Source organism: Vibrio sp. 1CM24A (genome assembly GCF_023161725.1).
GTDB classification, from domain to species: domain Bacteria; phylum Pseudomonadota; class Gammaproteobacteria; order Enterobacterales; family Vibrionaceae; genus Vibrio; species Vibrio coralliirubri.
This window is the reverse complement of sequence record NZ_JALNTS010000002.1, coordinates 310,498-771,870: the sequence shown is the minus strand read 5'-3', so window position 1 is coordinate 771,870 and position 461,373 is coordinate 310,498. Positions and strand designations below refer to the sequence as shown.

Annotated in this window: 436 protein-coding genes, 1 tRNA gene and 4 pseudogenes; 257 read left to right on the top strand and 184 right to left on the bottom strand. The window is 43.9% G+C overall.

The window, feature by feature from the left end:
- Positions 1–6: 6 nt before the first annotated feature.
- The gene (locus tag MSG38_RS07460; protein WP_052878186.1) at positions 7–1,260 is read right to left on the bottom strand and encodes an aromatic amino acid transport family protein; all 1,254 of its coding nucleotides are present in this window, start codon (positions 1,258–1,260) and stop codon (positions 7–9) included.
- 309 nt (positions 1,261–1,569) lie between these two features.
- Positions 1,570–2,169 carry a CoA pyrophosphatase gene (locus MSG38_RS07455; protein WP_052878187.1) on the bottom strand — a complete coding sequence of 200 codons (600 nt, stop codon included), beginning with the start codon at positions 2,167–2,169 and terminating at the stop codon, positions 1,570–1,572.
- Between the two features lie 303 nt (positions 2,170–2,472).
- Between MSG38_RS07455 and MSG38_RS07450 the strand changes: the two genes are divergently transcribed.
- On the top strand, positions 2,473–3,015 hold the full coding sequence (locus tag MSG38_RS07450) for a heme NO-binding domain-containing protein (RefSeq protein WP_017080579.1): 543 nt from the start codon (positions 2,473–2,475) through the stop codon (positions 3,013–3,015).
- A 1-nt stretch (position 3,016) separates the two neighbouring features.
- Complete coding sequence (locus MSG38_RS07445; RefSeq protein WP_248401454.1) at positions 3,017–4,735, top strand: ATP-binding protein; 1,719 nt, start codon at positions 3,017–3,019, stop codon at positions 4,733–4,735.
- A 162-nt stretch (positions 4,736–4,897) separates the two neighbouring features.
- Here MSG38_RS07445 and pabB read toward each other — a convergent pair whose 3' ends face one another.
- Positions 4,898–6,277 carry an aminodeoxychorismate synthase component I gene (gene pabB / locus MSG38_RS07440; protein WP_248401449.1) on the bottom strand — a complete coding sequence of 460 codons (1,380 nt, stop codon included), beginning with the start codon at positions 6,275–6,277 and terminating at the stop codon, positions 4,898–4,900.
- Between the two features lie 254 nt (positions 6,278–6,531).
- On the opposite strand from pabB, the gene MSG38_RS07435 reads away from it, so the two are divergent.
- The 8 genes from MSG38_RS07435 (at position 6,532) to MSG38_RS07400 (ending at position 14,431) form a co-directional block, all read left to right on the top strand.
- Positions 6,532–8,049: a fumarate hydratase gene (locus MSG38_RS07435; RefSeq protein WP_017068776.1), complete on the top strand. Its 1,518-nt coding sequence runs from the start codon at positions 6,532–6,534 to the stop codon at positions 8,047–8,049.
- Between the two features lie 164 nt (positions 8,050–8,213).
- Entirely contained in the window at positions 8,214–8,399 is a 186-nt protein-coding gene (locus MSG38_RS07430) for a hypothetical protein (protein WP_004734731.1), read from the top strand.
- Positions 8,400–8,610: 211 nt separating this feature from the next.
- A complete protein-coding gene (locus MSG38_RS07425) occupies positions 8,611–9,984 on the top strand; it encodes a YcjX family protein (RefSeq protein ID WP_086970236.1) in 1,374 nt (457 codons plus the stop codon).
- Positions 9,985–9,998: 14 nt separating this feature from the next.
- On the top strand, positions 9,999–11,051 hold the full coding sequence (locus MSG38_RS07420) for a TIGR01620 family protein (protein WP_248401448.1): 1,053 nt from the start codon (positions 9,999–10,001) through the stop codon (positions 11,049–11,051).
- A 123-nt stretch (positions 11,052–11,174) separates the two neighbouring features.
- On the top strand, positions 11,175–12,719 hold the full coding sequence (tyrR, locus tag MSG38_RS07415; protein WP_048611644.1) for a transcriptional regulator TyrR: 1,545 nt from the start codon (positions 11,175–11,177) through the stop codon (positions 12,717–12,719).
- A gap of 18 nt (positions 12,720–12,737) precedes the next feature.
- Positions 12,738–13,325 (top strand): ribosomal protein S5-alanine N-acetyltransferase, encoded by a 588-nt coding sequence (gene rimJ, locus MSG38_RS07410; RefSeq protein WP_017060432.1) that lies wholly within the window; start codon positions 12,738–12,740, stop codon positions 13,323–13,325.
- A gap of 152 nt (positions 13,326–13,477) precedes the next feature.
- Complete coding sequence (locus MSG38_RS07405) at positions 13,478–13,951, top strand: DUF2947 domain-containing protein (RefSeq protein ID WP_017060433.1); 474 nt, start codon at positions 13,478–13,480, stop codon at positions 13,949–13,951.
- Between the two features lie 264 nt (positions 13,952–14,215).
- The gene (locus MSG38_RS07400) at positions 14,216–14,431 is read left to right on the top strand and encodes a hypothetical protein (protein WP_012604204.1); all 216 of its coding nucleotides are present in this window, start codon (positions 14,216–14,218) and stop codon (positions 14,429–14,431) included.
- 156 nt (positions 14,432–14,587) lie between these two features.
- Here MSG38_RS07400 and MSG38_RS07395 read toward each other — a convergent pair whose 3' ends face one another.
- From MSG38_RS07395 to MSG38_RS07385, 3 genes are all read right to left on the bottom strand, one after another.
- Entirely contained in the window at positions 14,588–17,428 is a 2,841-nt protein-coding gene (locus MSG38_RS07395) for an Hsp70 family protein (RefSeq protein WP_248401447.1), read from the bottom strand.
- A gap of 153 nt (positions 17,429–17,581) precedes the next feature.
- A complete protein-coding gene (locus MSG38_RS07390) occupies positions 17,582–19,531 on the bottom strand; it encodes an Hsp70 family protein (protein ID WP_248401446.1) in 1,950 nt (649 codons plus the stop codon).
- Positions 19,531–20,163 (bottom strand): DUF2760 domain-containing protein, encoded by a 633-nt coding sequence (locus tag MSG38_RS07385; protein WP_017091262.1) that lies wholly within the window; start codon positions 20,161–20,163, stop codon positions 19,531–19,533. The genes MSG38_RS07390 and MSG38_RS07385 overlap by 1 nt, the downstream gene beginning before the upstream one ends.
- Before the next feature lie 348 nt (positions 20,164–20,511).
- Between MSG38_RS07385 and MSG38_RS07380 the strand changes: the two genes are divergently transcribed.
- The 6 genes from MSG38_RS07380 (at position 20,512) to MSG38_RS07355 (ending at position 25,639) form a co-directional block, all read left to right on the top strand.
- The gene (locus MSG38_RS07380) at positions 20,512–22,050 is read left to right on the top strand and encodes a sensor domain-containing diguanylate cyclase (RefSeq protein ID WP_048617459.1); all 1,539 of its coding nucleotides are present in this window, start codon (positions 20,512–20,514) and stop codon (positions 22,048–22,050) included.
- Between the two features lie 87 nt (positions 22,051–22,137).
- Positions 22,138–22,668 carry a 3'-5' exonuclease gene (locus MSG38_RS07375; protein ID WP_017068784.1) on the top strand — a complete coding sequence of 177 codons (531 nt, stop codon included), beginning with the start codon at positions 22,138–22,140 and terminating at the stop codon, positions 22,666–22,668.
- A gap of 304 nt (positions 22,669–22,972) precedes the next feature.
- Complete coding sequence (locus MSG38_RS07370) at positions 22,973–23,329, top strand: antibiotic biosynthesis monooxygenase family protein (RefSeq protein WP_048609176.1); 357 nt, start codon at positions 22,973–22,975, stop codon at positions 23,327–23,329.
- 15 nt (positions 23,330–23,344) lie between these two features.
- On the top strand, positions 23,345–24,040 hold the full coding sequence (locus tag MSG38_RS07365; protein ID WP_248401445.1) for a hypothetical protein: 696 nt from the start codon (positions 23,345–23,347) through the stop codon (positions 24,038–24,040).
- 316 nt (positions 24,041–24,356) lie between these two features.
- Positions 24,357–25,196: a helix-turn-helix domain-containing protein gene (locus MSG38_RS07360; RefSeq protein ID WP_248401443.1), complete on the top strand. Its 840-nt coding sequence runs from the start codon at positions 24,357–24,359 to the stop codon at positions 25,194–25,196.
- Positions 25,197–25,201: 5 nt separating this feature from the next.
- Positions 25,202–25,639 (top strand): hypothetical protein, encoded by a 438-nt coding sequence (locus MSG38_RS07355; RefSeq protein ID WP_019822532.1) that lies wholly within the window; start codon positions 25,202–25,204, stop codon positions 25,637–25,639.
- 33 nt (positions 25,640–25,672) lie between these two features.
- Here the strand turns inward: MSG38_RS07355 and MSG38_RS07350 are convergent, their stop codons facing one another.
- The 3 genes from MSG38_RS07350 to MSG38_RS07340 form a co-directional block, all read right to left on the bottom strand.
- Positions 25,673–26,122 (bottom strand): TerB family tellurite resistance protein, encoded by a 450-nt coding sequence (locus tag MSG38_RS07350; RefSeq protein WP_048609171.1) that lies wholly within the window; start codon positions 26,120–26,122, stop codon positions 25,673–25,675.
- A 146-nt stretch (positions 26,123–26,268) separates the two neighbouring features.
- On the bottom strand, positions 26,269–28,296 hold the full coding sequence (locus tag MSG38_RS07345) for an alkaline phosphatase family protein (protein WP_248401436.1): 2,028 nt from the start codon (positions 28,294–28,296) through the stop codon (positions 26,269–26,271).
- A gap of 24 nt (positions 28,297–28,320) precedes the next feature.
- Positions 28,321–28,821, bottom strand: a complete 501-nt coding sequence (locus tag MSG38_RS07340; protein ID WP_059019356.1) for a hypothetical protein — start codon at positions 28,819–28,821, stop codon at positions 28,321–28,323.
- Between the two features lie 81 nt (positions 28,822–28,902).
- Here MSG38_RS07340 and MSG38_RS07335 point away from each other — a divergent pair, with 81 nt between their 5' ends.
- The 3 genes from MSG38_RS07335 (at position 28,903) to MSG38_RS07325 (ending at position 35,133) form a co-directional block, all read left to right on the top strand.
- Positions 28,903–30,231 (top strand): MipA/OmpV family protein, encoded by a 1,329-nt coding sequence (locus MSG38_RS07335; protein ID WP_248401435.1) that lies wholly within the window; start codon positions 28,903–28,905, stop codon positions 30,229–30,231.
- A 196-nt stretch (positions 30,232–30,427) separates the two neighbouring features.
- Complete coding sequence (hrpA, locus tag MSG38_RS07330; RefSeq protein ID WP_050654448.1) at positions 30,428–34,495, top strand: ATP-dependent RNA helicase HrpA; 4,068 nt, start codon at positions 30,428–30,430, stop codon at positions 34,493–34,495.
- A 143-nt stretch (positions 34,496–34,638) separates the two neighbouring features.
- A complete protein-coding gene (locus MSG38_RS07325; protein WP_017107497.1) occupies positions 34,639–35,133 on the top strand; it encodes an outer membrane beta-barrel protein in 495 nt (164 codons plus the stop codon).
- Positions 35,134–35,286: 153 nt separating this feature from the next.
- Here MSG38_RS07325 and MSG38_RS07320 read toward each other — a convergent pair whose 3' ends face one another.
- Both MSG38_RS07320 and MSG38_RS07315 read right to left on the bottom strand, forming a co-directional pair.
- Entirely contained in the window at positions 35,287–36,045 is a 759-nt protein-coding gene (locus tag MSG38_RS07320; protein WP_048611670.1) for a hypothetical protein, read from the bottom strand.
- Positions 35,966–36,763 (bottom strand): hypothetical protein, encoded by a 798-nt coding sequence (locus MSG38_RS07315; RefSeq protein WP_248401434.1) that lies wholly within the window; start codon positions 36,761–36,763, stop codon positions 35,966–35,968. The genes MSG38_RS07320 and MSG38_RS07315 overlap by 80 nt, the downstream gene beginning before the upstream one ends.
- A 545-nt stretch (positions 36,764–37,308) precedes the next feature.
- Between MSG38_RS07315 and MSG38_RS07310 the strand changes: the two genes are divergently transcribed.
- The 7 genes from MSG38_RS07310 (at position 37,309) to pheT (ending at position 47,849) form a co-directional block, all read left to right on the top strand.
- Complete coding sequence (locus MSG38_RS07310; protein ID WP_048611674.1) at positions 37,309–38,094, top strand: TetR/AcrR family transcriptional regulator; 786 nt, start codon at positions 37,309–37,311, stop codon at positions 38,092–38,094.
- Positions 38,095–38,213: 119 nt separating this feature from the next.
- Positions 38,214–40,730, top strand: coding sequence for an MMPL family transporter (locus tag MSG38_RS07305; RefSeq protein ID WP_248401487.1), 2,517 nt, complete (start codon positions 38,214–38,216; stop codon positions 40,728–40,730).
- Between the two features lie 44 nt (positions 40,731–40,774).
- A complete protein-coding gene (locus MSG38_RS07300; RefSeq protein ID WP_086775385.1) occupies positions 40,775–41,596 on the top strand; it encodes an outer membrane lipoprotein-sorting protein in 822 nt (273 codons plus the stop codon).
- A 9-nt stretch (positions 41,597–41,605) separates the two neighbouring features.
- On the top strand, positions 41,606–42,838 hold the full coding sequence (locus MSG38_RS07295; RefSeq protein WP_248401433.1) for a hypothetical protein: 1,233 nt from the start codon (positions 41,606–41,608) through the stop codon (positions 42,836–42,838).
- Between the two features lie 202 nt (positions 42,839–43,040).
- Positions 43,041–44,150 (top strand): diguanylate cyclase, encoded by a 1,110-nt coding sequence (locus MSG38_RS07290; RefSeq protein WP_248401432.1) that lies wholly within the window; start codon positions 43,041–43,043, stop codon positions 44,148–44,150.
- Between the two features lie 309 nt (positions 44,151–44,459).
- Positions 44,460–45,443 (top strand): phenylalanine--tRNA ligase subunit alpha, encoded by a 984-nt coding sequence (gene pheS / locus MSG38_RS07285; RefSeq protein ID WP_004734764.1) that lies wholly within the window; start codon positions 44,460–44,462, stop codon positions 45,441–45,443.
- Between the two features lie 18 nt (positions 45,444–45,461).
- The gene (gene pheT, locus MSG38_RS07280; protein WP_248401431.1) at positions 45,462–47,849 is read left to right on the top strand and encodes a phenylalanine--tRNA ligase subunit beta; all 2,388 of its coding nucleotides are present in this window, start codon (positions 45,462–45,464) and stop codon (positions 47,847–47,849) included.
- 392 nt (positions 47,850–48,241) lie between these two features.
- On the opposite strand, the gene MSG38_RS07275 is transcribed toward pheT, so the two are convergent.
- From MSG38_RS07275 to MSG38_RS07265, 3 genes are read right to left on the bottom strand one after another with little or no spacing between them, the layout of a single operon-like run.
- Positions 48,242–50,101, bottom strand: coding sequence for a hypothetical protein (locus MSG38_RS07275; RefSeq protein WP_248401430.1), 1,860 nt, complete (start codon positions 50,099–50,101; stop codon positions 48,242–48,244).
- Between the two features lie 23 nt (positions 50,102–50,124).
- On the bottom strand, positions 50,125–51,018 hold the full coding sequence (locus MSG38_RS07270) for a toll/interleukin-1 receptor domain-containing protein (protein WP_248401428.1): 894 nt from the start codon (positions 51,016–51,018) through the stop codon (positions 50,125–50,127).
- Positions 50,996–53,350: a hypothetical protein gene (locus MSG38_RS07265; protein WP_248401427.1), complete on the bottom strand. Its 2,355-nt coding sequence runs from the start codon at positions 53,348–53,350 to the stop codon at positions 50,996–50,998. The genes MSG38_RS07270 and MSG38_RS07265 overlap by 23 nt, the downstream gene beginning before the upstream one ends.
- A 492-nt stretch (positions 53,351–53,842) precedes the next feature.
- Between MSG38_RS07265 and MSG38_RS07260 the strand changes: the two genes are divergently transcribed.
- From MSG38_RS07260 to MSG38_RS07250, 3 genes are all read left to right on the top strand, one after another.
- Positions 53,843–54,715: an alpha/beta hydrolase gene (locus MSG38_RS07260; protein WP_248401425.1), complete on the top strand. Its 873-nt coding sequence runs from the start codon at positions 53,843–53,845 to the stop codon at positions 54,713–54,715.
- A 298-nt stretch (positions 54,716–55,013) separates the two neighbouring features.
- Complete coding sequence (locus tag MSG38_RS07255) at positions 55,014–55,940, top strand: hypothetical protein (RefSeq protein ID WP_248401424.1); 927 nt, start codon at positions 55,014–55,016, stop codon at positions 55,938–55,940.
- Positions 55,941–56,496: 556 nt separating this feature from the next.
- Positions 56,497–57,639: an MFS transporter gene (locus MSG38_RS07250; protein WP_248401423.1), complete on the top strand. Its 1,143-nt coding sequence runs from the start codon at positions 56,497–56,499 to the stop codon at positions 57,637–57,639.
- Between the two features lie 375 nt (positions 57,640–58,014).
- Here MSG38_RS07250 and MSG38_RS07245 read toward each other — a convergent pair whose 3' ends face one another.
- The gene (locus MSG38_RS07245; RefSeq protein WP_048609136.1) at positions 58,015–58,272 is read right to left on the bottom strand and encodes a hypothetical protein; all 258 of its coding nucleotides are present in this window, start codon (positions 58,270–58,272) and stop codon (positions 58,015–58,017) included.
- A 636-nt stretch (positions 58,273–58,908) separates the two neighbouring features.
- On the opposite strand from MSG38_RS07245, the gene MSG38_RS07240 reads away from it, so the two are divergent.
- On the top strand, positions 58,909–59,247 hold the full coding sequence (locus MSG38_RS07240) for a hypothetical protein (RefSeq protein ID WP_048617429.1): 339 nt from the start codon (positions 58,909–58,911) through the stop codon (positions 59,245–59,247).
- Positions 59,248–59,344: 97 nt separating this feature from the next.
- On the opposite strand, the gene MSG38_RS07235 is transcribed toward MSG38_RS07240, so the two are convergent.
- Positions 59,345–60,853 (bottom strand): DUF3360 domain-containing protein, encoded by a 1,509-nt coding sequence (locus MSG38_RS07235; protein WP_248401422.1) that lies wholly within the window; start codon positions 60,851–60,853, stop codon positions 59,345–59,347.
- A gap of 535 nt (positions 60,854–61,388) precedes the next feature.
- On the opposite strand from MSG38_RS07235, the gene MSG38_RS07230 reads away from it, so the two are divergent.
- Together MSG38_RS07230 and MSG38_RS07225 are read left to right on the top strand one after the other, a co-directional pair.
- Positions 61,389–62,261 (top strand): patatin-like phospholipase family protein, encoded by an 873-nt coding sequence (locus tag MSG38_RS07230; protein ID WP_248401420.1) that lies wholly within the window; start codon positions 61,389–61,391, stop codon positions 62,259–62,261.
- A gap of 15 nt (positions 62,262–62,276) precedes the next feature.
- Positions 62,277–62,645: a hypothetical protein gene (locus MSG38_RS07225; RefSeq protein WP_248401419.1), complete on the top strand. Its 369-nt coding sequence runs from the start codon at positions 62,277–62,279 to the stop codon at positions 62,643–62,645.
- 91 nt (positions 62,646–62,736) lie between these two features.
- On the opposite strand, the gene MSG38_RS07220 is transcribed toward MSG38_RS07225, so the two are convergent.
- Together MSG38_RS07220 and MSG38_RS07215 are read right to left on the bottom strand one after the other, a co-directional pair.
- The gene (locus MSG38_RS07220) at positions 62,737–63,648 is read right to left on the bottom strand and encodes a hypothetical protein (protein WP_248401418.1); all 912 of its coding nucleotides are present in this window, start codon (positions 63,646–63,648) and stop codon (positions 62,737–62,739) included.
- Between the two features lie 312 nt (positions 63,649–63,960).
- Positions 63,961–64,869, bottom strand: coding sequence for a dienelactone hydrolase family protein (locus MSG38_RS07215; RefSeq protein ID WP_248401417.1), 909 nt, complete (start codon positions 64,867–64,869; stop codon positions 63,961–63,963).
- Positions 64,870–65,278: 409 nt separating this feature from the next.
- Between MSG38_RS07215 and MSG38_RS07210 the strand changes: the two genes are divergently transcribed.
- Positions 65,279–65,905, top strand: a complete 627-nt coding sequence (locus MSG38_RS07210; RefSeq protein ID WP_248401415.1) for a type II secretion system protein — start codon at positions 65,279–65,281, stop codon at positions 65,903–65,905.
- A gap of 11 nt (positions 65,906–65,916) precedes the next feature.
- On the opposite strand, the gene MSG38_RS07205 is transcribed toward MSG38_RS07210, so the two are convergent.
- Positions 65,917–66,372 (bottom strand): Lrp/AsnC family transcriptional regulator, encoded by a 456-nt coding sequence (locus tag MSG38_RS07205; protein ID WP_248401413.1) that lies wholly within the window; start codon positions 66,370–66,372, stop codon positions 65,917–65,919.
- A gap of 142 nt (positions 66,373–66,514) precedes the next feature.
- Between MSG38_RS07205 and MSG38_RS07200 the strand changes: the two genes are divergently transcribed.
- Positions 66,515–68,326: a PLP-dependent transferase gene (locus tag MSG38_RS07200; RefSeq protein WP_248401412.1), complete on the top strand. Its 1,812-nt coding sequence runs from the start codon at positions 66,515–66,517 to the stop codon at positions 68,324–68,326.
- 137 nt (positions 68,327–68,463) lie between these two features.
- On the opposite strand, the gene MSG38_RS07195 is transcribed toward MSG38_RS07200, so the two are convergent.
- On the bottom strand, positions 68,464–68,706 hold the full coding sequence (locus tag MSG38_RS07195; protein ID WP_048611711.1) for a hypothetical protein: 243 nt from the start codon (positions 68,704–68,706) through the stop codon (positions 68,464–68,466).
- Positions 68,707–69,113: 407 nt separating this feature from the next.
- On the opposite strand from MSG38_RS07195, the gene MSG38_RS07190 reads away from it, so the two are divergent.
- Both MSG38_RS07190 and MSG38_RS07185 read left to right on the top strand, forming a co-directional pair.
- Positions 69,114–70,163 carry an HlyD family secretion protein gene (locus MSG38_RS07190; protein ID WP_248401410.1) on the top strand — a complete coding sequence of 350 codons (1,050 nt, stop codon included), beginning with the start codon at positions 69,114–69,116 and terminating at the stop codon, positions 70,161–70,163.
- 12 nt (positions 70,164–70,175) lie between these two features.
- Positions 70,176–71,198: a DUF2955 domain-containing protein gene (locus tag MSG38_RS07185; protein ID WP_248401408.1), complete on the top strand. Its 1,023-nt coding sequence runs from the start codon at positions 70,176–70,178 to the stop codon at positions 71,196–71,198.
- Here the strand turns inward: MSG38_RS07185 and MSG38_RS07180 are convergent.
- A complete protein-coding gene (locus MSG38_RS07180) occupies positions 71,195–72,079 on the bottom strand; it encodes a LysR family transcriptional regulator (protein WP_248401406.1) in 885 nt (294 codons plus the stop codon). The two genes, MSG38_RS07185 and MSG38_RS07180, sit on opposite strands and share 4 nt — an antisense overlap.
- A gap of 164 nt (positions 72,080–72,243) precedes the next feature.
- Here MSG38_RS07180 and MSG38_RS07175 point away from each other — a divergent pair, with 164 nt between their 5' ends.
- Both MSG38_RS07175 and MSG38_RS07170 read left to right on the top strand, forming a co-directional pair.
- Positions 72,244–72,744, top strand: a complete 501-nt coding sequence (locus MSG38_RS07175; protein WP_048609116.1) for a nuclear transport factor 2 family protein — start codon at positions 72,244–72,246, stop codon at positions 72,742–72,744.
- 201 nt (positions 72,745–72,945) lie between these two features.
- Entirely contained in the window at positions 72,946–73,692 is a 747-nt protein-coding gene (locus tag MSG38_RS07170) for a nuclear transport factor 2 family protein (protein ID WP_248401405.1), read from the top strand.
- Positions 73,693–73,849: 157 nt separating this feature from the next.
- On the opposite strand, the gene MSG38_RS07165 is transcribed toward MSG38_RS07170, so the two are convergent.
- The 5 genes from MSG38_RS07165 to MSG38_RS07145 all read right to left on the bottom strand — a co-directional run bounded on the left by MSG38_RS07165 (position 73,850) and on the right by MSG38_RS07145 (position 80,274).
- Entirely contained in the window at positions 73,850–74,992 is a 1,143-nt protein-coding gene (locus MSG38_RS07165; protein ID WP_248401404.1) for a GGDEF domain-containing protein, read from the bottom strand.
- 177 nt (positions 74,993–75,169) lie between these two features.
- Positions 75,170–75,547, bottom strand: coding sequence for a hypothetical protein (locus MSG38_RS07160; RefSeq protein WP_248401403.1), 378 nt, complete (start codon positions 75,545–75,547; stop codon positions 75,170–75,172).
- Positions 75,548–75,794: 247 nt separating this feature from the next.
- The gene (locus MSG38_RS07155) at positions 75,795–76,964 is read right to left on the bottom strand and encodes an MFS transporter (protein WP_248401402.1); all 1,170 of its coding nucleotides are present in this window, start codon (positions 76,962–76,964) and stop codon (positions 75,795–75,797) included.
- 128 nt (positions 76,965–77,092) lie between these two features.
- Complete coding sequence (locus MSG38_RS07150; protein WP_248401401.1) at positions 77,093–78,001, bottom strand: LysR family transcriptional regulator; 909 nt, start codon at positions 77,999–78,001, stop codon at positions 77,093–77,095.
- A gap of 200 nt (positions 78,002–78,201) precedes the next feature.
- Positions 78,202–80,274: an FUSC family protein gene (locus MSG38_RS07145; RefSeq protein WP_248401399.1), complete on the bottom strand. Its 2,073-nt coding sequence runs from the start codon at positions 80,272–80,274 to the stop codon at positions 78,202–78,204.
- Between the two features lie 394 nt (positions 80,275–80,668).
- Here MSG38_RS07145 and MSG38_RS07140 point away from each other — a divergent pair, with 394 nt between their 5' ends.
- Complete coding sequence (locus MSG38_RS07140; RefSeq protein ID WP_048611740.1) at positions 80,669–81,868, top strand: hypothetical protein; 1,200 nt, start codon at positions 80,669–80,671, stop codon at positions 81,866–81,868.
- 60 nt (positions 81,869–81,928) lie between these two features.
- Here the strand turns inward: MSG38_RS07140 and MSG38_RS07135 are convergent, their stop codons facing one another.
- The 6 genes from MSG38_RS07135 to MSG38_RS07110 form a co-directional block, all read right to left on the bottom strand.
- Positions 81,929–82,654, bottom strand: coding sequence for a metallophosphoesterase (locus MSG38_RS07135; RefSeq protein ID WP_050650103.1), 726 nt, complete (start codon positions 82,652–82,654; stop codon positions 81,929–81,931).
- A gap of 79 nt (positions 82,655–82,733) precedes the next feature.
- Positions 82,734–83,228, bottom strand: a complete 495-nt coding sequence (locus tag MSG38_RS07130) for a YcxB family protein (RefSeq protein WP_122082522.1) — start codon at positions 83,226–83,228, stop codon at positions 82,734–82,736.
- A gap of 467 nt (positions 83,229–83,695) precedes the next feature.
- The gene (locus tag MSG38_RS07125; RefSeq protein WP_248401397.1) at positions 83,696–85,690 is read right to left on the bottom strand and encodes a choice-of-anchor X domain-containing protein; all 1,995 of its coding nucleotides are present in this window, start codon (positions 85,688–85,690) and stop codon (positions 83,696–83,698) included.
- Positions 85,691–85,702: 12 nt separating this feature from the next.
- Entirely contained in the window at positions 85,703–87,220 is a 1,518-nt protein-coding gene (locus MSG38_RS07120; protein WP_050634517.1) for an alpha/beta hydrolase, read from the bottom strand.
- Positions 87,221–87,709: 489 nt separating this feature from the next.
- A complete protein-coding gene (locus MSG38_RS07115; RefSeq protein ID WP_248401395.1) occupies positions 87,710–88,822 on the bottom strand; it encodes a nickel/cobalt transporter in 1,113 nt (370 codons plus the stop codon).
- Positions 88,823–88,916: 94 nt separating this feature from the next.
- Complete coding sequence (locus MSG38_RS07110) at positions 88,917–89,639, bottom strand: DUF1007 family protein (RefSeq protein WP_248401394.1); 723 nt, start codon at positions 89,637–89,639, stop codon at positions 88,917–88,919.
- 347 nt (positions 89,640–89,986) lie between these two features.
- Between MSG38_RS07110 and rcnR the strand changes: the two genes are divergently transcribed.
- Positions 89,987–90,262 (top strand): Ni(II)/Co(II)-binding transcriptional repressor RcnR, encoded by a 276-nt coding sequence (gene rcnR / locus MSG38_RS07105; RefSeq protein ID WP_048617378.1) that lies wholly within the window; start codon positions 89,987–89,989, stop codon positions 90,260–90,262.
- 9 nt (positions 90,263–90,271) lie between these two features.
- Here the strand turns inward: rcnR and MSG38_RS07100 are convergent, their stop codons facing one another.
- Both MSG38_RS07100 and MSG38_RS07095 read right to left on the bottom strand, forming a co-directional pair.
- Entirely contained in the window at positions 90,272–90,451 is a 180-nt protein-coding gene (locus MSG38_RS07100; RefSeq protein WP_048611762.1) for a DUF1289 domain-containing protein, read from the bottom strand.
- Positions 90,452–90,499: 48 nt separating this feature from the next.
- Positions 90,500–90,937 (bottom strand): hypothetical protein, encoded by a 438-nt coding sequence (locus MSG38_RS07095; protein WP_248401392.1) that lies wholly within the window; start codon positions 90,935–90,937, stop codon positions 90,500–90,502.
- Positions 90,938–91,209: 272 nt separating this feature from the next.
- On the opposite strand from MSG38_RS07095, the gene MSG38_RS07090 reads away from it, so the two are divergent.
- The gene (locus MSG38_RS07090) at positions 91,210–91,656 is read left to right on the top strand and encodes a NifB/NifX family molybdenum-iron cluster-binding protein (RefSeq protein WP_248401391.1); all 447 of its coding nucleotides are present in this window, start codon (positions 91,210–91,212) and stop codon (positions 91,654–91,656) included.
- Positions 91,653–91,850 carry a (Na+)-NQR maturation NqrM gene (gene nqrM, locus MSG38_RS07085; protein WP_017096979.1) on the top strand — a complete coding sequence of 66 codons (198 nt, stop codon included), beginning with the start codon at positions 91,653–91,655 and terminating at the stop codon, positions 91,848–91,850. Before MSG38_RS07090 ends, nqrM begins: the two co-directional genes overlap by 4 nt.
- 64 nt (positions 91,851–91,914) lie before the next feature.
- Here nqrM and MSG38_RS07080 read toward each other — a convergent pair whose 3' ends face one another.
- Positions 91,915–92,193, bottom strand: a complete 279-nt coding sequence (locus MSG38_RS07080) for a DUF134 domain-containing protein (protein WP_017057476.1) — start codon at positions 92,191–92,193, stop codon at positions 91,915–91,917.
- Between the two features lie 34 nt (positions 92,194–92,227).
- On the opposite strand from MSG38_RS07080, the gene MSG38_RS07075 reads away from it, so the two are divergent.
- Together MSG38_RS07075 and MSG38_RS07070 are read left to right on the top strand one after the other, a co-directional pair.
- Positions 92,228–92,665, top strand: coding sequence for a PaaI family thioesterase (locus MSG38_RS07075; RefSeq protein ID WP_248401390.1), 438 nt, complete (start codon positions 92,228–92,230; stop codon positions 92,663–92,665).
- A 220-nt stretch (positions 92,666–92,885) separates the two neighbouring features.
- A complete protein-coding gene (locus MSG38_RS07070) occupies positions 92,886–93,977 on the top strand; it encodes a transporter substrate-binding domain-containing protein (RefSeq protein WP_248401389.1) in 1,092 nt (363 codons plus the stop codon).
- A 42-nt stretch (positions 93,978–94,019) separates the two neighbouring features.
- On the opposite strand, the gene MSG38_RS07065 is transcribed toward MSG38_RS07070, so the two are convergent.
- The 8 genes from MSG38_RS07065 to MSG38_RS07030 form a co-directional block, all read right to left on the bottom strand.
- Positions 94,020–94,223, bottom strand: a complete 204-nt coding sequence (locus MSG38_RS07065) for a hypothetical protein (RefSeq protein WP_248401388.1) — start codon at positions 94,221–94,223, stop codon at positions 94,020–94,022.
- Positions 94,224–94,515: 292 nt separating this feature from the next.
- Positions 94,516–95,400 carry a VirK/YbjX family protein gene (locus MSG38_RS07060; RefSeq protein WP_248401387.1) on the bottom strand — a complete coding sequence of 295 codons (885 nt, stop codon included), beginning with the start codon at positions 95,398–95,400 and terminating at the stop codon, positions 94,516–94,518.
- Between the two features lie 328 nt (positions 95,401–95,728).
- Positions 95,729–95,872: a hypothetical protein gene (locus MSG38_RS07055; protein WP_172379373.1), complete on the bottom strand. Its 144-nt coding sequence runs from the start codon at positions 95,870–95,872 to the stop codon at positions 95,729–95,731.
- 24 nt (positions 95,873–95,896) lie between these two features.
- Positions 95,897–96,172, bottom strand: a complete 276-nt coding sequence (locus MSG38_RS07050; RefSeq protein ID WP_017059113.1) for an HU family DNA-binding protein — start codon at positions 96,170–96,172, stop codon at positions 95,897–95,899.
- A gap of 382 nt (positions 96,173–96,554) precedes the next feature.
- The gene (locus MSG38_RS07045) at positions 96,555–97,250 is read right to left on the bottom strand and encodes a VC0807 family protein (RefSeq protein WP_048611526.1); all 696 of its coding nucleotides are present in this window, start codon (positions 97,248–97,250) and stop codon (positions 96,555–96,557) included.
- Positions 97,251–97,421: 171 nt separating this feature from the next.
- Entirely contained in the window at positions 97,422–98,078 is a 657-nt protein-coding gene (locus tag MSG38_RS07040; protein ID WP_050650089.1) for a glutathione S-transferase N-terminal domain-containing protein, read from the bottom strand.
- A 50-nt stretch (positions 98,079–98,128) separates the two neighbouring features.
- The gene (locus MSG38_RS07035; RefSeq protein WP_248401385.1) at positions 98,129–99,319 is read right to left on the bottom strand and encodes a YbfB/YjiJ family MFS transporter; all 1,191 of its coding nucleotides are present in this window, start codon (positions 99,317–99,319) and stop codon (positions 98,129–98,131) included.
- 384 nt (positions 99,320–99,703) lie between these two features.
- The gene (locus tag MSG38_RS07030) at positions 99,704–100,276 is read right to left on the bottom strand and encodes a YceI family protein (protein ID WP_052878241.1); all 573 of its coding nucleotides are present in this window, start codon (positions 100,274–100,276) and stop codon (positions 99,704–99,706) included.
- 277 nt (positions 100,277–100,553) lie between these two features.
- Between MSG38_RS07030 and MSG38_RS07025 the strand changes: the two genes are divergently transcribed.
- Both MSG38_RS07025 and MSG38_RS07020 read left to right on the top strand, forming a co-directional pair.
- Positions 100,554–101,270 (top strand): DUF1826 domain-containing protein, encoded by a 717-nt coding sequence (locus MSG38_RS07025; protein ID WP_248401485.1) that lies wholly within the window; start codon positions 100,554–100,556, stop codon positions 101,268–101,270.
- A gap of 343 nt (positions 101,271–101,613) precedes the next feature.
- Complete coding sequence (locus MSG38_RS07020; RefSeq protein WP_248401384.1) at positions 101,614–103,500, top strand: methyl-accepting chemotaxis protein; 1,887 nt, start codon at positions 101,614–101,616, stop codon at positions 103,498–103,500.
- Between the two features lie 106 nt (positions 103,501–103,606).
- On the opposite strand, the gene MSG38_RS07015 is transcribed toward MSG38_RS07020, so the two are convergent.
- Positions 103,607–104,008, bottom strand: a complete 402-nt coding sequence (locus MSG38_RS07015) for an ACT domain-containing protein (protein ID WP_248401383.1) — start codon at positions 104,006–104,008, stop codon at positions 103,607–103,609.
- A gap of 144 nt (positions 104,009–104,152) precedes the next feature.
- Positions 104,153–105,046, bottom strand: coding sequence for a LysR family transcriptional regulator (locus MSG38_RS07010; RefSeq protein WP_248401381.1), 894 nt, complete (start codon positions 105,044–105,046; stop codon positions 104,153–104,155).
- 160 nt (positions 105,047–105,206) lie between these two features.
- Between MSG38_RS07010 and MSG38_RS07005 the strand changes: the two genes are divergently transcribed.
- From MSG38_RS07005 to MSG38_RS06995, 3 genes are all read left to right on the top strand, one after another.
- Complete coding sequence (locus MSG38_RS07005) at positions 105,207–106,106, top strand: Vmh family MBL fold metallo-hydrolase (protein ID WP_248401380.1); 900 nt, start codon at positions 105,207–105,209, stop codon at positions 106,104–106,106.
- Between the two features lie 310 nt (positions 106,107–106,416).
- Positions 106,417–107,232 (top strand): TauD/TfdA family dioxygenase, encoded by an 816-nt coding sequence (locus MSG38_RS07000; RefSeq protein WP_248401375.1) that lies wholly within the window; start codon positions 106,417–106,419, stop codon positions 107,230–107,232.
- 253 nt (positions 107,233–107,485) lie between these two features.
- Positions 107,486–109,534 carry a hybrid sensor histidine kinase/response regulator gene (locus MSG38_RS06995; RefSeq protein WP_059019461.1) on the top strand — a complete coding sequence of 683 codons (2,049 nt, stop codon included), beginning with the start codon at positions 107,486–107,488 and terminating at the stop codon, positions 109,532–109,534.
- Between the two features lie 150 nt (positions 109,535–109,684).
- On the opposite strand, the gene cqsA is transcribed toward MSG38_RS06995, so the two are convergent.
- Entirely contained in the window at positions 109,685–110,866 is a 1,182-nt protein-coding gene (cqsA, locus tag MSG38_RS06990) for an alpha-hydroxyketone-type quorum-sensing autoinducer synthase (protein ID WP_059019463.1), read from the bottom strand.
- A 267-nt stretch (positions 110,867–111,133) separates the two neighbouring features.
- Positions 111,134–112,516 (bottom strand): PLP-dependent aminotransferase family protein, encoded by a 1,383-nt coding sequence (locus MSG38_RS06985; protein WP_248401373.1) that lies wholly within the window; start codon positions 112,514–112,516, stop codon positions 111,134–111,136.
- A 103-nt stretch (positions 112,517–112,619) separates the two neighbouring features.
- Between MSG38_RS06985 and MSG38_RS06980 the strand changes: the two genes are divergently transcribed.
- Together MSG38_RS06980 and MSG38_RS06975 are read left to right on the top strand one after the other, a co-directional pair.
- Complete coding sequence (locus MSG38_RS06980) at positions 112,620–113,516, top strand: EamA family transporter (protein ID WP_248401372.1); 897 nt, start codon at positions 112,620–112,622, stop codon at positions 113,514–113,516.
- Between the two features lie 202 nt (positions 113,517–113,718).
- Complete coding sequence (locus MSG38_RS06975; RefSeq protein ID WP_248401371.1) at positions 113,719–114,591, top strand: aspartoacylase; 873 nt, start codon at positions 113,719–113,721, stop codon at positions 114,589–114,591.
- A 99-nt stretch (positions 114,592–114,690) separates the two neighbouring features.
- Here the strand turns inward: MSG38_RS06975 and MSG38_RS06970 are convergent, their stop codons facing one another.
- From MSG38_RS06970 to MSG38_RS06955, 4 genes are all read right to left on the bottom strand, one after another.
- The gene (locus tag MSG38_RS06970) at positions 114,691–115,695 is read right to left on the bottom strand and encodes a GTP-binding protein (RefSeq protein ID WP_248401370.1); all 1,005 of its coding nucleotides are present in this window, start codon (positions 115,693–115,695) and stop codon (positions 114,691–114,693) included.
- Entirely contained in the window at positions 115,685–116,245 is a 561-nt protein-coding gene (locus tag MSG38_RS06965; RefSeq protein ID WP_048611500.1) for a carbonate dehydratase, read from the bottom strand. Before MSG38_RS06965 ends, MSG38_RS06970 begins: the two co-directional genes overlap by 11 nt.
- Before the next feature lie 100 nt (positions 116,246–116,345).
- Positions 116,346–117,716 carry a dihydroorotase gene (locus MSG38_RS06960; protein WP_248401369.1) on the bottom strand — a complete coding sequence of 457 codons (1,371 nt, stop codon included), beginning with the start codon at positions 117,714–117,716 and terminating at the stop codon, positions 116,346–116,348.
- Between the two features lie 90 nt (positions 117,717–117,806).
- Positions 117,807–118,262, bottom strand: a complete 456-nt coding sequence (locus MSG38_RS06955) for a transcriptional repressor (RefSeq protein ID WP_048611807.1) — start codon at positions 118,260–118,262, stop codon at positions 117,807–117,809.
- Positions 118,263–118,914: 652 nt separating this feature from the next.
- Between MSG38_RS06955 and ihfA the strand changes: the two genes are divergently transcribed.
- From ihfA to MSG38_RS06930, 5 genes are all read left to right on the top strand, one after another.
- A complete protein-coding gene (gene ihfA, locus MSG38_RS06950) occupies positions 118,915–119,211 on the top strand; it encodes an integration host factor subunit alpha (RefSeq protein ID WP_004734853.1) in 297 nt (98 codons plus the stop codon).
- 371 nt (positions 119,212–119,582) lie between these two features.
- Positions 119,583–119,888 (top strand): c-type cytochrome, encoded by a 306-nt coding sequence (locus MSG38_RS06945; RefSeq protein ID WP_004734857.1) that lies wholly within the window; start codon positions 119,583–119,585, stop codon positions 119,886–119,888.
- Entirely contained in the window at positions 119,885–121,111 is a 1,227-nt protein-coding gene (locus MSG38_RS06940) for a molybdopterin-dependent oxidoreductase (RefSeq protein WP_052878254.1), read from the top strand. The genes MSG38_RS06945 and MSG38_RS06940 overlap by 4 nt, the downstream gene beginning before the upstream one ends.
- Positions 121,111–121,614 carry a hypothetical protein gene (locus MSG38_RS06935; RefSeq protein WP_048611489.1) on the top strand — a complete coding sequence of 168 codons (504 nt, stop codon included), beginning with the start codon at positions 121,111–121,113 and terminating at the stop codon, positions 121,612–121,614. The genes MSG38_RS06940 and MSG38_RS06935 overlap by 1 nt, the downstream gene beginning before the upstream one ends.
- The gene (locus MSG38_RS06930; protein WP_248401368.1) at positions 121,611–122,180 is read left to right on the top strand and encodes a cytochrome c; all 570 of its coding nucleotides are present in this window, start codon (positions 121,611–121,613) and stop codon (positions 122,178–122,180) included. Before MSG38_RS06935 ends, MSG38_RS06930 begins: the two co-directional genes overlap by 4 nt.
- A 154-nt stretch (positions 122,181–122,334) precedes the next feature.
- On the opposite strand, the gene MSG38_RS06925 is transcribed toward MSG38_RS06930, so the two are convergent.
- A complete protein-coding gene (locus MSG38_RS06925; RefSeq protein ID WP_017059130.1) occupies positions 122,335–123,111 on the bottom strand; it encodes a RelA/SpoT domain-containing protein in 777 nt (258 codons plus the stop codon).
- Positions 123,112–123,435: 324 nt separating this feature from the next.
- Between MSG38_RS06925 and MSG38_RS06920 the strand changes: the two genes are divergently transcribed.
- The gene (locus tag MSG38_RS06920) at positions 123,436–124,089 is read left to right on the top strand and encodes a thiopurine S-methyltransferase (protein ID WP_248401367.1); all 654 of its coding nucleotides are present in this window, start codon (positions 123,436–123,438) and stop codon (positions 124,087–124,089) included.
- Between the two features lie 193 nt (positions 124,090–124,282).
- Here MSG38_RS06920 and purT read toward each other — a convergent pair whose 3' ends face one another.
- The 5 genes from purT to sbcB all read right to left on the bottom strand — a co-directional run bounded on the left by purT (position 124,283) and on the right by sbcB (position 129,301).
- Entirely contained in the window at positions 124,283–125,458 is a 1,176-nt protein-coding gene (gene purT, locus MSG38_RS06915) for a formate-dependent phosphoribosylglycinamide formyltransferase (RefSeq protein WP_017059132.1), read from the bottom strand.
- Between the two features lie 167 nt (positions 125,459–125,625).
- The gene (gene cdd / locus MSG38_RS06910; RefSeq protein ID WP_017059133.1) at positions 125,626–126,513 is read right to left on the bottom strand and encodes a cytidine deaminase; all 888 of its coding nucleotides are present in this window, start codon (positions 126,511–126,513) and stop codon (positions 125,626–125,628) included.
- A 286-nt stretch (positions 126,514–126,799) separates the two neighbouring features.
- Positions 126,800–127,477, bottom strand: a complete 678-nt coding sequence (locus MSG38_RS06905; RefSeq protein WP_248401366.1) for an LrgB family protein — start codon at positions 127,475–127,477, stop codon at positions 126,800–126,802.
- A 2-nt stretch (positions 127,478–127,479) separates the two neighbouring features.
- On the bottom strand, positions 127,480–127,851 hold the full coding sequence (locus tag MSG38_RS06900; protein WP_004734867.1) for a CidA/LrgA family protein: 372 nt from the start codon (positions 127,849–127,851) through the stop codon (positions 127,480–127,482).
- Between the two features lie 25 nt (positions 127,852–127,876).
- The gene (gene sbcB / locus MSG38_RS06895; RefSeq protein ID WP_248401365.1) at positions 127,877–129,301 is read right to left on the bottom strand and encodes an exodeoxyribonuclease I; all 1,425 of its coding nucleotides are present in this window, start codon (positions 129,299–129,301) and stop codon (positions 127,877–127,879) included.
- A 1,026-nt stretch (positions 129,302–130,327) separates the two neighbouring features.
- On the opposite strand from sbcB, the gene MSG38_RS06890 reads away from it, so the two are divergent.
- From MSG38_RS06890 to MSG38_RS06875, 4 genes are read left to right on the top strand one after another with little or no spacing between them, the layout of a single operon-like run.
- On the top strand, positions 130,328–130,762 hold the full coding sequence (locus MSG38_RS06890; RefSeq protein WP_248401364.1) for a DUF4402 domain-containing protein: 435 nt from the start codon (positions 130,328–130,330) through the stop codon (positions 130,760–130,762).
- A gap of 52 nt (positions 130,763–130,814) precedes the next feature.
- Entirely contained in the window at positions 130,815–131,252 is a 438-nt protein-coding gene (locus tag MSG38_RS06885; protein WP_248401363.1) for a DUF4402 domain-containing protein, read from the top strand.
- Positions 131,249–131,959, top strand: coding sequence for a molecular chaperone (locus tag MSG38_RS06880; protein ID WP_182795381.1), 711 nt, complete (start codon positions 131,249–131,251; stop codon positions 131,957–131,959). The genes MSG38_RS06885 and MSG38_RS06880 overlap by 4 nt, the downstream gene beginning before the upstream one ends.
- A gap of 47 nt (positions 131,960–132,006) precedes the next feature.
- On the top strand, positions 132,007–134,445 hold the full coding sequence (locus MSG38_RS06875; RefSeq protein ID WP_248401362.1) for a carboxypeptidase-like regulatory domain-containing protein: 2,439 nt from the start codon (positions 132,007–132,009) through the stop codon (positions 134,443–134,445).
- A gap of 15 nt (positions 134,446–134,460) precedes the next feature.
- Here MSG38_RS06875 and MSG38_RS06870 read toward each other — a convergent pair whose 3' ends face one another.
- Entirely contained in the window at positions 134,461–135,309 is an 849-nt protein-coding gene (locus MSG38_RS06870; RefSeq protein WP_248401361.1) for a sterol desaturase family protein, read from the bottom strand.
- A gap of 87 nt (positions 135,310–135,396) precedes the next feature.
- The gene (locus tag MSG38_RS06865) at positions 135,397–136,410 is read right to left on the bottom strand and encodes a DUF2804 domain-containing protein (protein ID WP_248401360.1); all 1,014 of its coding nucleotides are present in this window, start codon (positions 136,408–136,410) and stop codon (positions 135,397–135,399) included.
- Positions 136,411–136,580: 170 nt separating this feature from the next.
- On the opposite strand from MSG38_RS06865, the gene MSG38_RS06860 reads away from it, so the two are divergent.
- Positions 136,581–137,615, top strand: a complete 1,035-nt coding sequence (locus MSG38_RS06860; protein ID WP_248401359.1) for an AraC family transcriptional regulator — start codon at positions 136,581–136,583, stop codon at positions 137,613–137,615.
- Positions 137,616–137,619: 4 nt separating this feature from the next.
- On the opposite strand, the gene MSG38_RS06855 is transcribed toward MSG38_RS06860, so the two are convergent.
- Together MSG38_RS06855 and MSG38_RS06850 are read right to left on the bottom strand one after the other, a co-directional pair.
- Positions 137,620–138,570, bottom strand: a complete 951-nt coding sequence (locus tag MSG38_RS06855; protein WP_248401484.1) for a chromosome partitioning protein ParA — start codon at positions 138,568–138,570, stop codon at positions 137,620–137,622.
- A 39-nt stretch (positions 138,571–138,609) separates the two neighbouring features.
- The gene (locus tag MSG38_RS06850) at positions 138,610–139,944 is read right to left on the bottom strand and encodes a sphingomyelin phosphodiesterase (RefSeq protein ID WP_248401358.1); all 1,335 of its coding nucleotides are present in this window, start codon (positions 139,942–139,944) and stop codon (positions 138,610–138,612) included.
- A gap of 414 nt (positions 139,945–140,358) precedes the next feature.
- Here MSG38_RS06850 and MSG38_RS06845 point away from each other — a divergent pair, with 414 nt between their 5' ends.
- The 3 genes from MSG38_RS06845 (at position 140,359) to MSG38_RS06835 (ending at position 143,076) form a co-directional block, all read left to right on the top strand.
- Complete coding sequence (locus MSG38_RS06845) at positions 140,359–140,880, top strand: DUF2058 domain-containing protein (RefSeq protein WP_048611459.1); 522 nt, start codon at positions 140,359–140,361, stop codon at positions 140,878–140,880.
- A 162-nt stretch (positions 140,881–141,042) separates the two neighbouring features.
- The gene (locus MSG38_RS06840; protein ID WP_017090902.1) at positions 141,043–141,798 is read left to right on the top strand and encodes a hypothetical protein; all 756 of its coding nucleotides are present in this window, start codon (positions 141,043–141,045) and stop codon (positions 141,796–141,798) included.
- Positions 141,799–142,125: 327 nt separating this feature from the next.
- Positions 142,126–143,076 (top strand): AraC family transcriptional regulator, encoded by a 951-nt coding sequence (locus MSG38_RS06835; RefSeq protein WP_248401357.1) that lies wholly within the window; start codon positions 142,126–142,128, stop codon positions 143,074–143,076.
- A 147-nt stretch (positions 143,077–143,223) separates the two neighbouring features.
- On the opposite strand, the gene MSG38_RS06830 is transcribed toward MSG38_RS06835, so the two are convergent.
- The 6 genes from MSG38_RS06830 to MSG38_RS06805 form a co-directional block, all read right to left on the bottom strand.
- Positions 143,224–144,780 carry an amidohydrolase family protein gene (locus tag MSG38_RS06830; RefSeq protein WP_248401356.1) on the bottom strand — a complete coding sequence of 519 codons (1,557 nt, stop codon included), beginning with the start codon at positions 144,778–144,780 and terminating at the stop codon, positions 143,224–143,226.
- A 67-nt stretch (positions 144,781–144,847) separates the two neighbouring features.
- Positions 144,848–145,498 carry a DUF3299 domain-containing protein gene (locus MSG38_RS06825; RefSeq protein ID WP_050634483.1) on the bottom strand — a complete coding sequence of 217 codons (651 nt, stop codon included), beginning with the start codon at positions 145,496–145,498 and terminating at the stop codon, positions 144,848–144,850.
- Positions 145,499–145,827: 329 nt separating this feature from the next.
- Positions 145,828–146,049: a hypothetical protein gene (locus MSG38_RS06820; protein ID WP_017059142.1), complete on the bottom strand. Its 222-nt coding sequence runs from the start codon at positions 146,047–146,049 to the stop codon at positions 145,828–145,830.
- Positions 146,050–146,267: 218 nt separating this feature from the next.
- Entirely contained in the window at positions 146,268–147,740 is a 1,473-nt protein-coding gene (locus MSG38_RS06815) for an aerolysin family beta-barrel pore-forming toxin (protein ID WP_248401355.1), read from the bottom strand.
- A gap of 478 nt (positions 147,741–148,218) precedes the next feature.
- Entirely contained in the window at positions 148,219–148,980 is a 762-nt protein-coding gene (locus MSG38_RS06810; protein ID WP_050621486.1) for a YdcF family protein, read from the bottom strand.
- 274 nt (positions 148,981–149,254) lie between these two features.
- A complete protein-coding gene (locus MSG38_RS06805; RefSeq protein WP_050650059.1) occupies positions 149,255–150,139 on the bottom strand; it encodes a LysR family transcriptional regulator in 885 nt (294 codons plus the stop codon).
- 132 nt (positions 150,140–150,271) lie between these two features.
- Here MSG38_RS06805 and MSG38_RS06800 point away from each other — a divergent pair, with 132 nt between their 5' ends.
- Together MSG38_RS06800 and MSG38_RS06795 are read left to right on the top strand one after the other, a co-directional pair.
- Complete coding sequence (locus tag MSG38_RS06800) at positions 150,272–151,282, top strand: aldo/keto reductase (protein WP_050650058.1); 1,011 nt, start codon at positions 150,272–150,274, stop codon at positions 151,280–151,282.
- A 9-nt stretch (positions 151,283–151,291) separates the two neighbouring features.
- Positions 151,292–151,684 carry a heme-binding protein gene (locus tag MSG38_RS06795; protein WP_050650057.1) on the top strand — a complete coding sequence of 131 codons (393 nt, stop codon included), beginning with the start codon at positions 151,292–151,294 and terminating at the stop codon, positions 151,682–151,684.
- A gap of 114 nt (positions 151,685–151,798) precedes the next feature.
- Here the strand turns inward: MSG38_RS06795 and MSG38_RS06790 are convergent, their stop codons facing one another.
- Together MSG38_RS06790 and MSG38_RS06785 are read right to left on the bottom strand one after the other, a co-directional pair.
- On the bottom strand, positions 151,799–153,172 hold the full coding sequence (locus tag MSG38_RS06790; RefSeq protein WP_048611859.1) for an L-cystine transporter: 1,374 nt from the start codon (positions 153,170–153,172) through the stop codon (positions 151,799–151,801).
- 185 nt (positions 153,173–153,357) lie between these two features.
- Positions 153,358–154,053: an NAD-dependent epimerase/dehydratase family protein gene (locus MSG38_RS06785; protein WP_248401354.1), complete on the bottom strand. Its 696-nt coding sequence runs from the start codon at positions 154,051–154,053 to the stop codon at positions 153,358–153,360.
- 664 nt (positions 154,054–154,717) lie between these two features.
- Here MSG38_RS06785 and MSG38_RS06780 point away from each other — a divergent pair.
- The 17 genes from MSG38_RS06780 to cydX (MSG38_RS06700) all read left to right on the top strand — a co-directional run bounded on the left by MSG38_RS06780 (position 154,718) and on the right by cydX (MSG38_RS06700) (position 173,034).
- Entirely contained in the window at positions 154,718–155,329 is a 612-nt protein-coding gene (locus MSG38_RS06780; protein WP_052878273.1) for a flavin reductase family protein, read from the top strand.
- A 58-nt stretch (positions 155,330–155,387) separates the two neighbouring features.
- Complete coding sequence (gene cobT / locus MSG38_RS06775) at positions 155,388–156,434, top strand: nicotinate-nucleotide--dimethylbenzimidazole phosphoribosyltransferase (RefSeq protein WP_248401353.1); 1,047 nt, start codon at positions 155,388–155,390, stop codon at positions 156,432–156,434.
- The gene (locus MSG38_RS06770) at positions 156,434–157,240 is read left to right on the top strand and encodes an adenosylcobinamide-GDP ribazoletransferase (RefSeq protein WP_248401352.1); all 807 of its coding nucleotides are present in this window, start codon (positions 156,434–156,436) and stop codon (positions 157,238–157,240) included. Before cobT ends, MSG38_RS06770 begins: the two co-directional genes overlap by 1 nt.
- A 9-nt stretch (positions 157,241–157,249) precedes the next feature.
- Positions 157,250–157,852: a bifunctional adenosylcobinamide kinase/adenosylcobinamide-phosphate guanylyltransferase gene (gene cobU, locus MSG38_RS06765; protein WP_248401351.1), complete on the top strand. Its 603-nt coding sequence runs from the start codon at positions 157,250–157,252 to the stop codon at positions 157,850–157,852.
- A gap of 9 nt (positions 157,853–157,861) precedes the next feature.
- Positions 157,862–158,479, top strand: coding sequence for an alpha-ribazole phosphatase family protein (gene cobC / locus MSG38_RS06760; RefSeq protein ID WP_248401350.1), 618 nt, complete (start codon positions 157,862–157,864; stop codon positions 158,477–158,479).
- Between the two features lie 127 nt (positions 158,480–158,606).
- Positions 158,607–160,403: a M3 family oligoendopeptidase gene (locus tag MSG38_RS06755; RefSeq protein ID WP_248401349.1), complete on the top strand. Its 1,797-nt coding sequence runs from the start codon at positions 158,607–158,609 to the stop codon at positions 160,401–160,403.
- A 268-nt stretch (positions 160,404–160,671) separates the two neighbouring features.
- Positions 160,672–161,700, top strand: a complete 1,029-nt coding sequence (locus MSG38_RS06750) for a succinylglutamate desuccinylase (protein WP_248401348.1) — start codon at positions 160,672–160,674, stop codon at positions 161,698–161,700.
- A 133-nt stretch (positions 161,701–161,833) separates the two neighbouring features.
- Positions 161,834–162,829 (top strand): vitamin B12 ABC transporter permease BtuC, encoded by a 996-nt coding sequence (btuC, locus tag MSG38_RS06745; protein ID WP_248401347.1) that lies wholly within the window; start codon positions 161,834–161,836, stop codon positions 162,827–162,829.
- A complete protein-coding gene (gene btuD / locus MSG38_RS06740; RefSeq protein ID WP_248401346.1) occupies positions 162,816–163,574 on the top strand; it encodes a vitamin B12 ABC transporter ATP-binding protein BtuD in 759 nt (252 codons plus the stop codon). Before btuC ends, btuD begins: the two co-directional genes overlap by 14 nt.
- Before the next feature lie 58 nt (positions 163,575–163,632).
- Positions 163,633–163,992: a DUF6559 family protein gene (locus tag MSG38_RS06735; RefSeq protein WP_017066163.1), complete on the top strand. Its 360-nt coding sequence runs from the start codon at positions 163,633–163,635 to the stop codon at positions 163,990–163,992.
- Positions 163,993–164,453: 461 nt separating this feature from the next.
- Complete coding sequence (gbpA, locus tag MSG38_RS06730; protein WP_248401345.1) at positions 164,454–165,899, top strand: N-acetylglucosamine-binding protein GbpA; 1,446 nt, start codon at positions 164,454–164,456, stop codon at positions 165,897–165,899.
- Positions 165,900–166,288: 389 nt separating this feature from the next.
- Positions 166,289–167,737 (top strand): lytic polysaccharide monooxygenase, encoded by a 1,449-nt coding sequence (locus tag MSG38_RS06725; protein WP_248401483.1) that lies wholly within the window; start codon positions 166,289–166,291, stop codon positions 167,735–167,737.
- Positions 167,738–167,932: 195 nt separating this feature from the next.
- The gene (locus tag MSG38_RS06720) at positions 167,933–168,490 is read left to right on the top strand and encodes an MAPEG family protein (protein WP_050650043.1); all 558 of its coding nucleotides are present in this window, start codon (positions 167,933–167,935) and stop codon (positions 168,488–168,490) included.
- A gap of 123 nt (positions 168,491–168,613) precedes the next feature.
- Positions 168,614–170,044, top strand: a complete 1,431-nt coding sequence (locus tag MSG38_RS06715; protein WP_248401344.1) for a PLP-dependent aminotransferase family protein — start codon at positions 168,614–168,616, stop codon at positions 170,042–170,044.
- 142 nt (positions 170,045–170,186) lie between these two features.
- A complete protein-coding gene (locus MSG38_RS06710) occupies positions 170,187–171,773 on the top strand; it encodes a cytochrome ubiquinol oxidase subunit I (protein WP_004734905.1) in 1,587 nt (528 codons plus the stop codon).
- Between the two features lie 12 nt (positions 171,774–171,785).
- Positions 171,786–172,922, top strand: a complete 1,137-nt coding sequence (cydB, locus tag MSG38_RS06705; RefSeq protein WP_248401343.1) for a cytochrome d ubiquinol oxidase subunit II — start codon at positions 171,786–171,788, stop codon at positions 172,920–172,922.
- A 10-nt stretch (positions 172,923–172,932) separates the two neighbouring features.
- Positions 172,933–173,034, top strand: a complete 102-nt coding sequence (gene cydX / locus MSG38_RS06700; RefSeq protein WP_017083482.1) for a cytochrome bd-I oxidase subunit CydX — start codon at positions 172,933–172,935, stop codon at positions 173,032–173,034.
- A 111-nt stretch (positions 173,035–173,145) separates the two neighbouring features.
- Here cydX (MSG38_RS06700) and MSG38_RS06695 read toward each other — a convergent pair whose 3' ends face one another.
- The 3 genes from MSG38_RS06695 to MSG38_RS06685 all read right to left on the bottom strand — a co-directional run bounded on the left by MSG38_RS06695 (position 173,146) and on the right by MSG38_RS06685 (position 175,096).
- Positions 173,146–173,379: a hypothetical protein gene (locus MSG38_RS06695; protein ID WP_248401342.1), complete on the bottom strand. Its 234-nt coding sequence runs from the start codon at positions 173,377–173,379 to the stop codon at positions 173,146–173,148.
- A gap of 59 nt (positions 173,380–173,438) precedes the next feature.
- Positions 173,439–174,158, bottom strand: coding sequence for a hypothetical protein (locus MSG38_RS06690; protein WP_248401341.1), 720 nt, complete (start codon positions 174,156–174,158; stop codon positions 173,439–173,441).
- A gap of 98 nt (positions 174,159–174,256) precedes the next feature.
- Positions 174,257–175,096, bottom strand: coding sequence for a LysR family transcriptional regulator (locus MSG38_RS06685; RefSeq protein ID WP_017078016.1), 840 nt, complete (start codon positions 175,094–175,096; stop codon positions 174,257–174,259).
- 193 nt (positions 175,097–175,289) lie between these two features.
- Here MSG38_RS06685 and gntH point away from each other — a divergent pair, with 193 nt between their 5' ends.
- The 5 genes from gntH to MSG38_RS06660 all read left to right on the top strand — a co-directional run bounded on the left by gntH (position 175,290) and on the right by MSG38_RS06660 (position 179,371).
- Positions 175,290–176,915: a guanitoxin biosynthesis MBL fold metallo-hydrolase GntH gene (gene gntH, locus MSG38_RS06680; protein WP_086970082.1), complete on the top strand. Its 1,626-nt coding sequence runs from the start codon at positions 175,290–175,292 to the stop codon at positions 176,913–176,915.
- Between the two features lie 125 nt (positions 176,916–177,040).
- Positions 177,041–177,556 carry a hypothetical protein gene (locus MSG38_RS06675; protein ID WP_248401340.1) on the top strand — a complete coding sequence of 172 codons (516 nt, stop codon included), beginning with the start codon at positions 177,041–177,043 and terminating at the stop codon, positions 177,554–177,556.
- Positions 177,557–177,735: 179 nt separating this feature from the next.
- Positions 177,736–178,245, top strand: coding sequence for a hypothetical protein (locus MSG38_RS06670; RefSeq protein ID WP_248401339.1), 510 nt, complete (start codon positions 177,736–177,738; stop codon positions 178,243–178,245).
- Positions 178,246–178,415: 170 nt separating this feature from the next.
- The gene (locus tag MSG38_RS06665; RefSeq protein ID WP_017095358.1) at positions 178,416–178,595 is read left to right on the top strand and encodes a hypothetical protein; all 180 of its coding nucleotides are present in this window, start codon (positions 178,416–178,418) and stop codon (positions 178,593–178,595) included.
- A gap of 287 nt (positions 178,596–178,882) precedes the next feature.
- Complete coding sequence (locus tag MSG38_RS06660) at positions 178,883–179,371, top strand: GNAT family N-acetyltransferase (protein WP_017068284.1); 489 nt, start codon at positions 178,883–178,885, stop codon at positions 179,369–179,371.
- Between the two features lie 118 nt (positions 179,372–179,489).
- Here the strand turns inward: MSG38_RS06660 and MSG38_RS06655 are convergent, their stop codons facing one another.
- Positions 179,490–180,065, bottom strand: a complete 576-nt coding sequence (locus MSG38_RS06655; protein ID WP_017059167.1) for a nucleoside triphosphate pyrophosphohydrolase family protein — start codon at positions 180,063–180,065, stop codon at positions 179,490–179,492.
- A gap of 213 nt (positions 180,066–180,278) precedes the next feature.
- On the opposite strand from MSG38_RS06655, the gene MSG38_RS06650 reads away from it, so the two are divergent.
- Entirely contained in the window at positions 180,279–181,349 is a 1,071-nt protein-coding gene (locus MSG38_RS06650; RefSeq protein ID WP_248401338.1) for a diguanylate cyclase, read from the top strand.
- Positions 181,350–181,377: 28 nt separating this feature from the next.
- Here the strand turns inward: MSG38_RS06650 and MSG38_RS06645 are convergent, their stop codons facing one another.
- Together MSG38_RS06645 and MSG38_RS06640 are read right to left on the bottom strand one after the other, a co-directional pair.
- Positions 181,378–181,944: a DUF1415 domain-containing protein gene (locus MSG38_RS06645; RefSeq protein ID WP_017096948.1), complete on the bottom strand. Its 567-nt coding sequence runs from the start codon at positions 181,942–181,944 to the stop codon at positions 181,378–181,380.
- Between the two features lie 85 nt (positions 181,945–182,029).
- On the bottom strand, positions 182,030–183,229 hold the full coding sequence (locus tag MSG38_RS06640) for an MFS transporter (protein ID WP_050621460.1): 1,200 nt from the start codon (positions 183,227–183,229) through the stop codon (positions 182,030–182,032).
- Positions 183,230–183,339: 110 nt separating this feature from the next.
- Here MSG38_RS06640 and MSG38_RS06635 point away from each other — a divergent pair, with 110 nt between their 5' ends.
- On the top strand, positions 183,340–184,212 hold the full coding sequence (locus MSG38_RS06635) for a LysR substrate-binding domain-containing protein (RefSeq protein WP_248401337.1): 873 nt from the start codon (positions 183,340–183,342) through the stop codon (positions 184,210–184,212).
- 89 nt (positions 184,213–184,301) lie between these two features.
- On the opposite strand, the gene MSG38_RS06630 is transcribed toward MSG38_RS06635, so the two are convergent.
- Positions 184,302–184,538 carry a glutaredoxin family protein gene (locus MSG38_RS06630; RefSeq protein ID WP_016786183.1) on the bottom strand — a complete coding sequence of 79 codons (237 nt, stop codon included), beginning with the start codon at positions 184,536–184,538 and terminating at the stop codon, positions 184,302–184,304.
- Positions 184,539–184,691: 153 nt separating this feature from the next.
- Here MSG38_RS06630 and MSG38_RS06625 point away from each other — a divergent pair, with 153 nt between their 5' ends.
- Both MSG38_RS06625 and rlmF read left to right on the top strand, forming a co-directional pair.
- Complete coding sequence (locus MSG38_RS06625; RefSeq protein ID WP_004734935.1) at positions 184,692–185,189, top strand: M48 family metallopeptidase; 498 nt, start codon at positions 184,692–184,694, stop codon at positions 185,187–185,189.
- 4 nt (positions 185,190–185,193) lie between these two features.
- Positions 185,194–186,495: a 23S rRNA (adenine(1618)-N(6))-methyltransferase RlmF gene (gene rlmF, locus MSG38_RS06620; protein ID WP_248401336.1), complete on the top strand. Its 1,302-nt coding sequence runs from the start codon at positions 185,194–185,196 to the stop codon at positions 186,493–186,495.
- 88 nt (positions 186,496–186,583) lie between these two features.
- On the opposite strand, the gene pilW is transcribed toward rlmF, so the two are convergent.
- Together pilW and metA are read right to left on the bottom strand one after the other, a co-directional pair.
- The gene (pilW, locus tag MSG38_RS06615; protein WP_050621457.1) at positions 186,584–187,351 is read right to left on the bottom strand and encodes a type IV pilus biogenesis/stability protein PilW; all 768 of its coding nucleotides are present in this window, start codon (positions 187,349–187,351) and stop codon (positions 186,584–186,586) included.
- A 168-nt stretch (positions 187,352–187,519) separates the two neighbouring features.
- On the bottom strand, positions 187,520–188,461 hold the full coding sequence (metA, locus tag MSG38_RS06610; RefSeq protein WP_017059174.1) for a homoserine O-succinyltransferase: 942 nt from the start codon (positions 188,459–188,461) through the stop codon (positions 187,520–187,522).
- A 275-nt stretch (positions 188,462–188,736) separates the two neighbouring features.
- On the opposite strand from metA, the gene MSG38_RS06605 reads away from it, so the two are divergent.
- The 5 genes from MSG38_RS06605 to MSG38_RS06585 all read left to right on the top strand — a co-directional run bounded on the left by MSG38_RS06605 (position 188,737) and on the right by MSG38_RS06585 (position 191,054).
- Positions 188,737–189,105, top strand: a complete 369-nt coding sequence (locus MSG38_RS06605) for an ATP-binding protein (protein WP_248401335.1) — start codon at positions 188,737–188,739, stop codon at positions 189,103–189,105.
- A 74-nt stretch (positions 189,106–189,179) separates the two neighbouring features.
- Positions 189,180–189,602 (top strand): DUF3859 domain-containing protein, encoded by a 423-nt coding sequence (locus tag MSG38_RS06600; protein ID WP_048611912.1) that lies wholly within the window; start codon positions 189,180–189,182, stop codon positions 189,600–189,602.
- A 187-nt stretch (positions 189,603–189,789) separates the two neighbouring features.
- The gene (locus MSG38_RS06595; RefSeq protein ID WP_050621455.1) at positions 189,790–190,131 is read left to right on the top strand and encodes a hypothetical protein; all 342 of its coding nucleotides are present in this window, start codon (positions 189,790–189,792) and stop codon (positions 190,129–190,131) included.
- Positions 190,132–190,401: 270 nt separating this feature from the next.
- The gene (locus MSG38_RS06590) at positions 190,402–190,668 is read left to right on the top strand and encodes a hypothetical protein (protein WP_248401334.1); all 267 of its coding nucleotides are present in this window, start codon (positions 190,402–190,404) and stop codon (positions 190,666–190,668) included.
- A complete protein-coding gene (locus tag MSG38_RS06585; protein ID WP_248401333.1) occupies positions 190,665–191,054 on the top strand; it encodes a hypothetical protein in 390 nt (129 codons plus the stop codon). The genes MSG38_RS06590 and MSG38_RS06585 overlap by 4 nt, the downstream gene beginning before the upstream one ends.
- 109 nt (positions 191,055–191,163) lie before the next feature.
- On the opposite strand, the gene MSG38_RS06580 is transcribed toward MSG38_RS06585, so the two are convergent.
- Positions 191,164–192,270 carry a M20/M25/M40 family metallo-hydrolase gene (locus MSG38_RS06580; RefSeq protein WP_017059177.1) on the bottom strand — a complete coding sequence of 369 codons (1,107 nt, stop codon included), beginning with the start codon at positions 192,268–192,270 and terminating at the stop codon, positions 191,164–191,166.
- Positions 192,271–192,531: 261 nt separating this feature from the next.
- On the opposite strand from MSG38_RS06580, the gene MSG38_RS06575 reads away from it, so the two are divergent.
- Complete coding sequence (locus tag MSG38_RS06575) at positions 192,532–194,490, top strand: GGDEF domain-containing protein (protein WP_248401332.1); 1,959 nt, start codon at positions 192,532–192,534, stop codon at positions 194,488–194,490.
- 135 nt (positions 194,491–194,625) lie between these two features.
- On the opposite strand, the gene MSG38_RS06570 is transcribed toward MSG38_RS06575, so the two are convergent.
- Positions 194,626–194,811 carry a hypothetical protein gene (locus tag MSG38_RS06570; RefSeq protein WP_017059179.1) on the bottom strand — a complete coding sequence of 62 codons (186 nt, stop codon included), beginning with the start codon at positions 194,809–194,811 and terminating at the stop codon, positions 194,626–194,628.
- 273 nt (positions 194,812–195,084) lie between these two features.
- On the opposite strand from MSG38_RS06570, the gene MSG38_RS06565 reads away from it, so the two are divergent.
- Entirely contained in the window at positions 195,085–195,753 is a 669-nt protein-coding gene (locus tag MSG38_RS06565) for a DUF2726 domain-containing protein (protein WP_061039097.1), read from the top strand.
- A gap of 266 nt (positions 195,754–196,019) precedes the next feature.
- Positions 196,020–196,096: transfer RNA gene (locus MSG38_RS06560), tRNA-Val, on the top strand.
- 639 nt (positions 196,097–196,735) lie between these two features.
- On the opposite strand, the gene MSG38_RS06555 is transcribed toward MSG38_RS06560, so the two are convergent.
- The gene (locus MSG38_RS06555) at positions 196,736–197,629 is read right to left on the bottom strand and encodes a LysR family transcriptional regulator (protein ID WP_048611321.1); all 894 of its coding nucleotides are present in this window, start codon (positions 197,627–197,629) and stop codon (positions 196,736–196,738) included.
- 416 nt (positions 197,630–198,045) lie between these two features.
- Between MSG38_RS06555 and MSG38_RS06550 the strand changes: the two genes are divergently transcribed.
- From MSG38_RS06550 to MSG38_RS06480, 15 genes are all read left to right on the top strand, one after another.
- Positions 198,046–198,252, top strand: a complete 207-nt coding sequence (locus MSG38_RS06550) for a Flp family type IVb pilin (RefSeq protein ID WP_048611318.1) — start codon at positions 198,046–198,048, stop codon at positions 198,250–198,252.
- Between the two features lie 148 nt (positions 198,253–198,400).
- Complete coding sequence (locus MSG38_RS06545; RefSeq protein WP_248401481.1) at positions 198,401–198,826, top strand: prepilin peptidase; 426 nt, start codon at positions 198,401–198,403, stop codon at positions 198,824–198,826.
- 21 nt (positions 198,827–198,847) lie between these two features.
- Positions 198,848–199,672 (top strand): Flp pilus assembly protein CpaB, encoded by an 825-nt coding sequence (cpaB, locus tag MSG38_RS06540; RefSeq protein ID WP_248401331.1) that lies wholly within the window; start codon positions 198,848–198,850, stop codon positions 199,670–199,672.
- Positions 199,672–201,042, top strand: coding sequence for a pilus assembly protein N-terminal domain-containing protein (locus tag MSG38_RS06535; protein ID WP_248401480.1), 1,371 nt, complete (start codon positions 199,672–199,674; stop codon positions 201,040–201,042). Before cpaB ends, MSG38_RS06535 begins: the two co-directional genes overlap by 1 nt.
- On the top strand, positions 201,039–201,518 hold the full coding sequence (locus tag MSG38_RS06530) for a hypothetical protein (protein ID WP_248401330.1): 480 nt from the start codon (positions 201,039–201,041) through the stop codon (positions 201,516–201,518). The genes MSG38_RS06535 and MSG38_RS06530 overlap by 4 nt, the downstream gene beginning before the upstream one ends.
- Positions 201,518–202,759 carry a chromosome partitioning protein ParA gene (locus MSG38_RS06525; protein ID WP_248401329.1) on the top strand — a complete coding sequence of 414 codons (1,242 nt, stop codon included), beginning with the start codon at positions 201,518–201,520 and terminating at the stop codon, positions 202,757–202,759. The genes MSG38_RS06530 and MSG38_RS06525 overlap by 1 nt, the downstream gene beginning before the upstream one ends.
- On the top strand, positions 202,756–204,027 hold the full coding sequence (locus MSG38_RS06520) for a CpaF family protein (protein ID WP_048611307.1): 1,272 nt from the start codon (positions 202,756–202,758) through the stop codon (positions 204,025–204,027). Before MSG38_RS06525 ends, MSG38_RS06520 begins: the two co-directional genes overlap by 4 nt.
- A gap of 1 nt (position 204,028) precedes the next feature.
- The gene (locus tag MSG38_RS06515; RefSeq protein ID WP_248401328.1) at positions 204,029–204,931 is read left to right on the top strand and encodes a type II secretion system F family protein; all 903 of its coding nucleotides are present in this window, start codon (positions 204,029–204,031) and stop codon (positions 204,929–204,931) included.
- Positions 204,928–205,770, top strand: coding sequence for a type II secretion system F family protein (locus MSG38_RS06510; RefSeq protein ID WP_248401327.1), 843 nt, complete (start codon positions 204,928–204,930; stop codon positions 205,768–205,770). Before MSG38_RS06515 ends, MSG38_RS06510 begins: the two co-directional genes overlap by 4 nt.
- A 10-nt stretch (positions 205,771–205,780) precedes the next feature.
- Positions 205,781–206,518, top strand: coding sequence for a tetratricopeptide repeat protein (locus MSG38_RS06505; RefSeq protein WP_248401326.1), 738 nt, complete (start codon positions 205,781–205,783; stop codon positions 206,516–206,518).
- Positions 206,505–206,987, top strand: coding sequence for a TadE family protein (locus MSG38_RS06500; RefSeq protein WP_248383569.1), 483 nt, complete (start codon positions 206,505–206,507; stop codon positions 206,985–206,987). The genes MSG38_RS06505 and MSG38_RS06500 overlap by 14 nt, the downstream gene beginning before the upstream one ends.
- Positions 206,977–207,534, top strand: coding sequence for a tight adherence pilus pseudopilin TadF (gene tadF / locus MSG38_RS06495; RefSeq protein ID WP_248401478.1), 558 nt, complete (start codon positions 206,977–206,979; stop codon positions 207,532–207,534). The genes MSG38_RS06500 and tadF overlap by 11 nt, the downstream gene beginning before the upstream one ends.
- Before the next feature lie 4 nt (positions 207,535–207,538).
- Complete coding sequence (locus tag MSG38_RS06490) at positions 207,539–209,101, top strand: TadE/TadG family type IV pilus assembly protein (protein ID WP_248401325.1); 1,563 nt, start codon at positions 207,539–207,541, stop codon at positions 209,099–209,101.
- 8 nt (positions 209,102–209,109) lie between these two features.
- Positions 209,110–209,748, top strand: a complete 639-nt coding sequence (locus MSG38_RS06485; protein WP_248401324.1) for an OmpA family protein — start codon at positions 209,110–209,112, stop codon at positions 209,746–209,748.
- Positions 209,749–209,881: 133 nt separating this feature from the next.
- The gene (locus tag MSG38_RS06480; RefSeq protein WP_048611291.1) at positions 209,882–210,823 is read left to right on the top strand and encodes a sensor domain-containing diguanylate cyclase; all 942 of its coding nucleotides are present in this window, start codon (positions 209,882–209,884) and stop codon (positions 210,821–210,823) included.
- Positions 210,824–210,931: 108 nt separating this feature from the next.
- On the opposite strand, the gene MSG38_RS06475 is transcribed toward MSG38_RS06480, so the two are convergent.
- Positions 210,932–212,191: an adenylosuccinate synthase gene (locus MSG38_RS06475; RefSeq protein WP_102433443.1), complete on the bottom strand. Its 1,260-nt coding sequence runs from the start codon at positions 212,189–212,191 to the stop codon at positions 210,932–210,934.
- A gap of 816 nt (positions 212,192–213,007) precedes the next feature.
- On the opposite strand from MSG38_RS06475, the gene MSG38_RS06470 reads away from it, so the two are divergent.
- The 4 genes from MSG38_RS06470 to MSG38_RS06455 all read left to right on the top strand — a co-directional run bounded on the left by MSG38_RS06470 (position 213,008) and on the right by MSG38_RS06455 (position 217,901).
- Positions 213,008–213,880 (top strand): LysR family transcriptional regulator, encoded by an 873-nt coding sequence (locus tag MSG38_RS06470; protein ID WP_248401323.1) that lies wholly within the window; start codon positions 213,008–213,010, stop codon positions 213,878–213,880.
- A gap of 276 nt (positions 213,881–214,156) precedes the next feature.
- Complete coding sequence (dmeF, locus tag MSG38_RS06465; RefSeq protein WP_248401322.1) at positions 214,157–215,164, top strand: CDF family Co(II)/Ni(II) efflux transporter DmeF; 1,008 nt, start codon at positions 214,157–214,159, stop codon at positions 215,162–215,164.
- Positions 215,142–215,558, top strand: a complete 417-nt coding sequence (locus MSG38_RS06460; RefSeq protein WP_050634432.1) for a MarR family transcriptional regulator — start codon at positions 215,142–215,144, stop codon at positions 215,556–215,558. The genes dmeF and MSG38_RS06460 overlap by 23 nt, the downstream gene beginning before the upstream one ends.
- A 618-nt stretch (positions 215,559–216,176) precedes the next feature.
- Positions 216,177–217,901 (top strand): methyl-accepting chemotaxis protein, encoded by a 1,725-nt coding sequence (locus tag MSG38_RS06455; protein ID WP_248401477.1) that lies wholly within the window; start codon positions 216,177–216,179, stop codon positions 217,899–217,901.
- A 143-nt stretch (positions 217,902–218,044) separates the two neighbouring features.
- On the opposite strand, the gene MSG38_RS06450 is transcribed toward MSG38_RS06455, so the two are convergent.
- Entirely contained in the window at positions 218,045–218,284 is a 240-nt protein-coding gene (locus tag MSG38_RS06450) for a PAS factor family protein (RefSeq protein WP_004733935.1), read from the bottom strand.
- A gap of 239 nt (positions 218,285–218,523) precedes the next feature.
- Here MSG38_RS06450 and MSG38_RS06445 point away from each other — a divergent pair, with 239 nt between their 5' ends.
- The 4 genes from MSG38_RS06445 to MSG38_RS06430 all read left to right on the top strand — a co-directional run bounded on the left by MSG38_RS06445 (position 218,524) and on the right by MSG38_RS06430 (position 225,561).
- Positions 218,524–219,522 carry a DHH family phosphoesterase gene (locus MSG38_RS06445; protein ID WP_248401321.1) on the top strand — a complete coding sequence of 333 codons (999 nt, stop codon included), beginning with the start codon at positions 218,524–218,526 and terminating at the stop codon, positions 219,520–219,522.
- Positions 219,523–220,009: 487 nt separating this feature from the next.
- A complete protein-coding gene (locus MSG38_RS06440) occupies positions 220,010–222,199 on the top strand; it encodes an immunoglobulin-like domain-containing protein (RefSeq protein ID WP_248401320.1) in 2,190 nt (729 codons plus the stop codon).
- A 229-nt stretch (positions 222,200–222,428) separates the two neighbouring features.
- Positions 222,429–223,349: a LysR family transcriptional regulator gene (locus tag MSG38_RS06435; protein WP_050621429.1), complete on the top strand. Its 921-nt coding sequence runs from the start codon at positions 222,429–222,431 to the stop codon at positions 223,347–223,349.
- A gap of 181 nt (positions 223,350–223,530) precedes the next feature.
- Positions 223,531–225,561: a TonB-dependent receptor gene (locus MSG38_RS06430; protein WP_248401319.1), complete on the top strand. Its 2,031-nt coding sequence runs from the start codon at positions 223,531–223,533 to the stop codon at positions 225,559–225,561.
- Between the two features lie 130 nt (positions 225,562–225,691).
- On the opposite strand, the gene MSG38_RS06425 is transcribed toward MSG38_RS06430, so the two are convergent.
- Entirely contained in the window at positions 225,692–226,435 is a 744-nt protein-coding gene (locus tag MSG38_RS06425; RefSeq protein WP_029235856.1) for a class I SAM-dependent methyltransferase, read from the bottom strand.
- 212 nt (positions 226,436–226,647) lie between these two features.
- Positions 226,648–227,943, bottom strand: a complete 1,296-nt coding sequence (locus tag MSG38_RS06420; RefSeq protein ID WP_248401318.1) for a GGDEF domain-containing protein — start codon at positions 227,941–227,943, stop codon at positions 226,648–226,650.
- A gap of 274 nt (positions 227,944–228,217) precedes the next feature.
- Here MSG38_RS06420 and MSG38_RS06415 point away from each other — a divergent pair, with 274 nt between their 5' ends.
- From MSG38_RS06415 to MSG38_RS06380, 8 genes are all read left to right on the top strand, one after another.
- Entirely contained in the window at positions 228,218–228,742 is a 525-nt protein-coding gene (locus MSG38_RS06415; protein WP_248401317.1) for a GNAT family N-acetyltransferase, read from the top strand.
- Between the two features lie 14 nt (positions 228,743–228,756).
- A complete protein-coding gene (locus tag MSG38_RS06410) occupies positions 228,757–229,353 on the top strand; it encodes a LysE/ArgO family amino acid transporter (protein ID WP_248401316.1) in 597 nt (198 codons plus the stop codon).
- Between the two features lie 198 nt (positions 229,354–229,551).
- Positions 229,552–230,208, top strand: coding sequence for a glutathione S-transferase family protein (locus MSG38_RS06405; RefSeq protein ID WP_248401315.1), 657 nt, complete (start codon positions 229,552–229,554; stop codon positions 230,206–230,208).
- 508 nt (positions 230,209–230,716) lie between these two features.
- The gene (locus MSG38_RS06400; RefSeq protein WP_048611957.1) at positions 230,717–231,286 is read left to right on the top strand and encodes a porin family protein; all 570 of its coding nucleotides are present in this window, start codon (positions 230,717–230,719) and stop codon (positions 231,284–231,286) included.
- 213 nt (positions 231,287–231,499) lie between these two features.
- Positions 231,500–232,753 carry an exonuclease subunit SbcD gene (gene sbcD / locus MSG38_RS06395; protein ID WP_248401314.1) on the top strand — a complete coding sequence of 418 codons (1,254 nt, stop codon included), beginning with the start codon at positions 231,500–231,502 and terminating at the stop codon, positions 232,751–232,753.
- A gap of 5 nt (positions 232,754–232,758) precedes the next feature.
- Entirely contained in the window at positions 232,759–236,475 is a 3,717-nt protein-coding gene (locus tag MSG38_RS06390) for an AAA family ATPase (RefSeq protein WP_248401313.1), read from the top strand.
- A gap of 301 nt (positions 236,476–236,776) precedes the next feature.
- Positions 236,777–236,926 (top strand): DUF2256 domain-containing protein, encoded by a 150-nt coding sequence (locus MSG38_RS06385; protein WP_248401312.1) that lies wholly within the window; start codon positions 236,777–236,779, stop codon positions 236,924–236,926.
- A gap of 147 nt (positions 236,927–237,073) precedes the next feature.
- A complete protein-coding gene (locus MSG38_RS06380; RefSeq protein WP_282450346.1) occupies positions 237,074–237,958 on the top strand; it encodes a PA4780 family RIO1-like protein kinase in 885 nt (294 codons plus the stop codon).
- 146 nt (positions 237,959–238,104) lie between these two features.
- On the opposite strand, the gene MSG38_RS06375 is transcribed toward MSG38_RS06380, so the two are convergent.
- The 4 genes from MSG38_RS06375 to MSG38_RS06360 form a co-directional block, all read right to left on the bottom strand.
- Positions 238,105–238,845 (bottom strand): SDR family oxidoreductase, encoded by a 741-nt coding sequence (locus tag MSG38_RS06375; protein WP_248401310.1) that lies wholly within the window; start codon positions 238,843–238,845, stop codon positions 238,105–238,107.
- Positions 238,845–240,416: a cryptochrome/photolyase family protein gene (locus tag MSG38_RS06370; protein ID WP_248401309.1), complete on the bottom strand. Its 1,572-nt coding sequence runs from the start codon at positions 240,414–240,416 to the stop codon at positions 238,845–238,847. Before MSG38_RS06370 ends, MSG38_RS06375 begins: the two co-directional genes overlap by 1 nt.
- Positions 240,413–241,789, bottom strand: coding sequence for a DASH family cryptochrome (locus MSG38_RS06365; protein WP_248401308.1), 1,377 nt, complete (start codon positions 241,787–241,789; stop codon positions 240,413–240,415). Before MSG38_RS06365 ends, MSG38_RS06370 begins: the two co-directional genes overlap by 4 nt.
- A gap of 193 nt (positions 241,790–241,982) precedes the next feature.
- On the bottom strand, positions 241,983–242,405 hold the full coding sequence (locus MSG38_RS06360) for a universal stress protein (protein ID WP_017063967.1): 423 nt from the start codon (positions 242,403–242,405) through the stop codon (positions 241,983–241,985).
- Positions 242,406–242,640: 235 nt separating this feature from the next.
- On the opposite strand from MSG38_RS06360, the gene MSG38_RS06355 reads away from it, so the two are divergent.
- The 4 genes from MSG38_RS06355 to MSG38_RS06345 all read left to right on the top strand — a co-directional run bounded on the left by MSG38_RS06355 (position 242,641) and on the right by MSG38_RS06345 (position 244,927).
- Positions 242,641–243,771, top strand: a complete 1,131-nt coding sequence (locus MSG38_RS06355; RefSeq protein WP_050634418.1) for a PcfJ domain-containing protein — start codon at positions 242,641–242,643, stop codon at positions 243,769–243,771.
- 24 nt (positions 243,772–243,795) lie between these two features.
- Positions 243,796–243,930: a hypothetical protein gene (locus MSG38_RS23980; protein ID WP_261875693.1), complete on the top strand. Its 135-nt coding sequence runs from the start codon at positions 243,796–243,798 to the stop codon at positions 243,928–243,930.
- A 66-nt stretch (positions 243,931–243,996) separates the two neighbouring features.
- Positions 243,997–244,431 (top strand): GNAT family N-acetyltransferase, encoded by a 435-nt coding sequence (locus MSG38_RS06350; RefSeq protein ID WP_193841389.1) that lies wholly within the window; start codon positions 243,997–243,999, stop codon positions 244,429–244,431.
- Between the two features lie 241 nt (positions 244,432–244,672).
- Positions 244,673–244,927: a DUF3297 family protein gene (locus tag MSG38_RS06345; protein WP_017059204.1), complete on the top strand. Its 255-nt coding sequence runs from the start codon at positions 244,673–244,675 to the stop codon at positions 244,925–244,927.
- A gap of 105 nt (positions 244,928–245,032) precedes the next feature.
- On the opposite strand, the gene MSG38_RS06340 is transcribed toward MSG38_RS06345, so the two are convergent.
- Together MSG38_RS06340 and MSG38_RS06335 are read right to left on the bottom strand one after the other, a co-directional pair.
- Complete coding sequence (locus tag MSG38_RS06340; protein WP_048617165.1) at positions 245,033–245,533, bottom strand: hypothetical protein; 501 nt, start codon at positions 245,531–245,533, stop codon at positions 245,033–245,035.
- Between the two features lie 177 nt (positions 245,534–245,710).
- On the bottom strand, positions 245,711–246,430 hold the full coding sequence (locus MSG38_RS06335) for a lipoprotein (RefSeq protein WP_248401307.1): 720 nt from the start codon (positions 246,428–246,430) through the stop codon (positions 245,711–245,713).
- A 555-nt stretch (positions 246,431–246,985) separates the two neighbouring features.
- On the opposite strand from MSG38_RS06335, the gene glpT reads away from it, so the two are divergent.
- The 8 genes and pseudogenes from glpT (at position 246,986) to MSG38_RS06295 (ending at position 253,471) form a co-directional block, all read left to right on the top strand.
- Positions 246,986–248,359, top strand: a complete 1,374-nt coding sequence (gene glpT, locus MSG38_RS06330) for a glycerol-3-phosphate transporter (protein ID WP_248401306.1) — start codon at positions 246,986–246,988, stop codon at positions 248,357–248,359.
- Positions 248,360–248,452: 93 nt separating this feature from the next.
- A pseudogene (gene glpQ, locus MSG38_RS06325) lies at positions 248,453–249,493 on the top strand (glycerophosphodiester phosphodiesterase).
- A gap of 262 nt (positions 249,494–249,755) precedes the next feature.
- Entirely contained in the window at positions 249,756–250,220 is a 465-nt protein-coding gene (locus MSG38_RS06320) for an ASCH domain-containing protein (protein WP_248401305.1), read from the top strand.
- Positions 250,221–250,316: 96 nt separating this feature from the next.
- Positions 250,317–251,261 carry a D-2-hydroxyacid dehydrogenase family protein gene (locus tag MSG38_RS06315; protein ID WP_248401304.1) on the top strand — a complete coding sequence of 315 codons (945 nt, stop codon included), beginning with the start codon at positions 250,317–250,319 and terminating at the stop codon, positions 251,259–251,261.
- Positions 251,262–251,300: 39 nt separating this feature from the next.
- On the top strand, positions 251,301–251,801 hold the full coding sequence (locus MSG38_RS06310; protein ID WP_248401303.1) for a GNAT family N-acetyltransferase: 501 nt from the start codon (positions 251,301–251,303) through the stop codon (positions 251,799–251,801).
- A gap of 43 nt (positions 251,802–251,844) precedes the next feature.
- The gene (locus MSG38_RS06305; protein ID WP_248401302.1) at positions 251,845–252,348 is read left to right on the top strand and encodes an HAD family hydrolase; all 504 of its coding nucleotides are present in this window, start codon (positions 251,845–251,847) and stop codon (positions 252,346–252,348) included.
- A 112-nt stretch (positions 252,349–252,460) separates the two neighbouring features.
- Positions 252,461–252,841, top strand: a complete 381-nt coding sequence (locus MSG38_RS06300; RefSeq protein WP_248401301.1) for an STAS/SEC14 domain-containing protein — start codon at positions 252,461–252,463, stop codon at positions 252,839–252,841.
- A 228-nt stretch (positions 252,842–253,069) separates the two neighbouring features.
- Entirely contained in the window at positions 253,070–253,471 is a 402-nt protein-coding gene (locus tag MSG38_RS06295) for an NUDIX domain-containing protein (protein ID WP_248401300.1), read from the top strand.
- A 52-nt stretch (positions 253,472–253,523) separates the two neighbouring features.
- Here the strand turns inward: MSG38_RS06295 and MSG38_RS06290 are convergent, their stop codons facing one another.
- A complete protein-coding gene (locus MSG38_RS06290; RefSeq protein ID WP_017065706.1) occupies positions 253,524–253,925 on the bottom strand; it encodes a YkgJ family cysteine cluster protein in 402 nt (133 codons plus the stop codon).
- Between the two features lie 209 nt (positions 253,926–254,134).
- Between MSG38_RS06290 and MSG38_RS06285 the strand changes: the two genes are divergently transcribed.
- The 37 genes and pseudogenes from MSG38_RS06285 to MSG38_RS06110 all read left to right on the top strand — a co-directional run bounded on the left by MSG38_RS06285 (position 254,135) and on the right by MSG38_RS06110 (position 276,135).
- A complete protein-coding gene (locus MSG38_RS06285; protein WP_017059212.1) occupies positions 254,135–254,296 on the top strand; it encodes a hypothetical protein in 162 nt (53 codons plus the stop codon).
- On the top strand, positions 254,278–254,994 hold the full coding sequence (locus MSG38_RS06280) for a pseudouridine synthase (RefSeq protein ID WP_348983501.1): 717 nt from the start codon (positions 254,278–254,280) through the stop codon (positions 254,992–254,994). The genes MSG38_RS06285 and MSG38_RS06280 overlap by 19 nt, the downstream gene beginning before the upstream one ends.
- A 78-nt stretch (positions 254,995–255,072) precedes the next feature.
- The gene (locus MSG38_RS06275; RefSeq protein WP_017097421.1) at positions 255,073–255,447 is read left to right on the top strand and encodes a VOC family protein; all 375 of its coding nucleotides are present in this window, start codon (positions 255,073–255,075) and stop codon (positions 255,445–255,447) included.
- Positions 255,448–255,543: 96 nt separating this feature from the next.
- A complete protein-coding gene (locus tag MSG38_RS06270; protein WP_248401298.1) occupies positions 255,544–256,152 on the top strand; it encodes a sugar O-acetyltransferase in 609 nt (202 codons plus the stop codon).
- Positions 256,153–256,287: 135 nt separating this feature from the next.
- Positions 256,288–256,686: a hypothetical protein gene (locus tag MSG38_RS06265; protein WP_248401297.1), complete on the top strand. Its 399-nt coding sequence runs from the start codon at positions 256,288–256,290 to the stop codon at positions 256,684–256,686.
- 38 nt (positions 256,687–256,724) lie between these two features.
- Complete coding sequence (locus MSG38_RS06260) at positions 256,725–257,276, top strand: hypothetical protein (RefSeq protein WP_248401296.1); 552 nt, start codon at positions 256,725–256,727, stop codon at positions 257,274–257,276.
- A 685-nt stretch (positions 257,277–257,961) separates the two neighbouring features.
- Positions 257,962–258,246 carry a YciI family protein gene (locus MSG38_RS06255; RefSeq protein ID WP_248401295.1) on the top strand — a complete coding sequence of 95 codons (285 nt, stop codon included), beginning with the start codon at positions 257,962–257,964 and terminating at the stop codon, positions 258,244–258,246.
- Positions 258,247–258,358: 112 nt separating this feature from the next.
- Complete coding sequence (locus MSG38_RS06250) at positions 258,359–258,730, top strand: DUF4440 domain-containing protein (RefSeq protein ID WP_248401294.1); 372 nt, start codon at positions 258,359–258,361, stop codon at positions 258,728–258,730.
- Positions 258,731–258,888: 158 nt separating this feature from the next.
- A complete protein-coding gene (locus MSG38_RS06245) occupies positions 258,889–259,239 on the top strand; it encodes a hypothetical protein (protein ID WP_248401293.1) in 351 nt (116 codons plus the stop codon).
- A gap of 238 nt (positions 259,240–259,477) precedes the next feature.
- Positions 259,478–259,612 carry a hypothetical protein gene (locus MSG38_RS23970; protein ID WP_086969968.1) on the top strand — a complete coding sequence of 45 codons (135 nt, stop codon included), beginning with the start codon at positions 259,478–259,480 and terminating at the stop codon, positions 259,610–259,612.
- A gap of 76 nt (positions 259,613–259,688) precedes the next feature.
- Positions 259,689–259,784: pseudogene (locus tag MSG38_RS06240) on the top strand (GFA family protein); the annotation flags it as partial.
- A gap of 19 nt (positions 259,785–259,803) precedes the next feature.
- Positions 259,804–260,217: a GFA family protein gene (locus MSG38_RS06235; RefSeq protein WP_017057358.1), complete on the top strand. Its 414-nt coding sequence runs from the start codon at positions 259,804–259,806 to the stop codon at positions 260,215–260,217.
- A gap of 108 nt (positions 260,218–260,325) precedes the next feature.
- Positions 260,326–261,171 (top strand): MBL fold metallo-hydrolase, encoded by an 846-nt coding sequence (locus tag MSG38_RS06230; RefSeq protein ID WP_050649979.1) that lies wholly within the window; start codon positions 260,326–260,328, stop codon positions 261,169–261,171.
- A 123-nt stretch (positions 261,172–261,294) separates the two neighbouring features.
- Positions 261,295–261,636, top strand: a complete 342-nt coding sequence (locus MSG38_RS06225) for a hypothetical protein (RefSeq protein WP_017078746.1) — start codon at positions 261,295–261,297, stop codon at positions 261,634–261,636.
- Between the two features lie 112 nt (positions 261,637–261,748).
- On the top strand, positions 261,749–262,336 hold the full coding sequence (locus tag MSG38_RS06220; RefSeq protein WP_050649978.1) for a cold shock and DUF1294 domain-containing protein: 588 nt from the start codon (positions 261,749–261,751) through the stop codon (positions 262,334–262,336).
- 254 nt (positions 262,337–262,590) lie between these two features.
- The gene (locus MSG38_RS06215; protein ID WP_050649977.1) at positions 262,591–263,007 is read left to right on the top strand and encodes an NUDIX hydrolase; all 417 of its coding nucleotides are present in this window, start codon (positions 262,591–262,593) and stop codon (positions 263,005–263,007) included.
- Between the two features lie 45 nt (positions 263,008–263,052).
- Complete coding sequence (locus MSG38_RS06210; protein ID WP_048615768.1) at positions 263,053–263,391, top strand: aldehyde-activating protein; 339 nt, start codon at positions 263,053–263,055, stop codon at positions 263,389–263,391.
- Between the two features lie 482 nt (positions 263,392–263,873).
- Entirely contained in the window at positions 263,874–264,992 is a 1,119-nt protein-coding gene (locus MSG38_RS06205; RefSeq protein WP_248401292.1) for an SAM-dependent methyltransferase, read from the top strand.
- 43 nt (positions 264,993–265,035) lie between these two features.
- Complete coding sequence (locus tag MSG38_RS06200) at positions 265,036–265,443, top strand: VOC family protein (RefSeq protein WP_248367905.1); 408 nt, start codon at positions 265,036–265,038, stop codon at positions 265,441–265,443.
- 151 nt (positions 265,444–265,594) lie between these two features.
- Complete coding sequence (locus MSG38_RS06195) at positions 265,595–266,026, top strand: DUF2000 domain-containing protein (RefSeq protein ID WP_248401291.1); 432 nt, start codon at positions 265,595–265,597, stop codon at positions 266,024–266,026.
- A gap of 80 nt (positions 266,027–266,106) precedes the next feature.
- Positions 266,107–266,526, top strand: coding sequence for a GNAT family N-acetyltransferase (locus MSG38_RS06190; protein ID WP_248401290.1), 420 nt, complete (start codon positions 266,107–266,109; stop codon positions 266,524–266,526).
- A gap of 34 nt (positions 266,527–266,560) precedes the next feature.
- Complete coding sequence (locus tag MSG38_RS06185; protein WP_086775192.1) at positions 266,561–266,995, top strand: GNAT family N-acetyltransferase; 435 nt, start codon at positions 266,561–266,563, stop codon at positions 266,993–266,995.
- A gap of 89 nt (positions 266,996–267,084) precedes the next feature.
- On the top strand, positions 267,085–267,441 hold the full coding sequence (locus MSG38_RS06180) for a hypothetical protein (protein ID WP_248401289.1): 357 nt from the start codon (positions 267,085–267,087) through the stop codon (positions 267,439–267,441).
- A 36-nt stretch (positions 267,442–267,477) separates the two neighbouring features.
- On the top strand, positions 267,478–267,948 hold the full coding sequence (locus MSG38_RS06175; protein WP_248401288.1) for a GNAT family N-acetyltransferase: 471 nt from the start codon (positions 267,478–267,480) through the stop codon (positions 267,946–267,948).
- 88 nt (positions 267,949–268,036) lie between these two features.
- On the top strand, positions 268,037–268,381 hold the full coding sequence (locus tag MSG38_RS06170; protein WP_248401287.1) for a hydroxylase: 345 nt from the start codon (positions 268,037–268,039) through the stop codon (positions 268,379–268,381).
- A gap of 119 nt (positions 268,382–268,500) precedes the next feature.
- Positions 268,501–268,917: a VOC family protein gene (locus tag MSG38_RS06165; RefSeq protein WP_017061801.1), complete on the top strand. Its 417-nt coding sequence runs from the start codon at positions 268,501–268,503 to the stop codon at positions 268,915–268,917.
- A gap of 52 nt (positions 268,918–268,969) precedes the next feature.
- Positions 268,970–269,392 (top strand): GNAT family N-acetyltransferase, encoded by a 423-nt coding sequence (locus tag MSG38_RS06160; RefSeq protein WP_102462993.1) that lies wholly within the window; start codon positions 268,970–268,972, stop codon positions 269,390–269,392.
- Positions 269,393–269,478: 86 nt separating this feature from the next.
- On the top strand, positions 269,479–269,886 hold the full coding sequence (locus MSG38_RS06155; RefSeq protein WP_102557571.1) for a GNAT family N-acetyltransferase: 408 nt from the start codon (positions 269,479–269,481) through the stop codon (positions 269,884–269,886).
- A 67-nt stretch (positions 269,887–269,953) separates the two neighbouring features.
- The gene (locus tag MSG38_RS06150; RefSeq protein WP_065681847.1) at positions 269,954–270,535 is read left to right on the top strand and encodes an HD domain-containing protein; all 582 of its coding nucleotides are present in this window, start codon (positions 269,954–269,956) and stop codon (positions 270,533–270,535) included.
- Between the two features lie 122 nt (positions 270,536–270,657).
- The gene (locus tag MSG38_RS06145) at positions 270,658–271,050 is read left to right on the top strand and encodes a hypothetical protein (RefSeq protein WP_248401286.1); all 393 of its coding nucleotides are present in this window, start codon (positions 270,658–270,660) and stop codon (positions 271,048–271,050) included.
- A gap of 199 nt (positions 271,051–271,249) precedes the next feature.
- Positions 271,250–271,507, top strand: a complete 258-nt coding sequence (locus MSG38_RS06140; RefSeq protein WP_248401285.1) for a hypothetical protein — start codon at positions 271,250–271,252, stop codon at positions 271,505–271,507.
- 139 nt (positions 271,508–271,646) lie between these two features.
- Positions 271,647–272,651, top strand: a complete 1,005-nt coding sequence (locus tag MSG38_RS06135) for a S66 peptidase family protein (RefSeq protein WP_248401284.1) — start codon at positions 271,647–271,649, stop codon at positions 272,649–272,651.
- Positions 272,652–272,802: 151 nt separating this feature from the next.
- On the top strand, positions 272,803–273,261 hold the full coding sequence (locus MSG38_RS06130; protein WP_029222242.1) for a DUF302 domain-containing protein: 459 nt from the start codon (positions 272,803–272,805) through the stop codon (positions 273,259–273,261).
- 266 nt (positions 273,262–273,527) lie between these two features.
- The gene (locus MSG38_RS06125; RefSeq protein ID WP_065675518.1) at positions 273,528–274,043 is read left to right on the top strand and encodes an adenylate kinase; all 516 of its coding nucleotides are present in this window, start codon (positions 273,528–273,530) and stop codon (positions 274,041–274,043) included.
- A 131-nt stretch (positions 274,044–274,174) separates the two neighbouring features.
- On the top strand, positions 274,175–274,399 hold the full coding sequence (locus MSG38_RS06120) for a hypothetical protein (RefSeq protein ID WP_017061807.1): 225 nt from the start codon (positions 274,175–274,177) through the stop codon (positions 274,397–274,399).
- Between the two features lie 138 nt (positions 274,400–274,537).
- Positions 274,538–275,566, top strand: a complete 1,029-nt coding sequence (locus MSG38_RS06115; protein ID WP_248401283.1) for a radical SAM protein — start codon at positions 274,538–274,540, stop codon at positions 275,564–275,566.
- 17 nt (positions 275,567–275,583) lie between these two features.
- On the top strand, positions 275,584–276,135 hold the full coding sequence (locus MSG38_RS06110; RefSeq protein ID WP_248401282.1) for a DUF1349 domain-containing protein: 552 nt from the start codon (positions 275,584–275,586) through the stop codon (positions 276,133–276,135).
- 94 nt (positions 276,136–276,229) lie between these two features.
- Here the strand turns inward: MSG38_RS06110 and MSG38_RS06105 are convergent, their stop codons facing one another.
- Positions 276,230–276,562: a PBPRA1643 family SWIM/SEC-C metal-binding motif protein gene (locus MSG38_RS06105; protein ID WP_017068336.1), complete on the bottom strand. Its 333-nt coding sequence runs from the start codon at positions 276,560–276,562 to the stop codon at positions 276,230–276,232.
- Between the two features lie 255 nt (positions 276,563–276,817).
- Between MSG38_RS06105 and MSG38_RS06100 the strand changes: the two genes are divergently transcribed.
- The 4 genes from MSG38_RS06100 to catB all read left to right on the top strand — a co-directional run bounded on the left by MSG38_RS06100 (position 276,818) and on the right by catB (position 279,529).
- Positions 276,818–277,534: an HAD family hydrolase gene (locus MSG38_RS06100; RefSeq protein ID WP_248367884.1), complete on the top strand. Its 717-nt coding sequence runs from the start codon at positions 276,818–276,820 to the stop codon at positions 277,532–277,534.
- Between the two features lie 51 nt (positions 277,535–277,585).
- The gene (locus tag MSG38_RS06095; RefSeq protein ID WP_248401281.1) at positions 277,586–277,969 is read left to right on the top strand and encodes a nuclear transport factor 2 family protein; all 384 of its coding nucleotides are present in this window, start codon (positions 277,586–277,588) and stop codon (positions 277,967–277,969) included.
- Between the two features lie 89 nt (positions 277,970–278,058).
- Positions 278,059–278,790, top strand: a complete 732-nt coding sequence (locus MSG38_RS06090; RefSeq protein ID WP_248401280.1) for a glucose 1-dehydrogenase — start codon at positions 278,059–278,061, stop codon at positions 278,788–278,790.
- A gap of 112 nt (positions 278,791–278,902) precedes the next feature.
- Positions 278,903–279,529 (top strand): type B chloramphenicol O-acetyltransferase, encoded by a 627-nt coding sequence (gene catB, locus MSG38_RS06085; protein ID WP_248401279.1) that lies wholly within the window; start codon positions 278,903–278,905, stop codon positions 279,527–279,529.
- A 50-nt stretch (positions 279,530–279,579) separates the two neighbouring features.
- Here catB and MSG38_RS06080 read toward each other — a convergent pair whose 3' ends face one another.
- Positions 279,580–280,758 carry a BamA/TamA family outer membrane protein gene (locus MSG38_RS06080; protein ID WP_248401278.1) on the bottom strand — a complete coding sequence of 393 codons (1,179 nt, stop codon included), beginning with the start codon at positions 280,756–280,758 and terminating at the stop codon, positions 279,580–279,582.
- Between the two features lie 118 nt (positions 280,759–280,876).
- The gene (locus MSG38_RS06075) at positions 280,877–281,242 is read right to left on the bottom strand and encodes a cytochrome c (RefSeq protein WP_248401277.1); all 366 of its coding nucleotides are present in this window, start codon (positions 281,240–281,242) and stop codon (positions 280,877–280,879) included.
- A gap of 207 nt (positions 281,243–281,449) precedes the next feature.
- Here MSG38_RS06075 and MSG38_RS06070 point away from each other — a divergent pair, with 207 nt between their 5' ends.
- From MSG38_RS06070 to MSG38_RS06060, 3 genes are all read left to right on the top strand, one after another.
- Positions 281,450–281,701 carry a Rho-binding antiterminator gene (locus MSG38_RS06070; protein ID WP_004733849.1) on the top strand — a complete coding sequence of 84 codons (252 nt, stop codon included), beginning with the start codon at positions 281,450–281,452 and terminating at the stop codon, positions 281,699–281,701.
- 8 nt (positions 281,702–281,709) lie between these two features.
- Positions 281,710–281,943 carry a hypothetical protein gene (locus MSG38_RS06065; RefSeq protein ID WP_004733848.1) on the top strand — a complete coding sequence of 78 codons (234 nt, stop codon included), beginning with the start codon at positions 281,710–281,712 and terminating at the stop codon, positions 281,941–281,943.
- 67 nt (positions 281,944–282,010) lie between these two features.
- Complete coding sequence (locus MSG38_RS06060) at positions 282,011–282,460, top strand: GyrI-like domain-containing protein (protein ID WP_248401276.1); 450 nt, start codon at positions 282,011–282,013, stop codon at positions 282,458–282,460.
- 200 nt (positions 282,461–282,660) lie between these two features.
- On the opposite strand, the gene MSG38_RS06055 is transcribed toward MSG38_RS06060, so the two are convergent.
- Positions 282,661–283,320, bottom strand: a complete 660-nt coding sequence (locus MSG38_RS06055) for a glutathione S-transferase (protein ID WP_248401275.1) — start codon at positions 283,318–283,320, stop codon at positions 282,661–282,663.
- Between the two features lie 104 nt (positions 283,321–283,424).
- Here MSG38_RS06055 and MSG38_RS06050 point away from each other — a divergent pair, with 104 nt between their 5' ends.
- Positions 283,425–285,680, top strand: a complete 2,256-nt coding sequence (locus tag MSG38_RS06050) for a peptidase U32 family protein (RefSeq protein ID WP_248401274.1) — start codon at positions 283,425–283,427, stop codon at positions 285,678–285,680.
- Between the two features lie 107 nt (positions 285,681–285,787).
- Here MSG38_RS06050 and MSG38_RS06045 read toward each other — a convergent pair whose 3' ends face one another.
- Positions 285,788–286,252: an acyl-CoA thioesterase gene (locus MSG38_RS06045; protein WP_017061819.1), complete on the bottom strand. Its 465-nt coding sequence runs from the start codon at positions 286,250–286,252 to the stop codon at positions 285,788–285,790.
- Between the two features lie 179 nt (positions 286,253–286,431).
- A complete protein-coding gene (locus MSG38_RS06040) occupies positions 286,432–288,255 on the bottom strand; it encodes an ABC transporter ATP-binding protein/permease (RefSeq protein WP_248401273.1) in 1,824 nt (607 codons plus the stop codon).
- A gap of 562 nt (positions 288,256–288,817) precedes the next feature.
- Here MSG38_RS06040 and artP point away from each other — a divergent pair.
- From artP to MSG38_RS06015, 5 genes are all read left to right on the top strand, one after another.
- Entirely contained in the window at positions 288,818–289,546 is a 729-nt protein-coding gene (gene artP, locus MSG38_RS06035) for an arginine ABC transporter ATP-binding protein ArtP (RefSeq protein ID WP_032545343.1), read from the top strand.
- 119 nt (positions 289,547–289,665) lie between these two features.
- Positions 289,666–290,397, top strand: coding sequence for a lysine/arginine/ornithine ABC transporter substrate-binding protein (locus MSG38_RS06030; RefSeq protein ID WP_016795731.1), 732 nt, complete (start codon positions 289,666–289,668; stop codon positions 290,395–290,397).
- A gap of 3 nt (positions 290,398–290,400) precedes the next feature.
- Positions 290,401–291,087 (top strand): arginine ABC transporter permease ArtQ, encoded by a 687-nt coding sequence (artQ, locus tag MSG38_RS06025; protein WP_017061822.1) that lies wholly within the window; start codon positions 290,401–290,403, stop codon positions 291,085–291,087.
- Positions 291,084–291,752: an arginine ABC transporter permease ArtM gene (gene artM, locus MSG38_RS06020; protein WP_248401272.1), complete on the top strand. Its 669-nt coding sequence runs from the start codon at positions 291,084–291,086 to the stop codon at positions 291,750–291,752. The genes artQ and artM overlap by 4 nt, the downstream gene beginning before the upstream one ends.
- 310 nt (positions 291,753–292,062) lie before the next feature.
- Positions 292,063–292,752: a hypothetical protein gene (locus MSG38_RS06015; protein WP_248401271.1), complete on the top strand. Its 690-nt coding sequence runs from the start codon at positions 292,063–292,065 to the stop codon at positions 292,750–292,752.
- A 349-nt stretch (positions 292,753–293,101) separates the two neighbouring features.
- Here the strand turns inward: MSG38_RS06015 and MSG38_RS06010 are convergent, their stop codons facing one another.
- Positions 293,102–294,127, bottom strand: coding sequence for an IS110 family transposase (locus tag MSG38_RS06010; protein ID WP_248401270.1), 1,026 nt, complete (start codon positions 294,125–294,127; stop codon positions 293,102–293,104).
- A 117-nt stretch (positions 294,128–294,244) separates the two neighbouring features.
- Between MSG38_RS06010 and MSG38_RS06005 the strand changes: the two genes are divergently transcribed.
- From MSG38_RS06005 to MSG38_RS05990, 3 genes are all read left to right on the top strand, one after another.
- The gene (locus MSG38_RS06005) at positions 294,245–295,441 is read left to right on the top strand and encodes a Shedu immune nuclease family protein (protein ID WP_052878397.1); all 1,197 of its coding nucleotides are present in this window, start codon (positions 294,245–294,247) and stop codon (positions 295,439–295,441) included.
- 159 nt (positions 295,442–295,600) lie between these two features.
- The gene (locus MSG38_RS06000) at positions 295,601–296,065 is read left to right on the top strand and encodes a GNAT family N-acetyltransferase (RefSeq protein ID WP_052878398.1); all 465 of its coding nucleotides are present in this window, start codon (positions 295,601–295,603) and stop codon (positions 296,063–296,065) included.
- 130 nt (positions 296,066–296,195) lie between these two features.
- Entirely contained in the window at positions 296,196–296,537 is a 342-nt protein-coding gene (locus tag MSG38_RS05990) for a hypothetical protein (RefSeq protein WP_050621366.1), read from the top strand.
- 28 nt (positions 296,538–296,565) lie between these two features.
- On the opposite strand, the pseudogene MSG38_RS05985 reads toward MSG38_RS05990, so the two are convergent.
- A pseudogene (locus tag MSG38_RS05985) lies at positions 296,566–296,676 on the bottom strand (IS110 family transposase); the annotation flags it as partial.
- Positions 296,677–296,958: 282 nt separating this feature from the next.
- On the opposite strand from MSG38_RS05985, the gene MSG38_RS05980 reads away from it, so the two are divergent.
- The 11 genes and pseudogenes from MSG38_RS05980 to MSG38_RS05930 all read left to right on the top strand — a co-directional run bounded on the left by MSG38_RS05980 (position 296,959) and on the right by MSG38_RS05930 (position 302,664).
- Positions 296,959–297,342, top strand: coding sequence for a nuclear transport factor 2 family protein (locus MSG38_RS05980; RefSeq protein WP_248401269.1), 384 nt, complete (start codon positions 296,959–296,961; stop codon positions 297,340–297,342).
- A 133-nt stretch (positions 297,343–297,475) separates the two neighbouring features.
- Positions 297,476–298,030 (top strand): GNAT family N-acetyltransferase, encoded by a 555-nt coding sequence (locus tag MSG38_RS05975; RefSeq protein ID WP_059019762.1) that lies wholly within the window; start codon positions 297,476–297,478, stop codon positions 298,028–298,030.
- 133 nt (positions 298,031–298,163) lie between these two features.
- Positions 298,164–298,370, top strand: coding sequence for a hypothetical protein (locus MSG38_RS05970; RefSeq protein ID WP_248401268.1), 207 nt, complete (start codon positions 298,164–298,166; stop codon positions 298,368–298,370).
- Entirely contained in the window at positions 298,367–298,849 is a 483-nt protein-coding gene (locus tag MSG38_RS05965; protein WP_248401267.1) for an ATP-binding protein, read from the top strand. Before MSG38_RS05970 ends, MSG38_RS05965 begins: the two co-directional genes overlap by 4 nt.
- A gap of 206 nt (positions 298,850–299,055) precedes the next feature.
- Positions 299,056–299,478: a hypothetical protein gene (locus tag MSG38_RS05960; RefSeq protein ID WP_248401266.1), complete on the top strand. Its 423-nt coding sequence runs from the start codon at positions 299,056–299,058 to the stop codon at positions 299,476–299,478.
- Between the two features lie 26 nt (positions 299,479–299,504).
- Positions 299,505–299,957, top strand: a complete 453-nt coding sequence (locus tag MSG38_RS05955) for a hypothetical protein (protein WP_248401265.1) — start codon at positions 299,505–299,507, stop codon at positions 299,955–299,957.
- A gap of 104 nt (positions 299,958–300,061) precedes the next feature.
- A pseudogene (locus MSG38_RS05950) lies at positions 300,062–300,466 on the top strand (DUF1801 domain-containing protein).
- A 194-nt stretch (positions 300,467–300,660) separates the two neighbouring features.
- Positions 300,661–300,942, top strand: coding sequence for a hypothetical protein (locus MSG38_RS05945; RefSeq protein ID WP_248401264.1), 282 nt, complete (start codon positions 300,661–300,663; stop codon positions 300,940–300,942).
- Between the two features lie 78 nt (positions 300,943–301,020).
- A complete protein-coding gene (locus MSG38_RS05940; protein WP_248401263.1) occupies positions 301,021–301,536 on the top strand; it encodes a GNAT family N-acetyltransferase in 516 nt (171 codons plus the stop codon).
- 280 nt (positions 301,537–301,816) lie between these two features.
- Positions 301,817–302,170 carry a GNAT family N-acetyltransferase gene (locus tag MSG38_RS05935; RefSeq protein WP_248401262.1) on the top strand — a complete coding sequence of 118 codons (354 nt, stop codon included), beginning with the start codon at positions 301,817–301,819 and terminating at the stop codon, positions 302,168–302,170.
- A gap of 44 nt (positions 302,171–302,214) precedes the next feature.
- Positions 302,215–302,664, top strand: a complete 450-nt coding sequence (locus tag MSG38_RS05930) for a DUF3291 domain-containing protein (RefSeq protein ID WP_248401261.1) — start codon at positions 302,215–302,217, stop codon at positions 302,662–302,664.
- 33 nt (positions 302,665–302,697) lie between these two features.
- Here MSG38_RS05930 and MSG38_RS05925 read toward each other — a convergent pair whose 3' ends face one another.
- Positions 302,698–303,021, bottom strand: coding sequence for a hypothetical protein (locus tag MSG38_RS05925; RefSeq protein WP_248401260.1), 324 nt, complete (start codon positions 303,019–303,021; stop codon positions 302,698–302,700).
- 203 nt (positions 303,022–303,224) lie between these two features.
- Between MSG38_RS05925 and MSG38_RS05920 the strand changes: the two genes are divergently transcribed.
- Positions 303,225–303,557, top strand: a complete 333-nt coding sequence (locus MSG38_RS05920) for a YnfA family protein (protein WP_004733816.1) — start codon at positions 303,225–303,227, stop codon at positions 303,555–303,557.
- 34 nt (positions 303,558–303,591) lie between these two features.
- Positions 303,592–303,807 (top strand): DUF6434 domain-containing protein, encoded by a 216-nt coding sequence (locus tag MSG38_RS05915; RefSeq protein ID WP_061024124.1) that lies wholly within the window; start codon positions 303,592–303,594, stop codon positions 303,805–303,807.
- 124 nt (positions 303,808–303,931) lie between these two features.
- On the opposite strand, the gene MSG38_RS05910 is transcribed toward MSG38_RS05915, so the two are convergent.
- The 21 genes from MSG38_RS05910 to MSG38_RS05810 all read right to left on the bottom strand — a co-directional run bounded on the left by MSG38_RS05910 (position 303,932) and on the right by MSG38_RS05810 (position 330,731).
- Positions 303,932–305,440: an efflux transporter outer membrane subunit gene (locus MSG38_RS05910; protein WP_248401259.1), complete on the bottom strand. Its 1,509-nt coding sequence runs from the start codon at positions 305,438–305,440 to the stop codon at positions 303,932–303,934.
- Between the two features lie 2 nt (positions 305,441–305,442).
- On the bottom strand, positions 305,443–308,562 hold the full coding sequence (locus MSG38_RS05905) for an efflux RND transporter permease subunit (RefSeq protein ID WP_248401258.1): 3,120 nt from the start codon (positions 308,560–308,562) through the stop codon (positions 305,443–305,445).
- A gap of 10 nt (positions 308,563–308,572) precedes the next feature.
- Positions 308,573–309,706 (bottom strand): efflux RND transporter periplasmic adaptor subunit, encoded by a 1,134-nt coding sequence (locus MSG38_RS05900; protein ID WP_248401257.1) that lies wholly within the window; start codon positions 309,704–309,706, stop codon positions 308,573–308,575.
- Positions 309,707–309,805: 99 nt separating this feature from the next.
- The gene (locus tag MSG38_RS05895; protein WP_048611092.1) at positions 309,806–310,684 is read right to left on the bottom strand and encodes a LysR family transcriptional regulator; all 879 of its coding nucleotides are present in this window, start codon (positions 310,682–310,684) and stop codon (positions 309,806–309,808) included.
- Positions 310,685–310,901: 217 nt separating this feature from the next.
- The gene (locus MSG38_RS05890; protein ID WP_017063903.1) at positions 310,902–311,561 is read right to left on the bottom strand and encodes a sugar transferase; all 660 of its coding nucleotides are present in this window, start codon (positions 311,559–311,561) and stop codon (positions 310,902–310,904) included.
- A gap of 9 nt (positions 311,562–311,570) precedes the next feature.
- Positions 311,571–312,758, bottom strand: a complete 1,188-nt coding sequence (locus tag MSG38_RS05885) for a glycosyltransferase family 2 protein (RefSeq protein WP_248401256.1) — start codon at positions 312,756–312,758, stop codon at positions 311,571–311,573.
- Positions 312,755–313,855, bottom strand: a complete 1,101-nt coding sequence (locus tag MSG38_RS05880) for a glycosyltransferase (RefSeq protein WP_248401255.1) — start codon at positions 313,853–313,855, stop codon at positions 312,755–312,757. Before MSG38_RS05880 ends, MSG38_RS05885 begins: the two co-directional genes overlap by 4 nt.
- Positions 313,856–314,238: 383 nt before the next feature.
- Complete coding sequence (locus tag MSG38_RS05875) at positions 314,239–315,663, bottom strand: Wzz/FepE/Etk N-terminal domain-containing protein (protein ID WP_050653467.1); 1,425 nt, start codon at positions 315,661–315,663, stop codon at positions 314,239–314,241.
- Positions 315,660–316,778, bottom strand: coding sequence for a glycosyltransferase (locus tag MSG38_RS05870; protein WP_050645138.1), 1,119 nt, complete (start codon positions 316,776–316,778; stop codon positions 315,660–315,662). Before MSG38_RS05870 ends, MSG38_RS05875 begins: the two co-directional genes overlap by 4 nt.
- Positions 316,771–317,556 (bottom strand): acyltransferase, encoded by a 786-nt coding sequence (locus tag MSG38_RS05865; protein ID WP_248401254.1) that lies wholly within the window; start codon positions 317,554–317,556, stop codon positions 316,771–316,773. Before MSG38_RS05865 ends, MSG38_RS05870 begins: the two co-directional genes overlap by 8 nt.
- Before the next feature lie 92 nt (positions 317,557–317,648).
- Positions 317,649–319,025, bottom strand: coding sequence for an O-antigen ligase family protein (locus MSG38_RS05860; RefSeq protein WP_248401253.1), 1,377 nt, complete (start codon positions 319,023–319,025; stop codon positions 317,649–317,651).
- A 251-nt stretch (positions 319,026–319,276) separates the two neighbouring features.
- Positions 319,277–320,383 (bottom strand): glycosyltransferase family 4 protein, encoded by a 1,107-nt coding sequence (locus MSG38_RS05855; protein ID WP_248401252.1) that lies wholly within the window; start codon positions 320,381–320,383, stop codon positions 319,277–319,279.
- A complete protein-coding gene (locus MSG38_RS05850) occupies positions 320,364–321,875 on the bottom strand; it encodes a sigma-54 dependent transcriptional regulator (protein WP_052878417.1) in 1,512 nt (503 codons plus the stop codon). The genes MSG38_RS05855 and MSG38_RS05850 overlap by 20 nt, the downstream gene beginning before the upstream one ends.
- Positions 321,876–322,098: 223 nt before the next feature.
- Positions 322,099–322,503 (bottom strand): Hpt domain-containing protein, encoded by a 405-nt coding sequence (locus MSG38_RS05845; RefSeq protein ID WP_248401251.1) that lies wholly within the window; start codon positions 322,501–322,503, stop codon positions 322,099–322,101.
- Positions 322,504–322,897: 394 nt separating this feature from the next.
- Positions 322,898–324,130, bottom strand: coding sequence for a glycine betaine/L-proline ABC transporter ATP-binding protein (locus MSG38_RS05840; protein ID WP_048615892.1), 1,233 nt, complete (start codon positions 324,128–324,130; stop codon positions 322,898–322,900).
- Positions 324,123–325,022 (bottom strand): proline/glycine betaine ABC transporter permease, encoded by a 900-nt coding sequence (locus MSG38_RS05835; protein WP_019823103.1) that lies wholly within the window; start codon positions 325,020–325,022, stop codon positions 324,123–324,125. Before MSG38_RS05835 ends, MSG38_RS05840 begins: the two co-directional genes overlap by 8 nt.
- A gap of 147 nt (positions 325,023–325,169) precedes the next feature.
- On the bottom strand, positions 325,170–326,162 hold the full coding sequence (locus MSG38_RS05830) for an ABC transporter substrate-binding protein (RefSeq protein WP_017063893.1): 993 nt from the start codon (positions 326,160–326,162) through the stop codon (positions 325,170–325,172).
- Positions 326,163–326,717: 555 nt separating this feature from the next.
- Positions 326,718–327,407, bottom strand: a complete 690-nt coding sequence (locus MSG38_RS05825; protein ID WP_048612053.1) for a tyrosine-protein kinase family protein — start codon at positions 327,405–327,407, stop codon at positions 326,718–326,720.
- A complete protein-coding gene (locus MSG38_RS05820; RefSeq protein WP_248401250.1) occupies positions 327,407–329,506 on the bottom strand; it encodes an SLBB domain-containing protein in 2,100 nt (699 codons plus the stop codon). Before MSG38_RS05820 ends, MSG38_RS05825 begins: the two co-directional genes overlap by 1 nt.
- Entirely contained in the window at positions 329,503–330,339 is an 837-nt protein-coding gene (locus tag MSG38_RS05815; RefSeq protein WP_048612055.1) for an OmpA family protein, read from the bottom strand. The genes MSG38_RS05820 and MSG38_RS05815 overlap by 4 nt, the downstream gene beginning before the upstream one ends.
- Before the next feature lie 62 nt (positions 330,340–330,401).
- Positions 330,402–330,731, bottom strand: coding sequence for an STAS domain-containing protein (locus tag MSG38_RS05810; protein ID WP_004733793.1), 330 nt, complete (start codon positions 330,729–330,731; stop codon positions 330,402–330,404).
- 310 nt (positions 330,732–331,041) lie between these two features.
- Between MSG38_RS05810 and MSG38_RS05805 the strand changes: the two genes are divergently transcribed.
- Positions 331,042–331,884, top strand: coding sequence for a DNA ligase (locus MSG38_RS05805; protein WP_048611046.1), 843 nt, complete (start codon positions 331,042–331,044; stop codon positions 331,882–331,884).
- A gap of 99 nt (positions 331,885–331,983) precedes the next feature.
- On the opposite strand, the gene MSG38_RS05800 is transcribed toward MSG38_RS05805, so the two are convergent.
- Positions 331,984–333,354 carry an MATE family efflux transporter gene (locus MSG38_RS05800; protein ID WP_048611045.1) on the bottom strand — a complete coding sequence of 457 codons (1,371 nt, stop codon included), beginning with the start codon at positions 333,352–333,354 and terminating at the stop codon, positions 331,984–331,986.
- Between the two features lie 426 nt (positions 333,355–333,780).
- Here MSG38_RS05800 and MSG38_RS05795 point away from each other — a divergent pair, with 426 nt between their 5' ends.
- Complete coding sequence (locus MSG38_RS05795; RefSeq protein WP_050649924.1) at positions 333,781–334,389, top strand: riboflavin synthase; 609 nt, start codon at positions 333,781–333,783, stop codon at positions 334,387–334,389.
- Positions 334,390–334,574: 185 nt separating this feature from the next.
- Here MSG38_RS05795 and MSG38_RS05790 read toward each other — a convergent pair whose 3' ends face one another.
- Positions 334,575–334,778: a CPXCG motif-containing cysteine-rich protein gene (locus MSG38_RS05790; RefSeq protein WP_004733789.1), complete on the bottom strand. Its 204-nt coding sequence runs from the start codon at positions 334,776–334,778 to the stop codon at positions 334,575–334,577.
- Positions 334,779–334,889: 111 nt separating this feature from the next.
- Entirely contained in the window at positions 334,890–335,756 is an 867-nt protein-coding gene (locus MSG38_RS05785; RefSeq protein ID WP_019823083.1) for a fructosamine kinase family protein, read from the bottom strand.
- Positions 335,757–336,342: 586 nt separating this feature from the next.
- Between MSG38_RS05785 and MSG38_RS05780 the strand changes: the two genes are divergently transcribed.
- Complete coding sequence (locus MSG38_RS05780; protein ID WP_010440912.1) at positions 336,343–336,687, top strand: DUF3802 family protein; 345 nt, start codon at positions 336,343–336,345, stop codon at positions 336,685–336,687.
- Between the two features lie 87 nt (positions 336,688–336,774).
- Here MSG38_RS05780 and MSG38_RS05775 read toward each other — a convergent pair whose 3' ends face one another.
- Positions 336,775–337,260: an NlpC/P60 family protein gene (locus MSG38_RS05775; protein WP_050649923.1), complete on the bottom strand. Its 486-nt coding sequence runs from the start codon at positions 337,258–337,260 to the stop codon at positions 336,775–336,777.
- 104 nt (positions 337,261–337,364) lie between these two features.
- Between MSG38_RS05775 and MSG38_RS05770 the strand changes: the two genes are divergently transcribed.
- Entirely contained in the window at positions 337,365–339,410 is a 2,046-nt protein-coding gene (locus MSG38_RS05770; protein WP_248401249.1) for a methyl-accepting chemotaxis protein, read from the top strand.
- A gap of 189 nt (positions 339,411–339,599) precedes the next feature.
- Here MSG38_RS05770 and MSG38_RS05765 read toward each other — a convergent pair whose 3' ends face one another.
- Positions 339,600–340,403 carry a sterol desaturase family protein gene (locus tag MSG38_RS05765; protein WP_248401248.1) on the bottom strand — a complete coding sequence of 268 codons (804 nt, stop codon included), beginning with the start codon at positions 340,401–340,403 and terminating at the stop codon, positions 339,600–339,602.
- Positions 340,404–340,471: 68 nt separating this feature from the next.
- On the opposite strand from MSG38_RS05765, the gene MSG38_RS05760 reads away from it, so the two are divergent.
- Positions 340,472–341,218 (top strand): tRNA-uridine aminocarboxypropyltransferase, encoded by a 747-nt coding sequence (locus MSG38_RS05760; RefSeq protein WP_084703188.1) that lies wholly within the window; start codon positions 340,472–340,474, stop codon positions 341,216–341,218.
- Positions 341,219–341,381: 163 nt separating this feature from the next.
- Positions 341,382–342,290 carry an N-acetylglucosamine kinase gene (nagK, locus tag MSG38_RS05755; RefSeq protein WP_017068179.1) on the top strand — a complete coding sequence of 303 codons (909 nt, stop codon included), beginning with the start codon at positions 341,382–341,384 and terminating at the stop codon, positions 342,288–342,290.
- A gap of 172 nt (positions 342,291–342,462) precedes the next feature.
- On the opposite strand, the gene MSG38_RS05750 is transcribed toward nagK, so the two are convergent.
- The 6 genes from MSG38_RS05750 to MSG38_RS05725 form a co-directional block, all read right to left on the bottom strand.
- Positions 342,463–342,729 carry a DUF2960 family protein gene (locus tag MSG38_RS05750; RefSeq protein ID WP_017063882.1) on the bottom strand — a complete coding sequence of 89 codons (267 nt, stop codon included), beginning with the start codon at positions 342,727–342,729 and terminating at the stop codon, positions 342,463–342,465.
- A 278-nt stretch (positions 342,730–343,007) separates the two neighbouring features.
- Positions 343,008–344,825 (bottom strand): bifunctional molybdopterin-guanine dinucleotide biosynthesis adaptor protein MobB/molybdopterin molybdotransferase MoeA, encoded by a 1,818-nt coding sequence (locus MSG38_RS05745; RefSeq protein WP_248401247.1) that lies wholly within the window; start codon positions 344,823–344,825, stop codon positions 343,008–343,010.
- On the bottom strand, positions 344,825–345,409 hold the full coding sequence (mobA, locus tag MSG38_RS05740) for a molybdenum cofactor guanylyltransferase MobA (RefSeq protein ID WP_052878427.1): 585 nt from the start codon (positions 345,407–345,409) through the stop codon (positions 344,825–344,827). The genes MSG38_RS05745 and mobA overlap by 1 nt, the downstream gene beginning before the upstream one ends.
- Complete coding sequence (locus tag MSG38_RS05735; protein WP_048611022.1) at positions 345,387–346,106, bottom strand: energy-coupling factor ABC transporter ATP-binding protein; 720 nt, start codon at positions 346,104–346,106, stop codon at positions 345,387–345,389. Before MSG38_RS05735 ends, mobA begins: the two co-directional genes overlap by 23 nt.
- A gap of 10 nt (positions 346,107–346,116) precedes the next feature.
- Positions 346,117–346,815, bottom strand: a complete 699-nt coding sequence (locus tag MSG38_RS05730) for an ABC transporter permease (RefSeq protein WP_017067174.1) — start codon at positions 346,813–346,815, stop codon at positions 346,117–346,119.
- Positions 346,816–347,140: 325 nt separating this feature from the next.
- Complete coding sequence (locus MSG38_RS05725; RefSeq protein ID WP_017059611.1) at positions 347,141–347,947, bottom strand: substrate-binding domain-containing protein; 807 nt, start codon at positions 347,945–347,947, stop codon at positions 347,141–347,143.
- Between the two features lie 302 nt (positions 347,948–348,249).
- Here MSG38_RS05725 and MSG38_RS05720 point away from each other — a divergent pair, with 302 nt between their 5' ends.
- From MSG38_RS05720 to MSG38_RS05710, 3 genes are all read left to right on the top strand, one after another.
- Positions 348,250–349,713: a sigma-54 dependent transcriptional regulator gene (locus MSG38_RS05720; RefSeq protein ID WP_029235872.1), complete on the top strand. Its 1,464-nt coding sequence runs from the start codon at positions 348,250–348,252 to the stop codon at positions 349,711–349,713.
- The gene (locus tag MSG38_RS05715; RefSeq protein ID WP_050621331.1) at positions 349,703–351,730 is read left to right on the top strand and encodes a cache domain-containing protein; all 2,028 of its coding nucleotides are present in this window, start codon (positions 349,703–349,705) and stop codon (positions 351,728–351,730) included. Before MSG38_RS05720 ends, MSG38_RS05715 begins: the two co-directional genes overlap by 11 nt.
- Before the next feature lie 273 nt (positions 351,731–352,003).
- Complete coding sequence (locus MSG38_RS05710; protein ID WP_248401246.1) at positions 352,004–353,623, top strand: methyl-accepting chemotaxis protein; 1,620 nt, start codon at positions 352,004–352,006, stop codon at positions 353,621–353,623.
- Positions 353,624–353,754: 131 nt separating this feature from the next.
- On the opposite strand, the gene MSG38_RS05705 is transcribed toward MSG38_RS05710, so the two are convergent.
- Both MSG38_RS05705 and MSG38_RS05700 read right to left on the bottom strand, forming a co-directional pair.
- Positions 353,755–354,642 (bottom strand): mechanosensitive ion channel domain-containing protein, encoded by an 888-nt coding sequence (locus MSG38_RS05705; RefSeq protein ID WP_048612067.1) that lies wholly within the window; start codon positions 354,640–354,642, stop codon positions 353,755–353,757.
- A 1-nt stretch (position 354,643) separates the two neighbouring features.
- The gene (locus MSG38_RS05700; protein ID WP_122081563.1) at positions 354,644–356,989 is read right to left on the bottom strand and encodes an AAA family ATPase; all 2,346 of its coding nucleotides are present in this window, start codon (positions 356,987–356,989) and stop codon (positions 354,644–354,646) included.
- 451 nt (positions 356,990–357,440) lie between these two features.
- Here MSG38_RS05700 and MSG38_RS05695 point away from each other — a divergent pair, with 451 nt between their 5' ends.
- Positions 357,441–359,024 (top strand): ABC-F family ATPase, encoded by a 1,584-nt coding sequence (locus tag MSG38_RS05695; protein WP_009846736.1) that lies wholly within the window; start codon positions 357,441–357,443, stop codon positions 359,022–359,024.
- Between the two features lie 139 nt (positions 359,025–359,163).
- Here the strand turns inward: MSG38_RS05695 and MSG38_RS05690 are convergent, their stop codons facing one another.
- The 10 genes from MSG38_RS05690 to MSG38_RS05645 form a co-directional block, all read right to left on the bottom strand.
- A complete protein-coding gene (locus tag MSG38_RS05690; protein ID WP_248401245.1) occupies positions 359,164–361,053 on the bottom strand; it encodes a methyl-accepting chemotaxis protein in 1,890 nt (629 codons plus the stop codon).
- 368 nt (positions 361,054–361,421) lie between these two features.
- The gene (cydX, locus tag MSG38_RS05685) at positions 361,422–361,529 is read right to left on the bottom strand and encodes a cytochrome bd-I oxidase subunit CydX (RefSeq protein ID WP_082151276.1); all 108 of its coding nucleotides are present in this window, start codon (positions 361,527–361,529) and stop codon (positions 361,422–361,424) included.
- A 26-nt stretch (positions 361,530–361,555) separates the two neighbouring features.
- A complete protein-coding gene (cydB, locus tag MSG38_RS05680; protein WP_050052530.1) occupies positions 361,556–362,692 on the bottom strand; it encodes a cytochrome d ubiquinol oxidase subunit II in 1,137 nt (378 codons plus the stop codon).
- 9 nt (positions 362,693–362,701) lie between these two features.
- Complete coding sequence (locus MSG38_RS05675; protein ID WP_248401244.1) at positions 362,702–364,318, bottom strand: cytochrome ubiquinol oxidase subunit I; 1,617 nt, start codon at positions 364,316–364,318, stop codon at positions 362,702–362,704.
- A gap of 107 nt (positions 364,319–364,425) precedes the next feature.
- A complete protein-coding gene (locus tag MSG38_RS05670) occupies positions 364,426–365,034 on the bottom strand; it encodes a DoxX family protein (protein ID WP_017083666.1) in 609 nt (202 codons plus the stop codon).
- Positions 365,031–365,816: a putative DNA-binding domain-containing protein gene (locus MSG38_RS05665; RefSeq protein WP_248401243.1), complete on the bottom strand. Its 786-nt coding sequence runs from the start codon at positions 365,814–365,816 to the stop codon at positions 365,031–365,033. The genes MSG38_RS05670 and MSG38_RS05665 overlap by 4 nt, the downstream gene beginning before the upstream one ends.
- Positions 365,809–366,693: a DUF692 domain-containing protein gene (locus MSG38_RS05660; RefSeq protein ID WP_248401474.1), complete on the bottom strand. Its 885-nt coding sequence runs from the start codon at positions 366,691–366,693 to the stop codon at positions 365,809–365,811. The genes MSG38_RS05665 and MSG38_RS05660 overlap by 8 nt, the downstream gene beginning before the upstream one ends.
- Positions 366,694–366,791: 98 nt before the next feature.
- Complete coding sequence (locus MSG38_RS05655; protein ID WP_248401242.1) at positions 366,792–367,106, bottom strand: hypothetical protein; 315 nt, start codon at positions 367,104–367,106, stop codon at positions 366,792–366,794.
- A 1-nt stretch (position 367,107) separates the two neighbouring features.
- Positions 367,108–368,049: an MBL fold metallo-hydrolase gene (locus tag MSG38_RS05650; RefSeq protein ID WP_048612073.1), complete on the bottom strand. Its 942-nt coding sequence runs from the start codon at positions 368,047–368,049 to the stop codon at positions 367,108–367,110.
- A gap of 408 nt (positions 368,050–368,457) precedes the next feature.
- Positions 368,458–369,288, bottom strand: coding sequence for a formate dehydrogenase accessory sulfurtransferase FdhD (locus MSG38_RS05645; RefSeq protein WP_048611568.1), 831 nt, complete (start codon positions 369,286–369,288; stop codon positions 368,458–368,460).
- A 454-nt stretch (positions 369,289–369,742) separates the two neighbouring features.
- Between MSG38_RS05645 and MSG38_RS05640 the strand changes: the two genes are divergently transcribed.
- From MSG38_RS05640 to cobB, 11 genes are all read left to right on the top strand, one after another.
- Entirely contained in the window at positions 369,743–370,207 is a 465-nt protein-coding gene (locus MSG38_RS05640) for a DUF3305 domain-containing protein (RefSeq protein ID WP_248401241.1), read from the top strand.
- Positions 370,197–370,895 (top strand): DUF3306 domain-containing protein, encoded by a 699-nt coding sequence (locus MSG38_RS05635; RefSeq protein WP_248401240.1) that lies wholly within the window; start codon positions 370,197–370,199, stop codon positions 370,893–370,895. Before MSG38_RS05640 ends, MSG38_RS05635 begins: the two co-directional genes overlap by 11 nt.
- A 299-nt stretch (positions 370,896–371,194) precedes the next feature.
- On the top strand, positions 371,195–372,856 hold the full coding sequence (locus tag MSG38_RS05630; RefSeq protein WP_122081571.1) for a 4Fe-4S dicluster domain-containing protein: 1,662 nt from the start codon (positions 371,195–371,197) through the stop codon (positions 372,854–372,856).
- 9 nt (positions 372,857–372,865) lie between these two features.
- The gene (locus MSG38_RS05625) at positions 372,866–373,516 is read left to right on the top strand and encodes a molecular chaperone TorD family protein (RefSeq protein WP_050653488.1); all 651 of its coding nucleotides are present in this window, start codon (positions 372,866–372,868) and stop codon (positions 373,514–373,516) included.
- A 76-nt stretch (positions 373,517–373,592) separates the two neighbouring features.
- Positions 373,593–373,793 carry a twin-arginine translocation signal domain-containing protein gene (locus tag MSG38_RS05620; RefSeq protein ID WP_048610996.1) on the top strand — a complete coding sequence of 67 codons (201 nt, stop codon included), beginning with the start codon at positions 373,593–373,595 and terminating at the stop codon, positions 373,791–373,793.
- Between the two features lie 10 nt (positions 373,794–373,803).
- Complete coding sequence (locus MSG38_RS05615) at positions 373,804–376,659, top strand: formate dehydrogenase subunit alpha (protein WP_248401239.1); 2,856 nt, start codon at positions 373,804–373,806, stop codon at positions 376,657–376,659.
- A gap of 11 nt (positions 376,660–376,670) precedes the next feature.
- Positions 376,671–377,279 carry a formate dehydrogenase FDH3 subunit beta gene (gene fdh3B / locus MSG38_RS05610; protein WP_248401238.1) on the top strand — a complete coding sequence of 203 codons (609 nt, stop codon included), beginning with the start codon at positions 376,671–376,673 and terminating at the stop codon, positions 377,277–377,279.
- A 13-nt stretch (positions 377,280–377,292) separates the two neighbouring features.
- A complete protein-coding gene (locus tag MSG38_RS05605; RefSeq protein ID WP_048615941.1) occupies positions 377,293–378,366 on the top strand; it encodes a formate dehydrogenase subunit gamma in 1,074 nt (357 codons plus the stop codon).
- Entirely contained in the window at positions 378,350–378,766 is a 417-nt protein-coding gene (locus tag MSG38_RS05600; protein ID WP_050649910.1) for a hypothetical protein, read from the top strand. Before MSG38_RS05605 ends, MSG38_RS05600 begins: the two co-directional genes overlap by 17 nt.
- A gap of 376 nt (positions 378,767–379,142) precedes the next feature.
- A complete protein-coding gene (locus tag MSG38_RS05595) occupies positions 379,143–380,363 on the top strand; it encodes an ammonium transporter (RefSeq protein WP_248401237.1) in 1,221 nt (406 codons plus the stop codon).
- Positions 380,364–380,621: 258 nt separating this feature from the next.
- A complete protein-coding gene (cobB, locus tag MSG38_RS05590; RefSeq protein ID WP_048612080.1) occupies positions 380,622–381,356 on the top strand; it encodes a Sir2 family NAD+-dependent deacetylase in 735 nt (244 codons plus the stop codon).
- A 94-nt stretch (positions 381,357–381,450) separates the two neighbouring features.
- On the opposite strand, the gene MSG38_RS05585 is transcribed toward cobB, so the two are convergent.
- The 5 genes from MSG38_RS05585 to potA form a co-directional block, all read right to left on the bottom strand.
- Positions 381,451–382,488: an extracellular solute-binding protein gene (locus MSG38_RS05585; RefSeq protein WP_017066410.1), complete on the bottom strand. Its 1,038-nt coding sequence runs from the start codon at positions 382,486–382,488 to the stop codon at positions 381,451–381,453.
- Between the two features lie 210 nt (positions 382,489–382,698).
- Positions 382,699–383,733: an extracellular solute-binding protein gene (locus MSG38_RS05580; protein ID WP_248401236.1), complete on the bottom strand. Its 1,035-nt coding sequence runs from the start codon at positions 383,731–383,733 to the stop codon at positions 382,699–382,701.
- A gap of 148 nt (positions 383,734–383,881) precedes the next feature.
- Positions 383,882–384,652: a spermidine/putrescine ABC transporter permease PotC gene (gene potC / locus MSG38_RS05575; protein ID WP_004733706.1), complete on the bottom strand. Its 771-nt coding sequence runs from the start codon at positions 384,650–384,652 to the stop codon at positions 383,882–383,884.
- On the bottom strand, positions 384,652–385,509 hold the full coding sequence (gene potB, locus MSG38_RS05570; RefSeq protein WP_017059630.1) for a spermidine/putrescine ABC transporter permease PotB: 858 nt from the start codon (positions 385,507–385,509) through the stop codon (positions 384,652–384,654). The genes potC and potB overlap by 1 nt, the downstream gene beginning before the upstream one ends.
- Positions 385,493–386,608: a spermidine/putrescine ABC transporter ATP-binding protein PotA gene (potA, locus tag MSG38_RS05565; protein ID WP_017059631.1), complete on the bottom strand. Its 1,116-nt coding sequence runs from the start codon at positions 386,606–386,608 to the stop codon at positions 385,493–385,495. The genes potB and potA overlap by 17 nt, the downstream gene beginning before the upstream one ends.
- A gap of 329 nt (positions 386,609–386,937) precedes the next feature.
- Between potA and MSG38_RS05560 the strand changes: the two genes are divergently transcribed.
- The 4 genes from MSG38_RS05560 (at position 386,938) to ttcA (ending at position 390,593) form a co-directional block, all read left to right on the top strand.
- On the top strand, positions 386,938–387,765 hold the full coding sequence (locus MSG38_RS05560; RefSeq protein WP_048612081.1) for a hypothetical protein: 828 nt from the start codon (positions 386,938–386,940) through the stop codon (positions 387,763–387,765).
- Positions 387,758–388,606, top strand: coding sequence for a glucosaminidase domain-containing protein (locus MSG38_RS05555; RefSeq protein WP_248401235.1), 849 nt, complete (start codon positions 387,758–387,760; stop codon positions 388,604–388,606). Before MSG38_RS05560 ends, MSG38_RS05555 begins: the two co-directional genes overlap by 8 nt.
- A gap of 123 nt (positions 388,607–388,729) precedes the next feature.
- Positions 388,730–389,380, top strand: coding sequence for a DUF2987 domain-containing protein (locus MSG38_RS05550; RefSeq protein WP_248401234.1), 651 nt, complete (start codon positions 388,730–388,732; stop codon positions 389,378–389,380).
- 319 nt (positions 389,381–389,699) lie between these two features.
- Complete coding sequence (gene ttcA, locus MSG38_RS05545) at positions 389,700–390,593, top strand: tRNA 2-thiocytidine(32) synthetase TtcA (RefSeq protein ID WP_017059635.1); 894 nt, start codon at positions 389,700–389,702, stop codon at positions 390,591–390,593.
- A gap of 121 nt (positions 390,594–390,714) precedes the next feature.
- Here the strand turns inward: ttcA and uspE are convergent, their stop codons facing one another.
- The 10 genes from uspE to ccoN form a co-directional block, all read right to left on the bottom strand.
- On the bottom strand, positions 390,715–391,665 hold the full coding sequence (gene uspE / locus MSG38_RS05540) for a universal stress protein UspE (protein ID WP_017070547.1): 951 nt from the start codon (positions 391,663–391,665) through the stop codon (positions 390,715–390,717).
- A 132-nt stretch (positions 391,666–391,797) separates the two neighbouring features.
- Complete coding sequence (locus tag MSG38_RS05535; protein ID WP_017059637.1) at positions 391,798–392,544, bottom strand: FNR family transcription factor; 747 nt, start codon at positions 392,542–392,544, stop codon at positions 391,798–391,800.
- 86 nt (positions 392,545–392,630) lie between these two features.
- Positions 392,631–393,305, bottom strand: coding sequence for a sulfite exporter TauE/SafE family protein (locus MSG38_RS05530; protein ID WP_017059638.1), 675 nt, complete (start codon positions 393,303–393,305; stop codon positions 392,631–392,633).
- Positions 393,295–393,531, bottom strand: a complete 237-nt coding sequence (ccoS, locus tag MSG38_RS05525) for a cbb3-type cytochrome oxidase assembly protein CcoS (protein ID WP_017059639.1) — start codon at positions 393,529–393,531, stop codon at positions 393,295–393,297. The genes MSG38_RS05530 and ccoS overlap by 11 nt, the downstream gene beginning before the upstream one ends.
- Complete coding sequence (locus MSG38_RS05520; protein ID WP_248401233.1) at positions 393,531–395,903, bottom strand: heavy metal translocating P-type ATPase metal-binding domain-containing protein; 2,373 nt, start codon at positions 395,901–395,903, stop codon at positions 393,531–393,533. The genes ccoS and MSG38_RS05520 overlap by 1 nt, the downstream gene beginning before the upstream one ends.
- Before the next feature lie 5 nt (positions 395,904–395,908).
- Positions 395,909–396,388: a FixH family protein gene (locus tag MSG38_RS05515; protein ID WP_017059641.1), complete on the bottom strand. Its 480-nt coding sequence runs from the start codon at positions 396,386–396,388 to the stop codon at positions 395,909–395,911.
- 108 nt (positions 396,389–396,496) lie between these two features.
- Positions 396,497–397,471, bottom strand: coding sequence for a cytochrome-c oxidase, cbb3-type subunit III (gene ccoP / locus MSG38_RS05510; RefSeq protein ID WP_017063857.1), 975 nt, complete (start codon positions 397,469–397,471; stop codon positions 396,497–396,499).
- A complete protein-coding gene (locus MSG38_RS05505) occupies positions 397,471–397,644 on the bottom strand; it encodes a CcoQ/FixQ family Cbb3-type cytochrome c oxidase assembly chaperone (RefSeq protein ID WP_004733679.1) in 174 nt (57 codons plus the stop codon). Before MSG38_RS05505 ends, ccoP begins: the two co-directional genes overlap by 1 nt.
- 9 nt (positions 397,645–397,653) lie before the next feature.
- Positions 397,654–398,274 (bottom strand): cytochrome-c oxidase, cbb3-type subunit II, encoded by a 621-nt coding sequence (ccoO, locus tag MSG38_RS05500; protein ID WP_017059643.1) that lies wholly within the window; start codon positions 398,272–398,274, stop codon positions 397,654–397,656.
- Between the two features lie 11 nt (positions 398,275–398,285).
- A complete protein-coding gene (gene ccoN, locus MSG38_RS05495; RefSeq protein WP_009846707.1) occupies positions 398,286–399,719 on the bottom strand; it encodes a cytochrome-c oxidase, cbb3-type subunit I in 1,434 nt (477 codons plus the stop codon).
- 252 nt (positions 399,720–399,971) lie between these two features.
- Here ccoN and MSG38_RS05490 point away from each other — a divergent pair, with 252 nt between their 5' ends.
- The 5 genes from MSG38_RS05490 (at position 399,972) to MSG38_RS05470 (ending at position 405,760) form a co-directional block, all read left to right on the top strand.
- The gene (locus MSG38_RS05490; protein WP_048610975.1) at positions 399,972–400,337 is read left to right on the top strand and encodes a hypothetical protein; all 366 of its coding nucleotides are present in this window, start codon (positions 399,972–399,974) and stop codon (positions 400,335–400,337) included.
- 115 nt (positions 400,338–400,452) lie between these two features.
- Positions 400,453–401,637, top strand: coding sequence for an FIST N-terminal domain-containing protein (locus MSG38_RS05485; protein ID WP_248401232.1), 1,185 nt, complete (start codon positions 400,453–400,455; stop codon positions 401,635–401,637).
- Positions 401,637–403,358, top strand: coding sequence for an ATP-binding protein (locus tag MSG38_RS05480; RefSeq protein WP_048610971.1), 1,722 nt, complete (start codon positions 401,637–401,639; stop codon positions 403,356–403,358). The genes MSG38_RS05485 and MSG38_RS05480 overlap by 1 nt, the downstream gene beginning before the upstream one ends.
- Before the next feature lie 932 nt (positions 403,359–404,290).
- Complete coding sequence (locus MSG38_RS05475) at positions 404,291–404,893, top strand: porin family protein (protein ID WP_248401231.1); 603 nt, start codon at positions 404,291–404,293, stop codon at positions 404,891–404,893.
- Positions 404,894–405,157: 264 nt separating this feature from the next.
- Positions 405,158–405,760, top strand: a complete 603-nt coding sequence (locus MSG38_RS05470) for a DUF2971 domain-containing protein (RefSeq protein WP_050649903.1) — start codon at positions 405,158–405,160, stop codon at positions 405,758–405,760.
- Positions 405,761–405,855: 95 nt separating this feature from the next.
- Here MSG38_RS05470 and MSG38_RS05465 read toward each other — a convergent pair whose 3' ends face one another.
- From MSG38_RS05465 to matP, 4 genes are all read right to left on the bottom strand, one after another.
- Positions 405,856–407,076, bottom strand: a complete 1,221-nt coding sequence (locus MSG38_RS05465) for a hypothetical protein (protein ID WP_248401230.1) — start codon at positions 407,074–407,076, stop codon at positions 405,856–405,858.
- Positions 407,077–407,220: 144 nt separating this feature from the next.
- On the bottom strand, positions 407,221–407,532 hold the full coding sequence (locus MSG38_RS05460) for a hypothetical protein (protein WP_017059671.1): 312 nt from the start codon (positions 407,530–407,532) through the stop codon (positions 407,221–407,223).
- A 105-nt stretch (positions 407,533–407,637) separates the two neighbouring features.
- Positions 407,638–407,946 (bottom strand): DUF3634 family protein, encoded by a 309-nt coding sequence (locus MSG38_RS05455; protein WP_017059672.1) that lies wholly within the window; start codon positions 407,944–407,946, stop codon positions 407,638–407,640.
- 23 nt (positions 407,947–407,969) lie between these two features.
- Positions 407,970–408,425, bottom strand: coding sequence for a macrodomain Ter protein MatP (matP, locus tag MSG38_RS05450; RefSeq protein WP_248401229.1), 456 nt, complete (start codon positions 408,423–408,425; stop codon positions 407,970–407,972).
- A gap of 189 nt (positions 408,426–408,614) precedes the next feature.
- On the opposite strand from matP, the gene MSG38_RS05445 reads away from it, so the two are divergent.
- Positions 408,615–410,267 (top strand): Lon protease family protein, encoded by a 1,653-nt coding sequence (locus tag MSG38_RS05445; RefSeq protein ID WP_248401228.1) that lies wholly within the window; start codon positions 408,615–408,617, stop codon positions 410,265–410,267.
- A gap of 70 nt (positions 410,268–410,337) precedes the next feature.
- Positions 410,338–410,853, top strand: coding sequence for a bifunctional 3-hydroxydecanoyl-ACP dehydratase/trans-2-decenoyl-ACP isomerase (gene fabA, locus MSG38_RS05440; RefSeq protein ID WP_017059675.1), 516 nt, complete (start codon positions 410,338–410,340; stop codon positions 410,851–410,853).
- Positions 410,854–411,107: 254 nt separating this feature from the next.
- Here the strand turns inward: fabA and rmf are convergent, their stop codons facing one another.
- The 14 genes from rmf to MSG38_RS05370 all read right to left on the bottom strand — a co-directional run bounded on the left by rmf (position 411,108) and on the right by MSG38_RS05370 (position 432,549).
- A complete protein-coding gene (gene rmf, locus MSG38_RS05435) occupies positions 411,108–411,281 on the bottom strand; it encodes a ribosome modulation factor (protein ID WP_017059676.1) in 174 nt (57 codons plus the stop codon).
- A 161-nt stretch (positions 411,282–411,442) separates the two neighbouring features.
- The gene (locus MSG38_RS05430; RefSeq protein ID WP_248401227.1) at positions 411,443–413,146 is read right to left on the bottom strand and encodes a DUF3466 family protein; all 1,704 of its coding nucleotides are present in this window, start codon (positions 413,144–413,146) and stop codon (positions 411,443–411,445) included.
- A 9-nt stretch (positions 413,147–413,155) separates the two neighbouring features.
- Complete coding sequence (locus tag MSG38_RS05425) at positions 413,156–415,072, bottom strand: ABC transporter ATP-binding protein (protein WP_059019859.1); 1,917 nt, start codon at positions 415,070–415,072, stop codon at positions 413,156–413,158.
- Positions 415,050–415,310 carry a glutaredoxin family protein gene (locus MSG38_RS05420; RefSeq protein ID WP_019823251.1) on the bottom strand — a complete coding sequence of 87 codons (261 nt, stop codon included), beginning with the start codon at positions 415,308–415,310 and terminating at the stop codon, positions 415,050–415,052. The genes MSG38_RS05425 and MSG38_RS05420 overlap by 23 nt, the downstream gene beginning before the upstream one ends.
- 25 nt (positions 415,311–415,335) lie before the next feature.
- Complete coding sequence (gene rlmKL, locus MSG38_RS05415; protein ID WP_048610935.1) at positions 415,336–417,456, bottom strand: bifunctional 23S rRNA (guanine(2069)-N(7))-methyltransferase RlmK/23S rRNA (guanine(2445)-N(2))-methyltransferase RlmL; 2,121 nt, start codon at positions 417,454–417,456, stop codon at positions 415,336–415,338.
- A gap of 508 nt (positions 417,457–417,964) precedes the next feature.
- Complete coding sequence (locus tag MSG38_RS05410) at positions 417,965–418,513, bottom strand: cell division protein ZapC (RefSeq protein ID WP_017059680.1); 549 nt, start codon at positions 418,511–418,513, stop codon at positions 417,965–417,967.
- A gap of 206 nt (positions 418,514–418,719) precedes the next feature.
- A complete protein-coding gene (gene pyrD / locus MSG38_RS05405) occupies positions 418,720–419,730 on the bottom strand; it encodes a quinone-dependent dihydroorotate dehydrogenase (protein ID WP_017059681.1) in 1,011 nt (336 codons plus the stop codon).
- Between the two features lie 329 nt (positions 419,731–420,059).
- Positions 420,060–424,901 carry an NAD-glutamate dehydrogenase gene (locus MSG38_RS05400; RefSeq protein ID WP_248401226.1) on the bottom strand — a complete coding sequence of 1,614 codons (4,842 nt, stop codon included), beginning with the start codon at positions 424,899–424,901 and terminating at the stop codon, positions 420,060–420,062.
- Positions 424,902–425,129: 228 nt separating this feature from the next.
- Positions 425,130–425,348, bottom strand: coding sequence for a DUF2835 domain-containing protein (locus MSG38_RS05395; protein WP_004733645.1), 219 nt, complete (start codon positions 425,346–425,348; stop codon positions 425,130–425,132).
- A 191-nt stretch (positions 425,349–425,539) separates the two neighbouring features.
- Positions 425,540–428,146 carry an aminopeptidase N gene (gene pepN / locus MSG38_RS05390; RefSeq protein ID WP_248401225.1) on the bottom strand — a complete coding sequence of 869 codons (2,607 nt, stop codon included), beginning with the start codon at positions 428,144–428,146 and terminating at the stop codon, positions 425,540–425,542.
- A 217-nt stretch (positions 428,147–428,363) separates the two neighbouring features.
- A complete protein-coding gene (locus MSG38_RS05385; RefSeq protein ID WP_019823244.1) occupies positions 428,364–429,047 on the bottom strand; it encodes a hypothetical protein in 684 nt (227 codons plus the stop codon).
- A gap of 277 nt (positions 429,048–429,324) precedes the next feature.
- A complete protein-coding gene (gene prc, locus MSG38_RS05380; protein ID WP_248401224.1) occupies positions 429,325–431,319 on the bottom strand; it encodes a carboxy terminal-processing peptidase in 1,995 nt (664 codons plus the stop codon).
- A 17-nt stretch (positions 431,320–431,336) separates the two neighbouring features.
- A complete protein-coding gene (gene proQ, locus MSG38_RS05375; RefSeq protein WP_017057223.1) occupies positions 431,337–431,960 on the bottom strand; it encodes an RNA chaperone ProQ in 624 nt (207 codons plus the stop codon).
- Between the two features lie 97 nt (positions 431,961–432,057).
- Positions 432,058–432,549, bottom strand: a complete 492-nt coding sequence (locus tag MSG38_RS05370) for a GAF domain-containing protein (RefSeq protein ID WP_248401223.1) — start codon at positions 432,547–432,549, stop codon at positions 432,058–432,060.
- A gap of 89 nt (positions 432,550–432,638) precedes the next feature.
- Here MSG38_RS05370 and MSG38_RS05365 point away from each other — a divergent pair, with 89 nt between their 5' ends.
- The 4 genes from MSG38_RS05365 (at position 432,639) to rsmF (ending at position 439,988) form a co-directional block, all read left to right on the top strand.
- On the top strand, positions 432,639–434,435 hold the full coding sequence (locus MSG38_RS05365; protein WP_017059690.1) for an ABC transporter ATP-binding protein: 1,797 nt from the start codon (positions 432,639–432,641) through the stop codon (positions 434,433–434,435).
- A gap of 66 nt (positions 434,436–434,501) precedes the next feature.
- A complete protein-coding gene (locus MSG38_RS05360) occupies positions 434,502–435,773 on the top strand; it encodes a paraquat-inducible protein A (protein ID WP_248401222.1) in 1,272 nt (423 codons plus the stop codon).
- Positions 435,760–438,417: an MlaD family protein gene (locus MSG38_RS05355; protein ID WP_248401221.1), complete on the top strand. Its 2,658-nt coding sequence runs from the start codon at positions 435,760–435,762 to the stop codon at positions 438,415–438,417. The genes MSG38_RS05360 and MSG38_RS05355 overlap by 14 nt, the downstream gene beginning before the upstream one ends.
- Before the next feature lie 149 nt (positions 438,418–438,566).
- The gene (gene rsmF, locus MSG38_RS05350) at positions 438,567–439,988 is read left to right on the top strand and encodes a 16S rRNA (cytosine(1407)-C(5))-methyltransferase RsmF (RefSeq protein WP_248401220.1); all 1,422 of its coding nucleotides are present in this window, start codon (positions 438,567–438,569) and stop codon (positions 439,986–439,988) included.
- A gap of 299 nt (positions 439,989–440,287) precedes the next feature.
- Here rsmF and MSG38_RS05345 read toward each other — a convergent pair whose 3' ends face one another.
- Positions 440,288–441,196, bottom strand: a complete 909-nt coding sequence (locus MSG38_RS05345; protein ID WP_179947250.1) for a S1-like domain-containing RNA-binding protein — start codon at positions 441,194–441,196, stop codon at positions 440,288–440,290.
- 28 nt (positions 441,197–441,224) lie between these two features.
- Here MSG38_RS05345 and MSG38_RS05340 point away from each other — a divergent pair, with 28 nt between their 5' ends.
- Positions 441,225–442,580: a hypothetical protein gene (locus MSG38_RS05340; RefSeq protein ID WP_048612139.1), complete on the top strand. Its 1,356-nt coding sequence runs from the start codon at positions 441,225–441,227 to the stop codon at positions 442,578–442,580.
- 82 nt (positions 442,581–442,662) lie between these two features.
- On the opposite strand, the gene MSG38_RS05335 is transcribed toward MSG38_RS05340, so the two are convergent.
- Both MSG38_RS05335 and MSG38_RS05330 read right to left on the bottom strand, forming a co-directional pair.
- Entirely contained in the window at positions 442,663–443,148 is a 486-nt protein-coding gene (locus MSG38_RS05335) for a DUF4442 domain-containing protein (protein WP_086969797.1), read from the bottom strand.
- A gap of 174 nt (positions 443,149–443,322) precedes the next feature.
- Positions 443,323–444,210, bottom strand: coding sequence for a putative PEP-binding protein (locus MSG38_RS05330; RefSeq protein WP_248401219.1), 888 nt, complete (start codon positions 444,208–444,210; stop codon positions 443,323–443,325).
- 207 nt (positions 444,211–444,417) lie between these two features.
- Here MSG38_RS05330 and MSG38_RS05325 point away from each other — a divergent pair, with 207 nt between their 5' ends.
- Together MSG38_RS05325 and MSG38_RS05320 are read left to right on the top strand one after the other, a co-directional pair.
- The gene (locus MSG38_RS05325) at positions 444,418–445,476 is read left to right on the top strand and encodes a 3-deoxy-7-phosphoheptulonate synthase (RefSeq protein ID WP_048615990.1); all 1,059 of its coding nucleotides are present in this window, start codon (positions 444,418–444,420) and stop codon (positions 445,474–445,476) included.
- Between the two features lie 12 nt (positions 445,477–445,488).
- A complete protein-coding gene (locus tag MSG38_RS05320) occupies positions 445,489–445,971 on the top strand; it encodes a YajQ family cyclic di-GMP-binding protein (protein ID WP_017059699.1) in 483 nt (160 codons plus the stop codon).
- Between the two features lie 190 nt (positions 445,972–446,161).
- Here the strand turns inward: MSG38_RS05320 and MSG38_RS05315 are convergent, their stop codons facing one another.
- Positions 446,162–447,103 (bottom strand): bifunctional precorrin-2 dehydrogenase/sirohydrochlorin ferrochelatase, encoded by a 942-nt coding sequence (locus tag MSG38_RS05315; protein ID WP_248401218.1) that lies wholly within the window; start codon positions 447,101–447,103, stop codon positions 446,162–446,164.
- Positions 447,104–447,583: 480 nt separating this feature from the next.
- On the opposite strand from MSG38_RS05315, the gene MSG38_RS05310 reads away from it, so the two are divergent.
- The 6 genes from MSG38_RS05310 (at position 447,584) to MSG38_RS05285 (ending at position 453,214) form a co-directional block, all read left to right on the top strand.
- A complete protein-coding gene (locus tag MSG38_RS05310; RefSeq protein ID WP_048610904.1) occupies positions 447,584–448,612 on the top strand; it encodes an amino acid ABC transporter substrate-binding protein in 1,029 nt (342 codons plus the stop codon).
- A gap of 71 nt (positions 448,613–448,683) precedes the next feature.
- Positions 448,684–449,889, top strand: a complete 1,206-nt coding sequence (locus tag MSG38_RS05305; RefSeq protein ID WP_065677515.1) for an amino acid ABC transporter permease — start codon at positions 448,684–448,686, stop codon at positions 449,887–449,889.
- Position 449,890: 1 nt separating this feature from the next.
- Positions 449,891–450,988, top strand: coding sequence for an amino acid ABC transporter permease (locus MSG38_RS05300; protein WP_248401217.1), 1,098 nt, complete (start codon positions 449,891–449,893; stop codon positions 450,986–450,988).
- A 22-nt stretch (positions 450,989–451,010) separates the two neighbouring features.
- Positions 451,011–451,775, top strand: coding sequence for an amino acid ABC transporter ATP-binding protein (locus tag MSG38_RS05295; protein WP_017059704.1), 765 nt, complete (start codon positions 451,011–451,013; stop codon positions 451,773–451,775).
- A gap of 283 nt (positions 451,776–452,058) precedes the next feature.
- Positions 452,059–452,724: a Bax inhibitor-1/YccA family protein gene (locus MSG38_RS05290; RefSeq protein WP_017057206.1), complete on the top strand. Its 666-nt coding sequence runs from the start codon at positions 452,059–452,061 to the stop codon at positions 452,722–452,724.
- 160 nt (positions 452,725–452,884) lie between these two features.
- A complete protein-coding gene (locus MSG38_RS05285; RefSeq protein ID WP_017057205.1) occupies positions 452,885–453,214 on the top strand; it encodes a TusE/DsrC/DsvC family sulfur relay protein in 330 nt (109 codons plus the stop codon).
- 58 nt (positions 453,215–453,272) lie between these two features.
- On the opposite strand, the gene yccX is transcribed toward MSG38_RS05285, so the two are convergent.
- Entirely contained in the window at positions 453,273–453,560 is a 288-nt protein-coding gene (gene yccX / locus MSG38_RS05280; RefSeq protein ID WP_248401216.1) for an acylphosphatase, read from the bottom strand.
- Between the two features lie 88 nt (positions 453,561–453,648).
- Between yccX and MSG38_RS05275 the strand changes: the two genes are divergently transcribed.
- Together MSG38_RS05275 and MSG38_RS05270 are read left to right on the top strand one after the other, a co-directional pair.
- Positions 453,649–455,052, top strand: coding sequence for a methyl-accepting chemotaxis protein (locus tag MSG38_RS05275; protein WP_248401215.1), 1,404 nt, complete (start codon positions 453,649–453,651; stop codon positions 455,050–455,052).
- Positions 455,053–455,180: 128 nt separating this feature from the next.
- Positions 455,181–456,374, top strand: coding sequence for a class I SAM-dependent methyltransferase (locus tag MSG38_RS05270; RefSeq protein ID WP_017059708.1), 1,194 nt, complete (start codon positions 455,181–455,183; stop codon positions 456,372–456,374).
- An 82-nt stretch (positions 456,375–456,456) separates the two neighbouring features.
- On the opposite strand, the gene MSG38_RS05265 is transcribed toward MSG38_RS05270, so the two are convergent.
- On the bottom strand, positions 456,457–461,361 hold the full coding sequence (locus tag MSG38_RS05265) for an Ig-like domain-containing protein (RefSeq protein WP_248401214.1): 4,905 nt from the start codon (positions 461,359–461,361) through the stop codon (positions 456,457–456,459).
- Positions 461,362–461,373 lie beyond the last annotated feature (12 nt).

Genomic DNA, 461,373 nt, shown 5'->3' with positions numbered 1-461,373 from the left:
TTGAGATTAAAGAGCGCCGTAGATTACAGAACTAATAGCCGCTAGACCACATAAAGCTGTAAAGATTTGCACAGGTGCTGAAGTTTTGTACTTAGCCATAGCTGGTACTTTCTGCATCGCGAATACAGGCATTAGGAACAGGATAGCTGCAATCATTGGAGCACCCATTGTTTCAATCATACCTAGGATGCTTGGGTTAACTACCGCAACAATCCAAGTTGTAACAACGATGAACGCTAGAGATGCTTTCTCAATCTTAGAGATTGAAGAACCAGAGCGAGACTTGATTAGACCAACAAGACCTTCGTGAGCACCTAGGAAGTGACCGAAGTAGCTAGAAGTAATCGCTGCGAACGCTACAAGAGGACCCATGTAAGAGATAAGTGGAGACTCGTGAACGTTAGCTAGGTAAGAAAGTACCGAGATGTTTTGCGCTTGTGCTGTTGCTAGTTGCTCTGGAGATAGAGAAAGTACTACAGAGAATACGAAGAACATTACAAAACCCATCAGCATCATTGCTGCGCCACCAGTGATTGCGTCAGTTTTCTTAACTGCGTCTTCACCGTATACACGACGTTGCTCTTTAGAGAACTGTGAAATGATTGGGCTGTGGTTGAAAGAGAACACGATGATTGGAATAGCAAGCCAGATAATAGAAGGCATTGTTGACCATTCTGGGCTTACGTCCATCATTGAAGTGTTCCAATCAGGAACTAGGTAAAAAGATAGCGCTAGTAGGATGAATACTAGTGGGTAAACCATTGCTGAAGTTGCTTTAAGCATCAGCTCTTTACCGAATACAACACCTGCTGTCATAGCAAGGATAAGTGCACCAGAAAGAAGAGGACGTGGAATAGATTCCATACCCATTTGGTTTACTAGGAAAGAATCAACCGTGTTTGTGATACCAACACCGTAGATAAGAACGATCGGATAGATAGCGAAGAAGTAAGCAAAAGTAATAATGTTTGCGCCAGTCTTACCGAAGTGCTCTTCAACTGTGTCTGTAATGTCAGCTTCAGGGTTTTTAGCAGACAGTACGAAACGAGCTAGAGATTTGTGTGCGAACCAAGTCATTGGTGCCGCAATTAGAGCTAGGATAACTAATGGCCAAAAACCACCCGCACCAGCTTTGATTGGAAGGAATAGTACGCCAGCACCAACTGCTGTACCGAATAGTGATAAACACCAGGTAAAATCTTTATAGTTAAACTTGCTTGAATCTTTAACGGCATTTGCCGAAGAAGTTGTTGTGTTCATGTTAAATTACTCATTTTTTGGGAACAGGAAATAAGTCGGGGCTAATTCTGCAGAATTTTCTTCTGCAAAAAATAGATCTAAATCATGTAATGAAACGGCGTGTCACATGATATGCGAAAAACGGATTTTTGATCACGAAAATAGCGTGCCACAGGTGATTTATGTTTATGCTTGGTATTAGTTTTATTTATGCGAAAGGCGGGGTTGTATAGATTTATACCAGGGAAACGTTTGCGTAAAATTGCATTAATAAATCTGTTCCATAGAAAGTCTGGATTTTGTTAACAGAGATTAAACAAAACGTAGTTGCTATGTAATTCGTTGCACTACATGTTGCTGCAGTGATTGGATGATTTGCGCCGTAACGCCCCAAATTAGGTGCTCTTGGAAGGGCATCGCAAAAACACGATGTTTGATTTGTTTAAAGTTAACAGTGTGGCTGTGTAACTTGGCTTGGTCTAAAACATAGGTAGCGGGCACCTCAAAAATTGAGGCAACTTCGTTCTCATCGATGATGGCTTCATAGTCAGGATCGACCATAGCAACAATCGGCGTCACAGAAAATTTACTAATGGTACTCAAAGCGGGTAATTGCCCAACAACTTTAACTTGATCCGATCGAATTCCTACCTCTTCATGGAGCTCTCTAAGTGCGGTGAATTGCATAGAAGGGTCAGAGAGTTCGTGTTTACCGCCAGGAAAACTGACTTGGCCAGGATGATGCTTTAAATGAGCCGCTCTTTTAGTAAAAATGACATGTAAACCATCTTCTCTTTCCACTAAACCGACCACCACTGCCGCTTTACGTAATTGATCGCCACTGATATGCGAAACACGCTCTACTGACTCTGGGTGATAGCCAACGGTAGGGTTTAGTTGGAATTGTTGAAGGAAGTTTTCTTTATTCATATCAAGCCAATATATTGATTATTATGATTTTAAGTATAGACATAACCGTGGGTTGATTACCAATATTGAGTTTTTCTTCATTCACTTTCCCTCTTTTAGTTATCAATTGGGCGTCATGAGAGGCTGTTTACCGATGAATCTCCTCAAAATGACGATTTTTGCTATATTCAATATGTGCATACAGGCGAGTAAGCGTTACCCATGTCATAAAATTGGGTGACGAAACGTAGATTTTTTGTTTAAGAATTTGATAACAATAACTTAGTGGACCATTCTAAAAAGAAATAGAAGAAAAGGTATGAGATGAAAGGAATCATATTCACCGAATTTTTAGAGCTTGTTGAAGACAAGTTTGGGCTAGAGCTTTTGGAAGAAGTTCTAGAAATGTCAGAAGACGAAGGGATCTATACGTCGGTCGGCAGTTACGACCACAAAGACCTTGTCAGGTTGATTATCAACTTGAGTAAGAAAACCGATATTGATGCGGCAAGCTTGCAACGCGTGTTTGGGCAGTCTGTATTTAAGAACTTACTGGCCTCATTACCGAATAAAGCGAGCCTTGCTCATAGCACGACCACCTTTCAATTTATTCAGCACGTAGAGCGCTACATTCACGTTGAAGTGAAGAAGCTCTATCCAGATGCTGAGCCACCTGAATTCAGTTTTATCACCACGACCGAAGCACAACTTGTTTTTGACTACAAAAGCGCAAGGTGTATGTCTCATGTTTGCTTAGGACTTATAGAAGGATGCGCTGAATACCACGGTGAATCTATCGCGGTGGAGATGACGCCACAAAATGATGACCAAAGCGTGGTTAGGTTTAATCTCAAAGTAGAAAAGTAATATGGATCTGGCATCTGCCCTAGAGAAGAAGCTTAAGCGTCAAATCGCGGCAAGAAAAGCGGCTGAAGGATTGTTGGAACAGAAGAGCCTCGAGCTGTTCGAGACTAACCAACAACTTGAGCTTGCTTTGCGTCAGTTAGAAAAGCGCTCCAACGCGAATATACGACGCATTGAATTCCAAGAACAAATCGACAACCTGTTGATTGATTTTGGGCGCGCGTTTCTAAGAAATGATCTCGATGATGTCATGCTATCTGAACTAACGACGAACGTGACTAACAGTTACTTAATCGAAGCCAGTCGTTTGATTCTACCTCCCAAGCTCATCCCTCAGTTGCAGACCTATGATTATGGCGATGAGACCGTCGAGGTGTTAGAGCAAGACATTCAAGAACCTCATTGGCAAGACAACCTACTGACCGTGCCCTTAGAGGTTGAAAAAGTCATAGTCGGCGCGTTAATCGTCAGAGTCAGGTTGTTAGACCAAGACTACGAGTTTATACAAAGCCAACTGTTGTTGGTGACCGACCTCATCTGCAGTGCCTTGACTCATCAGCTAGCGATTAACCGAAATATTGAATCACGTAAACGAGCGGAAGAGTCCGAAAGGGCAACGCGTGACTTTGTGGCCATGATTAACCATGAGTTAAGAACTCCGCTTAATGGCTTGTTAGGTAGTGCCGAATTGATCAGTGATACCGAACTCAACAGTTCTCAGCGTGAAATAGTGAACAACCTGAGCCAGTCTGGAGAGTTTCTCAGAACCATCATTAATGATCTATTGGATTACAGCAAAATCAATGCAGGGATGTTGGAGCTTATTCCAAAGAAATTTGCCCTACGTGATTTGAGAAACACGATTGAAAGCATCTTCGTCAATCGAGCAATTGAGAAGCAGCTCGAATTCAATATCAGTGTTGCGTCAAACGTTCCCTCCCATTTTCAAGGCGATTTAGAGCGCATCACTCAACTGTTTGTGAACTTAATCGGTAATGCAATTAAGTTTACTGAAGATGGGCATGTGAATGTTGATATCGAGTGGGACAATAACCAATTTGTTTTCTCTGTAGAAGATACCGGGGTAGGGATTGCTGAATCGGCGCATAAGACGCTGTTTGAACCTTTTACGCAGGCAGATAACTCAAGTAGCCGAAACTATGAGGGCACTGGACTTGGGTTAGCGATTTGTCGCAAACTGGTGGCTCTGATGAATGGTGATATTGGGGTGACCAGTGTCGTTGGTTCAGGCACGACGTTTACCATTTCGATTCCTCTTCAAGTTGTCGATGTTCCGGCTGAGAGTGATAGTGTCGCCAAGGGCTTCGAGTCTGAAGTGGAATTGTCACTACTTAAAGTGCTGGTGGTTGATGATATTAAAATGAACCAGATCATCATCCAACAAATGCTTCGTAAACATGAGATTGAACCGGCTATCGCAAGTAATGGTGTCGAAGGGCTTGAACTCGCGTCAGACAACGAATACGACATTGTATTCATGGATTGCAGAATGCCTGTTATGGACGGGTTTGAAGCAACAGAGAAGCTAAGAGAGAAGGGTTACGTTAAATCTATTGTGGCACTGACCGCCGGAACGACACTTGAAGAACGCGAACGTTGTATTCAGTGTGGAATGGATGATATTTTGAGTAAGCCTTACACCGCCAATGATCTTAAAGAGATGCTTAAGAAGTGGGGTGTCTCTGCGGTGAAGGTCGCTTAAACACGCGAATAAAGCGTTGTGAGCAATGCACTCTGGTTCAAAGACTAAAAAACCGAAGTGACCTTCAGATCCTTCGGTTTCTTCTTATATAGAGCTTTTGCTGAGAGTTAAGCCGCAGAACTCGTCATTAAGTCGCGGAACTCGCAGTTAATGACGCTAGGTTTAGCAATCTTCAAGTACCGGTAGAATTCGACTCAGCTTATCCAGTGTTTCTTGGTATTCAGAAGCACAATCACTATCAAACACCACACCACCGCCAGCCCATGCATAAAGCGTATTGTTCTCGGCGACTAATGTACGAATGGTAATACTGGTATCCATTCTGCCATTTCGGCTGATGTAGCCAATACTGCCGCAGTACGCTGAACGTCGATGCGGTTCTAACTCTTCAATGATCTGCATCGCGCGAACTTTTGGTGCGCCAGTAATCGATCCTCCAGGGAAACACGCTCTCAGAAGGTCAGTCGCAGAATATTGTTCATCAAGGTCTGCTCGTATCGTGCTTACCAAGTGGTGCACGGCAGGGAAGCTCTCAATATCGAACAACTTTGGTACATGCACTGTGCCCGGTTTTGCCACTCGGCCAATGTCATTACGAAGTAGGTCGACGATCATCAAGTTTTCCGCCTGATCTTTATCGGCGCTTGCCAGATCTTGCGCGTTAGCATCATCAATCATCGGGTTCTCAGAACGAGGTCGTGTGCCTTTAATTGGCTTGGTTTCAATGACGTTGTCTTTGAGTTCTAAGAAACGCTCTGGCGAAACACTGATGATTGCGCAGTCGGCCAAACGGATGAAACCCGAAAAGGGTGCTGAGTTGTACTGCTCTAACTTGTCATAAGCCAGCCATTCACTGCCTTGGTATTGAGCATTGAAGCGCTGAGCTAAGTTGATCTGATAGCAGTCCCCGGATAACAGGTATTCTTGAACGCTATCGAACTTGGTGGCGTAGCTCTCTTCGCTCATATTGGATTTCCACGGTGTGGTTAATCTAAAGGGCGTATGTGTTAGGTGTGATTGACCCATTTTCTGCATCAGCCAATCATGATGTTCATCGATATTGTTACCGACAATACACGCCGTTTTCAGTTGGTGATCAACGATAACAGCCCATTCATACAAGCCAACCGCCATGTCAGGTGCTTCAATATCACGCGTTGCGAGTGATGGAAGTGTCTCGACTCTGCGCCCCAAGTCATAACTGAAATAGCCTAAAGCGCCGCCAACGAATGGCAGCTCAGTGTGCTCTTTAGTCGCAGGCAATAACTGTTGCTGATATTGGTCGAGTAGTTCGAAAGGATCGGAGTCTGAAACCTCCCACGTCTCATTAACATTAACGGTCGTTTTTGCACCGATTGTCTCGAAGGTGGCGATGGGTTGAGCAACTAAAATATCGTATCGACTATCAACGTGGCTTTCTGAAGCGGAGCGTAATAGCATTGCCCACGGCAGGTTTTCAATATGGGAAAACAGCTGTTTAGCTAAAGTTGATTGATATTCAAGCGGCTTGATTTGGATAGAGCGAAATTCGTTGTTATTCATTTGTTTAATTTGTGACAAAGAGTTCGATCACTGCATGGCGTGTGAGAGGAAGCAAGAGTATCATAAATTGAAAATAAAATGGGTTCTTGATTAGAACGGAGTAATCCAAGTGGTTTAGTTTAAAGCTATGCAAGCGATTGCTAAAGCAACTAAATACAGCTCAACACAATAAAAAGCTAAACCACCTAATTCGATTTGGCATAGATAGCCAAACGGTGAACCCACATGGAACCAGAACAATAAAGAGGCATGCAATGACGGTTATTCGTAAGCAAGATGTGATCAGCAGTGTCGCTGACGCACTTCAGTACATTTCTTATTATCACCCCTTAGACTTTGTCCAAGCCCTAGAAAAAGCGTACGAGAAAGAAGAGAGCCAAGCAGCTAAAGATGCTATTGCTCAGATTCTTATCAACTCACGCATGTCTGCGGAAGGCCATCGTCCAATTTGTCAGGATACGGGTATTGTTACTTGTTTCGTGAACATCGGTATGGATGTTAGGTGGGAAACGGATCAAACAGTACAACAGATGGTTGATGAAGGCGTTCGTCAAGCTTACAACAACCCAGATAACCCATTGCGTGCATCTGTCCTAATGGACCCTGCAGGTAAGCGTATTAATACCAAAGACAACACACCAGCGGTTGTCCACATTAATATGGTTCCAGGCAACAAAGTTGAAATTCAAATCGCGGCGAAGGGCGGCGGTTCTGAGAACAAAACCAAGATGGTTATGCTGAACCCTTCTGATGATATTGCAGAATGGGTAGAGAAGACGCTGCCAACAATGGGTGCAGGCTGGTGTCCACCGGGCATGCTAGGTATAGGCATCGGCGGTACGGCTGAAAAAGCAGCGGTACTAGCAAAAGAATCTTTGATGGAACACATCGATATTCAAGAGCTTATCGAAAAAGGCCCAGAGAACGCAGAAGAAGAGCTTCGTTTAGACATCTTCAACCGTGTAAATAAGCTTGGTATTGGTGCACAAGGTCTTGGCGGTCTAACGACTGTGGTTGACGTGAAAATCAAAACTGCACCAACGCACGCAGCATCTAAGCCAGTTTGCCTAATCCCGAACTGTGCAGCAACGCGTCACGTTCACTTCACACTAGACGGCAGCGGCCCAGCAGAGCTAACGCCACCTAAACTAGAAGAGTGGCCAGACATCACTTGGGAAGCGGGCGCAAATACACGCCGTGTTAACCTTGATGAAGTGACTAAAGAAGACGTACAAGAGTGGAAGACCGGAGAAACGGTTCTTCTGTCAGGTAAGATCTTAACCGGTCGTGATGCTGCTCATAAACGTATTCAAGGCATGCTAGAAAGCGGCGAAGGCTTACCAGCTGGCGTTGATTTCAAAGGCAAGTTCATTTACTACGTGGGTCCTGTTGATGCTGTAGGTGATGAAGCGGTAGGTCCTGCAGGTCCAACAACTTCAACACGTATGGATAAGTTCACTGACATGATGCTGAACGAAACTGGCATTATGGGCATGATCGGTAAAGCGGAACGTGGCCCTGCAACGGTTGAATCAATCAAAGAGCACAAAGCGGTTTACCTAATGGCGGTTGGCGGTGCAGCTTATTTAGTCGCGAAAGCAATTAAAAAAGCACGTGTAGTTGCGTTTGAAGATCTCGGTATGGAAGCGATTTACGAGTTTGAAGTTGAAGATATGCCTGTAACGGTAGCGGTTGACTCTAACGGCGTGAACGCACACCAGATCGGCCCTGACACGTGGAAAGTGAAGATTGCTGAAGCTGAGAAAGCGTAATTAACCGAAGCCAAAAAATCGTAATTGTCGCTAACTTCAGCGTTTGAATTGCAATTTTTGACAGAAAGTTAAAGACAAAAGTGCAGCATTATCTGCACTTTTGTCATATTATCAATGATATAGTGATAAACACATAGTTTGATATAAGAACATAGGAGAGAGGAATGCCTCGTTTTATTCAGATCCTACAGATTATCTTGGCAGTGGTGATTGGTGCTTTTGTTGGCTACGACCTGATCTTGAAAGGGATCAGTATCTTTGATAATAAATATGTGACGATTACATGTGCGCTTTGGCTAATTGCAGAGATTGCACTGTTTGTTATCTACAAGTTGATTGAAGACGATTAAACGTCGGATATCGTGCAAAAATTCTAAAGCCCCTGATTATGAATGTAGTCAGGGGCTTTTATTCATCTAGCATTAAGAATGTGTATTGCATACTCACCACTATTAGCAAAAGAACAAACAAAAGCATACAAACTATCCCAACTGGGAAAGAACATAGGCTTGCCTCTTTATTATCATAACCAGCTAGCCTAACTATCACGGAGTCGTTCAAATGAAACACCTAACTCAAGAAATGAGTGACTTTATAAGCAGAGGAACGGATTCTCATATTCGAGTAGCGGTCACTGGGCTTTCTCGTGCGGGTAAGACAGCATTCATTACTTCGCTGGTTAATCAGCTTCTTCATACGTCTACCCATAAAAACCTGCCACTACTTGCATCGGCGAGAGATGGAAGAGTTATTGGCGCAAAGCGTATCCCGCAACACAACATGATGATTCCACGCTTCTCTTATGATGAAGCGATGGAGTCGTTGAATGCACAGCCACCAGAATGGCCAGTACCAACGCGTGATGTCAGTGAGATTCGTCTAGCAATCAAATATAAGCCTGCGAAGGGCGCGAAAAAGCTACTGAGTAAAAACAGCACCCTTTATCTCGATATTGTCGATTATCCAGGTGAATGGCTGCTTGATTTGCCGTTACTGGATATGGACTTCGATACCTGGAGCCAATCTCAGTTTGCCGCATTGAAAGGCGACAGAGAAACTTACTCGCAACAGTGGAACGCCATGCGTGGTGATATCGATTTGCTAGCAGAAGCGGACGAAAAGAAACTGGTCGCGATTGCCGATAGCTACACCCAGTACCTTCATACTTGTAAAAGTAACGGGTTGCATTGGGTACAGCCGGGTCGATTCGTATTACCTGGTGAGCTTGAAGGCGCGCCTGTACTGCAATTCTTCCCGTGTATCGCACCTGAGTTTAAGTTCTCAAAAACAAGTAACTATGCGGTACTGAAAGCGCGTTATGAAGAGTATCAACAGAAGGTCGTGAAAGCGTTCTATAAGAATCACTTCGCGACGTTTGACAGACAAATCGTGCTAGTGGATTGCTTACAGCCACTTAATGCGGGCTATGATTCTTTCATGGACATGCGTGGCGCGTTAGAACAGTTACTTAAGAGCTTTAAGTACGGTCGAAGCAATATCTTAAGACGTTTATTCGCGCCGAAGATCGACAAGATCTTGTTTGCAGCCACCAAGGCTGACCACGTGACACCGGATCAACATCCGAACTTGGTATCGCTGTTACAACAGATGGTACATCCGGCTTGGCAACAGGCGGCGTTTGAACACATCGACATGAGTTGTATGAGCATTGCGTCTATTCAAGCGACCAGCGCGGGTTATATCTCGTCGGGCTCAGACAATGTTCCGGCGTTGCAAGGTGTGACTTTGGATAATGTCCCTCAAACCATGTATCCGGGAGAGGTGCCGCGTAAGTTGCCCAATAAACAGTATTGGGAAACCAACCAGTTTGATTTCACGAGCTTTAGACCGATGGAACAACATTCCGATGAGCCTTGCCAACATCTAAGAGTCGACAAGGTTTTAGAGTATCTCATTGGCGACAAGTTGAAGTAATTGAGGCAATCAAAATGAGTGAATTAAAAACAAAGCAGGTCTTTAATGAACCGTTGAAGACCTCTTTTGATGAGCAAGACAAGAGCGAAGTTGGCCCGGATTTAGGCGCTCAACAACTGTTCACAGAGCAAGAGAAATTTGTCCCTGTCGCACCGCAAGTGGAAGCCGATCTTGATGGTGAAGCTGAGCAGCAATTGGAACAAGTGATTCGACCGAGCAAAAAGAAGAAGTGGTTTGGAACGGGTTTATTGGTCGCTTTTTCTGGTCTAGTTGGATGGCAGGCAATTGATTCGGTCATTACCGCGATTCAAACGGCCGACTGGCTTGCATTAGGTTGGGCAGGCTTCATTACTGCCATTGCTTCATTGGGTTTAGGGGCAATAGGCAAAGAGCTGTGGAAACTGCGTTCACTTAAAGATCACTTTAGTGTACAAGAGCAGAGTGAAGAACTACTCCAAAGCCAAAGTGTCGGTAAGGGCAAAGCGTTCTGTGAAAACATCGCCAAGCAAGGCGGAATTATCGCTAAGTCTCCTTCGTACGATAAGTGGCGAAACAGCATTAACCCAGCACACAGTGATGCAGAAGTGTTGGATATGTACGATGCGTTAGTCGTGAGTCAACAAGATAAGGTTGCGACTCAAATCGTCACTAAGTTCTCGACCGAATCGGCGGCTTTGGTTGCGGTGAGTCCATTGGCCGCAGCAGATATGTTGCTGGTGGCTTGGCGAAATTTCACCATGATCGACAAGCTTGCTGATGTGTATGGCATTGAGCTTGGCTACTGGTCTCGGATTAAGCTATTTAAATTGGTGTTAATCAACATGGCAGCTGCGGGAGCCAGTGAACTGGCGATTGATGCTAGTATGGATCTCGTATCGATGGATCTTGCAGGCAAGGTTTCAGCTCGAGCAGGGCAGGGGCTCGGTGTCGGTATTCTCACTGTGAGACTGGGTTTAAAAGCCATGACATTGCTGCGTCCTATGCCTTGGCATAATGAGCGAAAAGTAAAAATATCAGATCTTCGCAAAGCCGTCCTTTCTGAAATAAAGCGTATCACTCTCAAATAAAGCATTTGAAGCTCAATAGTTTGAGAAGAAGAGTAAACATATGTTTACTCTTCTTCTTGACTGAACTCAGAGCTTAATCCACACTACTGTCAACTTATCCTGACACCTATAATAGGACTATTTGTGCGTCTTGAAGTATTGTGTGAAGACAGACTCGGCTTAACGCGTGAGTTGCTCGATATCTTGGCCTCAAAAAGCATTGATTTAAGAGGAATCGAAATTGATGTTAAAGGCATTATTTACCTAAACTGCCCTGATATCGATTTTGATGCTTTTAGTGAACTTATGGCTGAAATTCGCCGAATTTCAGGTGTGAAGGATGTACGTAAAATCCAATTTATGCCAAGCGAAAGGCATAACACAGAGCTGATTGCTCTGCTGGCAAACCTACCTGATCCTGTGATTGCGATTGACCTTAAAGGCTCAGTCGATATGGCTAACCACGCTGCATTGAACCTCTTCAACAAACAAGAAGATGAAGTCATCGGTGAACCGCTAGCGACGTTTGTTCCTAGCTTTAACTTTGCTCGCTGGATCGAAGGCGATGTAACGCGTCATCGTGAAGTTGTCGTGTTGGATGGTTTAGATTTCTCTATTGAGATCCTGCCGATTTACCTTGGTGGTGATGTCAACGAAGCGGTACTGGCAAGCGCAGTAATGACGATTCGCTCTTGTAATCAAGAGATGAACTCGCCAGATTCAATCCCAGAACAGAACAACCTAGGTTTCGAACACTTTGTTGGTGTCTCTAATCGCCATAAAGCCTTGATCAGCCAAGCTAAGAAATTGGCTATGCTGGATCAGCCTCTATTAATTGAAGGCGATACGGGTACAGGTAAAGAGATGTTGGCGAAAGCGTGTCATAACCGTTCAAATCGGTCGTCTTTCCCATTCTTGATTCTAAGCTGTGCATCGATGCCTGATGACGTAGCGGAAACGGAATTGTTTGGTCATGCGCCGGGTTCATTCAACCATGAGCAAGGTCATAAAGGTATTTTCGAACAAGCGAATGGCGGTACCGTATTTTTAGATGAAATTGGCGAGATGAGCCCGCATCTACAAATCAAATTACTGCGTTTCTTACAAGATGGTTCATTCCGTCGTGTTGGTGAAGAAGAAGAGATGCACGCTGATGTTCGTATTATTGCATCAACGCGCCACCGTCTTTCTGAATTAGCCGACTCGGGTTCGTTCCGTGAAGATTTGTTTTACCGCTTGAATGTACTGACTTTGTCTATCCCTGCATTGCGTGAACGCTCAAACGACGTAGCACCGCTGTTGGAACTGTTCGTTGCAAAGTACGCGCAGCAGTTAGGTATGTTAAAACCAAAATTGACTCAAGAGTTAGTCGACCAGCTTGGTAATTACCAATGGCCGGGCAACATTCGCCAGTTAGACAACATGGTTCTACGTGCACTAACAGAGCTAGATTCAGACACACTAACGGTTGAGCAATTCCATTTGCCACAGCTTGAAACAATGACGGCTGGAATGGCGAACCTGAGCTTAGACGGCTCGCTCGATGAAATCATGAAAGACTATGAATCTCAGATTCTAGAGAAGCTTTATCAGTCTTTCCCATCAAGCCGTAAGCTAGCAAAACGTTTGAATGTATCTCATACCTCAATTGCGAATAAGCTTCGTGATTACGGTATCAGAAAGAACTGATCGAATAAGAACAAGATTATGGAAGATTTGAGTACACCAGAGCGCATTTATAAGCATGATGGTAATCTGATTCTACGCACGGCTGAAATTGATGACGCTGGCATGATCAGCGAGTATTTTCAGGTTAACAGAGAGTACCTGAAACCTTGGGAGCCGATACGCGAAGATGCGTTCTTTGATAGAGCGAGTTGGGCGCAGCGACTGATCAAGTTAAACGAGCTTCATAAAATGGGGCTAGGCTATTACTGTTTACTGATTAACGCTGACTCTAATGAAATGTTAGGCACCATATCGTTCAGTAATTTGTCGCGTTTCCCGTTCTACGCTTGTAATGTCGGTTACTCATTGGCTCAAAGTGCACAGGGCCACGGCTACATGCGCAGAGGTTTGAGCATGGCCAAAGACTACATGTTTGATGTGCAGAACATGCACCGCTTAATGGCGGGCTACATGCCTCACAACGAACGCAGTGCGGGTGTATTAGAACATCTTGGTTTTGTCCGAGAAGGTTTTGCTAAAGACTACCTACAGATTAACGGTAAATGGGAAGACCATATACTGACGGCATTAGTTAACCCGAATTGGGAAGATAGGCGCGCTGTATAGAGACCAATAGTCATTAGGCGTAAGTATCAATTAAGCGTAAATACAGATTTAGAGGCAGTGACGACATAGACAAAATGAAACCGTCACTGCATCAAAAAGAACAGATAGGCATGGTAAATCCATCAGCCTGAGAAGATATTTGAGGAATTTTGATGTCATACACAACTTTGGACGAATACCAAAGAAAATGGATTTTCACACACCAGTCAATGCCGCTGCCGGCAGAGGACTTGGAAAAGATTAAGCCAATGACACAGGCGAGAGCATCTCAGTTCTGGAAAGAGAACGTAAGCCCTCAAAGCCCAGACGCAGAACGACTAAGCTCGCAAGACTGGCCAAGCAAAGCATCGAACTGGAACGAAGAGATCAGCTGGATGGCGCATTGGGAAGCGGATGAGCCAGAAATGCCAGAAGAAATTCTTAACTTTATTGATTGGCAAGATGACGTAACTGTTTATTTCTGTTACGAAAAGTACAATGTTCTTGAAACTAAATGGGCGATTTTCAAGAAGCATTGGAAGAACTTTTTGTTCTACGATGATGGCCCGATTTTAATCGGTCGCCGTCGTTCAGAAGCCCTTTGGTTTGCTACCAATGGCAAGGTGAAAATCGGTAACCGTGCTTAACCTCGGTGTGATTTAATCGAGCTGGTGTTGGTGATTCGAGAAACAGACAAACAAAAAGCGAGCATCGAGCTCGCTTTTTTTGTGCCTAATGATCTTCGAAGATCATGGGGAAGTACCCACTATTTGAGCCTATCTATAGGTGACCATTTTCATTCGTTCAAGGCGGGTAAATTACGAAATTGAGATCGCTATCTCATTGGGTTAGTTGAAGTTTTATGGGGTTGGGCTATCTTTATATTACTGCCTTAGTGGAGGTGAAGTATTATGATTTGGGATACTCTCGAACGTGTAAATAAACTTCGCAAGGAAGCAATGGAGGATCCAGAGTTTTTGGATTCAGCAAAAATGCATGAGGAATGGCTTTTAAGCGAAACTCATAATCAATCAAACAAAGGAGCAAAAGAGAAGAAACCGAAAAAACTATCTGACATTTATGAAAATACGGATTTTCCTATCAACCCAACTGGAACCAAACATTAACAATGATGAACTGCAATACGGCTAAGGCTCTTAACCAAAAAGCTACAAGTCGATTACACATACCAGCCTTAAGCCACCAATAAAAAAGCCACTTTCAACGAATCGAAAGTGGCTTTTTCTTTACTAGTTAGCGATCCAATCTAATGAGCCCTAAAACTAGTTATTAATCAGGCTTAACCCGCTTGGTAACGCATCACCAAACACACGCTTAGATTCGCTCTCAGAAAGTTCAGTCACTTCACTCACTAGTGTTAACCATGAATCAGGTACCTTGCTTTGCTTAAGCTTCTCAATCACTTGATTGCGATAGTCGTCAGAGATATCAAACTGACGGTCACCGGTTTTACGACAAATCATCACCGCTGCAAAGGCGATCATCTGCTCTTTATGCCAGTTCTGCTCAAGCAGTTTGGGTAACCATTGTTCAGCTTGTTCTCTAGGAATCACGCTGTGTTGGCTACCATACAAAGGTGTTCTTGAAGCCAATCGACCTAGCGCCCACCAGTGCGCTTGCTCAAACTGATTATGGTTAATCGCCTTGCTTAAGAACCAACTTGCCAGCAGCACTTTGTCTTCAACCTCAAGTTGCTCAAGTGACGCCGCTAAACGAACCATGGCTTCATAACCATTGTCTTGCGCATCTTTGGCTGTCTTAGGGTTCTTCATTGCACCTGGGTGAAGGTATTTAGCGATGTCCGCCAAGATACTCTCTTGCTGCTCTTGGTTTAGTCCACCGGCCACACGACGCCAGAATACCCACCAGTCTGTCCAGCCTTGGTGGTTCTTGAACTGAATGTTCTGTTGGTAAAGGCCCCAAATTTGTTCGATACGCCATGAGTCAGTCGGATCGCCAAAGCCAGGACGTAGCGAGTATCCCGCCAAACGTAACCAGTTCTTCTCGTGTGCTTCTGAGCGGCGACGACGCTTACGACCTAATGAGAAGGTATCAAATAGGTTACGAAGGGTCGTGAAGTCCCATTCATCGCGTTTACCTAGTCGCTTCTCAAGATCTTTCGATAGCGTTTTGATCTCTTTCGATTCAGCACTTTTCTTGTTGCCGCTGTACAGGCGAGAAATCAATTCCTTACACTCTTCCAATCTTGGGTGAAGCGCGGAGGTATCAGATTCATCGCCTTGCTTATTTCTTACTTCAAACTCAAGCAACCAACGCTTAGAGTCATCTTCTGTGCTCACACACTCCATTTTCAGTGTGCCGACTTCGGTTAACTGACAAGCGAGCAGGACTTCAACACGCTCTTTTTGGTTGGCTTGAAGTTCTGCAGTACCTGAGCCTTCCAACGTAGAAATATACGGTGGGAGAGGGGAGAACAAGTCGGCATCCACATTGACCATCACACCGTTTTGAATGGCGGTGTCGTGAGCAATTTGATCGTGTGTTGAAGTCAGTAGATTAAATCGTACTGGCTCACCTAAAGTCAGCGAGAAACGACGGCTGTTTAAGCGTATCTCTTGTCCTTCCTCAGTACCTTTGGCAAGCAGACAAAGCGCTTTACCCATCTTGTTCTTCTCTTGTAGATGCAAGAAGTAAGAACGAGCTGCACCACCACCGATTTTCAGTTGTGCACCACGGCGGGCTTTACCAAAGGCAACCGCGCCAAGGGCAACAGACCAATCTGGATGAGGGTTATCAAGCACTGTGATCGGAGAACCGTTCCAGTTGCCAAGTAGCTGTGTGATTCGTTCAGTGACCAATTCACTGTTAAACACACCACCATTGAGCAGCACGCCAACCGGAATTGCAGGTTTGGTGTTATCGAACTCAATAGAGTCTGAGTTTTCTAATGCGGCTTTAGACACTTGTTGGTGTGTTGCTAGGAATTCTGCGACGTGCTTACTCACCGCAGGATCAGCCACGTAAGGCAGACCAAACTCAACCACAGCACTGCGGCGTTTGTCGGGTGTTTCAGCAAACTCAGAAAGCGGGAAGAAACCTTCCAATGCGATTTGATGAACTTCTTGTTTGGTTAAGCCAATACTCTTAGTACCGCCAAGCAGTTTAGAACCGCTGCCCAGCATGGTGATCTTCACATCATCGGGTGCATTGGCAGAAAGTAGGCTCTCTTTTGCGGCGCGAGTTTGTTGAATTAGTTTTGTTAGGCTAGAAGCATTCAGCTTTTTGTTTTGATTGAAGCGTTGCTCAGCGAGGTGAGCAAGTGCTAAATCGAGGTTGTCACCACCGAGCATCAAGTGTTCACCAACGCCAATACGGTCGAGTGCGAGCTCGTTATTGCCGTCGCTGTTCGCATCGAATTTGGCTTCAATTAAGCTCAAGTCCGTGGTACCACCGCCAACATCACACACTAGAATCAGCGGAATTTGTTGAAGTTCATCTGCTGCGGTTTGTTGGTGACGGGCATACCAGTCATAACAAACGGCTTGCGGCTCTTCGAGTAACAGAATCTTACCTAAGCCCGCCAGTTCTGCGGCTTCGAGTGTTAGCTTACGTGCTGTCTCATCGAAGGAAGCAGGAACGGTAACCACAACATCTTGGTCTTCCAGCTTGTTGCTCGGGTTACGGTAGTTCCATGCTTGGCGAATGTGGTTGAGGTAGCTTGCACTCGCCACAACTGGCGAGACTTTATCGACATCAGCTGCGCCAGCCCAAGGCAGAATATCGGAGTTACGATCAACCGCTTGGTGTGATAGCCAACTCTTAGCACTCGATACTTGGCGGCCTTCAACCTTAGCGCCTAATTCACGTGCCCATTCACCGACGATAACGTTCTTAATATCGCCTTCAACGGGGCTTGGTTCCCATGGCATTGTCAGGTCAGAAGGGGAGATTTGACCTTGTGCTGGGTGGTAACGAAATGATGGAAGTAGGGGCTTGCGAACCACTTCACCGGGGCCGATGAGTTGGTCAATATCGAAAAGAGAAACGGGAGCATGTTGTAGGTCGTCGTTGATTTCACAGTAAGCGACAACCGTATTGGTTGTACCTAAGTCAATGCCGACTAAAAAACGAGGAGTTGCCATACAAAACCTTATTCTTCCAGAGTGATGACCAGTTTTTTGATAGCTTTGGTCTTATTGTTGTTATTCGTAAACGCCATTCCTGAGAAACAGGCAGGACTAGGTTGAGAACCATATTGATAAAGAAACGGCACCCGCTAAGGTGCCGTTGATTCATTATGCTTGTTCGTTTGAGTCGTTATTCGAGTCTTCACGAACGTCAAACTCAACGTGCCACTTCTGACCGTTGTCAGTAGCAATCGCTTCTAGGTATAAGGTACCTAGCTCAGTAACGCGAGAAGCCAAAGTTACTGGAACGACTTCACCTTCGCGACGGCCTTCAGATACAGGCAGTGTCACTTGGATTTCAGGAAGCTCATCAAGCTCTTCAGGCGCCCAGTGATCAAGGTGCGTACCCGCTTCATCTTCACGACGAATGGTTGAACCGAAGAACTGGAAGTGCACTGGCTGACCAATCACTAGACCGAACTCTTGGCTAGGTACTTGAACGCTTGAGCCTTCTTCCATACCAAATGGGGCAACACACAGTGCTTCCATTGGAGGAGCCATACCCGGGATTGCTGGCATCGCGCTTTCAATTCCTACGTAGTAAGAAGAAGCGATACCGCCACGGATACGAACGCCTTGGCCACGACGAACTGCGCCGTAGTATGAAGCGCCGCTTGCAACTGCCAGGTCTAAATCTAAACCTGAAAGCTGTTTTGCGAACTCTTCGTCAGCATTGATCAACCATTCGTTGATCGTATCTGAAAGACGATCAGCAAGTAGGTTCGATTTTAGAACACCACCATTGAACAGAATTGCTGTTGGTTTGATGAAGTCTGCCGCTGGCGCTTCTGTACCGGGCATACCCGGCATGTTTGCAAACGGGTTGAAATCTTGCTGAGCCGTTTCGCTGTTTCCAGAAAGCGCGTTCGCTTGCTTAGAAAGGAATGCGGCAATGTGACGAGTAATACCTGCGTCTTGAGCGTAAGGCAGACCCATTTGAGTCAGTGCGCCACGCGTCTTTTGTACTGGGTGCTCAGTCACAGCTACTTTCGGGAAGAAGCCATCAACCAATGTTTGTTGTACTTCTTGCTGAGTCAGTTCTGTTTTCAGTGTTGCGCCAAGTAGTTTAGAACCACGGCTTGGAACAACGATAGGTACAGATTGCAGTTCAGCATCGTTTAGCAGTGCTTCTTTCGCATCACGACATGCGTGAGTCATAGCTTGAACCTGCCAAGGAGCCAGTTCTTTGCCTTCTTGAGCCAGTTTCATTTTCAGGCGGTAAGCCAGTGCTAAGTCCATGTTGTCGCCGCCAAGTAGGATATGTTCACCTACTGCGATACGGTTCAGGCTTAGGTTGCCGTCATCTTGTGTTACTTCAACTAACGAAAGGTCGGTTGTACCACCACCGATATCGACAACAAGAACGATGTCGCCAACGTTTACTTCATCACGCCATGTGTCGTTGCTGTTATCAATCCAGCTGTAAAGAGCTGCTTGTGGCTCTTCAAGAAGCGTTAGGTGAGTGAAACCAACATTACGTGCAGCTTCTGCTGTTAGGTCACGAGCCGCAGGATCAAACGAAGCAGGCACCGTGATCGTTACATCTTGGTCTGCCAGTTTGTGTTCTGGGTTTGCGTGGTTCCATGCGTCTTTAAGGTGCTCAAGGTATAATTCAGTTGTCTTAAGCGGCGAGACTTTTTCAACTTCTTCAGGGCTGCCTGCAGGAAGGAAAGCATCGCGACGGTTAACACCACCGTGGCATAACCAAGATTTTGCGCTGGCTACCAAACGGATAGGGGTTTTAGAACCAAGGTTACGAGCAATCGCACCCACTAGCGCTTTCGGCTCTGAAGACCAAGGAAGAACGCGAGAGCCCGCATTCATTTCATGTTCGTGCGGCTGGTATAGGAACGAGCCAAGTTGGCTGCGAGTTTCTACTGTACCTGGCGCCGTCAATTGAGGGATTGGCATCACCTCAACGCGAGCGTCTTCATTTGTTGTGTCGATGAAAGACAAAACGCAGTGTGTAGTACCTAAATCGATACCAACACTGAACTTAGGTGCTTGATGTTGCTCTTGAGAAGATAGCTCTTGAGCTGAATGACTTTGGTGTTCCATTATAGCTCCACCTCTGCCGGTGCAATTACAGATGCATCGTAGTTTTCGGCAAGCTTAGGCAGGTTCATGTCAGTTGCTTTCCAACCTTTGTGAACCAGTGTGCCGTTGAATGGCGCATTACCCGTTACGTTGCCAGTTAGGCGAATTTCTTGAGGGTTGAAACCTTCAGCGATAGTGATACGTGTTTCTTCATCTTCAGTACGGATGTGAGACAGCGTTACGTAATCGGCTAATACTTTTTGACCGCCAGTGTGAATAACACGAGCTGCTGCGCCAACTTCTTCATCAGAGAATGACGTTAGGTCTTCTTTTAGGAAGTCAATTAAGCGTGCTTCTTGCTGCATGATAGACAGTAGTTGCATTGCAGAGTCTGTTGGTGCTGTAGCAAGCTTAGATTCAACTTCGACTACTTTTTCGATCACACGTTCAACTTCTACTACTTTCTCTACTTCGACAATTTTCTCAACTGGCTTTTCAACTTCAACGATCTTTTCTACTGGTTTTTCTACGACTTTCTCAACCACTTTGGTTTTACGAGAAACGGCAATTAGCAGTAGTAAAACGCTTGATGCAGTTAGGCCTGCGTGAAGCATATCAAACGTTTGTGGGATTAGGTTCAAATCAACGATCATAGTGATTTCTCTTTAAAATTGATTTAACGGTATATTCGTCGGTTCAAAGGAATATACAGGTTGGAAAGAAACTCATTGGCACTAAGCCGAAACGGTCACTTTCAAGCTATAAATATGGATGGATACTAGCATATTCAAGGCTTAAGAGTGGTATTTAATGTTTTTAATCAAGTGGGTTTTTGGTGTGTTAGCTTGAAATTTAGTCGAGATTCGGTCGAATATTGGTCGCCGATGTAAGGGCGAGGTAAACAATGCCCATTTTATGTCATTTTTAAAACCAAACTTAAATGGAGCATCATTCCCTTCCGTTATATACTTTTAACTCATTAGAGCCTATTTGGAAGCCACATGCCCCACACCACCGACCCACTAACAGGGTTGAAGAGACGAACTCTCCCATTGGTCGTATTTTCGGTCAGTTTTTTGATTACCGTGTTGTGTTTTATATTAGTCGCGCTCAACCAAAACCGCGCGCTAAATATGAATCTGGATAGCTTTGCTACTCACCAGACATTGAGCTTGGAAGCGTTTATCGCCAATGATGTGGCTTATATTGGTTCAGGTGCTAATTTTTTCTATTCTAACGAACCTGAAAACTGGGATAAATTTGACCGTTTTGCTCAGCAAACGATTAATGACTCAAAAAGCTTAATCGGCTTACAGTGGATGCAAAAAGTGCCGGCAGATGAGATTGCCGAGCATACCGCTAAGATGAAAGAAAAATACCCGTCTTACGAACTGTTCACGATTCCAAAACACGAAGCAAAAGCCTTTGGTTACATCTTAGATGGCGAGCCGGCGTTCATTGCTAGTGACCTGTATCCCAACACACAAGCAAACGACAATGTTCTTGGCTTTTACTCTTCTCGTGAGCGCTTCAAGCTGGTTCTAGATAATATTAAACAGACGCGTAAAGCGAATATTTCAGACAAAGTTCGCTTGCTTCAAGACGGCTTAGATCAAGACACACCAAAGACAGGTATGCTGGTTTATCACCCTGTATTTGAGGGGGAAAGCGACAACCTGCTCGGTGTTGTGATTGGTGTGGTTCGCACGACTTATTACTTTGAAAACTTACTGGCTTCGGCAGTGGGCGACATGGATGTTTATATTCGTGTTACCGATACGGGTTTCGAAGCAGAAGACTCCCCAATCCTATTTGAAACTGAGGGTTATGAAGCTGTTTCTGGCCACCATATAACAAAGACGATTGAATTGACTAACCGTGATTGGAAGGTCGATTACAAAATAGATTCATGCATCTCTTTCTATGGCTATTTGGTATTAACAGGAATTGTTTTGGTGGGGACAACCATCTCATTGTTGTTGGCGTATATCGTTAATATGCAAATCCGAGAGAAAGAGCGTTTGTATCAAATGCTTGATAAAAGAACAGAAGAGCTTCGTTTTCTTGCCAACCATGACAGTCTTACGGAAGTTTATAACCGACGTGCTTTCAATAAGATGTTAGATAAAGCGATACAGCGAAATGAACCCTTTAGTCTTATCGGATTTGATGTCGATAAGTTCAAAGGCATTAACGACCAATTCGGCCACCCAGCAGGGGATGCTTTACTCATTCATGTGATTAAGCTGATTTCAGTGAGCCTCAAAGAAGGTGATAACCTGTTTCGTATAGGTGGAGATGAGTTCTGTATCATTTCTAGTATTACAAACCATGAAGCCCTAGACCGATATTTACAATGCATTCTAAGTACAGTGAGTCACTCTCATTGTGAGCATAAAGGTAGGCAGCTAAGTTGTACTTTGAGTATTGGTGCTGCCATTCGTGCCAACGAAAACACGGAAGAGATTCTGCAAAAAACAGACAGCATGCTCTATCAAAGTAAGTCGAATGGCCGAAATCGAGTGACAATTGCAGGCTAAATGAGCACTTGATACAACTAGGGTCGAGTTCTGTATTGGGCTCATGTACAATTTCACGAAATTTTTGACGAGAGAATTAGGCGACGTATGAATCACAATCGAGTGGTGTGTTTCGATTTGGAAATGTGCTGTTGGAGCGAAGACGGTGTGGGAACAACTGGGGAGATCATTGAAGTTGGTCTGGCTGAGATTGATCTAGCATCCGGCACTATCGTGAAGCGAGCACAATACTACGTTAAGCCAGAGAAAGACGAAGTCTCTCTATTCTGTGCCGAGTTAACGGGCATTACACCTCGCAAAATCGAAAAGCAGGGTCGCCCATTAGAGTCTGTCATCAAGTCGATGATTAAGAACTTCGGTGGTCCAAAAAAAATCTATGCAGCGTGGGGACGTGACGACCTCATTTTACACAAAGAGTGCATTGAAAAAGGCATCGAACCTCCGTTCAGCGAGTTCTTGAATATCGCGACGCTTTATCGAGTTCAGAATCGACTGAAAGACAAACGTATTGGTCACCGCGCCGCTCAAGAAGCGAAAAACATTGAGTGGGAAGGTCGTCAGCACTCGGGTTATGTCGATGCTTATAATTTGGCTAAGCTAACGCTGACGATGCTGTAGTCGTTTGCATTAAACGGCGCTCGGTTAAAAACTGAAATCAGCCAGATTGTTGTGAGTTATCCAAATCAAAGCCACCTACTTATTAGGTGGTTTTTTTGTGCCTGTAATTCAAGGAAAATTCCGTTCAAAAGAAAACTCATTTCAGCGAGTGGTTTATCAATAGTGAATGGCTACATCGCTTATTTTACGAGTGAATAATATTGGTTTGAAATTTAGCTTTTTAATTAATATTAAATCGCAGGTTGCAGCCTTGATTGGGTTGGGCTAGATGATAGCGTTAGCTCACCCAAACAAGGAGATTAGGATGAAGAACATAATTAAGTATGGATTGGCACTGGGGGCACTAAGCGTAAGTGCGTTGGTTTCTGCACAACCCGTTGTATTGATTAACACTTTTTCAGTCGAGCCAGCCCATGAAGCCGCGACATTAACGTATTGGGAAGATGCGCGAGATGTATTGGTGAAGCAACCCGGATATATCTCTACCAAATTGCACCGCTCTTTAAGCTCGGACGCGACATACCGCTTTATCAATGTTGCTGAATGGGAGAGTAAGAAGCAATTCCATGATGCAATACAAGTGATGAGAAAAGAGCTACCACCTTTAAAAATCGAAGGGGTTTCTGCTGACCCTAACTTGTATGAAATTATTCGCGACTAATTAGGAAACCACATAATGAAAACAATTCGAGGAACCTTTTTAGCTATTTTTAGCTTTCTACTTTCAGCGATTCTATTTTCTAGCTATAGCCATGCTGCGGCATACGGCGTGTCAGTGGCTTGGAAAACCGATGACGCTCAAGCGGTATTTGAGGCAATGCCTCATCAGCAAAAAGCCTTTGCTAACTTAGTTGATGCAGGCTTGGTCCACGACATGTTCGTATCAGAAAGCTTTGTCGGAGATAAGAAGTTTCCGATCATCAAGTTTGTGATTGAAGCGGACAGTGAACAGCACGTTCGAGAGTTGATTGGTAACTTACCATTCCAATTTAAAGAGCTTGTCGAGGTGACTGAAATCAGAGACATCGGTAATAAGTGGTTAAACACTGAAGTCGCTTTCAAAAACTACGCAGTCGAACTCGCTTGGACAGAGCCTGAGAATCAATTCATTGTCGATGAGATTATCAGCCAAGATTTACAAATGGTTGTCGATTGGAGCGCTCAAGGCGTGATTACTTCTGCTTACTTAAAACATCAAGAAATAGCCCAAGAGAAGCCAAACCAAAAAGCGATGATCAGACCTATCTACTCAATGGCAATATTGGCTAAAAATGAACAACAAGCTCGCGAAGTTGCCAGTCAGCTGAATGCAGTAAAGCTCGGCTTTGCTGAGGTCATGGTCAGTGAACTGGGCTTTAAAATAGACCTATAAATAAATGAGATCTATAGACAATAAGAACTAAAGAAAATGGAAGCTATCGAAAACGAGAATTATCAAAATCAATCGATGTAGCTTTCTTTCTATAGACCTCATTAGTTGTTCTAATGGCTAGGCTTTGTACTAAGGTGAGTGAGTCTGCGTGACTCACTCACCTTATTGTTATTTTATTCTTGTTACTTGCTGAGCTTATATTTGGCTTAATTATTGGCTAAACTTATCACTATTCTTTTCTATGTATGGCTTGGCATTAGCTCGACCAAACAAACACCTTTTTGATGACCTTTTTATTTATGAACACCTCGCCGAAATGAACGCCAGTAGCCCTGAAAAAATCATCTTAGACGCTTCGGGTATCGAGATGATTAACAACACACTCATTGATTCGAACTTGGACAAGCGGGTGACTTTGTCTCCCTCAGAAGCCTTGATTCTTGAGTTCCTAGTGAAGAACAGCCCCAAAGCTGTGGGGCGCGACTTCTTGCTTGAGCATTGTTGGCCGGGCAGGGTGGTGACGGGCAGTTCGCTTAATGTTGCAGTGAAGAATATTCGTACAGCATTAAGTTCACTTGAGTGTGATTGCAAAATTCTAACGGTGCAAAAGGAAGGGTACAGTTTTAGTAGACCTCAACAGATCGGTGGCTACCTATCTACACCCACCTCGGCTATTCAAGTTGAAGTACCTCAATATGAAGCGCCTAAAGGTGAAGCGCTTAACGTAACCTCAGCATCAAAGAGCTCGAGTACTGAACATGGCGACGATGAAAATGAGCCAGCCTTAACGAAGCAACCAGACTCGTATAAACAGCGTCAGGTGCAGCATTTTGTCGCGCGTCATCGCTCTCGTATCGCCGGAATATTAGTCAGCGCGTTTCTTCTCATGCTGTTTTATCAGTTTGCTTTTTTTATGGATAAGACGAGCTATCACGGCATGGATGTTTATCACGACAGTTTGAATTTTGATCAAGAGCTTTTAACGGAGTTGAATACTGTGTCAGAACTCGGTGTTGAGTCGCTCTACCTGCATCGCATTGGCGTTGGGTGTCAGAACATTCAAGCTGTTGCTTTGATAAACGGGCGCTGGAAAGAGATGAGCCATCAGTTTAAGTCGCTCTCTTGTGATGACGACAATGACGATGAGCGAGGATAGCCGAGATGAATCGTAAGTTTTGGATGCCTATTTTGTTGACGCTTTTTGTGATTCTAAATGTAGGCTTAATTTCTGGGCTCGCAACCAAAAGTACTTATAAATTCACCGCAGAATATCCGATGATAGGCTGGGAGAAAATCTCACTTCGATTGGAAAATGGTCGAGTTAAAATGCAGTACATTGGTTACGACATGGATGGGAATGTCGCTCAAACCAAGCAAATGTTTGGTGTGTTCTTACGCTGGGGGAATCACTATTACCTTTATCAATTGGATCAAGAGCAGGCCCAAGATAAACAGACATTCAATATCAAGCACTTATATATTCAACAAACCCAAGGTAAGCGCAGTGTGTTGGTATCGAATCAGCGCGGCCTTTATGTAACGAAAAAAGGCGCGCCATTAGAACTTAAAGGCATCATGCATGGTGATAGATTACGTTAATACATAGGCTTAACGTGAATAGAAAGCCTGTGGTTAGCTTTTACCGAGGACGTTCAGCTTAGTTTTGATAAAGTCACTGTGGTCGACGTAGAGCAGTTCTGCTGTTTTACGGATCACAGAGTCTTCTATAGGGTCAATTTCCCCGTCGGCATGCGCCACTTCCCACATCGCTTTGATTAAGTCGATTCGCACCGGCTGAGATAGGTCTCTAAGTTGCGATGTAAAGTCATACAGCGATACTGATTGCTCTACTTTCGGCTCTGCTTGCGCGAGCAGCACCTTTGCTTGTTCTTCATCTAAATCCAGTAAGCGTTGCAGAAGCTGTAGCTTAGCGACTCTTTCTGATTCATTGATCTGATGGTCGGCTCCCGCCACTTCACACAACAAACTCGCGATGGCGATATTAGGTGATGTGCCTTGGTTTTTGCTTAGGTCCTGACCTTCAATCAATTGTTTAAACATTGATGTGAGAGAATTGAACATAACGAGCTCCAGTTAAAATTTGTATCGGGTTCCGTAACGCTGATAGTTATCGACTATAACCATAACTATTGGGTCTACAGAGTGTGATCGCAAGCGTCTTTACTAAAAACTGACATTACGGATACGCGAGCGATAAGGAGCACTTCCTAGTCCGGTTCCGGAAAACGTGTAACCTTACCGTCGCCACTGAGTGTCGTGATCGATTGCGGTTTCCCATCAGTGTCTAGCCTTAACTCCCCAATCGCACTGCGGTTTGAAAGGCGATAGAAGGTCTGATTGTCAGGGCTTCGCTTTTCGATCTTCAAGCGTTTACGCTTAGTGAAGTAGTTCAAAACTGAGCGAGGGCTGTATAACAGACGGTCCCATACATCGCAGAATTTGAGCAGCGGAGCAGGGAACTGATTTTTAATACCACTACAGGTGATTTGATAGATGTTCGGGCTGTTGCGACGATACCTAAGCTTGATGTCATAAGCGAAGGAGTAGTGAACGTCACCAGAAAGCACCACGAAGTTGGTCGGTGTTTTGGTATGGGTAAAGATACTGATCAGCGTATTCGCACTGCCCGGATGTGCCATCCAGTTTTCAGCGTCAATCACTAATGGCTTGCCGATTGTGGTCGCCATCTTTTGCAGTGTTTCAATAAACTTCACGCCAAACATCGGCGCAGCAGAAACGATCACCACCTTATCTTGATTCATTAACTGATGTTGGAACTCAATCAAGGCTTCCCAGTCCATTAAACCTGAAGGCTTATTCATGCGTGACTCTGAACGCCAACGACGCGTTCGAGTATCCAACACAATGACTTTGGGTGAGGTATCTATTGTGTAATGCCACTCTTCAAAGCGACTTAACATCTCAATGAAGGCTTGATGCTTGTCTGGCTCGATATTGCTAACAGAGTGAGTAGTCTCTGCATTGCCGGCTTCATTATGAGTTTGTTTACTAATGCGTGGTTGTTTAGTAATGAGCGGTTGAGCGACAAAAAGCTGTTTTGCTTGCTCGATAAACGTTTCGTCGAAGCTCTCCGGTTTGTTACCCCAACCCTGACACATCCAGTAAGCCGCAAGGCCGTTACCAATGACTTGGGTCGCGAACTGGTTTTGGTCGACGGCATGTTCCCAACCCACGGTAAGGTTCCAATCATCAGTCACATCGTGATCGTCAAAGATCATGTACGTTGGAATATGCGCGAACAGGCGTTGTACTTGCGGCAAGCCAGCAATGAAATCATCCATGATGACGCTTTCATCACGCCATTGTTGCTGCTCAGTCGGTGTTAATTGGCGTCCACCTTGAGTGAAGTTATTCTCAATTAAACGCTCTCGATTGACGCATTGCCACAGTGTCGGAGACCAAACCAATAAGTACATCGCGATAAACTCAGACAGCGTGACCAAGTGGTTTTCACAATCCGTAGAACTAAAAATCGGCACGCTACGATTCGGGAAGAACTTATCGAGCATCGATTCTGAAGCGGTGTGGTGCGGCAAATAGTGATGACGCTGATACAAGTGATGTTCGCTGTTATAGAGAGCGTCACTGCTGCTGATTTGTTTAATTTGCGAGTCGGTCGGTAAGCTTTCGCCTACGAGGCCAAGCAGTTGAATCACTTGTTGAATAGCATCAAGTGTTGGGCCTGCCACATGGTCGGCGTAGATCTGATCGCCACTCATCATTAGCATATCGGGTCTTTCAGCGACGGTTTGCTCGGCCATCTTGTTGTCGGCTGCGACTAGGCTGTCTTTGCTTGGATGATGCGGATTACGGCAAGAGCCATGCAGAATGTAATCAGCTGAGGTCGATATCTTAAACTCAACGCGAGATTTACCATTGTAAACAAGGTGAGGGGCGAGCTCTTTTAGTGAACCTGACTCTGTGTGAATGTCATATTCAAGCAGCGTATTAGTCGGAAACTCACCTTGTAAGCGAATTAGCGTTATCCACGCATATGTACCGACTTGAATCGAATCATGCTCTTCAAGCGATGAGGTATAAAACGGTTGGTCTTGTGCTGCTCCAGAATCGTCTATTTCTTGAGTATGAAGCTCGGCTCTGCCTGTAAGAGGCGAGCTGGTGGCTAACCAAAGTACCACTTCAGTCGCGGTGGTTTTTCTTAAAATGGGTCCGGCGAGCAACAGGGGAAGAGATGATGTCGTAGAGGGTTTCAATACGGTACCTAAAATCGTTGGTGGTTAGTCGTCGTGGAGTTCTTTTGTTTCGAGCTTGTTCGTGTCTGGCTTTGTGGTTTCAAGCTTTGATGCTTCAAGTTCTACTGAGTCAGATTCTGTTGATTCAAGCTCTGTTGATTCAAGTATTTCGATAACTTCCGAGCTAGAAAGTTCATGACCCATTAGAAATATTGCCAATAGAGCATCGGCTTTGGTCTTGGTATCAGAAGGCTCGTCTAACAACAGTTCGAGCTTTTCGCGAATCATAGCAATCTCGTGCTCAACAAAGCCACGGCCTTCGTCGTCCCCTTGGTTTTCTTCGGGGGCATTATCGAATTCAAGAAATAGCATGTCACCGTCTAGGTTGGTATCCACCAAACGCTCGGGCAACCACGCCTCACCCATAACAATATCTGGATCGGAATATTTGGGTAAGTGATCTATAATGTTTTGTAATTCGGAGACTTTCACAATACTTTCATTTAACCGAGAATATTCTACATTGTAACGGCCAATGCCGAGCAAACCTAAAAATAGTTAGCCGTCATGGTTAATAAATGTCTATTCAGTAACACAATATTTATTACAAAGAGTAATTAGATAAGAATGAAGCTCAAATATTTACCGACTCTCCCTTCAACTGGGATGGTTTTACTTGGTAGTGCTTTCCTAAGTAGCGTTTTCCTGAGTGCTAATGCGTGGGCCGCTGAAGAGCAAGAGTGGGGCATCGCTGCAATGTACCGTACTGCGAGCATCCCTTATGACACGTCTGGTGGTGACCAATCGGTTAGCTCATTCGTACCGATGCTGTTTTTCAAGAACGATTATGTGTTCATTGACGGTACCGAGATGGGGGCATACCTCTATCAAACTGGCGATGAGAAGTGGTCTTTCAATGCTATCTCTCGCATGCGCTTTATTGATATCCCTGCATCTGAGCAGAATGCGATTGAAGGCGATACGGCGGATTTCGGTGCTCAACTGACCTATCAGCTTGATGATTCTTGGTCTGTCGAGACGGAATTAATGAGCGACAGTGAGTACAACTTCCACGGTAACTTACGTGCGAAAGCCAAGTATGAAACTGGAGATTGGGAGTTTTACCCGAGCGCGACACTTCGTTATAAAAGTGCTGATTTCAACAGTGAGTATTACTCCGCGTCTAATGAAACCATTGGTGCCGGTGTTGACTTAAATGTTGGTATTGAAACGCGTTACCATGTGGTTTCAAATTTGTACTTATTGGGTTCAACCAGTGTGACTCGATTAGACGATAATGCCTACGATTCGTCGATAGTCGAAGACCGTTATCAAGGTGAATTGTACCTTGGCTTTGGTTTCTTTAACGACAAAGAGAAAGCACCAAAACCGAAGCTGAGCAATGCGCCGTATTTACGTGTCGCCCACGGCTGGGCTACGCCATCCAATATTGGCGATATCATGAAGTTCAATCGAGAGAAAGACGAATACAACAACCAGTTGACTTCGTTCTTCTATGGACACCCGTTAACCGATGAGATCTTCGGCTTCCCATTGGACATCTACCTAACGCCAGGTATCGCGCACCACTGGAGTTCAGACGTACAATCAAGCAGCACCGAATACATTATCGCAATCAAAGCGTATTACACCTTTGATTGGCCAACTCAGTGGCGTTTTGGTGTGGCAGAAGGTATGTCTTACATCGATTCGATTACCTACATCGAAGGCTCTGAGATGGAGCGTAAAGGCTACACAGCCAGTCATCTGTTGAACTACTTAGACTTCTCATTCGATGTCAACGTTGGCGACTTGATTGGCAAGAATGACTTGAACAACTTATGGTTCGGTTATTCATTGCATCACCGTTCTGCAATCTTTGAAAACGCATCCCAGTTCGGACGAATCAAAGGCGGCAGTAACTACAACACGGTTTACTTCCAGTACGAGTTCTAAGGTTAGTTTTGAAATGTCGTTTAACCGTAGTTGACTAAGTACGACTTACATTTGACCGAGCTTTCATAGCTCCTGCAAGTGTTAGCGAGATTAATCAGCCTGATAGCGAAAGGTTTTCCCTTTGCTGTCAGGCTTTTTTGTTTGAGACTTGTGATATAATCGCGCGAGTTTAATAAGTACAAGAATAGGACACGCTTTGACTTCGTCTCCGGAAAAAGCAGATAACAACAAGAATGCAGCACAGCCAAGTTCTTCACAGAGCAAAGCGAAACCAAACCAAGCTGCATCGAAAAAGTCTGCTGAACAATCAAATACCAAAAAAGCTGAACAATCAGCGACAAGCAACAAATCATCTCAGAATAGCCCAGCCTCTCTTCGTAAAGCGCTCAACGAATGTATGATGCGCGATCGCTTCCGTCTGAGTAAGCGAATTGCTGGTGCGAGCAAAATTAAGAACGAACAAGCTAAGCACGCTGTCTTTGATGAGATTGCGTTAGACATTGCTAAGTCGATGATGACGGCAACTCAGCGTGCGGCACAGAAACCAACGATTGAATACCCAGAAATTCTCCCTGTTAGCCAAAAACGCGAAGACATCGCGAAAGCCATCGCTGAAAACCAAGTGGTTATCGTGGCGGGTGAAACGGGTTCGGGTAAAACGACTCAGTTACCAAAAATCTGTTCTGAGCTTGGCCGCGGCCGCTTTGGCTTAATTGGTCACACTCAGCCTCGTCGTCTTGCTGCACGTTCGGTTGCGAACCGTATTGCAGAAGAGATGGAAACACAACTTGGTGAGTTCGTTGGTTATAAGGTTCGATTTAACGACCAGATTTCTGACAACACCCAAATCAAATTGATGACCGACGGTATTCTACTGGCGGAAATTCAGCACGACCGATTCTTAAATCAGTACGACACCATCATCATCGATGAAGCGCACGAACGTAGCCTGAACATCGATTTCATCATGGGTTACCTGAAAGAGTTGCTACCAAAGCGTCCTGATCTGAAAGTGATCATCACGTCGGCAACCATTGATCCAGAGCGTTTCTCTAAGCACTTTAATAATGCACCGATCATTGAAGTCTCTGGCCGTACTTACCCAGTAGATACGCGTTACCGCCCATTGGGTGGTGATGAAAGTGATTCAGACCGCGACCAAATTGAAGGCATCTTTGAAGCGGTTGATGAGCTGTGTGATGAAGGCCTTGGCGATATCTTGATCTTCATGAACGGTGAGCGAGAAATTCGTGATACCGCAGATGCATTGAGTAAACGTAACCTTCGCGATACTGAAATTGTTCCGCTTTACGCGCGTCTATCGGCGGGTGAACAGAACCGTATCTTCCAGTCTCATACTGGTCGACGCATTGTTCTGGCAACTAACGTGGCAGAAACCTCGTTAACGGTTCCGGGCATCAAGTATGTTATCGACCCGGGTACGGCGCGTATTAGCCGCTACAGCTACCGTACTAAAGTGCAACGTCTACCGATTGAGCCAGTGTCTCAAGCGAGTGCTAACCAGCGTAAAGGTCGTTGTGGTCGTGTTGCGGAAGGTATCTGTATTCGTCTGTACTCAGAGGAAGATTTCGAATCACGCCCAGAGTTTACTGACCCAGAGATTCTTCGTACTAACCTAGCATCGGTTATCCTTCAGATGACAGCGCTAGGCCTAGGCGACATTCAAGCGTTCCCATTTGTTGAAGCGCCCGATAAGCGCAACATTCAAGATGGTGTAAGGCTGCTTGAAGAGTTGGGTGCGATCGCGACTGTTGAACCGTCAGCGAACAAAAACAAGAACCATGGCGACGACAAGAAGAAGCTAACCGCGATTGGTCGTAAGCTGGCGAAATTGCCTATCGATCCACGTTTAGCGCGTATGGTGATTGAAGCACCACGTAACCGATGCCTACACGAAGTGATGGTGATTGCGTCTGCGTTGTCGATTCAAGATCCGCGTGAGCGTCCATCAGATAAGCAACAATCGTCTGATGACAAGCACAAGCGTTTCTTCGATAAAGAGTCTGATTTCATTACGTTTGTGAACTTGTGGGATTACATCAAGCAGCAGCAAAAAGCGCTGTCGAGTAACCAGTTCCGCAAACAGTGTAAGCAAGATTACCTCAACTATTTACGTATCCGTGAATGGCAAGATGTGTACTTCCAAATTCACCAAGCAATGCGTGAGCTGGATACTAAGTTGAATACAGAACCGGGCAGCTACGATGGCATTCACATGTCACTGCTATCAGGTCTGCTTTCGCACATCGGTATGAAAGACCAAGAGAAGAATGAGTATCAAGGTGCACGTAATGCACGCTTCCACATCTTCCCTGCGTCTGGCCTATTTAAGAAACAGCCTAAGTGGATCATGTCTGCTGAGCTGGTGGAAACCTCAAAACTTTGGGGTCGTGTTATCGCGAAGATTCAACCTGAATGGATTGAACCGCTAGCGAAACACCTAATTAAACGCAGCTACAGCGAACCACATTGGTCGAAGAAACAAGCAGCGGTAATGGCACACGAAAAAGTGATGCTTTACGGAATCCCTATCGTACCTAAGCGCCTTGTGAACTACGGCGCGATTGATGCCACCGTTAGCCGTGAATTGTTTGTACGTAGCGCATTAGTAGAAGGTGAGTGGGAAACCAAACACGCTTTCTTCAAGCAGAACCGTAAGCTTCTACAAGAAGTCGAAGAGCTAGAGCATAAATCGCGTCGTCGTGACATCTTGATCGACGATGATGAACTGTTCGATTTCTATGACCAGCGTGTTGGCGAAGAGGCGGTTTCTGGCCGTCACTTTGATACATGGTGGAAGAAGACCAGTCAGAAAACCCCTGAGCTGCTTAACTTTGAAAAGTCGATGCTGTTCCGCGGCGATGCTAGCCACGTTACCGATTTGGATTACCCGAACTTCTGGCACCAAAACGGTATCAAGCTCAAGCTGAGTTACCAATTTGAGCCGGGCGACGATAACGATGGTGTAACGGTGCACATTCCGCTGCCTATCTTGAACCAGATTGACCAAAACGGTTTTGATTGGCAGATCCCAGGTCTACGTCAAGAGCTAGTGATTAGCCTGATTAAGTCGTTACCTAAAACGCTACGCCGTAACTTTGTACCTGCGCCAAATTACGCCGATGCATTCTTGGCTCGCGTGACACCGCTTGAAGCACCGTTATTGGATTCTCTTGAGAAAGAGCTACGCCGCATGACGGGTGTGGAAGTGGTCCGTGATGACTGGAAGTTAGACCAGATTCCAGAGCACTTAAAGGTAACATTCCGCGCTGTAGATCATCGCAAGCGTAAGCTGAAAGAACAGAAAGATCTGCATGAGCTGAAAGAGAGCCTGAAAGACAAGGTTCAAGAAACGCTTTCTAAAGTAGCAGACGATGACATCGAGCAGCAGAACCTGCATACGTGGAGCTTTGGTGAATTACCAAAAGTCTACCAACAGAAACGTGGCGGCTACGATGTTAAAGCCTTCCCTGCGCTGGTGGATACCAAAGACAGCGTAGAGATTAAACTGTTCGAAACCGAGCAAGAGCAGATCTCAGCAATGAAATCGGGTCAGCGTCGTTTAATCCTGTTGAACGTGCCATCACCGATCAAATACTTGCACTCGAACCTGCCAAACAAATCGAAACTTGGCTTGTACTTCAACCCATACGGACAGGTACTCGATCTTATCGATGACTGTATCGCTTGTGGCATTGATAAGTTGATTGAAGAGAAGGGCGGTTTGGTTTGGGAACCAGAGCAGTTTGAAGCACTGAAAGAACACGTACGTGCAGAGCTGGGTGATACCGTAGTTGAGATTGCTCAACAGGTTGAAACCATCCTAACCACGGCATTTAGCATCAGCAAGAAGCTGAAAGGACGCGTGGATCTTTCTATGGCATTCGCACTTTCTGACATAAAAGCTCAAGTAGAAGGTTTGATTTTTAAGGGTTTTGCCACAGAATGTGGGTGGAAACGCCTGCCGGATATTCTACGCTATATGAGAGCGATTGAACGCCGCATGGAAAAACTGCCAATTGACCCGAACAAAGATCGTCTTCACATGATCAAAGTTGAGTCAGTAATGAATGATTACAAAGAACTGCTGAATAAAATTCCAAAAGGGATCGCGGTTCCAGAAAATGTAAAAGAGGTGCGTTGGATGATAGAAGAGCTTCGTGTAAGCTTCTTCGCACAGCAGCTCGGTACGCCTTACCCAGTATCAGATAAGCGTGTTAAAAACGCGATTGATGCTTGCTAAAGGAATAAAGCTAGACGCAATGGCAAGGTTTGGGTATAAATCTTGCTTATTGCATTACTAATTGAATAGTTATTACATACAGGGCGACTTGGTGGCAATTTATTACCACTCAAGGCCTGCCACTAGGACGAAAAAGGTCGAATATGAAAAAAACGTTATTGGCACTAGCACTACTAGGTGCATCTTCAACAGCAATGGCTGATTCTTGGTTGTACGGCGGTGTAATGGGTGGTCAAAACTCATTCGCTGGTGAAGATGAAAACGCGGTGGGCATCCACGTAGGTACAGGTATCCTTCCACTAATCGGTGTTGAAGCGGGTTACTGGGATCTAGGTTCTTTCGACAACGTTAGCTACGGCAACCGTGCTAAACAAGGTGTTGACGTAAGCACTGCTTACCTAGCGATCAAACCAAGCATCGACTTCGGTCCTCTTCACGTATACGCGAAGGGTGGTCTTCACTCATACGAAGTGAAAGGCGATAACTTCAAGCAAGACGACGTTGATATCATGTACGCTGTAGGCGCTGAATACTTCATCTTCGGTCCACTATCTGTAGGCGCTAGCTACCAAAACTTCAAAATGAAAGATGACGACGCAGGCGTTTTCTCTCTAAACGCAACTATTCACCTACTGTAATTAATCAGTAAGGCGATCGTAAATAACGGTCGAATAGTCGTTAAAGAGTTCGTAAGAATTCATAAAAAATGCCAGCTTGATAGCTGGCATTTTTGTATCTGTTAACCGTGCAATCGCAACTATGTTTTCTTAGAACAGATAGCGAGCGGATGGTTACTTTTTACTGTTTAGAATACGCTGGATTCTTGGGTTAATCGCTTTGCCGTGTTGGCTTTCGTACTCTTCACGCTTCAAATCGTTCAGGTTCTTCACTGAGTTAGCGGCAAGCAGGAATTGCGGCAACTCCGTTTCTAGCATGCCTTTCTCGTCTAAACGCTTTGCTTCCAAGTAGTACTTCTTAAATAGACCATCCAACTTGTTTTCAGCGGTGCGCTTTAAGTCGTACAGTTTGTTTTGGATTAACCATTTTTCAATCTTGTTCACGGCAGTGCGAGACAACACACGGATACGGCTGTCTAGCAGTTCTTCTTCCGTTAAAGAATCTTTTAGGATCCACAGCTCACCCATTTGTGGCGGCCAACTGTTGCCAAGCTGAATACGCTCGTGACAGTGCATTAGCACGCGGTTAAGGCCGTCTGAATCAACAGAGTTAGCAAACTCAATGAACTTACCGCTTGGCTCACTACCGTACTGATATTCCCATTGTGTTTCGTACACGCTCAAGAAAGAGCCAAACACGTGAATACACCAATCCGTTAATTCCAATTCTGCAGGATCTTGATCAACAACAGGCACTTGTTGAGACGCACCAGAATCCGCAGCTTGTGCAGCCGCTACTTTCACTTCGGTACTTTGCGCTTCAATCACTTCAGGTACAACAGGTTGAGCTGGCTCAGAAGGTTGGCTTTTTGCCTTTTTGAATGAGCTGCTGCCTGAAGCGTTCAGATGGGCTAAGCTTTTGTCTATACCCATTTCCTTGAGCTTGTCCTGCATTTCCTGAATATTGAGAGGTCTTCTGCTGTTGTTGTCTTTCATTTTGCTTCTCGTTAACTAACCAGTACTGCAACTTAGATTCGATGCGAGATATTGGCATTAGTTCATTGGCTTTGGCTTTATACCAGAGGACAAATTTTTTCCATACTAAACTATGGTCACCAGCAAGGCCGGAGAATTTAAACGCACGTTCCGCCCATGTTGGAATGATCTCTTCATCCAAATCATGCGTTGAAACGGTGTTGCTGTTCATTGAGCCTCGGCCTTGTGGGCGAGGGGCCTGCTGCATGTGTTGCATTGGCGCCGGAGCAGGCTGAAACTTAGGTGCAGGTGCAGGTGCAGGTGCAGGTGCAGGTGCAGGTGCAGGTGCCGTAGAGTAGACCGGAATACTATTGGTCGGTTGAACCTCAACGTGCACCGCAGCTTGCTCTTGCTCAATGAGCATTTTGAAAACGTGAATCTCTTTTTTATCTCGATAATCTACTTTCACCTTATCGAGAAAACCTTGGTCGACTAAACACTTAAGACAGTCGGCTAAACCAAACGTAGAGAGAGCACAAAGTTGACCTGCTGTTTGTAGGCACACGTTGGTGTAGCCGAATTCGTCAGCACCGTCTGCAAGCATCAATAAAACCAGCTTTTCTGCAGGGCTAGAAGTATTCACTTGCCAAGCTAAATAAGAATATTTGGCGCTCAATATCGTGTTCTCAAAAAAGGTAAGTCGTTGTCACTATTGTAAGTCACCCCTTACCGAATTTATAGCAACTTAACAGAAAACGGCATTAGTAAGCCAAATATTGACCATAAGGAGACGTCTGCCCCATAAAGTAAGCCTACAGTCATTCATTCTTGTGGTTTAAGCTAGGAATCATTGGGCATGAATACGCATAGCAGCTTAAAGTGCCGACATTCTTTGTTAGGTTAAGAATGACCAATTCGCGTCCACATTCTGTTGGTCACAATACAGGCCTTCTTTAAGGTCTTCTCTTTAGGCCAACTATTGATGATTGTCTTATCGACTCTCCATCCCCTTATCTATCCATTCATAAACTGTATTTAATTTATAAAACACCTTGATATGATCAATATTTGCGCTATTATGACGATAAGTCAGAAATGACGAAGCGTCACAAAATGGTTAACTACATGAATTTACTATTCGTGTTAATATATTGGATAGGAGTGTTTTAAATACTGGCGAAGCTTAGATGATAGCTAAGCTAAAATACGGACTGAGAAATTATGTTTGGCTTTGGTTGTAAAGGCGATAAACAAGGTATCTTTGGTTGCAAAGGCGTGTTGTCTAAAAAGCAACAGTCTATCGCAGACCGAGAAGTAGAATTGATGTTGTTAGCAAAAGATCTGGTTCGAGAACAAGGGTTCGGAAACCTCACGATGGATAAGCTAACGGCAGCGAGTTCTTATTCAAAAGGTACAATATACAATCACTTTTGCAGCAAAGAAGACGTAGTTTTAGCCTTGTGTATTCACTCTTTAAAGGCCGAAGCATTAATGTTTGCTCGTTCTGGAGAGTTTGAAGGCAACACACGCGAAAAGGTCGTAGCATTACACGTTGCTTACCGAATCTATGTTCGCATGGAGCCGGTACTATCAACTTGTGCGATCATGGCAAAAAGCCCGTGGGTACTAGAGAAAGCGTCTAGTGCACGCGTAGCCGAGATGAATGAACTGGAAGAATTGGTGATTGAACAAGCTGATTTAATGGTTAACCAAGCCGTTGATGCTGGTGACCTAAAGTTCCCTTCCGGTATGGGTTCAGACGCCATCGTGTTTGCAAACTGGTCAATCGCATTTGGTTCAAATGCCTTGTCACAGAATGCTTCAAACAGTCATTGTATTAAGCGGTTACAAGACCCGTATTCAGTATTATACAACGCGAACATGCTACTGGACGGCCTCAACTGGCAGCCTCTTTCTACTGATTGGGACTACCGCAAAACTTGGCGTCGAGTAGAACAAGAACTGTTCAGCGAAGAGATTGCCTACTTAGAATCTGTAGGTCGATAGCTTCCATTAAGCCCACTCATGTGGGTTTATTAATAACCATTAGTGACGATTCGTCATAAACTTAAGTTTAGCCTAGTGTGGTTTTGGTTTTCTTGAGTATATGACTAAGAATTGTGTTTTTGTCAGCTTCGGCTGGCTTTTTAAGACACAACTATGACGAATCGTCACAAATGGAGACTGTGATGGAACATGACAGCCAGAAGCCAGCTTTCGATCACCAAAATCGAGATAACCGTAACGTCGATAGCGTAAACGGGGATCTAAATAACAGTTGGCACTCAATACCGACCAAGCGTTCGTTTATCGTTCTGCTGGTGGTTTTTTCAATCATCATTCTCTCTGCATTAGGGGCAAAGAACCTCTATTTTAGAGGGGACTACAACATCTTCTTCGAAGGCACCAACAAACAGTTGATGGCATTCGATGAAATCCAAACGACCTTTGCGAAAACCGACAACCTCGCGATTGTTGTCGCACCTAAAGGCGGCGATGTCTTCACCCCTGAAACCCTTACCTTAATTCAAAACCTCACGATCGATGCGTGGCAGATCCCGTATTCAAGCCGTGTCGATTCGCTGGCCAATTATCAGCATACCGAAGCCGTTGAAGATGACCTCTTAGTGGAAGACCTGCTGTATGAAGAATACGAGCATACGCCCGAGCGAATTGCCAAAGTAAAACAGATCGCCCTAAACGAACCACTGCTTAAGAATGCCTTGGTGTCAGCTTCTGGCGATGTGACCATTGTGAACGTCACTGTGCAATTGCCAGAAGTGGATAAAACCGCGGAAGTGCAAGAGGTGATTGCGGCCATCAACGCCATGATTGGCAAGTACCAAGCTCAGTACCCAAATGTTGAATTCCATAAAGCGGGCATCATAGCCATGAACAACGCCTTTATGACCTCGGCTCAAGAAGACAGCTCAACGTTGGTGCCATTAATGCTGCTAGTAGTGTTGGTGTTCCTGACCTTTATGTTGCGTTCGTTCTTTAGTGTGGTGGCGACGCTTATTGTGATCATCTCTTCAATTGTCGCAACCATGGGTTTATCTGGTTGGGCAGGGATGTTCTTGAGCACCGCGACGGTTAACGTTCCAACCTTGGTATTAACCCTTGCCGTTGCCGATTGTGTTCACGTGATTGTGACCATGAGACAAGCGATGCAGCGCGGTATGGAGAAAGCACAAGCCATTCAATACAGCATCAAGCTCAATGCGATGCCGATTCTGATCACCTCGGTGACCACTGCGATTGGTTTCCTGATGATGAACATGTCGGACTCTCCAGTGCTGCGTGATTTCGGTAACTTGTCGGCACTAGGCGTACTCATCGCGTGCTTCCTATCTGTAACTATGTTGCCTGCGTTATTAAAACTCTTGCCAGTGAAGACCTTGCCTGCCAATGAAACGGCTCAAAGCAAAGTCACTTTCATGGATAAGCTCGGTGATTTTGTCGTTGCTAACCGCAAAGCACTGCTGCCTATTTCTACGCTAGTGATTGTTGGTGCTGCCGCGTTAATTCCACTCAACAAAGTGAACGATGAGTCGGTGAAGTATTTCGATACCTCAAGCGAATTCAGACAAGCGGCCGACTTCATGGAAGAGACAGTAAGCGGCATGACGACTCTCAGTATCGCAGTGAAAACTAACGAGTCTCAAGCGATTGCTGATCCTGTGTTCTTGCAAGCAATTGGTGACTTTACTGAGTGGCTACGCGTTCAACCTGAGACCGACCATGTCGCCACGCTTTCTGATGTTTACATGCGCTTGAACAAGAACATGCATGGCGACGATGACAGCTACTACCAGCTGCCACTTAACCGTGAACTTGCTGCTCAATACCTACTGCTTTACGAGATGTCTCTGCCGTACGGCTTGGACTTGAACAACCAGATCAACGTCGATAAGTCATCGATCAAAATGGTACTCACGGTCGACAACCTAGGCAGTGTGGAATTGGTTGAACTCGAAGAGCGCATTTACTCATGGTTTGCAGCCAATGCACCTCAGTATGAAGTAGTCGCGTCGAGTCCATCACTGATGTTTGCTCACATTGGCGAAACCAACATGGCGAGCATGTTATCGACTCTGCCTATCACCTTAGTACTTATCTCTGGCCTGATGATCTTCGCATTGCGCTCGGTTCGCTTGGGCATCATCAGCTTAGTACCAAACATTGCCCCGGCAATTATCGGCTTTGGTTTATGGGCGCTGATCTCTGGTGAAATCAACCTAGGTTTGTCAGTCGTGGTCACCCTTACATTGGGTATCGTGGTCGATGATGCAGTGCACTTTTTGAGTAAATACCAACGAGCACGATTAGAAGGGAAATCAGCGGAGGAAGCCGTTCGTTACGCCTTCCACACCGTCGGTCGCGCACTGTGGATCACGACTGTCGTGTTAGTGGCTGGTTTCTCTGTACTGGCGATGTCGAGCTTCAGACTCAATTCGGACATGGGCTTACTCAGCGCGATTGTGATTTTTATTGCGCTAGTAGTCGACTTCATCTTGCTACCTAGCTTGCTGATGATCTTCGACAAACAGACTCACTATGCAGATAAACCTCAGCACGAATCAAAGCCTGACACCAAGCCACAGCCTAGCTCGACACCCGAACTGTCTACATCGACCAAATAAGGAATCGTCAGCCTGCTGCGGTGGGCTGACTCAAGGAGAAATTTATGAAAAGCGTTAAACAAACATTCGTTACCACATTATTTACCGTTAGCTCATTAACTGTCAGCACGTTAACAATAGGTTCATTCGCCGCTTTCCCAGCATTAGCAGACCCAGCGAAAGGCCTAGAAATAGCCGAGCAACGCAAAGCCGTCGATATGGGGTGGGGCGATTCTGTTGCGACCATGGAAATGCTACTTCGCAACAAACAAGGCGAAAGTAGTACGCGTCTAATGCGATTGAAGTCGTTAGAAGTGGATGACGATGGTGACAAAGGCTTAACCATTTTTGATGAGCCACGTGATGTAAAAGGCACGGCTTTCTTAAACCATTCACACATCTCTAAATCGGATGACCAATGGTTGTATTTGCCAGCTCTGAAACGTGTAAAACGCATCTCTTCACGCAACAAATCGGGCCCGTTTATGGGCAGTGAATTTGCTTACGAAGACTTAAGCTCGTTTGAGCTAGAAAAGTACACCTTCAACTACATTGAAGACGCCAAAATCGAAGGTGTGGATACCTTTGTTTTAGAGCAAGTTCCGACCGATAAAAACTCTGGTTACACCATGCAAAAGGTATGGCTAGACCAACAATATTATCGCCCCGTTCAAGTGGAGTTTTACGACCGTAAAGGCGCATTGCTGAAAACCCTGTCGTTCCAAGACTACAAACAATACCTAAACCAATACTGGCGCGCACACACCATGTCGATGCAAAACCATCAAACAGGCAAAAGTACCGTCTTAACCACGACAGATTTAGCGTTCCAAACCGGTCTTAAGGACAAAGATTTCCAGAAAAACACACTCAAACGTGCAAAGTAAGGCAAGAATATGAAAAGGATTGTGTTAACAGGAACGCAGTTATCTTTAACCTTGGCGGCGACAGTCGGGCTTATGCAGGTGTCGTTGCCATGTGTGGCGGCTGGATTTAGCTCTGAGTTCGTAGAACAGGTCACCCCGGAGCTAGCAGGGCAGGTTAACCTTGAACACAGGCAGTTCTTTAGCGACGGTTTGCAAGGGCAAGACAAAGGACAAAGCTCACTGGTATTGCAGCCAGAGTTTTATTGGGAACAACAAGAGGGCAACGGCAGCTTTACCTTCACCCCGTTTTATCGGTTAGACAGCGAAGACGATGAACGAACTCATGGTGATATTCGTGAAGCCTTGTATCTCACTTACTGGGATGATTACGAACTGCGAGCCGGTGTCGGCAAGGTGTTTTGGGGCGTGACCGAATCGGCGCACTTGGTGGATGTGGTAAACCAAACCGATGCCATTGAATCGGTCGATGGCGAATCGAAGTTAGGTCAGCCTATGGTGCACTTTACCTCAATCAAAGACTGGGGAACCATCGATGCCATGTTACTGCCTTATTTTCGTGAGCGTACCTTTGCGGGCGAAGACGGACGCTTAAGACCAACCGTGCCAGTATCCGATGATGCGTTGTACGAATCTTCGAGAGAAGAAAAGCACGTCGATGTGGCATTGCGTTATAGCCAAATGTACGGCGATTGGGATGTCGGTTTAAGTTACTTAAGCGGCACAAATCGCGACCCTTATTACCGTGTGCAAGGCAACCAACTCAAGCCATACTACGCGCAAATGCAGCACTTCGGACTGGATGTGCAGGGCATTATCGGTGACTGGTTATGGAAGCTGGAAAGCATTTATCGCGATAGTTACGACAACCACACAGGCGTCGCAACAGGCTTTGAATACACTTGGGTTGGAGCGCTTGAATCGTACTGGGACATCGGCTTCATTGCGGAATACCTGTATGACAGCCGAGGCAACAATGCTCAAACCATCGGCCAAAACGATGTGTTCTTAGGCGCGCGTTTTGCCTTGAACGATGAAGACGGCACCGAAGTGCTTACAGGTATTACTCAAGACTTAGATAACAGCGATGTCTACAGTGCCAAGTTGGAAGCATCAAGCCGAATCAACAACAATCTCAAGTGGCGATTAAACGCTTGGTTGTTTGAGAACGAAACCCCAGAAGACTTATTGTTCTTCGCTCGAAAGGATGATTTTGTTGAGGTAGCGTTGGAATATTATTTCTAGTGTTAGTTTGGTGGGGCGTTCTTGTTAAAGGGAGCGTCTCAGATTTAAGACGCGCTATATTTATAATGTTCAACGTCATCTTTTTATAAAATAGAGCAAATAATCGAATAGTCCCACAGGTAAGATGGTTATATTTTTCGAGTATCTATAACCTCCGAATATGCATGTGAATCGTGCTGGTGGTATCGGCCCTAAGGGATCTATGAGTTTATTTAATTGGGATCAAAACTTTGAAACAGGCATTGGTGTTGTCGATGAACAACATCAATACCTTGTTGGTTTTATCAACCACTACGGAAATCTTTTGTCAGAGAATACAATCTCTATAGACGACATTAACCTCGCTTTACTTGATCTCACACGCTATGCCGAATTTCACTTTAAAGAAGAAGAATCTTTGATGAGAGATTGCGGTGTACATCAGTTACACATTGAAGAACACGTCAAAGCGCATCGTGTGTTTATGCAAGATATCTACAGTATGCAAGCGTTCATCTTGGAAGAAGATCAGGTGTCAGCACGGCAGTTATTGGACTTCCTCATCCATTGGCTTGCTTACCACATCCTCGGCATCGACCAAAACATGGCGCGACAAATGACCGCCATAGAAGGGGGCGCAACACCTCTACAAGCCTTTGAAGCAGAAGAAAAACAACAAGACTCTGCGACTGTCCCGCTGTTGGCTGCGCTGAACGGCCTGTTTGAACAAGTCTCTGAACGAAACAAGCAGTTGTTACACTTCAATCAGTTACTTGAAGACAAAGTCGAGGAACGGACGGCAGAATTGAAACGAGCGAGTAAGAAGCTTGAAGAACTGTCGTTAACAGACTCACTCACTCATTTGCCTAACCGCCGCAGTGCCTTTAAACAGTTAGCGCTACATTGGCAAGACTCCAAAGAACTGGGCATGCCTTTAGTGTGCATTATGATTGATGCCGACAACTTCAAGCGCATTAATGACACCAGTGGTCATGATGCAGGCGATTTGGTGCTACAAACCCTCTCGCGTGAACTGAAAAATACGTTCCGTAATGATGATATTGTTTGCCGGTTAGGTGGCGATGAGTTCTTGGTTATTTGCCCTAACACCGACCTCAAAGGTGGCATGCACATCGCGGAAACGGCTCGCCAGAAAGTGTCTGAATTAGAGGTTGAAACCAGTCATCAAGTTTGGATTGGCAGTATTAGTGTCGGTGTGGCTGAAATAACCCAAGAATTCGGCTCAATGAACGAGTTAATTAAAGCCGCCGATGAGTCCGTCTATTTAGCGAAAAACGCAGGCAAAAACAGCGTTTGTTCGATTCAGATTTAAAACTGGTTTATTTGAAGTTCAGATCTAAGTTCGCTTTAGTTTTAGATCTAGGTTCACTTGAGATTTAGAACTCAGCTCTCTACAAATCTAGAGCCCCGCTCACTTCCAAACAAAGGAGTGGCACTCGTATTTGTGCCACTTCCTCTTATTCCTCATTAATATCCTGTTAAATTTGCCGTGTTTTTAGTCAATAACTTGCTCTTTTAACGATTCAATTTGGCATTGGTTGCATGTTTGATTACTATGTGTAGCTATCTAAAAAAACTAATCATCCGATACGGACACTACCAACTGGTAGATGAGGAAATGATGCAACATCTAGAAGAGATCATTGCTAATGCAACGACTGCTATTGATACAGCAGATTCGTTAGTCGCACTTGATGAAGTGCGAGTTCAGTATTTAGGTAAGAAGGGTGAACTAACTCTTCAACTACAAAGCCTAGGTAAACTTCCACCTGAAGAGCGTCGCACTGCTGGTCAAGAGATCAACAAAGCGAAAGGTGCTGTTCAACAAGCGATCGCAGCTCGCAAAGACGCACTACAACGTGCAGAGCTTGAAGCGAAACTAGCTGAAGAAACTATCGATGTGAGCCTACCAGGTCGTCGCATTGAGAACGGTGGTCTTCACCCAGTTACTCGCACAGTTGAGCGTATCGAACAGTTCTTTGGTGAGCTTGGCTTTAGCACTGAGTCTGGCCCTGAGATCGAAGATGCATTCCACAACTTTGATGCACTAAACATCGCAGACGATCACCCAGCTCGTACTGATCACGATACTTTCTTCTTCAACCCTGATCTAATGCTACGTACGCACACTTCTGGTGTTCAAATCCGTACGATGGAAAACGGCAAACCGCCATTCCGCTTCATTGCTCCGGGTCGTGTTTACCGTAACGACTACGATCAAACTCACACGCCAATGTTCCACCAAGTGGAAGGTATGTTAGTTGATGAGAACGTAAACTTCGCACAACTTAAAGGCATTCTTAACGATTTCCTTTGTAACTTCTTTGAAGAAGAAGTTGAAGTGCGTTTCCGTCCTTCATTCTTCCCGTTCACAGAGCCTTCTGCTGAAGTTGACGTGAAACGTAAAGATGGCAAATGGCTAGAAGTTCTAGGCTGTGGCATGGTTCACCCTAACGTACTTCGCTCTGTTGGCATCGACCCTGAGAAATACTCTGGTTTTGCATTCGGTATGGGTGTAGAGCGTCTAACGATGCTTCGTTACGGCGTAAATGACCTTCGTGCGTTCTTCGAGAACGACCTTCGTTTCCTTAAACAATTCAAGTAATCCGGGGCAGTCAAAACTATGAAATTCAGTGAATCTTGGCTACGCGAGTGGGTTAAACCTGCAATTAACAGCGAAGAGCTAGCTCACCAAATCACTATGGCTGGTTTGGAAGTTGACGATGTAGAACCTGTTGCTGGTGAATTCACCGGCGTTAAAGTAGGTAAAGTGGTTGAGTGCGGTCAGCACCCAGACGCAGATAAACTACAAGTAACTAAAATTGATATCGGCGAAGAAGAACTTTTAGACATCGTATGTGGTGCATCTAACTGTCGTCTTGGCCTAACTGTAGCGGTAGCTACAGTTGGTGCAGTACTTCCTGGTGACTTCAAAATCAAGAAAGCAAAACTACGTGGCGTTCCATCGCACGGCATGCTTTGTTCTTTCTCTGAGCTAGGTATCGACGTAGAGTCAGACGGCATCCTTGAGCTGCCAGAAGGCACAACGCTAGGTATGGACGTTCGTGAGCTTCTCGAGCTTAACGACGTAACTATCGACGTAGACCTAACAGCAAACCGCGCAGACTGCTTCAGCATCCGTGGCCTTGCTCGTGAAGTTGGCGTACTAAACCGCGCAGACGTTACAGAGCCAGCAGTTGAAGCTGTTGCAACAAGCATTGAAGACACAGTATCTGTTGAAATCAAAGCAACTGATGCTTGTCCACGTTACCTTGGCCGTGTGGTTAAGAACGTAAACGTGAAAGCGGAATCTCCAATCTGGATGCAAGAAAAACTGCGCCGTTGTGGTATCCGTTCAATCGACCCAGTTGTAGACATCACAAACTACGTGATGCTAGAGCAAGGCCAACCAATGCACGCATTTGATCTAGCTAAGATCGAAGGCGGTATCGTGGTTCGTCTAGCAGAGCAGGGCGAAAAGCTAACACTTCTAGATGGCAACGAAGCTGAACTAAACAGCAACACACTTGTTATCGCAGACCAAAACAAAGCATTAGCAATCGCTGGTATCTTTGGCGGTCAAGATTCAGGTGTTACAACTGAAACAACTGACGTTCTTCTTGAAGCTGCATTCTTCGCACCGGATCACATCCGTGGTCGCGCACGTGCTTACGGCCTTCACACTGATTCTTCTCTACGTTTCGAACGTGGTGTTGATTCAACGCTACAAGCAGCAGCAATGGAGCGTGCAACACAGCTTCTAGTTGAAATCTGCGGTGGTGAAGTTGCGCCAGTAAACGGCAGCGAATCTGAAGCTGATCTTCCTAAAGCAAACGTAGTTGCTCTACGTCGCGCTAAGCTAGACAGCCTACTAGGTCACGAAATCCCATCTACAGACGTAGTGGAAATTCTTACTCGCCTAGGTTGTCAAGTTGAGACTACGGACGCAGGTTGGACGGCAACGTCTCCATCTTGGCGTTTTGATATCGCAATCGAGCAAGACCTAATTGAAGAAGTAGGTCGTATCTACGGTTACGATAACATTCCAAACCAAGCGCCTAAAGCGGCACTTAAAATGAATGACCACAAAGAAGCTGACCAACCGCTTAAGCGCGTTCGTGACCTTCTTGTAGACCGTGGCTACCACGAAGCAATCACATACAGCTTCGTAGAACCAGAACAGCAAAAACTTGTTGTACCTGGTGTTGAGCCGCTAATCCTGCCATTCCCAATCTCTGCGGACATGTCAGCAATGCGTCTTGGCCTAATCCAAGGTCTTCTAAACACAGTTGTTCACAACCAGAAGCGTCAACAGTCTCGCGTTCGTCTATTCGAATCAGGCCTACGTTTCATCCCTGAAGCAACAGCTGAAAACGGCATGCGCCAAGAAATGATGCTTGCGGGCGTTATCTCTGGTACTCGTGGCGAAGAGCACTGGGACATTGCAACTAACACTGTAGATTTCTTCGATCTTAAAGGCGACCTAGAAGCCGTTCTTGAGCTTTCTGCAAACGAAATCGCATACAGCTTCAAAGCAGCGAAGCACCCAGCACTTCACCCAGGTCAAACTGCGGCTATCGTAGTAGACGGCAAAGAAGTGGGTATCATTGGTACTGTTCACCCAGAACTAGAGCGCAAGTTTGGTCTTAACGGCCGCACCATCGTATTCGAAATCGAATGGGCAGCTATCAACACTCGCGTGCTTCCAGAAGCAGTAGCTGTATCTAAGTTCCCTGCAAACCGTCGTGATATCGCAGTAGTTGTTGACGAAGCAGTCGCTTCTGGCGACATCGTTGAAGCGTGTATCGCTGCTGGTGGCGAATTCCTAACAGGCGCTAAACTGTTCGACGTATACGTTGGCCAAGGCGTTGAAGAAGGTAAGAAGAGCCTAGCAATCGCACTTAGCCTACAGTCTGTAGAGCGCACACTTGAAGATGCAGACATCGCTGGTTCAGTAGATGCTATCGTAGCTTCAATCTCAGAGAAATTCGGCGCAGCACTTCGCGACTAATCTCTTCTGATAGATAGAAAACCAAAGGCCTCGCATTGCGAGGCCTTTTTGTTTGGGACAAATAAGGAGTAGGGCGCTAACTCGAAATTGGACATTTCCATGGTTGAATTTCTGATGAATGGCTATCTTTTTGATAAAATTTGTTAGGGCAAAAGGAAACTTGCTAGATAAACACAAATCAAAGGTGGGTACCAATGTTGAAACTCACATACAAAAAGTAATCGACAGACTTAAAGTTCACTTAAACTAATGACATCAAACTTACTTTTTTGAAAGCGAAGCTCCTGTTAACTGTATAGTTTTACGTATCGAACTAACTCATGTCTTTTACTGTTTATAGAATAATTCAAGGACACACCCAAAAGTACCCCCTTTCATTGACGAACTCGCACCTACCCTCTTTTTTCAATATCGCTTTGAGACTCGTTGTAATGCCATTCGCAATGTTCTGACAGAGCCTCTTTTGCCAAAGCTCGCAATGTAGAGCTAAGCAAAGGTAGGTTATTAGTCTCCATAATGTCTAGAGCTGCATCATACAACTCAATCAACTCTTCATATCCCGATACTGTACTTGCATAGTTGGCTAACTCATTCCAAAGTGCAGTAGCAGCTGCTGCCATAAGAATATACTGAATACTAGCCATCATGAAAAAGCCAACATCCCCACTTGCCCATTCCTGAGTAACCTTCCATGGTGTAACTTGAATAACAAATAACATTGCACCTAAAGTAATTGCAACTACAAAAAAGTTCTTGGCCCAAGTATTCAAAAAGTCTCTGACAATAGCAGGGCGCCTGAAAATGGCATTTCTACCCATGTTCCCCTTTGTTGTAATGCGAGTGTCTAAGAACTGTCGTTGAGATTTAAGCCAGTGTTCATGCACTGCAACATAATCTGGTTCAAATTGGTACTTCCACCACTCTATCTCAGCAATTACTAAGGCATGATCAAATAAAGGAACCCGTCGCTTATGCCGACGTAAGATTAATGGCTGGTTATCCGGTTCAATCCCCGCTAAGTTTAAGTAACCTCTAATACGGAAGACCTCCGCAACACCACGACTAATCTGGTACTTCCATTTCCACTGTTTAACTCGAGCACTTCGTATCATTAACCAACAGCTAAATATCGCAACTAGAATGACAGCATTCAGTCCTATTCCTAAAGGTCTGCCCAAGTAGTTTCCAACCAATTCGTATGCGGCATACCCGGCTAGGGATATGATAAAGAATAGCCACACCTTGCCTCGATACGCCGCCTGATGTGTCTGAGCTATTTTGTCAGCATGGGTAAAAATTGAATTGCATTCTTTAAGGGCAGGGTGAGGCTCAACGAACAATTCATTGTTTGTAGGCTCTTGAATAACATCGTTGTATTTTTTCAATTGCCTAATTAAGTTATAAAAGTCTTTAGATTGAATTGTTTGTGCAAAAGATTCTTTTTTTGTCTGGCTACTAACATAGCAAGGGAACGTTGAGGACAGATTTTCGGGTTCAATTCTTAAAAAAAGATCGACTAGATTAGCGTCTTGTGATGGCGTTTGTCGCTCAACCTCAAGGAGCTGAACTATCCCACTAAAATGACGCTCAAAGTTTTCAGGTTGCCTCAAAGCAGGGTTAACAAATGTATCCTCAATATACCATTCCACATCAAGCCCAAGTTTTAGCTTAGCTATATCACCGGTTCCCCCTGAGCCTAAACTATTACGACCGTCCCATAAGCAAAGCAACACGTTACTATAACGAGCCAAGAATGCACCTTGATTTAGATACAAGCTGTTGCGATCCTCAAGGTAGTTTCTATCCAACAATGCGGATTGATAACGATTTTTTGGTAGCCTACTCCTAACTACAATAGCGTTATCTTTATACTTTTCTTGATAAGCGCGAAAATGCTGAAGCGATACATCGTCAGATGGAAAATCAAGCTCAAAGTTACTTTGCGGCATAGGAAGACAAGGAACTATTTTCAGAGGCCCACCATTCCAACCTTCATGTATTAGTTCTTCAGCAGCTTCAATCACGATAAGATCACTGCCAGCTGCCATACCAGACATCAGCCAGACAGGGGTTTGAGGGCCCAAATAAGCTGCCCACTCTAAAAGACAAGTTTTTATGGCCTGCTTGACTCCATCAAGACCTTGTTGCGGCCTGTTTTTAAGGCATTTGACATCTCTATGACCGGACACTCCAATAATAAAAGGAAGAGCCGCACAATCCGTCTGCAATTCTGAATTTAGACTTATATTCATATTAGAAGTAGATACTCACAAAATCAGTCTGTATAAGAGCCAGATTGCTCTCGCCACATTTGAGCCAATAACGGTTGTTCAGGCACTATACCTGACGTCATTAATAGATACTTACCTTTAAGTTTGCCAATTACTCGGGCTTGCAGTTTTAGTCGAGTAAAACCCTCAGTGACATCAGCATACCCATTTTTTTTGTAGTAGCTTTCGCTTAGCAATGCTTTTAGAAAGCTTGCAGGAATTTTTAACTCCCCTCCGATTCCATCAAGAGCCTCAACAAAATAGTCAACTTGTTGCTTCGATATGTTCTTCACCACTTTCTGCTGCAAAAAAGCGATAATTTTTAGAAGGCGAACTGTAGGTTCATAAGATACCGGTAACCTTAGATTATTAAGAAAATCAAATGCAGCGGAGAACTGTCTTTCCTTAAGAAGGTTCTCAGCAAACTCTATTTGCCTGTCAAAATGAAAGTTGTCAGCTTTAGCGACTCCACCTGATAATTGGTATCCTATGTTCTCAGCTATATCTTCATACGCATTGGATTTCAAATAGCTTTGTATATCAATCCATTGATACTTCTTCAAAAGATAATCAAAGCCTTCAGCGCATCCAACCCCTAAACTACCATCAGAATTTAGTGGAATGATTGGAATTCCTTTTTCTCGTGCTTTAGTAATTTCAGTCATCACTTCTTCTGAACCCGAGAATTCGCTGCCGTCTACACCAACAGAATAACGACTGGCGAATACAATAAGTACTTCCACGTTCTTCATCGCTTTATCAATTTCGCGTGCGAAAAAAGATCCAGCGCCAATTTGGTCTGGAGCAAACCAGACCTCATGGTCTAGTTTGCTCAGTGCGGATTTCAACTTATCAACCCGAGTGTGATCTTTACTGCTATAGCTGATAAATAGTTTCATCTCGAGTCTCTTCATTCAAACTTGGGCTGCGGCTTACCAACTCTGTTTGATTTCCTGTCAAATCATCTTGCTTCTTATGCACTCGCAATTGAGCTCGGATGTTTCTAATAGCGGCATCAGCCTTGTTAGTATTTTGAGCAATATTTTGCTCAACGCCAGAGTTCTCCAAGAAGTGGATTTCATTATCAATTGCTTTTAATTCTTCTGCTCTTTCTTGGTCTGACAAAGATTCATTTTCTTCATATTGCTCACGCTCACGAAGCAATTTATCTCGCTTCTCTGCTATAGAGAGATCTTCATTGTTTCTAGCGGTATCTACTAGAGCAGCCGCACTTTCGTCACTTTGAATCGTTAGCTGAATCTTCTCACCACTTGCAACCGCTAACGTAATTTCAACCGCAGAAAGGCCCTCTTCACCATAGTAACGTTCAACTTCTCGCTTAGTGAAATTAGTAACATCTTTGTAATAGAAGGCATTTGCTTCCTTACCAATCACCTTGTTATTCACAAAATCGTAGTAGGCGGTAAAGACATCGATCTTATCTTCGGTTAAAAAGATATACTGGATATATTGAACAGCAAATAACATCTCTCCGTTTGCAGACCAAAAACTGTTGGCGTTCCCAAAATTCATCTTCGATCTAATATGCGCCTTGCCTTCTAAATTTTGTAGGAGAGCCCAATCTTTAAGTATGATGGCTTTTTTATCGCTTGCGATAATGTCCTCTTGCTCTAGTCCGCACTCGTCAAGGGCAGTCTGTTCCAAACTACCATTGACAATAGACTTAATCCCTTCTGATACTTCAATACCGCTGTAAACTTGTGGGTTAGAGAACCCTGGAGTACTTTTTAACAGTGAATTTCGATATTCTTTAATGTAACCAATGAGACTTTCAAATGCAGGTATCAATCTAGACAAGACTTTAAGGTTTGCTTCTTTCTGTTTTTGCAGCGACTTATTCTTCAAACTGCTATTAAAGCAAGCTAGCGCGCCAAACAAACACAAAACAAACACCCCTCCTGAAGATAACAATACTTCTTCTACCTTTAAACTCTGCAATAGTCCCTCTAGGTTGATCAGTTGAGCAAAATTAACAAACGCGGGCTCTCTTAGAAAAAAAGCCGCAAATATTGTTCCGGCACCGGCACCAGAGACAAAGCCAAGTAATAGCCATAGTTTTCCCCAACTAGCACCACTTTTGCGTTTCTTTATATGATGCTCTAACTCTTGTTCGTTTATTTCTATCAATGTTTCAACTTGTGCAATACCAGAACGGGCTACACGAATAGGGTTTTTCAACGCAGTTTTAATTGGGGCGAAAAGTGGTCTATTAAAGAAATCCCAAAAGCGCTTGCGCTCGGGATTAGATAAGTCAATGTCTTGTTCTTCTAGTTCATGTCGAGGAACAAAACTATGATTTCTACCTATAGGGTTACGAATGTGTTCGTAATCCAAAATTCCGGGATAAGCTTCAATATGATTATTTGCCTCATATAATCCATTACGAAGAGAGCTAAAAATATCCACGACACCTTTATCAAATACGTGACAGGCGATTTCCTGACCTTCACTATTTCTCAAAGAGATACAATCATTATTTTTCTTTACCAAAATCTGATCTTGCTCAATCTGGTAAACATCATTGAAGACACAAAAATCAAATTCAAAAGTGTGAAGTGGCTTGCCCGTGTTACTCCAAATACTTGGATATTTCCGGTCTTGGTAGTCGTTTTCATTGCGATAACTCACTAACCAATTACCATTTGCTAAACGATTAGCGGAATTAACTTTATCCTTCAAGCCTTCTAGTTCTAAAGTTTTGGTCGCTTGAACACTCCAAATAGAAACACGATCAGTCTCGTTTACTGAAAAGTGTTTTCTATCAGAAAAGAAACTGATGGCATCAAAACTATCGATATCTACAGGCATCGACTCAATTTCTTTACCGTTTTTCGTATTCCATAAGCGTAAGGTGCCATCTGTACTTGCGCTTAGAATACGATTTTTATCTAGCTCAACAACTCCAAGGATTCGATCTGTATGCCCTTGCAGATAACACAAATTACGACCAGTAACGCTGCCAACTTGAATTTTATTATCAAGCCCTATGGTGATGAAAGTATTCCTAGTTTTTTGTAAAGGATAAACACCAATTATAGTATCTGAATGTCTTTCATAAGTGCGCCTAGTATCCTCATCATCGCAAACTAGGACATATGAATTTCCGACTCCCCATTCAACATAGTATTTATTATCTAGAGGTGTTTTTTGCTTTTCTTCTTTATTTGATTGCTCTTCCGAGAGCGTTTGGTAACACAAGATTTTACTCATGGTCAATCCCTTGCCTATGACATTGATTAAGGTAGATGAATGTTGGATTACAAATTTAACGAATACAAACTATCCCAAAGGTATATGTTCGCAATATAAAACATATTGCAAATCCAGAAGGTTATCGTATCAATTTTCTACAAGTAGTTCAAAACACCATAAGTGATATATACCTCAATAAATTCAATGCCTTTCCAAGAAGTGTGCCCTAATGGTTGAACACACAAGCCAACTCCTGAAGTGTTTGGTAAGGTCCGAGATTAGCGGACATGTTTCAGGTAGAAAAAGTAGGGAAATCTATCTCAGGCTGGTTCAAAAGTTTGTGTATCGCTGACACTGAACGGGGCGAAAACGAGTTGGCGACTCTTCACTTCAGAAAAGTTCTCTTTATATAAACCACCCTTGACCTGACTACAACTTCACACTTTATAGTGACTACATTGATTGAGAGGGACACTTTCTGTGTTCCCTTAAAGTAAGTAGAGAGACACTATGAAACGCTTAATTTTAAATATCACATTCTTGGTATTTATGGTTCTTGGTAGCATTAGTGCCATGGCTCATGATTCAACGGTTAAGTATGGTATTGCGATATCTCACGATGGTGAGCAAATTGCGTATAGCGAAAGTGGGAGTGGGGATACGGCGCTGATCTTTATTCACGGTTGGAGCTTAGACAGCAGGCTATGGCAAAACCAAGTGAGTGAGTTTTCAAAACAGTACCAAGTGATCACTATGGACTTAGCAGGGCATGGTAACTCATCGTTCAACCGTGAAGAGTACACCATGGTTGCATTCGCTGAAGACATCAAAGCCGTCATCGAGAAAGATCAACTCGAATCCGTCATCTTAGTCGGTCATTCCATGGCGGGTGGTGTTATTGCAGAAGCCGCTAAACTGATGCCGAAAAGAGTGAAGGGCATTATCGGAGTCGACACATCGCAAAATGTTGCATTAGCTTTTTCACAAAGCGACTTAGATGCAATGACTAAAGCGTTTGAAGAAGACTTCCAAGATGCTATCACGGTATTCGTGAAAGATTCGCTACCAAAAGACGTAGATGCCGATTTACTTTATTGGGCAACGCAAGACATGGCTTCAGCGCCACCAGCTATCGCGATAAATCAGTTCCGCCATTATCTAGGCCAATACGTAACAGGTGAAGCACACCGCGTATATGAGAACGTGAATGTGCCAGTAATATTGGTTAACGCTCGCCTATGGCCAACCGATTCAGAAGCGAACAAGAAACACATTAAGGATTACAGCATTTACTACATTGAAGACTCAGGCCACTTCCCAATGCTAGAGCAACCTGAGCAGTTCAACACAACGTTGATGAAAGCGGTTAAGTCAGTGAAGTAGGGCGCCGTAGTTGTTAAATGATAGATGTAATCGTTGATAGATAAAACTAAGGCCTCGCGTTTGCGAGGCCTTTTTGGTAGTTGGAGGTTTTGCTAGATACATTCATTTCAATTTGCGAGTAATGATCGCATCGTTCATTCGTTTATGGTCCTTAAACGGCGGCCTCATAGTTATATAAATGCTCTATCAACTACTCCTAGATACGTAATTAGCACCACTGTGATTAGTAAGGGCTGACCGAATCTAGTGGTGCTTTCTACTGATAATAATTTTAACTATGTGTTTAGGACGTCCTGCTATGGCTAAGAAAATCATATTCATTCATGGTCGCGCTCAAAAGCCCGATAAAGCTCCCCTTCAAGCACTCTGGTACGAGGCTATAGAACATGGCTTGCAGCGAGATTGTGGAGACTCAAGTTCATTACAAGCTTTTAAAGATGTCGATAAACGGTTTGTCTATTACGGTGAACTATCAAACACATTGTTAGAGAAACCAACGGAAGACCCTGCAAGTCGACAGCAAGCACTGTCTGAGCTCAAAAAGTACAAGACAAGCCAATTCAATAAAACAACGTATAACAAGGTATCTAAAATTGGTTTTCTAAAAGAGGCGTTAGCAGATACTTTTTCATCGCTATTTGGAAAACTGGGTGTGGCTGAGACACTCATAACTAAGGTCGCGCCGGACATGGCGCATTATTGGAATGAAGATACCTATTTTGGTAGCGATGTCAGGCATAGGCTAATGGTTGAACTGAAAGAAGCGCTTGATAATCAAGATGATGTGATGATTGTATCGCACAGCCTTGGGTCGATGATCAGTTATGACGTGTTATGGAAGTTGTCTCATTATGGAGAGTATAGACACGACTATGGTGCGGACAAGAAGGTCAACTTATTGCTTACGCTTGGGTCACCGTTAGGCGATGAAAACGTAAAGGACCGGCTAAAAGGGAGCCGCTTGAATGATGAGAAGAAGTATCCTTTAAACATTCAGCAATGGATAAACATATCGGCAGAAGATGATTTTATCTCTCATGACAGCAAAATTAGAAATGACTTTAAAGATATGCTCAAACTGGATCTGATACCCGGCGGAATGAAAGATATCCACCCGATTTATAACCTCAATATTCGCAACGGAAAAAGTAATCCGCACGCTTCCATCGGCTATCTAATCAACCCTAAATTCATCAAAGTTCTGGATGAATGGCTCTCCAGTTGATTTGGTTTTACCATCGTAAATTGCTAGCTGCTCGTTCGTTGGAACGCAGATAAAACAAGGCCTCGCGTGTGCGAGGCCTTTTTGTGTTCTGTAGAGCGAGCAAAACAAAGTGGCAGATGCACGTAAGAATCCGCTACAAATCCCCTCCTAACCTCCCCTTGGTTTACATCTCCAATCTCTTGTTGGTAGCGGGAAAGGGGAGGAACTGAATACCGATCGTTGCCAGTGCAGCTGTATGTTCAGTGACAAATAACAATCTCCAATGAATGTCTCAAATAAGTAAAACCTCTCTGAATACTTACCAATATCAAGAAGTAACATTCTAAAAACGATCGTGTAACAACTTGTTAGCGAGTTGTATTGTCTCTGTGTTCTTTTTCTTAGTTGCATATCGTTACAAAGCTCAGAACATACCATTATTTTTGAGGATCTGAATATGAACGGAAAACTAAGAACGGCTTTATTCATGCGCGATCATATTCAAAATTTTCTTTTAGAATCGGCGGCTTAAATGACTCTCTGGCTTAGGCTTTTAACATCGCGGAGCTCATTCGCGATGTTGGTTATTATCGCTATCGCGTCAGTGATAGCGAATACTGGATGGCGAGTTGTGATGAATAACTTCGCTGTCGATACTGTTGGTATGACTGGTGCTGATGTGGGGGTATTGCAGAGTGTTAGGGAAATCCCAGGCTTGCTTTCATTTACTGTTTTGTTTCTGTTGTTCATCGCTTCAGAACAAAGAGTCGCGGTACTGTCGGTTGCAACATTAGGGCTAGGTGTTGCAGTGACAGGGTACTTGCCTTCGATTTATGGCTTCTATTTCAGCACGACGATCATGTCTATTGGTTTCCATTATTTAGAGGCGGTGAACAAATCACTCTCAACACAATTGTTAGCGACTGAGAACTTTAGTGAATCAATGGGAAAGATTCGCTCTGCAGCCTCTTTTTTCTCGATGGTGACCTTTCTAGGCATCATGGTCGCGAGCTATCTGTTTGATGTTTCAGATAAGGCTATTTTCTTTATTTGTGGAGCAATATGTTTCTGGTTAGCGGTCTATTTGCTCACGTTCCAAGATACTCACACAAAGGTGAAGCAACACACCAAACTCATTGTCCGACGAGAGTACACGACCTATTACATTCTTACTTTTTTGAGTGGGGCAAGAAGACAAATATTTGTGGCATTTGCTGGCTTACTAATGGTGACCAAGTTTCAATATACGATCGCGATGATGGCCGCTCTGTTTATGGTCTCCAGCTTAGCTGCGACGCTTGCTCTACCTTATGTTGGGAGATTTATCGATCGAGTAGGAGAGAAGTTAGCTTTGATCATTGAGTATGCCGCGTTAGTGTTGGTGTTCCTATCTTACGCATTTGTGGATGATCATTATGCGGCTGCGGGGCTATATGTTATCGACAGTATCATTTTTAGTTTTGCGATAGCTTTGAACACCTACTTTAAAAAGACAATTAGGGAAGATGAAGTGGCTTCAACGGCGAGTTTGTCGTTTACCATTAACCATATTGCAGCGGTGTTCCTACCATTTTTGTTGGGAATAATCTGGATGTCTGGTTATCAATGGGTGTTTGTTACAGGAGCAGTGATTGCTTTGATTAGCCTGTTTGTGTCGTTGACTATGGGCACGCAGCTTCATCAGCGAATTAATGGATTCAATAGGCTACAGAACCAATAGCGACTGACTGGTCATTTCCTATTGTTAGAGTAACCAAAGCAGTTCACCTAACGTTGATGAAAGCGGTGAAGTTGGGTGCGGTAGTTATTAAAAGATAGTCTAGCCGTTAGAAGATAAAACCAAGGCCTAGCGATTACGGGACCTTAGTTTTTTGAGTCAAATCGATGGAGCCTGTCAAACTGATAGAGTCCATTATTTTTTGTCTTGAGAGTCTTTATATTTCTTTGCAATCCACTCATGCAAATGAAGTCCCGTTTGACGCTTTAGGAATACAGTGATGCCGGCTAAAATTAACAGTCCGATTATTGTGCCCATAATTATCTCCACGCCTTGTCATTTTTTAAATTAAGTTTAATCAATATGTTAGTGTTTTGATTAATCCATTGATTTCATCATTTTATCTATATCAAGCCCACCAAGATCCTCGAGGTTATTCTTAATCTCTTCATCGATTGAAAGTTGGCGTTCCACTTTCTTTATTTCCTTCTCAAGAAACTTTTCAACTTCTTGAGATACGTTGAACATCAACCCCTGTTCACGTGCTGCTTTTCTAGCTCGTTTAAGACGAACATCTAAGTCTGATGAGATTTTGATGTTCAGTGATACTTTGGATTGTTTTTTCTGTAATGACATATTGATTCTCAAGTTTAGCTAAAAAATACTATAAACTTTTCTACCTTTTTAGCAAGAATATTTTGACGTTGACGGACTCGGGAGTGAACAAAAAACACATCAGGGTTTGCAGTGTTTTCTACATTGAAGGGGCAAGCCATTTTCCAAAGCTAGAGCAATCAGACCAGTTCAACCCAACGTTGATGATAGCTTTGAAGCTGGTGAAATAGGGTAGTTGCACGTGACAATCCCCTCCTAACCTCCCCTTGGTTTACATCTCCAGTCTATTGTTGGCACTGGGAAAGGGGAGGAACTGAACACCGCTCGTTGCCAATGTAGCTGTATGTTCAGCACCAAAGAATGTTCTCCCCCTCGAACGTTAATCTAAAGATATAGGTGAACCCCATTTGAGGGGGAGCTAGAGGGGGAGTTTTTGATCCTAGAACCGTTCAATACAACGTGACGAAATCGGTGAAGCCAGTGAAGTAGCGCGCTGTCGTTGATGGGTTAACTGTAACGGTTCGATAGAACACTGAGGGCTCGCGATTACTGGGACTTCTTGTGTTCCAAGTGAAACTCAATTTCTCCCACGCTCTACACTTGATAGTGATAGAATCCCCGCATCAGAACTATCGAGAATCTAGGTATTTATAAACAATGTTTATCCATCATGTGAACGGCATCGACTGGCTGGTGATTACAGCTTTTGAAGAACTGAAACCGATGTTTATCGAAGATGCTGGCCCTATCCCGTCTTACTTCTCTATTAGCAGTGAATTAAGCCTGATTGATCAAGCTAAGCGCAGCTGTGGTTTTTTGCCGACACTCCGCGGCGTGATCACAGATACTGGCACGTACCAAAGTAAGGATCTTGAAGAAGATTTGAACCCGCAGCTTGCGTGTATCGTTGAAGGGCGTGGGCGCGTTTTCATCTATCACGGCGACTATGTGGCTTTTGTCGATGACGAGCAAACCTTCATTACCCGAATGAATTAAAGCCAGTGAAGTAGGGCTATTAACCCTTGATAGAAAAACTAAGGCCTCGCATGTTCGAGGCCTTTGTATTTCTAGCGAAGTTAACGATTAATCTAGCTTAACGAAAGCTTGGGATAATCGCTGGAATCCCTGGTAGAAGGCCAACCAACGCCATCACACTTGTTAGCACAATAAACATAATGCCTGGCAATACCCAACGGCTCATCTTGCTTAGTTCGCTACTGCGTTCTTTACAGCCAACTAAGCCTAAGTTGTCCAACAGCATGGTGAGAGCCCAACCAAATGCAGGGTTAACGAGCGCTGAAGAAAATACAACAATCGCTGCCGACTGTGTGGTTTTTCCTTCACGCGTCATTTCCATTCCAGCTTCTAGCAATGGCACAAATACCCCAACAATCAGCGCGACACACAGTACAGGTTGCCAGATAGCTAAATCCATCGGGTAGCCCCAAACTGCGGCGATGATACAGAACAGAGCCGTTAGCAAAGCGCCAGCAGGAATAGGGCGTTTAGCAATCGCCGCTGGTACGATGTAAGTCCCCCATGAAGACGTAAAGTTAGTACCACCAAGCAGAGACCCAAACGTTTGACGAATAGACGCTGTAGTCATGGTGTCGTCAATGTTCATGTGTACTTTTTCAGTACGCTCTGGGTAGCTGATCTTTTGAAATACTTGATGTCCTAAGAAATCTGGAGACCACATCGCTACTGCTAGAATCGCAAATGGCAATACCACCATGAAGTGCTCAATCGTCGGTAGACCTAGCATCCAACCGGTATCTTCTCCCCACCAATACATAGGGTTCATGTTAGGTAAGCCTGGCTCAGTGTGAAAAGCGAATGGGGCACCCATGGCAAATGCAATCGTACCACCCAGCAAGCAGCTAAGAGGTACCGCTAACCAACGCTTACGGAAGTGCTCCAATAGCGCGTACAGAATAATGGTGCAAAAGATCACAACAAAAGCGATATGGCTCATGCCGATGCCTTCAGCCCAAGCGAACAGTTTTTTTACCTGAGAAGCGGTTCCTACAAAGCCAAGGTAGAGTAGCAAGCCACCACAAACGCCTTTACTGGTGAGGTTAGCCAACATACTGCCGCCTTTACTGATGGCTAACAGCAGGCCAAACGCGCCAATCAACAGGCCAAACGCCATTGGGTGACCGCCAGCCGCAACCACAATCGGAATCAATGGAATGAGTGGACCGTGTGTACCTGCGAGGTTGGCCGTTGGTAGTAGAAAACCAGAGAAAAGGATGATGAAGACAGAGGCAATAAGGAGTTCGTATCGAACGTTCTCTAGAATAAAATCTTCATTTAACCCGAGAGCTCCAGCAAAGGTGGCTGCAATCGCGCCCACCATAACCACTTTACCAATGGTCGCCGCCATCGCTGGGATGGTGTCTTCAATCTCAAATCGATAATCTTTAAACGGCAAATTTGGACGCCAGCGCTTAGGCGACATGATTTGCAATTCGTGTTCTAGATACTGTTCTCGGGATTCAAACTCTGAGCTTGGTTTATGTTGTTGTTCATAGGTGAGTTCATCCTCATTGGCTTGAGGCTTCTCTGTTCGTATATGTGCGGACTCTAAAGTAGTGCTCATTTTGATTCCTTTCGTTCACACTCTAAGGTGTGTTATTCCAACAAACGTTGTTTACTCACGCAGAAGTGCAAACAATGCGTCAACTTATAATTAAAGATTCATTAACATTTAGTTGTTAGTACCTTATACCAAACCAAAAAAAACAAATAGAGTCAGTCGGTTAGACATTAGTCGTAGAGCAAGCCGACGAGTATTAGACTCGGTAGATAGTATGTGTCTGTTTATTTGTAGGTGATGAGCTTTATTGGTAATAAACGAATATCCAATAAGAAATACTTGGTGCTAAAGCGGCAGATAACGTCCACCAATCAGTGCTTTCTGGCGTTTTTGGGGGGGGATGGTGAAACACCCTTCAACGTTGTTCAGTCGTCTGAGACCAAGGTATACGCTACAAGATAATTTTTACTATCCCAAACTGACGATCGTCACCAGCGGCTTTAGGTCTTTTCAAAGCATTACACTGCGTACAGTTATACGAGGTGATATAATTTTTGCCTAAAGCTTTGAAGAGCTAATGAATTAAAGGATTGATACGATGGCAAAAACGATCTCATTGGTACTTGGCAGTGGTGGCGCAAGAGGCTTGGTTCACGTTGGAGTGATCCGTTGGTTAATTGAGCATGGCTATCAGATCAAATCCATCTCTGGCTGTTCAATTGGCGCACTTATCGGTGGTGTCTACGCTGCGGGCAAGTTGGATGAATTTGAAGAGTGGGTCACCAGTATCGACCAAGGGGACATGGCGATGTTGTTGGACTTTTCATGGCAATCGAGTGGTATGTTCAAAGGGGATAAGATCATCGACACACTGCGTGGACTGATCGGCGAGATTTCAATTGAAGATCTGCCTATCTCTTATACCGCCGTTGCCGCTAACGTCGCCGATGAAAAAGAGGTTTGGCTTCAATCAGGTTCTCTGTTTGATGCCATTCGTGCCTCTATCTCTTTGCCACTGTTCTTTACTCCTCATGTCGTCAATGGCGAAGAACTCATTGATGGCGGAGTACTCAATCCCGTACCAATTGCGCCTACCTTCGGCGACAACACAGACTTTACACTGGCTGTGAACTTAGGGGGTGAACCTGAAATGCTTCAACAGGAAATTATACCTGTTTCTCTACCAACGAAAGAGAGCAACCTCCACGAGAAGGTTGTTCATTTTATCGATAATCTCGGTAGCAGCGTAAAAAGTAAAATGAGCTTCAATTTTTCGGCCTACGACATTGCTAACCAAGCCTTTGATGCGATGCAATCGACCATTGCTCGCCAAAAACTGGCCGCTTATCCCGCCGATATTACGCTCGAACTCCCACGCAATGCCTGTGGCACTTTAGAGTTTGATCGTTCACAAGAGATGATAGACAGAGGCTACCATTTGGCACAGGCTAAACTGGGCAACCGACTTTAATGTATTTGCAGCTGAATGAGGGTAACTATGGAAACTGAACTCAAAGAGCTTGAACTCCACGAGCTTATGGCAACAAAAGATGTCATCGTGCTTACCAGCATCGAAGTGCCAGCTGTATCTTGGTTGATAGACTGCTATCTAGAGAATGCTGATATCCAAATTATCGAGAACGCACACCAGCGAGATACTGAGGCGATTTTGTCGCAATGTCGAAGCAGCCTTAGTGAAAGTAAAAAGGTGATACTCACCGCGCAGTTTCGTAGCCAACTGCCTATCATCAATATCGCTTCATTGTGTAATGAGAAGCGCAAATCATTGATCAATATTGAGCTATCAGGCTGGGATGAAGAAAATCGCGTTCCACATTCTTATAGTAGTTTCTAGCTTATATTTGTTGCTAGAGAGAAAAAACTAAGGCCTCGCGTGTGCGAGGCCTTTATGAACTAGAGTAGCTCGATAGATACTGAGTCCGTTGTTAGTCATTTCGAGTCATATTCGGCATTTGCCCCAACATACCATCTTCGCCGAAATGGAATGTCTCAAGTTGGGCTCTGGGCGTGGAACTCGATTTAATCGAACTTGTATGGAGAGCTTCATCCTTTGTGTTCGCGGCATAAAGTTGTCCTGAAAATGGGATGCTGGTGTCGTAATTTTCAAACCACACTGCCATTGCTTCCGTTAGCAAATTGTCAGACTTGTCGACATGCGCTAAGTAAGAGCTATGGTTGGCAAATATTCTCAAGTCGTGAACCAAATTAGGTGTGTTTTCATCTGGGAAGACAGCAGCCATCAAGATACCTGGAATCTTTTGGAACCACATGTCACATACGGTCTGGAATGAAGTGCCTAGATTCTGTATTCGGCCAGGTTTTACATAACGCGTAGTAAACCCAAATAACGGAGGACCTTCTTCTCTACCGCCATCAGGTTTCATGAAGCCTGCAATACTATTCTTAAATTCGTAGCGTACGCCTGAAACAGCTAGAGTTTTCGTTCTTGTCTCTTCATCCCACCCGCCATACACAGCTAAAGTGTCTGGGCTTTCAGAGGAGAAATCATACGTATCCCACAAGGGTTCTCCTTGAGTAGGGCGAGACAAGTAATCGTTAAACGCTCGGGCACTTCGTATCCATAAAATATGCCAGTATGCTAAAGGATCTTCTTTATCAGGAAAGGCAAAGATTGCTTTTATGTCTGGGTTTTCTTCGTAAGCTGATTTGGAGAAAGCTTGAAATGCACTTTTAAATTCGCCAAGTTTTTCTTTTTTAATACGACGCTTACCATAAACAAGAATCGGTGTTATTTGTGCCGAGCCAGGTAATACAGCAGTTTCTTCAAACCGAGATGAAACTGGGCTTACTTGTTCTTTATTATCTTTAGGTTGCATGTCTTCTCCTAACTGAGTTACCACTTCTATCTATAATTAATAGCTGAAGTTCAATTTAATTCGCGTAGAACGAACATCTCTTATTTGTTCTGAGTGAAATACAAAGCCTAGATACAAAAAAACCTCTGGCGATGACTCACTCAGAGGTTTTTTTGACGACGCAAAAGCCTACCCCCTGAGTAACCTCATGGTGGTAGTGGTGGTTTTTGCATTTAGGTCAATTCTGTTCATAGGAGAAATTAGTAACACCTTCAAGATAACTTCACAATGTAAATTTAGATTCCACAACAGATCAAATTACTCTATTGCCTATTAAGAAAGCTTTTGGTTAAAGAACTCAAGTGTACGTTTCCAAGCTAACTCTGCTTCTTCTTCAGCATGGCGGCCAGTTGAATCGTTATGGAAGCCATGGTTCACGCCGTCATAGATGTAAGCGGTGTAGTCTGCTTCGTTCTCTTTGAGTTCGGCTTCATAGTCTGGCCAAGTTGCGTTCACGCGTTTATCGATTCCCGCAAATTGGATCAGCAAGGGGCCTTTAACGTTCTTTCTCAAATCTGGTGCGGCAGGAGTACCATAGAACGGAACGCCCGCATCGAGTTGTTCTGGCATGACAGCTGCTAACATATTTACGATATAGCCACCGAAGCAGAAACCGACTGCGCCTAGCTTGCCGTTACTTTTTTCATGGGACTTCAAGAAGTTTGCAGCAGCGATAAAGTCTTCTTCGATTTTCTCTCTTGATAGCGACTTCTGCATTGTTCGACCTTCATCATCATTACCTGGATACCCGCCAAGCGAATAGAGTGCATCAGGTGCAAACGCAATAAACCCCGAAGCTGCGAGTCGTCTTGCCACATCCTTTATGTATGGATTGAGGCCTCTATTTTCATGAATGACCAATACAACAGGCGCATTGCCCTCTAACTCTTTGGGTACAACCAAGTAACCATAGCCTTCGCCGTGTCCTTTAGGTGAGGGAAACTTCTCGTAAGTTGCTTTGATGGAAGGATCATTGAAAGAAACTTGCTCTGCCTGCGCATAATTAGGAATCAATGCAGAAGTTAGCGTCGTCATGGTTAAGCCAAGCACTGCGAGCCCAGATAGACGAGCCATAAACTCTCTGCGATCAATCAGGCCGTGTGCATATTCGTCGTACCAATCAAATGCTTCTTGAGGGATAGATCGAGTCGGCGTTGATTGAGATTCGGTATTTGGATTCATAACTTTTCCTTGTTGTGAGTTGTTTGACCAATCAACTATAGTGGAAAATTTAATATAATTGAACGATCGCTCAAATTCTTTTGAGCTATTTGTTATATCAAAGTACAAAAATTAGATGACAGTCAGATAAAACGATCACTTCGAATCGATTCCCATCGCTTTGGTTTGTTTTACGGAGGGATTCAATACAAGGTTGATTTGAGGGTTAAGTCAGTGAAGTAGGGTGTGATGATAGTTTGTTTTTAGGGAGGTTCTAGCTCTAAGTTGGGCACATCAGAACTAGGCTTCTTTTCCACAGATATGGACAAGTACGTTTCAATGCAAAACGCTTGATTTTACTCTGGTATAATCTTGGCATTAGGGGCCGCCTTAGCGTTATCAGAACCTTCTTGATGAGAGATAAAAATAGATGTTGAAACTTTTGCGTCAGATAAAAAAATGGAAACTTGTAACGTTTGGCTTATTGATGCTCATTGCCGCTTTTTTTATCTACAACCAGTTCGGGAACCGTATGTCCCGTGTCGACGAGGCAAAATTTCTAATCGGGCAACTTAATACGGTTTTGGATGCTGCTGAGCAATATTCTCGTGATAATGGTTCTTTGCCTCCGATTACTTCCGATACCGATACGAACTTCGGCTACTTAAACATCAATCACTTAATCGAAAATCCGGGCTTATCAACATGGAAAGGGCCGTACCTACCTTATGAAGATACATGGATAGGTGGCGATCAGTACATCGACCACCCAGATTACATAGCAACGCAATTACTGCTTAAGGAAAAGGATAGTCTTTGGGTACGAGGAAGCTCCGAGACGGGTTGCGAATCGTCGTCATCAACTTGTTCTGTTGCGGCTTGTATCAGGTTGGTACCAACAAAAGTCGCACAAGAAATTAATCAGATTGTAGACGGCAGTTCGAGTATAGAAAGCTCAGATGCGACAGGAAAAATACGTTACGACAAAGCTTTTGGCGGCGCACTTATCTGTATGATTGGAGATGACTATCCAATGCCATCAGCACAGCCAAATTAAGTCGTTTCTAATTACCTTACAGGTAACTTGGTCTTAGTTTTTACCTGACCAAACGCGAAGCTGGATTCAATAGAAGCGATATTGGGCAGGCGGGTTAGTTGTTTACGGATAAACTGCTCGTAGCTTTTGAGTGATTCACTGACGACATGCAATAGGTAGTCGTGATTGCCTGTCATCAAAAAGCACTCTAACACTTCATCAATTACTTCAATGTGCAGCTCAAAGTCTCGCATGTTCTCTTCAGTCGGCTTTTCAAGTTTCACCAACACAAACACATTAACCGGCAGGCCACACGCTTCCTGGTCGACACTGGCGTGATAGCCACGAATGATCCCTTGTTTCTCTAATGAGCGAACTCGACGTAAGCAAGGAGAGGGCGACAGTGCCACGCGATCGGCCAACTCTTGATTAGACAGTCGTGCGTTGTTTTGCAGTTCAGCCAGTATTTTCTTGTCGATCTCATCCATTGGCATATCCCATCAATATTTAAGTTTATTTGGCAATATTATTGCTCAAAGTGTATGTCTTACTTCGCAAATAGCAATTTTTAACATCAGCGTAAAACTAAAATTAAAGGAGGAACAACCAGCATGGAATGATTTAGGAACTATGAATACTTCAACTCAACTTAGCCCGCTGCGCAAAACCACCAAACACGAACAAGCAGAAGCCCTTGCCATTGAGCAAGCCAAGCATTTTGGTATCGACCCAAACAGTGATTACGGCGTCACGCTGATTGAACTGGCTACGACACTGTACCAAGCCAATACCAAGACTCACGACCTTTGGGCATTGACGGTTGATGGACTTTCAGAGCTCGATAAGAGTGACCGAATCGCTTGGTTTAACGCCAAACGGTTTTTGTCATTCCAGATCGCGAAGATCCTCGATAATCTGCAAAACCCAATGCGCGCCACTTACCAGTCTATTGCCACCAACAATGGTAATTTTGCCTCAAAAGGGGCGTATCCCATCTTCGATAATGTTGCCGCTATTTTCTCTGCCAGCCCGGTTATTACGCGCACCGCGACCTATTTGTTTGCGTGTACAGAATGGATTGAAGACGCGTTCAATGGTAAGGAGCCGCTGCACGATATCTACTCTCGACTGCTTAACCCAACATCGATCTCACTGGCAAACCACATGGTTGATATTGAGGCAGGATCTAGAGCCAATGAGTACCTCGCATGGAACTTTAACTCGGGGATGGCGGCTATTGATGGGTTGTTGAGCCATTTACTTGGACATGAAGATATAGTCTTAGCTTCACGCAATATCTACGGCGGTTCTTACCAACTGTTGGAAGATTGGTTTGGCAAGCCGTCGAACCTTAATGTCGCGGTAGAGTGGGTCGATGGTTACTCCGGGGATGAGTTTGCGACGCGCCTTGATGAAGTTGCCGATAAATACGCAGACCGCATCGCTGCGGGTAAGAAAATCTACGTTTACCTAGAGTCACCGTGTAACCCGCATGGATACGTGTTAGATGTTGCTAGCATCAGTAAAGCTGGTCACTCTCGTGGTTGGGATGTGATTGTTGACTCGACAGTGGGCACGCCTTTATTACATCCAGTACTCAAACGTGATGATGTGATGGAAAGGCCAGACTATGTGATTCACTCCTACACCAAAGAACTGGCGGGTTCTGGCACCACAACTGCTGGGGTTGTGATTGGTCGCAATGAGACTATGTTTGTGCCAAAAGGAGAGGAGGTCACTTTCACCAAGCCCAACGGTGATGAGGCCAAAATCCCATGGAACGAAACCCTGTTTTGGAATGTGTACTACATTAAAGGCGCATTCTTAGATGCAGACAAAGCGTTTGAAGTGCTTAACGGCATGAAAACTTATGAGATGCGCGTGGTGCAGAAAACCATTAATACACTGACTCTCGCGAAGATCTTCGATGCTCATCCAGACATCAATGTGTCGTGTCCAGCTTTGCCGGATAGTGATAACTATGAACACTGCCAGAACAACATGTACTTGGGATTGCCAGCGGCGCTTTTCACTATTGATATGGAAGGTAACGGCGACCGTGTGCCAATTAATCGAGATGGCTTTAAACAGTTCTTCGACATGCTTGAGCCAGCAATCGGCATGCAAGTGAGCTTAGGGCAAACCAATACCGTGGCGCTGTGCCCAGCACTGACTACGCACTCAGAACTCAGTGATGAAGCGTTAAATGAAGCAGGCATCAAACCGACCACAATGCGTATCTCTATCGGCTTGGAAGATCCTCGAATGTTCATCGCTCATATTGTCGAGGCCGCTAAATTGTCGATTGACCGCAAACACGCAGACTTCTCATCGAGTTTCCCTAGTGGTGACAGTATCGATGAGATCTATATGCAAACTTATATGGATGTACATCAGAGGTTTGTAAAGAACTTGCCTAAGTTCAGTCAGCTTACTCAGTAACTTAGGTCAGTAAGGGAAGTTGGAAAATCAGTTAGTCAAAAGGCAGTCAATAAAAAAGCACCCTGCTGACTTAATAGTCGGTAGGGTGCTTTCTCGATATAGAACCAAGTGACCATATTGGTTTACTAAGTCGCTTACTATTTAGGCTGGTGGCCTGTCTTCTTCGCAAGCTCTTGCATAGCCTCGGCAAACGTAGTTGTTCCGCCTTTCGCTTTAACCTGAACCACCTTATATCCTTGGCTTTCCAGCGCTTGGCGCTCTTCTAAAACGGCTTTGTCATCTGGTTGACTGCCTTGCACAGGCTGATGAATGTAACACCCTTCTAATTGACCATCTTCGACCAGTTGGTGGTGTTTCAGTGCATTGATATCAAAATTCATAGTAAGTCTTTTCGCTTTAAATGGAGAGTCTCTGTGGCAAAGGCCGCAAGTCTTTATAATTTTATGGTTTGTACAATAGGCATTTTAACCATAAGAAGCTAGTTCAAATTAAGCAATCCAATGGAATGTAACTGGGTGCGGCTTACTTCTTCAATCTCTTATTGCTCGTAGGGAAGGGAAGGGGAGGAACGGAATTCTAACGCTTCAATACATCCCTATCTGACCTTTTCGCTCAACCATTGAGCGAAATCGGTACAAATTATCAACCTTTCCAAATATGGAATCCACACTTCTTTTATTGGTTATATTTTCCAATTGTGAATGGTTATAACCTAGTTTTCGTAGAAAAGAGAATCGAATAAGCCGTGAGCGCGGCGCGTCATAATGAATGAAAACTAGGCACAAGCATGAACGAAAATTTTTATAGATACGCGATTTACACTGTTTTTTCAGCTGCAGCATTGTTCTCCGCTTTTTTAGTCACCTCAGATAATGTTTCCCCTTTCACCACTCAAGCGACTTTGTATCGGAACGTAGCGACCATTGCGCCAGAAGTGTCCGGCGTAATTACCGACGTCATGGTTAGTAATGGCGAGTTGGTTGAAAAAGGTCAGCCATTATTTGCTATCGATGCCAGTAGCTACCAATTGAAAGTGGCACAAGCGAAAGCCGAACTGCATCAAGCGCGTGATTCTGACTCGGCGAAATGGCAGCAATTAGCAGCAGCGAAACAAACACAAAGCCAACGAGAGTTTGAATACCACAATGCGAAACAGAAACTCGCACGTAACCAAAAACTGCGTAACAAAGGGCTCGCGACGGAACAAGATCTTGATGACGCAATCACCAATACACAAGTTGCGAGTAGTGCGGTTGAAGCTGCGAACGCGGAAGTGAAACGTATTGAGGTTGAGTTATCGACCCAAGACCGCACAGCGGCCATTGAATTAGCAGAAGCAAAACTTGCTAGTGCGGAACTGGATTTAGGCCACACTCAAGTCGTCGCGCAAACGGAAGGTGTCGTGACCAACTTACAATTGCAATCGGGCAGTTATATCACTCAAGGTACGTCATCATTGCTGCTGGTGGACGAAGCTCATGCGTGGATCAGTGCGGACTTTAATGAGAAAGGCATTGATAAGCTTACTAATGGCTGCGAAGTTTTGGTCTCTTTTGATGCGCTACCGGGCAAAGTCTTTACGGGTGAAGTGAGTAGCCAAGAGCGTGCGATTTACGACACCAATAACGCCAATGGCAAACTGTCTAGCGTGACCAATGATACGCGTTGGACCCGTGAGCAACAGAAAGTACGTACCCGCATTGCTGTTAACGAACTGGATCCTTCGATGATCTCAGGTTCACGCGCGAGTGTGATTGTTGAAAGCGGTAATCCAATAATGCACGTTATTGGCTCGGCTTGGATTCACTTGGTTTCAACATTTCGCTACATCTACTAGTAGGAGATGACGATGTGGACATTCGAAAACACTGCACAGGGTCAGTCTCAACGTAATGAAGCGCTGCGCGTCGCACTTACAGTGACGATTTGTATGGTGTTGGGAAAGCTACTAAACCTAGACTCTCCCGTTTATCTGGCGTTGTATCCAACCATCATTATGACCAAGAACAAAGATTACTCTTGGCTTGGCCTGATCCGTACCTTGGCACCCACTTTATTGGCAGCAAGTACAGCGTTGGTGGTGACCGAGGAATTTTCACTGCATCCGTTTGTGGTGTGGACCATTAGTCTGTTCTTCTTCGACTTTATGCGTCGTAGAGCCACTACGCCAGCGAAGAAAGGTAAAATGTTGATGCCAACCTTCAACTGGATTTTGATTGTGGTGTTTGCTCAGCACTCCACCATGGATATGCCGATGCGTATTCATGAAATTTTGGTATCCATGTTGATTACCATGGTAGTAGCAAAAACCATGGTGGCTTTGTTCCCTGTTGAGCAAGGAAGTAAGCCTCCTGTATTTAAAGAACAGCCAGTCACATTTGAGAGCAGAGCCATTTCACTCGCGTTGATTGGTCTCGGTTTGGCATTCTTGATGATCGTTGACATCATCTCAGCAACGTTCTGCATGGTGCCAGTGATTGCTGCTGCAACCCAAACCACACACAAAAGCTTTATCGACGTGGTTGACCGCCGTTTTCAAACTCAAGTAGGCGGCTGTGCAGTAGCCGTGGTGTTCACCTTGTTGATGGCAGGACATCAATCTACATTTGGTTACTACACCATAGTGTTGGGTTTATTTGCCTTTATGATCACCGCATCAATGGCCAAAGCGAAAGGTTCAGCCAGGGACGTTCATGCTGATGCGTTATTGGCGACCATGCTGCCGATTCAGTTGTACATGACCAGTAGCAATTTAGGGTTGGAAAGTACCTTCCTACGCGCTTGGGAGCTGACTGTGACTTTGTTTGTGCTGTGGGCTTTGTGTCATTTTGTTCGTAAGCCTAATGGTGAAGAGCCAGTACTCGTTCGCTAATAATCAAATCCGGCCAACCGATTATGGTCTGATTTGATTGCGCCTTTCATAAAATTAAAAAATGCTCTAACTCTGGCTGAATCTTCTAAATCTTTATGAGTCATCATCCATAGGTCTGTATTTTGGTGCATCACTTCCATATCTACTCTGTGCAGAGTTCCCTTACTGTTACCTAAAAAGCAGGGTAAGTAGGCTAACCCCATCTGATTTTCAGCCGCGATGATCAGGGGCTCAAAAGAGTCGGCTTTCATGACAATTTTGTCTTCCGAAATCAGTTCAGAAACCTGTAGCGAAGCACTGCCTCTATGCATCATTAACCAAGATGCAGACTTTAAGGGGTGCTTACTCTTAAGGCCATTTATATATTCAGGCGATCCGTAAACACCAAAGGCAATTTTACTTAACTTGGTCCCAACCAAATGGGCTGGCAACTCATTTGCCGGGCGAATCGCGATATCTGCATCTAGGTGTGAAATATCCAATTGACGAGATGTGAGGCTGAGTTCTAACTGAATTTTTGGATAAAGCCGATGAAAAGCAGCCAAATGAGTACCCAGAATGAGGCGAGATAAGGCATCGGTCGTCGTTATTCTTAGCGTGCCTTCTAGCTTCAATTCCTGTCCAAAAATCTTGTGTTCCAATTCTCTTACTGTGGATTCGATAGCGAGAGCTGACTCCAGAAGCTTTTGTCCTTCAACCGTTAGTTTGTATCCGGTAGGAAGTTTATGGAAAATTCGTAATTTGTGACGATACTCAAAGGCGTCAATACGACGTAAAACGGTGCTGTGGTTTACACCAAGTGCTCTTGCCGCGGCCGACAGGGATCCTTCATTCGCCACTGTTAGAACATATTGCAGGTCATCCCATCTTATGTTGTGCATTTGCGCATATCCAACGTGTTCAATTAGTGAGTTTACCAAAAATTTAGCACAGCTATAGTTATCTCAACAAGGCAACAAACAGAACTGAAGTTCAAAGCATGCACAGATGGCACTTCTAATCCCCCACGCATTGAGCTTCAAAATTGACAATCAGGAGAAAGAATATGTTAAAGAAAAATCTACTTATCGGTCTAGCGAGTCTTCTGGCTTTCTTTCAACTCACTCCAGCCCTTGCAGATGAAACAAAAGCAGTCGATTCAGCGAAGACACTAGAAACGGCTCAAGCATTCTTATGGGCGGCAGGCTCTGGTGATATGGAAAAACTCGAGTCATTAATGGCTGATGACTTTGTGTGGCACAACGAAGGTGACGCCGACATCCCTTGGATCGGTAATTGGGAGTCAAAAGAAAAAGTGCTCAACACTTTCTTTCCTCTATTTGGCGCAGGTTTGAAAGTCACAAGCTGGTCAACAGACTATAGTTTTGTAAACGGCGACCAAGCAGTATTCATGGGCAGCATGAGTGCCATTGCGAATGAATCTGGTGTAGACACGGGTAAATTCAGCTGGGCGGTTCGAGTTCAGGTTGAAGATGGCAAAGTGAAGAGTTGGAACTGGCTTGAGGATAGCTACGCAGTATCTAAAGCTTATCACGCCAAACAGTAACCACAGTGACCAATTAGGTAGTAAAGGCTCGATATGCTGTAGACGTATATCGAGCTTAACTTGGTTTTGAATAGCGACGCGATGGTCGAGCCGATTCAACAATCCGGTAGTTAAAAGGACACCTGAAACCATCTTCATCAGGGTTTTCAGCGAACGAGCCAAATAACGTACTTTGGCACTATTAAGTTTGGAGCAACTATTATGAGCAATAAGCTAGCAAATGCGACTAATCTGTATTTGGAAGGTATCCGCGATGGTCATGCATTAGAGGCGGTAACGAAGTACACCGGTCAACGTTATACTCAACATAGCACTGGGGTACGCAATGGTATTGATGGTTTTGTTGAGTTCTTCGAACCGTTCTTAAAACGCTGTCCTGTTAGAGACATAAAGATCATACGCTCAATCGTCGATGGCCAATTCGTGTTTGTTCAAGCATTCCAAGATATTAATAATGGCGAATATAAGTGGGTGACTACGGATCTATTCGATACCGATAATGACGATAAAATTATTGAACATTGGGATGTAATCTCTGCCTTCGAAGCTCAACCGACGGAAGGGGAAGGTCGACTGCAAGGGCCAATCAATCATACTGACTTAGATAAAACAGAAGAGAATAAGAACCTTATCCGTGATTTTTTATGTGATGTCATGGTACTAGGGCAGAAAGACAAGTTATCAAAGTATCTCCAGCACGAAGAGCTAGCCGTTTATCAAGCCTCAGATGTGAGCCCTTTAGATAGCTATATTGGTAGCTATGACCAAGTGTTCAAGATTGTCGGTCAAGGTAACTTCGTAGCAGCTTACAGCCGAGTTATTGAACATGGTCTCGAGGTTGCGCGTTTTGATCTATTCCGAGTTGAGGGAAGTCAAATTAAAGAGATATGGGTAAACCAAGAGCCCGTGCCACCAAAAGCAGAATGGGTAAATGGCGGAAAGTTCTAGAGTCGCTTTAAGGGGGTTACGCCAATAACGCTATCGCTAAAACAAACCGAAAAATGCGCATCCTTGCTAACCTTACTTGTTGTGTGTGTTTAACTTGTTAAATCTTAGCCAACATGTTTTGCGATGGAAGAATATTTACATTGTTTTACAACTCGGCTTAACGCTCAACAATGCAATCGCGCCCTTGAGATTTTGCGTCATAGAGGGCGTTATCCGCTCTTTTAATTAATGAATTCCAGTCATCGTTTATGAGAGCTTGAGTCACTCCAATGCTGACAGTATAAGTGCCAGAAGAGAGCTCTTGATTGGAGTTGTGTTTTGCGTGGTTTCTTATTCTTTCAGCGATTTGCATTGCTTGAGTTTTATTCGCTCTAGGTAACATGACCACAAACTCTTCTCCACCATAGCGAAAGCAGAAATCGCTTGTTCGGCATGTATCTTCAAGAATTTGACCAAAGTGCTTAATCACATCATCTCCCTTGTCATGACCATAGGAATCATTAATTTTTTTGAAGTGATCGAGGTCGGCCATCAGTACAGAAATGTCACTCTCTCGGCCTGGTTGAACAAGCTTGGGTATCAGCTCTGCTAAGCCTCTACGGTTATAAAGGCCTGTTTGTTCATCAGTAATTGATGAACGATAGGTTTGCTTTAATAAACGATCAGTTAAGATCCAAAATACTGAAAATGCGAGGCTAATAATTGTGATTGTCATGATAACGAAAGACAATTTATGAATATCTGATATCAGGTAATAGTTTGAATTCGTTCCTTTGGTATGAGCAAGTACGCCCCTAATTGCCATATAGAGAATGTTGATGAACAGGGTCAGGTTCAACAGGCACTTTGCTTCTCTGTTATCGTGTTTTTCCCCGGAATAGTTTGCACAGAGGGCTAAGATACATATTGTCACAACGAGAATACTTCGTGCCTCGATCCTAGAAGTAACAGAAGGCGCAATTAGGGCGCTATAAAGAAAGAAGCTAATGCCAAGGGAGCTAATGATGATTGATATTACGAGAAAAGATCGACTTGCTCCTCGTAACACGGTTATACCGACGAGTAACAAACCAAAAGCCGTTGCGTATGCACCATTGGAAAGAAAAACAATAGATTCTGAAGATTGAGTAACGCCGAACGAAAGTGGGGTAACACTGGCTCCTAACAGCAAAGCAGCATAAGCAATGTAATTCACCCCTAACGTGGTGCCTGCGAGTATATATTTATGAGTTAACAACATAGCACTCGCCACCGTGGCTGCTAACAAAGAGGTATATATAGCTAAGGTGTGTACATCCATGAAATCACCAACAACGTAAAAATGAACTCTCTCAATTCAGTATTACGCAATTTGTATTATGAATGTTTAGTAGTTAATCATTATTAAACCATATGCTGATGCAGATCAATTTATGCTCAGGTGCATTGGTAAGTGTCGGGCAAGGTACGAGCTATCCCAGAGTCCTTTGTTATACTTTTATTTTAAATTCTCCAAGCCCGATGTATCGACGCCTTTTAAGGTGTCTTTTGCTATGTCATCTAAATCCGTCGTTGTCGATTTTTGAGGATAACTAGCAGCGGCACCTTTACCGATCGCTGTTGCTTCTGCTTGTAGTTTTTTCCCCTCAGACTCACCCGCGATCCAGCCTTGCTTGTAGTCACTGTCTGATTCAAAACGCTTTCCATCTTTTATGTAGCTTTCGAAGCTATTACCGCTTTCTTGCATACCGCTATGCCTACCATCGTGAAAACCTTGTATGTAAGAGGTGTTGTAACCACTCTCAATCAACTCACTATCACTTGTTCCGCATCCGGACAAAATAAAAACCAATAAGATTAAAAACAGTTTATTCATGCTCAAAGCCTCGGAACTCAGTCGTCTAAAAGATAAGAATAGACCAAGATCATCTCGCAAAGGCATAACAGCGCTCTAGGCAGGAAAGCTAGTTTGAGAATCATGATATTCAAAACTTGAGAGTAGAGTTACTACTGCCTTATTAGATCTAGAACGATAGCAAATCACTGGTCGGTAATTTGCTATCAAACACAGAGTGAATATCCGTTGTGTATATAGGAAAGCTTAAAGACTAAGACTGGACGCCTTATTCCCTATTTGAACGGTTAGCGATAAAACTCAATATCACGACCGCAATACTAAAGCCCACAACACCCATCCAACCCGCACGTTCAAATGCCTGAATTCCCGCAAATGAACCAAACGCACCACCAAGGTAGTAGCCAAGCATATAAATTCCGTTGATACGACTTTGAGCTTGCGGGTCAATTGAGAATACGCGTACTTGGTTCGATACTTGAGCGCTGAATACCCCAAGGTCAATGAGAATGATACCGACGATCAATCCAGCCAGTGTGTCAGCGAAAAGACCCGATATAACAAAACCAGCAGTAATAATAACTAACGCCATGCTGATCATGTTTCGAGAGCCAAACTTGCTCACCAGTGACCCTGAAACTTTGGCACCAATGACTCCAGCAAGTGCAATAACACCAAACATTCCTGCCTGTTGTGCATTGTAATTAAACGGAGATTCACTGACGTGCAGAGCTAACGTCGCCCACAGTGCATTAAACGATGCAAACCAAAGCGCGCCAGTTAAAGCGGAAGTTCGCAATGTCGCATGCTGTTTAATTAACGTGGCCATGCTCGCAACCAGTTTAAGGTAAGGTATTTTAGTTGTCGGCGTGTTTGTCGGTAAAAAGGCATACAGCAACACACCAAAGACCATCGCAATACTTGCTGACATCATAAATACAGCGCGCCACCCAAATTGCTCACCGATGAACCCACTGAGTGTACGCGAAAGTAAGATGCCCACAGTTAGGCCTGTCATTAACGTACCAATGACTTTCCCTTTTGTTTCTGGAGTACTTAGTGATGCTGCAAATGGAATCAGCTGCTGAGTGATGTTGGCACTCAAGCCAATCGCAAAACACGCAACAACCAGAGCCACTAAGCTAGATGCAGTAAACGCGACAAAAGATGACAACACCAACATGACAGATAAGATCGCTATTAGGCGTCTGCGGGGTAACGTGTCTCCTAAGGGCGATAAGAACAGCAATGCCACGGCATAACCAATCTGACCGGCAGCTGGCACTGCGCCTAGCTGTTCGCTTGTTAACCCTAGCTCTGCGCCGATCTTAGGTAAGATGGGCTGGTTATAATAAAGGTTCGCAGCAGTTGCCGAGACTGCGCTCGACATCAGTAACAGACGTCCTGTGCTCAACACTTCTTTAGTCGCTTTTGACATGGTGACACCTTAACTTTGGTTCATCGTTTTAATGAATGATTTCGATGAGCTAAGTCTAAGGTTAGCGATTGAATAACAAAAATAACCATTTGATTTAAATTCTATACGAATCTGGTATAGATAACTTTCTAAGCCATGTTTTGTTGAATCGCCTCAATCTCACTCTGTACGACACCAACAAATATACTGGCCGTGGGGTATAGAGTATGCGAATGGTGTGTCATCACTAATGGCATTGGTACGTCCACAGATTCAAGATTAACAAATACACAGCCTTCACTGCGTAAATCACGAATTGCATGCGGAGCGATAGAGACACCCAAGCCAGAAGATACTTGGGTTAACACGGTTTGCATGTTGTTGGGTTGTTTTTTTATATTTGGAGAGAAGCCTGATAGGTCACATTGAGTAATGATCGAGTCAAATAATCCTACCGCTTGTTCACGTTCAAATAAGATGAAAGGGTCTTGCTGCAGTTGTTTCATTTGAATGGTGGAGTATTTAGCGAACTCGTGGGTGACGGGCAAAACAGCAACAAGCTTATCTGTATAAATTGTCACCGAGGTGTAATCATCAACAAGCAGGTTCGGCAGTGGGCGAGAGAAGCTAATATCGATCTCTCGTTTGTCCAGAGCTTCGATCTGTTCAGAAGCCGTCATCTCAACAAGATCAACATCAATATTGGGGTTTTCAGCAATATACTGTCGAACTAAACGAGGCAGAAAACTCAGAGTTGCGCCTCCAAGATAACCAATAGTTAAAGTACCAATACAACCAGAAGAAGCTCGAATCGCGGACTGTTTGGCTTGTTCCGTTTGTTCGATGAGTCTAATCGCATCTTTAAGTAAGTGTTGCCCAGCGGCGCTAATGACGACTTCTCGAGATGTACGGAAAAATAGGCTCACTCCAAGTTCATGCTCAAGGCTTGTGATATGACGGCTAATGGCAGGTTGAACGGTATTCAACTCTTTTGCAGCTTTTGAAAAACTGCAATGTGTCGCGACAGCCACAAAGCTTTTTAGTACTTTGATTTCCATATAGCCTCAATATAAACCTAGGTGATAAAAAAGCGCTAACCTGCGCCTATATTGCTTTTATTATCAATCACAAAGACCTTGCTAGCAAACCTTAGGGTAATAACGCTTGCAAGGCTTTGGTCACTTGTGAGAGCGGGGCGATAATCCTACATATTCAGCTTTCAAGCTCTCTGTTTTCTCGCTTATTCGTTTTCGAGCTTTTAGTTATCAAGTTCTTCGTTGTCAAACTTTTCGTTTTCGAGATTGCGCCGAACTAAATCGTGCATTTGTTTTACTGTCATCAGCGCTAACCAGATGATTTCTTCTACCGAACGTTGCCCAGCAGCAGACATTGGATGTTGGGCTTCGGTTTGATTAGTGAGCGCGGGCAACTCATGGACGCGGTTATCACGAATGGTATTGATCAATGCATCCATCACATCATGAATCAAGCTCTCAACTTGTTGTGAGCCTTGGTATTGCGTGCCTTTCCTGACCAGCGGAATCAGCAAGCAGAGGTAATGGCTTAACAATCGATAGTGACTCAGCATATCTTCATAATAGTGAGGGTCGGCGCGAGTGTGTTTTGGCTCCTGCTGCATCTCGTTGTAAATCAGCTCAAGGTCGCTTTCTGCGGTTAGCATAGCGGCACGTTGCTTGGTTAGCGCAGTATGGTCATGTTGTTCGGTGCCAATTTGGAGCTGTTCGTAGCAATAGACAAATAAGCTTTTTGAACTATTAAGCGCTTTTAACGCTTGAGTGTGGATCTCTTTGCCTCGCCATTGCGGCCATAACAAGCTATATCCGAGCAGGACAATCGCACCACCGACCACGGTGTCGATAACGCGTGGTGCGGCAAAGTCGAGTCCTTGGTGCGCCATGGTCTGATACACCAAAATCAATAGCGCCGTAATACAGCCAATGGCTAGCGAGTAATGGCGCATAATATTAAGCATCGCGACAGGCAAGAGGATGACAATAAGCGTATACATCGCGGTCGTCGGTACACCAATGTGAATCAAAGAGGTCGCGAACAGCACACCAAGCGCCGTACCTAAACAGCGTTGCCACGTTTTACTGCGTGTCGCTAAGAAGCTTGGTTGAATCACCATCAGCATCGAAATCAGAACCCAATCAGGGCGAATTAATTCAAAGTACTCCGCAATTCCAGCGCCAAGTGCGAACATTAAACCGACACGGGTAACATGACGCCAAATTGGATTGCCTCGGCTTGGCAGGCGCAAAGACAACTCGAACGGCTGCACTTCAAAAGAACGTTCATAAGCGGGTTCATTAAGCTCAATACGGCGAGATATGTGCTTCACGGCGAATGCCCAATAACGAAAGCGGGGTTGGTCTTCGAGCTTGACCGCTTCAATTAAGTCGTCGGCTTCTTGTTGTAATGAACTTAAATACTTCATCTCTTCGTTTGTGTTAAGCAGAAGCTGTTTGGCTTTGTGTCTTAACCTTTGCTGGCAATGTTGGCTCCATACCAATAGCAAGTCTCGTTTGTGTTTATTGGACTGAAATTGGCTTAATAGATCGGGATTTGTTGTGTGGCTGCTGATTATCACTTCAAACGTATCAAGCGCGAGGAACAAGGCTTGTCGGAGCGAGTTAGCATCTTCTTGTTTAGATCGAAAAGATTCGGATTGTAGAGCCTGTTGGAACAACTCGATGAGTTGGTATTTGATGCGTCTTTTCGGTGCATCACTTTCGCTACCTAACAAGAATGCTTGGCGATATTGGATGTAGTCTGCCAAGGTTTCGTAAATCGCGGACAGACACACCCGTAATGCATAGTGCTTCCATAGCGCAAACCAAAGCCAGCTAAACAGCGAAAAAGTAAGGGGGCCAAGCACCAACATTGGGTACAAGCTTAACGCTGTGTTGGAGTTATGAAGCGACAGACTGACGACAGCAATCAGGAGGCTAGACATACCGAGCCTCGCCCAGAATGGACCATTGACTGCCGCACTCGCAAGCAAAGCGCCCATAGCACCATAAGTCACCCATAAAGGCAGTCCGCTTTTCAGCAGAGCGCAGCTGACGGCCAGAGTCATGCCCCAAGCAGTTGCGGTGATCGCAAAACGTGTCCATCTCCTTGGCCCTGCTGCGTCGAGTCCACTAATCAGGGCGGCTGGCATGGTCATCAGCGCGGTCATGGCGATAGTGGTTTGATTCGACAGCACCCCTAAACCGAGAAACAGCACAATGGCACTGGTGGCGCGAAGCCCAAGGTTAATAGAAGGGGAGTACCAGACTTTACGCAAAATGGCAGGAGAAAACGTCATAGACCCTCGTTATTTGTTTGATCTTAATGAGTGTAACGCCAAATCTGTTTCCGCGCTGGCTTCAATCACAGATTGATAAATTAAAGCACAACAAACCTTTAGGTGAAATTCGACTCACCACACCTTCCTAGCTTTTCCTAGCTGAGTCAGTTGGCTCTATGCGCAAACAGAAGCTACATTTGATTTTATAGCTCAAACTTTTTAGTCACAGAAAAGACGGATATCGAACAGTATGGTGGGCGATTACTGATCACCCCGAGAGGTAAAGATAAAGAGTCCTCCAATACGTTTCGAGGCTCTTTTCGCGTTTTACAATTCTTCATATCAGCCTCTTTTGTGTGTAAATATTCAACTTGCTAAACGATCTTAAATGGATGAACAAGGACAGTGAATCATGCCAGATATTTTGAACAATTCTTTGGAAATAACAGGTGACCCGATAGACGACAAACAACTTTTCTTCCTTAGGTTTTTTAGTGAAGTAAGTATCGATGACACAGTGAAAACACCTGAGCAAATTAGAAAAAATAGAAAGGTGCTGAACAAAGTCAGAAAAATAACGAATGAGGTGAAGGATCTCTCAAAGTCGAATGATAGTGATAATGGGCAAGCGGTAGGTGACACGTCAAATGAGATCTTCGCTCAGGTTAATAGGACGGTTCAAGGCGTTCCTGGATTGGAGTTATTACCTTCAAACGTATTCACCGAGATGAAACCTTTGATCTTTGACTTAGTCAGCGATGTTTGGGAAGAATTTGCTCCTTTCATTAAAGACACCAAAGGGATAGTTCAAGGCGCATATAAAGGCGTGAAGGGCGTGTCACTCTATAAGAAAGCGACCAAGGTGATATCAGTAGCGGATAGCCAAGGGCAGATGACGCTACGAGTGGTGAGAAGAAAAATTAAAGCGACAGCCTTAGAAGACGGGTTGTTGGAGTTTTCTTTTAATTCCGCAACGTTAGTGGTCAATATCGTTTCTTTGGGTACTGCCTCACCAGCGACAGCCATAGCAAGAGCGGCGAAATCAATTTGTCAGTGGTGCGTTAACTACATTTACAGAAAGATTACTATCGCCCGATACAAAGCTTTCCAAAAAGAATGCCTGAGAATGTATCTGAACAAGAGCACGATCACTGGCCTAGCTTGCTGTACGTTTTTCAACAAGAGCATCCAAGATATACCAGTTGTCGCGATGATGTGGATTCTACATCCTTTAGTCAGCTCTAAAGAAGAGGTGCTCATTGGCGTGTTGGATCTGCCAGCTTATAAGAAACGTTCACTCATGAAAAAGCACATGAGAAAGCTCAAATATAAGTTTAAGAAGGAGCCCGATAAGTTTGCGACCTACGCACCAGGTAGTGAACTTGCAGGTAAGATTTACAAGTCTTACGAAAAAACCAGAAAATTCGCCCGCAAATACATCACCAAGTCGGGTATAGAATTCGTCACTATGGACACCATCTACGTGGCTTACTTAGCTCAAATTAAAGATGGCGTGAGTTATCTCAATACATCAAAAGATGAGTTCGACAAAGCGCTAAGCAAAAAAGATAAGTTGAAAGGCAAGCTCAAAGAAGTCAAAGAGTATTTGTAGCGGAGCACCAAGCTAGCGGAGCATCGAATTAGCAGCGCAGCAAGGTTAAAGCTTGCATCCTTAAAGGTAGACAGCTTGGTAGTTGATGGAGTCAGTCGACAACGAGATTCGACTTAATCCTACCTTCTCGCTGCGATTGTATTCATTGATCGAGTGGTCAAAGCCATAGGCTGTCGACGGGGCCATATATTGAGTTATGCCTTGTTGTGTCGCCGTTATTCCATCATGGCCATGACCGCAGATCACATCACGAACACGATATTTTCGCAGCACGCTCATCACATCAGCATCGTTCTCTAGGCGGATCGCTTTCATCCAATCTGCACCGACTGGAATGACAGGGTGGTGAATAACCACGATAGGATCATTGGCCTTTCTTAATTGTTGTTTTAGCTGAGCCATGCCGCGGTTATCAATACGCCCTGAACCAAGTGGATGTTGTTTATCAAGTGGCTTGAAACTTGAGTCTAGGAACACAAACTCTCGTTCACAGATGGTGGCTTTGTCGGTGACACAAATCGTCGAGCCTTTTAACTCTGTGCGCATTAAGGAAGAGTCATCATGATTCCCCGCAATCGCGTAAATGGATTGAGCGCCGATGTGTTGCCTAATGAACGCCTCTAATCGAACGTAGTCGCCAGACTTTGGGTTACAACAAATATCACCAGTCAGAAAAATGCTCTTGCATGCTGTGTCTTTGCTGACGTATTCCAGTGCTCTGCGCAGGTTCTCATAGCTGGAATTATCGGAAAGGTGGCAATCACTGATTTGGTACACGGTATTCATTGTTATGGTCCGGTCATTCGATACATTGAATTAAAGGTGATAGAAAAATGCCTGCTAAGTCAGCAGGCATTTATTGGTGTTATTTCGCTTTTGATGCGGCGTGGTGTTCAATCATGAACGCAATGGCTTCTTCGCTTAAACAAGATTTACTCACATATTGGCGCTGTTTACCGATATGCAGGATAAAACCAAGATTGGTCTGCTCAAGTTGGTCGATGTCACTCCACGCGATGGTGTTGGTCGCTTTGTGGTTTTTGTAACTCACTCCGTTAGCATCACCTTGAAAGACTATTTTGCTGCCTGCGCCTGAGCTGATCTTTTGTCGCCATAACCACCAGGTTCTTTTGCAGTACACACTGAATGCTTCAATCACACTCAAAACGATAAAGAACCAGCCAACATAGCCGTTAGGTAATAGTTCAAACTCCAGTAGAACCACACCAAAAATAAGAAACAGTATTCCTTTTAAGTAGGCTTTTGGAAATTGAGTCGGAAGGCTAGTTTGATCATAACACTCCGCGAAAAACGTCTTGTCGAGTTTGTATTCTGTAGTGAAACCGGGTTCTTTAGACATGTGAGGCTACTTTATGGTTCTCTGTGAATGGGCTGTCAGTGGGCAGGTGTCCCACGCTGCAATTTTGCAACTTGATTATTGTATCGCTTCTCACTGTTTTTATTTAGATATTTTGGCTCTGTTTTGTAAATCGATGATACTTAACGGGTCTATTCTAACTTTAGCTATCAGACTAGTGTAGGGGCATCTTTAAAGTCACCTAAAAATTTGGTGATGGGATGGATAGATCTGTGGAGTCACCCGGTTGTTGGGACTACTGGCCTTTTTGGATAAAACTTCGATCTCATTTTGTTGGTTGATGGAGTCTATAGTGATTAGCGTGCTTTATCACTACTGTTGAGGGGCTGGCATAGTCTGCTCTAACAGAATAAACATATGAAGCTTGCAAAGTTCATCACTGTTCACTCTGAGAGGCCATGCCCAAAGCGATACCTTGGGCATGGCCTTATTCTATTTCAGTTTTAGGATCAGTACTCGATGAATAATGACACCTGCTTAACGTTAATGAAGAAACTTCTTTCATAGGGAGAAGAGGTAAGAGCAATATCTAGTTTGTTCAACCCAGACACTCTCTTCTCATTTAATGCTTCTAATAGTTTAGAGTTGGTAAACCTAAGCGTTTGACCTGCTTCTACGTTGTTGAATGTAGTGAGTGGATTACTCCATGCTGCACATATTGTAAAAGACTCACAGAACGTGTCGTAATCCAGTGTGTTTGGAGACCAAATTTGATTAACGATATGCGCAGTTACATTGTTGAATGGAAATTGAAGAGTTGAATCTCCGAAATCAACAATAAGCGTTGCCTGTTTAATTTTCCCTCGAACCTCACTTAAGTCAAAACTCGCTAGTGTTTCGTAGTCGTATGGGATTGAAGCCCCCGCTCTTAAGTAACCACCGACACGATGTTGCGTGACTTGTGTTGCCGGGGTTGCTTGCCAGTTTTCTCTTTCCAAACCGAATAGGTTAGAGGGGAGGGTCACATTCACTGGCGGACTGAAATCAGAGGCTTGGTATGGTGGAGTTTGACCGAGAACTCCTTGTCGATAGGAGTCAACGCCACTGTAGATTAGCAGTGCGTTCAGTTCATAAGGACCATCGGCTTGCTTAAACGTGTCACCAGGAACGGTAAACTTGATGGTGTTTTCGCCAGCCTCAAGCGGTTCTTGGAAACTCACTAGCTCTAAATACTCTCCGGCTGCACCAACGATATTTACCGAACCTGTGTAAGTTCCACTGCGCGTAACATGGATAGGAAACTCAAAACTCAGCGAATCAATGTAGGTTCCATCTTGCGACATAGTCGGTGTGGTGACTAAACTCCCCGTGACTTCAATCGGTTCGCGGCAACGCTCAAAAGATGCTAAATCAATAAATTCTTCAAACTGAATTCGAGGGGCTGAAATTCGTATGTCATCTTGAGTGATTGCGTAGATGATCGTCGGGTTGGAGGTCAAAGTAGACGCTGAATCAAACGCGCCAAAAATATCTTCAGTTGAGTACTGTAGAGTGACGATTTGCTTCGCAGGTTTGAGTTGCAGACGTTTGCTTGTGTTCAGCTCGTCAATTCCTTCGGTGAGGTAACCATGAATGGCAAAATCCCCCGCGGATTTAACATCAAGTTCCAAGCGCTGCTCTAAGGCAATAACACAGCCTTCAGAGGAAAACAGTGGAGCGAGTGAGAGGCTGACAAATTCAATGTCAGAGGGTAGTACGTGGATTTTTTTACTTGTCTGGCGAGTGATAGTTGTTCCATATTCTTCAAAAGACGTTATGCCTTCAATTAGATAATCCCCTTCAGCGGGTGGAACGAAAATATTGCTGTAGACACCATCTTTAGCAATAGCATCGAAATTGACACCCTCATCTTTAAGCGTCAGGCGTGTTTTTATTCCAGCTTCATCAATGATCACTGCGCTGGTTTGGGCACCTGTGATTGGATTCCCTTTGTTTGTCAGTAATGCAGAAACGGGAACTGGTTCACCGACCACAAATTGGTTTGCAGCTATCGCCATGCCAAACGCAATTGGGGATTGGATCGCAACCTGAGCAATAATTACTGTGTTGTAACTTGGGTTTGGAAAATCAACGACGATCTTCCATTCGCCAGGTTCAGGGTTAGTTACTTCAGGCAAAAATAAATAGCTGCCCGGTAGCGGCGGACTTTGTGTGTCACCTGAAAGTATGTTCGCTTGCACATCATTGGATGATGTTGCGACTTGCCCGTTAGGCTTGACTAAATATACGGTTGCATCATCCAACGGCACGATGATTTCTGCTTTTAGGGCTTCCGCTTTGTCGATGGTAAATAGCATTGTGACTTCGTTATCGTTACTAGTCACTGGTTGAGATAGTGTCGTGCTTGTACTCATCCCAACGGGTATTGCATTACTGGCGATAGCCGGTGTGATGAAGGTACAGAAAAGACTGAACACCATCACTAATTGCTTGATGAATTTCATTGTGGCCACTCCTTAGCGCATTGAAATAATTTGTTGTAGAAAACGTTCAACGTTTTGTCCCGTTTTCATTGTTGAGTGGTTAGCCAATACGTTACCCAATGCATTGGTATAACTTGGGTTAGCGCTTGCCAAGGTCACAACAACATCATTTTCTTGCGGTACTGTTTGAATGGCTTGGTAACTGACTATGGTGATTGGATGAGCTTGTGGTCCATGCACACTTGGCATTGTGACCGATTGAGTTTGAGTATCGAGGTAGGCCGCAGAACTAAAGCTTCTTAGCGCCTGCCAAGCGGTAACGCCTGCCCAACGCGATCCCCATGGGAATAGGCCAACGATGTCAGGATCTTTCTCAATAACACCGTCTTGGTTGAGATCTGCATTTGCCCCAATAGAAAATGTATTTGCAATATTGCCGCGAGTACGCATTTGGATCGCGTTTGATGCTGTATCCGTTGTTAGATCACGGATACCAGGCATTTTAGGACCCGCAAACGGAATATTTGGGAGTTGCATGTACTTGCCAGCGTAATTATTTGGATCGGTACTGACGTTACTGTAGATATCGGCGTAGTGGTCCATTTTTATCACCGACAAATCTGCTGCGACGCTACCAAGGTGAGGTGTGGAGAAAGTAGAAAGGGAGGTTATCTCAAAGGAAGGGCTAAGTGCTTTGAGGTTTTGGGTATCTAGCCCGCCTTTACTGTGTGCAATGACGTGAACTTTGTCGGATTTCAACTCACCGAGAAAACCCTGAATTTTGTTGTTCAAGATATTAGCGTTAGTCGCTGTGGTTCCATTTTTGTCAGCAGAGAAACGAGTATAACGAATGCCATAGTCATCAAGTGTAGAAAGCACGCCTGGAGCCGTATCATCATCCCAAGTGTCTGATTGTGCAGCAATGCCATGAGCAAGAATCACAGGAATGGCAACATCAAACTCGATTGAGACCCAATCGACAGACATACACCAGTTGTCTCCCGTATTGCCAGTATCAATATCGACGCGAATCTCATTGTTTTGGCCGAACTTGATATCACTGATATCGACTTGAAGGTTAGTATCCGTCCAACGGTTATCAGCGCCTTGCAGCGTACCTAAAGACTTTCCGTTAAAAGATACGATATCTATTTCTGGAGCAATATTACTGACGTTGGCATTGGAGTCTATGTCGAAGACCGGCATGCTGATCCTTGCGTTAGAACCGATAACGCCTTTTTGCTGCATATCGCCCAGTTTACTCGGAGCAATTCTCCCGTCACTTTGTAAAACGTTGGGGCTGACGACCATAGGAACAGGTAAAGAGATAAGTAGAGGTCCGCCAGAAGCATAGGTACAACCGGTATCCAGACCAGGACCCGAATTCACAACATAAACGCCGAGTTCTTCTTGCGGTGGGGCTATCCCAGAGCTTTGTGAGCGCATCGAAAAATTACGCAATTCGTATGAATCAGGTATATCTTCGGCACTCGCGAAACTCGGAGAAAGTAACAAAACACTGAGCGTGGCGCTCGGAATGTATAGTTTCATTTGTTTACCTTTGAGTATAGGTTATCCAAGAATTTGGTTGAAGAAAGCTCTATCTGTAGTTGTAAGGTAAAGGCTTGGAGTTTGATGTGAAATTTATTGGGTATAATTTCGGCTTGTTACTCAATTGATAAAACTGCTGCTCTATTTTTTTTCAAAATAGGAAGAGTGCGATCGCAGTTTCTGGATTGCGGAAGTTATGTCCTTATTTTCAAAAGGAGGGGGGTAGTGCTCTAATATTGTTAGAACAATCTAAGTTAGTTTATGAAAGAGTAGCTAAGAATAGGAAAATCAAAGTTGGATGTAGGTTTGTTACAGAACTACATAGAGCGCGCTGTTCTGAATGGCTGACTACTAACCTAACTGGCTGTGCAAAGTTAGGTTAGTAGAAATTATGTGGCTGTTAATTCAGATTTGAGAGATAAGGGCTAGTGTTTTTTAGTAAAAATGGTAAAGGTCGCAATAAACTGAGGTTTGTTATTACATCGTTCGCTACATAGTGAAAACAGGCGACATACCGCTGTCTTGTCCACTCATTAGCAACAAGCCAATTAAGACAAGTAAAACACCACCGAATAGCTGTAAATAATGACCTGCGGCTTTTAGTGAAGCACTGTTATTCTTGTTACCTGCTGCCAAATAGCGTTTTACCAAGTTCTTGCCTGTTAGTGTCATTATAGCAATCGTCGAGGTTGTGAAAGCAGTACCAATCGCCATGGCAAAAGCACTGACAACACCCATCCAATATAGGCCAACCATGTTTGCGAAAAGCAGAACCATGATTGCTCCGGTGCATGGCCTGATGCCAATCGTCACGATGATTCCCGCGTACTCTCGAAATGTTGAAGCTTTATTGATGGCTTCTGGATCAGCGACGTGTTGGTGGCCGCATCCACAGTCGGTATGAGAATGATCTGCATGAGTGTGGTCAGCGGCTTGCAATGCATTGGTAGCGCCCATAACCATTGAACCAGATGAACGAAGCGCCATTGGCGTACGAACTGGCACTGACGAGCGAACTGACACTGACGAAGCTGTGCCTGTTGCTAATGGAGTGATGGCTTTCACTCTCAGAGTTGGTTGCGGTTTACGCATCGTTGAGTGGATGTTTTTCAGAGCTTTCCAGCAAATCAACGCACCTACCACGGCCACTAATGCAAAGCTTAATGAAACAAACATATTCGCTTTGTCATTCACGACTCGCATGGAAGCACTAAAGCCCCACAGCAACACGCTTACTAGTAAGATTGCGACCAGTGCTTGTAAAAAAGCGGAGACGACCGTAAGCACTAAACTCGCTTTTGCTTTGGTTGGATGAGTCGCTAAGTAAGTAGACACGATAACTTTTCCGTGCCCAGGCCCCAGAGAATGAAGCATGCCATAGATAAAGCTGAACCCGATAAGGTAACTGCCTGCACCCCAAGGGTTGGACTTAGCTTCATAGAGTAGGTCTGCAAGCTCTGAATTGACTTCTCTTTGCCATTGGATGCTAGAGATAACTAACGATGGCCACATGGACCACAGTTGATACGCACCAATAGCAATAAGCACGAAAGCACCAGCACCAATGAGGTAGTGATTGAGTTTGGATTGATTTTTCTTCATTTAACAAGAACCTATATCTGAGATCTTTCTGTTAATTAGTTGCCATGCTTAACCAGCTAGACGCTGACTTAAAGGCTGAAACGAATCACTGCGACTAAGAAGTGGGAACCGCAGCACAATGAAGCTCAACCGATTGTGTAAACAGTTGGCCTAGCGTGTTATCTGGATCTGCATCGACAGGTAGAGACATCGCATAACTCATCTGCTCTGGAGTCGGGTTAGGCTCGATTAATTCTAACTGGCATTGTCTCGCTAGTTCAGGTGACAAGGTCACGTCGCTGTTGGATAGCCACGACATGTCGACAAAGTAACTAGGGTCAAAAACCAATACGCGAAGCGAGTCTCTTGTCACTGATTTAGGTTTCGAAAGTGGTAGGTCAAATGTTAGAACCATCTTGGCTTTATCACGCTCAAACTTTGCGTTATCAACCACCTGATATTTGATGGGATCTTCACCATCATAAAAGTACGTGAAGTAGTGTTCGTACATCATGTTTTCGATTACAGACGCAGCGAGCTTTTTGAATGTTTCAGCTTCTGTATCGGCAGAGACGTCTTCTCCATCCAACATGTACATGGATGTCATTGCATCAAAAGACCATTCCATAGAGAGACCAGTGATCATGCCATTCTCTCCCTCAATATGAGTTTTCATCTCTATCCAAGAGTGAGGGTGGGCATATAGATTTGGCGCAAAAAACAAGAGTGCTAGGCCAACAGTCAAGCCCTTGATAGAGCGAAAGCATGTCGCGAAACGGCTTACATAGCGTGAGGAGAGGCGATTGATGACATCGATTAGAATAAATAGCTGTTTCATGAGAAATGATGGTTATTTAGTGTGATGTTATATTATAACAATTTGCTGCGTTGTTCACTTCAAATTGTCCGCTTGTTCACTTTAAAGCGGACTGTCATTCTTGATTTTCAATTACTCCTATTTTTCTTATAAACATCTTTGATTGTTGCTTGGTTCGACATTATTCAGACTAGTGTGTGACGTTGAATAGTCGATTAAGATCTCGGTTGTGCGAGGCCTTTTTGTTGGTGGCTTGAGCTTAGCCCGTGATAACAAGCGTTAACGGTGCTAAAAACTACCCCCCAGTATAAATAAGGTGCTACATTACGCTTTATCCCTTTTCATTCAGCCACGTGAGTAAAAATGCTATGTCGCACACAGCCAAAGATCAGAAAAAGCTAAAGGCTCGAGTCAGCAAAATACAAGGTCAGGTTAATGGCCTAAAGAAGATGTTGGATGATGAAGAGCAGCAATGTCAGGACGTATTACAACAGATAGCGGCGATTCGTGGTGCGGTCAACGGCTTGATGAGAGAAGTGATTAAAGGCCATCTCCTAGAACATGTTGTACTAGAAGATGACAAGGATCAGCGTGAAGAAGATATGGAAGTGGTGCTTAAAGTTTTAGACTCTTACATCAAGTAAAGGTCTGATTTATTGAGCTTTCATTTGTGATTTTCTTTTCACTAGCTCTTTCTTTAAAGCATTAACGGCGTAAGGCTTCATCGTTTTCCAAGCCTTACACTCTTCTCGAGTTCGACCACACCCCAAGCACCAACCTTTACTGTTTGAAAAGTCACACATGTCGATACAAGGGCTTTTTTGCTTTTTCATTTTAGAATCTGTCCTATTAAAGCCTGTCTTAGTTATAGGTTGCCTTAGTTATAGTCTGTCTAGAACCTTATCGACACTCGCTTCAAGCGCTCGTAGTCGGTTGAATTCTTCAAACAAACGCTGTTCAAGGTTTTTGAAATTCAAAGGCAGTGTTCGCTGACAAATACCATAGCTGTTATCTTGGGTTTTGTATCCTTTCCAACTTTCAATTCGGCCTTGTTCCAACTCTTTGAACTGACGTATAAATTCAGATTGGGCAGGGCAGTCCTCTTCCGCATGCATGCAGATAGGAAAGGCTTTTTGTTTAACCTGAGGCCCCTCAATAAAGGTTTCAAAGTGGACGCCACCTTGATTCTGGTTAAACCAATTCTCTTTGTATAGCTGAAGGTATTCTCCACGGTTATAAATTTCCCAACCATCTTCAAACCAGTTCGCTTTGCGCAGCATTTTCTCTAGGTTGCGGAACACACCCTTAACGTCTTTCATTAAGAAACTCTTTTCTTATCTGGTAATAGGGTTGGTGAAGCTCGTGATATTGCGTTCAAAAAACTATACCCCTCCCCAGTATAAAATACTACCCGCTAGTATGTGTGGATATTTGAAAGATAGTCGAGATAGGCTGAAGATGACGGTAAGTTTGGGTGCTTTTTATCTTATCTCTCGATCCAGTAAATCTTATTTTTCATACGATGGTTATTGGCATATGCTAATAATGGGGCGTATGCTGAACTCCTGATCATCAATAACAGGAAGTTACTATGTTATACGCAGTACCTTGTCGCGACCTTCATGTCGGCAACCACTTTGCTCGTTCCCCACAGATCGCGATTGTCGATGAACAACGACAGATAAAACAGATTGTTCCTCTGATTGAGTCCGACACCTCTTGTAATAAAAAGAATCAATGGATCTCTGTGCTCCGTTCTTACGATGTGAAATCTGTGGTGGTTCGTCATATTGGTAAGAAGATGCTGGCGCACTTGTTCAATAACGATATTCGAGTCTTGGCATCGACAGGTAAGGCAGAAATTGGGACTTTGGATTTCGACAATCTAAGGGAAGTGACCGATCTCGATTATGGTCGCGAGCCGAGAAATAGCGGGTGTAGCAATAAAACGTGTGGCGAGAAAGGGCACAAAAAACAAGCTTCGATTCTAATGGCACACCCTAATCAGTTAGGCACTATTCGAGGGTTCCGAAAATGACCTTTTTGTTGACGCTATTGGGGTTTGTCGGAATTGTCGCGTTGATGGCGATAGGTGTGATTTTTTCGCGCAAGCCAATCAAAGGCAGTTGTGGAGGATTGGCGCAGTTAGATATTGAGCGTGAATGCAATTGCAAGGATGTGTGTGAAGGGCAAAGCAGAAAGTTGTATCAGATTACTGAGCCATCAAGCTAAGTATCGAACTAAGCATCAAGAGTTCTCGCTCGCTGAGTTAAATAACTTCTGGCTAACACGTGAATTAACTGCTTTGAATCACCAACGCGTGACCATTGACGATGCACTTGGCGACTTTAGCTCGTGCACGCTTGATGATGTTACCGAACGTTTGGCGAGACACCTGCATTTGTTCAGCGGCTTCAAGCTGGCTCAGTCCTTCTTGATCAGCCAAGCGTAGGGCTTCGAGCTCTTCTAATAGCAATTCTTCTTTATGAAGCTCGTCCATAGGAACACCATTGGGCTTAAAACAAGAGTAAGCCGCACGGGTACACAACTGGCGATGTTTTTTTGGTCGAGCCATATCAATCTCTAGCAATCTAAGGGTATAGGTAAGTATGAAGGTTTTCATTCCACACAATCATCGGCGTTGCCAAGTGTGCAGCCAAGGTTTTTTCAACGATAGCGCCATTTGTTTTGAAGCTATTGGCGAGCATGAGACTTTAACTAAGCATGAGGCAGTAGCTAAATATAAAACCAGGGCCAAGATTGTACCAACAGATAAAGCTGAGGGCTACGATGGCATTATGCAGGGTGGCATAGTCACGACATTACATGACAGCGCGATGCTACATTGTCTATTTCAGAACAGTATCAAAGCGATGACGGTGAGTTTAACGTCTCGTTTTCATCATCCGATTTTGATTGGTCAAGAACTGGAAGTTTGCGCCCAATGGGTCAAAAGCAGACGTAATATCTGCTTCCTAGAAAGCCAAATTACTCAATGCGGAAAGTTATGTTCGTCGGCACAAAGCCAGTTCATGTCATCACCCTAGTTATCGAGCGACAGCTTGGGTGGTGCTAGTTTGTTGATTCCGCCGTTTTGCACAATAAATAGAGGTTTTCTATAGTTAACGTAATAACGAAAAAACTAGTAGGGCAGTATTGAATTCATTATCCACCGTTTAGCTCCTGAACATGCTTGAATCCGTTCATTAGAGCGAGTTTCCCCGCACTCGATTCAATTCATCACTGCCTTTTCTCGGAGGGCTGCTGATGCCAAAATTCTTCAAATCGACATTCCAATATTGTGTTCTATCAATCGTTTTACTTTTTCCATTCTTCAGTAACTATGCTTCTTCTGCCCCGCTTAAAGTCGGTGTTTATCCATGTCCTCCTTTTGTCCTCAGCTCTATGGAAGGCGAGTGGAGTGGCCTTAGTGTCGAGCTCTGGGAGCAGATCGCCAAAGAGATGAGCGTTGAGTACACGCTAGAAACCCACCGCTTAGATGACTTACTCAATTCGATTGAAACCGAGCAAATTGATGTCGGTGTATCTTGTATTTCAATCACCCCAGAGCGAGAGTTATTTGCTGACTTTTCTCATTCTTTTTACGAAACTCATCTCGCTATTGCAGTTAAAAAACAGGGCTACCTTCAAACCTTGCATGCCATTTTCTTCAATCCTGCGCTGTGGTTGATCATTGGTGCCGTCGTCTTTGTCTCTGGTGTAATTGGCGCGTTTTTCTACTTATTGGAGCATGGCGAGAATGAAAAGCTCTACTCAATGAAAAGCCGAACGGGACGTTTGTTGGAAAGCTTTATTATGGGCTTGCTTTTTATCACACGAGGCCCATTCAATTACTTTGAATTTAAGAGCCTAACTGGACGAATTGCCACGGTGTTCATTGGTGTGTTTAGTATGCTGTTTATCGCCAGTATTACCGCTGTTTTAGCCAGTAAACTGACTCTCAGCCAAGGGTCTTCCCATATTGAAGGTGTGAATGATCTTGCGAACGTGGAGGTGGGTGCAAAGGTAGCAACGACGTCTTCTTTGATGCTCACAAGCTTCGGTATTCGACACAAGAGTTATGTCGATATGCCAAGGCTTCTAGCGGCTTTAGAGGATGGTGAAGTCGAAGCGATTGTCGCTGATGATGTGGTGCTCAAATATATGATTGGTAATGGCAGAATAAGCGGGCAGTTTGAAGATCTGGAAGTGTTGCCGTATCAGCTAGAAAAGCAGAATTATGGCTTTATCATCACTGAAAATAACGTGTACGAAGAAGAGATTAACCGCGCACTGTTGAAGATTCGTGAGTCACGAAAGTGGCGTAAAATCTTGGTTGATTATTTCGCAGATCAGTAATCGAAATTAGAGGCTTATTCAAAAGCTTTTGGACATTCGCCGTTACAGTTGATCTGAACCTGAGGCCTTGGTCTTTTTGAAGTATTTGAATGCACTCCAAACCGCGTAAGCCGCACCACCTACAATCAATGCCGAGCGAAAGAGAATAGGCGCATCATGCTCAAGTTGACCAACATGAGGAACAATACTGGCAAACAATCGACTGGTAAAAAGCAGCCCCATTACTAACATAATTACTTTATTCATGTGACCTGCTATTCAATTGAGTACGTTGCACAGAACGAGTTATGGGGCGAATACACGGTTAACACGCCAGACAACGATTCTGCTCGAAATAAAATCATGCGCTTCTCAAACGTAACCGTCAACGCGATATCGGAGTTAAGCTAGTAAGCTAAAATTTCGTTTTTGGAAGGGGTTGTTCTGCTGGGTAATTACAGTTCTGCTTCTCGATTCTAAAGCCCCGTATTACGAGGCTTAGTGTTTGTCTCTTCTGAAATTATTAGCCAACTAGTGCTGGTTTAAAGGCAGTTGTTAGTTAAATGGAACCGTGGATGTGGTGACGAATTTCGTTCTTTAGATCTTGTTCATATTGGTCTAACCAAGCGTAACGCTCGCGATACAACTTGCGCTTTTGGCGTTTTAGAGCCTCAAGATCTTTTCTGTTGGGGTTGGTTGGTAGACGATAAAAATAGTCATTATGCACCTGTCCATCGTGCTCCTCCCACAAACTATCGTACTTAAGGCTGATGTCTTTATTTTTCTTGCCATAGCGTAATGAGTTCGACACATGACCAGACTCTTTTACCGCATAGATATTGTTGATACCGAAGTTAATGGCTAACAGCCTTAGTGTTTCTACCATGAAGGATTTAGGTCTTAAACCGTAGAAAGCTTTTGTGAATGTGCGGCTAAATCCATTGTCATTGGCCCCGCCTTGAATACCGCCGATGTAGATGCTGTTGTCGAAAACCGTGAACGAGATGGTATACATTTTTTCGAGTTGAGAGTTGGTTAATGAAATTGTCAGTTCACCTTCTTTTCTCGCGTTCCTTTCGAAGCTGAGATTAACCAGATAAACGTTGCCATCTATGTCAAGTTTTAAAAGATTGAGCCTTTCATTGTAGATTTGGTGTCTAGCTTCTGTTGCGAAGGTGTTTTCAAACCAGTCGTAGTGTTTGGATAAGATATCAATCTTTTCTTTATTGCTAAAGCCAGTGCATAAGTAGGGAGTGACAAATTTAGAAAGGAAGTTGGGTTGCTTGATAAATAACAACTTTCTCTCTTCAGAGTTGAAATTATCACTCATTTTTCGAGTAGCTGAATAATAAAACAGGGCTCGAATAGCAAACTTAAGTATCGCTTTGTACTTACCCTTATTTTTATGGGTATTTGCTTCAATCCCCATGCGAACGACATTCATAATCACCTCAAAGAAGAAGGATTGCTCGAACACAGTCGTGTCACGAACCCTTCCAATAATCTCACCAATAACAAGAAAATGATGATAGTAAAAAAGGCGATTTGGGTAAGTACGGATATGTATAGCTATGTAACTTAATCAGTTACTCAGTGTTCATATTTTGGGCAGATGTGTTTGTGTCTTAGTGGAGAGAAGACGTAGGTAGCGATTGGTATTTGTTTTAGGAATCTGTTTCTAAAACCAAAAATGCCACTACAAATCTGCAGTGGCATTAGAACGATAACAAACTATCACTTTGCTCAAACCTAAACTTTAGTTCTTACATAAACTATAGCTCTAACAGTTTGGCCAATTCACGCTCTTCGAGAAGCTCTTCAATGCGTTGACGAGTCTTAGGCGTTTCAGCTTGCGCTTTAGGCGACTTACCTGCTTTTTTGCTTCGGCTCGTTTTCGCTTTTTCCTTAGTCGTCATCGTAACCTTCCTTGTATTTTTGTATTACAGGTTGCACGTCTCTTTCAGTGCTTTGCCTGCTTTAAATGCTGGCGTCTTTGACGCTGCAATTTGAATCTCTTCTCCGGTACGCGGGTTGCGACCAGTTCGAGCGGCACGAGAGTTAACTTTAAAGCTACCAAATCCAAGGATCGATACGTCATCACCGTTAGCAAGCGAAGTAGAGATACCTTCCACAAGCGCATTGAGCGCCGTGCCTGCTTGGTCTTTTGAGATGTCTGCAGAAGTCGCGATGTGTTCAACTAATTGAGATTTGTTCATAATCTATATTCCTTATTGAGTACGGCTGGCGTCTACTTTTAGCACCTAGCTTATGCGATCTTATCAACGGCAACTGAAATATTGTCAGTGGTTGGGTAGAGCTTTGTAAAGTAACCAACAGAATTGACTATAAAAGCATCTGTCGGCTCAATCAATGGAATTCCTTGATTATTATGGATTTAAAGCGAGTTAGTTGAGTTCACGAGAGATAAGTGACTGTGAATGTCTTGGTTGATTGAGAGTATCAATTAAAAGAACGCTGATCGAATTCATGAATTATAGACAGAAAAAACTATAAAGCCCAGCGACAGGGCTGGGCTTTATGGCGTTAAAAAATCTAGTATTTGAAGCTATTCTGTATTTAAAGCTAACGTAACGAGAACTACTTAGTAATAAAGATTTGTTCTGTTTCTAGCGAAGTCATGTCGCGAACTTGGCGCCAGATGTAGTAGAAGATACCAAGCATCATTAGAAGGCTTGGGATAGCGATTGCAGGGTAACTGTATAGTGTCAGCTTACCTAGTTCTTCATTGAAGGCTACCGTGCCCGCGGGGCTCGTCACAATCCAAGTCGCAAGGAAATAGTTCATTGCAGAAGAGAAAGCGAAGGTACTTGCGAATAGGTAGTTCGATGTCATTAGGCAACGATCAAACTTTGCTTGGTTACCGAACTGCTTGAGACGCTCTTCAATAAGAGAGATGTTTAACAGAGCCGGTGTGAAGATAACTTTTTGGATAAACGGGTAGCGGGTGAAGGTTGAGCCAAGAACCGCCAAACCAATTAGACCAGGGATTAATGCTTCTTTTAGTGCTAACCAGCGAGTGTCTAGTTCGAAGAAACCAATACCGCCCGTTAATAGCACGCTGACGAAGCCAAGTGCCGCGATGAAGTTGAACTTCTTATTACGGATTAACTCCATACCACCGTAAGCAATAGGGAAGGCAAGGGCGACGAGCAATGCTAAGCCTGTTCCAAGGTGCTCCTCTCCACTGAACTTCATTAGGATGAATGAAGGAAGAAAGACGTTAAACACGACTTCGAAAAGAGGACTCGATTTTTTGTTTTCTGTGCTACTCATAATTTCTAAATACATTATGTTATGGATTTATTCTCAGGGATTGTTGTTTACCTCGCCCAAGATGTAAAGCCTTAAGGCGTCATGCTGTGTAACGACATGTGACATCAACGACACCTTTGAGCCTATCTAACGCTCAACTCTAGACTTTGTACGCCTTGTTTCTTGCCATTTTTACGACTCTCGACAGTGTGAATCTAACAACGTTTTATATCTAGGTTTGTTTGCTAATCTCTCAATGCTTACGTGTGTCAGTACGTCTGCGAATGGAGAACGGTGTAAAAAATCGGTGATGTTTCGGCTGTTCGCTTCATCAAACAATGCAGTATGTCGGAATTGGACGTAATCCAAAGCGACATGGAGATACAGCGTGGCCAAGTTATCAGTAAGAAGGGAATCTAACCCTTGTGTGTTTATCTCTTGGTCAAGTTGCTTTAGCGCGGCAGCGATACCGTCTTGTCCTCTCTTGATTAGCGCATTATCACTGTCGGTATAGCGTGTTAGTGCTGCGGTTCGAAAAGCTATCTCTATTAATGTCTTTGCTGTTCCTAGATGCTTCATTTGATGGGCATCACTTAACGTCACTTGGCGCAGCGTTTGAGGTTGATACGTTTCAATTAGGTATTGGCAGATACATAAGCTTTCTGTCAGTGGAGTTCCGTCTTCCAGTTCCAATGCCGGAATTAAGCAAAACGGATTTACGTTTATCAGGTTGGTCGGCGTACTCCAAGGGTCGACCCAAACAAAAGACAAAGGCGAACAACGAGACAGAAGTGCTGTTGCTGCGACTACGCGTGAAAACGGAGAGGTTTCATTTAAGTAGAGTTGCATGTTAATCCCTTATTTTATTCGATAACTGGTCCAAAAAAGCGCGTTTAGATTTAGATTGAGTGTTCCCGCTTAGGTCGAGTCGCGGTCATTAAGGTGCACACTGCAGACAAAATCAAAGCAGCAGCACTCACGCTGAATAACAGATCGTACGACGCCACGTGATTTAAGTGGTACGCCATCACAAGCCCGACGACTCCTTGTGATATAGCAAAAGAAAGTGTCATCCCAGCCCACGCTTTAGTGTGCAGTTCATAACCGACAATCTCCAATGTGTAAGTCGACACCAGAGTGACCGTCCCCGGCGTGAAAATACCGACCAGTAATGAAGAAATAAGTAGCGCGATGGGGTGAGTGCTAAAAAGGGGTAATGCGACGCCTAGAGCCTTGAAGCTAAATGCAATGCAGAGTGATTTCTTTAGCCCTAGCTTGTCTCCCAATATGCCTGTTATTAATGGGCCAATGGCGGCACCAATACCAAAGGTTGCCCAGAATAACCCACCGCTAGTGAACGACATGCCCAGTTCACGCACGATGTAATCAACCCAAAATAAGGTGTGTGGTAGGTAGCCGATAGCGTCGAAGGTATAAGCCACAAGAATAAGCGTTACGCTGATTAACTTAGGTTTTGATAGCTGAGAGAAGGAAGATTTTATATAGGGCGCTTTTGACGTATTAGGTTGGGTTTGCCATGTATTCCAAGTCAGTATCGTTGTGACTAATGCGATGATTCCCATGCCAATCCAAGCCGACACCACACTAAAATAGATCAGTACTGGGATTAATGTGCCAGATAACATCGCGCCAACTCCAATGCCTGAAAATATGACACCGCTGACACGCGCCTTCACATCGGGATTAAACTTTCGGACAATCACTGGTGGGGCGACAACCATTAATAATGCTCCCGCAATTCCAGCCAAAGTTCGCCAAACATAGAACCATGCCAAGGGCGCATCCTGCAGTGCACAGCCCAAGTAGCTAAAGCTGCTCACCAACATCGCGAAACGAATTAACTGACCGGCGCTGAAATAACGCAGTAGTATATTGGCAGCTGGTGCACCCAATATGTATCCAAGAAGGGTTGCTACACCAAGATAAGATGCATCACTTTCGCTAAACCAACCACTTTGAATGAGAGCTGGCATCAATGCTATATAGGCAAACCTACCGATCCCGTTGCCTATTAGAGTCGCCCCCATTCCAGCCAAGCTGTCTCGATTAACGATGTGCGTATTCAGCATAAAAGGGGCTCTTTTCAGTTTGACTAGATGCTCTGGCAATAGGACAAAATCTTTGTTTGATTTTGCATACTGACATCATTCACCATCAATATCACTAGGCTGTTAGTCATATAAGTTGCATATCTAAAAGTGGTTTCGAGGTAGGAAAATAGCCAGTATGTTTAAACACTTAGGTGGACCTGTTGCTCTGCCAAGGGGAAGGCCGTAAGCGATTGTTTTAATCACCTTAGAATTGAGTGATTAATGGTTAGACTAAAGTCGGAGCTAAATGATTAGGTTATTTAGAAAAGTTTGATGCTCAGTTGCTCTCACTCACATTCACCGCTCTTAAACGATTGATGAATGTGAAATGAGGCAGAATAGAAAGGAAGAGTTATAAGCCCATTATTGGTCGAAAAGTAGGTTAAAGCTCAAAGGGATTTTGTCGGAAATAGCTAATCCACCTACGGTTGCTGAAAGTTTGTTTAGATTCTCTGTCGATATCCCAAAATCAGCGCCGTTGACGATGATTGTCGAGGCTGAGCTAACCATGACAAACCCTGAGGATGGAACCACCACAACTGGGAAATCGATCGTTTTGGTTACGCCGTGTAAAGTAACTTCCGCTGCTATTGTTGTTCTTTTTGGGTCACCGGATAGCATCGACGGTTCAACCTTTCCTGAGATCTTCACTTCAGGAAAATTCATTGATTCGAAGTAGAGTTCATTGAGTCTCTGGTCACGGATAGCGACACCGGTGCTCACGCTTTTCAAGTCCAATACTATTGAAAACTGACCCTCTTCGGTAAGCCCTCCAGACATTGGCTTGATGGATGCAGGCTCGACAACAAACTGCTTTTTAATGGTCGCGAATGTGATGTTCGATAACTTCGGATCTAATGTGTAGCCCGACTCCGCGAAAGATTGAGCGGAGATAACGGTGCATAGGAGGCCGAATGTAGAGATTAGTTTTTTCATAAGTTGTCACCAGATTGATGAATTCACAGGTTTACGTTCATGAGTCGTACGTCTTTAAAATGGTTTTTTGGAAAGAGTGATTGATAGAAGCTTAGTTCAGCATTCGAAAAATTACCGCTGGCAAAGAAGGGCGTCGCTGTATCACTGGAATCATGATCGACTAAGTGACTTGTTTATTTTTAGTTATGTTATAACATAACTAAAAATCACTCTTACTTAGAATAGTTATTATATTGGTAGGAGAGAAGCGATGAGCATGTATCAAGGAGACGACGTAATGAATGCCGTGTTAACCAAGCCTTTGGCAACCAATAGCAACCAGCCACTCAACATTAGTTCCGTTGTGAGTATCCAGGATCAGGCAAATCACAAGCCAAGCTTTAGTGCTTCTAAGCAGCCAACGGTATTAGCGGATATCTACCAAAGCGATATTAATATGGCGGTATGGCAGCGACAGTTTGATGAAGGCTTAACGACGGCAATCAGTGAATTTATCGCCTTGAATCCAAACTTTAGTAAGTCTGTTAGCGTGTCACCTGATAATGCTTTCGATAAGTTGGAATTTGCTACTGATGGCACCGCCTCTAAAGCGCTATTAGAAAACATGGCAGAGCTGGTGGATATGTTCTGTTGTTTGTTTGAGCTTGAAGAAGTCGGATTGCGTTTAGCCGTTCTGAATAAAGCGATGTGCCCACGTTTCCATTTTGATCAAGTGCCTTGCCGCTTGGTGACAACTTATCATGGTGTTGCGACTCAATGGTTGCCAAACGACTTAGTCGACCGTTCTAAGCTAGGGCGAGGGGCTAACGGACAGCCAGATTCAGAGTCTGGCTTGTACAATCATGAGTCAGATATCCAAAAACTGTCGAGTGGTGATGTGGCATTACTAAAAGGGGAGCGCTGGAGTGGCAACGAAAATACGGGTCTTGTGCATCGTTCACCAGTCACTTCATCTGACGAGACACGATTGTTGTTAACGTTGGACTTTGGTTGATCAACTTTTGACTATTTAGTCCGCAACCTGTTTCTATTCAGACGTTCAACTCATTTAAATACCTTCCTAATGAGCTAACGGCATGGCGCGAACTGTGCCGTTATTACTCTCAAACAGAGACACCCATCAGCTGACCTTGTTTAGCACATTAATTCAAAATTTAGAGTTTACCATTCTCTAAATCAATGGGTTACGATGCGTGCACTTACTCACATATATCAATATTTCAGTTCCTCATCGGTTTCTTAATTTATTTTAAAGCGTAAAATATATCCCGCTTGCAAACCTCTTTGGCAACCAATTTGTTCGCCACGGTTTTTTACTTCCACATTATAGGTTTCCTATGTTCAAGAAACTCTCGCTTAAAAATAAACTGGCGATTTCAGCCAGTATGGCCATTATCCTGGGGGGGATTTTGGTCGAGGCATTGTCTTTTCGTGCTTCATTGCAAAGGTTGGATACAGAAGTTGAACAGCGTTTAGAAGGCGCATCGGCTTCTTACAATCAATATGTATCGGATTGGATCTTATCCAAAGAGCGTGCGCTTACTTCTCTTTCGAAAGAATCCAAACAAGAAAGCTTGGTGACTCACCTAAAACAGGTTCGTGATTCAGCCTCTTTTGATAATGTCTTCTTGGCGTTTCCAGACGGTTCTCAAAAGAACGCGAATGGGGTAGTACTTCCGCCGGGTAATGATGATCCTCGTTTGTGGGGTTGGTACACAAATGCCGTTGCGAACCCAAGCAAGGTGTTCATGGATAATCCAACGGTTGCAGCTGCAACTGGGGCGAATGTTGTGTCGCTGGGTACTGCCATGCAATTACATGGTCAACAGGTTGTGTTAGGCGCGGATGTTGAAATTACCGACATTCTTAATAGCCTAGAGCAAGTGATTCTTCCGGGAGAAGGTTACATGTTCATCGCGACCAATAAAGGCACGGTTTATACGCATCCTGACACCAAGTTACTGAACAAAAATATCAGCTCACTTGGGTTAGATTTTGCGGATGTACAAAAGGCGCTGACTAGCGGTAAAGACACTTCTATCGAGTTGAACGGCAGCGACTATGTTCTGTACGCACGTGCGATTGATGGAACGAGCCTGATTACTGTGAGCGTTGTTAATCATGACTCTCTGGTTGCGCCACTATTTGATGCAGTGATTGGTCAAGTGTTGGTGACGCTACTTGTGGTGATCGTATGTACCATACTGTTTAATCTGCTGTGTACGATTCTCTTCCGCCCGTTGAACCACGTTTCTCAAGCACTGGCGCAAATCGCGAATGGTAGTGGTGATTTAACTCAACGCATTCATGTTGAAAACCAAGATGAAGTGGGAGAGTTGGCTCATAACTTCAATACCTTTGTTGGAAGCTTACAGCAATTGATTGGCCATATCCGTGGGCAGTCAGAACAGCTAAACAGCCAGTCAGAGCAAAGTACTCAGCGTGCGAACCGTTCGGTGGATGAGCTTAATCATCAGCAGCAAGAAATCACTATGGTCGCGACGGCCGTAACTGAAATGGCGAGCGCAACGCAAGAGATCGCATTGCATGCCGAGCAAACAGCAAAAGCGGCGCAAGATTCAGCGACAAGCACTAACAGCGGTCACGCTCTGGTTTTGGATACCAAAGGTTCAATCAATAACCTAGCCAATGAAGTGAACGAAGCGGGTAGTGTGATCAGTGAGCTTAACAAGCATGCTCAAGAGATCTCGACGGTATTGGCAACGATTCAAGGCATTGCAGAGCAAACCAACTTGCTTGCTTTGAATGCTGCAATTGAAGCGGCTCGTGCGGGTGAACAAGGTCGTGGCTTTGCTGTGGTTGCTGATGAAGTACGTGTGCTTTCGCAGCGCACTCACTCTTCAACAGAAGAGATCAAATCAACGATTGATATCCTACAGCGCACGACAGCTCAAGCGGTTGAGCTGATGGAAAGCAGTTCGAAACTGGCGATTCATTCCGTAGAAGATGCCGACAGAGCTTCGCATGCGCTTGAAGAGATCAACTCGGCGGTGGCTTTGATCAGTGACATGGCGACTCAAATCGCGACGGCTGCTGAAGAGCAAACACACGTGACGGGTGAAATTACCCAAAACATTACGACCATTAAAGATGTTACTGACCACTTGGTTGTGGGCGCACAGGACAGCTTAACTGAGTCAAACGAACTTAAAAGCCAAGCCGCGGGTTTAAGCGACAAAGTGGCCACTTTTAAGCTTGCTTAACTGTTTCACTCGCTGATGCCTGATCAGTGAGTGCGGGGTAAGCAATAAGTCAAAGCGACGTAGATTACGTCGCTTTTTTTGTATTTGTGAGTCATCGAAGTCTTAATTAATCAGTTTCTGAAAACTCTTTCAGCGCACTCATTGCAGCTTCTGCTTTGTCTTTTTGAACGAAAATGTGGTCGTGATAGTAGCCCGCAACAACGTTAGCGCTAATGCCGTATGAGCCAAGCTTTGTCGCAAACGCTGCCGTCAATCCAACCGCTTCAAGGCTCGAATGTACCGATAAAGTGATCAGGCTAAACACAGCGTCGAAGTCTAGCTGAGCTTTGGTCGCAACGTCTTCTTCCAGAACCAGTGTTACACCTTCTTTCTCACAAAAAGTCGAGATTGGATTGAGCTGAACATAGTCTGCTAGCGCTCCGTCGACAGTGCAAAAAACATAGTTCCCGTCGATTAATTCTGGTGACATGGATTTTAGTAGGAGGTCTAGGTCGGTAATGGCAGTCATAGTCAGTGTCCCTGCGTTAATAAGCTTATTGAAGATGTATGCAGTCACGATAGAAGTAATAATAAGTTAAGTAAAATTAATGATTTTAATTCTGCATCAGTTTTATTAATGGCAAGTTTTTCTCCACATTCATGGCGTCGCGCTTTACCAACTTGTCGACTGTTCCATCTCATTTGATAGATGATCAATAAAGGCCCTTAACAGCGGAGTGACTTGCTTACGCGTTCCATAAATAGCATGAACACCGAGCGTTTTAGGTTGCCATTCAGAAAGCAGTGGCACTAATAGACCATCACGCATCAAGGTTTCGACTGAAGGGAAGGGCAATATGCTGATCCCGTTGCCTTTCAAGGTGGCAGACAGCAATACTTCCGAGGTGTTTGCACTGATATTCCCTTTGATTGGCACTGATTCGAGCCCATTGGGGCCATTGAACGTCCAAGCTGTTTTGCCAAAGTAACTGAACGATAAACAGTTGTGGTGCGCTAGGTCTTGGGCTTCTGTGGGTGTGCCTTTCTCTTTTAGATATTGAGGCGACGCGCAAATCACGGAGCGGCATTCACCGATCTGTTTCGCGACAATATTGGGCGTCAGTTCGTTGGTAATACGAATCGCTAAATCGATGCGTGACTCAACCAGATTGACGGTCTGATCAGTCGAGATAATGTCGATAGAAACCTCTGGCCATTTGGCGATGAAGCGACTGATCACGTCCATCAAGAAGCTATCGACAATCGAGTAGCTGGCAGTGATACGCAGCTGACCTTTTAAATGCTCTTGGTTTTGGTTTCTGATGCCAGCTAGGGATGCTTCCAGTGCCAAAAGTTCTCTGGCGACCTCAAGTGTTTCCTTACCTGCGCTGGTTAAACTTAAGCTTCGTGTTGTTCTGTGAAGCAAGCGTGTATCCATCCATGTTTCTAACTCACCCAAATAGCGAGTGACCTTGGTTCGTGAGAGATCAAGGTGCTCTGCCGCTGCGCTCAAACTGCCACGCTCCACTATGGTGACAAAGACATTCATTGCCTCGAGTTTATCCATTGTTTTATTGCCTAGAGAATTAAACCGACCTCAGTATATGTCCGAAAACTGCAACAGTTAAAGTCAATTTGATGGCTATTTCATCTAAAAACAATCAAATAAGATATTTGGACATTCAGTGAGTTGGCAGGTGTTCAACTCCAAATACCGGAATAAAGCCATGAATACATTATCGAAAAACCTGTTATCAAAAAGCATGCTTTTAGGAACCATAAGCCTAGGAACCGTAATGGCATCAAGTGTTACTTTAGCTGCGGATCTGAATATCACTCACTATAACCCCGGCGAGAACGCGATATTCCCAGCCAGCTCGGTATTGGTCTCGGGTGAGAAAGAACTGATTCTGTTTGATACGCAATTTAGTGTGGCTGATGGTCAAAAGCTAGTGGAGCAAATCAAAGCCACAGGCAAAAAATTATCGATGATTTACATCAGTAGCGGCGACCCAGATTACTACTTTGGTTTGGAACCGATAGTTTCGGCATTTCCTAACGTCAAGGTCGTAGCCAGTGAAGCCGTTGTCGCGCATATCAAACGCACCAAAGATGCGAAGCTCGAATACTGGGGGCCAATCTTAGAAGACAACGCACCGTCTAAAGTGATTGTGCCAACCGTTCTTAACGACACCACGCTAAGTATTGAAGGTGAAACAATCGAGGTGAAAGAGATAAATACACACCAAGCTTATCTTTGGGTTCCGTCTGAAAAGACTGTATTTGGTGGCGTGTCGGTGTATAGCGGTGTGCATGTATGGATGGCAGATGCCGCATCGAAAGAGATTCGTAGCCAGTGGTCACAATCGTTAGAGCGTATGAAAGCACTTGAGCCAGAAGTGGTCATTCCGGGTCACTATTTAGGTGAAATGCCAACAGGGATAAATGCAGTTCAGTTCACGAAGGATTATGTGGCTGATATTGAAAAAGCATTGGCGAGCAAAAGTAATCCAACATCGTTCGAGATCAGTAATTACATGAAGAAAGCATACCCACAATTTAAGGCGACGGAAGGCGACCTAGAACTTGGTGCGAAAGTGCTGAGTGGCGAGATGGTTTGGCACTAGAGTTGATTATCTCGGTTGTGTCGCAGAACAGTCTGAAGATTGTATGCTAGATTTATTGGTGATACACAACTGGAGATATCGATGATCTGGCTTTCAGTGAAAGTACTACAGATTGGACTTGTCTATGGATACAGGAAGTATCAAAAAACGAAAAGAGCTCCAGCTTAGGGGCTCTTTTTTTGTTTCGGAGAGATGATTTTCTATCTCAAGTGGGAAAGAAAATCTGCATTTGCCCGGTTTACTGTTAGTAGCCAGATTAGCCTAGTAGCCAGATCCGCCCTGCAACTCAATGCCACCAATAAGCGAAAGTATGTTGAAAATAGAACCCATTACTCCTCACATCGGAGCTCGTATCCACGAATTAGAACTTTCTACATGCAGTGCTGATGAACTCGATAAGGTGTATCAAGCGCTTATTACCCATCAAGTGATTTTTCTCGACGGGCAGACTTTGTCTCCAGAACAACACTTGATGATTGCAGAACGCTTTGGAACGTTAGAACCTGCACATCCTTTCTTCCCTTGTGTGGAAAGTGCGCCCCAGGTGAGTGTGATTGAAACAACCCGTGGCAATGCGCCAATGGAAAGTTATTGGCATACCGACTTAACGTGGCGCAGCTTGCCGTCGAAAGCTTCCCTGTTGCATGCTCAACACATTCCAAGCGTCGGTGGTGACACTATCTGGTGTTCTATGACGGCGGTTTTTGAATCTCTAAATGAAGATATGAAAGCTAAGTTGAGAGGCTTATCGGCGACTCATTCTCTGGTGGCCTTTGAAGGTATAGAGTCAGAAGACATTGAGCTCGATTGGCACAAATCCTTAATCAAAACAGCACAGGAGAATCCGCCAGTGGTTCACTCTGTTGTTCGAGTTCATCCTGAAACGGGTAAAGAAACGCTCTATATCAATGAACAGTTTACGCGTTATATCAATGAGCTCGACCGCAAAGAGAGTGATGTTTTACTCAGCCAACTGTTTGAAATTGCGAGACGCCCTGAGTTTCAAGTTCGTTTCAAATGGGACAACGGCTCAATGGCGATCTGGGATAACAGGGTAACGCAACATTACGCAGTGATAGATTACGGCGATACTCCAAGAAAAATGCATCGAGTAACAGTGACATGACAGTAAGTAAGAGGGGTAATTGGTGTAGGCGCTAGCGGACAAGTCTCAGGAACTCAGGTTTAGTGTCTGAATTAAAGTATAAAACTGAGACTTTATTCATCTAAGCTTAATAATAAAAACAAATCCGTCGGTTATTTGATTGAAACCCCACTGCTCGGACGTGATGTGTAATATAATCGGCGCCAAAATATAAGTATAAAAACCAAATCATAGAATTAATAAACGTCAGGGCTTAGAGAACAAAGTATTTCGTATGAACGCGATTCGTAAAGTTTACCAGTACGCAGAACCAAACCTTACTCTCGTAGGTTGGATGGGCTTTGTCGGCTTTCCAATTTACTACATTGTGTGGGAGTTTTTGTTTCCGCAGCCCTACGAAAACTTAGCGCTTCGCCTGTTTTGCTCGGTATTGTTCTTTGGCATTATATTTCGCAATCGCGTCCCATTTGAATGGCGAAAATACCTTCCGGCTTATTATCAAGTTGCCGTAACTATCTGTTTGCCAGGTTTCTTCTTCTACATGCTGCTAATGAATAATTGGTCCAACGTTTGGGTTATGTCATTCATGTCGGCTATTTTCCTCCATATTTTATTGGTGCACGTGACGAGAGTGATGTTTGCACAAACCTTTGCCGGTATTGGGATTGCTACCTTGTGTGCTTGGATTACACAAGGCTTCTACCTCGAACTCACAATGGATTGGACGCATGTGCCAATCTTTTTGTTTATCTACTTATTCGGCAACTTGTTCTACTTCCGCAATCAGGTGGAACATGAAAACAAGGTGTCATTGGCGAAGTCTTTTGGTGCGGGTATTGCCCATGAGATGCGAAACCCTCTAAGCGGATTACTTACCTCTATTGATGTTATGCAGTCTATATTGCCTAACCCTAAAAGTGGCGATCAAAAAGGGCAGTATGCGTTAAGCAATGAAGAAGTGATTCAGTTGCGTGAAGTGGGCGATGAAGCGATGGAGATCATTCATTCCGGCAACGAAACGATTGATCTGTTACTGACTTCAATTGATGAAAACCGCGTCTCTCGCTCTACGTTTAAGAAGCATTCAGCGCAAGCGGTGGTTGAGGATGCGATAGACAGCTTCAATTACAAACGTACCGCTGATAAGTCAGCAATCTCCTTGGATGTGCAGAGTAACTTTGAGTTCTTGGGCAGTGACACCTTGCTGAAATACGTCATGTATAACCTGTTCAAGAATGCGTTCCATCATCGTAGCCCTGAAGATTTTCATATTCATGTCACCATGTTCAGTGATGAAGTGACGAACCAGATAATGGTGACGGATAACGGCTCTGGTATTTCGAGCGATATCATTCGTCGTATTTTCCAAGACTTTTACACCACAGGCCAGTCGGGTAATTACGGTTTAGGTTTGCCATTTTGTCAGAAGGTGATGCGCTCGTTTGGTGGTGAGATTAAATGCCAGTCTGAAGTGGATCAATGGACACAGTTCACGATGATTTTCCCCTCTTTGACTTCCAATTCGGTAGAGGAAATCAAGAGCGAACTGACTAAACTCAAGACGGTGCTGATGATCAGTGATCAGACAGTGCTTTCCAGTAAAATGACTGAAATATCTCGCTTTATGGGTTTTGACCTCGAGATTTTGGATGTGGCATCAGCGCTTCAGAATAAGGAATATCAGTTTGAGTTCGACTTGATTTTCGTTGATATGGAGAGCTTGGATTTAAGAGCCAATTGCCTCGATAAGATTGAATCGTTACTTTCGTTCACTGAGGCGCGAATCATTTACTTGTATGAGCGTCATCCTATCAAGCGTGTGCGTAACATCTCTTTCGAGCCTATTTGGGTGGAAACACAAGTCTGGCTACTGAATACTAAAGCGACTATCGATCGTTTACTGTTTGACTCCAACTATGTGATGCCATCGGTTGCTGTAAAACCGCTAGAGGCCACCACTAAGCGTACCATTATGGTGGTCGATGACAACGAGTCTCTACGCCGATTTACTGCAATGTTATTGGAAAAACAGGGCTTTGATGTTGTGCAGAAAGAAGACGGCCAACAAGCCTTAGATGCGCTTGACACCGACGACATCGACTTGATCCTAATGGATATTGAAATGCCAATCATGGACGGTGTTGAAGCTTCTCGCCGTATTCGAAGTGCCGACAAAGAATACTCTTCGGTGCCGATTATTGCTCACACGGGTGACAGTTCTCCCGTTACCTTGGAAAAGATGGAATCGTCAGGCATGTCGGACTTTATTGTTAAACCTGCCGATAAAAACCGACTGTTCGATAAAATTGCTCACTGGATTTAGCGAGTGTAATAGTCTGTAGTTCACGGCCATTGGGTAGACATAGATACAAGAAAGAGCTCAGCGAATTGCTGGGCTCTTTTTGTATCGCGACATGATAGCGTCCATTCAGTCCTGCCGTTGGTGTTGGTTATAAATATGGTTCGAACAAGGTTACACGAACTCTAACTCGGGGTGATGGTACGCTTCGTGACAAACAGTGAGCACATGGTCAATGTCTCTTGGCGTCATGTCGGCATTCACTGAAAAACGGATGATGTTTTTGTTCTTGCCAGTAGCAGGGCGGCAGAAAACCGCACCGAACACATCACGTTCTTCTAAGAAGTCTCGCACACGCTCCGTGTTTCTTTCATTGCCGCACTCTAGCGCTACAATTTGAGACTCACTGCGGATATTAAAGCCAATTCGCTTTAGCCCCGTAGTCAGCGATTTTGCCCGATTGAATAAGGCTTCTCGTTTGTCTTCCGCACCTTTGATCACCTCTAACGTTTTCTCTAAACGAACCACCTCTTGTGGTAACACTGTTGAGCTGAAAATCGCAGGGTACGCCACAAACGGCAAGGTTCTAGACAGTTGTTTAGGACCAAGGATTGCCCCAGCGCGATAAGCAAAGGTTTTTGCCAAGCTAACGGTGATGAAGTCGACTTGGTTGGTGAGTCCTAACGCTTGCACTAAGCCTGCACCATTTTCTCCATGTGTACCCAGTGAATGGGATTCATCAACGACGACCGCACAATCAAACTCTTGCGCCATTTCGTAGATGTCACGCAGTGGGGCAATGGTTCCTATTGTGCTGTAAACCGAGTCGACAACAATGACGCCTGAGCCGTGGCGTTCTAACTGTTTGCGTAGGTGATTCATATTGTTATGCATAAACGGGTGGGCAACTGCGCCGGCAGCGCGGATTCCTTCCCAAAGCGACATGTGTGCAAGGAAATCAATATACACAGGTGTGCCCGGTGGGCAGATGGTTTGCAATAGCCCAATATTGGCCGCCCAGCCCGATTGAGAAAGCAAACAGCTCTCCATTCCAACATAGTTCGCAAGCTCAGTTTCGAACGCAGGTTTAGACTGATCATCTTGTAAGAAAATGGCAGACATCACCACGTTGTCATCGTGCTCACAGATCGCCGCTTGATGGGCTTGTTGGATCTGTTTGTTGTGTGACAGCGCTAGGTAATCATTGCTCTGCATCACAACGGCACTGCGCTGGGGGCGTTTACCCAATACCAAATGCTTTTGGCTTTGGTTCTGGGTAATCAGGTCTTGAATATAGAAGTTCAAGCGCTCTTCGATAAAGGAAGGTAGTGGTTTGTTTTTTGTTTTATCACTCATAATAGTTCTCTTCAAATACAGGAAAACGCCAGCGCTGACGGCTGTATATTGACGATAAAAAGTGATGTGTCATTAGCCAAGTTGCATAAATTTGTGGGTGCTTGCAAACTCAGCATTTAAGGGTTTTGAGGCGAGTGGGTTTCCTTACGGTTCGGGGCTTTAACCGAATCAACATAGGAATAATAGCCTTCTTTTTTATGACAAAAGGCTATTAAAATTCGGTGTTCGAAAGGCTTTAAAAAAGCTGATTTGAAAGGCTACGGGCTGTTAGCTGTGAATATGGATAAGCTCGATTAAGGCATCCAATTGCTTCTTGGCTTCACCCTCTAACGAATACCCAATATTGATGCGTAAGCAATTGCTGTAAAGGTCGAGAGTGCTGAACAGGTGTCCAAGCCTAATATCAATGTTCTGGTCGGCAACGGCCTGAGCAAAGGTTAACTGGTTCAAGTTTGGGATTTGCAGCCAAAGCACCATGCCACCTTGTGGGTTACTTATCTTCACATCTTGAGGAAGGTGCTGAGCCAAATAACTTAGGTATTGCTGGCGCAAAGACAAGATCTGAGAGCATCTTCTTCTCACGTGCTTAGCGTATTGGCCAGATTCAATAAAGTCAGCAACCGCAAGTTGAGTAGGCAGGGCAATGCCATAGCTCGCAGCTGAGAACTGAGCCTTGTACTCGTTGATAAACCTCCCCGGCAAACACCATCCCAAACGGTAACTCGGTGACAAACTTTTCGATACTGATCCACACCATAAGACATAGCCGCCTTTGTCGTAGTATTTCGCGGGGAGTGGTGTGTGTGAGGAGTAGGACAGTTCAAGATACACGTCATCTTCAATGAACGGTACTCGATATTGATTCGCTAATTCGGCAAGCTTCTGTTTTTGACTTGCCGACATATTGATCCCTTGAGGGTTCATATGAGAGGTACAAAAGATCGCGGCATCGACTCGCTTGTTCTTCAAATGCGCTTCTAGCTGTTGCAAGTCGACACCATCATCGAGCGATGGGATTTCTATGATCTGGCGTGACATCTTTCCGAGTAACTCCAGAATTCCATTGAAACAAGGAGAGCTGATCGCAATGGTGTCGCCTTCTTTGGTACACGATTCGAGAGCAGCTTTAATCGCCGACATACAGCCTGCGGTGATCACTATCTCTTCAGGTGAAAAATGGACATCGAGCTTGGCAAAGTGAGTGGATAGTGCGTGTCGCAACATCGGCTCGCCTTGTGTATCTGGGTAGTGGTTGAGCCTACTTCCCATCCGTTTAATAGCGCGACGAAAACTTCGTTCCAATTCAACGATCGACTGCTCATCATTGGTGGTGCTCGAAACCCCTAACGGCCCGTTGATTGAGTTGTGGGTCGAAGAGGTTTGCTTAACACTCGATATCTTACTCTCAAACTGTGCCCACTCAGGCGTTGAGTGAGACGGCTTGTGAGGCGAGACAAAATACCCCGCTTGCGGTCGAGAATGTATCCAGCCTTGTGATTCCAGTTCTTGGTAACAGCTCACCACGGTCGACATGCTGATGGCTTGTTGCTTGGCCAATTGACGTAGCGAAGGCATGCGTCCGCCTTCCGGTCTTTTGCCTGTTTCTATCTCATCGATAAACTGATTGGCTAGCTTTCTGTAGATACTCATTGTCACGACCGTTGTTAACTGTACTGGTTTTTATTATAAAAATTGTATCTGTACTGGTTTTATTGTTCAAGGGATACTCATTCGAAACAAAGGAGGGGTCAGTATGAAAAGAAATGATTTGTTGTTAGCGGTATTCGTCATGGCGATTTGGGGATTCAACTTCTCGATGATCAAAATGGGTGTGACTAATGTTCATCCGTTGTTGGCAACCGCCGCGCGTTTCTCGCTAGCGGTAATTCCAGTGATATTTTTTGTAGCGAGACCTAATGTCGCTTGGCGTTACTTAGTCAGTTATGGCTTTGTGTTCGGTGTGGGTATCTGGGGTATGGCTTCATGGTCGATCACTGCTGGTTTATCGTCTGGGCTTTCATCGGTCTTGCTTTCAACCAACGTATTAATCGGCATGGCGGTTGGCGTGTGGTTGTTCAAGGAGAGTGCTTCTATTCGTAAATTATTGGGTGCGATGCTAGCTATGTGTGCGTTGGCGGTATTGGTATCTGCAGCAACGGGCAATGTCACCGTTAATGGCGTGATCTTGATTATGATTGCGGCGTGCAGTTGGACCTTGATGGGCGTGATTGTTAAGGCATCTAAAACCACTCAAGCTTTTGCATTTAATGTCTGGGGGATGTTGTTTGCTCCGATGCCATTAGTGTTATTTGCCGTGATGTTACATGGTGACCAAATTATCTGGCAGGGCATCGAACAATGGGATTGGAACACGACGATTGCGGTGCTGTTTCAAGCTTACCCAACCACGCTATTTGGTTATTGGGTATGGAATAAGCTGCTAATTCAATACCCGTTAAGTACGACCGCGCCGTTAACCTTGTTAGTGCCTATCTTCGCATTGATAAGTGGTTACTTTATGTATGACGAGGTGCTGTCTGTCGCTCAGGTTGTTGCATCAATACTGTTTCTTGTCGGGATTGGTTTGATTGTGAAACCTGCGAATACAACGAATACCAAAGCGACACAAACACTTGCCAAGCAAAAGTGATTGAAGAAACTGATATTGCATGACCAGCTTTGAATGACAAATAATACCTCGCACTTGTGAGGTCTTATTCTATGTATCGAATTTGATTAAAGTTATCTTATGGAAGGCGGTCAAGTTATCTGGAGAAACTTGTCAGTAATTGTTATGTTATATCGTATCAATAATGAGTGGCTAGATTACTCGACATTTGGACATCGATATCATGGATAAAATTAAACAAGTCTTGCTGGTTGCGGGAACACACGGCAATGAGCTCTCAGGTATTTACCTAAATAAGCTGATCAAAGAGGGCATGTATGGAGCTGATCGTTCAACGTTCGCTGCGACTTCTGTTATCGCAAATCCGAAAGCGGTAGAACAGAATGTACGATACCTAGATATAGACCTAAACCGTCAGTTTGCTGTGGGTGGTGAAGAAAGCGGATCTGACTTAGCTGAACAAGCGGTCGCGCGTCAGTTTGCCGAAAGGTATGCAAATCGAGAGCAACAATTGATCGTTGATTTACACAACACGACCAGCAATATGGGGGCGACATTAATCTTGCTGTCAAATGATGCTTTCTACCAAAAAATGGGCGCGTATGTGAAGCAACGTATGCCGGAAGCCAATATTCTTTTTGAAGACAGAAAACCGTGGGATGAGCAGCCATACCTGTGCACGGCAGGTGATCGCGGCGTCATGATTGAAGTAGGGGCTCAAGCGCATGGGTCACTCAAGTTCGACACTCTCAAACTGATGAAGCAGATGCTGACCTTAGTTCTTGATTACGTTGAGAACCATAACCTTAACCAAGTTAAAGCGTTACAAGACTACAGTGCTTTCTTCTATGTTGAGGAAGTGAATGTGCCACTTGGTCCTGATGGTATGCGAGTCGCTACGGTACACCCAGCGATTTGTGGCAGAGATTTCGAAGCCGTGAAGCAAGGTGAGCCGTTGTTAGCGACTTTCTTTGGTTATGATATCTATTGGGAGCGCGAACAAGATATCTATCCACATTTCATTAATGAGAGCGCTTACGCTAAAGCGAACATTGCGATGGCCTTGGCAGAGAAGCGTCTAGTTTCTGTAGGCTAAGAATTTTTCTAGGAGCTGATAAGACTGCTAATCCACAACAAGCAAATAAGCCCACTCGCTTTGGTATACAAGGTTAGTGGGCTTATTTCTTTCTATGACTTAAGCGATCATGCACTCAAGTAACTGGCTCTCAAGATCGTCGTCTATTTCTAGACCGATCACTTCTATTCTGGTTTCGATACACTCATCGAGTTCTGATTCCGTCAAGCCATCCTCTGTTAAGTTGTACCCGAAAATACCACTTTGAGTAATGAATACCGCTTTCATCCGCTCAGCTTTCAATCCAACTAAAAAGTGTCTCAAACGCTGGTGGTCAAACAGTTTCTCTGCAGAGAATCGCCAACCAACGCTTTCAAAACCTTCACCTTGGTTAGTCGCTTTGATCATGCCGCTTTCTGGCATTGGTAATTCTGAAGCGAGCGGCTTCTCTTGCTGGTGATGATGATGGTGGTGGTGCGCTTGTTGGCCAAAGAAGTTTGTATCTCCTTCGAACTCTTCAAAAGGGATTTTTCCATGGTGAGCGAAGACTAGCTTGGTATTCGGGTGACAAATTTCAGTCACGTATTCAGCCAGTTTCTCTGCGTCGCCATCTTGGTATAGGTCGACTTTGTTACCAACTACGGTATCGGCAATGGTGATTTGCTGATTGAAGGTATCGTGATCTGCGTAGCGAGAATCAGAGAGCTTCCGTGCATCGACTAAGGTAACGTTTTTCTGCAGTGATAGTACTTTACGGTAATGTTCAGAGGACAAAACTTGCAGCACTTCTTTAGGGTGACCAAGCCCTGTTGGCTCGATTAACAAACGATCGGGTTTGGCTTCGGTAAGCAGTTGATTGAGCGCGATTTGCATCGGTAAACCTGCCGCACAACACATGCAACCCCCGGGAACTTCACGAATGAACACTTGTTGTGTGGTCTGGTTGCCTTGAATCAAGCTACCATCAACGCCGATTTCTCCAAATTCATTCACTAGCACAGCCCAGCGTTCATTTTCTGGTTTGTTCTTCATCAGGTTGAGAATCGCAGAGGTTTTTCCCACCCCAAGGAACCCAGTAATAATGTTGGTTGGAATGCCTAACATAGGTGACTTATCAGAGCTCATTAGCAATTCTCCTATAGCCTTGAACTAGGGTGTGGTTGGCTGATACCACAGACTCTGAAAATGCAGAGTATTCAGGCGGTACTTTGGAGATGCTATTTAAGTCAAACCCAGAGCCTATATTGGTCATTGGTGGAACATGGAAGTTTTCCGGTAAATCGAGGCCATCTACTACACAGTTGTGGCGAATGACGCAACCTTTGCCAATCACAGCATTGAATACCACCGAGTTGAAGCCAATAAAGACATCGTCACAAACTTCACATGGCCCATGAATGATAGAGCGGTGAGCGATAGAAGAGCGTTCTCCAATGGTAACCGCTGCTCCTGCTTTTGAGTGTATGACGACACCATCTTGAATATTGGTATCGCGCTTAATCACGATTGCTTCCATGTCACCTTGTTCGTTAACCTCGTCGGCACGAATGACGGCGTAGGGGCCGATAAACACGTTATCTTCAATGATAACTTTCCCGCAGATGATAGCGGTCGGGTCAATGAAGGCGGTTTCCGACACGTTCGGCATATGGCCGCTAGGGTTTCTTCTTAACATATTGAGCTCTTTTATTTTTTAGTGCCGCTAGGCCTACCTTTACGAGTGGCCAGCGATTTATTCCGTTGTTTAGATGGTGGTCTGTGTCTTAGTCGAGGCTCTAACGTTCAAAAGAGAGCCTCATTGCCGGAGTTGGCTGAGTGCTTTGTTTGACGATGTCTTGAGTCTTTTGATCTGCGAATGCCTCAGGATGGCTATACACTCGGGCTCCATTTACCCATGTGTGCCTTATCTGAGCGGAGAACTCATGCCCTGAAAATGGTGACCATACACATTGGTATAAGCTGTTTTCATCGCTGACTAAGGTTGGTGCTTGCGAGTCAACCAAAACTAAATCGGCGTAGTAACCTTCACGAAGAAAGCCTCGGTCACGAATTGCATAGCGCAGTGCTGGGTTGTGAGACGTTTTCTCTACAACCTGAGTCATTGTCATTCTTCCTGACTTCACATGGTCAAACAGGGTTAATAAGGCATGCTGGACTAAAGGCAAACCGGCGGGTGCTTGTTCATAGGGAACCTGTTTTTCTTCCCATGTATGAGGTGCGTGATCCGTCGCAATAATGTCGATTTTTCCCGAATTCAAAGCCGCTAATAACGCGTTACGATCACTCGGGTATTTGATGGCAGGGTTACACTTAATCTGATTGCCCAACGTTGCGTAGTCTTGGTTGCTAAACCAAAGGTGGTGGACACAAGCTTCAGCCGTAATGTGCTTGTTTTGAATGGGGCCAGCTTCAAACAGTGAGAGTTCTTTCTCAGTCGTGATGTGCAGTACATGAAGTTGACTGCTGTGCTTTTTGGCTAGCTCTACGGCGTATGACGAAGAGGCGTAGCAAGCATTGGCGTCTCGCAGAGTAGGGTGGTCTTCAATCGTGAATTCGGCTTTCTCTTGTCTCAGTTTTTCTTGGTTTTGGGCAATGACAGGGCCGCTTTCACAATGGGTAACGATAAGGACGGGAGAGTCGCGGAATATAGCATCTAGCGCTTGAGGATCTTCCACCAATAGGTTGCCAGTGGAAGCGCCCATAAACACCTTCACCCCACAATGATTCTTAGGGTCGAGTTGTTTGATTTGTTCAAGGTTGTCTTCGGTCGCACCAAGGTAAAATGAATAATTTGCCAGTGAGCTTTGTGCTGCAATATCAAACTTTCGTTCTAATGCTTCAATGGTGGTGGTCGCCGGGTTTACGTTCGGCATTTCCATATAACTCGTAATGCCGCCAGCAACTGCAGCTCGTGATTCGGTGGCGATTGAGCCTTTGTGAGTGAGGCCGGGTTCGCGAAAATGGACTTGGTCGTCAATCATCCCTGGAAGGAGATAGCACCCTTGAGCGTCAATAATCTCATCGTCTGGTTTTGGTTCAATGTTGTTGGCAATTCTTTCTATTCGCTGGTTAACGATCAATAGATCCGATTCGGCAATGATGCCTTCATTGACCAAGTGGGCATTCTTGATGAGTGTTGCAGACATAGCGGTTCATTCTTCCTTTTTGATTAGTGCTAATGCTGGGGGAGTGTTTAATAAAATAGCGTTACGGCTATGCTTCTTAGAGCTTAGAGCTTATGTATCGACGCATTCATCACATACGCAGCTAATCTCTAACTGGGGGCTTGTTACAGTAAAGCCTTCTTGCTTTGCGTGAGATTGGAGATCGCGAATGATGGAAGGGGCGATGGTTTGTTCGCTGATTTTGTCGCACTTAGAGCAAATCAAAAACTGCGGGATGCCGTGCTCATGATCGCAAAGGATATGGTCGCAAAGTATGTACTTATTAGAGACTTGCAGTTTGTGCGCTAAGTGCTGCTCTTCAAGAAACTCCAACACTCGGTAAACCGACATCGCTTGAACGTGTTGATCAAAGTGTTCCTTACAATACTCAACGATTTCATACGCAGACAGCGCTTTGTCGGCATGAACCAGTGCACGCAGTATCAACAGTCTTTTAGCGGTAAACTGTTTTCCGTTCGTTTTACAGCCTTGTTTTACGTGCTCGATGATCGCTTCGATGTCTCTCATTCAATCCACAAAATTAGTGATAATGTAGATATGTTATAACATAACAGTTGATTGCGGGGAACGAACTTTCACTTAAAGAACCTCTAGGTGGGCTCTCTCTTTTCAGGCTTACTTTGTAGATGAATAATAGCCGTTTATTGCCCATCATTTTGCATGTTGTGCCAAAGAAGCTTTCTTATAATGATTGGATTACTGATTAAAACCCCAAAAGAGAGTGGGTTGTTATAAGTGAATTCGAATTAAATTCTGAAATGATACAAATCTCATATTTAATAACGCTTATTTAGTAACCTCTGTTGAGTCCCATATCAAATCAAGTGGCTGATTTTATTGGGTATCGGAGAAAAGTCTCAAAAATTATTATTTAGATCGCTAAAGTTTTAAATTCTACTAAATGTTATTTGCATGGGATATAACTCCATTTGGTGGCTGTTGAATAGATGGTTTTTAGCTATATATGTGAATTTTGAAGCGAGTTATCTTTCTGATTTGAAAGAATAATTAAATAGTTAAGATAAAAAAGTTGGCGAAAATCAGAAGCTTGGCATACACTTTCCTTGTAAATGACCTTATCTCATTGATTGAATAGGGTAAATGCTTTGGCGCTACTCACGATAGTAGCAATGTTTAACATAGCTTTGAGGAAAGTTTTATGGCACTCACTAAGGCCGATTTGGCTGAGAACCTGTTTGAGACACTCGGATACAGCAAGCGGGATGCCAAGGAAACGGTTGAAGTGTTTTTCGAAGAAGTTCGTAAAGCACTCGAAAATGGCGAACAGGTAAAACTGTCTGGTTTTGGTAATTTTGATCTTCGCGAGAAAAACGAGCGACCTGGTCGTAACCCGAAAACTGGTGAAGACATTCCAATTTCTGCTCGACGTGTTGTTACTTTCAGACCGGGACAAAAACTAAAGGCCCGAGTTGAAAATATTAAAATCGAGAAGTAGCCAAGCAATAGACCACGCCTAGCGTGGTCTTTTTGTTTTTAGTCTGGCAATTATTGTTGTTTCTCTCTTTCAGTCTTTTATCATCTCGCATCTCGCATCTCGCATCTCGCATCTCGCATCTCGCATCTCGCGCATTCTATATCGTACGTATTTCCATACATTGACGCCTCACTTTAGTTATTACCCATACATTTAAAATGGACAGCTAGAGAGTATGAAATAAGTCTATCTTATTGGTTTTTTAAATCCGTTCAGTGAAATTGAACAGAGGTTAAATCTAATTGAATTTAAATCGGCCGAGTGATTTGCTGTAATGTGCTCAATAAACAGCCAGTTAATCTATTTTGTTGATCTAAATCTAAGGAGAAGCTTTGCGTAAGTCCGCTTTAGCTTTGATGTTACTCTTTTTATCGACTGTCGCTTCGGCAGCTGAGTACCAGCAACTCGCCAATATGTGCATTGCTTGTCATGGCAGTAACAACGATACCTCGTTTCCCTCTATCCCCAACCTTAAGTGGCAAAACCAAGTCTACCTTACTGAGCAACTGACTGACTTTAAAAGTGGTAAGCGTGAGGACAAAACGATGTCCAAAGTCGCGCAACTATTGTCAGAAGAAGACATCAAGAAGTTAGCTAATTACTTTTACCAACTGAACAACACAGGGTCACCACAATGAGTTTAGATAGAAGACAGTTCCTTAAAGCCGCGCTTTCAGCAACCGCAGTATCTGCATTACCGGTGTCGTGGGTATTTGCCGCGAATCGCCCTGAAGATTTAGCTGCACTGGACATCAATGCATTAACGTGGGCAAAAGCAGAAGATCTACCGGATTACTACACCGTTTTAAATACCAACCCTTTGAATGCGTATCCGCCAGAAAGTATGCTTGCACCTGCTGTGACTCCTGCAGATGTTCCCTTTGTTCGTTGGAATGGTTTGATGCCAGATTTTACGGAGATGGACCCAGATACTTGGACCTTCGAAGTGAAAGGTGAGTCGGTTAAACAGAGTAAAACCTACACAATTGCTGAGCTCAAATCTAAGTTTAAACATCACACGCAAAGCCTAGTATTGGAGTGTGGTGGTAACAGCCGTAACAATTTTTATCCGAGCACTAAAGGCAACCAATGGAACAATGCTGGTGTCTACTGTTCACAGTGGACAGGTGTGTTGCTCAGTGATGTGCTTAAAGACTGTGGCATTAAGGATGATGCGGTTTACGTTGGTAACCATGGCTTTGATAAACACTTGAGTGGTAAAGGTGAGGCGATTTCACGTGGCGTTCCTATTGCAGCGGCGATGAACGATAACGCCTTGATTGCATGGGAAATGAATGGCGAGCCGATTCCATATCTCCATGGTTATCCGCTACGAACGGTATTTGGCGGTCGACCGGCTTCAGTTTCTCAGAAATGCACAACAGGCATCAGTATTCGAAACAAGATTCATGATGGCCATAAGATGGCGGCTCCTGCTTATCAAGTGCCTAAGAACCCAATCGCTCCGGGTGAGAAAGTAGATAACAAAGATTTCCGAATCATTGAAGAGATGATTGTGAAGTCGCTGATTACTTCTCCAAAAAGCGGGACAGAGTTTGCGCTTGGTAAAAAGGTTAAAGTCAGTGGTCATGCTTGGGCTGGGTTAAGAACCGTTGAGAAGCTGCAAGTGAGTTACGACTACGGTACCACTTGGCACGATGCAAAGCTGAATAAGCCAGTAAACAAGGGCGCTTGGCAACAATGGGAAGCCGATCTAGACCTTCCTATGACCGGCTATTATGAGATCTGGGCGAAGGCGACCGATAGCGAAGGCGATAGCCAGCCAGTCGTGCAACCGCAATGGAATCCTAAAGGTTACCTGTTTAATGGTTGCCATCGTATCGCAGTAAGAGTGTCGTGATGCTGTCTATTTCCAATAAGCCTATTGATGGCAATTCTAAACTTACCAATCTGATTGATGGCCAGTCATTTCATGCAGACTCAAGTCCTGTCAGCAAGCGCAGTTACCGTAAAGGCATAATGAGAGCGGCATTGGTGTGTAGCTTATTAACGTCGATGCTCGTTCATGCTGAAGACGTTCCAGAGAACCCGAAAGAGTACTACGGCGTAGATAAAGCCTCGGGGCTGATCATGGCACCCGGTTGGGAGACCGTGAAAGGGCAATGTAACGCCTGCCATACCAGCTTAATCGTTGCTCAGAACAGCGGAAACAGAGAGCAGTGGCGTGAAACCATTCAGTGGATGGTCGACACTCAAGGGCTGTGGGATCTGTCTGATACTTGGGATCCGGTATTGGATTACCTCAGTACCTACTATCAAGACAAAGGCATCGATATGAACAAGTATCGTCGTAAACCAATTGATAGCGCTTTGATGCCACCTATGCCGGGAGAAAGCCAATGATCATCAATCGATTAAAGCGAACCTCTCTTGTGAATGGAATTGTTGCAAATGGAGCTGTTGTTAATAGAGTTGCTGCCAATAGAGCTATTGCGATAGCCGCTGCTGCAATAGTTTTGTTGCTGTCGGCGTGTACTGATGAACAGCCGAGCACTGAAGATAAAGTTGCCTCGCGAGTCGAATCATTAGGAATAGAGTCGAAACCAGCGCCGCAGCTTGAAGTGGAAGCTAAATCTGAGGTTGAAACGCTTGTCGATAGCAAGGTAATCACCAAAGATTACATACCTAGCTTAGTGTCAGGTGAAAAGTTGGTTCAGAATCTATGTAGCCAGTGTCATGGCGACAAAATTATTCCCTTCGTACAATCTTATCCAAACATCAAAGGTCAGAAAGCGGGGTATATTCTTAAACAACTGCGTGGTTTTAAAAGTGATGAACGCCAAGATTTGTACATGCAGTCTGTGGTCAAACACCTTTCAGATGAAGACCTACAAGACGTAGCCGCGTTCTATGGTACGTTGAAGCCATTGGACTTATACAATCGCACTAAAGAGTATTATCACAAGTAGGTGAGCTTTCTCTGGGAACACTAGTTAAGTTGGTCTCTACGAGGTTCGGTGGGTAAAACAGTAGATAACGATAAGCAAAACAATAGATAAAACAAAGGGCTGCGATTATGCAGCCCTTTGTCGTTCTTGTTTATGATAATTGTTTAGTCAGTGACTAAGCCGCTTTAATGTGCGTTGTGATGTACGGTTGCCATGCTTGTTGGTAAAGCTCTAAAGATTGGCGTCTTAGGCTATTAATTTGTGCCGCTTCGATATCGTTGATTGGGCGATGTTCTGCAATTGCGTGACGCTCAATGCCTTGGATAATTTCGTACAGCTCGTGCTCAGGACCACTTTTCACATCAGCAATTGCTTTTAAGTGAAGTTGAACCTCTGCAATGATGTTGGTTTTAGGTAAACGAACCAACAAGTTAAGGTCACGGTAGCCAGAGTCAGCTGGTGATTTAAACTTGTTTTTCAGCTTAACAACGTCTGCTTCACGGCTTAACGCTTCGTAAACTTCAACCAAGCTCTCGACATCGTTTGCGATGATAGTTGCACGGGCTAAGTCGGTAATTTTTGTCACATCACCATCAAGCTCAAGGGCGATTTTTTCTTCTGCACGAGCTTGAGATTTAACGCCAGCAAATAGCGCTTCAGAATTGGTGAGTAGGGCAGTACTTTTACAGATAGTTTCTAATTCAGCTTGGCCTTGATGCGCTTTGCTGTACAGAATATCGAAGTCGGTGTAAGGCTGAGTCGGGCGTGAGTCGAAGGCTTTGATGCCGTAAAGGCCGCTCAAACTATGACGGAATACGTTTGAAGATACTTGGTTTTGCGCAGGAGTGCGCGTTTGATCAGTTGAACTTGTTGAAACAGGTGCTGCTGCGAATGCAGGCGCTCGGCTCAATACTAGAAGCATTAGGGCCGTCGTACGGAGAAATACACTCATTCAAACTCCAAAATACAAGGTTACAAAAAACGGGTAGTCAAAAGGGGTAACCAGTAACGCACAAGAGTAAAAACAGCTTAACTAAACTCACTACATATTAAATGGGGCTAGCTAAGACAGAAACCAACTCTAACGTTTAATATTGCTTTAAAATGTGAAGATATAGACAAATAATCCAACCGTTAGTTCCGCAATTATCAGAACTTTGAACTTAGCCAGTTTCTGATTTTATCGAAACCAATTTGGTACTTTAAACCAAGCTAAGGTTGCTCTTACCTCTCTATACTGTACCCTTGCATTATGACTGTTTAACATGAACGAAAGATGAATAATCCTGAATTTTGGCACAATAAATGGGCAGCCAACCAAATTGGTTTCCACCTCGAAGATGTAAACCCACTTCTGATTAAATTTTGGGAAAAGACTGAGCCTAGCTACGAGAAGAGTGTGTTTGTTCCACTTTGTGGTAAAAGTGAAGATCTGATTTGGCTAGCTTCAAAGCATGAAGATGTTCAAGGTGTCGAGTTAAGCCAGATTGCGGTTCGCGCATTTTTTGCAGAGCACCTTTATACCCCGACTGTGACTCAAATTAGCGGTCAGCACGAGCTCTACCAATTCGATGAACTGAACATCTACACGGGCGATTACTTTTCAGCGCCAATCCAGCCTGTCGATACCATTTATGATCGCGCGTCTTTAGTCGCATTGCCTGAAGAGATGCGAGTGCAGTATGTAGAGCGTTTGAAACAACTGCTGAAACCGGGTGGTAAGATCCTTCTGGTGACTCTAGATTATGACCAAAGCGAGATGGCGGGGCCTCCGTTTAGCGTACCTAAACTAGAGATCACTCAGTTGTTCGCTGGATACAAAATCACATTGTTGAATCAAGATATTGCAGACGATGAACATCCGAAGATTGCCAAAAAAGGCTTGTCTCGATTTAGCGAAGAAGTGTACTTGATTGAGTCAGGCGCTTAAGCGCAGTGAGCTCTCTAACGAAAAGACCGCTTCAATAAAAAAGATAACACCAACAAAAAGACGGGCTCGATAGCCCGTCTTTTTTTTGTTCAGATTTGAACTCGTGATTGTTCAGATGCGAGAATGTAATGGTTCAGATTTGAGTTAGTCATTACCAATTAGTAGTCATTAGCTAGAAAATAGTAATTAACAGCTAGTAAATCACTTTTACTTTAGAAGCACTCTCAATTGCATCTTCAATCGCAGTCTCAGTGCTGTTGCGACGAGTCAGCGCCACACCTAGACGACGGCGACCATCGATATCAGGTTTACCAAACAAGCGAACTTGCGTCTGTGGTGCGTCTAGCGCCTCTGTAAGACCTTCAAAACGAATGTTGGTTGAAGTGCCTTGGCCTAGAATAACCGCTGATGCACATGGGCCGTATTGCGTGATAGATTTGATCGGCATACCGGTAAAGGCACGTACGTGCAGTGCGAATTCAGATGAGTCTTGAGACATCAATGTCACTAAGCCAGTATCGTGTGGGCGAGGGGAGACTTCGTTGAAGATCACGTGATCGCCTTTAACAAACAGTTCGACACCAAAGATACCGTGACCACCTAGTGCGTTAACCACTTGTTCAGCCGTGTATTGCGCGGCTTTAAGTGCATTGTCTGACATCACTTGTGGCTGCCATGATTCACGGTAATCACCGTCTTCTTGGCGGTGACCGATAGGCGCACAGAAGTGAACACCGTCGACTGCGCGAACGGTTAGAAGGGTGATCTCGTAATCAAAGTCGATGAAGCCTTCAACGATTACACGACCCGCGCCAGTACGACCACCTTCTTGTGCGTAGTCCCAAGATTTCTGGATGTCTTCTTCTGTTTTGATAACGCTTTGGCCTTTACCTGAAGAGCTCATTACCGGCTTAACAACACAAGGCATGCCCACGAATTCAACAGCGGCTGAGAAATCTTCAAAGGTGTCTGCAAAGCGGTAAGGAGAAGTGCTCAGTTTTAGTTCTTCTGCGGCTAGACGACGGATACCTTCGCGGTTCATTGTTAGCTTGGTCGCATTCGCAGTCGGAACGACATTTAAGCCTTGTGCTTCTAGCTCTACCAGTTTGCTGGTGGCAATAGCTTCAATTTCAGGAACCACATAATCAGGCTTTTCTAGTTCAATGATCGCTTGAAGTGCATCGCCGTCTAACATGTCTAATACATGGCTACGATGCGCAACTTGCATCGCTGGTGCGTCTGCATAACGGTCACAAGCAATAACTTCCAAACCTAAACGTTGGCACTCGATAGCAACTTCTTTACCGAGTTCACCTGAACCTAATAGAAGTACACGAGTAGCATTTTCACGAGTAGCAGTACCAAACATAGAAATTCCTTCCGATCTTTTGAACGATTGATTGAAAACGGGGTGATCATACTTATTTCAATGACAAAAGCAAACGTTTGCGCAAGTTGTTGCGTTAATTACAGGCATAAAAAAAGCAGCCCTGTTAAATAGGGCTGCTTATTTAAATTTTTGTTAATTATATGTACTTAGATTGCTAAGTAAGTCACTGGAATGTCGGGATTAATCGCTTCTAATGTAGATTGCGTATCCGCTAGGTGACTGATGCTACCTTCCGCGATTTCAACCAAAGCAGCACTTTCAATTTGTTCGAAATCGAAGCCAGCCAGTTTAAGTTGAATTAACGCGACTTGCAGAGGTGGTAGGCTCGGGTTGAACGCTGCGTTTTCAGCGTAAGCACCCGTAAAAATTTCACCTGACGTCAGTTGTAGCGAAACACCACTTAGGTTTTTGGTGTAAGGAGCATGGCTGCGGTTTAGTGCTGCTAGTGCTTCTACAACAATAGGCGTTGTTTCTTCGGTCGTGTACTTATGATCAAGCTTTGTCATTAGGCCAGTTGTCACACCTAAATCAGCAGGGCCGAATGAGTCTGGTAGGTACTCTTGCAGAGACATTTCATCACGTTGTGGAAGCTGAACTTTAAGTTCTTTTGCTGTTGTCAGTTCGTTCATGAATTGACGACAGTGACCACAAGGACTGAAGTTGATGGTGATATCTGAGATACCTAGTTCGCCTTTCATCCAAGCGTGGCTGATTGCAGATTGCTCAGCGTGAACGGTTTGACCAAGTTGAGCACCAGCGATTTCAAGGTTTGCACCAAAATACAGAGTACCAGACAAACCACGCACGATTGCACCAACATAAAAGTCAGATAACGGAGCGTAAGAATACGCAGCGGCAAAAGGAAGTAGCGCAATACGTAGTTCGTCATCCGCTAGACCACTTGCTTGCAGTAGGCTAGCAAATTGTTCTGGAGACAATGTCGCGTCAAAGTTGTCTGCTAATACGATGTCACTCAAAAGCGCTTTCATTGATGATGGAGCACTTTCCAGCGCCAGGGTAATACGACTGTTCATGTTGAATCCTTAATTGACCTTAGGCTTTAAGTTTATGCATTGCTCAGGAATTTTCTGTGATAAAGATCACTATTGAATTGTTGTTGTTACATTGGTTTGCATAATTAGAGTGAGGTCACACTTGAAATCGATTACAAGAGCCATTTATACAGCTGATATCGCACTTAGTGCTCGTAAAAGACCGTGACTTGACTGCTATTGCTAAATAAATGCGAATAAAAAGCCCAAACAGACACTGTAATAAACAGCATTCTGGTTGGGCTGAATCGCGTAGTGATCGTTTAGGTTAAGAGTAGAACCAAACCACGAGCGAAAATATACTCGGTGCGATGATTGAGGTAATGACGCCACAAAGCACAAGAGCCAAAGAACTGAATGCTGCATCTTCCTGATTCTTTTCCGCACAAGTCGCGGTGCCTAAAGCGTGAGACACGGTACCCATGGTTAAACCACGGGCGATCGGGCTCTTAATACCAATGAGATTGTAGATTGGATAAGCAAAAATTGCCCCAAACAGACCAACAATCAATACCAGTATTGCCGCAATCGCTGCTTCACCACCTAAATGGCTCGATACTTCCATCGCAATTGGTGTGGTGACTGACTTACCTAATAAACTCGCAATCAAAGTTAAGTCAGCTTTAAAAGCCACTGCGATTAATGCTGTCGTTGTCATCGATATCACACTGCCTAGCGTGCAAGCAAAAGTGATGATGCGCCAGTTTGCTCTGATTTGAGGTAGCTGTTCGTAAAGCGGATAAGCAAGGGCAACAACCGCAGGCTGCAGCATGTAGGTAATCCAGGTGTTGTCAGCATAGTAAGTCTCAAACGGTACTCTAAAGAACGTGAGAATCGGAATGATGATACCAATGCTGATAAGCAGGGGATTACAAAGCGGTGAGTTTACTTTTTGACTTACCCAGCGAGCAAACAGGAATACCACGATGGTGAGTAGAATCCACATGATCAGTTACCTCTCGAAAGCAAGCGGTCTAAAAACCATGATAAGGACACCAACACCAGCAACGTGCCACCAACGGCGCTCGCCATAATTGGCAATGCGTTCGCGATGAGCATGTCGAAGTGATCCATCAACCCAACACTGATCGGAACAAACAATAAGATCATTAGGCGGATAATCAAGCTTGCACCGGGTTGTACCCAGTGCGAAGGAACAATACCAATCACCATGGCGGCAAACAGAATCAACATGCCAAAAATACTGCCTGGGATTGAGGTATCCAAAAAGTGCTGTAACGCGTTACCTGCTGTAAGTGCACCTATGATTAAGGTGAAGGAGATTAAGCAGTAAACCAGTTGGATCAATCTTTCTTTCAAAGTGTTACGTCTCTTGATAATGGAATTAGCTAGCTAACTTTTCTACGTATTGATAAACCGCCTTCAAGATAGCCATTTTCTTCTCGTCGCTTTCATGTTCATGCGCGAGGTTTTCAAGGTTGAGCATGTACTCTTCTAAACGGCACTCATAAAACTCACGACAATGGTTCGCCCATTTCAATTGCTCAGCTTCGTCGAGCGTCCATGGGAAGTTACGCGCACGGTAACGGAACAGTAACGGTTTAATTCGTTCGTCACTGAAGGTGATATCCAAAGCTGCCAAGTTGTTCGGGTCAGTTTCACGAATGATGTTCATCGCTGTTTTATCAGCAGGTGAAAAGAAACCGTCGTAAAGGTGTGTATCAACATCATCACTCTTTTCGTACTCACGCTCTTGTGAGTACAGGCCGATCAGTTTTTCGCGGATCTCTGGATGTTCGCGCAGCAGTGCCAAGTTCTTCAAGCATTGTTGGCGATCGATACCGATGGTTTCGGCATTGTCAGCCGTCAGCGTTTTGGCTGGAGCAAGAATAGGGCACTTGTTCAGTTGAACCAATTTGATGGGTACGGGTAGCTCGTCTTCACCCAGTTCACTGCGTTTGGTATAGAGTCTGTCTCTGAGTTCATCAGCGTCCAGTTCTAACAGTGGGCTTGGATCTTTGGCTAAATCAACCACGATAACCGCATTTTGATTGGTTGGATGCCAAGCCATAGGCACAATCCAGCTGGTGTAGTTGCAGTCACGGCCAAACATGCCAGAAACGTGCATCAATGGTGTCATGTTTACGATATCAACCAGGTCATTCAGCTTACGCTTATGACGCATGTTGTAAAGGTAATCAAACATCTTAGGTTGTGCAGCTTTCAGCTTCTTCGCTAACTCGATGGTCGCAATAACATCGGCCATCGCATCGTGCGCGTTTTCGTGTTCAATGCCATTTGCCACAGATAGGTGTTCCAGTTTGAAGCTTGGATAACCTTCTTCATTCTCTGGCCAAACAATGCCTTCAGGACGCAGTGCGTGTACGGCGCGCATTACATCTAACAGATCCCAACGTGAGTTGCCGTTCTGCCAGCTCCACGCATATGGGTCGATGAAGTTTCGGTAACAGGTGTAACGCGTTACTTCATCATCAAATCGAATACTGTTGTAGCCAAGGCTTGTGGTGTTTGGTTTGGCTAACTCAGCATGGATCTTAGCGATAAACTCAGGTTCAGGAAGACCTTGTGAAGCCGCTTTCTGTGGCGTGATACGGGTAATCAATGCAGCTTCAGGTGCAGGGAGGTAATCAGCAGGAGGTTGGCAATAGATAACCAGAGGCTCTCCAATAACATTGAAATCTTGGTCGGTACGAACACCTGCAAACTGACTCGGACGGTCTTTTGCTGGGCTAACGCCCCAAGTTTCGTAATCGAAAAAGAAGTAGGTTGGCTGATTATCTGAACTCATTGAATTTCCTGAACAGCAAGCGCGGAACGTTTACTGTGGCTGAAGGTTAGTTTTGTTCAGTATCTGATAGTATGCGGTACGCGTGCAACCCAGATCACAAATAAATTGCCGGAAAACGGTGCTTTACTATTCAATCGAGTCAGTGGGGAAGGTTTTGAAACCAATTGTGGCTTTTCTATAGTCGTGATTCTGCCTAGTTACCTCTTTTTACCTATCTTTTCACCTTAGCCGTTGTATGGCGATGAGTCGGGTTTTAAGGTTGACCGCGAATGAGTTTGTTTGTCTTTTACTGTAAACCTGTGTCATTAGAAACACGCTCGTTGTTTTTTCACTGATGGCTAATCTACTGTACCTGTAGCTAATCCGCTGTGCTTGTGTCTAAACCGCAGCGCAAATGTCTAATCCGTAGCACAGATGTTTAAACCGCTTCATTTACCTGTCTAGGCTCTGTCCAAAGATGGTGTTTTTCATAATACAATCTCCTTAGATTTGACTTAATTTCGGTATTTATGATTGTTGGGGTTAATTTGACTGGATAGTTGTACCTGTCTCACTTTTAATACTTTATATAATCCGTGTTTGAATTGGATATAAAGAAAACTCTAATATTTCATTTTTATTACAATACTGTGTAGATATCAGTTTGTTTCACTTTTGAGACTATATTGCAACACGTCGATCTATATAGTGATGAATCTGAATAGAATAGTGGGGGAATGTTCTATCTTATTTTTTGACTATTTAAGTTGAGGTGTTTTTATAAATATAAATAACACACAGAAACAAAGGAATTAGATGTAAAACCAGTTTTATATCTAATTGGTAGTAATACTCTAATACCATTATTTTCGTTAGTGTTATTTATATCAATTTGCGTGATCTTATTCTCACTGCGCCTCATTTCTTTATAAATAAGTGTCAATATATATATTTTCTAAATAGGATTGTTGTTACTTAATTGTTAACTTTGATTGACTATTAGGTAACCCTAATAATAAAGCCGATTTTATATAAAGGATTAAAGAAATGAACAAAGTCTTTAAGGTTGTTGCTGTATCTGCACTTTCTATCTCTTCAGCGAACGTTTTCGCTGTGAGTGACACTTTTGATGCAACACTAGAAGTAAAACAAGCAATTACAATGACAAAAACAAGTGATCTTGACTTCGGTATCATCACTTCAGATAACACAACGGACGTTGTTATCGCTCAAGGCGATGCAGGAGCGGCGGCATTTACTCTTTCTGGAGAGTCTGGTGATGCAGTAACAGTCAGTATTTCTGATACTAACTTGGAGAATGGCGTAAATACGATTGCAGCTGAATTTGACTTTAATAACGCTATTACCCTTACGGGTGGTACTGCGGATCTAAATATTGGCGGCACTGCACGTACTTCAAGTGCGACATTAGTTGCTGGTACATATACTGCAAACGTTGCAGTAGATGTCACTTACCAATAAATAAATGAAACCAGTATAATATTACGGCTGTTGCAAAGCAGCCGTATTTACTATGAGTGTTCTATTAAAATACACAATTTATATCAGTCTTGTTTTTTATTCTAGCCCTTTTCATGCGCTAGAAATTATTCCTGAGAATATGGAAGTGAAATTTCCGGGTATGTATATCTCTGGATCGGGTCAGAATGCGGATTCAAACCCAGCCAATAGTCAGGTTTATGTGGTTCGTTTTTATGTTGAAGGTGAGCCGGGTAAAAAAATCGTGGTTTCTCTCCCTTCCAAGCAATACCTAAATCATTCTCGTAAATCCAAGCGCCTGCGTATTAGAAAGTTTTATTTTGGTTGTGGCTTATCCAAGCGCGGTAGAGCCAAAATCAAAGGGAATGGAAGAAGCAAATTATTGTGTATTGGTGCGAAAGTGAAAATCGGCGCTAACCACCCAGCAGGCCTTTACACCAGTACAATCCCTTTTGAGGTTAATTATAAATGAAGTTGTTTATCTCATGTGTTCTCGGCTTAATCTTCACAACACAAGCCTATGCTCAGTTACTCATCGCACCGACTCGTTTTGTGCTGGATGCCGACACTTCGGTGACTGAAAAAATCGTCGTCGAAAACAATTCAGATCAACCGATTCGCTTGGAGATAAAACCGATTTATCGCCCGGTAAAGGCGAGTGGCTTAGTTCGAACTGACGCTAATATCGCGCAATCAGAAGATATCGCGAGTTGGATTAAAGTGTCACCACCAATAATTCGTGAACTTAAACCCAATCAAAGACGCACGGTTCGCTTACGTATGAATGCTTTACCTGCTGACATGGCTGATGGTGAATATCGTGCTTACTTGTGGTTTTCTCCAATAGCAAAAGCTGCAGAGCTATCAGACATTGCGTTGTCTTCAAGTAAAACCAACAGTGATGGTTCAGCCTTTCAACTGAACTTTCACATCAACAGTTATGTACCCGTTTATGTTCAGAAAGGTGAGCAGGTGCAAGATGTTAAGTTTGGGTGTGACAACCAAAGCATCAAGATTCGCAACGATGGAAACTTTCAGTTTACTGCGAAATTGAATGTAGACGAGCATAGCGAAAAAGTGGTGCTACTTCGTAATGCTGAATTAACCAAGCCTTTCCCAAAAGGCTCAAAGATCTCACTGGTTCAGAACGAACAGCCTCTGTACGAATGTGTTCTGTAGTGCTCGTTTCATTGTCGCTGACTCTGTAAAAGCCAGTGTTCAATTGCATGGTTTGGCGACTTTTGTTGCTCGCTTCACTGTTTCCTTTTGGTGCGTATTCGCAATCTAAAGCAGAAAGTGAGGCGAGTGAACTCTATCCAGCCCATGTTGAAGTTCGAGTCGGGAAAGTGGGGGATAGCTTTTATCGTGTCATGATGGATGACTACGAAGAACCCTTCATTTCGATATCCAATGCCGCTTTTTATCTGCTCGAAATGAATGGTCAGTGTGATGAAAGCGGATATTGCGAACTGTATTTGCCTCAAGATGTGGGAAGAGAATCTCCTCCGTACATTTTAGATACCGAACAAGCCATTTGTTATCGCGATGACAACAATATCCAGTCGATTAAATATCAAGTCATCGACTCAGAAACTTACATTCACTGGTACAGCTTACAAGCTTGTATCCCGGCAAAAGTGCGTTGGGATATTGATGATTATCGGCTCACCGTTACTCCAGAATTCAGTTCATTGACTGAACTGGAAGCCGCTATTTCTAAGATGAAAAATGAATCACGTAAGAAGGCCGAGGATCTCAAGCGAGCTGAAAACACGCCAGCTTTCGAACCTGTTGCCGCCGTGGGTTTGGCGACTCGGTTAGCGACTTCGGTTTATCACGACAGTGAAACTGGCGGTGATGTTTACGCAATTTCAGACACCATATTAAGCACTGAACACTCCTTGTCTCGCTTGTCGATTGATTCACGAGAAGATAACCCCATCGTTTATTACAACGTTGCGATAGAAGCTCATGACGGTGAAGGCTCTTTGGAAGTCGGCCATGTGTTATTAGATGGCAGCGTCTTTACCGTGAATCAAACCCTCGAAGATGGGCTCTATTACACCAACCGAAAGCGACAGACAGAGTTCGGCAACCTTCAACTTGAACGAACCACTCAACCAAACATCAGTATCGATGTTTTGGTCAATGGCATTTATCAAACCACTTATCGCTCTGATGAGTTTGGACGTTTCGTGGTTGAAGAAGACAACATCTCCCCCGGTGACACCATCAAGTTTCGCTACTACTTATCGAAAGGTGTCTGGCAGGAAGAAGAGATCACCGTCGCCGGTTTAGAAGATGCATTTCTGCCAAGTAATGAGTGGGGCGTGCAAGTGGTAGGCAATGAAGGTGCAGATCGAGCTGGCGCTGTGTCGCTCGAATATGGGCTTGCCGATTACTTCACCGTGGGTAGTGCCTTTATGAGGCAAAATGGTAAAGACTTGATTGGTGTTCAAGGACGATACTTACCGGCGCATTGGTTTGCGGGTCATATCGGTTGGTTGCCAGAGTTCAATCGCTTTCCAATGGAGTTTGATATCTTGATCAACGGCGATCAGTCGGCATCGATAGAGCTCAATAAAACCGATGAATTGGACTTAGAGTCAATGGAATACGATGTGTTCAAATACAACCTGTCGCTTGCAAATCTAACAGCCTTTTTAACGATAAGAGATGATGACGACGAATTGAGTGTTGAACCTAAGCTCAACTCGAAAGTGGCTCGTAATCTGTTTATCTCATACGCCGGTGACTATCGATACATCAAAGCTTCTCATCAAGACGATTACCTGCATACGATTGGCTTGGCTAAAAGCGGGTTTTCGGATACGTCGTGGAATATTTCTGGAACTGTTGATGGCTCTGGTCATCATGAACGAACGGAGCTGTCTCTGAGAAATGCGTGCAAAGAGTGCCTGTTAGATCCGTTGGAGGTTTTTCAAGAGCTCACGACCAACGTATCGGCTCGCTATCAGAAACAAGAGGTTTCGTTTACTGCCTCTTTAGAAGCTCGAGTGAATCCTTATTTACTCTTTAAACTGGAAGGAACTGCAGATCGATACGGTGTCGAGATGACGACCGAATTCGGTGCTAAAACTTACTTTGACGAAAGTATTGGTGAGTTTGTTGAGTGGAATCGATACAACCATTCTAAGCTGACGGGCATTGTTTACGATCACCACAAACAGCCGATACAAGGCGTAAGCCTACAAATCTTGGATCAACGAGCAGTCAGTGATGCAAAAGGCCGATTTGAATTCTCAAGTGTTCCAGCTCGAGATAATCTGCCTATCTATATTGATGAAGGGGCACTCGACCTGAACCTCACGCCGATTCAAAACCCCGTATTTGTAAATACTAAGCAAGTCGGGCTAACTCATGCTCATATCGAAATGGTGGTGTCATTTGGCGTCGATGGCACGGTAGAAGGTGACCTAGAAAACAGTGCTTATCTGCACTTTAAACATATCCAGAAAGGCACCGAGTATTCGAGCGAGATTGAGAGCGATGGCTTTTACATGGTAGAGGGGCTCATCGCGGGCAAATACATTGTGACTTTAGAAGTGGGAGACAAGCGATACGTGCAAGGTGCCGACTTGGACGGCGATTTCTGGGTAAGCGACCTCACATTCAACCTCATTGATTTTCATAAGGTGTATTAGACCTGATCGCTTTGATTAGTCTGAAGGAGGCGAGAGTATCAACTGGATTTTCTGCTTCATGGTTAGCTCTCGGTTCCTCAAATCTTTGAATATCGCCTTCCATTCTTGAAAGGTGACCACTATCGGGTTAAAACTGTTTACGGCTTTAGTGACACCGTAATGCACGGTTTCAATCTCAGGCTCGAACGTACCAAACAATTTATCCCAAATGATCAAAACGCCGGCGTAATTCTTATCGATGTATTGCGGGTTTTTGCCGTGATGTACTCGATGATGCGAAGGGGTATTAAAGATGTATTCAAGTGGCCCCAAGCTTCGTATCCATTGTGTATGGACAAAAAACTGTAACCCCAGATTCAGAAGCACCACAAAGATGACCCACTTAGGGTCAAAACCTATGATGACCAACGGTATCCAGAAAAGCCACATCCCAGCAAGTGGATACATTAAGCTTTGACGGAAAGCCGTACTGAAGTTCATGCTTTCTGAACTGTGGTGTGCCACGTGTGCTGCCCACATCCAGCGAACACGATGGCTTGCTCTATGAAACCAGTAATAGCAAAAGTCTTGCAACACCATCAATACAACAAAACTCAGCACGCCCATTTCAATATCCATTAAGCGCCAACCAAACATCCAAAGATACAACTGCACGACCAATAACCCGGTGAGCAAATCGGAGAGTTGATGCATTCCCGCCAGCGTGAAGTTACACATCACTTCTGAAAGTTTATAGCTGGAATTATCTGGTAGTCGACCTTGCTTCTGACCGATAAAATACTCAGCCAACATGCACACCACAAACAAGGGCGCTAATACCAGCAGTAGCCATTCTGGGTGATTGATTAATGCGTCGATATTCATGTTTTATCCTTGTTGAGAAGCCATACGCGTTCTTAGTATCAAGTTGACTTAGACTTGAGCGCCTGAAATTCAGTCAGCAGAGTTTCGCTACCAGCGAGCAAAGTGATCTTCAGTTAGGCCAAGAACACCATCGAGTTGATGTGTCACTCCATTGTTGTCTTCAATCGAGCCAGAAAAGTGACCAACGAACTGACGAAAGTTACTCTTTAACAGCCATAAATTGAGCTTTTCGCTGCGATTATTTAAGGGAGTAAAGGTCAGATTTATACGTCCATCTTGTGATGTTATCTGCCAAGGTAAATTCGTGTCTTGGCGACTAAACGTAAACTGTACTGGGTTAAGTAAGTGCCGAGTTCCATTGATCCATAATACGTTCTCGCAGCCTCCGGTTTCATTGACGCCCGCCGCGAGGTTTAGGCCAATATCAGTGCCATTGGATTGCGTGTTGATACTTGCCCAGCGCCAACTGGTCTCACGCCTCATGTAACCCGCTGAAAAGTCATACCCAGCACGAGCTTGCGTGAGGTTTAACGATGTTCCTTTGATTTGGATGTCGCCGCTGATGCGCAAAGCATTGTGCTTTTGGGTGTAAGTCCAACCGGAATAACCCGTTGGGCTGCACATCGCCATGGGCAAGCTGTCGGTTTCAGGCTCTAAAGCGATATCGGCCTTGATGAGTTTGGTATTCAAGCGAACTCGCCATTGTCCGCCTTCAATATCGAAAGTAATGCTTTGATCTGCAATGCTTGTCTTTCCTTCAAATGGTGAAGCGGTAACTTGTTTATCAAACCCTAATGGCCTCAACCAAGATGACTCTTCCAAATGGTTGTTTTCTATGTCGTAGACATAACAAAACGCTGAGCCCAAGTAGCGAATATCCGCGATAGCGACGCCGATAATGTGCGTGTCGGTGACGATGCTGGCAAACTGGAATTGTTTGTAGTGGAAGTGCTTCTGCCAAGAGTTTGCTTTTGAATCCATCGAGTTTCGATAGTCAAAGTTCTCGATGTTCAGGTGTTTAGGGATGCCATCGAAATGCCCAATGATCGGCTGACCATTAGAATCAATCAAACTGTGTGGGGCTGGGTTGGTTTTTATCATTGCGATGGTTCACATTATTTTAACAACTAAAGCCATTGTGCGATGAGTCGCGTAGAATTGGGAGGTCATATCCGGACAAGAGCGCGTTACCAATCACGATTTTGTCAGCATGTGCTGTTGAAGGTGAGTAGTCATGTTTATGGGAATGGGCTCGATATAAGGAGAGACGATTGGAGATTATCGCGGAGTATAAGCCGACCGAACATCGGCATCAGTTGGGTTCTTTAGATATCGCGCTGCTGTTGAATACGCTAGAGCAACGAGGCGTTGTTATTGAAAGGCTACTCAATGATGTGGGTTTGCCGAACATGGATTGGCGAGATCCGAATGGAAAACTGACTTACGCTGACAAGCTTTCGTTGTTTAGCGCGGCTAATCAGAGTTTTCCTCACGATGGTTTGGGGCTTTGGTTGGGAGAGCACGCTAGCTTGAGCCACTTTGGTGTGTTGGGTTATGCGCTATCAACCAGTCAAAATGTCGGGGAGGCCATCAAGTCGGGCTTCAAGTATTTGCGCCTGAACGGTCCTATCTTCTCGGTTAAATTGTTTCTAGATTCCGAGCAAGCAGTGATTCAGATTGAGAACACATTGGAAGTGGGCGATCTGCTTCCTTTCTGCAGTGAGTATTTCTTAAGTTCAATCGTCTCTTTGTTCAAAGAACTGACTGGTCATGAGTTGGATATTCACACTTTGGCTTTGCCTTATGCTCGTCCCAATTACGCCAAGCTTTATGACGAGCGTTTCCAGTGCCCTGTAGTTTTTGAGCAGAGCCATTGTGAACTGCGTTTTGATGTCTCGTTTTTGTCGCAAACCTTATTGACTCATGATGCCGCGACACTGAAGCGCTATCTTGCGTCTTGCCAGTCGATAGTGGAAACGTTGGACTCGGAACATCTGCTGACTAACCAGATCAAAACGATTTTTTATCAAACCGCAGGCAGTTTCCCGAATATTGAACAACTCGCGGATGAGTTTGGTTGTAGCTCTCGTACACTCAGGCGAGAGCTAGTAACCCATGAATCCAGTTATCAAGCATTGCTTACCGAAGTTCGAGTGGAACTGGCCAAAGAGCTGTTACTCGGCACAACCATGAGTATCGATGACATCGGTGAAAGGCTCGGTTATAGCGACCCCGCAAATTTCAGAAGGGCGTTTAAAGGGTGGCTCAATAAAACGCCCGCGCAGTTTCGTAATGGTTTAAGTTAAAGCGTTACTTGGTAAAAAACTGTTCTCTGAAATCGGTGACTTGCTGCTGATAGTAATTGTCCCAATCGTATTGAGTCCAAGTGGTATTACTTGAGGAGCGCTGAGAGTTTAAGCTCGCTTTGAGTTGATCTAGTTGCTCGTGATAACTCATCACGGTTTGTTGCTGTTGTGCGACTTGTTGTTCTCGCGCGGCAATGTTGCTGGCCTGCGCTTCATCTAAGTAGGCATCTTGGAGGTCGGCTTTGATTGATATTACTTCAGTAGGGCTGTAGCTGCTGGGTATCAAAGAGACTGCCAGTTCGTATTTTTGAAGCTGTGTTTCGGCGTTTAAGGTGCCCGTATTGTTTTGCCATTCACTAAGCAAATCTTGATAGTTGGCCAAAAACTGGCTCGCTTCGTTCTCTTCAAGGGTGTTGGCGTCAAGCGTAAAATCCAGATGAGCAAACTGGTCAGCGAATAGCTGGTGGGCCAACTCTCCCCATACTTGCTGTGCAGATTGTTTGAATAGGGCAACACGCTCTTCAAGAGTCTCTATGGATTCAAGAGGGATAGTGCTTTGGGTTAATTGCCAGTCGGCTGATAGCTGCGGATAGTCGCTCAGTAACTCAAACCATATGCCCGGCAATTCTGATTTTATTCGTGCGAGTTGCTCAGTGCAGTCATTACGTTGTTGGCAAAGCTTCCAGAACTCATCGAGTTTATCGAGCAAAGCCTTGCCTTCAAGCTCAGTCAAGTTTTCAGCATACGTTTCCCCGCCCGATGATTCAGCTTGGGATTGATTGCTCTGTGATGCTGCATTTCCCGAACTGGCGGTTGTAGTTGGTGTGAAATTATCGTCAGCAATTGTCGTAGAAACACGCGGCTTAGCTTCTGTGTGTTGAGCTGAAGATAGCGGTGTTTCAGTTAGTTTTGATGACCACGAATAGCCAATAATGCTCGCCGTTAAGACGAGCATGAAGATTAAGATAACTCGATGCATGATGGGTTCACCGAGTTACTTGATCATGGCGCTAACAGGGAAGTGGTCTGAAAGGTTGTAGTGCTTCCATAACTCACTGCTTGTTGATCTTGGAACATCCACACGATTGTCGTTATGCGCTTTAGCGGCATACTCTGAGCTCACTACCACATAATCGAGATACTCAACGTTCTCACCACCCGACATAGGTTCGCCCGCAAAGTTGTTGATGCGTGGGTCAAAGGTAGAAGCGGTGTAACCTGAATATTGTGGTTCATCAGCTTGCAGGTTAGCGAACATCTGTTGGTAGTCGTCTGGGAACTTGAGTTTGTTCACGTTGAAGTCACCGCTGTAAACCACAGTTTCTGATGCCGGGATATTCAGAGACTGCGCCAGTGCACGCATCTGCTTGAATTGACGTTGTCGGTAGTCACGAGCGGTATCGGTATCGAATGATGCTGTGTGGGTGCCGAATACATGGTAAGCCTGACCATTCTTGATCACTTCCGCGTAGTTAACGCCTTTATCAGCGAAGCAATCTGTGCCCGTACAATCAGGGAAAACATACTGAGCTTCGTTAACGATAGGGTAGCGGCTGACAATGATTACGCCGCCGTCATAGATGTTAATCCCATCTTTATCGAGCATTTTGGTTTGATAAGGATACTCCTTCGCAAGTTCACGCAAGAACTCATCTCTGCCGTTAGCAAACACCTCTTGAAGCGCCAACACGTCGTAGCCTTTTACGTATTGAGGGAGAAGATCGTAGCGGTCACCAATATGCGAAGCGATGGCAGGCAGCGCCCAGATGTTGTAGGTCATGACCTTGAGTGTATTGGCATCCGGCTCTGGCTGCTCATCCACTTTGGGTGGGGTGATGGTGTAATAAATATCATCATAGCGCGCCGTAGAATCGGCTTTAAGTGCTAGCTCTGCATTGACCCCGAATGCATCGGTTGTGCTGCGATGAATATTACGATCGTCATGCAACGTTAGGTTGACGTCTGCGGCGCTTAAACCATGTTGCAGTGTCGAGTTATACCAATGTCCCTTCATGGTTTGGTTGAGCGTGACACTCTCACCCACAGCGTTTGATACCACAGTGTCAAACTCATAGGTCTCCCCAGATTTTACTCCAGTCCAGCGATTGAAACTGATCAGCTTCTTCGTCTCCCAAGGGCCAATCTGTTCAACATGCTGTTGCCACTCATCACCGAGTTGAAGTAGGTCGGTACCGGTGTGGTTGGCTTGAATGGTCATCACTTGATTGGTGTTATTGGTGAGATACACGTCGGTGTCTGCGATCGCAGAGGCCGAAGCGATTGATGTGGATGCCACAAGTGCAGCTAACCAAGTCCATTGAGTTTTCATCGTTTACGTTATCCTTATTGATTGATGTCTAGAATAACGTAGTCAAAAGTTATGACATTGGAGTTATAACTCTATGGCATTTATTCAAATATGAGATATATGCCAAGGTTTTATAAAATTGATTAACCATTGAAAATTAACATATTGTCTTGTTGGAATGATAAATGGTACGCGCGCGAATATAGAGTTAGGTAATGGTTCCGAGTCGGTGGTTCAGCCAATGTTGGCGTGCTTAAACGAAAACTGTTTATTGGGGGAGAGTAGAGATTGTGAGCGACTAGAAGGAATTATGGCGACAGCTTTGAGCTATCAGCACAAATTTTGCGATTGTTCTGTAATTTACTCTTGTTCAGTAAACAGAAACCTTAAAAACAGGTATGATAGTGCCGTTTTTAATCCTGAACTGGGAAAGTCATGGCAAAGTTAACACTCCAAGAGCAGATGCTTAAAGCTGGCTTGGTAAATGAGAAAAAATTAAAGAAGGCGAAGAAAGGCTCTAAAAAGTCTCGCGTTCAGTCTCGTGAAGCAAAAGCGGCAGCAGAAGAAACTAAACTGGCGCAGCAAGCGAAAGACAAAGAGTTAAACCAACAGTTGAAAGAACAACAGTTGAGCAAAGAAATTAAAGCTCAAGTGAAGCAACTGATTGAGATGAACAAGCTAGAACAGAAGAACGGTGAGATCAAATACAACTTCACCGACGGTACGCTAGTTAAATACCTTTACGTAGAAGAGCTGACTCAAAAGCAACTAAGTAAAGGCATTCTGAGTATTGCTCGTCAAGGCGAGAGCTATGTTGTTATTCCAACAGCAGTAGCGAACAAGATTGCTATGCGCGACGAAGAATCTATCGTTGATACGCAGGCAGGTAGCACAGACGAAGTAGACGAAGATGACCCGTACAAAGACTTCGTGATCCCAGATGATCTAATGTGGTAATCCGTTTTACCTAGCTCCATTCTAATGGCTAGCTAAGTTTACAGGATCTAAGAATGCAGCGAACAATCATTCGATTGGCGCTGCATTTTTTTTGGCGCAAAATGACCTTAATAAACCTAAGCAAACCTCTATAGTGCGTCCCCTTAATACGGGAGAACACACATGAAAAAACGCACCAAAATTGCTTTCGCAACCACTCTGTTTTGCGCTGGCATCACTTTAGCTCACGCACAAGATTCTAATGAAGAAGTGATTGATCCTTCGAACCTGACCGCTGTTAACACATCCGCTTATTTAGGCTTTAGTAACCAAGGCGACGTGAAACTGTCGGGCTCTATTGGCTATGGTTTACAAAACGGTCAAATGGCGATGGGTACCATCGAAGGAACCATGGACCAAGACGGAAAATACAAAGACAGCCGACTGCAATATTTCCATGTTATGAATTTCGCTAACCCTGTTATGCCGTCAGCGGCGGGCTCGATTGATATCATCGACAATACTCAGTTCACGACTGCAGCGTTGGGCGGAGTCGTGATGATCAAACCGGACGTAGAAAACCTAACTCTGTTCGGTCGAGTGGGCGTACTAGCGGGTGATTATGACAGTGATTTTGCGTCTTCGATGGGTGAGCAAAAGACCGACATACTCGGTGGTATGGCTGCGGCGTATATTTCATGGAAGCCGGGTGCTGATGGCACGTACTTTATGCTTTCACCTGAATACACCTACATGGATGGTGATATTGAAACCTCATTACTGAAAAGCTCAATAACTGCGGGTACGCCTTTGTCGAGCGATGGTACTCGTTGGGGGCAATTTAAGATTGAAAACACCAATGGCAGCATGAAATCTACATCGAAAAAAATCGATATTGATGACACGGTAGCGTGGGTTTTCTATAAGGTTTACTTCTAGAACCTACACCTATTTAACGATTAAAGATCCCGAAGCATGGAGGCTTCATTCAATTTCAGTTTCTCATCTTACGCCTTCACTTTCCGCAACCTGTTTTAATATCGCCCCTTGTACGCTTCTTCCATCTGCTCACCCAAAACCATTCAATCAAAGATCTATGCCCGCACATCTACGTGGCTCTTATCACTTGTAGTGTATTTTCGCAGCGTACTTTTTCGCAGCGTACTTTTTCGCAGCGTACTACTCAATGTTTCGGTAACAGTTCACATCGAAAAACAATTAACGCTATAGTCGTTAATAGATAGTCTCTAAGGTTTTAATCGCTTAATGCAGAATCCTATTAATATCAGTAATTCAAACAACCTTGCTCCCTTCTTAGCTTACTTTGAACAAAAGGGGATTGAGTGGCGAAAAATTGCGGCTGAATACGACTTCCCTGAAGATATTGAAGACCGAGAGTATTGGTTGTCTTCTCATCAAGCGATGGCTTTTCTTGGTGCAATGGTCAAGCAAACCAACAAGAATGTTGGGTTTGACGTGGGGAGGTTAATCACGCTTGACCAAATCTCGCCTGAGTTGGTTTCTGAGTTCTCAGGATGTGAAAACTTAGAACATGCACTTCATCATCTGCTTGAAATGATGCCGACGTTAAACAACTACATGGTGGTTTGGGTCGATAAAATCGATGGCAAGTGGTACTTGTGTCACCGAGGTTCATACCATCCTTCGTTACCCGGTTATGACCAAGCAGAATGGTTTCGAACCTTTGCTTTTATTTCGTTGTGTCGCATGTTCTTGGGTCATCATTGGGAACCTAACTCGGTGTTTATGAGTTTTCCTGACCACTTGGCGAGAGATGTTACCAATACTGCGAATCTAGACGCGTTCCATTTCGATCATGCATTTGGTGCCATTGAAGTACCGTTGTCAGCGGATTTTGTCCCAGTAGATAAGCCAATAGACAGTGATTGGTTGACGGTAATTAATGCATTGGTACAAACCTACGCGGTTCTACCGTGGTTTAATATTCAATGGCTTGCCTCATTGATTGGAACTTCGTCGCGTTCTCTACAAAGGCAGTTCACCGAGCATGGTTGCACATTTCGTGGCTTGCGAGATGAGGCTCGTTGTCAGGTGGCGAAGCGGTTGCTTGAAGCCAACACATCACCTTTTGAGACTGCGTGGCGATGTGGCTATAGCGACTTATCTAACTTTAACCGAGCATTCAAAGGGTGGTTGGGCAAAACGCCGGCGCAATATCAAAAACAAAGCGGCTAATTAAGGTATGTTTTAACGGATAAACAAAAAGCCAGCCCTTGCAGTTACTAGATGTAAGTTGGAGGGGGCTGGCTTTATTTTGATTTGTTCTACTTTTGACTTAATCTAACTTTGAGTTTTTATCTAATCTCTAACGCTCGAATGACGTTACTTCTTAGTGTCACGACGTATTGCTTGTCCTGGGGCTGCACTTGTTACAAGCTCACCATCTTGAACCACAAACTGACCGTTAACTAACACGGTATCAACCCCTGTAGAAATCGCAGCCGGTACTTGGTATGTCGCTTTGTTCGCGACCGTTTTTGGATCAAAGATAACGATGTCTGCATCCATGCCCACTTGGATGCGGCCTTTTTTCTCCATCTGAGGAACGAAGCCATCAAGCACAGTTGCAGGCATGTAACTCATTTTACGAATCGCTTCTTCCATAGAAAGCAAACCACGCTCTCTTACGTACGTACCTAAGATCTTAGTGAACGTACCGCTCGATCTAGGGTGTGCAAATGCCTCGCTTGGAATTGGCCACTCATCACCTTCGTAATAGCTGACCTTGCCATCTTCGATCAACATCCAAGGCATCGAGTCTGATTCAATCAACACATTGGGATGGATGATTGACTTATCCAATGCAGACAACTCACTTGGTACCGCTTCATCTAAGAAGTGCCAGTTAATGATAGAGCCCGGTTGTTCTTTCTGTGCTTTGAGAAGCTCTTCGTTATTCAGGCGTTCGGTACCCATCTGGATACTTTCTTCTTGATAGCCTAAACGTTCTTTCCATTCTGGCCCGCTAAACATCGCCGCGCCAACCACCGTACTTGCTGCTCCCCATGGGTAAGCGCCGGCTGTAACATGGAAACCGTTCTCTGTTGCTTCATCGAACAGTTCCAATGTCGCGTCAATATCGCGCAGTGAAGTACTGTTGATGTGGTTGATGTGCATCTTTGCGCCAGTCAGTGCAGAGTTCGCAATCAGCTCTTGAATAGCTTCAAAGCTGCTTCCTGGTTCCATCATGCTGGCATAACGAACGTGCGTGTAAGTCGCAACGTCGCGCTCTGCTGCAAGTTTAGAAAGGGCATAATATTCCTTCTGGCCATAGCCCGGCGCATAACCCGCATTGATACCAATCCCGATTGCACCTTCGTCTAAGCCTTGCTCAACGTATGCCATGATCTTTTCTAGCTGCTCTGGTGTTGCGATTTTCTGCTTCCAGTTGTCGAGCCCTTGCATGCTTTGAAAGTACTGCAAATTAGCTTGTGGCTCACTGTCGGTGAACGTTGCGATACGAGCAAATGTCCACGCTGCTGATGCGCCATAGTTAATCGGCAGGTTCTTTTCTGCCTGTCCTTTGTACCAGTCGCCGATAGGCAAAATCCCCGATTCTAATTCAAGGGCGGTGGTCACACCTTGTTGTGCCTGCATACGATAGCCAGAAATGTTTTGACCATGGTGATGGAGGTCGATGAAACCTGGAGAAACAATGTGATCGTTCGCATCAATGATGGTTTTACCCGTGATTGAATCTTTAGTGATCGTTTCAATGGTACCTTTGTTGATACCAATATTTCGTACATCACTCAAACCTGTCTCTGGGTCGATAACATGACCACCTTGAATGACTACATCGTAGCTTTCTGCGTAAACATTAGCTGCTGACGCAATTAAAACGATGGGTAACGCAACAGAGCGAATGGATGATTTCATGACTGCTTTCCTATTGAAAATAAATACGTTATTGAAAATGAATACGTTATTGCAAGTTGACGAATTACTAAGGGTAATTGACTTTATGCGCCGCCATTGAGTAACCCGTACTGATCACTTCGGTTCCATCAATGAATGAGATAGGTAGATCTTGTTCAAAGGTGGCGATATCTCCCGACACCATAACGACTCTGTAAAGATCCTGAAGTGGGAACCCTTCATCAATATCGACAATAATGGTCTGATTTGCCGGCGGAGGCGGGGTATGGATACACGCGCCTGCTATGGGTACCAAAAGAAACTTCGTCGTTAACATGCCGTCCATTTCAAGCGGAACAACAAAGCCCGGAATAGTCACATCGTTCAGTTCGAGGTCGGTGTTGACCGTTGTTAAACGAATGTGTTCTACCGCCAGTGCTTCTTCTCTCAGTGCCAGTAATTCATCAGCGTCATAACCAGATTCACTTAATGCGAGCTTGCTTGCTTCGTATTGCTCTGTCTCTTCAGAGTTCATCTCGCGCTTAAGGCTTGTTTTCTGATAGTTCAAAACGGCAAATAGGTTAGAGACTTGATCTTGATTCAACGCGGGTAGCGCGACTTCTTTTGTTGGCGGCGGAATCAGATCTTCCCACATCACCATGGTTGACGACATAGCACTAAAGCTAAGCAGTAAACCTGGTAACAGAGTCGTAAAGAGTGAACTAAATCGAAATAGCATCTGATGGATTCTCCAGCGTTGTCGTAAGGTCGTTCGCGATGTCTCAGCTATTCGCTATCAACCTAACGAATAGTAATTAACGAAGCTTGGTCAAATCCTATTGATTTGCTCTCCGTAATTCGTGCTGTGAATAATAGCAACCACTGAAAATACAGATAGGTCACTTTGCGCCAAGATTGGATGGGCATTCTGATAGGGAGGAAAAGGGCTTATTGAAGAATAAAAGGGCGTAATAAATGAAGAGCCCTGATGCGCTTTTAACTAGAAAGAGCATCAGGGCTTGTTTGCATTTGAACAGGAATTGAGACTGATTGACGTTCGTTCGCTAGCTAATGTTCTGACATGCCGTAAACAAGGCTGTCATTGGCACTTGCATGATCGATAAAATCGGTATTCGCGCGCTGTTCGTGTTGGTCGTAGCCATCGAAGTAACAGTCGCCAATTTCATTGCGCGGGCAAACGTGAATGTGGTCTTTGATGACCAGTTCGGTAGAGCAACATGGGCAGTGTTTTACATGTCCAGTGAGTACCGTAGATCGATTTGGTTTCATACATCCTCCTGATAGGCACTGTAATCTGATTGCCTATTTGCACCCTAAGTTACGCAAATTAGTGTGTCGTTATGATTTCATTTTTAAGTCAATGAAAAACGATTCAGAAAGTGAATGCTTAGAGACTAATGCAGATGAATGACTGAGAGAATGTAAGATGAATCAAGCCCAGAGCAGACGCAAAGGGCTTGGTATGACAGATGACACTTTCTATGACGTTATTGCTGTATTGGGGTAATCGTTAGCTGAGCGCTGTTATAACCCAGCTCTGCTAGAGCCGCACGATCGAAGTCAGTCAGAACCTTGATGTCACCAGCGTAGTAGATTGTGTAATCGCCTGAAGGTGTCATGGCGTTAAATGAATCAATAGAGTGCTCGGTACCAATATCGATCATTCCTGAATATTGTGACTCCGCACTAAATTGGCCTGAAACATAGGTGTAGAAAGGACGCACACTGGCACCTGCGGCGTACTGCATGCTACTCAGTCCATTGGTGTTGATTGCCCAGCTCCAATCCCACCATTTCATCTCTCCAGGAATATAGCGGTGATCCCATTGGTAACGAATATTGGCTTGATCTTCGCTGGTGGTTCCCATAGTAAAGGTGTGTGAGACAGTCGGGCGGTTTGTTGGATGTGAGCTCAGCGCATTGCCGCTATAACGGAGGAAACCTGTGAAGTTCACGTCGTAACTCATGCTCGTTTTGATACGGTATGGGTATGAAATGGTAGAGCGCAAGAACTCAACCTGAAAGGGAAGCACTGAGTTCGCTGGTACTGTGATGATGGCTTGTAGGTCAGTCGGCTCAAAGCGAGAGCCATTATTGGTATCAGAGAAGCGCTGGCCTTCTTCTAGCGCGACTCTTACCTCTGTTTTTCCAACTTGTGGCCAGTGAAAGGTCTCATCAATGACGATTGAATCAGCAAGGTCGAAGCGCTGTGTTTTACTCCATTGTGTGGATTGCTCAAAATGAAGGTCAACGACGATTTGTTTAGGTTGGTCGCCATCATTGATTGCATAAGCCGAGACGGTTTCAGCCAGCTCTTGGTCGGTCTCTGTTATAGAGCCGTGTAAAAACGATGTGTTATCGAGCGTGTAAGCGAAGTTATCAACAGTTATGCTTGTCTTCTCATTACAGCGATCACCAGTGCAGCTTCCATCGTTCTTGCCCTTAATCTCCCAACCATTGTTTAGCGGTTTTATTGCCATATCTTGGCCGACATAACGCGCGCTATCGCCTCCAACCCAAGCATAACCCAGGTTATGGGCTAAGTAACTCAGTGGTCTGATAAAGTTTGTGTTGTCGCTGACTAAGGCGCGTTGAATATCAAGGTTATTGTTCGTTTCTATGGCTTGCGCTTCGTAGTAAGGCAGGCCTGCGTCTGGGGTACTGGGGTAGCACCAAGTATTGTCGCTGGGTTGTCCTTGTTTGATGAGCCCGTGGTAGCCAGACCCCATGATCACCCAGTCATTTTTAAGGCCAGCAATGTCCCACACATTCATGCGAGACAGTAGGGCGGTTTTGTGTTCTTGCGCTTCTGTATTACTGAGCGGACGATAATCGGAGCGGCAGATATCTTCACCGAGGTTATCCAATACGATTTGGTCTGAATATATCTTGGCATGAGTGGCAAAAGAGATGAAACAGAGGGCAGAGCTAAATAGAACGGTTTTACTGACGTTAAGCATGAATAAGTTCCTAAATGCCATTATTTGGCTATTTTTATTTAATTCGATTTATTAGTTTTCTGGGTATTGATTTAAAGCCGAGGGACTCTAGCGGGGTGTACTTTGTCATATAAAACAATGCCAAAAATACTGAAATGAATTGAAAATAAATACTTATAGATATCAGGAGGTTGTACTGATCAACTTGTTGTTTGATAAAGACTTATCTTGATGACTTCAATTAGTTTCAACAATCCAATCTATGGGTGATTAATTGTTGAACGTTTCTGTTTTTGAAGTCTCGCTATTTGGTATGTTGGCTTGGAAAATTTAGACCAGCAAGATGGATTAGAGAGATTTATTGCTTAAAGGATAGGGAAGTACTTGAGTAAGCCAAATAAGAAAGGATGTTGTGATAAGCAAGATCAAAAAATGCAGCCAACAACCGTTCGATTGCTGCTGCTTTTTGTATTGTTCGAGTTAACTTAATTGGTAGAGATTAAGCATCACCTGGCTTTTCGCGTTTGCTGTTCCAACCCATAAAGTTATAGATGTTGTAACGAGCAAAGCCGATCTGCTCATGCAAAGCAAAATCTGTGACCGCAAAGTTGTACCACAATGGCAACCATGAAATTTGAGCAGCCATATAGTCGGCTCTTACTGGAATAACATTCAAGCCGAAGTGGTTGAAGTAGAGCTCACTACGACGAATATGTAGGCCAGATGAAACCAACACAATGTTGTCGAATTTATGGTGCTTCATTAGGTCACTAGTGAGCTGTGCATTCTTCCAAGTGTTGACGCTATTTGGCTCTTGAATGATGTCACCCATCGGAACGCCAAGTCTGAGCAATTGTTGTTGATAAACTTCTGCTTCGGTAACACCGTTATTTTGTGCATCGCCACCACTGATGATCACTTTGCATGTGGTTTGGGTTTTGGCGCAATCTTTATATTGGCTGGCTGTTTCGCTGATTCGGCCAAAAGAGAAAAAGGCTGGCTCAAACTCTTGCGTGCTTTTAATTAACTGCGTTCCCGCACCCAGAAGAACAATGGCGTTATTGTCAGACCATTGGATATCAGGCTTATTTTCGTAATCGGCTTGCAGATCGTTCAGTAAATAACGAGGAATTAAACCTGAACCAATCAGCACAAATGACGATATAAGAACAAGAGATAAAAACAGAGAGGTTTTTCGCCACTGAAGTAAACGTGTAAAGCCTACGAATAGCAGAAGAAGTAATAATATAATAAAGCTCATGAGGATCCTGTTATCGAACTGGTGCCAAAATGATGTGACATACTGAAGCGGTGCATCATATATCAGTTATGTTAATCGTTCATAACTAACTCATTGTATTATTGAACAAATGCACGATTTCTTTCTATTAAACACCATCATCGAGGAGAGCATTCAAAAAATCGCTTTATTATTGTTCGATAATCCCATTCTAAATATAGGTATATAAACCAAGAGGGTTATTTAAACCTTATTCGTGTTATTTAATTTGTCTGTTCATCGGCTTCGCATTTTTTCAAACTCTCAAATTATCAAAGTAAGCTTGAACAAATTTAACGAACACTTGGTGTTTTTTTGCCGGATAAATAACTTGCGGATAGAACAGATAAATACTGTTGCCTTGTTGTAGGCATTCATCAGGCAGCACTCGCTCTAATTCTCCAAGCTCGACCTCTTTCGCAACGTAGTAACTTGCGATACGGATGATGCCGCTGCCAGCCATAGCTTGTTGCTTAAGTAAGTGGTTGTCATTGCTTGAAAGCCAGCCGGACACATCAATATTAGCCGATTTTAAAGGCCACTCGGTTTGGTGCAGCGTTGCTAAGCATTGATGATCACTTAAGTTACTCACATTGGTAGGGCGACCAAATTGATTAAGATAACCGGGAGTTGCGACTAAATCATGCTGATAGCTAATCAAGTGTTTCGCCACCATGTTGTCAGGTGGCGTGTTGGTGGCACGAAACGCGATATCGATATCATCTTGATTGAGATTAAAGTTGGTGTAGCTGCTGTTTATCTCAAAGCGGATTTCTGGATATTGCTGCCTAAATTGTTGGCAGATATCGAATAGGTATACCTCAGTAAACATCTTTGGCGCAGTGAGGCGTAATAGACCTTTTACGATGTCGTGTTGCTCTGAAACGCTGCGTTCAAGCTGTAAGACTTGCGAGCGAATCGTTAAGCCTTGTTGTAAGGCGCGTTCGCCTTCTTGGGTTAAACGAACACTGCGAGTGGTTCTGACCAAAAGCGGGCACTGTAAATCATTCTCTAAACGTTTGATCTGCTCAGAAAGGTAGCTCTTAGAGATACCGAGCTTTTCGGCCGCCTTGGTAAAGTTAAGTTGTTGAGCAAGTTCTACAAACAGGATCAGTCGTTCTATTCTTTTGTGTTCGTTCATTCGCGCGTTCCTACCAATCTATTGTTCGTCATATCAAACAATCATTTCGTAACTAGCATATTCTGTTTTTTAAAAAGAACAATATGATAGAGGCATATTTCTGGTCAGCAAATCTTCTAAGCGAGAACCGATATGACGAACAGCACTGAATCTACCAACAAAACGAATGACAAAAAACGTATCCCATTATCAAACCATCTGCCAAATGTTGGGCAAGTTGCCTATGGCTGCATGGGATTAGGTGGTGGCTGGAATGATAATCCAGTGACGAGTGCGGATGTTGCTCAAACACGAAGCGTAATCGACACCGCACTAGAATCGGGCATTAACTTATTCGACCATGCGGATATCTATACCTTCAGCAAAGCTGAGCAAGCCTTTGGTCAAGCATTACAACAAGCGCCTGAACTGCGAGAGCAGATGTTCATTCAATCTAAGTGTGGGATTCGTTTTGAAGGCGAGGGGAATGTTGGTCGTTATGATTTCTCGGCTGATTGGGTAGGCCAATCGGTAGACGGTATTCTCGAGCGTTTGAACACTGAAAAGCTTGATGTGCTGTTATTACATCGCCCTGATCCTTTGATGGAACTCGATGAGCTAGCAAGAACGTTAGAGAATTTAAAAGCGCAAGGTAAGGTCGATTTCTTTGGTGTGTCGAACATGAACAGCCATCAAATTCAGTATCTGCAATCTGCGCTTGGGCAACCTATTGTCGCGAATCAAGTTGAGATGAGCTTAGCCAAGCTAGATTGGTTGAATGATGGGGTGATGATTAACTCGCAAGGGCACCATCAATCAGACTTCGCCGCAGGCACGCTAGAGCATTGCCAATTGAATAACATCCAACTGCAAGCTTGGGGCTGTTTGGCACAAGGCCGATTTGCTGAGCAAGGTTTGTATTCAGAACATGAAAACGTGAAAAAGACAGCGCACTACGTGGCTCAGTTAGCGAACCAATATGGTGTAGACAGTGAAGCGATTGTGTTGGCATTTTTGCTTCGTCACCCTGCTCGTATCCAACCTGTTATTGGCACCACAAACCTAGAGCGAATCAAAGCTTCGGCAGTCGCGACTCAGATAAACCTGTCTCGTGAAGAGTGGTACAACCTATACGTGTACTCACGTGGTCAAGCACTGCCATAAGGAATGAATATGTTGAATCAAAAGATCGCGCAACAACTGGTGTCTAACGCTCTCGACATTGCTGAGCGTAATCAACAAGCAATCGCGGTGAGCGTGTGTGATACGCACGGTGAGTTACTGGCGTTTGTTCGCATGGATAATGTGAGTGTTCAAGCCGGATTGTTAGCACAGAACAAAGCTTATACCTCTGCAAGAGACAGGCAGTCAAGCGGTAACTTAGGGGCTTGGGCGAGAGAAACCGGTAAAGACTTAAGTTACTGGACTGACGCTAAGATCACTGGCTTTAAAGGCGGTGTTCCCATTGAGTTAAAGGGGCAGGTGATTGGCGCGATTGGTATCAGCGGATTGAGTGAAGAGGACGATGAAGCACTTGCTGAGAAAGTGATTCAATTTGTGCTCTAAGTGCTGTTGCTTGTGAAGTAATGAAAGTTAGATATAACAAATAATAAAAAACCGATGCATGTGCATCGGTTTTTTTGTTTAACGAGACTCAAGTGCTTGAATCAATCGAACCCATTAAGCGTTCGCTTGTTCCAGATCTTGTTGCTTGTCTTTCTTACCTAATAGGCGACTTGTGATTGTACCGGCTGTCATTGCACCAGATACGTTAAGCGCCGTACGAGCCATATCGATAAGTGGCTCGATAGAGATAAGCAGTGCTGCAATCGTCACAGGAAGACCCATAGCTGGAAGTACGATAAGCGCCGCGAACGTTGCACCGCCACCTACGCCAGCAATACCGAATGAGCTCACTGTGATAATAGCAATCAGAGACAGAATGAAGTTGATGTCCATTGGGTCGATGCCAACCGTAGGCGCAACCATGACTGCTAGCATTGCAGGGTAGATACCCGCACAACCGTTTTGACCAATCGTCGCACCGAAAGAGGCAGACAGGTTAGCAATAGCTGGTGGCACGTTAAGCTTAGTGATTTGAGCTTCAACGTTCAGTGGAATCGTTGCGGCAGAACTACGAGACGTGAAAGCGAACGTTAGGACAGGCCAGATCTTTTGGAAGTACTCTTTCGGGTTTACACCAACAAAAGAAACCAACACACCGTGTACAACGAACATCAGTAGAATCGCAACGTAAGATGCAACGATGAAACCCAGTAGGCTTAGGATGTCAGAAGCACTTGATGTTGCAACTACCTTCGCCATTAACGCTGCGATGCCGTATGGCGTGAGTGCCATGATCATCTTAACTAAGCGCATAACGATAGATTGTGCCGCTTCAACGAAAGTACGAATTGGAGATTCTAGTTCTTCTTTCTCTGCCATCACTTTACGAGCAGCAATACCTGTTAGCACACCAAAGATAACCACTGCGATGATAGATGTAGAGCGAGCGCCCGTTAGGTCTGCAAATGGGTTAGTCGGAATAAAACTAATCAGCATCTGCGGAATTGTTAGATCTGAAACGCTGCCGATGCGGCTTTCAAGTGTTGCGATACGTGCTGTTTCGCGAGCACCTTCTGTTAAACCTTCAGCAGACAGGCCGAATGCTTGCGTTACAACGATACCAACAATCGCAGAAATCGCGGTTGTTGCTAACAGTACAGAAATGGTGATGCCAGAAATCTTGCCTAGTGAACCGCCTTTTTCAAGCTTCACTACTGCGGCAATCATTGAAACCAATACTAATGGCATGATCACCATTTTTAGTAGGCCAACATAACCACGGCCAACAATGTTTACCCAGTCTAGTGTTTCGTTGATGACCGGATTGCCTTCACCAAATAACAGCTGTAGACCAAGACCAAATGCGCTACCAAATACTAAACCGAGTAAAACGAGGCGAGAAAGAGTGTTTTCTTTTTTCTGCTGTCCGTAGAGAAAAAAGAGGATACCAGTGAATACCGCTAAGGCAGCGATAGCTGAAAATGACATTTGTTTTCCTTATGAATTTCTTTAAGTCGATAGGGCGCTTGGATATATGGGCGCAAATACTGTTAGCTACAGTAGCGACCTGTAACAAAACGTAAAATAAGGAAAAGTAATTTATTAGAACGATTAGTAATATCCACTCAATAGGATGGGTGGATATTCAACATTGTGATGAATAGGTGAGCTTTTTAGCGATATTTTGCCAATAAATTGAGCATGTCACTTGACGAGTAAATTTCGATATTTTGGAAATTATTTTCGAATAATCGGAACAACATTGCTTTGGCTACGTCTTCCGACTGAATAGGGCGTAAGTTTTTGAACTTACCAAGCATAAACGGAGACAGCAGAGGAAAGACACTTTGCAGGAGTTTTTCATCAGCTCTTGGCTCATCACGCTCACCAACCAGCGGCCCGGGCCGTGCGATGAAAAGCTGCTTGAAGCCAATACGTTTTAAGTTTTGCTCCATTTGCCCCTTGCAACGAAGGTAGTGCGAATAGGAATCTGGTGAAGCGCCATAGCTAGAAACGACCGCGACACGTTGAACCCCAAGAAACTTCATCGACTGTGCGACTTGGCTAACCAGTTCCACATCGATTTTGCGAAGCGCTTCTTTTGAACCTGCCTTTTTCTTGGTCGTACCTAAGCAGATAACGCCAAGATTAGGCGTCGCATTGGTGTCATCCCAATTGGTAACTTGCAGGTCGCTGTGAATAAGAGTGTGGAGTTTGTTGGAGTCAAACTGTGAATCTAACGCTCTGCGAGATAGGGCATAGATATGATCAACGGCGGGTTCATCAATGAGCAACTTCATCACATGATGGCCAATTAAACCGGTTGCACCAGCCACCACGACCGATGTTTTGTCTCCAGCAATGCTCATTTTAATCCCTTATTCACTCCACAAGTGCTTGTTTAATATAAACAGTGTTTGAATTTTAAGCGAATAAAAGTTTGTTAAACGAGTGGTCAGTAGTATGTGGGGAGTCGCCTGTTAATGGAAAAAGAGATGATTTAGTTTGGCTCGACGCATAAGTACGGTCTGAAGTATTAGTACGGCGTTAAAAATAACAAAGCCCGCTGGGCGACGGGCTTTGTTATTTACTTTACTGCTTTCTAGGTGAAGGATAGTGGGATTTTCCTTACCTTTTTGCTGGTTTTCTTACTTGATTTATTTGGTTTTCTTTTACTTGAGTTTGGAATCATTACACCTCCTAAATCGTTGTTCTGTTTTGTCTTTCAATCGATTGTCTTTCTTTGTGTAGCGTTAGTGTTGTGGGCATTCACTGTATGGGTACTTATCAATGGAGAGATTAACAAGTACTTTAGATAAAGCATAAACGATGCCAAAATGTAAGTTATTGATAAATCTATTATCAGTATTGTAGGTGTTTTAGGGTTCGTCAATTTGACTGTCAATTTGAGAAAAAACCAGTGTGATCTGTTTAAATTAAGAACACTCTCTGCGGTTTCTGCCACATAGCCATAGATACAGCCTTGCTTAACACGTAAACTGAGTCGTAATTCACATAGACCAAGGACGTGCTATGAACCTCAAGCTTGATACTCTTGCTCCTACTCAGATTTATCACCTGATGACACAAACCGTTGTTCCTCGCCCGATTGCGTGGGCATTGACGGAATCTTCTGACCAAGAGTACAACCTCGCGCCTTTCTCTTATTTCACGCCTGTTTCTAGTAATCCGCCGTTACTGATGTTATCGGTTGGGAAGAAGCCGTCCGGCGAAATCAAAGATACCACTCGTAATGCCCTAGAAACGGGTAAGCTAGTGATTCACATTGCTTCTTCAAGTTCTGCCGAAACCATGACGGCGACAGCAGCTACCCTTGAACATGGTGATTCGGAAGTCACCGCGAATAACATTGACCTGGTTGAATTTGAAGGCTTCTCTTTACCGAGATTGAAAGAGTGCGCGGTCGCTTTTGGATGCACCTTGTACGAAGTAAAAGAGGTTGGAGAAGTGCCACAAAGCCTTATCTTTGCTCAAGTCGAAACCGTGTACATTTCCGAAGACGTGATCGACAAAGAGAGTGAACGTCTTAAGGTTGATGCGTTGGCCTTGGACCCACTGTCTCGACTTGGTGGCGGTGAATACGCGACGCTTTCCAATGTGTTCTCTGTCGCACGCCCTAAGTAACAATCCTTAAGTAGCAGTCCCTAAATCAACGTACCCAGAATAAGCGTTTTTAAAAACTATGTTAGATACCCAATACTCGCAGTACATCCAACACCGAATTGACCAAAAAACCAAGCCACTCGGTGCCCTTGGTTTACTCGAAAAAGTCGCACATCAACTGGCATTGATTCAGAGCCAAGGCAAAGAAACTGCGGTTGAACACATCGAATTGAATAAGCCAAGTATCATCATTTTTGCTGGCGACCATGGCATCGCAGATGAAGGTGTGAGTATTGCTCCAAGTGCCGTCACACAACAGATGGTGTTGAACTTCTTAAGCGGTGGCGCGGCGATCAATTGCTTCTGTGCGGTGAATAACATCGAGATCACTGTAGTCGACACGGGGATATTGTTGCCTGTGGAATCAGACAGTGACATGTTGATCTCTCAGCGCTTGGGTACGCGAACCAATAATTTTGCCAACGAAGCGGCAATGAGTTTAGAAACGGTGGAACGCGGGATTGAACTGGGTACCGAGCTTGTAGCTAGAACCATTTCGAATGGCACCAATATCATCATGTTTGGTGAAATGGGTATCGGAAATACCAGCAGCGCATCAGCGATTTTAAGTGCATTAGCGAATCGTGCTGCAGCGGAGTGTGTTGGCCTAGGCACTGGCATCAACAATGAACAGCTTGCACGTAAAGTGGCTGTGGTTGAGCAAGGTGTTGCGCGTTGCAAAGGTTTAGAGCTTAAAGAAGTTAAAGGTATTAAAGAGGTACTAGCACAAGTCGGTGGCTATGAAATCGTTCAAATGGTGGGTGGTTTCCTTGGCGCTTACCAAAACAGAACACCAGTATTAGTCGATGGTTTTATCGTGTCGGTTGCGGCGTATGTCGCGACTTTAATTGAACCGAGTTGCCGTGACTATATGATCTTTGCACATCGCTCTGAAGAGTCGGGGCACAAAATTCTGTTAGAGCTGCTAGACGCTGAGCCACTGCTCGATCTTGGATTGAGATTAGGCGAGGGCACAGGTGCTGCGCTAGCTATGCCAATTATTCGTACGGCAGCCGAGTTTTATAACAACATGGCGAGCTTTGAAAGTGCTGGAGTCACGGTTTAATGAGTGATACGCCAGAAAGATCTTTGAAAGATCGAGTTACTTATCAGTGGGAGCTGTTTGCGCTAGCGATGGGCTTCTTTTCTCGCTTACCAATGCCGAAGAATACGCCCTATTCATCGGAGCGAATGAACCGTTCTGGGCGTTACTTTTCACTGGTTGGTTTGTTACTAGGTGTTCTATGTGGCGGTGTGTTTTTGCTACTTGATACGGTACTTCCGAGTGCAGTGGCGATCTTCTTGATGATGAGTTTTAGCCTGATGCTCACTGGTGCATTCCATGAAGATGGTTTGACTGATATGGCGGATGGCATTGGTGGCGGCATGACTCTAGAACGCCGCTTGACCATCATGAAAGACAGTCGAATCGGTACTTATGGCGCGTCTGCACTGGTTATGGCTTTGCTTGGCAAGTGGGTGTTGTTGGATGAGCTGGTCAACATGACGGCTCTGTTTATGGTCATCGTGACCAGTTATACCTTTAGCCGTGCGATTGCTGCGTCACTTATTTATGACATGCCTTACGTCAGCGATTTAGATACCAGTAAAAGTAAACCATTGGCCAACAAGCAAACCAAAGGCGAACTTGTCTTCTTATTGCTGGTAGGCGTGCTGCCTAGCCTGTGGTTTGGTCTTGAATTCGCTTTGGTTTTATCTGTCTTCGCCTATCTGTTCAGAACCGGGTTCAAAAAGTGGTTAATGGCTCGTATTGGTGGCTTTACTGGCGACTGCTTGGGGGCGGCTCAACAGTTAATGGAGTTGCTGACTTACCTTGTATTCATTACTGCATTTTACAATGACTTTCTATAACGGTTTCCTATGACCAACACCAATCAAACTAATCAAGCAAGACAGCGAAACAGCCATCTGGTATTGGGCGGCGCTCGTTCTGGCAAGTCGAGTTTTGCAGAGCAACAAGCATTATGTGCGCTTGAAGCATGTTCAAATGGACGCCTCAATTATATTGCGACAGCGACATATCTTGATGATGAAATGCGAGAACGAATCGCGCACCATCAACAACGTCGTAGCGAGCAATGGATTGAGCATGAAGTACCCGTTGAATTAGCCGAAAAACTGCAGTCTTTTGAGAAAGAAGATGTGGTATTGATTGATTGCCTAACCTTGTGGCTGAACAACATCATCTTTGAACTGGGTGATGACGCAACCAATGAACAGGTTGAAGCCTTGGTTGAAGTATTGGTCAAAAGCGTCGAGCAAAGCCCGGCACAAATTATAATGGTGTCTAATGAAGTCGGCTTAGGTGTGGTACCGCTGGGTAAAGTGTCTCGCTTGTTTGTGGACAATGCAGGACGAATGAACCAAGCGCTAGCTCGCGTCGTTGAGCGCGTCACGCTGGTTGCTGCCGGATTGCCGTTGCACTTAAAACCATCTAATCACTTGCTTGATATTCAAGACTAGGTCGCACACATGGTTAATGGAACAACTAAAAACATCTATTTGTTAAGACATGGCAAAGTCGAAGGAAAAGCTGCGCTCAATGGTTTATCTGATGTGCTGGTCAACCCTGATCTTCAAGAACAGATATGTGAGGCACTAACTACACAAGACATTACCTTCGATAGCGTGGTCACCTCGCCACTAAAACGATGCGCTGATCTAGCAAACCTGTATGCAGAGCGTATGTCAGTGCCTTTGTCTTTGGCATCGGGCTTTCAGGAAATGAACTTCGGTGAAGTTGATGGTGTCCCATTTGATGAACTTGAAGACAAGTGGGGAATGTTAGAAACCTTTTGGCAAGATCCTGCTAATCATCAATTAACTGGTGCAGAAAGTTTACAGGGCTTCCACGACAGAGTAACTCAAGCTTGGTCGCAACTTCTGAACGATCCAAGTGACAATATATTGTTGGTTACTCATGGTGGTGTGATTCGCATATTGTTAGCGCACTGCCTTGATATTGATTGGAAAAACCCGAGTTTGTACTCGAAGTTATCGATAGAAAACGCATCGATAACGCATATTCAAATCACTCAGTTTGCGCAGAGCTTTATTAGCGTTAAATCGATAGGGCTACCTGTTCTCTGAGTGTTCAAAAAACACAGTTTAAGAATTAACAATCTTTTAGAACTGTAAACAGAAATCGAAATATAAAGCGACGTTCACAGCCGCTATACCTGATTGGTATTACTACCTACGTGAAAGGAATTTAGTCATGACAACACCAAGTTGGGATCTAAGCATTGCTTATAGCGATCTTAATGATGCAAAAATCGAACAGGACATCGAACTCATTCAGCAGTGCATTGAGCTGTTGAACCTACACGTTGAAAAGCGTCACATCATTTTAGCGATGCAAAACGCGATTCAGACTTCAGAAGCGGCAGGCACGCTACTAAGCACGATCAATACCTTCGCTAATTGTCACGCATCGGTCGACGCGACACACACAGAAGCCAAAGCACTGCTTGGACGTGTCGCGAAGCTGAACTCTGAAATGTCTCAAGCGTTCAGCCCTTACGAAGACACGCTAATTCACGCAGAACCAGAATTTATTGACGCAGTATTAGAGCATGACAGCGCAGATGTAGCAGGGCAGCGCTTTGCGATTGAAAGCTCTCGTAAGCTATCAAGTAGCCGACTCAGTGTTGCTGAAGAGCAGTTGTTAGCGGCGATGAAGGTCGATGGCCGTGATGGATGGGGTCGTTTATACGATAACCTAACGGGATCTTTAAAACTGTCGCTAGAGCTGGACGGTGAAGAGGAAGCCCTAGGCTTTTCACAAGCCGCGAGCCTGTTGTACGGCAGCGAATTCGACAAACAAGAGCCGGCATGGCGCGCGGTTCAAGGCGCAATGAAAACGCATCAAGAGTCGTTTGCTTCGATTCTAAATGCATTGGCGGGTTGGCGACTGACAGAAAACAAAAAGCGCTCGAAAATTAGCGATGTGCATTTCCTTGATCCAAGCCTACACGGCAGCCGCATTATACCTGAAACGCTAGACACCATGATGTCTGTTGCGAAAGCTAATCGAACGGTTGGCCAGAAAGCGGGTTTGTTGATGGCAAGAGTTCACGGTTTAGATGAAATGAAGCCTTGGAATCATTTAGCAGCAATGCCACCACTCGGTGACGCTGAATCTAAGATCTACCCATTTGATGAAGCGATCGAAGTGATCAAAACTGCGTTCGCTGAAGTAAATCCAGAGATGGCTGATTTCGTCGCTTTGATGGTTGAGAACGGTTGGATTGATGCAGCTCCAGCTGCGAACAAACGTTTAGGTGCGTACTGCACCAAGTTTGCTGCGACACGCACACCGCTTGTGTTTATGACATGGAGCGGTAGCCGCTCAGATTTAATGACATTGGCGCACGAACTAGGCCACGCGTTCCACAACTGGGTGATGAAAGACATGCCGTTGTGTCAAACACGCTACCCAATGACGCTAGCAGAAACGGCTTCGATCTTTGCTGAAAACATCGTTCGTGACCATCTATTGAAGCAAGCAAAAACACGCAATGAGAAACTTGAAATGCTATGGGAAGAGCTTTCTTCTTCTTTGGCATTAATGGTGAACATTCCTGTGCGTTTTGAGTTTGAAAAAGCTTTCTACGAGCAGCGTGAAAAAGGTGAGCTAACGGCTCAGCAGCTGTGTGACTTGATGGAAACGACTTGGAAAGAGTGGTACGGCGATGCAATGACCGAAGCCGACCCTTACTTCTGGGCGAGCAAGCTGCACTTCAGCATCTCTCAAGTAAGCTTCTACAACTACCCATACTTGTTTGGTTACCTATTCAGTAAAGGTGTTTATGCTCAGCGAGATGCGAAAGGCGAGCAATTTTACGGCGATTACGTGTCGTTGCTTCGTGATACAGGCAGCATGATGGCGGAAGAAGTCGTTCAAAAGCACCTTGGTATGGATCTGACTCAAGCGGATTTTTGGCAACAAAGCATCGACATGGTCAAAGTTCAAATCGATGAATTTGAAAGATTGCTCGATCAGGAAGATTAATTGATCTCAATCTGTTCATGGCAGGTAAGAGCTGTGTTAGCTTACGTGGCTCTTATCTTGCTGAGATGACCTGAGACAACCAAAAGCTGCTCTAAATAGAGAAAGTTATTTGGAACAGATGTCGGTTAGTAAAATCAGCAGGTAATACAAAAATATATGGGTAGTATTTGTGAGTGATAACGGAGTTTCTATTGATAAGTGCGATCCTAGCAACACAATTTCTATGTACAATTTATTAACATACGGCCGTGCAATTAAGGAGTAGCGCATGACGAAGACCCTCTTTCGCCAATCATTTCTTTTTGACAGCCTAGATCTTGAGCAAGAAATGGTTGCAGGACAGACCGTACTGAGTAACGGTGTTCAAATTAAGCTTCATCAACGCGGTGTATTGGAAGTGATTCCCGCAGAGTACAATTCTGAAACCAAGAATATCATCTTTTCAACAGGTGTTCATGGCGACGAAACTTCACCAATGGAGCTGATTGATAAGCTCATTGAGGATATTGAAACAGGCTTCCAAGTAGTGACAGCAAGATGTTTATTCATCATTGCTCACCCGGAAGCAACCAACGCGCATACTCGTTTTCTTGATGTGAATATGAACCGTCTGTTTGATGAAAAACAGCACGAAAGCAACCGAGAAGTGGATATCGCGAAGAACCTTAAGTACTTGGTGACTGAGTTTTACAAAGAAACGGTACCTGCCACTCGTTGGCACTTAGATCTGCACTGTGCGATCCGTTTGTCTAAGCATTACTCTTTCGCCGTAAGCCCTAAGGTTCGCCACGAAGTTCGCAGCAAAGCTTTGTTCGACTTCATTAACAGTGCTCACGTTGAAGCTGTGTTGTTATCGAATGCGCCAACGAGCACTTTCAGTTGGTACAGCGCCGAAAACTTCGAAGCGCAAGCACTGACAATGGAGTTAGGGCAGGTAGCAAGAATTGGTGAGAACCAACTTGATAAGCTAACTGCTTTCGATTTGGCAATGCGCAATCTGATTGCTGAAATAGAACCAGAGCATTTGCCGAAGAAAACCATTACATATCGCGTAAGCCGAACCATTGTTCGATTGCACGATGACTTTGATTTCATGTTCTCTGATGACGTTGAGAACTTTACGGCGTTTAAGCACGGTGAAGTGTTTGGTCATGATGGTGATAAGCCATTGATGGCGAAGAATGAAAACGAAGCAGTGGTATTCCCAAATCGTAACGTGGCTATCGGTCAACGAGCGGCCTTAATGGTGTGCGAAGTTGAAACACGATTCGACCACGGTCAGCTTGTGTACGATTAATACCGAGCCGGGTTAAAGCAACGAAAACAACCGCTCAACTGGTTGAAATATCAAGGTTCACATTACGGTGTGAGCCTTGAGTTTATTTAGGGATACAGGTAAGGTTACGCGAACAATTTCAAAGTAGCTTGATATGGATTTCCAACAACTTCTTCACCAAAAACAGCGCAAATGGACCCGAGCCATTTATCTGATGGCAGCACTGCTTGTCGCGCTGAGTGCGATTTACCTAATGGTTGGCGATCTTTTCATTTCCCCTCTGGGCACATTGTCCACGTTAGAACAAAAACTACTGATTGATTTACGCTTACCTCGATTATTAGCAGCGATTGCGATCGGGGCTGGGTTAGCTGTATCTGGTGCAAGCTTACAAGTGTTATTGGGTAACGTATTAGCGGAGCCAGGTGTGCTCGGCATTTCTGGTGGCGCAAGTTTGGCGATGGTTATCGTGCTGTTCTTCTTGCCGTTTGCTCCGACTCCAGAAGTGTTCATGATTGCCGCCGTTTTAGGCTCGCTCTGTTTCACCGTGATACTGGTGAGCATGGTAAAAACGATGCGACTCACCACGGCTAAATTACTGCTGGTGGGTGTCGCGTTAGGCATTCTTTCTGGTGCGATGGTGACATGGGCGTTCTATTTTAGTGATGACTTAAGCCTACGCCTATTGATGTATTGGCTGATGGGCAGCTTAGGTGGCGTGACTTGGTATCAACACTCGCTCACTTTAGTGATGATCCCCGTTATTATCTGGTTGTGTTTGCAAGGCAGCAAACTAGACAAACTGATGATAGGCGAAACGCATGCCGCACAGTTAGGCGTGAATGTTTCGAGATTACGTTGGCGTTTAATCTTTGCTGTCTCAATTTTAGTCGGCTGCGCGGTTGCCTTAGGTGGCGTGATCAGCTTTGTTGGCTTGGTTGTGCCACACTTATTGCGTTTAGCGATTGGTACTGATAACAAATATCTGCTTCCTTTGTCTGCCGTTGCTGGTGCTGCATTGCTTGTATTTGCTGATATCTGTGCAAGAACCTTATTAGATTCCGCAGAGCTGCCTTTGGGTGTGATGACCACCAGTATTGGTGCGCCTATCTTCATTTGGATGTTAATTAAAAATCATGATTCAAATTAAGAGCCTGAGCGTCGGCGCTCGTTTATTACCACTATCATTTGAGCTCAAGCAAGGGCAGGTGACTCATGTTATCGGCCCGAATGGCAGCGGTAAAAGTACCTTACTCGAAGCGATATCTGGCATTGGTGATGGCTATAAAGGTGATATAAAGTTCGACGGGCAGGATTTGTCACAACTGTCGCTACAAGATTTATCATTACATCGTGCTTATTTATGCCAAAGCGCAAGGCCAGCCTTCAACTTGGAAGTATTCCAATACCTTGCGTTGTCATTGCCAAGTTCATCGCATGGCCTTGAGGCTGAAATCAACGCAGCTTTGGAAGAAATTAGCCAGATGCTAGACATTGCAGACAAACTTCATCGTTCAATTCAGACACTGTCTGGTGGTGAATGGCAACGCGTTCGTTTGGCGGGCATGTGTCTGCAAATTTGGCCGACACTTAACCCCTACGCGAAGCTGCTGATCCTCGACGAACCCGCAGCTCCACTGGATATTGCTCAAGAAGCCTTGTTGTACAAGCTCATTGAACGAGTGGCAGAGAAGGGCATTGCAGTGATCATGGCAAACCATGATTTGAACAGAACCCTGAGACACGCCGACCAAGTGTTGCTGCTTGATAAAGGCGTACTTCAAGCATCAGGCACAGCTGATCAAGTGCTTACCCCTGAGCAGCTAGAGTCCGTGTTTAACACCGAAGTCAAAAGTATCTCAGTCGACAATCAGACCTATCTTTTGTTTGGTTAAAAGACTAATTGGTTAAGCTGCTCATTGGGTTTAAGGCGAGTTAGTAAAGGAAGCAAATATGTTTAGATACATCCAAAGAAGAAGAATCAAAAAGGTGATTAAGTCTTTGTCAGCAAAGATGGTAAAGAGCTATGGAAGCCGTGATTTCTTCTCTATTGGACAGGTTGAAACAAGTTCTCGTGAGTTGAGTAAACGCCAACAACAGATTGCTTTAGCCTTGTTTGCGGATCCACAAGATCTTGCTGTTGAATTAGCTCCAACTATTCAGTTGCTGCGTAATGATGTGTCTAATGACTTCTTCGGCGGAGAAGACTACACAGCGCGAGATGTACTTAATCTATTGGGTGGCGGCGGTTGGAAGGGCGGTCGTATGGACGACGACATGTCACATCGCATGGGCATGCATAGCCGCTATTAAAGCTCTACCAAGCTCCCTCTATTTAAATCAACTTTGCATCAAAGCACCTTTATCTAATGTGACTCGTCAAAACCGTTATTTTGACAACAAACCCTCTACTTTCGCGTCAATGCGATATCCTGAACAGCCCGTTCATACGTTTCTCACCTCTAGTCTCTCAGGTTCTTAGCCTGTTCCCTTGCTCTATTTATTGAATAAACTTCATAGTCTTCAGATGTATAAGATAATTTCCCCTTCGTATTACCTTTGATGAATATCAATCAGCCTTATTGATTAAATAATCCTACCTTCCTCGACCATGCTCAAATTGATTGATATGCATTTGCTTTATTAATGTTCGAGCCAAGTAACGGTTAATAGCAAATTGAGGTGCTTACTCAATCAAACAAGTGGATAGGTAAACAAGCGAAGATCATTTTGTCTTGTTAATGGGAAATATGACGTCTTTAAGTGGAAATGTTATGAGAATCGGAATAGAGAAAACGGCTTTAGCCATCGCTTTGTCTGTGGCTTGTGGTGGTGCTATGGCACATGGATTTATATCGCTGAACGATGATGGCAACATCATAAGTCGTGTCGCTTTGTGTCACTTAGAAGATTCTGAAGGTCAGGCGAAGAACATGGACTGTGGCGACATACAGTATGAGCCACAAAGTGTGGAAGGCTTTGACGGCTTCCCAGAAGGTGGACCTGCTGACGGCTATATTGCCAGTGCTGAAATATCAATCGCAAGAAATCTAGATGAACAAACTTCAGAGCGCTGGCAGAAACGCCCAATAGAAGCGGGCTCTCAAGAATTTGAATGGACATTTAGAGCCAACCATATTGCGGCTGGTTTTAAATATTACATTACGAAAGAAGGTTGGGACCAAAATTCACCATTAACTCGCTCAGAGTTTGACTTAAATCCCTTTTGTGAAGTTGATGCCCATGGAGAGATGACACAGAACACGGCGACTCACACGTGTAACGTGCCAGAGAGAGAAGGCTATCACGTGATTTTGGCTGTGTGGGATGTGGGCGACACCGACAAGGCTTTCTATAACGCGATTGATGTGGTGTTTGATGGCGATGATTCTCAACTTCCGGATTGGGAAAAAGCAGGTCAGATAATTCCTACGATTAATTTGAAAGAAGGCGACGCGGTATATACGCGCGTGTTTGATGGGTCTGGTGAAAACTCATCGCTCAGTACTCGTATCGAGATTGCGAATAGTGAGGATGGCCAACCAAAGAACTGGTCTAAGGCATTAGCAACCAAAGTTAATGAAGATCGCAATAACATTAAGTCTGGCGTGTTGAGTGAGAATGGTTTTGCTCCTATTTACGGTGTGAACCCAATATATGTGAATTCTGACAGCGGTATCCAGCGTGTGGAAATAGGTTACGATGTTGAAGTGCCAGAACCCGATACGTCACTGACGGTTGAAGGTCTGGAACCAGAATACGTGATCGGAGAAGAGCCAACCGTTCTCGATCTATCATTGATAGCCGAGGGCGATGCCCAAGCTGAACTCACCGTGTATAACCATGCTCGAGAGTCTTTAGCATACTGGAGTGGGGAGGTTGAAGATAACTCGTCAGAATCGGTATCATTACCTTTGTCTAAATCAGAGGCTGCTCATCATATGTTGGTAGTGAGTGTCAAAAACAGCGAAGGTAAATTGGTAGGCCAACAAATGATGGATTTCCATTTAGTTGATGCCGATGCGCCACCACCTGCACATGATTATGTCTACCCAGAAGGCTTTGGTAACTATGTTGATGGCGACGTCGTTTTATTTGAAGGCGAAGGTGTTTATCAATGTTACGGCCCATGGGCATCAGAATGTAACAATGAAGCGTACCTTCCAGGCGTGGCAGCAGATCCAAATTGGGTTGAGCAACAATGGAAAAAGTTAGATTAATTACGAGTTAATCGAACTCACTTAGCTGTATATTAAATCTCTACATGCAAAAGCGGCTTAATCATCAAGCCGCTTTTTTATTCACTTTGAATAATGTTGCGCCAATCAAGACGGAATACTGAGATCCAATAATTCGAAGCAACATCATCTATCGACAACGCATTTCTTTGAGTTGTGTGATTCTGATTCCTATCAATATAAAACCCGCTGTCATTGATAAAATTGACGTATATATTTTTCGTTGTTCTTCAAACAAAAACTATAAACCCTCGAAGTGCAATTTTGATTGGTAAGTGACCAGTTAATGTTGTGTGCAGGGTAAAATAATAGAGAGTGGGAAAGTGACAACAATAAATAATAATATTCTAAAAGTAGCAGTAGGTATGGCTATGCTATCGAGTGTGCCTTCGGTGGCAAATGCTCATGGTTGGTCTGAATTTCCAAGTGCGCGTCAGAACACGTGTTACGAGCAAGGCGGGATTTGGTCGGGTACACCACCTAATGCTGCGTGTGCTCAAGCAAAAGACATTTCTGGTTCATACCCATTTGTTCAACGTAACGAATACGCTAAAAATGTTCAGGATTTCAATAACATCAATGCTGTAAAATCGGCGATTCCTGACGGCACGTTATGTTATGCCAATGATTCACAAAAACGCGGCATGGGTGCGCCTCATACTGGTTGGACTCGTACCGAGCTAAATACTGGTACGTTTGAATATGTATTCAATGCAACAGCGCCACACAACCCTTCTTTCTGGGAGTTCTACCTAACGAAACCAAACGCAGACCTAAGCAAAGGCCTAGCGTGGGGAGATTTAGATCTTATCCAAGAAGAGGGTAACGTTCCGGTTAATGGCGGCAAGTACCGCATTAATGTCACTATTCCTTCAGATCGCTCTGGCGATGCGATTCTATTCGTTCGCTGGCAGCGTAATGATGCTGCGGGCGAAGGCTTCTACAACTGTTCAGACATCACTATCGCGGGTGGTACAACCCCTCCACCAGAGCCGGGTCCAGAGCCCGATCTAGTGCGTGGTGATCTGTTTGTTTCAGACCAATTTGGAACGCCAGAAGTTGGTGACACAGTTAAGTACGACATCATCAACAAGTATGGTGAAGTAGCGCGCAGCTTCGACATCGTTATCGACGCTTCAAACGTTAACGATTGGGCTCGTTTATTGGCTTCAGAAATCAATGGTTGGCACGAAGAGTTTAAAGATGGCGCGATTTTCATTGGTGACTGGCACGTTGAAATGCAGCACTACATGTACTTCCAAAACGACCCTTCACGTAACTTCTTCAACTCAAAAGATAGCCGTGCTTCAGGTCAGTTAACGTTGATTGATGGTGGCGACGGTGGTGTTGAACCATTGAAAGGTGACATCTACGAGCTAGTGAAGAGTGACAATGTAGTGAATGCTGGCGATAAGGTTGTGATTGCAACAAGTGAAGCGGCGACATTGACTCAAACTCAAGGCTCTTCAGTAAGCATTCAAAATAACGGCACGGTTTCTATCGTAGTTGATACCACTGGCATCACTGCAAACGAAACTCTATCGTTTATGGCTAGCTCGATTGAAAGCGACAGTATTGAAACCTTCACTTTTGAAGTAATTGCTGATGACGGTGGCGTAACACCAGACCCAGATCCAACACCGGATCCTGATCCGACTCCTGATCCAGGCACGTGGGACTCATCAACAACTTACCTTGGTGGTGAAGTCGTGACTTACTCGAACCAGTCATGGAAAGCACAATGGTGGGTTCAAGGTGGTACAAACCCTAAAGCGACCTACGAAAATGACAAATGGGGCGTTTGGCGTCCAGCGAACTAATTTAACTATCGTTAGTTAATCAGCTTTAAAGGAATAACCAAGGCACCACACTTTTTGACGAGTGTGGTGTCTTTTTTATTGGAAAGGCTTAATAAGCGAAATAGATTTGATTTCAATTGGTTTTATCCTTTCATATAGTAAGAGAGCGTCACAAATATCGACTGGTTGATAGTTAATAATGAGTAAATCTGTTGGATGGATGACGAGGGTTTTATGGAGCTAACCAGTAAGCAAGTTGGAGTCTTTAAGGGAATGGCGTGGGCTATGCTAAGCGCGATTGTTGCAATCTTGGCAGCCATCGTTTTAGACCCTCTCAATCACGCTCAAACCAGTTTGCTAGAAGATAGGGTGACTGTTTTAGGGCAGTCTCTGATACTACCGACCTTGATGTTAATCGTCTCTATTGGACGCTTAGCCAAGTTTCGCTTCTTCAGCCCAGAAGATATCGATGGCAGTGGGTTAACGTCTGGAACGAAGCAAGCTATCATGCTGCAAAGCTTGCTTCAAAATACCTTAGAGCAACTGGTCATCGCATTTGGTGTCTATACCGCGTGGTGTTTGTTGATGCCTTTTGCTTGGTTATCGGCGGGGCTCGTGTGTTCAGTGTTGTTTTTTATTGGGCGTATCTTCTTTTTCAAAGGCTACAGTCATGGAGCTCCGGCAAGGGCTTTTGGTTTTGCGTTAACCTTTTATTCAACGGTAGTGCTGTGCTTAGTATTGGTGGTTACTCAATTGGTATTCGCCTTAAGTTAGTTAGACGTTTTTCTAAGGTGCTGCCCGATTTTAAACCAAGGCAAATGAATTTCGATTAGGGCGGAGTATCCCTTTGCCTGTAACATGACGTGCTTACTATCTTCGAACACGAAAGACGTTTTGATGAAAAAATCACAGATACTCGCCAATACAATCAAGAATCAGATAGAGCAAAATATTTGGTTGAGTGGTGAGAAGATCCCATCAATTAGAGATGCTTGTAAGCGCTATAAACTCAGTATCGAGACGGTATTACAAGCCTATCAGCAACTTGAAGACCAAGGCTATGTGCGCTCAAAGCCTAAGTCTGGCTATTTCGTGTTACCGCGCAGAAATGTATTCACCTCAGAACACACGCAACAAAAAGCCATCAAGCCGTATCCTGTTAAAATCAGTGACCTGCTATACGATGTACTTCAACGAGCCAAAGACCCTAGCATCATTCCACTTAGCTCGGCATTCCCTGATCCCGCCTTGTTTCCGCATCAAGCATTGTCACGCAGTTTAGCTAATGCCAGTCGCCAAATGCCCGACAACAGTATGCTCACCAATTTACCTCCAGGAAGTGAAACACTTCGTAGACAAATTGCCCAACGCTATCAAGTTCAAGGCTTGAACGTACTGCCAGACGACATTGTGATCACCTCTGGGGCGATGGAGGCGCTTAATTTATGCCTACAATCCTGTACCGAACCGGGTGACTTAGTCGCGATAGAGTACCCTGCGTTTTACGGCGTGTTACAGACTATTGAAAGACTAAACCTCACTGCCGTAGAGATTCCAACAGACCCGACAATAGGGATTGATTTAGATGTGTTGGAATCGGTGTTCGCTTCAATGGACATCAAAGCGTGCTGGTTCATGACAGAATCGCAAAACCCTGTTGGCTATTCGATGAGTGATGGAAACAAGCAGCGATTGGCCGAGTTGGTGAACCAACATAAGATCCCGATGATTGAAGACGATGTGTATCGAGAACTTCATGTCGGCAACCAAAGCTCATTACCTGCAAAAGCCTATGACACCGGCGAACAGATCATGCTTTGTGGTTCGTTTTCCAAATCATTGTCACCGGGCTTTCGAATTGGTTGGGTAGTGGCACGTAAACAAGCGTTAAAGATTCAGCGGTTACAGCACTTATCAACTCTTTCCAGCAGTATTCCTATTCAGCTCGGTTTGTCTCACTACCTTACGTTTTATAGTTATGACAACCATCTTAAAAAGCTTCGTAAACTTTTGAATGAAAGGAAGAAAGCTCATATCGCACTCTTAGAATCCAGTTTACCTTCAAGTGCGATGGTGCATAAAAGCCAAGGTGGTTACTTCATTTGGATAGAGCTGCCTCACTCTGTTTGTGTTGAGAAGCTGTATGAGCTAGCCCTTGAGCGAAACATCTCTGTCGCTCCGGGAATCATATTCAGCAGTGATAAAAAGTTCTCACACCACATTCGTATCAACTGTTCGTATGCTTGTGATGATAAAATAGCAGAAGCCATTCAAACGCTCGGCGGCTTGATTCGGACAATGGAATTGCAAGCCAATAGTTGCAGCTAAACTCTGACCAGTCGTTCGTCTAATAAGTAAATCTGTTCTGTTTTTTATCAACCAATCTGTTCTAGTTTGGTTCGTGAAAACTGTGCTGAAATACGCTCCAATTCTTAATATGAAAGCCATCATTATGATGTTTGGAGCTTAAATGTTTGATGTAGTTGAATTGTCGCGTTTACAGTTTGCGCTAACCGCTATGTTCCACTTTCTTTTCGTCCCTCTGACTATCGGTATGTCGTGCTTACTGGCGATCATGGAGTCGATCTATGTACTCACCGGTAAACAAATCTATCAAGACATGACTCGCTTCTGGGGCAAACTGTTCGGCATTAACTTTGCCTTGGGTGTCACGACCGGTTTAACCATGGAGTTCCAGTTCGGCACCAACTGGTCTTATTATTCTCACTATGTCGGCGATATTTTCGGTGCACCTTTAGCCATCGAAGCGCTTGTCGCATTTTTCCTAGAATCCACCTTTGTTGGATTATTCTTCTTCGGCTGGGAAAGGTTATCTAAACGCCAACACCTTGTAGTGACTTGGCTGGTGGCGTTGGGCTCAAGCTTCTCTGCATTGTGGATTTTGGTTGCCAATGGTTGGATGCAAAACCCGATTGGTTCAGAGTTCAACTACCAAACCATGCGTATGGAAATGACCAGCTTTGCAGAAGTGGTGCTCAACCCTGTCGCTCAAGTTAAATTCCTGCATACCGTGGCCTCAGCGTATACCTGTGGCTCAATGTTTATCCTTGGCGTGAGCTCTTACTACTTACTTAAAGGTCGTGACGTTGCTTTTGCAAAACGTTCGTTTGCTGTCGCAGCTTCGTTTGGTATTGCTTCTATTATCTCGGTGATCGTATTAGGTGATGAGTCGGGTTATGAACTGGGTGATGTTCAAAAAGTGAAACTCGCGGCTATTGAAGCGGAATGGCACACAGAACCTGCACCTGCGGCGTTTACCTTGTTCGGATTACCCAACCAAGAAGAAGGCAAAACCGACTTCGCGGTAAAAATCCCTTATGTGATGGGAATTATTGCAACGCGATCTCTGGATGAGCAAGTCACTGGCCTTCATGACCTACGCGACCAACACCTCGTCCGCATTCGCAACGGAATCATCGCTTATGAATTGCTAGAGCGTTTACGAGCTGGCGACACCTCTTATGAGACGGAACAAGCCTTTGATCAAACCAAGCACGATCTCGGCTATGGCTTATTACTTAAGCGTTACACCGATACCGTAACCGATGCGACTGAACAGCAAATCCAACAAGCGGCAGATGATTCCATTCCAACTGTCTGGCCACTTTTTTGGTCATTCCGAATCATGGTGGGCTGTGGTTTCATTATGTTGTTTGTGTTTGGTGCTGCCTTCCTGCAAACCTACCGTAAAAACATTACGCAAAAGCCTTGGTTACTGAAAGCGGCGCTATGGTCGATTCCATTACCTTGGATTGCCATTGAAGCTGGCTGGTTTGTTGCGGAATACGGCCGTCAGCCTTGGGCAGTAGGTGAAATCCTTCCTGTGACGGTCGCGGCTTCTTCTCAAACCGTTGAAAATCTGCTTACGTCTCTTGCTCTCATTATCAGCCTATATACCGTATTCATCATTGTTGAAAGTTACTTGATGATTACCGTTGCTAAAAAAGGCCCAAGCAGTTTAAAAACGGGTCGCTATCACTATGAACAAAATACAACTTCACTTGAAGCCAAATTGGCACAACAAGTTCAACAATAAGGTGACTGACTCATGTTCGAATATGACACATTGCGTTTAATTTGGTGGGTTCTGATTGGTGTACTGCTGATTGGTTTTATGATCACCGATGGTTTTGATATGGGAGTGGGGGCGTTGTTACCGTTTATTGGTAAAACGAACGTTGAAAGACGAGTCATGATTAACTCCATCGCGCCCCATTGGGACGGCAACCAAGTGTGGTTAATTACCGCAGGTGGTGCGTTGTTTGCGGCTTGGCCTCTTGTTTATGCGACATCGTTTTCAAGCCTTTATGTAGCTATGTATGTGGTGCTTATCTCACTGTGGTTACGTCCTTTGGCGCTTGAGTATCGAGCAAAGATCGACAGCGATCAGTGGCGACAAGTATGTGATTTAGCAATCTCGTTCTCAGGCTTCTTCCCGCCTATCTTGTTTGGGGTGGCGTTTGGCAATTTGATGCAAGGCTTACCTTTTACGCTTAATAGCTTATTGATGGTTGAGTACCATGGTTCGTTTATCGATTTGATTAACCCATTTGCGCTTTTGTGTGGTCTAGTCGGGTTGTTGATGGCGCTGTTACAAGGCAGTGCTTGGTTGATGATGAAAACCACAGATGCAGTGTACAAAAAGGCAAGAAGGGTGACGCAGGCGAGTGCGGTACTTGTTGCGTTCCTTATGGTGGTTGGCTGTATGGCGATTAACCATAGTGATGGCTATGTGATAGTCAGTGCGATGGATCATAGCTCGGCTTCGAACCCTTTGAACAAAGAAGTCATCACACAAACAGGCGCTTGGTTAACCAACTTCGATACGTACCCTTGGATGTGGTTTGCACCGATCGGCAGCGTGACCATTCCATTGCTGGCTTTGATTGGCGCAAGGTTGAAATGGGATGCGATTGCTTTTATAAGTTCAAGCCTGACTAATGCTTGCATCATCTTAACGGCGGGTTTCTCGATGTTCCCGTTCATTATCCCGTCTAGCGTTAACCCGAGTAATAGCCTAACGCTGTGGGATTCAACATCGAGCGAACTGACCTTGAACATCATGACAGGCGTGGCGTTTGTGATGGTACCTATCATTCTGTGTTATACCGCGTTCAGTTATCGAACCATGTTTGGACGACTCGATAGTGAGTATGTCGAACGTAATGGCCACTCACTGTATTAAGGAGTTTCTCATGTGGTATTTTGTTTGGATATTGGGCTTATTCCTAGCCTCTGCATTTGCAGTTTTGAATGTTATCAGCCTAGAGAAAAGTGACTCAGAAACGGAGTCTTAATCGCTGAGCAAAGCTCTGTAAGAAGATAAGAGTTATATAGAAAACAAGAGCTATATAAGAAGACCAGAAGCGTGAGTTTCTGGTCTGTTAGTTTTGTAATGTGTTGACGAATTATTCCAGAATAAGGTTTTCTTTAATCTCATCGTTAAGATACCTCTGATCAAAATCTGGTGTCATGAATTCGACGAAGGAAGAGTCTAGATAGCCGGTTTCTAGATAACTCGGCTCTAGATAATGGAAATCTAAGTGATCAGCACTTGCGTAGGTGGGAATCGCAGAAAACAAAACGATACTGATCGCTGCAGCGATATTAATGACTTTGTTACGTTGAAGAGTCATTTTCATAGTAGTGCCCTCGAAAGGTGGGCAAATCCATCTGCCTATGAGAATTGAATCTGAGATGTTTAGAAGTCGTAAGACAAACCAAGTGTGATGATGCTGTCGTTGTCGATCGGGCCCATCGACTTACCGTCTAAGTAAAGGTCACCTTCGTTGGTGTTGAAATAGGTGTATTTCACGTAGGGTGTCCAGTCGTCGATGCTCTTAGAGAGAACGACTTCGTGTTCATTGGTACGATAGTCGCCTTGATGAAAGATAACGTTGTCATCGTTGTGGGTAAACCCGCCATTGGATCCATCACTGTTTTCGTGAGTGTATTGGTAAGCTAAATCCCAACCGGCGAGTGAGTACCCCGCACCGGCGATGAACTTATTGGTGTTGATCGTGGTATCGCTTACATTCTCGAGTACTTGCCCTGACTGGTTATATCCCAATCCACTGAATACATTGAAGTTGTCGTTTACTTGATAATCAATAATACCTTCGATTAATAACTCTTCACCGTTGTCCCATTTACCGAGTTCACCGTATAGGTTGAACGTGAAGGACTCGCTGATGTGAAAGTCGTGGCCGTAACCCGCTGCTAACCAACCTTGGTCATCAAAACCTATATAGACTTGTCCATTTTCTGAGGTATCGATTAATGCGCCAGCTTCTGTGGTGTAGACACCGTTATCAGCAGCATTAGAGGCAACGTTTTGTTCGATGTAAACTTGAGTCGAAGTCGCAAACGCTGCGCTGCTGAGTAACGTAAGTGGTAGAGCAATAAGGTTAAGCTTTTTCATGGATTCTCCAGTGTCGTTCTATTGAATTAACTTGCTGGAGAGTATGTGATTAAACTGAATTTATATTAATAGGGTTAACTTTAGTTAAAACCTCAGTTTCATTTATGTTTTCTTAATGCTGACTTGATTGCTTCACGGGTTTTGATGTGTTGCTCGTCGTTAGCATAACGGCGGTGATAGAGCATTCGAAACGTGAGCGGTTTTAATTTGATAGGGATAGGGTGAACGCGTAAGCCAAGCGCTGGTGCGAGCATTTCTGCAAAAGAGCGAGTAGAAGCGGCGATGTAATCTGTCGTGCTTGCCAAAATCAGCATGCTTGAAATTGAGCTGGTTTCAATTCTGACTTTTCTCGGCTCGATATCGCTCTCTGATAAAAACTCGACCGTGTTCATGTTGGCGCGTTTGATCTTGAGTGCAATATGTTCCTCTTGGAAATACTCCTCTTTACTCAGTGTCTCACCAATTCGAGGGTGGTTGATTCGAGTCAGACACACGGGCTCCTCATCGACGATGGTTTCTTCAATCAATGAGTGTTTCTTACTCGAAAGTACATCAATGACGATATCCACTTTTTGTGCAGTAAGCGCATCAAACAGTTCTTCCTCTTCGAGCGGCGCTTCCGTAAAGCTTACGCCTTCAACCTGGCTAACGAAATGAAGCAAGCTCTCTGTGCAATAGACTTTAAGGTCATTCTTTTGCTGCTCAACCGTTCCAATGATGTTCAATGGGTCTTCTATCTTATTAGCGAGTGATACCGCTGCTCCAGTGGGCGCGATACCTCGTCCTTCTCTCACAAATAAAGCCTTGCCCACGACACCTTCGAGTCTCTTAATAGCCGCGCTTACCGCGGGTTGAGAAATATCGAGCTGCTCTGATGCCACGGTGATAGAGCTGTGTTTGTAAACGGCCAAAAATGTCGTCAGTAGATTAAGGTCCAAATTCAGTTCCCTCTATTCTTATTGCCACTCATTCAAATCATTGTGGAGTCACTATTAACTCATAAATGAAATGGAGGTTTTAAGTAAAGTTTACACTATATATCAAGGTTCTGTTTATTAATAAACTTGTTTGCATCGGAGTGAGGAAGGAACTTCATTCATTTACTAAATACTCAGACCGATAGGTGAAACTATGAGAACTTTCGCAAAATTATCAATCATCTCTACAGCAATGATCATCACGACAACCGCTTTTGCTGCTGACCCAATGATGCAATACAACACCAAGCAGACTAACTCTGATATTCAAAAACTCGAGAAATTTGAATATCACGAGGGTGAAACCCTTGAAGAGTATCTGAGCAGTCAACCTAAGGGGAACTTGTACTCTTCAGAAGAAGAGGTGCTCTCTGTGTTAATGGGCGGTGTAAACAATGGTGACTATCGCAAAGAAACCAATTCAGGTTGGAAAGAAGGCCTGATGTTTGAGGGCATTGCACCTTATGGCGATCACATGGTGTCTGGCGCCAACTGGTTCCCACGCACTGAAGAAGTTCAACCGGATGAAATGCGCGTCACGTTCATGGGGACATCACCAATGATTCGCCCGGGGCAGGCAAACACCTCGATATACGTCGAATTGGGTAACGGCTCTAACTTTGTCTTTGATTTAGGTGAAGGATCAATTGCGAACTACGTAGCGGCGGGTGTCGCGATGAATGAACTCGACCATATCTTCATTACTCACTTACACGTAGATCACTACGGATCATTACCTTACCTGTATCAATTTGGTGGTTGGAATGGTCGCTGGGAAAAGCCGCTTAACATTTATGGCCCGAGTGGTGCGACTCCAGAATATGGCACTCGTCATATGATTGAAGGCATGCAGCAAATGTTGAACTGGCACACCGATGCATTTGATGTGTTCCCATCAGGCAACGACATAGTGGTACACGAGTTTGATTTCCGCGACGACGGTGGCGTTATCTATGACCAAGACAATGTGGAAGTGATTCACTGGCGACGCAGTCACGCAAAAGATGGTGCGTCTGGTTACCGCTTGAATTGGACTCAAGATGATGGTCGAGTGCTTTCATTTGTTTGGACAGGAGACGGTCGCCCAACTGAGTTGGATTTGAAATACGCAAAAGGTGCAGACTTGTTCATTACTGAATTGCAAACCGAAACGTTTGGTGTGTCTTCGATTATTCAAGGTGTGCCGCCATTCTTAGCACGTTACACCGTTGATACTCACCATACACCAGCGTACGCGGCGGGTTATGTGGCCAATGAAGTACAACCTCGCTTGTTCATGACAACGCACATGACATTCGACCCATATCTCAATGAGGAAACCGTTGCAGAGGTTCGCCACCATTGGCAAGGGCCTTACCACTTCGGCGCACCAGATGGCATTGTCGTTAACATGACTAAAGATAACGCGTGGGTTCGTGAAGGTATTTTACCTGATTTCCCGAATGCGAGAGCGCCACAATTTGATATGGCCGATGGGTCTGATTTTAGGATTCCATTACCGAAAAACAGCCGTGAAGACATACAAGAACAAGAGATTCGTGATTTAGAGTTGGATCCAAAACTGTACTACCCAGAAGGCTACCACCCAGAGCTTTTAACTGAATGGCCAGTCGACCGTGACATCGTGATCCCAGCTGAACAAGTACCAGAAGCAATGAAGCAAGGTATGAACACCAAGCAAGAATACATGGATAGAGTGCGTGCTCACCACAACCTTGAGCGCAAGTCGGTAAGTCGTCCAACTGAGCCCGGTGAAGGAGCAGGAACCGACAACAAATAGGGTATTTGTAGTGAGGGCTGATGTGCCCTCACATCCTAAAAACTTAGGTAAACAACCCCATTCTATTACTCAACCATAAAAATCATTGCTAGCAACATCTTTGCTTAGAATATCTGGAGTTCATTATGAAAAAATCAATTTTAGCGGTCGTCATTCTATCTTTAGTGGCAGGTTCTGTTTTCGCTAACGGGCAATCAAATGCCCACAACTATCAACCTGGTGCGACGAATAACTCAGAACGTTTAGCGGACATTGATCCCAACTACGAACTGACCTTACCTTCAGAAAAAGAAGGCTACACCATGTATGACAACCAATACATGTCAGATGGCGGCACCTACACAACGTATGTTAAACCGAACCCTTCCGATGCAATGCATGTTGCCGATGAAGGCTCGCTAAAAATAACGCACGGTGAAGGTGGAGGCATTATGACGGAATACACCACAAAGAATGGGCAACACACGTTTTCAGTGATGTGCGGCTACACCTCGGGCCCATCATACTGGGCTGACGGAAAACCAGCGAAGGTATGTGAAGAGGCGCAAGCATTGGCGGTTGCCTTGGAAGCCAAGGGGCAATGGGAGATGAAGCAGATGGCTTACACCATCGCGCCAGCAAGAATCGTGGTTGATAAGTGATTTTTGTCTACAGAACGCTCTTTATATCGAGCCTCGTTATCCAATCATATTGATTATTTGTAGTGAGATGAGAGACGGGCTCAGGCTGAAATAGTCCTGACGTTCCCATCCGTTCATCTCACTAAAAGCTAAGCCAAGCAACTAATCAAATTGTTCTCTCAAATTTAGAAGGTCTATCCATGAATAACACTATTAAACTACTGGCTATCGCATGTGTTTTACTTACTCCAATGCTTGTAGCCGCTGTTGAACATAATCACAGTCACAATCATTTCAACCCTGCACTAGAACAACTTGGTGATGACATTATTGGTCTAACTGTGTGTTACAAAAATGGTCATCTCTCTGATGAAAACCAAGAACCTGCTTTCATGAACCTTATCAACCACGCCAATGTGGAAGGAGAGGAGTTAGGGATGTTCTACATGGACAAGTTGGGCCCTAAAGCCGAGCAAATCATGAGTGATGATGAGGCTCGACGTTTATGGACTGAAGATTATTGTGCTGATTTGACTGATACCTATTTGGATTCAGACAAGTTAGCTCAAAGAGCAAATGAACATCAAGGTCATTCCCACAGCCACGATCATGGCCATCACCATAATCATGACCACCATGAAGTTGGCGATTTAGCGCCAGAGGTGCTTGAGCAAGATATTGAGAGAGGGCGTTTACTCAGTATCAACTAAGCCCAATAAAATAAGCGTACTTACTTTGTTACCTCTTGGCACAAAATGGTAAGACTCGAATCGAGCGAATGACTAGAATTATCTCAAACGAAACAAGTGAATTAGGGCGGATTCTAGTCACTTTATCTTATTCGAATGGTTGCTTTGAAAGCTCGAAAGAGGATTATTTTATGTACGAACTAACACTGATTCTAAGTCTAATGATGGGTGGCGCTGATAGCACAGCAGAAATGGAAGTTAACACCCAATTTACGACTCTTGAGCAATGTAATGAAGAAGGCGCAGCGCTAGCTGAGAAGCTAAATGCAACAGACCTTAAAGTCATGCAAGTTCAATGTGAGCGTGATTAATCAAGAGAGCTAGTTAAACAATATGGGCACATACCTTTGTGTCCATATCACATCAACATAATAACCTAGTCTTTACTCTCTCCATCGGAAACTTTCCGTTAGCCACTACAAGTAAAAGCATATTATTAATACGCCTTCGTCAAAATACTGTTTCCCTACACTTGCTAATTCCTTAATTTGAAACAATTTCATCTAACCTATTGTTAAATATTTACTATTTGATAGTGTGTCTAGGTGCAAATTAAGGATGTGTTTCATATTTAGCGATGAAAATAGTAGGAGTTGCGATGAGTATTATAGTGAGACGGTCTGAACCGTCAGATGCAAAGGGAATAAAAGAAGTTTACGAATGCACTAATGCTTATACCGGTACGCTGCAACTCCCAAATCCATCTCTGGAAAGCTGGCAAAAACGAATCTCTAATATGCCTGACAACGTGTACTCGTATGTCGCGATGATCGACGATGAGATTGTTGGCAACTTGGGAATGGAAGTGTGTGTGAACCCAAGAAGACGACATGTGGCTTCATTTGGTATGGGTGTTAAAGACGATGTGTTAGGCAAAGGTGTCGGTAGCCAACTGCTCGCAACAGCAATCGACTTGTGTGATAACTGGATTAACATCAAGCGAATGGAGTTAACGGTGTACACCGATAATGAAAGAGCGATCAGTCTGTATAAGAAGTTTGGTTTCGTGATTGAAGGAGAGTCCGCAGGGTTCGCTTTCAGAAATGGCGAATATGTAGCGGCTTATCATATGGCTCGACTGGTATAGAGCTAAGGTTCGATTGAAAGATAATAAAACGCCACGTTATTTAAACGTGGCGTTTGCTATTTTGGTGCGCTGGTCGGTTTAGATAACCAGCTTAACCTTAGTTCAGTCGTAAACTTAGTTAAGCCGTTAGTGGCTCAAGGTTCGCAGGACGGTAGTGTACTGATTTTAGTACTTTACCTTGGCGAACCGTCTTGCCTTCAGATACGAAATCTTCCGCACACTTAGCAATGATGTATTCACCTTTTTGAACCGCCATCAACTTGATGTTTTGTTCAGCATAGAAAGCTTCAGTTTCTGCGTATTCTGTTTCGTTACGACACACTTTGCTCATGTTGCTTGAGTGTACTTCGTCCCAGCAAGGCAGAAAGTCAATTGAGCGGTTTTTAGAAACATTCAACAGTAGGTCGATCAGGTAGCTGATTGCTAGATTGTCTTCAACCTTAGCTTGGCCAAGGTGAACCAGACGTCCCATCAAAACATAAACGCTGTCTACAATAGCGTCCGCTTGTTCGATTTTAGAGTCAGCTTCTGCAAGTTCTGTTAGTTCTTCGATCGCTAGAGAGGTATGTAGCGTATCGCCTTTTTCGTCCATTGTTTCAGGAGCAGCAACAGGCAGATCAAAAGTACTGCGGAACTCTTCAATGTCGCGGTAAAGGTGATCGTAGATTTCTTGGCTTAGTTGAGAAAGGTTCATTTTCCTATCCATTCTGTTTCGTTAATCGATTATTTTACCAAAGCTAGGAATAGGGTGCTAACGCAAAGTCGAAGAAGTCGACTTTTATTCATTGGACCAATGAGGTATTTTGCATACAAACTAATTGATTATTATGTTTTTTTACACTTTACTCTTCTTAATATACCAAATATTTATGTTGCCATTAATGTCAGCAGTAGTGGAATCCCATTTATGAACCAAGCCAGTGAAAGCGAAATTGTTATACGCCGCTTGTATCAAATCACCAATGATTATCGAAAGGGCTTCGATATTCAAATCGCTCAGCTGCTTATTATGGGGCTTGAACGCTTCAACCTTGATATTGGTATCTTATCGAAAGTCGATGGCAATACTTATGTTGTTGAACATTGTGTTACGCCTGAAGGGGTAGAACTCAACAGCGGTGACACTTTTGATTATCGTTCAACCTATTGCGAAATTACCTGTAAATCGATTGGTCCTATCTGTATCGAGCATTGTGGCAAACACGATAAGTATGCGAAGCACCCTGCTTACCAGTCTTTTGGCTTGGAGTCTTATATTGGGGTTCCCATTTTCGTTAATGATGAGCTTTATGGCACTTTAAACTTCTCAAGCCCAGCACCCTATCATCGTGAGTTCAAAGAGTTCGATGTCGACGTGATGAGACTAATGGCATCATGGATCGAAGTGGAGCTGGTTAGAAGACAGCAAGAACGAAAGCTAAAAGAACTGAATGAGAAATTGGAGTATCAAGCTCTGTACGATCCTCTGACACACTTGCCAAATAGACGTTGCTTGTTCAAAACATTGAATGCAGAAGTGGAGCAATTAAAAGGCTCTTTAGGTAAGGGAACCTTGGCCGTTGTCGACATCGATTTCTTTAAACAGGTCAACGACACCTATGGCCACCAAATGGGTGATGTTGTATTAAAGAAAGTGGCGAACGTGCTAAGCAATAACACTCAAGAGGGTGAGTTTGTGGCGCGTTTTGGTGGTGAAGAGTTCATTCTTTGGTATCCAAATAAAACACCAAGTTGTGTTGAAGATAAGTTCATGACTCTTTTGCAAGAGATGAAGAAAATCACACTGGATAGAAAACCTGTCACTATATCGATTGGTGCGTGTCATTTTGAGTTGAGTACAGGGGATACCAAAGGGGAAAGGATGTCGGCGTTAGATAAGCTCATCAAAGTTGCCGATGAATGTCTGTACATTGCGAAACAAAATGGACGAGATCAGTTCATTTCTCGTCCATATCATCAAGAGCGCTCAGGAATATGAGCCATCTTGTTAGCGATTAACTGAACGATTAGCTAAACAAGTAGGGGAACAGTTTACGGCGTTCTTCTGGCGTTAAAGACTCAACTCTCGCGATGTTGGTATCAGGAATCGCTTCAGGGTTAGGGTAGTGCTTTAACACCTTTTCCATACTTGCTTCACGAATCAAATGGTAAACCGGGTACGGAGAACGGTTCGTTAGGTTTTCATCGTCTTCTGGATCCGCACCACCAAAGCAATAGTCTGGGTGGAAGGTTGCCACTTGGTAAACGCCTTCCCAATCTTCTTGCTTAATCAGAGCTTCAATCCAATCAATGAACATGTTGTAGTCGAAGAAATCTTGCAGCATGTTAGGCACAACCACCAATGTCGTCTCTAACTCGGCGACAGGCGTGTTATCTAACTCTACGAAATGCGTCATGATGTCTTCCAACAACGCTTCTTCCGTATTTGCTTCACTCACAAAGATCTTAATCTGTTTATTACGTTGTGGCTTGGCTGCGAATGGACACAGGTTTAGGCCAATAACGACATCGTCTAACCACTGTTTTACTTGGTCGTGGATGGTTTGAAGGTCTGTGCTTTGAGTGTTCGACATAACAGGTTCCGAAATGAAATTTTGCGTAGGATATCAGAACGGACGTTAATCAAAAGCAATAATTGAGTTACAACCTCAGCCGTAGTTATGCTTGTGCGAGTTTGGACGCCGATACTTGTAGCTGTTTCAACTGGTAGACCCAAGCAAATATCGCGACATAGAAGATTGAACCGCCCGCAATCACGCCATTCCAACCAAACAACTGCCAGCAATATAAGAGTAAGAAACCACCTAAACTGCCACCTATGTAGTAGTGAACTAAGTAAAGTGCCGTTGCTGTCGCTTTCGCGCTCGGTGCTTTTTGACTCACCCAAGAGTAGGCAAGGGTGTGGGCGAAGAACGCACCGCCACTAATCAATAACAAGCCCGCTAGCATGAACGGGACTTTATCGACGGCAGAAACTAACATTCCGATTAAGCTAATGCACACGCCCATCAATATACCGTTCAACGGATCGAAACGAAGTGTCCATTTGTTTGAGAGCTTAGAGCTTACCGTTCCGGCCAAGTAACATAGGAATATCAGCGATGCTAAACCCACAGGCACTGAATGAGGTGCGGATACTAGCCTAAAGCCCATTACTGAATACAGGTTCACGAACAGGGCAAAGTTAGCGCCACCAATCAACATCGCGAGCCACAGCGTGCGGTTTCTTAAGTGCATCATTACAGATCGGTTATGATGAAAGAACAGCCCTTTCTGTGGTTTGAAGTTTTGTTGATCAGGCAGGCTATACGCAATATAGAGTGCGCCAAGCAAAGAGCCGACAACGAAAAACAAGACTGTCGCATGCCAGTCGAAATAATCCGTAATCAAGCCACCCAATACACGCCCGAAAATACCACCTAGTGAGTTAGCCGCAATATAACCGCCTATCGCGACTGCGAATGCTTTGGGTGATAATTCTTCGACCATGTAGGCAACCGCCACACCTGCAAAAGCAGCGACCGCAATTCCCATGAATGCTCGGGCAATAACAAGCTGCAGTAGGGTGGTTGTGAACACCATGCTCAGCCCAATTAGTGGGATAGCAAATAAGCTGAACAGAATAATGGGTTTTCGACCGAAGGTTTCAGAAGCGATCGCCCAAGGCACCAAGCTGATGGAGAGCCCAAGTGTTGTCGCGGCAAACAGCCAGTTGATTTGAGTTTCCGAAACTTGGAAGTGCTCCGCCATGTGCGGCAAGATTGGCTGAAAGAGGTAAAGGTTACAGAAAATGATAAATGAGCCAATCGCCAATGATTGGGTGATGCGTTTGTATTGAGGACTGCCTTTATCAAACATTTACGTTGTGCCTGCACGAGTTAGTAAGCTATTTGTGAACAAGTTATCAGCACAAGTGTGATTAAAGAAATATATTAAAAATATCACCTCTATATATTTAATATATCGCCATGCTTGAATCAAAACCACTTCGACATTTTCTGGCTGTTGCGCAGTTTGGTAACTTCACTCAGGCCGCCAAAGCGCTGCATATCGCGCAGCCTGCATTGAGTATCTCCATTAAAAAACTCGAACAGACGCTTGAGTTGATTCTCTTCCGTCGAGGAGATAAATCCGTCACCTTAACGGAAGAGGGAAAGGTGTTGTTTGAACATGCCAAGAGAATTGCACAGCAGTTTGATGATGCTCAGCTTGCGATGAATGAGTTAAAGGGGTTGGAGAAAGGCGAGGTTCGATTAGGCGCTCCAAGCATGATGGGCAGTTATTTTTTTCCCCAAGTCGTGATGGCCTTCAAAAGCCAATACCCAAACCTAAAGTTGACCTTGATTGATGCAGGCACTGCATCTATTCGTGAAATGCTGTTAAACGGCGAACTCGATATTGGCGTAATCAACCATGAAAACGTGCCTGATGATCTTGAAACTGACCACCTGTTAAGCTCAGAAATGCTAGCAGTCGTTGGCAAAGAGCACCCACTCGCAACGCAACCATCCATCACCTTTGAAGAATTTTTTGCTCAAGAGCTGATCATGTTCAAATCGGGCTACTTCCACCGCGATTTTATCGATGCGACTTGTAAGAAGTACAACCTCGATATGACCATCGCCTTCGAAACCAATTTATTACCGATGATTCTTTCTATAGTGAAGCGAGAGTTTGCCATCACCGCGTTGCTTAGCTTGGTGACAGAATACGAGGAAGACGTGGTCGGAGTGCCATTTAAAGACCCTGTGAAGCTGAACCTATCTTTGGCGTGGAGAAAAGAAGGGTATCTGTCAAAAGCAGACCGAACCTTTATCGACTTCGTTAAGCGGTATGTGTGATTTAGAATGCAATAGACAAAACAAAGCCCGAACATCCTAGGTTGGACATTCGGGCTTTGTTTGTAGAAATATAAGTCTCTTAAATCACGTTAAGTGTTCTTTGAGTTATACATCTTATCGAAGTTCTTCTGATTCCAGCCGACCATCACTTGATCGCCGATCTTAAGCACGGGGATAGAACGAGCACCCATCGCTTGCAACTCTTTACGGCCACGCTGCATCTTTGCATTCGTCAGGCGGTAAACAATTTTCTTAGAGTCTAAATACCTTTGGGCATCTTTACAGTGCGGGCATTTGTCTGCGACGTACAATACAACACGTTTCATTTTTATAATCTCTTTTTGAGTCTAGCTCTTGGTGAATCTCGCTAAAGTGTAACGAATCCTAGGTGATTAGAAAAGTGTGATCAGTTACACTATGCGGCTCAATTTTCAAGACCACAACGTATTGTCGTGGTGTAACTCGTACGGTCTTTCAGCATGCATCCTTCTTTACGCTATATTCAAGGCTATCCTAAGCACATTCTTGATCCTGTTACTCAACTTGTTGAGTCGGGTAAATTGGTGCCTTGGTTTGAAGCTCGCTACCCAAAGAATCATGAAATAAAAAGCGAGAAAGCCCTGTTTGACTATGCGATTGAGATAAAAAATCGCTACATGAAAAAAACACCACCGATCAGCAAAGTGATTTACGACGGCAAGATACACCTAATCAATAATGCGTTAGGTCTGCATTCTTACGTTGCTAAGAATCACGGTGGAAAGATCAAATCAAAGAATGAAATTCGTATCGCCAGTGTTTTTAAAAATGCACCAGAACCTTTGCTAAGAATGCTGGTGGTACACGAACTGGCGCATATCAAAGAGAAAGAGCACGACAAAGCCTTTTACCAACTATGCTGTCACATGGAACCGGAATATCATCAACTTGAGTTGGATGCCCGTCTATTCATGATGTATTTAGATTTAAAGAAGTAGCCCAATGAGCCAATCACAAAATAGAACGACGCTAAGCCTGTCGAAAAACAGCACTTCATCAGCAAAAACAAAAGACAACCAAGCTAAAGAAGGCAGCGACAAGCGTATTTCTACAAAGAACACATCTGATAAAAGCCGCAAGAATAGTGCCCCTAAAGGCGCTGGCAATAACAAAGCAAAGCGACCTTTTGCAAAAGACAGCAAAGGCAAACCGGGTTCGAATAAAGGATCATCGAATAAGGGTTCTTTCAATAAAACGGCTTTTAATAAGAACGCAGCTCAGAAAAGACGTTCGGCTGAAAAACCTCAAGGTGGATTGCACCCAAGAAACCAGCACACTGGTCGCTATGACTTCGAGTTATTGGTTGCAGCCTTGCCCGAGCTAAAAGAACACCTGATCAAGAACCCGGTAGGTGAAGACACCATTAACTTCTCTGATCCATTGGCCGTTAAGCTACTCAACAAAGCTTTGTTGGCGCATCACTATGGCGTTAAACATTGGGATATTCCTGCAGGTTACTTGTGTCCGCCAATTCCTGGTCGTGCAGACTACATTCACAGAGTGGCTGACATCCTTAATAGCGATGGACAAGGCGAACCCTATAATCATGCTTCTGTGAAAGCATTAGATATTGGTGTTGGTGCAAACTGTATCTACCCAATTATTGGTGCGACAGAGTATAAGTGGCGTTGCACGGGAACTGATGTCGATTCAGTCTCTATCAAAACAGCGAACTTCATAGCGGAAAGTAACCCTAATCTAAAAGGTAAGATCCGCGCTCGCCTACAAGCTGACTCTGAATCTATCTTTAAGGGCGTGATTAAGGATAATGAACGTTATGATGTCACTATTTGTAACCCTCCATTCCACAGCTCTCTTGAAGAGGCGGAAAAGGGGTCACAACGTAAACTGGATAATCTAGCGGCAAACCGTGCTAAGAAAGCCGGTCAGTCGTTCAAGCCTGAAACGAACAAGAAGCCAGTTAAGTTAGATAAATCAATTAAGCAAGCTAAACCAACCTTAAACTTTGGTGGTCAAAAAGCCGAGCTTTGGTGCCCAGGTGGTGAAGCCGCTTTCATTATGAAGATGGCAAGAGAGAGCCAGCTTTTTGCTACTCAAGTCTTGTGGTTTACGACATTGATTTCTAAGAAAGACAACGTCGATATGGTTCGTTCAGAGTTGGGTAAGCTGCGAGCTAAACAAGTGAAAGTTGTCGAGATGTCACAAGGCCAGAAGGTAAGTCGCTTTATCGCATGGACCTTTATGGATGATGAGCAAAGACAAGAGTGGATTGCTCTTAAATAGTGGCTGCTCTTAGTTAAGGCGTTAAACTGAAATACGGACGGGCTTGTTGTTAACGCAACAAGCCCGTTTTTTGTGTTTTGCATATAAGCTAAGCAGAAAGCAACTCATCTAACTTACTCTGATATTTCTTCTCAAGTGCTCTGTTACCTGCTTTGTTTTCGAGATCGACCAAGATTTGAAGAGATGGGATTTGATAGCCATAACGCTGGTGGAATTTGAATAAACGGAGTCGAGCGTCATTGTAATCGGCGTCACTCACTTCAATTTTTGATAACTGTAGTATCGATTTTACGCGGTTTGGATCGTGGTCAATCGCTCTGCTGAAGTAGTATTTCGCTTGGTCGGTATTGCCAGCCTTAAATGCGCAAAACGCGGCATTTTCATAACTTGCAGACACCAAGTAGTAGTAAGGTTGATCGATAGCGCGATTAAAGTATTTATCGGCTTGCTCGTATTCGCCCTGTTTACACAAGAAGGTACCGTAGTTGTTCAATACATTGCCGTTTCTTGAATCAAGACTGAGTGCTTTGCGGTAAGTGCTTCTCGCTTCATCTACTTCACCCACTTGTTCGTAGTAATGCGCCATTGAAAGCCGAGCACGGTAGTAGCTAGGTGCGTGTTTAATCGCGAGCTCAAGGTTTTCACGCGCTCTAACCATATTGCCTTGTCCCATGTAGCCTAAACCTAATTCGATTCGAGATTCAGACATCGCGATAGGATCACTTTCAATCTTTGGTGGGCCTTCAGTGACAGAGACACAACCGACCAACGAAAGTGAGGCGAGTAGTACCAGACTTGATAACGAAAGGTGGCGGGATAATGAAATCGGATTTGAGAATAACGGCTTGGCAGGCATGTGAAGCTCCTTATGAACACCAAGCCATCATATGAAATCAAACCCGTTGAAGTGGTAAATCTATTATGGAATGCGACCCACACACCATAAAAAAACCGTGTCCAATTCGTCGTTTTATCAACAATATACTGAACACGGTTTATGTGTTTGTGAATCGGAAGAAAGAACTTAATCGTCTTTGGTAAAGTTGTCTTCGCTGAAATGATCCAGATCGTAAGGCGTTTGTTGGTAAACACAGTAGTTTAGCCAATTTGAGAACAACAAGTGCCCGTGGCTACGCCAGCTTGCAACCGGTTTGTTGTCTGGATTGTTGTTCGGGTAGTAGTTGATTGGTATCACAGGCTCCATGCCTTCACCCAAATCACGAATGTATTCATTGTGAAGCGTATGAGAGTCGTACTCAGGGTGACCCGTTACAAACACGTTTCGCTTATCTTTGGTCGCCGCTAGATATACGCCCGCAACATCAGAAGTCGCAAGAACATCAAGGTCTGTGTGCTCAGCTAAGTACTCTTGAGAGAAGTCCGCGTAGCGAGAGTGGGGAGCCAAGAATGTATCGTCGAAGCCACGTAAAATAGGGTGGTATGGGTTATGTATCTCGTGGTTGTAAACACCAGACAGCTTCTCTTTACGAGTGCGTTTTGGCAAATCATACAATAACTTCAAACCAGCCTGAGCCGCCCAACACACGTATAGAGTTGAAGTAACGTGCTTGTTTGCCCATTCCATGATGGTTTTCAGATGGTCCCAGTAGATAACATCTTCAAATTGAACCAAGCCAAGCGGCGCACCAGTGATGATCAATCCATCAAAGTTTCTTCCTTTGACCATTTCAAATTGGCGATAAAAGTTATCAAGGTGTTCAGTCGGTGTGTTTTTGCTTGGTCGGTCATCAATGCGCAGCAGCTCTACATCCACTTGCAATGGGCTGTTCGATAGTAGGCGTAAAAATTGAGTTTCAGTTTCAATCTTTTTCGGCATTAGGTTGAGGATCAAGACTCGAAGTGGACGAATTTCCTGTGTCGATGCTCTTGATAACGGCATAACGAAGATGTTTTCTTCACGAAGAACATCGGATGCTGGCAATTGGTCTGGAATGCGAATAGGCACAGCTTTCTCCCTAAGCTAGATATGTAGACGTCTATACATCTAAATCTATAGTAGTTTGATACGCTTGTCGATATGCAAAATGGATAGATGTAAATTATTTGTGTTTTCTATCAGAAGCAATCCACGCGCTTCGAGGGGAGTCTCATTGTATTCAGTGATTATCTGAGTCGTGTGTAAGTACTTGGTTTTCGTATGCTGAGCAAAGTCAGTTATCAGAGAAACTCGTTACTATTTACGATAAACTCATGTTTTCGAATTAGCCTGTAAAGTGACAGATGAAGTTAATACTTATTCGAGGGTTGCCCGGCTCTGGAAAATCAACAAAAGCAAAAACCTACGATGCATTGCATGTTGAAGCCGATATGTATTATGTGAATGAGCAAGGTGGGTACCATTTTGACCCTAGGCAGCTGCAACAAGCTCATGAGTGGTGTCAAAACACGGCTGAAAATGGATTAAAGCAAGGGTTTGATGTGGTGGTTTCGAATACCTTTATTAAGCATTGGGAAATGAAAGCCTACTGCCAACTTGCACTCAAATATAAAGCAGAATTAATTATCGAAGTGTGCCGAGAGCAATATGGCACTATTCACGACATCGAACCTTCTGTGATTAAGCGTATGGCGAGAGACTGGCAAGAATAGCCTCGTGCTTATCCAGCTTGGCTGAATGGCAAACAGAATTAAATTAATAGAACAACTTCAAGGTAACGATTGAAATGGCAAAGCGCTCTGTTGTGGTCGACATGACTTCTTATGGTATCTATTCCACATGGGACTCTAAATCTAAAGACCTTCCAAAAATCCAAGAGTTCACCACCATCGTTGATGCTGAAATCGACGTAGAGTTTGGCTATATCCTTAATATCAAAAAAGCCAAAGGGGAGAAGATCCGTTACTGCATTTATCACCCAAACATCACCACAGACAAAGGTGAAGTGCTCGAACCGTTCGATGGTGAAGAATATGTCGGTAACAATGACTGGGATTTCTACTTAGGTGACACTATCTGGGCACCTGTCTCGAACAAGCTAGGCAAATGGCGCATGACGGTCGAGCTAAAAGGCAACATCATCGCCGATAAGACATTCGACCTAGTAGCAAAAGACGAAGGCCAATTCTGGAAGCGTAGGGGGTTTTAGATAATCAGCGTGACAGATCCTTAAGAACAGTATCGTTGGGCTCTATTGATGAAATTTTAACTACTTATAATTCAAAGGCTTATTCCTTGATTATATCAATAAGCTAATTTAACTTTACTCAATAGGGCGCGCTCTGGATACTCGCTCAGATTCATAGTGTTTAGTTGTTTAAAGTAAGGTTCGGTCCATGTTAACTTTCATCTTTCTGTTAGCTTCGTCAGTTTCAGGCGCACTGATAGCGAAATCTAAAAATAGAAATATCTACCTTTGGGGAACGTTTAGTTTCTTAATGCCATTTTCGATCTTTGTATTACTCTTTCTGCCAGATGGAATTATTGAAGCTGAGAAAGCAAAAGCTGAAATACAGAAAAATACCTACATCGCTCAATACATGTCTAATCAAGCGCTATACAAAAAGAATCCGTTCTTGGAGGTTGTATTTTGCGCGTTAATGGAAGGAAGAACCGTTGCTTTGAATGATTTGTTACATGCTACGGATATTCTAGAACGCACAGAGAGCGAAGCTTAAGTAGGACTTCTCCTGTCTGGGTTTAAGTATTAATATATATTCAACTTTACCTCTTTCTTCATAATAGTCCCTAAAATACAATTGCTTATCTCTCAAAAACATAAACCTAATATTAATCCGTAAAGTTTAAATTTACGGATTAGAAAGTGTTAGCGATACTCGTCGGCTTCTAGCGCATGCTTAGAAAAACGTTGTCATTAGAGTCGTTTGAACCCTAACTGTATTCATAGGTTTAGCTTAGAGTTTTCAAAACTTTAGGTAGGAAGAAAAATGCCAAAGTACAAATTTGAATTAATCTTGGATGTTGATGAGTGTCAAGTCGTAAACAATGACTCGACAAGCAATTCTAGAGAAGCGTATGAAAATATTAATGCTGACGGACATGTGTTTCTCGGTAAAAAAGAAACTGAGATGGTCACGTCAGTCTTTATGGATAACATTTGGCAATCAATGGCGAAAGAAGATCTTGATTATCTACTTAGGCTAGGTTTGTCATCGCGCAGAATCGAATTAGGATTGAGGGACATTCAGGAATGACAACTAAGTTAATATCTGTGGTTTTATTTTCGGTACTTGTATTGTCGGGGTGCAGCACCGGAATTAATCATGTTGGTGAACCTCAACAGTTCAACCCAGACGGCATAATGATTGATGAGTATAGTGTTAACGATTACGGATATGGTGTTCACGTTGTAGCCGAGTATTCTGAATATCAAGGGATTAGAAGTTCAGAAGGCGGTTTTAGAGGGTGTACTAATATTCTCAATACCGTTTCAATGAAGCATGCGGCTAGTAAAGGAGAGCGAGTTAGTCGTATAAGTTGGCAACAAATGAAAGACTATGGCTATATCGATCACGGTCGAGACATCATTACCGATGTCATGAATGTTAACTGTGAATACTATTTCGATTATTTGAAATAGGTTTCTTGTTGTTTTTCGTAAACACTAAAAAGCCGAGTCACACGTCATATGTGGACTCGGCTTTTTGTCATTTACTAGGCAATAATCACCACCTAGCTTATTAGTCAGATTATTGAGTTACGTAAGCCACAACAAACTCAGTGATAGCGACCATGTCTTTCACTGCAATGTACTCTTCAGTGGTGTGAACTTTCGCCATACCTGTAGAAAGGTTAACCGTTGTTAGTCCTTTCGCGTTGAAGTTGTTTGCATCGCTACCGCCGCCAGTGCGTTTAGTGTTCGCTGTTACGCCAAGCTTCTCAAACGCTGATTTGATAGAAAGAATGTGCGGGTGATCGTCTGCAATAACGAATGCATCGTAAGCACGAGTTGATTCGATTTCTACTTCAGCGCCGAACTGCTTAGCGCTTTCTTGGAATGTCGAGATCATGTGCTCAACTTGAGCTGTTAGCTTTTCGCCGTTTAGAGAACGTGCTTCAGCCACGACTTTAAGCTCTGGCATTACGATGTTAGTTGCTTGACCGCCTTCAACAATACCGACGTTTGCCGTTGTTTCTTCATCGATACGAAGTAGGTTCATCTTAGTGATAGCGTCTGCAGCAACTTGAATTGCGCTGATGCCTTCTTCTGGCGCTAAACCAGCGTGAGCTGGGCGACCTTTGATCTTAGCAACAATCTTCTGCTGACCCGGTGCTGCGTTTACGATGGTGCCAATTGGGCCGCCTGTATCAAGTACGATTGCGTGCTCAGATTGAATGTAAGACATATCGAAGTTCAAAGAGCCGAACAGGCCGCCTTCTTCGAATACAGTAAACGCAATCTCAATAGTTTTGTGCTCTTGGCCTTCAGCTTTTATGCAACGAACCGCTTCCATGATAGCTGCGATACCAGACTTGTCGTCGCCACCTAGAATTGTGTTGCCTTTTGAACGGATAATGCCGTCTTCGATGATTGGCTCAATGCCGATACCTGGCGTTACTGTGTCCATGTGGCAGCTGAACACTGTGCTACCTGGAAGAGTGCCATCTAGACGAGCGTAGATGTTGAAACCGTTAGACACTTCTTCAGGAACCGCCAGTTTGTGAACTTCAAAACCTAGTTCACCGAGTTGCTCAGCCAAAGCTTCAGCAATCGCTTTTTCGTTACGAGATTCACTATCAATTTTCACTAGATCGCAGAAATGTTCTACAAGACGTTGTTCATTAATTTGGGTCATTGTTAATTCTCATTATGCTTCCGCTTGTTCAAAAAGAAGCTGCGGAGGTAGGAACAGGAAAATCACTATAACGCCAATGAGGCAGATGATTGCCTGAGTTAAATCAAGAAAGTTGCCTGATTATTCTAATTAATGAGAAAAACCCAACTCAGATCCACCAGTGCGCAGGATTTTAATCTGTATATCTGTCGGGTATAATGTTTGACCGCTTTTAAACATACGTCGATAAAATTGGAATGCAATCAATAATGGCACTGATAAATGAATAGAAACAATGTGTTAGGTTCATTCCTTTTAGTGGTGCTGATGAGTGTTGTTCTGGGGCTGTATTTGCTCTACCCAACTTATGACGACGATTTAAAGCATATTCGCCCTGAAAACCCGAGTGTTTATAGTCCAGAGAAAGAGTTATCGCTCTCTCAATATGGATCTGCGTTGATTAATATTCTCGATGTATCTCGTGGTGATCCTAATTTAGCTTCCCAACAACTTGAGGCTATCCAAGCCAAGTTCCCAGACCAAGATAAAGCCATCTATCGTGCTTACGAATTGATGATTTTGTCGAACCTCGCGCAACACAAGTTGGATACCAAAGCGGTTTCAGAATACGTCAGACAGATTAAAGCACTCGCACAACACGAACATATGGGTTGGCTAAAGGCCCAATCTCTCGTTGAATTGGCGATCGAATACATCAGTAAGGGTGAGCTGGCGGAATCTGAAATCCAAATCAGAGCAGCGATAGATATCGCGGAATCGCTCCACTATGAAGAGTTGTTGATTAAGGCCTATAACACGGCTGGTGTCATCAACAATATCCGCAATGACTTTCCTGAAGCTCAATACTTTTTCCATAAAGGTTTAGACCTTGGCAAGAAGTACCCTCAACACATCTACAACAGTAAGTTAGTGTCAAATATGGCACTGCTTTATATCTACTTGGAAGACTGGCCTAAAGCGCTCAAGCTGATTAAAAGAGCCAAAAAGCTCTATTACAAGAGTGGACTACTCGAAGCGTCTACCATCGGCGTGCTGCATGTGAATGAGTCTTTTGCTTATCTGCGCAGTGGTGATTTGGTCAAGGGCCGAGAAGCATATCAAAGTGCGGCTAAGCTTAATGGCGATAACGTGAGTGAACGATACAAAATCATCCTATTAAAAGCAGAGAGTGATGTGTTGTTGGCGGAAAAGAACTTTGAGTCAGCACGCCAAGTCGCAAACTTGTGTCTTAGATACCCAGGCGTGGACCAATATACACTTCAATTGGGGCAGTGTTACTTAAATAGAGCCTTGGCAAATATCGGTTTGAACCGAGATAACTTTGTCTTTGCTGATCTAAAGCGATCGTCTGCAATGTTCGATGTTGTGGGGACTCGCAGCTGGAAGGTCCTCGGCTTAAGAACACTTGCTGAATACTATGATTCGAGAGGCGATAGCGAGAACGCACTTCGTTACTTCAAACTCTATTACAAGGGCAACAAAGCGCTGCTATTTGATAAGCGCCAGAGTGATATCTTTTTACTAGAGCAAGATTTCGCTACAGCATCATTAGCTCAAGAAAACGAACTGCTTAACGCAGAAAAAGAGTTGGGTGAGCTAACATTAGATAAGCAGCAGCTACGGAATCGAATCGTTGTCGCGTTGGGTATCATGGTGATGATCAGCGCCGCATTACTTTTGATAAGGTTACGCTCGATCCAGAAGACCAATAAAGAACTACTCAAGCAATCTACAAGATGCGAACTGACAGGTTTATACAATAGGCGTTACTTAGAACAACGGTTAACTCAGCCGTTGCCACATCCTTTGTCGTCGTTTGGGTATACGCTCGCTATTCTAGATTTGGACCGCTTCAAACAAGTAAATGATACTTATGGGCATGATATCGGTGACCAAGTGTTGGTGGAAGTCGCTCAGCGTTTAGGGCAAATCTTATCAACAAATGATGTAGTGGCAAGATGGGGTGGGGAAGAGTTTGTTTTGTTGCTGGCTGGGAATCAAGATCCTAATAAAGAGCTTGAACTGATAAGACAAGCGATCGCTAGCCGACCGATTGATACGCATTCTGGCCCATTAGAATTAACCACATCGATTGGTGCGACGACTCATCTAACGGAGCAACAGTTGAATAGCCGTACCTATAAGAAACACTTGAAATCGGCAGACGATGCTTTGTATCAAGCTAAGCAGTCAGGGCGCAATAAAGTCGTTGTCATTTGAGTTCCTAAACTTGGTTAATCCCCTGCAATCAAGAAACCTGAACTTCAATAACTAAGCGAATAAGAGTGCTTATCTGAACTAATACAGCTATCTACTCTTATTCGCTTAATTAATACTGTGATTTGGCTTGGTGGGTTACTTAGCGACACCTTGAAGCATTTCAACCAATTCGCCTTCTGTCGCTGGTTCACTAGCGAGTTCAATTACCGCTGAAGCGCCGCCTTTTAACATGTAGGCTTGGGTTCCGCAGTGGTCATAGTGGAACCATTTACCATCTACACATACGTCGGTATAACATCTTGGGTCTTGTTTAAGTTCCATATCAATTTCCTTATTAACATTTGCCTAACGTTTTTCAGACTAGTTGATCACAAATCTAGGTAAATTGATCTAAATCAATCTAGAGTGTAATTGATGATTTGATTATCAAAATAGGAGAGGTGTGTCTAGCGAAGGGGCGACCTCTCGCTGAGCACTGAGTTCAAAGGTCGTGATTCTGGTTGGCAACTCTCGCTCTTTTGCTTGCCAGGTAATGCTTTTCTACATACGCTAGCCACTCTCTTAATCCCTATACAGACTCGATTGTGTTGGAAAATGACTAATATCTTTATCGTTGTAATTGTTCTGGTTGTGTTCTTTTACTTTATTCAAAAGTATGTGGTGAAACACGATGACACCAAAGACCACGCTTATCAGAAGAAGGGGGCGTTGATGTCGGCGCAACAGGCGACATTCTATAATGCGCTAAAATCCGCTGTGGGCAACCATGGGGAGGTGTTTGCGAAAGTCAGCATGTCGAACGTGCTTGTGCCAGCTAAGACGAACAACAAGAAGAATTGGTTTATCGCCAACAACAAGATCTCACGTAGTTACTTCGATTTTGTTGTTTGCGACCCGCGAACGCTAGAGCCCCGCGTGATCATCGAACTTGATAACGGCAAAGAACTCAATAAAGGGAAAGTCGATCGCGAAAAGCTACTGATTCACGTCTGTAAATCGGCAGGTTTACCCCTGATTGGAGCTTCAATTAAGCACAGCTATCAAGTGAGCCGTTTGAAGAGGTTGCTGGCAGCTCACATCGATTTAATTGAACAATCCAAAGAAGTTCGATTCTGTAAAAAGTGTGGTAGCCCGATGATCATCAAACTGGCAAGCCAAGGCGATTACAAAGGCCGACGCTTCTTCACTTGTAGCCGTCAGCCAAACTGTACCTACACCGAAAACTACAACGTTGTATTCGATGTAGATGAGGAAACGAACTAATATCTTGAGTCAAAATACTCAAGGCAGCCGTAAATAGCACAAAGCGTATCGATGTGTGTCACCATTGAAGTTGAGGTGAAATGTGATCTACTTCAAGCCATTGATCTGCTTTATGTTTAAAATTTATTCTGATTGTTGTTTTTAAAAGCAAACGAACTGTTTTGTGCAAATTTATCCTTGCACGCTACCCATTCACTCGTTATTATCCATTTCGTTCTGAAGCGTTAGCCACTTAGAAAAGCGGTTAGTTAAGTTTCACAGCATTTGCCCGCTTAGCTCAGTTGGTTAGAGTACTTGCATGACATGCAAGGTGTCACTGGTTCGAGTCCAGTAGCGGGCACCAGATTCGTTCTTTACGAACAAGCAAAAAAGCCCACCTAGTGTGGGCTTTTTTGTGTCTGAAATTCCCCGCTTTATGAATGTTCTAGTCTTCTCATCTCTTATGAGGATCTTTAGGGCTTACCTATCCAATGTTGTAGTCCGAATGTAGATTAACGTTGCTAGAAAGGTCGTTAGCATCAAAAGAGGGGCATGAGAGTCGTCTACATCGACCTACCTTCTAATCCTCTATATCGTCGCTTGTGAGAGATTAAGCGAAAGCTAAGTCGCTCTATGTCTCCTAGATACACGTATTACCTAAATAGCTCCACAGTGGACTTGTAGACGACTAATCGACAATCCCAACTGATCTCTTCGAAATACTGCCAAACACATAACCCTAGATCTTGAGACCAGTTGAATTATGAGTATGGCGATAAATAGATGTAAGTTCTTTCTGTTAATTAAATCTAAGCTATGGAAGGTTATATGTGCAGTTAAGTTTTGATTGGTGAGCTATAGAATAAACAAATTTATAACGACGTTAATTATATTTATTATCTATGATTTATTTCGGAGATATATCAAGATGTATGGATTTATTAGTATCATACCCTAAGCTAGTGAATGTACCAGAGCGTGATTGCCAGATTTTAAGAGAACGTTATTGAGCTAAATCAGCAACAAATGTTTGTTTGTAATTAGTTGTGGTTTGTAGCTCTTTTTTTATCCATTGGTTAAACAAGCTAAAGTCAGAATGTATGTGCCAGAAGAGGGATGCAATAACTCGTTTACCAAAAAAATCAGGGTGGTCTGTAATGACCTTAAGCTTATTCTCTTTTACGTTACCATCGATAAGAAACCCGGGTAAAAATGCGATGCCTTTTTGAGCCTTACATAAGTCGATGATGGTCCCTAGATCATCCAGTCGCCATAGGTTATATGCCGCGATGTTTGACAAGTTAAGAAGCTCTTCACAACCATCCATTAATAGAACTCGCTGTGATGCTGCGTGAGACTCAAAGGTTACTAAATCTTCATGGGCTACCCACCAACAGTTGACGTGAAATAACTCCTCTATATTAAAGTCGTAATTTGTCTTGTGATAGGGGTTACCTAACGCTAAGTCTATCTTTCCTTCATTTATGTAGTTCCCTAAAACGAAACTCGGTTTAGTGACGACAAGTAAATCCACATTTGGGAATGCCTCTGAAAATGCCAATAATGTCTTCTTTACGTTTTGATTGAACACCAACGGGTCTATACCTACCCGGTAAACTATCTGGTCAGATATATTCATTTGTTGAGCAATGGTGACCAATTCTCGATATTTCGATACCACAGGTAAAGAGAGTTGGAATAGGCGTTCTCCTTTCTCCGTTAGCCAAACTTTAGAGTGTTCTCTATTAAATACATTGAAACCTAAATCTGACTCCAGGTTCTGAACCGCTGTACTAACGGTTGACTGTGATTTTCCAAGCATGCGAGCAGCAGAGCTAAATGAACCTTCTTCAACTACTGCAATGAACGAAACAATATTTTCGAAATGTAGTTTCATGATTCGACTAACCTTTTGACACAAAGAAATTATATTTTTTATGGTTTGTTGATTCGAAGAACAATAGCGTGATGATAATTGTATTTCAACAAGTTTTATAAGGAGCAATAAAGCTTGGTCAATTAATTCTTAGGTTGCTTCCAAACCTTATATAAACTTTAGATAAGTAAGAATATTGACCCGTGTCTTACTTTTTCAAGTTTATAAATTTTAATTAATATTCTTTGTGGGAGTGGGTTTTATACGTAAGGTGTTGTTATTTAGATATTTGTTTCTAATTCTTCTGTTTTTATTGTGCTTATTCTGATCATTTTTTGCTCGACCTATTGATTAAATCGATAGGAGGTATTTTCCACTGAGTGGGGCCGGTAATTATAATGGCGACGAATTTTCAACAGCCCTTATAGGAAGAAATAATGATTACTAAGCTTTACGTGAAAACAAACATGTTTTTATCACAATTCAAGAACGATGAGCGCGGCGTAACTGCGATTGAATATGGTCTTATTGCTGTTGCAATGGCTGTATTAGTAACTACAGCAGTAGGCGCTGATGGCTTCATTGGTAAGCTAGAAGGTGCTTTTGAACAAGTAGCTACTGCTATTGACACTGCTAGCAGCTAACATCAAGCCTTATTAGCTAATGTAGAAGATATCGAAAGATATTCGTGCCAGACCTCTGTTTACATTGGTCTGGCTTGGTTAATTTATATCGTGAAATAAGATTTATTCTAACCAAATTTAGGTGGTATTTCTAATTTTTAGTCATGAATTGTATTTAGTGGCTTTGGCCGTGCTGAGTATATATGTGTCGGTTACTGATTTTCTCTATCGCAAGATACAAAATTACGCCCTGTACGTATTACTCTTCTTGCAGTTTTTCATATCCCCGTTAGATATTCAAATAATGAGCTTTTTACTGATGTTAGGTGGAGGGCTTATTCTTTATAAGCTGATATGGATTGGAGCGGGTGATATTAAATACGCCGTTATATTGTCACTTACCATCCCTTTTGATGACTTATTATTGGCGTATATTCTGACGGCTTTTGCTGGTGGTATTTTAGCAGTTACTTATCTAATGAGTAAAAAATTAATAAGAGAAAATGCCCGTTACCAAGAGGGTATTCCATATGGGATAGCCATTAGCATTGGATTTTACTTAGTCATTTTAACTCAACCTACGCCACATATATAAACCTCCAAGAATGAGAACATTATGAGATCTCGACTGGTATTACTTGTTGCCATTGCCGCCTTGATAGTTGGCGCACTGGGCGTTATCGACTTGTTCAAGAGTGAACCTAAACCGTCAAAGACCGCTGAAGTAGCGGAAGAAAAAAGTGAAGAGTATGTTTCCGTTTGGATGACCACGGAACGTTATGAAAAAGGGCTTCCGCTCGATGCTCAAGGCGTCGTCAAACAACAACTCCCTCTTAGTAAAGCATTAACGCTTGGTGTCAGAGAAGACGCTCAAATCAGCTTTTCACCCTCTATTTTGCTCAATCGAAGCCTTAACGCCGGCGAGGTTGTACTGCCTGAATATCAGGTGACGCCTGGTCAACCTGGATACATTGATCTGCTGGTCACGGACGGTATGACGCTATACCCATTAAAAGTCAGCGACAAAAACCTAATTAACGACTACATCCGACCGGGTTCGTTTATCGATGTTCTGACGGTGAGTTCTCCTAATGCCAACTTGGCTGGCAATATCGATAAGCCAAAGCGGTTTAGGGGAGTGAAAGCCTCGATGTTTCTTAAAAATGTCAAAGTTCTCAACATCGGAAATGACGAAACAGGAGACAGTTCTGTCACTGCTCGATCTCCGAGCAAAGAGGACGGACTGACTACGGTAGTCATTGAAGTTAGCCCCGATGAGTTACCAAAGCTCGCACTAGCCCAGCGCACAATGCACGTCGAAATTTATCGAAGCCAAACCTATACGCAGCCTGAGTTCGCGGAGGTGCGCAACATTATTGATAACTATACCGGGATTGCTGAGTTACGCGGTAATGAGAATAACCCTAGAGAGGCTTTGTAATTATGATTCATCATCGAATCAAGCAAGCACTGCGTGTTTCCATGTTGGCACCGCTGATTGGCTTACTTTTTATAACAAACAGTTTTGCTGCCGATCGCTCCATTACGCTCAACGATGGTCAGCACATCAAATTCAAAAGCCCGATTGGCCAAGTGTTCATTAATAACCCTGATATCGTTGACTACAAGGTAATCAATGACAATACCCTAGTCGTGTTCGCCAATAGTATTGGGCAGTCACGTCTGATCGTTTATGGAATTGACGACGAGGTATTGCTTTCCGATCGTATCATTGTTGATTTGAATCTGACGGATATTAGACGCCAGCTCAAATTTCATTTCCCTGATGCCAAGGTCAAGGTTCATTCAGTGGGAGAGCAAGTTGCCGTTAGTGGCCTTGTGGATTCGGAAGCGACTCGTGACGACATCTATCGTTTGGTTGCCACTCTGCTAGGACGAGAAAAAACCGAGAAGTGGGATAAAATTCAGAAGCTAGAGTTTAAATCCGACAACTCTGATTATGAAGAGCCAGAAAGCATGGTCTTTGCACGCAACATGACGTGGGAAGGTATCATCGAACGTATTGAAGTCGCGACTACCCAGCAGGTGAACGTCAAAATATCTGTGGCTCAAGTCACCGAATCGTTTGGCCAAACCGTTGGTGTCGATTGGAGCTCCGTGGGCTCGAGTGTTGGCGAGTTTGTTTTCGACCAGTTCGATGCAGCTAACCTAAGTACATTAATCACTGCGTTAGGTAACGATCAGATTGCAGAAGTGTTGGCTGAGCCTAACTTAACCGTGCTATCCGGTGAATCTGCAAGCTTTCTTGTGGGTGGTGAAGTGCCCGTTATCGTTTCTACCAGCAGTAACGTGAACATTTCATTCAAAGAGTTCGGCATCAAACTCGACCTTACTGCCAAAGTGCTCAGCCAAGACAAGATCCGCATGCAGTTAGCGCCTGAAGTGAGCGAAGTGGAGGGCTATGTCGAAGCGGCAGGAATCAAAGTCCCACAATTGGCTTCACGACGTGCCATGACAACCGTTGAACTGGCCGATGGCGACAGCTTCGTTCTTGGTGGCTTGATGAGCAGTGCTGATTTGGAAAAAATGCAAAAAATCCCTTTTGTAGGCGATATTCCAGTACTTGGCGCTGCATTCCGAAAAGCAACCACAGAAAGAAAACGCACTGAATTGATCATCGTTGCGACCGTGAATCTTGTGGAACCGATGAAACCGAAAGACATTCAACTGCCTTACATCAAGAAGACCTCTACATTAGCGCGTTGGCTCAACGTTAAGTGGGATGGCAAGTCGGTGACGTCTTCTGATGCAACGATTCGCTTGTTGTCGCAAGGAGGGTTTATCCAATGAAGAAACTATTATTGATGGCGTTATTTACCTCTTCACTTTTGGGCTGCGCCTCTGAGCAATACTTTGTCGGGCATGGTTCTGAAGCCTTGGTGTACAAAGAGCATCACAACTTTGAGTTTGCGATGAAAAACCGTGCTGAAACGGCCAAGCAGATTACTGCTTTAATTCAAGATATTGAGTCGATGGACAAAGAAGCGACCTATGTCGTGGATTACAAATCTCCCCGCACCAAACAGATGTTGCAGGCGATCTTTAAACAATATCCTTCACACCTTATCGCGCCACAAAGAGTGACGTATCGAAGCGCTCAATTGTCGCCTACTGATCTCAATATTCAGGTGACGTTAACGCGTTTGAAGACTCAAGAATGCAAACCAGCACAGATTCACGTTCGGTTGAGGCAGCAAGATTGCTTTGCTGAATCGATGCGTTTGAAGCAAGTGGCTTACAAGTCTCGTTTGGTAGGAGAGCAATAATGTTTGACCTAACGAAAGCATTAACAACCAAGGCCAAGCCAGTTCAGACCGGAGCGACAGGTGTTGCCGGATGTACATTGTTCTATCAATCTCAAGAGTGTTTAGACCTTGTCCAAGAAGTCTTTCGATTTGAAGGATGGAATGATCCTGCTTGTGTCAAAGCCAAAGCCGGTTTAACCAAACTGACAGAGCAACAAAGCAGCCACATTGTGATTCTAGAGCTAAACGAATCAACCAATGTTGTTGAAGATGCTAAATCCTTTGCTAGCAAACTGCCTACACACAAAGGGGTCGTGGTGATTGGCAAAGAGGACGCCATTTCTACGCTGCGTTCGCTCAAAGACATGGGTTTTTACTACGTATTTTGGCCGGTGAACAAACAAGAATTTGCGGACTTCTTAACTCACGTGAGCAAGAACCTTAAGACTTTCTCTGGTGTGAGCCAAAAACGTAAAGCTAAGCGAGTAGCGATTGTCGGCGCTAAAGGTGGCGTAGGTGCGTCGTTTATCACTACTGAGTTGGGTTCACTGTTGTCGACTCAAGGCTCGGACACGATTCTTGTCGACCATCAATATGCCGATACCAATATTGACGTTTTGCTTGGGCTAAAAGACTTTAAGCCGAGAACCATTGATGAGTTTACTGCGCCATTGCATGAAATGGATGAAGAAGGAGCGCTGAGTTACTTAATTAACGCTCGCAAGAATTTACGTCTGTTGGCGATTGATGGCGAGATGAGTCAAACCGATGTTCTTAATTACAACCAAACTTTGTGTGAGTTGTTAGCGCGTAACGCTAACTTCATTATTGAAGACTTTTCAGGTGGTGTGGATTTCAAAGTTGAACCTCAACTCTTGGTAGAAAACTTTGATGTGGTGGTACTGGTTTTAGATGCGTCGGTGTCTTCGGTAAGAAGTGCGAAGCGATTGTTTGAGAAAGTCTCCAACTTACAGCTTTCGTTATCGTCGCGTACTCGTGTCATTACCGTGGTGAACTACCATCGACCGGAAAACGCTTACGTTTTACAAAAGCCCGATCTGACTAAGTATTTAGGCGCAGAGGTTGATCTCGAAGTCGACTACTGCAAAGCGTTGGCACACATCATTATCGATGGCAAAAGAGGCCATAAGCATGACCGCCACATTAGCCGTTCTATGGAACAGCTAGTGAAGTTGATCAATGGTCAGCCTTTAGATCACAAGAGTATGAATTCTTGGTTGAAAAAGGTGCGTGCTAAATGAGTTCTAACAAAGACTTATACCTCGCATTTCGTGGCCAAATCTTTGAAGCCCTAGATGCAGAAGCGGTTCAGAAAATGAGCCGCCGAGATCTTGAATCCCAAATACAAGCGGCTGTCGATCTGTTAGCGAATAGCTACCAAAGACCGATCACTTCAATGATGAAGTCAGGCTTGGTGAAAAGTTTAATCGATGAACTGTTTGGTTTGGGACCTTTGCAGCCTCTAGTCGAAGATCAGTCCATTTCCGACATCATGGTCAATGGGCCTAACAACATCTTTTTCGAACGACACGGCAAGGTCAAAAAATCCGAAGTCTCGTTTGTGAATGAAGAGCAGTTGTTAGCCATTGCTAAGCGCATTGCGTCACGTGTCGGAAGACGTGTCGATGAACTTTCGCCGACGGTCGACGCCAGGCTTGAAGATGGCAGCCGTGTGAATATTGTGATTCCGCCGATTTCATTGGATGGCACATCGATCTCTATTCGAAAGTTTAGAGAGCAGAAGATTGGCTTTGAAGATTTGATTGGCTTTGGGTCGATGTCTCCAGAGATGGCTCGAGTGTTGATGATCGCTTCTCGCTGTCGCATCAATGTGTTGATTTCTGGCGGTACTGGCTCAGGTAAAACCACGCTGCTCAATGCACTGTCTCAGTATATTGCTGAAGATGAACGCATCGTCACCATTGAAGATGCGGCCGAGCTGCGCCTGCAACAACCCAACTTGGTTCGATTGGAAACGCGTACCTCAAGTGTTGAACAAACCGGAGCAGTAACGCAGCGAGAGTTGGTTATCAATGCGCTTCGTATGCGTCCAGACCGAATTATTCTGGGTGAGTGTCGTGGCTCGGAAGCGTTTGAAATGCTGCAAGCCATGAACACCGGACACGATGGCTCAATGTCGACATTGCACGCCAACACGCCGCGCGATGCCATTGCCCGTGTTGAATCAATGGTGATGATGGCGAATTTGAATCAACCGCTTGATGCGATTCGAAGAACGATCGTGAGTGCCGTTCAGATGATTGTTCAGGTCAACAGATTGCGCGATGGGTCTCGTAAGATCACGAGCATCTCAGAAATTGTCGGCCTTGAAGGTGAGAGCGTAGTGATGGAAGAGATCTATCGCTTTCGTTATGACGACGCGCATTACGGAGAAACGGTTAAAGGCGAATTCGTCACAGACGGCATTATGCAACGATCTGAGCTTGTGAAAAAAGCGCAATTCTTCGGGCTCTATGAAGAGCTTATCGCCGCGTTTAAGGGGGCATAACATGCTTTGGGTTTCATTAATCCTGTTCGCGTTTGTGCTGCTTTTGATCCGAGATTCCAAGGTCAAAAAGGTCTACCAATTTTTCAATATCGAAGAAGCGGAAGCAGAAAACTTTAATGCGATTAACGTGAAGTCATTAGTACGTAAGCAGGGCTGGCAAAAGTTCAAAGATTCCATCTCGCCAACATTAATGGTGTTGGGCCCGAGATCGTCGTTGTACATCACCTTATATATAACGGGCAGCCTTATCGCGTCTTGGTACATCGTTACTGATCTACTATCAATCACCAATTCTTGGTTGGTACTGGGTTCATCTTTGATGTTTACCTTTTTCGGCTATCGTTTTCTGGTCACAAGAAGGCGTCGAGATTTTGAGAATACGTTTCCTGATGCGCTGAATATCCTGATGAGTGCCGTCACCGCGGGCGATAGCTTAATGCAAGCCATCAGTTATGTAGGCGATGTCATGCACAACCCGATTGGCCGCGAGTTTAAGCTAATGGGAGAGCGACTGAAGTTAGGAGAATCTCCAGAAGTCGTGCTTCAACGATCGTGTAAGAACTATCCGTATCCAGAGTTTCTGTTCTTTACCGTGACGATCAGGGCGAATATTGCTCGAGGAGGGCAACTTAAGGGGGTGTTAGCGCGGCTAATTAGAGTGCTGGTCGATTCTAGAACATTAGAGAAAAAGAAAATGGCGATGACTTCGGAAGCTCGAATCTCCGCCAAAATCGTTGCGGCTATTCCTCTGATTTTTATGATTATTCTTAACTATGTTAACCCTGATAATGTGGATTTTGTTCTCTATGACCCAGAGGGAAGGATCGTATTGTTTTACGTACTGGGCAGTGAGCTTTTCGGCTTGTTCATTGTTTGGCTATTAGTCAGAGGGGTACGCGCATGATGTTACTGGCTTCCCTTATTGTGTTGTTTTTTTCGCTACTCTTTTTGATTATCGATTCTATTCGTAAAGAGCAACGACATAAGAAAGTTGCGCTCTATATTGGAGACAACTCGGCTCGCGCTCCTTCTCGCGTTAACCGTTTTTTTGTTCGTTTTGGTAAAGAACATCGCCATGAACTCGAGCAAAAAATGATCGAGGCAGGTTACTACAACACTGAGTGGGCGAAATTCTATTTCCCTGCCAAGTTACTGGTATTGGCGTTGGTTTCTGGGTTGGTGATGATGGGGGATATGACATCAACCAACAAACTGGTCGTGGTTATTTTCTCGCTGATTGGCGTCATTGTCGTTCCAGATACCTTGTTGCAAATGCGACGTAAGATGTTGATCAGCAGAACCTCTGCTCAACTGCCGTATCTGCTCGATATGATGTCGGTATGCGTGCAAACCGGTATGACGATTGAAGCCGCGCTGGTCTATCTGGGAAAAGAGTTGGCTGAATTTGATTCAGACCTTTGTTACCAAATTAAACGCACATCGGACTCGGCGAAAATACACGGACTGGAAAAGGCGCTTAATGATTTGAGTGAACGCATCCCGACGCCACCAGTACGAAGCTTTGTGCTGACCATCATCCAAAACCTGCAATACGGAACATCCGTGGCGAGTGTGTTAAGTGATCTCGCTGAAGACATGCGAAAAGTTCAAATTCTTACCGTTGAGGAAAAGGTGGGTAAGCTCTCTGCGAAGATGAGTGTGCCTTTGATCCTCTTCATTATGTTTCCGATCGTTATCTTGATTCTCGCACCGAGCATCATGCAAATGACATTGAACATATAGGGAGTTACCAGTGATTGGAAAACGTATCTGTCTCATTGGGTTAGCGTTTAGTGTGTTGGCGGGCTGTCAATCAGCACCGTCACAACAAGACTTGCAGCTTGCCGACGTCGCTAGCATGGAAAAAGTGAACAACTATGACGGCCTCATTAGCTATTACAAGGCTGAGTTAGCGCAAGGCTCCGAAGACCCAGAGGTAAAAGAGAAACTGGCTTGGGCATATTTCCATAAAGGGGATATCGAGTCGGCTGACTTCTATGTTCAACACTTGCAAAAAGAGGGGGTTGAAAATCCCAACTTGTATCAGTTAGAAGGACAAGTGTTTGATGCAAAAAATGACGTTGCAAGTGCCATTGCTGCTTATATGGCGTCAGTAGATGCGGGGAATACTACGGGTCAAATTCACGTGTTACTCGGCGTGTCATACACCAAAGTTGGAAGATTCAACGAAGCGTACCAAGAGCTCAACCGAGCACGTTTACGTGGTTACGACGATGTCGTTATTAAGAACAACATTGCGATGATTCAAATGGCCAATGGCGAGTATCAACAGGCGATCGAAACGTTAGCCCCAGTCTTAAAAGAAGACCCGGCAAATAAAATCGTAAAAGCAAACCTGGCTATCGCGCTGATGAAAACTCAGCAAATCGATTCGGCCCAAAAGTTACTTAAAAGCGATTTCTCAGCAGAAGAGGTCCAGAGCATTGCCGCTGAATTAACTCAACTAGGAGTTAACGATGAAGCGTCTTAACAAGCAGAAAGGAGTCACGGCGATTGAGTTTGTGTTGGGTGCGCTTGTTCTGTTTTTCGCTACCTTTGCGATTTTCGAATCGAGTTACCAGATCTATGTCGTGAACATGACCGAGTATTCGCTCAGAGAAACCATCAGGAATACCAAAATCTATGAAGGCAAAGGGATCAACGAACAGTACGAGAACAAGTTCAGATCGTTAATTGAAGACGATGACAATCTATGGAGTTTTCTAATTGATAGCTCACGGTTCTCCATCGCCGGTCAGTACTTCAAAACCTATGACGATTTTATCGCGAACAGAGGACATTCTGATCAAGGCTTGAACTTCAATTACGACTTAGCCGAAATGACGGTGACTTATCGTTATACACCTGTGATTAAACTCACCGGTGCCGCTGACAGAGATATTTCACGCACCATGGTTTTGAACTTAGAACACGAAGGGTGGGAAGATGATGTTCCGTAAACAACGTGTGCTTTCTAAGAGGCGCCAGCAAGGTTCGTACACCATTGAGCTAGTTTTCATTCTTGTGGCCTTATGGGGCGTTTATTTGTTTGGAGCGGACTTGAGCTATCAATTACTCGCCCGCGCCAAGCTTGATCGATCCAGCTTTGCCCTAGTCAATGTTATCAAAGAGCGTACTCGTTATTTTGAAGCCGATGTGTTGGCAGGAAAGAACTTAGCCGTGACTAACACTGAGCTATTAGATATGACGAAAGTGGCAAGCCGAATGCTCAATACACCAGTAGACAGTGTGGCGATCAAGATTGAGTCGTTGACCAATAAAACGAATGTTGCTGAGTTCACATCGAGCAAATATAGAAGTTTAAATTGCCAAACGGATTCGATTCTCGCGCATGCAAATCTAGCTCCGGTAGAGAAGGGAGTTGTTTATCCACTGTATCGAATCAGCCTTTGTGAAGAGCAAAGTTCTTGGTTCAAACCCTTCTTCAACGGTGGCACCAGTACCACGGTTAAGATTGGCTCATCTTCAATAATGCCTGGGAGATAATGAAATGAAAATCCAGCATGACCGTCATATCAATCGCCAGCATCTCAGTCTCCAAAGACAACAGGGGGTGGCTGCGGTTTGGATGGGCTTATTGCTCGTGCCAATCATGGGTATGACTTTTTGGGCGGTTGAAGGCACACGTTATGTTCAAGAGACCAGCCGGTTAAGGGATTCAGCAGAGGCAGCGGCGATAGCGGTGACCATTGAAGATCAACAAGATCAGGCTGGTAGGCTAGCAACCAAATATGTCGAAAACTATGTTCGGGACATTAAATCAACCAACCTCTCTGCAGACCGGTTCCATCAAGCGGAGGACGAGGGCACAGGGGTTCTTGAATACATTCAATACACAGTGAATGCCAAGACCACACACGACTCTTGGTTCGCGAGCAGCTTTATCCCTTCATTTGATCAGCAGCAAGATTTGGCGGGGCGTTCGTTAGCTCGTAAGTACCCAGTTTACCTTGGCGATAACAACATCGATATTGTGTTTGTGTCGGACTTTTCCGGTTCTATGGATGAGCGATGGGGTTCAAATCGACATAAAAAAATCGACGATTTGAAAACGGCCATCGACGAAATATCAAACAAGATCCTTTGTACGTCGATTGACCAAGACTCTGTCGGTGGCGAAGTGATAGAGGTGTGCGATGAGCCGGGAGAAGAAACCACCGGGGATAAGCTTCTTAACCGAGTTGGCTTTGTGCCTTTTAACGTTCGAACGAGGGAAATCGTCGCGGGAAATCAAGCGCGAGCTACAAGCCAGTTGAGCTACAAAGACAACTATAAAACGAATGTATCACCATATTCCTACAACGATGTTGACTGGGATTACTGGCGAACCTATTCGGAAGATGATGTGCTTGATTGTGTGTACTGGAAATCATATTGCCCTAACCCAAAATCGGACAACCAAAAGTACGCTAAGCGTATCAAAGATGTGATGAGTCTCGATCGTTACCTTGTTGCCGATGTTTACGACTATGTAGATTTATCGACATCAGTGTCGACCATGTTTACTGACAAGTCAGGGTTAAAGCCTGATTTCTATGGTGTGAGTGGAGCAAAACTATTCAACGCGCATGGTTCTTCAAATTCATCGCAGTTTTCCAACATTCAGCTATCGAACAAGCTATCAGATTTAGACCCGATTAACTCGATGTGGGCAGACGGAGGTACAGCGGCGTTTCAGGGTATTTTGAGAGGCTCTCAAGTTCTCCATGATGGTGACCCGAACAGTTCCGATCAAGAAGAACAACAGGCTTACAACAAGAAAATCAAGATGCTACTGATTTTGAGCGACGGGCAAGAGAGCCCTAATAACGGCATCCTCAAAGGACTTGTCGACCGAGGTATGTGTGACAAAGCAAGAGAGGAGATACCCGGCTTATACATAGGTATTATTGGTATCGATTTTCGAGCGTCTCAACAAAGTGGTTTTCAAGACTGTGTTGTGGATTCCAATGAAGACATCATCGATGTATCTAACCTCGATGAATTGATTGAAAAGATAGAAGAACTCATCCGTAAAGGCTCGAAAACAAGCGGAATCACTAAGTTGTACTAGAGGAAAATATGAAAAAGTTTATGGTCAGCTCAATCGTCTTATCGACATTGCAATTTAGCCTTATCGCCCATGCGGAAGAAAGCATCAATGTCTATTGCGACACTGCGTTCAGTGAATATCAACACAGTGTTAGGGTCGATGATGTCGTGGGTATAGCTCAACACAGACAGGGCTTTTTACAAATTGAGCAGCAGTCTGATAGCAGTGAGTTAAAACAAGCCTTGGCAGGTCAATCTAATCTAAGTTCGAACCAATCCGGCTGTAAGACTTGGATCAGTAATCAAGAGCGTCAAGGGTTGTTGGCCCGTCTTCATTTTGGTTTTGATCAACATAACTTAACGCCGATGGGCAGCAAAGCATTGCGTCAGCTCGCAGCTGAGCTAAAGACTAACGGCAGTTCGATTTCGGTAGACGGACACACCGACAGCACAGGCGCAGAAGGTTATAACCAAGCGCTGGGCATGCAAAGAGCGCTTACGACGTCGGATGGCTTAATCGCTGACGGTGTCGAGAAAAACCGCCTTGTTATTCGTTCATTTGGTGAAAGTGAACCTATCGCGTCTAACGCAACGCCAGAGGGTAGAGCGAAGAACCGACGCTCAGAAATTTGGGCCTCTTCGAACGATGCCGCTGACTTAGAAAATTAGGATGCGCGATTGGGTTTGGTTGTTGCTTAACTAGGTAATAACCGCCCTAGATTGTCGCTCTTGGGATTTTTGTTACAACGTATACTAATGAATATTCGATTAAGTTTAACCGTCTGATACTAAAGAAATATTAATGCTTTTTGATAAGTTCTCTTCTGAAGGGATGCAAAGAAATATCGATGTCGATACTTGGGTATCTATATTGGATAACATACGAGACATAATGGATGCGTCTAATGCAGGCATCATCATGATCTCTGATTTGAGTTGCTCCGGTTCTGAGAGTGTGTGGAGCTCGTCAAACATATCGTGCAACCAACATAAGAGCAAAATTAGCCTCTTTTGTGAGTATGTGCATAACGAAAATCGCACGGTCTATTTGAGTGGTCACGCTGGTGGTGATTCCGTTTCTGCGAATGGTAAGGATGCCTATAAGTCTTTTTGCGGAGTTCCTGTTAGGGATATAGATGAAGAAGTGTTTGCGGTGCTATTGGTGTTTGATTTAAGCCCAACAACGTATACTGAAAGCCAAGTTAACTTGATTGAGAACATATCGACTCTATTGCGTTCTGAAATCCTGTTAAAAGAAGAGAGCAGGATTTTATACAAAAACAGTCACTTTGATATCATGACGACGCTGCTTAATCGAAGGGGCTTTTTCCATGAATTCAACAAAGCAAACATCAGCGACGGAGAGGTTGTTTGTTTGTATTTTGATCTGGATAACCTGAAATACATCAATGATACGTATGGTCACTTCAAAGGTGATGATTACATATCTGGCTTTGCGTCATGCATTAAAAACAATTCAAAGTACAACACGATATCGGCGAGAGTTGGCGGTGATGAATTCATTGTCGTCATACACTCAGAAGAGCCGGGTTTTGCTCGTGAGTTGGTCAAACAAATTCACGCTGAATTCCATGATTTCATTGAAGGCTTTCGTTGTGATGATGAGGTTTCACTCGGTTTTTCATATGGTTGTGGTATTGCTGATTCCCGAAGCTTCAATATCATTAATCTAATAAAGTCGTCCGATGAAAACATGTACCTCAATAAGAAAAACAAGGTTTAGATGTTCATGCAGGTGTAAAAAAGCCCACTAGTGTGGGCTTAGATGTAGATGTAGATGTAGATGTAGATGTAGATGTAGATGTAGATGTGGGTGTAGTAGTCTTCTAAACTAAGCTCGAATGATCATTTGTTCGCGCTCTGGACCTACTGATACCATCACGATTGGAACACCCATCAACTCTTCGATGCGAGTAACGTAATCTTGTGCTGCTTGAGGAAGGCTCTCAAACGTGCGGCATCCCGTGATGTCTTCATCCCAGCCAGCCATATCTTCATATACAGGTTTTAGTTCAGCCGTTTGTGGCCAAATTGGGTTCTCTGTGTGCTCACCTGAGTAAGCGGTACAGATCTTAAGTTCAGACAAACCAGACAGGCAATCAATTTTAGTCAGTGCGATTTCCGTTGCAGCTTGCAGGTCAACACCGTTGCGAGTTGCTACTGCATCAAAGTAACCCATATCACGTGGGCGGCCTGTTGTTGCACCGTATTCGTTAGAGCTTTCGCGGAAGCTGTCTTGCTCTTCCATTGCAGTTACAAGCGTGCCAGTACCAACAGACGAGCTAAACGATTTAGCAACAGCAATAACACGCTCAGGGCGAAGGGCAGGTAAACCACTGCCAATACCTGCATAAGCTGCGGTTACATTCGAAGACGTCGTCCAAGGGTATTCACCGTAGACAAGGTCGCGACCTGCGCCTAACTGAGCTTCAAACAGTAGGTTCGCGTCTTGCGATTGCAGTGCTTTTAGCGGCTCAGTGACGTTGCAGATGAACGGGCGCCAAGCTTTAGTCACTTCAAGTAGCCATTCTGTCATTTCAGAAGCGCTCTGAGAGAAGTCACATTGAGGGTATAGCGCTTTAAGCTGAGGCATCTTCCAATCAAGCATGAATTGAATGCGCTGCTCTAAAATCTCAGGCTGATTCAGCCAGCCCACAAGAATGCCTTTCTTCATCACACGGTCGCCGTATGCAGGTGCAATACCTTGACGTGTTGAGCCGTAAGCGCCATCGCCTAAACGTTCTTCTTCAAGTGTATCTTCAAGAGCGTGCAAAGGCAGACACAGTGTCGCACGATCTGAAATTGCCATTTTTACTTTGATGCCAGCCGCTTGTACTTCTGCAATTTCTTCAGTTAGCGCAGCAGGGCTGATCACCATGCCAGGGCCAAGAACCGCTGTACAATCAGGATTAAAAATACCACTAGGAAGTTGGTGCAGTTTGAATGTACCGAAGTCATTTACCACAGTATGACCTGCATTGTTTCCACCTTGAAAACGAATGCTAGCAGAAGCTTGGTCTGCTAAAAAATCGACGATGCGGCCTTTGCCTTCATCACCCCAGTTTGCGCCCACAACAACGATAGATGGCATAATTTTTCTCCTAACTGATTGAGAAATCATGTTAGGCCTACAAAGTGGATAAGAGAAATTAATTATCTTTATTATCTTGATAAGGATTCCATATAGACTTAAAGTCTTAATCTACAAACGAGATTCCCTATCACGTTCGTTCCTCACTGTAGGGAATGACGGGGTGGTGTAATTCGTCGTAGAGAGTGACGCGATATCAGTTCCTTACAACTGGAAGTGACGAACCTAACGTCGACTCGATTTCTTGGCGTCATTCCAGAACCGAGGAACGAGGTATCAGGAATCTCAAACCACAAGTGAGATTCCCTATCATGTTCGTTCCTCACTGTAGGGAATGACGATGTGGTGTAATTCGTAGTAGAGAGTGACGCGATTGCAGTTCCTTACAACTTGAAGTGAAGAACCTAACGTCGACTCGATTTCTTGGCGTCATTCCAGAACCGAGGAACGAGGTATCTGGAATTTCAAACCACAAGCGAGATTCCCTATCATGTTCGTTCCTCACTGTAGGGAATGACGATGTGGTGTAATTCGTAGTAGAGAGTGACGCGATTGCAGTTCCTTACAACTTGAAGTGAAGAACCTAACGTCGACTCGATTTCTTGGCGTCATTCCAGAACCGAGGAGCGAGGTATCTGGAATCTCAAGCCGCAAACGAGATTCCCTACCACGTTCGTCCCTCACTATAGGGAATGACGATGTAGGATATTCCTCACTGTAGGGAATGACGATGTGAGGATATTCCGTACAGAAGGGAGTGACGGAAGGGCATTCTTCATTTTTAGGGAATGATGTAAGTGACACGAGAGAGAGGACATGATGCTCGATATTAATTTGTTGAAGACGTTTGTGACGCTTGCGGAGTACAAGCACTTCGGGAAAGCAGCCAATGCACTGCATATGACCCAACCCAATGTGAGTTTGCACCTAAAACAACTAGAACAACAAACACGAATAAAGTTGATTGAGCGAAGCCCTTTTCAATTGACTCAAGCGGGTGAGCGGCTATTGGAAACAAGCGAAAGAACGCTACTCGAACTGCAGATTTGTCAGGCCGATCTCAATGCCATTAACGACCTTAAAATAGGGACGTTAACCATTGCTGTGAGTGACATCATTTCTCGATTCTTGTTGATTCGTCCGTTCCAGAAGTTCAAAGCGCAGTATCCCGGTATTGACCTGACGCTCTTGAATACCACCTCATCTCAGGCATCGAGTTTAGTTAAAAATGCTCAAGCGGATATTGGTTTTGTTATCGCCAAAGAACAGCACAACGAGTCACTCTATTTCACTAAGCTGCAAGAGCTTTCTTGGTGTGCGCTTGGCGATGGGTTTGATATCCAAGACTCAGATGCAGAGCTCTCTTTGATTTTACTTGGTCACGATACGAGAACGCGTGATTTCATTGATGAGGGTTTACCAAGTCTTAATCTACCAAGTTATAGGGTGATGGAAGTAGGGAGTGTCGATGCTCAAATCGACTGGGCAGAAGCCGGTTTTGGTGTGGCTATTGTCCCGGAGTTTGCGGTATCAACTAAGCATCACCTGAATTCAAAAGTAACACCATTGACCAACTTCTCGAGTACCAGTCTCGGTTATATTGTTAGGCAGAACCAAGTGTTGTCGAAAGCGACCAAGCAGTTGTTAGGGTGGGTGAATGATGAGATTATTTCATTGCAAAGCAAATAATTACCATCATTGAGTTTGTTTCAATTAGCCCACCTCGCGTGGGCTTTTTTGTCCCTGCAAAGCCCGATTTCTGATGAATAAACAAGCCCTGAAACAACCTAGCGCTCCCCATCAACTATTCGTCCAGCAAATCAGAGTTTCAAAATCCATCGTTGACAAACTTTGATAATCAAACTAAATTTCAATCAATTACTTTGATTATCAAATTACTTGTCAATCAAAGGGCTTTTATTTACAACGATCATCTAACCACAAACACCAGTTAAGGACGCCATTTTGAGTTTTACAACACGTCACCAACACAACTTTTCTTCGCATAACAGCCAAGGTGAGAAACGCACGTTCTATGTCCTGTTATTGACCGTCGTTACCATGGTTGTTGAGATCGTTGCGGGTACTATTTACGGCTCTATGGCGTTACTTGCCGATGGTTGGCACATGGGGACGCATGCTGCGGCGTTTGGCATCACCCTATTTGCATACCGATATGCGAAGAAACATGCCGAGAGCGAACGTTTCTCTTTCGGTACTGGAAAAGTCAGCGTGTTAGGGGGCTATACCAGCGCGATTGCATTGGGGATTGTGGCATTGTTGATGCTGGTGGAATCGGTGCATCGTTTGTTTAACCCACAAGCGATTCAGTTCAATGAAGCGATCATCGTTGCTTGTATTGGTTTAACTGTGAACGTGGTGAGTATGTTTTTACTTGGCGATCACCATCATGATCACGGACACGGACACGGACACGGACACGGCCACAGTCATAGTAAGAATCACGGTCATTCACATAGTCATGATCATGATAGCGACCATGGTCATAAACATGGCGAGCATCACGGACACCATCATGACCACAACCTACGCGCAGCCTACATGCATGTGTTGGCGGATACTCTAACTTCGCTGCTAGCGATTGTCGCGCTGCTATTTGGTAAGTTTTACGGTTGGAACTGGTTAGACGCAGCAATGGGAATGGTTGGCGCATTCGTGATTGCCAAGTGGACGATGAACCTTATGAAACAAACCAGTCCAATCCTGCTGGATGAGAATATCGACCAAGATTATCGTGACTCAGTGACCGCAACCTTAACCCCTTATGCGTCGGTCACCGATTTCCATATGTGGAAGGTGAGTGGGCATCACTATTCAGCAGCGATTACTCTTGAATCAAACAGTGATAAAACCGTCTCTGAATATAAACAAATGCTTGCCAAGTTTGATAAGATTAATCATCTTACTCTTGAAGTGCATTCAAACGACCATGCGAAATATAGAACAGCTTAACCAAATACTGACTGAGTTCTACGATAAAATGTCTTCGTGGGAGCAGTCTGTAGTCAAAGAGACGGGGTATTCCCTGGCTCAAGTACACACCATTGAAGTACTTGGTATGCATGGCGCGTTAAGAATGAAAGAGCTCGCTGAAAAGTTGGGCATCACCACGGGCACACTTACCGTTCAAATCGAAAAGCTAGTTAAAGCCGAATTGATTGAACGCCATGAACACCCAACGGACCGTCGTGCAATTGTGGTGGCGTTAACTGATGAAGGTCTGAAGATCCACGTTCACCATAACCAGCTTCACTTGAATTTGGTTAATGAGCTGACGCAAGACATCGAAGAAGACGAGAAATTGGTATTATTGAAGTGCCTAACCAAGATGGTGAAAGCGTTTTAGTCAGCCTTAAGTTCGCACTCTAACTTATTAGCTGCAAAGCGATTGATTAATAAATCCAAAAATGGACCTGACTCTAATTGAGTAGGTCCATTTTTTTCGCCGTTTACGCTCGACAGTACAATCACTCATCGATGGGTTCACTGTTTAAAAAACGAGTCAAAATCTCCAATATTGGTCTTCGTTCTTGCTCCTCTGATGAGCCAAAAAAGTGTCATTTCTAACCCTAAGGTCAATAAATATCCAAAGTGTTTTAATTCAAAGCCTTACATAGCAAGGTGTTCAAGCCTTTACGCTCCGTCAAATAGCTGTCTCTCACTTTTATCATTCAACTAATGTACATGTAATAAATTTGTGTTATTGATAAATTTAACTTTAGTTGGCTGTTTCATTTGCTGTTTAAATGCAATTAAGAACGTCATAGCTAGTGGACTTAGAAGCCACAGTTTTAGACGATCATTATCGATATAAAAACCATAACAATAATCAGGTCGCGCAAGTTGGTCATCCATTCTTTGATGCGATTTATTTAGATACTCATAGTTAATTTAGTAAAGACGAGCCACGTATATGAACATAAAGAAAAAGCTCTATTCGTTGGGGATGTTCTCCATCTTCGGCATGATTTCACTGCTGTTTACCACATCACAATTTGCAGACACCACCGCTCAAATGAGCGAAGCCAAACAAATCACCAAAGAACTTGAAGTGCGTTTGCTCAACCTTCGCCGTAACGAGAAAGATTTCTTGCTGCGTAGCGATATGAAGTACCTCGACAAGTTCGACGTAAATTACAACAAATTCTTAGCGTCTGAATCTGAGCTAGATACAGTGCTCAGTGATTTAGGTTTAGCCAACAGCACACACCTACGTGAAGACATCGAAACCTACCACACCAGCTTTGTTAACCTAGTCAAAGCGAGCGAAGTCTATGGTCTAGCACGTGACAAAGGCATGTTAGGCCAGTTTCATGTTTTGCTCGATGACATCAGTGCGACAGCCAGTGCGGAACAAAAAATCGAACTTTACCTGTTCAATGACTTAATTGAGAAGGGAGAGTTTGACCCGAGTGTTCTTTCTATAACTTCGAATATGAGTAGCTCAGCGGCTTTGATTGACGCTGCTCGCCAAGTGGTTGAGCAAAAGCGCGTGATCGGTTTGAAGCATAACGAAGGCCTGCTAGGTGAAGCGCGTTCTGGTTCACACGCTATCGAGACTCAGTTTAAAGAGTTCTCGGCGGTGCTAGACCAACAAACGCAGCAAGAGATGGACAAACTATCGCTGATCAACAACATCCTTTGCGTCACACTACTTGTGTCGATCATTCTGTTCAGCTGGTTAATCGTCCGTTCTATCATTGGCAAAATTGAGTCACTGCTTTCGGTGATCCGTAATATCGTTAATTCAAACGACGTGTCTATTCGTTCACATCTAGATGGTAAAGACGAACTCAGCACGCTAGGTCAATACTTCAACCAACTGTTGGATCAACTTGAAGGGCTTATCGCGGCATCGCAATCCAAATCACTGCAACTCACGCAAAGCACGTCAAACATGCATGATGAGCTAGAGTCAGTAATCAAACAGTTTGAAGTTCAAGCAAATCACACCTCTACAATGACAACCTCAGTTCAAGAGATGGTACTCACCATTGGCGAGATCTCTGAAAGCACATCGGTTGCGGCTGAAGGTGTACATCAAGCGAAAGTGAATGCCGATAAAGGCCGTGAAGTGGTGGTTGAAACCATCAGCAACATCACCCAGTTGTCTGAACGCCTTTCTAGCAGCCAAGATTCGATCAGCTCCCTGAACCATCATGTTGATCAAATCGGCGATGCAGTAAACATCATCCAAGGCATTGCAGAACAAACTAACTTGCTGGCATTGAACGCAGCGATTGAAGCGGCACGTGCGGGTGAGCAAGGTCGTGGCTTCGCGGTGGTTGCCGATGAAGTACGCGCACTAGCAAGCAGAACACACCAATCGACCACAGAAATAACCTCAGTGGTGAGTGCGATTCAAAGCCAGATGCAGGCGTCGATGACAGAGATTGGTGAGTGTAATCAACAAGGCCAACTAACGCTTAAAGATTCAGAAGAGCTGGATGCAAGCTTGCAACTTATCTTGAGCGATATGGAAAGCATTCAAGGTAATTCAGAACGTATTGCCTCAGCGATTGAAGAGCAGGGTGCAGTAATGGCGCAAGTGAGCGACTCAATCACTGAGCTGAACACTATATCGAACGACAATAACGCTTCGGCGCAGCACTGTTTAGTTGAAGTGGACAAGGTAGCAGAACAAGCGAACGACATGGACCAAGCGGTCGCGCAGTTCAAGACTTCGTAAACATTCAGAAGAAACTAAACCAAAGGCGTGGATCATCTGCGCCTTTTTTGTGCCTGAAATTCACATAGATAAAAGACAAGAATAAAAAAACGGCCCGATCTGGGGGAAGATCTGGGCCGTTATATTACGTATTAAAGGGGGTATTACTTATTTCGGCCTTCCAGCACATCCAATGCCAGTTCAACCGCTTTATCAATATTGTCGCATCCCGCTAACTTACCTGAGCTGATAGGACCAAGCACATTAGCGTATAACGAGAGCTGCTTGTTAAATGGCAGGCTCAACTGCTCATATAAACGCTGGCGAATCTCGGCATGTTGCTCAGGAGCGTGAGCAGCAAGGCTTTTCAAAGTGTCATAAACAAGAGTGGTGGTAGTGTTCATTCGTCTCTTTATCATTAAGTGGGAGGCGCTTATTTTATAATCTTTTCAGGTTCGTTTACTGTGATATAAGTCATACAATATTATTAATGTGTTTATCTTTTGAGTCTAATGAGAATAAGGCATTCCAAAATAGACTTAAGTATCTGTGAAATATAACTAAAATAATGACAGACTATCGAACACACGAACGAATTAGCGCGTTTCTGGCAAACGGTTAAATCTATAGGAAGAGGAACAACATGCACTACGACGTATTCAACGGAGACGCAGATGGTATAATCGCGTTGTTACAGCTGCGATTAAGTGATCCACGGGAGAGCGTGCTCATTACAGGTGTAAAGCGTGATATTAAGTTGGTCTCTCAAGTTGTTACTCAAATTATGGAGCCGGGTAAGCAAGGTGACGTTTCATCCGTTACTGTTTTAGATGTGTCGATGGAGAAAAACCTGCCTGCATTGCACTCACTGCTAGACGCCAACATCAAGGTATTTTATTGCGATCACCACCGAACAGGGGATGTCCCAACTTCTGAGCATTTAGATACTCTGATTGATACCGCGCCAGAGAGCTGCACGAGCTTGCTGATAAACCAGAAGCTGAATGGTGCGCATCTGGCTTGGGCAATCGCGGCTGCCTTTGGCGATAATCTAAAAACCGTGGCCGTGCGGCTAGCGGATGAAAATGGATTCGATCCATCTCAAACAGAGTTTTTAGAAGAGCTAGGTACCTTGGTTAACTACAACGGTTACGGTTCGTCACTAAGCGATTTGCATTTCACGCCAATTGAGCTCTACCAAACCCTTTATCAATACCCGAATCCGTTTGATCTTTTGGATGATAAAGACTCGGTGTTTTATCGACTACGAGCTGCTTATCAAAATGATCGCCAGCAGTTATCAAACCTTGCTCCTGTTTATGAAAGTGAAGTCGCACGTGTGTTTGAACTGCCAGGTGAGACGTGGGCAAGGCGCATCAGTGGCGTATTTGGTAATGAAATCGTTAATCAAGATCCAAACCGAGCGCAAGCAGTATTAACGAAAAACCAAGACGGCGAGTCTTACACGGTGAGCTTACGGGCGCCATTATCAAACAGAACGGGTGCAGACGAAATTTGCTCAAGCTTTGAAACGGGTGGAGGAAGAAAAGCAGCGGCTGGTATTAATCAACTTAATGAACTTGATAAGGTGAATTTTATTTCACTATTGGATGCATATTATTCATCTGGTGCCGAGGGTTAACTGAAAAATTCCTGAGGTATATATCCAAAATTCCACAAATTCTTGCTCCTATATTCCGTTATACGTGTGCATTGCTAGCACATGTATTATGGCTATATCCAGGCTATTTTAGTGATATCACTCACAATGGCATCTGGTCTGAGGTCAGTAATTACGGCGTGTTTGGGGTGATTTTTGCCTATTTAAAGTTCATTTTTTCCTGTCGGTGATTTTTTATATTTTTGGTTAATTATCTTAGTGAATTAAGCTTGATTAAACATTTGTATGGTCAATATATTCGACCGAAAATAACAATTTTTAGCATTTCAATTTGAATGAAAAGTCAAAGTCATATTGATTCTGATATTCAATCTGTGACTTAAAATCACAAGTTAAATCAAAGGTCATCTTTTCCTATAAATTCCATTACTTCTCTATAAATATTCATGATTACAATGAATTGGTTCGGTTGTGATTGGCACAGCTGTTAAGTAAGGAAGTGGGACTAATGTTGAAACGTAAAGCTCTACAACTAGCAGTATCGGTCGGCATGGCGGCTATGTCTGGCGCTGTTTATGCGAATGGTTCAGATATGACGAATCCAGACTCTGGCGTCGTGGTTGGCTATTGGCATAACTGGTGTGACGGTGGCGGCTACCAAGGTGGTAATGCGCCATGTGTGACGTTGGATGAAGTGAACCCAATGTACAACATCGTGAATGTGTCATTCATGAAGGTTTACGATGTGGCTGATGGTCGAATCCCAACTTTTAAACTGGACCCAACCATTGGGCTTTCAGAAGAACAATTTATTGACCAAATCTCTGAACTCAACAAGCAAGGTCGCTCTGTACTGTTGGCTTTGGGTGGTGCTGATGCACACGTAGAGCTAGAAACCGGTGATGAAAGAGCCTTTGCTGATGAGATTATCCGTCTTACTGAGCGTTACGGTTTCGATGGCCTAGATATCGACCTTGAACAAGCAGCCGTTACCGCAGCAAACAACCAAACCGTGATTCCTGATGCGCTTAAACTAGTGAAAGATCACTATCGCGCAGAAGGCAAAAACTTCCTAATCACTATGGCTCCTGAATTCCCGTATCTAACGACAGGCGGTAAGTACGTTCCTTATATCGATAATCTAGAAGGCTACTACGACTGGATTAACCCACAGTTCTACAACCAAGGTGGCGACGGTATTTGGGTTGAAGGCGTGGGTTGGATTGCTCAAAACAACGATGCGTTAAAAGAAGAGTTCATCTACTACATTTCTGATTCGCTTATCAACGGAACGCGTGGCTTCCACAAGATCCCACATGACAAGCTCGTGTTTGGTATTCCTTCAAGCATCGATGCTGCAGCAACCGGTTTTGTACAAGAGCCACAAGATTTATACGACGCATTTGATAGCCTAACGGCGCAAGGTCAACCGCTACGTGGTGTGATGACTTGGTCTATCAACTGGGACATGGGCACCAACAAAAACGGTCAACAATACAACGAGCAGTTTATTAAAGACTACGGCCCGTTTGTACACGGTCAAGTAACGCCACCACCAGTCGAGGGGGAGCCAGTTCTTAAAGGTGTCGAAAATACGCGTGTTCTTCACGGCACAACATTTGATCCTATGGATGGCGTAACGGCAACAGACAAAGAAGACGGCGATCTAACGTCATCAATCGATGTTGAAGGTTACGTTGAAACCAGTGTGATTGGCACTTACGTTCTAACTTACCGAGTGAAAGACAGCGATAACAACGAAACTACTAAAGCGAGAACGGTAGAGGTTTACAGCCAGAAGCCGGTATTTAATGGTGTGTCTGACACGACTGTTGTGTTGGGAACTGCGTTTGATGCAATGGCCGGTGTGACGGCGAATGATGCTGAAGATGGCGACCTGACAAGCACTATTACACACACTGGCAGTGTCGATGTAAATGAAATCGGCAACTACACGCTTGTGTATAGTGTGACAGACAGCGCGAACCAAACTGTAACCGCTGACCGTAAAGTCTCTGTGACTGATGGTTCTAACTGTGCTGCTGCATGGGATGCCGACACCGTTTATGTGGAAGGTGATCAAGTATCTCATGACGGTTCAACGTGGGGAGCAGGTTGGTACACTCGCGGCGAAGAACCAGGAACGACAGGTGAGTGGGGCGTTTGGAGAAAAGTTTCAGACTCTTCATGTGGTGGTAACCCAGATCCGGGCGATGACTTAGAGCTTGCTGTTTCAGGGCTTCAATCACAATATGCGCCAGATAACGGCAACGTGCGTTTAGATTTAACACTGACATCAAACGAAGCATTAGATGTTACCGCTATGGTGATCAACAGTGCAGGTACTGTGGTTGAGCAAACTAAGGTTAACGTAACGGACAGCCGTGCTATTACCATCGACTTATACGATGTAGCGGAAGGGCAATATGCACTTGAAGTGGTCGGTAAAGCATCTGACGGTGAAATGGTGATGGTAAACGATTCGTTCGCTGTTAAAGACGGTGGCGGAACAACACCTCCTCCAGGTGATTACCCTCCGTATGAAGCGGGCACAAACTACGCAGCGGGTGACATTGTGGTCGGTAGCGATAATGGCTTGTACGAATGTAAGCCTTGGCCATACACGGCATGGTGTGCAAGTGCGTCTTACGCTCCAGCTGATAGCCAATATTGGCAAGATGCTTGGACAAAGCTGTAGTCATATAGCTCAACGCTAGTTATATAAAGTAGACGATCAAAGAGAGGCCACAGTGCCTCTCTTTTTTACGTTCAAACATTTCTGATTTAGAGCTTTAAAACCCACTTAACCTTAAACTCTGCTCTGCATATTGCTCTAGATCAAAATAGGAGTGATTATCAATTGTATTACTTGTTAAGAAATAGCACTATGCGCTCATTGAATTTTCTATATTGTTAATATTTGCATAATGAATCTTGCTCAAGTCGACCTCAATCTACTCGTTATTCTTAAACACCTTCTTGAAGAGAAGCACGTTTCCAACACGGCATTGGCACTGGATATGAGCCAACCTACGGTGAGCCGATCTCTGCAAAAACTGCGTACCGTTTTCAATGATGACCTACTGGTGCGAGCGGCTTATGGCTATGAGTTAACGCCAAAAGCAGAAGCCATTAAGCAAGATCTCAACTCGGTTCTGACACGTTTAGAAAAGCTGGTGCATGGCGATGTATTCGAGCCGCAAAGTAGTGACAGTACGGTTCGCTTCTTTGGTTTAGTGCCTAATGTCGCGCACTTGTTGCCGAAGGTAGTTGCGGAGATACGCCAACAAGCGCCGAACATGATTGTTGATATCGACTCGATTCCTAAACGACACTTTGAGCCTCTGTTATCCGGTGATGCGCACTTTGTGTTGTCGACCCATGAGCCGTTAAGTTCAGAGCAAAATTTGTATCGAATGTTCGTGATTAGCCGCGATTACCGTTTGTTGATGAGTAAAAACCATCCTTTGGCGGACAAAGAGATCACCGTTGATGACTTGTTGAATAGCCAACTTGGTCAAATCTCACTGCAAGGGGATAAGAAGCTCTCGATCGAAAGTCGATTTAAAGATCTTGGCTTGATTGATAAGCAGCGCCAGCTGTCCATTCCAATTCAGCTTTCCAATTTTAACGTCGCACCGGATATGGCTGAAGCAACCGACATCATCTTTCATTTACCGACACCTTTTGCTCAACAAGCCGCTAAGCAAAGAGATCTTGTTTGTAAACGCGTGCCTAAAGCGTTGCGCCACCCATCAGAAGACGTCTATCTATACTGGCATAAGCGCTTTCATAACGACCCGATGTGTCGCTGGGTTCGCAATATATTCAAAGAGCTTTATACATAATCCATCTGCAGGGTGAATGAAAATTATAAATACCTATCGAGTTGAATATAGATCTCTTTCGTTATTTGAATGGTGAATAACGAGAATCGATTTTTGGTATGAAACTTTCGTTGATAAGAATGGTAGTCGGTTGTTTAATGCAAACCATTATCATTACTAATCACATATAAGAATGAATATCATGTCTGAGAGATCTCTTTTGATTCGCAAACCTTTATCGATCGCAGTCGCTGTTATTTGTACCTCACTTTCAGCTAACGTGTTAGCGCAAGAAGAAGCGCAAGCAACAGATGAACAAATGGTTGTTACGGCAACTCGTACCGAGATGGCACTAAAACAAGCGCCAGCTTCAATGTCGGTTATCACCGCGCAAGACATTGAAGACAGCCCTGGTATTACCTTGGCGGACATCGTTGCCGAATCAACGAGTGTTGAGTCTGATTTTGATAGCACACGTGCTGGTCGTCAGATGATCTCTATTCGTGGTATGGATTCAGACTACACACTTATCATGGTGAATGGCCGTCGTTTAAGCTCGGCGAGTGCCATCATCCGTGGTAACGACTTCGACCTATCAACTATTCCTGCTGATTCAATCGAACGTGTTGAAATCATCCGTGGCCCAATGTCTGCACTTTACGGTTCAGATGGTATGGGCGGTACAATCAACATCATCACTAAGGCTCCAGAAAATGATTGGAGCTCTACACTGAGCATGGACTCGTCATCTCCAATGGATGGCAACGGTGGGCAAGAGCAGTCTGTTGGTTTTACTACTTCTGGTGCGTTGATTGAAGATGAGCTGTTCGCGCGAGTTTCTGTTAACCAAACAAGCCGTAACGCTTGGCAACCATATTCTGGTACACACAGCGATGGCTACGATCGTGAAGATATTACAGCTTTAGAAGACCGTGACACGCTAAGCATGCTTGCAAGCCTGACATGGCATGCAACGGATAACCAAACCATCGATTTCGATTTTGGTTACAGCGACGACGAGCGTAATTCTGCGGCTGAAAGTTCAAGCTCAGTTATTGAGTCTGACACGCGTGTTGTGCGTAATAGCCAAGCGATTACACACAGTGGTTTTTGGAGCTGGGGTGACACGCAAGTACGTTACTCACGCGAAAATGTGACTGACAATGATGCAGCTGATCTGGGTAATAACTTCAGCAGCGACATCGAAGAGTTAACTCAGATTGTTGAAGCGTCTGCGACGACTTATCTTGGTGAAAGCCATACGCTAACGTTTGGTATGGATTACCAACTGAGCGAGCTGACCAACAAAGAGAACCTAGTGAGTGGTTCATCTGAAGCTTACCAAGGTGCACTGTTTGTACAAGACCAATGGTTGATGACGGATCAACTAACGGCAACCATCGGTGGTCGTTTAGATAAACATGAGCTGTACGGTGAAGAGTTCAGCCCACGTGTGTACTTGGTACACCAAACAACGAATGACCTGATCATCAAGGGTGGTGTGGGTAAAGCATTTAAAGCACCAACATTGACTCAAAACCAATCTGACTATCAGGTACCAAGCTGTAAAGGTGGCTGTGCGTTAGTCGGTAATGAAGATCTAAGCCCAGAAACTAGCTTAAACTACGAGTTGGCGGCAGTTTACACTCAACCTCGTTGGAATATCGAAGCGGCATTGTTCCGAAATGAGATTAATGACCTGATTGAAAGAACGGAAGGTTACTGTCCAGAAGGCGGTGATTGGAACGAAAGTGCTCGTCAATGTGAAAACCCTGACGGCACACCAACGGGTAATTTAGGCGCAAAAACTTACCAAAACGTCTCTGAAGCAATCATTCAAGGTGTTGAGCTAGGTGGTATGTATCAAATCTCTGATAAGTGGGCGTTTTCTGGTAACTACACTTACCTAGATACTGAAGACAAGTCGACAGGCGAACAACTACTTGAGCGTTACAAGCACTCGGGTTTAGTTAAACTGAACTGGAGCCCAACTTACGACCTGAATACGTTTGTTAGTGCGCGTTACCGTGGTGAGCGTCAGATCGAAAGCGACCTAACTCAAGACGCATACACAACATTGAACATCGGCACAGTGTACAACGTGAATGATTCAGTACGACTGCGTGCAGGTATTTCGAACCTAACGGACGAGTCAGTATCTGAAGAACTAGAATATCTAGGTTATGTTGAAGAGCCACGTACTTACTACGTAGGTATGACAGCTGACTTCTAATCTAGAGTTCAGTAACTGATAGCTTGATACAAAAGAACCCAAACTGGCTGATTCTCTAAAAGGAAAGCGGCAAGTGTGGGTTCTTTTTTTTATCTATAGGTTTGGCTTAACTCGCCACGTATCTATTTATCTAGATTTTGACACATGTGATAAGCGCATTGCCGGACTGAGTATCCCAAGGAATCAGCTTGTCGTAATCGTGCTCGAAGATATTAACCTCGAAGTAGGGCTTCAATATCTCGATTAACTCTTTAAACGAGAATGCCACCATCGGGTGTTCATCATTCCACACTTGAGTTTCACCAGCAGTCGTCTTTTCGATACTAAGCTTTAGCGCTTGCTTATCACCTTGACCAGAGTAATACCAACCAGAACGAAACGTGAAATCGTCTTTGTCTTGGTTTGTTGTGTGTCTAACAAACAGGTCGTTGCTGATCTTGTCTTTATCCACCACGTTAAAACAGAAAATACCTTCTGGCTTCAATGCGCGATGCACACTTTCAATACACTCTTTAAGCTTCTCTAGGCCATCGTTGTAATGGATGGAATACAAGAAGCAAGTGATAAGATCGAGTGGTTCCGTGACCTCAAAGTTACTCATGTTTTGTACTGAGAACTTGGCTTCTGGGCAGCGAACTTCTGCGATGTCTAACATAGGCTTGTTAAGATCTAGGCCACCACTTTGGTAACCAAAATCAATAAAATGACGAACGTGTGGGCCAGTGCCACAAGCTAAGTCGAGGTGTGTTTTTCCTTCATTTCCAAAGATTTGATGGAGTCTACGTACGCAGTTACTTTGCGCTTGGTAGTCAATATCTACACACATTAAATCATAGTAACCGGATAGGTCGGTATAGAGTGCGTTGGCGGACATATTTGCCTGCAGCATAAGCTGAAAAATTAGGGTGGCGCATCATATACCGAAATTGGGAAATCGCAATCAAATATCGTTCAATATAGGCGCTTTAATTCTTGGTCGCTGTACTTTCATTATCTGTTGGCTGGCTTCAATTCGTGAGGCTAACCGGCTTATTTGACGCATGTTTGAAATACCTCTGGATCACGTAAGAGAGTAAAGAGCTGGGATTAAGCAAGAGCTTCCTGGCAAACCACATCATCATTGATAGATACCTGGTTCTTCCCACTTGTTTTTGAACGATAAAGTGCATCATCCGTCACCCGAATTAGCGTGTTAATGTTGTTGGGTGAATGACACATACATCGGTTGGTGATGCCAATACTGACGCTCGATGTAAATTGACGGCGATTGAATCCAACAAAAGTATGCCTATTAAAAGCACGGCAGATACGTTCGCCTATGACTTGGGTATGCTCAGGTTTCGCGTTGGGAATGAACACAATAAACTCCTCTCCGCCCCAACGTCCAACTACGCCATTGAGTAATTCAACGTGCGTTTTAATGGAATCGGCTAAGTGTTTAATGACAGCATCACCAACACTGTGACCAAACTGATCGTTTATTAATTTAAAGTCATCGATATCAATCAGCATACAAGACATTTCTATTTGCTGATTCACTGGCTTCTTTATCCAATCATAAATGGCGCGACGATTGAGTACCTGCGTTAAGTCATCATACATAGCGCGGTGCAGCAGCTCTTTTTCTAACAAGACCTTGTCTGTGACTTCTTCGAGAATCACTTGAATGGCGTCTTTACCTTCCCAGTTAATCACGTTGTCATAAATATTGAAGTATTTATAGCTGCCATCAAAGCAATGGTTGGATACTACAGAGCTGAAGTTGGGTGTATTGCCATTGAGAATGCTCTCGCACCGCCGGATGGCATTTGAATGCTGTTCTTCAGGAATGATTGAAATGATTGAGTCCATCGAAAGTACTTGCTCGATAGATTCGGCACCTTGTTGCTCAACCCAAGCTTGATTAACCATCAAAGGTTTGAAGTTTCGGTGGATCAAAATACCTTGTTTCGATGTACTGAGTAATTTTCGATACATGAGATCTGATTCGTGGCGTTTACGCTGCACCTCTAACATTGATGTGATGTCAATGACGTGTACTTCAAGCGCAGGTTTGTTATTCAGTTCAATGACATGTGATAAACAAAATATGGAGATATTGCGACCATTAGCTGGAATGTCCGTGTACAATTTTCCTTTGTTAAACTTGCCTTTTATTGCCTCTAGGTAGCGTTTTTTGGCTAGATTTTGGTAATTGTCAGGAACTAAGGCATACACAAATTCAACATTGTGTAATAACTCATAGCGATTTCGATAACCAAAGATTTGGGCGATCTCGTTGTCGACATCAATAATTCGATGGTTTTGAAGTGTCATCCGCCCTTGTGCCGAGTCGAAGTTTTGGCAGGGCATAGTGGTGGTTAGATCTAGTTGAATACTCATATCGGCCTGACTACTTATTCGTTAACTGAAACAGGTGTTGCTCCCTCGCTGCTGCGACCTACGGGCTTTGTGGCACGCTTTTATGACGAGACTAGATAGGAAAAATATGGTATCTAGGTAAACCCAGTGTGACATTTATAATTTTATGATTAATCAGTAATTTTACTGATTCAAACCGAGTTCTTGAAAAGGAAACAATTCAGGAAAGTAGGCCAGTAATTAAAGCCAAATCACTCAAGCTAAATAAGCGAACCAAACAAGGAGAGTTGGGACAATGACATCAGCAATAAATGCACAGGATTCAATGGAAAATGGAACAGCGTTGGAAAGCAGTACTTCAATAGAAATTAAGCTTGATGACTTGTCGGGTGGAGAAGTCATTGAATTGCTTGAAGAGCACCTTGCCGATATGTACGCCACTTCGCCAGCCGAAAGCGTCCATGCACTTGATCTAGATGGGCTCAAGTCACCAGAGATTACCTTTTTCAGCGCTTGGAAAGACAGCCAACTGCTTGGATGTGTCGCCATTAAGGAGCTGAATACCCAACACGCTGAATTGAAATCGATGAGAACCTCACAGTTTGCTCGAAAGTCAGGTGTTGCGAGCCAACTTTTACAGCACGTATTGGATACAGCAACCGTTCGCCAGTATCAAACAATCAGCTTAGAGACCGGCTCAGAAGACTACTTTAAGGCCGCGCGTAACCTGTATGAAAAGTTTGGCTTCGGATACTGTGAACCCTTTGCTGATTATGTGTTGGACCCGCACAGCCAGTTTATGAGTATTGAGTTGCGTTAAGAGGCTAGCTTTAGATGCCGACTTACTTCGCAGGTTTCTCCCTTGGCCTTTCGTTGATTCTTGCGATTGGCTCTCAAAATGCGTTTGTTTTAAAGCAAGGGCTTAAGAACCAACACGTATTGGCAGTTTGCGCTGTATGTGCCATTTCTGACGCCTTACTCATTAGCTTTGGCGTGACGGGCTTTGGCGCCATCGTAAAGCAGTTCCCACAAATTGAGCAGTTCGCCCGTTATGGGGGGGCTATCTTTTTGTGTGTCTATTCATTCTTAAGCTTCCGTTCAGCATTTACTGAAAACCACGCCTTAGAAGCCACTGCTGAAACCAAAGACTCGTTAACCAAAGCGATTGCGATGTGTTTGGCGTTTACTTGGCTTAATCCGCATGTGTATTTGGATACTGTGGTATTGCTGGGTTCTATCTCAACTCAATATCAACCTAACCAAATGTTGTTTGGCGCTGGTGCCGTATCGGCGTCGTTTGTGTTCTTCTTTTCACTTGGATATGGCGCTCGCTTCTTGGCTCCAATGTTTAAGAACCCGAGAGCGTGGAAGGTGTTGGAATTTGTCGTTGGCGTGATCATGGCATCTATTGCAATATCTTTGATCGTTTAGCCGCTCGTAATTAGGTATTCAAACATATGATCTAAAGCTCCTACCTAAAGTGACTACTTAAAGTGCGTATCTAAAGTGATTGCCTGTAATTATCTCCGCATTTAATTATTTCAAAAAAATAGAATTATTTTCGTCTTTCGGTTTTGGCGTTCGTCTTAGGGGTACAAATACAAATTAATGACCTAATTCGGAGTCACCATGATTAAACTTGTTAGCTTTAAAAACTGCCCATTTGTTCAACGTGTAATGGGTGCTTTGGTAATGAAAAATGTCCCATTTGAAATTGAATACATTGAGCTAAATAATAAACCTCAATGGTTCCTAGATATTTCGCCAAACGGACAAGTGCCTGTCTTGATTACAGAAAATGAAACGGTTCTTTTTGAGTCAGATGCAATTATTGAATACCTAGATGATAAATATACGCCGATAGAAGAGGTGTCTGCGGAACAAAAAGCGCTAGATCGCGCTTGGTCTTATCAGGCAAGCAAACATTACATGCCACAATGTGGAACGATGGGCAGTAAAGATAAAGAAACCTTTGAGACACGTTTAGCGAATCTTCAAAAATCCTTCCAAAAGGCCGAGAACAAGCTGGGTGACAGCGAATTTTTCAAAGGCGATTACATCTCTAACGTCGACATCGCTTGGCTACCATTGTTGCACCGAGCGTCAGTAATCAAAGAGGGGTCAGGCTTTGATATGCTTGGAGGCTTTCCGAAAGTACAGAAGTGGCAAGCGGCGCTGATTGAATCTGGCTTGACCGATAAAACCGTTCCTGCAGACTTTATTGAGAAGTTCAGCGGTTTCTATTTAACGAATAACTACTTGGCTAGTCTTGCTGAAGCTCGTTAATAATATGAATTAAATTGAAATATATTTTAATAGCAGACTGTTCTAAATAAACACTCACCAAAAAAATAAACTCATTCTTCTCTTTATATCTTTTATTGGATATAGAGAGAGACAGGGTGAGTTTTTATATTTAGGCGTGCAGATTCAGGTTGTTTTGGGAATGGATAAAAATTTAATTAGCTCGATAACAATCTGATTATAATAAGTTTAATGTTGATGATACTCCTGTTGTCTATCAGGTTTATTCTCATTTTAGTACTCGTTACGCCTCAGGAAATACAATTGTCTCATAAATAAGACTTGATTAAATATCTATGATTGTTCGTTTGATGACCTAAAAATCTTGTGGTACTTTCTCATTCGCTCTGAAAATGAACGGTGTTTTATTATTCATTTGGAGTTGCTTATTTAATTTATTTTAAACAGTAACGCAACAGGTGAAATAGTGTCGGAAACTATTGGCTGTTGGTCAACGTTGCTGTAGGACAGACAAAAAAAGGGTATTTTCATGCTTAAATCATCATTTCTATTGGGCCTAGTTGGCTTAGTTTCACTTCCTACATTTGCTGCTGGTATTGAGGGTGGTCCATACATTGGCGCAGGCCTTGGTGTGTATCAAGACTCAGACACGGACGGCGCAGGCAGTTTAGATGCTGAAAGCATGGGGTACAGCCTTTATGGTGGCTATCAGTTTAACCGTATTGTAGGTATCGAACTTGGTTACACAGATTATGCTGATTACGAAAAATTTGGCACTAAAGTACTTTCACCAACATCGCTTTCTGTTGCAGCAAACCTGGGCTACACCTTCGATAACTCGATTCGTCCCTTTGTAACCGCAGGCCTTAGCTACGTTGATCTAAACTCTAAGGGCTCTAGTTACATTGATGATGATTCAGGTGCAGGCTTCCATTTTGGTATCGGTGTTGAATACACGCCAGTAGAAAACCTAACCTTACGTTTGATCTCACAAGCAGATGCAGTAAATATCGAATTCTTCGGCCCGAATGGTAATAGATTGGCAAGCCGTGATGTAGCGTTTAGCACAGTAACTCTGGGTGCTTCGTACAATTTTTAACGACCTCTGTGAAATAGCTTAAAGCTAAAGCTATGGACACATAAAACCGCTCTAACGTTGAGCGGTTTTTTTATGTCAAAAATAACGATTGGTCACGCTATCGGCGGAGTTGGTCCAAAGCCTGAAATTAGTTGGTTTTCACAAGCTTATAAAAGGGAATTATCTCGACTATTTTGGTAGATTAAAGGTATTACAGACTTCCAGTGAGCAGCAATGAAGATTCTTCACACGTCCGATTGGCACCTTGGCCAAAACTTCTACAATAAAAGCCGTAAGAATGAACATGAACGGTTTTTACAATGGTTACTTGAGCAAGTTACAGAGCACGACATCGACGCGATCATTGTTGCTGGCGACATTTTCGATACCAGTACACCGCCGAGTTACGCTCGTGAGATGTATAACAAGTTTGTGGTCGATTCGAACAAGATCGGTTGCCAATTGGTGTTATTAGGTGGAAATCACGATTCAGTCTCTGTGCTTAAAGAGACACAACAGCTGCTCAAATACATGGGCGCAGACGTGATTCCTAATACCAATGAAGATCATGCGACTCAGGTTGTCGAACTAAAAGGCAAGAACGGCGATGTAGAAGCGCTGGTTTGTGCCATTCCTTTTATTCGCCCTCGCGATGTGTTGACCAGTCAGGCGGGTGTCACCGGTGTTGAACGTCAGAAGCAACTCGGTGATGCGATCAAACAGCATTATCAAAGTGTTTATGATGCGGCGTTTGCTAAGCGCGCGACGTTTGAAAACAGCGAGCACATGCCGATTATCGCTACCGGTCATTTAACGGCGATGGGTGTCCAACAATCGGATTCGGTACGTGATATCTATGTCGGCAATCTTGATGGTTTCGCCGCTGATGGATTCCCAGACGCAGACTATATTGCACTTGGTCATATCCACCGCCCACAAGTGGTGGCAAAGCGTGAATACATTCGTTATTCAGGCTCTCCAATCCCACTAAGTTTTGATGAACTTAAGTCTCAAAAACAAGTGTGTGTGGTTGAGTTTGTTGAAGGTGAGCGCACCATTTCTCAACTGCCTGTTCCCACATTCCAACCTCTAGCTGAAATCAAAGGCGACTTGAGCGAGATCGAATCTCAGCTTAACCAATACATAGGTTTAGATAGCGACCAAAGCGTATGGTTATCGATAGAAGTGCAAGCCCAAGATTACTTGTCGGATCTACAAGAACGCATGCGCGCACTAACCGAAGGTTTGAATGTGGAAGTACTTCAACTGCGCCGCGCAAGAGAGCGTCGCAATCAAGCATTAGAGCAAGAGTCAGCAGAAACGCTATCAGAATTGAGTCCGATGGACGTATTTAGCAAGCGTATTGCCTTAGAAGAGTTTGAAACGGATTCTGAAAAAGCGCGTTTAGAGCGAATGACGGTGAAGTTTAAACAAGTGATGGTTGAAGTGTCCGAGAGCGCTCAAGCGCCAAACAAAGTAGAAGAGTAACCAGTATGAAGATTTTAAGCCTAGAATTTGAAAACCTGAACTCTTTGAAAGGACGCTGGAAACTCGATTTTACCCAATCACCGTTTGCGGAAAATGGCCTGTTTGCGATTACTGGCCCAACAGGGGCGGGTAAAACCACCATTCTTGATGCGATTTGTTTGGCATTGTTCCACCGCACACCGCGTTTGAAGAGCATTGCCAAAGGCAACAACGAATTAATGACGCGTGGCACGGGTGAGTGTTTTGCTGAACTGGAATTTGAAGTTCAAGGTAAAACGTACCGATCTAATTTCCACCAAAAGCGAGCGCGTGGAAAACACGATGGCGCATTACAAACGCCAACGTGTGAGTTTGCCGATGCTGACACCGACAAAGTTTTAGAGACTATGCTGACCAAGAAAACCAAGTTGGTGGAGCAGGTAACCGGTCTCGATTTTTCACGCTTCACTAAATCCATCATGTTGTCTCAGGGTGAGTTTGCGGCGTTCTTAAATGCCAATGCTAACGACCGTGCAGAGCTACTTGAAGAGCTGACGGGAACCGAAGTCTATAGCCTGATTTCAGAGCGTATCTACGATCATTTCAAGTCGAGTGAAGAGTCGCTTAATCACCTTAAAGCGAAAGCAGAAGGGGTGAGCTTACTGCCTGAAGAGCAAATCCAAGCGCTGACCGCAGAGCGTGAAACGTTAGAAGTCGAGCAGAAGCGTTTAGCCGAGCAGTTAAAAGAGTGGCAAGCGCATCTAAGCTGGTGGAAAGACGTGACCAAAGCTGAGCAAACTATCGCGACCAGTGAGCACGATCTGAAAACCGCTCAAGATGAACTAGACCGTAACCAACCGTCACTAGAGCGCTTGGCAAACAGTGAGCCGGCTGAAAAGCTGCGCCCAATGCACAAAGATTTAAAGCGTTGCGAACAAGAGGTGAACACTACTCAAGCTTACCTAGATAACAGCACCAAGTTACTTGCTGTTCGTGATGCAGAGAAGCAAGATGCGCAAACTAAACTGACGCAAAGCAGTGCTATTGTCGAACAGGTAAAAAGCGAGCAACAAGATCAAGAGAAGATCATCGATCTTGTCCGTCCGATCGATAACCAAATTGCCGTACTCAAAGATAAGCAAACGGCGGCCGTTAATGTGGCGAATACGCTAAACGAGCAACATACGCAGCAGCGCAATCAACAGGTTGTTTTAGTTCAAAAAACAGATGCACTGAAGCAACAAGATAAATTCAGCACTGAGTACCTAAATACGCATCAAGCTGACCAACATCTGGAAAAATACCTAGGTCAGTGGCAAGCAAAGGTCGAGCAAGTTCGTACCCTCGAGCGTCAACATGCAGAACAACTGAACTCAGCGAAGCAAGCCTTGTCTGCGGTTGATGCTCAGCAAACGATCATCAAATCTGCGCAAGACGCGAAAACAACGCAAGATAAGGCCTTAGCTAAATTGGTTGTGCTAGAGAGTAGTGCAAAGCAACAGTGGGAAGCATTGCAAGGCAACACCAGTGAGCAAGTGCTGAATGCGCAAAAAGATCTGTTGGAGTTTTGGAACCGCAATACGCACTCATTACTCGAGATCAATCGTGGCTTCCTAAATGCCCAGCAACAGCTGCACGTGAAAACACAGGCACATCAAACTAATACGGAGCTGCGTGGCAAGCTTTCGAAAGAGCGTGAAGTGCTGGCGGATCGATATCAAGAAAAAAAGACTTCGCTTCAACGATTGACGCGTCTGATTGCACAAGAAGGCGAGTTAGCGAAGTATCGTGCGGCATTGAAGCCGGGAATGGATTGCCCATTGTGTGGCTCAACAGACCATGCGATCGAACAATCACAAAGTTCGAAGGATTTGAATGCCCAGAGTGAGCTTGAGGAACAAGAATTAGCAGCGATTCAGAAAGAAGGCCAAGAGCATCGTCAGCAGTTAGATTCTCTTGACCCTATGATTGCAGCGCTGAACGATGACATTCAACGTGCGCAAGCGGATATTCAACAAGCTCAACTGAATTGGCAAGGCGTTGTCGGTAAGCTTCAACAGAGTTTATCAGATTTCGTTGGCACTGCTCCTGAATTGGCGCTGCTAACGATTAACGATTTAGGCAATGAAGCCACAGTCGCGACCTTTGCTCAGCAGTGTGAACTTCAACTAAGTCAGAGCTCGCAGCAACTCAAAGCATTGGCTGATGCTAAAGCGCATTATGCCGAAGCTGAGAAACAACGCTTGTCGGTAAGTGTTATGGCTGACAAGGCGCAATCTAATCTCGAGTTGGCCGAGCAACGCTTAGCGGATCTGAATAAGCAAAACCAAGTCGCAAACGAACAAGTGGCTCAGATTGCTCAAGCGAAAGAACAACAATGGAACGCTCTGAAAGAGAGCATTGTTCAAACTTCTATCGAAGCGCCTGAACTTGAACATATCGATGATTGGTTTACTGCGAAATCGCAAGCATCAAGCACATGGCAGCAAACCAAACAGCAACAGACCGATATTGAGAAGCAACTGATTACTCAAAATGCCGAATTGAAAACCTTAGATGACAAGCTAAGCAGTGTTGAGAAAGAGCTCGCAACACTGACGAAAGAGAGTGAGTCTCTAGTGTCAGAACTCACTCGTGTAACGGCTGAAAGAACAGAGTTGTTTGGTGACAAAGACATTCAAGCCACCAGCAATGCGATGAAGCAAAAAGTCACTGAAGCGGTAAATGCATTTGATGCCGCTCAGTTGGTGCTTAACCGCAGCGAACTGGAACATAGAACCGAGCAAACCAAACACACTGGTTTCTCGGACGAGTTAGTCAGTAAGCAATCCAGCTACACACAAGCGTCGAATGTTTGGTTAGAAGCACTGAAAACCAGCCCATTCGAAGATGAGGCTAATTTTGAAGCGGCGTTGTTGGATGAAGAGGTTAGAACTCAACTTCAAAGCCTCAAGAAGTCTTTAGACGAAGCGATTGTCAGTGCGCAAGCTAGGTTGAATACCGCCAAAGCGGCGCAAGTGGGTCTACAAAATCACGAAAATGCGAAAGCGTGGCAAGAACAAGACCAACAGCAAGTTGAAGAAGCGACGACTGAGTGTCAAAACGCACAACAAAGCCATGCAACCAAGATCGGCGCGATTTCTGCCAATCTTGAAACGGATAGCCAGAACCGCAGTAATCAGCAAGATCTGTTCAAACAGATCGACGAGCAACAAGTCGAGTTTGATGATATCTCACGTCTTAACTCACTTATCGGCTCTAAGAACGGCGATAAATTCCGTAAGTTTGCCCAAGGTTTAACGTTGGAAAACTTGGTGTACCTTGCGAACAAGCAGCTACAGCGTTTGCATGGTCGTTACGAACTTAAACGCAAAGCCGACGATGGTTTAGAACTGCAAGTGCTCGACACATGGCAGGGCGATGTGATGCGTGATACTAAGACTTTGTCCGGCGGCGAAAGCTTCTTAGTAAGCTTGGCGTTGGCATTAGCGCTTTCTGATCTTGTAAGCTACAAAACCAGTATTGATTCTCTGTTCTTAGATGAAGGTTTTGGCACGTTGGATAGTGACACATTGGACATTGCTTTAAACGCGCTCGATAACTTGAATGCATCAGGCAAGATGATTGGTGTCATTAGCCACGTTGAAGCATTGAAAGAGCGAGTACCCGTTCAGCTTAAAGTGACAAAACACTCTGGCTTAGGTGTGAGTGAGATGGAGAATCAGTACAAGGTTGTCGCTTAGCGTATAGCTATATTTCATCAGTACAGAAATAGAAACAGAGCTAGGTGAAGCAGATCCCCGACTCAGTCGTTCCTCCTTCTCGAGGATGACGGAGTCGGGAGTCGTGATCAATTACTTCGCCGTCACTCCTTAAAGTCTGAAACGATTAAAAAGCAGCCGTCATTCTCTAAAGAGAGGTATGAACCTAATAGGGACTCTAGATTTATTCGTATTACCTTCGTCATTCCCTAAAGTGAGGTACGAACGTAATAGGGAATCTCTAGTAAACGAAGGAAGTGGACTCATCAAGAAGGAAACGGCCATGCACAAGAAACCCCATTTACCGACTAAGACGTGTCCCGTTTGCCAAAAGCTTTTCGCATGGCGTAAAAAGTGGCAGCGCTGTTGGGATGACGTGATCTACTGTTCTGAACGTTGCCGTCGTAATAAACCTGAGTCTTCATACTCTTGAATAGATCAGCTCAATCCTCACGCTCTAAACCCACTAACTTCTATATTTCCTTTCTTTGTCATCATTTTGATGCTCCTTTAATCGTTTCGTCATTCATTTCTCAAGTTAATATTTCTATCTGTAAGATAAGTGATGTATAAAGGCGGCATGAAGATACCTAAAAGAATACAGCCTTTAGTTGACGATGGTTTAGTCGACGAGGTGACAAGCCAACTCATGAGTGGCAAAGAAGCATCTGTGTACATTGTACGCTGCGGCGATACGATCCGTTGTGCCAAGGTATATAAGGAAATTAGCCAGCGCAGCTTTAAAAAAGCGACCGCGTATCGTGAAGGCCGAAAAGTCCGAAATAGCCGCCGTGCTCGAGCGATGGAAAAAGGCTCTGGTTTTGGTCGAGAACAGCAAGAGAAAGTGTGGCAAAGCGCTGAAGTGGATGCCTTGTATAAACTGGCCGAAGCGGGTGTTCGTGTGCCTGTGCCTTATGGTTGCTTTGATGGCGTGCTGCTTATGGAGCTAGTGACTGATGATGACGGTTATGTTGCGCCACGTTTGAACGATGTGGTGATGTCAGCAGAGCAAGCGATCGAAGACCACGCTGTGATGATGACTTACGTAGTTAAAATGCTGTGTGTTGGTTTGATCCATGGTGACTTATCTGAGTTCAACGTATTGGTGGATGAGTACGGCCCAGTAATTATCGATCTACCGCAAGCGGTTGATGCTTCGGCGAACAACAACGCTGAGTGGATGCTGGCTCGTGACATCAATAACATCCGTGATTATTACGCTCAGTTTGCTCCTAAATTGGCGAAAACCGAGTATGCCAAGGAAATGTGGGCGCTGTACGAGAAAGGCGACTTGAAGCCAGACAGCAAGTTAACGGGTGAGTTTACGGAAACGGACGACTTGGCTGATATCGAAGCCATCATGCAAGAGATAGACGCTGCGCGAATTGAAGAACAACACCGTCGTGAACGTGCGAAAGAAGAGAAAGAAGGTGTCGACGATAGCAAGTTCAATTGGGCTGAGTAATCGTGATGATCAGTTTTGATCTTTAGCTAGATATCAACCATACGCCTTAAAAAACTGAGGCGTTCTTTCAAAAAATAACCCAATAGAGCCTCAACTCTGTTGGGTTTTCTTTTTTAGCACTCATGAAAGACGACCACTGGTATTAACTACCAATTTAACTGCTCGCCATCGTAAGCGTAGAAGTGTCCACTTTTGTCCGGCGTGGCAGTCCGAATGATATCGACCAACTGATGGGCGACATAACTCGATTCAAACAACTTGCCTTGAGGGACATTGGTCTGAAAAGGTTTCGATAGAGCTGTGTCTGTTGTGCCCGGGTGCAGTGCTAACACAGTGCCTTTCTTTATGGTGCGTTGCCATTCGATCGACATGGTTTTGATAAACATGTTGAGGGCTGCTTTCGATGAGCGATAGCTATACCAGCCGCCTAATCTGTTGTCTGAAATGCTACCTACTTTTGCGGATACCACAGCAAATTTTGGATTGTCACTCGTTCTAAGAATTGGCGTGAAGTGCTTTGCCAATAATAAGCTCGGCAGGGTATTCACAGAGATGTTTTTCAGAAAGAAGTCAGGGTCGATAGACGACAAGTTTTTTTCCGGTCCAAGATCTGGAGTGTGGAGCATACCCACGCAGTTGATCAACCAATCAAGTTGTTCAAACTCAAAACTCAAACGCTTGATATCAGCTTCGTCGGTGGCGTCGACTTTGTGCCAGCTCAAGCGATTGTTTTCTAGTTCCGGCTGTTGAGAGTGGTAAGTCGCGTCTACATGCACATCAAGAAAATCAAACCGAGAGAGCTCAGATAATAGGTGTTTAACCACAGCGAAACCAATGCCGCCGCTCCCACCGACCACCAATATGTGTAATCTGAGTTGCTCCACCATTATAAGTCCTCCAAGTTTGTGATTCGTTTTTCAGCGGTATCGAGAATCGCTTGTTGTGATTGCTCGTCCATGTTGTCCCAAGAGCGATATAGCATACCCATGCGTGGGTTACGGTTTAACGCATCGCGGTGCTGGTTCATAAAGCGCCAATACAAGCTATTGAAAGGGCAAGATTGTTCGCCGCTGCGATCTTTTATCTTGTAGTGACAGCCTTTGCAGTAGTCACTCATGCGGTTGATATAGGAACCGCTGGCAGAGTATGGTTTGGTTCCGACGATACCGCCATCCGCAAACAGTGCCATACCTCGCGTATTTGGCATTTCAACCCACTCAATCGCGTCGACGTAAATACCGAGGTACCAACTGTCTACTTGGTCAGGGTCTATGCCTGTTATTAAACAGAAGTTGCCAGTGATCATTAACCTTTGGATATGGTGCGCGTAAGCAAACTCAAGAGACTGGTCAATCGCATGCTTCATGCAGTTCATCTTGGTTTGTCCGTCCCAAAAGTAATGGGGCAGGTTGTTGTTTGCTGAGTAATGATTTTTGTTGGCATAAGCAGGCATATTCGCCCAATAGACGGCGCGTATGTACTCTCGCCACCCCAGTATTTGGCGTACAAACCCTTCGACCTGTGCAATGTCGATGCTTGGTTTATTTGAAGAACTGTCTCGATGACTGGATGCTTGGTAGGCCGACAGCGCTGCATCAATCACTTCTTTAGGGCTCAGCAGTTTGCTGTTCAGAGAGAACGAAATGCGGCTATGATACAAGCTCCATTTAGAGTCGTGCTCTGTAGTCATCGCATCTTGAAACTGCCCAAATAACGGTAAGCAAACTTGGCAGAAATGAGCGAGCAAAGACAAACTTTGTGCGCGGTTCACCGGCCATAATAACTGGCTACCGACTTGACCAATGGTTTGCACTTGGTGGCGCTCGATACGCTGCAAAATGTCGGTTATGTCATTGGTAAACATCAAAGGCTGAGGCAGGTTTTCGATGTCTTGTTTCTTGAGTTTCTTTCGATTGTTCGCGTCGTAATTCCATTTGCCGCCAACGGGCTTTCCGTCTTCTAGCAAAATGTCGAAACGCTTTCTCATTCGGCGGTAGAAGTGTTCCATCATGATGTGTTTGTCTTTCGGAAATTGTTGTTCGATCTCCTCGAATGGAAAGAGGAAGTGCTCCGTATCACAACAACCTTTGGTTGCATTGGTCAGTTTGAGCTTGTTCATCTGTTCTAAAAGGCGATATTCATCTGGCCTTTGATATTCGAATTTCTCTGCGCCGAATTCGTGTACATAGTGCTTTAGAAGTGAATCTAGGTTTTCAAATTGCGTTGTGTCGTCGAGAGTTAGGTGCAGTACTTGATGGCCTTGTTCTTTTAATCCGTCAGCGTAGTAACCCATCGCACAGAAAAAAGCGGCCACTTTTTGAATATGAGACGCTACATAATCCGTTTCTTGTTTGAGCTCAGCAATGATGTAAACAACGTCATCGTCAACTTGTTGAAACCATGAATGCTCAATGTTGAGCTGGTCTCCTAATACAAGTCGTACCGTTTTAAAGTTCATAATGCGTCCTGGTTTGTGAGGCTTGTTGAGACTGCGTTACCGCCTGACCATTGATTGATGAAGACATGGTCTGGGTCGTACATTTCAGTCTGCTTGGTTAAATCAAAATGGCGGGATTTAGGCTGTGATTGGCTTTTAGTTTGATTGTTGTGGACTGGTTGATTGAGAGCCCCGGCGATATAAGCCCAATTTCCCCAGTTAGATGCCACGTCATAGTCGACAAGCTGGCTTTCGAAATAGGCAGCGCCGTGTCGCCAGTCGACGCCCAACTCGTAAATCAAACAGCTTGCGGCTAACTGCCTTCCGCGATTGGACATGTAGCCAGTTGCATTAAGTTGGCGCATACATGCATCGACAATCGGGTAGTTGGTATTACAGCTCTTCCATTTGGCAAAATTAAGGCTCGCCGATGGATTGCTACTCTCTGCTACAACGGGCTTTGTGTATGAGCCTGTAAATAGTGATGACTTCAACGACATGCTCTTCCAATAAAAATACTCTCGCCACAACAGCTCGAAATAGATCCAGTAGGTTGAATCGTTGGAACCATGATGCGACTCAAATCGCGAGAGGTGTCTGCAGATTGTTTTTGGTGAAATGCAACCTAAAGCGAGCCAAGGTGAAAACTTGGTTGAGTTCTTGATACCATCCAACGCATTCCTTGTCTGTTTATAGCGGCTCGCGTAATCGTATGAGAAGTAGTGTTCGAGATGTATTGATCCCGATGTTTCACCGCCTTTGAAGCTTTGTTCGCTCGTCAAATCGTTCGTCATAAAAAAGGAGGCTTTTGAGTGAAAGTGTGACATTTCTGTTAGGTCTGGTGCTGGTGGTAACGTCGTTATGGTCAAACTTTGTGTATCGACAGCCAAGTGTTCGATGAGTTTTCTGAACTTGGTAAACGAGCGGGGTAACTTGTCTAACGTAAAAGAGAAGTCATCGAGCTCAAACAGAGTCGAGTTATGAGTTTGAATCGCAGTTAAGTTCGGACAGTCAGCCAACGTTGATTGCACTAGCTGTCGCTCGTCGTGGCCACCATGAGCATTTGCAAACAAGTGAGTGACGTTTAGAGCAGAGATAATCTCGTTGAGCGAATCTTTGACGTTATCGCTTTTATCGTGGTCTTGTTTAAGGACGATGAGTGTTTGATCTAGGCCGCTCAGGTTAATCGTAAGATCGCTTATCGATTGTGAAATGAAAGCTGTGCGGTGAGCGCCATATTGTTGTTCTTGGGCGAACTGTGAAGAGTAGTGCGACAGAATCGGTTCAACGACGACACATACGAGCTCATCGACGATTTGGCTTGCTTGATAAAGTAGCGCATTGTCGTTGATTCTTAAGTCGTTTGTAAAAAGATACAGGCCAATCTTTTTCATTACTTTCACTCGGCGATTTGTTAATTATTAGACGCTTACGAGTTGATAGGCTGACAAGATCACAAATGACTATTCTAAGTGGGAAATAGCAGATTTCGGTCAGGTTCAGGGTGTTGAAGAGGATATTAAGCCAACCAATAATACCGATAGAGGTTGGCAATACAGGCTATTTTTGAGTGTCGAACTGCAGCATTTATTCCATAGGAACAACGAGAATATCGATAGGGGAAGTATCGATGATCTGTTTAGAATGGGAGATGAGCTTATGCCAAAAATCATGGTGATGGCCACACAACAATAGGTCAACGCCGTTTGCTTCGATGGCATTTTTGAGCTTATCGTTCAAATCACCCGTTCCCACGAAAATGTGCTTGATTGGGTGCTTGGCGTACGCCTCAAACTCTTTCAAATGCTTTACGGCATCTTCATTGATGGGTAAATCACCGTCATTTCCTTGAATATCAACGAGCTCTGGGTAAATTTCTCCATGCGTACCATCGATATAAACAAATGAAATGCCAGCCTCCAGTTTATCAGCGAAGAAGGTCGCTCTATCAATGAGAATCTTGGTGTCGTCAGACAGTTCAAGTGCGACCAGAATATGTCGGTAATCCATAATTAAAGCCTCTTGTTGTGAGTTATGTATCAAGCATAGTTTCTGTTGGCACAAATGATATCGAAGAGGTCTCATATTGCGTAAAATCATCATTCAATGTTCTTCTAAGCACTATCGTATTTATATCGCTTTGATTGATAAGAAATTTACAAAAGGTTGATATAGTGGTTGAAGCGCTAGCTTATGCTGTTAGATAGGCTTGATAGTTCAATGCGCCAATAACGAAGAGGCATCAATGACAGCACTACTAACCATTCCCACTCGAACATTAGGTTTCGACTACGATATTGAGATCCGAGACTGGTCTCAAAAGCTCGTCGGCTTTCATGTGTTTGAAGATGGTAGACGACCGCTCGATGGGGGCATTGGGCTGAGCCTCAACCTTGTTGAGCAGTTTGACGTGAATGGTCGTTGGCTAAATTCATTACCTGCGCGCTATCGTGAAATCACCGACGACTTTCCAGAGTACCAATACCAGATGCTGTGGCTTGCAGCGAACACCTATGAAGCCGCGCAATTGCTTGAATTAAGGCCTGTTATTTTGGCTTTGATCTGCATGAAATACAGTGTCGATAATCAGAAAGCATTGGCACTGAGTCGCTTAGGGCAGAAGAAGATCCTTGCTAAGTTGGGTTTAGACAGTAGCAAGGCGACACTCAAATTCATCGACAAGCTAGAGCTTCATTACAACGTTGGTGATGAACTCGACCACATTGTTCGCATTCTCGAACCGCTACAAAGACGAGTTCTTAAATTCAAACATTACTCAAAAGTTGGATACACAGCCCTGCGTTTGGACCAAGTTCATCCATTTTTAACCGGCAGTCGATTAGGGATTGCAATGGTGGAAGAGGGCAGACTTAATGCACCGTCGAAGATGGCGATGTTCCAAGATGCGATATTGCTAGGACAAGATTTGGAGATGGATGATCCACTGCGCGCGATTACCAGCCAGAACTCATTCGCGATGTTTGAACAACTGCATGACCGCTGGACGGAGCAACGCCAATTACGTCGATTGGAGGGTAATCGCCCAATGGATAAAGACATCCCTTATCCCGTTCCTTTGCTCGGTAATGACAACATTCATCCGCTCACTGATTATTACGACCTTGAACACGAAGGCATCGAGCAGAAGCACTGTATTGGCGTGTATCACAACCGAATCATGAGCGATCGTTATGTGGTGTTCCGCATGCTCAAACCTCAGCGTTTAACCATAGGTTTACGTCGCGTCCCGAGCAAAGCCTTTCCGTTTGAAATAGACCAAATCTGCGGAAAACGAAATGCACCGCCATCGGAGTCCGCTCGCCAAGTCATCCATGACTGGTTAGAAGCGAGTAAGCAAAAGTACCCTAAGCAATAACCATGAAGTAGAAGGGATAGCAGGATGTATCAACAAGGAGATTTATGCCCGCATTGTGGTTTGATTATTGTCATGCCAACAGATTTGCAAGCCGAATGCTTAGGGTGTGGCGAAGAGATCAATCAAGACCCTGCAGACGATTACGACGAAGAAGAGTAACTTTACCTACACTGATATAAACCAAGGCTAGGATGGCCGTATTAGCCCTTCAAAGGATGGAAAGACATGCAGAAAGTAATCTTTAGAAATTGCGATGAAAGTTCGCCATATTGGAGTGAATTAGAGCGCTTGTTTCAAAGTGAATGGTCTGATTTCAAGTTTAAAGATACCTATAAAGACTGCGTACAACTCCCTCCAGTAATAGTAGTACTTCGCGATAATGTGGTCATTGGTGGCTTGGCATATTCCCATTTTCAGGAACCTCATCAAGTGCGGGATGTGGTTTGGATTAATGCTGTTTATGTTGATACTCAATGGCGCGGTCAAGGTATTGCGAGTGAACTGATTAATCGTGGTGTCAGACAAGTATCTTCTGCAGTGCAAACTCAACTCTACGCGTACACCAATATCATGGGACTCTACCAAGGGCTAGGTTGGTCAGTTGTCGATATCGAATCAGAACCGAACCATAAAGTGATGAGTATTGAGCTTAATCGATAAACTAAGATTAAAGTCAGATATTAGGTTATCTGCCGTTCGAGTGATGAACTTCTCCCTTTCATCCATAACGTATAAACCTGTTAAATTTTCGTTGAAACTCAGGCCGATATCGCCTTTAAATCAAACAACTAGCTGTTGATTAAAACGATCAAGACGATTTATTGCAGCAGTTGTTGAGCACAAAGCCTATATTGACTAGAATGACGCACTTTTTTTATTTACGTACATACAGGTAATGAACATGAGCGATACTAATTCAAGACCAGCTTTACCAGATCATCTTGCAGGTAACCCACGCAGCCCACACCACGTTGCTGAGTGTTTCGAATACCCAATCGGCATTCGTCTAAATGGTAAAGAGCGTACTGATGTTGAAGAATACTGCATCAGCGAAGGTTGGGTTAAGATCCCTTCTCCAAAAGCGCTAGATCGTTTTGGTCAGCCAATGCTTATTACTCTAAAAGGCACGGTAGAAGCTTTTTACATCGACGCATAATCACTTCGTGTAACTCGATCATATCGAGCCACCAAGCGTTATTACCTAAAAGGGTCTAGATAAATCTAGACCCTTTTTGTTTTCAAATCTATTGGGTTATTACCTTTACCAAGCGATACCTGCACCAATCGAGAACTCCAAATCTTCACCTTCTGCTTTATCGAAACCTGCGGTCACAACAAAGCCACTGTCCATAATGTAGGTTGCATCTAAGCCACCAACTTGTTTGGTTGAGCTGTCAGAGAACTCACGGCTATCTAAAGTGACGTCCGTGTGGGTACGCTTAATCCCGTAACCTGGGGTGATGTACAAGTTTTCGGTGATACCAATAGGTGCTTGAAACTGATACTCGTTGTCGCGCTGCTTATATTCGTACGAGTCTTCATCTTCGTTATAAGCTGAGCGGGTAAACTCAATACCATAACCTATGCTTCCCGGGCCGCGATATTTGATGTAAGAAGCAGACCAATCTCTCCACCCACGTTCAGCCGATAGACCAAATGTAATCGCGGTTTCCTCTTGGTTTTGTTCATAGGCTTGTGCGTTAGACATAGTGAACAGCAAGACAGCGGCTAATGTCAGAAGGGGAAGCTTTTTGATGGTCATTGGATCTCTCGCTTATGTATACAAAATATCGGCAAATTCAAACTATCGAATGCCAGTAGATTAGTAACCTAGTCCGGATCTTCCTTGAGCTTTTTAGTTATGTATTCTTGGTTGACGCTTGAGCGGCATCCTCTTGGATTTGAGGATGCCTTTTTGATATGGGATTGGTGATAAGTATTACTTCAAAGTACGTAGCTTATTAACCTGCATTTTTGCTCGCACTTTGGTGGCTTGCGCTTGCGACGGCAAGTTGTCTTTGATCTTGTTTTTAATGTCTGCGACAGGGATGAAGTTCCACTGACCGTCGTGATACTTAACTACAAAGGTCTCACGGTTCATTTCTTCACGGAACACCCAAACACCATCGTCGAGACGCTTAAAGTCACCAACTACATTGCCGTTCGTATCTCGAACTGTCCAAAACGTATGTTGAGTATCAAGATAAGACTTCTGCTCACCTGAGATCATCTTGTCACCAGAGCTGATAGTCACATAGTCTTCACGAACAATAATTTCACCGACAGTCTTGTCATCTAAGTAGATGCTGTATAGTGTTTCGTGATCATCAGAACGTTGTTTTACGGCGCTTATATGAGCTTCACCTGTGTCTTTATTAAAAAATGGTACATCACCGATATCTGGGATGTAGACGAAGCCTAGATCAGCTTGTTCAATGATATCAGCAATATTTTTTGAATCGTCTTTGCCGTATCCAGGGTCGATATTATCAAACCCATTGTCGATATCACTATCAGAGTCGCCGTTTCCAAAACCTGGGTCAATATTTTCGAAACCATAGTCGCCATCAAATTGAGGTTGTGCTGGTTCTGAACCACCGCCAGATGAACAACCTGCTAAAACAGTAGTAAGAACGAGTGCGATAAGTGATTTGTTCATGATATTTCCTAACGTTTGTTGAATTCGTGAGATGCTCACTGACTAACCTCACTACTAGGTGATGGGTACACGCCTTGTGTATAGACATTGCTGCATCGCTTGAGATGTACAATAAACAACCTGCCTAGTTCGATAAATAAACGGAAAGAAATACAAAACATCACCATTGGCTATGTATTGTTAGTTATACGCATTGCTGATGGCGATGTACGACTTATCTATTCACATTAATTGGGCGCAAAGAGGTTGGTTCTGTTTACAATTGTTTAACTTAATTGCATATCCTTGTTTGAAAGGTTCGATATTTGCTCACTCGAAAGGTGATTTTCTGTACAAGCGAACTCAGCACTGAAGAACAACACCAACAAAAACATGAAGCGCAGTCTAATTAAATGAAACTAATATGCTGTATTTAAAGTTATTTTTTGTTAATAACTACCTCTATCACAGAAATTAATACTGAAGCACATACAATTCCCTTGATTTCGAATGAGCGCTAAATTTTTTCGTTCGAGCATTTTAATTCTTCCTTCGCCCAATAATTATGAGGTTCCTATGTTTGGAATATTCAAACCTATGGCGCATATCGATCGCTTGTCATCAGATAAGATCGATAGCACCTACACACGACTACGATGGCAGCTGTTTCTTGGCATCTTCGTTGGCTATGCAGGTTACTACTTAGTCCGTAAAAACTTTAGTTTGGCGATGCCTTATCTCATTGAACAAGGTTTTAGCCGTGGAGAACTAGGGGTTGCATTAGCGGCGGTATCTATCGCTTACGGCTTATCTAAGTTCTTAATGGGCAGTGTTTCTGACCGTTCTAACCCTCGTTACTTCCTCAGCGGTGGCTTGTTAATGTCGGCGTTGGTGATGTTCTGCTTCGGCTTCATGCCTTGGGCAACAGGCAGCATCACTGCGATGTTTATTCTGCTGTTCTTGAATGGTTGGTTCCAAGGTATGGGTTGGCCAGCTTGTGGACGAACCATGGTTCACTGGTGGTCACGAAAAGAACGTGGTGAGATCGTATCGGTATGGAACGTTGCTCACAACGTGGGTGGCGGTTTGATTGGCCCGATGTTCTTGTTGGGGCTGTGGGCTTTTAACGACGATTGGCGAACCGCTTTTTATGTTCCTGCTTTTTTTGCCACTCTCGTTGCTGTCTTTGTTTGGTTTACTGTAAGAGATACACCTCAATCTTGTGGCTTACCACCGATTGAAGAACACAAAGACGATTACCCAGACGACTACGATACGTCTCATGAGAAAGAAATGACGGCGAAAGAGATCTTCTTGAAGTACGTTTTCTCTAACAAACTGTTGTGGTCAATCGCGATTGCTAACGCGTTTGTTTACCTTATCCGTTATGGCGTACTCGACTGGGCTCCGGTTTACTTAAAAGAAGCAAAAGACTTCTCTGTCGATAAATCATCTTGGGCTTACTTCCTGTATGAGTGGGCAGGTATCCCTGGCACCTTATTGTGTGGTTGGATTTCAGATAAGCTATTCAAAGGCCGACGCGCACCTGCAGGTATCTTGTTCATGGTTCTAGTTACAGTTGCTGTGTTGGTATATTGGCTGAACCCAGCAGGTAACCCTACGGTTGATATGTTGGCACTGGTTGCGATTGGTTTCCTAATCTATGGCCCTGTAATGCTGATCGGTTTGTATGCACTGGAACTTGCGCCTAAGAAAGCAGCGGGTACAGCGGCTGGTCTAACGGGTTTGTTTGGTTACTTAGGTGGCGCGGTTGCTGCGAACGCAATACTCGGCTTTATGGTTGACCATTACGGCTGGGATGGCGGCTTCATTATTTTGGTCGGTGCTTGTGTAGCTTCTATCATCTGTCTGCTTTACGCCTTCTTAGGTGAACGTGTGCACCATAAACAAAAAGATCTCGAGCGAGAGAGAGAAGCGCTAGCTCAGTAGTGTATTTACTGAATCACATCTATAAATAACAACAGAGGCAGGTATATCCTGCTTCTGTTTTATCAAGGGGAAACAATAATGAAAACAACGTAACTGTCTCTGACCTTATTAGCACTAAGTTTATCTGCAAATGCGTTCGCCGATCCTTTAGTGATTGCGCATCGCGGCGCTTCTGGTTATTTACCTGAACACACTTTACCCGCTAAAGCGCTCGCTTATGCAATGAAACCCGACTACATCGAACAAGATGTCGTGATGACCAAAGACGACCAATTGGTGGTTTTGCATGATCATTATCTAGACCGAGTCACCGATGTTGCGGACCGCTTTCCAGACCGTGCACGAGCAGATGGCCGTTACTACGCGATTGATTTTACGCTCGCTGAGATCAAATCCCTGAAAGTGACCGAAGGCTTTAACCTAGATGAACAAGGCAAAAGAGTGGCAGGGTATCCAACGCGCTTCCCAATGTGGCAGTCTGATTTTCGCGTTGCTACCTTTGCAGAAGAGATCGAGCTGATCCAAGGTCTAAACAAAACGCTCGGTTATGACGTGGGCATCTATCCTGAGATAAAAGCACCTTGGTTCCATCGCCACGAAGGCAAAGATATCTCCAAAGCTGTGCTTGCGACCTTGCATCAATATGGTTACCTATCGAAAGACGACAAAGTGTATTTGCAGTGTTTCGACGCCAATGAACTTCAACGCATTAACGATGAGCTCATGCCTGCTATGGAAATGGATCTTAAGCTCGTTCAGTTGATGGCCTATACAGATTGGAATGAAACCATGACGTACCAAGGTGACATAGCAACGCCGTACAGTTACGACTGGATGTTTGAAGCTGGTGGCATGAAAAAAGTGGCGACTTATGCGGAAGGAATTGGCCCTTGAAAGCCAATGTTGGTAGACGATGCATCGACCAAAGATAACATCATTATTAAGCCATTAATGAAATCAGCAAAAGACGCGGGCTTAGATGTTCACCCGTACACGTTCCGTGCTGACCCGGGAAGAATCCCAGCTTATGCTGATAATTTTGATGGGATGTTGGATGTCTTCTACAACCAAGTCAAAGTCGATGGTGTGTTTACTGACTTCCCAGACAAAGCGGTCGACTTCTTGAACCGTTAATATCCTGCTAATTACGAGCGACTATTAACGAGATATTCAGAGCTAAAAGCACACACTAAAGCTGTTTTTGGCTCTTCTTTTACTTTTTGGATCTACTTGTATTGGCCTCGAAATCCTTCCGATATTCTTCTTTCTCAGCCCACACTTTGATATCCACTCGGTTTACAGCAATAACCTGACTTGATAGGTTACTCCAAATGCAGCCAGATGCTTAATCTATAAGTCTTTATCGGCTCAAGCTCATATTGAATTTGGAAAGATCATGGAAGAAAGAAGCAAAGCTTATCTAGATAGCTACCTCAACACATTGCCTGCAGACGTTGCTTCGCAATACACCTCTTTTAGTGCCGACTATTACTGTGCTGATGAATACAACGCCAACGTCTGCGCTCAGTTAATCCTCAAGGGTGAAAAACAGGCGTCTTGTGGCCTTGAACATTGGTATACCCATGAAGGAGAGAGGAGACCAGTAGTAGGTCACTTGCAAGTCGTCACCGATTGGGATGGTAAGCCCGTCTGTATTGTTGAGATCACGTCGGTGTCGTCGTGCAAATACAACGAAGTGACGGCGGAGTTTGCTGCTGCAGAAGGCGAGGGTGACAAAACACTAGAATGGTGGAGAGAAGCTCACTGGAATTTCTTCTCACGTGAATGTGAAGAGCTCAAGATCTCACCAAGTGAAGACATGTTACTTATGTTGGAGCGTTTCAAAGTGGTTTATCAGTAATACAGTAACCGTGAGTGTCGTATTGAATCGCAAGGCTTGGCATTTTAGTCTTCATTTGAACATTACAAGATAACTAACAATCACAAGGAGAGTGATGTGAAAATAGCGATATTGGATGACTATCAGAACGTTGTTAAAGACCTCGATTGCTTCAACAAACTCGAACAACACGATGTCACGGTATTTACCGAGACTTTCTCAGAGCAAGATCTCGTCGCAAAGTTGGTCTCGTTTGAAGCCATTGTGCTCATTCGTGAAAGAACCGAGATCACCGAAACTTTGTTATCGCAGCTCCCAAACCTCAAGCTTATTAGCCAGACGGGCAAAGTGAGTAACCATATCGACCCACAAATGTGCGAACGATTTGGTGTTACTGTGTTAGAAGGCCGAGGCTCGCCTGTTGCGCCCTCCGAGCTATGCTGGGCGTTGATTATGGCTGCATCGCGCCATATTCCGATTTATGCTTCAAACCTTAAACAGAACCAGTGGCAAGATTCTGGCTCGTTAGGGCTAGGTCGAACTTTGAAGGGCTTGAAGCTAGGTATTTGGGGCTACGGAAAAATCGGAAAATGCATTGCACAATATGCCAAAGCATTTGGGATGTCTGTCGTAGTGTGGGGCAGCCAAGCTTCACGCGTTCAAGCACAAACAGATGGATTAGAAGCAGCAACAACCAAACAAGACTTCTTTCGAGAAGTTGATGTGCTTTCTTTGCATTTGCGTTTGAATGATGTCACCAGAGGATGTGTTACGGCACACGACCTCAGCTTGATGAAGCCGGACTCACTGTTTGTGAACATCAGCCGTGCCGAGTTAGTCGAACCGACGGCCTTGTATCATGAACTACGCGAGATACCGACCAAAACAGCCGCTATTGATGTGTTCGATTGTGAGCCAGTAACTACAGACACCGAACCGCTATTGTCCTTACCAAACGTCACTGCGACTCCACATTTGGGCTATGTTGAACAAAATAGCTACGAACTCTACTTCGATATTGCCTTCGACAACATTCTGTCCTATCAAAGGGATGGCATATAGCGATAGAATCTGCCCAAAGCAATAAAAAGGTAGAGAAGTATGAGCTTAACAATCAGAGAAGTCGCGGTAGAAGATGCACAAGGCATTATTGATGTATTAAATCCAATCATTATCGAAGCGCGTTATACAATCTTGGACCAAACTTTTACTGTTAATGAAGAAAAGGCATTCATTGAGTCGTTCCCAAAACGTGGTGTATTTAGCGTTGCAGTCAACGAAACGACCAACCAGTTACTTGGTTTTCAGAATGTAGAACCATTTGCTACTTACACTAAGGCCTTTGACCACGTTGGTATTATTGGCACTTATGTTGATGCAAATAGCCGTGGGCAGGGCGTTGCAAAACAGTTATTTGATTACACATTTAAAGCAGCCAAAGCCAAAGGTTATGAAAAGCTGTTTGCCTATGTAAGAGCAGATAACGAACGCGCTTTAGCGGTCTATATTGAGCAAGGCTTTGAAATCGTCGGAACGGCTAAAAAACACGGTAAGATTGGCGATCAGTACTTTGACGAGATCCTTATCGAGAAGTTTTTATAGGCTCGCTTAAACATTAGATAATTCATCGTATGCAGGAGGCAAGATGACAAAGCTAATCGAATTAACAGAAGTAGTCTTATTCGACTGGGGCAATACGCTGATGGTCGATTTCCCAGACGCACAAGGGAAGATGTGTGACTGGGAAACCGTACAAGAAGTGAGTGGTGCTCGTGCATTACTGGATGAACTCTCCAAAAATCATCAAGTTTATGTTGCCACCAATGCCGGTGATTCCAGTAAAGAGGACATCATTCGTGCCTTTGAGCGTGTTGGCCTGTCTCAATATATCTTGGGTTACTTTTGTAAGGCGAGCATTGGCTTTTCTAAGTTCGAGTCGGGGTTTTATCCTGCCATCATTTCTAAGCTCGGTGTTTCACCACAAGACATCACCATGGTAGGCGACACCTTAGAGAAAGACATTTACCCAGCACTTGAAGCGGGTTTGAATACGGTGTGGTTGAACACGGAAGGAGTTGAGCTTAAGTCACAGCATCCACGTATCGTGCAAGTTCAAAGCCTAAGTGAACTGTTGGACAAGCGCGATTAACTCTCTGATATTAAGCTCAGATAAAGCGCTTGTCTGTTTTGACGCCAACGTCTCATCTCTTTGCTGTCTAATCCTCTAAGCTAAGTCTAGTTTCCACTATGAGGGCTAGGCTATGAGTATCGAACGTCACGGAATATCGGTTGGAATTGAACGTGTTAGCGGTGAAACCATCGTTGTGTTTAAAGCGAAAGGCAAACTCACACACGATGACTATCAAGCAATGATGCCAATTCTGAATACCACGCTAGAAGAACTCGATTCATCTAAACTCAAGATGCTGGTCGATATCTCTACCTTAACGGGTTGGGAGTTACGTGCTGCTTGGGATGATTTCAAACTGGGATTAGAGCTCAATTCGAAGATAGACAAAATCGCGATTTATGGTGATAAAAGCTGGCAAGAATTCGCTTCAAAAGTAGGGAGTTGGTTTGTGTCTGGTGAGATTAAGTCATTCGAAGACCACGACTCTGCGCTTAAGTGGTTGGTCTACTGATAATATTCGCGAACAGCTAACGAACAATCAGTAAACATAGCGAATGACAGTTGACGAGCATTATCTCGAACGCTGTCATTTTTCGTTTTGGCGATGATATTTCCTATTCGATTCAATAGAGTATATTCCTTCCAGCGTGTAACATACCCAGGCTGTGTTTGGTCGTGACTAGTAGCGCGGCCAGATTCAGTAAGAACGAGAACTAAAACAGAAATAAGGTCTAACGACATGCATAAGGTAATTGATAAGCTGGCTTGGATATTCATCAAAGACGGCAAGTTGTTGATGGTGAGATCAAAAGGCAAAGAATTGTTCTATCTCCCGGGTGGTAAGCGTGAAGCGGGCGAAAGTGATGAGCAAGCACTGGTTCGCGAAATCAAAGAAGAGATCTCAGTTGATTTAGTGCCTGATTCCATCAAATACGTCGAGACGTTTACAGGCCAAGCTGATGGTAAAGCGGAAGGCGTCTCAGTGCAATTGACTTGTTATCTTGCTGATTATACTGGCGAACTGTCTTCAGATGCCGAAATCGAAGAACTTAAGTTTGTTGATGGCAACGACAGAGCGGTATGCTCATTGGCAGCACTGGTTGCGCTTGATTGGTTAGAAGCGAACCAGTATTTGGCTTAAGGTTTTAGCTGACTTAGCTAATGCTGAAGATTGATCTTCAAAAGATCATCGCTTACGAATAGCTTGAAGGGCGGCTGTCTTTCATCAACAGGTCGAGTTTCCTTTGAGCTTTCTTCGTGTCTTGTAAATCCACCACCTCAATCATTTCACACTCATCTCGTACCATCTCATTAATCAGGCTCGGGTAGTGTCTGCAATCTTCTGGACGGTCTAAGTAAATGCTACATGTGTACTTGGCTTGAGCCTTGGTGTCTTTCGTCGGAACCAGTTCCAGAAAAGGGCAGCGAGTTAAACGTTCGCCAGATTCAGGGTCAAACCAAATCTCGCTTCCTCGAACATATTCAAAGATGTCTGGGTTGAACAGCTCCCACAAATCGATCTCTTCTTGAGTCGCGGCAAGGTCGCCATCTCCGTATTTGATACAGCATTTTCCGCATTGATTACAATCTTTCATTATCGACTTCATTGGTTGGTGAGCTTTTATCATTTTACCACTGATAAGCGTGACACGTTGACTTTGTTGTTCATGGTTAAGCCGTTACGGGGTGGGAACATGGAATAGCGGCACTTAAAATCAACTTATCTATGCACCACCACTCCAATCAAAGCTGTAAACAGTGATACAATTTGCGCCTCTCACGTTATTAAAGCAAAGGCATCAAAATGAGAACCGTATACACCACCGAAGGCAACATCAACGCAAAGAAACAAAAAGAGGCTTACCCAAAGCTCGCTTTATGTGACAAGTGCGTTGGTGACTATGTGGTTATCGAGCAAGGTGAACGAACTTACAAGCCCTGTGCTAAATGTGGTGCCGACGATTAATGCGCCTTGATAAATACCTATGTAAAAGCACTGACCTAACCAAGCCTGAAGCGATTGAACGCATCCATAATGGCGAGGTGAACGTAAACTGTGAGATTGTCACCGATGAATCGACTCAGGTTCATGAAAGCAACACCATCTTGTTAAATGGCACGCCGCTTAAGTTGCGTGAATTTCGATACCTCTTAATGCACAAGCCTGCGGGTACTATCTGCTCTAACATCGACGAAGTTTATCCTTCATTGTTCAACTACATCGAGATAGACAAAGCATCAGAACTGCACATCGCAGGGCGCTTAGACGCTGACACCACAGGCTTAGTCTTAATTACCGATGATGGGCGATGGTCATTCAATATTACGCTGCCAACTAAGTCGTGTAAGAAGGTATATCGCGTGACATTGTCACGAGATATCAAAGACGATGTCGCTGATAAGTTTAAAGCGGGCATTCAATTGCAGGGCGAACAAAAATCGACGCGTCCGGCAGAGCTCGAAGTGATTACCAGTAAAGAAGTGTTGTTGACCATTACAGAAGGCAAGTTTCATCAAGTAAAACGAATGTTTGCTGCGGTCGGGAATCGAGTTGTTGGCCTACACCGAGAACAGATTGGTGACGTTCGTTTGGATGTTGAAGCAGGCCAGTGGCGTTATCTAACTAAAGCCGAAGTTGACTCATTTCAGCAAGATTCTCAATAAGAGCTCTCAATAAACGTCGTAACTACTTAAAGCGTTAAGCGTGTCAGCACCAGAATATCAACACTATAAGGATGTAGGATGGAAAACCTCAAAGTCTCAGAAATTAAGTCTTTTGTACCCGCGAAAGACTTCGATTTATCTAAACGTTTTTACCAGTCAATCGGCTTTGAAGTGATGTCTGAATTTCACGATATCGCCTATCTACGACACGGAGGTTGTGCGTTCCTTCTGCAAAACTTTTATGAACCTGCGCACTGTCACAATTACATGATGCACTTGCTGGTTGAAGACGTAAAAAGTTGGTATCAACACATCCAAAACTCTAATGTAGTGTCGGAATTTGAAGTTACCGTTTCCGAGGTTGTTGAACAGCCATGGGGAATGCTTGAGTTTTGTATCACTGACCCAAGTGGTGTGCTGTGGCGTGTGGCTGAAAACATTAGGCCGCGTTAATTCATCCAACTTGCATTAAGGCCAGTGAAAACTTCAAATTATCCATCTGTTTCTTTATTTATGCCGACATAAGGCAATGATCAAATAGGTTCAAACATGGATATAAAGGCTAAAATGCACAGCCAAGACGTTTACTACTGTGACGACGTTGATTTGGTTGCTGAGCAAACTCAATGCTTAGAAGTGCTATACGATTTCAACCACACTCGCCCGAGTGAAGGTGATAAACGACAACAAATCATAAAGCAGTTGTTCGCCGAAGTCGGTGAGGGCTGCTACATTGAACCACCATTACATGCGAACTGGGGGCGTCACACGCACCTAGGCAACAACGTATACGTAAACTTCAATCTAACTTTGGTCGATGACACCGACGTATTCATCGGCGACAACGTGATGATTGCGCCTAACGTGACCATTGCAACTGGCACACATCCCATCAGCCCAGAACTCAGGCTAAAAGCGGCGCAGTTCAATGTTCCTGTTCGTATTGGCAACAACGTATGGCTTGGCGCTCACACCGTCGTACTTCCCGGTGTCACTATTGGTGAAAACTCAGTAATAGGGGCAGGGAGCATCGTCACCAAAGACATCCCAGCCAATGTCGTTGCAGTCGGCAACCCATGCAAAGTGATACGCGAAATCAACGAACGCGACCGAGAGTATTACCACAAAGATCGCCGCATTCCCGATGAATTAAAGTAAGTGACTTTTCACATGCCTTAAATTAGCTGTGACATAAGCCATTGTTATGCAATGGCTTAGTTGCATATTGCTTGCCTATCTTAGAAACTAGACAGAATTATTCTGTCTAGTAGCTGTTATGTGCATGGAGGCACTTTGAAGAAACTAAGAGTAGCTTTAATGGTATTAATACCGTTAGTAATGCTGGCAAAAATCTACTACCCCGATTTCGCAGCTAAAAGAAGTAATGAAAACCAGAAAGAACAATTCCAGGAACTTTTACTGGGGGGAGATGACAATAATGCATCCGTCAGCTCGGTATCCATATATGAAAATGTAATCTCATTGAAAATCAATATTCACAATGTCTTGTTAACTGAATCAATGAAAACCAAGTTTTCTCAGAACTCACATCGAGTTTTTCCTAAGAAGGTATGTAGCAGCGCAGGCCTTAGAGATTGGCTGGAAAGTGGAAAATGGATTTCGATAGATGTTATAGCTAACAGTGACAAAACTGTAACAAACATTAGAGTAACAGGTGAGAATTGCACATAACAAGGAGTTATGACAATATCCATAATTAAAGGAATCAGATGAACAAAATACGAATAGTTTTAGTCATGGTCTGCATGATTGCTCTCGGTTTCATGTTGGGTGCTGGCTTCTACTCTGGTGAACGACACACAAGGATTCAAGGTGAAGGGGTCCCTTTATTTGAAGTCAAAGTTGCCAGCCATTTCCCTTTAAAACCTCTGGAAAAATTCAATATTACAACTGATAGCCCAATTACTACCTTTCGAGTTCCTTTAGCGTTAGAAAGCGACCCTCAGCTTAGTTTTCTAACAGACTTCGAAGTTACAATTGATAACAAGTCTGGCTTGGTGGGCCGAGTTAAAATCGAGCGAGGTTTTGTTACTAAGAGCGAGTGTATTGCTGCACTAGGTACCTTGGTCAAGAAGCTACAGGCTCACTATCCAGTATTTCAGTTTGAAGCAGGTAAGTCGAACTACTCGAAAACGGTTGGAGATTTGCGAGTTGGTGCTTCATGCTCAGTTTATGAAAAATCCCCATACGTTTCGTTAGAGTACTATTTAGAAAGTAACTCCGTAGCAGATAATATCCTTAAAGCTTTTACGCAAAGTTAAAGCTATAACAAAAAGTTTAAGAGTGATACACAATGCTAGGCACTTTTACTTCATGTTTATAGCACAATGGTTTAGGTAAGGTGTTGGCGTTATATGCACAAGTGGTTCGTCCTTACATTGTCGTCGTTCTTACCTGTTTAATTAGAATCAAATAGCTAATGATTCCACCGAAGACGGGGAAGCTTAATGATAAGAATAGTATCAGTCCTTTTCTCTGAACTTCATTGTTAGCTAGTACGATTATGAGTGGTAAAAGCCAAGTAATGACCGAAGATGTGAAAAGAGACACTCCTAAAATTGTAAATGTCATTTCATTGTGAACGCCTGAATAGTTGACTACAAAACTTAGTATCAACATGAAACAAAACAGGGCAATAGATTGTTTTAGTAACCTCAGCATTTTCATTAGCATTATTCTGGGAACTCTAATCAAGCAATAAATGTGGTCAATGTAAGCTTTTGTTTTATTGAAATCTAGGATTGTTCCATTACAGGTATGGAAGTGTGATGTTTGTGAGTGCATATAACAAATAATTTAAGCAGATTCGCTACGCTTGGCGGTTTGAATTTGAATCGGCTTTAGTGATTAAGGCACAATGGTTTAGTTTGGTGGCAGCGTTGCTCATTACTTAATTGGTCGTCAGGTGCAACTACGTTTCAGCACAAATAAATACAAGGATTATGTATGTTTATCATTTCTTTGACTTATCAGGTTTCTCTGGAGGAAATTGATGCCTTTATTCCTGAGCATGTGGATTATCTAAATGAACAATATGCTAAAGGTTACTTCATTTTATCTGGGCGCAAAGAACCAAGAACTGGTGGTGTAATTATTTCCACTATTAGCGACCGCAATGAACTTAATGAAGTACTTGCTCTAGACCCTTTTAATCGAGAAGGTTTAGCTTACTATGAAGTCACAGAGATAGTCCCTACAAAAGCATCAAACAGTCTCAAGTTCCTCGTTTAGCATCTGGTACATAACGAGTGCTTCAAGTGGGATTCACAAAGTGTGGTATTTTTACTATGCGTTGGTTTTGGTGTTTAAGCTAGCGTTATGCCTTATCAAATTCGGAGAATATATGGATATCTTGATTGAGCAAGAAATTGAGCTTCATCGGTATGAAATACGTCAGAGCCTTCCTGATATTGAGCGTCTAATCCATCCTAGCTTTTCTGAAGTTGGTAAATCAGGCACCACGTATGATTTTGCTTCAATTATAGAAATGATGAGTTCAGAACAACCTTCAGGAGTTCAAATTCATTCTCAAAACTATGAATGTGTTCAACTTGAACCATCGGTTCAGCTACTAAAATACGAGTCGGTTTTAATAGCACCGTCAGGCGAGACTACCGATTATGCTAAACGTTGCTCTATCTGGGTTTTTAATGGCTCACGGTGGCAATTGAAGTTTCATCAAGGGACGCCATGCACAACTTTCGAATTGATCTAGAATCAAGCTTGGAAAACGGGTAGATATAGGTTTTAGAACCAGATTCTTAACATTTGGCATTTTTGGTTTGAATCAGCTTTAAGGTTTAGGGCATCATGGGTTAATTTCTGTGGTGGCAGCCAGCTATTTAAGCTGACGTAATGCTCTAGGAGGCAAATTTGCTCGATTTGTTTAACAAAGTGGTTCTAATTAACCTCTCTGCTGTACTTGTGGTTATAGCTCTAGCCCAGTTTGTTCCCTTCTTCGCGACTACTCAGTTGATCGACTTCTTGTTCTTTGTTGTCATCGTTATATGGGTTTTAGCGAAACTAATGTGGGAAGGCGGCATCCATAGTAAGACAACTCGGTTAGATGATCCGAGTACAGATAAGGTCTACAAAATGGTAGAAGGGCATGATTTCGAAAAAGAGCAACACGAGCACTATCGAATGAACTATCAGACAGGTTTGGTTTTCTTTATAGCTGGTCTACCTGCATTTATTACTTGTCTAGTTCTTCAATTTCTTTGAGTACGAACATAATAGTAATTTTAATAAGATTCTCAACACTTGGCATTTTTACTGTGCGTTGCGCTTAGTGTTTAAGGAGGTATTACGTTGCTCACCACATAAGCGGGCATCATACCCCTGTAATTCTTCCTGAATGAAAGTAACTACCCATATCGAGTCTTAATAGTTTGTTTAGGTTCACGGTGCCTTTCTTAACCATTTGCTAGAGTGGCATTTCAATGAGCATGGAGGTTTTATAATGGGTACTGTAATCGGTTTGGTGATTCTAGTTGCGATAGATTGGTATCTTGTTCGTAAAACAGGGCTTCATATTCATAATTGGATTTCTAAAAAGTATGCCGCGTATCTGTCGGAGAAGGGAAACAAAAAATAGCCTCTCTTATTAAGTCAACGGTATAAACAGCTTTATCCGCTATTTATTTACACACATTGCAAAGATTGGAGGATTCATGAAAGGTAAAGGAAAGTGCCTATGTGGCTCGGTTGAGTTGGAAGTAGAATACGCCAGCAATGAATTGGGGGCTTGTCATTGTAGTATGTGTAGATGCAAAGATTGGAGGATTCATGAAAGGTAAAGGAAAGTGCCTATGTGGCTCGGTTGAGTTGGAAGTAGAATACGCCAGCAATGAATTGGGGGCTTGTCATTGTAGTATGTGTAGAAATTGGTCTGGCGGTCCGATGTTAGTCATTGATTGCGCTGACTCCGTCAAAATATCAGGTGAATCAAATGTAGTGAGATATAAGTCATCAGATTGGGCAGAGAGGGGGTTCTGCGGTAAATGTGGCACTCACTTGTTTTACTTTTTGGTGCCAAATAATCAGTATCACCTTCCTGTCGGTTTATTGATGTCTGGAGATGATTACAAGTTAACTCATCAGATATTCATCGATGAAAAGCCCGAATACTACGAATTTAAAAATGAAACGCACAATATGACTGGCGCAGAAGTATTTGCCCACTTTGAAAGTGGAGAGTAATCACTGGGTTTACGGTGCGACGGTTTAGTTTTGGTGGTTCGTCGTTGCTGAGCGTGAACTTATTTTCGTTGGGCAATGTGCGATTCGTGATCAGATAAAAAGAGAACTATGAAAATAACGACGCTGGTTGATAACTCTCGACTGGATAACAGGACAGACTTAGCTGTTGAGCGCGGGCTATCACTGCATATTGAAACCGAGAAGCTAAAGATCTTGTTCGATATGGGAAGTGGCGATACGTTTTGTCAAAACGCACCGTTACTGGGTATTGATATCAAAGATGTAGACCTCGCCGTTATATCACACAGACATCATGATCATTGTAATGGCACCGCTGATTTTGTTGCTCATAACTCTAAAGCCAAAGTGTTTCTGAAAAATTGCGAACAGAAAAGCTATCACTTCCGGGCTTTTGGTTTCAAAAGTGATGTCGGGATCAATAAGGATTTATTAGAAAACAGCAATGAGCGGTTAGTCTTCGTCAATCGTACGACCGAGATCGCTCCCAATGTCTTTGTTATTACTGATATTAGCGCGAAACACGAACAACCTAAGGGCAATAAATACCTATATACACAGTCGAAGAATCAACGAGAGCGTGACTTATTTGATCATGAATTACTGTTAGTGATTAAAGAGCCGGACGGTTTAGTTATATTTACCGGTTGTGCGCATAGTGGCGTTCTCAATATGGTTGATACAGCCGTTACTTTGTTCCCAGGAGAGAGAATAAAAGCCGTTGTCGGGGGCTTCCATCTAGTAGGGTTACCATTGTTTAATAGTATTGGTGGCACAAAGCAAGACATTAGAGAGCTTGGATTGACGTTGTCTCAATACCCCATCGATAAACTTTATACAGGGCACTGCACAGGCAAGAAAGCTTATAGCCTGTTGAAAGAAGTATTAGGCGAGCGTCTGGAAGCAATGCCGACAGGTAGGCGTATTAATGTGTAGCGTAACTTGTTTTCTTCTCCAATACTATCAATCAGTAGTTTGAGTGTTTATACATCTCCTTGGCATATTTGATATGTTATTCGTTGCTATAATTGATTTGTATCCGAGGCTAGGACATGAATCATGAAAAAGTCAGAAGCAATGCAGCGAGCGAGAAGTATCTATGGTATTGACTTTCAAAATCGTAATACTCATTTTTCCAAGATTAACAAGGCTCTACCTGTTTGGTGGTTAGAGGTTTCATTGGACAAAATTGATGATAATCGGGTTAAGCAAATCTATTTTTTACTTGAAGATGGTGTGAATCTACATTTGCTCGATATTCCGACTGATTACTTACGTCAGCATAAGTCTGGTTTCTACATACGGCATGATAAGAATCACATGTGTTTCAAAATAGACATATCATCTTACCAAGAGCTTATGGGCTCTAAAAGAGAGTTAATGAAGCGCTTTAAAGTATAGTCGTCGCAAAGTATTTAAACACTCGGTGTTTTTGGTCTATTAGACCGCTATATGTTAAGAGGCATCGAGTGATGCTACGTTAACCCTTATAAGTCAGAGATTAGGACGTTTTATGATCAAAGGTCAGGTAATAGAGTGGAATGACTCTAAGGGTTACGGTTTCATTTCTTCTGTTGGTGGTGAATTGAAGGTGTTTTTCCATATTTCATCTGTCACAAATCGCGGTTACCGCCCTAAAGTACAAGACAGTGTTACCTTTGAAGTAACGGAAGATAATGAAGGGCGTCTAAAAGCTGAAAGTGTGATAGTTCAAGGTGCTAATGGCTTTCCTTTCACGGTCTTGTTCGGGTTTAGTTTTTTGGTAGCAGCGACCGCATCGGTCATAGTGTTCAATGGTGAGAAACTGCTGATCCCTTTATATATTGTATTGAGCATCTTTACGTATTTTATGTTCGCTTGGGATAAGCAAGCTGCACTGAGCGGGGATTGGAGAACGTCAGAGAAAACACTTCATATGCTTTCTCTCTTAGGTGGTTGGCCTGGCGCGCTACTAGCTCAATTTCAGCTACGACATAAATCAAGAAAGCAGCCTTTCAAATTCATACTTTGGGTTGCGATTTTATTAAATGTCTGCGGATTTCTTTGGTTGTTTACGGAACAAGGTAGGAATTTAGCGCTGGGAGTGCTTAACCTCTTTTAGTCATAATTTGTAGTTAGCTAACGGACCAAGGTTAATTGAGTCATCTTACTTTATAGATATTCTCGGACCTTCCAGCTTTAGAGCCGAGATACTTTAAAAATGCGAGTATCTGAAACGACTGAAACTCGCGCTATGTCTATCCTTTTTTATCCTATAGAGCTTGAACTTAGACGCTCTAGTGTGAATCGGTTTCATGTTTGTCTAATTATATTTTTCACGACGCAACACACGTTCCGTGAAACAAGGAGTTTTAAGTGAATCAGGAAGTAAGAGTAGGTGTCGCTGCGGTTATTCTACGTGAAGGGCGAGTGTTACTTGGAGAACGAATTGGTTCTCACGGCGCTCATACGTGGGCAACGCCGGGCGGACACCTTGAATGGGGTGAGAGCATTGAAGAGTGTGCCAAACGTGAAACACTTGAAGAGACTGGCCTTGTTGTTAGTGGATTTGAGAAGCTTTCTTTTACCAATGATATTTTTGAGAAAGAGAACAAGCACTATATAACGCTGTTTGTTGTTGCTTCTGACGTTAGCGGCGAACCACAGGTGACAGAGCCTGATAAATGTAAGCAATGGAAATGGTTTAAGCTAGATGAGTTACCTGAGCCATTGTTTCTTCCTCTGACGAATCTGTTGAGCGATCCAGCCATCCTTGCGAAGCTAGCGCAGTAATGCAAATTGTTAGTTCGTTGCTATGCGAATACAGGGAATACTCAAATGGAATTAAAGTGTCACTGTGGAAACGTGAGTTTAGAACTGAGTTCGCTTCCAGATGAAGTCGGGGAGTGTAATTGTTCTATCTGCCGTCGTTATGCTGCCGCTTGGGCGTATTTTTCTCCAGAGCAAGTTCAGATCAACTTGAGCGAGAAAACTGAGTTTTATTGCTGGGGCGATAAAGAAGTAGAATTTCATCGTTGTAAGTCATGTGGATGTTTAACGCACTATGTAACGACAGAGAAATGCTCCGCAGATATTTTGGCCGTGAACATGAGAATGGCCGAAAATGAAGTGCTTGCAAGTATCCCAGTGCGTAAGATCAATGGTGCAGCGTACTAAGTCAACTAACAAGATACTTTGACCACGCCTAGCAGTATTGAAACGGTAGGTTTGGTGGTACCAAAGGAGTGTTCTATGTTCAAGTGTCCTAATTGTGGGGCGTCGGTTTCTATTAAAGAGAAATCGAAGTTGCACCCTTCCAAGCACATGCCATGTAAACAATGCGCTCAAGTATTGAAGCCCTTTACTGCTTATTACTATTCACTCTTCTTTGTTGCCCCTTTTACGGTTTCGACTTCAATGAATTATGCTGGGTTTAGCACTTTAGGTACCATTGTGCTTAGTTTTGTATTGGTTTACGTGTTGTTAGTGTGTCAGCCAATAAAGAAAGTCTCGCATAGCCCTCTAGAATAAAAAGAAGATTCTTAACCTTTGGTACTTTGGAGCTAAGTCTGAGTTTATGCATCAAGATTTATGGTTTTAGGTTGGTGTCTTGTTTCCCATGACATAATACGGCGTAAGTTTTTATAGAAGGGGGCTTTATGAGTGATTCGATTTTTAGAAAAGACGGCACTGCCCAAGGTGTGGCAAAACAGCGTTATATCGAAACCTTGGCTAAACCTGATCAGCGCGTGATTAACGACCCTTATGCAAAACGGTTTGTTTTAGGCGCAAGTCTGATCAAACTCATGGGGCATAAGCTTAGCGTTTGGATAACTCAAAAGTTTGCCCCTGGTTTTCATGAGCACCTAATCTCTCGCACCCGATTCATGGATGATCTTGTCGAAAAGAATGCAGCGAGTGGTGCAGAGCAATACATCATATTAGGGGCTGGGTATGACTTGAGAGCTCATCGCCTTGAGCTACCATCTTCGTTGAAGGTTTTTGAAGTGGACCAGCCCGAAGTCCAAACTAGAAAACGCTCTAAACTGCCTAAAGATTTGCCTAACGCGAGCAATGTTACCTATGTCGGTGTCGATTTTAATCGCCAGTCACTCACAGAACAGCTCTTGGCGGCGGGGGTCGATCAATCGAAGCGCACGATCATTACCCTAGAAGGTGTTTCGCAATACATAAGCAAAGACGCGACAGCCTCGACCATTAAAGAGTTGTCTAAGCTTACGAAACATTCTGGTTCTACTTTCTTTATATCGTATGTCGATGAATCGCTAAAAAATGATCCTGAAGCTTGTTTTGGTAAAGGGTATCCCAAGGCGACGAAGCGAGCGGAAACCATTAAAAACTTATCCGCAAAGGTAGGTGAACCTTGGGTATCGTTCTTCAACGCTGAAGAGATCGAAACATTGTTGTCTGAAAATGGTTTTGCATTAACACAATATGAAGAGGCGTTTCGCCCACTTGGGTATAAAGTCGCCTTTGGAGAAAAGGGAAAGTTCTGGGCTTTTGATTTAGGAAAAGGCTTTTTATTTGAGATATGCAGTTCGAATGTAGAGGGGCCTTTAACGAGTTTCCACATTGCCTTTCGGGTCGCCAACCAACAACAAGTCCATGAGTTTTATGATGCTGCGCTGTTGGCCGGAGCTAAAGACAATGGTGCTCCAGGGCCCCGTCCACATTACACCGAAAATTATTACGCATGTTTTATTCATGACCCAGACGGACATAATATTGAAGCTGTTTTTGATAAGTGGGCATCCTGAACAGTTTTTCCATATTTCTAAGTGCACGTGCAAAGGATAAATCATGACGTTACGAGTAGTTCCGGAGCTTTATTGTTTCGATATTAATGTGAGCAAATCCTTCTTTGTCGATGTGTTAGGGTTTGAAGTGAAATACGAGCGCCCAGATGAGGAGTTTGCTTATCTAACGCTTGATGGTGTTGATGTGATGCTTGAAGGGATTGCGGGCAAAAGTCGAAAATGGCTTTCAGGTGATCTGGCGTTACCTTTAGGGCGTGGCGTAAACTTTCAATGGGATGTTATCGACATCGAACCTCTTTATCAGAAAGTAAATGAAAGCGCCGCTGATTCTATTTACTTAGCGTTAGAGTCGAAGTCTTATCAATGTGGTGATTCGATTGCGACTCAGAAGCAGTTCATCGTTCAAACTCCTGACGGTTATCTCTTTAGGTTCTGCCAAGATATTCATTAAATCATGACCTTGTGGTTTGATACCAAATACTGGTCTTTGCTCGGCATTATTGGATGGACTAAACGTATTAACTGAGTACTAAGGTTGCATTGCTCACGCCCCAGTAATGCGTTATACAAATACTGTGATTAGGAATGAATGAGGATATGTAGTGAGCCATTTACCAGACGAAAGCCAAAAACGATTCATAGCGGTTTTAAGCAAAAAGATGGATTTAGGAAGAACATTGAACGTGCTAGGGCACTTGAGCGTTGGCCTCTCTAATCAATTAGAAAGTGACGAGACTTGCTACGTTGACTATGAAGACTTGGATGGCAATGCCCACCCTAATTTATCTCATTATCCTTTCATCGTGCTGAAAGCAGACAACTCAAATAAGCTTAGAAAAGTGCGTGAAGAAGCCTTCAGCCGTGGTATTAAATTTACCGATTTTACAAGCTCAATGATCGAAGGTGGTTCTGTTGAGCAGCAGCAACGAACCAAAGAAATCAAAGAAGAAGACCTTGAGTATCTTGGTGTATGCCTGTTTGGTGACACGGAGATTCTACGTGAGTTTACAAAGAAGTTTAGCTTGTATAAGTAACTCACTTTAGTGGTTTAGCTATCTGCTAGTAAGTGCATCGAACATGTTACATAAGCCGTTAATCCAGAGATAGGAAGTCAATGGAATACCAATTAGATATCGAACCCTCCGATGAAAACATTAATGAAGTCCGAGGCGGGTTAATCAAACACAACACACCGTTTCTGGAAGGGGTCCCCAAGTCTCAAGTTGCGTACTACGCGATGGAGGAAGGCAACAAAGTCGGTGGCATTATTGCTGATCTTTGGGGAAACTGGTTACTGATTAAGTTCCTCTGGGTCGACGATTCGATGAGAGGAAAGCAAGTCGGCAGTGATCTACTTGAACGTATTGAAGAGTATGCACAGTCTCAAGGTTGTACGTCGTCCTTGGTCGATACATTAAGTTTCCAAGCCAAACCTTTCTATGAGAAACGAGGGTATGAATGCCAGATGGTGTTAGAAAATTACCCTGTAGATTCCTCGCTATCGTTTCTCACTAAATCGCTCGTCAAAAAGTAGCGTATTAAGCGCCCGTTTATACAAGGAGAGTAAAGTGGTCAACATTCGGGAAATGGCAATTTCAGACTACGACTCAGTGATCGCATTGTGGTGCCAGACAGAAGGCATGAGTATTCGCGATGCCGATTCGAAAGAAAGCATTGGGAGCTATTTAGATCGTAACCCCGGTCTGAGTTTTGTGGCTGAAACTAACAACGAGATCATTGGCGCTGTGTTGGTCGGAACGGATGGACGTCGTGGGTATTTACAACATTTAGCTGTCTCGGCCAACTTTAGAGGGCAAAAGTTAGGTTGTAAGCTTGTCGCAGAGGCGGTCAACGCACTTGCAGGGTTAGGCATCCCGAAGACCCACTTGTTTGTCTATAACGACAACATCAACGCTCAACAGTTTTACGAAAAATTGGGCTGGTTTCCTCGAGATGAAGTTCGAATGTACTCGTTTAATAGCTCGGATAATAGTAACGTTTAGCCTTATAAGTTCGCGCTGGCTGAACTTGAATTTGTAACAGACTCGCGCGCGTCTTCCCAATATCAAAACAATCCTTGGAGTATTTAGAAATGTTGTTTTCTAGTCTGTCTAAACCATCGGTTAATGGCTCCGAGTTATGTTCTGAACTGCTCAATTTCTTAACCGAGCATAAGAGTGATTTCGAAGAAAAGTTAATCCCTGATCTGTCATACATCGATGATATGGCACATGTGGTGAACGGCATTAACATCAAAGACGTTCTACACATCAGTAGCAATCAATACAGACTTCAATATTCGTTTGATTGGGAGTTGTTTCTAGGTTGTTCAGATAGGAACGAAACCGGTGTAGAGAATGGAAGTGTTCTATTCACTCTTGAGGACGATAACGTTCTTAATATCAACTTCCCAAACTACGGTTCTCGAGACACTAGCGATGAGCTCTAGTCGGTTTTTCGTGCGTGTTATACAGAAGGAACAACAATGATAACTATCGAAAGGCTTGAAGAATCACATGTGGCGTTAGTTCAGGCCATCCAACTCGCCGATGAACAGGTTAAGTTCGCTGGCACAGCTGCGGAGTTTTTATTAGACGGCAGTGAAACGACGCACTTGCACGTGATTCAGTCTGATAACGAAGTTGTGGGTTTCTTTAAGCTGGATATCGCTTACGCAGATTCTTATGAGTTTTGCCCAGAAGGAAGCATTGGCTTAAGAGCTTTTGTGCTTGATAAAAACCAGCAAGGAAAAGGTTTAGGAACTGGCACGGTCAACGCTTTGTTTCCATATTTAAAAGCGAATTACTCAGCGTATCAGTCGATTTACTTAACTGTGAATTGCAAAAATCCCGCAGCATTTAACTGTTATCAGAAAGGCGGCTTCGAAGATACCAATCAACAGTATTTAGGTGGCGCAGCAGGGCCGCAATTTATCATGCGCGGTCGAATTGCTTAGTAATATGGAACCGATTAATTGTTGATGAGAAACATCTGCACAACTGTATGCAGATTGAGAGTCTTAAAGAGCACGAGAAGGAAATTTGATGAAGGTTCAATATCTTGAAGTGGTTACCCCAGAAGTCGATGTTGTTTGTGCAACATACGCTCAGCTCTACAACGTGAAGTTCAGTGGTGCAGATGTAAACCTTGGTGGGGCGCGCACTGCAAAGCTATCTAATGGTGGGGTAATTGGCATTCGAGCGCCGCTTCGTGAAACTGAAGAACCAACTGTTCGTCATTACACACTGGTTGATGATATTCAGTCTGCAGTAAATGCCGCCGAGAAACTTGGCGCCGAAGTCGCAGTACCGCCAATTGAGTTACCACGTCACGGCATGTGTGCCATTGTTATTCAAGGTGGCGTCGAACTCGGATTCTGGGAATTATAGGTGATGCGTAGCTTTTAGATTGTGAAGGACGAGATACTACGATTTATGATGCGACACCTAGTGTCTTTCCCTGCTTCATGGCATCATTCCACGCAGCTAAAACCCCAACAAGGTATGTTATGAAACAGAATATTGTCCACATTGCACTCGTGGTAAAAGACTACGATGAAGCGCTTGATTTCTATGTAAACAAGCTTAAGTTTGATCTCATCGAAGACACGTATCTACCAGAAGAAGATAAACGCTGGGTTGTTGTTGCTCCACCAAATTCAACCGGTGTGAGCCTGTTGCTTGCTAGAGCTTCCAAGCCAGAGCAACTTGACTTCATCGGCAACCAAGCTGGCGGACGCGTATTCCTATTCTTAAACACCGATGATTTCTGGCGTGATTACGAACGAATGACGTCTTTGGGCATTAACTTTGTCCGAGAGCCTAAAGAGCAAGGCTACGGTACCGTTGCTGTGTTTGAAGATCTTTACGGTAACTTGTGGGATCTGCTTCAGTTAAACCCTGAACACCCTATGGCTAACAGGTAGGTAAGCTTAGTCAACAACCCTAATTCTAGTCATACGGATTGGCAGGAGCGACATGGAAGTCACAAGGTACCACCCCAAGTATTTAACCGCTTTACAGGCGATCTATCTAGAATCAAGACAGAACACCTTTCATTGGGCTGATGCCGACGCTTTTAAGTTATCCGATTTCGATTTAGATACAGAAGGTGAGCAAATATGGGTGGCTGTTTCTGGCGACAAGGTTTTAGGTTTTTCCTCTGTTTGGGAACCTGAAAGCTTCATCCATCACCTCTATATTTGCCCGCGAGCGCTACGTTCTGGGGCTGGTTCTGCTTTACTCAATACTTGCAAACAACATTACTCTGAACTGACATTGAAGTGTTTGACTGCTAATGAAAACGCCATTGGCTTTTATCAGTCGCAAGGCTTTGTTATCTCATCCACAGAGGGAAAGGGATTAGAGCGTTATCACTTAATGACGTACCAAGCTTGGTAATAACAAGCTTAGTAATAACAATCATGGCAATCACGAGCGCTGCAATTACCACAAGGGTCATCAAGTCGGGAGTTTAAACCGAGAATATGGAAATAAAACAGCTGTCAGCGACGGAGGTACTTCCGGTTAGGCATCAAGTGCTTTGGCCTGATAAATCGATGTCGTTTTGTATGGTGCCAGATGACGAACACGCAACGCATTACGGCGCGTTTATTGGTGAGCAGTTGGTTTGTGTCGCGTCTATCTATATCCAAGGCAATGAAGCGAGGCTGAGAAAGTTTGCCACGCTGCCTGAATTCCAAGGGCAGGGAATCGGTTCAAACGTGATTGATCATGCAATCTCTAACCTCAAAGATTTAAACATCCAATATTTTTGGTGCGATGCGCGTACAACGGCTTTAGGTTTTTATCAAAAGTTTGGGATGGCTGTAGAAGGCCCTGAATTTGAAAAATCGGGTGTTGCGTATTACAAAATGTCGGTTCATTGGGAGTAACGCTTCTCTGTCGCTAGGTTAACCCTCCGCACCGCTAAATCATCAACTTAAGTTAAGGAAGCTCATCGTGGAAGAAATCAAAGGCATTCTGCAATTCATGGTCGAAATTGAACAATTAAAGGATGTTCATCGACAGACAAAACCGGTTGGATTGGATCGATATGAAAACTCGGCCGAGCACAGTTGGCATGTCTGTTTGAGCGCACTTATGTTGAAAGACTATGCCAATGAAGAAATCGATATTACCCGAGTGATGAAGATGTTGCTGATTCATGACCTTGGGGAAATCGATGCAGGAGACACTATCATTTATGCCAGTGAAACCGAAGAAAACAAGCTCAAAGAGAGAAACTGCGTTGAGCGGTTGCTGAAATCATTGCCGAGTCATTTAAGAACCGAGTATTTGGAGTTATGGCTTGAGTTCGAAGCGGGTGAGTCACCGGAAGCTCGATTTGGTAAGGCGATCGATAGAGTGCCGCCTTTGCTTCATAACATCCATGGTGGTGGTCATAGCTGGAAGAAGCACAACATATCCAAAGACAAAGTACTGAGCTTCAATGGCGAGCGTATTTCTAAAGGCAGTCGTGCTCTATGGAAAGAGCTAGAAGTGCAACTTGAAGGTGCTGCGGACAAAGGGTTATTAAAGTAAAAGTTAACTATCTTGCCAAGGAATGACAAAGAAGTTTAAACCTAACAACGTTTAAATTAAACTCGGGAATTCATAGTGTTACTTCAGCGTAGCAAGCCCATTGTTAAAGGAATAAGAACAACATGAAAACCACTGCTTTAGCTTTATTGCTGCTTAGTGTTTCTGGTAGTGCATTTGCAACCAATACCAATATTGAAGCGATCGATTACGAAGTGTCGGTCACTGTCGAGGATTCTGAATCAAAACTCAACTTCCCAACCTTTAAGTTTGACTCTTTCGGACAGGAAGTCTCATCTCAAACTGAAGAATGCATTTATTCGGGTGTTCTTTCTAAGCATGAAGCTGACGCTATTCTATTAGAGGCCAAAATGTCATGCGATTATGAAAACGGTGAGTCTAGTAGTGAGATGCCTGTTTTTATTCTTGATAAAGAGGGGGGAGAAGCAAGTATCGAGCTTGGAGAAGATGAAGCAAACCTGTGGAAATACACGGTTCTAATTAAAGCGCTTAACTAAACTTCAAACGATACACGGTTACTCTTTTTGTTCTGCTATTGAACACCGCAATGCAAATTAAAGTAGATGCATGACACATGGTATTATCTTGTGTCTCATTTCTTTCTAATAAAACTCTAATGGACAACAATAAGTTCGAGAACCGAGTGATAAGTTGTTAGTATGCATCAACTTTATAAATGTTAGTTGGCTTATATAAATGCTTGATAATAAGTATATTAAACACCCTTATCACTGTGAACAGTGCAACGCACTTACCCCGCACCTTGCTGTTAACGCTTCCGATGCTCAATCTAAAGCGGACGCTGAATCTGAAAAGAAACAATGGAAACTAGGCGTGTTGATGGAGTACCTGATGACGTTATTGTTTAAAGGTGACAATAACGTTCCCGGTTTTTATGTCGACAGTGATTACGAATACCATTGTGAAAAATGCGGGACTAAGTCGTGGCATTAATTGGGTATGAAAATTTGATTCAACCTTAATTTTTGAGCTCTAATCCCGAAATCAACTCGCTTAAAGAACTCGTTCGCTTTAATAGTTAGTGAGTTTCAATCAGGCGTATTATTCCTATTTTGTTATGGAGGACAAACGAGTGATATACCCAAAAGCTTTAAATATCGGTGACAAAATCGGATTTTTCTCACCGTCATCGCCCGCAACTGTCTTTGCACCCAATCGATTTGATCGTGCTAAACGTTATTTGGAAAAGCAGGGCTTCATTCTCGTTGAAGGTTCGTTAACTGGAGAGTCAGAAGGGTATCGTTCTGGTTCCATTCAAGCACGAGCTGAAGAACTCAATCAGCTCATTCGAGATCCTGACGTGCGCTGCATTATGTCGACCATTGGTGGTAACAACAGTAACTCACTGTTGCCATACATCGATTATGATGCCCTTAGAAACGACCCTAAGATCATCGTCGGCTATTCAGATGCCACAGCATTACTGTTAGGCATCTACGCCAAAACTGGATTGGTGACTTTCTATGGCCCGGCACTCGTCGCGTCATTTGGTGAGTTCCCGCCGTTAGTCGACGAAACCTTCCAATCGTTTTCTGACATCTTATGTTCGGATTCAAGCCAACATCAGTACACGATGCCTGCGAGTTGGACGGACATTAAACACGACTGGGAAACTCAAGACTCTGCAAAGCCAGTTTACGATAATGAATGGGGCTTCATGGGAAGTGGTCAAGTAAGCGGTCGCGTGATTGGCGGCAATCTGAGTACCATGGCGGGGATTTGGGGCAGCGAATACATGCCAGAAATTCAGTCTGGCGACATCTTGCTTATCGAAGATTCACTAAAAGGCATCGAAGCCGTCGAGCGCTCATTCGCGCACTTATTGGCTTGCGGAGTGTTCGATAGAGTAGGCGCTATTGTACTCGGCAAACATGAGCTGTTTGATGATAAAGGGACAGGGCGAACACCCCTCGATGTACTTCTTGAAGTGCTGAACAGTAAAAATGTCCCGATCCTGTATGGTTTCGACAGTTGCCACACTCACCCTATGCTAGTCACTCCACTAGGTGTGCAAGGTACCATCGATTTTGATGACCAGACATTCAAGCTTCAAAACCAATGGTTAGCGTCGAATTAGCCTAAACTGATGATAATAAGACGCATTAGAAAAGTGATCCTCTCTGCAAACTGAGAATGGAAACGCGTCTATACTGACATGGGTTACGTCACTGATTTAAGAAGTGGCGCTATGAATGTAAGTTTGATTAGGCTAAATCTCAGAGGTGACGATGAAAAAATTACTACCACTATGCGCCATTTTACTCTCGGCATCATTTTCAGCTGCGGCTTCGGATGGTTTGATTAAATACCAAAGTAATTACTCAGTGAAAGAGACCGCTGACCGCTTTGAAGAAATCGCCAAAAGCAAAGGTTTGACCTTGTTTGCGAGAATCGACCATCAGAAAAATGCGAGTAAGGTCGATCTTGAATTGAGACCAACGGAAGTCATCATCTTTGGTAACCCAAAAGTAGGGACACCATTAATGCAATGCGCTCAAGATGTCGCGATAGATTTACCGCAGAAGGTGTTAGTCACTGAGGATTCTAATAAAGAAGTATGGCTATCTTACAACGATCCTAATTACTTGGTAGAGCGTCACGCAATCAATGGCTGTGACGAAGTGGTTAAGAAGATATCGGGTGTACTAAGCAAGCTTTCAGAAGCAACAGTGGCGAAAGCTGAATAACCGAGCCAATAAGCACTCATTTAGACCATTAATGGGTGCGACTTTACGATGATATAGCTTCCCAATCAACGTTTGGCTGCATTGACAACTAAGCAACAATATATAAAAGTAGTGTTATGAAACTGAATTTAGCGTCATCTAACCAACGAATTATCATCATTCCATAGGAATGGTGGGATTGTTGATGCGCTTTGTTTATCGAACCCACCCATAAGGTGGGTTTTTTGTCGCTGTCTTATGGGTTTTATCTGAATAGAGGAAGTCATATGAAAAAGATCGCGGTTTTTGGCAAGCCTGGGAGTGGAAAATCCACAATCAGCAAGGCGTTAGCACTAGCTACAGGGATAGAGCTTCACCAGTTAGATTCTATTGTTTATAAGGCCAACGGAGAGTTTGTTGAACGTGAAGTATTTGAGGAGGCTCATGAGAGCATACTTAAGTCAGAAAGCTGGATCATCGATGGTTTTGGTCCTCTAGGCTCATTCAACACACGTTTAGAAGCTGCAGATACTTTGGTTTATATCGACCTTCCTTATCCAATTAGCTACTGGTTTGTTACCAAGCGAATGCTCAAAGGGTTGTTCGTTAAACCTGAAGGCTGGCCTGATGGAAGTTCAGTTATAAAAGGCACGATACAAAGTTATAAGACACTAAAACTGTGTCCTAAATTTTGGAATGACGACTTTAAAGCGCAGTTAGAATTGCGCGCTAAAGAGAAAGAGGTTTACATCATCAGAAGCGTGACTGAATTGAATAACTTTGTTCATCAACACGTCACTTAACAGTTGAGAGCTTACTTTTCTTTAAGCGCTCTTACTTACTCATAACTTCATGAAAATATTTAGATTTAACTCTACGTGTGGCATATTCGCCATATGTTTAGTTTGTGCTTTGAGTTAAGGCGATAGATATTATGTATGGAAGTGAGAAGACGAGAGCGTTCTGTAGTAACTGTAAGGAACTGACACTGCACAAGTACACTATGTTCAGTAACCAAGCCGAAAAAGCGCCACAACATGAAAAGAAGCCAGGGTTGCTTGGAATGATTTTATCGTCGCTAGCTTCAAGTGGCGGAAACGGTGACTATAAATGTACAAAGTGTGGAACCAATTTACGTACACCGGACAACCTTGATTAGCCTTTAACCTACTTAATACTTCAACATTCTTCTTCTTTAATTATCCGTTTTCATTTGATAATAAGTCAAATTGTACCGTGTTTTTCATTGAATGAACTTCCAGTAGCCTATGTGAATAGTTAATTATTGGGCATTCAAATGACACAATATCAGTTCCAACAAGGGCCTATTCGTCCACCTTCAGAAGCGGACAGCTTATTGATTCGCACTACCCAGGGTTGTCCTTGGAACAAATGTAAATTCTGTACGCTGTTTGAGGGGATGGAGTTTGCAATTCGTCCCGTTGAAGAGATTAAGAAAGACATTTGGGCTGCGAAAGCATTCTATAAGAACCGTAAATTTGAGACCTGTTTTCTGCAAGACGGTGATTCATTCACTATGGATACCGAAGACTTGCTGGATGTGTTGAATACACTCAAACAAGCCTTCCCAGAGTTAAAGCAGATCAGCTCTTATGGACGAGCGCAAAGCATGACTAAGAAGTCGCCTGAAGAGATGAAAGCCATCTGTGATGCAGGACTCAACATGCTTTATTGCGGTATGGAGTCGGGTTCTATTGATGTTCTGAAATTGATGAAAAAAGGCATTACGCCGAAGTCTATTTTGAAATCGACTGAGTACGCGAAGCAAGCGGGTATGAAGATGATGACCTTCATTATCCTTGGCTTGGGTGGTAAAGAATATTCGGCGCAGCATGTTGAAGAAACGGCGGCCTTACTTAACCAAATCAACCCAGATGAAATACGCATTCTGTCGCTTGCTGTGAAGCCTGGAACTGAATTGGATGAACTGGTGCAGAATGGAGAGTTCACGCCACTTAGCGAACGTGAAATGCTTGAAGAACAATATCAATTGATCAGTAAACTAAACAACGTGGCGGGCAACTATGGTAACTATCACGGTATTAATTTGTTGATGGAACTGAACGGGCAGTTGCCACAGGATAAAGCGAAGTTCTTAGCGACAATAGATCGTTTCAATATGATGAGTGAGAATGACCAGAATAACTTTATCTTGGGACGTCGCATTCATTACTACTCGGCATTGAAAGACATGGATAACCAACTTATGTACGATTCTGTACAAAGAGAGCTTAATCGCATTCAAAAGCAAAATGCCGATGAACTCGACAATGTATTTTACCAACTCCGTCAACGTATGATCTAGCAGCAAGGACTAATAACATGAATAACCTCGTTAACTGGCAAATCAGAAATGAAAATCCAGAACATTGGTCTTTGGGAAACGGCGTGCTGACGATGCAAGTGCAAGAAGGTAATATCTTTGGTGCGGGTTCAACTGATGTTGATAATATCTTCGTTCATCCAGTATCTAGCTCGGATTACAGCACAGAAGTGACGGTTCAATTAGATCCAAACCGTTCATTTGAACAAGCCGGCTTAGGTATTTACTGGGATAATGACAACTACATTAAAGTGAGCAAAGAGATGTTCATGGGCGAGCGTTCATTGGTGTTCGTTGTAAAACAAAATGGTCAGCCACAGATCAAGGAACGTTTGTTATTTAGTGAATCTAGTGTGTCGGTAAAGCTCGTCAAGCAAGGCGGTAAAGTCAGCGCTCATTTCCGTCCGTTAGAAAAACAACAATGGCAGGAAGTGATCACGTTTGATTCGTTAGTAGGCAGTGAACAGGGTGTGATGCTTTATACGTTCAGTGGCAGTAAGGCGACGCCTAATTTCGCCAAGTTTAGTGGCTTTAGTTTGTCTGACGCTTAATTGTTTGTCTTACGCTGAATAAGCTTCCTTAGCGTATAAAAAAACGGACCGATATTGCTACCGGCCCGTTTTTAAATTCTTCAGTTCAAAGCGCTTATGCGCAACACTTCTTGTATTTCTTACCGCTACCGCAAGAACATGGGTCGTTACGGTTAGGGGTCTTTTCAAACGTCATCGTTTTTGGCTTGTTCAGTAGAGTATCAAGCTCGATGGTGTTCTCTTCTTTGTCTGCGTCGACTGTAACAGTAACGAAGATAGTATTTTCAGCAGCTAGTGCTTCAACTTCTGCTTTGCGCGCTTCAGTTTGAACCATTACAGCGATTGGAGATTCTTCAGTACCCGCTTTTACATCGCGGTTTACGTTGTAGCCAGCAAGAACGTGGTTCTGTCTTGTTTCGATACGGCCTTTGAAAAATAGTTTCGACATTGGGTACTCATTAAAAATGTTGAATGGCGCTATTTTTAACGGCGATAGCGCAATGGAGCGGGGATTATACGCATATATTGCAATTGATAAAGCAGTGATGTGAGCAAACGCAGTTTGGTTTTTGTTTGCTAGTAACGGTTTGTTCTCTAGCTTTGCTCATATTCGACAAATTTCGAAATTCAAGACAATAAGATTTCCCTCAATAGGCTTATGAATGGTAAATTCAAATTATTAATTGAAACAAAGAGATAGTGTATGAAGTTAGATGCCATCCTATGGGATTACGATGGAACCTTAGTCAATTCCGTTCCAAAGAATATCGCAATCACAAAAGACATTATCTCGTTAGTCGCGCCACACTTGTCAGGTGACAACTTACCTAAATATTTGCTCAGCGAAGCGCTTTATCATGAAGCCAACCACGGCGCTAAAAACTGGCAAGCCTTATATGTCGACTATTACGGCTTATCCCATGACGAAATGTTGATCGCTGGTGGAATGTGGGCAGAGCATCAAGAGAAAAACCAAACAGCCGTTGCCTTGTTTGAAGGAATGGAAACCGTGGTTAATCAGTTTGCTCATCTTCCTCATGGGATCTGCTCTCAAAACTCTCAATTGAATATTCGTGGCGTGCTCGACAGTTATGGCATTGGCGATTTGTTTAAATCGGTAGTGGGTTATGACGATGTCTCGAACGGCAACCAAAAACCCCATCCATTTGGTGGTGTGAAATGTGTCGAGAACATATTTGGCGTTGATCATACCAACGAGCTTTGTTTGATGTACATTGGTGACCATGAAGCGGACACACAGTTTGCTCGCAATATTGAAGCCGCACTGGGTAACAACGCAAAAGTGATTGCTGTGGCCGCAGGTTATAGCCGATCTGAGCCTGAAAATTGGCAAACCAAGCCCGATTACATTGCTAACAGTGTCGATGATCTTTTAACGATCATTAGCAAGTACGCATAACGAAGCAGACGTTTAAAAACCATCACACCTGAATGACTTTAAGGAAGAATAATGACACCAAAACAAGTGGTATTAGGATTTTGGGATGCAATGCGCAGTAACGATTTTGCAAAGGCGAGTGAATGGCTAGCCGTAGATTTTGAAGGCTATTGGCCTCAGTCGTCTGAATTGACGGTAGGGCGCGACAACTTCACGGCAGTCAATGCTGAATACCCAGCTAATGGTGTTTGGGAGTTCGCGCTCAATTCAATTGTCTGTGAAGGTGATACTGTAGTAACGGACGTTTCGGTCACTGACAGTGTGTTGAAAGGCCGAGTGATTACCTTTCACACGGTGGTTGATGGTTTTATTCAAAAGCAAACTGAGTTTTGGCCAGACCCATTCGAAGCGCCGGCGTGGCGGTCGCAGTGGGTTCAGGTTGTGTCGAGCAATTAATTTGTATCGACACGATCAGTTTGTCACGAACAACTAGGTCGTATCGAATAATCAGGTTGCACAGAATAAGTAAACATTAGGAGGTTTCATTGAACAAGGTAGTGATTGTAACCGGCGGAAGCCGAGGCATTGGCGCAGCGACGTCTAAATTGTTGGCCAGTAAAGGCTATGCTGTATGCGTTAACTTCATACACAATGAGTCGCGAGCTGAAGATCTAGTGAATGAGATTCGCGAACAAGGCGGAACTGCGATTAGCGTGCGTGCGGATGTGTCTGTTGAATCGGACGTCAAATCTTTATTTGAGATTGCTCGTAATAAGCTGGGTCCAGTGACTCACTTGGTCAATAATGCCGGGATCTTGTTTACCCAGTCACCATTGGTTGATATTGAATTGGATCGCTTTGAAAAAGTGATGAAGTCCAACGTATCAAGCTGCTTTCTGTGCAGTAAAGCCTTTATCAAACAAGCCGATGGCGCGGGTTCGATTGTGAATGTATCGTCTGCCGCTTCTCGAACAGGCGCACCGTTTGAGTATGTGGACTACGCAGCATCGAAAGGTGCGATGGATTCTCTTACTAAAGGCTTATCGCTTGAATTGGCTTCACGCAATATCCGAGTGAATGGCGTAAGGCCAGGTTGTATTTATACAGAGATGCACGCAGACGACGGAGAGCCAGATCGCGTAGACAGACTCGCTTCGCAGTTACCGTTACAACGAGGCGGCACACCAGAAGAAGTCGCGAACTCTATCGCATGGTTATTGTCAGACGAAGCTTCGTATGTCACCGGCTCGTTTATTGATATTGCGGGCGGTCGATAGGGCGTGTTTGCCTTTACACTAAGATAAACAAGTTACACTCAGATAAACCAGTTTAAACCATAAACACGCAACACAAGTACCTAACTAAAAGAACGAAACTAAGAGTACAAACATGAAAAACTATTTTGAGAGCCCGTTTGTTGGAAAGTCACTCAAAGAACAAGTGACCAACCCAAACATCATCGTGGGCGAGCACAGCTATTACTCGGGATACTACCATAACCACAGCTTTGATGACTGTGCGCGTTACCTATTACCGGATAGAACCGACATCGATAAGCTGATCATTGGCAGCTACTGCTCGATTGGTTCTGGCGCAGTCTTCATGATGGCGGGCAACCAAGGCCACCAAAATCAGTGGGTGAGTACCTTCCCGTTCTTCTATCAAGACGATGAGAAGTTTGAAGGTGCGATAGACGGCTTTGAACGCTCGGGTGATACCGTGATTGGTAACGATGTGTGGATTGGCACAGAAGCCATGATCATGAGTGGTGTTAAGGTCGGTGACGGAGCCATCATCGCAAGTCGAGCGGTTGTGACTAAAGACGTCGCGCCATACTCGATTGTTGGTTCAAACCCTGCGCGTCACATCCGTTTTCGTTTCAATGAGACTGAAATCGCTCACTTGCTAGAAATGAAATGGTGGGAGTGGAGCGAAGAACAGATCAAAGGCGCAATGTCGTTGATGTGTTCTTCAGATATCGATGGGCTTTATCAATACTGGAAAGCGCTCAAGTAATTACTGTTCCCAGTGCGCTTTGTCTCATCGGTTAAGGGCAGCTTAATGAATTAGATACCCGCACCGACTTGGAAGTAGAGTGCGGTGTCTTCTTCACTGAACGCAATATCAATCCCTGAAATCAAACCATAGCGTCTTGCGATAAGGTAACGGAAACCGACGCCGTAAGCCGCGTGTGAGTTTTGATCAAACATGTCTTTATCGCTGTCACCCGCATAGCCAATCCCCGTAAACACGGCAGTTGACCAACGTGGTGTCCACTGTTTGCTTACTTGAACTTCTGCCGCGACCGTGTGTTCACCTTGATAGCGATTACGGGCGATACCTCTGAGTTCAATGTCTGGGTAATATTGAGGAGAAAGCACGCGTTCATTGGTCGATAATGATTTGTATTGTCCTCGCAACGCTAGGTTCCACTCCTTGTTTAACTCCCAATAATTCAGCCCTTCTAAATTGAACGTTTGATAGGTGTAGTCACTGCCAATCGCATCACCAAACCAAAGGTATTCTGCGACATAGTTGTAGCCTTGCGTCGGATTCAAAAAGCTGTTCTTGCTATCGTATTCCGCAATTAGACCCAAACCGGAAGAGGTTGGTGACGTGTTGCCGATATTGTTTAAGATCTCTTGCGCTTTAGGGTGATTATTGAGTGAAAGAGTGGGTGCGAAGAATTGTTGAGAAAACCCAAGCAACCATTGGGTATCGGGCACTCTAAATTGGAGTTTCTGTATCCCGCCCATGCCTTTTAGCCCTAGCTCAACACCTTCGTTTGGATCGAGTGGCGACAAGGCGTTCGGAGAGCTTTGTCGATAAAAGGTCATGTTGATATCGCCATAACCCAAGCCACCAAGGTAGCGTATGGAATCTTCCTTCCAGCTGCGCTTGTGACCAACAAACGCCATCCAAGTGCCATTCTCTGTCGCAAAGCCGCCAACCGCAGTGATTGCAGGGGTGAGAAGTTGCGCGCCGCCATCGATGGATTTTTCGGCGAGTTGTTTACGCGTGTTTTTTTGCTCTTCAGATTCGTGCATGAAGATACCGGTGAAGCCGCCACCGTATCCTACCGCAGGCTCTGTAATGAGAATGGGAACAGGAAGAAAACCGTAGGCATTTTCTGCGAGGTATTCTCCCATATCGAGTTGGCCATCAATTTCATCGATAAAGCTGACGGCGTGTGTCGTCGTAGAAATAAGTATCAGGCTACTTAGTGCTAGGGGTTTAAAGGTCATAACATTCCGTATTATTCACTATCCATTAAATTGAGTGTAATCAATCAAATAGATAGCGCAATAGAACGGGGAGTATTAACCGAGATATCTGTTCAAAAGGCGATTGGAACAGCATTTACTATTGGATTAGCTCTACATACGTCAGAATATCCAGAGCATCTTGCTTGGTGATCACACCTTGCCACGCTGGCATGCCTTGCTCTACATCGCCCTCTAAAATGTCATCTGCTAAAGAACTTGGACTGGCAAAAAAGCTGCTCAGTTTATTGGCGATGTTAGCGGGCTTGTGTGGTAATGAAGCGGCAGTAGGCCCGTCTCCGTGACCTTTGTCGCCATGACACATCTGACAAAGCTGTCGATATTTGGTTTTGCCATTGGCGAAGTGAATCGCATCGACTTCTGAGGCAGCACTCGCATTAAACGCCATCATTGAAGCGACTAAACCCAAGAAAGCTAACACGTGTAAATGGTTGATGTTTTTCATTGTTTTGTTCTCGATTATTATTTAACAATGAAAGAATAATCAGGTGTGAGTCGAAGAAACGTGAATGAGAAAGCTTGATTAAACTGAATTCGAAAGTAGGTTTAGTTACGAACGAATATCAATGTGATTTGGGTAAATGATTGATTATATGCATATTGCATAGTATGGCGTGTCGCATTAGCGTGGTGGATGAATTGGAGGGGTATTATGATTAGTTGCAACGATTACGATTATATTGAGATTGTGTGTATGCACCGATACCCAATCAAATTAACGCTGAAGTCTGGCGAGCAGATTGAATGTGTCGGATTAGATACTCAACGCAATGATAGCCGTGAAGAGTGCATTAAGGTCAGTATTCAAGGTGTAGAACAACTTGTCGTACTCACTGATCTTTCCACACTAGAAGTCTGTGTCGACAATCCTCATTTTCAGCAGATTTCATTCAAAACGTCATAGGCTTTCAAATGAATAACACCATAGAACAATGCTATTGCACCGCGTGTAGAGAAGACACACAACATGTTGTTGTGTTGGTCAGAAAGACAAGTGCGTTTGCAGACAAACCTAACCAAAAGCGAAGCGAGTTTTGGGCAGGCATGATAAAAGGTTGGTTCCTTGGCCCGTTTATCGCGTCAATGGATGAGTTTTCTCGTCACCTTGTCTGTGAAAAGTGTGGACATAAAGAGATACAAGATTAGTCGCGTTATTTTACAAAACATTGGATTCAATACAGTTAGATCGTCAATTGGCTTAGGAATAAAACGAATGAAAGTAGAAACGATTGAAGCCGTAAAGGCGTATGGTTTTTCAGTAAGAACCACTAATACCGATGAGATGGACCCAGCAACAGCCAAGATAGGCCAATTGTGGCAGGGCTTTTTTGACCAAGCATTTCCAAAATTAACCCCGGATTCAAAAGTGTATGGTGTCTACACCAACTACAAGTCTGACTTTACGGGCGAGTTTGATGTTATTGCGTGTACGAATGCGCTTACCGATAACAATTTAGATAACCTAGTTGAAACCAATATCAAAGCAGGTAAGTACCTAACATTCTCAGCAGAAGGTGAACTGCCACAAGCGGTTATCGATTTATGGGGAGAAGTGTGGGCCTATTTCAACGATCCAGATTGCCTACATACGCGAACTTACACAACTGATTTTGAGTTTTACAAAGGCGAAACGGCCGTCGAGATTTCGATAGCGATTGAGTGATTGGATTAAAGAGGACAAAAGGCTTAACTTAGACTGTGCTGTCTAACTAAGAGATGGGTTAAGGGGTTAAGCCTTTGAATACCAGCCAATTACAAAGAAGATACAGTGTCACGTACTTACCTTGATTACTACGCTTTATCTATTCCAGAATTCCCCTAGATCATCCCAGATACCCTTAAGTCACCCAAAACTCTCTTAAGTCATCCAAAAACAGATTCTTGCTTGGTTTCATTCCACAAAGGGTATTGCTTCATTACTTGGGTGTAGAGTTTACTTTCGAGGTGCGCTCTTAACCAACGTCCTACGTTTTGATATTCAGATTTCACAAACCACTTCTTTTCGACTCGTACAAACTGGCTGACAAAAGGCATCACAGCAAAATCGGCCAAGCTTGGGCTTTCTCCAAAAAAGTAGGGCTGATCGGTAAGTCGCGCTTCTAACTGACTAATGAAGGTTTCGCAGGCTTGTCGGCGTTGTTCAACATCGATGTTTCGGTAACGAACAGATGCACGATACTTTTCTAAGTGACCAATAAATTCTTCGTCGTTGGTTTTAATGAGCTGCTGAACTTGTTCGCTAAGCTCTGGATTGCTTGAACGTAGAAGATCTTGAGGATCGTTTTGTTGAAGTGCCCAGTTCATCACATCTAAGCTCTGTTCAATGACCTGTCCATTGAGTAACACCAATACAGGAACAGTTCCTTTTGGCGAACTGGCCAATAGTTCGCTAGGCTTGTCTTTGGTAACGATTTCTCGAAGTAACACTTTTTGTTGTGATAGTGCGATGCCCATTCGTCCGCGCATTGCATAAGGGCAACGGCGCAAAGAATAAAGGACAGGTAGGTCGGATTCGTTCGTCATTATTGAGGTCATTTAGTTTGAAAAGTGTTGTACGGTGGTAAAGAGATCGTGATGTGGGTAGAATACGCGGCTTAAAAATTATAAGTAAGTGAGCGACTTCAAAAATGAGCAGAAAAATTGAGTTATTAGCCCCAGGTGGCGATGTAGAAGCGATAAAAGCCGCCATCGTAGCGGGTGCTAATGCAGTTTATTGTGGTTTAGACACATTCAACGCTCGTAACAGAGCCTCTAACCTATCGTTAGACGAATTGAATGGTGTGATTCGCCTTGCTCATGAATACGGCTGTGAAGTGTTCCTGACTCTTAACGTTGTGCTACTGGAGCATGAGACTAAGAGCATCACCAAACTGCTGAACCAACTTGTGAACACCAAAGTAGATGGCATCATTGTTCAAGACTTGGGTTTATTCAATCTGGTTAAGAAGCATTTCCCATCATTAGACGTTCACGCGTCGACTCAGTTAACAACGCACAACGAAGGCCAGATTAAGTTCTTGTCTAAGATTGGCGCGACGCGCGTTAACTTGTCTCGTGAGTTGAACCTGCCTGAAATCAAGATGCTGACGGAAGTGGCACACGACCATGATGTACTAACCGAAGTGTTCGTACACGGCGCTCTGTGTATCGCATTCTCTGGTCAATGTTACTCAAGCTCAGTAAGTGTGGGTAACTCAGGTAACCGTGGCCGTTGTAGCCAAGCGTGTCGTGATGAATACGAGATCACTAACGCGGGCAATAAGTTCCCATTGAACTTAAAAGATAACTCAGCTTACTACGACCTACCTGAATTGGTTGACGCGAAAGTCGACTCATTGAAAGTCGAAGGTCGTATTAAAGGCGCACACTACGTTTACACAGTGGTAGACACGTGGCGTAAACAGATTGATAGCTTTGTAGAGAGTGGTTTGTTGATCGAAGACGATTCGAACCTGCACAAAGTATTCAACCGTGATTTCACCAACTCTTTCCTAAAGGGCAACCTGACGAAAGACATGTTCATTGATAACCCGCGCGATAACAGCATGAACTACGCTGTTGAAAAAGCGACGGAGCAGAACAATGAAATCTCTGTGGTACAGATTCAAGAAGTGACTAACGAACTTCATCAAGCAAAAGACGTTCTTGGTAACGAAATGCGCGAGAAGATCGAGTTCCTTGATATTCGCAAGACACCAGTAACATTGTCGTTCAGCGCAAAAATGGGTCAACCATTTACGGTGACAGTGAACACGCCTAAAGAGAACTTTACTCTTCAATCTAAATCGCTATTGAAAGCGGTTGAAGAGAAGGCGATCACTCAAGAGCTACTTGAGAAGCGATTCAAAAACGTGAAGAGTGCAGTCCACACGCTAGAAAGCTACGACTTCAGTGAAGTGGATGCAGGTTTGTTGATTCCTCTAAAAGAAGTTTCAGACCTGAAAGACGAGATCGACTTCATTCTGAACGGCTCTGTGGAAGTGATTAAGCACGTTGAAGTGCCAGCACTGCCTCAGCACCCTAAAGTGAACGAGAAGCCGACTATGTCGATGCTTATCGCGGATGTGGAAGACTTACACCTGTGTGACGTGACTGACGCGGATGTTTACTTCAAACTTCCAGAAAGCTTCAAGAAGCGTTGTAACAAGTACATCGATATCTTGGCTGCAAACCCACGTTTGATTCCTTGGTTCCCAGCAGTATTGATCGGTAAAGATTACGACGAAGCGGTTCGTATTCTTGAAGAAATTAAGCCAGCTCGCATCGTGACTAACAACACGGGTATTGCTTACAAAGCTTACGAGATGGGAATTGAGTGGGTTGCAGGCCCGTTCATGAACACAACCAACTCTCACGCACTGGTTACTCTGAAAGAAGAGCTGAACTGTGCCGGCGCATTCATTTCGAACGAGATCAACAAAGGTCAGATTCGTCATATTCGTCGCCCAGAGAACTTCAAACTGTTCTACAGCATTTACCACCCAATCTTGATGATGACTAGCCGTCAGTGTTTCTTCCAAAGAACGGTAGGTTGTAACAAGCCAAGCATTGAAGCGGGTTGTATGTTGAAGTGTGAGAAAGCGACCACGATTACCAACGTGAAAGGCATCTCTTTTGCGGTTGATAAACAGAAGGGTGGCTACCCAAGCATTTATAACCACGAGCAGTTCTTGAACCATGATGCAGTAACTGACTTCTCTGGTCTATTCGACGAGTTCTTCATTGACCTAACCAACATCGGTGCGGGTTCTAAAGAAGTGAAAGACAAAGTTGAGCTTATCAAGCATTTCGAAGCGCTACTTGACGGCGTTGAAGGTTCACAACAGAACCTAGAGCAGATGGTTGAAGTTCGAACTAACGCTCAATACGTTCAAGGTCTATAAGTCTTAACCACTTATAAGCACTCAGAACCAATAAACAAAAGGCCACTCAATCGAGTGGCCTTTTTAATGTCTGAAACTTTCTAAGTCTTTATCAATCAGCGAATACGTTATTCCGTCACGGCTTCTTGTTTGAAGCATGGGCTCTTCAACGTGTTCATCTTTTCGATTTCATTGGTTAAGCGCAGCGAGAGCAGGGCTTTTTGGTTTGAAGCAAAATCAAACATCACGATAGTCGCAGTGCCAACGGTGGTCAGTTTTTGTTGAGCCTTACTGACAATCGCGTATTCCATAGTGAATCGGTCATCTTGAATATCGGTAACACGTGAGCCAACCATCAAGGTATCCGGATACGTGACTGGGCGGAAATACTTACAGTAAGTGTCACCAAGAACAGGACCAACTTTGGTAATCGCCATCTCTTCCATCAACTCAACGTGCTTGAAAAAATCTAAGCGAGCGGTTTCGAAATAGCGAAAATATACGGCGTTGTTAACGTGATTGAGTGCGTCCATTTCTCCCCAAGCGACAGGGATTTCTGTTACTACCGGGTAGTCAGATAATAGTGCTTCCATGCGAACTCTCTTATTCTTATCTGTGTAATTAACGTTATTTACTTATCCTTCATCGGAATAAGTTGTTATTCGAATAAAAACCCTACCGCTAAATTAACAAAACTGCAACACGTGTGATTTAAGTTTTTGAAGCTTGAAACCACACAATGTCAGTGACTTAGTGCACATCCACTCAATGGTTACGCACTAAGGTGTTTGAATTGCAGCTCAACTAAGCGTTGGTACAATTCGCAGCTATTGATGAGAGACTGGTGGTCGCCGATGTCTATTAGTTGTCCTTTATCGAGCACTGCAATCTGGTCGGCGTGTTTAATTGTTGATAATCGATGGGCGATAATGATCGTCGTTCGGCCACGCATTAACTCTTCTAACGCTTGTTGTACGTGATGCTCACTTTCGCTGTCTAGTGCGCTGGTTGCTTCGTCCAACAATAGAATGTTTGGATCTTTCAAGATGGCACGTGCGATGGCAATACGTTGTCTCTGTCCGCCAGAAAGCCTTACACCACGCTCACCAAGAAAACTGTTGTAGCCATCAGGTAGGTTTTGAATAAACTCGTGTGCGTGTGCTTTCTTAGCCGCTTCGATAACTTGCTCGTCTGTTGCCTGAGGGTTGCCGTAGCGAATGTTATGGAACACATCGTTACTAAACAGAGCAGGTTGTTGCGGCACCAATGCCATCTGCTTTCTTAGCTCGTTAGGATCAAACTGATTCAGTTCAACACCGCCTAAGGTGACTTTACCCACTTGCGGGTCGTAGAAACGTTGCAACAGTTCAAACAGGGTAGTTTTACCCGCGCCAGATGGGCCAACCAGTGCCAATACTTTGCCTTCATGGGCAGTGAGAGTGAGGTTGCTTGTTGCGGGCTGGTCCGGTCTTGATGGGTAACAGAAGGTCACATCATCAAATGCGACTTCTGGCGTTACGTTAGCAAGCGAAGTTGGATTCGCAACTGGCGCAACAATATGGCTTTCAACTTGTAGGATCTCGATTAAGCGCTCGGTCGCACCTGCCGCACGTTGCAGTTCGCCCATTACTTCTGAAATCGTACCTAATGACGAAGCAACCATGATTGCGTAAAACACAAACGCCGCTAAATCACCCGCCGACATGGTGCCGTTGATGACATCACTGCCGCCAACCCAAAGCATGCCTGCGATAGCACTGAATACAATCACGATAACGCCAGAGATAAGAATCGCGCGCTGTTTTACACGCTGGCGACCAATCTCATAAGCTTTTTCTACTTCTACCGCGAATGATGCTTTCTCTTGCTCTTCTCGGCTGTAGCTTTGCACGGTTTTAATGTGTTCAATCGCTTCACCCGCATAAGAACCGACATCAGACATTGAATCTTGGCTTTGGCGAGATAGGGCTCTCACACGACGCCCGTACACAAGAATCGGAATCAAGATAAATGGCACCGAGGCCAATACAATCAACGTCAGCTTAATGTTGGTCGCAAACAGCATGATGATTGCACCAATACACATCAACGCGCTGCGCATCGCCATAGAGAACGATGAACCAATGATGCTTTGAAGCAGAGTGGTATCCGTAGTAATGCGCGACATGATGTCGCCACTGCCATTGGTTTCGAAGTAACTCGGATGCAGCGTCACGACATGATTGAAAACCGATAAGCGAATGTCCGCACTCACACGTTCCCCAACAGAAGAAACCAAATAGAAACGGAAGAAAGTACCAATCGAGATCAACACGACCACGACCATGATGAATTGAATCGCGCTTCCTAAATCTGAGAGTGATTGTTGGCTAAAACCTTGGTCGATGAGAAGACGAATACCGTGTCCGACTGAAAGGGTTAAGCTCGCCGTGAAGATCAACGCGATCAACGCAGCAATAACACGACCTTTATAAGGCTGAATGAATTTACTCAGCTCAAACAAAATACTGAGGCTTTTTTTCTCAGGTTTAGGTTCTGGCACTTGTTGAGTCGATCGCTGAGTTGAGTCGAGCGTAGAAGAGACATCGTTTTGCATATGACTGCCTTAATGTGTTGTCGCTTTAAAAATAGATGGCTTGTTGCTTGTTGCTTGTTGCTTATGGTTTATGACTTATTGCCTGTACTGCGTGTTGTTCGCTGAGAAGTCATTGTTGTTGAGAATAGAACCCATTAAAGCATTTATTGCGCTGTGACGCTCCCCAGGAAACTCAATTTCCAATATTTCCTCACCACTAAGTGAATAATTCGAAACGGCCTTAAAGGAAAACTAAGCATTCTGATCGAGTCAGTTCAATAGGAATGTGGGGGATTTAACCCTAATTTTTATGCAAGTAAATTAGCGTTGATAGGAGAGTGCACACATAAACAAGCAACCATGCAGTGATTTATAAATTGATAGCAAAACGTTTGCTATTTATCTCGATATTAGCTTTATCAATGACTTGAAACTTTTGGTTGTAAGACCAGTTATAGCGACTGTTTTTTGTGTAATATTTGTTACAAAAATTCAACAAAGTAGTTTTTTATACATTTTTCTTGCATAAAACCTCGGATTGAATAGAATAACCAACAAATGACAATTAATGCAGTATTGTGGCATGAGTATTCAAGTAAAGAGCATCAACAAATCATACGGTGATACCCAAGTTCTTCACGACATCAGTTTCGACTGTGAGAGTGGCGAAACCTTGGTATTGCTTGGCCCAAGTGGCGCGGGCAAGAGTTCATTACTGCGTGTATTGAACCTGCTTGAAATCGCGGACAACGGCGAATTAGACATTGCGAATGAGCAATTCGATTTTTCAAGCCAAATCCAAGAGAAGCAGGGGCTTAAACTTCGTCGTAAAGTCGGCATGGTGTTCCAGCAATACAACTTATGGCCACACATGACGGTGATGGAAAACTTGATTGAAGCACCAACCAAAGTTGCGGGTTTGGATAAGCAAGAAGCGATTAAGCAAGCTCAAGAAGTACTAAAGACACTTCAACTTGCCGACAAAGCCGACGCTTGGCCACTTCAACTGTCTGGCGGTCAACAACAGCGTGTTGCGATTGCACGTGCGCTGATGATGAAACCGGATGTGTTGCTGTTTGATGAACCAACAGCGGCGCTTGATCCTGAGATCACCAACCAAGTCGTGAGCATTATTAAAGAATTGAGCGGAACGGGCATTACCCAAGTGGTCGTGACGCATGAAGTCGATTTCGCGAAGAAGATTGCTAGCCACGTTCTGTACCTAGAGAAAGGGTACATCGTTGAACACGGCACCAGCGATTCATTCGTTAATCCGCAGACACCTGAGTTTGCCGAGTATTTGACTCATTAAGTAAGTCTCTTATTAAAAGAAAGTTGACTCATTAGATTTAGCTAAACACAACATCAATTAAAACAATCAAATTATAAGAATGGCCACAGGCCGCTATTACACGTATTCGGAGTAACAAAATGAAAAAGATTCTACTAGCTTCACTTATCGGCCTTGCTTCTTTCAACGCAGCGGCTCAAGAAGAGATCAAATTCGCAATGGAAGCAACTTACGCACCATTCGAATACATGGATGAGAACAACCAAATCCAAGGTTTTGACGTAGACCTAGCAAACGCACTTTGTGAAGAGATGAAAGCGACATGTACTTTCCACAACCAAGCGTTCGATAGCTTGATCCCTGCACTTAAATTCAAACGTTACGATGCCGCTATTTCAGCAATGGACATCACTGAAGCGCGTCTTCAACAAGTGAACTTCTCTAACGCTTACTACGATAACTCTGCAGCATTCATCTCTTTTGAAGGCAAAGTAGCAGACCAAGCAGCACTAGAAGGTAAGCGTGTTGGTGTTCAAAACGGTTCTACTCACCAGAGCTTCCTACTTGAGCAAATGACTGGCGTTACAGCGGTACCTTACTCAAGCTACCAAGATGCATTCATCGACATGAAGAACGGTCGTATCGATTCTGTATTCGGTGACACAGCCGTTGTAGCAGAATGGTTCAAGAAAGAAGACAACCTAACGTACGTTGGCGACCAAGTAACAAACCAAGAGTACTTCGGTAACGGCTTTGGTATCGCAGTAAACAAGAGCAACCAAGAACTTGTAGACCAGCTTAACGTTGCACTTGCAGCAGTGAAAGCGAACGGCGAATACGACAAGATCTTCAACAAGTACTTCGGTAAGTAATTTATGGAATTAACGGGTTACTCTTTAGGGCTCGTCGAAGCAAGCTGGATGACAGTTCAGCTTGCATTCGTAAGCCTATTGGTTGGATTGGTTCTAGCAGTTTTGTTTGCAAGTGGTGAGATGTCTCGTCGTATTGCAATCAAATGGCCAACGACTGCATTTGTGACGATTGTTCGTGGTTTACCAGAAATTCTGGTCGTACTGTTTATCTACTTTGGTTCGACACAAGTTCTGTTCATGATCACTGGCGACTTCATAGAAGTGAGCCCGTTCTTATCTGGTGTTGTTGCACTGTCACTTATCTTTGCTTCTTACGCTTCGCAAACCTTGCGTGGTGCTTTGAAAGCAGTAAGCAAAGGGCAGAGAGAAGCAGCAAGCGCACTTGGTATTTCTCAGTCTCGTGCATTCTTTCGTATCGTATTACCTCAAGCGGTAAGACACGCGCTACCAGGGTTAACCAACCAATGGTTAGTGTTACTAAAAGACACTGCATTAGTCTCACTGATTGGCGTAACGGATTTGCTGAAACAAGCACAATTAACATCAGCGGCAACGCACGAAGCATTTACTTGGTACGCGACAGCAGCTGCAATCTACTTGGTCATCACTTTAATCACACAAAGATTGGTAAAAGTGATTGATGGTAAGTTCTCTATTCAAGGTTTGGGTAACAAAGGGGCAATGGCATGAATCAACAATACTTCTCTCAAATGCTTGAAGGTTTAGTGACCAGTCTTCAACTCACAGGCGCTTCATTGCTGGTTGGTTGTATCTTGTCACTGCTGATGACGGTAACGCTAATCCTAAGAATACCGGCGATTCACTGGTTAACACGTGGCATCATTACGCTGTTCACCGGCACACCATTGTTGGTTCAAATCTTCTTGGTGTATTACGGCCCGGGTCAGTTCGATTGGATTCGTGAAAGCTTCATGTGGACTTGGTTAAGCCAACCTTGGTTCTGTGCAATGTTAGCATTAGCATTGAACACCGCGGCATACAGCACGCTACTGTTCAGAGGCGCATTCAACGCGATTCCAGCAGGGCAGTGGGAAGCGTGTCGCGCACTTGGCATGGACAAAGTAGCAACGCTTAAAGTGTTACTGCCATACGCTTTACGCCGTGCCGTTCCAGCTTACTCGAACGAAGTGATTCTAGTCTTCAAAGGTACCTCACTGGCAAGCACCATCACCATCATGGATTTAATGGGCTACGCTCAGCGTATCAACGGCCAAACCTACGACACACTAACGGTGTTCGGTATTGCAGGTGCATCCTACCTAGCAGTAAACGGCATACTGACGCTGATCTTCCGCCAAGTAGAGAAGAAAGCCCTCGCATTCGAAGCGGCGTAAGCTAGCTACTCACAAGTCTAATTAACGTATAAAGCCTGCCATTTATGTTCGCATAGATGGCAGGCTTTTTTGTGTTTTGGGGTATGTGTGGAGCGCTGTATTTATATTCAGTTAGTCGGGGTTTTTACGAAAATCATACTATATGGAAATATTCTGCATTTTATCATTCAATGAGGCTATCTATGTTTTAAGTCACTGAATTGCAGTGATTAATCGTGGTAGAGTTCCGCCCATATGAAACTAGATAGAATAATTCTGTATTTAAATGAAGAATTTTTCTGTCTAATAGCTGTTAACTGTTTCGGTAGATTTGGAGGTTACTATTAGATTCTATATTTCCTTAGGTGCAATAGCATTTATTTCGTTGTGCGTAACCTTTGCAGCTCCAATCAGTGAGATTTTTAAGGGTGTTACTGCAATTCCTGCTGTCGGTGCGATGGTTGCGGCTCTGTATCAGCTTGTTCGTGATAACTCAGCTCATGAGCGGAACAAAGAGTTAAACCTACAAAAGCAAAATCTAGCTTTGGCGTCCTCATCTCATATGGCAAATGCAGTATTCGATAAACAAGCAGAGTTTTCAGACCAATATGTGAAACTCGTTTTAAAAGCATTCAATGAGCTTAGAACTAAAACTGACTACGATGAAGCTCATGCTTTTGCTGCTGACTTAACTATTCTTCGGTTAGAGTATATGAACTGGCTAACTGAAGAAATTGATAACAACCTCGAAGGTTTCGAAAGACAATTAAGAAAGCTTGGTGCTAATTCTCAATATATAAAAATGCCAAAAGGTGAAGGTACCGTTCAAGAGCATAGAGATAACGCAGCACGAGAAATGTTAGACATTCAATCAGCTTTTATTTATGTCCTTGAAAAATCGACACATGGTCATGATGCATCGTTGGTTACGTTATCGAAAAAAATGAGAGCAATTCTTGGTGTAGAAGAGTTGGCTCACCATAAAAACAAAATTTTAAAGCACAGCGGTAAAAACAGTTAACAAAGCATTTAAGAGTGATTCGCAACGCTTGGCAGTTTCGCTTCGCTCAAGTATAGCCAAGCGCCGCTCACACCTTAATGCGGCTACATGGATTCCCCCGGTTGTCAAACATCCGCTAAACTTATGTTGATGGGTTTTGGACTGCCGCTCTACATTCGGCCTACTTATCGACGATTCGCATACGTCGTGGCCCTGATGACTTGCGCGACTACGGTGCCTTATTCGTTAGATGACATCTAGTGTGTCCGCCGCATTAACAGGCTCTCCGCAAGTGGTCTTAACCTATCTCCATCATTAGCGTCTGCAATGACCCGGTGGGTTTAACTCTTTATGCTGCTTAGGTTTCTACTTAAGCAGCATAGTTTTCATATTCGGTTTGATTGTGTAAAAGCGACCATATAATTCGTGCGTTCTTCGCGGCAAGTGCCACTATCGCTCGGTTCATTCCTCTTCGTTCTAGAACGCCTCGACACCACTGACTTAGCTTATCTTGCTTGTCGCCAAGGTTGGCAATGACTGTCCTTGCCCCGTGAACTAATAGTGTTCGCAAGTATTTGTCGCCGTGTTTGGTTATCCGACCTAAGCGAGGCTTTCCTCCCGTCGAATATTGCTTTGGTACTAGTCCTAGCCAAGCAGAGAAATCACGGCTTTTATCAAATTGAGAACCATTGCCTATCGAAGCAAGTATCGCAGTAGCGGTTTGCGGTCCAATGCCACGAACCTTCATCACTCGTTGAACATTAGCGCTGACCTTAGCAAAAGACTCGAAGACTTGTTCAGTATCGGCGATACGTTGATTCAACTCTCCAAGGTGGTGATAAGCATTGGCAATCACCGTTCTTGCGAGATGTGGCAGTTCATTTTCTGCATCTTCAAGCATTAAGGGAACGTGTTTCATTAATGAAGAGTGGCCAACAGGAATGATTAATCCGAATTCAGAAAGCAGGGCACGCATGCGATTCATAAGCGCAGTGCGCTCGCGAACCCAATGTTCTCTCATTCTGTGTACCGATAAGATGGCTTGTTGCTCGGGGGATTTTACGGGTACAAAGCGAGTTGATGGTCGCTGAACAGCTTCGCATATGGCAACAGCATCATTAAGGTCGTTTTTTCCCTTAGTTCGATAAGGAATTACGTATTTAACGGCCATAATGCGGGCGTCGTGACCGAGTGTATTGAGTGTTCTTGCCCAATAATGTGCACCACCACACGCTTCAACGCCTATACGCATGAGTGGCATATTTGCTATTGTAGTCAGTAGTTTAGAGCGAGTTACTGACTTATGAAGTATGACCTTACCATTTTGGTCTACGGCATGAAGACTAAAGTGGTTTTTAGCTAGGTCGATACCGCAGAAATAAGAAAAATCAGACATGGTGCCTCCGGTGCAATTAAGTACCACATAAGTGTGGCAGATCCTCGGAAGGGGGAATCCATGTCATTCGTTATGTGTTTTTTGGCATTACGAAAAATTAAAAAAATTAGGTGTTAAATGATTGTTTTTGAAAAATATTCGGACAAGTTAGTTTTGTCATATAAGCCTGATGGACCATCTGAATGGATATTCCATGAAATAAATAACTCGGGTAGTGTGACCATATCAAAAACGTTTTCATTTTCAGAAAATGAGCTTCTAACTCAATATGATCCAGATGATGAATATGCAACTGTAAAATTTAAGGTGGCAGATAAAGAAAATGATTATTATCGTTTTTCTAAGGGCTTACTGTCGCTTGAACATGACTTATATATTCACGATTCAATTAAGTTTGAAAGAAAACTCTTTGTTGCAGAACGTGGAATATCTATCTTTAGAAAGATAGGTAGTTTAGTCGAACAGGAAATTTATATTGGTGGTGATGCTGAAAATTCAATACCGATTACAACCTACAAAGAACTAATCGCCGGTTTTCCAAATACTTATGAATTGAATAGATATTCCGAGGCAAGGATTAGTGGAATAATTTCATCATATCTAGAAACCAAAGAAGACTATGAATCAAAGTATCAGAGATACTTAAATAAAAAAGTAAGCCGAGTTGGTGATGACCTAAAACAGCAGCTTTCCCAGCTAGAGCTGTTTAAGTATCAGTCTATGCTAAATAAATTAAAACAAATGCTAGATGATGAAATTTCATATTCTGAAGCGCAATGGCAAAAAGAGTTGTTGGGAATAATATTATTATTGTACCCAAAATATATACATATTTTCGAAGAAGCCCCTGTAAGAGATACATACAGTAAAACTAATAGGAATATTGACTATCTTATGGTTGATTCCAGTGGAAATACTGACATCATCGAAATAAAAAAGCCTTTTGACCAATGTGTCGTTACTAAACGTACATATCGAGACAATTACATTCCACTTCGTGAATTGTCTGGTACAGTTATGCAGGTTGAGAAGTATATATTTTATCTAAATAAATGGGGGGTTAAGGGGGAAGAAAAACTTACCGAGTGCTATAAATCTGAATTGCCTGAAAATTTTAAAATCAGAATAACTAACCCGTGTGGAATGATCATCATGGGAAGAAGTGAAGGTCTTAGCCTTGAGCAATTGCAAGATTTTGAGGTTATTAAAAGGAAATATAAAAACATCATCGATATTCTGACATATGATGACCTATTGGAAAGGCTCGAGTTTATGATCGCCCAATGGTCTGGTATTGTTGAACAAAACACATAACAAATGCATCAACACGATTTGCTACACTCGGCGTTGTCAGTTTGCCTTTAGTTTCAGTGATTAAGGCAGTAAAATTCAGCTAGGTCTGCATAGTAGCAAACGTGTTATGCAGGCGTTATGTCCTTTTCGGGTTTTTGAGGTTCTATGAAAATAAGAAAAATGAGTTCACCTGACTTGCCAGCTTTGTATGATATTTACACTGACAAAGAGGTTGTGAACAACAATCGTTACTTGCCTGACATCAAAAGGGAAGAGTTCGACTCAATGTTCAATGACAGCCAGCTTAATTTTGTCGCGGTTGAAAGCGATGGAGAACTCTTGGGTCATTTGGCTATTAACTCAACGCCTAAGCCGAGGTTAAAGCACTCTGCATCTTTTGGTATTGCGGTCGCCAAAACTTCCCGAGGAAAGGGAGTGGGTCGTTTCTTAATGGAATACTTGCTGTCGTATTGTGATGAGCAGCTAAACTTGACGCGTTTAGAGTTAGAAGTGCATGCAAACAACGTTGCTGCGTTGGCTCTTTATAAATCCTTTGGCTTTGAAGTTGAGGGTACAAAGCGCAAGGCTGTGCTTGTTGAAGATAATCTAATAGACATCGTCATCATGTCGAGAGTACGGACATAACAAACAATTTAAGAGTGATTCAGCACGCTTGGCATTTTTGGTTTGGGTTAAGTTCGGTGATTATGGTGGTCAAATTGAGTGTCGTGGTCGCGTGCTTCACACCTTAATTGGGCGTTACAAGAGTACAAATATGATGTTTGATCAATCAAAGTTTAATGAATGGCAAACCTTGCGAAGTGCATTAAAGGTTGCAAAGAAAGAGAAAAATTTAGTAAAGATAATTGATGTCTGTGATGAAATCATAACTTTAGATCAGCAAGCTCCTTTCATTCAAATAATGACTCCGTTATTCCATAAAGAAAAAGGAACAGCTTGCTTTAAACTTGGCTATGAAAGCGAAGCACTTAATAGTTTTGAACTTTCAAAGGCTGGGTTCGTTGATTACCGAAAGAATAACCAGCTAAGTACTCCTGATGATTGGCTTAAGGACATAGCCGCTTTGGAAAAGAAAATCGCGAAACTATCGAAGTAATGCTAACAAACGACTATGGCGCCAATGATTAATTTTTGGCAGTGTTTTCATCCCACATGGCGCCATCTCTCAGCATAGAGTTAAGAGTCACAACCATCTTTCGAACACACGCGATTATTGCGACTTTCTTAGGCTTTCCGAACATAAGTTGCTTTGAATGCGGGGTTACTGTCTTATAAGTATGACCTTACCATTTTGGTCTACGGTATGAAGACTGAAGTGGTTTTTAGCTAGGTAAGTACTGCAGAAATAAGAATAATCAGGCATGGTGCCTCCGATGCATTTAAGTACCACATAAGTGTGGCAGAGCCTCGGAAGGGGAATCCGTGTCATTCATTATGTGACAAGCGTTAATCCATCGCTGGCGAAAGCACTCGATATCTCATATTGTTAGTGTGAAACTTCCCTTCATGAGGCTGCTATGACGAATCAACTTAGACAAAACAAAGACAATGCTATTGCTTTTTATAGAACTGCTTACATGGGTGATCCAGCAAAAGCAGTAGAGTTGTATGTTGGTGATGATTATATCCAGCACAACCCAGTTGTTGCTGATTGTAAGCAGGGCTTTATAGATTACTTTGAAGAAATGTCTCGGGACTATCCAAAAAAGGATATAGAGTTTTTGAGAATTATTGCTGAAGGTGATCAGGTAGCTTTGCATACAAGGCAAACATGGCCTGCTGGTGAAGAGTACGTAACGATGGACTTTTTCCGTTTCGATTCAAATGGAAAAATAGTCGAGCATTGGGATTCAATTCAAGTGGTCCCGAAAGAGTCAGCCAATAATAACTCGATGTTTTAATAGTCACATAACAAGGCGTTCAAGCCGACCTCTAACGCATGGCACTCTCGCTTCGCGAATTGTAGTGCCATCAGCGTTGTGGCGGCTTAACTTAGCCTTAGGCAAAAAGAAGAAATATTCAACAGAGGAAGTCATGGAAATAAGAGCTGCAAAACTTGAGGACATCAGTCAAATCGTAGAACTACAGAAATCTTGTCATGTATCTAACTTGGATGAATCTGATAAATGCGATGGTTTCTTAAATACAGTGATGGACGAAGTGCTTCTAACTCAAGTTATCGAGCAAGAGCAGGCTATATATGTTGCTGAACTCAACAATACGATAGTAGCGATGGCTGCTTGTGCTTCATGGAAGTTCTGGGAATGTTCAGAAGGACTCACTTCTGTGGCGAACAAGCTTGGTTCAGTGGTAGTTGGGTGTACCCAACTAAGCTCTTCTAATTCATACTTTTGGGGACCTGTCTGTGTGGGTAAGGCTTGTCGTGGTCAAGGTGTGTTTGAGAAGTTGTTTCGGTTTAGTTGTGAAGTAAGAAGTTCTAAATTTTCTTACGTTTACACGTACGTGCATAAAGACAATGCTCGTTCTTTTGCTGCTCATACCAATAAAGCAGGCTTTAAATATACAAAAGACTTCGTTCTCAATGGGCAAACTTTTCAGGAAATGGCGCGCGAAACGAAATTTGCCTAACAAGCGCTCAAGATGAATTCCCAACGCTTTGCAGTTTCGACTTACTTGGCTTTAAAGCGTTTATGTCACAGAGGGTTCGGCCATAACGTCACTCACACCTATACATAGTGTTGCTTTCTACGAGGGAATGAACATGAAACAAGGCATTTTCAAGAATCTGAAGCTGGCATTAGGTGTTGGTTTTGGTGTTGCCATTCATCAGTACTTTTTTATGACGGATGGTGCGTTTGATTTCTATCGGCCAATTGTGGCGTTTGCTTTTACGTTTGTAGTGAGCAGTATTGGTACACTTCTAAAAGAAAGATTCATGCGTAACAAGGAGACTAATGGGGCATCATGACTAAAATCTATTTCGTATGTGGCTTTATCGGTTCGGGTAAGACGACTTACTCTAAAGCGCTTGCAGAAAAGCATGGTGCCTTTCGTTTCTCGATTGATGAGTGGATGATTCCTTTGTACGGCGAGCATATGGAGCGTGAGGTTTTTGATAGCCGACTGGCTACGCTACAAGGTTTATTCAAAGACTCTGCAATGCAGCTCTTTTCCTTAGGTGTCCCGGTAATTTTTGACTTCGGTTTTTGGTGTAAATCAGACCGCGATTCTTTTACAAGCTGGGCATCAAACCGAGGTATGGACAGCGAAGTTCACTATCTTGATGTTCCGTTTGAGACTTGTAAGGAGAGGGCATTCAGCCGTAACTCGGAACTGAATGGTAAGTCTTATGAAGTGACGCCTGAAATGTTAGATCTGTTTTGGTCTTGGTTTGAGGTTCCCACTTCAAATGAAAATGTTGTTTGGGTTCAACAGGAAGCTCAATAAGGTATGTAGTCAGGCGCGAAGGTGAGTGGCGTTTTTGTTATCTAGCTTGTGTTCTAAGTCTCACGTTACATTGGGTTTATGAAAGTCTGAGTCGTCCATCGAATAGTAGTGTAATAAGGGCATTTCTCATGCCGTATTTTTGGTAATTAGTTCTTCCTGTCGATTATCGAATTTGTCCTAAACCCACTATTAAGGCAGGGAACCCAATGAATAGAACGCTATGGTTCGCACTCATTTCGCTTTTGTTTTCAATGACAATGGTATTTTGTACATACAGCTATGGAACAGAGAGCCATGTTGAAGTAATCACACTCACTTTAGTACTGTCGGGCCCTCTGATTTTTACCTTTGCGCTTGTTGTCATTTTTTGTGGCGCACCAGTCATTAACAGGCACAAGTTACTTGGAACCGTCGCAATTTGTGTGCATGGATTTACAGCCTCACTGCATGTGCTGTGGAACGGTTTTATGTTTGTCGATGTGATTAATAAACAAGGCTTAGGTCCGGGACAAGGTTATTCTGGTTTGATACTTTGGGTTGGTAGTATCAAGGCGATGCTACTTGGTTTGGTTGTGGGAATATGCCTGCATTACTTGCTACGATTATTTAGAAAGGCTGCAGTAAGATAACTGTTGGCTAGTTAGTGGGTTGTTCGTTGTCTATAGGAGTTGTCACTGTGTTTTATAGTAAGGAATTCAACAAGGGATTGCTGCTCATCCTGGTTGCGATAAGTGCTTTCATTGTCGTTACCTCGGATAATAACCCCGGGACATTAATCGCTCACGCCATCAATGGTTTAATTGCTTTGCTCTTTTTCTCCATGACAATTGAGGTCAAAGACAATGTACTAAGCTGGTATTTCGGCTTTGGTGTTTGGCGTAAGAATGTAGAAGTGTCAGACATTACAGAGACATCGTTCTATCAAAGCAAGTGGTATCAAGGTATTGGCATCCGAATGCTGAGCGATGGCTGGTTGTATAATGCATCGATAGGTTCAGCGTTGAAGTTAAGCCTAAGCAATGGAAAGCATGTTTACATTGGTTGTAAGGATACAGACGGTTTAAAGCTGGCCTTGAAAATCGCTAACGAACAGATAACTCAAAAGTGATTTACGAGGCTTGGCACTTTTTGTTTTAAGTTGGGCTAATGTTTAAGGTTCTATGCTTTAAGTGAGCTGCACTTTAATATCACAACAAATGAATCGGAGGTTCAATGGATCAAGCAATCAAAACACATTTCGACGAGTATCCCGATGATGTTCGATCTCGGCTTGAAGACTTGCGTGCATTAATTTTTTAACTTTGCTCTGATTTGGATTTAGGTGACGTCGAAGAGTCTCTGAAATGGGGCGAGCCGAGTTACAGCGTTAAGACGGGCAGTCCAATTCGAATCGATTGGAAATTGAAATCACCAAACAAGTATTACTTGTTCTTTAACTGCCAAACGAAGTTAATCGACACATTCAGAGAATTGCACGATGGCACATTGGTATTTCAAGGTAATCGGACAATCGTCTTGAACCTAACAGAACCACTTCCCAAAGCACCAATAAAGCAGTGCTTAGAGTTAGCCTTAACTTATCAACAACGAAAACATCTACCGCTTCTTGGCGCGTAATTCTTATGTGTTGTCATTATATTTCTTAAACAGGTTTTCTGTGTTCTAGCTATCACTCTTTAAAGTGCTAAGACTGTACCATCTTGATTAGTATCAAGAGGCTAGGGAATCTCTATAACCAACGCTGATTGTATTGCTTACCGTTTAAAAAGGTGTTCTATTCACCTTGTATTTCAAACTTAAAAGGAAGTTGTATGAATTTAGATAAAGCCAAGAAACGTATCGCAAAGCAGGTTAAAAAAGGCGACCACGGATACCCAAAAATCACGTTAGCGTATTACGGGGCGACCAAAGATCTCGCAACGGAAGTCGCAGTTCAATTTATGCTGGGTGAGAGCGATAGTGTCCAAGAAGAACGTTTTTCTTGTGAAACCGAAATCCGAGATAATGAGTTAATCCAAACGACGCTACTCAAGATAATCGAGCGCGCTAATGTTAACTCAGTGATTGAGGTTGAAGGCGTAACTGTTCTTTAGTTTGCTTTGGCCGGGAAACGAAACCAACACGAGAACTCAGGTGTATAATCCACATTTTTATCGAATTAGGCAGGACACATGGCGATCTCGTTTGAAACTCAAAGACTAAAAGTAGAGGAAGTTGCAGGTGAACTTACTGTTCTTGAACGTTCGGCTCTACTTGAGCGAGTACCTGGCATTCTAACCCCATCAGTTGTTGAAAACCTGCCACCATATTTTCACGGTATTGTGTCACGTGAACTGGCTGAAATTTGGCTCGATCGAATGTTGTCGGAGAGCCACTTACTTCAAGTGAAATACAACGATAATCAATTGATTGGTTTTCTGTTCGCTTATGTAGAAGACGAAAGTGATGCTCATATTGGCTACTTGCTTGCAGAAGAGTTCTGGGGCAAAGGTTTAGCAAGTGAGTTACTGAAGAGTTTCATCACAGAAGTCGCTAAAACGGAGTCATGGTCAACACTGATTAGCGGTGTCGATCGTTCAAACATAGCCTCTGCAAACTTACTTAAGAAGCTAGGTTTTGTTGAGCATGCCTCTGACGAAAGTGCAGTGGTTTTCTTTGAATATAAGCTTTCTCGTTTTAACTCTTAATTCTCAGTTCTCAATTTCTAACCCCTAACTCAAGCCATATCTGCGTTTTACATTCATTCCCAATGCTTAAGATCACCAGTTTGATTCAACTTTAGTGTTTACGGCACCATATTTTAGGTAAAGTGGTCGCGTTGCCTACTATTGAGTGCCGCGTTATTCGCGAGAAAAGAAGGTTATATGGAAAATATTAGAAAAGCCCAAGCATCTGATTTAGGGTCAACAAGAGCTAGCGAGAGACACAATCAATGCGTGTTACCGTTCATTTTTGGGCGATGAAGGCGTGGATTGGCTCATCAACAGTGGTGAGTCAGATAAAGAAGTTGAGAAACAACTCTCAAATTGTGTCGTGCTTGAATCAAATAATCAGATTCAAGGTTATTGTGCGTTTGAAAATGACTTCGTACATATCTTAATGGTTTCCCCGAACATTCAACGTTCAGGCTTTGGTGCGACTCTTCTCAAGCATGTTGAGAACGAGATGAGCACATTTGGCCATCAACATTATCGTCTTGAAACATTCAAAGGTAATGAGCAAGCGATTAAGTTTTATCTGAAAAATGGTTGGTCGATTGATAGGGAAGAAACCGACGAAGAGTTTGGATTTGTTAGGGTTTACTTGAGTAAGAACGCCTAACAAAACGTTGCTTATTATTCATAATTTATCAAGGAAGAAACATTATGAAATTAGCTCAGTTAAATATCGCTCTGGCAAAATACCCGTTAGATGCGCCGGAAATAAAAGAGTTTGTCGATAACTTAGAGTTGGTTAATGGAATCGCAGAAAGCAGTGAAGGGTTTGTTTGGCGTCTGAAAGATGAATCTGGGGACGCCACCAACATCCAAGCTTTCGATGATCCTAATATGATTGTGAACATGTCGGTGTGGGACTCTGTGGATTCGTTAAAGAACTTCATGTTCCGCACACATCACCGTGATTTCATGCGCCGAAAGGGGGGTTGGTTTCATCGTTTACCTGAAGATACTTATGTTCTTTGGTGGATCGAAGAAGACCATATTCCGACACTGGAAGAAGCGATAGAGCGACTTGAACACCTCAGAGAAATCGGTGATACGCCATATGCCTTCACTTTTAAAACCAATTTTACAGAGTCAGAAGCGCCAAAGTAGCATTTGTCTAACCAGTGTTATGTTCCATTGAAACTAAAATAGGGGCATCTGTGGTGTGTGGGAGCTCTTGACGCTGGATGGATCATCGACAGCTTGATAGTACTCAACCCAAACCTTATTGCTTCTAGGAAACTCTCGTTTCAATACTTTCTTAACGTGTTTTCGAGTGTTTGCTACATCACCAGTAAATGTATGGTTGTGATAACCCGCTTCAATGATCTGAAATTGCGTGTCACTAAGGCAATAAAGCAGAAAGCCACGGTCTCTTTTGTAGGTTTTAAAATGCACGGCTTCTTTAGGTTGTAAGCACTTCAGATGCTTTTCGACTAACGTTAGTACTTGGGATATATGAATCATGTGTCGCTCACTCTTGTAGTGAATGAGACAAGGTTATCAAACAGATAAGCTTCGGAAATATCAAAAAATACTGAACATGCGTTTAGTGAAGGCTTGGTCTGTTGGGCGTAAGTGGTGACGGGGTTAAGCGTTAACAGAGCTAAGGTATTAGCAAAGCTTAAGTATTAACAGTGTATTCTCATTTAAACAGATAAAGGTAAGTTGTGATTGAATTTAAAACGGTCGGTCTTTTTGTACTTACGGCGGTCGCCGAGATTGTAGGGTGTTATCTACCTTATCTTTGGTTGAGAGAAGACAAGAGCATTTGGTTATTGATTCCTGCTGCGATAAGCCTCGCGTTATTTGCTTGGTTATTGACGCTTCATCCTACCGCGACAGGGCGTGTTTATGCGGCCTATGGCGGTGTGTATATTTCTGTTGCCCTAATATGGTTGTGGCTTGTTGATGGCGAAAAGCCGACAACGTGGGATCTGGTGGGTGGCTCGGTTGCACTACTCGGTATGGCGATTATTATGTTTGGCCCTCGAAACGCGTAGTGCATGCATTGAGATGACAGGAAGAGAATAAACCATGGAAAAGGTTGATTGGCACAAGAATCAGATTGATGACAGTACCGTCATAACGGACAGCTACAAAACGACTCAGAACGTGCGTCGATATTTTAAGTCCAAGCTTGGCGAAGAGTTTAAATTTGACCGTGATTTTATGCAGTGGATGAACAATGCGACAGGATTGACTATGGGTGATGCCTTACAAGAGTGGGCGAAGCGTAACGATACAAAGTAATGGATTATCTTGCTGGTAAACTTATTTACCAGCTAATCAGTTCACAAAAATACCGCCGTAATCAACGGCGGTATTTTTTATTACGCTTATCGCATTATTCAATAGATAACGAAGAGCAGTTAGCCTAGTTTACGCGGGCTAATTCAACAGTCTGCGTTTCATTCGCGACTTTCCAATCGCCACCTAACGCTTTATACACCGCAATCGTGGTGTTGGCGGTTTGAAGCTTGGCGGCCACTTGGCGATCTTGCATCGCTTTTTGTTGTCTTTGTGCGTCTAACACCGACAAGTAATCGACTAGGCCGGCTTTATAGAGTGACTTTGCTTTGCTCACTGCGTTATCGACGGCGAGAGTGGCTTCATCGATGCGCTTTTGGTTCTCTTGGCTACGGCCATAGGCAAACAAGCTTGAATCGACTTCTGCAAAGGCGCTGTCTACCGAGTGTTGGTAGTTAAGCGCTGCAGAACGGAACCTTGCTTCGTTCATTTCCACCATGGCTTCGCCTCGGCCACCATCGAATACATTCCAACTGATGCCTGCAGAGGCCGCCCAGCCGAATGAGTCGCTACTGAATAGGTCATCAAAACTTCCTGCCGTCACACCTGGTGAGCCCGTTAGGAAGAATTTTGGATAGCGATTGGCAATGCTTGCGCCGAGTTCTTCGTTAATGGCTGCCATTTCTCGTTCTGCAATTCGGATGTCTGGGCGTTGTTCTAACAAGTCAGAAGGTAAGCCTGTCGGAATCACATCGTTCATTCGCGGCAAGGTAAATTCACCCGCTAAACGTTGGTTCACGTTCGTAAGTGATTCACCTAACAACACTGCCATACGTTGTTTATGTACTTGCTCTGCGATTTCAAGTTGAGGAACAATGGATTCAGTCGCGGCAAGCATGGCTTTGGCTTGAGCAAGGTCTAACTCAGAGCCGTAGCCGCTGCGAACCACTTTGGTGACCAGTTCTAAAGTCTGCTTTTGGTCGGCAATGTTCTCTAGTGCGATCGCCTTTCGCTCTTGCGCGCCTCGATATTGCAGGTAGTTGTGAATAACATCGGCAGTGATCAAGGTGTTCAAACCCGATTGAAAGATCTCGGCTTGTTCCACTCTAATTGTTGCCGCGTTGGATTGCTTATCGATACGTCCAAACAAGTCCATTTCCCACGCGATGCTTGCACCTAAGAACCCACCATCGTGTTGTGCTTCAAGCAACGACATACCTGTGGTCGATTCAACCGCATCAGAAGCCCCAAATACCGGGCCGAGTAGGGAGTCGTTCTCGCTCAATTGGTAGTTGTAATAACCGCCACCGACATTGATGGTCGGAACTTTGAATGACTCCACAACGCTCTTATATGAGTTCGCCATGTTGATTCGCTCGGCGGCCAGTTTAAGTGGGATGTTCTGGTTTTGAACATCGGCCACTAACTGATTGAGCGTCGGGTCATTGAACTGTGTCCACCAATGATTGTGCTTCTCGTTTTGGCTCACTCCGTCTTGGTTCACATCACCTTGGCTATATAAGAAGGTCTCAGCCATGGTGGTTTGAGGTTCTTCGTAATCGGGGCCAAGCGCACAACCTGTCAGCAACAAGGCAAGAGCAATAGGAGCCACTTTAAACTTCGTTAATGGATACATGTTTATTGCTCCTTGTTGAATGAGGTTGTAGTGCCGCTGTTTGTAGACTGAGGTGTTGCATCAAGCACGATCACTGCGTCTTTGATGGCTTCTTCTACCGTTTTCTTTTGTTCGGTTCGATAGAAAAGCTTGTACAGCGCAGGCATTACAAACAGAGACAACACGGTTGCTGCAGCCAAACCACCGATAATGGTTGCCGCCATCTGGTCAAATAGCAGGTCACTAAGCAGCGGGATCATACCAAGTGCTGTGGTGAGCGCGCCCATTGAGATCGCCATTGTGCGGTTCACGGTTGCTTCTTTGATTGCATCAGACAGTGAGCGACCGTTTTTACGTTCAAGCTCGATTTGGTCCATCAATACAATGCCGTTCTTGATGATCATACCGGTCAAGGTTACCGCGCCAATCAATGCCATGAATCCGAATGGTTTATCCAACAGCAATAAGCTGAATGTTGCACCCGTCGCCGCAAGCGGTAGGGTGGTAAAGATGATGACTGGCTGTTTGAAGCCGTTAAACATCGCCACTAAGATAATCACCATCAACAACATTGCTTTAGGTAGCTGCTTAAGAATATCGCTGACGGCTTTGTGCTCGTCGTAATATTCGCCGCCCCATTCCAAGTGGTAACCATCTGGAAGGTGGATGGATTCAATTTGTTCTTTAACCGAGTTTCTTACCGCTGCAGGAGTGGTGTAACGACCAACGCCAGCTTGTGCAGTGATGGTTTTTACGCGGTCACGACGCCAAATCATGGTCTCTTCACTGGTCAGCTCAAAGCCATCAATGACTTGACCCAGTGGAACGCTGTGAATGCCTAACAGAGAGCGAACCGGCAGAGTTTCTAGCGACTGAATTGAGCTTTCTGTGCCACGCAGTTGAATCGTCACCAGTTCGTCGTTTAAGTTCATACGACCCAATGGCATGCCTTCTGACGCGCGTTTCATCGCGAATGCAATGTCGGCACGGTTAATACCGGCTAGACGCATCTTGTCTTGGTTAATGACAGGTTCTAAAACCTTGCTCTTTTGTCGCCAATCGTCACGCACGTATTTGGTGTCTGGGTGTCGAGCAAAGATCGCTTTAGCTTGCTCTGACAAGCCGTGAAGCACCTCGACATCTGGGCCGGAGAAACGTGCTTCAACACTGAATTTATCGGCAGTCGCCAGTTTTAAGCTTCTAAAACGAGGATCGGCGTTTGGAAACTCTTCCATTAACCATTTGTCACCACGCGCAATCAGCGGGCTGAGTGACGGGAAATCGGTCGCGTTAATCAAGATCTGACCGTATGCAGGGTCAAACGGTTCTGGTTCAATGGTTACTGAGAAGCGGGGAGCACCCGCGCCAACGTATGTTGAGATACTGTCGACTTCCGGCTGTTCTAACAACCACTGTTCGATGCGCTTCATGTCCTCTGAGGTTTGTTCAACCTTCGCACCATTCGGTAGCCAGTAATCTAGAAACAGGATGGGCCTGTCAGCTTGTGGAATGAAGTTAACCGCGATGCTCGGCACAGCCAATGCCGTCACTAATATCAACGGAATAAGCCCCGTCAGTGCTTTGAGTGGGTTATCTACCGTCCAGTTTACGCTCTTACGGTATAAGCTCACTTTAGTGTTGTCAGCTTGTTTGCTTGGCTTGATAAAGAACCAACACATCAAGGCCGTGAAGGTCATAGCTACAAGCCAAGACAATAACAGTGAGGAGGCGATGATAAGGAATACCGAGCTTGCGAACTCAGCCGCATCGGTTTTTGAAAAAATAACAGGGCTTGCACCCATGATAGCGATAACTGTCGCGCCAAAGAGCGGTGTTGCTGTCTCTTTAACAGAATCAATTGCGGCTTTAGTACGGTCGACGCCTTTGTTGATTTTCACAATCATCATATCGGTGATGACAATCGCGTTATCCACTAACATGCCGAGCGCAAGAATGAACGTACCTAGTGAAACTCGGTGTAAATCAATTGACGTGATGTTCATGTAGATAAGCGTCAGCAAGATAGTCAGCAGTAAGCTTGAGCCGACGATGGTCGCGCTTTTTAGTCCCATGAATATCGATAGGACGATGAACACAATCGCGACACTTTCTAGCAAGTTTTGTACGAAGTTGTCGATCGATTTCTGAACTTCTTCCGGCTGGTTTGCTACCGTCGAGATATCAACGCCTAACGGCAGAGTTGCTTGGAAATCGCTGACGATCTGATTGATTTCATCGCCAAGCGATACCACGTTAACGCCGGTCACTGGGCTCATCGCTAGCGTGACCGCAGGTACGCCGTTGTAGCGGTTTTCCGTCATCATTGGCTCTTGGTAGCCCATGGTGATGTCTGCGATATCGCCCAAACGGATTAAGCTGGTTCCGAATTCACTCACGCCGCCTTTAATCATCAGGTTTTTGATGTCGTCTAATGAACCAAACTCGCTCGACTGTTGAACGCGAATACGTTCAGTGCCCGCTGAAAATTTGCCCGCATCAAAGGTCATGTTCTGAGTATTTAGCTGTGACCAAACTTGTGTGATAGATAAACCGTATTGCGCCAATCTTTCATCTGGGATATCGATATGAACAACACGTGGCTGAACACCGTGTAACTCAATCTTCTTAATGCCATCGACGGTTTTAATTCTACGTTGGAGTTCTTCTGCGTAACGTCTTAGCTCAGCAGGCGAAGCATCCTTACTGTGGATAGAGAAAAGCATGCCGTAGACTTCAGAAAACTCATCCTGCACGACGCTGATCTGCGCCGTCGAAGGCAGTAACAGCTTCATGTCTGACACTTTACGACGCAACAAGTCCCACTCTTGTGGTAGTGCTTTTGAATTAAGAGACTCTTTAAGGTCAACAAACACCATCGACATACCCGGACGAGACAGTGAACGCAGTCGGTTTAATGACCCCATCTCTTGCAGTTTAGTTTCGACGGTATCAGTAACTTGCTGTTCCACTTCTTCCGCAGAAGCACCGGGGTAGAGCGTTACTACGACGGCCGTTTTGATGGTGAAGCTTGGATCTTCGAGCTTGCCAAGATCAAAGTAAGAAAACAGGCCTGCGATAACACTCAATGCAGTGAAAAACAGGATGAAGGTGCGTTGTTTGATCGCAAAATCAGCTAGATTCATTATGATTTACCTACAGACTCTTAACTTGAATATCAGAGAAGTGTTGGCCTTCCATGACGTACTGAGCACCACTCACCACGACGAAATCGCCATCGTTGAGCGTTGATTCAACACACACGGTATTTTGGGACATCGAAACCACGTCCACAGTCACGCCATGAGCTTGCTCGTTTCGAACGGTGAATACTTGCTCGATACCCGCTTGGTTGACGATCGCTGAATACGGTAAGCAGAAATTATCGGTTGGTTCGCCAAGTTGAGTCGTCAGTGTGACGGCTTTCCCTGGCAACACAGATTTGTCGGCTGACTCTACATGGTAAGTCACTGCGTAGGTCTGCTTAATAGGGTGAGGGGACGTGGCAATTTCAGTGGCGTGCCCAATCATTTTTTCCTCTGAGCCATACCAGTTGATTCCAGCGATTTGATTCGGTTTGAATTCATGAATCAAGTTTTCTGGGACTTGGATTTTAACTTCAAGCTGATCAGGGTTGTGGATGGTGAAAACTGAAATACCCGGCAGGACTTGTTCAAACTGATCGAAGTTAGATGCCGCTACAACGCCGTCGAATGGCGCAAGCAGTTGGGTATAACGAATTGAATCTTTTGCGCGGCCTATGTTCTGTTCAACCACTTTAACTGCGGCTTCACTTCTTTCATAACCACTGATTGCACGGTCCAGATTAACATCAGCAATCGCGTTGTCAGCAATGGCTTGTTTCACTCGAGCAAGTTCAGTCTTAGCTAGCTTGTGTGCGGATTTTGCTTCAAGAGAACGGGCTTGTAACTCTTCCAACGCCACTTGGTAATCGTGCGGGTCGAGTTGTGCCAATGGTTGGCCTTTCTTAACTGTATCGCCAACAGAGACCATCATGTTTTGAATAGTGCCGGGTACACGAAACGCGACGCCAGCCGTTTCTGATGACTGCAATTTGCCCGTGAACGATTTTTCAACTTGATGAGAGAGAGGCTCAAGTTGAATAACTTGAATCGGACGCGTTTGTTTTTGAGCTGTCGTCGCCTCAGAGTCATTACAGCCAAACAGAGCAGTTAGGCTTAGTGCAATGACTGTGTATTTAAAGATAGGTGTCTGTTGAAAGATAGACGAACGCTGCAAAACAGATGAATGTTGAGATATAGGCTTCATGGATTACTCCTGTCAATTTATGGAGCAATTCTATCTTTCAGTTTTGTTTAGATAATCTAGTCTATTCGCGAAACACTGTCATGATATTCGTTACAATAACTAAAGATTTGGAAGTTCTTGTAATAGAAAATCAATCAAAAGTTGAGCAGAATGACTCAGCGCTTTGCGTTGAGGGTAGAGTAGCCATGCTTCTTCTTGTTGAAGGTTCTGGTCAGGGAACAGGTTAATCAAAGTTCCGTCTTTGAGTTGTTGTCTTACCAAGAGTTCCGGCAGTAATGCGATGCCTCTGTGACGTGTCGCACCACCGATCACGAAGCCGATACTGTCACTCACCACCGAAGGTTCGACCTTGATGATGTGGTCTTTGATGTCCCACTGCTTGTCGATGTCACCACTTGGCCATCGAAAACACACAAAGGGGTAGTTGGTGAGCTCTCTTAAGCTTGAAGGCGTGCCTTCTTTCTCTAGAAATTCAGGGCTGGCGACAAAAACACGCTGCAAAATCATTACCTTGCGTGCCACTACGTTCGCGTCACTCAACGTACCACCGTGCATTGCGAGATCTAACCCTTGTCGGTACATATCGACAAAACCATTGCTGATCGTACGAATATCAAGCTCGATCTTTGGGTACATATCTTGGAATTTAAACAACGTCGATTGCATGATGTCGCTGGTTTCTGGCAGCAGCCCAATCTTAACTTGCCCGTGTGCAACTTCTGATAGGTTGGAGGCGATATGGTTCGCTTTGTCGAGCGCACTTAACGCATTGAGGAGCTCTTTATAATAAAGCTCACCAGATTTCGTTAAGGAAAGGCTGCGCGTGGTTCTAAAGAACAGTTGAATACCCAGAGACTTCTCAAGGTCGTTAATTCTGCGGCTAACATTAGCGCGGGGAAGGTCAAGTGCATTGGCAGCGGCAGTAAAACTACCCAGTTCGACAACGGTGGTAAACAGCTTAAGATCTTCGATTTTCATAACAACGGCATTTAATCGTTTTTAGAACAGTATGTTGGCATCGTATACCAATTGGATTTTAAAATCGAAGCGTTCTTTAGGTTGGCTTGTTTTGAGGCAGTAAAAAGCCAGCCGATAAATCATTATCAAAGCTGGCTTTGTGTTCACATCGGACAAGACTGCTCTATTTACCACCTTGGACTAAGCAGCTTGTTCTTTCACCCTGGACCATATTGGTTTAGCGACCTCGACCATCTACCATTACGATGATGGTTTTAGAAATGATGCTCAGATCAGCGGCAATCCAAGACTTAACAGAACATAGGCTTAGTGCATAACTGTGGTCAAATCCCACTTTGCGACGTACATCATCAATACAGGTGTCGTAACCTTGATTCACTTGTGCAAGCCCTGTAATACCAGGCATTACACCGTATGTACGGTCAGCAAAGTAAGGGATTTCATTCTCTAGTTTGGTGTAAAAAGTAGGGCGTTCAGGACGTGGGCCAATTAGAGACATTTCACCTTTCAATACATTGATCAGTTGTGGCAGCTCATCAAGACGCGTCTTTCTCAAAAAGCGGCCAACGGGCGTGATTCGTGGGTCATTCGCGGTAGCCCAAACTGCACCAGAGCGAGTTTCTGCATCTTCGTACATGCTACGGAATTTCATGATCTCAAAGATTTCCATTTTCTCCGGTGTCGATTTACCAACACGCAGTTGACGGTAGAAAATAGGGCCACGAGAAGTGAGTGCAATCGCCATCGCAATCAACGGAAATACGGGCGCTAGCAAAATCAAAGCAATCAGTGAGCTTACAAAATCGAAAGTACGTTTAGCACGTGAGATTTTGTATTGGTATAGGTTTTGGGTAGATAGCTGTTCAATGTTCATCATAATAAGTCCTTAATGATTCGCTCGTGTCCAAGGTGAGTTTTCTAGTCCGATTAGGTAACGAATGCCACCAATGAAGTTGGCATAATGTCCAACTATCAAATAAGAGATTAATGAAATAGGTTTGTTTACTAGACGCTTTGGCAAGATGCAGCCAAGGACGCCAATGGTATAAACGGCAACTTGAGCCCATAACAGCGCTTCAAATACCAAGTAGTTGCTAAGTAAGATTGAGCACACTAAGCACACAATCATTAAATATGGAGTGAGTAGGCGAAGTCCTTTTCCTGAAAAGAACGCAAACGCGATGCCTTTGAATTTCGGGCTGAACAAGCCAAATAATCGAATCGCTTGTTGCATGTTGCCCGCTGAGATACGAAGTCTTCTTTTAAAGTCTGTTTCTAGGTTCGATTCCTCTAGCTCTAATGCCACCATTTGGGTTTCGTATTCTGCGATGTAACCTTGTTTAACGATTTGCATCGGTAAGATGAAATCATCATTAATAGTGTTGAGTGGAAGCAGTTCAAAAAGGTGTGTTCTAAATAAGTAAAAAGCGCCATGGGAACCCAAGCTAGAACCTAATGAAGCCTCTGACTCTTTAACCGCGGTTTGGTACTGCCAATACGTGTTTTCGCCTTCATTGCCTGTTGGACAAAGTTGATAGGTTGCGTTTACCACTCCAACCTTGTCACTTTCAAAATGAGCGGCGGCTATAAGCAAAGCATCCAATGAAATAAGAGCAGAAACATCACTCATCGCTGTAATATCACTGGTTATACGTGTCACTTCTTCATTAACAACCGCGACTTTACCTCGGTTTAATTTATGGTCATGTATCTCAAAATAAACATCACTGCACATTGCTTCTTGGATGGTCATTTGAGCAATTGCGACCGTGTTATCGGTACAACCATCGCAAGCGATAATGACTTCCAACTTCTTTTTTGGGTAATCGAGTGAAGCAAGGTTACGAATCTTGTCTGCGATCCACTGTTCTTCGTTAAATGCAGGAACAAGAACGGTGATGGTCGGTAACGTACAATCTTGCTGCTCATCTTTGTAACAACGATGACTCTCTTCAACTTGACGTGCTGGGTGGCTTTTAGCATACCAACGCAGTAACAAAGGGTAGGCTGCGTGATGATAGACAATCAACGCGCCTGAAAACAAACAAAGTCCCGCAAGTAACCAATCGATCATGCGTAAGCTCCTTCTGAGATATCGTTGTAAGACGAAACCATTTTGATGATGTCGAAGTTCTCAAGAACGTAGTGTCGAGGTGATAAAAAGCGTTCATTTTGAGTCTCTAACAAGGCATTGGCTAACCCTGTAATGCTGCCTTTTTTAACGAGTGTTCCGCTTATAGGGCACAAGGTTTCATCGACGGCACCAACGTCCATTGCGACAGTGGGAATATTGCATGCTTGAGCTTCGAGTGTAGAAAGCGGCAGCCCTTCGTGGCGTGAAGGTAGGCAGAAGGTATCCAACGCTCCGTAAAACGTGGTCATATCTTCAACTAGGCCAAGAAAGACGACTCGGTCACTCAGATTCAACCGGCTAGTAAGTTGCTCTAGTTGATTGCGTTTAGTTCCGACGCCAGCCAATACGACAACCATGTTTTCAGGTAAAAGAGTCAGTGCTTTAATAAGTTGGTCTTGGCCTTTGACATGTTCTAGTCGACCTGCACAACCGATGATGTGTTTGTCTGTCGGCAGGTTTAGGCTTGCTCTCGCTTGGTCTTTCGACATTGGCTTAAACTTCTCACAATCGACGCCATTTTTGATGGTAATGATGTTCTCATAAGAAAAAGCAGTGCGTAGTTGGTTATAAACACGTGTCGCGTCGGCAACTAACGTTGGTTGAGCAGCTTTTAAAGCAAGCGCTTGTAATCGACGACGTTTGTTGTTTTTCAGATGCCAAGCGTCATGTTCGGTATGGATTCGAGTTGGAACCCCTGTTACGCGAGCGGCATAACCAGCGTATAACAATGGGCCTATATGATGGGTATGAACAACATCAGGGCGAATCGCATTGAAGGCTTTAATTAGCTTAATAATGATATTGAATTGTACGCCTGGTGCTTTATCCAAAAACACGATTTGCTCTTTGTATGGCTCTAGCTTCGGCCAGTTGTTTATAGATTCTTGTTTTGTACCTTCTAAACTGACAATCAACACTTGGTCTGTTGGTTTAGCAAGGCGCAGCAAATCCAGAGTTAGGGTTTCTAATCCACCCGGTGCAAGGTGCTGAACAACGTGTATGATCTTTTTGCCATGCTTCGTTAAATACGTATTCATAATTTGGCCCCTGCCTTTATAATTCTTGTTTCGCCTTTCTGACGTTTCTCTTGAAGTAAATTCTTTAAAACGTTTAACTACACAAGGAGATTGCAGGAGTTGTGCCAATTAAATAGTCTCTATTTTTCAGGCATTTAGATTATTCAATTCCAGGGAGGTTTTCATTTCTCAAAATGGGAATCAAAACAAAATACGATTGAATGGCAGTTTGAATCATAGGGCTTGGGTAAATCGAAAGTAGCATTAGAACTTGGGGCCTTATAAAAGAAAAACGCCAAGCGAGTGTTGGCGTTTAGTACTTGGAAACTAGAAAGCTAGGAAGCACGAAGTTAGGAAATTAGAAAGCTGTGAAGCTAGCAATTCAAAAATGGCTTTGAGGTTGACTAGCTCATTTTAGGGATCACCGTAATCACTGGGACGCCTAAGATCTCTTCGATTTCGTCTTTACGTTTGATTGAAGAGTCAAACAGTTCAAACAACACAGCTAAGCCAACACCCAATCCGATACCTGCAACGAATCCAGCCAGAATAAAGACAAAAGTCGGCATGTTAGATTTGATACTCGGTGTGAAAGGCAAATCAATAATCTTCACACGTTTGTTTTGCTCGAATACACCAAGCGAACCCGTTAGCTGAGCCATTTCATAACGTTCTGTCAGTTCATCATATAGTTGACGTTTGATTTCAACTTGACGTTTAAGGCGGTACATCTCTTTTGCATTTTCGCCGAAGTTATTGGCCTTATGTTCTAATTCGAAAATCATAGTACGAAGGCTTTTGGTCTCTTCGGTTAAAGACTCAAAGCGAGCACGAACCAGCTGTAGGCTGTGTAATTGAGTGACCAGAAGAGGTTGGGTATCAGAAAGTTTGTTCAGTGTCGTGCTACTTGCGATGTCCCAAAGCTGGTCGCTGTTCATCGTTGGCTGGGTTACCTCGAGTAAACTCTTACGTTCATTCTCTAATCTGTCTAGCTCACGCACTTTAGCTTGCACAGCACTGTGTTTATCTGTGTATTTTGCTTGTAACAAGGTTAGATCGCTTCGAATGTCGATGATCTGGTCTTCTAATTTACCTATCACAGGGTTGGTTCGTGAAAGTTGTTGGTCGATTGACCCTAAACTTTTTTCGACACCCGATAACTCTGCCTCTTTTTCCGCCAGTGTTTGTTTGAGTGACGCTAAGCGATTCAAACTTTGACTTTGTACCTCAGGTGTCGACTGGACGTTTTCGTTCATGTACAAGGCTAAAGCTTCTTCCGCTTCTTCAAGTTCCACACTCCGTTTGTCGATATGAATTTTTAAGAAGTTACTTGAGTCTTCAATTGATGAACGTTCCGGCGCGAGCAACTGTTCAATGAAATGTTCACTTACCGAGCGCAGCGTCGCTTCCATTCCATTTGGTGTGTTCGACGTTAGACTTATCTTTAGAAAATCTTTTCCAAGCTGAGTCACCGATAAACGCTGAGACAGGTCTGTAATGATCTCTTGTTTCTTAATTTCAGGCATATCTGGCGTGGTTAGTTGCAGTTCATCAGCGACTGAGTAAAGCACATGTCGACTGTGAAGCAGTGTTCTCAATGCATTAAGTCGGTCTTTGAGCATGGTCGAAACGGCGATGTCTTCCAAGAATGGATTCATCTTGGCCGTTTCTTGAATCAACATACTGGTATGCGCGTCATATTTAGTAGGAGCCAACTTGCTCACACCAAAGCCTACAAAGGGCAAAATAAGCATTGGAAGAACGATAACGTAGCGTTGGCGCCACATCGCATTGATGATAACTAATAACCGCAATTTCAGATTATTCATAATAGCTCCAACATCCAATGTACGAAGTTACCACGGTTTTGCCAGCTGTCTTGTTCGACGACAGAGATAGGTGAATCGTTCAGTTGGCGTGCATGATCAAGCGCCCAAATCATTTGGTTCGCACTACCAACAGTCGTTACGTGCTCTTGATATGGAACCAAAGCAGGGAACGGTGTTGTGATAATGGGTGTGCCAGCCGCAAGGTATTCCATTAGTTTGAGTGGGCTACAAGCTCGGATCTGCTCGTTATCAACAAACGGCAGCAAGCTCACATCCCAGTGTTGAGAATAGCTTGGCAGCGTGTGGTGTGGACGTGGGCCAAGGTAATGTACGTTACTCAACTTAGGCAGCATGAGCGTATCAAGCTCGTTTGGGCCAATGAAAACAAAGTCCCATTCCGGCATCGCATTCGCAACTTGACCAATCATTTCATAATCCAGCCATTTAGAAAGGCTGCCATAAAAACCAGCAATAGGGCGGTGGTTGCTTGGTAAATCATTCGCTCTGGGTGCGGGTGTTGAAAATAGGTCTACGTCGACGCCGTGTGGTAGCAAGTGCGCTTTATGTTTTGGAAATTTATCCATCAATTTTTTGCTAGCCGCGAATATAAGCGTCGCTTTATCGATTAACTCTGATTCGTGCTGTGCAACGGTGTCATGATCAACACCAGCCAACGCGCTAAAATCATCACCGCAGTAATAAACCACAGATGACTCGCCTAAGTGTCCGCACAAATCAACAGCGGTTGGAAGAGAAGTCCATAGGATAGGCGCGTTCAGATTAAGCTCCGCAATAATCGGTTTTAGTTGGTGCAACATCATTTGCTGAGCCAACTTTCTAGAAAATTTAGAAGCAGGCGCAGGGATTGTCTTTAAGTTAACGATAGTAATGTTGTCGTGTCCCTCAGAGTCGAGCATGTTTTGAGTAACGGCTTTGGTTTTACCAAACAACTTGTTGAACGCTCGGCTGGCATCTTTAGCGGACAGCTTCGGTTGTCTTAGGCCAATAGAGTTGACCCATAAGACTTTGTGTTGCTTAGCAAGGTGACGAACTAAATGTTGAGTCGATGAAGGTAGGCCACCAAAGTCTTCACCAAATACGATTAAATCACGCATGGTCACCTCCATGAGTCTCTAACGAATCGAACATATCGGATTCTGTCACTTCAACGGGTTTAATGTGACCGACAACTCGAGCTGGGTTACCACCTGCGATTGCAAAGGCCGGGATGTCCTTTGTTACTACGCTGCCTGCGGCTATTACGGCACCTTCACCGATGGTTACGCCACCTTTAACTGTAACATTCGTGCCCAGCCATACATCGGGTTCAAGAATGATGTCGCCGATTTGCTGAGGATCATCGCCTTCACCTAGTGCTCGACGCTTTGCATCCAGCGGGTGTCCAGAGTATCCAAATAGAAAAGCGCCGCCTGCGATTCGTACGTTGTCAGAGATAACGACTTTACCTCCAACAGCGATAGTCGACTGCCATCCGATGTCGACATTGTTACCAATCGACAATAGTGGGTGTTCCAAGCCTTCTAGTGGTTGAGTACAACCAGAGAATGTCGTGTGGCCAGAGATACGGCAGTTGTCTCCAATCGAAATTTGCACCGGACCACTGACGAAAGGCAGTCCACCATACAAATACAGGCGTTTGCCACATTGAGCCACACGACCTTTGAAAGCAGGTGTCCAGTAGAAGAATCGAGTAAAGCCAGAAACCAAACTCACCACTAACTTGTGCGCTTGATACAGGCAACGATTAAGTATTTGGGGGGTAGGTAGCTCTGCGCTTCTGATGTTTTTCAAAATGAAAAACACATTTCTAATTCGAGAATTAGGATGAAACTTAAGCCAATGTTTGAATTGATGTATAGATACTGACGTCATAATGAAAATCCTCTTTTTTGTTATATAGAAGTACTTTCATATATTGTGCCATTTAATAAATATAATACTTTCAATAGGTTAAAATATTGCTTTTAGGTTTTCTCATTTTGACAGGCAGTTTGAGATACATTTGAGACGCAAACTGTGAGTGCTGCGAGGATATAAATCGGCCAGTTGAAGCCTTGAGTCAAAAATGTACCCGACACGATTGTGCCAATCAGACCTGCATAGATCGCATAGGCGACCGCATTGAGTTCGGGTGCGATTTCTGTGGTCGAGTTTTTTAATCTCGCGAGCGTAGAGCGAGAGGTTTTGATCAAAGAAACGATAAGACAAACAAAAATGATCAGACCAATAAAGCCTGTTTCTGCCAATACACCAAACCAAGTACTGTGAACGGCATGATTCAGTCCGTCCCAGTGCGAACTATAAAAGAAGTAGTTCGAGAAGAAGTTGTTCAACCCTACGCCAGTCAGAGGATTCTCAACTGCCATTTTTACTGCTGCTTCCCATGCATAGATTCGCCCCATTGCAGATTCATCGATACCTTGTTCAGCTGCACCACCAGAAGACCTGTCTGAGATCCCAGCAACCAAGTAGAGCACTACGGCCGCGACAGTTCCCACCGAGATTAATAGGACTTTAGAGCGCACTAGTTTCCACGCAAAAATACCAATCACGGCAATACAACCCAGTAGTCCGCCACGGCTTTGAGTGGCAATAATGGCGGCGAGCAGTAACAGACAAACTAAGGCACTGATTAAACGTTTGGACTTTGAGATGCCAGACGTAGTGGCTTGGCTTATCGTAAAGGCCAGTGGGAACATCAGTACCAACGCTAGGTCGTTCGGGTCGCCTAACATAGAGCCAAAATCGCGGCCAATAGTCACACGTGAGCCTTCAACAAGCCCAATACCATTTACTGAGTTGTACACGGCGATAGAGCTTACTAAAGCGCCAGCGTAGATAATCGTCATCGCGGTTTTTGCGAGATTTTCCGTGGTATTTACTAGCCAAGTAATCGCAAGCGTCATCACGATGATTTTCCAATAAACGCCCTTGAATTCTGCCAGTGCTATTGGCCTGTTGGACGCGAAGATAATACCAATGAAAACCAATACCCAAAATATGGCGAGCCAATTTAAACAAGGGTGCCAGAAGATTTTAAGCTCTTTACTAATTAATGCATGCCAGAGCAAAGCTGACAGTGCTCCTAGTGAAAGCATCAGCGGTATTTTTAATGAATAGAGCTGAGGTACGGCTTCGTGAATTCGGAAAAATGAAAAGACAACGAACAATAGAACTAACCAGAATGTCTTGTTTAACACGAATAAGCCGGCTAATGGCACAAGAGCGAGCGCCACAATGACAGCAGGATGAGGCACAAAGTACCAAACAACACCAAGTCCAACACACAAGGTGCTGATCGTGATGATGACTGGCAATCTATTGGCTTCAGGGTTGACCATTGTGACCTCTATTGGCGAATAAACTCTTTATGACTCGGCTCGCAATCTTTTAAGACGTAGTTACGCCTGATGTTAAAGATTGCAAAGTGAGTGCCAGTTATGCATTTTGTTTAACTGGCTGATTTACTGTTGGATTATTAAGTGAGAGCGTAGCCTTGAGGTGAGTTTTGTCATTTTGAGAATCAGTATAAAACTGACTAAAGCACTTAAATCATCAAGGCCAAATGACCAGTTAACTACTAAGACGAGTATTAACGGTCGAGTTGATAGATTTCCAACAACTGCGGCACAACGGCTTGTGGTGAGTATTGGTTTTTCACGGTTTCTATCGCGTTACTCTTGAGAGAGTCACGTTGCTCGTTCGTCAATGACATCCACAAAGATAAAAACTGTTGTAGCTCGGCCTGTGAATTGGCGAGGTAGCCATTAACTTGATGATCGATGAGTTGAGGCAAGTTACCAACCGAGGTAGCAAGGACGGGAATACCGCGAATCATGGCTTCTAATGCCGCCATAGGTAAGCCTTCAAAGCGAGAAGGGATGATTAACAGATCGATTTGGCTCCAGACGTCATCCATATTGGTTTGATGCCCATGAAAGGTCACATTATCAGGCTGCGATTTAACTAAGACGTCCATTTCTGGTCCGTCACCAAAAAGCTCAAACCGAACATCAGGAAACTGTTGGGCTAATGCGACAAATCGATCCGGCGCTTTTTCATGACTCAATCGCCCCACAAAACCAACATGGAATGGGCTTGATGAACGGGAGTTTGTTAACCCAGTTGGGACTTTAACAAAGTTGTTCAATTGATAGGTCTTGCTCAGTACCTTCGCTTTAATCTTCTCACTGACCACGAGCGACTGATCAGAAAGAAAGCTGCTGTAGCGGTCGAGCCAGTCATAAAGCCATACTTTGCCTGTTGGGGTTTCACCTGCGTGATATGTGGTGATTTGTTTGGTGTTGTTTAAACGAGGTACGAGCTTGATGAGCTTGCTGACCAAACTGGCTTTGTAACCATGAGCATGGATAAGCCTTGGCTGATAATGTTGAACTGCGTGTTTAAGCTGTGTCGCGCTATTGCTACTTGAATCTACAGAGTATGAGGCTAAATCGGAGAGGTAACTATAAGGGATGTTCAGCGCATTCAACTTTTCAACGATGATCGCTTCAGGATTAAACTTAGTTAAAAGAACGACGCGAACAGCCTCTGAGTACTGAGCGCTTTCCGATATCAGGCCTTGTGCTAATTCTAAAACATGCGTTTCGATGCCTCCAAAAGTTTGGCTGTCGATCAACAGCCAAATCTCGTGAAGGTTTACGTTAAGTACACCTTGGCTAGGCTTGATTGTACTCATCTTCCGATTCCCAAGCCTGTTTCTTACGATAAACAGTAGAAGGGCTCAGTTCTAACAGCACAGCAGCGTTTAACACATTGCCATCGCAATGATTGATGGCATGTTGAATGGCTTCACGTTCTATTTGCCACATTGGACGAATAGCACCGTCGCTTGTGGTAAATGCGGGCGTCATCGGCTCGTTGTGAGTTTGAGCAACTGACGATTGCTCCAACTCTTCCGGAGTAATCGGTGGCAACTTAGCTTCTGGTGCTTCAACAACAGCAGGTTGGGGCGCAGTTACTCGAATTGGTGTCACTGATTTCGAGGTTGGAGCTGCATCTACTTTATTAATTGGAGGCGGCAACATGTCTTTAGTCACGCTCGTTTCATTGTTCAACACCACGATGTTACGGATGATGTTTTGCAACTGACGCACATTGCCTGGCCACGCATAACGTTTAAGTAGATTCTGCGTTTCTTTGTCTATTGATTTGAACTTCTTCTTGTCTTGCTTCGCGTACAGTTTCAAGAAGTGATTAGATAGGGTGACAATGTCACTTCCTCGTTCACGAAGCGGAGGCATCTCGATAGGCACAACGTGAACACGGTAGTAAAGGTCTTCTCTAAAACGTCCTTCTTCTACCTCGACCAGTGGGTCGCGGTTGGTCGCACAGATAATTCTGACATCCACTTTAATTTCGCGATTACCACCGAGTGGAGTAAACGTACCAGTTTGCAAAAATCTGAGGAGCTTCTTCTGCATCTCCAATTCCATTTCACAAAGCTCATCGAGAAATAGGGTGCCACCATGCGCTTGCATTGCTGCACCTTTACGGTCGGTTGTTGCGCCAGTAAACGCACCTTTAACGTGACCGAAGATTTCACTCTCCATTAGGTCTCGCGGGATAGCGCCACAGTTAATAGCCACGAAGGGTTTGTCATTACGTTGGCTCTCTTGGTGAATCGCTTCCGCACACACTTCTTTACCGGTACCACTTTCGCCGTTAATAAACACGCTGGCAGTGGTTGGTGCTACCGAATCAATGATCTTGTAAACCGCCTGCATGGGTAGACAAGAGCCGATGAAATTATGAAAGCGGTCACGATCGAACTTGCTTTGCATGTTATCGACAAGGTTTTCGAGTTTCGCTCTTTTTAGATGTAAGCGAACAGAAGTCTTGAGTCGATCGGCTTGAATGGGTTTCTCTAAGAAGTCTTCTGCACCGCGCTGGATAAGGTCTACAGCAATGTTTACTGAGCCATGCGCTGTCGCGATGATGACTGCGGTTGGTATTTCATTCGCACTAATCCAATCTAAGACTTCTTCGCCTGGCATGTCAGGCAGTTTAAGGTCAAGAATAACAAGCTGTGGAGAGTGCCTTTCAATGAAGGTCTTAGCTTCCGCGCCGGTTTCGACGTGGAAAATATCGTAGGGCTCGTCTTTTACGTACTGCTTGTAGAGTACGGCGAGTGAGGTGGAGTCTTCAACTAACAATACCTTAGGGCGCATTGTGTATTCCTTTTGAAACTTTATCCTAACCAATCAATAACATAGTGATATGCAACCATCAATACGAGTCTTGTGTATTTGTTATCTACCGCATGCAATCTTTTAAGAAGCGGCCGGTACAACTTCTCGCATTGCTGTTCATGATGGAGCACATCTTATGGCGACTATATTAATAACGACTGTTTTGAGTTTTTAATCTGCTACCGATAATGAACATGCAAAGCTAGCTGAAGCCTGCTTCTTTCCTTTCAAGCAAGGCTTTTATTGAACGCTCTGCGAGCTCTAGTAATTCATCAACTTTTCGAAATGCAGCATCATAACTCTGTTCTAAGCATTGTTTTTCTAAAGCACGAGCGAGCTCACCCAAAGGGCGATTACCTAACGAAAGCGCTGTGCTGCCGAGAGTGTGGACCTCGAACTCAAGCATTTGAGCGTCTTTCTGAGTGACAGCCTCTTTTATGGCGACCAAGCGTGTTTGTGATTCTTCGACATAATGGTCGATCAAGATAGGAATAATGTCCGCACTTGTATCGCGAATCATTTGCTCCAGAACGCTTTCATCGACAAGCTCGCTCACTTGTTGTGAGTTTAGATTTGTAGCTGCGTCTGACGCCAAAGTAGAATTCATCAAACTAAGTCCTTTTGTTGAGCTTAATATCCGTGAGTACTATTAAGTTCTAGTCATTTTCTAGAATAATTTCAACTGGTTGCCGTACAAATAGCGCATTTATTTGGCATCTCGTTCATCTTGCTACTGGGTTTGTGACAAACCTAACGGACTGATTTAATTTTGTTTTCTCTTATGAAATATCAACTTAGGTGCCTATAAAGCCTAAGGTGCGGGCATATCTCAGGATAAAACGAGGCCAATACAAATAAAAAAGACCACTGCAGTGAATTAACAGCAGTGGTCTTAAAGCGGGATAAGCAGTTTGGGTTAATCAAAATAGCGATAACCCAAATACCTATAACGCAAATAGCGATAATTTAAACAGCCGAGCTCTAAATAACGAAAAGTAGAACTACGAAGCTTTAGCAATCTTTGGCTTTGGGTCGGCTTCTACTTCTTCCTCGCTACTTTCTGAGAAGATATCAGCAACAGCGCTTCTCTCTAGTTCACCTTTTAGATTACCGTCTTCATCAACAACTGGAAGAGAGTAGTCACAAGACATAGTATCTGGTAGCACTTCTTCAATCACCGCATCAGGTAAGATGGCAGGGACTTCTTCGTATATCTCATCACTAAAGTCATGTACCGATGAATCTTCAACAGCGTCTTGTAGGCTCTCTTGTGTGACTAGGCCTTGATAGCCGTCATCCGTTACGTGATAAGCGTAATCGTTTTTAAGCATCTTCATTTGTGCCAGAGCACCTTCAATCGTTTCTGATGTGATTCGATAAAGAGGAGGTTGCATAACGGTTTCAACGGTCAATGCACGAGCGCGGTTTACGTCTTTCACGAACGCTTCCACGTAATCATCGGCTGGATTTAGCAGAATCTCATGTGGTGTGCCTTGTTGTACTAACTCGCCGTCTTTCAAAATTGCGATTCTATCGCCTAGGCGGAGTGCTTCGTCCAGATCATGAGTAATGAAAACAATCGTCTTATGAAGCTTCTCTTGAAGTTCAATAAGCTGGTCTTGCATTTCACTTCGAATCAAAGGGTCGAGTGCCGAAAAGGCTTCATCCATTAACAAGATTTCAGCGTTAGTACACAGAGCGCGAGAAAGGCCAACACGTTGTTGCTGACCACCTGAAAGTTGCGCTGGGTATTGCTTGCCATAACCTTTTAAGCCCACCGTTTCTAACCATTCGTTGGCTTTCGCTAAACGGTCTTCTTTTTTGATGCCTTGTACTTCCAACCCGTACGCAACGTTTTCTACCACTGTGCGATGAGGCATTAAGCCAAAGCGTTGGAATACCATCGACATTTTATGACGACGGAACTCTTCTAGCTGTTTAGTGTTGAGGCTCATCACATCAATGCCTTCAACCATGATTTTACCCTGAGTCGGGTCAATCAAACGGTTGAAGTGGCGAATCAGCGTCGATTTACCCGAGCCAGAAAGCCCCATGATAACGAAGATTTCACCACGGTTAATCTCAAGGTTGATCTCTTTCAAACCAACGGTATGACCCGTATCCGCAAGAATCTGATCTTTGTGTTCGCCGTTTTGAACTCGGTTCATAACAGACATTGGTTTCGGTCCAAACACCTTGTACAGACCACTAATTTCAATCAATGGTTTAGTCATGCTTGAATCCTCCTAAATGCGCATTAGTTCTTCTTGCGTACGCTTGTGAAGCGCGGTCAAAAAGGATTGCGAGGGCAACGATGGCGAAACCATTCATCAAGCCTAATGTGAAGTACTGGTTAGTAATCGATTTAAGAACCGGTTGTCCTAGGCCTTTCACGCCAATCATGGATGCGATAACAACCATAGACAGTGCCATCATGATGGTTTGGTTGATACCCGCCATAATCGTTGGCATTGCTAGAGGAAGTTGAACACCCCACAAGCGCTGCTTTTTGCTCGCACCAAAAGCGGTAGCGGCTTCAAGGACTTCTTTGTCGACTAGGCGTATGCCTAGGTTAGTTAGACGAATTACAGGCGGAATCGCGTAGATAACAACGGCGATTAGCCCTGGAATCTTACCGATGCCGAGTAGCATTACCACTGGAATCAAGTAAACGAATGCAGGCATGGTTTGCATGATATCGAGCATCGGCGTAACGATAGATTGCGCTCGATTTGAACGAGCCATCGCAATGCCAATCGGAATGCCTAAGAATATTGAAACCAAGGTACATACAGTAATGATACTGAGCGTCCGCATGGTGTCTTCCCACATTCCAAAGTAACCAATGAGAAGTAGAGAAACAACACAGCCTAAAGCCAGTTTCCAAGAACGGCTTGCTGCGTAGACAAGGCTGGTACACACGGCAAGGACAATAATCCAAGGTGTTGAGATAAGAAGTTTTTCAAACCAAACAAGGAATGAAAGAAGAGGGTCAAAGAGAGATTCAATCATTTCGCCGTATTCACGGGAAAATTCACGGTATGCGCCATCTAGCGTCTTTTTTATGGTTCGTAAATCACCGCGTTCCATCTCTGGAAAGCTTGATAACCAATTGCTGTCAGCCATTTTATATCCTTATAGTTCGGAGCCACTTGTCCATGCGATAAGAAAATCGCTAATGAAAAGGGCTCCGAATCATGAATAACATCAAGTATAGCGACGTTATTTCTGTTTTATTGTTGAAGCGTAATTACTTGTTATTAAATCAGCCTCTTACAGCTCTGCTTCAACTTTCTTAGCCACTTCTTCAGAAACCCATGGGTGCCATACTTCTGGGAATTCACTTAAGAAATGCAGACTCGCTTCTTCGCCATCAGCTTGGTTGTCTTCCATCCAAGCAAGTAGCGAGTTCATTTTGTCGTTTGTGAAACCACGTTTAGTAAAGTAGTCGTATGCTTCAGGAGCACGTGACGCAAAACTTTCAGTGGTAATCGTGTGGACAGGTGAAGGCGGGTACATGGTTGCTTTTGGCGATTCACAATCTTCTTTGGTGGTACAGTTAAGGAACTCTTCCTCATTAACGCCACTGCCAAAGTCGACTTTAACCATGTCGTATTTACCTAGCACAGCGGTTGGTGCCCAGTAGTAACCAAACCAAGCTTCTTCACGTTCATAAGCTTTTGCGATAGAGCCAGATAAGCCGGCACTCGAGCCTGGATCAACAATCGTGAAACCACTGTTTTCTAGCTCAAGAGCGTTAAACAAGTTTCCGGCGCTGATCTGACAGTTCCAGCCTGCAGGGCAGCTGTAGAATGCAGATGTATCTGGGTCTTCAGGGTGTTTGAATAAGCTAGCGTTCTTGCGTACGCCTTCGATGGTTGCCATTTCAGGGTATTGTTTAACTAGGTAAGCCGGAACCCAAAAGCCTTCTTCACCGCCGTTCACAAGTGCTTTACCTGCGTAGCGAAGACGTTTTTCTTCAACACCTTTATCTAATGCGTCTTTTAAGCTGTTGCTCCAAAGTTCAGGTGCAACATCAGGCTGGCCTTTTTCGATCATCGACGTGCCTGTTGGCATAGTGTCGCCAGGGATAAGTTCAGCATCACACCCATAACCATGTTCAAGAATGAATTGGTCGATATTGGCGATCAGTGTTGCAGAGTTCCAGTTCATATCTGCGATTGTTACGCTGCCACATTCTCCAGCGTTAGCATTACCGCTGGCTGCTGCTACTAACAAAAATACGGAGCTTAACTTGTATTTCATATTGAGTTTCCTTTCTCTTTAATAATACAACTAAGGTAACCAAGGTAAATTGATTATCTAAATTGCTCGATGGTGATCCTTTCCGTGTATTTGAACCATTTGAGCAGAAGGAGGGATGGGTGAAGTTTGAATAGATAAACGTGCAAAGTCAGTGAAGTGTGATTTGCCAATTCATCCACTGTGTTTCAACAGCCATCGGATAACTTTGTCAAACTATTACAAATTCGTCAAAAACCACCTCTATTTATAATCTTAGGGAATAATCGTACGAATTCCATCTTTGATTCGATTTACATGGCACTTTAACCGTCTGTGTCACATTACCGCTAAAGTTAGGCGTGGGGCTGTTGATTTTTGAAGGGATTTAAAGGTGGCAAGACCATGATTGATGTGTGTGAAATGCGTTGAATGGTTTTTAAAATCTTATTTTTAACAATAATTTCGCCAAAAACACCCAATTTGGTTTTGATTTATTAAGAGCTGTCGGGGGCTTGAAGTCTAATACGATTGGCGGCTGTCATGGTTTAATAACAGCCAGAAAGTAGCAAAAGAAAGTTACATCGGAAGGTTCAAAAATTCATTTTGATACAGCTTGTTTGCCAAGCTATCGCGAAGCTTAACGGGGATGAATTTCATTCGATTGATTTGTCTGACCAACTCTTGTGCAAAGCTGGGTTTTTGTTTCATGTTCATCACGCAACCCATTAGGTTGATGCTTTGTGCATCAAGCAGCTTTTTCGCTTGTTCTAGGTGGTGAGTCGACGTTTCACCATAGGCGACAACCATCAGTGTACTGTCACAAGCGCTCGCGACAGACTGCGCCGGAATATTGCCTTTGTTTATGTTGAGAAGCGGTGAGGTATCAATGATGACTCTGTCGTATTTCTCTAACCATTTGTTGACTACTTTTTGTAACGTTGTCGGATCTTTATAAGCCAATTGCGTTGAAGCAACTTGTGGAGCAGGGACACCGATAAACGTACGCTGAGATTCAACGTGTTCTATTAATTGGCCTTGCTGATTGTCTTCTAGCATATTCAAATCTTTGAAAGCAGGGTTGAACAAGTTGAGATCAACATAAAGCGTTGAATGGCCGGCGAGAAGAAAACGCTCAGCTAATGCGGTTGCAATAGATGTTACCCCGTCACCTGAATGGCAGGCGGTCACGCATATTGATTTTTGGCCGTTAAGTTCAGAAGCTAAATACAGTTGCTCGACTTCGGCATGGGTCGCTGAGATAGTCATTATAAAGCTCCTATTAATACGATGGTGGTCGTAATACGCAGTATGTCATCAAGTCCGACACGTGCTTTTTCAATAAAGCTTTCGCGACGGTCTGGAATGTAAATCGTGTCACCAGCGCGTAGCACCGGCAGGTTGTAAATGTTCGCCGTTTTACTGAACTCTACAAGGTCAAAAGTACGGGCCTGACCTTGGCAGCAAGACATATTTACGATGGTAATTTTCTCTACGTAAGCATTGTCGGTAGGGCCTGCTGCTTCTGCCAGAATATCTAGAATGGTCATGTTGTCGTTGAACACATAACGGCCTGGGTTGTTAATCGCACCAAGCACACGAACGGTTTCTTCTTTCGGTGTATCTAGCCAGTTTTTGCCTTTCTCTGGGATGTAAATCGTGTCGCCAGTGGTTACGTTTGGCAGTAACGATTCGTCACCGGTTTCGAAGTACAGTGATAAGTTAAGTTTGCTTACTTGCGAATAGGTTTTGTCACGATGCGTTACTCGAACGTTGTGGATGTCAGCATCCTTTGTTGGACCGTCAGCCGCAGACAAGATATCAAGGAAGTGCATGTCTTTGGTGAAGCGGTAACGACCGGGCGCATTCACTTGTCCAAAGATGTAGATCGAAGCATCAGAGCTTTGACGAACCCATTGTGATTTATTGTCGGAAGGATCTTGTGGCAAGTCGTGAACACGCACGATAGAACCCGCGCGAATTTGAGGCATTTGGTCACGTGGCGCGCCATTTCGAATGAAATCATCAAGGTTAAATACAACCAACTTTCTACCAGTCACGACTTCAATTTTCGATGTGTCAGCGCGTAGTGTAGGGCCGCCGACGTGTGCCAGTAATCCCATGAAGTTCATTTCGTCTGACCATTCAATACGACCAGGTCGATTTACCTCACCAATCACGTTAACTGCTCGGTCTGGCGTGATTTTCAACCAAGACTTCTCGTTCATGTCGGTTTTCTCAGGAACGAAAATCGCGTCACCAGCTTTGATGCTAGGAGGGTTAGAGTTAGGTAAGCCTTCAGTGTAAGCCGCTAAATCGAATTTAAGCACTCTGCCATCTGCTTTGATGACACGGATTTGTCGCGACTCTGCAAATCGAGTTGGCCCGCCCGCATTAGCCAAGATATCCATAAAGGTCGCGCCTCTTTTACCTTCAAAAGCACCAGGGGCTGCGACTTCACCCATCACGTAAACCATGTTCGCGCCAGATTTTATCTCTTCTTCTTGCTTAGGAACGAAAATGGTCGCACCAGGGCGTAAAATCGGAAGCAGACTTTCGTCACCAGAATCTAAATAACGTTTCAGGTTGAATAGCGTTGGGGTGTTGTTCGAAATCACTCGGATTTGCTCAACACTGGCATAGCGAGTTACGCCGCCCGAGCGCATAAGTACGTCGACAAGGTCGGTGTTTTCTTTGTAAGTGAACGAACCCGGTGCGTTTACCTCACCAAACACTTTGATGGAATTACGAGAGTCAGCACTGTCACCGGAGTTAGCAAGCTTTGCTGCGTCAAACTCTTGTTCGATGTTACCGACTAATGGAGAAGCCGGAACGAACAATGAATCCAGTGATTGCAGAGTAGGTAATGTTGACTCGTCTCCTGAATCAAGGAATCGTTTGTAGTTAAACTCTTTCTTATCTGCGCCTCGCTTTAGAATAAGCTTATCCAGTTGCGCGCCCGGGCGTAAACCACCCGCAGCGTAGAGTGCCATTTGGATGCTAGAACCTAGTGCGAGCGTGTATTCGCCAGGCTGTTCTACATAACCTTGCACGTAGATGATGATTTGCTGCTCTTTTACATACACTGAAGCGTTCGAAAGATCTTTATAAGCGGTTGCCAGCGACTCTAGAACCACTTTGTTAAGCTGCTCACTGTCGTAACCTGCAACAAACACAGCGCCAACCTCAGGAAGGGTAATACGGCCACGCTTATCCACTTGGAACCCCGTGTTTAAGGTACTTTCACCGGGTACGTTAACTTGGATAAGGTCACCGACTTGAACTGCGTCTGAAAACTCATCGTTAGCATTGACGACATTCGCAAAGCATAACCATAGGATGATGATAAAAGCGATCAAGGACTTCATAGTCCACCTCCCATTTTCTCGGCATTCTTAGGCGAGATAACTTCGATACTTACTCGGCGGTTCGTTAAACGTGTACCGTCGGATTCACCTTCAAAAAGAGGGACGGTTTCGCCAACAGAGACGGCTTTGATTCGTTGAGCGCCTAGGCCAAATATAGTCAGGTAGCGTTCGACTTGTTTCGCTCGTCCAAGTGCTAACTTATCGTTGTATTCTTCGGTACCTGTCGCATCAGCATGGCCGGTAACAACAAGGTCTAGAGATTTGTGTTCTTTCAGTAGGCTGGTTGCTTCCGCAAGTCTTCCCATGTACTTCGGGTTTACTTCAATCGAATCTTCCGCGAATTGGTTATCAACATTAAGCAGGTCATACAACTGTTCGATAACTGACAGTTGCATTCTAAATTGGGTTTCATTTTTTGGTGGCTCACAGCGGGCTTGAGAGGTTACGTAATCCAGTTGAACTTCAAGTTCATTTAGGCGTTTTCTTTGAATCACTAAGTCGTTGGCTGCATCCAGTAGTAGACCGCCTTGAAGTTCACGAGCAATACGATTTTGCTTTTCGATCGCTTGGACAACAGCAGCGGGGAAGCACCAACGAGCGCCTTCTTGGATCAAGGCGTCAAGGTGCAATTTAGCAAGCTGCCAATCAAAGCGTAATCCATGTTCTGGACCAAGTGGCTCGTCTGGCATGACAGGAGAGAAGTCTGAGTTTTGATAGTTGATAGAATCATAACTTTCCGCCAAACCCCCTGTGCCTTGTTCAGGATAGCTAGTACAGCCACCCAGAACGAGAGCATACAGAGAAAGGGCTATGTAGTTTTTCAGTATTTTCATGCCAACGTCCTATGTTTCTAATTTTTATTATTATTTTTTGTTACTTCTAGCTTAGTGGATCTTCATGAATTTGTAGGATTTTTTGAATTTACCGGGATAGCGTGGCCAATACGTAGTAGGTTCATAATTTCAAGAGGCTGACCAGTCACATTTTCAAGTCGCATGTTGCGTTCGCGCTCAGTCAGGCGTTTGAACATATAAACAATCGCGCCAACACCAGATGAATCTAAAAACTCAACTTGGCTAAAATCAACTTCGATTTCAGGGTGGCCATCGTTAGAAATCACATCATCGATGTCTGTTTGTGCGTCACGACTGCCTGCTGCATCCAAATCACCGAAGATAGAAAGCGTCAGTGTCGTTGTATTCAAATCAATCTTACGTAGTTCCATAGCGATATCTCCTTTAAGTATGTATTGACAAGTGCACTGAATGTGCCAACTTTTATGTTGTTATTTTTCAATGAGTTATATTTAGTGAAAATTCCCATCTCATATTGAGAAAAGGCGTTTCTCAATATGAGAACTAAAAACGGCGGAACATATGAGAGCTACAAGCCATTAACTCAATGAATCAATGCAAAGGTTAGATAAGGTTGGTGAGTGGATCGCATCTTCTGGCAAAGATTGTCTAACTGCGTGTTAGAGCGCTTAGGATTAAAGACATTTGTTGACCACTACAGATATTCATACGGAGCAGATGATGAGATTAACCAAACTGGCTTTAGCCACTCTATGGGCGTGTTCGCTTTCATCTCATTCATCCTATTTGCCTCCTGACCATTTGGTGCTTGCAAACTCCTACCAGCAAGGCATAGATGTTTCTGAATACTGGAAGAGTGAAAAACTTGATGGGATTCGGGCTTTATGGGATGGACAGCACCTTTATACACGCAATGGCAATCGCATTTACTCACCTAAGTGGTTTACTGAAAACTTGCCTAAGGTCCATCTCGAAGGAGAGTTGTGGGCAGGAAGAGGCAAGTTCCATCTCGTTCAATCTACCGTTCTCGACCATACGCCGAGTGACACTGCATGGCGGCAAATCGATTTCATGCTGTTTGATATGCCCGGCGCCGCAGGAGATTATCAAAAGCGCTATTACAACATTTTGCATTGGGTAAGCGTGATTGGAGAATCTCATGTCGGCTACATAGAACATGTACCAATTCACAGTGAAGAGGCTTTATTTCATCAACTTGATAATGTCGATGAGCGTAATGGCGAAGGTTTGATGCTTAGAAAGATCACCAGTCGTTATCAAGCAGGCCGAAGTAATGATTTGTTAAAGCTTAAAAGGCACCACGATGCCGAAGCCACGGTTATTGGCTATAAGGGTGGGACAGGGAAGTATAAAGGGATGATGGGTTCAATTTTGGTTCACACAGAAGAGGGTGTGGAATTTTATATCGGCAGCGGATTCAGTGACCAAATGAGACTCGCACCGCCAGAGATCGGCAGCCGTATTACCTTTCGCTACAATGGTTTTACTCAAAACGGAAAACCCAAGTTTGCGCGCTTTGTTCGAGAGAAGAGTGAATATTAAGGCAGATACGATCTACCTGACCATTAAACGAAAAGAGCCCTGAAAATCAGAGCTCTTTTTGTATTCGAAATCAGATAGACCGACTCAGTGAGTGCGAATCTAGCGCGAACTAAACTCTAGCTGTACGTCGTCGTCCTGCTTGTGCATCCAGTGTAGACGCATACCCAGCATAATCGCTGCTGACGTTAGACCGACGATGAAACCAATCCAGAAGCCGTGCGCACCCATAGGTTCAACAATCCAATCTTTCATACCCAAGATGTAGCCGATAGGAAGGCCAAGCAACCAGTAAGCCACAAAGGTGATGTTGAAGATTGAACGCATGTCTTTGTAGCCACGTAGAGCACCTGCAGCGATAACTTGGATGGCATCAGTGCATTGATAAACCGCCGCGAACAACAGCAACTGCATTGCAACGGTAATTACCGCAGTGTTCTCTGTGTAAAGTAATGCAACCTGCTCTCTAAACAGAACCGTTAACGCCGCTGTCATTAAGGCTGTAACTAAACCAACAATGATACCCACGTGTGTCGCGATCTTAGCGCCTTCGGTGTTGTTTTCGCCCAACTTATGCCCAACACGAATACTCACGGCTGCACCGATACTCATTGGAATCATGAAGACTAGCGAAGAGAAGTTGATCGCGACTTGGTGCGCGGCAACAATCAATGAACCTAATGGTGCAACTAACAGAGAAACCACCGCAAACAGAGTTACCTCGAAGAAGATAGCGGCCGCTACTGGGAAACCAAGTCTAAACAGACGGATTTGAGCTTTAAGTTGAGGCTTGTGGAACGTACCGAAGATGTTGATTTTCGCCAAACGTTTTGATGTTAAAACGTAAGCGAACAGCAGTGCAAACATCACCCAATATACGATAGCTGTTGCAACGCCACAGCCAACACCACCCAGAGCAGGAGCACCAAGTTTTCCGTATACGAACATCCAGTTAAGCGGGATGTTTAATAGCAAGCCAATAAAACCAATCACCATTGCAGGCTTAGTTAAAGACATTCCATCCGTAAAGCTTCGCAATGTTTGGAACAACAAAAACGCAGGTACAGCAAACATCACCGCATTCATATAACCGATGGTCTTTTCTGCCATGAGTTGTTCAATGTCCATCCACTCCAATATCAATTGTGTCTGGAACAGTACGCCAATGATAGGAAGAGAGATAACGAGCGCTAAAAACGCACCTTGTTGAATCTCAAATGGAATTTTGACTTGTCGACCAGAACCATTCAGCTGTGCAACGACAGGAACCAACGCCATCAATAGACCGACACCAAATAAGATTGATGGTAGCCAGATACTTGCTGCAATCGAAACCGCCGCCATATCGATTGCACTTACGCCACCGGCCATTACGGTATCAACAAAACCCATTCCAGTTTGTGCAACAGATGCGATCAATACTGGGGTCGCAAGTTTGATTAGATTCGAGGATTCTTCTTTGTAACGATGCACAAACAACTCCAAATAAGAGGGAAAATTAGAATAATAGTGTAGGAAAGGACATTCTGAAGGAATCAGAGACAATGATCTTAAGCTTCCACTGGACGAATCATAAAGAAATGTCACAATAACTGCTATGAAAAACTGTTTTTAGGGCGTATTGATCTTTCGAGCTGATTTTTGCAGCGAGTTGCTGGGTATTTATGCAAGGCAGAGGCATCGATGTGTAGCTAGCCTACATGAGAAGCCGATAACGTAGTAAAAATGACCAGCAAACGCTGCCCGAAGGGTTCGGCTAAAAGCGTTTTACTCTTTGTTGAGGGGGATTTGCTTAGGATGCTAGGCTACTTCCCCCTCGCCGCGATTAAAACGCTTTTATCTCGAACAAAATTTAACCGCGAAAGGTCAACACGCCCTAGAATGCTAAATAGGAATCTTATGTTTACAGGTATCGTTCAAGGCATGGCAACACTGGTTGCTATAAACAAAAAAGAGTTGTTTCAAACTCATACCATTGAGTTAAGTGACGAAATGGTTGAGGGGTTAGCAATTGGCGCTTCAGTAGCTCATAACGGTTGTTGCTTAACGGTAACGGAAATTTCTGGCAACCAGATTGCTTTTGATTTAATGCAAGCAACATTGCGATTGACGAACTTAGGTCAGCTGAATGTTGGTGACAAAGTGAATGTTGAGCGTGCAGCAAAGTTTGGTGACGAAATTGGTGGGCATAGCATGTCTGGCCACATTACTCTGATGGCTAACCTCGTTGATGTAATTAAGACAGAAAACAACCGCACGCTTTGGTTTGAACTGCCTCAAGAATCAATGAAGTATGTGTTGAGTAAGGGTTACATCGGCGTTGATGGTTGTTCATTGACGATTGGCGAAGTGGAAGAGAACCGTTTCTCTGTTCACCTGATCCCAGAAACGCTGAATCGTACTCTGTTTGGCGGCCGTGAGGTAGGCGACCTAGTGAACATTGAGTTCGATCCTCAAACACAAGCGATTGTTGATACTGTTGAACGCGTACTAGCAAACCAAAAATAGTAGTAGCGGTTTATCAACAGCACTTGCTTAAAAATCGCTGACTAAGCAAACGTCGAAGACATTAAAAAAGAGCACATTAAGTGCTCTTTTTCTATTTGTGTGTATTTGTATTTTTCTAGGCTAGCCTCAAAATCGAAGGTAGCGCTAAATCGAGGTGTAGATCCAACTCGACAAGAGGCTAGGCGTTAGAAGACTTGTTCGTCGTCTGCATCAATCGAGAGATTAATCCTGTCTCTTACTTCATCTACCTGCATGTCGAGGTGAATGGCATTGCAACATGCTGGGCAATCGTCATAAAAATCTTGGCTCCCATTAGAAGCATCAAGCGTTATGCTGATGGCATGCCCACAGTGGGGGCAGGAGACATGTTTCTCTGTGTATTTATGCATCGCGAATTCTCCTCACTGTAACTTGTTCCAATCGTGTTCGGTTTATAGATCGCTGTAGCTTGTATAGATCGTAGTAGCTTTATAGGTCGACTTAGCTCGCTGTGATTGGTATTAAACGGCCTGTATCTTCTGAATGCATGCTTCAGTTTGTGCTAAATATTCGCCGCCAAATTGATTGCAGTGGTTAAGAAGATGGTACAAGTTGTAAATGTCTTTCCGATCAGTATAGCCAACGTCGAGTGGATTGACGCTCTGGTAACCTTCATAAAACTCTTTTGGAAACCCTTCAAACAATTCCGTTAATGCCAAATCGCATTCGTGATCACCCCAGTAACAAGCCGGGTCGTAACAGATTGGCCCAAAGGCTGAATTTGCTACATTGCCATTCCAAAGATCCCCATGAAGCAAAGAAGGGCGAGGGTTGTGGCCAGCAAGACGCATATTCACAACATCAACTATGTCATCAATATCACCGAACTCGATGCCTTTCTCTTTTAGCAGTTGCAGCTGGAAACCAATGCGTTGCTCGGAGAAAAAGCGACCCCATTTCTTATGCCAAGGGTTGGGTTGAAGTGTGCTGCCGATATAGTTGTCTTGGTCGCAACCAAACTCTTTTTGCTCGCCCCATTGATGAAGCTGCGCAAGCTGAACGCCGAAATCGAAGCTATTGTTGCCCGTCTCGAGCGGTTTGGTCGGCAAGTAATTGAGAATAATGAACGAGCACTCTTTGGTTTTGCCAATAAGCACCAACTCAGGAACGTAAACGGTGGAGGTTTCTCTTAACAAGCGTAAGTTCTCAGCTTCAATTTCAAACTTAGGTAAAAATTCTCGCTGATTCACTTTCACAAAGTAACGTTCATTACCATCGCTGATCATATAGCAATCGTTAATGTCGCCACCAGAAACCTTGGTACGTTCAGTAATCTGAAAGTTAAATAGAAGAGTATCTGAAAGTTGTTGAGAAATGGCCTGCCACATAGGAAATCCTCAAAGACTGAAAGTTAAAAAGATTGAAGGTTAGAAATACTGTTTGTTTAATAGCAATAGTTTAGGATAAATCTGAACAATTTATAGACGCACTCGTCAATGTTCTTAGCTCTTCTTCATCTTACGTAGAATCAATTGGCCGAACTGTGAACTCGAACTGATTCAAGCTCTTTGAAATACAAACATAAATTGAAAACCTGACGTGATGAAATAGTTTGGAACTGGTCTCACAATCGAAACGGTTTTGAATGCCACAAACTGGAAAAGTGGTTTGAGCTTGTTATTGTCTACCAACCAATTTAAATGAGCTTTTAGAGTAAGTTGAAAGGGCTATTGTTAACTGGCGCAATACTTTGCTTCAAAGTTTGTCTTACACTTTGTTAGGCGTGAATTTACTTATGGCTCAAGTAGGCAGGTATACCACTTAACCCTATATCGATTTAAATTTAGGCTGAAATACTAACTAGGATCATTTTAATGCGGTTTTGGGCAATAAAGTGATGACAAATAGCTTCATTTACATAGTATTAGGCAAGTACGTATTAATCTGCTCTAGAGCTTAAAACGGAGAATTATTGTGGTTGTAGAAACCGATGGCTATTTGGCTTTAATCGAGCACCTATCATTCAACCTTGATGTGTTTACCAATAGTAATGGTGATACTGGAAACGAAAGTGTCGAAGACATTGTTACCGACATGATTTCAACGAACATCATGGCTATTTTCGAGCAAAACCCAGAGTTGCATTCGAGCGTTCGTTTTCAACTTTTGAAAGAAGCAGATGCCGTAGTAGCGGATCTTGGTGAAGTATTAGCGGGTGTGTGGGCTAAGAAAGCGACCAACGAACAGATCGTATTCCTAGACGAGTACATCGCGTTAGTGAAAAACCTGTTTGATACGGCTGTCGCTAAATACGACTAACTATTCTCGTATCAATCTAAAAGACTAAAGGGCGTTTAAGCCGTAACATTTGATGTTATGTCGTTCAGCGGTGAATCTCTTGAACCGCTATAAACGCCTAAAGTGCCAAAACTTGGATGCCCAGTATGGGTTATCTAACCTAGAAATAATGACACCTTTCGATGTCGAAGCATGTAGAAATTGATTGTTTCCTAAGTAAACGCCTACATGTCGCACCGTCATCGAAGTCTTGAAAAACACCAAGTCACCGCTTGTTGCTTCCCCATACGCAATTTCTTTTCCCTTTTTACTCTGGTCTTTTGTGGTTCTTGGTAGGGCTTGTTGAGTCGCATTTTGGACGGCTATCTGTACAAAAGCAGAGCAATCTATACCTCTAAATGAGGTCCCACCGAAATGGTATGGCACGCCTTTCCACTGTTCATACACGCTCATATAAGCGTTTGTAGTCAATTGTTCTGACTTTGATAGGGGTCTCTGTGCGGTTTGACTAAGCTGAGAAGGCGAAGGTGACGAGCTACAAGCAGCCAATGTTGCTAAAGTTATTGTAACTACAGCCATTTTTCTGATTTTCATATGTAACTCTTCTGACAAAAAACTGAAATAAAAACGTCATCAAGGACTTCTAGTATACGACCTAACTTAAGGATATCTCTTTTCGTAGTCAAACTGGATTTCACATGCCCGACACAAATTTATCAATAAAACCCTCACGTTATACATTCTCGCTCATTCAAACCGTCACTGCTGTATTTATTTCCATTCTTTTACTTGTTAGTTTTTTATCAATGGTTAGCATTCGGGGCGTTGAACGTGTCGGGGGACATTTTGATGCACTCTCGGAACAAGCATTACCCCTTGCTCTAAATAACGCCGAATTAACGCAAAGCGTATTAGAACAAGTAAAACTTCTCACTTACAGCACCCAATCAATCGACTTAGATACACTGAATGCCACAAGAGGCTCAATTGACCAACTCGCGACAGAGAGCAATACCACGCTAGAGGAACTCCTTTTTATCTCCCAATCTTTTCCTGATGCAATCTCTTTAGAGCAACAACAAAACCTTGTCGATGACATGGCGCAACTGCAAACCATGACCAACACGGTACTGCTGGCGCAGATCGAAATTCAAAGTAAGCAAAATCTGATCGACAGTAAAATGGGCGAGTTCCGTTATGGCGTTGGGTCTATCGGACCAGAAATGAATAGAATCAGCTCATTCTTGGTTGAAGACAACCCAGAAGCGAGCGATGCAGCTAACCGATTTACATCCAGTGCGTCTGCTATGGCGAACACTTTCTTGATGTTGATGATGCAACCTGACATTGATAAAGCACAAGACGAATACCGTCAATTGAGAAACCGAATCGCAGGCCTTAACTTGGCTTATAGCGATTTTGCCGATTGGCATCCAGACATCGTTGAGTTCGCGAGCTTGACGGCGCCTTACGAGATGGTGAAAGAAGGCTTTACCGAAGAAGGCGTGATCAAACAAATCCTCTTGAAACTCGAACTGGTTCAGCAGCAAGAGCAGAACTTAACGCAAGTCATCACCTTAGCGAATACCGTCATCAGCACATTGAATCAGTTGTCTTCTACCGCTTCCCACCTGATTGATGAAAGTGAACTGATTGTAAATCAAACCATCACCAATATTGATCGTGTGTTGTTTATCAGCGGGCTAGTGATTGCCGTAATCATTGTGATTTCATGGTTCGTGCTACGCCGTTGGATGAATAAAGGGCTTAAAAACATTACTCAACAATTGAGTTCACTGGCAGATCATGACTTCTCCAAACAGAGTGAATTGCTTGGGCCGCTAGAGCTGCAAGTTATCACTTCAAAACTCAATACGGTCGTTGATTCCACCGCGGACTCAGTTCGTTTAGTAACGCGCAACTGTGAGACGCTTTATCAAACGGCTGAAGTAAGCCATGACGCTGCAGAGCAAACTAATTCGAGCTTGAACGAACAGAACGAATCACTTCAGAATATGATCACCACCATTACTGAACTAGAAGCATCGATTGGTGAGATAGCTCGTATCTCTAACGCATCGAACGACGATGCACAAATAGCAGAAGATGAGTCAGTGAATGGCAGCCAAGTGGTTGGCCTTAACCAACAACGATTACAAGCGCTTGAGCAGTCTCTTAGCATGAGTGAAGAGTCGATGGCTGACTTGGATGGTCGAGTTAAGCAGATTCGTGAAATGGTCGACATGATCAGTGGTATCGCTGAAAACACCAACTTGTTGGCATTGAACGCTGCGATAGAAGCGGCGCGAGCAGGTGAACAAGGTCGAGGTTTTGCGGTAGTTGCAGACGAAGTGCGTAAATTGGCGAGCGGCACATCCCAGCAAACCACCAATATTCGTAGCATGATGAACGAATTAGTCGCGGCAGCCGATCGCTCACGTGCTTCTGTAACGGAATCGAGAAGTGAGATGGCAAATGCACTGCAAACCAGTGGCGACGTAAGACAAGCCTTCGAGAAAATCGAATTCGCGGTGAGCCAAATCAAAGGGCGTGTTGAGCAAATCATGGTGGCTACCGAAGAACAAGCTCGTGCGACTGTCGATGTAACCCATTCAATCACTCGCGTGTCTGAGCAGGGCGAGAATACTAAGCTGCAACTTGAATCTATGATCGAGAGTTCAGAGCAAGTCGGAGAGATAGCAGGGCACCAACAAGCTATGCTTCATAAGTACGTTTTAAAGTAAACGAGCGTGCTGAAATAACGAGCGTGCTGAGTTAAGCCAAACCGCACAAGAGTTGAAGCACTAGCTGCTCTTATAATTCTATCGATACAGAAACGCCCTTAAATTCTCACAAGAATCTAAGGGCGTTTTGTTTTCGGATTAAGCTAAGGTTGGTCTCAATATAAGCTTGAGACTCAACCGAATTCGAACCTAATCTTTCGTTGTCGGGAATCGTGCAAATGGTTGACGCAACATTAAATCTAGCCGTTGCTCTTTACCATCTTGAATCTCGGGAACACCAATAAGCACCTTATCATGGCCAAGCTTGGGTTGGGCGCGGTAAGTCTTAAACCAGATGTCCCACACAGATAAAAAGAAACCAAAGTTTGAATGGGTTTCTTTCACAATGACCGAGTGATGAACGCGGTGCATGTCTGGTGTCACAATCACTTTTCTTAATAGCTTATCGAACCATAGCGGAAGACGTGCATTGCTATGGTTAAACATCGCGCTGGCATTAAGAACAATTTCAAAGATCACGACAGCAATGACAGGCACACCAAGTGCGATCACCAAACTCACCTTGATGAGCATTGAAAGAATCATCTCAATAGGGTGAAAGCGCGTTCCAGTTGTGACATCAATATCGAGGTCTGCATGGTGAACTCGATGTAGCTTCCACAACCAAGGAACACGGTGAAACACCAAGTGCTGTAGGTAAATGGCACAATCCAAGAGCAATACACAGATCAGAACGGTCAGTTCTTTCGGAAGTGACACGGTATTGAACAAACCCCATTGGTTTTCTTGTGCGATAACCGCCGCTTGGAAGGCTGCGATAGGAATTAGAGTGGCCAATAGAAAGCTGTTCAAAGCAACCAGCGCAAAGTTGTTTCCCCAGCGAAACCATTTGCTTTGAGTGAGCGTTTTACGTGGGAAACGGTATTCCCAAAGCGCACACAATCCAAAAACGACAATAAAACAAACAAGGCGAAGCAGTGATGGGTCTTGCATGGGAATTCCTTCTATCATTCTAGGGACACTGTAAGTACAATCGTGCCACTTTTCTAGATTTATCGTTATTGTCCATGAGAATCCACGCTTTTCACCGTTTATATCAACACCGTTTGTCTCTTTCTACCAAGCCGTTTAACGCGCGCGGGTGTAAAGTGGTTCGATGTGAGTTCTGTAAAATCAAACAAGACAGCTGTATCTGTGAACATCAACCAGACGTAAATACGAACGTCGCGACCATGTTGATCTTATCGGACAATGAAATACTTAAGCCAAGTAATACCGGCCGTTTAATCCTTGATACCGTTAAAGACAGCTATGCCTACCTTTGGCACCGCACTGAACCGAATCAAGAGATGCTTGATGTGCTGAAAGACGATAAATATCAGCCAGTCGTGGTCTTTCCTGAAGATTATACCGATGACAAATCGCGCGTGGTTACTGACCTTGGTGAGATGCGAGATTCGAACAAGACGTTGCTGCTGATCTTTATTGATGGCAGTTGGCGTGAAGCGCGACGTATCTTCCGTCGTTCAGAGTATCTGCAAGACTTACCCGTGTTGTCGATTGAACCAGAATCGGTTTCCCAATATATGATGCGTAAGTCAGACAACGAACAACATCTTTCGACTGCAGAAGTAGCGAGCTTGGTTTTGAAACAGGCTGGTGAAGAGCAGGGCGCTCAGACTTTACAGCTTTGGTTTGAGACATTTCGCGAAAGCTACATGCTAAGTAAGACGCGTTATAAGTCCGATCCAACCAAACCAAGCCTGAACGCTTTCATAGAGCACACTAAAAATGAGACGTCACTCTAACCTTTAACCGCTTTGTGCTGACTTGTTGTTCAAACAGATTCGAACACGAGATAAGTTTGTTATCTATCACGGTTTGTAGGGGGAGTGTTATGGATAATGCTTCCTAGATGTTTAATTTGAAAAATTTATTTGCCCGAATTTAGGGAAAAATTGGAGAGATTTCATGTATTACGGCTTCGATGTTGGCGGCACAAAAATTGAATTTGGTGCGTTCAATGAAAAACTTGAGCGAGTAGCAACAGAACGCGTACCAACGCCTACTGAAGATTATCAACTGCTACTTGATACGATTGCCGGTTTGGTGAAGAAGTACGACAGTGAATTTTCTTGCGAAGGTAAAATTGGTCTTGGTCTTCCTGGTATGGAAGATGCTGACGACGGCACAATGCTGGTTGTTAACGTGCCAGCTTCAACGGGGAAACCACTACGTAAAGACCTAGAAGCGCTTATTGGTCGTAGTGTAAAAATTGAAAATGATGCGAACTGTTTTGCGCTTTCAGAAGCGTGGGATGACGAACTTAAAGACGAACCATCAGTAGCAGGCCTAATTCTAGGTACTGGGTTTGGTGGCGGTTTAGTTTACGAAGGTAAAGTGTTCTCTGGTCGTAACCACGTTGCAGGTGAGCTAGGCCACATGCGTCTTCCTATTGATGCTTGGTTCCACCTTGGCGATAACGCACCGCTACTAGGTTGTGGTTGTGGCAAGAAAGGTTGTCTAGACAGCTACCTATCAGGTCGTGGCTTTGAGCTGATTTATGAACACTACTTCGGTGAGAAAAAGAAAGCGATTGAGATCATTCAAGCGTACAACGAAGGTGAAGCAAAAGCGGCTGAGCACGTTGATCGTTTCATGGAGCTATTGGCTATCTGTTTCGCGAACCTGTTTACCGGTCTTGACCCTCACGTAGTTGCATTGGGCGGCGGTCTTTCAAACTTCGAACTTATCTACGAAGAGATGCCAAAGCGTATCCCTAAATACCTACTGTCTGTAGCGAAATGTCCAAAGATCATCAAAGCGAAGCACGGTGATTCAGGCGGCGTTCGTGGTGCTGCATTCCTTAACATTAAGTAATCGTGACTTAAGTTAAGCTAGCTAAGGTTAGATAGTTAAAAAGTACAAATAAAAATGCCGCAATCTCGAAAGAGGTTGCGGCATTTTTTATTGTTCGGTGTTTTCGTTTCTTTAGCTGTTAGCTACAAACGAAAAGCTAGAAACGGCATATTAAGAAAAGAGCCAAGAGGGCTTACTTCTTCTTTTTACCAACACCAAGATTGTCTTTTTGCTTCAACGTAAGCTTAGTAAAGCCAAGCTTGCGGAAGTAGTTGTCTTGGTAGTTGCGAACCGCTTTAGTATCAGAAATCAACTCAAGCTGTTGCTCAGTTTTTAGATACTCAGAGATGTCGATGCCTTCAGCTGCAGCAACAGCTTCTTGGATCGTGCGGTGTTCTTGTTTTGAAAACAGTAACTCTTTGTCTTCGTCTTTGTAAGTGTACAGAATGGTACGAGCCATGGTGCTCTCCAATAGAATTATTACTTTGCGCGCACTCTACATAAAAACCGTACGTGGCTCAAGGTAATGGTAAGAAATCTTAAGATTATCGTTCTAAACGTTTAGCGTAATTTAAGCTATTTGTCTTTTAGGAAACGAATAGATTGTTTTTCACGAAACGAAAAGAACAAAAAGCCCCTAACATCAAAAAATCTATATAGGGGCTTCGTTTGTGTTTTGGCGAAGATCTTCCAAATCAATTAAAAAGCTTCTAAGTCAATTTAGGTGTTTGTTTTGAGTTAAACGCGACCTTGCAGAGGAATGATCGTCACTGTCTCGCCAACTTTCACGGTATCAACCGCAGGTGAGATCTCGATTAAGCAGTTCGCTTCGCTCATTGAACGCAGAATACCTGAACCTTGCTTGCCCGTTGTTTTCACTTCAAGCACGCCGGATTCATTCATCGAGAACACACCACGGCTGAACTCAGTACGGCCTTGGCGTGAGCGCAGTTGTTCCGTCGCGACAGCATTTGCTTTCACTGGCGTCCAGTTCGTTTGACCTTGAAGCTTGCGGATCGCAGGCTCAACAAAGTTAATAAACGACACCATCACGGCTACTGGGTTGCCAGGTAAACCGAAGAAAGGTTTATCTTCAATTTTGCCGTAAGCAAGAGGGCGGCCTGGACGCATGTTGATACGCCAGAAGTTAATCTCACCCAACTTATCTAACGCGAGTTTGATGTAGTCAGCATCACCAACAGACACGCCACCTGAAGTCAGAACCATGTCGGTCTCTAATGACGCAGCATGAAGTACATCCATCATCTTTTGTTCGTCATCTTCGATAATGCCGTAGTCAACGATGTCGCAACCTAGTTTTTGAAGCATACCGATAATAGTAAAACGGTTCGAGTCATAGATAGAGTTCGGCTTCTGCTCACTGCCCGGGGCTTGAACTTCATCACCCGTAGAGAACACACCGACTTTAATTTTACGTAAAACAGGGCAGTCGCCAAAACCCAGTGACGCCATCATGCCCATTTCTGGTGCTTCGATGCGTGTGCCACGAGTAAAGACAGGTTGGCCGATTTCTAAATCTTCACCTGCCATACGGACATTTTGTCCAACCGAGATTTTAGCGTCTGGGAAGCTAACTTTATCGCCATCTTGGACGGCTTGTTCGCGCATCACGACAACATCAACACCTTCAGGCATTGGTGCGCCGGTCATGATCTTAACGGCTTCACCTTGTTGAACAGTATGCTCGTAGCTGTGACCTGCCATAACTTCAGCAACCAGTTGGTAACTATCCAATTCTAGATCTTCACTACGAATCGCATAACCGTCCATTGCAGAGTTGGTATTCTGAGGAACGTTGATTGGTGAAATCACATCTTCAGCCAGCACGCGGCCGTAGCCTTGCAGTAATTCAACACACTCTGTGAGATCAAGCGCGTCAATGCTATCAACAATCTTTTGCTGACCTTGAGTAACGGTTAAACCTGCAGGAGAGAACGAATCACAACATACTGCGGGCGCTGTGTCTTTTGAAGATGAGCATGACACGGCTTTGCCTGCTGTTGAGGAAAGGTCAAAGGACTGTGCGTAATCGATGATGAAATCACGAATCGCTTCTAAGTCGCTGATCGCCATTTGTGGCAGATCTGATTCAACTTGGCTGTCTGCCGCGATAGCAATAATGTTGTTATCGTTTGGATACAACCAAGGTTTGCCCACTTCATCTCGGTGCAGTTCAATTTTAGGGAAAGCGATGTTCTTACAACCTTCAACCAAAATCAGATCAAGCGTGTTGGTATCAAAACGAGTCAGCAGGTAATCAAAATCTGCTTCGGCTTCTGGTGTTTCTGTCATCATCACGTGACGATTACGAGAAGCAATCAACATTTGGTTTGCGCCCGCTTTACGCAGGCGGTAACTGTCTTTACCCGGCTTATCGACATCAAAATCGTGGTGAGCATGTTTTAACACGCCAACTTTTAAACCCGCGTCAGTCAACAGAGGAAGTAGGGCTTCAAGTACGGTCGTTTTGCCTGTACCGCTATAAGCAGCAAAGCCCAATAAAGGAAGGTTAGGGTGTTGTTTAGAATCTTTCATTATTGAAGCGTTCCGAATTGGGTGAGTTCTTCTGGCGTGTTGAGATTAACAAAGCAGTTAGGAGAATCGCTGAAATCAACGTATTCGGTAACACACTCTTTGTATAGCAAGATGATTTTACGATCACCACGTTCCAAAAACGCTTCTAACTTTGGCAGAACACGTTTGTGGAATAGGGTGAATACAGGTTGCTTAAATTCGCCATCATGCGCGACAAGAATGTCGCTGTCTTCTTTAACTGCAGAACAAAAACGCTCAACAAGGTCGTCACTGATTTGCGGACTGTCGCAAGGGACAAAACCAACCCAGTCGGTGCTCGCGTTTTTAAGGCCAGCATGAATGCCGCCCAATGGACCTGGGTAGTCAGGGAAAGAATCGGAAACAACCGGAGCAAATGCTTGGTAACTGTCTAAGTTACGATTGGCATTGATAGTGATGCTGACATCTTGCTGTGCCAGCTTGTTTATAACGTATTGAATAAGCGGAGAACCGTTGAGCTCAACGAGTCCTTTATCTTTTCCGCCCATACGACTGGCCTGTCCGCCAGCCAAAATAACCCAACTAGTTTGCGTTGGAAGCAGCATAAATATTCTCTTGTGCTTTATCTTTCTGAATAACTTGCAGAAGCGGGGATTCGGTCAAAGTATTGTCTTTGATCCACCACTGCTTCTTACATAAATCGGTTAACGCGTTAGTTTGGTGACTGGTGATGACTAAACTCGCGCCTCTCTGAAGAAGATCTTCGGCCATAATCACCAATCTTTCAATAGATTCTTTGTCTAAAGAAGCACTTGGTTCATCCATAAGCAAGATTGAAGGCTTAAGAATCCAAGCTCGAGCCATTGCTACGCGTTGACGCTCACCGCCGGATAACACAGAAATGTGCTCATCTGCCAAGGTTTCTAAACCTACCATTCTCAATGCATTAATTATTTGAGCTCGCTTATCTTTTTGGCTCTCTTTGTTAAAGCGAATGCCATAAGCGACATTTTGGTACACCGAGCCATCAAAAAGGTAAGGGGTTTGATGCAGGTAGATGATGTCTTTGAACTTGAGTCGAGGGAATAATTTTTGCTGCCAGCTCTGTGTTGGAGACTGAATACGGCCAGAGCTCGGCTGAATTAATCCAGACAAGATTTTAAGTAGGGTCGTTTTACCAACACCATTGTCTCCTTTGAGATAAATGGCATCGTTGGGGCCGATCGACAATTCGGGAATGTGGAACAAAACACGCTCTTTGTAGCGCATTGAAATTTGCTGCGTTGTTATTTTTATACTCATGACAGCGTTCCTAAGTTCTTAAATAGCCTTTTCCTCTCACACTGGAAAGGAAAAAGTTAAGGGCTAATGCCAATGCTAATAACACCATACCGAGGGCGACACCTTGAGCAAATGCGCCTTTGTGGCTTTCCATGGCGATAGCTGTTGGGATGTTTCTTGTCATCCCCATAATGTTGCCACCAACCATCATTGAACAACCTACCTCTGTCACGATACGAGAGAAGGCAGCAATGGTTGCAGCCAACAGAGGAAAACGTGTTTCCCAAATCAAGGTACACGCCACGCGTGTTGTTGATACGCCAAGTGTGCGCGCTGTTTCTACCGCTCGGCGGTCACTGGCCTGCAGAGCTCCGTGCATCATCGCAACTAGGATAGGGAAACAGATCACCATCTGACCTAGAATCATCGCCTTTTGGGTGAACAGTAATTGCCAATCACCTAACGGGCCAGAGCGAGAAAGCATCATGTACATCAACAAACCGATAACCACAGTAGGGATCGCTTGCAGGGTGTTGATCACTGAAAGCAGAGCCCATTTCCCGGGAAACTCGGTGTAAGCCAATAAGAAAGCCATAAGGATTGCAGGAACAATCACCAATGAGATGGCGGACAAAGATACGCTGAAGGATACCGCGACGATTTTCCACAATTCGTGGTCAAAACTCACAAGTAGATTCATTGCATCAATCGTTGTTTGCCATAGGGTCATGAAGTATCTCGTGTAAATCGATAATAGGTTTTATCGGTAATGACTGATGTTAATCATAGCTGACACTAACTATTTGAGTGTGTATTGGTCAGCTATTGTTCTTAAGCAAGCATGATTGTGTTTCTAAGCTTGAATGTGTTGTTAAGCGTGAACGTTATTAAAGCGAGATAGCTTTATAGCGATCTGCTGTTAACCAAGACAGTTTTTAAAGCGACATTGCTTAGGTGCTTCGTTAACGGTTTAGTTAAGCGTAGCGCTAATTGATTCGGGTTGAACCCTTAGCGCTACTTTTACTTACAGAAAACGACTGTTCACTTACAACAAACTATTCTGCGCTTGCAACAAACAGTTGTTTGCCATGCAGTTTAAAGTCGTTAATCAGTTTCTGACCTTTAGGGTTAACCAACCAATCACTGAATACTTTCGCTGCTTGGTAGTTAATGCTTGGGTAGCGCTCAGGGTTAACCAGAATCACTTGGTAAGGGTTGAAGAGGTTCTTGTCACCTTGGAAAAGGATTTTTAGGTCTAGTTTATTTTGGTAAGCCAACCAAGTACCACGGTCTGTCATGGTGTAGCCTTGCATCTCTGACGCCATGTTCAGAGTAGGGCCCATGCCTTGACCAACACTGCGGTAGCCACCAAAGTTTGGTTCGATTTTAGTTTGCGCCCAAATACCCATCTCTTTCTTATGAGTACCAGAGTCGTCACCGCGAGACACAAATGTCACGTTATTAGTCGCGATCGCTTTGAACACATCTGCCACTGCTTTTTGAGATTCAATTTTTGCAGGGTCGCTTTGTGGGCCAACGATGACAAAGTCGTTATACATCAGCTTACGAGGTAAAACGCCGTAACCTTTTTCTACGAAATTCGCTTCAGCCTTTGGTGCGTGAGTCATCACCAAATCAACGTCACCATTTTCACCCATACGAAGTGATTTACCTGTACCAGCGGCAAGAACATCAACCTTGATACCAGAATCCTTTTCGAACTCAGGCAATAAGTAGTCCAGTAGACCAGAGTGATAAGTACTTGTGGTTGTCGCCAACTTAATATGAGTGGTGTCTTCCGCGCTGCTAGCCGTGTAACTGACGATAGATAGAGCTGCAATAGTTAGGGGAATTGCTTTCATTATTATTATGTCCATTCTGTTATAAATGAATGACATGCCTTCAGTATTAAAGGGCTCAAAGAGGGCATGTGCATAAGACGCTAATTGTTGTAATTAGAAATCTACACCTTATAAGCAATCTTAATGCCAACAAATAATGCATCAGATTTCATTAAATTGCTGTTATTTCGGACAAAATTGCGTCATTTACCCCCTTAAAATGAATCAAAACATGAGCTAGGACAAAATGTCGCACATTGTCCCTGTTGGAGAAAAGGTTAATTGGTACACTCTGTCCCAACTTTCCTCACCGGCCTATCATTATGTCTTTACCTAGTTCATCTGCATCCAATCTCAACCCGAACACATTGACTCAGTATCAGGCGTTTTCCGTTTTGGTGGTCGATGATGAATTGGGTATGCAGGCTATCTTAAAGAAAGCACTAGGTAAGTTCTTTGGCAAGGTGTCGAGCGCAGGGTCGGTTGAAGAGGCTGAAACACTGCGTTCGAGCGAACATTTTGATCTGATTGTCCTTGATATCAACCTACCTGGCCGTTCTGGCATTGAGTGGGAAGAGGCGTTTAACGACAACGACAAACGCGCCGATGTGATTTTTATGACGGGTTATGCCGATCTAGAGATGACCATATCCGCGCTTAAGCTTGGTGCTTCAGATTTTATTCTTAAGCCGTTCAACCTAGAACAGATGATACAAGCCGTTCTACGTTGTATGGATAAGCGACTCGACCAAAGGATGCAGTACGCGTTGAAGCGTGATGTGAGTCGTCATATCAAGACAGAACTGATCGGCAATTCAGACAAGACCAAACAGCTTAAATTGCTGATAAGTCAATTTGCACCGTCTCGAGCTTCCGTTTTGATAGAAGGTGAGTCGGGTACAGGTAAAGAGTTGGTTGCGCGAGGTGTACACGAAGCCAGTAAACGCACAGGTCCATTTGTGCCAATCAACTGTGGCGCGATTGCTCCAGAGCTTCTAGAAAGTGAACTGTTTGGACATACATCAGGCGCATTTACTGGTGCGAAGAAAAACCGTGAAGGTCTTTTCCGGGTCGCAAGTGGTGGCACCTTGTTCCTTGATGAAATTGGTGAAATGCCACTGCCAATGCAAGCTGCATTGTTACGCGTGTTAGAGCAAAGAACCATTCGTCCAGTCGGTAGCGAGAAGGAAATTGCCGTTGACGTACGAGTGGTGGCGGCGACCAACCGAAATCTTCAAGAAGAGGTCGATAAAGGGCACTTCCGCCGTGATCTGTTCTACCGACTCAATGTACTTAAGATTGATGTGGTGCCATTGAGAGAGCGCCCATCAGACTTGATTGAACTTGTTCCATACTTTACTCGTCTTTTATCGAGCGAGCTTGGCATGCCAGTTCCAAATTGGGCACATGAAGATATCTTGGCGTTGAACGAATACGAATGGCCGGGAAATATTCGTGAGCTTAAAAACTTAGTCGAACGATGCATTCTTTTAGACAAGCCACCAGCACACTATTGGCGCGAAATTAATGGTGACCCTGTTCCCGCTAGCATTTCAGTGACGGTGTCACATGGTGCAGAAATGCCAAACTTGAATAATGCAGACGCTGCCGAGGGTTATCCAAACACTTGGACACTCAAAGAAGTGGAAAAATCTCATATAGAACAGCTGGTTAGTTTTCATGATGGCAATAAATCGGCAGCTGCAAGAGATCTTGGCGTCGCACGTAAAACGCTAGAACGTAAATACAAAGATTGGAACACAGAAGGCTCTGAATATGCCGATTAGACGTCGTTGGTGGTCAAAGTGGGCGTTCCGATTCAAAACCATGGTTCGCTACCGCTTATTATTCCTTACATCTGCTCCGATCATTCTGACCTTGTGCGCGCTTGTGGCTATCACACTGTATTGGTCAATACATTACACGTGGCAGGGCGCTCTGATTGATGTCGATGAGCGTTTGGATGTTGCCGATAACAGTATTCACCTGATCCAAAATCAGCAAGCATACAACGTTCGTGCGTTTGCCGAGTCTTATAACTTTCGAACCAAACTCGCGAGTGATCTTTCACACGAAGAGCTAACTCGCTGGGTGTCTGAGAACAAATCTCGCTATGAGCTCGATTTTCTGCGTTGGCGCAGTGTCGAGAGCATGGAAAAGAAACTCGAATATCTAAACTTAACTCACAAGTCTTCATTTTTCAGTGTCTTAAGCCGTAATGAACTCAATTATCTCGATCGTGACCTCGCTAAAAAAGCAGAAGTTCCGATGCTCAACGGACAAGAAGTCGAGACTCGAGGATTGGTAAGCCGAACCGTTGTATCCATCAAAGATGAACATGATCATGTAATTGGTTTTCTAGATGGTGGGATCTTACTGAATAACAGCACTCAACTTGTTGACCAAATCAGTAACCTTATCTATCCACAACGAGAAGGGTTTAATCGTCATATTGGTACGGTCACGGTTTTCCTTGATGATCTTCGTGTTAGCACCAACGTGCCTTTGAGCAGTGAAGACAGTGTAGGGCGCGCGATTGGAACACGTGTTTCTCACGAGGTTCACTCGAAAGTCTTGAATGAAGGTAAAGAGTGGCTAGATCGAGCGTATGTTTACGATGCTTGGTATATCACAGCTTACCAACCAATCCATGACCAGTTTAACAATGTGATTGGTATGCTTTACACCGGTTATTTGATTTGGCCGCTGATAGAAACCTACTTGACCAACCTTGGCGAAATCAGCATTACCATTGTGTTGCTGCTGTTGGCATCCGGCTTGATCGTTCACCGTGGTGCGCGTGATCTTTTTAACCCAATTGAACGCATTCATAAGGTCGTCAAGCTAGTACAGATGGGGCAAGACAAGCGCATTGGTACGCTAGGTTTGGATGATCAACACGAACTGACACTGCTCGCTAAACAATTCGACAAGATGTTGGATCTACTGCACGAGCGCAATCAAGAGATTCAACAAGCGGCGTCTGAACTAGAGTGCAAAGTGCATTCTCGTACCGCGAGTTTGAAAGAGAAAACTGAAGAACTCGAACTGCATATCAAGCTTCTCAATCAAGCCAGAGATAAGCTGGTGGTCAATGAAAAGCTAGCCGCGTTAGGTGAATTAACAGCAGGCATTGCTCATGAGATCAATAACCCAACCGCCGTGATTCTTGGCAACGTTGAACTGATGAAGTTTGAACTGGGCGATGAAGTGAGCCGTGTAGACGAGGAAGTCCACGCGATCATGGAGCAGATTGACCGAATTCGAAATATCACGCGAAGCCTGCTTCAATACAGCCGTCACGGTGGCGTACAAGACGAAATTACGTGGCAACATATCAATCCAATTGTCGATGAAAGTATTACGCTCGTAAAAACAGGTGCGAAGAAGAAAGGCATTGTGTACGTATCACAGCTGAACGCTAAAACCTCAGTCGAAGTCAATCGAAACCAATTGCTACAGATTCTGGTTAACCTACAAATGAACGCGATTCATGCAATGGACGGTCAGGGCACGTTAACCATTTCGAGTGAAGACTGGGTTGAAAATGGCGTGTCTCACGGCGCTATCGTTCATGTTCAAGATGAAGGCTGCGGTATTAAGGAAGAACAACTGAAACGTATTTTCTCGCCTTTCTATACCACCAAACGTGATGGCACAGGCTTAGGGTTGTCAGTGTCTCAGAGTATCTTGAGCCAAACTGGCGGCGAGATCCGAGTTGAATCGGAGGTAGGTAAGGGAAGTTGCTTTAGTATCTATCTTCAACAGAAAGCGACGCCTCAATTGCTAGTATCAAACCTATAAGTTCTAAGAACCAATTCACTGATATCATCATCTGATAATATTTCTAACGCGCCTGGGCTATTGCACGAACGTTTTAGCCCAAGCACGAAAATTCCGCACTACTAATCTATCTCAAACCAAATCTCAACCTCTGCCGGTTTGACGAGCACCTCTTTTTGGTTATGTAACACAGTGTATATCTTTTGATCTTGATGCATATCATCTGAACTGTACGAAATTTTGATACCTTGGCCGAAAATCCATAATCAAAACAAATAATAAAGTCAGCCAGCTATGAAATTAAGTAACTTATCTATCAAATCAAAACTCGTCTCCATCGTCATTTTATCGGTTGTTCTATTGGTAATGGCGTCCACTTTTAATCTAATGCAGCAGCGTGCGAGTTCCATGCAAGAGCGCCAAGATAAGCTCAGTGCTCAAGTCGAAACTGCAGTCAGCTTAGCGAGCTACTATTACAACCAACGTAATGTGCTCGGTGAAGAGGTCGCAAAGAAACAAGCACTTCAAGCGATCGAAACCCTTCGTTATGACACCACCAATTACTTCTGGATCTTAAACCAGCAACTCAACGTTGTTATCCATCCATTAAAGCCTGAACTCAATGGCAAGAACGCGGGTAACTTTAAAGATGGTGCGGGGAAACACCACTGGCGTGAGATGGTCACCATTTCTCGTACTCCAGAAGAGAAAGGCTTTCTTGATTACCAATGGATGAGCCCGCAAGGTGAACTCAAAGACAAGATCTCCTACGTACAACTGTTCCCAGAGTGGAATTGGATTGTTGGCTCGGGCATCCTAGTTGCGGACATCCAAGAGGCGTTCTATGCAATGGCGCTCAAAGAGGGATTGGTTGCGGTCGTATTGTCGGGCCTGTTGTTTGCGATGGGTTACGCGATTTCAAATAACATCTTAGTGCCACTAAATAAGCTTATCGACAACACCCATAAGATTGCCGATGGCGATCTTCGTGTACGCATGAACATGACACGTAAAGATGAACTGGGCGATATGAGTCAGCAAATAGATACCATGCTCGACAAACTGCAAAGCACGCTTCGCACAGCCAATGAATCGGCGGATTTATCCAGTAATATGGCGAGCCACATCGCTCAAGCCAGCGAAGAAGCGGCAACCAGTGTTAACTCACAGCATGCACAGCTTGAGTTGTTATCGACCGCAATGACAGAAATGAGTGCCACCATTTCTGATGTCGCCGTTAATGCTGAAAACACTGCCGCAAGCACCAATAAGGTTGTAGACCACGCAAACCAAAACGACCAAAACATGCAGGTAACGTCTGATACTATATCTCAGGTTTCAGAAAACATTTCGACCGCGAACAACTTAGTCAGAGATCTGCAATCAGGTGTGACTGAAATAAGCCAAGTCGTTGGTGTCATTCGTGATGTATCAGAACAAACGAACTTGTTAGCGCTCAACGCAGCAATAGAAGCGGCGCGTGCAGGAGAGCAAGGAAGAGGATTTGCGGTTGTTGCTGATGAAGTCCGTAACCTTGCTAGCCGCACTCAGAATTCAACTAACGAAGTGCAATCCACAATTGAGAAACTGACTCAACAAGCAGAACGCACCTTTAAGGCAATGCAAAGCAGTAACGAGAAGGTTGATCACAGCGTTATCGCGTCTAACGAAACTCGCCAACAACTCGATGTGATAGTGAATGAGCTTCACAACGCCAACGACATGGTCGCACAGATCGCCGCCGCATCGGAGCAACAAAGCACGGTAGCCACTGAAATGAGTGAAAGTGTCACTGGGATTCATCTCGCTGCAAATGAGGTACTGCAGGCCTCACAATCGCTTGCAGAAGACAGTCAGAAAATGGCGAACACTACAGAACACCTTACTGAGCAATTGAAATACTTTAAGGTTTAGCATCAATAGGACTATTCGCTTGAAGATAAAAAGCTCATAAAAAAACACCTCCGCACTTGCGATAAGTTCGGAGGTGTTTTTATTTATGGCTAGTCATTTGCTATAAGAAACAGACATCTAAAGCATCAAGCCTAATGCGCCGCCACTGAAATCTTCGGTGGGTTGATGTTGTGCTTCTTAAACTCTTTCATCACACGCAGGGTAATGTCGGTTTCAAACAGCTTCTCATATGCAGTATCGACGACATAAGCCTTACAAGTTAGCTGTATCGCTAGATAGTTATCGGTAATCGTCTGTTTAACCAAAACCGTTACAGGCTTCGGCAAGTGGATGTAACGACTTGAAGACGCCGCTTCTTGAATCAGGTCGCGGGCTAGGGTGATGTCTTCATCCATACCGACGTAAAACGGAATCACCACCTGCATGTCCAACGCACCGTAGTTACCACTGGTGGTCACTTCATTTAAGAACTTGTTGTTCGGAATGGTAATTATGTCATCGTTCAGGGTTCTCATTCGCACTGAACGCAAACCGATGGTAATGATATCACCGTAGTTGCCTTCAAACGTGACACGGTCACCAACTTGAAAGGGTCTATCAATCATCACAGTGATACCCGCGATAAATGATGCCGCCAAGTCTTTAAGCGCAAAGCCGACCGACACGGCGAGGGTACCACCAATCAAAGCCAGTATTTGGTCGTTGATTCTAAAGCTCATCATGAACACGATAAGACCAGTGCTCACGTAGATAAAGAACTGAGTAAACGACTGCAGTTTTTGTAGCAACATTCGATATTGCACGAATTGGCTACCAAAACTGGTCACCATTGAGTTGATGAACTTGAGCAGTAACCACATCGCAGCAATAACGATCATGGAGAAGAACACGCCGCTCCATCGCACTAGGCTAGCTATCTTTGAGATGTTTTCTACATTGGCTAACTCTTCCGTCGCAAAGGTCGGGAAACTGACAGCACTTGCCAAGCCAACAAATAGTAGGATAAATAATTTCTTCATTTTACTTCACCAGTAGATGTTGACGGTCGAGAACGTTAGTAATGTGGCGGAACCAGTGCTCGGAAATTCGAGCCTTTTCTTCATGCCAACCAATATAACCACGGCTTTCAAAGTAACGCAGAATGCCCGTTATCTCAGCCGTGCTTAGCTGAGTACAATCAGACAAGACTTCCGGAGATGCGATTTCCAACTGCACGATAGAGCGAAGCACAGCCAACATAGGTTTTGGCATGTTTTCCAGCTCTTGTGCTTCAGGAACATGGAACAAGCGCACCACGGCTTGATCGGTATCTTTGTTTCGATTCAAAGAAAGTCGGAAGAAGCGCAGAGCAACGGTAGGGTTACCATCAGAGTAATGCCACAAGATTCGGTAGAAACCTTGGCGTGCGCGGTCTTCCTCGCTCATGTCATCTTGGTCCCACTGTTTAGGCACCACCAAACCATCAAACGACAGCGGCTTCTCAAGCTCTGTATTGATACGGCTATTCAGAAGCTCACCGACCTGTTTCTCTGTCCAACGTGGTAGAAAACACACCAAATCAAACAGCAGACGTTCACCACGCGCACGATCGACAAATCGCCAGCTCGATTTAGCAATCGAAATCACGATACGGTGGTTCTTTTTAGAACGGCGCAGTAGGTTGGTTAAACGAATCAAATCAGACAGGCCGCCAACCATTGGCTTAACTAGACGTTGTGCATTGTCGATCGCAATCAAGTACGTGGTCTTGCTTTTACGAAGGTGCGCCAAGATCTGAATCTCAGTCGCTTTCTCTTCCAAGCCGATGCTCACCGCTAGATGTGCTAACAGCTCTTGATAACCTGCGTAAGGGCAACTTACGTAGACAGGTTCAGCGTTAGAGACTTTGTGCAATAGGGTATAAAGCAGCGTTGTTGCGCCCACACCACGTTCACCTGAAACAATACAGATAGCAGGGCTGTCTGACATCAGGTAGCGAGACAGTTGCTTAACCTCATCACCGGCGTAATCAATTAGAGTGCTGTCGATATTACCCGGCAGGATGTACTCATAGGTTTGATCGCCTTTGATTCGAACCAAGTTTTGTTGGTTTTTATCAAGGTCAGACTGCTTAGCCACTTCGATTCTAAATAGATAAGCCAAAGCTTGGCTAAACAGCGTGTAATTAGATAGCAAGGCCATGATGCGGTGTTGGAAGCTGTACACGCTCAACCATACGATGCCAATTGCCGTCGCTAATATATTGAGTAGGAAGGTTTCCTTACGGTTTACTGCCCAGTTCACCCATACCGGACGATCGGAGATATGTTGCAGCGTATCAAAGACTTTCGCGCGCCATAATCTAAGCACTGAAATGGTAACCAGTACAAACCAGAAAAATAGGGCGCTGTAGATCCAGCTATAGATAGTACCTTTGCCTAGCGTGATGCTCGATATCTGAAGGGTCACACCCGCAACAATGAAGCTCCATACATAACGGCGAATAGTCGATAGGCGCAGCGCAATCACTTCTTGATTGGATGTGCGACCCAAACGATACGCAAATTCCAAAATAAAGCTGATGGCAATCGAACCACCTAGAATCCACCAGGTGAAGATCTCAAGGAAAATCAGGTGTTGTAGGCTAGGGATGCTGGAGAGCACTCTTAGAGAAAGCGTAATCGCGATTAACCAAGCAATCGCACGATCAGCGCGGCTGATATACCAGATCACACGTACTAAAAATGGAGGGTTCGTTTTCGCTTCAAGAAAATTAATTCTGAACAATTCGATCAAGCGAGTGCTGTTAGCAAGCCACCACACTAAACCAAAATAGATAAACAACACTTTTAACGATGCACCAATCACAGGCACTGGCGAAATAAAGATGTCTTTAACGAGCGCTTTAAAGCTACGAATCTGGAAGTAAACAAGATACTCAATGTTGAGCTTGGTTAATTCCCACTCTTGTTTAAATTGAGTTACGCCGTAAGGGCCAAAACCCGTTAGACGCTCTTTATTAGCGGAGTTCGTCTGCTCTAACAGGTGTTGCTTGCTCACATTCAAGCTATTCAAAGTGACGTAACTGGTTTGAACGGCAAACCATTGTTCGGCGTCGTTGTTCACTCTGTAGGCTTTTATCTGTTGCTCGAAGGTTTTGATTTCCTGCTTTTGAACTTGTAGCACTTCAGCGAGCAATATATTGACTTGGCGTCTGTCCGACGGTTCCATAAAGAGGGGGTCGGGTAACGAATCAATTCGATCATCGAGATCAACAGCAGAATCGGACACCTGCGGCTGAGATTGTAAGTCATATTCCAAGTTGGCATGACTAGGCCAAGAGAGAATGGCCAAAGTGAGGATTAAGAAGCGCGATAGTGAACGCATAAAAGTCTCTTAGAATTATGAGGTTAGGATTACTATAGTTAGATAATCTGACTTTGTGAAATCCAACCCCGTGTCGGGGGCGAGTACTTTATTCCCGTTTCGGCTGATTTTGTCATAAAATTGTCAGGGATTAGGCTAGTCTTGCCTATGTATGTTGTTGCTTTGATCGGGTTAGTTTTACTGTGGCCAATCAGCATACGATATATTCAATGGTTGGCATGATTTGGGACGTTATATATCGCCCATTATGGGGCGCTGTTCGATATTTTGTTTTTCCTTACAATCGGCGACTTTTCGGCGATAAATAGAAAATCAAAAATGTGAGTCAGCTCAAACTATGATTTGGCTAGGTTATCACTCACTTAATGGCCAGTAATTGCAATCAATACTTGCAGTTAAAGCCCTGAACAAGTAACGTTGCGGCGTTTTTCACATTAAAAAGGTAATGGCATTGATCTCCACAGCAAATATCACCCAACAATTCGGCGCTAAGCCACTTTTCGAAAATATTTCAGTTAAGTTCGGCGAAGGCAACCGCTACGGTTTAATCGGCGCGAATGGCTGTGGTAAATCGACGTTCATGAAGATCCTATCTGGTGAACTAGAGCCAAGTGCTGGTAACGTAAGCTACGATCCAAACGAGCGCGTTGCTAAGCTAAACCAAGACCAATTTGCTTACGAAGAATTCACGGTAATCGACACGGTTATCATGGGTCACAAAGAGCTTTGGGCTATTAAGCAAGAGCGTGACCGCATTTACTCTTTGCCAGAAATGAGCGAAGAAGACGGCATGAAAGTGGCTGACCTTGAAGTTCAGTTCGCTGAAATGGACGGCTACATGGCAGAAGCTAAAGCGGGTGAGCTTCTTCTAGCGGTAGGTATTGAAGAATCAATGCACTTCGGTCTGATGAGCGAAGTAGCACCGGGTTGGAAACTTCGTGTTCTATTGTCTCAAGTACTGTTTGCAGACCCGCATATCATGCTTCTTGACGAACCAACGAACAACCTGGACATGGATACCATCAAGTGGTTGGAAGATACGCTAAACCAACGTAACTGCACAATGATCATCATTTCGCACGACCGTCACTTCCTAAACTCTGTTTGTACACACATGGCTGACCTTGATTACGGCGAACTTCGTCTATTCCCAGGTAACTACGATGAGTACATGACGGCTGCGACTCAAGCTCGTGAGCGTCTATTGTCTGACAACGCTAAGAAGAAAGCACAAATTGCTGAACTTCAAACGTTCGTATCTCGTTTCTCTGCTAACGCATCTAAAGCGAAGCAAGCAACGTCACGTGCTAAGCAGATCGATAAGATCCAACTAGACGAAGTTAAAGCGTCTAGCCGTCAAAACCCATTCATCCGTTTCGAACAGTCTAAAGAGCTATTCCGTAACGCACTTGTGGTTGAAAACCTATCTCAAGGTTTTGAAGAAGACCTATACAACAAGTTCGACGGTATTTTCGAAGTAGGTGAGCGTGTTGCTATCATCGGTGAGAACGGTGTGGGTAAAACAACACTACTTAACACACTAGCGGGCGCTCTTGAGCCTCGCACTGGTGAGTACAAGTGGTCTGAAAACTCAAACATCGGTTACTACGCTCAAGATCACGCACACGATTTCGAGACAGACATGAACCTGTTTGATTGGATGAGCCAATGGCGCCAAGAAGGCGAAGACGAGCAAGTTGTTCGTGGCTTCCTAGGTCGTATGCTATTTGGTCAAGACGACATTAAGAAATCTGTAAAGGTTATCTCTGGTGGTGAGCAAGGTCGTATGCTTCTTGGTAAGATCATGATGCATAAACCAAACATCCTGCTAATGGATGAGCCAACAAACCACATGGATATGGAATCTATCGAAGCGCTTAACTTGGCTCTTGAGAACTACAAAGGCACATTGTTCTTCGTATCTCACGACCGTGTATTCGTAGACTCGCTTGCAACTCGTATCCTTGAGATCAAAGATGGCAAGATCAACGATTTCCGCGGTACTTACGCTGAGTTCTTGAAAGCACGCGGCTAATACCGTGTAGCAAGAGCTAATACGTAATAACACGTTATACGTATTCAAAATTAGAAAGGCCTCTATCTTAGCAATCAGATAGAGGCTTTTTGTTTTTCCATACCGCATAAATCAACTAGCTTGCGCTAATCGCTAATTACTAATACTTAAACTGCGCGACAATCTTCTCTAGCTTCACACTCACGCTCGAGACTTGTTCACTGCAACGCACTGATCCAGAAACCACGGTATAAGTATCACTGGCAAGGTGTGCGATATCCGTAATGTTTCGGTCAATCTCAACCGAAACCATCGATTGCTCTTCGGACGCTGTTGAGATCTGACTGTTTAAGTCGAACATCTCGCCAACTTGGAAGTGTATTCCTTCTATCGCATTCACCACGTCTTTGGTTTGGCTTTTCACCAACTCAGTTTGTTCTAAGCTCGCTGTCATCTTAGCAACGGTCTTGTCTATTCCAGTGGTTAAACCATGAATCGTGGATTCTATTTGATGAGTTGAATCGTTGGTCATTAGGGAAAGCTCTCGCACTTCCGAGGCAACCACAGCGAAACCTCGTCCATGATCACCAGCACGCGCTGCTTCTATCGCTGCATTAAGTGCTAATAGGTTAGTTTGCTCGGCAATACCTTGAATGGTCGTCACCACCTGATTGATTTCACGGCTCTGTTCTTCGAGCTGAACGATGAGATCTTGCGACTCTGCAATGTTTTCTACCAAGACATTAATACTGTCGTTGGTTGATTGTGTTTTTTGTAGCGCTTGATGGGCATTTTCTTTGATCTTCTCGGCATTGGTTGCGGCATTTTCGATGTTCGCCGTCACCTCATTACTGGTCATCACTAACTCGTTAACTGCCGTCGCTACCGATTCAGATTGCTGCTTTTGTTTCTCTGCATTGCTCATGCTTTTAACTGCCGCTTCTTCAGAGCTGCATGAACTGTCTGTCAGCACCGTCATCACGCCGGATAGCTCTTTGATGTTACCGTGCAGTTTATCGATGAAGGTATCGAACGAGTGGGCAAGTTGAGCGAGCTCGTCTTTACCTTTGGCGTTCATTCTGACGGTTAAGTCTCCATCTCCATTTGCAATAGACTCCATCATCACGTTTATCGCTTTAATTCGACCCAGGATGTTGCGACCGATGAACACCAATAACAGAGAAAGCAGAGCGACGATAGCGGCACCAAACAGATGTAACATGTTTTGTGTGTTTCTAACTGCCGCTGTAATCGCTTGGCTTATCTCATTCTGCACTTCTTCAATGGCTTGTTCTGTTTGATGAACATTGCTACGTAAGACGCCTCTAAGCCCCAACTCTGCAGACAAACCTAGATTGCTGTTAGCAACCAATAGCGTCTCAACCGCAGTCTTATATTCGGAATAGGCTTGTTCAGTCGCAATCGAAGTTTGGGAGTAGGGTTCAAACTCAACAAGAGCATTAGTTAACGCTGCATTCGTTTGGCCATTAATATGTGCGAGGTAATGGAAGTCTTTTTCAATCAGCTCTAATAACGCAAGTTCCAGTGCCAAACTTGATTCTGATTCGATTGCTGATTTCAGCGCTGTTCTTTTTCCATCGAGAACTGCGACAAAGCCCAAAGGTGGGGTTGTGCGTTCGATGTCGTTCACCTGATTGACGATCTGGTGGAACTGTTTCTGATATTGATGAAGGGTATCGGAGATCTTGGTCATTTGATCGGTCAGGTGAAGCTCGTGCGAGGTTAGGGTTCGGTTCAACGTCACCAATCTTTGATTCAATGTGGCGGCGGTTTTATCGAAACGCTCTGCGTATTTTTGATCGTGGCGAGACAAGAAGTCTTTCTCATGTCGCCTAAGCGTTAATAAATCGACTGAGCTTCTGAGATTTTCGGTTGCAGCGATCTCCAATGATTCCAATTTGTCTAAGCTGAATTGCTCGTAGATGGCATAGATAAAAACAGAAATAAACAGGGTGAGGTTGATTAAAATAAACTTACTGCGAATAGAAAGAGACAGCAAACGATGCTGAGGTTCTGATGGATTGTTCATGGTTAACTCCCTTTAGCCGATGACGTTTCATGTCCATCTATGCTTAATAGCTATTAGATACATTTAAATGATGGATATGTAACTAATAGCCTATAGAGTTGTTAAAGCAAGGTCGGTTGGTGGGGACAGCAACTTAATCGAAGATATGCACCAACTTAACGCTCAACTGAACCATTTGAGACGCCGATTTTCCTAAATAGGGCGAGGCTAAGCACGTGAGATTAGATGCGAAAAGAAAAAGTCCTCATTAACACTCATGTCGGCAATCTTTGAAATCGCAGGCATCGTATTAAGTGAGGACTTTCAGTTATTTTAAGTAGTTAGCTTACTATCGAGTTAACAGTTGTTAGTAACTTTACCGATCAGCTTTATTCGTTTTGTTCATCGAGAAAGTCGGTGTGCTCTAACCACAGCGCATTAATGATTCCAAACGCGCAGGCGAGTAAGACGCCCAGTACCCAACATAAATACCACATAGGTTATCCTCCTATTTCATCTTTAATTAATACAGTGACGAGCTGTTATCGTGAATGTATTGGCTGTCTAGTCGACCGAACATTTTGTAGTAACACCAGATTGTGTAACCCAAAATAATTGGCACCACGATAACTGCGACAACCGAGATAATGCTCAGTGTTAACTCACTCGATGTTCCGTCCCACAGCGTTAAGCTGTGCGATGGCATCAAGCTAGATGGCATGATCATTGGGAATAGGGCAACGCCCGCTGTCGTTATGATGCTTGCTATCGATAAGCTCGACGAAGCGAAGGCCAAACCAGCGCGGTTAAGTCGAGTCATCACTGCACAACTCAGCATTCCGATGATGCCTAGAGCAGGGATTCCCCAAAGTACTGGATAGTTTTCGTAGTTATGTAACAGTAAGTCATCAAACTTCATGACATGTTTTAGCAACGGGTTTGAAACACCATCGGTCACAACTGGGCTAGTAATCAGGTAACCCGGAAGTGTATACGCGTATATCCCACCAACAATAAACAGACCTACAGTGACAAGCGCCATACATACGATCACTTTCTGCGCGCGTTGTTTTAAATCACCCGTCGTTTTCATCTGTAGGAATGCCGCGCCTTGCGTGACAACCATCGCCAAGCTCACCAAGCCACATAGTAGTGGGAAGGGAGTGAGTAGATCCCAGAAACCACCTTGGTATGACATCATTAGCAATTCGTTAAATTCAAACGGAACACCAATCATCAAGTTACCGAAACCAACACCAAAGATAACCGGAGGAATGAAGCCACTGACGATAAGTGCAATATCACAAGCTTTCTTCCATTGCGGGTTGTCGATTTTAGCGCGGTAATCCATACCGAGCGGTCTTAACCACAAGGTCGCCAACACGATAATCATGGCTAAATAGAACCCGGAGAACGCAGCCGCGTAGATTGCAGGCCATATCGCAAAGATAGCGCCACCCGCCGTAACCAACCATACTTGGTTGCCATCCCAGTGAGGGGCAATCGAGTTAATCATGATTCGTCGATCAACTTCCGACTTGCCTAGAACAGGGAGCAACGCCGCAACGCCCATGTCGAAACCATCGGTAATGATAAAACCGATCAACAATACGCCAATAACTGCCCATGTAAACAGGCGAAGATTTTCGTAATCAAACATCTGAATTCCTTAATGAAGGTCGATAGTTTTATCTAGCTGACGCGGTGCGCTTTGCTCACCTGTAAGGGCTAGATCTTGGTTTGATTGCTCATGGTGATAGCGACCAGTCTTCAGTGCGCTCGGGCCCATTTTCGCAAACTTAACCATCAGGAACATTTCTACAATTAGGAATGCGGTGTAGAACAAGTAAACCAATCCGATAGAGATCCACAGACTTGAAGCGGGTAGGTTAGAAGCCGCCATGTTTACTGGCAGAATCTCACCAATAGCCCAAGGCTGACGACCGTATTCCGCTACAAACCAACCGGCTTCACAAGCAATCCAAGGAAGTGGAATCGCGCATATTGTTGCTTTCAGTAACCAACGATTGGTACCAATCTTACGACGACAAATTTGTACGAATGAAAGACCAATGATGGCAAACATCAAGACGCCACACACCACCATGATGCGGAAGCTCCAGAACAGAGGGGCAACCGTTGGGATTGTGTCTTTGGCTGCTTGTTTGATCTGTTGCTCTGTTGCATCCACCACGTTATCGCTGTATTTCTTAACCAGTAATCCATAACCTAAGTCATGTTTAACCGATTCAAAATCATCGATATTTTGTTGTGATTTATCACCAGAGCGCAGTTTTTCTAATAGACCGTAAGCTAAGATGCCGCTGCGAACACGTTCTTCATTCTTTGCCAATAGATCATGAATGCCGACAACGGGTGTATCCAGAGATCGCGTTGCGATAATACCCATCACGTAAGGGATCTTAATCGCGTAGTCCGTTTCCATGGTTTCTTGATTCGGGAAGCCGAACAGTGTGAATGAGGCAGGGGCTTCTTCTGTGTGCCATTCAGCTTCGATAGCCGCCAGCTTCACCTGTTGAACATCACCCAATTCATAACCAGATTCATCGCCTAGCATCACTGTCGAAACAATCGCAGCCATACCAAAAGCACTTGCCACTGCAAATGAACGACGAGCAAACGGTAAATCACGCCCTTTAAGCATGTAGTAAGCACTGATACCCATAATAAATAGCGCGCCGGTTGTGTAACCTGCCGCAACGGTATGTACGAACTTCACTTGAGTCACTGGGTTGAAGATCACTTCGACGAAGTCTGTCATTTCCATACGCATGGTTTCGAAGTTAAACTCTGCGCCCACTGGGTTTTGCATCCAGCCATTGGCCATCAGAATCCACAGACCAGAGAAGTTCGAACCCAACGCCGTCAACCACGTTACCAATAAGTGCTGACGCTTAGAAAGCTTGTCCCAACCGAAGAAGAACATACCGACTAAGGTTGATTCCAAGAAAAACGCAATCAAGGCTTCAATGGCGAGCGGAGCGCCAAAGATATCGCCTACGTAATGCGAGTAATAAGCCCAGTTAGTACCGAACTGGAATTCCATGGTTAAGCCGGTAGCAACACCGACAGCAAAGTTAATACCAAACAACTTACCCCAGAACTTGGTCATGTCTTTGTAGATGGTTTTGTTGGTCATGACATACAGTGATTCCATCACTGCGAGTAAGAAGGAGAGGCCTATAGTTAGGGGGACGAATATAAAGTGATAAAGAGCGGTACTTGCGAATTGAAACCGCGACAGATCAACGACATCTGTAAGCATAAAAACTCCTTCCCGCCACGAGTGTGACGGGTAAGATAATGGAAAATAAGATGATAATTAGAGAGAACTAATTAAGGGTTTACATGTAGCTGTGTGAAAAGAATCTATTACCAACGAAGTGCTTTGTTTTGTTTTTTAGAGAACTGTTTACGTAGCCAGTAATCTGCACTCACGTAACGACCACCACCGTAAACAAGCAGTACTAACAGCATCACGAAGTAGGTGCCTGCGAACTCCATACCGTTGTTCAGCATTACCGGGTCACCAAGTTCTGTGATGTAGTTGTAACGACCTGGGAAGTTAACCGCGAGCCATTCAATGAAGCCGTTAAGTCGAACGGTTGCTTCCATACCACCAGTCGCAATCGCATCCCAACCGTGTTTCCAGTGAACCATTGCACTTGCTACGCTCATCATGAAAATCATTGGAATCGAGATAAAGCGAGTAAACAGGCCTAACGCGATACAGATACAACCTAATACTTCGGTCGCTGCCGCTAGGAATGCCAGTAGCTCAGGGAAGGGAAGGTTAAGACCACCGTCGGCTGCTGAAGCACCAAACCATGCCACTGTTCCTGAGAAGCCCAGAACTTTAGAGCGTGCACCGACATAAATCACCGGAATCAAATAAAGACGTACTGAAAGCAGTACTAAGTAATCGTATTGTTTGCATTTTTCGACAATAGCGTCGTACCAGCTGAGGGCTGACTTAATCATAATTTTTCTCCTAAAGAGTGAACGCCAATCAGTTCAACTTCACTGAAATGTTCGACCCAATTAATAAACTCGAATCTCGCCAATTGTTGAGCAATTATTTGTTTTATATCGGCTAAAGAACGATTTGGTTGTTGTTGAATGATTTGAATAATCGCAACATCAATTTCTCTTAGTTTTATCGTGTTGACGCGTTGGTCACGGTCGCGATAAATCGCGTAATAAATGGGGTGTCGCCTTTGTGTTAGAAACGTCAGTGACTCACCATGAACAAGGAAAGGTACCTGTACGAGCTTCATCGTACTGTTGACTAACAAACCCAATTGAAGCTGTTGTTCATCAACACGAAGGTCACCCGCCCATGACATCGGCAATACTTGCTTTGAAACGTCAATTTCAACGCAAAAGGCACACCATTCGTACTCCAACACCGCTAGCTGGTCGGCTGTAAGATCATGACTCGCACTCAAAGTAGACAAATCACTTAGATTAGACATACCCATTGCCTGAGTGCGACGCTGGATAAAGCTGACAAACTCAGTGGCTATATGATGAAACTCCGGCTCTGAGGCGTAATGCACCACAACAAACTCATCAACCAATATCAGTAGTTGGTCTTGGTCGACTTGCTGGCAAAACAGCGGGAATGTGTTGTTCAATACACCAAATACGTTATCTCTAATGAACTCGCTGTATCGACACACTGCGTTGTCTTCAAGCGGCGAACGTATCAGTGCGGTTAGTGCGTGTGTTTGAGTGATCATCATGCTAGGAGGGTTATGCATAAACCAACTCCTGATTCATTGGGCGATGAGCAACACCAGCATCTAGAACCTGACTGTGCATCGTTCGTAATTCCTCAGTCAGCACGACCAAAGGCGGTACGTTGTTGTCTCTTTCGAGCAATAACGGTTTACTGCCATGAATAGAAAAGGTGTAACGCGCCAAGTCAATAACCGCTTGCTGTACCGGCATACCGTGGGTATCAATCAGCGATTTGTTACTTCCACCTGAGCCATCACTTTCAACTAAATGCCCAGCAATGTGGTAGTAGCGAATAGCATCGCTTGGTAAAGCCTTAAGCATTTCAGCGGCATCAAAGTGGTGGTTCTGACTGTTCACGTAGAGATTGTTGATGTCGACCAACAACTCACAGCCACTACGCTTTGCTATTTCAGCGATAAACTCACCCTCAGGCATCTCATCTCCGTAGTTGTGGTAATAAGAGATGTTCTCCATTACCAAAGGACGTTGAATGATGTCTTGGACTTGCTTGATTCTGTCCGCTAAATAGCCGATGTTTTCTGCGTGACGTGGCACGGGTAACAGTTCATACAGATACCCTTGGTTGTCTCGAGAGAAGCTCAAATGCTCGCTGTATACCTGAATATTCAGTTCATCGAGAAATTGACCAACCTGACGTACAAACTTCGTGTTAAGCGGCTGACAATCTCCAATGGATAAGCTTAAACCGTGTGCGATCAAAGGGTATTGCTTCGCTATATCCTGTAGTTGTTCGCGCTTAAGACCACCTAAGCTCATCCAGTTCTCGGGAGCCAGTTCCAGAAAATCAATATCAGGGTGCTTTGGGGAACGAGCGAGCAGTTCAATATGCTCACTGCGTAGCCCAATGCCTTTGTCTGTATTCTGAATGGTTCGCACTTTATGATTTAACTCGCTGCTTTTAGGGACTTGGTCATTTGATGCTAGAGCTTTAGTTTTTAAAGCCTTATTTTTTATAGCTTTAGTTTTATGCGTTTCTACTGGCCACATACTCCACCTGTCACCTTGCTATTCGCCGTTAGGATGCGGTCTTTGCTTGGCGAGATACCTTCAGCCGTTAAGCCACATTTGCCGTCACGAGCACGCACTAAACGGTCTTGAGGGTTGCTAGTCAGTTCCGCTTTTTCGAAGCGTTTTTCTGTACCACATTTACCTGCAGCACATTTACCACCGTGTCCTGAAGATTGTTTAGCTTCAACAGGGGCTTCGGCAGGTGCATCAGCAAACGCCATTGCAGAGTTAAGACTAATCACAGACGTGATCGCGATTGATAGGGCGATTTTGTTGTTCATATTATTTCTCCTTTACAGCAGACATAGGGAAGCTCGCTAAATCACGACCAGACATGATTGGTCCGTCGTAGTATTCGCGTACAATTTTGATTGATTCAGATTTGCGCTTAAGGCCTAAACCCATCCAGTGGTTAAGTACCAACATTTTTGGATTGATCTCTTTCGCAATTTCACCAATTACAGAAGGCTTAGCGTGCATGAATGTAGAGACACCATCGGCTTGTTCATGAATCGCCATTGGCATCATCATGATGTCGGCGCCACGAGCGAAGTCTAAGAACGCAGGGTTGCTACCGTTTTGGTCAGCTGAAATCACCATCACGCCTTCTTCACTTTCAATTCGGTAAGCGAGACAAGGCACATCACCATGAGGAATACCCAGAGCCGTGATTTTCAAACCATCTTTTTCGTAAACGACGGTTGGCACTGTGGATTTATAGTCAACATCAGTAAGATTGACTGGGAATAGACCATCGGTTCCATCGTATAAGCCAGCAAGATAAGCGTATGCACCATGGTCTGGGTCAAAGTTCGCAGCAAAGTAACCGTTGAGGCTTGGGAAGGCTGAACCTGCGGCTGGACCTGAAATCTCCAACGCCTTTTCACGTTCAAAGAAGTAGCCGCCTTTAAGAAGAGCGGGCATGTCATTGACGTGATCGGTATGGAAGTGAGTGATACCCATGAAATCTAGGTCTTCAAGTTTTGCTCCCGCTTGACCGAAACGTAGGTAAACACCGCCACCGGCATCAATCATGATTCGTGATTTGCCTTTCCACCATACGATTTCACCCGATGATGCACGTAGGTCATCCGAGATAGGACCACCTGACCCCAGTATTTGTAATGTAAAGTCGGTATCGACCGGCTTAAGTTCAATTGCGTGACAGTTGGCGCCCAAGGTCAATCCAAGAGCTATTGCTAAAGCTTTTAAAGGCTGTTTCATATTGTTATCCAATTCTTTTTTCTTATGTGTTTTCTTCGAAGTGAGCATTCAAAGAAGTGAAACTTTCGCCAAGCAGCACGATAAGTGCGTGCTTCGTTCTGTTCACGGAGCATAAGATAAAGAATTGTTAACGTTTGGTATATCTAGTAATTTTGAAATCAACGTTAAGCAAAACTAAACGATAATATTAAGTGCGTTCTGTTGCTGAAATAATGTGCAGAAAGGGTGGTAACAGCGAACTGGCTGTTAAAATTGTGCGAATAGAATGATGGGCAAGGAGAGGGAATGCTAAGGAGATAAAAGGAATAAAAGAAAAAGGTGCAAGCCTTCGCCTACACCTTATATAAGTTCACCAGAAAACTAGCGTTAGATAGCATTTGTCTTTAGAGAAATTTGCCTTTAAAGGACTTACGCTGACTGCTCGCCTTTTACATCAAAGTCGATCTTGTCTGCACCCGTGAACACTTGGAAGCGTAAACCTTTAGCGCGAGCAATGGTTGTGATGCCGAACTTCTGAGCCAAGTCTAAGCCCATTTGAGTTACGCCAGAACGTGATAGCAAAACAGGGATACCCATCTGAGCAACCTTAATCACCATCTCAGACGTTAAACGGCCTGTGGTATAGAAGATCTTATCTTCACCTGTCTCTTTGTTAAGCCACATCTCACCAGCCAATGTGTCAACGGCATTGTGTCGGCCAACATCTTCAACAAACGATAGAACCTTGTCGTCTTTGCAAACCGCACAACCGTGCACTGCGCCTGCTTTCTTGTAGGTATCGTTGTAATGAGTCAACGCTTCAAGCGCTGTATAGATTTCAGATTGCTTAATCTTGTTTTGAGGCACTTGGTAATCTTCCAACTGCTTCATCACGTTGCCATACATAGTGCCCTGACCGCAGCCAGAGGTTACTGTCTTCTTCTTAAGCGCTTGCTCAAGTTGGCTCGTGTCTTCTTTAGTGATGACCGCAGCAGAGCTGGTTTCCCAATCGATGATAATAGATTCAACCGCTTCGGGATCAGAGAGGAAGCTTTGGTTTTTCAAATAGCCTAATACTAATGACTCAGGACGAGAGCCCAGTGTCATTAAGGTTACGATCTCTTTCCAGTTCAACATTACGGTAAGAGGGCGCTCACACGCGATCTGTTTTGTTAGCTTTTCGCCATATTCATCAAACACTTCAACTTCGATTGTCTGAAGTGGGTTCTCACTGGTTTTTATTATGTTTGGTTTTACCACAGTCATTTCCTACTTAATGAGATAGCGATTTTATGAGATAAGAAGTCAACAAGAGCAATAAGGCTCTCATTCATCAATGCGCTAGTTTGTTAGTTCGCTATAGCCTCGGTTTCGATTATCGTTTCGAACATGCCATAGCTCTGAGAATACATAGCTCTGTGAATAACATTAGCGAATTAGCTAAAGCAAATCTTATTCCAAAATAACGGGGATTGATGGAAACATGAAGCATTAGATTAAAATAGCGCAAAATATGAGAGTTCACAGGGTGGAGTTGTCTGAAATAACCAGTATCGACTAACGTTATAGTGACAACTTGATAACGAACGCTATAGGCACGCTCTCTCAGTTAATCCGTATTGGCGTGTTTATTGCTTTATGGGGTGTATATGAATGCGCACAGTACAAAATGTCCTAAGTGCATTCAGACCAAAGAAAATCAATTGGGTGAAGTATGTCTGAGATAAAAGAATTCAAAGAACAATATGAAAAAACAGAAGCAGCTTGGCCAATCGGTGTCCAAAGAACAGAGAAAGAGATCAAAACAGGTATCTGGGTAACGACGCAATGGGAATTGACGGGGTTTGAACTGTCGCCAGAAGGCGATGCACAAGACGTTTGTTTACTCCAACTACATAAAGACGAGCGTACAGACTATCGTTTCAACCTAAGCTCTCAGCAACCTAAGCTTTTCTTAGTGATGGATAATGTCGATTCTGGTGTTAAGCCAGTCATTCAGTTACTTACGGCATCACAAACCGTTGCAGGGCAATACATGGACGGTGACAACCAAGTCCTTTCATACGATATTCCGCTACCTGTACAAGCTTGGATGGAAGCTTTCATCGGTCGTCATGGCGAGTTATTGGAAGCAAGACGTAAAAAACGTAAAGGCGCGGGTCGATCAAATGGCAACTAACTTTTTTAGCCGTTGGTCTCAACGAAAGTTTGATGAATCAACCGACCAACCATTAGAAGCGCAACAAACGCTAGAGGAAACTGAGCTTACTTCCACTGAAGCTTCGTCTGCTGCTTCATCTGTAGACGCAGAAGCATCGGAGTCACAAGAACGTGGGACTTTAGAAAATGAGTCTCCAGAACATAATGAAGACGCTCACGCTGTCGATTCTCAAGCTATTGACTCTCAGGAGATAGCATCAGGAACGACTGAAGACTTGTCTGTTGCTCAATTATTGGTGTCAGAAGCCTCAGAGAGCGTAAAAAAAGCGGCATTGCGTAAATTATTCCTCTCAGAAGAATTCAACGTTCGTGATGGTTTAGATGATTACGATGACGATTACAGCAATCTTAAGTCTCTTTCTGAAGGGGTAGCGGAAACCTTGCGTGATTGGGTTAAAGACAAAACGGAAGAAGAAACTGCGCCAGAAGAAGAGCAAGATATTGATAATAAAGACGAAGGTGAGGTTTTAGAAAATTCTGAAGGCGATCTTGAGGTATCTGATAATGGATTTGAAACGTCAGAAAGTGCCGAAATAACCGAACAAGAAAAAGAACTGTATAAAAACACAGTACCAGATAATAACGCTACAATTTCAGACGAAGCTGACCTGAAAGAGATGGGACAAAATATACCACACAAAGAATAGGTACATTTTGACTAAACACTCAATGAACCGCTTGCGACAAAATGTCCCAAGCGGTTTTTTTATACGCACAATAAACGTTATAAAGAATTAAATCACTGAAATATAAGGCATATTAAATTGGCATGGCATTTGCTAAATAACGTTCATTATCAACTTTTTTGTAGATAGACGAGTTCACGGTCTGACGAACGGCACACTGGCTAAAGGGTTAGTTGTTAACGGATTACTCAGCAAGTTCTCTATCGCTTACTACAATGAAGGTTGAACAGATTATCCATGTCCAAAGATGGAACTGAGCAATGCTTAAACAATTATTAGAACAAGCAAATTCAAATAACGCTAAAGCAAGACTGTATGCATTTGAAAATACAGTTGAGTTAACAAATCTGATTCCACCTACTGTTAGCTACGAAAGCGGCGGTAATACTCTTGTTATTGGTCCAACTGCGATCATTGAAAGTGCTGCGGCTCAATTACCTCAATTGACGAGCCTAACCTTATTGTCAACAGATGGCGAAAAGGGCACAAACCCAGAACTGTACTTCGCGAATTCGGTTCAAGTATCCGGTTTCCTTGGCACGTTTGAAGTTGTGATCGAAAACAAAGGCACATCAAGCAACCTAGCGAAAGTCGCGATTAATCACGATTGTTTCGATGTTGTTCTAGACCTATGTCTGAATAGCTGCATGACAGAAGAAGTACCTGTACCGGGTTATTACCCAGTAGGCCGTGGCTATCCAAAACTGGCTGAAGCACTGGAAGAGATTCCAACGCTTATGGGCACCTTTGATAAGCCTAAGTTCTTCCGTCTAGACACTGACCTTTGTGCACACAGTTCTCGCGGCGTAAAAGGCTGTGAGCGTTGTGTCGATGCTTGTCCTGCTGGCGCACTATCAAGTGAAGGCTCCGATAAGACGGGTCACAAGATTGAGATTAACCCTTACCTATGTCAAGGCGTTGGTACTTGTGCAACTAGCTGTCCTACAGAAGCGATTACCTATGCGCTTCCAAATCCTGACGACACTCAAAAGTTTATTGAACGTACGCTAGCGAACTATGAGCAAGCGGGCGGTCTGGATCCAATCGTACTTATCTGTAGCTCTCGTCATGAGACTTACAATGTGATGGCGCTAAAAGCACTGCCAGATAACGTGATTCCAATCGTTGTTGAAGAGCTACCTTCTATTGGTATCGATACTTGGTTTGCAGCGTTAGTGAATGGCGCAACTCAAGTTCTGTTTGCTGCTTCTCGTTTTATGCCAGAAACCATCATTCGTGTTCTGAATAACGAAGTAGGGATCGCTCAAGAGTTACTCGACCAAATCGGTGTTCCAAAAGAAACCATCGATATCCTGTATTTAGAGTCTCTACGTGAAGGTCCTCCAACTCTGTGTGTAGATTCATTCGATCTTGCACTTGGTGATCTTCAAGGCAATAAACGTCAACGTCTGTTCACAGCACTTGATGCTATGTCTTCATCTCGCATTCCTGTTGAGAACATTGTTGAGCTTCCATCAAATGCGCCTTATGGCACGGTTTCATGTGAAAGCAAAGATTGTACTTTGTGTATGAGTTGTGTGGCGGTTTGCCCTACACGTGCTCTTCATACCGATGGCGCGTCTCCATCACTTAAGTTTGTAGAACAAGACTGTATTCAATGTGGTCTGTGTGAAAAAGCGTGTCCTGAAAATGTTCTGACTCTAACGCCTCGTATGAACTGGGTGAAAGAAGAACGTCAAAAGGCTGTTGTGATTCATGAAGAGAAAGCAGCGGAATGTATTCGTTGTCATAAGCCATTCGCACCGCAGTCTATGATTGACATGTTACAAAACAAGTTACGCGGTCACTCTCATTTTTCAGACGAATCAGCAATCAACCGTATTGCTATGTGTGAAGACTGCCGTGTGATAGATATGTTTGATTCGATGGCTCAAGACCCATTGAAACAACTGAAATACTAGGAGTTGGCATTGGATACTCATTTAGATCAAGTACAAAAGCTAGAGCAAGAACAGACACTAAGAACTGAAATTTATTTGGTTCTTTCTGCATTGTTCCGTAACGCACCTTCTGAAGAGGTCATTGATTTCCTAAAGACGTTAGACATTGAAGCGTCTGAGAGTGCAATGCAAAAAGCTTGGATTGCGATTCAACAAGCGGCAACGGAATCAAATCGCGAAGCATTAGAAGACGAATATCAAGACCTGTTCATTGGCATTGGCCGTGGAGAGATTGTTCCATTTGGTTCTTGGCATAGAACTGGCGCCATGATGGAAAAACCACTGGCAGAAATTCGTCATGATTTAGAGCTTTTAGGCATTGAGCGTGATGATCAAGTGAAAGAGCCAGAAGATCATATTGCTGCATTGTGTGAAGTAATGGCCATGCTAACCGGTGAAGAAGAAGCACTTCAACAAGCCGTTTTTAATAAGCACCTTGGTCCTTGGTTCAACTCTTTTACGCGTCAGCTTGAAAGTGCAGAAAGTGCGAACTTCTACAAATCGGCAGCTCAGCTGTGTGAAGCATTCCTAACGTTAGAGCAAGTGCGTTTTAGCGTTAATACAAAAAGCAGTAAGCATAAATTAAAGATTGATGTGAAAAACGTCACTGATTACGAGTAATCGAGCAGTACGCGATTATATCGATAGAGGGGCATTAAGCCTCCAAAAAGATCTACCGTAAGGTAAGGAAGCAATGATGAAAGATAATAAAGAAATAAACTCAAGCCGTAGGGACTTACTCAAAGGCTTAACGACTGCAGCCGTTGCTGGTGCCGTTGTCGCTGGTACAACGAAAGTGGCAACTGCTTCAGAAACGGTTGAAATGCCGAAAGAAGACATGAAGAAGACGGGCTATCGTGAAACGCAACACATTCGCGATTACTACGACACACTTTAGGAGATAACGGATGAAACTTGTCAAACGCTCCGATAGTGTGAGCAAAGAAACCAATCAACTGGGTGTGTCTAGACGTGCCTTCATGAAAAACACTTCATTAGCCGCTGGTGGCGCGGTAGTAGGCGCAAGTCTATTCGCTCCGGGCATGATGAAAAAAGCGCAGGCTAAATCAGTCGACCCTGAAGCGAAAACAGAAGTGAAACGTACTATCTGTTCTCACTGTTCTGTGGGTTGTGGTATTTACGCTGAAGTTCAAAACGGTGTTTGGACGGGTCAAGAGCCTGCATTCGATCACCCATTCAACGCTGGTGGACACTGTGCGAAAGGTGCAGCTCTGCGTGAACACGGCCACGGTGAACGTCGTCTTAAGTACCCAATGAAATTGGAAGGCGGTAAGTGGAAGAAGCTTTCTTGGGAACAAGCGATTGAAGAGATCGGCAACAAAGCGCTAGAACTTCGTAAAGAGTCAGGCCCTGATTCGGTTTACTTCCTAGGTAGTGCGAAACACAGTAACGAACAAGCTTACGCATTCCGTAAAATGGCGTCGCTTTGGGGCACCAACAACGTTGACCACCAAGCGCGTATTTGTCACTCAACCACAGTTGCCGGTGTTGCAAACACTTGGGGTTACGGTGCGATGACAAACTCGTTCAATGACATGCACAACTGTAAGTCGATGCTGTTCATTGGTTCGAACCCTGCAGAAGCTCACCCAGTAGCGATGCAACACATCTTAATCGCGAAAGAGAAGAACAACTGTAAGATCGTTGTTGCGGATCCTCGTCGTACGCGTACTGCTGCGAAATCTGATCACTATGTTTCTCTTCGCCCAGGTTCAGACGTTGCGTTTATCTGGGGCGTGTTATGGCATGTCTTTACTAACAAATGGGAAGACCAAGAATTCATCCGCCAACGTGTATTCGGCATGGACGAGATCCGTGAAGAAGTTGCGAAGTGGAGCCCAGCTGAAGTTGAGCGCGTTACTGGCGTAAGCGAAGAAGACGTTTACCACACAGCAAAACTGCTTTCTGAAAACCGTCCGGGTTGTATCGTTTGGTGTATGGGTGGTACTCAGCACACGACTGGTAACAACAACACACGTGCTTACTGTGTACTTGAGCTTGCGCTAGGTAACATAGGTAAGTCAGGTGGCGGTGCAAACATTTTCCGTGGTCACGATAACGTACAAGGCGCAACTGACCTTGGCGTACTGTCAGACACTCTTCCAGGTTACTACGGCTTGTCTGAAGGCTCATGGCGCCACTGGTCGAAAGTTTGGGACGTAGACTTTGACTGGATCAAAGGTCGTTTCGACGACAACGCATACGGCGGTCAAAAACCAATGAACAGTGCAGGTATTCCTGTCTCTCGTTGGGTTGATGGCGTGCTTGAAGACAAAGACAAGATTCGTCAGCGCGAAAACATCCGTGCCATGTTCTACTGGGGTCACGCGGTGAACTCTCAGACTCGTGGTCCAGAGATGAAGAAGGCGATGCAAAAGCTGGATATGATGGTTATCGTTGACCCATACCCAACAGTCGCGGCAGTAATGAACGATCGTACTGATGGCGTTTACTTGCTTCCAGCTACTACTCAGTTTGAAACCTACGGCAGTGTAACGGCATCAAACCGTTCGCTACAGTGGCGTGACAAGGTTGTTGATCCTCTGTTCGAATCTAAGCCTGACCACGAAATCATGTACCTTCTTTCTAAGAAGCTTGGTTTCTCTGATCAGCTGTTCAAAAACATCCGTGTTGAGAACAACCAACCATTGATTGAAGACATCACACGTGAATTCAACAAAGGTATGTGGACGATCGGTTACACAGGTCAAAGCCCAGAGCGTTTGAAAGAACACCAACAAAACTGGCACACATTCCACAAAACCACACTTGCTGCAGAAGGCGGCCCAGCGAATGGCGAGACTTACGGTCTTCCTTGGCCATGTTGGGGCAACCCAGAGATGAAACACCCAGGTACGCATATCCTTTACGATACGTCTAAACCTGTCGCTGAAGGTGGTGGTAACTTCCGTACTCGTTTCGGTGTCGAGTTTGAAGGTCAAAGCCTACTGGCTGAAGACAGCTACTCAAAAGGCAGCGAAATCAAAGATGGCTACCCAGAATTCAGTGACAAACTGCTGAAACAACTGGGGTGGTGGGATGACCTAACAGCAGAAGAGAAAGCCTCTGCTGAAGGTAAAAACTGGAAGACTGACGTTTCTGGCGGCATTCAACGCGTGGCTATCAAGCACGGTTGTATTCCTTTTGGTAACGCGAAAGCGCGTGCGATTGTTTGGACATTCCCAGACCGCGTACCACTGCACCGTGAACCACTTTACACACCACGTCGTGACCTAGTTGCTGACTACCCAACATGGGATGACAAGGAAGCGATCTTCCGTGTTCCTACGTTGTATAAGTCAATCCAAGAGCAAGACAAGTCTGGTGAATACCCGATTATTCTTACTTCTGGTCGTCTGGTTGAGTACGAAGGTGGTGGTGAAGAAACCCGTTCGAACCCTTGGCTAGCAGAACTACAACAAGAGATGTTTGTTGAAGTGAACCCGAAAGATGCAAACGACATTGGCTTTAAAGATGGCGATGACGTTTGGGTTGAAGGTGCTGAGAAGGGTCGAATTAAGGTGAAAGCGATGGTAACTCGTCGTGTGAAACCGGGTCTGGCGTTCATCCCATTCCACTTCGGTGGTAAGTTCCAAGGCGAAGATTTGCGTTCTAAGTATCCAGAAGGCACTGATCCTTACGTTATTGGTGAAGCTGCTAACACAGCAACCACATACGGTTACGACCCTGTCACGTTGATGCAGGAAACGAAAGTAACCCTTTGTAATATTCGTAAAGCGTAAGGAGTCTTAAAATGGCTAGAATGAAATTTCTTTGTGACACCAAGCGTTGTATCGAATGTAACGGTTGTGTCACTGCATGTAAGAATGAAAATGATGATGCTCTGGAATGGGGTATTCAGCGTCGCCGCGTTGTAACACTGAACGATGGTGAACCGGGTGAAAACTCTATCTCAGTAGCATGTATGCACTGTACTGATGCACCTTGTATGGCAGTTTGCCCAGCAGACTGTTTTGAACATACAGAAGACGGCATCGTACTTCACAATAAAGATCTATGTATCGGTTGTGGCTACTGCTTGTTTGCTTGTCCGTTTGGCGCACCTCAATTCCCTAAACAGGAAGCATTTGGTGAGCGCGGTAAGATGGACAAATGTACATTCTGTGCAGGTGGCCCTGAAACAGAGCCAGGTTCTGTTGAAGAGCGTCAGAAGTACGGTGCGAACCGTCTCGCTGAAGGCAAACTACCAATGTGTGCTTCGCTTTGTTCAACAAAAGCACTGCTAGCGGGTGACGCAGAGAAAGTTTCTGATGTTTTCCGTCAACGTGTAGTTGAACGTGGTGCGAAAGGTGCAGGTTGGACAGACGGCAACGACCTTTCTTACGATGCGACTAAGAGCTAAGTAGGAGAGACATATGCTTACAATGTTTAAGCGTCTCTTCCTTGTTGTGCTGCCGATGTTGGCAGCACTAACAATGCTTTCTCCTATGAGTCATGCATCTGAGACGAACTCATCACAAACTCAATCGAGCTCTGCTCAACGAGAAATCACACAACTTGCTGGTGCTGATTTTTGGCGACAAGTAAGAAACGGTGAAGAAGGTTACACCACATCTCAATCAGCTGAGCACGGTGTGTTAATCAGTACTCCAGGTCAAACTTGGTACATATTGAAAGAGAAGTGGATGTCACCAGCCGGTGCGGTCGCTATCTTTGGCAGTATTGCTTTTGTGACTTTGATGTACGTTGTGATTGGCCCGCTAATGCTAAGCGCGCCAAGAACGGGTCGTAAAATCAAACGTTGGTCTCGACTTGATCGTGCATTGCACTGGAGCATGGCGTTTACCTTCTTAACACTGGCGTTCAGTGGTTTGATGTTGGTTTACGGTAAACACTTCTTGAAACCTTATATCCCAACGGATCTGTGGGGCTTCATTGTTCTACTGGCTAAGCAATACCATAACTACATCGGCCCAATTTTCTATGTGCTGTTGATGGCTGTTCTTATCAAGTGGTGGCGCAAGTCGATCTTCAAGATGGTCGATATCCAGTGGTTCATGAAACTGGGCGGCATGGTAGGGAAACATAAAGGTTCTCATCCATCTGCTGAGTTTTCGAACGCGGGTGAGAAAGCACTGTTCTGGCTATTGATTGTTATGGGTAGTGTCGCTGCGATCAGTGGTTTGGTTTTAGACTTCCCAATCTTCGGTCAAACCCGTCGAGATATGGAGCTTTCAAACCTAGTCCATATGTTGGCTGCTTTGATCCTTATCTGTGGTTTTGTGTTCCACATCTACATCGGCTTGTTCGGTATGGAAGGTGCACTAGAAGGCATGGTAACAGGCGAAGTTGATGAAACTTGGGCAAAAGAGCACCATGACCTTTGGTACAAAGAAGTGATGGAACAAGAGAAAAACGGCGTTGAACAAAGCGCTAACGCAGCAACAGAGAAAAGTGAAGGGGTGAATAAGAATGAACAAACCTCATAAAGGTATTTGGGTTGCTTACATCCTAAGCTGCTTTACACCATTTACTTGTCTTCTCTCTGGTGTAATTGCCATCATCTACGCAGGCTATCGTTTAGATAAAGGTGAAGACAGCGAAGTAGTGGATACCCATTACTACGGCTTGATTCGCTCGTTCTTCTTGAACCTGACGTTCTTTGTTGTGCTTATCGTGACCGTAGCAACCTCTAATGGCGTGTTGATCGGTGTTAACGATTACTGGTATCAAAACCACATTATCGATGACATCGCTTACTACATCCCGTATGTAGGCATGTTGTTTGGTGGTGTTGCGATTGTGGTTTGGTTTATTCGTATGTATCAAGGTATGCAGCGTTTAAGTCAAAACCTGCCGCAAAACCCGACAACAGGTCCAAACTTGTAGTCGAGCATAGACTTACTAGATAGCGAATTATCTAGCACAATAGTCCTTTTGAAAGCCCAATGATTTCGGTCATTGGGCTTTTTGTTTCTAATCAGCAACAAAACTGAATGAAGCATGGTATTGACCGCTTCAATATGGTGCAACTCCCTTAATTGGTGCAATTCTTGTTTCCATTTTCACGCTTATTAAGAACCAAGAAAGTGCACCGATAAATTTATTATCAATTAATCAGCAAGTTACAAGTAAAAACTGTTGCACGAAAATTACACCACACACTTGGAACGCATCTTGCGTTCACTGTTGAGTCTTTAATTAATTACAACATTGAATCGCACGATATCAGTGCAAATCAGATAAAGCGAAGGAGAATGCTTTAATGAGTGAAACGGTGACTCAAGTTCATAGTGCAGTACAAACCCTTACCCAAAGTTCAGATACTTTATTCCTATTACTCGGTGCCATCATGGTTTTCTTGATGCACGCTGGCTTTGCATTTCTAGAAGTCGGTACCGTTCGAAGGAAGAACCAAGTAAACGCGCTCGTTAAGATCCTGTCGGATTTTGGTGTCTCCGCCATTGCTTACTTCTTTATCGGTTACTGGGTTGCTTACGGTGCACACTTTTTTGCAGACGCAGAAACACTGTCGCAAGGCAACGGATATGAGCTGGTGAAGTTCTTCTTCCTTATGACATTCGCTGCGGCAATCCCAGCGATCGTTTCAGGCGGTATCGCAGAGCGTGCACGTTTCTACCCAATTTTGATTGCGACACTGTTTACGGTTGGTTTCATCTATCCATTTTTTGAAGGCATCATTTGGAACGGCAACTTTGGATTCCAAGATTGGCTAGAAGGTCAGTTTGGTTATGGATTCCATGACTTCGCAGGCTCTGTTGTAGTTCACGGCGTAGGTGGTTGGATTGCTTTGGTCGCAGTTTACTTCTTAGGGATGCGTAAAGGTCGAATCCGTGCGGGTAAACACACCAACTTCGCACCATCGAATATCCCATTCTTAGCGCTAGGCTCTTGGATCTTATGTGTGGGTTGGTTCGGCTTTAACGTGATGTCTGCACAAGCAATCAACGGCATCAGCGGCCTAGTGGCGATGAACTCTCTCATGGCCATGGTTGGCGGTATCCTTGCGGCTCTAATTGCAGGTAAAAATGACCCGGGCTTCATCCACAATGGTCCTTTGGCTGGTCTCGTTGCTATTTGTGCGGGCTCAGATTTGATGCACCCACTTGGCGCTTTGGTGACGGGCGGCGTGGCAGGCGCGCTATTTGTTTACCTATTTACTTACATGCAAAACAAAACACAGATCGATGATGTACTCGGTGTGTGGCCTCTACACGGCGTATGTGGTGCTTGGGGTGGCATAGCAGCAGGTATCTTCGGTTCACAAACATTCTGGGGGCTAGGGGGCGTGAGCTTTGCTTCTCAAGTGGTCGGCACACTGGCGGGCATTGCTGTGGCTTTGATTGGCGCAATGATTGTTTATGGTGTGTTGAGCAAACTAACAGGCCTGCGTTTAAGTGAAGAAGACGAATTCAACGGCGCGGATCTTTCAATCCATAAGATCTCGTCTATCAACGAAGACTAACGTCGTTCACTTTGATGGGTTTAAGCTCATCAAGTAGGCATCAGTTAAACAGAACTAAGCGGCTTCGGTCGCTTTTTTTGGTTCTGTGAAAAGCTAAACCAAGAGTTTGAGTAACAACGGCAGTATCCATCAAGCGAGTTATGTCACAAATAGCCAATGAATTCAGTTGCCTAAGACTATGGTCTAATCCCTAAAACTATTGTTGAAATTTGAACAGTGCTAAGCTGTTACAAAGTGACATATTGAAAAGGACGTTGTATGCATTTCCCATATCGAAATATCGTAATTCTTACTGGCGCTGGCATCTCTGCGGAGTCGGGGATACAAACATTCCGAGCACAAGACGGGCTATGGGAAAACCATAAAATCGAAGATGTCGCGACCCCAGAAGGGTTTGCTAAAGATCCCGACTTGGTTCAAGCATTCTATAACAAGCGTCGCCATGGCTTACAAGGTGAGAGCATTCAACCAAATTCCGCCCATAAGGCGCTAGGTGAGCTCGAAGACAAACTTGATGGCAAAGTAACAATCATCACTCAGAACATCGACAACCTGCACGAGAGAGGCGGTAGTAACAACATTATCCACATGCACGGCGAACTTTTGAAAGCACGTTGCAGTGAATCCAATCAAGTTATCGACCATAAAGACAACATCGAAACCGGCGAGCTTTGTCATTGCTGTCAAATTCCAGCGCAGATGCGCCCTCATATTGTGTGGTTTGGCGAAATGCCATTACGAATGGGTGACATCTATTCAGCACTGGAAGAAGCAGATCTATTTATCTCTATCGGAACTTCAGGTGTTGTTTATCCAGCGGCAGGCTTTGTTCACGATGCGAAAATGCATGGTGCACATACTATCGAGATAAACCTCGAACCAAGTGCGGTTGAAAGTGAATTTGAAGAGAAGCGTTACGGCAAGGCGAGCATCGAGGTGCCTAAACTGGTTGGCGAGCTGTTATGTTCAGAGAAGGGCTCTCTAACGGCCTAAGCCTTGTCTTTAATAACACACATCAGTTTCTGAATCTGAAAAAATAAAGCGGCTTACGCCGCTTTATTTACTTAACTGGTTAACTAACAATAACCTAGTTGTTTACTTTTAGTTTTTGGAAGTACTCGTCATAAATGACACTCGCTTCACCAACTTCGTCTTGCCAAACACCGTTATCCATCACTGATTGTGGTGGGAAAACGTTCTTGTCTTCAGCAAATTCTTTAGGAAGAAGAGGGTAAGCGGTTTTAACTGGCGTCGGGTAACCGATCTCTAGAGCAATTTTCGCAGCGTTCTCTGGGCGAAGAAGGAAGTCGATCATCTTATGAGCCGCTTCAGTGTTCTTAGCTCCTGCTGGAATTGCTAGGCTGTCCATCCAGAAGATAGCGCCTTTTTCTGGCCAGATGATGTCAATCGTTGCGCCTTCTTGGCGTGCCATGTAAGCAGAGCCATTCCAAAGCATACCAAGAGACACTTCACCTGCTAGGTAAGGGTTCGCTGGGAAATCTGAGTTAAATACCAATACGTTTGGCATTAGCTTACGAAGTTCTTCGTAGGCTTCTTTGATTTCTTCAGGGTTAGTCGTGTTAGGAGAGTAGCCCAGTTTAGATAGAGCGATATGGAAAACCTCACGAGAGTCATCCATCATCATCAGTTGACCTTCCCACTGCGTATCCCACAGATCGCCCCAGTTTTTAACTGAAGACTTGTCTAGCATGTCTGAGTTGATACCAATACCCGTCGCACCCCAAATGTATGGGATTGAGTAGTTATTGTTTGGGTCAAATGGCTTATCTAAGTAATTTGGATCCAAATCTGCAAAGTGGCTTAGCTTGGTTTTATCAAGCTCTTGAAGCATGCCTTCTTTACGCATCTTAGAAACGAAGTAAGTAGAAGGAACCACTAAGTCGTAACCCGTACCTTGAGTTTTTAACTTAGCGTACATGCTTTCGTTAGACTCATAAGTTGAGTAGAAGACTTTAATGCCAGTCTCTTCTGTGAAGTCTTCTAGTACTTCATTGGGAATATATTCAGACCAGTTGTAAAAATACAGTTCTTGGTCAGCTGCGAAAGAGGGTGTAGAAAGTAAAGTAGCAGCACACAATGCGCCGGTATACAGTGTTTTTTTCATTACTGTTCCGTTCATTTGTTTGATTTGGAGCTGGGTAGTGAACCCAAGGTAAAAGGATTTCGAAAAATCGTGCCATATTATAGCAGCGATATAATAAAATAGGCAGCCTAAGCTGCCTATTCATTGATATTCTTATTTTTAACTTATTGATTCTCTACGTCGGGCTGTTAAGTAAACCAGTACTTAGTCGCCATGAGATAATAAGCTAAATTACTGACCTGCTTTAAGTTTCATGAAGTAATCTTCGTACTTCACTGTCTTATCGCCAACCGCAGCTTGCCATTCAACACGATCAAGGTCTTCTTGCGATGGGAATAGCGCAGGGCTGTCTTTGAACTTCTCGTTAGACGCTTTAACGGCTGTTAGGTAGCCTGTGTCACGAGAAATCTGCTCAGCAATTTCAGGGCGAAGTAGGAAATCGATCATCTTATGAGCTGCTTCTACGTTTACCGCACCAGAGCTAATCGCAAAGTTATCAACCCAACCGATACCGCCTTCTTTAGGGAAAACCAGTTTGATTGGTAGACCTTCGTTTTGCGCTGCAGCAGCAGAACCGTTCCACAGCATACCAAGACCCACTTCACCAGACATGTAAGGCGCGCCTGGGTTGTCTGAGTTAAATACTAGAACGTTTGGCATAAGCTTTTGCAGCTCAGCGTACGCTTCGTCGATCTCTTTTTCATTTGTTGTGTTACCAGAGTAACCTAACTTACGCAACGCGATGTGGAACACTTCACGAGTGTCGTCCATCATCATCAGTTGACCTTCAAGCTCAGGCTTCCATAGATCAGCCCAGCTTTGGAAATCTTCTGGATCGTACATGTCAGTGTTAACAGCAAGACCTGTGATCGCAACTACGTGAGGAATAGAGTAGTCGTTGCTTGGGTCGTACGGCTTATCTAGGTAGTTATTATCTAGATTCTTGAAGTTGTTCAGCTTAGTTTTGTCGATCTTTTGTAGCATACCTTCGTCACGCATCTTAGATACGAAGTAAGTCGACGGCACAACTAGGTCGTAGCCTTTGTTGTGTGTTTTTAGCTTTGCGTACAGGGTTTCGTTCGACTCGTAAGTCGAGTAGATAACCTTGATACCAGTTTCATCAGTGAACTGTTCTAGAATCTCACTGTTGATGTAAGGTCCCCAGTTCATGAATACCAATTCTTTGTTATCTTTTGCAAATGATGGTGCAGATAACATTGAAAGCGCACATGCACTACCAGCTAATAGAGTAGCCCATTTTTTCATTGACGTTAGCTCCAAACTAAACGTTGCCCGAAGGCAGTAGATAGAAAAACAGAATGGCAATTTACCATTCTGTTTATGATTAACACTTTATTGAACTTGAAGTCTCTTAACTTCTTAATCAAGCCAGTCTCTGTATAGAGTAGGAGACTTACTTGATTTTTTCTCTCGCTAATAACTGAGAAATGATCACCAGTATTAACGACACCACTAACATCACTGTTGCTAGGGCGTTTACCTCGGGAGATATACCCACTTTAACCATTGAGTAAATCTTCAGTGGTAAGATTTCATACGTTGGACCGGTTACGAAAGAGCTGATGATCACATCGTCCAAAGACAGAGTGAAGCTCAATAACCAACCCGCAGCAACCGCTGGCTTAGCAAGAGGTAGAATGATCTGCTTTAGAATCGTCCATTCACTTGCACCTAAGTCTTTTGCTGCTTCTAGCATCTTCACATCAAAGCCATTCAAGCGACTGTATACCGTTACTACAACAAACGGTAGACAGAAGGTAATGTGAGCAGCAAGTAGGGTAAAGAACCCAAGTTGCACACCCATTACCAAGAATAGCGCAAGAAGCGAAATCGCCATTACGATATCTGGAGACATCATTACGATGAACAGCATGCCATTTACGATGCCTTTACCTTTGAATTGGTAACGGAATAGGGCTACTGCTGTAAGGCTCCCGACGATCGTTGCGGCTGTTGCTGAGAACACCGCTACGTTGATCGAGTGCCACGCAGCCTGCATTAGGCTGTCGTTGTTAATAAGCGCGTCATACCATTTAGTGGTGAAGCCACCCCATTTCATACCAAACTTATTGGCATTAAACGAGTTAGCGATCAATACGATAATAGGTAGGTATAGAAAGGCGTATACCAGCGCCATAAAGCTGAACTTAACTGTGCGACCCATTAGTCTAGCTCCACTTTCTTGTTCAATAGCTTACCTGCTCGGTAGTAGGCATACAGCATCACAGCCATTGCCATGGTCAGTGCGATACTCGTCGCTGCACCAAACGGCCAGTCTCGAGCGTTGAGCACTTGGCTCTTAATTACGTTACCAATCAATAGGTTCTTAGCTCCGCCTAATAGGTCAGAGATGTAGAACATACCTAACGCTGGCAGTAGTACTAATAAACAGCCACCGATAATGCCCGGCATTGTTAGTGGCAGTACAACTTTCAATAGCGTTTGCAGTTTGTTCGCACCTAAATCTTTGGCCGCTTCTAAGTACGTATCGTCCAGTTTTTCAATCGCTGAATACAGCGGCAGAATCATAAACGGAAGTAGGATGTACACTAAACCGATCATTACTGCGGTTTCTGAGTACATGATACGTAGCGGTTTATCAATGATATCGAGCGCTAACAAGCTTTTGTTCAAGACACCTTGCGTACCCAGTACAATTTTCAATCCGTATGTACGAATCAAAGAGTTAGTCCAGAATGGCACTATCACTAGGAACAACATGATTGGACGCCACTTCGCAGGCATTTTTGCAACGATGTAAGCGAACGGGTAACCAATAATTAAACAAAGTAGGGTTGCGACAATTGCCATATAGAAAGAGTGCATCAACACTTTAAAATACAGCGGGTCAGCCAAACGCACATAGTTATCGAGAGTGAAGGTCATCTCGATCAAGTTCGCTTCATCACGAGTAAGGAAGCTAGTACCAATGATCATGATGTTTGGAATCATCACGAACAGCACTAACCAACCTGTGATTAAAGCAACAATTGCGTTTTGTAAATTAAACTTCTTGCTCATCTTCTAATACCACTTCCCAGCTCTCAACCCAAGTTACTGCAACTTTTTGGCCCAGTGAGTGATCAACATCAGGGTCATCTTCGTTGAAGAATTCGCTAACCATGACACGCATACCAGATTCAAGTTCTACGACTGAATCTAATGTCATGCCTTTATAGGTTCGCTCGACAATGTGGCCAACAATACCGCGTTGCTCAGACTCTTTAATTTCTTCGATTCGAAGATCTTCAGGGCGAAGCAATACTTGCAGTTTTTGACCCGGTGTTACGTCTTTATCGTGATAGATAATGGACTCTTCACCTTCGATTGTCGCAACAATGCGTTTTTCATCTTGACGAGATTTCGCTGTCGCTTCGAATACGTTAATTTCACCAATGAAACGCGCTACAAATAGGTTCTTAGGCTCTTCGTAGATTTCTCTCGGTGTTCCGTCTTGTTCAATCACACCATCACGCATAACAATAATACGGTCAGACATAGACAGCGCTTCTTCTTGGTCATGCGTTACAAAAATGAACGTGATACCAAGTTGGCGTTGTAATTGTTTCAGCTCGATTTGCATCTGTTTACGTAGTTTGTAATCCAGAGCAGATAGAGATTCATCCAACAAAAGAACTTTAGGCTTATTAACGACAGCACGAGCGATTGCGATACGTTGCTGTTGGCCACCAGATAGCTGGTGTGGCTTTCGTTGTGCCATTTGTTCTAGGCGCACCATTTTCAAAGCATCCATTACACGAGGTTCAATCTCGCTGTTTGGAACTTTCTGCATGCGTAAGCCAAATGCCACATTGTCGAAAACGGTCATATGCGGGAATAGGGCATAGCTTTGGAATACAGTGTTTACATGCCTTTGTTCAGCAGGAACTTGGGTTACGTTTTGTTCAGCTAATAGTATTTGACCACTATCTGCCGTTTCAAAACCCGCAATCATTCTTAGCACGGTTGTTTTACCACAACCTGATGGGCCTAAAATCGTGAGAAACTCACCATGATTTACGTTTAAATCCAGATTGCCGATGACTTCCTTACCATCGAAACTTTTACTGATGCCAGTTAGCTGTACTACTGGCTTTCCTACTGATTTTTTAGCGTTCAACGTCTGTTTTTCTCCACCTTGGTTCTATTTGAGACCTGTTGCTATACACCTTTAAGGCGCGCATCATAATCACCAAAAACGTGAATTCAAAGCATTTTTTACCTTTCGAAGATAAAAAATTTCGCAGGTAAAAGTAAACATCCTTTACCATACTGTTATTTACTGGGTTTACACCCTAACAAGTGTCTAATTATTAACCATTAAGACGCAAAAGCAAGCCTTGTTACAGATTCATATTTTAGTTTGTATCCGACATATGAGTATAATGAAGGTAATTTTTTATCAATAAGTTAGGTGGCTTCGCTTAATCGGCACACCTAGGTATCAATATGAACAACGACATCGAAAAAGATTTTAATTTGGGCGGTAGTATCAACCGTGCACTTTCTGGCGATTATGAGCTCAAAGCAACGGCTGTATTCCAAGAAGCTTGGAAACATACGATAAGTCACTTTCTTTCGTTTTCCCCAGCGATTATTGCTTTGATGTTTGTGCAGCTCGCTATCTTTTATATCGCACTAAAACTACAGCTTGGTGATCCTGCGGTTATCTTGGATGCGGTTATCGACCCAGAATCGTTCACGCCACAAATTGTTGAATCGATTTTTATTGCGAACTTTAGCTATGAAGTGATCAGCGCACCTATCTATGCCGGTATCTGTTTAATGGCAATGAGCCACGCTGCTGGCCTACAAACCAAAGTACGCCACATCGGTAAAGGTTTGCAGTTTACGGTTCCCGTGATTCTAGTGACTTTGTTTAGCCTAATGCTTCAAGGCATCGCAGGTATGATTCTGCCGTTCTTGTCTATCTACTTCTCACTTGCATTTAGCCATTCGATTCTGCTGATATGTGATAAGAAAGTACCGCCAATGCAATCGCTTCTGCTTTCATTAAGAGCGGTAAACAAGAAGATATTTGTAGTCGCGTCTATTTACCTAATGGTTATGTTGATGTTCATCGTGGCTGCGATGATGTACGGCATTGGCTTAATCTTCGTTCTTCCATTCTTCTTCCACGTGAAAGGTATTCTTTACCGTGAAATGTTTGGCATCAAGTTGAAACTGATTGCTTCGGATCGTCCAAAAAGCGATGACGATAACAACGACAGCAATAACGACGACAATAACAAAAACCCACAGGTGTTCGATGCATAAAGACACACAAGCAAGCGCAAGCAAATCACTTGCGCTTAAAGTGACGGCACTGGCTCTTGTTGGCTCTATTTCACTGATTGGTCCTTATATTTACCAAGAAGAAGAGCGTCGACGTACGACAGAACAGAGCTCCAATTCAGCTGACCAGTTTGGTGACTTGACGGTTTCTTCGAGCACACCAAACTTTGCGGCCATCGAAGATGTGAATGAGAAAAAGGACACGTTCTTTTCGTTCCTACGTCCAAGCATCAATATTGAAAACAAACGTATCACCAAAGAGCGCGCGTTTTTAACTAAACTCTCTGAGTCTGGTTTAAGCAATATTGATTCTGAAGATGCGTCTTATGCGAAAAGGTTAGGGAAGTTGTACAGCCTGCCAGTGCCTAGTGAAGGTTTGGATCAGGCATGGCTGACAGAGATGCTTAACCGCGTCAATGTGCTGCCAGAGGCGCTTGTACTGACACAAGCTGCGAATGAGTCAGCTTGGGGCACGTCGCGTTTCGCCACCAAAGCGAACAACTATTTCGGACACTGGTGTTACACCAAAGGTTGTGGCCTTGTTCCGCTACAACGTAACGAAGGTAGCTCGCATGAAGTCGCAACTTTCTCTTCAAGTCAAGAATCCGTACATCGTTACTTCATGAACCTTAATCGTAATCGTGCTTACGCCGATCTAAGAGCGATTCGTGCAAAACTTGCTGCCCAAGGTGATGATCTTTTAACAACCTCAACGGCGACAGAGCTCACCAATGGCTTGTTAAAATATTCTGAGCGAGGTTCCGACTATGTGACTGATTTACAAGCTATGATCCGTCACAACGAGGTATACTGGAAAAAGTAACTCATTTTGATACCAACTTGGTTGCCTTCGATAGTCGGCTTATACCAAGTAATGTCACAAAAAGAGCAGCTCATTGGCTGCTCTTTCTATTTATAAACGCTCAACTTCGACAAGATTATAATAATGAAAAAGACAGCACTCGCTTTATTAGCCTCATTAAGCCTTGGGGTTTCTCTTCCTGCTTCAGCGCAAGAATACATGTTCACGTATTCTAAGCTTTATACTCAGCTGAAAAACAACACCAAAGAAGGGCATGATGATGTCAAAGTTGCGGTCTTCTTTGTTGATCAACAAGCTCAGCAAACCTGTCACATCAGCAAAGCTTGGATGGAAAAAGAAGAGCACTACGAAGAGCTAAAAGTATCTCCAGCCAATGAACTGCTTCTACCGGTAGATCAAAACCTACGCTCGGCGAATCCTCTTATCTTTGTACAAACACAAGAACAAGAGTGTGCGTACTCTTTGGTTGTGATGACTCAAGAGCCTTTAGCTGGCACAGTAGAAGTTGCACAGATAGAAAACTTATTGCCACAGATGCAGGCGATGCTTGAAGACGTCAGCGGTATGTTCTCTGGTTGGTTCACACCAGATATCCAAGGGTTAACGCTAGAGTTCGCTAATAAGCTGGAAGGCAACATCGAGCTTTCAAATGGCAAGCAACTACCAATCAAAGAAGGTCGTGTGAAATTCACCTTAGAAGAACTGAATGGAAGTGACAGCATCACGTTACCAGAACCAACAGCTCGCGTATTGCCGTACATTCCCGCGCAATAAGTTTTAACGGAATTATTGTTAGTGAAGTAATTGTTAGCGGAATCATTCCCCCAAGCTTTTACGACATATCTTAAAGCAGCCTCATCGAATTAGAGCAGGCTGCTTTTCTTTATCTGTGACACCAACCGAGAGCTTGTGAAGCCGCGTTTCTCTGCCGTTTAGGGCGCTTATCTAACAACAAAAGCAGAATCTTTCTATTACTCAGCTTGTTTATCCTGCCGTTACTATTTCAACATCAAATAAAAATCCGTATAATCCACGCCCTAAAACAGTCCCACTAGCAATCTACAGTCGGTAATACGACGGTGTGAGAGTCGCAATGAACCAAAACGATAATAGAAAAGAAACACTTGAATTCAACAAACTTCAGAAACGTCTGAGAAGAAATGTTGGAAATGCCATCATCGACTACAACATGATCGAAGAGAATGACGTAGTAATGGCATGTATTAGTGGCGGTAAAGATTCATTTGCGATGCTAGACATTTTGCTACGTTTACGTGAAGCAGCACCGATCAAATTTGATGTTGTGGCAGTAAACCTAGATCAAAAACAACCTGGGTTCCCTGAACACATTCTTCCTGAGTACTTTGAAACGCTGAACATTCCTTACTACATCGTAGATAAAGACACGTATTCAGTGGTTAAAGAGAAAGTGCCAGAAGGTAAAACAACGTGTGGCCTATGCTCTCGTCTTCGTCGTGGTACTTTGTACTCATTCGCAGAGAAGATTGGTGCAACTAAGATCGCACTGGGTCACCACTTAGACGACATCGTTGAGACCATGTTCCTAAACATGTTCCACGGTGCGCGCTTAAAGGCTATGCCACCAAAGCTTCGTTCAGATGATGGTCGTAACGTTGTTATTCGTCCACTGACTTACTGTCGTGAAACGGACCTAATCAAATACGCTGAGCACAAAGAGTTCCCAATCATTCCTTGTAACCTATGTGGCTCTCAAGAGAACCTACAGCGTCAGAACATTAAAGCGATGCTAATTGATTGGGATAAGAAAACGCCAGGTCGTGTTGAGAAGATCTTCAAGTCAATCCAGAACGTAAGCCCAAGCCAACTGGCTGACCGCGAACTGTTTGACTTCGTGAACCTTCCACTAGACCGAAGTGAAGACCGCAAAGCATACGAATTCGAAGAAGCTGAAATTTCATCTTCAAACATTGATGAGTCAATGTTCATCGACGTGACCAACGTTTAGCCATTTGACTCGATCAAGATGAGTTAGCCATTCAGTATTTGAAATGGCGTTGCTCTAGATAAACAAAAACGCCTCAAGCAATGCTTGAGGCGTTTTTTTATAAATTAAACTTGCCTCTAACTTAACCTTTCGAGAGGTTAGGGTCTAATGGGCTCACGTAACCAGACGGTTTAAGAGCCAACACATCACAGTTAATCTTGTCGATAACATGTTCCGCTGTATTACCAATAAATACGGCAGACAAACCAGTACGACCCGTTGTGCCTAGGATCACCATCGCAGCGTTATTTTCAGAAGCGACACGAGGAATAACATCTTCAGGCAAGCCTTGCTCGACCACAGTTTGCTCTTCACACATACCGTGCTTTTGACGAAGTGCTTTCATTGCTGTTAAGTGATGACCACGAACTGCGTCGGTATAAGACGTTGGATCAAACTCTGGCAGTTCAATGGTAATATTCGCAGGTGTCACTGGGTAGGCATTCACCAAGAACGGTTCAGCGTCCAAACGACCTGTGATCTCTAGTAATCTGTCGACCATCGTATCGTTAAGCTCTAAGTGAGCTTCTGTCTCAGAACCTACATGAACTGAAGCAAAAATCTTCGCGTGATCTGGCCAGAAATCGTTTTTAACCAATAGCACTGGGCTAGGGCACTTTCTCAACAGATGCCAATCGGTTGGAGTGAAGATGACAGACTCCAAGGTATCGTGCTTACGCGTACCTTTGATTAAGATATCGTGCTCGCCGCTGTAAACCTCGGCAATGATCGCTTCGTACGGGCGATTATGCCAAACCACTTGTACATTAAATTCAATAGAATCATCTAGGTAAGGTTCTGCGACTTTATTCATCCAAATTTCGCGTTGATGAATTACGCCTTTGCGCATTGCGTCTCTTTCATCGATAGAGAGCATAGATGTCATTTCATACGAGAAGTCGTATATCGACAAAAAGAAAGTGATGTGGCTTGTTGAGGTGCTTTTCTTAGCAAGTTGGATAGCACGAACTAGAGCAGGTTGCTCATCGTGATTAATGTCTGCGACAACTAAAATTTTGTTATAGATACTCATAACTAAGCCTACTTTTCAGACCGAACATATAAATAATGTAGCGTAGTTATGGTGAGATTAAGAGAAATATAAGAGGTTTTAAGAGAGAAACATGATGTAGCTCATTATTGAACTACATCATTGATATCTAGACTATTCTTTTGAAACGCCAGCAAGTTCCATCAACGCATCGTGATCTTCGATAGTGATATATTTGCCTTTAACGCTCAAGATGTCTGCTTTTTGGAAACGACCTAGAAGACGGCTGATCGTTTCAACAGTCAAACCAAGGTAGTTACCAATATCGCCACGAGTCATCGTTAGGCGGAACTCACGCGGGCTGAAGCCACGTTGAGAGAAGCGAGTAGAAAGGTTGTAAAGGAATGCAGCAAGACGCTCTTCCGCGTTCTTCTTAGAAAGAAGCAGAATCATTTCTTGGTCACCTTTAATCTCGTTACTCATCAGGCGCATAATTTGCTGACGCAATTTAGGCATTTTTCCTGATAGGTCATCAAGAATCTCATATGGGATTTCACATACCATAGAAGTTTCTAGCGCTTGTGCGAAACTAGGGTGTTGGTCACCAGTAATCGCATCGAAGCCAACAAGATCGCCCGCTAGATGGAATGCAGTAATCTGCTCATCACCTTGCTCGGTAATCGTGTAGCTCTTGATCGTTCCAGAGCGAATAGCATATAGAGATTTAAGCTCGTCACCGGCTTTAAATAACTCTTGGCCTTTTTGAATAGGCTTTTTTCTCTCAATGATCTGATCAAGTTGATCGAGTTCAGATTCATTCAAAGTAAACGGAATACAGAGCTGGCTAATACTACAATCCTGGCAATGGATCGCACAGCCACCAGACTGAACACGTTTCGTCACAGGCTTTTCAGAAATCATAACAATCTTTCACTATTTGATATACGTCAATATTTTAGCATTCCTTTATCCAGTTGGGTAGTAAAAAAACCGGATTTAAAGATTGCCTATACGGTATAAATAATGAGCTGCAATGCCATATATCCGGTATAGAAACCATAAAGGAGGATTAAAATTGCGCCTAATTGGCGAAATAAGTCAGCTTGTTGCAGTTTTTTGAGGAAATTAGCACCCATACCAACTGTCAGCATTGCTGGAAGCGTACCTAAACCGAAAGCAAGCATGATACCGGCTCCGTTGTACCAACTTCCTGATACGGCTGCCCACGTAAGCATTGAGTAAACTAAGCCACATGGCAGCCAACCCCAAATAAAGCCAAACGGTAAAGCGTGGCTAGGGTGCTTCAATGGTAGAAATGATTTACCTAAAGGAGAGATATAGCGCCATAGTTTCTGTCCGACTTTTTCAAAGAACAACAAGCCGAACCACCATTTACCGATATACAAACCTAAGACGATCATAAAGCCAGCTGCAAATAATCGCAGCCAACCTAGCAGAGCGTTAAAATCGCTTAGCTGACCTATCGAAGAGATTGCACCGCCAATCACACCACCAATCACGGCATAACTCAGCAAGCGCCCTAGGTTATAAAGTAGGGGAATAACAGGGGAAGGTTTACTGTTGCCAATCGAAAGAAGCGACGCAATACCACCACACATTCCCATGCAATGGCCCGCGCCGATCAATCCAACAACAAAGGCTCCGATCCAATCAGGCGTCATCGTTCTTTTTGTCTACGTTAGTTTGGCTTTCGCTGTTAGCTTTCTCGTTCTTGACAGGTTTGCTATCAGAATGGTTGTGAGCCTTTTCGTCTTCATCAAACAGAATGTTGTGACCTTGACGTTCTAGGTCTTCAAACTGTTCGCTCTTCACCGCCCATAGAAAAATACCAACAGCGATGCACACTAGTACAATCGCAATGGGAATCAGGATGTATAAACTTTCCATTATTTACCTTGCTCTTTTAAAAGCCTTAACGAGTTAGACACAACAATAATAGAGCTGGCAGACATGCCAACAACGGCAATGTATGGAGCAACCAAACCTGCAACAGCCAATGGAAGAATGAGTAAGTTATACCCTAATGACCAAGCTAGGTTTTCACGGATTATCTTACGCGTTTTTAACGCCAAAGTACGCGACTTAAGTAATCTATCGAGCTTATCACCCAACAACACCATATCCGCAGAAGCTTTCGCCACATCCGTACCGCCGCCCATAGCAACGGAAAGGTGAGCACCCGCAAGAATAGGGGCATCGTTAATGCCATCGCCAACCATCATGGTAATGTCACTTGCATCTCGAGAGTTCAAGTAAGCAAGTTTATCTTCAGGCTTCGCGTTAGCAACAATGTCTGTAATACCGATCTCTTCAGCAACAGGCTTCGCGTTAATCAAAGAATCGCCAGTAAGCAGAGTCGTTTTGATTCCCGCTTCTTTAAATTGCTTAATAAACTCGATGCTTTCTTTGCGGATCGGATCTTCATATATAAACGTTGCGATATGACGGCCCGCCATCGACAAGTAAATGCCGTTGCTTTCCGATGGTTGAGCTTCACCTAGAATGAATTCGCTACTACCAATCGCAACTTCTTGGCCGTTCCACTCACCAGTGATACCTGAACCAATCACGTTATTGACTGACTCTACTTCGATATCATCTGAAATATGAGTCTTGAACGCTTTAGCGATAGGATGGTTAGCGTGTTGCTCCAGGCTCGCCGCTACTTTGAGACACGTGTCTTTATCAAGCTCGGCGAAGGTTTCAACTTGGCTGATACGAATATCACCCTCAGTCAATGTGCCTGTTTTATCGATGATCAAGTGATTCACTTTGCATAAAGTTTCGAAGACATGGCCTTTGCGCAGCAAAATACCGAAGTTACCCATGCGAGACGTTGAGCAGGTAATCGCCGTCGGTGTTGCAAGTGACAGAGCACAAGGACACGTTGCTACCAATACCGAAAGCATGATCCAGAAAGCGTCTTCTGGTCGTGTTTGGTGCCAGTAAAACCAAGTACCGAATGAGATGATTAAGATCACCGCAACAAAGTATCGCGCTACAACATCAGCAATTTCTGCGATGCGAGGTTTAGACAATTGCGCTTCGTCTTGCAGGCGAACGATATTGGAAATAACCGAATCCGCTTTTGACGTCATTACTTCCAATTCAAATGATTCATCACCATTCAATGTACCAGCAAAGACAGTATCACCTTCGTTTTTGACTACATGGATAGATTCGCCAGTCAGCATCGATTCATCGATATGGACTCTGCCAGACAATACTTTGCCATCGGCAGGAATGTGTTCACCCGGTAGAACGCGAATTTGGTCGCCAACTTTTAAGGTTTTTACCGGAACTTGTTCGCCATCTAACGTTGTTGCCATAGCAGGAACAAGCTTAAGCAGGTTACCACTAGCGGCGGCTGCTTTACGACGAGCGCGCATTTCAAGGAAACGACCAAGCAGTAGGAAGAAGGTAAACATCGAGATAGATTCGAAGAATACTTCACCTTTCTCTGTCACCGTTGCGACCAAACTTGCAACATAGGCAAACAACAGAGCAATCGATACAGGTACATCCATACCCAATGTTCGACCTTTGAGGCTACGCCACGCATTGATATAGAAAGGCAATGCAGAGTAGAGCAGAACCGGTGTTGCAAAGATTAAGCTCACCCAACGGAAGTAGCTTTTGAATTCGGGTTCAAGGTTACCAAAGACTTCAAGATAAAGCGCCACAGCCAGCATCATGACCTGCATGGTTGCTAAACCAGCAATACCAAGACGATAGAGATAATTCTTCATCGAACGATGATAGGCGGCTTCTTGTTGATCAGCCTCGAAAGGAGCGGCTTTGTAGCCTAGGGTATGGATTGAAGACAACAGCTCGCTCAGTTTCGTCTGAGTGTTGTCCCAACTGAGCAGGGCGCGGTTAGTCGTGGTATTAACACGAATACTCACAACCCCTAACTTTGAAGATACTTGCTTCTCAATAAGCCATGCACAAGCAGCACAAGAGACACCTTCTAGTGACAATGTCACTTCAGAGGTGTTTTCAGAGTTTCGGACGAACTCCAATTGAACATCTTCGTTGTCGTAATGACTGAGTGCCAGAAGTTGCTCTGGCACGAGATCCGCTTTTTCAGCTGGAGCGGTACGATATTGGTAGTAAGAGACCAAACCGCTATCAACGATTGTCTGGGCTACGGTTTCGCAACCCGGACAACACATCGGTCGCACCGATCCTAAGATTTCTACTTTAAAATCCGTTTCCGCTGGTACATCTTCACCGCAGTGATAACAGGATTCACACATAAGCTTTAGTTCGTTAGTTGAGTAGGAGTATCAATAGGGAAGTTCATGCGACCTTGCACTAACCATTCAGAATCATGCGGAGAAAGCTCGATAAACCATGGACCTTGCATTTCATGGTCCAGAGTCAACGTGTAGTTGCCTCTCGCATCAGCGGTCAGTAGCTGAGTAAAATCACGGTCAGGCAGCGTTCGGTGCACGAACATTGCGCTAATAGCAGGGAAGTGGTCTAGCTTGCCTTTGTCTAGGGTAATGATAACTGAGTTACCTTTCTCGCTAACTGAAGCTGATAGGCCAAGCTCTTTAGCAACATTTACTTTCGAAATGTCGACATTAATACCTTTACCTTTTTTATAGTAATCTTCAGTGACAACGTTAACTGAATGGTTGGTAAGTATCGCGACTCGAACCAATGTTAGCATAGAAACGCCAACGGTTAGGAAGATCAAAAACCACGGCCAAAACTGCTTATACCAAGGTTGTTCCATATTATTATTCTCAATATATACAATGAAATAAAACTAATTTTTACAAACACTTAAGGTTATAACTGTAAAAGAAAGACAGCCCCTTAAGAAGGGGCTGTTATTATTATGTTACTCTTTATCTGAGTTGCTGAGGCTCCAGACATAGGCAGAGACGAGCTGAACCTTATCCTCACCGAGGATGTCCTTCCAAGCCGGCATTACACCAGAACGTCCGTACATGACTGTTTCCGTCACATCAGCGCGAGAATCGCCGAATAGCCAGTCACGGTCAGTCAGGTCAGGGGCGCCAACAGCAGGGTTACCCTTACCATCAGTACCGTGACACGCTGCACACACTACAAAGCGAGCTTTACCAGCTTCTGCTTCACGTGCGTTTACGCTACGACCAGAAAGGCTAAGCGTGTAGCTAACTACTTCTTTTACGCCTTCTTCGCCAAGAGCGTCTTTCCAACCTGGCATTTGACCGACACGACCATGCATGATGGTAGTAACGATAGCTTGTGGTTCACCACCATATAGCCATGCGTCATCAGTTAGGTTCGGGAAACCTTTCTGACCACGTGCATCAGAGCCGTGACACTGAGAACAGTTTTGTAGGAACAAACGTTGACCCACTTTGATTGCATCAGCATCTGATGCAATGTCAGGGACAGAACGTAGACCATTTTCGTCGTGAGCTAGCTTTCTGAATGCTTCACCAAAGTAGGTGTCTGCATCATCAAGCTCTTTCGCGTATGCGTCTAACTGTTTGTTTGCTTGTGCAGCAGCGATTGCAGAGCGAGACTCTTCTACGCTACGAACTGTTTGGTTTGAACTCGTCCAACCTAGTAGACCTTTAAAGTTACCAAGGCCTGGGTATAGAGCTAGATAAACAGCTGCAAACACAATTGTGCTCACGAAAAGGTATGTCCACCATTTAGGTAGTGGGTTATTAAGCTCACGAATACCATCGTATTCATGGCCCATATCCTGACCTTCTTCTACACCTGTTTTATCGTTGGAACACCAACGAAGCAAGGCTGCACAGCCAATCAGTGTACCGATTGTGATTACTGTTACCCAAATACTCCAGAATGTACTCATTACTTCGTCACTCCTTGATTTTTATCTTTCGCAGGTGCTTCATCAGCGAACACTAGGTTTGCATCTTCGTCGAAGCGCGACTTACGATTTTTACCGAAAGCCCACCAAACGATGCCGATGAAACAAGCAAAAACAGTAACAGTCCAAACACTTTGAAATGTAATAATGTCCATAATTATTCCTTATTTCATTGCGTGGCCAAGCGATTGAAGGTAAGCGATGATTGCATCCATCTCTGTTTTTCCTTCAACATCTTGTTTAGCGTTAGCAATTTGTTCGTCTGTGTAAGGAACACCAAATTGATTACGGAAGATTTCAAGCTTCTGTTTAGTCAATTTGCCATCAAGTACATTCTCAGCAAGCCATGGGAAACCAGGCATGTTTGATTCAGGAACAAGTTCACGAGGGTCGATAAGGTGAACACGGTGCCACTCATCAGAGTAACGATCACCAACACGCGCTAGATCAGGACCAGTACGCTTAGAACCCCATAGGAATGGGTGTTCCCAAACACTTTCGCCAGCTACAGAGTAGTGACCGTAACGTTCAGTTTCAGAGCGGAAAGGACGAATCATTTGGCTGTGACATACGTTACAACCTTCGCGAATGTAGATATCACGACCTTCCATTTCCAGAGCAGAGTAAACGCGTAGATTTTCTACAGGTTCAGTTGTCTGCTTTTGGAAAATAAGCGGGGTAATTTCTACTAAAGCACCAAAACTGATAGCAATAACGATAAGAATCGCTAGTAGGCCAACGTTCTTCTCTACCAACTCATGGCGATTATTTGAATTTGAGCTCATTCTAAATCTCCTTAAGCCGGTTGAGGGATAGCTTTAAGGCTATCTTTAGGTGCAGAAACAGTTTTGTACGTGTTGTATGCCATTAAGAACATACCAGATAGGAAGATGAAACCACCTAAGAAACGTACAAAGTAGAACGGGTAAGACGCTTCTACAGATTCAACGAAGCTGTAAGTTAATGTACCGTCAGAGTTAACTGCACGCCACATCAGACCTTGCATCACACCAGAGATCCACATTGCAACAATGTAGAAAACCGTACCAATCGTTGCTAACCAGAAGTGAACATTGATTAGAGATACAGAGTACATACGCTCTTGACCAAATAGTTTAGGAACTAAGTGGTAAACCGAACCGATAGAAACCATTGCAACCCAACCTAACGCACCAGAGTGAACGTGACCGATAGTCCAGTCCGTGTAGTGAGATAGTGCGTTAACCGTTTTGATTGCCATCATTGGGCCTTCGAAAGTCGACATGCCGTAGAATGATAGAGAAACGATTAGGAAACGTAGGATTGGGTCGTAGCGAAGCTTATGCCACGCACCAGATAGAGTCATAATACCGTTGATCATGCCACCCCAAGATGGAGCAAACAGAACCAAAGACATAACCATACCTAGAGATTGAGTCCAGTCAGGAAGTGCAGTGTAGTGTAGGTGGTGAGGACCAGCCCAGATATACAGAGACACGAGAGCCCAGAAGTGAACAATCGACAAACGGTAAGAGTAAACAGGGCGACCAGCTTGTTTAGGAACGAAGTAGTACATCATACCTAGGAAACCAGCTGTCAATAGGAAGCCTACCGCATTGTGTCCGTACCACCATTGCACCATTGCATCGATCGCTCCGGAATAAATCGAGTACGATTTAAACGCAGATACAGGAACAGCAAGGCTGTTAACGATGTGCAACACGGCAACCGTGATGATGAAGGCTCCGAAGAACCAGTTTGCTACGTAAATGTGCGATGTCTTACGTTTAATCATGGTTCCGAAGAACACGACCGCATAAGCTACCCACACAAGAGTAATAGCAATATCGATTGGCCATTCAAGTTCTGCGTATTCTTTACCAGAGGTTAAACCTAACGGTAAAGTAATTGCAGCGGACAGGATAATCGCTTGCCAACCCCAAAAGGTAAAGGCTACGAGAGGGCCACCAAAGAGACGCGTCTGACAGGTACGTTGTACAACATAATATGATGTTGCAAACAGCGCACTTGTACCGAACGCAAAAATAACCGCATTAGTATGCAGGGGACGTAAACGACTGTACGTCAACCACGGCGTATCAAAGTTTAGCTGTGGCCAAACTAATTGAGCGGCAATCAAAACACCAACGCCCATACCGACAATACCCCACAAAATTGTAACTAGGGTAAATTGACGGACGACCGTATAGTTGTAGTTTTGTTCAAGCTGCTTTTCTTGGCTCATTTGCATGCTTCCAATTTCTTATTTACTACACTTTACTTCCAACACGACTCACGTCGTAATGCCACCCAAATTAGAAAAGGAAATTCAGCCTATTCAGGGCTTTATTTCCACTTGCTGATTTTAAAAAAAAGTGGCATTTTCAACGCGACACTATACTTGAATTAACAAATCAATGACAGAGTAGTAACCTTACGCTTGGTCTGGAATTGGATTTTTATTTAAAAACTTTGAACTTTGTAACAAGGAGTAAAGATTATAATGGCGGCACAAAAGCTAACAAAAGGCAGGCTTGTTCAAATTATCGTCATGTTGGTTATTTTAATAGCTGCATTTACTTGGAGAACAGTAACATACGATAATAACGAAACAGTAAACTGTATAGTTTCAAAACCTTGTGAATTTGGTATTGATAATCATAATGTTTTAATTTCGGGCGATAACCTAGGGTATTCGATCGAAACATCTAAAACTGGCAAATTTATCATTAGCTATAATGAAAGCGGAATTCTGGAAGAAAAAGGGCCATCAAATTGGCTGTTACAAACTAATGATAAGACCTCCTCAATAACGGTTACATTTCCACAACAGGTGAGCACGTTTTCTGTAAACTTGTCCAAAGAGTAACAGAGATAAAACTGGGGCACGCCTCGGGTCTTTTGATAGAAATATGTACCAAATCAGTGAAACACAATGCATTAAAGTGTTATAAAGAGAGCATTAATAAAGTTACCCAGAATCTATGAAATTTCTATCAAAAGTCTCTTACTTCCTAGACGATAAAATCGCAGTAGATGAGTTGCTCAGCGGGGTGGAAAACCCTGACGATATTGCTTGTCTTATTTGCTACTGCACAGAAGAGTATTCGACACTCGCTGTGCAGAGATATTTCGTAGATGCACTTCCTAATACTCCCATCCATGGCTGTACTACATGCCATGGAATAATGACTGAAACTGGCTTCCACTCTGGGCCAGTAATCGGTGTACTCATCATCTATGATTCAGGCATCAACGCCTACGGCACTGGCATCAAACACTTTAGCCAATCCATCGAGCAAAGCACTTTCGACGCCATAGATACAGCGCTGAAAAACGCAGATCGTGAAGGTGAGATTCCAGACTTAATCTTGCTACATTCTACTCCTGGTAACGAGGAGAAGGTGATGGCAGCCATAGACAGTAAGTTTGGTACTGAGGTGCCGATTATCGGTGGAAGCGCTGCCGACAATAAGGTTTCTGGAAATTGGAGCATATTTACCGAAGAGTCACTCTCGATTAACGGTATCTCTTTAACCGTCTTTTTTGCCTCTCAGTCTATCTACTCATCATTCAGCGCGGGACACACGCCCACGCGCTATTCCGGCACCGTGACCAAAGTAAGAAACCGAATTTTGTTGGAGATAGACCACAGGCCAGCCGTCACCGTTTACAACGAATGGACTAATTTCCACTTAGGTGGCAGTGATGATGGCTACATATTCGAAAAGTCGTCAGTCTACCCATTAGGCAGGAAAGTCGGCACTTCTTACGATTACCCATATTTCAAATTGTCTCATTCGATCAGAGAGACAGAATGTAATGGGATTGAGCTATTCACAGACATCAGTGAAGGTGACACCATCTACTTGATGCAAGGTTCTAAGCAGCAATTGATTAGCCGCGCCGCGAATATCATTCAGTCCTCATACTACAACGACATGGATCTTGAAGAGAAACTCGGGGCGATCAATATCTTTTGTGCCGGTCCAATGCTCAATCTTAAACAAGATATGGATGAGGTTTGTGACCAAATAAATCAAGCACTTAATGGGCTTCCGTACATATGTCCATTTACGTTTGGTGAACAAGGAAGGCTCTCTGGTGGTGAGAATGCACACGGGAATTTAATGGTGTCGTCTGCAACGTTTTATAGGTTGAAAAAGTAATGGGTTCTGAAGGTCAAGAAGCGCTGCAAGAAGCACGTATTGAACTGCAAAAACTAAAAGCCCGTGAACGAAAACTGGCTGAAGAGAACAGGGTGATCTTATCAACCATCTCTGCGATCAGTAAGGCGAGTAATATATCTGAGATATTCTCCAGTCTTGAGTTCGTGCTCAAAAAATACATTAAATTTGATGACTTTATCGTGGTATCAAGGGTAGGGAACGAAGGCAGTTTCAAAACCCTGCTAAGCAATAATAAAGTCTTCGAACAGATGAATTGGAGCGATTGTGGCAAGCTATCGCGAGTCATCAATGGTGAATGCGCCATCCTTTTCGAACCCAAGTCTCTTGGAGAGTTCAACTCTCTGCATCCCATTGTTCTCGACCAAATCAACTCCGTTCTTATTACGGGTATAGATAGCGGACTAACACAATCCGTCATCATATTTATCCACTCAAATACCAAGCACTTTAGTATTGAAACCAAGGCCACACTAAACCGTTTCCGACCGTTGATAGAGCGTGCTGTTTTCGATATTGAGAACAAAGAAAAGCTTGAAGCAACCGTTCGAGAACGTACAGCAGAGCTTGTCACAGCAAGAAAAGACGCAGAAAGAGCCAACAAGGCCAAGTCTGAATTCCTCGCGATGATGAGTCATGAATTAAGAACTCCGCTAAATGCCATCATTGGCCTAATAGACACCCTAAAATCCACACCATTGAACAAAGAACAACAGTCTATACTGCTTAATATGAGCACATCATCTGAGCTTTTATTGGCAATTATCAGTGACGTATTGGATTTTTCTAAGATTGAATCTGGATGTTTCTCACTAGCACCTCAATGGAGCAATGTAAGAGACACTGTAACTTTTGTATTATCTGAACAAAAGAAGACAGCAGACGATAAAGGTTTGGCGCTAACAGTAACCAGCGATATCCCTGAGGGTGAACTGCATTACATCGACCCAAGCCGATTAGCACAGATCCTATTTAACCTGATTGGTAACGCGATTAAGTTCACTGAACATGGGCATGTGCATGTTTCTATCAAGTACCAGCAGAGCTCTTTCTATATAACGGTGGAAGACACAGGGATTGGCATTAGCTCGCAACAACTTTCGTCGCTGTTCAGTCCATTTGTACAAGCTGATAGCACAATCACACGTAGATTTGGTGGCACAGGTTTAGGCTTGGCTATCACTAAAAGACTGGTTGAGCTAATGCGCGGGCGCATATCGGTTGAGAGTGAACCAGGAAAAGGTTCCAAATTCGAAGTACAACTACCAGTGCTTACTAGAGTTACGAATAATCTGGCTAACAACGAAGATGAATCTTCACGAGAGTTGAGAAGCCGTTATTCAGTGTTAGTTGTCGAAGACAATCCAACCAATCAAATGGTGATCAAATTAATCCTAACGCGACAAGGCCACGAAGTTTTCATCGCAAGCAACGGTGAGGAAGCTATTGGTTTTGTGGAAAGAGCCAATGACTCGATAGACATTATCTTAATGGATGTGTCGATGCCGGTTATGGATGGATTAACCACAACCAAATACATGAGAGACGCAAACATCAAAACACCAATCGTCGCGCTAACAGCACACACATCAGTAGAAGACAAATGTTCGTGCTTAGATGTTGGTATGAATGATTTCGTGACCAAGCCAGTAAGAACCAAAGAGATCACAGAAGCCATTAATCGATTAATGCTTGAAGTCTAATAAACGTATTCTTAATCGAAGATTAGGAAATATGTTTATTAGGTATTTTATGGTAAATAGCCTTACTGTTAAATAGAACGTCGATTTGATAGATAAACAAGAGGCAGGGCATCATACAAATATACCTGTCTCATAAATACTAAAGCCAATTTAACATAATATACATAATACGCACTTATGGGGATTGAAATCTGAGAGTGTTCGTAGCCTTATTACCAGTAGATTTCACGTACAGCGCCGCATGAATCTATCTATTTACTTTATGGCTTTGACTCCGCGTTAATTGAATCAAATCGTGATGGCTTTATCACATGTCTGCTCAAACTTAATTAAGACTTCTAATTACGGATGCCTCTCCAAAGTTAGTCCAGAGTCTCTGTTGGTTGAGTGTTAAAAACTAGTACCCTGATTTTACTTCCCGAAAGAACTTCGATGATTAATGCTTCCACTAACTCTCGGTCTATTGTCCGTACTACCAATAGACTGAAAAGACTTGGTTACTCTTGCTCGCTAGATTTAACGGTACAAAAAGACCAAGCGAACTCCCGAATCATCTAGTCTTGTTTATCTATGTTGGCTTGTTCTTCACCAAATTGAATCAACTATTAACGCCATCAGTAACATCCGGACTCGTTTTTCAAACCACTGACTTTGAATTTTCTGATGCCCAGCGGTCATTGTTACCAAACTGCATTGCCATCCAAGACGAACTTCTCTAAACAACTTGGCTGATAGTAAGTTACAGTGCAACATAAATTCTATTCACCTCTGTCTGGACTGTATTACTTTGTCTCATAACTGCGATACTGACACTTCTATTACCAACAAGTCTTTAAAATCAGATGTTTAGGCTAGTTTTCAATTAGTTAGAGTATCTTTTGTTTGTTAACATATTTTGGAACTGAATAACTTATTATCTTAGAAGGCTTTACATGAAAATCAGTACAATCGCCCTATCGCTATTCACCGCTTTTTTTGGCATCAGCTCGCAGGCGCTTGCTAGTGAAAACGAAAACTCACCCAGAGAGCATGGTCATTTTTATGCTGGTGTTGATATCGGCTTTTATAATGAAACTGAATTAGAATATCGTGGCAACGCCATTGAAGATTCATCTGATCTATCAGACTTTAGCTATAACTTGGTTGGGGGCTACGAATTCAATACACACGATGTCGTCAAACTGGGACTAGAGGCCGAGTACCGAAAAATCGGAAAAGTTAACTATAACGACTTAATGGATATTGAAGGCCAAGCTTTTTTCGTAAACATTAAACCAAAGTTTATTGTTAAAGGTGACGTCTTAGATCTCTATGTATCTCTATTGGCCGGTGTTGGCTCTATGGATATGGAAGCGAAAGCTTTTGGGGTATCAGACTCTAAGTCTGAAGCGGCCTACCAAGTCGGTGCTGAGCTTGGTGCGATAGTGACAGACAATATCGACATTCATATTGGCTACCGAAATGCACGTGTTGAAATCTACGATGTCGATGTTTCTTCACAAACCGCTTATATTGGTGCGCGATACAAGTTTTAACCCCTTCGAATAACCGTTAGCCCACTCTAGCAAAGCCTACCTCTCTAAAGTGGGCGTTACTCGGTCCTATATCTTGACTGAATCAGCCTATTAAAGTTACGTTGTATCTTATTTTGACAGGCTACTATTTCGTGTTTAAATTTTGATCTATCAAACAGTTATATGAATAAACTTGGTGATTAAGCAATCAAATGCTATGCATTCAATCCTTAAAAATAAATTAAAGTGTTAACATCAGGCAATTTTGTAAACTAGGTGTTTGATATGTTGCCTAAACTTTATAAGTTCAGATCGCTCCACGACAGAAACATACAATCTATTTCCGAGTGTTCGTTGTGGTTTGATTACGCTAAAACTTTTAATAACCCTTTTGAATCTAACCACGTATTCAACAAAGAACTTCAACACAACTTTAAGATCATGTGTTTCTCTCAGTCGAGTGACCACCCAATACTATGGTCACAGTATGGTGACAACTTTAAAGGCATGTGTATCGAGTATGACCTTAATTGCTATAACGGCGAGGCCAATCTCAACTGTTTTGAAGTCCAGTATGAAGACGAACCGAATATGTTCCGCCCGGCATCGCTAAGTGGTTTACAAACATCAAGACTGGGAGCTGAGATATTCAAAATTAAGCATTCTAATTGGCGTTATGAAAAGGAATATCGTTGGGTATTACCTGATGATGAGATGATCGGAAATAAGCTCTACCTTAATAGAGAATGCCTAAGCTCGGTGATTCTCTCTGAGCACGCTCCTGCCGATAGGAAGTTAAAAGTTCTGATGACTTGCCAGCGCCTCGGTATACCCGTTAAGCACGCAATTGCTAAGCAGGAGTCGTTTACATTCGAAGTGGTCTGTTAAACGGATAAGCAAAATTATAGCAACAAGTCAGGCACTTACATAAAGTTACAGCGCAACAAAAAAGAGAGCCACATAAATGCGACTCTCTCTTTTTATTACATGTTCACCGTAAGCTTTCCCAGTACTCTATCTTGCATCTGCTCAATCGTCGCGATAGACATTTGAACAGTTGAAAACCAATAAGGTCGGTGCCTAACGTTAAATAGTTCACTATTATCTAACGCCTCGAAAACAGAATATTTTCTACCTTGAGCCAAAGCTGCACCATAAACCGTTCGCTCAAGTACTGGAATGTCATTCACTTCCTCTAGAAGTGCCCTCTTGATGAACTGGTTTCCAGGGCTCCAATCTATAAATTCAACGAGATTTTTTAGTAGCTTAAGCTCTAGCTGCTCGACCATTGATTCGAGAAACTGTGTGTTTGGCATCACCTCAGTACAAGCATAATATTCGTCATGCTTGTCACTTGCTTCACGATAACCAAGCATCGTTTTTACCAATGCGTCTTCAAACGTTGAAGAAAAGTGATTACAAATCAAAAACAAAGGCAGAACTCTCAACACGCCAAGTAAAATTCCTACGTTAGGATCTTTAACCGACGTTTCTTGAAGTCGAATTCGAGTCGCATTTGACGTCACGACCAAGTGTTGCCAAACCTTAGGAGTGATGTGTTTAATGTTGCCATCATTCCACTTAATAAGCTGCTGACTCATTAACAATGGGAATAATAAACGACAATTTTCGATTCCTATTTGTCGTGCTGCAACTTTAGGATCAAGAACTACCTTAGATTTCTTTCCATACTTATCTGCAAACTCTTGATTGGAAACAAACTCGATTAAGCTAGAGCTCAATGGCCTGCTTTTCGTGGATATCTCATGGAGTTTAGAGAAGTTTAAAGATGGCGAATACGCAACACTAGCAAACTGATTGTAATCAGGTAAGTCTGAAAATAGCGAGCTTATTAATGTGCCTTGAAGCTTCTCAAGCATTAGCGCAGAAGCGGCATTGCTGACATCATCGATAACGTATCGTAAGGTTTGTTGCTTCGCGTCGACTTTCTCACGATGAGCATTGACTCTATCCTGCTCGCAGCGCAATAAAATACGTTGATTGTGAGATATGCGGTCAGATTCATCAAATATGACACTATCACAATACCTATTTTCCAAACTTAGTAACGTGTCTACTGTAGATTGTGCGAGCTTATATTCAGGTGAGATTAACCATCGATTAAAGCGAGCTTCAACATTGATTGAGACCTTCCTTGAGATCTCAACTACTTCAGGGGTATAACTTTTATTTGCTAACAACAACCGTGACTTTCCTTTGCCGTAAATGCTCTTGTATCGGCATATCCTGCCTTTATAACAAAACTAATATTAATAGAAATTAGAGATTGGTTCACGAAATTGTTTCAATAAAATTAAGGATATTTAGTTATAGTGCGTTGAGAGTAGCTAATGTGTGATATGTAGCCGGATATACTTTTCTGGAAAGCTGTATTTGAACCTTTTCTTCGTCGGTAGATGTTTTTTCGCCTGCTTGCAAACTTTACTATCTCCAGACGTTCTCACCTTTTTGATTCTTGCGTAACCTTTAGAGTGCTTCATCTCAATCATCAGATCGCAATAACCCTCGAAATCAACATTACTCTTGTTGAGCCCTTTCATGACGGTGACTTTTATCTTTTTAGCTACAGGATTAACCAATGCATCGTCGGGAAAAGCGACTGGGGATAAAAAACATAATAGTAATACTAGATATCTCATACTGCTCTCTCTTTGTTGAGGGTGAGAACAGTATGCGGAGATTTAAGAGAAATGAGGGATTAACTTAGTATGAAGATTGACTAGCTAGCGCGTAACTCTCAACGATTACGCTTTCTTTGAGCCTTTAGACTTAAAACCATTATGCGGGAACACGTTACGAATACGTTGCTGTACGTTTTTAGGAACATCTTTGGTGAACTTGAGATTGTAGCCAGAACGTTTTGCATACACTTTTAGCTCCCCTTTAAAAGTATTGTTATGACCAATCTCTTGAAGGTTGTGCTTAAAGCTCGGTGGGAGATGCCCTTTAACTTGTTCGATCGCCCCGTCGCTAAATTTAATTTTCAATACCGGTCGGTCGACTGCTACTAACCAAAAAACTAATACCGCACCGATTAAGATTACGTACATCATAATGTCACCACTACTGTTGATGGTTATTTATCGTCAGAAAGGAGCTTGCTTAAGTCTTCTTTGAGGCTAGTCACCGTCTTGCTGGCCTGCTCACTACGAGACGCTTCGCTAACCAAATACTCGATGGCATCTGAGAGCGTACAACCTAGCTCGTTCGCACGTTGAGATAGCTTTTCCCATACACGGTAATCAAGGTCGATTGATTTCTTCTTTGTATGAACTTGTTCAGCATTGAAGTGGCGTTTTCGCTTAGCTCTGATCGCTTGTTTAAGCTTGTTATCGAGCTCAGGAGACATGTTGTTAGATATCCACTCAAGGACACCTGTAGGTTGGTGTTCAAGCTTCAATAAGGCTTTAACAGCAATGTCAGCTTCACTTGAATCTATGTGGCAGGTGATCGACTCGCCTTCTTTCCATTTTTTGACCAGATAGTTCCATTTCCAACCACATTCCAAGTTTTCAAGTTGCTGATATTTCATGTCTAATCTCGAGAGTTAATCCTAGTGACAGCGTAACCCAAAATAGGCTATTTAACAATTATGATCTTGAAAGAATAGACCAAGATCATACTTATATTAGCTTAGTGATTAGTAACTACAACATAGAGCTACAAGCGAGATCGGTTTTTCTATATACTCCCTACCTCATTATCATAATCAGAAACTTAAATGACTCAAGTAGATTGGCGACATGTTACGCCTCAGTACGACGAATATAGCGCTCAATTAGAGCAATTCCCTGACATCTCGCCTTTCCCGTTTTCAGATATTCAACATAGATTCAAAGATGCGTTAACCCGCTTTGTCCGTTTGTCTAACCTTTCGCGTGTTTTACTTGTAAACGCTCCAGACAATTCGATCTATCGTCAAATGATTGTTGAATCTCTAGTCACTGCTTTAGATGATCACACTCTACCGGTTATAAAAACTGAGTCTTTAAATGCTGTCTCTCTGTTTGACCAAGTTCAGTCAAAAGACGGTAAGGTTGTAGCGACAAAGCCCGGCCTACTGGCTAGAGCAAACAACGGCTATCTGATCGTTTCAGCAAACTTGATCTTGGCCAACCCAGGAAGCTGGTTACTGCTTAAATCAGCACTGCTTGGTGAAGCCGTAGAACCAATCAGCAGTAACCCAGAGCACTTGAACCAATCCCCGACTTTGTCTTTGACTTACAACATTAAGTTGATTGTGGTTGGAGACAGAGCTCAACTAGGTGATCTTGATTACCTGGACAGCGATATTCAAACCGGTTTTTGCCTATTTAGCGAAATTGAACAAGACATCAAGCTCTCTGAAGAGACTTTGACTCAATATCTTGGTTACCTAAAGTGGCTTCAACAACGCTATAAATTGCCAACCATCACGCAACAAGCGTTGACGGGCATTCTTACTGCCGGAGCAAGAGAGACTGAAGATCAGAGCTATATTCCATTATGCCCTATTTGGCACAATGCGTTATTGAACGAAGCTCTGATTGAAGCCGACAATGGTGAGATAGATATTGACCATATCCAACAAGCTCAACAGCACAAATATAACCGTGAATCTTACCTACCAGAACGCGCTCTTGATGATATTCGAGATGGCCAAGTCATTATCGAAACCGAGGGCGAACAAGTTGGTCAAGTTAATGGTCTGACGGTTATCGATGTTCCCGGACACCCGATCTCTTATGGTGAACCTGCTCGAATTTCCTGCGTTATTCACTTTGGTGATGGTGACATTGCTGACGTTGAGCGTAAAGCCGAACTGGGTGGTAATCTTCATGCTAAAGGTATGATGATCATGCAAGCATTTGTGAGCAGTGCACTAAACCTTGAAGATCCTTTGCCATACGCAGCTTCTGTTGTGTTTGAGCAATCGTACTGCGAAGTAGACGGTGATAGTGCTTCTCTTGCTGAGCTTTGTTCTCTGGTGAGTGCTTTGTCTGAATACCCTATCAATCAACAAATTGCGGTTACAGGTGCTGTCGACCAATTTGGTCGTGTACAAGCGGTTGGTGGGCTCAATGAGAAGATCGAAGGCTTCTACCATGTGTGCAAGCACAACGGACTAACAGGCGAACAAGGTGTGATCCTTCCTAGATCGAATTTAAGACACCTCGCACTAAAGCCTGACCTTATTGAAAGCATTAAGAATGAAGAGTTTCATATTTGGTCTGTGTCTAATGTAGACGAAGCAATTCCTCTCATTATGAACAAGCCATTTAGAGACGATGAACAAGAAAGCGTTCTGAGCAAAATCGCGGAACGTATTGAAAACTTTGAAAGACATGAGCACCCTATTGGAATCGTTGGACGCATTAAAAACTGGTTTGTCTAGTACTGATCGGACTTGTTTAGCGTACACCTGTTCACTAATATGCACCTATCAAAAATCGGAGTAATTGATAATGCAAAACAAACGTGATTCTTACACTCGCGAAGAGCTTCTAGCATCAAGCCAAGGCGAACTATGGCCACAAGGCCCTCAACTACCAGCACCGAACATGCTAATGATGGATCGCATCACTAAGATGTCTGAGACTGAAGGTGATTATGGTAAAGGTTTAGTTCTTGCTGAGCTGGATATTACTCCTGACCTATGGTTCTTCGATTGTCACTTCCCGGGTGACCCAGTAATGCCTGGTTGTCTAGGTCTTGACGCTATGTGGCAGCTTGTTGGCTTCTACCTTGGTTGGGTTGGCGGCGAAGGTAAAGGTCGTGCTCTAGGTGTTGGCGAAGTGAAATTCACTGGTCAAATTCTACCTACAGCGAAAAAAGTAACTTACGAGATCCACATGAAGCGCGTTGTTAACCGTCGCCTAGTTATGGGCCTTGCAGATGGTCGCGTACTTGTTGATGGTAAAGAGATCTATGTTGCTAAAGATCTGAAAGTTGGCCTTTTCCAAGATACGTCAGCATTCTAATCGAATAGTTAGATTTTCTATAAAGCAGCCCATAGCTGCTTTATTTTCATTTCAATAAATTTAGTTATAGTGCATCAAGGTATTCAGGCCTAAGCGTGAAATAGGTTAAATCCACCAGCAAGACGCTCTTATAATAGCGAGATTATAATAACTTTATAGCTCTGGGGATTAGCACTCTTCTGAAACTAACAAGGCTCCAGCCGTTGAAATCAACAGACAATGGAGCCCTGACCTTTAATTCTTTGCGCCCTATTCTACTTATAGAGACCTGATTGCTTGTCATCTTTGGCGTCACGCCATCCACCTAACCAATAAGACCGAGAATCCATTTGGCTATATGGGCAAGCTTCTTGCGACCGTCCATTTAAACCAGCCTTGTAACCTTGAGATTGTGCTCGTTCTAGTCGATCACGCTTTTGTCTCTTCATAGTGCAGTCCTCATACGGGTGTTCCATTTACTAACATACAATGATTACAACTTTGCGGAGTTTTTGTGACTCCAACTTTAAGAATCGATCAAATTTTCACTTTTCTCAAGGCGAAAAAAAGCCCGAGTTCAGAATTGTGAACTCGGGCTCAAGAGATAAAATTATTTAAATTTTCTGCGGAACCCTAACAGACCAAGCACAGTCAAAGTTAACCAACCTAGGCTACCACCTTGGCGATCTACTTTCTCGGTATCGGCGCTACGAGTTTGAATATCATCTTTAGTAGCACCAGCAATTGGAACCAGTTTAACGGCTACAACCTCTTCTACCGCGTTAGACGCAGCGCCACCACAGTATGAGTTGTGAGACGTAGTATCGTATGGTTGAGTCGTGCCACCAACGGTACATTTGATCGCAGTTGCTGAGATCACACCAGCATCATTGATGTCAGTAGCATCAATAATTCGGAACTTGTTGTTCTCTCCAGACACGTTGCCGTCATTTGTTAGATCATCTAACCACCAAGCTTGGCCGTTAAAGATGTCTACGCGACGCTCATCTATAGAGGAATCAACATTGTACGGGTAGATAAAGCCTCTGTGTCTACGCTCACTTCCGTCTACTTCACGAGTCGTTTCTGCGTCAATTTGACCAACAAACTCATTAAAATTGTTAACGGCTTTAGCTTCACCACTTGAACCACCAAAGAAGATATCACCGGATAGGTATGTTGCCGTAGGAGTCGTTGCAGATGCATCAGTAACAACGAAAGGCTTATTACCTGCACTACCACTCTCTGGTACATAACCATTACGCTTAGAATAACCAACAGCGAACAAATTATCGTTGATGTCAGTCGCTACAGAGTTACTGTATCTAGCATCATCGTTGGACGAGCCAGACTTAACCTCTGCACCACTAACCTGCTTAGTCGTCCATGTCGCACTCGTTAGATCTAACGAATCACTCACAAAGACACTGGCATTCATGTCTTGTAGGTCACCGTTTCCATTTTCAGTATTATAGCCAACACCATAGAAAACAGAGTTTGATTCAACGATTGAGCGCATGCTGCCTTGAGCAAAATAATCACCTTCTTGAGCGTTACCGCTGCGAATCCAATCGATTTCTTTTGTTGTAGTACCGTCCCAAATAGCCGCTTTAGAAGCAAAAGCCTTATCTGGCTCAGATGTATCAGTCGGTGCAAACTCCTCAGATACACTACCTACATTATAAACAGTACCGTTACTTGCCGTTATAGCTTTCCATGCACGCGTTTCAGAAGATCCGGTAGGTTTCGCTGTCGTCGTAAACAGCGCGTTATTGCGAATGTCGCCTTCAGATTTAACACCTAGCGGTTGAGCATTATCGTCTAGAGAGTTAATTACCGTATTACGACTCTCAAATGTAGCTCCACCTTCAACAAACGCTTTTGCATTGACGTAAGTAAGGTCATTTCTTTCCTTGCTCCAAGTGTCGTTCCAACGATTTTGAGCCCAACTCTCACATGTAGAGTATCTTAGCTCTCTATAACAATAGTTTTCAAAATCATCAAACTCTTGAATATATTGGAACGGTGCATCCATTGCGAAAGGAACTTCTTCACGATAACTTACAGCCTCGACCGTATTGCGAGTTTCACCAGCTAATTTAAAGCTGTCACATGCAACTCCACCGACAGTACCAGTAGTAAAACAACTCTCTGTTCCAGAAACACTCGCTGGTTGAATAGCTACACCAAAGATTTCAGATGCACCAGTAATCGAAGGCGTTACCTCCACTACTTTGTAAAGCGCTGCGTTCGCGTTAGTTGCAGCAAAAACTAATGCTGCAACTGTTGTTAATTTAAATTTAGTACAAGTCATTATTACTTCTTAACTTTCCTGTTGTAGTGCCTCGAGCTCTTCCCAGCGCTCAAAAGCAACTTCAAGCTCCTGCTCTACTGCAGATAGCTTATCTAATACTGGTTGTGTCTGCTCTACAGATTTTGAAAAGAAGCTTGGATCGTTGACTTCTTCCTGAAGAGTTTCAATTTGAGTTTCCAATTCTTCTAAACGCATTGGCAGCGCTTCTAGTTCTCGTTGTAGCTTATACGATAACTTCTTAGGTTTAGCCTTAACTGGCGCAGTTTTGGGAGTTTCCTCAACTACTTTCTCAGGCTTTGATGGCTTTTCAACCTGTCGGTACTCTAATGCTTGCTTTCTTTGCTGCTGAGCATCGTGATAGCCACCAACAAATTCTTCAATCACACCGTTACCTTCGAAGATCCAACTTGTCATAACCGTGTTATCAACAAACTGACGATCGTGGCTCACTAAAAGAAGCGTACCCTGATAGTTGGCAAGCAAATCTTCTAAAAGTTCCAAAGTTTCGATATCTAGATCGTTGGTTGGCTCATCGAGAATCAATAAGTTGTTCGACTTAAGGAAGATACGAGCTAATAACAGACGGTTTTTCTCACCACCAGACAGCGCTTTAACAGGAGTACGAGCACGTTTAGGAGAGAATAAGAAATCTTGTAAGTAGCTTAGTGCATGACGCTCACGGCCACCTACGGTCACTTCTTGCTTACCATCAGCAAGATTATCAATTACAGACTTCTCAGGGTCTAAAATTTCGCGGTACTGGTCAAAGTAAGCTACTTCAAGCTTAGTACCACAATGCAGACGACCTGAATCAGGCTTAAGCTGGTCAAGAAGAAGCTTGAGTACCGTACTCTTACCACAACCGTTAGGACCAATCAGAGCAATACGATCACCACGCATGATGTTGAAGCTGAAGTCTTTAACAATCTCTTTGCCTTCGAAGCCAAAGTTAATGTTCTCTGCTTCAAATACAATCTTGCCTGAGCGCTGGCCATCGTCGATTTGGATAATCGCTTTGCCCTGCACTTCACGACGGTTCAAACGTTCTTCACGTAGCTTCTTAAGCGCACGTACGCGGCCTTCGTTACGAGTTCGACGAGCTTTAATGCCCTGACGAATCCATACTTCTTCTTGAGCAAGCTTCTTATCAAATTCAGCGTTTTGCATCTCTTCGACACGTAACGCTTCTTCTTTATCTAATAGGTAATTTTCGTAATCGCCAGGGAACGAGCTCAACTTACCACGATCAAGATCAACAATGCGTGTTGCCATCGATTTGATGAAAGCACGGTCATGCGAGATAAAGATGATTGAACCACGGAAGTCTTTCAGGAAGCCTTCTAACCATTCGATTGTCGCAACATCCAAGTGGTTAGTCGGTTCGTCGAGTAGAAGCACATCTGGGTCACATACAAGCGCACGAGCAAGCGCTGCTTTACGCTGCCAACCACCAGACAAATCAGTCAGTTTAGTTTCAGCTGTGAGTTTAAGCGCAGCCATTACGTTACTTACGCGATCTTCAAAGCGCCATGCGTTCGCATGATCCAACTGCTCTTGAACGCGAGTAAGACGGTTTAGGTTCTTTTCACTTGGGTCAGTGCCGATGAGATCCAGAAGATCATGGTAGATCTTCAACTGTTCGCCGATTTCCGCTAGGCCACCAGCAACGTAATCATAAACGGTGCCTTCTTCATTACGCGGTGGATCTTGCTCAAGGCGAGATACAACCACATCTTGTGTGATTTGCATCTTGCCGTCGTCCATGATGATGTTCCCAGACAGGATTTTCATCAATGTAGACTTACCAGCGCCATTGCGCCCGACTAAACACACACGTTCGTTTTCTTGCAGTGCAAAGTCCGCACGATCTAATAACGGGTGATCGCCAAACGCTAATTGCCCATTATGAATTGTAAGTAATGCCATTCTTCTTTAACCAATCATTAAGTTCTAACAAGCCAAATGGCCAGTTAAGCTCTGAGCTTTGAGAAAGGTCAGAGCTTTCAAATTTGAGTACCGGAATAGTGACCCCGTAACGGGAAAAGAGCTCATCATCAAATGCAATGTCGACAACGTTGACGTGATGGCTAATGTTCAACTGTTCCGTGAGTTGGAATGCCATCTCACATAGATGGCACCCTTCTGTACTGTAGAGAGTAAGCACTATATATCCTTATACAATCTCTTAACTACTTATGTGTAATCAACCAGCAGTTATGAATGTGCTTATTGCGAGAGAAGTCCAATGGAAGCGTCTTAGCAGAGATGTTCTGAGCTTTAAGACCTAACGCTTCTAGACCTTCTAGATCCATTTTGAAGTGACGTTTGTTGTTAGAGAACACAATCGTGCCTTCTTCACGAAGAAGACGCTTAAGGTTTTCCATCAACTGAATGTGATCACGTTGAACATCGAAAGATTGATCCATACGCTTAGAGTTTGAGAATGTAGGTGGATCAATAAAGATCAGGTCGTAAGAACCCTGCTCTTTAACCAACCACTGTAAGCAGTCAGCTTGAACAAATTGATGTTGACGACCAACACGGCCATTAAGCTCCATGTTCTGTTTTGCCCACTCAAGGTAGGTATTAGACATATCAACCGTTGTTGTAGAACGAGCGCCACCGACAGCAGCATGAACAGATGCACTGCCTGTGTAAGCGAACAGGTTTAGGAAATCTTTACCTGCGGCCATCTCACCGATACGACGACGAGTGATCTTATGATCTAGGAACAAGCCTGTATCTAGGTAATCATGAAGATTAACAATCAGCTTAACGCCGTATTCGTTCACTTCTAGGTTAGATGAGTCTTGAGCCATCTTCTGGTATTGAGAACGGCCTTTCTGCTTCTGACGAACCTTAAGCACCACGTTGTTTGCTTCAACGCCTGTTACTTGAATAGACGCACGAATGATATCGGTTAAACGACGCTTAGCTTTATCTTCCGGCACATCTTTAGGCGCTGCGTATTCTTGAATCACAAGGTGACCTGGGTATACGTCAATCGCTACATTGTATTCTGGTAAGTCAGCATCGTAGATACGGTAACAATCTAATTGTTCTTTCTTAGCCCACTTGCCAATCTTACCGATGTTCTTTTTAAGTCGGTTTGCAAAGTCAGGAGCAATCAGCTGTTCTTGCTCGCCCGTTGGACGTTCTGACATCGGACGATCTGAAATTGAGTAGTTCTTTTGGTGACACGGTAACGCACCGTTGTTTAATTTGAACTGTTTGTCTGCACGCATGCGTAAGCAGCTCAGTAATTCGTCTGAACTAGAGAAGATAGACGCGTTACAACCACCAAATTCAGCTTTAAGCTGTGCACCGAATGCCGTGTAAAGGGCAATAAGACCCGGCTCTGTACCAAGACGCTCACCATAAGGTGGGTTAGAAACAATCACACCATCAGTAAACTCGGTAGGACGCTTAAGTTTTGCAGCATCACCTACTTCGAATTCAATCAACTCTTCAACACCAGCACGACGAGCATTGTCACGCGCTGTTTTGATCATGCGTTCGTCATTGTCATAGCCATAGAACTTACATTCTACTTTCTTAACGCCACGACGACCTTGAACATTCGCTTCCGCTTTCACTTCAGCCCAAAGTTCTGGTTCGAAATCTTCTAGTGATTCAAAACACCACTTCTGGCGTTTAACACCTGGAGCCATATTTGCAGCCATCATTGCCGCTTCAATCACTAACGTACCTGAACCACACATAGGGTCTAGGAAAGGCTTAGTCGCATCCCAACCACTACGAAGAAGAATCGCTGCAGCAAGTGTTTCACGCAGAGGTGCACGACCTGATTCTGGACGGTAACCACGTTGGTGAAGACCGCTGCCCACCATATCAACACCAAGAATCGCTTTATCACGGTGTAGACGAACGTGAATGCGAATGTCTGGGTTCTCTTTGCTGATAGAAGGACGAGGCAAAGACTTCTTCTCGAAGCAATCAACAACGGCATCTTTTACTTTCATTGCACCGTATTGGCTATTACGGATTTCGTTGTTCGTACCATTGAAGTCAACAACAAAACGCTTAGAGCTATGGAATTGATTTACCCAGTTAACCGCAGTGGTTGATAGGTACAAATCCATGTCGTCCATACAAGTGAATTCAGAAAGGACACGTACAAATCGAGAAGCCAAACGGCTCCACAAACAACAACGATAAATTTGCTCATTGGTGGCTTTGAATTTAACACCTGCTTGAACAGGTTTTGCGTTTGTAATCCCTAGTTGGGTTAGTTCTTCAACTAATAAATTCTCAAGGCCATTTGAGGTAACCGCTAGATATTGATTCATAGTGTTCTTTTATTGATAAAAATGAGCTCGATTATACCTGAATTTGTTACTAGAGCATCACACTAAACTCGTCTTTTCATTGAATCTTTCTTCTAACTGGCTAGCAAACGCACAGTGTTGAAGCGATCGCTTACCCACATCCCCTTAGAACATAAGACTTATCAAACCAACACGATTCAGGACCAAATACCGACCAAAGCGACAATATGAATTTATATTCACCCTTAAATTGGTATATACCAAGTCGGATTTAGGGCTGAAAGTTAGCTACAAAAGGGAGAAAACAGGGAATAAAGATGGGTAAATTACACTTCTGGCGATAAAAACAGGCAGAAATTAAGGCGAAAAAATAGTCGTAAGTTCACTATTTAAATGGTTAAGCAGTGATGTATTTATCAGGGTGAGGTTTTTTAGGCACAAAAAAATCGGCTAATGAGCCGATTTTGGGGAAGACTTGACAGGTTGATGCGTTGCGATGTGTGTGAGAAATGATGGACTAGATTGAAGGCTAACCGACCATCGCAATGTGCGTTTGATGAAGAATAGCGTTCGCGTCTATCATTCTATCGTGCATGACCTTAATTGAGTCGCCAAAGCGTAACCCTTTTGAAGGTGTAAGCAGAAACTCTTCTAGGTCGACAAATGCGCATAGGCTCGCACACTCTCCCACTTCTAATACAATGAAATACCCTAAGCTATGCTCGTTATTCATTTGTACGATATCCCCTTCTTGAGGATATTCGTGGCCAGCACCCTGTGAGTCGAAGAACCAACTCTTAGGCTGTACAGGCTTGTGGAAGCGCTTTGCTGCCACGCAATAAAGCGCGAGTTCAGCTTGGCGAGGCTCAGACAGTTCTAAGCCAGAAATTTGTTCTTTGAAGGTTTGGTATGAAGATGCGTCATCAACGGTGAATTCATTATCTCTAAACGCGCAGTCCACCAGCTTATTGCGGACCAGATTCGTTTTGAAAATCATATCCTCTCCGAGGTTTAGCATTAATGAACATTGCTGCTCATCGTAATACCAACTCCATGTATCGCTAGGTTTAAGCATCATTTCGTCTCACACTGTTGAACCATTCCATTAGGTAAAACGCAAAATTACCTTCAATTACAGTAATTTTACTGAGCAATAGGCAAAAAAAAAGAGGAAATGAATTCCTCTTTCTTATCGCTTTTCTCTACAACTCAGTGAGTTACAGTGTCTCTTTTAGTAAGACGATGCCAGATTTTCGCTTTTCAAGAATAAAAGCAATTTTCAGCTTATAGATTTTTAACGATGTCGCCAACTAGGCCTGGACCTTTGTAGATGAAACCAGAGTAAACTTGTACAAGCTTCGCGCCTGCCATCATTTTCTCTTTTGCAGCAACATACGAGTCAACACCACCTACTCCAATGATCGGCAGTTTGTCACCCAGCTCTTCGTGAAGTTTACGAACTACTTCAGTACTACGAGATTGAACAGGACGTCCACTTAGGCCACCCGCTTCATCGCAATGTTTCATGCCTTCAACGATTGAACGATCCAATGTTGTGTTTGTTGCGATCACACCATCGATCTTATTTTTGATCAATGATTCACAAATTTGGCTAATTTCGTCGTCGCTTAGATCCGGAGCAATCTTAAGAGCAAGAGGCACATATTTACCATGCTTCTCTTCCAGTTCAGATTGTTTGGTTTTAAGTTCAGACAACAGATCGTCTAGAGCTTCGCCGTATTGTAGAGAACGAAGTCCTGGAGTATTTGGTGAAGAGATGTTCACAGCAATGTAACCAGCGTATTGATATACCTTCTCCATACAGATCAAGTAATCTTCAGCGCCCTTTTCAATTGGTGTGTCTTTGTTCTTACCGATGTTAATACCTAAGATGCCATCGTAGTTCGACTTCTTAACATTCTCAACAAGGTTGTCGACGCCTAGGTTGTTAAAGCCCATGCGGTTGATGATACCTTCAGCTTCAACAAGACGGAATAATCGAGGTTTGTCGTTACCCGCTTGTGGACGTGGAGTCACTGTTCCTACTTCTACGAAACCAAAACCCATAGCGCCAAATGCATCAATACATTCGCCGTTTTTATCTAGGCCTGCCGCGAGGCCAACTGGGTTTTTAAAAGTAAGACCCATGCACTCTACAGGTCGATGAGGTAATTGTTGGCGATACAAAAGATCAATTGGTGTGCCTGTAAAGCGTTTGAAATTTTGAATTGCAAGATCATGTGCCTTTTCGGCATCAAGTTGGAAAAAGCCAGTTCTGGCTAGACGGTAAAGCATTGTGCCTCCGATAGAAAAAAGCCCCGTGTAAACGGGGCGATATTATTTACTTATTTACCCAACTATTCAATCTATTACTGTCTGTAAGGGTAAGATAATCGAGTTTGCTAACGAATGAGGTTCATTATTAAGCAAACGTTATCGTTTCTTCAGGTTATTAACCCATTTCTAATCTCAACCTTAGTACAGCCACCAACTCACTTAACAACAAACAACGTGTCCGTCGAGGTTGGTCCTTCAAAAATCGTTAGTTCTATTGATCCCACTTTACCGAAACGAAAAAGGCAGACCTTGTGGCCTGCCCTTATATTTTTCGTTTTATCTAGTGACTAGTCTTTCGACATGCAGTTTAGATTCAACAACATCAATTCACGTAACGCCACTGAGAACTTAGCAAACTCATGAACAGAACCCACTTTGAATTCGTTCAAGATGCTCTCCCAACGATGCAGAGAAACAGAGTTACTTTCCATCCAGTCATCAAGCGCTTTAATCACATCGATGTCTGAAGCACAGCCACAGTTAAGTACTTGGCCAGTTAGCTGACGTTGTTGCCAATCCAGATCTTCTCTGAATGCAGCACGTGCCAGCGCTTGCCAGTTGTTGTCTACAGCTTGGCCATTGATTTGCTTCAAGAACCAATGCAGTGACAAACGGTCGCCAAGGTTGAAGTAAAGCTTAGACGCTTGTTGGACTGTTTTACCTGTTTCACGAGCCACTGTGGATATATCCAGTGCTGAGTACAGGCTAGACAAACGAGCCACTGAATTAGCCAGCTCAGCATTTACACCTTGATCAATCCATAGTTGAGCCATTGCTTGATGCTCTTCTACTTCTGAAGCTACTAAGTTTTCGTCCAGTTTTTCAGTAATCGCAGCCACATCACCTTGGTAAAGCTCAATCAATGCGTTCACTGACTGTTTACCCGTACGGTTTCTTAGCAACCAGCGTGCTAGGCGACGAAGCGTACGACGCACATGATAAAGCAATTCGTATTGAGCTTCAGAACTTGAGATGTTGTCCAGTTCACGGATGCTCTTTAGTACCTTACCTAGACCGTAGATTTCACGTGATGCCGCGTAAGCATTCGCAATATCAACAATGTTCGCGCCCGTCTCTTCTTGCAAACGAGTCACAAAGTTACAGCCCATCTCGTTAACCATTTGGTTAGCAAGCGCAGTTGCAATGATCTCGGCACGTAGTGGATGGTTATCCATGTGCTGGGAGTAGTTACGGCGTAACTCTGTTGGGAAGTATTGCATCAGTTGTTGAGCATGGAACTCATCATTCGCAATATCATCACTTACAAGATCTTCTTTTAGAACCATTTTACCGTAAGCGATCAATACTGATAGCTCAGGTCTTGTTAGTGCTTGGCCCTGCTTCTCACGCTCGAGCAGCGTTTCGTCATCTGGAATGTATTCCAAACCACGGTCTAAGTACCCTGCTTTTTCCATAGTGTGAATAAAGCGGATTTGCTCTTTCACTAAGCCTACACCTTGATGCTCAGTAACAGAGATAGACTCAGCTTGGCAGTACGCATCATCTAGTACGATTTCACCAACTTCATCTTCCATTGACTCAAGCACTTGGTTACGTTGCTTAACGGTTAGATCACCATTAGACACTAAGCCATTCAAGAAGATCTTAATGTTAACTTCGTTATCCGAGCAATCTACACCACCAACGTTATCAACAAAGTCAGTATTTACTCGACCGCCCGTTAGAGCGTATTCAATACGACCCAATTGAGTCATACCCAAGTTACCGCCTTCACCAACAACCTTAGCTTTTAGGTCACGTCCATCAATACGTAGCACGTCATTTGCACGGTCACCCACATCAGTATGAGTCTCGCTAGAAGACTTAACGTAAGTACCAATACCGCCATTCCAAAGTAGATCAACCTGCATAGACAAGATCGCTTTGATCAAGTCATTGGGTGCCATAGAAGCTTTCTTGGTACCCAGCATTTTCTGAATTTCAGGTGTTAGGGAAATAGACTTCGCTCGACGAGAGAAGATGCCACCACCTTGAGAAATCAGGTCTTTATTGTAATCTTCCCAGCTTGAACGAGGCAGATTAAACAAACGGTCACGCTCTATCCAGCTTGATGCCGACTCTGGATTCGGGTCAATGAAGATGTGCATGTGGTTAAACGCAGCTTGTAAGCGAATATGCTTAGATAGCAGCATACCGTTACCAAATACGTCGCCCGCCATATCACCTACACCAATGGCAGTGAAGTCTGTGCTTTGACAGTTGATGCCCATTTCACGGAAGTGACGTTTAACAGATTCCCAACCACCTTTCGCCGTGATACCCATAGCTTTATGGTCGTAACCGTTAGAACCACCAGAGGCAAACGCGTCACCTAACCAGAAGTTGTACTCTTCAGCTACCGAGTTCGCTAGATCTGAGAATGTCGCGGTACCTTTATCGGCAGCTACAACCAAGTACGGGTCATCTTCATCGTGACGAACAACACTCTTAGGTGGGATAACCTCACCTTCAATGATGTTGTCTGATACGTCTAGTAAGGCACGGATGAAGCGCTTGTAACAACGTTGACCTTCAGCAAAGATTTCATCTCGGCCAGACATCGTGTGTTGACGCTTACAAACAAAACCACCTTTAGCACCAACCGGAACGATAACCGTGTTCTTAACTTGTTGCGCTTTAACTAGGCCTAGAATCTCAGTACGGAAGTCCTCTTGACGGTCTGACCAACGTAAACCACCGCGTGCTACTTTACCGCCACGTAAATGCACACCTTCAATGTCTGGTGCGTAAACGAAGATCTCAAACGCAGGAACCGGCGCAGGGATATCTGGAATCTCGCTTGGTCTCATTTTCAGAGCCAACCAAGGTTTAGACTGCTTATTCTCGTCTACTTGGTAGTAGTTAGTACGAAGCGTTGCAGTGATCATTTCCATGTAGCGACGAATGATACGATCATCATCCAAGCTTTCTACATGATCCAACTGTTCAGTGATCTTCTTAATAAGATCTTGTTGGCCTTTTACGCTGCCCTTCAGTTTCGGGTCAAAACGCTTGCCGAATAGGCTCACTAGCCCTTTCGCTAATTCTGGGTAATGAGACAATGTGTCTTCAATGTATTGTTGGCTGAATGGGAAACCAACTTGACGCATGTAACGAGCATAAGCACGTAAGATTGAGATTTCACGGCCAGAAAGGCCAGCGCCAAGTACTAAGCGGTTGAAACCATCGCTGTCTAACTCACCCGCCCAGATTGCCGCAAAGGCTTGTTGGAAAAGATCGCGAGCTTCACGAAGATCAATGGTCTTATCGCTCTTGTGCAGCATAGAGAAATCAAGGATCCAATAGGTCACACCGTTGGTTTTACGCACTTCATATGGAGATTCACCGATAACGCGTAGGCCAAAGTTTTCAAGCATTGGCATAACATCAGAAAGGTGAATTGGCTCATCGCTGTGGTAGAACAACTTCAAACGAACGGCTTTTGAATCTGCCGCTTCTTCTTGAGGACGGTAGAAAAGCATACCCAGTTTGTTATCTTCACTTAGCGCTTCTAAACGTTCAATGTCGGCAACAGCAGAACCTGGCATCATGTCTTCTTTGTACGAACGTGGGAATGCACGCATGTACTCTTTCGACAATGGAAGACCTTTGCTTTCACCGAAGTTTGCAATGATAGATTCAGACAGACGGTCATCCCACGTAGACGATACTTCCATTAAATTTTGCTCAATTGTTTTCACGTCCACATCCATGTTGTTGTTATCAACACGAACAATATAGTGCGTTCTTGCTAGCGGGCTTTCAGAGAAGTACGTTGTAAATTCAACCTCTTCTTCACAACCAAAGTACTGTTTCAAGATGCGCTGTGTTTGGCGACGAAGCTCAGTGTTGTAACGATCTTTTGTTACGTAAACCATGCAGCTAAAGAAACGACCAAACGGGTCTTTGCGAACAAACAATCGCAGAAGATCGCGATCTTGCATTTGTACTACGCCCGTACCGACTTCTAGTAGCTCTTCTTCTCGAGCTTGAAGCAGTTCATCACGTGGATAGTTTTCAAGAATGTTGTGCAGCGCTTTGTAAGAGTATGAACCTTCACGGTAACCACTCGCATCTAAGATTCGCTCTACTTTCTCGCGAACAAGAGGAATCGTTTCAACGGTTTGGTTATAAACGGCAGAAGTGTAAAGACCAGTAAAGCGGTGCTCACCAATGACCTTACCGTTCTTGTCGAACTTCTTAATACCAATGTAATCGTTGTAAGCTGGGCGGTGAATGCGTGAAGCCGTGTTGCCCTTGGTTACGATAAGTACATAAGGCTTTTTCGCTTCAAGACGTGCCGAATCAGAAAACTCAGATAGCTTAACGTTACGTACACGATCTGAGTTCGCAAACAAACCAAGACCTTGCTCCTTGGTCGGTTGCAGTTCAGTGTCGCCGTTAACTGAAACTAGGTCATATTCCTTATAACCCATGAATGTAAAGTTGTGTTCACCTAACCAACGAAGAAACGCCAACGTTTCATCAAAACGTTGGCCATCTACAGGAATGCTCTCTTTCTGCTTTTCTACTTGATTGGTTACTTCTTCAAGTCGTTCTACCATCTTCAACCAATCGTTCACAACTAAGCTAGTATCGGTAAAGATATCCAGTAGCTCCGTTTTAAGCGCTGTCATTTCAGCTTTACTGCTAAGACGGTCAACCTCAATATGGAAAAGCGATTGGAATGCACCTTCGTTATTGCTAACACCGACAACACTGCCCTTATCTGAGCGAGAGATTTGTGTTGGGTTATGAAGCATAAGGTGAGAAGAGAGGTCGAGGCGAGTTAATGCCATTTTTACAGAATCAACGAGGAATGGGCTATCTGGTACCACTATCTCAACGATAGTGTGAGTAGACTGCCAGCCTTGACGACTTACTGTTGGGTTAAAAACACGAACAGAAATTTCGTCGGCTTTCTTTTCATTGATGTGATGCCATAAGCTAACTACAGCACCGTATAAATCGGATTCGTTTCTCTGAGTTAGGTCGTCGTGAGAAACGTTACTAAACAAGTGTTGAGCAAGTTGAGTTACGAGAGGTCGATGAGCAAGGTCAAGTTTGTCTTGAATCAGCTTGTAAACTTTTTCAAGTAAAACTGGAACCACAGTTTCACGTGCGGTCATAGTCACACTCCACAATTAGAATTATATTTTATTATTAGGGGGATCACTTAATCTGGTGTTTGAATCGTGCCGTTGAGCGCTTTTCTACTAACGAGTTAAGCAAAGGTAATGCATTCATTTATTGTAAAAGCATTATTGAGAAATAGTTAATTGTTTTGGAGGTGGTAAGAGGTGAAATGTTTGATTATGTGATTAAGATTCCTTTTAACTCACTAGGCACGCCAAGGTTTACAGAGCTTCCAACTTAATAAACTTATTTTTTTGGTCAGTTGTCAGTCTAAACTGCCCTCTAACCCCTATTTGTGTAAGAAATGGTCTGAACCGAGTTGCAGGTAACTGTAAACGTAATCCGGTTGTTGTTATCACTTGGACTTTACTTGCGGCGCCAGAATAGCTGGCCAAAAACTGCTGATATGAGATGTTAAGTTGGAAAATATAGCGATTCATACGATACCTGTATAAATATACAGTGCCGGTGTTTTTTGGCACTTTTATATGTCTGACGGTGAAACTGAACTTGAAACTGCTCTAGCTTATCGAAAATTCGACGAACCAGAAACAAAAAATCAGTGGCAGATATTCTCTACCACTGATGGCCTTTCGTTATAGCAAACAGCTTATCTTATTGAGCGTTTAACTTAAGCTTCTAGTGCTTTAGTCACTTTCTCAAACAAGTCTTTTGCTAGGTTGTCCATGTTCTTTAACGTCTCTAGTTCCTGCTTGATAAGAGCTTGACGAACATCGTCGTACTTACGGAACTTAAGTAGCGGGTCAATCAAACGTGAAGCCACTTGCGGGTTGCTGCTGTTCAGTTCGCGTAAGATTTCGCCAGCAAATGCATAGCCTTGACCAGACTTGTCGTGAAATTGAACCGGGTTCATGTTTAAGAATGAACCGACCAAGTTACGTGTACGGTTCGGGTTCTTCAAACTGAACGCTTGGTGCGACATCGACGCTTTGATCACTTCAAGGGCGTTTGAACTTGGGTTTGTACCTTGCAATGCAAACCACTTATCCATAACAAGACCATCGTGTTTCCACTTGTCACTGTAATCCGCCATCAAGGTTTCACGACATGGTAGTTGTGCACTGTTTGCCGCACCCATTGCTGCCATTGTATCTGTCATGTTGTTTGCTTGTTGGTACATAGCAACAACCAAGTCATTACCCTTTTCAGTATGCGCTAAGTAACTTAAACAAACTTTACGCAACGTACGCTTACCAATTGAATCATGGTCAATCGTGTATTCTGCTAATGCATTGATGTGGTAAACCGCAGCAAGTTCATCTTCAAGCTCTTTTGCTAACGTTACTTTCATTGAATGAAGTACTGACGCAACCGCATCGATGTCGACACGCTCGCACCAACCCGATACTTCATTGTGGCTTGGTAGAGAAAGCATTTCTGCAATAAACGCAGGCTCTAGTGAATCACTCAGCAGTACGCCACGGAATGCATCAACAACAGAATCAGAAAGCTCAAACGCTTGACCCTGTTGAACTTTCGCAACGTTACTGCGGATGTACTTCGCTAATAGCATTTGACCCGCATCCCAACGAGAGAATTCATTGAGTGCATTTACCATTAGGAAGATCAGTTCTTCATCTGAATAGTCGTATTCCAGTTTCACTGGCGCAGAAAATTCACGAAGTAATGATGGGATCGGTTGCTCAGAAACGTTTTCAAACACGAACGTTTGCTCTGCTTCTTTCACATCTAATACGTTATGAACTGGCTTTCCGTTACATTGTAACTCTACAACTTCACCCGCAGCCGTGTATAACTCGATATCAAGAGGAATATGCAGAGCCTGCTTTTCCGTTTGCTCATGAGTTGGAGACGTGACTTGGCGAGTTGTTAACGTGTATTGTTTCTTCTCTGCGTCGTAGTGGCTTTCAACAGACAGCGTCGGCGTGCCAGACTGGCTGTACCATAAGCGGAACTGAGACAGATCAACGCCCGACGCATCTTCCATTGCCGCGACGAAGTCTTCACATGTTGCAGCCGTACCATCGTGACGTTCAAAGTAAAGCTTCATGCCTTTTTGGAAACCGTCTTCACCCAACAATGTGTGGATCATTCGGATCACTTCACTGCCCTTTTCGTACACAGTCAATGTGTAGAAGTTATTCATTTCTATCACTTTTTCTGGACGAATTGGGTGAGACATTGGACTTGCATCTTCAGCGAATTGTGGCCCGCGAATAATACGAACGTTGTTGATTCGGTTTACCGCGCGAGAGCCAAGATCAGACGAGAACTCTTGGTCACGGAATACGGTTAAGCCTTCTTTCAAGCTTAGTTGGAACCAATCGCGACACGTCACTCGGTTACCGGTCCAGTTATGGAAATACTCGTGACCGATTACCGCTTCGATGCCTAGGTAATCTGTATCCGTAGCTGTTTGGTCGTTCGCGAGAACAAACTTAGAGTTGAATACGTTCAGGCCTTTGTTTTCCATCGCACCCATGTTGAAGAAATCAACGGCTACGATCATGTAGATGTCTAAGTCGTACTCTAAGTTGAAACGCTCTTCATCCCACTTCATTGAGTTAATCAAAGAAACCATCGCGTGGTTAGCTCTGTCTAGGTTACCTTTGTCGACAAAGATTTCTAGGTCAACGTTACGACCCGATTGCGTAGTATAAGCATCACGAAGTACATCAAAGTCACCAGCAACAAGTGCAAACAAGTAAGCAGGTTTTGGGTGTGGGTCTTGCCACTTCACCCAGTGACGTCCATTTTCAACTTCACCTTCATCAACACGGTTACCATTACTTAATAAGAATGGGTTCTCTGCTTTGTCTGCAATTACCGTTGTAGTGAATTTCGCCAACACATCTGGGCGATCCATGTAGTAAGTGATACGGCGGAAACCTTCCGCTTCACATTGAGTACAGAACGCGCCACCCGACTTGTACAAGCCTTCAAGTGCACTGTTCCCTTCAGGGTTAACTTCGGTAACGATGGTTAGAGTAAATTCTTTTGGAAGGTCATTCAGCGTAAGTTGAGTTTCAGACTGCTCGTACTGAGTCCATTCGTTGCCTTCAACCAAAACAGAAACCAACTTCAAGCCTTCACCATCAAGTACTAATGTCGCGCTGTCTTTCTCCTGCTTAACACTAGAAACAGCCGTAACGATGGATGCTGAGTCGTACAAATCGAAAGTAAGATCGATTTCAGAAATCGTGTGAGATGGTGATTGATAATCTTTACGATACTTGGCTTGAGGTGTATGTGCCATGACGGGTTCCTTTTGATCGTTATACGTAATTATTTTTTAACTGTATATATCTAAAGGTTGAGCGCCAATAAAACAAGGGGAATATTAAAAAAAGGAGGCATTGTAAGAAAATGCCTCCATGTTTTGCTATTTTATCAATCAAATCAGAAAGGAACGGCTAAGAAATGAACTGTGTGCCATATTTTCAACGAGCCGATTTTATGGTTAAAACTCGTCCTTAACGTATGCGATTAAGCACCGCGAACATGTCACCCTCTTCACCTTGAAGCGTCAAAACATCACTGTTCAATGTGTAACGAGTACCGTGTTCGCCGTTCTCATAAAGCAGTACTAATTGGTCGCCCTCGGTGTAATACACACCACGACGAATGACTTCACCCCCTTCTTCATCGGAAACTCGGAACATGAAGATAAAATCAGGTTGAAGCACTAAATCCATTTTTTGAATGTTGCTGGCTCGCAAGTCGCTTCCAGATAGTTCGGCGCTTGACCATATTCCAGCTAGGGCGTTGGGCAAGGCTTTGGTGAACATAACACCGTTAAGATTCAGCATATTATGGTTACTGCTGTACGCGTAAACCTGAGGCTCAGAAGTATTCAAACCCAAAATAATGGTGTCTTCATTGGCGTTATACAAACCTTCCCAATGATCCACACTGTAGTCTTTCTTTTGGATATCGATAGTGAATGAGTAATTTGAATCGAGAGTGAGTTTGATTGCTCTAAAGTTTTCAGTACCTTGCTCAGGATCTGGATTCATCAAATACCAATCACCAAGCAACAGAGGAAGGTCAAAATGAGATAGATTACTATCACTTTTTGATTGTTGACTGCTCGAAGCGACCTCGCTCCCAAAAGCAACAAAACTTAAACAAGATAAAATTAGTAGAATCCATTTCATACGCGCCCCCTCGTTTTCTTTAAGCTTAGGCACGTAATGATTAGAAAGCGAAAAAATATGATCCAAGTCACTAAATTTTAAGTGCGAAGTAACTTAAATGTCATTATCCAACGCAAAACAGAGCTAAATTACCCTGAATATTGAGTGTTATTTGCGCCAACCTAAACGGTTACAATCAGATATTTCTGTCAAATCATAGACACAAAAAAAGCGAGCCTCTAGGCTCGCTTTTTAAATTTTGCGTCTTGAAACAATCACCTTTTAACAGGCGTTTGCTCTATTTCTTGATCATATCCAGCATGATAGCAACAGACTCATCAAGATAAGCATCCGGGGCTTCATAGTCTTTAGGAATATCATCCAACGTTTTAAACGCCTCTAACTTAGCGGCTTTTTGACGTTGGTTAATACGCTCTAGACGAAGCGCATCCGCATCATCACTCTCTTGTTGACGAACCTTTTCATTAAGAGAAAGGTCGTTGTCGTCTTTATCTGCCTTATATTTTTCAATATCTTGCGCGATAAAGCCAAATTCCATGTCTGTTGCGATACGAGCTTGGTGTTTAGTCGTCAACGCTGCGATCTGCTCATCGTTACGCTGTAACACTGAGTACTTCGCTTTGTCGATGCTGTCCCAAGGAAGAGCGTTGTCTTCAACACTTTCACCAGTATCTGCAGGATCAATTGGCGTTGGGTAAGCAATATCAGGCACTACGCCCTTGTTTTGCGTACTACCACCATTGATTCGGTAGAATTTCTGGATTGTGTATTGAACGTAGCCCAACTCTTTATCGAACAAATCATAAATATGATTCAATGAGCGATGCTGTTGCACCGTACCTTTACCGAAAGAGTTTTCACCCAAGATGATTGCACGACCGTAATCCTGCATCGCTGCTGCAAAGATCTCAGATGCTGAAGCACTGTAGCGATTCACCAATACCGTTAACGGACCTTGGTAACTGATTTCACCATCAGTATCGCTGTTCACTTTGACACGACCGTAGCTATCACGAACCTGAACAACAGGCCCCTCTTTGATAAATAAACCAGAGAGTTCGGTTGCTTCCGTTAGTGCACCACCACCGTTGTTTCGCAAATCAACAATAATACCTTCAACACCTTGCTCTTTAAGCTCGGTGATCAGTTTATCGGTATCTTTAGAAAGACCAACATAGAAACTTGGTACTTCTAGTACGCCAATCTTCTTGCCATCTTTCTCGATAACTTCTGATTTAACAGCGCGGTCTTCTAAACGAATCTTATCGCGTACAATTGTGACAACGTGACTTTTTGCATCTTTACCGTCTGGCAAGATCTGTAGCTTAACTTTAGTCCCTTTCGGTCCTTTAATTAATTGCACTACATCGTCTAAACGCCAGCCGATAACATCAACAATCTCTTCGCCATCTTGACCAACGCCAACAATACGGTCGCCATCGCTCAATTGTTTGCTATTTGACGCAGGGCCACCAGCAACTAAAGATCGAATAACGGTGTAGTCGTCTGTCATCTGAAGTACAGCACCAATACCTTCTAGAGATAGATTCATCTCAGATTGGAATTGTTCTGCATTTCTTGGAGAAAGGTAACTGGTGTGCGGATCAACTTCACGCGCAAATGCGTTCATGTAGATTTGGAAAGCATCTTCATTGTGCGATTGCGTAATACGCTTCATCGCATTGTTGTAACGCTTTTCCAAAACTTCTTGAATCTCTGGCCACTCTTTACCAGTAAGTTTTAGATTCAACGCATCGTATTTAACGCGTTTTCTCCAAAGCTCATTCACTTCAGCGATATCTTTTGGCCATTCCGCTTCACTACGATTGAGCTCAATACTTTCATCAGTATCAAACTTAATCTCTGTATCTAGCAAAGACAATGCATATTGAAAACGTTCAAAACGCTTCTGCATAGACAAATTATAAACATCGAATGCAATCTGGTTATTGCCTGCTTTCAGTTGATCATCAATTTGTGTAGATGACGCAGCGAAAGAGTCAATATCAGCTTGAGTGAAGATATTACGATTATAATCCAGCATCTCTAAGTAACGATTAAAGATAGCTTGAGAGAAATCATCGTTGAGATTGAAGTGTTTATAGTGAGAACGAGTAAATCGAGAAGTAACACGTTTACTAGCAGTTTCGTGTTGGACCTCAGGAGCGAGTAGAGGTAAATCGTCCTGATCTAATTTGGCTTCAAGAGCCTGAGCTGAAGCTGCTAGCCAAAAGCTAGCAGCAATCAGTGTCAATTTTGAACGGCATTTCATGCGTAGGAGTATCTCCTTTAAGCGCGCAAGTGCTCCGCTTTAACAACCATTTGTAGGCCGTTTGCTAACTGAACACGCACATCTTCCTTATTGATTTCAACAATGGTCGCAGCCATGTTTCCTTTACCCATGTTCACATTTACTTCTTTGCCAGCGATGAATTCGTCAGCGTTCAAAGCGCGTGTTTCTACAGGCTTTTCTACTTTTGGTGCTTTAGGCGCTTGACGACGAGGCTGTTGAGCTTTCTTCGCCTTAGGTTTCGCTTTGCCTTCTTCACGAGCTTTTTGTGCTTGTTCTTTACGACGAGCCTGAACTTTCGCTTTGCTTTCTGCAAGTGTAGCTTTAGCGTGTTCAACGTGCTCTTCTTCTAGTGTGCCACACGCGTTGCCGTCTAGGTCAACACGTTCTGCGCCAGCTTTTACGCCGTGCAGGTAACGCCATGATGATGTGTACTGTCTTAACGCTGCACGAAGCTGAGTCTTACTTACTTTTTCGTCTTCATTTAGACGTTCAGCAAGATCTTGAAAAATACCAATTTTAAGTGGCTTCGCTTCACCTTCTAGAGTAAAGCATTTAGGGAAACATTCAGCAATATATGCGATAACTTCTTTGCTGTTTTTTAACTTTTCAGTGTTTTCCATGTGGGTTCCTGGTTTTTGCGGTTTTCCGCGAGCATTAAGAAAATATTTTTACGTATTATAGAGAGATGCTTGGGAAAAACCACAGTAAGAGAATAATTTATGCCTTGTTCGCGTGCGAATTAAGCAGCTTTTCCACTTCTGCCATGAAAAATGTTAATCCGTCCTCGTCAATTTGAGAAAAACGACCAACATTTGGGCTATCGATATCAAGAACGCCCGCTATTTTTCCACCAATCGAGAACGGAATAACGATTTCTGAGTTACTTGCAGCGTCACAAGCGATGTGACCTGCGAACTCATGAACATCATGAATGCGCTGAATTGTATTCGTCGCAACCGCAGTTCCACACACACCACGCCCTACTGGAATTCGCACACAAGCAGGTTGACCTTGGAAAGGACCCAGTACAAGTTCGTCTTTTTCCTTAGCTAGATCCTGCTTCATTAAATAGAAACCCGCCCAATTCAAGTCATCCAATTCCATGAATAATAATGAACTGATATTAGCAAGATTAGCAGTTAGATCGGTTTCTGATTCAATTAATGCAACGGCTTGTTTGGTTAAGCGTTGGTAATGTTCTATTTTCATATTAACTTCCAATTAAATTGAGACTTCCATTATCAAGAGAACGCAGTAGAATGCGGCCATCAAACTAAATAGGACTTATTCTCATTACAATGAACAATTCAGAAGACACTATTAGCCGTTCTTGGTTAATAACTCAAGTAAAAAAACACAAGTCCAAATTACTGTTTGCTAACATTATTGCCATATTTGCAACTCTCATTAGTGTCCCTATCCCGTTGCTCATGCCATTAATGGTTGATGAAGTATTACTTGATAAGCCCGCTTCAGGCTTAGAGATGATGAACCACCTACTTCCATCTTCATTACAAACACCGACTGGCTATATAGCACTAACTTTGTTGTTAGTGATTATCATGCGCTCCGTTAGCCAAGCGCTGAACATTCTGCAAGGGCGTCAGTTTACGCTTGTGTCCAAAACAATTACCTATCAAATGCGCAGCAAGATGATAGATAAGCTTGGCCGCATCAGTATTCGACAATACGAAACCAAAGGCAGCGGCGGTATTAACGCCCACCTAATAACAGACATAGAGACAATAGATAAGTTCATTGGCTCAACTCTTTCTAAATTTATCATCAGCTTCCTGACCGTGTTCGGGACAGCGATCGTGCTGTTGTGGCTAGAGTGGCGTTTAGGGTTGTTCATTTTACTGGTCAATCCTGTTGTGATTTATTTCTCCCGTAAACTAGGCAGCAGGGTCAAACACCTTAAGAAATACGAAAACCAATCTTTCGAGCGCTTTCAAAACCGTTTGGTAGAAACCTTAGACGGCATTTACCAACTGCGTGCGGCGAATAAAGAACGTATCTTTCTTGATGAACTTAAGGTTCAAGCAAACCAAGTAAGAATCGATGCCGACAAATACGCTTGGCAATCTGAAGCTGCTGGCCGTGTTTCGTTTCTACTCTTCTTATTAGGTTTCGAGCTTTTCCGTGCCGTCGCTATGCTAATGGTGTTATTCAGTGACTTAACCATTGGTCAGATTTTCGCAGTATTTGGCTACTTGTGGTTCATGTTAGGCCCGGTTCAAGAGCTGCTAGGCATTCAATTCTCTTGGTATAGCGCGAAAGCTGCACTGCAACGCATCAACGATCTTCTTCAATTAGAAGAAGAGAAGCGCCCTATCAGTAAAGTGAACCCATTTACTGAAGATCAAGAAGTGACAGTCGACATCGAAGACGTTACATTCTCTTACACATTGGAAAACACTGTTTTAAATAGGCTATCGCTGCACATCCCTGCAGGTAAGAAAGTCGCTTTGGTGGGCGCGAGTGGCGGTGGTAAATCTACGTTAATCCAGTTGCTGATTGGGGTTTACCAAGCAGACTCGGGTTGCATTCGCTATAACGGTGAAACAACCGATGACATTAGCTTTGATGTAATACGCAATCAAATTGCCGTTGTTTTACAACAACCTATACTCTTTAACGATACATTAAGGCATAATCTGACCCTTGGTGCTGAATACGACGAAATGTCGTTGTGGCGTGCGCTTGAAGTCGCTCAAATGCAAGATGTCATCAAGCAACTGAGTAATGGCTTAGATACACAAATTGGTAGGAACGGCGTTCGACTGTCTGGCGGTCAACGACAACGCTTAGCAATAGCTCGTATGGTGCTGAGCAATCCTAAGTTTGTTATTCTTGATGAAGCGACATCTGCACTCGATACAGCAACAGAGTCGGCCCTGCATAAAGCTCTGAGCGAGTTTTTGAAAGATCGCACAACTTTGATAGTGGCTCATCGATTATCAGCGGTGAAACAAGCCGATCTAATCTATGTTTTAGAAGATGGACAAGTCACACAGACGGGAACACATGGTGAATTGGTTGAACAACAAGGACTCTATCAAACACTCTACGGCAGTGTGCAATCGCACGCCTGATGTTTGTGGCTCTGAGTCTTTAAGTCGGGTTGCTCACCTAACTTACGTTTCAACTAGGGAGGTCGCGTGACCTCCCCATCTGTAACCAACCCTTTATCAACAAAACACCAATGCGACAGCAGCTCAGTGCGTCTTTGCCAGGGCTGCGAACTTCCCGTAGATAAAATGGACATCCCTTTAGGGAAATCCGCTTACTGCCCAAGGTGCGGAACTCAACTTTATAGAGGCGGCACCCCTAGCCTCTCTGGAAACCTAGCAATCGCAATTACCTGCTTATTGCTGTTTATCCCGTCGCACTTTTTTGAATTCATCAGTATTCGCCTAATTGGTGTCATGATTCCCGCGACGTTACCATCCGGCGTCTTTACCTTGATGGGCGAAGGTTTTCCTCTGCTTGGTTTGCTGATCCTGTTCTGCAGTTCGATCGCTCCGTTGCTCGTGTGTACGTCGGTACTCATCACTCATGCCTCATTGCGTTTTAAGATCTTCACACCCTTTCGTTATGCATTAGCCATTATTCAGACTCTCAAACATTGGATGATGTTGGATGTGTTTCTGGTAAGTTTGGCGGTCTCATGTTTCAAACTGCAAGATTACTCAGACATTTTCGTCGGCCCTGGTTTGCTTGGCCTGATTCTTCTGCAGCTTTTCTGCGTATTACTGGTAAGCCGTATCAGTGTGCGTCGCTACTGGGAAGCTTGGGCAAAAGAATCTGAATACTCTTTTGCTGAATCTAAGAACGTACACTGTCACAACTGTCACCTATCTCAGCCGGACGGCCATATTTGTGTGCGTTGTCACCATGATTTATATCACCGTAAGCCCTACTCTATACAGAAGACTTGGGCTCTGCTATTTGCCGCATCCGTGGCTATCGTGCCAGCCAATGTCATTCCTATTTCTATTCTTATTACCAACGGTCAAAGGCTAGAAGACACCATCATTTCTGGTGTCGCTTCGCTGATTAATAGCGATATGTATGGCATCGCTGCGATCATTTTCATTGCCAGTATCGTCGTGCCCGTTGCGAAAATACTGGGCCTCGCGTACATCTTAATCTGTATCAAGATGAAGCGCGCCGTTTACCACAGGCAACGTATGACCATCTATTTCATCGTAAAATGGGTGGGAAAATGGTCGGTAATGGATCTGTTCGTTATTTCGATCATGATGACCTTGGTCGACCGAGGACAAATTTTAAACTTTACACCAGGTTATGGTGCAGTCGCTTTTGGCGTCGTAGTTGTTCTCACGATGCTAGCAGCGGAAAGCTTAGATCCTAGGCTAATTTGGGATAACTACACCTCTAAAGATGAGTCAGTGAATGAACAACGATAACCAATCACAAACGTCATATTCACCAGAAGTAAGGAAAAACAAAGGCATCTCACCTTTGTGGATTCTGCCGATATTAACCGTCGCCTTAGCCGGTTGGTTGGTCATGAAATCGATACACGATGCTGGGCAACGTGTGCAGATATACTTCTCAGATGCCGCAGGTTTAGTCGCAGGTCGAACAACGATTCGTTACCAAGGCTTAGAGGTGGGTATGGTGCGTGACATCACTTTATCCAAAGATCTATCGAGTATCTATGTCGATGCTGACATCTACCCAGAAGCGAAGAAGCTACTCTCAAAAGGCACTCGTTTCTGGCTTGTAAAGCCGACAGCAAGTTTGTCGGGTATCTCAGGATTAGACGCACTTGTTTCAGGTAACTATATTGCTATCCACCCGAGCGAAACTAAACAAGACCCAGAAACCGTTTTCCAAGCCTTAGAATCCTCCCCTTCTGACTTACTGGCTTCTGAAGGTTTGAATATTTCACTGACGACCAAAGATCTGGGCGGCGTGTCTGTTGGTTCTCAAATCGTTTACCGTAAAATCCCAATTGGTGAGGTTTACAACTACCAGTTAAACGACAACGCGAAATCCGTTACGATTCAAGCGTCAATTAAAGATGAGTACAGCCATATAATCACAGACCAAAGCCGTTTTTGGAATGTCAGTGGTTTAGGTGCAAGTATTGGTTTTTCCGGTGTTGATGTTCGCTTAGAGAGCCTAAGTGCATTGCTTGGCGGTTCAATTGCGGTCGACTCTCCGGGAGAAGGCCAACCGGTTGAGATGAATACTAAGTTCAAACTCTACCCAGATCTGAAAACAGCGGGTCGAGGTATCTCTATCAAGATCGCCGTACCAGATGACAACAAGATCAGTGCAACGGGTGCTCCGATCATGTATCGCGGCATCGAAATCGGTCAAATCACTGATTTATCGCTAAGTGAAGGGCGTGAAAACGTCGTCGCATCTGCCGCTATTCAACCGGCATTCAGTGACTTTTTAAATAGTGGCAGTAAATTCGTTCTAGAAGAAGCTGAACTGTCGCTTACTGGCATGAAAAACATTGCCAATTTAGTGACAGGTAACTTTTTAACCTTGGTACCGGGTGAAGGTGAAAAGGCGCGTCGATTTACTGCGATCCGCAAAAATGAATTCAGTCAGGAACAAGAGAAATCCGTTGCGATTCGCTTAACATCGAACAATTCGTTCGGTTTAGATGTCGGCACACAACTGCTCTACAAAGGCATTGCCGTTGGTTCTATCATCCATGTGGGATTAGTTGATGGTGTTGGTACGGGCTCTGATAAACACGAAGTCTTCATGGATGCACTTATCGATAATGAGTACGCGCATCTTATCAAAAGTCACAACCGTTTCTTCGTGACAGGCAGTGCGACCGCAGAGCTAACCGAATCAGGCTTGAGTGTTACGGTCCCACCAGCAAAACAGCTTCTTACTGGCTCGATTAGCTTTGTAAGTGAAGGCAAATCTGAAGCTCGAACGGACTATCAACTTTTCCAAAGTAAGTCGTTAGCAGAAATCGCTAAGTTTAATCAGTCTGGCTCAAAGACACTTTCGTTGTTTGCCAGTGAGCTACCTTCAATATCTAAAGGCAGCCCACTACTCTACCGCAACCTACAAGTGGGTAGTATTTCTGATTTTCAGCTTGCCGACGGTGGCGTAAGAATTAAAGTCACAATCGAAAATCGTTACACGCACTTACTCAACAAGCACACTGTTTTCTGGAACCGTTCAGGCGTTGAAGTTGATGCGTCACTATCGGGTATCAGCATTAAAGCGGCACCAGTTAAAACCCTTATCCAAGGCGGTATTGCTTTTGACTCTCTGCCAGGAATCGACAACAAACTTGGTGACGTGTGGAAGCTTTACAAAGATTCAAAATCCGCTCGAAAATTTGGCCGCGCGATTACTATCACCTCTTCTGGCGATCAAGAAGTCAGCAAAGGCATGGCGATCAAATATCAAGGTGTCACTGTTGGTGAGGTTACTTTGGTGATTCCGAACTTCAACAAGGGCGGTATTGAAATTACTGCGCGTATTTTACCTGAGTACGTCGACAAGATTGCCGTGGCGAACAGTCACTTCTGGTTGGCAGAACCTGAGATTGGCCTTAACGGCATCAAAAACGTCTCCGCGCTGCTATCTAAGCACATCAACGTAGATCCGGGTAAAGGTGAAAGAAACACGAAATTTGAGCTTAGCAAAGGACCCGTGCAGCCTGAAGGCAAGATATTCCAACTGCAAAGCGAAACGCGAGGCTCGGTATCTGAAGGTACGCCTATCCTATTCCGTGAGCTAGAAATTGGCAGTGTTATTGATGTTCAGCTAGGTGAGTTTGCCGACCGTATCATCTCTACGATTCAAATAAAGCCTGATTACGCGTATCTAATCCGCGCAAACACCGTGTTCTGGAACGTGTCGGGCGTCGATGTGTCTATCGGCCTGTCAGGCGCAAACATCAAAGCCGGAACGGTAGACAGCTTGTTAAGAGGTGGTATTACATTCTCAACGCCACCGACAAATGAACTTCAACCAGTAGCAAGCGAAGATCAGTCTTTCTACCTCTATCCTCAAGCCGAAGATGAATGGAAATCATGGAGAACAGCAATTCCTCGTCCATAGAGTGAATTCCCTGACGTTTCCGGAAGATTAATTCTTCATCAAAATGCAGCCATTCGGCTGCATTTTTGTTGTTTGCTATAAATATGGTTTAGGGCGGCCTCATTTTGCTTTAAACTCCCCGCATTAATGCAATAAATCGAGACACTCTTTTGCACGCTAACGTATATATTCCTGAAGAATTCCTAACGCACATCGAAGCAATCATGCCTAGTCATCTAGATATGGCTTCTTTTATTGCGTCATGCCAAAAACCACTTCGTAAAAGCATTCGAGTCAATACATTGAAAATCAGTGTTGCAGACTTCCTAGTACGATCAAAAGAGAAAGGCTGGGAACTGGAACCTGTACCTTGGTGTGAAACGGGCTTTTGGATTACAGCTGATGAAAGTGAAGCGCCACTAGGTAATACGGCAGAACACATGTCTGGTCTTTTCTACATCCAAGAAGCAAGCTCGATGATGCCACCCTCGGCACTTTTCCAAGGTGAAGCTGATTACCAAGCGGTGTTAGACACTGCGGCTGCACCCGGTTCTAAAACAACGCAAATCGCTGCGCTAATGAATAATCGCGGTGTATTGGTTGCCAATGAGTACGCAGCAAGCCGTGTGAAAGTCCTTCACGCTAACATCGAACGTTGTGGTGTTCGTAATGCCGCTCTAAGTAACTTTGACGGTCGAGTTTTCGGTGGTTGGTTACCAGAACAGTTTGATGCTGTGTTGCTAGACGCACCCTGCTCTGGCGAAGGCACCATTCGTAAAGACGCTGATGCGATGAAGAACTGGACGTATCAATCTGTGGTCGACATTGCCGACACGCAAAAAGATCTGATTGAAAGTGCATTCCATGCTCTTAAACCTAATGGTGTTTTGGTTTACTCAACGTGTACGCTTAGCACCGAAGAGAACCAACAAGTGTGTCATCACCTAAAAGAAACCTTTGGTGATGCGGTTGAGTTTGAATCTCTGGAGTCACTATTCGACAACGCAAAAGCAACCACGACAGAAGAAGGCTTTCTACACATATTCCCACAGGTTTATGACTCGGAAGGCTTCTTTGTTGCACGTATCCGTAAACTAGCGTCTGTTACTCCACCAGAAGTTAAAAAGCGTATGGGTAAATTCCCATTTGAAAAAGCATCAAAGAAAACTCAGCAAGAAGTCGCTGAAGAACTGATGAGTACTCTCGATATCGAATTGCCAAGCGATACTCAAATTTGGATTCGCGACAAAGACGTTTGGCTATTCCCAGAAGCGCTAGAGCCGATGATCGGTGAATTCCGTTTCTCTCGCATGGGAATCAAGATCGCCGAAACCCATAAAAAAGGTTACCGCTGGCAGCACCAAGTGGCGACAACGCTTGCAACGGGTAATGAAGCTAATGTTGTCGAACTAAGTATTGAAGATGCCCGTGAATGGTTCATGGGACGCGATGTTCGCCCTGAAGGCTTGTCTGGCAAAGGTGAAGTACTAGTGAAGTACAATGGTGCAATCATCGGCCTTGGTAAGTGGGTTGGCAACCGAGTGAAGAACGGTTTACCACGCGAACTCGTGCGCGATAAGAACCTTTTCTAAAAGCGTTCGCACTGAACACACCTTGATAAACAAAAAGCCCAAACAACGTTAATTGTTTGGGCTTTTTCTATTCTATCAGCCATATAAGTCAGTGTGCGAGCGCTTGTAAATCAACAACTAATTATATAAATATCAATTCAAGTCACTATTTCCAAAAAGAAAAATCGCACTTTCGGGAATCTAAACTAGACTTCAATCTAATAGTCAAAAGATTAAAACGATTAGCGTAGGCTCTTCGGAGCCCTTTCCCCTAAGCCCAAACAGGAAGGTTTGGGCTTTTTTTTGACCGAAAGGATCGCTTATTTAACTAAGCTGATACCTTCTTTATCGATAGTGATCTTACCAGATTTGTACAGACCACCAATTGTCTTCTTGAACGTACCTTTGCTGGTTCTGAATGCAGAGAAAATAGCGTCAGGAGAAGACTTATCATTCAAAGGCAGGTAACCGCCTTTCTTCTCAAGCAGATCAAGAACCTTAGTGCTTAGGTCATCCATCTTAGCGACACCAATCTTCTGAAGAGACAGATCAATCTTACCGTCTTCTTCACGAACGTTTTTAATGTAGCCTTTTAATGTTTTACCAATGAACAGCTTACCGATGATGTCAGATGGGAAAATCATACCCCAGTGTTCACCGTTCACGATCGCTTTGTAACCAAGTTGGCTGCGCTCAGCGATAATGAGATCGACTTGCTCATTTTGCTTATAAGTCGCAGGCGTGTTGTCTAACCATTTGTTGAACTTCGTTGTACCAACGATACGGCTCGATGCTTTATCGATATACACATATACTAAGATTGACTGACCTTCGTTTAAACGGCCACGCTGCTCGCTGAAAGGAACAAGAAGGTCTTTACCTTTCACGCCCCAGCTCATGAATGCACCAGTGCTGTTAACACCTTCAACCGTCATCAAACCAAACTGGCCTACTTGAGCAATTGGTTTTTCAGTGGTTGCAGCGATCTGGTTGTCAGAATCAATGTATAGGAAAACATCTAGCTTTTGACCAATTTCAACACCTTCAGGAGTAAATCGTTTAGGCAGCAACACGGTTCCATAGTCGCTCGCGTCAAGGAATACACCGAAGTCTGCTTGTTTTACTACTTCTAAGTTGTTTATTTGACCAATATTAATCATCAAGATTGTCTCTACTTTAAATTTGGCGGAGATTATACGTGATCTCTGATATGCTTTCGCTAGTTTCATTCATATTTTTACATTCTAGGAGACATCGTTGATCACCGTTGATAAACAAGATGCGATAACACTTAAAATTAACCATGCCATGGCTAAGACAAAAAAGCTCGACATGGACGTTTATCTATTCATTCCCGGTGAACTTGGACTGACTCCTGAAGTGCTTTCTGAAAGTGCCTTTTTCTACAGCTCAATCACTCAAAAACGTGCCTACTACAGTGACAAAACACTTTTACCTTTGGTGCACAGTCGCTTAGCTAAGCGTGGACGATTGTCGATTACGCAGTATCGTGTCAGTTTGAGTTTGTTCGCCTATCAATATGTTATCGCGTTAGATAAAGCGGTAAGTAGCCTGAATAAGAATGATAGTGACGACGTAACGGCTGATGAAGTAGATGAAGTCATTGAACTGGCTTTAGATATCCTCAAGAAACTTCGTCGTAGTATTCCTTATGAAGAGAACCTTAAGCGCTACTACGCCAACATTGATAACTATCTTTCATGGTACACAGAGCAAAAGTTCTTATCGCTGGTATCTCATATGCCACGTGGCAGCGAGTACTCCACAATTAAGGAGCGACTCTTAACGCTTTGTGATAAGGAAACCGCTCACCGCAAGCTCAACCGCTACAACTCAGCTAGGGTACGTGAAGACGTCACCCGTCTGAGTAACAAGATGCGACTGCTGCGACGTTTAATAGAACACCCTATCGTACTCAAGGAGAAGACAACCTCCATGGGTAAGAACGTTAAGCGTGCCGTGAAAGGCATTGCGACCGGTTTGGTGATGGTTGTCGTGACTACTACTGTGATCTTGGCTCGTGACTTTCTTGGTGAGATTACCGCCTCCTTCATCGTGGCGATGTCATTCATCTATGCGTTGCGTGAAATCTTTAAAGATGACTTGAGAGACATCCTTTGGCGCTGGCTGCGTAAAGGCAAACCTAAATGGAAGCGTCGTTACTTCGACCCGACGACCAATAAATCTGTCGGTCATAAACTCGAGTGGTTGGACTACGCAAGCTTTTCTAAGCTAGCAGACCGTATTCAATCGATACGTAAGAAGCGTGTCGTCCAACGTGAAGAGCAAATCCTGCACTATCGTTCACACACTGAGATGTCGACATCGACGTTCATGAGTGGTTATGAAGAGACCCGTGAAACGTTATCCATCAGCCTCAGAGCGCTGACACGATTGATGGATAAGGGTTCAAACAAGGTGTATCGCTTGAATGAAGGCCAAGTTAGCCGTGAATCAGTAGAAAAGCGCCACTTGCTCAACCTGATCATTAAAGAGAACAATCACGATAACGAACCGACCTATTACCGTTGGAAAATCGTAATGAACCGTTCAAAGATCGTCGACATCGAGCAAATCACTCAAGAATCTTAACTTTTCTACAGTATGTAGAATGGTATGTGGATATTCAATTCACATACCGCTCTTCCACTTATTCACTTATTCAAGCTTCCATCTACTTCCTAGACGGGACTTTCTTAATCGAAAGCGTTAGCGTGAACTCGGCCATTGGCTCATCGCCATGCAAAGATGGGCAAGTCGCGATAATGGTCACAGGTTGGTTTACACGCTCCCCAGTAGACATCGTTTGTTCTAGCATGGTGTTGATCAACTCACCATCGTTACAAGTGAAGTGTACATCGCCTTCCGGACGCTTTAAGAAGTTGCCCGTCACCTCTTTAAACGCCAACGAAATCTTTTCACCTTGCTGCTGAGATTTGCTCATCGCAAGAAAACCACCCGCCACATCAGCACCCACAGCCAAAACACCAAAATACATGCTATTAAGGTGGTTCTTCGTTCGTCTTTTAAGAGGGATTTTGACCTCAACATGTTGGTTATCCAGTGCGAGCAATTTTGGTCTGCATAACCAGATCAGAGGCACTTTGAAAAAACCAAACATGCTCAAGTAGAAATTTGCTTTTTGTAGAGGGGTCAACATTCGGATTACCTAGTCAAATAAGTCATCAGACCAGTTAATCGATTAGCGATAGAGATGTCAAAAAAATGTTACAAAAAAGAGATATCATCGCATAATGATATCTCTCATTCTCAAAGCTTTAGCGCTTCAAATAAACGGATATAGCAAGTTGATTTACTAAGACAACAAACCGATTTATGCAGTCACGACCGTTTCTACGCCTTCAAGATCAGCTATGTAACTTTGTAGGCGTGGGTAATCGACTAAGCCTTGAGTTACTAGCAGCACTGGTTTCTTCGCGTTCAGGGTTGCTTTAACAATCATATCCAACAAAGTAATAACCGCCTCGTTTTGTGGATCAAAAGCGTGTTGCTGAGCTTCATTGTGTTTGTCTACGCCTAGAGTGAAACACGCTAAGCTATCAACGTTTACCACTACACCATCGAAGTAATGCAGCAATCTTTCGCTCAGTAGCACTGCAGACGGCACATCGCACGAGAACAGTACTTTCAAACCGTTAAGACCACGTGGTAACCCTTGCTCGGCAAGCAGGTCAATAATCTTAGCGGCATCGCTTAACGCACGAACGTAAGGCACAACTACTTCAACGTTGATGCCCTGCTCACGTAATGCCTTAATAACCTGACATTCTAAAGCGAAAGCCTTGCTGTATTCTGGTGTCGCATAGCGAGCAACGCCACGAACGCCTAGTGCTGGGTTAACCTCTTCAGCTTCACAGTTCCCGCCAAGTAGCGAACGGAAGCCATAGCTGTCTGCACTACTTAATGCGATACGAACAGAAGTGTGATTTGGCTGAACGGCAGCTTGAATGGCAATCACTAAGGTCGACACAAAATGCTCATCGACTGTTTTATCGCCAAGAATTGCATCTAAAGACGTTTTTTCGATATCAGTCAGTGTATCTAAGTGACTTTCGATACTTGGGTGGTAGAAGACACGATCCATCACTAATTCTGATAACGAAACGTATAAGTGGTTGGAATTATTATTATCGTTATAAGAAGGCAGCACATCACCTAAGACAAGTTCTGGGTGCAAAGTGCTTTGATTTTCTTGAGTCATTGCTGCTCCAGCATTTTTATGTTGTGTTCAAACGAAAATACCGATAGCTGCCTGTTAATACAAGTGAAAATCCCTTATTTGACGCTGCCCTGCTGATAAAAATAAGAATATTAGCAATAACTGAGATAACTTTGACTCAATAGAGTTTATTCCTCTGTTCAATTCCGTTATCTTAACCACTTCGCAATAGAATAAAAAAGCTATCACATGCCATTAAAAACTGATGAGTTGAGAACCCAAGCTCTGGGTCCTATGCCAACTCCTGCCGAACTAGGCAATGCACACCCTATTACTGACGACGTTGCTGAGCGCATTAAAAATTCTCGCCGCCAAATCGAAGACATCCTAACTGGTCGTGATAACCGCCTATTAGTTATCGTAGGCCCTTGCTCTGTTCACGATACAGATGCGGCACTTGATTACGCTGAGCGCCTAAGCAAAATTCAAGACCAGTACAAAGATGAACTGTTCGTGGTAATGAGAACCTACTTCGAGAAGCCTCGTACTGTTGTAGGTTGGAAGGGTTTGATTACCGATCCTAACCTCGATGGTTCATACGCACTTGAAACAGGCTTGAATAAAGCTCGTAAGCTTCTGCTAGATATCAACAAGCTTGGCCTAGCTACCGCGACTGAATTCCTTGATATGATCACAGGTCAGTACATTGCGGACCTTATCACTTGGGGCGCGATTGGCGCTCGTACGACTGAATCTCAGATTCACCGTGAAATGGCTTCTGCACTGTCTTGCCCAGTTGGCTTCAAGAACGCGACCAACGGCAACATCAAGATTGCTATCGATGCAATTCGCGCAGCACATGCTTCACACTACTTCTACTCTCCAGATAAGAACGGCCGCATGACGGTTTACCGTACTTCTGGCAACCCATACGGTCACGTTATTCTACGTGGTGGTGATAAAGGCCCTAACTTCGACGCTGAATCTGTAGATGCTGCATGTAAGCAACTGGCTGAATTCGACCTGCCTCAACGTTTGGTTGTAGACTTTAGCCACGCTAACTGTCAGAAACAACACCGTAAGCAGTTAGAAGTTGCACAAGACATTTGTGAGCAAATTAAATCTAATAAGAACCAAATTGCAGGCATTATGGCAGAGAGCTTCATTATTGAAGGCAACCAGCCAATGACAGATATCAACAACCTAGAATATGGCAAGTCGATTACTGACCCATGCCTAAGCTGGGAAGATACTGCAACAATGCTAGACATGCTTGCAACAGCAATTAAAGATAGAAACTTAGCTTAAGGAAACAACACAATGCCATCATTTGACATTATCTCTGAAGTAGAAGCAGTAGAACTGCGTAACGCAGTAGACAACGCAAACCGTGAACTATCAACTCGTTTCGATTTCCGCGGCGTTGACGCAAGCTTTGATTACAAAGATGAATCAGTAAAATTGACTGCTCAAGACGATTTTCAACTGAAGCAAATGCGCGATATCCTTCGCAGCAACCTAACGAAGCGTAATGTTGATCCTAACGCGATGGAAGCGAAAGCGGCAGACCAAACAGGTCGCACTTGGCACCAAACGGTTATCTTTAAGCAAGGCATTGAAACTGATGTCGCTAAGAAGATCGTTAAGCTAATCAAAGACAACAAAGTTAAAGTTCAAGCTTCTATCCAAGGCGACAAAGTTCGTGTAACGGGTAAGAAGCGTGATGACCTACAAGCTGTTATGGCTCTAGTTCGCAGCGGTGAACTTGGTCAACCTTTCCAGTTTGACAACTTCCGCGACTAATTATTGAGTTTGAGCGACCGCCTATTTGGGTTGTTCATTCATCAGCACAATGTCGTGTATGAAATAGCAGAAAGCCACTTCTTTATAGGAAGTGGCTTTTTATTTATCGGGTCCAGTTTTAGTTTTATTCCGAGCCTCTAGCCGATTTAAAACAACCAGAAAGCTCTTATTTCAACTAGAAACAACTACCTCAACTGAGTACTTGGGCTGCTGACAATTTTAGGTCTTTGCCGACCAACAGATTAAACTCTACGCTTGCTGGTGGAATAAACACACACACTCGTAATTTCTCTAATCTTGCTTGCTCAAGCTTGGTTGATAGCTCTCCGCTGTTGGCGTAGCTCTCTCTTTCTGCATCTCGGCGGCACAGGTCGATAAATTCAAATGGACAATCGCTCGGTGAAAGTACGAGCTCTGCCTCCTGCATCAAACGTAAAGCCTTCATAGACAGCAGCTCGACATCTTGCTCGAATTCAATCCAAGTGACCTGCCCTTCGCTATCAATGCCTTCGGTTAGCGCTTGCTGGTAGTAAGACTCTAACTGCTCTCTGTCAGTCACCTGCTCAATAAAGCTGGATGACAAGAATCGCTCCCAAAACTTACGACGCTCGTCGACGGTTGGAAATGACTCTTTGATTGAATTGCGTTTTGATGCACCGAAGTCTGCTATCAAACCTATGTTTTGTGGCAATACGGTTTCGAGTTTTTCTCTGATATTTCTTACTAAAACAGGTGATGCACCGCCACTAGAGATGGCAATTTGGATTCTGCCGCGATTTATCATCGAAGGTGTGATGAAATCGCAGTAAGGAAGATCGTCAACCACATTGACTAAAATACCCAGTTTTTTCGCATCATTATACACTTGGTGATTCAAGCTTGGATTGTCTGTTGTGGCCCAAACCTGCAAGTAATTTTTCGATATGATCTGTGACGAATAAAAGTTTTGAACCCAGTGAAGTTTGTTCTCGTCGACAAGCTGCTTTAAGTAAGGCGCTACCTTGGGAGACACCAAAGTCACATCCGCTCCCGCTCGTAATAAGCTATCGACTTTACGGCAAGCAACCTCACCCCCACCAACCACTAAGATTGGCTTATTTTCTACATCCAAAAACATTGGGAAATAACGCATGTTCTTCCTTGAGACTACTTCAATAACTATTCAGCCATGCTACCAAATTTGGAGCATATTCATAACTATCGAAGTGTAATAAAAATATTTATTGACCAAATTTCAACATTTCTTAAGTTTAATATTTCACCATTGTGATATTGATTCAGAATATTTATCTAGTCGATTATCAATATAAAAACCTAAATCTTGTTGCACCAACAGTGTGAACCGTTGCACTATTTACATTCACTTAACATTTGGTCATTCTAATTGTGTTCGGATTTGTGATTTCATTCAAAATTCTTTTTAAATTATACATTTGTGAAACTACGGATCCTTTCCTAACCTTATAAACAGTTGTTTAAATCGCACACAGTTTCATTTGCAAAATGCAATTCGTTTGATTTGAACAACAAGGTCATAGAAAACGCAACACATAAGAGAAACTCAAACGAGCACGAGTATCAGGTGTCACCTGGTTAACAAGGAAGGATACAAATGACAAATAAACTAACACTTCTTGCTTCAGTAGTAGCTGCATCAACTGCGATGATGGCAACATCGGCATCAGCGGCAGAAAGCACTCTGGACAAAGTCACATCTCAAGGTTTTCTAACTTGTGGTGTAAGTACCGGTCTTCCAGGGTTCTCTAACCCTAACTCAAAAGGTGAATGGGAAGGAATTGATGTTGAGTATTGTCAAGCTCTTGCAGCGGCCGTACTCGGTGACAAGACTAAAGTTAAGTATGTACCTCTAACAGCAAAAGAGCGTTTTACTGCGCTTCAATCTGGTGAAATCGACGTACTATCTCGTAACACAACATGGACATTACATCGTGACACTGCTCTAGGTCTGAACTTCGTAGGCGTTAACTACTACGATGGTCAAGGCTTCATGGTTAAGAAAGAACTTGGCCTAACAAGTGCTCAAGAACTTGATGGCGCTTCTGTATGTGTTCAATCAGGTACAACAACTGAACTTAACCTAGCCGATTACTTCCGTAACAGTGGCATGTCTTACAAGCCAGTGGTATTCGATACGGCAGCACAAACATCTAAAGGTTTCGACGCAGGTCGTTGTGACGTGCTAACGACTGACCAATCTGGTCTATACGCACTTCGCCTAAACCTAGCTGATCCTAAATCTGCAGAAGTACTTCCTGAAATCATCTCTAAAGAGCCTCTAGGCCCTGTTGTTCGTCAAGATGATGATAAATGGTTTAACGTTGCTAAGTGGACACTTTCAGCAATGATTAACGCGGAAGAATACGGCATCTCTTCTAAAAATGCAGACGAAATGCTTAAGTCAAAAGATCCAAACATCAAACGTATTCTTGGTGTAGACGGTCCTAAAGGTAAAGGCCTTGGCATTCGCGACGACTGGGGTTACCAAGTAATTAAGCAAGTTGGTAACTACGGTGAGAGTTTTGAGCGTACTGTTGGTACAGGTTCTCCACTTCAGATCTCTCGTGGTGTAAATGCATTATGGAATGCGGGCGGCTTTATGTACGCTCCACCAATCCGTTAATAAATTTTCAAGCATCAATTAGGGCGGAGTTTTCCGCCCTATTTATTAAATGGATTTGAGGTTATAGTAGTATGAAACCTAATGAAACTATTTCTCCAGCTCAGGCAAAGCCACAGCCCAAAAGTGCCAACTTATTTTACAACCCCACTTTTCGCTCCATCATTTTCCAAATTATCGCCGTCGGGGCGCTTTGTGCTTTCTTTTACACGATTGTAAATAATGCACTCACAAACTTAGATTCCCGTGGTATCACCACAGGTTTTGATTTTCTCTCCCAAGAAGCTGGTTTTGGTATCGGCTTAACACTGATTGAATACGACGAGACTTTCTCATACGGTCGTACATTCTTTATCGGTCTTCTCAATACCGCTTTGGTTTCAGTACTCGGCATCATGCTAGCGACAGTGCTGGGCTTTAGTATGGGTATCGCTAGACTCTCTTCAAACTGGCTAGTTAGCCGATTTGCAGCTGTCTACATTGAGATATTCCGAAATATCCCTCTTCTATTACAAATCTTTTTCTGGTACTTCGCCGTTCTACAAGCCTTACCTTCTGCTCGTCAAAGTATGAGCCTAGGTGAAGCAATTTTCTTGAACGTACGTGGATTGTACTTCCCTGCACCCGTGTTTGAGCAAGGCAGTAGCATTGTCATCGCATCATTGATTGTCGGTATTATCGCTACGTTTATTATCAACATCTGGGCTAAGAACAGACAGAAACTGACCGGCCAACAAACACCGATGTTGCGAATTGCCGCTGCGTTGATTTTAGGCTTACCGTTGGTAACTTATTTTGTTATGGGCATGCCTATCTCTGCGGATTACCCTGTGTTGAAGGGGTTTAACTTCAAGGGTGGTGTTAGCATAATCCCTGAGCTTGCTGCATTGATGCTCGCTTTAAGTATCTACACAGCAGCGTTCATTGCTGAGATTGTTCGTTCAGGTATTAACGCGGTAAACCATGGGCAAACTGAGGCTGCGATGTCTCTAGGCATCCCACGTTCTAGAACTCTAAAGCTTGTCATTATTCCACAAGCATTAAGAATTATTATCCCACCACTAACCAGTCAGTACCTAAACCTGACTAAAAACTCATCACTTGCGATGGCCATTGGTTACCCTGATCTTGTCTCTGTATTTGCAGGAACAACACTGAACCAAACTGGACAAGCTATCGAAGTAATCGCGATGACAATGGGCGTCTACCTAACCTTGAGCCTATTAACGTCTGCTCTAATGAACATATACAACCGCAAAGTAGCGTTGGTGGAGAGATAAGATGAGTACACATCAATTTCAACCTGATCTTCCGCCTCCAGCGAATACCGTTGGGCCAGTCGGTTGGTTAAGAAAAAATCTATTTAATGGACCCGTTAACAGCGTCGTCACTGTGGTTCTTGCTTACTTTGCTTTTACCCTTCTATGGGCAGTAGCGGATTGGGCATTCATCAGTGCTGACTGGATAGGAACCACACGTGATGCCTGTACTAGCGAAGGCGCTTGTTGGGTTTTTATCAGCGTTCGTTGGGACCAATTCATGTATGGCTTCTACCCAGAAGCTGAACTGTGGCGACCTCGCCTTTTCTACGCAACGTTGGCCATTTTTGTAGCCTTACTGGCTTATGAAAAAACACCTAAACGCACGTGGATTTGGTTGTTCTTCGTCAACATCTACCCATTTATCATTGCCGGCTTGCTATACGGTGGCGTCTTTGGGTTAGAAGTTGTTAATACCCATAAATGGGGCGGCCTACTGGTTACACTGGTCATCGCACTTGTTGGTATTGTAGTGTCACTTCCTATTGGTGTTGCACTTGCTCTTGGGCGTCGCTCAGAGATGCCGATCATTCGCAGTATGTGTACCGTATACATCGAAATTTGGCGTGGCGTACCGCTCATTACAGTTCTATTCATGGCTTCAGTAATGCTGCCACTCTTTTTATCAGAAGGGACAGAAACCGATAAGCTGATTCGAGCACTTGTAGGGGTAGTTCTATTCAGTGCAGCCTACATGGCCGAAGTAATTCGAGGTGGTCTACAAGCAATACCAAAAGGCCAATACGAAGCGGCTGATGCTCTGGGGTTAAGCTACTGGAAAAAGACTGGGCTTATCATTCTACCTCAAGCTCTTAAAATCACGATTCCTTCAATTGTGAACACCTTCATTGGTTTGTTCAAAGATACCAGTCTTGTTTTGATTATTGGTATGTTTGATGTACTAGGGATTGGCCAAGCCGCGAATACCGACCCTGAATGGCTTGGGTATTCAACAGAAAGTTATGTATTTGTCGCGTTAGTGTTCTGGGTGTTTTGTTTTGGCATGTCGAGATATTCGATATGGCTAGAAAACAGACTTCACACCGGTCACAAACGATAATTAACAAGATCAAGGACGTATTATGACGCAGCAGACAGAAAACAACTCTCAAGGTCTTATGATCGAGTTGAAAGACATGAACAAGTGGTACGGTGAATTCCACGTACTTAAGAACATCAATCTAGAAGTTAAAAAAGGCGAGAAAATCGTTATCTGTGGCCCTTCAGGCTCTGGTAAATCAACGATGATCCGCTGTATAAACCGATTAGAAGAGCACCAAAAAGGTCATATCTTCGTTTCAGGTAATGAATTAACGGAAGATCTAAAGAACATTGAAGCCGTTCGCCGAGATGTCGGCATGTGTTTCCAGCACTTCAATCTGTTTCCACATCTGACGGTATTAGAGAACTGTACTCTGGCCCCTATTTGGGTCAAAAAGATGCCAAAAGAAGAAGCCGAAGCGATTGCAATGAAGTACCTAGAGCGCGTAAAAATCCCTGAGCAAGCGGACAAGTTCCCAGGTCAGCTTTCAGGTGGTCAACAGCAGCGTGTAGCTATCGCTCGCTCTTTGTGTATGAACCCTCAAGTGATGCTGTTTGATGAGCCAACGTCGGCACTCGATCCAGAAATGGTTCGTGAGGTGTTAGACGTAATGGTTGAGCTTGCAGAAGAAGGCATGACGATGCTTTGTGTAACGCACGAGATGGGCTTTGCTAAAGAGGTCGCAGATCGCGTTATCTTCATGGATGCCGGTGAAATCATAGAAGAGAACAACCCTGTCGATTTCTTTGAAAATCCACAATCAGACAGAACGCAGAACTTCTTAAGCCAAATCTTACACCACTAATGTGTTATGATGCATAGACTACAGAGGCGGCTTAGGTCGCCTCTTTGTTTTCAGTGTTATAATTAAGTTTTTCAAGATTATAAACAGCGACTCAGTGCGATAAAAATTGAACATCGAACCTTAACTGCACTTTAAGAAATACTTTGTTACACCTTCAGAAACACTTAACCGACTATTTTGATTATTATTTTACGTATACAAGAGGAATGAGAGACTTGATTTTTCGAACTTTCACCCCCATAAATGTACTAATAACTATTGAAGTCACCTTACGAGGAAGATTATGAACAGCCCTATGTTTTCACGCACAGCATCTCAAGAAAGTGCTCTGCAAACCAATAAAGTGTTGCGTAATACCTACGCATTACTGTCTATGACACTACTTTGGTCTGCTGTTGTAGCAGGCGTATCCATGGCGATGAACCTTCCTCGCCCGGGTCTTATTATCATGCTTGTTGGCTTCTACGGCCTACTTTTCCTAACAGAAAAGAACCGTGACAACAGCATGGGTCTAGTCTTCACATTCCTATTTACGGGTTTCTTAGGCTACACTATCGGTCCAATCTTAAACATGTACGTTGGCGCAGGCATGGGTGATGTCATCCTAACTGCACTTGGCGGTACAGCACTGGCGTTTATGGGCGCATCAGCTTACGCACTAACAACTAAGCGTGACCTGTCGTTCCTTAATGGCATGCTATTAGCTGGTTTCGTAGTACTACTTGTAGGTATGGTTGCAAACATCTTCCTACAAATGCCTCTACTATCATTGGCAATGAGCGGTATGTTCATCCTGTTCTCGACTGGTGTTATCTTGCTTACAACGCAAAACATCATTCGTGGCGGTGAAACAAACTACATCTCTGCAACGATCAGCTTGTACGTATCGATCTACAACATCTTCATCAGCCTACTAAGCATCCTAGGCATCATGGGCAGCGACGACTAATCGTTTCCATCACTGAAGAATATCTAGCCCAAGAGCCTATCTCTTGGGCTTTTTTGTATCTATAAGTGCGATATTTCTTTAGATAGCTACAATTTCTGTTGAGAAAGACAAACTTGGTCATGTACCCTATCCGCATAGTTAATTGGATTCTGGATTAAACATGTTTGAATATAACGGCAAGCAAATCGAAACCGACGCTCAAGGCTACCTATTGGATTACACGCAATGGGAAGAAGGTATGATTGAAATTCTTGCTCAAGACGAGGCGATTGAACTTACAGATGCACACTTAGAAGTCGTACATTTTGTAAGGAGCTTTTACGAAGAGTTCAACACCTCACCAGCGGTTCGCATGCTCGTTAAAGCAATGGAAAAAGCCCACGGCCCAGAAAAAGGCAACAGTAAATACCTTTTCAAGTTATTCAAAAAAGGCCCTGCAAAACAAGCGACCAAGCTCGCCGGTTTACCTAAACCAGCAAAGTGCTTGTAAAACCTAACCCGCTTTAGGTCATTAAGTTACGTTCGATATAAATACTGTAGTGCCATAACTACAGTATTTTAAACGCCCCTATGCGTACGTCCTGGCGCTCACTATGTTTCACTTGATGCATTACTACGTTGTCTACTGTTGCGCTCGAAGGGCCAATATTGAGCCAAGCATGTAACTTCTCTATTTGCTGACTGTCTCCGACAGCTAACACTTCAACTCGACCATCATTTAAGTTCTTTGCATAACCTGAGAGCCCCATAGCTTGCGCCTGCCTACTGGTGTGGTAACGGAACCCAACACATTGAACTACGCCTGACACGACAAAAATATATTGTGAACTTTCCATAACGTTGCCTCATAAATTATATGAATGATATAGTCGAGCTTCTATTCATTCACCGCTTATTGGTGGACTTACTTCGAGTATAACGATTATGAAAGAAATCCCATTTCGTTGGATTGACAAATATCTCATTCACCTAAAAATCCAAGAAAAGTTCTATCTACTCTTCTTATTACCTCTTCTCGCCCTGGTTATATTAACTCTCGTTTTAGATAGTGCCGCGGACTCTTTACTTGCTCACCTTTATCAAGAAGAAATGCTCTTAATGAAAGGGCTTATCGAAGCAGGTCAACTCACTAAAGATCAAGTTGCTCAGCTTGTCAGCAGCTCTAAAACTATCTCTTTAGGCTACGGTGCTGGTTCTGTTTCAGTAATGAATGGTGCATTCAGCCTAGTTGCCAACCATGACCAAAACCTTTGGTCTGCTCTATCGACAACTCAGGTTTCTATCATCGCTGTAACCCTAACGCTTATCGCACTAGGTGTTTACTACATCATGACCTTCATTGGCGGTGCGATGTTCTCTATGAACAAAGCTTTGAACACCCTAGCGAATGGCGACTTAACTTGCCGCATGAACTACTTCTTAGTTCGTGACGAGTTCAGTGAAATCGCGATTACAATCGATAAAGTTGCGGAGCGTGAACAAAACATGGTTCTATCAATCCAAGAGTCTGTCGCTCTCATGCAGCAGATCAGCTCGGACTTGAACCAGTCAACACAACAAAGTTCAGACATCTCAGGTAACCAACAAGAACACCTGAATAGCTTGGCCAGTGCAACGGAACAAATGGCGGCTACGATTCGCGAAGTCGCTACCCTTGCTCATGAGTCTAGCTCACAAACGATGGACGCTCGCGGCGTTGCTCAGAGCGGTCAAGTCAAGGTTTCAAATACATTGGAGTCTATCTCTAGCCTATCTCAAGAGATCCAATCCGCTTCACAAGCAGTAGAAGAGCTGGATGCCAACGCAGCGCAGATCGATGAAGTCGTCACTACCATCAACGGTATTTCTGAACAGACTAACCTGTTGGCGTTGAACGCCGCTATCGAAGCCGCACGTGCTGGCGAGCAAGGTCGTGGGTTTGCTGTTGTTGCCGATGAAGTTCGTGCCCTTGCCGGTCGTACTCAGCAAGCAACGGTTGAAATCCAAAGTATGATTGAGTCATTACAACGTAACAGCCAATCACTGACCAAGCTGATGGAAGTCACGGTGAACAATGCTAATGAAGGCCAAACACTGATGTCAGAAGTGAACGTTGAGATCGGTTCATTAGCGGAAAAGAACCAGTCTATTTCAGATAGCAGCACTCAAATTGCTACCGCGGCTGAAGAACAAGGCGTAGTCGCTGACAACATTGCACAGAGTGTTGAAGAGATTCGTCATCAGTCAGACAGTATCTGCGAGATGATCAGTAAGAGTAATTCCAATGTTGACCAACTTCGTAAACAAAGCGATACGATGGAAGGTTTGCTGACAGGTCTTAAAGCTTAATACTGATATCCACCACAATGTGTTGATTAATCATTACTAGGGCTGCTTCTGCAGCCCTTTCTTATTTGCTTTTCACCTGTACTTCCCCGACAATACCCCTCCTTCAAATTCAACAAACAGAGTAAATTATGACTCCTTCAATTCATCTAGCTAAAGGCCGAGATAAATCACTACGCCGCAAACACCCTTGGGTATTTTCACGCGGTATCGATAAGGTCGAAGGCGAACCAAAACAAGGTGAAACTGTAGACGTATATGCTCAAAATGGTCAGTGGCTTGCAAAAGCGGCTTACTCACCAGAATCTCAAATTCGAGCTCGTGTTTGGACATTTGAAAAAGAAGAGATCAACAAGGCGTTCTTTGTAAAACGAATTCAAGACGCACAGTCTTTACGTGAAGACATCATTGAGCGCGATGGCCTAACGGGCTACCGCCTAACGGCCGCAGAGTCTGATGGCTTGCCAGGTATCACAATCGACAAATACCAAGACTTCCTTGTTTGCCAACTGCTAAGTGCTGGCGCTGAATTTAACAAAAGCGTATTGGTAGAAGCGTTAATCGAGTGCTTCCCTGACTGCAACATCTACGAGCGTTCAGACGTAGCAGTTCGTAAAAAAGAAGGCCTAGAACAAGTTGTCGGCGTTCTTCACGGTGAAGAGCCACCGAAGTCTATCGTGATTGAAGAAAACGGCGTTAAAATCAGCGTGAACATCATGGAAGGCCACAAAACAGGCTTCTACATGGACCAACGTGATAGCCGCAAAGAATCTATGAAGTACGTTAAAGGTAAAGATGTCCTTAACTGTTTCTCATACACAGGTGGTTTTGGCCTTTACGCATTAAAAGGCGACGCGAAGCGTGTTATCAACGCTGACGTATCTCAACTTGCTCTTGATACCGCTAAGTTCAACGCTGAACTTAACGAGTTTGATATCTCGAAAAAGCGCGCTGTATTCCTAAACGCTGACGTTTTCAAACTGCTTCGTGAATATCGAGACCAAGGCACTAAGTTTGACGTAGTGATCATGGATCCACCAAAGTTTGTTTCAAGCAAGAACAACCTAACTTCAGGCGCTAACGGCTACAAAGACGTTAACATGCTTGCGATGCAAATCCTGAAACCAGGTGGTACTCTACTCACCTACTCTTGCTCTGGTTTAATGGGTACTGATTTGTTCCAGAAAATCATCGCCGACGCTGCATTAGATGCAGGCCGCACTGTTAAGTTCGTAGAACGCTTCGAGCAAGCAGCCGACCACCTAACAGATACTGCCTACCCAGAAGGTTTCTACCTGAAAGGTTTTGCTTGTAAGGTTCTTTAATCCTTGAGCTTTAGACTCTATTTTATATAACAAAACAGACATATTAAAAAAGGGCCTTTCGGCCCTTTTTGTTATTCATGAATTAAGAGTTTGGTAGGTTAGTCATTAGTGAATTAACTAAATTCGTCAATTCATCACCGGAATAAACACCTGAAGAATCGACGTCAAAACCACTAAGGTTACTTGCTTGGCCCTGCAAGACTATAGTTTGAGAACCTTGATCATTAGTAATGGTTAACTCTAGGTCTTGGTTGTTATCACTAATCTTAGCTGACAAATGCTCAAGAACATCATCCATTGTATTTTCATCGTGAAGGAGTTCAGATAAATCAATACGGTCACTGCCTACTTCAAAATCAGTAATAACGTCTTGATAGTTGTTCAAAGGTTCATCAACCCACTTGAAGATATCATCACCGTCGCCACCAGTCAGGATGTCATCACCTAAACCGCCGATTAAGATATCGCTACCGTCGCCCCCGAATAAAATATCGTCACCAGCAGCTCCTAGAAGTACATCATTACCGGCATGACCTAAGATAATGTCATCTTGTTCAGTACCCTGGAACTGATCATCACCTGTCGATGCGTTAAACGAAGAAGTAGGTGCAACATTTACCTCACCGCTAGGGCTTAGATTTAATGTAATAAGTTGCTGTGATTGAACACCCTGGCTGTCTTCTACAGTCACAAGAATTTCAAATGCAACCGCTTTACCGGTTTCAATTGCTGTGCTGTCACTTGATGGTTGGAAATAGTATGAACCATCTTGTGCAACTCGGAATTCTCCGTAACCAATATCAACAACCAGTTCATTCCCAACACTGTCTTTGGTAAATGTTAGACCTGTTGGCAGGTTAATGGTGTTTCCATCAGTATCGACTTTCTGAATCACTGACGCTTTGCTCTCATCAATCATTACTGCTACTGCATCTAGGCCAGATAGAGATAGTAACAACGAACCAGCAATACCGATTGTTGGACGAAGTTTTGGTAATTCCGTTGTGATTAGAGAGTCTGGTATATAAACAACTTTACCATTGTTACCAGCGACTTCTTTAAGACCACTCGCAGGCACATTATCTGAACTACCGACTCCAACGGCAGTCACATCTTTATCTGCAATGAAGCTGTCCCAATCGCTGTTGGTATCACTGTCCCAATCTCCATTGTCTCGACCGTCACTTAAGAAGTAAACAACGTCATTGGTATCGTCAGATGACAAATTTGAAACTGGATTAGTATTGTAACCAGCGATTGCTGCCTCTACGCCATCTTCATAATCCGTTCCGCCTTGCGCATCGAAGATACCGTTATAATTTCTCTCATCTACTTTTTCTTGAGCTGTGGTAAGAATAGCTATAGCTTCAGCAACTGTTTTCCAACCAGTATTCGTCGCTCCAGAATCAAAGTCTATTAACTGTACCAGAACATCTTCACTGCCTTCTTGAGCAGCCACGTTTTGCAAGAGATTTATTGACGCTTGCAATACGTACTCAATTCTCATATCGCTTAGACCACTCGGAGTACTTGCCATACTTCCAGAAGAATCAATAATCAGAGTAATGACTGTTGTTGGTACGCTCCCGCCTTGATCTGCCATGATATCGTTAGTTTCAGCAACATTAACACTAGTACTCGCTGTTGAAACATTTTCATTCACATCAACAGCAACGACTTCAACACCAACATCTAACTGATCACCTGAACTATCTCTTACTGCAAGATTGTCATAGTTAATATACTGTGTAGTGTCACCTTCAATATCGATGACCCAGACAGATTCATAACCAACGGTTACGAAACCACCAAGAACATTACCAGTATCTTTATCAATAATTTCTGCAGAATCTGGTAACCCGGAAATTCTAACTTCATCGAGGTATTCACTGCCGTCTGTATCTGCTACCGAAGCTGTTACAGTAAAGCCAACATCTTGAAGCACATTGAATGTTCCATCTTCATTAAGCTCAACAATAGCATCTGCAAAAATTAAACGTTCAATTTGATACAGTTTATCCCCAGTACTACCCCATTCAGGAGTATCACGGTTCAAACTATCAACGATAGTCCAATCATGTTGTGTCGTCGTGTCACCAACAAAAGTTAAATTGTATTCAGAAAAATCACCTTCATATACTGCTGTATCGATAGCACTTTCAGCGTCCAATGAACCAGTACCACCAGAAATATGATCATCACCATCACGGCCAACAAAGATATCAGAACCTGTACCACCTGGGTTTGTATTAGCATCTCCAATTAAACTATCACCAGAGCTTACATCAGAGCCAACGATTAAGTCATTTCCTACAGTTCCCGATGTTTGACCATACTGATTCATTACAGTATGACCAAGTTCAGCATAATCACTTTCAGTAAAACTGGTGTTAGCATCAGCATTAACAAGCTTAGTATGCAGTGCATCACTAGTCACAACATTTGAAGCATCACCAAATACCGCTGTGACATTAGGTTTATCTGCTACAGCGTTGACTACAAGTGTTGCAGTACCTTCAGCAGATTTGACTCCATCTGAAACAGTAACTGTGAACGGTACACTATCGAAATGTTTATCCGAAGTTGGTGTAAACTCTGCAGAGGTCACTTTCCCTTCTGAATCTATTAAAAGCTGAACAGAACCATAAGATGGGTCTACCGTTACATCTGTAATAAATGTCTGGTCTCCATCGGCATCAGTAATATTAAGCTTATCCAGAGACAAACTAACCACCTGATCTTCGTTAGAGGCATCAAGCTGAGAGTCATTCAAAACAGGAGCTCTATTTGTTGAATCCTGTGTACTTGGAGTTAAAATAGTTATTACACCAGTATCAGTTCCTTTATCACTATCTGTAGCTTCATAGGTGATTTTTTCAGAAACAATCGCATCTACAACTTCAACGCCTTGCAGTGTGATATTAGAGTTAGACTGGCTAGACTGATCACCATGTACTGTATACACACGAATCTCATCAAAGCCACCATCAAGCTGGATATTGGCAGTAAATTCACCGCTTCCATCATAAACTGCAGAATTGCTATCATCATCAAAGATGTAAGGGTCATTACCTACCTGAACACCATCTTTAAATAGGATAACTTGTATCTCAGCATCAGCAGAATTGTTGTCAGCGTAATGAGCCCAAATACTACCAAAATCAATATTGACCTCAGTTACAGTTACCTCAGTCGCATTAGAACCACCAATCTGAGTGAAATCTATAGAGATATAGTCTTTTGTTGAAACATCAAGTTCGTTATCACCGACTCCTAACCCTGACTCATTGTCCGCACTATCATAATGCAATGTTTCAGGTGTTAAAGTACTAGAGGAATCTGGCTTATTTCCATCGAAGCGACCACCAGAAATTACTACACCACTATCCAATGCATAAGATGTTTCTGAGCCACTAATATTGTTAAAATCTACAGAGGCATCAAAAGACAGGTCAGAATTTACAGTTTCATCTAGCACATATTCAATTTGTGAATCTTCACTTAGAACTGTGTTCTCATCTATCAATGTTCGAGTTTGTCCATCAACAACATATAGAGAACCAAGCTCTGGAAGGTCAATAATCGAAAGTTGAACATCTTTACTATCAGTACTGCTTAAATCATCTTCAGCGTCACTTACGTGAGAATCGAACGTGAACTGTGCTGACTGCTCTGTACCTAAGTCAATACTAAAACTAGAAGCACTAGGATCGATATTAGTAGATAACGCATCAGTCCCAATAAACTGAGTACCTGCAGGCTGATCTTGATATGTTAACTCTGCATCAATGTTCAGCTCACCGTCTACAACCGTATCCATATCAACATCAAATGATAAGGAGCCGGAATCTATATCAGATTGAGTAAGAACTTTAGTTTCAGTAAGTTGACCTTCAACTTCTATCGACAGCGTCGCACCGACTGCAGCACCAGCTGGCAGTGCCACATTGTATGAAACTACAGGTCTATCACTGTTAATGAATTCGTCTTCATCCCTTACAATAGTAACTGAAGGGGCAAAGAGTTCTTCAACAGTTTTTCCACCATCAGTGAAGTTAAAGTTTTCAAACTCGATGAAAGTGTTCACATCACTATTGCTTTCAGTGATAGTCACTGAACCATCAGCGTTTAACTGTACTAAAGCTGAATCCAAAGAGAAATCAAACACAGCGGTATCAGTACCAGAGCCTCCATCTACAACTAATCTGTTATCTATGTCGTCCACTGTGGCATTAAATTGATCATCTCCCCCACCAAGTAAGACGAAGTCATCTGTAGTTTCTTGTTGTGCTGGGTCAAAATCGCCATGGTAGTAATGTACGGTATTCGATGATTCACTAGTGTTACCGTAATTATCAACTTGTTTGGCTGTAAAGAATTCGTTGTCATTAACAGACGTAGAAACCAGGTTCGATATATCAGTGGTCCAGTTTCCATTACTGTCGACTGTAATCGGAGCTACATTCACCTGATTACTGTCTTCATCGAATAGTAATATTGTTAAGCCTGGCTCACCAGTACCACTCAATGTAACTTCAGAATAATCACTAGCTGCAGAGTCATCTGAGATATTTGTAATCACAGGAGATTCCGGAATGTCGGTAAACACAAAGTAACGCTCTGTATTAGAAGCAACAAAATCGTTACCAGCATCGTCACTTCCAGTCACAGTAGCGGTAAGATCTGCAGGGTTACCCATAACAAGATTCGAACCATGTGTGACTAACTTGAACGTATTGTCAGCAAGAACTACCGTCGAACCGATAAGAACTTTGCTATCTCCAACCCCCAAGTAAATATGTACAGTATCCCCTTCACTTGCATCACCAGAAACTTTCCCTGTTATCTCTTGATCAGATGAAGCTTCTTCAGCATTAACAATGCCATCACCAGTAACTTGATCGATATCTATACCTGCTCCAGCTTCGGTATCGATGATGACTTCAAGCTCGGTCGACGTCGCGCTATTGCCCGCATCGTCCGTCACTTTTACGCTCAA

Excerpts from the sequence above, each read along its gene's own strand:
- MSG38_RS07460 (WP_052878186.1), bottom strand. The coding sequence starts at position 1,260 with ATGAACACAACAACTTCTTCGGCAAATGCCGTTAAAGATTCAAGCAAG.
- MSG38_RS07455 (WP_052878187.1), bottom strand. The coding sequence starts at position 2,169 with ATGAATAAAGAAAACTTCCTTCAACAATTCCAACTAAACCCTACCGTT.
- MSG38_RS07450 (WP_017080579.1), top strand. The coding sequence starts at position 2,473 with ATGAAAGGAATCATATTCACCGAATTTTTAGAGCTTGTTGAAGACAAG.
- MSG38_RS07445 (WP_248401454.1), top strand. The coding sequence starts at position 3,017 with ATGGATCTGGCATCTGCCCTAGAGAAGAAGCTTAAGCGTCAAATCGCG.
- pabB (WP_248401449.1), bottom strand. The coding sequence starts at position 6,277 with ATGAATAACAACGAATTTCGCTCTATCCAAATCAAGCCGCTTGAATAT.
- MSG38_RS07435 (WP_017068776.1), top strand. The coding sequence starts at position 6,532 with ATGACGGTTATTCGTAAGCAAGATGTGATCAGCAGTGTCGCTGACGCA.
- MSG38_RS07430 (WP_004734731.1), top strand. The coding sequence starts at position 8,214 with ATGCCTCGTTTTATTCAGATCCTACAGATTATCTTGGCAGTGGTGATT.
- MSG38_RS07425 (WP_086970236.1), top strand. The coding sequence starts at position 8,611 with ATGAAACACCTAACTCAAGAAATGAGTGACTTTATAAGCAGAGGAACG.
- MSG38_RS07420 (WP_248401448.1), top strand. The coding sequence starts at position 9,999 with ATGAGTGAATTAAAAACAAAGCAGGTCTTTAATGAACCGTTGAAGACC.
- rimJ (WP_017060432.1), top strand. The coding sequence starts at position 12,738 with ATGGAAGATTTGAGTACACCAGAGCGCATTTATAAGCATGATGGTAAT.
- MSG38_RS07405 (WP_017060433.1), top strand. The coding sequence starts at position 13,478 with ATGTCATACACAACTTTGGACGAATACCAAAGAAAATGGATTTTCACA.
- MSG38_RS07400 (WP_012604204.1), top strand. The coding sequence starts at position 14,216 with ATGATTTGGGATACTCTCGAACGTGTAAATAAACTTCGCAAGGAAGCA.
- MSG38_RS07395 (WP_248401447.1), bottom strand. The coding sequence starts at position 17,428 with ATGGCAACTCCTCGTTTTTTAGTCGGCATTGACTTAGGTACAACCAAT.
- MSG38_RS07390 (WP_248401446.1), bottom strand. The coding sequence starts at position 19,531 with ATGGAACACCAAAGTCATTCAGCTCAAGAGCTATCTTCTCAAGAGCAA.
- MSG38_RS07385 (WP_017091262.1), bottom strand. The coding sequence starts at position 20,163 with ATGATCGTTGATTTGAACCTAATCCCACAAACGTTTGATATGCTTCAC.
- MSG38_RS07380 (WP_048617459.1), top strand. The coding sequence starts at position 20,512 with ATGCCCCACACCACCGACCCACTAACAGGGTTGAAGAGACGAACTCTC.
- MSG38_RS07375 (WP_017068784.1), top strand. The coding sequence starts at position 22,138 with ATGAATCACAATCGAGTGGTGTGTTTCGATTTGGAAATGTGCTGTTGG.
- MSG38_RS07370 (WP_048609176.1), top strand. The coding sequence starts at position 22,973 with ATGAAGAACATAATTAAGTATGGATTGGCACTGGGGGCACTAAGCGTA.
- MSG38_RS07365 (WP_248401445.1), top strand. The coding sequence starts at position 23,345 with ATGAAAACAATTCGAGGAACCTTTTTAGCTATTTTTAGCTTTCTACTT.
- MSG38_RS07360 (WP_248401443.1), top strand. The coding sequence starts at position 24,357 with ATGAACGCCAGTAGCCCTGAAAAAATCATCTTAGACGCTTCGGGTATC.
- MSG38_RS07355 (WP_019822532.1), top strand. The coding sequence starts at position 25,202 with ATGAATCGTAAGTTTTGGATGCCTATTTTGTTGACGCTTTTTGTGATT.
- MSG38_RS07350 (WP_048609171.1), bottom strand. The coding sequence starts at position 26,122 with ATGTTCAATTCTCTCACATCAATGTTTAAACAATTGATTGAAGGTCAG.
- MSG38_RS07335 (WP_248401435.1), top strand. The coding sequence starts at position 28,903 with ATGAAGCTCAAATATTTACCGACTCTCCCTTCAACTGGGATGGTTTTA.
- MSG38_RS07325 (WP_017107497.1), top strand. The coding sequence starts at position 34,639 with ATGAAAAAAACGTTATTGGCACTAGCACTACTAGGTGCATCTTCAACA.
- MSG38_RS07320 (WP_048611670.1), bottom strand. The coding sequence starts at position 36,045 with ATGGGTATAGACAAAAGCTTAGCCCATCTGAACGCTTCAGGCAGCAGC.
- MSG38_RS07310 (WP_048611674.1), top strand. The coding sequence starts at position 37,309 with ATGTTTGGCTTTGGTTGTAAAGGCGATAAACAAGGTATCTTTGGTTGC.
- MSG38_RS07300 (WP_086775385.1), top strand. The coding sequence starts at position 40,775 with ATGAAAAGCGTTAAACAAACATTCGTTACCACATTATTTACCGTTAGC.
- MSG38_RS07295 (WP_248401433.1), top strand. The coding sequence starts at position 41,606 with ATGAAAAGGATTGTGTTAACAGGAACGCAGTTATCTTTAACCTTGGCG.
- MSG38_RS07290 (WP_248401432.1), top strand. The coding sequence starts at position 43,041 with ATGAGTTTATTTAATTGGGATCAAAACTTTGAAACAGGCATTGGTGTT.
- pheS (WP_004734764.1), top strand. The coding sequence starts at position 44,460 with ATGCAACATCTAGAAGAGATCATTGCTAATGCAACGACTGCTATTGAT.
- pheT (WP_248401431.1), top strand. The coding sequence starts at position 45,462 with ATGAAATTCAGTGAATCTTGGCTACGCGAGTGGGTTAAACCTGCAATT.
- MSG38_RS07275 (WP_248401430.1), bottom strand. The coding sequence starts at position 50,101 with ATGAATATAAGTCTAAATTCAGAATTGCAGACGGATTGTGCGGCTCTT.
- MSG38_RS07270 (WP_248401428.1), bottom strand. The coding sequence starts at position 51,018 with ATGAAACTATTTATCAGCTATAGCAGTAAAGATCACACTCGGGTTGAT.
- MSG38_RS07265 (WP_248401427.1), bottom strand. The coding sequence starts at position 53,350 with ATGAGTAAAATCTTGTGTTACCAAACGCTCTCGGAAGAGCAATCAAAT.
- MSG38_RS07260 (WP_248401425.1), top strand. The coding sequence starts at position 53,843 with ATGAAACGCTTAATTTTAAATATCACATTCTTGGTATTTATGGTTCTT.
- MSG38_RS07255 (WP_248401424.1), top strand. The coding sequence starts at position 55,014 with ATGGCTAAGAAAATCATATTCATTCATGGTCGCGCTCAAAAGCCCGAT.
- MSG38_RS07250 (WP_248401423.1), top strand. The coding sequence starts at position 56,497 with ATGTTGGTTATTATCGCTATCGCGTCAGTGATAGCGAATACTGGATGG.
- MSG38_RS07245 (WP_048609136.1), bottom strand. The coding sequence starts at position 58,272 with ATGTCATTACAGAAAAAACAATCCAAAGTATCACTGAACATCAAAATC.
- MSG38_RS07240 (WP_048617429.1), top strand. The coding sequence starts at position 58,909 with ATGTTTATCCATCATGTGAACGGCATCGACTGGCTGGTGATTACAGCT.
- MSG38_RS07235 (WP_248401422.1), bottom strand. The coding sequence starts at position 60,853 with ATGAGCACTACTTTAGAGTCCGCACATATACGAACAGAGAAGCCTCAA.
- MSG38_RS07230 (WP_248401420.1), top strand. The coding sequence starts at position 61,389 with ATGGCAAAAACGATCTCATTGGTACTTGGCAGTGGTGGCGCAAGAGGC.
- MSG38_RS07225 (WP_248401419.1), top strand. The coding sequence starts at position 62,277 with ATGAGGGTAACTATGGAAACTGAACTCAAAGAGCTTGAACTCCACGAG.
- MSG38_RS07220 (WP_248401418.1), bottom strand. The coding sequence starts at position 63,648 with ATGCAACCTAAAGATAATAAAGAACAAGTAAGCCCAGTTTCATCTCGG.
- MSG38_RS07215 (WP_248401417.1), bottom strand. The coding sequence starts at position 64,869 with ATGAATCCAAATACCGAATCTCAATCAACGCCGACTCGATCTATCCCT.
- MSG38_RS07210 (WP_248401415.1), top strand. The coding sequence starts at position 65,279 with ATGTTGAAACTTTTGCGTCAGATAAAAAAATGGAAACTTGTAACGTTT.
- MSG38_RS07205 (WP_248401413.1), bottom strand. The coding sequence starts at position 66,372 with ATGGATGAGATCGACAAGAAAATACTGGCTGAACTGCAAAACAACGCA.
- MSG38_RS07200 (WP_248401412.1), top strand. The coding sequence starts at position 66,515 with ATGAATACTTCAACTCAACTTAGCCCGCTGCGCAAAACCACCAAACAC.
- MSG38_RS07195 (WP_048611711.1), bottom strand. The coding sequence starts at position 68,706 with ATGAATTTTGATATCAATGCACTGAAACACCACCAACTGGTCGAAGAT.
- MSG38_RS07190 (WP_248401410.1), top strand. The coding sequence starts at position 69,114 with ATGAACGAAAATTTTTATAGATACGCGATTTACACTGTTTTTTCAGCT.
- MSG38_RS07185 (WP_248401408.1), top strand. The coding sequence starts at position 70,176 with ATGTGGACATTCGAAAACACTGCACAGGGTCAGTCTCAACGTAATGAA.
- MSG38_RS07180 (WP_248401406.1), bottom strand. The coding sequence starts at position 72,079 with ATGCACAACATAAGATGGGATGACCTGCAATATGTTCTAACAGTGGCG.
- MSG38_RS07175 (WP_048609116.1), top strand. The coding sequence starts at position 72,244 with ATGTTAAAGAAAAATCTACTTATCGGTCTAGCGAGTCTTCTGGCTTTC.
- MSG38_RS07170 (WP_248401405.1), top strand. The coding sequence starts at position 72,946 with ATGAGCAATAAGCTAGCAAATGCGACTAATCTGTATTTGGAAGGTATC.
- MSG38_RS07165 (WP_248401404.1), bottom strand. The coding sequence starts at position 74,992 with ATGGATGTACACACCTTAGCTATATATACCTCTTTGTTAGCAGCCACG.
- MSG38_RS07160 (WP_248401403.1), bottom strand. The coding sequence starts at position 75,547 with ATGAATAAACTGTTTTTAATCTTATTGGTTTTTATTTTGTCCGGATGC.
- MSG38_RS07155 (WP_248401402.1), bottom strand. The coding sequence starts at position 76,964 with ATGTCAAAAGCGACTAAAGAAGTGTTGAGCACAGGACGTCTGTTACTG.
- MSG38_RS07150 (WP_248401401.1), bottom strand. The coding sequence starts at position 78,001 with ATGGAAATCAAAGTACTAAAAAGCTTTGTGGCTGTCGCGACACATTGC.
- MSG38_RS07145 (WP_248401399.1), bottom strand. The coding sequence starts at position 80,274 with ATGACGTTTTCTCCTGCCATTTTGCGTAAAGTCTGGTACTCCCCTTCT.
- MSG38_RS07140 (WP_048611740.1), top strand. The coding sequence starts at position 80,669 with ATGCCAGATATTTTGAACAATTCTTTGGAAATAACAGGTGACCCGATA.
- MSG38_RS07135 (WP_050650103.1), bottom strand. The coding sequence starts at position 82,654 with ATGAATACCGTGTACCAAATCAGTGATTGCCACCTTTCCGATAATTCC.
- MSG38_RS07130 (WP_122082522.1), bottom strand. The coding sequence starts at position 83,228 with ATGTCTAAAGAACCCGGTTTCACTACAGAATACAAACTCGACAAGACG.
- MSG38_RS07125 (WP_248401397.1), bottom strand. The coding sequence starts at position 85,690 with ATGAAATTCATCAAGCAATTAGTGATGGTGTTCAGTCTTTTCTGTACC.
- MSG38_RS07120 (WP_050634517.1), bottom strand. The coding sequence starts at position 87,220 with ATGAAACTATACATTCCGAGCGCCACGCTCAGTGTTTTGTTACTTTCT.
- MSG38_RS07115 (WP_248401395.1), bottom strand. The coding sequence starts at position 88,822 with ATGAAGAAAAATCAATCCAAACTCAATCACTACCTCATTGGTGCTGGT.
- MSG38_RS07110 (WP_248401394.1), bottom strand. The coding sequence starts at position 89,639 with ATGAAACAGCTATTTATTCTAATCGATGTCATCAATCGCCTCTCCTCA.
- rcnR (WP_048617378.1), top strand. The coding sequence starts at position 89,987 with ATGTCGCACACAGCCAAAGATCAGAAAAAGCTAAAGGCTCGAGTCAGC.
- MSG38_RS07100 (WP_048611762.1), bottom strand. The coding sequence starts at position 90,451 with ATGAAAAAGCAAAAAAGCCCTTGTATCGACATGTGTGACTTTTCAAAC.
- MSG38_RS07095 (WP_248401392.1), bottom strand. The coding sequence starts at position 90,937 with ATGAAAGACGTTAAGGGTGTGTTCCGCAACCTAGAGAAAATGCTGCGC.
- MSG38_RS07090 (WP_248401391.1), top strand. The coding sequence starts at position 91,210 with ATGTTATACGCAGTACCTTGTCGCGACCTTCATGTCGGCAACCACTTT.
- nqrM (WP_017096979.1), top strand. The coding sequence starts at position 91,653 with ATGACCTTTTTGTTGACGCTATTGGGGTTTGTCGGAATTGTCGCGTTG.
- MSG38_RS07080 (WP_017057476.1), bottom strand. The coding sequence starts at position 92,193 with ATGGCTCGACCAAAAAAACATCGCCAGTTGTGTACCCGTGCGGCTTAC.
- MSG38_RS07075 (WP_248401390.1), top strand. The coding sequence starts at position 92,228 with ATGAAGGTTTTCATTCCACACAATCATCGGCGTTGCCAAGTGTGCAGC.
- MSG38_RS07070 (WP_248401389.1), top strand. The coding sequence starts at position 92,886 with ATGCCAAAATTCTTCAAATCGACATTCCAATATTGTGTTCTATCAATC.
- MSG38_RS07065 (WP_248401388.1), bottom strand. The coding sequence starts at position 94,223 with ATGAATAAAGTAATTATGTTAGTAATGGGGCTGCTTTTTACCAGTCGA.
- MSG38_RS07060 (WP_248401387.1), bottom strand. The coding sequence starts at position 95,400 with ATGAATGTCGTTCGCATGGGGATTGAAGCAAATACCCATAAAAATAAG.
- MSG38_RS07055 (WP_172379373.1), bottom strand. The coding sequence starts at position 95,872 with ATGACGACTAAGGAAAAAGCGAAAACGAGCCGAAGCAAAAAAGCAGGT.
- MSG38_RS07050 (WP_017059113.1), bottom strand. The coding sequence starts at position 96,172 with ATGAACAAATCTCAATTAGTTGAACACATCGCGACTTCTGCAGACATC.
- MSG38_RS07045 (WP_048611526.1), bottom strand. The coding sequence starts at position 97,250 with ATGAGTAGCACAGAAAACAAAAAATCGAGTCCTCTTTTCGAAGTCGTG.
- MSG38_RS07040 (WP_050650089.1), bottom strand. The coding sequence starts at position 98,078 with ATGCAACTCTACTTAAATGAAACCTCTCCGTTTTCACGCGTAGTCGCA.
- MSG38_RS07035 (WP_248401385.1), bottom strand. The coding sequence starts at position 99,319 with ATGCTGAATACGCACATCGTTAATCGAGACAGCTTGGCTGGAATGGGG.
- MSG38_RS07030 (WP_052878241.1), bottom strand. The coding sequence starts at position 100,276 with ATGAAAAAACTAATCTCTACATTCGGCCTCCTATGCACCGTTATCTCC.
- MSG38_RS07025 (WP_248401485.1), top strand. The coding sequence starts at position 100,554 with ATGAATGCCGTGTTAACCAAGCCTTTGGCAACCAATAGCAACCAGCCA.
- MSG38_RS07020 (WP_248401384.1), top strand. The coding sequence starts at position 101,614 with ATGTTCAAGAAACTCTCGCTTAAAAATAAACTGGCGATTTCAGCCAGT.
- MSG38_RS07015 (WP_248401383.1), bottom strand. The coding sequence starts at position 104,008 with ATGACTGCCATTACCGACCTAGACCTCCTACTAAAATCCATGTCACCA.
- MSG38_RS07010 (WP_248401381.1), bottom strand. The coding sequence starts at position 105,046 with ATGGATAAACTCGAGGCAATGAATGTCTTTGTCACCATAGTGGAGCGT.
- MSG38_RS07005 (WP_248401380.1), top strand. The coding sequence starts at position 105,207 with ATGAATACATTATCGAAAAACCTGTTATCAAAAAGCATGCTTTTAGGA.
- MSG38_RS07000 (WP_248401375.1), top strand. The coding sequence starts at position 106,417 with ATGTTGAAAATAGAACCCATTACTCCTCACATCGGAGCTCGTATCCAC.
- MSG38_RS06995 (WP_059019461.1), top strand. The coding sequence starts at position 107,486 with ATGAACGCGATTCGTAAAGTTTACCAGTACGCAGAACCAAACCTTACT.
- cqsA (WP_059019463.1), bottom strand. The coding sequence starts at position 110,866 with ATGAGTGATAAAACAAAAAACAAACCACTACCTTCCTTTATCGAAGAG.
- MSG38_RS06985 (WP_248401373.1), bottom strand. The coding sequence starts at position 112,516 with ATGAGTATCTACAGAAAGCTAGCCAATCAGTTTATCGATGAGATAGAA.
- MSG38_RS06980 (WP_248401372.1), top strand. The coding sequence starts at position 112,620 with ATGAAAAGAAATGATTTGTTGTTAGCGGTATTCGTCATGGCGATTTGG.
- MSG38_RS06975 (WP_248401371.1), top strand. The coding sequence starts at position 113,719 with ATGGATAAAATTAAACAAGTCTTGCTGGTTGCGGGAACACACGGCAAT.
- MSG38_RS06970 (WP_248401370.1), bottom strand. The coding sequence starts at position 115,695 with ATGAGCTCTGATAAGTCACCTATGTTAGGCATTCCAACCAACATTATT.
- MSG38_RS06965 (WP_048611500.1), bottom strand. The coding sequence starts at position 116,245 with ATGTTAAGAAGAAACCCTAGCGGCCATATGCCGAACGTGTCGGAAACC.
- MSG38_RS06960 (WP_248401369.1), bottom strand. The coding sequence starts at position 117,716 with ATGTCTGCAACACTCATCAAGAATGCCCACTTGGTCAATGAAGGCATC.
- MSG38_RS06955 (WP_048611807.1), bottom strand. The coding sequence starts at position 118,262 with ATGAGAGACATCGAAGCGATCATCGAGCACGTAAAACAAGGCTGTAAA.
- ihfA (WP_004734853.1), top strand. The coding sequence starts at position 118,915 with ATGGCACTCACTAAGGCCGATTTGGCTGAGAACCTGTTTGAGACACTC.
- MSG38_RS06940 (WP_052878254.1), top strand. The coding sequence starts at position 119,885 with ATGAGTTTAGATAGAAGACAGTTCCTTAAAGCCGCGCTTTCAGCAACC.
- MSG38_RS06935 (WP_048611489.1), top strand. The coding sequence starts at position 121,111 with ATGCTGTCTATTTCCAATAAGCCTATTGATGGCAATTCTAAACTTACC.
- MSG38_RS06930 (WP_248401368.1), top strand. The coding sequence starts at position 121,611 with ATGATCATCAATCGATTAAAGCGAACCTCTCTTGTGAATGGAATTGTT.
- MSG38_RS06925 (WP_017059130.1), bottom strand. The coding sequence starts at position 123,111 with ATGAGTGTATTTCTCCGTACGACGGCCCTAATGCTTCTAGTATTGAGC.
- MSG38_RS06920 (WP_248401367.1), top strand. The coding sequence starts at position 123,436 with ATGAATAATCCTGAATTTTGGCACAATAAATGGGCAGCCAACCAAATT.
- purT (WP_017059132.1), bottom strand. The coding sequence starts at position 125,458 with ATGTTTGGTACTGCTACTCGTGAAAATGCTACTCGTGTACTTCTATTA.
- cdd (WP_017059133.1), bottom strand. The coding sequence starts at position 126,513 with ATGAACAGTCGTATTACCCTGGCGCTGGAAAGTGCTCCATCATCAATG.
- MSG38_RS06905 (WP_248401366.1), bottom strand. The coding sequence starts at position 127,477 with ATGTGGATTCTACTCACCATCGTGGTATTCCTGTTTGCTCGCTGGGTA.
- sbcB (WP_248401365.1), bottom strand. The coding sequence starts at position 129,301 with ATGAGTTCAGATAATCAGCCAACCTACTTCTTTTTCGATTACGAAACT.
- MSG38_RS06890 (WP_248401364.1), top strand. The coding sequence starts at position 130,328 with ATGAACAAAGTCTTTAAGGTTGTTGCTGTATCTGCACTTTCTATCTCT.
- MSG38_RS06885 (WP_248401363.1), top strand. The coding sequence starts at position 130,815 with ATGAGTGTTCTATTAAAATACACAATTTATATCAGTCTTGTTTTTTAT.
- MSG38_RS06880 (WP_182795381.1), top strand. The coding sequence starts at position 131,249 with ATGAAGTTGTTTATCTCATGTGTTCTCGGCTTAATCTTCACAACACAA.
- MSG38_RS06875 (WP_248401362.1), top strand. The coding sequence starts at position 132,007 with ATGGTTTGGCGACTTTTGTTGCTCGCTTCACTGTTTCCTTTTGGTGCG.
- MSG38_RS06870 (WP_248401361.1), bottom strand. The coding sequence starts at position 135,309 with ATGAATATCGACGCATTAATCAATCACCCAGAATGGCTACTGCTGGTA.
- MSG38_RS06865 (WP_248401360.1), bottom strand. The coding sequence starts at position 136,410 with ATGATAAAAACCAACCCAGCCCCACACAGTTTGATTGATTCTAATGGT.
- MSG38_RS06855 (WP_248401484.1), bottom strand. The coding sequence starts at position 138,570 with ATGCTCGTCTTAACGGCGAGCATTATTGGCTATTCGTGGTCATCAAAA.
- MSG38_RS06850 (WP_248401358.1), bottom strand. The coding sequence starts at position 139,944 with ATGAAAACTCAATGGACTTGGTTAGCTGCACTTGTGGCATCCACATCA.
- MSG38_RS06845 (WP_048611459.1), top strand. The coding sequence starts at position 140,359 with ATGGCAAAGTTAACACTCCAAGAGCAGATGCTTAAAGCTGGCTTGGTA.
- MSG38_RS06840 (WP_017090902.1), top strand. The coding sequence starts at position 141,043 with ATGAAAAAACGCACCAAAATTGCTTTCGCAACCACTCTGTTTTGCGCT.
- MSG38_RS06835 (WP_248401357.1), top strand. The coding sequence starts at position 142,126 with ATGCAGAATCCTATTAATATCAGTAATTCAAACAACCTTGCTCCCTTC.
- MSG38_RS06830 (WP_248401356.1), bottom strand. The coding sequence starts at position 144,780 with ATGAAATCATCCATTCGCTCTGTTGCGTTACCCATCGTTTTAATTGCG.
- MSG38_RS06825 (WP_050634483.1), bottom strand. The coding sequence starts at position 145,498 with ATGCTATTTCGATTTAGTTCACTCTTTACGACTCTGTTACCAGGTTTA.
- MSG38_RS06820 (WP_017059142.1), bottom strand. The coding sequence starts at position 146,049 with ATGAAACCAAATCGATCTACGGTACTCACTGGACATGTAAAACACTGC.
- MSG38_RS06815 (WP_248401355.1), bottom strand. The coding sequence starts at position 147,740 with ATGCTTAACGTCAGTAAAACCGTTCTATTTAGCTCTGCCCTCTGTTTC.
- MSG38_RS06810 (WP_050621486.1), bottom strand. The coding sequence starts at position 148,980 with ATGAGCTTTATTATATTATTACTTCTTCTGCTATTCGTAGGCTTTACA.
- MSG38_RS06805 (WP_050650059.1), bottom strand. The coding sequence starts at position 150,139 with ATGAACGAACACAAAAGAATAGAACGACTGATCCTGTTTGTAGAACTT.
- MSG38_RS06800 (WP_050650058.1), top strand. The coding sequence starts at position 150,272 with ATGACGAACAGCACTGAATCTACCAACAAAACGAATGACAAAAAACGT.
- MSG38_RS06795 (WP_050650057.1), top strand. The coding sequence starts at position 151,292 with ATGTTGAATCAAAAGATCGCGCAACAACTGGTGTCTAACGCTCTCGAC.
- MSG38_RS06790 (WP_048611859.1), bottom strand. The coding sequence starts at position 153,172 with ATGTCATTTTCAGCTATCGCTGCCTTAGCGGTATTCACTGGTATCCTC.
- MSG38_RS06785 (WP_248401354.1), bottom strand. The coding sequence starts at position 154,053 with ATGAGCATTGCTGGAGACAAAACATCGGTCGTGGTGGCTGGTGCAACC.
- MSG38_RS06780 (WP_052878273.1), top strand. The coding sequence starts at position 154,718 with ATGAACCTCAAGCTTGATACTCTTGCTCCTACTCAGATTTATCACCTG.
- cobT (WP_248401353.1), top strand. The coding sequence starts at position 155,388 with ATGTTAGATACCCAATACTCGCAGTACATCCAACACCGAATTGACCAA.
- MSG38_RS06770 (WP_248401352.1), top strand. The coding sequence starts at position 156,434 with ATGAGTGATACGCCAGAAAGATCTTTGAAAGATCGAGTTACTTATCAG.
- cobU (WP_248401351.1), top strand. The coding sequence starts at position 157,250 with ATGACCAACACCAATCAAACTAATCAAGCAAGACAGCGAAACAGCCAT.
- cobC (WP_248401350.1), top strand. The coding sequence starts at position 157,862 with ATGGTTAATGGAACAACTAAAAACATCTATTTGTTAAGACATGGCAAA.
- MSG38_RS06755 (WP_248401349.1), top strand. The coding sequence starts at position 158,607 with ATGACAACACCAAGTTGGGATCTAAGCATTGCTTATAGCGATCTTAAT.
- MSG38_RS06750 (WP_248401348.1), top strand. The coding sequence starts at position 160,672 with ATGACGAAGACCCTCTTTCGCCAATCATTTCTTTTTGACAGCCTAGAT.
- btuC (WP_248401347.1), top strand. The coding sequence starts at position 161,834 with ATGGATTTCCAACAACTTCTTCACCAAAAACAGCGCAAATGGACCCGA.
- btuD (WP_248401346.1), top strand. The coding sequence starts at position 162,816 with ATGATTCAAATTAAGAGCCTGAGCGTCGGCGCTCGTTTATTACCACTA.
- MSG38_RS06735 (WP_017066163.1), top strand. The coding sequence starts at position 163,633 with ATGTTTAGATACATCCAAAGAAGAAGAATCAAAAAGGTGATTAAGTCT.
- gbpA (WP_248401345.1), top strand. The coding sequence starts at position 164,454 with ATGAGAATCGGAATAGAGAAAACGGCTTTAGCCATCGCTTTGTCTGTG.
- MSG38_RS06725 (WP_248401483.1), top strand. The coding sequence starts at position 166,289 with ATGCTATCGAGTGTGCCTTCGGTGGCAAATGCTCATGGTTGGTCTGAA.
- MSG38_RS06720 (WP_050650043.1), top strand. The coding sequence starts at position 167,933 with ATGGATGACGAGGGTTTTATGGAGCTAACCAGTAAGCAAGTTGGAGTC.
- MSG38_RS06715 (WP_248401344.1), top strand. The coding sequence starts at position 168,614 with ATGAAAAAATCACAGATACTCGCCAATACAATCAAGAATCAGATAGAG.
- MSG38_RS06710 (WP_004734905.1), top strand. The coding sequence starts at position 170,187 with ATGTTTGATGTAGTTGAATTGTCGCGTTTACAGTTTGCGCTAACCGCT.
- cydB (WP_248401343.1), top strand. The coding sequence starts at position 171,786 with ATGTTCGAATATGACACATTGCGTTTAATTTGGTGGGTTCTGATTGGT.
- cydX (WP_017083482.1), top strand. The coding sequence starts at position 172,933 with ATGTGGTATTTTGTTTGGATATTGGGCTTATTCCTAGCCTCTGCATTT.
- MSG38_RS06695 (WP_248401342.1), bottom strand. The coding sequence starts at position 173,379 with ATGAAAATGACTCTTCAACGTAACAAAGTCATTAATATCGCTGCAGCG.
- MSG38_RS06690 (WP_248401341.1), bottom strand. The coding sequence starts at position 174,158 with ATGAAAAAGCTTAACCTTATTGCTCTACCACTTACGTTACTCAGCAGC.
- gntH (WP_086970082.1), top strand. The coding sequence starts at position 175,290 with ATGAGAACTTTCGCAAAATTATCAATCATCTCTACAGCAATGATCATC.
- MSG38_RS06675 (WP_248401340.1), top strand. The coding sequence starts at position 177,041 with ATGAAAAAATCAATTTTAGCGGTCGTCATTCTATCTTTAGTGGCAGGT.
- MSG38_RS06670 (WP_248401339.1), top strand. The coding sequence starts at position 177,736 with ATGAATAACACTATTAAACTACTGGCTATCGCATGTGTTTTACTTACT.
- MSG38_RS06665 (WP_017095358.1), top strand. The coding sequence starts at position 178,416 with ATGTACGAACTAACACTGATTCTAAGTCTAATGATGGGTGGCGCTGAT.
- MSG38_RS06660 (WP_017068284.1), top strand. The coding sequence starts at position 178,883 with ATGAGTATTATAGTGAGACGGTCTGAACCGTCAGATGCAAAGGGAATA.
- MSG38_RS06655 (WP_017059167.1), bottom strand. The coding sequence starts at position 180,065 with ATGAACCTTTCTCAACTAAGCCAAGAAATCTACGATCACCTTTACCGC.
- MSG38_RS06650 (WP_248401338.1), top strand. The coding sequence starts at position 180,279 with ATGAACCAAGCCAGTGAAAGCGAAATTGTTATACGCCGCTTGTATCAA.
- MSG38_RS06645 (WP_017096948.1), bottom strand. The coding sequence starts at position 181,944 with ATGTCGAACACTCAAAGCACAGACCTTCAAACCATCCACGACCAAGTA.
- MSG38_RS06640 (WP_050621460.1), bottom strand. The coding sequence starts at position 183,229 with ATGTTTGATAAAGGCAGTCCTCAATACAAACGCATCACCCAATCATTG.
- MSG38_RS06635 (WP_248401337.1), top strand. The coding sequence starts at position 183,340 with ATGCTTGAATCAAAACCACTTCGACATTTTCTGGCTGTTGCGCAGTTT.
- MSG38_RS06630 (WP_016786183.1), bottom strand. The coding sequence starts at position 184,538 with ATGAAACGTGTTGTATTGTACGTCGCAGACAAATGCCCGCACTGTAAA.
- MSG38_RS06625 (WP_004734935.1), top strand. The coding sequence starts at position 184,692 with ATGCATCCTTCTTTACGCTATATTCAAGGCTATCCTAAGCACATTCTT.
- rlmF (WP_248401336.1), top strand. The coding sequence starts at position 185,194 with ATGAGCCAATCACAAAATAGAACGACGCTAAGCCTGTCGAAAAACAGC.
- pilW (WP_050621457.1), bottom strand. The coding sequence starts at position 187,351 with ATGCCTGCCAAGCCGTTATTCTCAAATCCGATTTCATTATCCCGCCAC.
- MSG38_RS06605 (WP_248401335.1), top strand. The coding sequence starts at position 188,737 with ATGAAGTTAATACTTATTCGAGGGTTGCCCGGCTCTGGAAAATCAACA.
- MSG38_RS06600 (WP_048611912.1), top strand. The coding sequence starts at position 189,180 with ATGGCAAAGCGCTCTGTTGTGGTCGACATGACTTCTTATGGTATCTAT.
- MSG38_RS06595 (WP_050621455.1), top strand. The coding sequence starts at position 189,790 with ATGTTAACTTTCATCTTTCTGTTAGCTTCGTCAGTTTCAGGCGCACTG.
- MSG38_RS06590 (WP_248401334.1), top strand. The coding sequence starts at position 190,402 with ATGCCAAAGTACAAATTTGAATTAATCTTGGATGTTGATGAGTGTCAA.
- MSG38_RS06585 (WP_248401333.1), top strand. The coding sequence starts at position 190,665 with ATGACAACTAAGTTAATATCTGTGGTTTTATTTTCGGTACTTGTATTG.
- MSG38_RS06580 (WP_017059177.1), bottom strand. The coding sequence starts at position 192,270 with ATGACCCAAATTAATGAACAACGTCTTGTAGAACATTTCTGCGATCTA.
- MSG38_RS06575 (WP_248401332.1), top strand. The coding sequence starts at position 192,532 with ATGAATAGAAACAATGTGTTAGGTTCATTCCTTTTAGTGGTGCTGATG.
- MSG38_RS06570 (WP_017059179.1), bottom strand. The coding sequence starts at position 194,811 with ATGGAACTTAAACAAGACCCAAGATGTTATACCGACGTATGTGTAGAT.
- MSG38_RS06565 (WP_061039097.1), top strand. The coding sequence starts at position 195,085 with ATGACTAATATCTTTATCGTTGTAATTGTTCTGGTTGTGTTCTTTTAC.
- MSG38_RS06555 (WP_048611321.1), bottom strand. The coding sequence starts at position 197,629 with ATGAAACTACATTTCGAAAATATTGTTTCGTTCATTGCAGTAGTTGAA.
- MSG38_RS06550 (WP_048611318.1), top strand. The coding sequence starts at position 198,046 with ATGATTACTAAGCTTTACGTGAAAACAAACATGTTTTTATCACAATTC.
- cpaB (WP_248401331.1), top strand. The coding sequence starts at position 198,848 with ATGAGATCTCGACTGGTATTACTTGTTGCCATTGCCGCCTTGATAGTT.
- MSG38_RS06530 (WP_248401330.1), top strand. The coding sequence starts at position 201,039 with ATGAAGAAACTATTATTGATGGCGTTATTTACCTCTTCACTTTTGGGC.
- MSG38_RS06525 (WP_248401329.1), top strand. The coding sequence starts at position 201,518 with ATGTTTGACCTAACGAAAGCATTAACAACCAAGGCCAAGCCAGTTCAG.
- MSG38_RS06520 (WP_048611307.1), top strand. The coding sequence starts at position 202,756 with ATGAGTTCTAACAAAGACTTATACCTCGCATTTCGTGGCCAAATCTTT.
- MSG38_RS06515 (WP_248401328.1), top strand. The coding sequence starts at position 204,029 with ATGCTTTGGGTTTCATTAATCCTGTTCGCGTTTGTGCTGCTTTTGATC.
- MSG38_RS06510 (WP_248401327.1), top strand. The coding sequence starts at position 204,928 with ATGATGTTACTGGCTTCCCTTATTGTGTTGTTTTTTTCGCTACTCTTT.
- MSG38_RS06500 (WP_248383569.1), top strand. The coding sequence starts at position 206,505 with ATGAAGCGTCTTAACAAGCAGAAAGGAGTCACGGCGATTGAGTTTGTG.
- tadF (WP_248401478.1), top strand. The coding sequence starts at position 206,977 with ATGTTCCGTAAACAACGTGTGCTTTCTAAGAGGCGCCAGCAAGGTTCG.
- MSG38_RS06490 (WP_248401325.1), top strand. The coding sequence starts at position 207,539 with ATGAAAATCCAGCATGACCGTCATATCAATCGCCAGCATCTCAGTCTC.
- MSG38_RS06485 (WP_248401324.1), top strand. The coding sequence starts at position 209,110 with ATGAAAAAGTTTATGGTCAGCTCAATCGTCTTATCGACATTGCAATTT.
- MSG38_RS06480 (WP_048611291.1), top strand. The coding sequence starts at position 209,882 with ATGCTTTTTGATAAGTTCTCTTCTGAAGGGATGCAAAGAAATATCGAT.
- MSG38_RS06475 (WP_102433443.1), bottom strand. The coding sequence starts at position 212,191 with ATGCCATCTATCGTTGTTGTGGGCGCAAACTGGGGTGATGAAGGCAAA.
- MSG38_RS06470 (WP_248401323.1), top strand. The coding sequence starts at position 213,008 with ATGATGCTCGATATTAATTTGTTGAAGACGTTTGTGACGCTTGCGGAG.
- MSG38_RS06460 (WP_050634432.1), top strand. The coding sequence starts at position 215,142 with ATGCGAAATATAGAACAGCTTAACCAAATACTGACTGAGTTCTACGAT.
- MSG38_RS06455 (WP_248401477.1), top strand. The coding sequence starts at position 216,177 with ATGATTTCACTGCTGTTTACCACATCACAATTTGCAGACACCACCGCT.
- MSG38_RS06450 (WP_004733935.1), bottom strand. The coding sequence starts at position 218,284 with ATGAACACTACCACCACTCTTGTTTATGACACTTTGAAAAGCCTTGCT.
- MSG38_RS06445 (WP_248401321.1), top strand. The coding sequence starts at position 218,524 with ATGCACTACGACGTATTCAACGGAGACGCAGATGGTATAATCGCGTTG.
- MSG38_RS06440 (WP_248401320.1), top strand. The coding sequence starts at position 220,010 with ATGTTGAAACGTAAAGCTCTACAACTAGCAGTATCGGTCGGCATGGCG.
- MSG38_RS06435 (WP_050621429.1), top strand. The coding sequence starts at position 222,429 with ATGAATCTTGCTCAAGTCGACCTCAATCTACTCGTTATTCTTAAACAC.
- MSG38_RS06430 (WP_248401319.1), top strand. The coding sequence starts at position 223,531 with ATGTCTGAGAGATCTCTTTTGATTCGCAAACCTTTATCGATCGCAGTC.
- MSG38_RS06425 (WP_029235856.1), bottom strand. The coding sequence starts at position 226,435 with ATGTCCGCCAACGCACTCTATACCGACCTATCCGGTTACTATGATTTA.
- MSG38_RS06420 (WP_248401318.1), bottom strand. The coding sequence starts at position 227,943 with ATGAGTATTCAACTAGATCTAACCACCACTATGCCCTGCCAAAACTTC.
- MSG38_RS06415 (WP_248401317.1), top strand. The coding sequence starts at position 228,218 with ATGACATCAGCAATAAATGCACAGGATTCAATGGAAAATGGAACAGCG.
- MSG38_RS06410 (WP_248401316.1), top strand. The coding sequence starts at position 228,757 with ATGCCGACTTACTTCGCAGGTTTCTCCCTTGGCCTTTCGTTGATTCTT.
- MSG38_RS06405 (WP_248401315.1), top strand. The coding sequence starts at position 229,552 with ATGATTAAACTTGTTAGCTTTAAAAACTGCCCATTTGTTCAACGTGTA.
- MSG38_RS06400 (WP_048611957.1), top strand. The coding sequence starts at position 230,717 with ATGCTTAAATCATCATTTCTATTGGGCCTAGTTGGCTTAGTTTCACTT.
- sbcD (WP_248401314.1), top strand. The coding sequence starts at position 231,500 with ATGAAGATTCTTCACACGTCCGATTGGCACCTTGGCCAAAACTTCTAC.
- MSG38_RS06390 (WP_248401313.1), top strand. The coding sequence starts at position 232,759 with ATGAAGATTTTAAGCCTAGAATTTGAAAACCTGAACTCTTTGAAAGGA.
- MSG38_RS06385 (WP_248401312.1), top strand. The coding sequence starts at position 236,777 with ATGCACAAGAAACCCCATTTACCGACTAAGACGTGTCCCGTTTGCCAA.
- MSG38_RS06380 (WP_282450346.1), top strand. The coding sequence starts at position 237,074 with ATGAAGATACCTAAAAGAATACAGCCTTTAGTTGACGATGGTTTAGTC.
- MSG38_RS06375 (WP_248401310.1), bottom strand. The coding sequence starts at position 238,845 with ATGGTGGAGCAACTCAGATTACACATATTGGTGGTCGGTGGGAGCGGC.
- MSG38_RS06370 (WP_248401309.1), bottom strand. The coding sequence starts at position 240,416 with ATGAACTTTAAAACGGTACGACTTGTATTAGGAGACCAGCTCAACATT.
- MSG38_RS06365 (WP_248401308.1), bottom strand. The coding sequence starts at position 241,789 with ATGAAAAAGATTGGCCTGTATCTTTTTACAAACGACTTAAGAATCAAC.
- MSG38_RS06360 (WP_017063967.1), bottom strand. The coding sequence starts at position 242,405 with ATGGATTACCGACATATTCTGGTCGCACTTGAACTGTCTGACGACACC.
- MSG38_RS06355 (WP_050634418.1), top strand. The coding sequence starts at position 242,641 with ATGACAGCACTACTAACCATTCCCACTCGAACATTAGGTTTCGACTAC.
- MSG38_RS23980 (WP_261875693.1), top strand. The coding sequence starts at position 243,796 with ATGTATCAACAAGGAGATTTATGCCCGCATTGTGGTTTGATTATTGTC.
- MSG38_RS06350 (WP_193841389.1), top strand. The coding sequence starts at position 243,997 with ATGCAGAAAGTAATCTTTAGAAATTGCGATGAAAGTTCGCCATATTGG.
- MSG38_RS06345 (WP_017059204.1), top strand. The coding sequence starts at position 244,673 with ATGAGCGATACTAATTCAAGACCAGCTTTACCAGATCATCTTGCAGGT.
- MSG38_RS06340 (WP_048617165.1), bottom strand. The coding sequence starts at position 245,533 with ATGACCATCAAAAAGCTTCCCCTTCTGACATTAGCCGCTGTCTTGCTG.
- MSG38_RS06335 (WP_248401307.1), bottom strand. The coding sequence starts at position 246,430 with ATGAACAAATCACTTATCGCACTCGTTCTTACTACTGTTTTAGCAGGT.
- glpT (WP_248401306.1), top strand. The coding sequence starts at position 246,986 with ATGTTTGGAATATTCAAACCTATGGCGCATATCGATCGCTTGTCATCA.
- MSG38_RS06320 (WP_248401305.1), top strand. The coding sequence starts at position 249,756 with ATGGAAGAAAGAAGCAAAGCTTATCTAGATAGCTACCTCAACACATTG.
- MSG38_RS06310 (WP_248401303.1), top strand. The coding sequence starts at position 251,301 with ATGAGCTTAACAATCAGAGAAGTCGCGGTAGAAGATGCACAAGGCATT.
- MSG38_RS06305 (WP_248401302.1), top strand. The coding sequence starts at position 251,845 with ATGACAAAGCTAATCGAATTAACAGAAGTAGTCTTATTCGACTGGGGC.
- MSG38_RS06300 (WP_248401301.1), top strand. The coding sequence starts at position 252,461 with ATGAGTATCGAACGTCACGGAATATCGGTTGGAATTGAACGTGTTAGC.
- MSG38_RS06295 (WP_248401300.1), top strand. The coding sequence starts at position 253,070 with ATGCATAAGGTAATTGATAAGCTGGCTTGGATATTCATCAAAGACGGC.
- MSG38_RS06290 (WP_017065706.1), bottom strand. The coding sequence starts at position 253,925 with ATGAAAGATTGTAATCAATGCGGAAAATGCTGTATCAAATACGGAGAT.
- MSG38_RS06285 (WP_017059212.1), top strand. The coding sequence starts at position 254,135 with ATGAGAACCGTATACACCACCGAAGGCAACATCAACGCAAAGAAACAA.
- MSG38_RS06280 (WP_348983501.1), top strand. The coding sequence starts at position 254,278 with ATGTGGTGCCGACGATTAATGCGCCTTGATAAATACCTATGTAAAAGC.
- MSG38_RS06275 (WP_017097421.1), top strand. The coding sequence starts at position 255,073 with ATGGAAAACCTCAAAGTCTCAGAAATTAAGTCTTTTGTACCCGCGAAA.
- MSG38_RS06270 (WP_248401298.1), top strand. The coding sequence starts at position 255,544 with ATGGATATAAAGGCTAAAATGCACAGCCAAGACGTTTACTACTGTGAC.
- MSG38_RS06260 (WP_248401296.1), top strand. The coding sequence starts at position 256,725 with ATGAACAAAATACGAATAGTTTTAGTCATGGTCTGCATGATTGCTCTC.
- MSG38_RS06255 (WP_248401295.1), top strand. The coding sequence starts at position 257,962 with ATGTTTATCATTTCTTTGACTTATCAGGTTTCTCTGGAGGAAATTGAT.
- MSG38_RS06250 (WP_248401294.1), top strand. The coding sequence starts at position 258,359 with ATGGATATCTTGATTGAGCAAGAAATTGAGCTTCATCGGTATGAAATA.
- MSG38_RS23970 (WP_086969968.1), top strand. The coding sequence starts at position 259,478 with ATGGGTACTGTAATCGGTTTGGTGATTCTAGTTGCGATAGATTGGTAT.
- MSG38_RS06235 (WP_017057358.1), top strand. The coding sequence starts at position 259,804 with ATGAAAGGTAAAGGAAAGTGCCTATGTGGCTCGGTTGAGTTGGAAGTA.
- MSG38_RS06230 (WP_050649979.1), top strand. The coding sequence starts at position 260,326 with ATGAAAATAACGACGCTGGTTGATAACTCTCGACTGGATAACAGGACA.
- MSG38_RS06225 (WP_017078746.1), top strand. The coding sequence starts at position 261,295 with ATGAAAAAGTCAGAAGCAATGCAGCGAGCGAGAAGTATCTATGGTATT.
- MSG38_RS06220 (WP_050649978.1), top strand. The coding sequence starts at position 261,749 with ATGATCAAAGGTCAGGTAATAGAGTGGAATGACTCTAAGGGTTACGGT.
- MSG38_RS06210 (WP_048615768.1), top strand. The coding sequence starts at position 263,053 with ATGGAATTAAAGTGTCACTGTGGAAACGTGAGTTTAGAACTGAGTTCG.
- MSG38_RS06205 (WP_248401292.1), top strand. The coding sequence starts at position 263,874 with ATGAGTGATTCGATTTTTAGAAAAGACGGCACTGCCCAAGGTGTGGCA.
- MSG38_RS06200 (WP_248367905.1), top strand. The coding sequence starts at position 265,036 with ATGACGTTACGAGTAGTTCCGGAGCTTTATTGTTTCGATATTAATGTG.
- MSG38_RS06190 (WP_248401290.1), top strand. The coding sequence starts at position 266,107 with ATGGAATACCAATTAGATATCGAACCCTCCGATGAAAACATTAATGAA.
- MSG38_RS06180 (WP_248401289.1), top strand. The coding sequence starts at position 267,085 with ATGTTGTTTTCTAGTCTGTCTAAACCATCGGTTAATGGCTCCGAGTTA.
- MSG38_RS06175 (WP_248401288.1), top strand. The coding sequence starts at position 267,478 with ATGATAACTATCGAAAGGCTTGAAGAATCACATGTGGCGTTAGTTCAG.
- MSG38_RS06170 (WP_248401287.1), top strand. The coding sequence starts at position 268,037 with ATGAAGGTTCAATATCTTGAAGTGGTTACCCCAGAAGTCGATGTTGTT.
- MSG38_RS06165 (WP_017061801.1), top strand. The coding sequence starts at position 268,501 with ATGAAACAGAATATTGTCCACATTGCACTCGTGGTAAAAGACTACGAT.
- MSG38_RS06160 (WP_102462993.1), top strand. The coding sequence starts at position 268,970 with ATGGAAGTCACAAGGTACCACCCCAAGTATTTAACCGCTTTACAGGCG.
- MSG38_RS06155 (WP_102557571.1), top strand. The coding sequence starts at position 269,479 with ATGGAAATAAAACAGCTGTCAGCGACGGAGGTACTTCCGGTTAGGCAT.
- MSG38_RS06145 (WP_248401286.1), top strand. The coding sequence starts at position 270,658 with ATGAAAACCACTGCTTTAGCTTTATTGCTGCTTAGTGTTTCTGGTAGT.
- MSG38_RS06140 (WP_248401285.1), top strand. The coding sequence starts at position 271,250 with ATGCTTGATAATAAGTATATTAAACACCCTTATCACTGTGAACAGTGC.
- MSG38_RS06130 (WP_029222242.1), top strand. The coding sequence starts at position 272,803 with ATGAAAAAATTACTACCACTATGCGCCATTTTACTCTCGGCATCATTT.
- MSG38_RS06125 (WP_065675518.1), top strand. The coding sequence starts at position 273,528 with ATGAAAAAGATCGCGGTTTTTGGCAAGCCTGGGAGTGGAAAATCCACA.
- MSG38_RS06120 (WP_017061807.1), top strand. The coding sequence starts at position 274,175 with ATGTATGGAAGTGAGAAGACGAGAGCGTTCTGTAGTAACTGTAAGGAA.
- MSG38_RS06115 (WP_248401283.1), top strand. The coding sequence starts at position 274,538 with ATGACACAATATCAGTTCCAACAAGGGCCTATTCGTCCACCTTCAGAA.
- MSG38_RS06110 (WP_248401282.1), top strand. The coding sequence starts at position 275,584 with ATGAATAACCTCGTTAACTGGCAAATCAGAAATGAAAATCCAGAACAT.
- MSG38_RS06105 (WP_017068336.1), bottom strand. The coding sequence starts at position 276,562 with ATGTCGAAACTATTTTTCAAAGGCCGTATCGAAACAAGACAGAACCAC.
- MSG38_RS06100 (WP_248367884.1), top strand. The coding sequence starts at position 276,818 with ATGAAGTTAGATGCCATCCTATGGGATTACGATGGAACCTTAGTCAAT.
- MSG38_RS06095 (WP_248401281.1), top strand. The coding sequence starts at position 277,586 with ATGACACCAAAACAAGTGGTATTAGGATTTTGGGATGCAATGCGCAGT.
- catB (WP_248401279.1), top strand. The coding sequence starts at position 278,903 with ATGAAAAACTATTTTGAGAGCCCGTTTGTTGGAAAGTCACTCAAAGAA.
- MSG38_RS06080 (WP_248401278.1), bottom strand. The coding sequence starts at position 280,758 with ATGACCTTTAAACCCCTAGCACTAAGTAGCCTGATACTTATTTCTACG.
- MSG38_RS06075 (WP_248401277.1), bottom strand. The coding sequence starts at position 281,242 with ATGAAAAACATCAACCATTTACACGTGTTAGCTTTCTTGGGTTTAGTC.
- MSG38_RS06070 (WP_004733849.1), top strand. The coding sequence starts at position 281,450 with ATGATTAGTTGCAACGATTACGATTATATTGAGATTGTGTGTATGCAC.
- MSG38_RS06065 (WP_004733848.1), top strand. The coding sequence starts at position 281,710 with ATGAATAACACCATAGAACAATGCTATTGCACCGCGTGTAGAGAAGAC.
- MSG38_RS06060 (WP_248401276.1), top strand. The coding sequence starts at position 282,011 with ATGAAAGTAGAAACGATTGAAGCCGTAAAGGCGTATGGTTTTTCAGTA.
- MSG38_RS06055 (WP_248401275.1), bottom strand. The coding sequence starts at position 283,320 with ATGACGAACGAATCCGACCTACCTGTCCTTTATTCTTTGCGCCGTTGC.
- MSG38_RS06050 (WP_248401274.1), top strand. The coding sequence starts at position 283,425 with ATGAGCAGAAAAATTGAGTTATTAGCCCCAGGTGGCGATGTAGAAGCG.
- MSG38_RS06045 (WP_017061819.1), bottom strand. The coding sequence starts at position 286,252 with ATGGAAGCACTATTATCTGACTACCCGGTAGTAACAGAAATCCCTGTC.
- MSG38_RS06040 (WP_248401273.1), bottom strand. The coding sequence starts at position 288,255 with ATGCAAAACGATGTCTCTTCTACGCTCGACTCAACTCAGCGATCGACT.
- artP (WP_032545343.1), top strand. The coding sequence starts at position 288,818 with ATGAGTATTCAAGTAAAGAGCATCAACAAATCATACGGTGATACCCAA.
- MSG38_RS06030 (WP_016795731.1), top strand. The coding sequence starts at position 289,666 with ATGAAAAAGATTCTACTAGCTTCACTTATCGGCCTTGCTTCTTTCAAC.
- artQ (WP_017061822.1), top strand. The coding sequence starts at position 290,401 with ATGGAATTAACGGGTTACTCTTTAGGGCTCGTCGAAGCAAGCTGGATG.
- artM (WP_248401272.1), top strand. The coding sequence starts at position 291,084 with ATGAATCAACAATACTTCTCTCAAATGCTTGAAGGTTTAGTGACCAGT.
- MSG38_RS06010 (WP_248401270.1), bottom strand. The coding sequence starts at position 294,127 with ATGTCTGATTTTTCTTATTTCTGCGGTATCGACCTAGCTAAAAACCAC.
- MSG38_RS06005 (WP_052878397.1), top strand. The coding sequence starts at position 294,245 with ATGATTGTTTTTGAAAAATATTCGGACAAGTTAGTTTTGTCATATAAG.
- MSG38_RS06000 (WP_052878398.1), top strand. The coding sequence starts at position 295,601 with ATGAGTTCACCTGACTTGCCAGCTTTGTATGATATTTACACTGACAAA.
- MSG38_RS05990 (WP_050621366.1), top strand. The coding sequence starts at position 296,196 with ATGATGTTTGATCAATCAAAGTTTAATGAATGGCAAACCTTGCGAAGT.
- MSG38_RS05980 (WP_248401269.1), top strand. The coding sequence starts at position 296,959 with ATGACGAATCAACTTAGACAAAACAAAGACAATGCTATTGCTTTTTAT.
- MSG38_RS05975 (WP_059019762.1), top strand. The coding sequence starts at position 297,476 with ATGGAAATAAGAGCTGCAAAACTTGAGGACATCAGTCAAATCGTAGAA.
- MSG38_RS05970 (WP_248401268.1), top strand. The coding sequence starts at position 298,164 with ATGAAACAAGGCATTTTCAAGAATCTGAAGCTGGCATTAGGTGTTGGT.
- MSG38_RS05965 (WP_248401267.1), top strand. The coding sequence starts at position 298,367 with ATGACTAAAATCTATTTCGTATGTGGCTTTATCGGTTCGGGTAAGACG.
- MSG38_RS05960 (WP_248401266.1), top strand. The coding sequence starts at position 299,056 with ATGAATAGAACGCTATGGTTCGCACTCATTTCGCTTTTGTTTTCAATG.
- MSG38_RS05945 (WP_248401264.1), top strand. The coding sequence starts at position 300,661 with ATGAATTTAGATAAAGCCAAGAAACGTATCGCAAAGCAGGTTAAAAAA.
- MSG38_RS05940 (WP_248401263.1), top strand. The coding sequence starts at position 301,021 with ATGGCGATCTCGTTTGAAACTCAAAGACTAAAAGTAGAGGAAGTTGCA.
- MSG38_RS05930 (WP_248401261.1), top strand. The coding sequence starts at position 302,215 with ATGAAATTAGCTCAGTTAAATATCGCTCTGGCAAAATACCCGTTAGAT.
- MSG38_RS05925 (WP_248401260.1), bottom strand. The coding sequence starts at position 303,021 with ATGATTCATATATCCCAAGTACTAACGTTAGTCGAAAAGCATCTGAAG.
- MSG38_RS05915 (WP_061024124.1), top strand. The coding sequence starts at position 303,592 with ATGGAAAAGGTTGATTGGCACAAGAATCAGATTGATGACAGTACCGTC.
- MSG38_RS05910 (WP_248401259.1), bottom strand. The coding sequence starts at position 305,440 with ATGTATCCATTAACGAAGTTTAAAGTGGCTCCTATTGCTCTTGCCTTG.
- MSG38_RS05905 (WP_248401258.1), bottom strand. The coding sequence starts at position 308,562 with ATGAATCTAGCTGATTTTGCGATCAAACAACGCACCTTCATCCTGTTT.
- MSG38_RS05900 (WP_248401257.1), bottom strand. The coding sequence starts at position 309,706 with ATGAAGCCTATATCTCAACATTCATCTGTTTTGCAGCGTTCGTCTATC.
- MSG38_RS05895 (WP_048611092.1), bottom strand. The coding sequence starts at position 310,684 with ATGAAAATCGAAGATCTTAAGCTGTTTACCACCGTTGTCGAACTGGGT.
- MSG38_RS05890 (WP_017063903.1), bottom strand. The coding sequence starts at position 311,561 with ATGATGAACATTGAACAGCTATCTACCCAAAACCTATACCAATACAAA.
- MSG38_RS05885 (WP_248401256.1), bottom strand. The coding sequence starts at position 312,758 with ATGATCGATTGGTTACTTGCGGGACTTTGTTTGTTTTCAGGCGCGTTG.
- MSG38_RS05880 (WP_248401255.1), bottom strand. The coding sequence starts at position 313,855 with ATGAATACGTATTTAACGAAGCATGGCAAAAAGATCATACACGTTGTT.
- MSG38_RS05875 (WP_050653467.1), bottom strand. The coding sequence starts at position 315,663 with ATGAATAATCTGAAATTGCGGTTATTAGTTATCATCAATGCGATGTGG.
- MSG38_RS05870 (WP_050645138.1), bottom strand. The coding sequence starts at position 316,778 with ATGCGTGATTTAATCGTATTTGGTGAAGACTTTGGTGGCCTACCTTCA.
- MSG38_RS05865 (WP_248401254.1), bottom strand. The coding sequence starts at position 317,556 with ATGACGTCAGTATCTATACATCAATTCAAACATTGGCTTAAGTTTCAT.
- MSG38_RS05860 (WP_248401253.1), bottom strand. The coding sequence starts at position 319,025 with ATGGTCAACCCTGAAGCCAATAGATTGCCAGTCATCATCACGATCAGC.
- MSG38_RS05855 (WP_248401252.1), bottom strand. The coding sequence starts at position 320,383 with ATGAGTACAATCAAGCCTAGCCAAGGTGTACTTAACGTAAACCTTCAC.
- MSG38_RS05850 (WP_052878417.1), bottom strand. The coding sequence starts at position 321,875 with ATGCGCCCTAAGGTATTGTTAGTTGAAGACTCCACCTCACTCGCCGTA.
- MSG38_RS05845 (WP_248401251.1), bottom strand. The coding sequence starts at position 322,503 with ATGAATTCTACTTTGGCGTCAGACGCAGCTACAAATCTAAACTCACAA.
- MSG38_RS05840 (WP_048615892.1), bottom strand. The coding sequence starts at position 324,130 with ATGACTAAACCATTGATTGAAATTAGTGGTCTGTACAAGGTGTTTGGA.
- MSG38_RS05835 (WP_019823103.1), bottom strand. The coding sequence starts at position 325,022 with ATGGCTGACAGCAATTGGTTATCAAGCTTTCCAGAGATGGAACGCGGT.
- MSG38_RS05830 (WP_017063893.1), bottom strand. The coding sequence starts at position 326,162 with ATGAAATACAAGTTAAGCTCCGTATTTTTGTTAGTAGCAGCAGCCAGC.
- MSG38_RS05825 (WP_048612053.1), bottom strand. The coding sequence starts at position 327,407 with ATGACTATCTCAGCGACCCATGCCGAAGTCGAGCAACTGTATTTAGCT.
- MSG38_RS05820 (WP_248401250.1), bottom strand. The coding sequence starts at position 329,506 with ATGAAGTCCTTGATCGCTTTTATCATCATCCTATGGTTATGCTTTGCG.
- MSG38_RS05815 (WP_048612055.1), bottom strand. The coding sequence starts at position 330,339 with ATGAAAATACTGAAAAACTACATAGCCCTTTCTCTGTATGCTCTCGTT.
- MSG38_RS05810 (WP_004733793.1), bottom strand. The coding sequence starts at position 330,731 with ATGGAACTACGTAAGATTGATTTGAATACAACGACACTGACGCTTTCT.
- MSG38_RS05805 (WP_048611046.1), top strand. The coding sequence starts at position 331,042 with ATGAGATTAACCAAACTGGCTTTAGCCACTCTATGGGCGTGTTCGCTT.
- MSG38_RS05795 (WP_050649924.1), top strand. The coding sequence starts at position 333,781 with ATGTTTACAGGTATCGTTCAAGGCATGGCAACACTGGTTGCTATAAAC.
- MSG38_RS05790 (WP_004733789.1), bottom strand. The coding sequence starts at position 334,778 with ATGCATAAATACACAGAGAAACATGTCTCCTGCCCCCACTGTGGGCAT.
- MSG38_RS05785 (WP_019823083.1), bottom strand. The coding sequence starts at position 335,756 with ATGTGGCAGGCCATTTCTCAACAACTTTCAGATACTCTTCTATTTAAC.
- MSG38_RS05775 (WP_050649923.1), bottom strand. The coding sequence starts at position 337,260 with ATGAAAATCAGAAAAATGGCTGTAGTTACAATAACTTTAGCAACATTG.
- MSG38_RS05770 (WP_248401249.1), top strand. The coding sequence starts at position 337,365 with ATGCCCGACACAAATTTATCAATAAAACCCTCACGTTATACATTCTCG.
- MSG38_RS05765 (WP_248401248.1), bottom strand. The coding sequence starts at position 340,403 with ATGCAAGACCCATCACTGCTTCGCCTTGTTTGTTTTATTGTCGTTTTT.
- nagK (WP_017068179.1), top strand. The coding sequence starts at position 341,382 with ATGTATTACGGCTTCGATGTTGGCGGCACAAAAATTGAATTTGGTGCG.
- MSG38_RS05750 (WP_017063882.1), bottom strand. The coding sequence starts at position 342,729 with ATGGCTCGTACCATTCTGTACACTTACAAAGACGAAGACAAAGAGTTA.
- MSG38_RS05745 (WP_248401247.1), bottom strand. The coding sequence starts at position 344,825 with ATGAAAGATTCTAAACAACACCCTAACCTTCCTTTATTGGGCTTTGCT.
- mobA (WP_052878427.1), bottom strand. The coding sequence starts at position 345,409 with ATGCTGCTTCCAACGCAAACTAGTTGGGTTATTTTGGCTGGCGGACAG.
- MSG38_RS05735 (WP_048611022.1), bottom strand. The coding sequence starts at position 346,106 with ATGAGTATAAAAATAACAACGCAGCAAATTTCAATGCGCTACAAAGAG.
- MSG38_RS05730 (WP_017067174.1), bottom strand. The coding sequence starts at position 346,815 with ATGACCCTATGGCAAACAACGATTGATGCAATGAATCTACTTGTGAGT.
- MSG38_RS05725 (WP_017059611.1), bottom strand. The coding sequence starts at position 347,947 with ATGAAAGCAATTCCCCTAACTATTGCAGCTCTATCTATCGTCAGTTAC.
- MSG38_RS05720 (WP_029235872.1), top strand. The coding sequence starts at position 348,250 with ATGTCTTTACCTAGTTCATCTGCATCCAATCTCAACCCGAACACATTG.
- MSG38_RS05715 (WP_050621331.1), top strand. The coding sequence starts at position 349,703 with ATGCCGATTAGACGTCGTTGGTGGTCAAAGTGGGCGTTCCGATTCAAA.
- MSG38_RS05710 (WP_248401246.1), top strand. The coding sequence starts at position 352,004 with ATGAAATTAAGTAACTTATCTATCAAATCAAAACTCGTCTCCATCGTC.
- MSG38_RS05705 (WP_048612067.1), bottom strand. The coding sequence starts at position 354,642 with ATGAAGAAATTATTTATCCTACTATTTGTTGGCTTGGCAAGTGCTGTC.
- MSG38_RS05700 (WP_122081563.1), bottom strand. The coding sequence starts at position 356,989 with ATGCGTTCACTATCGCGCTTCTTAATCCTCACTTTGGCCATTCTCTCT.
- MSG38_RS05690 (WP_248401245.1), bottom strand. The coding sequence starts at position 361,053 with ATGAACAATCCATCAGAACCTCAGCATCGTTTGCTGTCTCTTTCTATT.
- cydX (WP_082151276.1), bottom strand. The coding sequence starts at position 361,529 with ATGTGGTATTTATGTTGGGTACTGGGCGTCTTACTCGCCTGCGCGTTT.
- cydB (WP_050052530.1), bottom strand. The coding sequence starts at position 362,692 with ATGTTTGATTACGAAAATCTTCGCCTGTTTACATGGGCAGTTATTGGC.
- MSG38_RS05675 (WP_248401244.1), bottom strand. The coding sequence starts at position 364,318 with ATGCTTACAGATGTCGTTGATCTGTCGCGGTTTCAATTCGCAAGTACC.
- MSG38_RS05670 (WP_017083666.1), bottom strand. The coding sequence starts at position 365,034 with ATGATTAAGTCAGCCCTCAGCTGGTACGACGCTATTGTCGAAAAATGC.
- MSG38_RS05665 (WP_248401243.1), bottom strand. The coding sequence starts at position 365,816 with ATGCATAACCCTCCTAGCATGATGATCACTCAAACACACGCACTAACC.
- MSG38_RS05655 (WP_248401242.1), bottom strand. The coding sequence starts at position 367,106 with ATGAACAACAAAATCGCCCTATCAATCGCGATCACGTCTGTGATTAGT.
- MSG38_RS05650 (WP_048612073.1), bottom strand. The coding sequence starts at position 368,049 with ATGAAACAGCCTTTAAAAGCTTTAGCAATAGCTCTTGGATTGACCTTG.
- MSG38_RS05640 (WP_248401241.1), top strand. The coding sequence starts at position 369,743 with ATGTCTGAGATAAAAGAATTCAAAGAACAATATGAAAAAACAGAAGCA.
- MSG38_RS05635 (WP_248401240.1), top strand. The coding sequence starts at position 370,197 with ATGGCAACTAACTTTTTTAGCCGTTGGTCTCAACGAAAGTTTGATGAA.
- MSG38_RS05630 (WP_122081571.1), top strand. The coding sequence starts at position 371,195 with ATGCTTAAACAATTATTAGAACAAGCAAATTCAAATAACGCTAAAGCA.
- MSG38_RS05620 (WP_048610996.1), top strand. The coding sequence starts at position 373,593 with ATGAAAGATAATAAAGAAATAAACTCAAGCCGTAGGGACTTACTCAAA.
- MSG38_RS05615 (WP_248401239.1), top strand. The coding sequence starts at position 373,804 with ATGAAACTTGTCAAACGCTCCGATAGTGTGAGCAAAGAAACCAATCAA.
- fdh3B (WP_248401238.1), top strand. The coding sequence starts at position 376,671 with ATGGCTAGAATGAAATTTCTTTGTGACACCAAGCGTTGTATCGAATGT.
- MSG38_RS05605 (WP_048615941.1), top strand. The coding sequence starts at position 377,293 with ATGCTTACAATGTTTAAGCGTCTCTTCCTTGTTGTGCTGCCGATGTTG.
- MSG38_RS05600 (WP_050649910.1), top strand. The coding sequence starts at position 378,350 with ATGAACAAACCTCATAAAGGTATTTGGGTTGCTTACATCCTAAGCTGC.
- MSG38_RS05595 (WP_248401237.1), top strand. The coding sequence starts at position 379,143 with ATGAGTGAAACGGTGACTCAAGTTCATAGTGCAGTACAAACCCTTACC.
- cobB (WP_048612080.1), top strand. The coding sequence starts at position 380,622 with ATGCATTTCCCATATCGAAATATCGTAATTCTTACTGGCGCTGGCATC.
- MSG38_RS05585 (WP_017066410.1), bottom strand. The coding sequence starts at position 382,488 with ATGAAAAAAACACTGTATACCGGCGCATTGTGTGCTGCTACTTTACTT.
- MSG38_RS05580 (WP_248401236.1), bottom strand. The coding sequence starts at position 383,733 with ATGAAAAAATGGGCTACTCTATTAGCTGGTAGTGCATGTGCGCTTTCA.
- potC (WP_004733706.1), bottom strand. The coding sequence starts at position 384,652 with ATGGGTCGCACAGTTAAGTTCAGCTTTATGGCGCTGGTATACGCCTTT.
- potB (WP_017059630.1), bottom strand. The coding sequence starts at position 385,509 with ATGAGCAAGAAGTTTAATTTACAAAACGCAATTGTTGCTTTAATCACA.
- MSG38_RS05560 (WP_048612081.1), top strand. The coding sequence starts at position 386,938 with ATGAACAACGACATCGAAAAAGATTTTAATTTGGGCGGTAGTATCAAC.
- MSG38_RS05555 (WP_248401235.1), top strand. The coding sequence starts at position 387,758 with ATGCATAAAGACACACAAGCAAGCGCAAGCAAATCACTTGCGCTTAAA.
- MSG38_RS05550 (WP_248401234.1), top strand. The coding sequence starts at position 388,730 with ATGAAAAAGACAGCACTCGCTTTATTAGCCTCATTAAGCCTTGGGGTT.
- ttcA (WP_017059635.1), top strand. The coding sequence starts at position 389,700 with ATGAACCAAAACGATAATAGAAAAGAAACACTTGAATTCAACAAACTT.
- uspE (WP_017070547.1), bottom strand. The coding sequence starts at position 391,665 with ATGAGTATCTATAACAAAATTTTAGTTGTCGCAGACATTAATCACGAT.
- MSG38_RS05535 (WP_017059637.1), bottom strand. The coding sequence starts at position 392,544 with ATGATTTCTGAAAAGCCTGTGACGAAACGTGTTCAGTCTGGTGGCTGT.
- MSG38_RS05530 (WP_017059638.1), bottom strand. The coding sequence starts at position 393,305 with ATGACGCCTGATTGGATCGGAGCCTTTGTTGTTGGATTGATCGGCGCG.
- ccoS (WP_017059639.1), bottom strand. The coding sequence starts at position 393,531 with ATGGAAAGTTTATACATCCTGATTCCCATTGCGATTGTACTAGTGTGC.
- MSG38_RS05520 (WP_248401233.1), bottom strand. The coding sequence starts at position 395,903 with ATGTGTGAATCCTGTTATCACTGCGGTGAAGATGTACCAGCGGAAACG.
- MSG38_RS05515 (WP_017059641.1), bottom strand. The coding sequence starts at position 396,388 with ATGGAACAACCTTGGTATAAGCAGTTTTGGCCGTGGTTTTTGATCTTC.
- ccoP (WP_017063857.1), bottom strand. The coding sequence starts at position 397,471 with ATGAGTACATTCTGGAGTATTTGGGTAACAGTAATCACAATCGGTACA.
- MSG38_RS05505 (WP_004733679.1), bottom strand. The coding sequence starts at position 397,644 with ATGGACATTATTACATTTCAAAGTGTTTGGACTGTTACTGTTTTTGCT.
- ccoO (WP_017059643.1), bottom strand. The coding sequence starts at position 398,274 with ATGAGCTCAAATTCAAATAATCGCCATGAGTTGGTAGAGAAGAACGTT.
- ccoN (WP_009846707.1), bottom strand. The coding sequence starts at position 399,719 with ATGCAAATGAGCCAAGAAAAGCAGCTTGAACAAAACTACAACTATACG.
- MSG38_RS05490 (WP_048610975.1), top strand. The coding sequence starts at position 399,972 with ATGGCGGCACAAAAGCTAACAAAAGGCAGGCTTGTTCAAATTATCGTC.
- MSG38_RS05485 (WP_248401232.1), top strand. The coding sequence starts at position 400,453 with ATGAAATTTCTATCAAAAGTCTCTTACTTCCTAGACGATAAAATCGCA.
- MSG38_RS05480 (WP_048610971.1), top strand. The coding sequence starts at position 401,637 with ATGGGTTCTGAAGGTCAAGAAGCGCTGCAAGAAGCACGTATTGAACTG.
- MSG38_RS05475 (WP_248401231.1), top strand. The coding sequence starts at position 404,291 with ATGAAAATCAGTACAATCGCCCTATCGCTATTCACCGCTTTTTTTGGC.
- MSG38_RS05470 (WP_050649903.1), top strand. The coding sequence starts at position 405,158 with ATGTTGCCTAAACTTTATAAGTTCAGATCGCTCCACGACAGAAACATA.
- MSG38_RS05460 (WP_017059671.1), bottom strand. The coding sequence starts at position 407,532 with ATGAGATATCTAGTATTACTATTATGTTTTTTATCCCCAGTCGCTTTT.
- MSG38_RS05455 (WP_017059672.1), bottom strand. The coding sequence starts at position 407,946 with ATGATGTACGTAATCTTAATCGGTGCGGTATTAGTTTTTTGGTTAGTA.
- matP (WP_248401229.1), bottom strand. The coding sequence starts at position 408,425 with ATGAAATATCAGCAACTTGAAAACTTGGAATGTGGTTGGAAATGGAAC.
- MSG38_RS05445 (WP_248401228.1), top strand. The coding sequence starts at position 408,615 with ATGACTCAAGTAGATTGGCGACATGTTACGCCTCAGTACGACGAATAT.
- fabA (WP_017059675.1), top strand. The coding sequence starts at position 410,338 with ATGCAAAACAAACGTGATTCTTACACTCGCGAAGAGCTTCTAGCATCA.
- rmf (WP_017059676.1), bottom strand. The coding sequence starts at position 411,281 with ATGAAGAGACAAAAGCGTGATCGACTAGAACGAGCACAATCTCAAGGT.
- MSG38_RS05430 (WP_248401227.1), bottom strand. The coding sequence starts at position 413,146 with ATGACTTGTACTAAATTTAAATTAACAACAGTTGCAGCATTAGTTTTT.
- MSG38_RS05425 (WP_059019859.1), bottom strand. The coding sequence starts at position 415,072 with ATGGCATTACTTACAATTCATAATGGGCAATTAGCGTTTGGCGATCAC.
- rlmKL (WP_048610935.1), bottom strand. The coding sequence starts at position 417,456 with ATGAATCAATATCTAGCGGTTACCTCAAATGGCCTTGAGAATTTATTA.
- MSG38_RS05410 (WP_017059680.1), bottom strand. The coding sequence starts at position 418,513 with ATGATGCTTAAACCTAGCGATACATGGAGTTGGTATTACGATGAGCAG.
- pyrD (WP_017059681.1), bottom strand. The coding sequence starts at position 419,730 with ATGCTTTACCGTCTAGCCAGAACTGGCTTTTTCCAACTTGATGCCGAA.
- MSG38_RS05400 (WP_248401226.1), bottom strand. The coding sequence starts at position 424,901 with ATGACCGCACGTGAAACTGTGGTTCCAGTTTTACTTGAAAAAGTTTAC.
- MSG38_RS05395 (WP_004733645.1), bottom strand. The coding sequence starts at position 425,348 with ATGAATCGCTATATTTTCCAACTTAACATCTCATATCAGCAGTTTTTG.
- pepN (WP_248401225.1), bottom strand. The coding sequence starts at position 428,146 with ATGGCACATACACCTCAAGCCAAGTATCGTAAAGATTATCAATCACCA.
- MSG38_RS05385 (WP_019823244.1), bottom strand. The coding sequence starts at position 429,047 with ATGAAATGGATTCTACTAATTTTATCTTGTTTAAGTTTTGTTGCTTTT.
- prc (WP_248401224.1), bottom strand. The coding sequence starts at position 431,319 with ATGAAATGCCGTTCAAAATTGACACTGATTGCTGCTAGCTTTTGGCTA.
- proQ (WP_017057223.1), bottom strand. The coding sequence starts at position 431,960 with ATGGAAAACACTGAAAAGTTAAAAAACAGCAAAGAAGTTATCGCATAT.
- MSG38_RS05370 (WP_248401223.1), bottom strand. The coding sequence starts at position 432,549 with ATGAAAATAGAACATTACCAACGCTTAACCAAACAAGCCGTTGCATTA.
- MSG38_RS05365 (WP_017059690.1), top strand. The coding sequence starts at position 432,639 with ATGAACAATTCAGAAGACACTATTAGCCGTTCTTGGTTAATAACTCAA.
- MSG38_RS05355 (WP_248401221.1), top strand. The coding sequence starts at position 435,760 with ATGAACAACGATAACCAATCACAAACGTCATATTCACCAGAAGTAAGG.
- MSG38_RS05345 (WP_179947250.1), bottom strand. The coding sequence starts at position 441,196 with ATGAAACTAGCGAAAGCATATCAGAGATCACGTATAATCTCCGCCAAA.
- MSG38_RS05335 (WP_086969797.1), bottom strand. The coding sequence starts at position 443,148 with ATGTTGACCCCTCTACAAAAAGCAAATTTCTACTTGAGCATGTTTGGT.
- MSG38_RS05330 (WP_248401219.1), bottom strand. The coding sequence starts at position 444,210 with ATGACTCAAGAAAATCAAAGCACTTTGCACCCAGAACTTGTCTTAGGT.
- MSG38_RS05325 (WP_048615990.1), top strand. The coding sequence starts at position 444,418 with ATGCCATTAAAAACTGATGAGTTGAGAACCCAAGCTCTGGGTCCTATG.
- MSG38_RS05320 (WP_017059699.1), top strand. The coding sequence starts at position 445,489 with ATGCCATCATTTGACATTATCTCTGAAGTAGAAGCAGTAGAACTGCGT.
- MSG38_RS05315 (WP_248401218.1), bottom strand. The coding sequence starts at position 447,103 with ATGCGTTATTTCCCAATGTTTTTGGATGTAGAAAATAAGCCAATCTTA.
- MSG38_RS05310 (WP_048610904.1), top strand. The coding sequence starts at position 447,584 with ATGACAAATAAACTAACACTTCTTGCTTCAGTAGTAGCTGCATCAACT.
- MSG38_RS05305 (WP_065677515.1), top strand. The coding sequence starts at position 448,684 with ATGAAACCTAATGAAACTATTTCTCCAGCTCAGGCAAAGCCACAGCCC.
- MSG38_RS05300 (WP_248401217.1), top strand. The coding sequence starts at position 449,891 with ATGAGTACACATCAATTTCAACCTGATCTTCCGCCTCCAGCGAATACC.
- MSG38_RS05295 (WP_017059704.1), top strand. The coding sequence starts at position 451,011 with ATGACGCAGCAGACAGAAAACAACTCTCAAGGTCTTATGATCGAGTTG.
- MSG38_RS05290 (WP_017057206.1), top strand. The coding sequence starts at position 452,059 with ATGAACAGCCCTATGTTTTCACGCACAGCATCTCAAGAAAGTGCTCTG.
- MSG38_RS05285 (WP_017057205.1), top strand. The coding sequence starts at position 452,885 with ATGTTTGAATATAACGGCAAGCAAATCGAAACCGACGCTCAAGGCTAC.
- yccX (WP_248401216.1), bottom strand. The coding sequence starts at position 453,560 with ATGGAAAGTTCACAATATATTTTTGTCGTGTCAGGCGTAGTTCAATGT.
- MSG38_RS05275 (WP_248401215.1), top strand. The coding sequence starts at position 453,649 with ATGAAAGAAATCCCATTTCGTTGGATTGACAAATATCTCATTCACCTA.
- MSG38_RS05270 (WP_017059708.1), top strand. The coding sequence starts at position 455,181 with ATGACTCCTTCAATTCATCTAGCTAAAGGCCGAGATAAATCACTACGC.